General features: G+C 61.6%; 355 protein-coding genes and 1 pseudogene. 182 read left to right on the top strand and 174 right to left on the bottom strand.

Annotated elements, in window-relative coordinates:
• Positions 1 to 74: 74 nt before the first annotated feature.
• Together LIY36_RS03600 and LIY36_RS03595 are read right to left on the bottom strand one after the other, a co-directional pair.
• Positions 75 to 1,295 carry a CaiB/BaiF CoA transferase family protein gene (locus LIY36_RS03600; RefSeq protein WP_226454817.1) on the bottom strand — a complete coding sequence of 407 codons (1,221 nt, stop codon included), beginning with the start codon at positions 1,293 to 1,295 and terminating at the stop codon, positions 75 to 77.
• 12 nt (positions 1,296 to 1,307) lie between these two features.
• Positions 1,308 to 2,489, bottom strand: a complete 1,182-nt coding sequence (locus LIY36_RS03595; protein WP_010207882.1) for an acyl-CoA dehydrogenase — start codon at positions 2,487 to 2,489, stop codon at positions 1,308 to 1,310.
• Between the two features lie 158 nt (positions 2,490 to 2,647).
• Between LIY36_RS03595 and LIY36_RS03590 the strand changes: the two genes are divergently transcribed.
• From LIY36_RS03590 to LIY36_RS03495, 20 genes are all read left to right on the top strand, one after another.
• Positions 2,648 to 3,547: a LysR family transcriptional regulator gene (locus LIY36_RS03590; RefSeq protein WP_226454816.1), complete on the top strand. Its 900-nt coding sequence runs from the start codon at positions 2,648 to 2,650 to the stop codon at positions 3,545 to 3,547.
• 452 nt (positions 3,548 to 3,999) lie between these two features.
• Positions 4,000 to 5,121 carry a Re/Si-specific NAD(P)(+) transhydrogenase subunit alpha gene (locus LIY36_RS03585; protein WP_226454815.1) on the top strand — a complete coding sequence of 374 codons (1,122 nt, stop codon included), beginning with the start codon at positions 4,000 to 4,002 and terminating at the stop codon, positions 5,119 to 5,121.
• A gap of 15 nt (positions 5,122 to 5,136) precedes the next feature.
• Positions 5,137 to 5,457 (top strand): NAD(P) transhydrogenase subunit alpha, encoded by a 321-nt coding sequence (locus LIY36_RS03580; protein WP_003187417.1) that lies wholly within the window; start codon positions 5,137 to 5,139, stop codon positions 5,455 to 5,457.
• Positions 5,457 to 6,893, top strand: a complete 1,437-nt coding sequence (locus LIY36_RS03575) for an NAD(P)(+) transhydrogenase (Re/Si-specific) subunit beta (RefSeq protein ID WP_192298230.1) — start codon at positions 5,457 to 5,459, stop codon at positions 6,891 to 6,893. The genes LIY36_RS03580 and LIY36_RS03575 overlap by 1 nt, the downstream gene beginning before the upstream one ends.
• A 179-nt stretch (positions 6,894 to 7,072) precedes the next feature.
• Positions 7,073 to 8,566 (top strand): acetyl-CoA hydrolase/transferase family protein, encoded by a 1,494-nt coding sequence (locus LIY36_RS03570; protein ID WP_192298229.1) that lies wholly within the window; start codon positions 7,073 to 7,075, stop codon positions 8,564 to 8,566.
• Between the two features lie 318 nt (positions 8,567 to 8,884).
• Positions 8,885 to 9,100, top strand: a complete 216-nt coding sequence (locus tag LIY36_RS03565) for a DUF1127 domain-containing protein (protein ID WP_003187413.1) — start codon at positions 8,885 to 8,887, stop codon at positions 9,098 to 9,100.
• 268 nt (positions 9,101 to 9,368) lie between these two features.
• Positions 9,369 to 9,542, top strand: a complete 174-nt coding sequence (locus LIY36_RS03560) for a DUF1127 domain-containing protein (protein WP_226454814.1) — start codon at positions 9,369 to 9,371, stop codon at positions 9,540 to 9,542.
• A 136-nt stretch (positions 9,543 to 9,678) separates the two neighbouring features.
• A complete protein-coding gene (locus tag LIY36_RS03555; protein WP_192298227.1) occupies positions 9,679 to 9,999 on the top strand; it encodes a DUF2388 domain-containing protein in 321 nt (106 codons plus the stop codon).
• Between the two features lie 80 nt (positions 10,000 to 10,079).
• On the top strand, positions 10,080 to 10,385 hold the full coding sequence (locus LIY36_RS03550; RefSeq protein WP_226454813.1) for a DUF2388 domain-containing protein: 306 nt from the start codon (positions 10,080 to 10,082) through the stop codon (positions 10,383 to 10,385).
• A 26-nt stretch (positions 10,386 to 10,411) separates the two neighbouring features.
• The gene (locus tag LIY36_RS03545) at positions 10,412 to 10,732 is read left to right on the top strand and encodes a DUF2388 domain-containing protein (protein ID WP_192298225.1); all 321 of its coding nucleotides are present in this window, start codon (positions 10,412 to 10,414) and stop codon (positions 10,730 to 10,732) included.
• Complete coding sequence (locus LIY36_RS03540; RefSeq protein ID WP_192298224.1) at positions 10,729 to 12,690, top strand: DUF7844 domain-containing protein; 1,962 nt, start codon at positions 10,729 to 10,731, stop codon at positions 12,688 to 12,690. The genes LIY36_RS03545 and LIY36_RS03540 overlap by 4 nt, the downstream gene beginning before the upstream one ends.
• Before the next feature lie 378 nt (positions 12,691 to 13,068).
• On the top strand, positions 13,069 to 14,376 hold the full coding sequence (locus tag LIY36_RS03535; RefSeq protein ID WP_192298223.1) for a CitMHS family transporter: 1,308 nt from the start codon (positions 13,069 to 13,071) through the stop codon (positions 14,374 to 14,376).
• Between the two features lie 64 nt (positions 14,377 to 14,440).
• Positions 14,441 to 15,208 carry a TerC family protein gene (locus LIY36_RS03530; protein WP_192298222.1) on the top strand — a complete coding sequence of 256 codons (768 nt, stop codon included), beginning with the start codon at positions 14,441 to 14,443 and terminating at the stop codon, positions 15,206 to 15,208.
• A gap of 210 nt (positions 15,209 to 15,418) precedes the next feature.
• Positions 15,419 to 17,077: a Na/Pi cotransporter family protein gene (locus tag LIY36_RS03525; RefSeq protein ID WP_226454812.1), complete on the top strand. Its 1,659-nt coding sequence runs from the start codon at positions 15,419 to 15,421 to the stop codon at positions 17,075 to 17,077.
• A 57-nt stretch (positions 17,078 to 17,134) separates the two neighbouring features.
• Complete coding sequence (locus tag LIY36_RS03520) at positions 17,135 to 18,517, top strand: M16 family metallopeptidase (protein ID WP_226454811.1); 1,383 nt, start codon at positions 17,135 to 17,137, stop codon at positions 18,515 to 18,517.
• A gap of 71 nt (positions 18,518 to 18,588) precedes the next feature.
• Positions 18,589 to 19,620: a DUF5924 family protein gene (locus tag LIY36_RS03515; protein WP_226454810.1), complete on the top strand. Its 1,032-nt coding sequence runs from the start codon at positions 18,589 to 18,591 to the stop codon at positions 19,618 to 19,620.
• A gap of 54 nt (positions 19,621 to 19,674) precedes the next feature.
• Positions 19,675 to 20,823, top strand: a complete 1,149-nt coding sequence (locus LIY36_RS03510) for an ABC transporter permease (protein WP_192298218.1) — start codon at positions 19,675 to 19,677, stop codon at positions 20,821 to 20,823.
• Positions 20,820 to 21,623, top strand: coding sequence for an ABC transporter ATP-binding protein (locus LIY36_RS03505; protein WP_442962204.1), 804 nt, complete (start codon positions 20,820 to 20,822; stop codon positions 21,621 to 21,623). Before LIY36_RS03510 ends, LIY36_RS03505 begins: the two co-directional genes overlap by 4 nt.
• Before the next feature lies 1 nt (position 21,624).
• Positions 21,625 to 22,563 (top strand): MlaD family protein, encoded by a 939-nt coding sequence (locus LIY36_RS03500; protein WP_192298217.1) that lies wholly within the window; start codon positions 21,625 to 21,627, stop codon positions 22,561 to 22,563.
• Positions 22,560 to 23,171: an ABC-type transport auxiliary lipoprotein family protein gene (locus LIY36_RS03495; RefSeq protein WP_192298216.1), complete on the top strand. Its 612-nt coding sequence runs from the start codon at positions 22,560 to 22,562 to the stop codon at positions 23,169 to 23,171. The genes LIY36_RS03500 and LIY36_RS03495 overlap by 4 nt, the downstream gene beginning before the upstream one ends.
• A 99-nt stretch (positions 23,172 to 23,270) precedes the next feature.
• Here LIY36_RS03495 and LIY36_RS03490 read toward each other — a convergent pair whose 3' ends face one another.
• From LIY36_RS03490 to LIY36_RS03470, 5 genes are all read right to left on the bottom strand, one after another.
• On the bottom strand, positions 23,271 to 24,500 hold the full coding sequence (locus tag LIY36_RS03490) for a nucleoside recognition domain-containing protein (protein ID WP_226454809.1): 1,230 nt from the start codon (positions 24,498 to 24,500) through the stop codon (positions 23,271 to 23,273).
• Positions 24,501 to 24,598: 98 nt separating this feature from the next.
• Positions 24,599 to 25,930 (bottom strand): glutamate/aspartate:proton symporter GltP, encoded by a 1,332-nt coding sequence (gene gltP / locus LIY36_RS03485; RefSeq protein WP_226454808.1) that lies wholly within the window; start codon positions 25,928 to 25,930, stop codon positions 24,599 to 24,601.
• A gap of 574 nt (positions 25,931 to 26,504) precedes the next feature.
• Entirely contained in the window at positions 26,505 to 26,972 is a 468-nt protein-coding gene (locus tag LIY36_RS03480; protein WP_192298213.1) for an inhibitor of vertebrate lysozyme family protein, read from the bottom strand.
• A gap of 2 nt (positions 26,973 to 26,974) precedes the next feature.
• Positions 26,975 to 27,139, bottom strand: a complete 165-nt coding sequence (locus tag LIY36_RS03475) for a DUF1328 domain-containing protein (protein WP_003170804.1) — start codon at positions 27,137 to 27,139, stop codon at positions 26,975 to 26,977.
• A 71-nt stretch (positions 27,140 to 27,210) separates the two neighbouring features.
• A complete protein-coding gene (locus LIY36_RS03470; protein WP_226454807.1) occupies positions 27,211 to 27,495 on the bottom strand; it encodes a hypothetical protein in 285 nt (94 codons plus the stop codon).
• A 377-nt stretch (positions 27,496 to 27,872) separates the two neighbouring features.
• On the opposite strand from LIY36_RS03470, the gene algB reads away from it, so the two are divergent.
• Positions 27,873 to 29,219 carry a sigma-54-dependent response regulator transcription factor AlgB gene (algB, locus tag LIY36_RS03465; protein WP_192298211.1) on the top strand — a complete coding sequence of 449 codons (1,347 nt, stop codon included), beginning with the start codon at positions 27,873 to 27,875 and terminating at the stop codon, positions 29,217 to 29,219.
• A gap of 10 nt (positions 29,220 to 29,229) precedes the next feature.
• On the top strand, positions 29,230 to 31,017 hold the full coding sequence (locus tag LIY36_RS03460; protein ID WP_226454806.1) for an ATP-binding protein: 1,788 nt from the start codon (positions 29,230 to 29,232) through the stop codon (positions 31,015 to 31,017).
• An 80-nt stretch (positions 31,018 to 31,097) separates the two neighbouring features.
• Here the strand turns inward: LIY36_RS03460 and LIY36_RS03455 are convergent, their stop codons facing one another.
• The 6 genes from LIY36_RS03455 to LIY36_RS03430 form a co-directional block, all read right to left on the bottom strand.
• Positions 31,098 to 31,874, bottom strand: coding sequence for an N-acetylmuramoyl-L-alanine amidase (locus LIY36_RS03455; protein WP_226454805.1), 777 nt, complete (start codon positions 31,872 to 31,874; stop codon positions 31,098 to 31,100).
• Positions 31,875 to 31,962: 88 nt separating this feature from the next.
• Positions 31,963 to 33,999 carry a GGDEF domain-containing protein gene (locus LIY36_RS03450; RefSeq protein WP_226454804.1) on the bottom strand — a complete coding sequence of 679 codons (2,037 nt, stop codon included), beginning with the start codon at positions 33,997 to 33,999 and terminating at the stop codon, positions 31,963 to 31,965.
• Positions 33,996 to 34,874 carry an endonuclease/exonuclease/phosphatase family protein gene (locus LIY36_RS03445; RefSeq protein ID WP_192298207.1) on the bottom strand — a complete coding sequence of 293 codons (879 nt, stop codon included), beginning with the start codon at positions 34,872 to 34,874 and terminating at the stop codon, positions 33,996 to 33,998. Before LIY36_RS03445 ends, LIY36_RS03450 begins: the two co-directional genes overlap by 4 nt.
• A 10-nt stretch (positions 34,875 to 34,884) precedes the next feature.
• A complete protein-coding gene (dsbA, locus tag LIY36_RS03440) occupies positions 34,885 to 35,520 on the bottom strand; it encodes a thiol:disulfide interchange protein DsbA (RefSeq protein ID WP_226454803.1) in 636 nt (211 codons plus the stop codon).
• 168 nt (positions 35,521 to 35,688) lie between these two features.
• Positions 35,689 to 36,294 carry a c-type cytochrome gene (locus tag LIY36_RS03435; RefSeq protein WP_226454802.1) on the bottom strand — a complete coding sequence of 202 codons (606 nt, stop codon included), beginning with the start codon at positions 36,292 to 36,294 and terminating at the stop codon, positions 35,689 to 35,691.
• 34 nt (positions 36,295 to 36,328) lie between these two features.
• Entirely contained in the window at positions 36,329 to 36,631 is a 303-nt protein-coding gene (locus LIY36_RS03430) for a c-type cytochrome (RefSeq protein WP_226454801.1), read from the bottom strand.
• Between the two features lie 192 nt (positions 36,632 to 36,823).
• On the opposite strand from LIY36_RS03430, the gene yihA reads away from it, so the two are divergent.
• Positions 36,824 to 37,465, top strand: a complete 642-nt coding sequence (gene yihA / locus LIY36_RS03425; RefSeq protein ID WP_192298203.1) for a ribosome biogenesis GTP-binding protein YihA/YsxC — start codon at positions 36,824 to 36,826, stop codon at positions 37,463 to 37,465.
• Between the two features lie 270 nt (positions 37,466 to 37,735).
• Here yihA and polA read toward each other — a convergent pair whose 3' ends face one another.
• Entirely contained in the window at positions 37,736 to 40,522 is a 2,787-nt protein-coding gene (gene polA, locus LIY36_RS03420; RefSeq protein ID WP_226454800.1) for a DNA polymerase I, read from the bottom strand.
• Between the two features lie 74 nt (positions 40,523 to 40,596).
• Here polA and LIY36_RS03415 point away from each other — a divergent pair, with 74 nt between their 5' ends.
• Positions 40,597 to 40,887: a DUF2782 domain-containing protein gene (locus LIY36_RS03415; protein WP_017734691.1), complete on the top strand. Its 291-nt coding sequence runs from the start codon at positions 40,597 to 40,599 to the stop codon at positions 40,885 to 40,887.
• 56 nt (positions 40,888 to 40,943) lie between these two features.
• Positions 40,944 to 41,897, top strand: coding sequence for a homoserine kinase (locus tag LIY36_RS03410; RefSeq protein ID WP_226454799.1), 954 nt, complete (start codon positions 40,944 to 40,946; stop codon positions 41,895 to 41,897).
• 228 nt (positions 41,898 to 42,125) lie between these two features.
• Here LIY36_RS03410 and LIY36_RS03405 read toward each other — a convergent pair whose 3' ends face one another.
• Entirely contained in the window at positions 42,126 to 43,055 is a 930-nt protein-coding gene (locus tag LIY36_RS03405; RefSeq protein ID WP_226454798.1) for a zinc ABC transporter substrate-binding protein, read from the bottom strand.
• Between the two features lie 58 nt (positions 43,056 to 43,113).
• Between LIY36_RS03405 and LIY36_RS03400 the strand changes: the two genes are divergently transcribed.
• From LIY36_RS03400 to LIY36_RS03385, 4 genes are read left to right on the top strand one after another with little or no spacing between them, the layout of a single operon-like run.
• Positions 43,114 to 43,596: a Fur family transcriptional regulator gene (locus tag LIY36_RS03400; RefSeq protein WP_192298199.1), complete on the top strand. Its 483-nt coding sequence runs from the start codon at positions 43,114 to 43,116 to the stop codon at positions 43,594 to 43,596.
• Positions 43,596 to 44,381, top strand: a complete 786-nt coding sequence (gene znuC / locus LIY36_RS03395) for a zinc ABC transporter ATP-binding protein ZnuC (protein ID WP_192298198.1) — start codon at positions 43,596 to 43,598, stop codon at positions 44,379 to 44,381. The genes LIY36_RS03400 and znuC overlap by 1 nt, the downstream gene beginning before the upstream one ends.
• The gene (gene znuB / locus LIY36_RS03390; RefSeq protein ID WP_192298197.1) at positions 44,374 to 45,162 is read left to right on the top strand and encodes a zinc ABC transporter permease subunit ZnuB; all 789 of its coding nucleotides are present in this window, start codon (positions 44,374 to 44,376) and stop codon (positions 45,160 to 45,162) included. The genes znuC and znuB overlap by 8 nt, the downstream gene beginning before the upstream one ends.
• A gap of 37 nt (positions 45,163 to 45,199) precedes the next feature.
• Positions 45,200 to 45,919 (top strand): PA5502 family lipoprotein, encoded by a 720-nt coding sequence (locus LIY36_RS03385; protein WP_226454797.1) that lies wholly within the window; start codon positions 45,200 to 45,202, stop codon positions 45,917 to 45,919.
• A gap of 101 nt (positions 45,920 to 46,020) precedes the next feature.
• Here the strand turns inward: LIY36_RS03385 and katE are convergent, their stop codons facing one another.
• Positions 46,021 to 48,150, bottom strand: coding sequence for a catalase HPII (gene katE, locus LIY36_RS03380; RefSeq protein ID WP_226454796.1), 2,130 nt, complete (start codon positions 48,148 to 48,150; stop codon positions 46,021 to 46,023).
• A gap of 229 nt (positions 48,151 to 48,379) precedes the next feature.
• Here katE and LIY36_RS03375 point away from each other — a divergent pair, with 229 nt between their 5' ends.
• The 3 genes from LIY36_RS03375 to LIY36_RS03365 are packed head-to-tail and all read left to right on the top strand — an operon-like array spanning position 48,380 to position 50,883.
• A complete protein-coding gene (locus tag LIY36_RS03375) occupies positions 48,380 to 49,387 on the top strand; it encodes a methionine ABC transporter ATP-binding protein (RefSeq protein WP_192298194.1) in 1,008 nt (335 codons plus the stop codon).
• Positions 49,387 to 50,061, top strand: coding sequence for a methionine ABC transporter permease (locus LIY36_RS03370; protein WP_226454795.1), 675 nt, complete (start codon positions 49,387 to 49,389; stop codon positions 50,059 to 50,061). Before LIY36_RS03375 ends, LIY36_RS03370 begins: the two co-directional genes overlap by 1 nt.
• A gap of 51 nt (positions 50,062 to 50,112) precedes the next feature.
• Entirely contained in the window at positions 50,113 to 50,883 is a 771-nt protein-coding gene (locus LIY36_RS03365) for a MetQ/NlpA family ABC transporter substrate-binding protein (RefSeq protein WP_192298192.1), read from the top strand.
• Between the two features lie 162 nt (positions 50,884 to 51,045).
• On the opposite strand, the gene LIY36_RS03360 is transcribed toward LIY36_RS03365, so the two are convergent.
• Genes LIY36_RS03360 through LIY36_RS03340 form a run of 5 tightly spaced genes read right to left on the bottom strand, consistent with a single transcriptional unit; the run spans position 51,046 to position 54,969 of the window.
• Positions 51,046 to 51,681 (bottom strand): SCO family protein, encoded by a 636-nt coding sequence (locus LIY36_RS03360; protein ID WP_192298191.1) that lies wholly within the window; start codon positions 51,679 to 51,681, stop codon positions 51,046 to 51,048.
• The gene (gene cyoE / locus LIY36_RS03355) at positions 51,678 to 52,577 is read right to left on the bottom strand and encodes a heme o synthase (RefSeq protein ID WP_192298190.1); all 900 of its coding nucleotides are present in this window, start codon (positions 52,575 to 52,577) and stop codon (positions 51,678 to 51,680) included. The genes LIY36_RS03360 and cyoE overlap by 4 nt, the downstream gene beginning before the upstream one ends.
• Entirely contained in the window at positions 52,565 to 53,644 is a 1,080-nt protein-coding gene (locus LIY36_RS03350) for a COX15/CtaA family protein (RefSeq protein ID WP_192298189.1), read from the bottom strand. The genes cyoE and LIY36_RS03350 overlap by 13 nt, the downstream gene beginning before the upstream one ends.
• Before the next feature lie 10 nt (positions 53,645 to 53,654).
• On the bottom strand, positions 53,655 to 54,239 hold the full coding sequence (locus LIY36_RS03345; protein WP_226454794.1) for a hypothetical protein: 585 nt from the start codon (positions 54,237 to 54,239) through the stop codon (positions 53,655 to 53,657).
• Positions 54,205 to 54,969 carry an SURF1 family protein gene (locus tag LIY36_RS03340; RefSeq protein ID WP_226454793.1) on the bottom strand — a complete coding sequence of 255 codons (765 nt, stop codon included), beginning with the start codon at positions 54,967 to 54,969 and terminating at the stop codon, positions 54,205 to 54,207. The genes LIY36_RS03345 and LIY36_RS03340 overlap by 35 nt, the downstream gene beginning before the upstream one ends.
• Before the next feature lie 35 nt (positions 54,970 to 55,004).
• On the opposite strand from LIY36_RS03340, the gene LIY36_RS03335 reads away from it, so the two are divergent.
• Positions 55,005 to 55,208 carry a twin transmembrane helix small protein gene (locus LIY36_RS03335; protein ID WP_017528731.1) on the top strand — a complete coding sequence of 68 codons (204 nt, stop codon included), beginning with the start codon at positions 55,005 to 55,007 and terminating at the stop codon, positions 55,206 to 55,208.
• 6 nt (positions 55,209 to 55,214) lie between these two features.
• On the opposite strand, the gene LIY36_RS03330 is transcribed toward LIY36_RS03335, so the two are convergent.
• The 4 genes from LIY36_RS03330 to coxB all read right to left on the bottom strand — a co-directional run bounded on the left by LIY36_RS03330 (position 55,215) and on the right by coxB (position 59,612).
• Positions 55,215 to 56,102 (bottom strand): cytochrome c oxidase subunit 3, encoded by an 888-nt coding sequence (locus LIY36_RS03330; RefSeq protein WP_192298186.1) that lies wholly within the window; start codon positions 56,100 to 56,102, stop codon positions 55,215 to 55,217.
• 35 nt (positions 56,103 to 56,137) lie between these two features.
• Entirely contained in the window at positions 56,138 to 56,689 is a 552-nt protein-coding gene (locus LIY36_RS03325; RefSeq protein ID WP_192298185.1) for a cytochrome c oxidase assembly protein, read from the bottom strand.
• Positions 56,690 to 56,839: 150 nt separating this feature from the next.
• Positions 56,840 to 58,426 (bottom strand): cytochrome c oxidase subunit I, encoded by a 1,587-nt coding sequence (ctaD, locus tag LIY36_RS03320; protein ID WP_017734710.1) that lies wholly within the window; start codon positions 58,424 to 58,426, stop codon positions 56,840 to 56,842.
• Between the two features lie 58 nt (positions 58,427 to 58,484).
• Positions 58,485 to 59,612 carry a cytochrome c oxidase subunit II gene (gene coxB / locus LIY36_RS03315; RefSeq protein WP_192298184.1) on the bottom strand — a complete coding sequence of 376 codons (1,128 nt, stop codon included), beginning with the start codon at positions 59,610 to 59,612 and terminating at the stop codon, positions 58,485 to 58,487.
• 367 nt (positions 59,613 to 59,979) lie between these two features.
• On the opposite strand from coxB, the gene LIY36_RS03310 reads away from it, so the two are divergent.
• A complete protein-coding gene (locus LIY36_RS03310) occupies positions 59,980 to 60,627 on the top strand; it encodes a hypothetical protein (protein WP_226454792.1) in 648 nt (215 codons plus the stop codon).
• 69 nt (positions 60,628 to 60,696) lie between these two features.
• Here the strand turns inward: LIY36_RS03310 and LIY36_RS03305 are convergent, their stop codons facing one another.
• The 6 genes from LIY36_RS03305 to LIY36_RS03280 all read right to left on the bottom strand — a co-directional run bounded on the left by LIY36_RS03305 (position 60,697) and on the right by LIY36_RS03280 (position 68,218).
• Positions 60,697 to 62,232, bottom strand: coding sequence for a SulP family inorganic anion transporter (locus tag LIY36_RS03305; RefSeq protein ID WP_192298182.1), 1,536 nt, complete (start codon positions 62,230 to 62,232; stop codon positions 60,697 to 60,699).
• Positions 62,233 to 62,317: 85 nt separating this feature from the next.
• Entirely contained in the window at positions 62,318 to 63,049 is a 732-nt protein-coding gene (locus LIY36_RS03300; protein WP_226454791.1) for a carbonic anhydrase, read from the bottom strand.
• A 226-nt stretch (positions 63,050 to 63,275) separates the two neighbouring features.
• Positions 63,276 to 64,334, bottom strand: a complete 1,059-nt coding sequence (locus LIY36_RS03295; RefSeq protein WP_226454790.1) for a PA0069 family radical SAM protein — start codon at positions 64,332 to 64,334, stop codon at positions 63,276 to 63,278.
• An 81-nt stretch (positions 64,335 to 64,415) separates the two neighbouring features.
• A complete protein-coding gene (locus tag LIY36_RS03290; protein WP_226454789.1) occupies positions 64,416 to 65,666 on the bottom strand; it encodes a cytochrome c in 1,251 nt (416 codons plus the stop codon).
• 12 nt (positions 65,667 to 65,678) lie between these two features.
• Positions 65,679 to 67,463 (bottom strand): GMC family oxidoreductase, encoded by a 1,785-nt coding sequence (locus LIY36_RS03285; protein ID WP_226454788.1) that lies wholly within the window; start codon positions 67,461 to 67,463, stop codon positions 65,679 to 65,681.
• Positions 67,464 to 67,465: 2 nt separating this feature from the next.
• On the bottom strand, positions 67,466 to 68,218 hold the full coding sequence (locus LIY36_RS03280; RefSeq protein ID WP_226454787.1) for a gluconate 2-dehydrogenase subunit 3 family protein: 753 nt from the start codon (positions 68,216 to 68,218) through the stop codon (positions 67,466 to 67,468).
• A gap of 255 nt (positions 68,219 to 68,473) precedes the next feature.
• On the opposite strand from LIY36_RS03280, the gene LIY36_RS03275 reads away from it, so the two are divergent.
• Positions 68,474 to 69,160, top strand: coding sequence for a phosphatase domain-containing protein (locus LIY36_RS03275; RefSeq protein ID WP_226454786.1), 687 nt, complete (start codon positions 68,474 to 68,476; stop codon positions 69,158 to 69,160).
• Between the two features lie 7 nt (positions 69,161 to 69,167).
• On the opposite strand, the gene LIY36_RS03270 is transcribed toward LIY36_RS03275, so the two are convergent.
• Together LIY36_RS03270 and prlC are read right to left on the bottom strand one after the other, a co-directional pair.
• A complete protein-coding gene (locus LIY36_RS03270; RefSeq protein ID WP_226454785.1) occupies positions 69,168 to 69,440 on the bottom strand; it encodes a YheV family putative zinc ribbon protein in 273 nt (90 codons plus the stop codon).
• Positions 69,437 to 71,512 (bottom strand): oligopeptidase A, encoded by a 2,076-nt coding sequence (gene prlC, locus LIY36_RS03265; protein ID WP_226454784.1) that lies wholly within the window; start codon positions 71,510 to 71,512, stop codon positions 69,437 to 69,439. The genes LIY36_RS03270 and prlC overlap by 4 nt, the downstream gene beginning before the upstream one ends.
• 76 nt (positions 71,513 to 71,588) lie before the next feature.
• Between prlC and LIY36_RS03260 the strand changes: the two genes are divergently transcribed.
• Positions 71,589 to 72,131, top strand: coding sequence for a gamma carbonic anhydrase family protein (locus LIY36_RS03260; protein ID WP_192298173.1), 543 nt, complete (start codon positions 71,589 to 71,591; stop codon positions 72,129 to 72,131).
• On the top strand, positions 72,128 to 72,787 hold the full coding sequence (locus tag LIY36_RS03255; protein WP_226454783.1) for an HAD family hydrolase: 660 nt from the start codon (positions 72,128 to 72,130) through the stop codon (positions 72,785 to 72,787). Before LIY36_RS03260 ends, LIY36_RS03255 begins: the two co-directional genes overlap by 4 nt.
• Positions 72,788 to 72,872: 85 nt before the next feature.
• On the opposite strand, the gene LIY36_RS03250 is transcribed toward LIY36_RS03255, so the two are convergent.
• Positions 72,873 to 73,916, bottom strand: a complete 1,044-nt coding sequence (locus tag LIY36_RS03250) for an aminopeptidase (RefSeq protein ID WP_226454782.1) — start codon at positions 73,914 to 73,916, stop codon at positions 72,873 to 72,875.
• Positions 73,917 to 74,051: 135 nt separating this feature from the next.
• On the opposite strand from LIY36_RS03250, the gene LIY36_RS03245 reads away from it, so the two are divergent.
• A complete protein-coding gene (locus tag LIY36_RS03245; protein WP_192298170.1) occupies positions 74,052 to 74,474 on the top strand; it encodes a PA0061/PA0062 family lipoprotein in 423 nt (140 codons plus the stop codon).
• Here the strand turns inward: LIY36_RS03245 and LIY36_RS03240 are convergent, their stop codons facing one another.
• Together LIY36_RS03240 and LIY36_RS03235 are read right to left on the bottom strand one after the other, a co-directional pair.
• Positions 74,475 to 74,714 carry a DUF1161 domain-containing protein gene (locus LIY36_RS03240; RefSeq protein WP_192298169.1) on the bottom strand — a complete coding sequence of 80 codons (240 nt, stop codon included), beginning with the start codon at positions 74,712 to 74,714 and terminating at the stop codon, positions 74,475 to 74,477.
• Between the two features lie 209 nt (positions 74,715 to 74,923).
• Positions 74,924 to 75,355, bottom strand: coding sequence for an OsmC family protein (locus LIY36_RS03235; protein ID WP_192298168.1), 432 nt, complete (start codon positions 75,353 to 75,355; stop codon positions 74,924 to 74,926).
• Positions 75,356 to 75,574: 219 nt separating this feature from the next.
• Here LIY36_RS03235 and LIY36_RS03230 point away from each other — a divergent pair, with 219 nt between their 5' ends.
• A complete protein-coding gene (locus LIY36_RS03230) occupies positions 75,575 to 76,576 on the top strand; it encodes an LLM class flavin-dependent oxidoreductase (RefSeq protein ID WP_192298167.1) in 1,002 nt (333 codons plus the stop codon).
• Between the two features lie 58 nt (positions 76,577 to 76,634).
• Here the strand turns inward: LIY36_RS03230 and LIY36_RS03225 are convergent, their stop codons facing one another.
• Both LIY36_RS03225 and LIY36_RS03220 read right to left on the bottom strand, forming a co-directional pair.
• The gene (locus LIY36_RS03225; protein ID WP_192298166.1) at positions 76,635 to 76,859 is read right to left on the bottom strand and encodes a DUF1161 domain-containing protein; all 225 of its coding nucleotides are present in this window, start codon (positions 76,857 to 76,859) and stop codon (positions 76,635 to 76,637) included.
• 115 nt (positions 76,860 to 76,974) lie between these two features.
• Positions 76,975 to 77,190, bottom strand: coding sequence for a dodecin (locus LIY36_RS03220; RefSeq protein WP_003220389.1), 216 nt, complete (start codon positions 77,188 to 77,190; stop codon positions 76,975 to 76,977).
• 156 nt (positions 77,191 to 77,346) lie between these two features.
• Between LIY36_RS03220 and LIY36_RS03215 the strand changes: the two genes are divergently transcribed.
• Complete coding sequence (locus LIY36_RS03215) at positions 77,347 to 77,673, top strand: DUF883 family protein (RefSeq protein WP_003170746.1); 327 nt, start codon at positions 77,347 to 77,349, stop codon at positions 77,671 to 77,673.
• Here the strand turns inward: LIY36_RS03215 and LIY36_RS03210 are convergent.
• Positions 77,670 to 78,566, bottom strand: coding sequence for a LysR family transcriptional regulator (locus LIY36_RS03210; protein WP_192298165.1), 897 nt, complete (start codon positions 78,564 to 78,566; stop codon positions 77,670 to 77,672). The genes LIY36_RS03215 and LIY36_RS03210 overlap by 4 nt on opposite strands.
• Positions 78,567 to 78,676: 110 nt before the next feature.
• Between LIY36_RS03210 and trpB the strand changes: the two genes are divergently transcribed.
• The 3 genes from trpB to LIY36_RS03195 all read left to right on the top strand — a co-directional run bounded on the left by trpB (position 78,677) and on the right by LIY36_RS03195 (position 81,293).
• Entirely contained in the window at positions 78,677 to 79,903 is a 1,227-nt protein-coding gene (gene trpB / locus LIY36_RS03205) for a tryptophan synthase subunit beta (protein ID WP_226454781.1), read from the top strand.
• Positions 79,903 to 80,712 carry a tryptophan synthase subunit alpha gene (gene trpA, locus LIY36_RS03200; RefSeq protein ID WP_226454780.1) on the top strand — a complete coding sequence of 270 codons (810 nt, stop codon included), beginning with the start codon at positions 79,903 to 79,905 and terminating at the stop codon, positions 80,710 to 80,712. The genes trpB and trpA overlap by 1 nt, the downstream gene beginning before the upstream one ends.
• A gap of 137 nt (positions 80,713 to 80,849) precedes the next feature.
• Positions 80,850 to 81,293, top strand: coding sequence for an anti-virulence regulator CigR family protein (locus LIY36_RS03195; RefSeq protein ID WP_226454779.1), 444 nt, complete (start codon positions 80,850 to 80,852; stop codon positions 81,291 to 81,293).
• Between the two features lie 144 nt (positions 81,294 to 81,437).
• On the opposite strand, the gene LIY36_RS03190 is transcribed toward LIY36_RS03195, so the two are convergent.
• From LIY36_RS03190 to LIY36_RS03165, 6 genes are all read right to left on the bottom strand, one after another.
• Positions 81,438 to 82,742, bottom strand: a complete 1,305-nt coding sequence (locus tag LIY36_RS03190) for an MFS transporter (protein ID WP_226454778.1) — start codon at positions 82,740 to 82,742, stop codon at positions 81,438 to 81,440.
• A gap of 118 nt (positions 82,743 to 82,860) precedes the next feature.
• Positions 82,861 to 84,009, bottom strand: coding sequence for a galactonate dehydratase (gene dgoD / locus LIY36_RS03185; protein ID WP_003170741.1), 1,149 nt, complete (start codon positions 84,007 to 84,009; stop codon positions 82,861 to 82,863).
• 48 nt (positions 84,010 to 84,057) lie between these two features.
• On the bottom strand, positions 84,058 to 84,678 hold the full coding sequence (locus LIY36_RS03180; protein WP_192298159.1) for a 2-dehydro-3-deoxy-6-phosphogalactonate aldolase: 621 nt from the start codon (positions 84,676 to 84,678) through the stop codon (positions 84,058 to 84,060).
• Between the two features lies 1 nt (position 84,679).
• Positions 84,680 to 85,639, bottom strand: a complete 960-nt coding sequence (locus LIY36_RS03175) for a 2-dehydro-3-deoxygalactonokinase (protein WP_226454777.1) — start codon at positions 85,637 to 85,639, stop codon at positions 84,680 to 84,682.
• Between the two features lie 96 nt (positions 85,640 to 85,735).
• On the bottom strand, positions 85,736 to 86,065 hold the full coding sequence (locus LIY36_RS03170; RefSeq protein ID WP_226454776.1) for a DOPA 4,5-dioxygenase family protein: 330 nt from the start codon (positions 86,063 to 86,065) through the stop codon (positions 85,736 to 85,738).
• A gap of 31 nt (positions 86,066 to 86,096) precedes the next feature.
• A complete protein-coding gene (locus LIY36_RS03165; protein WP_226454775.1) occupies positions 86,097 to 87,047 on the bottom strand; it encodes a choline sulfate utilization transcriptional regulator in 951 nt (316 codons plus the stop codon).
• Between the two features lie 103 nt (positions 87,048 to 87,150).
• Between LIY36_RS03165 and betC the strand changes: the two genes are divergently transcribed.
• From betC to LIY36_RS03150, 3 genes are all read left to right on the top strand, one after another.
• Positions 87,151 to 88,665, top strand: coding sequence for a choline-sulfatase (gene betC / locus LIY36_RS03160; RefSeq protein WP_226454774.1), 1,515 nt, complete (start codon positions 87,151 to 87,153; stop codon positions 88,663 to 88,665).
• 18 nt (positions 88,666 to 88,683) lie between these two features.
• Positions 88,684 to 89,598, top strand: a complete 915-nt coding sequence (choX, locus tag LIY36_RS03155; RefSeq protein WP_226454773.1) for a choline ABC transporter substrate-binding protein — start codon at positions 88,684 to 88,686, stop codon at positions 89,596 to 89,598.
• Positions 89,599 to 89,756: 158 nt separating this feature from the next.
• Positions 89,757 to 91,325, top strand: coding sequence for a SulP family inorganic anion transporter (locus LIY36_RS03150; protein ID WP_226454772.1), 1,569 nt, complete (start codon positions 89,757 to 89,759; stop codon positions 91,323 to 91,325).
• Positions 91,326 to 91,389: 64 nt separating this feature from the next.
• Here LIY36_RS03150 and aroE read toward each other — a convergent pair whose 3' ends face one another.
• Together aroE and hemF are read right to left on the bottom strand one after the other, a co-directional pair.
• Complete coding sequence (gene aroE / locus LIY36_RS03145; RefSeq protein ID WP_226454771.1) at positions 91,390 to 92,208, bottom strand: shikimate dehydrogenase; 819 nt, start codon at positions 92,206 to 92,208, stop codon at positions 91,390 to 91,392.
• Complete coding sequence (gene hemF, locus LIY36_RS03140; RefSeq protein ID WP_226454770.1) at positions 92,208 to 93,140, bottom strand: oxygen-dependent coproporphyrinogen oxidase; 933 nt, start codon at positions 93,138 to 93,140, stop codon at positions 92,208 to 92,210. Before hemF ends, aroE begins: the two co-directional genes overlap by 1 nt.
• Positions 93,141 to 93,299: 159 nt before the next feature.
• On the opposite strand from hemF, the gene LIY36_RS03135 reads away from it, so the two are divergent.
• Positions 93,300 to 94,277: a quinone oxidoreductase family protein gene (locus LIY36_RS03135; RefSeq protein ID WP_226454769.1), complete on the top strand. Its 978-nt coding sequence runs from the start codon at positions 93,300 to 93,302 to the stop codon at positions 94,275 to 94,277.
• Between the two features lie 130 nt (positions 94,278 to 94,407).
• On the opposite strand, the gene LIY36_RS03130 is transcribed toward LIY36_RS03135, so the two are convergent.
• The 3 genes from LIY36_RS03130 to LIY36_RS03120 all read right to left on the bottom strand — a co-directional run bounded on the left by LIY36_RS03130 (position 94,408) and on the right by LIY36_RS03120 (position 96,954).
• Entirely contained in the window at positions 94,408 to 94,965 is a 558-nt protein-coding gene (locus LIY36_RS03130) for an L-threonylcarbamoyladenylate synthase (RefSeq protein ID WP_226454768.1), read from the bottom strand.
• A 54-nt stretch (positions 94,966 to 95,019) separates the two neighbouring features.
• Complete coding sequence (gene dprA, locus LIY36_RS03125; RefSeq protein WP_192298148.1) at positions 95,020 to 96,114, bottom strand: DNA-processing protein DprA; 1,095 nt, start codon at positions 96,112 to 96,114, stop codon at positions 95,020 to 95,022.
• Positions 96,115 to 96,177: 63 nt separating this feature from the next.
• Positions 96,178 to 96,954, bottom strand: a complete 777-nt coding sequence (locus LIY36_RS03120) for a peptidoglycan-binding protein (protein ID WP_226454767.1) — start codon at positions 96,952 to 96,954, stop codon at positions 96,178 to 96,180.
• A 135-nt stretch (positions 96,955 to 97,089) separates the two neighbouring features.
• On the opposite strand from LIY36_RS03120, the gene def reads away from it, so the two are divergent.
• From def to LIY36_RS03095, 5 genes are all read left to right on the top strand, one after another.
• Positions 97,090 to 97,596 (top strand): peptide deformylase, encoded by a 507-nt coding sequence (gene def / locus LIY36_RS03115; RefSeq protein ID WP_017736259.1) that lies wholly within the window; start codon positions 97,090 to 97,092, stop codon positions 97,594 to 97,596.
• A 69-nt stretch (positions 97,597 to 97,665) separates the two neighbouring features.
• Entirely contained in the window at positions 97,666 to 98,616 is a 951-nt protein-coding gene (gene fmt / locus LIY36_RS03110; protein WP_226454766.1) for a methionyl-tRNA formyltransferase, read from the top strand.
• Positions 98,613 to 99,923 carry a 16S rRNA (cytosine(967)-C(5))-methyltransferase RsmB gene (gene rsmB, locus LIY36_RS03105; RefSeq protein WP_226454765.1) on the top strand — a complete coding sequence of 437 codons (1,311 nt, stop codon included), beginning with the start codon at positions 98,613 to 98,615 and terminating at the stop codon, positions 99,921 to 99,923. The genes fmt and rsmB overlap by 4 nt, the downstream gene beginning before the upstream one ends.
• Before the next feature lie 23 nt (positions 99,924 to 99,946).
• Positions 99,947 to 101,320 (top strand): Trk system potassium transporter TrkA, encoded by a 1,374-nt coding sequence (trkA, locus tag LIY36_RS03100; protein ID WP_192298144.1) that lies wholly within the window; start codon positions 99,947 to 99,949, stop codon positions 101,318 to 101,320.
• Between the two features lie 18 nt (positions 101,321 to 101,338).
• On the top strand, positions 101,339 to 101,650 hold the full coding sequence (locus LIY36_RS03095) for a tetratricopeptide repeat protein (protein ID WP_192298143.1): 312 nt from the start codon (positions 101,339 to 101,341) through the stop codon (positions 101,648 to 101,650).
• 130 nt (positions 101,651 to 101,780) lie between these two features.
• On the opposite strand, the gene LIY36_RS03090 is transcribed toward LIY36_RS03095, so the two are convergent.
• Entirely contained in the window at positions 101,781 to 102,668 is an 888-nt protein-coding gene (locus tag LIY36_RS03090) for a lysophospholipid acyltransferase (RefSeq protein ID WP_192298142.1), read from the bottom strand.
• A 40-nt stretch (positions 102,669 to 102,708) separates the two neighbouring features.
• The gene (locus LIY36_RS03085; protein ID WP_226454764.1) at positions 102,709 to 103,266 is read right to left on the bottom strand and encodes a DNA-3-methyladenine glycosylase I; all 558 of its coding nucleotides are present in this window, start codon (positions 103,264 to 103,266) and stop codon (positions 102,709 to 102,711) included.
• Between the two features lie 81 nt (positions 103,267 to 103,347).
• Here LIY36_RS03085 and glyQ point away from each other — a divergent pair, with 81 nt between their 5' ends.
• From glyQ to LIY36_RS03065, 4 genes are all read left to right on the top strand, one after another.
• On the top strand, positions 103,348 to 104,301 hold the full coding sequence (gene glyQ / locus LIY36_RS03080) for a glycine--tRNA ligase subunit alpha (RefSeq protein ID WP_003187265.1): 954 nt from the start codon (positions 103,348 to 103,350) through the stop codon (positions 104,299 to 104,301).
• Complete coding sequence (gene glyS / locus LIY36_RS03075; RefSeq protein ID WP_124527032.1) at positions 104,298 to 106,352, top strand: glycine--tRNA ligase subunit beta; 2,055 nt, start codon at positions 104,298 to 104,300, stop codon at positions 106,350 to 106,352. The genes glyQ and glyS overlap by 4 nt, the downstream gene beginning before the upstream one ends.
• Positions 106,352 to 106,891, top strand: coding sequence for a D-glycero-beta-D-manno-heptose 1,7-bisphosphate 7-phosphatase (gene gmhB / locus LIY36_RS03070; protein WP_173670281.1), 540 nt, complete (start codon positions 106,352 to 106,354; stop codon positions 106,889 to 106,891). The genes glyS and gmhB overlap by 1 nt, the downstream gene beginning before the upstream one ends.
• A gap of 82 nt (positions 106,892 to 106,973) precedes the next feature.
• Positions 106,974 to 107,744 (top strand): lysophospholipid acyltransferase family protein, encoded by a 771-nt coding sequence (locus tag LIY36_RS03065; RefSeq protein WP_226454763.1) that lies wholly within the window; start codon positions 106,974 to 106,976, stop codon positions 107,742 to 107,744.
• A gap of 181 nt (positions 107,745 to 107,925) precedes the next feature.
• Here the strand turns inward: LIY36_RS03065 and LIY36_RS03060 are convergent, their stop codons facing one another.
• Positions 107,926 to 110,208 (bottom strand): CHASE2 and HATPase_c domain-containing protein, encoded by a 2,283-nt coding sequence (locus tag LIY36_RS03060; protein WP_226454762.1) that lies wholly within the window; start codon positions 110,206 to 110,208, stop codon positions 107,926 to 107,928.
• A 351-nt stretch (positions 110,209 to 110,559) separates the two neighbouring features.
• On the opposite strand from LIY36_RS03060, the gene LIY36_RS03055 reads away from it, so the two are divergent.
• The gene (locus tag LIY36_RS03055; RefSeq protein ID WP_226454761.1) at positions 110,560 to 111,282 is read left to right on the top strand and encodes a response regulator transcription factor; all 723 of its coding nucleotides are present in this window, start codon (positions 110,560 to 110,562) and stop codon (positions 111,280 to 111,282) included.
• A gap of 102 nt (positions 111,283 to 111,384) precedes the next feature.
• Here the strand turns inward: LIY36_RS03055 and gyrB are convergent, their stop codons facing one another.
• From gyrB to dnaA, 4 genes are read right to left on the bottom strand one after another with little or no spacing between them, the layout of a single operon-like run.
• Positions 111,385 to 113,802, bottom strand: coding sequence for a DNA topoisomerase (ATP-hydrolyzing) subunit B (gene gyrB, locus LIY36_RS03050; protein WP_192298136.1), 2,418 nt, complete (start codon positions 113,800 to 113,802; stop codon positions 111,385 to 111,387).
• 4 nt (positions 113,803 to 113,806) lie between these two features.
• The gene (gene recF, locus LIY36_RS03045) at positions 113,807 to 114,910 is read right to left on the bottom strand and encodes a DNA replication/repair protein RecF (RefSeq protein WP_101265038.1); all 1,104 of its coding nucleotides are present in this window, start codon (positions 114,908 to 114,910) and stop codon (positions 113,807 to 113,809) included.
• A 10-nt stretch (positions 114,911 to 114,920) separates the two neighbouring features.
• Positions 114,921 to 116,024: a DNA polymerase III subunit beta gene (gene dnaN, locus LIY36_RS03040; protein ID WP_122485322.1), complete on the bottom strand. Its 1,104-nt coding sequence runs from the start codon at positions 116,022 to 116,024 to the stop codon at positions 114,921 to 114,923.
• 38 nt (positions 116,025 to 116,062) lie between these two features.
• A complete protein-coding gene (gene dnaA, locus LIY36_RS03035; RefSeq protein ID WP_192298135.1) occupies positions 116,063 to 117,574 on the bottom strand; it encodes a chromosomal replication initiator protein DnaA in 1,512 nt (503 codons plus the stop codon).
• Positions 117,575 to 118,160: 586 nt separating this feature from the next.
• On the opposite strand from dnaA, the gene rpmH reads away from it, so the two are divergent.
• The 5 genes from rpmH (at position 118,161) to mnmE (ending at position 122,110) form a co-directional block, all read left to right on the top strand.
• A complete protein-coding gene (gene rpmH, locus LIY36_RS03030; protein ID WP_003213577.1) occupies positions 118,161 to 118,295 on the top strand; it encodes a 50S ribosomal protein L34 in 135 nt (44 codons plus the stop codon).
• Positions 118,296 to 118,311: 16 nt separating this feature from the next.
• On the top strand, positions 118,312 to 118,716 hold the full coding sequence (rnpA, locus tag LIY36_RS03025; protein WP_226454760.1) for a ribonuclease P protein component: 405 nt from the start codon (positions 118,312 to 118,314) through the stop codon (positions 118,714 to 118,716).
• On the top strand, positions 118,709 to 118,954 hold the full coding sequence (yidD, locus tag LIY36_RS03020) for a membrane protein insertion efficiency factor YidD (RefSeq protein WP_192298133.1): 246 nt from the start codon (positions 118,709 to 118,711) through the stop codon (positions 118,952 to 118,954). Before rnpA ends, yidD begins: the two co-directional genes overlap by 8 nt.
• 2 nt (positions 118,955 to 118,956) lie before the next feature.
• Complete coding sequence (gene yidC / locus LIY36_RS03015; protein WP_226454759.1) at positions 118,957 to 120,660, top strand: membrane protein insertase YidC; 1,704 nt, start codon at positions 118,957 to 118,959, stop codon at positions 120,658 to 120,660.
• A 79-nt stretch (positions 120,661 to 120,739) separates the two neighbouring features.
• Positions 120,740 to 122,110, top strand: coding sequence for a tRNA uridine-5-carboxymethylaminomethyl(34) synthesis GTPase MnmE (gene mnmE, locus LIY36_RS03010; RefSeq protein ID WP_226454758.1), 1,371 nt, complete (start codon positions 120,740 to 120,742; stop codon positions 122,108 to 122,110).
• A gap of 19 nt (positions 122,111 to 122,129) precedes the next feature.
• Here the strand turns inward: mnmE and LIY36_RS03005 are convergent, their stop codons facing one another.
• From LIY36_RS03005 to LIY36_RS02995, 3 genes are all read right to left on the bottom strand, one after another.
• Complete coding sequence (locus tag LIY36_RS03005; RefSeq protein WP_442962205.1) at positions 122,130 to 124,460, bottom strand: TonB-dependent siderophore receptor; 2,331 nt, start codon at positions 124,458 to 124,460, stop codon at positions 122,130 to 122,132.
• A gap of 198 nt (positions 124,461 to 124,658) precedes the next feature.
• Complete coding sequence (locus LIY36_RS03000; RefSeq protein ID WP_226454756.1) at positions 124,659 to 125,603, bottom strand: FecR domain-containing protein; 945 nt, start codon at positions 125,601 to 125,603, stop codon at positions 124,659 to 124,661.
• On the bottom strand, positions 125,603 to 126,109 hold the full coding sequence (locus tag LIY36_RS02995; protein WP_226454755.1) for a sigma-70 family RNA polymerase sigma factor: 507 nt from the start codon (positions 126,107 to 126,109) through the stop codon (positions 125,603 to 125,605). The genes LIY36_RS03000 and LIY36_RS02995 overlap by 1 nt, the downstream gene beginning before the upstream one ends.
• Before the next feature lie 562 nt (positions 126,110 to 126,671).
• Between LIY36_RS02995 and mnmG the strand changes: the two genes are divergently transcribed.
• From mnmG to LIY36_RS02910, 17 genes are all read left to right on the top strand, one after another.
• Positions 126,672 to 128,564 carry a tRNA uridine-5-carboxymethylaminomethyl(34) synthesis enzyme MnmG gene (gene mnmG, locus LIY36_RS02990; RefSeq protein WP_192298127.1) on the top strand — a complete coding sequence of 631 codons (1,893 nt, stop codon included), beginning with the start codon at positions 126,672 to 126,674 and terminating at the stop codon, positions 128,562 to 128,564.
• Positions 128,561 to 129,205, top strand: a complete 645-nt coding sequence (gene rsmG, locus LIY36_RS02985; protein ID WP_192298126.1) for a 16S rRNA (guanine(527)-N(7))-methyltransferase RsmG — start codon at positions 128,561 to 128,563, stop codon at positions 129,203 to 129,205. The genes mnmG and rsmG overlap by 4 nt, the downstream gene beginning before the upstream one ends.
• An 18-nt stretch (positions 129,206 to 129,223) precedes the next feature.
• Positions 129,224 to 130,021: a ParA family protein gene (locus tag LIY36_RS02980; protein WP_017736233.1), complete on the top strand. Its 798-nt coding sequence runs from the start codon at positions 129,224 to 129,226 to the stop codon at positions 130,019 to 130,021.
• 9 nt (positions 130,022 to 130,030) lie between these two features.
• Positions 130,031 to 130,903 (top strand): ParB/RepB/Spo0J family partition protein, encoded by an 873-nt coding sequence (locus tag LIY36_RS02975; RefSeq protein ID WP_016970690.1) that lies wholly within the window; start codon positions 130,031 to 130,033, stop codon positions 130,901 to 130,903.
• Positions 130,904 to 131,051: 148 nt separating this feature from the next.
• Positions 131,052 to 131,459 carry a F0F1 ATP synthase subunit I gene (locus LIY36_RS02970; protein WP_010565865.1) on the top strand — a complete coding sequence of 136 codons (408 nt, stop codon included), beginning with the start codon at positions 131,052 to 131,054 and terminating at the stop codon, positions 131,457 to 131,459.
• Positions 131,460 to 131,475: 16 nt separating this feature from the next.
• On the top strand, positions 131,476 to 132,345 hold the full coding sequence (gene atpB / locus LIY36_RS02965; RefSeq protein ID WP_192298125.1) for a F0F1 ATP synthase subunit A: 870 nt from the start codon (positions 131,476 to 131,478) through the stop codon (positions 132,343 to 132,345).
• Between the two features lie 134 nt (positions 132,346 to 132,479).
• Positions 132,480 to 132,737, top strand: coding sequence for a F0F1 ATP synthase subunit C (atpE, locus tag LIY36_RS02960; RefSeq protein ID WP_002555987.1), 258 nt, complete (start codon positions 132,480 to 132,482; stop codon positions 132,735 to 132,737).
• A 56-nt stretch (positions 132,738 to 132,793) separates the two neighbouring features.
• Entirely contained in the window at positions 132,794 to 133,264 is a 471-nt protein-coding gene (locus tag LIY36_RS02955; protein ID WP_008439543.1) for a F0F1 ATP synthase subunit B, read from the top strand.
• A gap of 12 nt (positions 133,265 to 133,276) precedes the next feature.
• A complete protein-coding gene (locus tag LIY36_RS02950; RefSeq protein ID WP_017528669.1) occupies positions 133,277 to 133,813 on the top strand; it encodes a F0F1 ATP synthase subunit delta in 537 nt (178 codons plus the stop codon).
• Between the two features lie 21 nt (positions 133,814 to 133,834).
• Positions 133,835 to 135,379, top strand: coding sequence for a F0F1 ATP synthase subunit alpha (gene atpA / locus LIY36_RS02945; protein WP_192298124.1), 1,545 nt, complete (start codon positions 133,835 to 133,837; stop codon positions 135,377 to 135,379).
• A 50-nt stretch (positions 135,380 to 135,429) separates the two neighbouring features.
• A complete protein-coding gene (gene atpG, locus LIY36_RS02940; protein ID WP_010565870.1) occupies positions 135,430 to 136,290 on the top strand; it encodes a F0F1 ATP synthase subunit gamma in 861 nt (286 codons plus the stop codon).
• Positions 136,291 to 136,317: 27 nt separating this feature from the next.
• Positions 136,318 to 137,694, top strand: coding sequence for a F0F1 ATP synthase subunit beta (gene atpD / locus LIY36_RS02935; protein WP_003177062.1), 1,377 nt, complete (start codon positions 136,318 to 136,320; stop codon positions 137,692 to 137,694).
• Between the two features lie 44 nt (positions 137,695 to 137,738).
• Positions 137,739 to 138,155: a F0F1 ATP synthase subunit epsilon gene (locus LIY36_RS02930; RefSeq protein WP_003177061.1), complete on the top strand. Its 417-nt coding sequence runs from the start codon at positions 137,739 to 137,741 to the stop codon at positions 138,153 to 138,155.
• 124 nt (positions 138,156 to 138,279) lie between these two features.
• Positions 138,280 to 139,647, top strand: a complete 1,368-nt coding sequence (gene glmU / locus LIY36_RS02925; protein ID WP_192298123.1) for a bifunctional UDP-N-acetylglucosamine diphosphorylase/glucosamine-1-phosphate N-acetyltransferase GlmU — start codon at positions 138,280 to 138,282, stop codon at positions 139,645 to 139,647.
• 228 nt (positions 139,648 to 139,875) lie between these two features.
• On the top strand, positions 139,876 to 140,643 hold the full coding sequence (locus tag LIY36_RS02920; protein ID WP_192298122.1) for a DeoR/GlpR family DNA-binding transcription regulator: 768 nt from the start codon (positions 139,876 to 139,878) through the stop codon (positions 140,641 to 140,643).
• Between the two features lie 10 nt (positions 140,644 to 140,653).
• Positions 140,654 to 142,486 (top strand): glutamine--fructose-6-phosphate transaminase (isomerizing), encoded by a 1,833-nt coding sequence (gene glmS / locus LIY36_RS02915; RefSeq protein ID WP_226454754.1) that lies wholly within the window; start codon positions 140,654 to 140,656, stop codon positions 142,484 to 142,486.
• Positions 142,487 to 142,549: 63 nt separating this feature from the next.
• Entirely contained in the window at positions 142,550 to 142,915 is a 366-nt protein-coding gene (locus LIY36_RS02910) for a hypothetical protein (RefSeq protein WP_226454753.1), read from the top strand.
• Positions 142,916 to 142,922: 7 nt separating this feature from the next.
• Here LIY36_RS02910 and pbpC read toward each other — a convergent pair whose 3' ends face one another.
• The 9 genes from pbpC to LIY36_RS02865 form a co-directional block, all read right to left on the bottom strand.
• A complete protein-coding gene (gene pbpC / locus LIY36_RS02905; RefSeq protein WP_226454752.1) occupies positions 142,923 to 145,223 on the bottom strand; it encodes a penicillin-binding protein 1C in 2,301 nt (766 codons plus the stop codon).
• On the bottom strand, positions 145,204 to 151,008 hold the full coding sequence (locus LIY36_RS02900; RefSeq protein WP_226454751.1) for an alpha-2-macroglobulin: 5,805 nt from the start codon (positions 151,006 to 151,008) through the stop codon (positions 145,204 to 145,206). Before LIY36_RS02900 ends, pbpC begins: the two co-directional genes overlap by 20 nt.
• A 93-nt stretch (positions 151,009 to 151,101) precedes the next feature.
• Positions 151,102 to 151,302: a DUF3077 domain-containing protein gene (locus LIY36_RS02895; protein WP_226454750.1), complete on the bottom strand. Its 201-nt coding sequence runs from the start codon at positions 151,300 to 151,302 to the stop codon at positions 151,102 to 151,104.
• Positions 151,303 to 151,867: 565 nt separating this feature from the next.
• Positions 151,868 to 152,800: a phosphatidate cytidylyltransferase gene (locus LIY36_RS02890; protein WP_192298116.1), complete on the bottom strand. Its 933-nt coding sequence runs from the start codon at positions 152,798 to 152,800 to the stop codon at positions 151,868 to 151,870.
• 1 nt (position 152,801) lies between these two features.
• Positions 152,802 to 153,422, bottom strand: coding sequence for a lysophospholipid acyltransferase family protein (locus tag LIY36_RS02885; protein ID WP_226454749.1), 621 nt, complete (start codon positions 153,420 to 153,422; stop codon positions 152,802 to 152,804).
• A gap of 9 nt (positions 153,423 to 153,431) precedes the next feature.
• Positions 153,432 to 153,875 (bottom strand): hypothetical protein, encoded by a 444-nt coding sequence (locus LIY36_RS02880; RefSeq protein WP_226454748.1) that lies wholly within the window; start codon positions 153,873 to 153,875, stop codon positions 153,432 to 153,434.
• Positions 153,865 to 155,163 carry a phosphatase PAP2/dual specificity phosphatase family protein gene (locus tag LIY36_RS02875; RefSeq protein WP_226454747.1) on the bottom strand — a complete coding sequence of 433 codons (1,299 nt, stop codon included), beginning with the start codon at positions 155,161 to 155,163 and terminating at the stop codon, positions 153,865 to 153,867. The genes LIY36_RS02880 and LIY36_RS02875 overlap by 11 nt, the downstream gene beginning before the upstream one ends.
• Before the next feature lie 2 nt (positions 155,164 to 155,165).
• Positions 155,166 to 156,914, bottom strand: a complete 1,749-nt coding sequence (locus LIY36_RS02870) for a bifunctional alpha/beta hydrolase/class I SAM-dependent methyltransferase (protein ID WP_192298112.1) — start codon at positions 156,912 to 156,914, stop codon at positions 155,166 to 155,168.
• 10 nt (positions 156,915 to 156,924) lie between these two features.
• Positions 156,925 to 157,545 (bottom strand): CDP-alcohol phosphatidyltransferase family protein, encoded by a 621-nt coding sequence (locus tag LIY36_RS02865; RefSeq protein WP_192298111.1) that lies wholly within the window; start codon positions 157,543 to 157,545, stop codon positions 156,925 to 156,927.
• A 333-nt stretch (positions 157,546 to 157,878) separates the two neighbouring features.
• On the opposite strand from LIY36_RS02865, the gene hflK (LIY36_RS02860) reads away from it, so the two are divergent.
• The 8 genes from hflK (LIY36_RS02860) to cfaB all read left to right on the top strand — a co-directional run bounded on the left by hflK (LIY36_RS02860) (position 157,879) and on the right by cfaB (position 167,018).
• Complete coding sequence (hflK, locus tag LIY36_RS02860) at positions 157,879 to 159,783, top strand: protease modulator HflK (RefSeq protein ID WP_226454746.1); 1,905 nt, start codon at positions 157,879 to 157,881, stop codon at positions 159,781 to 159,783.
• A gap of 12 nt (positions 159,784 to 159,795) precedes the next feature.
• The gene (hflC, locus tag LIY36_RS02855) at positions 159,796 to 160,785 is read left to right on the top strand and encodes a protease modulator HflC (RefSeq protein ID WP_226454745.1); all 990 of its coding nucleotides are present in this window, start codon (positions 159,796 to 159,798) and stop codon (positions 160,783 to 160,785) included.
• Complete coding sequence (gene hflK / locus LIY36_RS02850; RefSeq protein ID WP_226454744.1) at positions 160,782 to 161,816, top strand: protease modulator HflK; 1,035 nt, start codon at positions 160,782 to 160,784, stop codon at positions 161,814 to 161,816. Before hflC ends, hflK (LIY36_RS02850) begins: the two co-directional genes overlap by 4 nt.
• Positions 161,813 to 163,699: a cation-translocating P-type ATPase gene (locus LIY36_RS02845; protein ID WP_226454743.1), complete on the top strand. Its 1,887-nt coding sequence runs from the start codon at positions 161,813 to 161,815 to the stop codon at positions 163,697 to 163,699. Before hflK (LIY36_RS02850) ends, LIY36_RS02845 begins: the two co-directional genes overlap by 4 nt.
• A 108-nt stretch (positions 163,700 to 163,807) precedes the next feature.
• On the top strand, positions 163,808 to 164,059 hold the full coding sequence (gene bufA2 / locus LIY36_RS02840; protein WP_226454742.1) for a BufA2 family periplasmic bufferin-type metallophore: 252 nt from the start codon (positions 163,808 to 163,810) through the stop codon (positions 164,057 to 164,059).
• A 60-nt stretch (positions 164,060 to 164,119) separates the two neighbouring features.
• Positions 164,120 to 164,965 carry an MNIO family bufferin maturase gene (bufB, locus tag LIY36_RS02835; protein WP_226454741.1) on the top strand — a complete coding sequence of 282 codons (846 nt, stop codon included), beginning with the start codon at positions 164,120 to 164,122 and terminating at the stop codon, positions 164,963 to 164,965.
• A complete protein-coding gene (locus tag LIY36_RS02830; protein WP_226454740.1) occupies positions 164,956 to 165,744 on the top strand; it encodes an HvfC/BufC N-terminal domain-containing protein in 789 nt (262 codons plus the stop codon). Before bufB ends, LIY36_RS02830 begins: the two co-directional genes overlap by 10 nt.
• Positions 165,745 to 165,830: 86 nt before the next feature.
• Positions 165,831 to 167,018, top strand: coding sequence for a C17 cyclopropane fatty acid synthase CfaB (gene cfaB, locus LIY36_RS02825; protein ID WP_192298104.1), 1,188 nt, complete (start codon positions 165,831 to 165,833; stop codon positions 167,016 to 167,018).
• On the opposite strand, the gene LIY36_RS02820 is transcribed toward cfaB, so the two are convergent.
• The gene (locus LIY36_RS02820) at positions 167,006 to 167,434 is read right to left on the bottom strand and encodes a hypothetical protein (protein ID WP_226454739.1); all 429 of its coding nucleotides are present in this window, start codon (positions 167,432 to 167,434) and stop codon (positions 167,006 to 167,008) included. The two genes, cfaB and LIY36_RS02820, sit on opposite strands and share 13 nt — an antisense overlap.
• A 109-nt stretch (positions 167,435 to 167,543) precedes the next feature.
• A complete protein-coding gene (cls, locus tag LIY36_RS02815) occupies positions 167,544 to 168,983 on the bottom strand; it encodes a cardiolipin synthase (RefSeq protein WP_226454738.1) in 1,440 nt (479 codons plus the stop codon).
• 130 nt (positions 168,984 to 169,113) lie between these two features.
• Between cls and LIY36_RS02810 the strand changes: the two genes are divergently transcribed.
• On the top strand, positions 169,114 to 169,635 hold the full coding sequence (locus tag LIY36_RS02810; RefSeq protein WP_192298101.1) for a DUF3617 domain-containing protein: 522 nt from the start codon (positions 169,114 to 169,116) through the stop codon (positions 169,633 to 169,635).
• Here LIY36_RS02810 and LIY36_RS02805 read toward each other — a convergent pair.
• Genes LIY36_RS02805 through folE2 form a run of 7 tightly spaced genes read right to left on the bottom strand, consistent with a single transcriptional unit; the run spans position 169,632 to position 175,251 of the window.
• Positions 169,632 to 170,969, bottom strand: a complete 1,338-nt coding sequence (locus tag LIY36_RS02805) for a dihydroorotase (RefSeq protein WP_226454737.1) — start codon at positions 170,967 to 170,969, stop codon at positions 169,632 to 169,634. The genes LIY36_RS02810 and LIY36_RS02805 overlap by 4 nt on opposite strands.
• A 3-nt stretch (positions 170,970 to 170,972) precedes the next feature.
• On the bottom strand, positions 170,973 to 171,533 hold the full coding sequence (locus LIY36_RS02800; RefSeq protein WP_192298099.1) for a gamma carbonic anhydrase family protein: 561 nt from the start codon (positions 171,531 to 171,533) through the stop codon (positions 170,973 to 170,975).
• Positions 171,530 to 171,943, bottom strand: a complete 414-nt coding sequence (gene hisI, locus LIY36_RS02795; RefSeq protein ID WP_226454736.1) for a phosphoribosyl-AMP cyclohydrolase — start codon at positions 171,941 to 171,943, stop codon at positions 171,530 to 171,532. The genes LIY36_RS02800 and hisI overlap by 4 nt, the downstream gene beginning before the upstream one ends.
• Entirely contained in the window at positions 171,940 to 172,818 is an 879-nt protein-coding gene (locus LIY36_RS02790) for a metal ABC transporter substrate-binding protein (RefSeq protein ID WP_226454735.1), read from the bottom strand. Before LIY36_RS02790 ends, hisI begins: the two co-directional genes overlap by 4 nt.
• Positions 172,819 to 172,829: 11 nt before the next feature.
• Positions 172,830 to 173,696, bottom strand: coding sequence for a metal ABC transporter permease (locus LIY36_RS02785; RefSeq protein WP_192298096.1), 867 nt, complete (start codon positions 173,694 to 173,696; stop codon positions 172,830 to 172,832).
• Positions 173,696 to 174,364 (bottom strand): metal ABC transporter ATP-binding protein, encoded by a 669-nt coding sequence (locus LIY36_RS02780; protein ID WP_226454734.1) that lies wholly within the window; start codon positions 174,362 to 174,364, stop codon positions 173,696 to 173,698. Before LIY36_RS02780 ends, LIY36_RS02785 begins: the two co-directional genes overlap by 1 nt.
• Positions 174,361 to 175,251: a GTP cyclohydrolase FolE2 gene (gene folE2, locus LIY36_RS02775; protein WP_226454733.1), complete on the bottom strand. Its 891-nt coding sequence runs from the start codon at positions 175,249 to 175,251 to the stop codon at positions 174,361 to 174,363. The genes LIY36_RS02780 and folE2 overlap by 4 nt, the downstream gene beginning before the upstream one ends.
• A gap of 129 nt (positions 175,252 to 175,380) precedes the next feature.
• Here folE2 and LIY36_RS02770 point away from each other — a divergent pair, with 129 nt between their 5' ends.
• Positions 175,381 to 176,583, top strand: coding sequence for an N-acetylmuramoyl-L-alanine amidase (locus LIY36_RS02770; RefSeq protein ID WP_192298093.1), 1,203 nt, complete (start codon positions 175,381 to 175,383; stop codon positions 176,581 to 176,583).
• On the opposite strand, the gene LIY36_RS02765 is transcribed toward LIY36_RS02770, so the two are convergent.
• Positions 176,580 to 176,948, bottom strand: a complete 369-nt coding sequence (locus LIY36_RS02765) for a glutamine synthetase (protein WP_192298092.1) — start codon at positions 176,946 to 176,948, stop codon at positions 176,580 to 176,582. The genes LIY36_RS02770 and LIY36_RS02765 overlap by 4 nt on opposite strands.
• 125 nt (positions 176,949 to 177,073) lie before the next feature.
• On the opposite strand from LIY36_RS02765, the gene dksA reads away from it, so the two are divergent.
• The 4 genes from dksA to LIY36_RS02745 are packed head-to-tail and all read left to right on the top strand — an operon-like array spanning position 177,074 to position 180,362.
• Positions 177,074 to 177,478, top strand: a complete 405-nt coding sequence (gene dksA / locus LIY36_RS02760) for an RNA polymerase-binding protein DksA (protein ID WP_226454732.1) — start codon at positions 177,074 to 177,076, stop codon at positions 177,476 to 177,478.
• Positions 177,479 to 177,505: 27 nt separating this feature from the next.
• On the top strand, positions 177,506 to 178,711 hold the full coding sequence (gene zigA, locus LIY36_RS02755) for a zinc metallochaperone GTPase ZigA (RefSeq protein WP_192298090.1): 1,206 nt from the start codon (positions 177,506 to 177,508) through the stop codon (positions 178,709 to 178,711).
• Positions 178,711 to 179,355 carry a DUF1826 domain-containing protein gene (locus LIY36_RS02750; protein WP_226454731.1) on the top strand — a complete coding sequence of 215 codons (645 nt, stop codon included), beginning with the start codon at positions 178,711 to 178,713 and terminating at the stop codon, positions 179,353 to 179,355. Before zigA ends, LIY36_RS02750 begins: the two co-directional genes overlap by 1 nt.
• 44 nt (positions 179,356 to 179,399) lie before the next feature.
• Entirely contained in the window at positions 179,400 to 180,362 is a 963-nt protein-coding gene (locus tag LIY36_RS02745) for a CobW family GTP-binding protein (protein WP_226454730.1), read from the top strand.
• Here the strand turns inward: LIY36_RS02745 and LIY36_RS02740 are convergent.
• Complete coding sequence (locus tag LIY36_RS02740; protein WP_226454729.1) at positions 180,356 to 180,751, bottom strand: DUF3301 domain-containing protein; 396 nt, start codon at positions 180,749 to 180,751, stop codon at positions 180,356 to 180,358. The two genes, LIY36_RS02745 and LIY36_RS02740, sit on opposite strands and share 7 nt — an antisense overlap.
• 117 nt (positions 180,752 to 180,868) lie before the next feature.
• Here LIY36_RS02740 and pdxY point away from each other — a divergent pair, with 117 nt between their 5' ends.
• A complete protein-coding gene (pdxY, locus tag LIY36_RS02735) occupies positions 180,869 to 181,741 on the top strand; it encodes a pyridoxal kinase PdxY (protein ID WP_192298086.1) in 873 nt (290 codons plus the stop codon).
• A gap of 140 nt (positions 181,742 to 181,881) precedes the next feature.
• Here pdxY and LIY36_RS02730 read toward each other — a convergent pair whose 3' ends face one another.
• Positions 181,882 to 182,358: an acyl-CoA thioesterase gene (locus tag LIY36_RS02730; protein ID WP_017739034.1), complete on the bottom strand. Its 477-nt coding sequence runs from the start codon at positions 182,356 to 182,358 to the stop codon at positions 181,882 to 181,884.
• A 291-nt stretch (positions 182,359 to 182,649) separates the two neighbouring features.
• On the opposite strand from LIY36_RS02730, the gene LIY36_RS02725 reads away from it, so the two are divergent.
• Positions 182,650 to 184,413: a cation:proton antiporter gene (locus LIY36_RS02725; protein ID WP_226454728.1), complete on the top strand. Its 1,764-nt coding sequence runs from the start codon at positions 182,650 to 182,652 to the stop codon at positions 184,411 to 184,413.
• Between the two features lie 70 nt (positions 184,414 to 184,483).
• Here the strand turns inward: LIY36_RS02725 and LIY36_RS02720 are convergent, their stop codons facing one another.
• The 8 genes from LIY36_RS02720 to uvrD form a co-directional block, all read right to left on the bottom strand.
• Positions 184,484 to 184,891 (bottom strand): SMI1/KNR4 family protein, encoded by a 408-nt coding sequence (locus LIY36_RS02720; RefSeq protein ID WP_017739032.1) that lies wholly within the window; start codon positions 184,889 to 184,891, stop codon positions 184,484 to 184,486.
• Positions 184,892 to 185,010: 119 nt separating this feature from the next.
• A complete protein-coding gene (locus LIY36_RS02715; protein WP_226454727.1) occupies positions 185,011 to 186,468 on the bottom strand; it encodes a surface lipoprotein assembly modifier in 1,458 nt (485 codons plus the stop codon).
• A 134-nt stretch (positions 186,469 to 186,602) separates the two neighbouring features.
• A complete protein-coding gene (locus LIY36_RS02710; RefSeq protein WP_192298083.1) occupies positions 186,603 to 187,364 on the bottom strand; it encodes a Slam-dependent surface lipoprotein in 762 nt (253 codons plus the stop codon).
• Positions 187,365 to 187,452: 88 nt separating this feature from the next.
• Positions 187,453 to 190,566, bottom strand: a complete 3,114-nt coding sequence (locus LIY36_RS02705) for a TonB-dependent receptor domain-containing protein (RefSeq protein ID WP_226454726.1) — start codon at positions 190,564 to 190,566, stop codon at positions 187,453 to 187,455.
• 144 nt (positions 190,567 to 190,710) lie between these two features.
• Entirely contained in the window at positions 190,711 to 191,685 is a 975-nt protein-coding gene (locus LIY36_RS02700) for a FecR family protein (RefSeq protein WP_226454725.1), read from the bottom strand.
• 43 nt (positions 191,686 to 191,728) lie between these two features.
• Entirely contained in the window at positions 191,729 to 192,226 is a 498-nt protein-coding gene (locus tag LIY36_RS02695; protein ID WP_192298081.1) for an RNA polymerase sigma factor, read from the bottom strand.
• A gap of 174 nt (positions 192,227 to 192,400) precedes the next feature.
• Positions 192,401 to 193,273 (bottom strand): Tim44 domain-containing protein, encoded by an 873-nt coding sequence (locus tag LIY36_RS02690; protein ID WP_192298080.1) that lies wholly within the window; start codon positions 193,271 to 193,273, stop codon positions 192,401 to 192,403.
• A 190-nt stretch (positions 193,274 to 193,463) separates the two neighbouring features.
• On the bottom strand, positions 193,464 to 195,647 hold the full coding sequence (gene uvrD / locus LIY36_RS02685; protein ID WP_192298079.1) for a DNA helicase II: 2,184 nt from the start codon (positions 195,645 to 195,647) through the stop codon (positions 193,464 to 193,466).
• 245 nt (positions 195,648 to 195,892) lie between these two features.
• Here uvrD and LIY36_RS02680 point away from each other — a divergent pair, with 245 nt between their 5' ends.
• The 3 genes from LIY36_RS02680 (at position 195,893) to LIY36_RS02670 (ending at position 200,228) form a co-directional block, all read left to right on the top strand.
• Positions 195,893 to 198,766, top strand: coding sequence for an EAL domain-containing protein (locus LIY36_RS02680; protein WP_226454724.1), 2,874 nt, complete (start codon positions 195,893 to 195,895; stop codon positions 198,764 to 198,766).
• A 162-nt stretch (positions 198,767 to 198,928) separates the two neighbouring features.
• A complete protein-coding gene (gene hexR / locus LIY36_RS02675) occupies positions 198,929 to 199,795 on the top strand; it encodes a transcriptional regulator HexR (RefSeq protein ID WP_017739023.1) in 867 nt (288 codons plus the stop codon).
• Positions 199,796 to 200,030: 235 nt separating this feature from the next.
• Complete coding sequence (locus LIY36_RS02670) at positions 200,031 to 200,228, top strand: PA3496 family putative envelope integrity protein (protein WP_226454723.1); 198 nt, start codon at positions 200,031 to 200,033, stop codon at positions 200,226 to 200,228.
• Here LIY36_RS02670 and LIY36_RS02665 read toward each other — a convergent pair.
• Positions 200,158 to 201,132, bottom strand: coding sequence for a LysR family transcriptional regulator (locus tag LIY36_RS02665; RefSeq protein ID WP_226454722.1), 975 nt, complete (start codon positions 201,130 to 201,132; stop codon positions 200,158 to 200,160). The two genes, LIY36_RS02670 and LIY36_RS02665, sit on opposite strands and share 71 nt — an antisense overlap.
• Before the next feature lie 196 nt (positions 201,133 to 201,328).
• On the opposite strand from LIY36_RS02665, the gene LIY36_RS02660 reads away from it, so the two are divergent.
• Both LIY36_RS02660 and oadA read left to right on the top strand, forming a co-directional pair.
• Complete coding sequence (locus tag LIY36_RS02660; RefSeq protein ID WP_010565910.1) at positions 201,329 to 202,744, top strand: acetyl-CoA carboxylase biotin carboxylase subunit; 1,416 nt, start codon at positions 201,329 to 201,331, stop codon at positions 202,742 to 202,744.
• An 11-nt stretch (positions 202,745 to 202,755) separates the two neighbouring features.
• Positions 202,756 to 204,564: a sodium-extruding oxaloacetate decarboxylase subunit alpha gene (gene oadA / locus LIY36_RS02655; RefSeq protein ID WP_192298075.1), complete on the top strand. Its 1,809-nt coding sequence runs from the start codon at positions 202,756 to 202,758 to the stop codon at positions 204,562 to 204,564.
• 71 nt (positions 204,565 to 204,635) lie between these two features.
• On the opposite strand, the gene LIY36_RS02650 is transcribed toward oadA, so the two are convergent.
• From LIY36_RS02650 to LIY36_RS02640, 3 genes are all read right to left on the bottom strand, one after another.
• Entirely contained in the window at positions 204,636 to 205,919 is a 1,284-nt protein-coding gene (locus LIY36_RS02650) for an autotransporter outer membrane beta-barrel domain-containing protein (RefSeq protein WP_226454721.1), read from the bottom strand.
• A gap of 231 nt (positions 205,920 to 206,150) precedes the next feature.
• Positions 206,151 to 206,981, bottom strand: coding sequence for an amino acid ABC transporter permease (locus LIY36_RS02645; RefSeq protein ID WP_226454720.1), 831 nt, complete (start codon positions 206,979 to 206,981; stop codon positions 206,151 to 206,153).
• On the bottom strand, positions 206,978 to 207,799 hold the full coding sequence (locus LIY36_RS02640) for an ABC transporter substrate-binding protein (RefSeq protein ID WP_192298071.1): 822 nt from the start codon (positions 207,797 to 207,799) through the stop codon (positions 206,978 to 206,980). The genes LIY36_RS02645 and LIY36_RS02640 overlap by 4 nt, the downstream gene beginning before the upstream one ends.
• Positions 207,800 to 207,911: 112 nt before the next feature.
• Between LIY36_RS02640 and LIY36_RS02635 the strand changes: the two genes are divergently transcribed.
• On the top strand, positions 207,912 to 208,808 hold the full coding sequence (locus tag LIY36_RS02635) for a homocysteine S-methyltransferase family protein (RefSeq protein ID WP_226454719.1): 897 nt from the start codon (positions 207,912 to 207,914) through the stop codon (positions 208,806 to 208,808).
• A gap of 682 nt (positions 208,809 to 209,490) precedes the next feature.
• Here LIY36_RS02635 and LIY36_RS02630 read toward each other — a convergent pair.
• The 3 genes from LIY36_RS02630 to LIY36_RS02620 are packed head-to-tail and all read right to left on the bottom strand — an operon-like array spanning position 209,491 to position 211,266.
• Entirely contained in the window at positions 209,491 to 210,174 is a 684-nt protein-coding gene (locus LIY36_RS02630; RefSeq protein ID WP_226454718.1) for a GNAT family N-acetyltransferase, read from the bottom strand.
• Between the two features lie 10 nt (positions 210,175 to 210,184).
• Positions 210,185 to 210,631, bottom strand: coding sequence for a GNAT family N-acetyltransferase (locus tag LIY36_RS02625; protein WP_226454717.1), 447 nt, complete (start codon positions 210,629 to 210,631; stop codon positions 210,185 to 210,187).
• Positions 210,628 to 211,266: an FMN-binding negative transcriptional regulator gene (locus tag LIY36_RS02620; RefSeq protein WP_226454716.1), complete on the bottom strand. Its 639-nt coding sequence runs from the start codon at positions 211,264 to 211,266 to the stop codon at positions 210,628 to 210,630. Before LIY36_RS02620 ends, LIY36_RS02625 begins: the two co-directional genes overlap by 4 nt.
• A gap of 87 nt (positions 211,267 to 211,353) precedes the next feature.
• Between LIY36_RS02620 and pdxR (LIY36_RS02615) the strand changes: the two genes are divergently transcribed.
• Positions 211,354 to 212,898 carry a MocR-like pyridoxine biosynthesis transcription factor PdxR gene (pdxR, locus tag LIY36_RS02615; protein WP_226454715.1) on the top strand — a complete coding sequence of 515 codons (1,545 nt, stop codon included), beginning with the start codon at positions 211,354 to 211,356 and terminating at the stop codon, positions 212,896 to 212,898.
• Here pdxR (LIY36_RS02615) and LIY36_RS02610 read toward each other — a convergent pair.
• The 9 genes from LIY36_RS02610 to aspA form a co-directional block, all read right to left on the bottom strand.
• The gene (locus LIY36_RS02610) at positions 212,878 to 214,401 is read right to left on the bottom strand and encodes a hypothetical protein (RefSeq protein ID WP_226454714.1); all 1,524 of its coding nucleotides are present in this window, start codon (positions 214,399 to 214,401) and stop codon (positions 212,878 to 212,880) included. The genes pdxR (LIY36_RS02615) and LIY36_RS02610 overlap by 21 nt on opposite strands.
• Positions 214,389 to 217,511 (bottom strand): dermonecrotic toxin domain-containing protein, encoded by a 3,123-nt coding sequence (locus tag LIY36_RS02605; protein ID WP_226454713.1) that lies wholly within the window; start codon positions 217,509 to 217,511, stop codon positions 214,389 to 214,391. Before LIY36_RS02605 ends, LIY36_RS02610 begins: the two co-directional genes overlap by 13 nt.
• A gap of 123 nt (positions 217,512 to 217,634) precedes the next feature.
• A complete protein-coding gene (locus LIY36_RS02600; RefSeq protein WP_226454712.1) occupies positions 217,635 to 218,726 on the bottom strand; it encodes a polyamine ABC transporter substrate-binding protein in 1,092 nt (363 codons plus the stop codon).
• A complete protein-coding gene (locus LIY36_RS02595; RefSeq protein WP_226454711.1) occupies positions 218,723 to 219,763 on the bottom strand; it encodes a histone deacetylase family protein in 1,041 nt (346 codons plus the stop codon). Before LIY36_RS02595 ends, LIY36_RS02600 begins: the two co-directional genes overlap by 4 nt.
• Before the next feature lie 122 nt (positions 219,764 to 219,885).
• Positions 219,886 to 220,878: an AraC family transcriptional regulator gene (locus LIY36_RS02590; RefSeq protein WP_226454710.1), complete on the bottom strand. Its 993-nt coding sequence runs from the start codon at positions 220,876 to 220,878 to the stop codon at positions 219,886 to 219,888.
• 62 nt (positions 220,879 to 220,940) lie between these two features.
• A complete protein-coding gene (locus LIY36_RS02585; protein WP_226454709.1) occupies positions 220,941 to 225,563 on the bottom strand; it encodes a hypothetical protein in 4,623 nt (1,540 codons plus the stop codon).
• 109 nt (positions 225,564 to 225,672) lie between these two features.
• Positions 225,673 to 226,650: an asparaginase gene (locus tag LIY36_RS02580; RefSeq protein WP_226454708.1), complete on the bottom strand. Its 978-nt coding sequence runs from the start codon at positions 226,648 to 226,650 to the stop codon at positions 225,673 to 225,675.
• Between the two features lie 77 nt (positions 226,651 to 226,727).
• Entirely contained in the window at positions 226,728 to 228,173 is a 1,446-nt protein-coding gene (locus LIY36_RS02575; protein ID WP_192298060.1) for an alanine/glycine:cation symporter family protein, read from the bottom strand.
• A 392-nt stretch (positions 228,174 to 228,565) separates the two neighbouring features.
• On the bottom strand, positions 228,566 to 229,990 hold the full coding sequence (gene aspA, locus LIY36_RS02570) for an aspartate ammonia-lyase (RefSeq protein WP_192298059.1): 1,425 nt from the start codon (positions 229,988 to 229,990) through the stop codon (positions 228,566 to 228,568).
• Positions 229,991 to 230,172: 182 nt separating this feature from the next.
• Here aspA and LIY36_RS02565 point away from each other — a divergent pair, with 182 nt between their 5' ends.
• The 5 genes from LIY36_RS02565 to LIY36_RS02545 all read left to right on the top strand — a co-directional run bounded on the left by LIY36_RS02565 (position 230,173) and on the right by LIY36_RS02545 (position 233,968).
• Complete coding sequence (locus LIY36_RS02565) at positions 230,173 to 231,081, top strand: LysR substrate-binding domain-containing protein (RefSeq protein ID WP_192298058.1); 909 nt, start codon at positions 230,173 to 230,175, stop codon at positions 231,079 to 231,081.
• Positions 231,082 to 231,413: 332 nt separating this feature from the next.
• Positions 231,414 to 231,905, top strand: a complete 492-nt coding sequence (gene purE / locus LIY36_RS02560; protein ID WP_003176980.1) for a 5-(carboxyamino)imidazole ribonucleotide mutase — start codon at positions 231,414 to 231,416, stop codon at positions 231,903 to 231,905.
• Between the two features lie 11 nt (positions 231,906 to 231,916).
• Positions 231,917 to 233,002, top strand: a complete 1,086-nt coding sequence (locus LIY36_RS02555) for a 5-(carboxyamino)imidazole ribonucleotide synthase (protein ID WP_226454707.1) — start codon at positions 231,917 to 231,919, stop codon at positions 233,000 to 233,002.
• Between the two features lie 105 nt (positions 233,003 to 233,107).
• Positions 233,108 to 233,353 carry a GlsB/YeaQ/YmgE family stress response membrane protein gene (locus LIY36_RS02550; RefSeq protein WP_016978642.1) on the top strand — a complete coding sequence of 82 codons (246 nt, stop codon included), beginning with the start codon at positions 233,108 to 233,110 and terminating at the stop codon, positions 233,351 to 233,353.
• 78 nt (positions 233,354 to 233,431) lie between these two features.
• Complete coding sequence (locus LIY36_RS02545) at positions 233,432 to 233,968, top strand: DUF3299 domain-containing protein (protein ID WP_050784921.1); 537 nt, start codon at positions 233,432 to 233,434, stop codon at positions 233,966 to 233,968.
• Between the two features lie 51 nt (positions 233,969 to 234,019).
• On the opposite strand, the gene LIY36_RS02540 is transcribed toward LIY36_RS02545, so the two are convergent.
• Positions 234,020 to 234,919, bottom strand: coding sequence for a D-hexose-6-phosphate mutarotase (locus tag LIY36_RS02540; protein ID WP_226454706.1), 900 nt, complete (start codon positions 234,917 to 234,919; stop codon positions 234,020 to 234,022).
• Between the two features lie 57 nt (positions 234,920 to 234,976).
• The gene (locus tag LIY36_RS02535) at positions 234,977 to 235,381 is read right to left on the bottom strand and encodes an acyl-CoA thioesterase (RefSeq protein ID WP_003176975.1); all 405 of its coding nucleotides are present in this window, start codon (positions 235,379 to 235,381) and stop codon (positions 234,977 to 234,979) included.
• A 239-nt stretch (positions 235,382 to 235,620) separates the two neighbouring features.
• Here LIY36_RS02535 and LIY36_RS02530 point away from each other — a divergent pair, with 239 nt between their 5' ends.
• The 8 genes from LIY36_RS02530 to LIY36_RS02495 all read left to right on the top strand — a co-directional run bounded on the left by LIY36_RS02530 (position 235,621) and on the right by LIY36_RS02495 (position 246,110).
• The gene (locus tag LIY36_RS02530; protein WP_226454705.1) at positions 235,621 to 236,910 is read left to right on the top strand and encodes an MFS transporter; all 1,290 of its coding nucleotides are present in this window, start codon (positions 235,621 to 235,623) and stop codon (positions 236,908 to 236,910) included.
• Positions 236,911 to 237,142: 232 nt separating this feature from the next.
• A complete protein-coding gene (locus LIY36_RS02525; RefSeq protein ID WP_192298054.1) occupies positions 237,143 to 238,129 on the top strand; it encodes a phosphate ABC transporter substrate-binding protein PstS in 987 nt (328 codons plus the stop codon).
• A gap of 489 nt (positions 238,130 to 238,618) precedes the next feature.
• Positions 238,619 to 240,652: an ABC transporter permease subunit gene (locus LIY36_RS02520; protein WP_192298247.1), complete on the top strand. Its 2,034-nt coding sequence runs from the start codon at positions 238,619 to 238,621 to the stop codon at positions 240,650 to 240,652.
• A gap of 15 nt (positions 240,653 to 240,667) precedes the next feature.
• Positions 240,668 to 242,338, top strand: a complete 1,671-nt coding sequence (gene pstA / locus LIY36_RS02515) for a phosphate ABC transporter permease PstA (protein WP_192298053.1) — start codon at positions 240,668 to 240,670, stop codon at positions 242,336 to 242,338.
• Positions 242,339 to 242,478: 140 nt separating this feature from the next.
• The gene (pstB, locus tag LIY36_RS02510) at positions 242,479 to 243,312 is read left to right on the top strand and encodes a phosphate ABC transporter ATP-binding protein PstB (protein WP_192298052.1); all 834 of its coding nucleotides are present in this window, start codon (positions 242,479 to 242,481) and stop codon (positions 243,310 to 243,312) included.
• A 70-nt stretch (positions 243,313 to 243,382) separates the two neighbouring features.
• Positions 243,383 to 244,144 (top strand): phosphate signaling complex protein PhoU, encoded by a 762-nt coding sequence (phoU, locus tag LIY36_RS02505; protein ID WP_192298051.1) that lies wholly within the window; start codon positions 243,383 to 243,385, stop codon positions 244,142 to 244,144.
• 168 nt (positions 244,145 to 244,312) lie between these two features.
• On the top strand, positions 244,313 to 245,227 hold the full coding sequence (locus LIY36_RS02500; RefSeq protein WP_226454704.1) for a response regulator: 915 nt from the start codon (positions 244,313 to 244,315) through the stop codon (positions 245,225 to 245,227).
• Between the two features lie 220 nt (positions 245,228 to 245,447).
• Positions 245,448 to 246,110: a M23 family metallopeptidase gene (locus LIY36_RS02495; RefSeq protein ID WP_226454703.1), complete on the top strand. Its 663-nt coding sequence runs from the start codon at positions 245,448 to 245,450 to the stop codon at positions 246,108 to 246,110.
• Positions 246,111 to 246,113: 3 nt separating this feature from the next.
• On the opposite strand, the gene LIY36_RS02490 is transcribed toward LIY36_RS02495, so the two are convergent.
• The 3 genes from LIY36_RS02490 to phoB all read right to left on the bottom strand — a co-directional run bounded on the left by LIY36_RS02490 (position 246,114) and on the right by phoB (position 249,781).
• Entirely contained in the window at positions 246,114 to 247,454 is a 1,341-nt protein-coding gene (locus tag LIY36_RS02490; protein WP_192298048.1) for a hemolysin family protein, read from the bottom strand.
• Positions 247,455 to 247,722: 268 nt separating this feature from the next.
• Positions 247,723 to 249,009 carry a phosphate regulon sensor histidine kinase PhoR gene (gene phoR / locus LIY36_RS02485; protein WP_230412680.1) on the bottom strand — a complete coding sequence of 429 codons (1,287 nt, stop codon included), beginning with the start codon at positions 249,007 to 249,009 and terminating at the stop codon, positions 247,723 to 247,725.
• A gap of 82 nt (positions 249,010 to 249,091) precedes the next feature.
• Complete coding sequence (gene phoB / locus LIY36_RS02480; RefSeq protein WP_003231714.1) at positions 249,092 to 249,781, bottom strand: phosphate regulon transcriptional regulator PhoB; 690 nt, start codon at positions 249,779 to 249,781, stop codon at positions 249,092 to 249,094.
• A 153-nt stretch (positions 249,782 to 249,934) separates the two neighbouring features.
• On the opposite strand from phoB, the gene LIY36_RS02475 reads away from it, so the two are divergent.
• Entirely contained in the window at positions 249,935 to 250,312 is a 378-nt protein-coding gene (locus tag LIY36_RS02475) for a COG4315 family predicted lipoprotein (protein WP_192298046.1), read from the top strand.
• Positions 250,313 to 250,438: 126 nt separating this feature from the next.
• Here the strand turns inward: LIY36_RS02475 and ubiA are convergent, their stop codons facing one another.
• A complete protein-coding gene (gene ubiA, locus LIY36_RS02470; RefSeq protein ID WP_192298045.1) occupies positions 250,439 to 251,329 on the bottom strand; it encodes a 4-hydroxybenzoate octaprenyltransferase in 891 nt (296 codons plus the stop codon).
• Positions 251,329 to 251,892 carry a chorismate--pyruvate lyase family protein gene (locus LIY36_RS02465; RefSeq protein WP_226454701.1) on the bottom strand — a complete coding sequence of 188 codons (564 nt, stop codon included), beginning with the start codon at positions 251,890 to 251,892 and terminating at the stop codon, positions 251,329 to 251,331. The genes ubiA and LIY36_RS02465 overlap by 1 nt, the downstream gene beginning before the upstream one ends.
• Before the next feature lie 196 nt (positions 251,893 to 252,088).
• Here LIY36_RS02465 and LIY36_RS02460 point away from each other — a divergent pair, with 196 nt between their 5' ends.
• The 6 genes from LIY36_RS02460 (at position 252,089) to LIY36_RS02435 (ending at position 256,380) form a co-directional block, all read left to right on the top strand.
• Positions 252,089 to 252,256 (top strand): rubredoxin, encoded by a 168-nt coding sequence (locus tag LIY36_RS02460; RefSeq protein WP_003213373.1) that lies wholly within the window; start codon positions 252,089 to 252,091, stop codon positions 252,254 to 252,256.
• Between the two features lie 36 nt (positions 252,257 to 252,292).
• Entirely contained in the window at positions 252,293 to 253,441 is a 1,149-nt protein-coding gene (locus tag LIY36_RS02455; protein ID WP_192298043.1) for an NAD(P)/FAD-dependent oxidoreductase, read from the top strand.
• A gap of 191 nt (positions 253,442 to 253,632) precedes the next feature.
• Positions 253,633 to 253,908: an HU family DNA-binding protein gene (locus LIY36_RS02450; RefSeq protein WP_003213368.1), complete on the top strand. Its 276-nt coding sequence runs from the start codon at positions 253,633 to 253,635 to the stop codon at positions 253,906 to 253,908.
• Between the two features lie 177 nt (positions 253,909 to 254,085).
• Positions 254,086 to 254,520: a DUF1795 domain-containing protein gene (locus LIY36_RS02445; protein ID WP_192298042.1), complete on the top strand. Its 435-nt coding sequence runs from the start codon at positions 254,086 to 254,088 to the stop codon at positions 254,518 to 254,520.
• 43 nt (positions 254,521 to 254,563) lie between these two features.
• Positions 254,564 to 255,850 (top strand): PAAR domain-containing protein, encoded by a 1,287-nt coding sequence (locus LIY36_RS02440; RefSeq protein ID WP_192298041.1) that lies wholly within the window; start codon positions 254,564 to 254,566, stop codon positions 255,848 to 255,850.
• The gene (locus LIY36_RS02435; RefSeq protein ID WP_226454700.1) at positions 255,847 to 256,380 is read left to right on the top strand and encodes a hypothetical protein; all 534 of its coding nucleotides are present in this window, start codon (positions 255,847 to 255,849) and stop codon (positions 256,378 to 256,380) included. The genes LIY36_RS02440 and LIY36_RS02435 overlap by 4 nt, the downstream gene beginning before the upstream one ends.
• Positions 256,381 to 256,460: 80 nt before the next feature.
• Here the strand turns inward: LIY36_RS02435 and LIY36_RS02430 are convergent, their stop codons facing one another.
• The 12 genes from LIY36_RS02430 to tssA form a co-directional block, all read right to left on the bottom strand.
• On the bottom strand, positions 256,461 to 257,060 hold the full coding sequence (locus LIY36_RS02430; RefSeq protein ID WP_226454699.1) for a hypothetical protein: 600 nt from the start codon (positions 257,058 to 257,060) through the stop codon (positions 256,461 to 256,463).
• Between the two features lie 19 nt (positions 257,061 to 257,079).
• Complete coding sequence (locus LIY36_RS02425; RefSeq protein ID WP_226454698.1) at positions 257,080 to 261,528, bottom strand: RHS repeat-associated core domain-containing protein; 4,449 nt, start codon at positions 261,526 to 261,528, stop codon at positions 257,080 to 257,082.
• Between the two features lie 12 nt (positions 261,529 to 261,540).
• Entirely contained in the window at positions 261,541 to 261,972 is a 432-nt protein-coding gene (locus tag LIY36_RS02420) for a DcrB-related protein (RefSeq protein WP_226454697.1), read from the bottom strand.
• A 15-nt stretch (positions 261,973 to 261,987) separates the two neighbouring features.
• Complete coding sequence (locus tag LIY36_RS02415) at positions 261,988 to 263,928, bottom strand: type VI secretion system Vgr family protein (protein WP_226454696.1); 1,941 nt, start codon at positions 263,926 to 263,928, stop codon at positions 261,988 to 261,990.
• A gap of 158 nt (positions 263,929 to 264,086) precedes the next feature.
• Positions 264,087 to 266,741: a type VI secretion system ATPase TssH gene (tssH, locus tag LIY36_RS02410; RefSeq protein ID WP_226454695.1), complete on the bottom strand. Its 2,655-nt coding sequence runs from the start codon at positions 266,739 to 266,741 to the stop codon at positions 264,087 to 264,089.
• On the bottom strand, positions 266,734 to 267,777 hold the full coding sequence (gene tssG, locus LIY36_RS02405; RefSeq protein WP_192298246.1) for a type VI secretion system baseplate subunit TssG: 1,044 nt from the start codon (positions 267,775 to 267,777) through the stop codon (positions 266,734 to 266,736). Before tssG ends, tssH begins: the two co-directional genes overlap by 8 nt.
• Entirely contained in the window at positions 267,741 to 269,600 is a 1,860-nt protein-coding gene (gene tssF / locus LIY36_RS02400; protein ID WP_226454694.1) for a type VI secretion system baseplate subunit TssF, read from the bottom strand. The genes tssG and tssF overlap by 37 nt, the downstream gene beginning before the upstream one ends.
• A complete protein-coding gene (tssE, locus tag LIY36_RS02395; protein ID WP_192298034.1) occupies positions 269,597 to 270,112 on the bottom strand; it encodes a type VI secretion system baseplate subunit TssE in 516 nt (171 codons plus the stop codon). The genes tssF and tssE overlap by 4 nt, the downstream gene beginning before the upstream one ends.
• A gap of 78 nt (positions 270,113 to 270,190) precedes the next feature.
• Positions 270,191 to 270,679, bottom strand: a complete 489-nt coding sequence (locus LIY36_RS02390; protein WP_017735732.1) for an Hcp family type VI secretion system effector — start codon at positions 270,677 to 270,679, stop codon at positions 270,191 to 270,193.
• Between the two features lie 174 nt (positions 270,680 to 270,853).
• Positions 270,854 to 272,350: a type VI secretion system contractile sheath large subunit gene (tssC, locus tag LIY36_RS02385; protein WP_122485224.1), complete on the bottom strand. Its 1,497-nt coding sequence runs from the start codon at positions 272,348 to 272,350 to the stop codon at positions 270,854 to 270,856.
• A gap of 2 nt (positions 272,351 to 272,352) precedes the next feature.
• A complete protein-coding gene (gene tssB / locus LIY36_RS02380; RefSeq protein WP_010207547.1) occupies positions 272,353 to 272,859 on the bottom strand; it encodes a type VI secretion system contractile sheath small subunit in 507 nt (168 codons plus the stop codon).
• A 54-nt stretch (positions 272,860 to 272,913) separates the two neighbouring features.
• Entirely contained in the window at positions 272,914 to 273,930 is a 1,017-nt protein-coding gene (gene tssA / locus LIY36_RS02375) for a type VI secretion system protein TssA (RefSeq protein ID WP_192298033.1), read from the bottom strand.
• Positions 273,931 to 274,323: 393 nt separating this feature from the next.
• On the opposite strand from tssA, the gene tagH reads away from it, so the two are divergent.
• The 13 genes from tagH to LIY36_RS02310 all read left to right on the top strand — a co-directional run bounded on the left by tagH (position 274,324) and on the right by LIY36_RS02310 (position 291,804).
• Positions 274,324 to 275,661 (top strand): type VI secretion system-associated FHA domain protein TagH, encoded by a 1,338-nt coding sequence (gene tagH, locus LIY36_RS02370; protein ID WP_226454693.1) that lies wholly within the window; start codon positions 274,324 to 274,326, stop codon positions 275,659 to 275,661.
• 53 nt (positions 275,662 to 275,714) lie between these two features.
• A complete protein-coding gene (gene tssJ / locus LIY36_RS02365; protein WP_192298031.1) occupies positions 275,715 to 276,224 on the top strand; it encodes a type VI secretion system lipoprotein TssJ in 510 nt (169 codons plus the stop codon).
• Between the two features lie 18 nt (positions 276,225 to 276,242).
• Positions 276,243 to 277,577, top strand: a complete 1,335-nt coding sequence (tssK, locus tag LIY36_RS02360) for a type VI secretion system baseplate subunit TssK (protein WP_192298030.1) — start codon at positions 276,243 to 276,245, stop codon at positions 277,575 to 277,577.
• A gap of 6 nt (positions 277,578 to 277,583) precedes the next feature.
• Positions 277,584 to 278,873: a DotU family type VI secretion system protein gene (locus LIY36_RS02355; protein ID WP_226454692.1), complete on the top strand. Its 1,290-nt coding sequence runs from the start codon at positions 277,584 to 277,586 to the stop codon at positions 278,871 to 278,873.
• Entirely contained in the window at positions 278,870 to 282,370 is a 3,501-nt protein-coding gene (gene tssM, locus LIY36_RS02350) for a type VI secretion system membrane subunit TssM (protein ID WP_226454691.1), read from the top strand. Before LIY36_RS02355 ends, tssM begins: the two co-directional genes overlap by 4 nt.
• A complete protein-coding gene (tagF, locus tag LIY36_RS02345; RefSeq protein WP_226454690.1) occupies positions 282,367 to 283,020 on the top strand; it encodes a type VI secretion system-associated protein TagF in 654 nt (217 codons plus the stop codon). The genes tssM and tagF overlap by 4 nt, the downstream gene beginning before the upstream one ends.
• The gene (locus LIY36_RS02340; RefSeq protein ID WP_226454689.1) at positions 283,021 to 283,740 is read left to right on the top strand and encodes a PP2C family protein-serine/threonine phosphatase; all 720 of its coding nucleotides are present in this window, start codon (positions 283,021 to 283,023) and stop codon (positions 283,738 to 283,740) included.
• Positions 283,737 to 286,703 carry a serine/threonine-protein kinase gene (locus tag LIY36_RS02335; RefSeq protein ID WP_226454688.1) on the top strand — a complete coding sequence of 989 codons (2,967 nt, stop codon included), beginning with the start codon at positions 283,737 to 283,739 and terminating at the stop codon, positions 286,701 to 286,703. The genes LIY36_RS02340 and LIY36_RS02335 overlap by 4 nt, the downstream gene beginning before the upstream one ends.
• Positions 286,703 to 287,407, top strand: a complete 705-nt coding sequence (locus LIY36_RS02330; protein WP_226454829.1) for an ABC transporter ATP-binding protein — start codon at positions 286,703 to 286,705, stop codon at positions 287,405 to 287,407. Before LIY36_RS02335 ends, LIY36_RS02330 begins: the two co-directional genes overlap by 1 nt.
• Positions 287,407 to 288,591 carry an ABC transporter permease gene (locus tag LIY36_RS02325; protein ID WP_226454687.1) on the top strand — a complete coding sequence of 395 codons (1,185 nt, stop codon included), beginning with the start codon at positions 287,407 to 287,409 and terminating at the stop codon, positions 288,589 to 288,591. Before LIY36_RS02330 ends, LIY36_RS02325 begins: the two co-directional genes overlap by 1 nt.
• Entirely contained in the window at positions 288,584 to 290,293 is a 1,710-nt protein-coding gene (locus LIY36_RS02320) for a formylglycine-generating enzyme family protein (protein WP_226454686.1), read from the top strand. Before LIY36_RS02325 ends, LIY36_RS02320 begins: the two co-directional genes overlap by 8 nt.
• Positions 290,294 to 290,376: 83 nt before the next feature.
• Positions 290,377 to 291,306, top strand: coding sequence for a type VI secretion system-associated lipoprotein TagQ (gene tagQ, locus LIY36_RS02315; RefSeq protein ID WP_192298022.1), 930 nt, complete (start codon positions 290,377 to 290,379; stop codon positions 291,304 to 291,306).
• A 123-nt stretch (positions 291,307 to 291,429) separates the two neighbouring features.
• The gene (locus tag LIY36_RS02310; RefSeq protein WP_226454685.1) at positions 291,430 to 291,804 is read left to right on the top strand and encodes a helicase; all 375 of its coding nucleotides are present in this window, start codon (positions 291,430 to 291,432) and stop codon (positions 291,802 to 291,804) included.
• Positions 291,805 to 291,935: 131 nt separating this feature from the next.
• On the opposite strand, the gene LIY36_RS02305 is transcribed toward LIY36_RS02310, so the two are convergent.
• The 6 genes from LIY36_RS02305 to exbB form a co-directional block, all read right to left on the bottom strand.
• On the bottom strand, positions 291,936 to 293,336 hold the full coding sequence (locus LIY36_RS02305; RefSeq protein WP_192298020.1) for an aminoacyl-tRNA deacylase and HDOD domain-containing protein: 1,401 nt from the start codon (positions 293,334 to 293,336) through the stop codon (positions 291,936 to 291,938).
• A 77-nt stretch (positions 293,337 to 293,413) separates the two neighbouring features.
• A complete protein-coding gene (recG, locus tag LIY36_RS02300) occupies positions 293,414 to 295,489 on the bottom strand; it encodes an ATP-dependent DNA helicase RecG (protein ID WP_192298019.1) in 2,076 nt (691 codons plus the stop codon).
• A gap of 8 nt (positions 295,490 to 295,497) precedes the next feature.
• On the bottom strand, positions 295,498 to 296,418 hold the full coding sequence (locus LIY36_RS02295; protein WP_226454684.1) for a hydrogen peroxide-inducible genes activator: 921 nt from the start codon (positions 296,416 to 296,418) through the stop codon (positions 295,498 to 295,500).
• 250 nt (positions 296,419 to 296,668) lie between these two features.
• Positions 296,669 to 297,415 (bottom strand): TonB family protein, encoded by a 747-nt coding sequence (locus LIY36_RS02290; RefSeq protein WP_192298017.1) that lies wholly within the window; start codon positions 297,413 to 297,415, stop codon positions 296,669 to 296,671.
• Positions 297,412 to 297,837 carry a TonB system transport protein ExbD gene (exbD, locus tag LIY36_RS02285; protein ID WP_017735752.1) on the bottom strand — a complete coding sequence of 142 codons (426 nt, stop codon included), beginning with the start codon at positions 297,835 to 297,837 and terminating at the stop codon, positions 297,412 to 297,414. The genes LIY36_RS02290 and exbD overlap by 4 nt, the downstream gene beginning before the upstream one ends.
• A 6-nt stretch (positions 297,838 to 297,843) precedes the next feature.
• Positions 297,844 to 298,809, bottom strand: coding sequence for a tonB-system energizer ExbB (exbB, locus tag LIY36_RS02280; RefSeq protein WP_226454683.1), 966 nt, complete (start codon positions 298,807 to 298,809; stop codon positions 297,844 to 297,846).
• A gap of 189 nt (positions 298,810 to 298,998) precedes the next feature.
• Here exbB and LIY36_RS02275 point away from each other — a divergent pair, with 189 nt between their 5' ends.
• Positions 298,999 to 299,850 carry an SDR family oxidoreductase gene (locus LIY36_RS02275; RefSeq protein ID WP_192298015.1) on the top strand — a complete coding sequence of 284 codons (852 nt, stop codon included), beginning with the start codon at positions 298,999 to 299,001 and terminating at the stop codon, positions 299,848 to 299,850.
• A gap of 124 nt (positions 299,851 to 299,974) precedes the next feature.
• Here LIY36_RS02275 and LIY36_RS02270 read toward each other — a convergent pair whose 3' ends face one another.
• The 6 genes from LIY36_RS02270 to LIY36_RS02245 all read right to left on the bottom strand — a co-directional run bounded on the left by LIY36_RS02270 (position 299,975) and on the right by LIY36_RS02245 (position 305,269).
• The gene (locus tag LIY36_RS02270) at positions 299,975 to 300,718 is read right to left on the bottom strand and encodes a hypothetical protein (RefSeq protein WP_192298014.1); all 744 of its coding nucleotides are present in this window, start codon (positions 300,716 to 300,718) and stop codon (positions 299,975 to 299,977) included.
• A 55-nt stretch (positions 300,719 to 300,773) separates the two neighbouring features.
• A complete protein-coding gene (locus LIY36_RS02265) occupies positions 300,774 to 301,154 on the bottom strand; it encodes a RidA family protein (protein ID WP_003176922.1) in 381 nt (126 codons plus the stop codon).
• A 24-nt stretch (positions 301,155 to 301,178) separates the two neighbouring features.
• Positions 301,179 to 303,284 carry a bifunctional GTP diphosphokinase/guanosine-3',5'-bis pyrophosphate 3'-pyrophosphohydrolase gene (gene spoT, locus LIY36_RS02260; protein WP_056860838.1) on the bottom strand — a complete coding sequence of 702 codons (2,106 nt, stop codon included), beginning with the start codon at positions 303,282 to 303,284 and terminating at the stop codon, positions 301,179 to 301,181.
• Between the two features lie 60 nt (positions 303,285 to 303,344).
• A complete protein-coding gene (gene rpoZ, locus LIY36_RS02255) occupies positions 303,345 to 303,608 on the bottom strand; it encodes a DNA-directed RNA polymerase subunit omega (RefSeq protein ID WP_003176920.1) in 264 nt (87 codons plus the stop codon).
• 166 nt (positions 303,609 to 303,774) lie between these two features.
• Complete coding sequence (gene gmk, locus LIY36_RS02250; RefSeq protein ID WP_192298013.1) at positions 303,775 to 304,395, bottom strand: guanylate kinase; 621 nt, start codon at positions 304,393 to 304,395, stop codon at positions 303,775 to 303,777.
• 10 nt (positions 304,396 to 304,405) lie between these two features.
• Positions 304,406 to 305,269: a YicC/YloC family endoribonuclease gene (locus LIY36_RS02245; RefSeq protein ID WP_192298012.1), complete on the bottom strand. Its 864-nt coding sequence runs from the start codon at positions 305,267 to 305,269 to the stop codon at positions 304,406 to 304,408.
• A 197-nt stretch (positions 305,270 to 305,466) separates the two neighbouring features.
• Between LIY36_RS02245 and rph the strand changes: the two genes are divergently transcribed.
• Together rph and LIY36_RS02235 are read left to right on the top strand one after the other, a co-directional pair.
• Complete coding sequence (gene rph / locus LIY36_RS02240) at positions 305,467 to 306,189, top strand: ribonuclease PH (RefSeq protein WP_017735760.1); 723 nt, start codon at positions 305,467 to 305,469, stop codon at positions 306,187 to 306,189.
• Positions 306,190 to 306,211: 22 nt separating this feature from the next.
• On the top strand, positions 306,212 to 306,580 hold the full coding sequence (locus LIY36_RS02235; protein ID WP_192298011.1) for a DUF4870 domain-containing protein: 369 nt from the start codon (positions 306,212 to 306,214) through the stop codon (positions 306,578 to 306,580).
• Positions 306,581 to 306,638: 58 nt separating this feature from the next.
• Here the strand turns inward: LIY36_RS02235 and LIY36_RS02230 are convergent, their stop codons facing one another.
• Positions 306,639 to 307,418 (bottom strand): exodeoxyribonuclease III, encoded by a 780-nt coding sequence (locus LIY36_RS02230; protein ID WP_003195493.1) that lies wholly within the window; start codon positions 307,416 to 307,418, stop codon positions 306,639 to 306,641.
• Positions 307,419 to 307,500: 82 nt separating this feature from the next.
• On the opposite strand from LIY36_RS02230, the gene pyrE reads away from it, so the two are divergent.
• A complete protein-coding gene (gene pyrE / locus LIY36_RS02225; protein ID WP_028618476.1) occupies positions 307,501 to 308,145 on the top strand; it encodes an orotate phosphoribosyltransferase in 645 nt (214 codons plus the stop codon).
• 202 nt (positions 308,146 to 308,347) lie between these two features.
• Here pyrE and argB read toward each other — a convergent pair whose 3' ends face one another.
• The 4 genes and pseudogenes from argB to coaBC form a co-directional block, all read right to left on the bottom strand.
• Positions 308,348 to 309,253 (bottom strand): acetylglutamate kinase, encoded by a 906-nt coding sequence (argB, locus tag LIY36_RS02220; protein ID WP_017735763.1) that lies wholly within the window; start codon positions 309,251 to 309,253, stop codon positions 308,348 to 308,350.
• Positions 309,254 to 309,274: 21 nt separating this feature from the next.
• Positions 309,275 to 310,690, bottom strand: a pseudogene (locus LIY36_RS02215) (phosphomannomutase/phosphoglucomutase); the annotation flags it as partial.
• A 246-nt stretch (positions 310,691 to 310,936) separates the two neighbouring features.
• Entirely contained in the window at positions 310,937 to 311,392 is a 456-nt protein-coding gene (gene dut, locus LIY36_RS02210) for a dUTP diphosphatase (protein WP_192298009.1), read from the bottom strand.
• A gap of 5 nt (positions 311,393 to 311,397) precedes the next feature.
• Entirely contained in the window at positions 311,398 to 312,606 is a 1,209-nt protein-coding gene (coaBC, locus tag LIY36_RS02205; RefSeq protein ID WP_192298008.1) for a bifunctional phosphopantothenoylcysteine decarboxylase/phosphopantothenate--cysteine ligase CoaBC, read from the bottom strand.
• Positions 312,607 to 312,763: 157 nt separating this feature from the next.
• On the opposite strand from coaBC, the gene radC reads away from it, so the two are divergent.
• Positions 312,764 to 313,438, top strand: coding sequence for a RadC family protein (radC, locus tag LIY36_RS02200; RefSeq protein WP_226454682.1), 675 nt, complete (start codon positions 312,764 to 312,766; stop codon positions 313,436 to 313,438).
• Positions 313,439 to 313,467: 29 nt separating this feature from the next.
• On the opposite strand, the gene LIY36_RS02195 is transcribed toward radC, so the two are convergent.
• Positions 313,468 to 315,060 (bottom strand): ABC transporter substrate-binding protein, encoded by a 1,593-nt coding sequence (locus tag LIY36_RS02195; protein ID WP_226454681.1) that lies wholly within the window; start codon positions 315,058 to 315,060, stop codon positions 313,468 to 313,470.
• Positions 315,061 to 315,518: 458 nt separating this feature from the next.
• Here LIY36_RS02195 and rpmB point away from each other — a divergent pair, with 458 nt between their 5' ends.
• Both rpmB and rpmG read left to right on the top strand, forming a co-directional pair.
• The gene (gene rpmB, locus LIY36_RS02190; RefSeq protein WP_003176907.1) at positions 315,519 to 315,752 is read left to right on the top strand and encodes a 50S ribosomal protein L28; all 234 of its coding nucleotides are present in this window, start codon (positions 315,519 to 315,521) and stop codon (positions 315,750 to 315,752) included.
• 11 nt (positions 315,753 to 315,763) lie between these two features.
• Positions 315,764 to 315,919 (top strand): 50S ribosomal protein L33, encoded by a 156-nt coding sequence (gene rpmG, locus LIY36_RS02185; protein WP_003176906.1) that lies wholly within the window; start codon positions 315,764 to 315,766, stop codon positions 315,917 to 315,919.
• A 71-nt stretch (positions 315,920 to 315,990) separates the two neighbouring features.
• Here rpmG and LIY36_RS02180 read toward each other — a convergent pair whose 3' ends face one another.
• Positions 315,991 to 316,353: a cupin domain-containing protein gene (locus LIY36_RS02180; protein WP_192298005.1), complete on the bottom strand. Its 363-nt coding sequence runs from the start codon at positions 316,351 to 316,353 to the stop codon at positions 315,991 to 315,993.
• A 230-nt stretch (positions 316,354 to 316,583) separates the two neighbouring features.
• Between LIY36_RS02180 and LIY36_RS02175 the strand changes: the two genes are divergently transcribed.
• Entirely contained in the window at positions 316,584 to 318,077 is a 1,494-nt protein-coding gene (locus tag LIY36_RS02175; RefSeq protein ID WP_226454680.1) for an aldehyde dehydrogenase, read from the top strand.
• 157 nt (positions 318,078 to 318,234) lie between these two features.
• The gene (locus LIY36_RS02170; protein ID WP_226454679.1) at positions 318,235 to 319,377 is read left to right on the top strand and encodes an MFS transporter; all 1,143 of its coding nucleotides are present in this window, start codon (positions 318,235 to 318,237) and stop codon (positions 319,375 to 319,377) included.
• 42 nt (positions 319,378 to 319,419) lie between these two features.
• Here LIY36_RS02170 and LIY36_RS02165 read toward each other — a convergent pair whose 3' ends face one another.
• Together LIY36_RS02165 and LIY36_RS02160 are read right to left on the bottom strand one after the other, a co-directional pair.
• Positions 319,420 to 320,985, bottom strand: a complete 1,566-nt coding sequence (locus LIY36_RS02165) for a phospholipase D family protein (RefSeq protein WP_226454678.1) — start codon at positions 320,983 to 320,985, stop codon at positions 319,420 to 319,422.
• A gap of 62 nt (positions 320,986 to 321,047) precedes the next feature.
• Positions 321,048 to 322,472: an aminotransferase-like domain-containing protein gene (locus LIY36_RS02160; RefSeq protein WP_226454677.1), complete on the bottom strand. Its 1,425-nt coding sequence runs from the start codon at positions 322,470 to 322,472 to the stop codon at positions 321,048 to 321,050.
• A 166-nt stretch (positions 322,473 to 322,638) separates the two neighbouring features.
• On the opposite strand from LIY36_RS02160, the gene LIY36_RS02155 reads away from it, so the two are divergent.
• On the top strand, positions 322,639 to 322,863 hold the full coding sequence (locus tag LIY36_RS02155; protein ID WP_226454676.1) for a DUF1127 domain-containing protein: 225 nt from the start codon (positions 322,639 to 322,641) through the stop codon (positions 322,861 to 322,863).
• Here LIY36_RS02155 and LIY36_RS02150 read toward each other — a convergent pair whose 3' ends face one another.
• The gene (locus LIY36_RS02150; RefSeq protein WP_226454675.1) at positions 322,864 to 324,156 is read right to left on the bottom strand and encodes an NAD(P)/FAD-dependent oxidoreductase; all 1,293 of its coding nucleotides are present in this window, start codon (positions 324,154 to 324,156) and stop codon (positions 322,864 to 322,866) included.
• Positions 324,157 to 324,270: 114 nt separating this feature from the next.
• Here LIY36_RS02150 and LIY36_RS02145 point away from each other — a divergent pair, with 114 nt between their 5' ends.
• Positions 324,271 to 324,624, top strand: coding sequence for a YkgJ family cysteine cluster protein (locus LIY36_RS02145; protein WP_226454674.1), 354 nt, complete (start codon positions 324,271 to 324,273; stop codon positions 324,622 to 324,624).
• Positions 324,625 to 324,662: 38 nt separating this feature from the next.
• Here LIY36_RS02145 and LIY36_RS02140 read toward each other — a convergent pair whose 3' ends face one another.
• Positions 324,663 to 325,151: an Lrp/AsnC ligand binding domain-containing protein gene (locus LIY36_RS02140; RefSeq protein WP_003176896.1), complete on the bottom strand. Its 489-nt coding sequence runs from the start codon at positions 325,149 to 325,151 to the stop codon at positions 324,663 to 324,665.
• Positions 325,152 to 325,307: 156 nt separating this feature from the next.
• On the opposite strand from LIY36_RS02140, the gene dadA reads away from it, so the two are divergent.
• The 6 genes from dadA (at position 325,308) to LIY36_RS02110 (ending at position 331,403) form a co-directional block, all read left to right on the top strand.
• The gene (dadA, locus tag LIY36_RS02135) at positions 325,308 to 326,609 is read left to right on the top strand and encodes a D-amino acid dehydrogenase (protein ID WP_226454673.1); all 1,302 of its coding nucleotides are present in this window, start codon (positions 325,308 to 325,310) and stop codon (positions 326,607 to 326,609) included.
• Positions 326,581 to 326,934, top strand: coding sequence for a RidA family protein (locus LIY36_RS02130; RefSeq protein ID WP_226454672.1), 354 nt, complete (start codon positions 326,581 to 326,583; stop codon positions 326,932 to 326,934). Before dadA ends, LIY36_RS02130 begins: the two co-directional genes overlap by 29 nt.
• A gap of 78 nt (positions 326,935 to 327,012) precedes the next feature.
• Positions 327,013 to 328,086 carry an alanine racemase gene (alr, locus tag LIY36_RS02125; RefSeq protein WP_226454671.1) on the top strand — a complete coding sequence of 358 codons (1,074 nt, stop codon included), beginning with the start codon at positions 327,013 to 327,015 and terminating at the stop codon, positions 328,084 to 328,086.
• A 116-nt stretch (positions 328,087 to 328,202) separates the two neighbouring features.
• Positions 328,203 to 328,751 carry a cupin domain-containing protein gene (locus LIY36_RS02120; RefSeq protein ID WP_003176893.1) on the top strand — a complete coding sequence of 183 codons (549 nt, stop codon included), beginning with the start codon at positions 328,203 to 328,205 and terminating at the stop codon, positions 328,749 to 328,751.
• Between the two features lie 181 nt (positions 328,752 to 328,932).
• Positions 328,933 to 329,343, top strand: a complete 411-nt coding sequence (locus LIY36_RS02115; RefSeq protein WP_042945469.1) for a c-type cytochrome — start codon at positions 328,933 to 328,935, stop codon at positions 329,341 to 329,343.
• A gap of 137 nt (positions 329,344 to 329,480) precedes the next feature.
• Entirely contained in the window at positions 329,481 to 331,403 is a 1,923-nt protein-coding gene (locus LIY36_RS02110) for an acetyl-CoA hydrolase/transferase C-terminal domain-containing protein (protein ID WP_226454670.1), read from the top strand.
• A 148-nt stretch (positions 331,404 to 331,551) separates the two neighbouring features.
• On the opposite strand, the gene LIY36_RS02105 is transcribed toward LIY36_RS02110, so the two are convergent.
• Together LIY36_RS02105 and rep are read right to left on the bottom strand one after the other, a co-directional pair.
• Positions 331,552 to 332,124 (bottom strand): xanthine phosphoribosyltransferase, encoded by a 573-nt coding sequence (locus LIY36_RS02105; protein ID WP_010207474.1) that lies wholly within the window; start codon positions 332,122 to 332,124, stop codon positions 331,552 to 331,554.
• Positions 332,125 to 332,181: 57 nt separating this feature from the next.
• Positions 332,182 to 334,191 carry a DNA helicase Rep gene (gene rep, locus LIY36_RS02100; protein ID WP_192297995.1) on the bottom strand — a complete coding sequence of 670 codons (2,010 nt, stop codon included), beginning with the start codon at positions 334,189 to 334,191 and terminating at the stop codon, positions 332,182 to 332,184.
• Positions 334,192 to 334,447: 256 nt separating this feature from the next.
• On the opposite strand from rep, the gene LIY36_RS02095 reads away from it, so the two are divergent.
• Positions 334,448 to 336,112 carry a putative bifunctional diguanylate cyclase/phosphodiesterase gene (locus tag LIY36_RS02095; RefSeq protein ID WP_192297994.1) on the top strand — a complete coding sequence of 555 codons (1,665 nt, stop codon included), beginning with the start codon at positions 334,448 to 334,450 and terminating at the stop codon, positions 336,110 to 336,112.
• A 144-nt stretch (positions 336,113 to 336,256) separates the two neighbouring features.
• Here LIY36_RS02095 and LIY36_RS02090 read toward each other — a convergent pair whose 3' ends face one another.
• Complete coding sequence (locus tag LIY36_RS02090; RefSeq protein ID WP_226454828.1) at positions 336,257 to 337,660, bottom strand: NorM family multidrug efflux MATE transporter; 1,404 nt, start codon at positions 337,658 to 337,660, stop codon at positions 336,257 to 336,259.
• Positions 337,661 to 337,812: 152 nt separating this feature from the next.
• Between LIY36_RS02090 and LIY36_RS02085 the strand changes: the two genes are divergently transcribed.
• The gene (locus LIY36_RS02085; protein WP_226454669.1) at positions 337,813 to 338,733 is read left to right on the top strand and encodes a LysR substrate-binding domain-containing protein; all 921 of its coding nucleotides are present in this window, start codon (positions 337,813 to 337,815) and stop codon (positions 338,731 to 338,733) included.
• 177 nt (positions 338,734 to 338,910) lie between these two features.
• Entirely contained in the window at positions 338,911 to 340,887 is a 1,977-nt protein-coding gene (locus LIY36_RS02080; protein ID WP_226454668.1) for a methyl-accepting chemotaxis protein, read from the top strand.
• Positions 340,888 to 340,962: 75 nt separating this feature from the next.
• Here the strand turns inward: LIY36_RS02080 and LIY36_RS02075 are convergent, their stop codons facing one another.
• The 5 genes from LIY36_RS02075 to LIY36_RS02055 form a co-directional block, all read right to left on the bottom strand.
• Positions 340,963 to 341,325 carry an antibiotic biosynthesis monooxygenase family protein gene (locus tag LIY36_RS02075; protein ID WP_192297991.1) on the bottom strand — a complete coding sequence of 121 codons (363 nt, stop codon included), beginning with the start codon at positions 341,323 to 341,325 and terminating at the stop codon, positions 340,963 to 340,965.
• A gap of 69 nt (positions 341,326 to 341,394) precedes the next feature.
• Positions 341,395 to 342,105, bottom strand: coding sequence for a glutamine amidotransferase (locus LIY36_RS02070; RefSeq protein WP_226454667.1), 711 nt, complete (start codon positions 342,103 to 342,105; stop codon positions 341,395 to 341,397).
• Between the two features lie 37 nt (positions 342,106 to 342,142).
• The gene (locus tag LIY36_RS02065) at positions 342,143 to 343,189 is read right to left on the bottom strand and encodes a 2Fe-2S iron-sulfur cluster-binding protein (RefSeq protein ID WP_226454666.1); all 1,047 of its coding nucleotides are present in this window, start codon (positions 343,187 to 343,189) and stop codon (positions 342,143 to 342,145) included.
• A complete protein-coding gene (locus LIY36_RS02060) occupies positions 343,186 to 344,148 on the bottom strand; it encodes an AurF N-oxygenase family protein (RefSeq protein ID WP_226454665.1) in 963 nt (320 codons plus the stop codon). The genes LIY36_RS02065 and LIY36_RS02060 overlap by 4 nt, the downstream gene beginning before the upstream one ends.
• 122 nt (positions 344,149 to 344,270) lie before the next feature.
• On the bottom strand, positions 344,271 to 345,491 hold the full coding sequence (locus LIY36_RS02055) for an MFS transporter (RefSeq protein ID WP_226454664.1): 1,221 nt from the start codon (positions 345,489 to 345,491) through the stop codon (positions 344,271 to 344,273).
• A gap of 324 nt (positions 345,492 to 345,815) precedes the next feature.
• Here LIY36_RS02055 and LIY36_RS02050 point away from each other — a divergent pair, with 324 nt between their 5' ends.
• Together LIY36_RS02050 and LIY36_RS02045 are read left to right on the top strand one after the other, a co-directional pair.
• On the top strand, positions 345,816 to 347,114 hold the full coding sequence (locus tag LIY36_RS02050; protein ID WP_226454663.1) for a serine hydroxymethyltransferase: 1,299 nt from the start codon (positions 345,816 to 345,818) through the stop codon (positions 347,112 to 347,114).
• Between the two features lie 34 nt (positions 347,115 to 347,148).
• Positions 347,149 to 347,295 carry a hypothetical protein gene (locus LIY36_RS02045; RefSeq protein ID WP_226454662.1) on the top strand — a complete coding sequence of 49 codons (147 nt, stop codon included), beginning with the start codon at positions 347,149 to 347,151 and terminating at the stop codon, positions 347,293 to 347,295.
• Here the strand turns inward: LIY36_RS02045 and pdxR (LIY36_RS02040) are convergent.
• On the bottom strand, positions 347,292 to 348,791 hold the full coding sequence (pdxR, locus tag LIY36_RS02040) for a MocR-like pyridoxine biosynthesis transcription factor PdxR (RefSeq protein ID WP_226454661.1): 1,500 nt from the start codon (positions 348,789 to 348,791) through the stop codon (positions 347,292 to 347,294). The genes LIY36_RS02045 and pdxR (LIY36_RS02040) overlap by 4 nt on opposite strands.
• A gap of 133 nt (positions 348,792 to 348,924) precedes the next feature.
• Here pdxR (LIY36_RS02040) and serC point away from each other — a divergent pair, with 133 nt between their 5' ends.
• From serC to glyA, 5 genes are all read left to right on the top strand, one after another.
• Positions 348,925 to 350,007, top strand: coding sequence for a 3-phosphoserine/phosphohydroxythreonine transaminase (gene serC, locus LIY36_RS02035; protein ID WP_226454660.1), 1,083 nt, complete (start codon positions 348,925 to 348,927; stop codon positions 350,005 to 350,007).
• A gap of 128 nt (positions 350,008 to 350,135) precedes the next feature.
• Positions 350,136 to 351,377 carry a benzoate/H(+) symporter BenE family transporter gene (locus LIY36_RS02030; protein ID WP_226454659.1) on the top strand — a complete coding sequence of 414 codons (1,242 nt, stop codon included), beginning with the start codon at positions 350,136 to 350,138 and terminating at the stop codon, positions 351,375 to 351,377.
• Positions 351,374 to 352,177 carry a YggS family pyridoxal phosphate-dependent enzyme gene (locus LIY36_RS02025; RefSeq protein ID WP_442962203.1) on the top strand — a complete coding sequence of 268 codons (804 nt, stop codon included), beginning with the start codon at positions 351,374 to 351,376 and terminating at the stop codon, positions 352,175 to 352,177. Before LIY36_RS02030 ends, LIY36_RS02025 begins: the two co-directional genes overlap by 4 nt.
• 53 nt (positions 352,178 to 352,230) lie before the next feature.
• Positions 352,231 to 353,412 (top strand): aspartate aminotransferase family protein, encoded by a 1,182-nt coding sequence (locus LIY36_RS02020; protein ID WP_226454658.1) that lies wholly within the window; start codon positions 352,231 to 352,233, stop codon positions 353,410 to 353,412.
• Positions 353,413 to 353,437: 25 nt separating this feature from the next.
• On the top strand, positions 353,438 to 354,703 hold the full coding sequence (gene glyA / locus LIY36_RS02015) for a serine hydroxymethyltransferase (RefSeq protein WP_226454657.1): 1,266 nt from the start codon (positions 353,438 to 353,440) through the stop codon (positions 354,701 to 354,703).
• Here glyA and LIY36_RS02010 read toward each other — a convergent pair.
• Together LIY36_RS02010 and LIY36_RS02005 are read right to left on the bottom strand one after the other, a co-directional pair.
• The gene (locus tag LIY36_RS02010; RefSeq protein ID WP_192297979.1) at positions 354,694 to 356,205 is read right to left on the bottom strand and encodes a YifB family Mg chelatase-like AAA ATPase; all 1,512 of its coding nucleotides are present in this window, start codon (positions 356,203 to 356,205) and stop codon (positions 354,694 to 354,696) included. The genes glyA and LIY36_RS02010 overlap by 10 nt on opposite strands.
• 153 nt (positions 356,206 to 356,358) lie before the next feature.
• On the bottom strand, positions 356,359 to 356,622 hold the full coding sequence (locus LIY36_RS02005) for an accessory factor UbiK family protein (RefSeq protein ID WP_226454656.1): 264 nt from the start codon (positions 356,620 to 356,622) through the stop codon (positions 356,359 to 356,361).
• A gap of 423 nt (positions 356,623 to 357,045) precedes the next feature.
• On the opposite strand from LIY36_RS02005, the gene glnK reads away from it, so the two are divergent.
• The 3 genes from glnK to sutA all read left to right on the top strand — a co-directional run bounded on the left by glnK (position 357,046) and on the right by sutA (position 359,476).
• A complete protein-coding gene (gene glnK / locus LIY36_RS02000; RefSeq protein WP_002555808.1) occupies positions 357,046 to 357,384 on the top strand; it encodes a P-II family nitrogen regulator in 339 nt (112 codons plus the stop codon).
• Between the two features lie 34 nt (positions 357,385 to 357,418).
• Entirely contained in the window at positions 357,419 to 358,756 is a 1,338-nt protein-coding gene (locus tag LIY36_RS01995) for an ammonium transporter (RefSeq protein ID WP_192297978.1), read from the top strand.
• A 387-nt stretch (positions 358,757 to 359,143) separates the two neighbouring features.
• Positions 359,144 to 359,476: a transcriptional regulator SutA gene (sutA, locus tag LIY36_RS01990; protein WP_226454655.1), complete on the top strand. Its 333-nt coding sequence runs from the start codon at positions 359,144 to 359,146 to the stop codon at positions 359,474 to 359,476.
• A gap of 194 nt (positions 359,477 to 359,670) precedes the next feature.
• Here the strand turns inward: sutA and LIY36_RS01985 are convergent, their stop codons facing one another.
• From LIY36_RS01985 to lptM, 6 genes are read right to left on the bottom strand one after another with little or no spacing between them, the layout of a single operon-like run.
• Complete coding sequence (locus LIY36_RS01985) at positions 359,671 to 360,366, bottom strand: HAD family hydrolase (protein WP_226454654.1); 696 nt, start codon at positions 360,364 to 360,366, stop codon at positions 359,671 to 359,673.
• Positions 360,363 to 361,262, bottom strand: coding sequence for a tyrosine recombinase XerC (gene xerC / locus LIY36_RS01980; protein ID WP_192297975.1), 900 nt, complete (start codon positions 361,260 to 361,262; stop codon positions 360,363 to 360,365). The genes LIY36_RS01985 and xerC overlap by 4 nt, the downstream gene beginning before the upstream one ends.
• Before the next feature lie 2 nt (positions 361,263 to 361,264).
• The gene (locus LIY36_RS01975; RefSeq protein ID WP_192297974.1) at positions 361,265 to 361,981 is read right to left on the bottom strand and encodes a DUF484 family protein; all 717 of its coding nucleotides are present in this window, start codon (positions 361,979 to 361,981) and stop codon (positions 361,265 to 361,267) included.
• 13 nt (positions 361,982 to 361,994) lie between these two features.
• Positions 361,995 to 362,825, bottom strand: coding sequence for a diaminopimelate epimerase (gene dapF, locus LIY36_RS01970; RefSeq protein ID WP_192297973.1), 831 nt, complete (start codon positions 362,823 to 362,825; stop codon positions 361,995 to 361,997).
• A 3-nt stretch (positions 362,826 to 362,828) separates the two neighbouring features.
• Positions 362,829 to 364,076, bottom strand: coding sequence for a diaminopimelate decarboxylase (gene lysA / locus LIY36_RS01965; protein WP_192297972.1), 1,248 nt, complete (start codon positions 364,074 to 364,076; stop codon positions 362,829 to 362,831).
• A 9-nt stretch (positions 364,077 to 364,085) separates the two neighbouring features.
• Positions 364,086 to 364,253 carry an LPS translocon maturation chaperone LptM gene (gene lptM / locus LIY36_RS01960; RefSeq protein WP_192297971.1) on the bottom strand — a complete coding sequence of 56 codons (168 nt, stop codon included), beginning with the start codon at positions 364,251 to 364,253 and terminating at the stop codon, positions 364,086 to 364,088.
• 238 nt (positions 364,254 to 364,491) lie between these two features.
• On the opposite strand from lptM, the gene cyaY reads away from it, so the two are divergent.
• The 3 genes from cyaY (at position 364,492) to rnk (ending at position 365,590) form a co-directional block, all read left to right on the top strand.
• Entirely contained in the window at positions 364,492 to 364,824 is a 333-nt protein-coding gene (gene cyaY, locus LIY36_RS01955) for an iron donor protein CyaY (RefSeq protein WP_027608321.1), read from the top strand.
• 2 nt (positions 364,825 to 364,826) lie between these two features.
• Positions 364,827 to 365,045 carry a DUF1289 domain-containing protein gene (locus tag LIY36_RS01950; protein WP_192298242.1) on the top strand — a complete coding sequence of 73 codons (219 nt, stop codon included), beginning with the start codon at positions 364,827 to 364,829 and terminating at the stop codon, positions 365,043 to 365,045.
• A gap of 131 nt (positions 365,046 to 365,176) precedes the next feature.
• Entirely contained in the window at positions 365,177 to 365,590 is a 414-nt protein-coding gene (gene rnk, locus LIY36_RS01945) for a nucleoside diphosphate kinase regulator (protein ID WP_192297970.1), read from the top strand.
• On the opposite strand, the gene LIY36_RS01940 is transcribed toward rnk, so the two are convergent.
• From LIY36_RS01940 to LIY36_RS01930, 3 genes are all read right to left on the bottom strand, one after another.
• The gene (locus tag LIY36_RS01940; protein WP_226454653.1) at positions 365,587 to 368,427 is read right to left on the bottom strand and encodes a class I adenylate cyclase; all 2,841 of its coding nucleotides are present in this window, start codon (positions 368,425 to 368,427) and stop codon (positions 365,587 to 365,589) included. The genes rnk and LIY36_RS01940 overlap by 4 nt on opposite strands.
• A gap of 170 nt (positions 368,428 to 368,597) precedes the next feature.
• Positions 368,598 to 368,852 (bottom strand): TIGR02647 family protein, encoded by a 255-nt coding sequence (locus LIY36_RS01935; RefSeq protein WP_003195403.1) that lies wholly within the window; start codon positions 368,850 to 368,852, stop codon positions 368,598 to 368,600.
• Between the two features lie 96 nt (positions 368,853 to 368,948).
• The gene (locus LIY36_RS01930) at positions 368,949 to 369,233 is read right to left on the bottom strand and encodes a hypothetical protein (protein ID WP_192297968.1); all 285 of its coding nucleotides are present in this window, start codon (positions 369,231 to 369,233) and stop codon (positions 368,949 to 368,951) included.
• A gap of 127 nt (positions 369,234 to 369,360) precedes the next feature.
• On the opposite strand from LIY36_RS01930, the gene LIY36_RS01925 reads away from it, so the two are divergent.
• Positions 369,361 to 370,020, top strand: a complete 660-nt coding sequence (locus LIY36_RS01925) for a glutathione S-transferase family protein (protein ID WP_226454652.1) — start codon at positions 369,361 to 369,363, stop codon at positions 370,018 to 370,020.
• 174 nt (positions 370,021 to 370,194) lie between these two features.
• On the opposite strand, the gene argH is transcribed toward LIY36_RS01925, so the two are convergent.
• Positions 370,195 to 371,589: an argininosuccinate lyase gene (gene argH, locus LIY36_RS01920; RefSeq protein WP_192297966.1), complete on the bottom strand. Its 1,395-nt coding sequence runs from the start codon at positions 371,587 to 371,589 to the stop codon at positions 370,195 to 370,197.
• Positions 371,590 to 372,092: 503 nt separating this feature from the next.
• Between argH and LIY36_RS01915 the strand changes: the two genes are divergently transcribed.
• The 7 genes from LIY36_RS01915 (at position 372,093) to rsd (ending at position 378,481) form a co-directional block, all read left to right on the top strand.
• The gene (locus LIY36_RS01915) at positions 372,093 to 372,839 is read left to right on the top strand and encodes a LytR/AlgR family response regulator transcription factor (protein ID WP_192297965.1); all 747 of its coding nucleotides are present in this window, start codon (positions 372,093 to 372,095) and stop codon (positions 372,837 to 372,839) included.
• 138 nt (positions 372,840 to 372,977) lie between these two features.
• Complete coding sequence (gene hemC / locus LIY36_RS01910; RefSeq protein WP_192297964.1) at positions 372,978 to 373,919, top strand: hydroxymethylbilane synthase; 942 nt, start codon at positions 372,978 to 372,980, stop codon at positions 373,917 to 373,919.
• Complete coding sequence (locus LIY36_RS01905) at positions 373,916 to 374,674, top strand: uroporphyrinogen-III synthase (RefSeq protein WP_226454651.1); 759 nt, start codon at positions 373,916 to 373,918, stop codon at positions 374,672 to 374,674. Before hemC ends, LIY36_RS01905 begins: the two co-directional genes overlap by 4 nt.
• Positions 374,675 to 374,692: 18 nt before the next feature.
• The gene (locus tag LIY36_RS01900; RefSeq protein ID WP_226454650.1) at positions 374,693 to 375,808 is read left to right on the top strand and encodes a uroporphyrinogen-III C-methyltransferase; all 1,116 of its coding nucleotides are present in this window, start codon (positions 374,693 to 374,695) and stop codon (positions 375,806 to 375,808) included.
• Positions 375,809 to 375,813: 5 nt separating this feature from the next.
• On the top strand, positions 375,814 to 377,055 hold the full coding sequence (locus LIY36_RS01895; RefSeq protein ID WP_226454649.1) for a heme biosynthesis protein HemY: 1,242 nt from the start codon (positions 375,814 to 375,816) through the stop codon (positions 377,053 to 377,055).
• 236 nt (positions 377,056 to 377,291) lie between these two features.
• Positions 377,292 to 377,807 (top strand): disulfide bond formation protein B, encoded by a 516-nt coding sequence (locus LIY36_RS01890; protein WP_226454648.1) that lies wholly within the window; start codon positions 377,292 to 377,294, stop codon positions 377,805 to 377,807.
• A 215-nt stretch (positions 377,808 to 378,022) separates the two neighbouring features.
• Positions 378,023 to 378,481: a sigma D regulator gene (gene rsd, locus LIY36_RS01885; protein WP_226454647.1), complete on the top strand. Its 459-nt coding sequence runs from the start codon at positions 378,023 to 378,025 to the stop codon at positions 378,479 to 378,481.
• A 54-nt stretch (positions 378,482 to 378,535) separates the two neighbouring features.
• Here the strand turns inward: rsd and LIY36_RS01880 are convergent, their stop codons facing one another.
• Complete coding sequence (locus LIY36_RS01880) at positions 378,536 to 379,213, bottom strand: FKBP-type peptidyl-prolyl cis-trans isomerase (RefSeq protein ID WP_226454646.1); 678 nt, start codon at positions 379,211 to 379,213, stop codon at positions 378,536 to 378,538.
• 192 nt (positions 379,214 to 379,405) lie between these two features.
• Here LIY36_RS01880 and LIY36_RS01875 point away from each other — a divergent pair, with 192 nt between their 5' ends.
• On the top strand, positions 379,406 to 380,524 hold the full coding sequence (locus LIY36_RS01875) for an AlgP family protein (RefSeq protein WP_226454645.1): 1,119 nt from the start codon (positions 379,406 to 379,408) through the stop codon (positions 380,522 to 380,524).
• Here the strand turns inward: LIY36_RS01875 and LIY36_RS01870 are convergent.
• A complete protein-coding gene (locus LIY36_RS01870; RefSeq protein WP_226454644.1) occupies positions 380,521 to 380,985 on the bottom strand; it encodes a TIGR02444 family protein in 465 nt (154 codons plus the stop codon). The two genes, LIY36_RS01875 and LIY36_RS01870, sit on opposite strands and share 4 nt — an antisense overlap.
• A 50-nt stretch (positions 380,986 to 381,035) precedes the next feature.
• Between LIY36_RS01870 and LIY36_RS01865 the strand changes: the two genes are divergently transcribed.
• From LIY36_RS01865 to LIY36_RS01855, 3 genes are all read left to right on the top strand, one after another.
• A complete protein-coding gene (locus tag LIY36_RS01865; protein WP_192297957.1) occupies positions 381,036 to 382,946 on the top strand; it encodes an ATP-binding cassette domain-containing protein in 1,911 nt (636 codons plus the stop codon).
• On the top strand, positions 382,946 to 383,500 hold the full coding sequence (locus tag LIY36_RS01860; RefSeq protein ID WP_226454643.1) for a mechanosensitive ion channel family protein: 555 nt from the start codon (positions 382,946 to 382,948) through the stop codon (positions 383,498 to 383,500). The genes LIY36_RS01865 and LIY36_RS01860 overlap by 1 nt, the downstream gene beginning before the upstream one ends.
• Positions 383,501 to 383,571: 71 nt before the next feature.
• Positions 383,572 to 384,204 (top strand): LysE family transporter, encoded by a 633-nt coding sequence (locus tag LIY36_RS01855; protein ID WP_226454642.1) that lies wholly within the window; start codon positions 383,572 to 383,574, stop codon positions 384,202 to 384,204.
• A 140-nt stretch (positions 384,205 to 384,344) separates the two neighbouring features.
• Here the strand turns inward: LIY36_RS01855 and LIY36_RS01850 are convergent, their stop codons facing one another.
• The 4 genes from LIY36_RS01850 to LIY36_RS01835 are packed head-to-tail and all read right to left on the bottom strand — an operon-like array spanning position 384,345 to position 387,488.
• A complete protein-coding gene (locus tag LIY36_RS01850) occupies positions 384,345 to 385,085 on the bottom strand; it encodes a penicillin-binding protein activator LpoB (protein WP_226454641.1) in 741 nt (246 codons plus the stop codon).
• A 3-nt stretch (positions 385,086 to 385,088) separates the two neighbouring features.
• Positions 385,089 to 385,676: a penicillin-binding protein activator LpoB gene (gene lpoB / locus LIY36_RS01845; RefSeq protein ID WP_226454640.1), complete on the bottom strand. Its 588-nt coding sequence runs from the start codon at positions 385,674 to 385,676 to the stop codon at positions 385,089 to 385,091.
• A 35-nt stretch (positions 385,677 to 385,711) separates the two neighbouring features.
• Positions 385,712 to 386,083 carry a YcfL family protein gene (locus LIY36_RS01840; RefSeq protein ID WP_192297953.1) on the bottom strand — a complete coding sequence of 124 codons (372 nt, stop codon included), beginning with the start codon at positions 386,081 to 386,083 and terminating at the stop codon, positions 385,712 to 385,714.
• Between the two features lie 10 nt (positions 386,084 to 386,093).
• On the bottom strand, positions 386,094 to 387,488 hold the full coding sequence (locus LIY36_RS01835; protein WP_226454639.1) for a COG3014 family protein: 1,395 nt from the start codon (positions 387,486 to 387,488) through the stop codon (positions 386,094 to 386,096).
• A 257-nt stretch (positions 387,489 to 387,745) separates the two neighbouring features.
• Between LIY36_RS01835 and LIY36_RS01830 the strand changes: the two genes are divergently transcribed.
• Positions 387,746 to 389,641 carry an FTR1 family protein gene (locus LIY36_RS01830; protein WP_226454638.1) on the top strand — a complete coding sequence of 632 codons (1,896 nt, stop codon included), beginning with the start codon at positions 387,746 to 387,748 and terminating at the stop codon, positions 389,639 to 389,641.
• A 152-nt stretch (positions 389,642 to 389,793) separates the two neighbouring features.
• On the top strand, positions 389,794 to 390,249 hold the full coding sequence (locus tag LIY36_RS01825; protein WP_226454637.1) for a YaiI/YqxD family protein: 456 nt from the start codon (positions 389,794 to 389,796) through the stop codon (positions 390,247 to 390,249).
• Positions 390,250 to 390,298: the final 49 nt, after the last annotated feature.

Raw genomic sequence — 390,298 nt, 5'->3', positions numbered from 1 at the left:
CCTATCAATTAACCGGAACTGATTAAAAAACCACCAAAACAGCCTCCTGATCCCTTCTATATAGAAGAAGCGACCTAGATAACCCCTGCAGCCCTCAGAGCAGCCACATTGGAGTCCTCCAATCCAAGCACCTCACGCAACACCTGAACCGTATGCTCGCCAAGCAGAGGAGGCGCGCTGCGATACTCCACGGGAGTCTTGGACAATCGGATAGGGCTAGCCACCTGAGGCACCATTCCCGCCAGTGCATGGGGCAACGCCATCGCCAACCCACGCGCCTTGACCTGGGGATCGGCAAACACCTGCGCCAGATCATTGATCGGCCCACATGGCACGCCAACCTGCTCCAACAGCGCCACCCATTCAGCCGTCGTCCTGAACACCGTCGCCTGCCGAATCAACGGAATCAACTGTGCACGGTTGGCCACCCGCATCTTGTTGGAAGAGAAGCGCGGATCATCCGCCCACTGCGGCTGCCCAGCGGCTTCAGCAAACTTTCGAAACTGCCCGTCATTACCCACTGTCAGGATAAAGTCGCCATCGGCAGTAGGAAAATCCTGATACGGCACGATATTCGGATGCGCATTGCCCAAACGCTTCGGCGACACCCCCGTCGTCAGGTAATTCATCGCCTGATTCGCCAGGCATGCCACCTGCACATCCAGCAGCGCCATATCGATATGCTGCCCGCCGCCGTCATGATCCCGATGGGCCAACGCCGCCAGGATCGCCACGGTGGAGTAGAGCCCCGTGAGAATGTCAGTCAACGCCACGCCAACCTTAACAGGCCCGGCCCCGTCATCCCCCTCGGGCCGCCCGGTCAGACTCATGAGCCCGCCCAATCCCTGGATCATGAAGTCATAGCCCGCACGCGCCGCATAAGGCCCCGTCTGGCCAAAACCGGTGATCGAGCAATAGATCAACTCCGGATTGATCTCCTTGAGCGCCTCATAGTCCAACCCATACGCAGCCAGACCACCCACCTTGAAGTTCTCGATCAGAATGTCGGACTTGGCTGCGAGGTCACGCACCAGCTTCTGCCCCTCCGGTCGCGTAAAGTCGATCGTCACAGACTCCTTGTTACGATTGGCCGACAGGTAATACGCCGCTTCACTGGTGTTTTCGCCATAGGCATCCTTAAGGAAGGGCGGCCCCCACGCGCGAGTGTCATCCCCACTGCCTGGCCGTTCGACCTTGATGACCTCAGCCCCAAGGTCCGCAAGAATTTGCCCGGACCACGGCCCCGCCAGCACTCGCGACAGATCCAGTACCCGCAGATGCGAAAGCGCGCCCATACCGAACTCCTATTAATAGAACGCTTGAAGACCGGTTTGCGCACGCCCCAGGATCAACGCGTGCACGTCATGGGTGCCTTCATAGGTGTTGACCACTTCCAGGTTGACCAGATGACGCGCCACCCCGAACTCGTCGGAGATACCGTTACCGCCCAACATGTCCCGCGCCATGCGCGCGATGTCCAAGGACTTGCCACACGAATTGCGCTTCATGATCGACGTGATCTCCACCGCCGCCGTCCCTTCATCCTTCATCCGACCCAACCGCAGGCAGCCTTGCAGCGCCAGGGTGATCTCGGTCTGCATGTCGGCCAGCTTTTTCTGGATCAACTGGGTTGCCGCCAACGGTCGTCCAAACTGCTGACGATCCAGCGTGTATTGGCGTGCGGTGTGCCAGCAAAACTCAGCTGCACCCAACGCCCCCCAGGAGATGCCATAACGCGCCGAGTTAAGGCAGGTGAAAGGCCCCTTCAAACCCCGCACGTCCGGAAAGATGTTCTCTTCCGGCACAAACACGTTGTCCATGACAATTTCGCCAGTGATCGAGGCTCGCAGACCCACCTTGCCGTGAATCGCCGGAGCGCTCAGGCCTTTCCAGCCCTTCTCCAATACAAACCCACGAATGTCGCCTGCATCGTCCTTGCCCCACACCACAAACACATCCGCAATAGGGCTGTTGGTGATCCACATCTTCGCGCCCGTCAGGCTGTAGCCGCCTTCCACTTTGCGCGCACGAGTAATCATCGCGCCCGGGTCGGAACCATGATTCGGCTCGGTCAGACCGAAGCAGCCAATCCACTCACCAGAAGCCAGCTTAGGCAGATACTTCTGCTTCTGTGCTTCGGTACCGAACTCATTGATAGGCACCATCACCAGGGACGACTGAACGCTCATCATCGACCGATAGCCGGAGTCGACACGCTCCACCTCACGGGCGATCAATCCATAGCTGACGTAGTTCAAGCCACTGCCACCGTACTGCTCGGGAATCATCGCCCCCAGCAGGCCGGTTTCGCCCATCTCGCGAAAAATGGCCGGGTCGGTCTTCTCATGGCGAAAGGCTTCGAGCACACGCGGCGCCAGCTTGTCCTGGGCGAACTGCTCAGCGCTGTCACGCACCATGCGCTCTTCTTCGGTGAGCTGTTGATCCAGCAGCAGTGGATCGATCCAGTTGAAGCTTGCCTTGCCAGCCATGAATAAGCCCTCGCGAAGATAAATCAGAAGTCGTGGATGGAGCCTAGGCCGGACGAGCGAGGAGGGCAAACGAGGTTTCTGCATAGGCTTGTGCTAATTTCTCACTTCGAAACACTAAATAGCGCCGCCTATGCGTTTTATATGTGAGGACAAGGTACATGCGCAGAAAAATTCCCAGCACCACCGCCCTGGTCAGCTTTGAAGCGGCGGCCCGCCACGAGAGCTTTACCAAGGCTGCGCAAGAGCTCTCCATCACCCAGGGCGCCATCTGCCGACAAATCGCCGGCCTTGAGGAGTTTTTAAGTGTCGAGCTGTTTCGGCGCTCGCGTCGCGGGGTCAAGTTGACGGAAGCGGGCCTGTCCTACAGCCGTCGCGTTGCTACCCAGCTGGACGCGGTGGAGCGCGATACCTTGTCGGTCATGGGCCAGCAGGGCGCCAACGTGATCGAACTGGCCGTCGTCCCTACGTTCGGCACTCAGTGGCTGATACCCCGACTCAAGGACTTTCAGCGCCAACACCCGGAAGTCACGGTCAACCTCACCAACCGCACGCGTCCGTTCCTGTTTGCCGATACCGACTTCGATGCAGCGATCTACTTCGGTGATGCCGATTGGTCCGGTACAGAATCCCACCGATTGATGGGAGAAAACCCTGTCCCCGTGTGCAGCCCACGGCTGCTGGCCAGCCGCACACAATTTGCCCCGCAGGAAATCGCGGAACTGCCCTTGCTACAACAGACCACCCGGCCTTACGCCTGGCGCCAATGGTTCAACGCCCAGCAACTGAACGTGCCCCGCGACATGACAGGCCCCCGATACGAGCTATTCTCAATGCTGTCCCAGGCAGCCATGCATGACATGGGGATCGCGCTGATCCCGCCGTTCCTTATCCAGCGGGAGTTGGATGAACACCAACTCGTGATTGCAAGTCCCGAGGCGCTGACCAGTTCAAAGGCCTATTACTTGATGATTCCCGACAGAAAAGTCGAATCGGCCTCGCTGCACGCTTTCAGAGACTGGCTGATTGATCAATCACACCGCTATAGCCCCAGTATTTAAAGGACACGAGGCAATTGCTGACTTTGTAGTCAGCAAAAATCAAATCCTACAGATGTACGTATATGTCGCATTTCAGCAGACTGTACCTGCTGACCAAAGATAAGGCCCAAAGCCATGATTTTCATGGCCTTCAGCGACTCTCACAAGCCAATGCCCGACTATTCACATAAGCGATGGCAAAAGACCCGATAAATGCCTGCAGCCCTTTAAACCCCTGTATTTGAAGAGGTTATTTCAAAGCATTGCGACAATCAGTCACAGGGTGACTTGTAGTTAATTTTTCGTCACCCGTCATAATCCCTTGAAGGCCGTAAAGTTCGCCTGCAAAATGCCGCGCCCCGCTGTCATTTCAGCGGGATCGTGCTGATCGGCCGCCCCAGATGCGCCACTCACGGTGCACTGGCCTTTTTACAAAAAGATCAAAAGCAAAAAGATCATGCAGGAGATTTGACGTGCACATTGGTGTTCCTCTCGAAACCCAGACCGGTGAAACGCGGGTGGCTGCCACCCCGGAAACCATCAAGAAGCTGATCGGCCAGGGCCATAAGGTCACTGTACAAAGCGGTGCCGGCATTAAAGCCAGCATCACTGACAGTGCCTATGAAACGGCAGGCGCAACCATTGGCAGCGCCAACGATGCGTTTGGCGCCGAGCTGATTCTCAAGGTGGTGACCCCCAGCGACAGCGAACTTGCGCTGATCAAAAGCGGCACCGTGTTGGTGGGCATGCTCAACCCGTTCAGCAACGAAACCATCGCCAAGCTCGCCGAGCGGGGCATTACTGCCTTTGCCCTCGAAGCTGCACCGCGCACCTCGCGCGCCCAGAGTCTCGACGTGCTGTCCTCCCAGGCCAACATCGCCGGTTACAAAGCCGTGCTGCTCGCCGCTCATCACTATCCGCGCTTCATGCCGATGCTGATGACCGCCGCGGGCACCGTCAAAGCCGCTCGCGTGCTGATCCTGGGCGCCGGCGTGGCGGGCTTGCAGGCCATCGCCACGGCGAAACGCCTGGGTGCGGTGATTGAAGCGTCTGACGTACGCCCGGCCGTAAAAGAGCAGATCGAGTCCCTCGGCGCCAAGTTCGTCGATGTGCCCTACGAAACCGATGAAGAGCGCGAATGCGCCGTCGGCGTCGGCGGTTACGCGCGCCCAATGCCAACCAGCTGGATGCAGCGCCAGGCCCTGGCCGTGCACGAACGCGCCAAGCAGGCCGACATCGTGATCACCACCGCACTGATCCCCGGCCGTAAAGCGCCGACCCTGCTCAGCGCCGACACCGTCGCACAGATGAAACCCGGCTCGGTGGTCATCGACCTCGCGGCCGCCCAGGGTGGCAACTGCCCGCTGACCGTCGCCGACCAAGTGGTAGTGGAGAACGGCGTGATCATCTGCGGCCCGACCAACCTCGCCGGCGCTGTCGCCGCCGACGCGTCAGCCTTGTATGCGCGCAACCTGCTGGACTTCCTGAAGCTGGTCTTCACCAAGGAAGGGCAGTTTGAAATCAACCTCGAAGACGACATCGTCGCCGCGTGCCTGATGTGCCGCGACGGCCAAGTCATCCGCAAAAACGCCTAAGCAGGGATTCAGACGATGGAAGAGCTTATCTCCCCCGGTATCTACAACCTGATCATCTTTGTGCTGGCGATTTATGTCGGTTACCACGTGGTCTGGAACGTCACCCCCGCGCTGCACACACCGTTGATGGCGGTGACCAACGCGATTTCCGCGATCGTGATCGTCGGCGCCATGCTGGCCGCCGCCCTCACCGTGACCCCGCTGGGCAAGACCATGGGCACCCTGGCCGTGGCCCTGGCAGCGGTCAACGTGTTCGGCGGCTTCCTGGTAACCCGCAGGATGCTTGAGATGTTCAAGAAGAAAGCCCCGAAAGTAAAAGAAGAGGCGCCTAAGTAATGAGCATGAATCTGGTAACGACGCTCTACTTGATCGCGTCGATCTGCTTCATCCAGGCCCTCAAAGGCCTGTCGCATCCGACCACGTCGCGTCGCGGCAACCTGTTCGGCATGCTCGGCATGGCGCTGGCGGTGCTTACTACCGTAGGCCTCATCTATAAGCTGGGCGCTGAACTCGCAACAGCCGGTATCGGTTACGTCATTGTTGGCCTGCTGATCGGCGGCACCGCCGGCTCGATCATGGCCAAGCGCGTAGAAATGACCAAGATGCCGGAGCTGGTGGCGTTCATGCACAGCATGATCGGCCTGGCAGCGGTGTTCATCGCGATTGCTGCGGTGGTCGAGCCGCAGTCCCTGGGTATCGTCAAACACCTGGGCGACGCCATCCCTGCGGGCAACCGCCTGGAGCTGTTCCTTGGTGCAGCCATTGGTGCGATTACCTTCTCCGGTTCGGTGATCGCGTTCGGCAAGCTGTCGGGCAAGTATAAGTTCCGCCTGTTCCAGGGCGCACCAGTACAGTTCGGCGGTCAGCACAAGATCAACCTGGTGCTTGGCCTCGCCACCCTGGGCCTGGGCCTGGCGTTCATGTTCACCGGCAACCTCACTGCCTTCGCACTGATGCTGGCCCTGGCGTTCGTGCTGGGTGTGCTGATCATCATCCCGATTGGCGGCGCCGACATGCCGGTGGTGGTGTCGATGCTCAACAGCTACTCCGGCTGGGCAGCAGCAGGTATCGGCTTCTCGCTGAACAACTCGATGCTGATCATCGCTGGCTCCCTGGTGGGCTCCAGCGGTGCGATCCTGTCGTACATCATGTGCAAGGCGATGAACCGTTCCTTCTTTAATGTACTGCTCGGCGGTTTCGGCAATGCGCCGGATGCGGGTGCCGCAGCCGGCTCCAAAGAAGCACGCCCGGTCAAATCCGGCTCGGCCGACGACGCGACCTTCCTGCTGACCAACGCCGACACCGTGATCATCGTTCCAGGCTACGGCCTGGCAGTGGCACGCGCGCAACACGCGCTCAAGGAACTGACCGAGAAACTGACCCACCGCGGCGTGACCGTGAAGTATGCGATCCACCCGGTGGCGGGCCGCATGCCCGGCCATATGAACGTGCTGCTGGCCGAGGCCGAAGTGCCTTACGACCAGGTGTTCGAGATGGAGGACATCAACTCCGAGTTCGGCCAGGCCGACGTGGTGCTGGTGCTGGGCGCGAACGACGTGGTCAACCCGGCCGCCAAGAACGACCCGAACTCGCCGATTGCCGGCATGCCGATCCTGGAAGCGTTCAAGGCCAAGACCATCATTGTCAACAAGCGCTCGATGGCCAGCGGCTATGCCGGCCTGGATAACGAGCTGTTCTATCTGGACAAGACCATGATGGTCTTCGGTGATGCCAAGAAGGTCATCGAAGATATGGTCAAAGCCGTCGAGTAACACTGCTACAGCGCAATACTCAAAACCCCGGCCTCTTGTAGGCTGGGGTTTTTTATTACTGCATGAAACCCGACCAAAGGCTCTAAAACGCTGCCCGGCATTCGACCATGGTAGCGGGCCGAATTTTTTTGAAATCACTAAACTGCGCACCTTGCTTCCGTAGCCTGAGATAAGAATCCATGTACCGTGATCGCATCCGCTTGCCTTCGTTGTTAGACAAGGTCATGAGCGCGGCCGACGCCGCCGCACTGATCGAAGACGGCATGACCGTCGGCATGAGCGGCTTCACCCGCGCCGGTGAAGCCAAGGCCGTGCCCCACGCCCTGGCCGAACGCGCCAAGTCGTCGCCGCTGAAAATCACCCTGATGACCGGCGCCAGCCTGGGCAATGACCTGGACAAGCAACTGACCGAAGCCGGTGTGCTGTCCCGCCGCATGCCATTCCAGGTCGACAGCACGCTGCGCAAGGCGATCAACGCGGGGGAGGTGATGTTCATCGACCAGCACCTGTCGGAAACCGTTGAACAACTGCGCAACAACCAGCTCAAGCTGCCGGACATCGCGGTAATCGAAGCCGTCGCGATCACCGAGCAAGGCCACATCGTGCCGACCACCTCCGTGGGCAACTCCGCCAGCTTCGCGATTTTCGCCAAGCAGGTGATCGTCGAGATCAACCTGGCGCACAACCCCAACCTGGAAGGGCTGCACGACATCTATATCCCAACGTATCGGCCGACCCGCACGCCGATCCCGTTGGTGAAAGTCGACGACCGCATCGGCAGCACCGCAATCCCGATCCCGCCGGAGAAAATCGTCGGCATCGTGATCACCAATCAGGCCGACTCCGCCTCCACCGTAACGCCGCCTGACAGCGACACACAGGGCATCGCCAATCACCTGATCAACTTCCTCAAGCAGGAAGTGGACGCCGGGCGCATGACCAACAAACTCGGTCCGCTGCAGGCCGGGATCGGCAACATCGCCAACGCGGTGATGTGCGGCTTGATCGACTCGCCGTTCGAAGACCTGACCATGTATTCGGAAGTGTTGCAGGACTCCACGTTCGACCTGATCGACGCCGGCAAGCTGAGCTTCGCCTCGGGCAGCTCGATCACCTTGTCCGAGCGGCGCAATGCCGATGTGTTCGGCAACCTGGAACACTACAAGGACAAGCTGGTACTGCGCCCGCAGGAGATTTCCAACCACCCTGAAGTGGTGCGGCGCCTGGGCATCATCGGCATCAATACCGCGCTGGAGTTCGACATCTACGGCAACGTCAACTCCACCCACGTCTGCGGCACGCGGATGATGAACGGCATTGGTGGCTCCGGCGATTTTGCGCGCAATGCGCACCTGGCGATCTTCGTCACCAAGTCGATTGCCAAGGGCGGCGCGATCTCCAGCGTGGTGCCGATGGTCAGCCATGTGGACCATACCGAACATGACGTCGACATCCTGGTGACCGAAGTGGGCCTGGCAGACTTGCGCGGCCTGGCGCCACGCGAACGTGCGCGGGTGATCATCGACAACTGCGTGCACCCGGCGTACCGCGACGCGCTGAACACTTACTTCGATGCCGCCTGCGCCATCGGCGGGCATACCCCGCACATCCTGCGTGAAGCACTGAGCTGGCACATCAACCTGGAAGAAACCGGGCACATGCTCAAGGCGTGATTGATACAGATGCGGGCTGATGCAAACACAGTTTCATCAGCCCGACTCAATCACCCGCACTTCTGTAAAAAACTGTACTGCTGTACTGGTCATTTCCCACCGAAAAATCCCACATCCCTCGTTGAAAATGCCTATTTCGCACTGTTTCAGTGCAGACAGGTACAGTTGCCCCATTTCCGTACAGTACAGCACCCATAAACAGTTAACTGGCCCCTCACAATACAGGTGAACTGTATCTAGAGAGTCTTGCGCCGGAGGAGGATCATTGGCATCAGTTAAACCACTACCTAATCCCGCCACAAGCGGAAGGATGTCATCATGGAACGTACACTCAGTTCCGAACTGTTCTTCGAAGAAAAAGCTGTAAACACCCAGGCCTCCCTGCCTTTGCGCGTTCTCGCCAACCTGATGCTGTGGCAGCGCCGCATCTCCAGCCGCCACCAACTGGCTCGTCTGGATTCGCGTCTGCTGGCTGACGCCGGTATCAGCGAAGCTCAACGCTACGAAGAGCTGAGCAAGCCGTTCTGGCGCTGATTTAGCGCTCGCTGGCCCTGACCTGCCGGGTCCACTGCCAGCAACCTGATTTGTCAAAACAAAGCCCGCCCCGGGCGACCGGAGGCGGGCTTTGTTGTTTCTGGGATTGGGCTTTCTGGCGGCAAAAACAGTAGCCATACACACGGACAGGTACAGTTGAAAAAATATAACAGATAAGCAGTACAATTTGACATCGGTGTATCTGTATCGGTCAAGACGACTCCCCCAACATGGTGTTCCAGGACCTCATGAAAGAAAGGCGCCCACCATGGATACCCAAACCCCCATCTACAAACGCTTGCTCTGCACCCTTGCCAAGTGGGCGCGCCAGGCCCACGAACGGCGCCAGTTGGCGCAACTCGATCCTCGTGAACTGTCGGATCTCGGCATCAGCTCCGCTGATCGAATGACCGAGCTGTCCAAGCCGTTCTGGCGTGACTAGTCGGTCAAGATGCTTTCCGAACGGATAAGCGGCGGCTTAATATCCAGCCACCGCGTGGCGAACTGTGTAGAACAGGCGTCTGATCCCCAATGGCCGCCCTGCGCCACGTTATCCGTTCATCTAAAGGAGTCACCCCATGTCCCGTCTTCGCCTGCTGAGTGCTGCCGCCCTGTTGGCCGTGGCTGCCAACGCCAACGCGACCAGCCTGATCGTGACCACTGACTCGATCGTTGGCGCGCTCAAAGCCACCTCCGACGCCACTTCCGATGCCACCTCGTCCCTGCGTGACAACAAAGTCGTGCGCGCCGCCCGTGACGACGCCGCCAGTTTTGTCGCCAGCGAAGGCGCCATCCGTGGCGTGAAGCTGGAAAGCGCCCTGGCCCAGATCCGCCAACAAGCGCCGCAACTGAACACCGCGACTGACGCCCAACTGGCCCAAGCCATCCTGGCCATCTGACGACACACCGCATGCCTCGGCGCTGGCTCTCGCCGGGGCATTACGCTAGCCTTGACGCTCGTTTTCAGTTGTCGAGTCCCATGGCTTTTTCATACCGCCTTTTAATTGTCCCTGTATTGTTTTCCTCCTGCTGGTCGCTCACGGCTTCCGCCTTTGACGTGACCACCCAGGGCACCGTCGCGAGCGCGTACGCCACCAGCAAGGTGACTTCCGCGCCCTTCGACCGCAAAATCGTGGCCGCCAGGGATGACGCTGCCGCGTTCATCGCCACTGACGGCCAATGGCGGGGAGCACGCCTGGAATCCGCACTGGATTACCTGCGCCGCACCCACCCAAAACTAAACGCCAGCGATCGTGAACTGGCGCAAGCAATTCTCGTCCAATAAACATCTTTGTATTTCGGAGTCACTCCATGCGTAGCCCGCTGATCGCCGCCACCCTAGGCCTACTGTTGTTGGCCGACGTTGCCCAGGCGCATACCTTGGTGGCCACCAGTAACATCATTGTGCGTGCCTCCGGTCGCACCATTGATTTCACCTCGGACACCACCACCTCCATCCGCGACTCCAAAATCGTGCGCGAAGCCCACGATGATGCAGCCAGTTTCGTCGCCAGCAACGGCGAGATTCGCGGCGCACAACTGGAAGCCGCCTTCGATACCCTGCGCACCCGCGTGCCAGAAGCCCGCGACGCCAGCGACCAGACCCTCGCCGAAGCTATCCTCGCGCTGTGAGGCGCCTCGCCGCCTGGCTCCTGGCCGGGACTGTGCTGCTCTGTGCCAGCGCAGCCCAGGCCAGCCTGCAACTGCGGCTCAAGACCGATGGCTTGAGCCCCGCGCAACAGCAGGCCAGCCAGGCATTGCTCGATGAAGCGCTGCGTTCACTGCCGCCGCGCTTCGTCGAACAGTTGGACCGGCAAATCGACGTCGGCTGGACCGACAAGATGCCCGAAAACGCCTACGGCCAGGCGTCGCTGGTGTCCGAACTGGACCTCAACAGCAACCTGCTCGACAGCCTGACCGACGGCAGCGCCGCCACCCAGAAGACCAATCGCCCCCATGGCACCGTGCGCCGGGAAATGCTCGCCACCGTGCTGCATGAACTGACCCACATCTATGACCGTGCACGCCTGTGGTCCAACGACGACCGCGCACTGATCAACCGCTGCAGCCGCCAGAACAAGCTCACCGGCCTGATCGGCCTGCCCGACCAATGCCGTGGCCAGAATGACCGCCGCTTCACCCTCAGCGACGACCCGCGCCTGCTGGACCTCGCCGGCTGGCCGCAATACGTCGGCCGTCGTGGCGAGCGCGAACAGCACAACCGCCAGGTCGCCCGCAGCCCGGACATCTACGAAACCACCAGCCCGCTGGAGTTCGTCGCGGTCAACATGGAGTACTTCCTGCTCGACCCGAGCTACGCCTGCCGTCGCCCCGCGCTGTTCCGTTATTACAAGGAGCACTTCGGCTGGGCGCCGCCGACACAGGACGCCTGCGCGAAGACCTACGCTTTTCTCAACGCCGGCAACGACTTCGCCAAGACCCCGCTGGGCCAGATCGACCCGGAACGCGTCTACGAGATCGACTACCTGCTCGCCGAAGCCAACCAGAACCTGGTCAGCCGTTGGGGCCACAGCATGTTGCGCCTGGTGATCTGTGCGCCTGGCCGCCCGCGCGGTCCGGATTGTCGGCTGGATCTGGATCAGCATCTGGTTTTGTCCTACCGCGCTTTCGTCGGTGACGTACAGCTGTCGAGTTGGGACGGCCTGGTCGGCAAATACCCGTCGCGGCTGTTCGTGCTGCCCCTGGCCCAAGTGATCGACGAGTACACCAAGACCGAACTGCGTGGCCTGGCGTCGGTGCCACTGAAACTCACACGCCAGGAAATCAACGATACCGTCGAGCATGCCGCCGAAATGCACTGGAGCTACGACGGCAGCTACTTCTTCATCTCCAACAACTGTGCGGTCGAAAGCCTGAAACTGTTACGCAGTGGCAGCGCCAACCCCCAACTGACCGGCCTGGACAACATCACCCCCAACGGTTTGCTCGAGGTGTTGAGCGCCCGCGGCCTGGCCGACACCAGCGTGCTCGACGACAAACGCAACGCCTTGCGCCTGGGCTACCACTTCGACTCGTTCCGCGAGCGCTACCAGGCAATGTTCGACGTGCTGCGCAAACACCTGCCGATCAAGCAGACCCAGGTCGAAGACTGGCTATCCCTCAGCGCCGCCGAACGCCGCCCGTGGTTCGACAGCGCCGACCTGCGCACCAGCGCCGCGCTCTTGCTGCTGGAACAAGCGAGCTATCGCAAGCAACTGATGCTCGCCCAGGACGAAGTCAAACAACGCTACCTGGGTGCCCGCGAGCTGAAAAACGGCGGCATGGAAAAGGCCAACAACACCCTGCAACAGATCCTCGCCAACAGCGGCTTCCTCAGCCGCCCGGCGGAGCTGCTGGGCAGCACTGGCTACGGCCTGCCGCAACCGTCGGAAGCCAAGCGCCTGGAATCGGAAAGCGCCGAGCGCCAGAAACAGCTGCAATCCCTGACCGGCGACCTGGATAAAGAGGTGAGGGCACTGCTCGATCCGGCCCGGGCCGATGAGATTGCTGCGTGTGAGGCCAACCTCAAGCAGGTGGGTGAGCATCTAAGAGCCCTGCACAAAGCCGCTGGCGGCCTCGAACTACCCTAAGAACTCCAGCCAAACATACTCCAAATGTGGGAGCGGGCTTGCTCGCGAAAGCGCAGTGTCAGTCGATGCATCATCAACTGACGGACTGCATTCGCGAGCAAGCCCGCTCCCACATTTGGATCTGCATAAATCCCAAGATTGTGCCTCTTCCCTTCATCACCTGTTTTCCCGACGAAAGCTGGCTGAAAGCTTTCCCGTCTAGGATCGCCCCCACTGCCGGCAACAGACCGGCTGTTAACAACAACAATGGTGATTCCCGATGTCCGCCCGTACCCGCCTGTTCGCCCCGACTCCACCCGTACGCCTCGTGCCTTTCGTTCTGCGCTGAGCCCCACCCGGTTCGCCATTCCCTAGCCGCGCTACGCCTGGAGTATTCCTATGCTGACTTTCCTTGGCTTTGCCATGGTCATCACGTTCATGTTCCTGATCATGACCAAGCGCCTGTCCGCGCTGATCGCCCTGATCATCGTGCCGATCCTGTTCGCCCTGTTCGGCGGTTTCGCACCCGAGATCGGCCCGATGATGCTTGCGGGCATCACCAAGCTGGCGCCGACCGGCGTGATGCTGATGTTCGCGATTCTCTACTTTGCCCTGATGATCGACTCCGGCCTGTTCGACCCGGCGGTGCGCAAGATCCTCAAAATGGTCAAGGGCGACCCGCTCAAAGTCTCGGTCGGCACCGCCGTACTGGCCCTGGTCGTGTCCCTCGACGGTGACGGCGCCACCACCTACATGATCTGCGTGGCCGCCATGCTGCCGCTGTACCAGCGCATCGGCATGAGCCCGCGGATCATGGCCGGCCTGATCATCCTCGCCGGTGGCGTGATGAACATGACGCCTTGGGGCGGCCCGACCGCCCGTGCCGCCAGTGCACTGCATGTAGACCCGTCGGATATTTTCGTTCCCATGATCCCGGCGATGGCCGCCGGCGTGGTCGCGATCCTGGTGATTGCCTACATGTACGGCAAGCGCGAACGTGCCCGCCTGGGTGAACTGCACCTGCAAGGCGACGAAATCGACCACAGCGAGATCAGCGTGTCGCAATACCCGGACGCCCGCCGTCCGAAACTGATCTGGTTCAACGGCGCGCTGACCTTCGCCCTGATGTGCACCCTGATCGCGGGCCTGTTGCCGCTGCCGGTGCTGTTCATGGTGGCGTTCAGTATCGCGATGATCGTCAACTATCCGTGCCTGCAGCAGCAGAAAGACCGCGTCGCCGCTCATGCCGGTAGCGTTCTGGCAGTGGTCGGGCTGATCTTCGCAGCAGGCATCTTCACTGGCATCCTGTCGGGCACCGGCATGGTCGATGCCATGTCCAAGAGCTTGCTGGCAGTCATCCCTGACGCGCTGGGCCCTTACCTGGCGGTGATCACCGCGCTGGTGAGCATGCCATTCACCTTCTTCATGTCCAACGATGCGTTCTACTACGGCGTACTGCCAGTACTCGCCGAAGCCGCCAGCCACTACGGCATCACTGCCGTGGAAATGGCCCGCGCCTCGATCGTTGGCCAGCCGGTGCACTTGCTCAGCCCGTTGGTACCATCGACTTACCTGCTGGTGGCCCTGGCCGGTATCGAGTTCGGCGATCACCAACGCTTCACCCTCAAGTGGGCAGTGCTGGTATGCCTGTGCATAATGTTCGCCGCATTGCTGATGGGGATTTTTCCGCTGTTCAGCACTCTATAATCGTTCAACCCAACTGCGCCGGCCCTAAGCCGGCGCGGTCTAACACACGCGCAAAGGAATACACATGGAATGGCTGACCAATCCGGAAATCTGGATTGCCTTCTTCACCCTGACGGCTCTCGAGATCGTCCTGGGCATCGATAACATCATCATGATTTCGATCCTGGTCAGCCGCATGCCCAAGCACATGCAGGCGCGCACCCGGATTTTCGGCCTGGCCCTGGCTATGGTCACCCGGATCCTGTTGCTGCTTTCGATCACCTGGGTCATGCGACTGACCGCCGATCTGTTTGTGGTCTTCGGCCAAGGCATTTCCGGTCGCGACCTGATCCTGTTCTTCGGTGGCCTGTTCCTGCTGTGGAAAAGCTCCCAGGAGATGTACCACGCGCTGGAAGGCGAAGACGAAACCCACGACGAGCCGAAGGGCGCCGGTGGCAAGTTCATCTACACCATCATCCAGATCGCCATCATCGACATCGTGTTCTCCCTGGACTCGGTGATCACTGCGGTCGGCATGGTCTCCCATGTACCGGTCATGGTCGCTGCGATCGTCGTTGCGGTACTGGTGATGATGCTGGCCGCCGGCACCATTAGCGACTTCATCGACAAGCACCCGTCGCTGAAAATGCTCGCGCTGTCGTTCCTGCTGGTAGTGGGTACGGTACTGATCGCCGAAGCCTTCGATGTGCATGTGCCAAAAGGCTACGTCTACTTCGCCATGGCGTTCTCGCTGGCAGTGGAAGCGGTGAACATCAAGATGCGCACCGCCATCGCGAAAAAGAAGAAACAGCAGGACCCAGTGAAACTGCGCAAAGACATTCCGGGTCAATAAACCCGAGCCAGTCAAAAAAGGGGCTTTATGAGCCCCTTTTTTTGTCTGCAAAAAGCTGATTTCATGACAGTTTTGTTTCAATCACCATTTCAGCTATGCGATGCTGGCGCGCACGCCATTAGCCAACTACAGCTTAACTACAAGACGTAGAGCGGCACGCGGCAACTTTCCTACGCTTCTCTTGAAGCGCACCTACACGGGGGGCCGAGCATGCTGACCTTGCTCAATCTGCTTTCCGCCGTGACCCTGCTGATCTGGGGCACGCATATCGTCCGAACCGGCATCCTGCGGGTTTACGGTTCCAACCTGCGCCAAGTCATCGGGCAGAACATGTCCAAGCGCTGGCTGGCGTTTGTCGCCGGTATCCTGGTGACCGCCATGGTGCAGAGCAGCAACGCCACAGCAATGCTGGTGACCTCATTCGTCGGCCAAGGGTTGATGGGGCTGATGCCCGCCCTGGCCACCATGCTTGGCGCCGATGTCGGCACGGCGCTGATGGCGCGGGTGCTGACCTTTGACTTGTCCTGGCTCTCGCCGCTGCTGATTTTTCTTGGAGTGATTTTCTTCCTGTCGCGCAAACAGACGCGGGCAGGGCAGTTGGGTCGCGTTGGCATCGGCCTGGGCCTGATCGTGTTGGCGCTGCAATTGATCGTCGAAGCCGCCGGTCCGATTACCCACGCCCAGGGCGTCAAAGTCATCTTCGCCTCGCTGACCGGCGACATCCTGCTGGATGCCTTGGTCGGCGCCTTGTTCGCGATGATTTCCTACTCCAGCCTGGCCGCCGTCCTACTCACCGCGACCCTGGCCGGCGCCGGCGTGATCAGCCTGCACGTGGCCATCGGCCTGGTGATCGGCGCCAACATCGGCAGCGGCGTACTGGCCTTCCTCGGTACCAGCATGCAAAACGCCGCCGGGCGCCAGGTGGCGCTGGGCAGCCTGCTGTACAAATTGATCGGCCTGTTGCTGATCATCCCGGTACTCGACCCTCTCGTACGCTGGATGGATGGCCTGGACTACGGCGTCCAAGGCATGGTCATCACCTTCCACCTGCTCTACAACGTCAGCCGCTGCCTGATCCTGCTGCCGACCATCGGCCCGATGGCACGCCTGTGCGCCTGGTTGCTGCCCGAACGGGAAGAGCTCAACGGCAAGGCCAAGCCGCGCCACCTCGACCTTGCCGCCCTGGCCACGCCAAGCCTGGCCCTGGCCAACGCCGCCCGCGAGACCCTGCGCCTGGGCGACCTGATCGACAACATGCTGACCTCAATGCAGGAAGTACTGCGCGGCAAACAAACCGCCATCACCCAGGAGATGCGCAGCCTCAGCGATGACGTCGAAGCGCTGTACAGCGCGATCAAACTCTACCTGGCGCAAATGCCCCGCGAAGACCTCAGCGAGCAGGACAGCCGGCGCTGGGCCGAGATCATCGAGTTGTCGATCAACCTCAAGCTGGCGGGCGACCTGATCGAACGCATGCTGCGCAAAGTCCAGCAGCAGAAGACCTCCCAGCGTCGCCAGTTCTCCGAAATCGGCCTGGAAGAACTGTCCGACCTGCACAGCCAACTGATCGCCAACCTGCGCCTGGGCCTGTCAGTGTTCCTCAGCGCCGATCCGGAAAGTGCTCGCCAATTGCTGCGCGAGAAACGCCGCTTTCGCGCCCAGGAACGGCGCCTGGCCCACGCCCATGTCAGCCGTTTGCAGCGCAAGATCGTACAGAGCCTGGAGACCAGCTCCCTGCACCTGGAGCTGATTGCCGACATGAAACGCCTCAACTCGTTGTTTTGCAGCAGCGCCTATGTCGTGTTGGAAACGTCCGAGACCGGCGCGCTCTCTGCCGAAGATATTGCCGACATCACACATTCGCCCTGAACGTACGATGGCCCGCGAAGTCAGTTAAAACTGACCTCACTCGCCAGGAAGCTTGTTATGCGTCGCCTGTTATTTATCTGCCTGCTCATGGGCTCTGCCCACGCCTACGCCTTTGACCGCCTGCAAGTGGAGGGCTACACCTTGCCCAACGGCCTGCAGTTGCTGCTCAAGCCGGGCACCGAGCGTGGGCATGTGGCGATCCGCCTGGTGGTCGGTGTGGGCCTGGATGACTTCCCCTGCGAGGAAAAGGAACTGCCGCACCTGCTCGAACACTTGCTGTTCAGCGGCATCGACGGCGGCGGCGAAGGCGACCTGGAAGACCGCATGCAAGCCCTCGGCGGCGAGTGGAACGCCTACACCAGCAACGCCGATACCACCTTCGTGATCGAAGCCCCGGCGCAAAACCAGCGCAAGGTCCTCGACCTGCTGCTGGCGATCATCACCCGCACCGAACTGACCGAGGCCAATATCAATGCGGCCAAGCAAGTGGTGGAGCGCGAAGACGGCGGCCATTACTCGCACCTGCAACGTCTGCTCGACCGCCAGGACCTCGGCCATACCGCCAGCAACCAACTGGCCGTCGAACTGGGGCTCAAATGCGCGGAACGCGCCGAAGTCGGCCAACTGACCCGCGATCAGTTGGAAACACTGCGTAAACACTGGTACGCACCCAACAACATGACCCTGATCATCGTCGGCGACCTCGACAAACTCCTACCCGCCTACCTGGAACGCACCTACGGCCAACTCGACCCGGTCGACCCCACCGAACACCCCGAGCTGCCGCAGATCCAGCACGCCGCCGCCAACCACCGCGAACTGATCCACGGCTGGGTCGGCAACAGCGCCAAGCTGCACTGGCTGTTCCCCGAGCCGGTACTGGACGAGCAGCACGACGAGACCTACGACCTGCTCAAGGACTATCTCGACTGGGCGCTGTACCGCCAGCTGCGCCTCAAACACACCTTGTCCTACGGCCCCTGGAGCGAACGCGAAGTGCTCGGCGGCGTCGGTTTCCTCAGCCTGAATGCCGACCTGGAGCGGGAAAACCTCCCCCAAGCCGAACAGGTGCTGAAAAACCTGCAGACACGACTGCTAAAGGATGGCCTCGACCCCGCCGTATTCGCCCGCGTGCAAAACGCCGCCATTGCCCGACAGGCCTGGGCCGTGCAGGGCAACAGCGCCCTGGCCGATTACTACTGGAGCGCGGCGGGCGACTATAACAACGGCCACTTCAGCGACCCGGTCAAACGCATCAAGGCCGTGAGCCTGGACCAGGCCAACGGCGCCATGCGCCAAGTGTTCAAACAGCCGGGCTACTGGCGCATCGAAAAACCGCTGCTGAGCTACAACATGCTGAACTGGATCGGCGCCGGGTTGCTCGGGCTGATTGCCATTGTATTGATCAGCGTGCGGGTTTATCGCAAACGGATCGCGTAATCGGGCACCGGACCCAGGACTAAGACGTTATTCTGTCTGGGATTTTTCCTACAAAGACTGCGAACCGCCGAATGCAAAACCTGACCCGCTTGATCACCCGCATCCTCGAACTGATGAAGCGCTACCCAGGGGTGATTGCACTCGGCGGCTTTATCTCGGGTGTGTGCAGCTTCATTCTGGTGGATCGCCAGCAGGGCATGGCCAGTTGGATCGCGGTGATCATGCTGGTGAGCTGGTTGTGGCTGATGCTGGAGAACAGCTTTACCCAGCTGTTCACCAAGGTCTTCAAGCGGGAAATCCCCGAGCCGCTGCTGCGCTACGCGACCCAGATGATCCACCAGGAAAGCCTGTTCTTCGTATTGCCATTCTTTTTCGTCACCACTGCCTGGAACAGCGGCCAATCGGTGTTCACCGGCCTGCTCGGCGCGGCAGCGCTGGTGTCGATCGTCGACCCGCTGTACTACAAGTGGCTGGCACCCAAGCGCTCGTTGTTCCTCGCGCTGCACACCCTGACCCTGTTTGCCGCGCTGCTCACCGCGTTGCCGATCATCCTGCACCTGACCACCGCCGAAAGTTACAAGCTCGCCCTGGGCGTCGCCATGGCGTTGTCGATCCCAAGCCTGGCGGTGAGCCTGCCGCTGCGCAGCCTCAAGGGCTGGGTGATGCTGCTGGGGGTCACTGCCACGATTGGTTGCGCGGGCTGGTTCCTACGCAGTTGGGTACCGCCGGCCACCCTGTGGCTGACAGAAGTGGCCATCAGCACCCAACTGCAAGACCGCACGCCCGGCGATGACCTCAAGCAAGTCAGCCTCGCCCAACTGCGCAGCGACGGGCTCTACGCCTACACCGCGATCAACGCCCCGCGTGGCCTGGACGAGCGGATCTACCACGTGTGGAAATTCAATGGCAAAGAGGTCGACCGCATCGCCCTGGACATCCACGGCGGCCGCAAGGAAGGCTATCGCGCCTGGACCCACAAGCAGAATTTCCCCGGCGATGCCGTCGGCCGCTGGCAGGTGCAAGTGCTGACCGAAGACGGCCAAGTGATCGGCGTACTGCGGTTCAAAGTCGTCGAAGCAGCACAAACGGACAACCCAAAGTAGGTAGGTTCGTGCTATTACGTAGGAATTGTGGATAGCCAAACAAGCTCGGAGCTTATGACCAGTAGTACCACGGCCGGCGCAGCCCATCTCGATACGTCCTCCACTCCGCCGTTACTCAAGATTACGGGGGACTGGACGCTTGCCCACTACGCAAACCTGAAAAAGCTGTCGGACAAGCTCGACGGCCAATACGACGCCGGCGCACGCATCGACCTTAACGGCCTCGGCGCCCTGGACACCGCCGGTGCGTCGTTGCTGGTGGAACTGCTGGGCCCCACCCGTATCGAGCAATCCGCCGAACAGACCGATTGCAGCCTGTCTGCCGCCGACCGCGCACTGCTCAAGACCGTCTACCGCTCCCTCAATGACTTCTGCGTACCCGATAAAGCCCCAGAAGAAGCCACCGGCATCCAGGTGCTGGCACGCATTGGCCGGGCGGTGGACAAGGTCTGGATCGACAGCAAGCAATTGCTCGGCTTTATCGGCCTGATCCTGGAGACCTTGGCCCGCGGCATTTTCCGGCCCAAGCGCTGGCGCATCACGCCGATGGTCGCGCATATCGAACAGACCGGCCTGGATGCCGCGCCCATCGTCGCCTTGCTCACCTTCCTGGTCGGCGCCGTGGTGGCGTTCCTCGGTGCGACGGTGCTCAAGAGCTTTGGCGCAACGATATTCACCGTGGACCTGGTGGCGTTTTCTTTCCTACGGGAATTCGGCGTATTGCTGACTGCAATCCTGATCGCCGGCCGCACCGCCAGTGCCTTTACCGCACAAATCGGCTCGATGAAGGCCAACGAAGAAATCGACGCGATCCGCACCCTCGGCCTGGACCCCATGGAGTTGCTGGTGCTGCCACGCGTGCTGGCACTGCTGGTGTCGCTGCCGATGCTGACGTTTCTGGCGATGCTGTCAGGGATAGTCGGCGGCGGCGTGGTGTGTGCCGTGGCGCTGGATATTTCCCCGGCGATGTTTCTCTCGCTGCTCAAATCCGACATTGGCGTACAGCATTTCCTGGTGGGCATGGTGAAAGCGCCGATCTTCGCGTTCCTGATCGCAGCCATCGGCTGCCTGGAAGGCTTCAAGGTCAGCGGCAGTGCCGAGTCGGTCGGCGCCCACACCACCTCCAGCGTGGTGCAATCGATCTTTGTGGTGATTGTGCTGGATGCGGTCGCCGCGCTGTTCTTCATGGAGATGAGCTGGTGAGTCGCCTGCACCGAGCGCCCAGTGAGGCGGTGATTGAAGTGCGCGGGCTGTGCAATCGCTTTGGCAGCCAGAGCGTGCACGAGAACCTCGACCTGGATTTGTACAAGGGCGAGATCCTCGCGGTGGTCGGCGGTTCCGGCAGCGGCAAGTCGGTGCTGTTGCGCAGCATCGTCGGCTTGCGGCGGCCCAGTGAAGGCGAAGTGCGGGTGTTCGGCAAGAACCTGCCGAGCCTGGAGGAGCATGAACGTTCGTTGGTGGAACGGCGCTTCGGCGTGCTGTTCCAGAAGGGCGCGCTGTTTTCCTCGTTGACCGTCACCGAGAACGTCGCCCTGCCGTTGATCGAACACGCCGGCCTCAGCCGCCGTGACGCCGAGCACTTGGCAGCGGTCAAGCTCGCACTGGCCGGGCTGCCCCTGTCAGCGGCCGACAAATACCCGGCGTCGCTGTCCGGCGGCATGATCAAGCGCGCCGCCCTGGCACGTGCGTTGGCCCTGGACCCGGACATCCTGTTCCTTGACGAACCCACCGCCGGCCTCGACCCGATTGGCGCGGCACAATTCGACCAACTGATCCTGACCCTGCGCGATGCGCTGGGCCTGAGTGTGTTCCTGGTCACCCACGACCTGGACACGCTGTACACCATCACCGACCGCGTGGCGGTGTTGGCGCAAAAGAAAGTGCTGGTGGCGGATGCCATCGATGTCGTCTCGGAAACCGATGACGCCTGGATTCACGAATATTTCCACGGCCCCCGGGGCCGTGCGGCATTGGATGCCGCTCAACCGCTCAACGAGGTATGACATGGAAACCCGCGCCCATCATGTGATGATCGGTCTGTTCAGCGTGATCGTAGTGGTCGGCGCGATGCTGTTTGGCCTGTGGCTGGCCAAGTCCAGCATCGACAGCGCCTTCCAGGATTACGAAGTGGTGTTCAACGAGGCCGTCAGCGGCCTGTCCCAAGGCAGTTCGGTGCAGTACAGCGGGATCAAGGTCGGCGACGTGATCAGCCTGCGCCTGGACCCCAAGGACCCACGCCGCGTCCTCGCGCGCATCCGCCTGGCCGGGCAGACGCCGATCAAGGAAGACACCCAGGCCAAACTAGCACTGACCGGCATCACCGGCACCTCGATCATCCAGCTCAGCGGCGGCACGCCACAAAGCCCGGTGCTCAAGGGCAAGAACGGCAACCTGCCGGAAATCATCGCCTCTCCATCGCCGATCGCGCGCTTGCTCAACAACAGCAACGACCTGATGAGCAGCATCAACCTGCTGCTACATAACGCCAATGCGCTGTTCTCCCGGGAGAACGTCGAGCGCCTGACCACTACCCTGGACAACTTGCAGCAAACCACCGGCGCCATCGCCGACCAGCGCGGCGACATCAAAGTGGTGATGCAGCAACTGATGCAGGTGAGCAAGCAAGCCAGCGGCGCCCTGGAACAAACCACGGTGTTGATGCGCAACGCCAACGGCCTACTCAACGATCAAGGTAAGCAGGCGTTCAGCAGTGCCGAGCAGGCGATGAAATCCCTGGAAAAAAGCACCGCCACCATCAACACCTTGCTGACCGACAACAAGGACTCGGTGAACAGCGGCATGCAGGGCCTCAACGAACTGGCGCCGGCCGTGCGCGAACTGCGCGAAACCCTCGGCTCGCTGCGCGCCATCTCCCGCCGCCTGGAAGCCAACCCCAGTGGCTACCTGCTGGGCAGCGACAAGAACAAGGAGTTCACGCCATGAAGCGTGCTTATCAACTGATCGCCCCTGTAGCCCTGGCCCTGGTGAGCGCGTGCTCGATCCTGCCCAAGCCTGACCCATCGGACGTGTACCGCCTGGCGGCAGCCCCAGCGGCGACCCAAGGCACGCCAGTGGCCTGGTCATTGCGCGTGACCAAGCCCCAGACCAGCGAATTTCTCGATAGCCCACGTATTGCCGTGGTGCCCAATGGCGACCTGATCAGCAGCTATGCCAATTCGCGCTGGAGCGATCCGTCGCCGGTGCTGCTGCGCAATCGCCTGCTGGACGGGTTCCAGCGCGATGGGCGGGTAACGTTGCTGAGTACCGACGAGACCAATCTGCAAGCCGACTACGAGCTGGGCGGGCAATTGCAGGCGTTCCAGAGTGAATACCGCGGCAATGCCGTGGAGGTGGTGATCCGCCTCGACGCACGATTGGTGCGCGGCAGTGATCAGCGGATTATTGCCAGCCGGCGGTTTGAAGTGAGGCAGCCGGTGAATGACACCAAAGTGCCGGCGGTGGTGGCCGGGTTTGGGCTGGCGGGTGATCAGTTGAACAAGCAGGTGGTGGAATGGGTGGTGCAGCAGGGCAATACAGCGCCGAAACGCTGAGGGCCTCTTCGCGGGCAAGCCCGCTCCCACATTTTTGATTTGTGAATACAGTCAAATATGGGAGCTGGCTTGCCTGCGATCGTGATCTCAGCCTCAGCCTCAGCCAAAGAACCAGTAGCACACCGCGATAGCCGCAACGACACCCGCCAACTCAGCCAGCAACGCACAGCCCACGGCATGCCGCGCCCGCTGAATCCCCACCGAGCCAAAGTACACCGCCAACACGTAGAAGGTGGTCTCGGTACTGCCCTGGATCGTCGCCGCGACCAGCGCCGGAAAACTGTCCACGCCCTGGGTCTGCATGGTCTCGATCAGCATCGCCCGTGCAGCACTGCCGGAGAACGGCTTGACCATCGCGGTCGGCAAGGCATCCACGAAGCGCGTGTCCATGCCGGTCCAGGCCACCAGGTGGCGAATCCCTTCCAGGCCGAACTCCAGCGCCCCCGAGGCGCGCAACACACCGACCGCACACAACATCGCCACCAGGTACGGCAGCAGGTTCTTGGCCACGTCGAAGCCTTCTTTGGCGCCTTCGACAAACGCTTCGTACACCTTGACCTTACGCAGCGCACCGATGATCAGGAACAGCATGATCAAGCCAAACAAGGTGAGGTTGCCAAGGATCGACGACAGGCTGGCCAGCGCAGTAGCGGACAGGGTCGCCAGCAACGCCATGAAGCCACCCAGCACCAACGCGCCGGGAATCAGGTAGGCCAGCACCACAGGGTCCCACAGGCGCAGGCGCTGCATGATCGCCACCGACAGCAGGCCGACCAGGGTCGAGGCGCTGGTGGCCAGCAGGATCGGCAGGAACACCAGCGTCGGATCAGCGGCGCCTTGCTGGGCGCGGTACATGAAGATGGTCACCGGCAACAGCGTCAGCGAGGACGCATTGAGCACCAGGAACAGGATCTGCGCGTTGCTTGCAGTGCTGGGGATGGGGTTGAGCTCTTGCAGCGCCTTCATGGCCTTGAGGCCGATGGGCGTGGCGGCGTTGTCCAGGCCCAGGCCGTTGGCGGCGAAGTTGAGGGTGATCAAGCCGATGGCGGGGTGGCCGGCGGGCACTTCCGGCATCAAGCGACGGAACAGCGGTCCAAGGGCCTTGGCCAGCCAATCGACGATCCCGGCTTTTTCCGCGATACGCAGGAAGCCCAGCCACAAGGTCAGGGTGCCGAACAGCAGCACCATGACTTCCACCGACAGTTTGGCCATGGCGAAAATGCTTTCGACCATCGCCGAAAAAATCCCGGCGTTGCCGCCCACCAGCCACTGCACCAGCGCTGACACCATTGCCACGACAAAGAAGCCAAGCCACAGGCCATTGAGCATCAGTTAAATCCCCCGAATGATGGGCCGAATGATAACGGGGCTGGCAGAAACGACAAACCCCGGATTTCCCCGGGGTTTGTCTCATAGCGCTCGCGCTATCAGCTGCGAGTCGCCTGGGCAGCCGGAGCCGCGTCCTTGCTGCGCCAGTGCGGCAGGGAATTCCAGTAGCGCTCGCCTTTGGCGTCGTCGTACATGCCTTCCCAACGCGCGATGACCAACACGGCCAGGGCGTTGCCGATCACGTTCAGGGCGGTACGCGCCATGTCCATGATGCGGTCGACACCGGCGATGAACGCCAGGCCTTCCAGCGGAATACCCACGCTGCCCAAGGTCGCCAGCAGCACCACGAAGGACACGCCCGGCACACCGGCGATGCCTTTGGAGGTGACCATCAGGGTCAGTACCAGCATCAGTTGCTGGCCGACCGACAGGTCGATGCCATACAGCTGGGCGATAAAGATCGCCGCGATGCTCTGGTACAGGGTCGAACCGTCGAGGTTGAACGAGTAGCCGGTCGGCACCACGAAGCTGCAGATCGCTTTTGGCGCGCCGTAGGCTTCCATCTTCTCGATCACACGCGGCAGTACCGTCTCGGAGCTGGCGGTGGAGTAGGCCAGCACCAGCTCATCCTTGAAGATGCGCATCAGCTTGATCACCGAGAAGCCGAACAGGCGGGCGATCAGGCCGAGGATTACAAAGGCGAAGAACAGGATGGCGACGTAAACCAGGATCACCAGCTTGGCCAGCGGCAGCAGCGAGGCGAAGCCGAAGTTGGCGACAGTCACCGCGATCAGTGCGAATACGCCGATAGGCGCGTACTTCATGATCATGTGGGTGACTTTGAACATGCTCTCGGACACGCCCTGGAACATGGTCACCAGCGGCTCGCGCAGTTCAGGCTTGAGGCTCGACAGGCCCAGGCCGAACAGCACCGAGAAGAAGATGATCGGCAGCATTTCGCCACGGGCGACGGCGGCGAAGATGTTCGACGGAATCAGGTTGAGGATGGTCTGGATGAACGCATGCTCGTGCTGCACTTCGGCAGCCGTGGCCTGGTATTTGGAAATATCGACCGTACCCAGGGTACTCATGTCGATGCCGGCACCCGGATGGAACACGTTGGCCAGCAGCAGCCCGACCACGATGGCGATGGTCGTGACAATTTCGAAGTAAAGGATGGTTTTGACGCCGATACGCCCGAGCTTCTTCGCGTCACCGACACCGGCAATGCCGACGATCAGCGAGGAAATCACAATCGGGATCACGATCATCTTGATCAGGCGAATAAAGATATCGCCCGCTGGCTGCAACACATTGCTGATCCACCAGGCCTTTTCAGCACTGAAATGGTTGAGCACTGCACCGATCGCGATCCCCAATACCAAACCGATGAGGATCTGCCAGGCGAGGCTTAGCTTTGCCTTCTTCATGTCATTACCCTTACTTCAAGTGAACTCAAGGCAAATGCGCCAGCCGCAACGCTCGAAAGCGAAAAAGTGTGAGCATCTGCCTCCATGAAAGGTCACCGCAGCGTGGCCGAAATGGCTTACTGGCAGGCGAAAAAAGGCGCAACTATTCCGATGCAAGGGAGCGGCGTCTAATGCCGTAAACGCCTACCCCATGCCGAATCGGCATGGCTTTTTTTCATAATAACTGTCCGAACGGTCAGTTCAAATGCGACAAATTGCCCGTTGAATATGCCGTGAACCTGCCAAACCCGGCTCGCTCAGAGATTCAGGACAACTTGGAAGGGATGGCAGAAATACCTGGGATTACGCGGGGGCCATGTCAGAAATGACCTATGGCACCAAGCAAATTTTATCGATAGATGGTCACGCCGACACACCAAGTAATGGTTGGAGTCGGGCGAAAAGGAAATTTGCGACTACGAGCGGCATGAGAGACAGGGGATGAACGTCACAAGCCCGTCGCAAGTTCAGCAAGCCGTGAGCTTGTGAACCTGCGTCGACGCTTTGCAACCTGACTCGGCTCGCCAGACAGGGTCTAGTACCAATTCGGATCTTTCTTCAACTGCTCCATCAACAGCTTCTGCATGCCTTCGTCCGGCTTACCGATAAAACGGTAGTCGGCGTGCCGCGTTGGCGACTTGTCCGCCGGCAAACCGGCCGGGACTTCCACCAACAGGGCGTAGGCATCTTCCTTGTCGAGGCTGAAGGCAACGATCAGACGCTTCTTCAGACAAGTGTCGGCCGTTTCGCAGAGCGGCCCGACCAGGTATTTGTCCCCGTCTTCCTGCACGGCATTCATTTGCTCGGCCGTGCCCGACAGGTTCAGCACCCACTCCGGCAGACGCTCTTCTTTCTTCACCACGCCTTGCCAGGTTTCGCGGTATTGCGGGTCCGCCGCGAGCAATTCGTTGGCGCGGGATTGGCCGTCATTGGCGGCCATCACCAAGCCGCTACCGCCCAAGAGCAGGGCGGCAGCCAGGGTTTTAAAGGACAAAGTGGTCATTTTCAGCCTCGGCCGCGACGACCAAAGAAGAACGAAGCGATGAACATCACCAGGAAGACAACAAACAGGATCTTGGCGATCCCCGTGGCGGTGCCCGCGATACCACCGAAGCCCAGGACTGCAGCCACAATGGCGATGATCAGAAACGTGATTGCCCAACTCAACATGGTGATTCTCCTTACGCTTTTATAGAGGTCGTGCGGTACGGACGCTCAAGGTGAGCGAGCGTATGTATTGCCTAAAACACCCAACGCTCTTGGGTAGGCAGCTCGCCAGGGGTCGAATCCTGGTCAGCCACTCTCAATTGGGGTGCGGTTACACCGGCGGAAACGCTGCTGATGGAACTGAAATGGGTCTGCGTCATGAGCGGACGCTCGAAGTGCGGGGCTTGTTGCTGACTCTGCTGCCAATGCTGCATCTGCTGGCCGCCAATCAGCGTGACCATCAGGGCCAGGCTGGCAAACAGACCTTGCTGCAAGCGCAGTGGCGATACATGCAATTGGCTGAGGCTTTGGCGAGTCATGCTGATGTTCTCCCGCATTCTGATTATTCGTTGGGAGAGGTATTGCAGGGCGCATGCCAGTTTTTTTACAAAATAAAACTCAATAAAATCAATGAGTTATATATACGACAAGGCTGGTTGGCACAGCATCCTGCACGATGCCCCCAAGGGAGCCGTGCGAATTGCACGATCACCAGCGGTCGGATCAATGGATAGAAAGCTGTCGGTGAGTTGCCGAAGTGGCAAGACGGCATGAAAACGCCATCAGGCAGGGCTTTGTAGGAAGCAGCGCAGATACCTGCACGGCACCTCCTTTTATCGATCAGAATAAACCATGCAACTTGCCCGATTATTCCGGGACTAATCACCATCATTCATAGTTAAGGAGCGCGGGACAGATGGAATCAGCCAAGGAACTTCAAGGCCGCATTCTTTTAGTGGATGACGAATCCGCGATCCTCCGCACCTTCCGTTATTGCCTGGAAGATGAAGGCTACACCGTCGCCACTGCCAACAGCGCCGCCCAGGCCGATACCCTGATGCAACGCCAGGTGTTCGATCTGTGCTTCCTCGACCTGCGCCTGGGTGAAGACAACGGCCTCGATGTGCTGGCCCAAATGCGCATCCAGGCGCCATGGATGCGCGTGGTGATCGTCACCGCGCATTCCGCCGTGGATACTGCCGTGGATGCGATCCAGGCAGGCGCGGCGGACTATCTGGTCAAACCGTGCAGCCCGGACCAGTTGCGCCTGGCCACAGCCAAACAACTGGAAGTGCGCCAATTGTCCGCGCGCCTGGAAGCGCTGGAAGGCGCAGTGCGCCAGCCCAAAGACGGCCTCGATTCCCATAGCCCGGCCATGATGGTCGTGCTGGAAACCGCGCGCCAAGTCGCCGGGACCGACGCCAATATCCTGATCCTCGGCGAGTCCGGCACGGGTAAAGGTGAATTGGCCCGGGCCATCCACGGCTGGAGCAAACGCGCGAAGAAATCCTGCGTGACCATCAACTGCCCGTCGCTGACGGCGGAGCTGATGGAAAGCGAATTGTTCGGCCACAGCCGCGGCGCATTCACCGGCGCGAGTGAAAGCACATTGGGGCGGGTCAACCAGGCCGACGGTGGCACGCTGTTTCTCGACGAGATCGGCGATTTTCCGCTCACGTTGCAACCAAAATTATTGCGATTCATCCAGGACAAGGAATACGAGCGCGTCGGCGACCCGGTCACCCGCCGCGCCGATGTGCGCATCCTCGCCGCCACCAACCTGAACCTGGAGGACATGGTGCGCGACGGCCGCTTCCGTGAGGACCTGCTGTACCGCCTCAACGTCATCACCTTGCACCTGCCGCCATTGCGCGAGCGCAGCGAAGACATCCTGACCCTGGCCGACCGCTTCCTGGCGCGCTTCGTCAAGGAATACGCGCGTCCGGCACGCGGCTTCAGCGACGAAGCACGCGAAGCACTGCTCAACTATCGCTGGCCGGGCAATATCCGTGAGCTGCGCAACGTTGTGGAGCGTGCGAGCATCATCTGCCCGCAGGAGAAGGTCGAGATCAGCCACCTCGGCATGGCCGAGCAACCAACCAACAATGCCCCGCGCATCGGCGCGGCACTGAGCCTGGACGAGCTGGAGAAGGCCCACATCGGCGCTGTGCTGGCCACCAGCGACACCCTGGACCAAGCGGCCCGCACCCTCGGCATCGACGCGTCGACCCTGTACCGCAAACGCAAACAGTACAACCTGTGAGCTGCACCTTATGAAGTTAGCGATGAAGCTGCGTACTCGCTTGTTCCTGAGTATCTCAGCGCTGATCACCGTCGCCCTGCTGGGCTTGATCCTCGGCCTGGTCAGCGTCATGCAAATGGCCAAGACCCAGGAGTCGCTGATCCGCAGCAACTTCATCACCCTGGACTTGGGTCTCAAGCTGCGCCAGAGCCTTGGCGACCAACTGATCATGATGCTGGAGCAGCGTCCCGACCCCGTGGCCCTGCAAGCGTCGAAGCAGCACTACTTCGAGCTGCTGGACCAGGGCGTCGCCCACGAACAGCGCAACGGACAAGGCACGGGCTTCGTCCAGGCCCGGAGCGATTACCAGAATCTGCTGGACGCGTTTGACCAGTTCCAGCAAGCCTCGCCACCGCCGGGCAGCAAGGAAAAACTCACCGAAACCTTCAATGTGCTGCGCAACGGCCTGATCGTCGAACACAAGCAGGCCCTTGAAAACATCAGCACCAGCGAACACAAATCCCGCGAGCGCGCCTTGCTCATCGCCGGCCTGCTGGGGCTGGTGGGGCTGGCGGTGCTGATCATCGGTTTTGTCACCGCCCACGGTATCGCCCGGCGATTTGGCGGACCGATTGAAGCGCTGGCCAAGGCGGCGGACAAGATCGGCCAGGGTGATTTCGAGGTGACACTGCCGATTTCCTCAGCAGCCGAGATGAACCAGCTGACACGGCGTTTCGGCATCATGGCCGAGGCGTTGCGCCAGCACCAGGCAACCAATGTCGACGAACTGCTCGCCGGCCAGCAGCGTCTGCAGGCGGTACTCGACAGCATTGACGACGGCCTGCTGATGATCGACCGCCAAGGCCGTCTGGAGCACCTCAACCCGGTGGCACAGCGCCAACTGGGTTGGGATGAGGAACGCCTCGGCCAGGGCCTGGGTGAAGCCTTGATGCGCCCCGAGCTGGATGAACAACTGCAATTGGTGCTGCGCGGCGGCAACCTGGAGCGCGCACCGGATGACCTGGAAGTGGAAGTCGAGGGTGAACTGCGCCTCCTGACCTATAGCCTCACGCCGGTGAGCCATACCCAGGGGCATATCCTTGGCGCGGTCATGGTGCTGCATGACGTCACTGAGCAGCGCGCCTTCGAACGCGTGCGCAGCGAGTTTGTGTTGCGTGCCTCCCATGAGCTGCGCACTCCGGTGACCGGCATGCACATGGCTTTCGGGCTATTTCGCGAGCGCGCGAAATTTCCGGCGGAGTCCCGCGAAGCGGACCTGCTGGATACGGTCAACGAAGAAATGCAGCGCCTGATGCAGTTGATCAACGACTTGCTCAACTTCTCGCGCTACCAGAACGGCCTGCAAAAACTCACCCTGGGGCCGTGCGACGTGACCGATCTGCTGGAACACGCCCGTGGACGGTTCACCGAACCGGCCAATGCTCAAAAAATCGAACTGCTGGTAGAAGCCCAACCCGACCTGCCACGCCTGTACGCCGACCAGCCGCAACTGGAGCGTGTACTCGACAACCTACTGGCCAACGCCCTGCGCCATACCGCCGAAGGTGGGCAGATTCGCCTACAGGCGCGACGCCATGGGGAGCGAGTGATTATCAGCGTCGAGGATAACGGCGAGGGGATCGCCTATGGCCAGCAAGGGCGCATTTTCGAGCCGTTCGTGCAGGTCGGCCGCAAGAAAGGCGGTGCCGGCCTGGGGCTGGCGCTGTGCAAGGAGATCGTGCAACTGCACGGTGGCCGCATGGGTGTGTATTCGCGGCCGGGGCAGGGGACGCAGTTCTATATGGCACTGCCGCTGTAGCCTGTGGCGAGGGGGTTGGCCACAGCAAGCTCCCTCGCCACAAGAAGCTGCATTGCCGCAGCAAACCCGCTCGCCACGGATTAGCGGCGGTTCAGCGCCCGCAGGATCGCGGCACTCTCGGCATCGGGAGTGCCATCAAACAATGCCGGACGGAAGTGCATCTGGAACGCTGCGATCACATGGCGCGTGGCCACGTCCAGCTCGCCGGTCTGCGGTGTCTGGTAGCCCAGACGTGCCAGCTCCTGCTGGAACCAGATGATGCTTGGCAGCTCAGCGGCATATTGCACATGGAACCGCGCTACCGCCTGGGCGTCCGGCCATACCCCCAGGCCTTGCTCGGCCAGGCGCTTCCACGGGAACAGCGGGCCCGGGTCCAGTTTGCGCAGCGGGGCAATGTCGCTGTGACCGATGATGTTCTTCGGGTCGATACCGTTGCGCTTGCTGATGTCCTTGAGCAACACCACCAGCGACTGCACCTGCGCTTCGGAATACGGATACCACACGCGCCCCGTCGGCGTGTCGCGATAGCCTGGGTTGACGATTTCGATGCCGATGGAGCTGGAGTTGAGCCAGGTGCGCCCCATCCACTCGCTTTCCCCGGCGTGCCAGGCGCGCTGGCTCTCATCCACCAGCTTGTAGATCCTGCCTGAGGCGTCATCGCCGATCAGATAATGGCTGCTGACCTGGCCGTGGGTCAGCAGCGCCAGGGAGCGCTCAAGGTCGGTGGAGGTGTAGTGGACGATCACGAACTGCACGCGGTTGTCGTGGTTCGACGATGGATGGCTGGTGTCCAGGCGCGGGCCACTGGCGCAGCCGGCGATCAGGAGAAACACAAAGGCGATGGATAAGGATTTCATGGCAGAAGGCAGTACGCTGAAGACGATAATGCAACAGTGTAACGTACCGACTGCAACCAGACGGTCAAATCACAAAATGGAACATCTTTTACGCCGCCTGCACTTGGTTGCGCCCCGCCGCCTTGGCCCGGTACAACGCTGCATCGGCGCGCTTGAGCGCCAGGTCACTGCGCTCACCTGGCAGGAACTGCGCCACGCCCATGGATACCGTGATCGTCACCGGCTCGCCTTTGAAGTGGAACGGGCACGCCTCGATGGCCGCGCGCAACACCTCGCCAGCCGCCAGCGCGTCCGTCAGCGATGAGTTGGGCATCAGCAACACAAACTCTTCACCGCCAAACCGCGCGATAAAATCGCTCGAGCGCAGACGCTTGCGCAGCACATTGGCGATGATTTTCAGCACTTTGTCGCCGGCCAAATGGCCGTAACCGTCGTTGATCCGCTTGAAGTGATCCAGGTCGAGCATGGCCAGCGACAGGCTGTTGCCCTGCTGGTGCCAGGCATTGACCTCATGGTCGAGGCGTTCACTCCAGGCCGCACGGTTGGGCAGCCCGGTGAGCGGGTCGATCAGGGCTTTCTGGCGTTGCACCTCCAGGTGCTCGCGATAGCCCTGGGCTTCCTGTTCCATGCTCGCAACACGCTCGGCAAGGCCTTTCAAACGCGCCGCGACCTCCTGCTCACGCTGGTCGCGCTGCTGCTGGTGCTGGTCCATGGTGCCGAGCAAGCCTTCAAGATGGCTTTCCAGCACGTGCTTGAGACTGTCGAGGTCGGCCGCGTCCTGGACGCTGCTTTGCAGGCCATCGACTTGTTCGCGGATCTGCGTATCCAGCTCGCGGGCAGCGTCGCGGCTATCTGCATGACCATCGCTGGCCACTTGCAGATGCCCCTGGAACGCTTCGAGGCGTTCGTTGAGCTGCTTGAGATAAGCCTCGAACTCGTGCTGGCCGCTGTCGGTGATCGCCAGCATCAACACCGCCAGGTCATCGAGGATTGGCAGCAGTTCGTACCAGTTCAAGCCATGGGCAAGGCGTTCACGCATGGCTTCGGCCTGGGGCCGGTGGCGTTCGGGCAGCGACAGGTCCTCGAGCAGGCCGAGCAGGGTGTCTTCGATATGTTTGGCCACGGAGCTGTAGGACGGCTCGGGCGAATCGGGCAGGGCGTAGATACCGTCCGATTGCAGCTCGTCGGGGTCGGCACGCTCGAGCACCGGCGGCAGCGACAGGCTGCCGATGACGGTGAGCGCCGGGGTATCGACGGGCACCGATGGCGCTTGGACAAAGGTGGCGAGTGCGCTCTGCGGGGCAGCCTCTTCGGGCGCAGGCGTCTTGGGCTCTGGCACCGCGGCAGCGGGTAGCGGTGCTGCGGCTGCAACCGCTGGGCTGGCGACTGCCTGCACAGGGGCGGGCGGCAATGGCGCGGGCTCGGGTGCAGCCGGCGCAAGTGGCGCAAAAGCCCGCAGTGCCTCGGCCAACTCATCAGACTGCGCGGGCTGCTCGGGCACGGGCACGGGCTTGGCGGCGGCAGGCTGCGGCTGCGGCTGCGGCTGCGGCGCGGCAACCGGCACAGGCTCACTCACCTGCGCCTCACTGGCAACCTCCTTGCCACCAAACAAACGTTGCAACAGTCCTGGCCCCGGGCGTGGGGTTTCGCCATCCGGCTCCAGGTTTTCCAGCGCCTGCCCTTGCAGGCTGCTCAACTCGCTGAGCAGCAACGGGATCTCGCGGGCCTGGCTCACACGGCCGTCCAATTGCTTGGCGAAGGTCTTCAGCGGGCGCGCGACCTCACGGGGCAGTGGCAGTTTCTGCAACTGCGCGACCAGGGAGGCCAACGCGGTACTCATCTGGTCGACACGGGTTTCGCGGCGCTGCTCGGAATCCAGCACGGCCTTTTCCAGGCGCGGCAACAGGGCAGCGAGGGCGGCGTCCATGTCGTCGGTGCGCACCACGTCGCGCATTTCCTTCATGCATTGGTCGACCGCACGGTCGGTCCCTTCAGCCGCCAGCGTGCTGCGCACCAGCCCTCGACGCAACAAGTCGAGGCGAGCGGCCCAACGGCGCTCGAGCTTTTCTTGTTGTTCGACGCTTAGCAGGTATTTTTCTTTCCAGCGCTGGGCGTCGTCGCTCATGCAAGGGGTCCGCGGGGGCCAGGGCTCAACGCGGGCAATGCATCAGCCGTGAGCGAACCCGGCAGACGAATCTCTACCGCGACCGGCAGGTGATCGGAGATGGGCTGCGCCAGTACCTGCACGCTTTCGAGCGTGAGGGTCGGGCTGAGCAGGATATGGTCCAGACAACGTTGCGGGCGCCAGCTGGGAAACGTGGCTTCGACTTGCGGCGCCAGTAGCCCGAGGTCCCGCAGCGGGGAATTGTTCAGCAAGTCGCTGGCGTGGGTGTTCATGTCCCCCATCAGCACTTGGTGTTTGTAATTGCCGATCAGCTCGCGGATGTAGGCCAGTTGCATCGTGCGGGTGCGTGCGCCCAGCGCCAGATGCATCATCACCACTACCAGGGCTTCAGGGCCTTCGCCGAAGCGCACGAGGATCGCGCCACGGCCCTTGGGGCCAGGCAGCGGGTGATCTTCGATCGCCCACGGCCTCAAGCGGCTGAGCACGCCATTGCTGTGCTGCGCCAGGCGCCCGAGGTTGCGATTGAGTTGTTGATACCAGTACGGGAACGCCCCGAGCTGGGCCAGGTGTTCAACCTGGTTGATGTAGCCGGAGCGCAGGCTGCCGCCGTCAGCTTCCTGCAAGGCGACCAAGTCGAAGTCGCTCAGCAGGTTGCCGATTTTCTGCAGATTGCCGGCGCGCCCATTATGGGGCAGCAGGTGCTGCCAGCCACGGGTGAGGTAGTGCCGGTACTTCTCGGTACTGATACCTACCTGGATATTGAAGCTGAGCAGACGCAGCCGGCTGTCTGCCGGCAGGCCCGTGGATTCCAGGTGATGCTCGTTGACCTGCGGATCATGCAGGCCAACAACGCGTTCAGTACCCCAGCGGCGCATGGCGAGCCCCTTACTTGGCTGCGCGCTCTTTGGCGATCAGCTGGTCGGCGACATTGAGGACAGCTTCAGGACCACCGGCAGTACCCAGGTCAAAGCGGTATTTGCCGTTGACGATCAGGGTCGGTACACCTTGCACGCCATACTTCTGCGCCAGTTCTTTGGCCTGTTTGATCTGGCCCTGGATGGCGAAGGAGTTGAAGGTAGCCAGGAACTTGTCCTTGTCGACACCTTGGGTGGCGACGAAATCAGCCATTTCGTCTGACTTGGTCAGGCGCTTGCCTTGTTTCTGGATGGCATCGAATACCGCGTTGTGGACCTTGTGCTCCACGCCCATGGCTTCCAGGGTCAGGAACAATTGGCCGTGGGCATCCCATGGGCCGCCGAACATGGCCGGAATGCGTTTGAAATTTACGTCTGAAGGCAGTTTTTCGGCCCATGGATTGATGGTCGGCTCAAAAGCGTAGCAATGCGGGCAGCCGTACCAGAACAGCTCCACCACTTCGATCTTGCCAGGTACCGAAACAGGTACGGGGTTGGTCAATTCAACATAGGTTTTACCGGCTTCAAGCGGCACATCGGCAGCTTGCGCGGTCATGCCGAAGAGGCTGGCAGTGATGAGAGCGGCGCTGAGGATCAGATTACGCATGCTTTACTCCTGGACAAATAAAGTCGCCTCACGCGACCTTTGTTGTGACAGGTCTACGCGGACATGAGTTCGTTAGTGTAACGGCACCGACCACAAAAAAGGGCGGCCTGGGCCACCCTTTTTATGCTTGCATCGACGGATTAATCGAGCGTTAACGTAGCGCCTGGATCAGTGCAGGCCCTGAATGTACTGCGACACCGCTTCGATGTCCTTGTTGCTCAACTTGCCGGCGATACTTTGCATGATTTTGGTGTCGCCATCGTTGACGCGATTACCTTCACGGAAGTCCGTCAGCTGTTTGGCAACGTACTGTGCATGCTGCCCACTCAAGTGCGGGAAGCCTGCAGCGGCGAGGCCTGCGCCATTGGGCGAGTGGCAACCGATGCACGAAGGCATGCCTTTTTCCAGGTTGCCGCCGCGGAACAGTTCTTCGCCACGGGCGACCTGCTTCGGATCGGCCGCTCCCACGCTGCCTTTCTGGCTGGCAAAATATGCCGCAATGTCTGCCAGGTCCTGATCGCTGAGGTTGGTCAGCAAGCCGGTCATTTCCAGCACCGTGCGCTTGCCATCCTTGATGTCGTGCATCTGCTTGGTCAGGTAGCGTTCACCCTGGCCGGCCAGTTTAGGGAAGTTCGGCGCCGGGCTGTTGCCATCCGGTCCGTGGCAAGCACCACACACGGCGGCTTTCGCCTGGCCCGCTGTAGCGTCGCCTGCAGCATGGGCAACACCAGTGATGCCCAGGGTCAACAGCAGACTCACGATCAGTTTGTTCATCAGCTAATCCAACTACGGCTAAGGGGTTTAAGAGTTATCTACCGGGTTTACTCACCATCAAATGAATGACGGCCTGGTAATCCTCAGTACTGCAGTCCATGCACAAACCACGCGGCGGCATTGCCTTGAAACCCTGGGTCACGCGCTGCACCAGCGTGTCCATGCCCTGCGCCAGTCTTGGCGCCCAGGCTGCCTGATCACCCCGTTTGGGGGCGTTGGGCAGTTGGCCGGCATGGCAAGCCACGCAAACTCGGTTGTACACCGCCTCCGGATCCTGTGTAGCCTGAGCGCCGTAAAGCGGAACCAGGACACCAAAAGCGAGCAACCATCTGGTCATACGTCGACCATTTCAGGGCTTGAGAGCGTTTTGCGTTCTAATGCGCAATAAAGGTCTATCGCTCCCGTGAACCTCATCCTTCGCTGGGACAAAGCACACACAAAATCTGCGGCATTATATACTGGCGCTACTGAAACGGAAACGACACCGCTTGCCGCACCCTTTCTCGGCATCGCCCACATCGGAAACCTCATGCAACTCAAGAATCCCATCCTCGGTCTGTGCCAACAGTCCACGTTCATGCTCAGCGCCGCCAAAGTTGACCAATGCCCCGATGACGAAGGCTTTGAAGTTGCTTTTGCCGGCCGTTCCAACGCCGGTAAATCCAGCGCGCTGAACACCCTGACCCACGCCAGCCTGGCACGTACGTCGAAAACCCCGGGGCGCACGCAACTTCTCAATTTCTTCAAGCTAGACGATGATCGGCGTCTGGTCGACCTGCCGGGCTACGGTTACGCGAAAGTACCTATCCCGTTGAAGCTGCACTGGCAGCGTCACCTGGAGGCTTACCTGGGTGGCCGCGAGAGTTTGAAGGGTCTGATCCTGATGATGGACATCCGTCATCCAATGACCGACTTCGACCTGTTGATGCTCGACTGGGCCGTGGCCAGCGGCATGCCGATGCATATCCTGCTGACCAAGGCCGACAAGCTGACCTATGGCGCAGCCAAGAACACCCTGCTCAAAGTGCAGGCGGAAATCCGCAAGGGTTGGGGTGACGCGATCACTATCCAGCTGTTCTCGGCGCCTAAACGCATGGGCCTGGAAGAGGCCTACACCGTGCTGGCCGGCTGGATGGAATTGGCCGACAAAGGCGCTGAAATCGCCGAGTAACTTTCCTGCGGGCAAAAAAAACCCCGGACTTCGTATGGGGAGGGGAAGTTCGGGGTTCAAGTTCCGGACCGCTAGGGCGGGGTCCAGATATCTGCCAACACTTAACACAACATAGGAGCATTGAAGGGCTTCACCACCCATTCAGTAACTCTGAGTGGCACTTCACGGGTTAAGTTCCGGCCGGTGCGAAAAACTATTGGAAATAACTAACGGCAATATCTGATCTAAAGCACTCTGCCACCACGGCTTGTGGTGGCAAGGCCGTGCAAATCAGTGCGCTTCGTCCCAGTTATTGCCCACACCCACCTCCACCAGCAGCGGCACATCCAACTGCGCCGCAGCACTCATGTGCTGGCGAATTTTCTCGCTGACTTCGGCGACCAGATCCTCACGCACCTCCAGTACCAATTCATCGTGCACCTGCAGGATTACCTTGGCATCCAGGCCCGAGTCGGCCAGCCAGTTGTCTACCAGCACCATGGCTTTCTTGATGATGTCAGCGGCCGTGCCCTGCATCGGCGCGTTGATCGCCGTGCGTTCCGCCGCGGCACGCTCCTGGGGTTTGTTGGAGTTGATGTCCGGCAAATACAAGCGGCGGCCGAAGAAGGTCTCGACATAGCCTTGGTCGGCAGCCTGGGCGCGGGTGCGCTCCATGTACTCGCGAACCCCGGGGTAGCGGGCGAAGTACACGTCGATGTAAGCCTTGGCGGTCTTGGTATCCACACCAATGTCCTTGCCGAGCTTCTGCGCCCCCATCCCATAGATCAGGCCGAAGTTGATCGCCTTGGCGCTGCGGCGCTGGTCGGACGTGACCTCACCCAGCTCAACCTTGAACACTTCGGCCGCAGTGGCCGTGTGCACATCCAGGTTATCGCGGAAGGCATTCATCAAGCCTTCGTCCTTGGACAGGTGCGCCATGATCCGCAGTTCGATCTGCGAGTAGTCCGCCGCCAGCAGCTTGTAGCCTTTTGGCGCGACAAACGCCTGACGAATCCGACGCCCTTCAGCAGTACGCACCGGGATGTTCTGCAGGTTCGGATCGCTGGACGACAACCGCCCGGTCGCCGCCACCGCCTGGTGGTAGGACGTGTGGATACGCCCGGTACGCGGGTTGATCTGCTCTGGCAGGCGATCGGTGTAAGTGCTTTTCAGCTTGCTCATGCTGCGGTACTGCATCAGCACCTTGGGCAGCGGGTAGTCATCTTCGGCCAGCTTGGCCAGCACTTCCTCGGCGGTAGACGCCTGACCCTTGCTGGTCTTTTTCAGCACAGGCAAACCGAGCTTTTCGTACAGAATGGCCCCGAGCTGCTTGGGTGAACCAAGGTTGAACTCCTCGCCAGCGATCTCGAACGCCTGGCGCTCCAGCTCAACCATCTTGTTACCCAGCTCAATGCTCTGGACGCCAAGCAAATCCGCATCCACCAGCGCGCCCTGGCGCTCGATACGCGCCAGTACCGGCACCAGCGGCATCTCGATGTCGGTCAGCACGCTGGCGAGGCTCGGGATGGCGGTGAGTTGGGCGTGCAGCGCCTGGTGCAGGCGCAAGGTCACGTCAGCATCTTCAGCCGCGTAGGGGCCTGCCTGCTCAAGTGCGATCTGGTCGAACGTCAGCTGCTTGGCCCCCTTGCCGGCGATGTCCTGGAAGCTGACGGTGTCGTAGTCCAGGTACTTCTTGGCCAGGCTGTCCATGTCGTGCCGGGTCGCAGTGGAGTTCAGCACGTAGGATTCGAGCATGGTGTCGAAGGCGATGCCACGCACGGTGATGCCGTGGGCCGGGTCACCGCCAATGGCGCAGTTGGCCAGGATATTCATGTCGAACTTAGCGTGCTGGCCGACCTTGAGCTTGGTCGGATCTTCCAATAGCGGCTTGAGAGCCAGCAACACGGTGTCGCGATCCAGTTGCTCAGGCACACCGATGTAGGAGTGAGTCAGCGGGATGTAGGCTGCTTCATGGGACTGAACAGCGAAGGAAACCCCGACCAGTTGCGCCTGCTGGGCGTCGATACCGGTGGTTTCGGTGTCAAAAGCGAACAACTTCGCGTCATTGAGTTTTTTCAGCCAGAGATCGAACGTGGCCTGGTCGCGGATGGTGGTGTAGGACGCTTGCAGCGGCGCAGCGGGAACCTCCTCGACCACTTCATCTCCGGCAACAGGTGCGGCCTTGAGCTCGACACGCTTGGCATCACGCTGAATATCGTCGTACCAGCTCTTGAACTCCAACAGCGCGTACAGCTCCAGCAGCTTGTCGCGGTCCGGCTCGTTCAGGTGCAGGTCATCCAGGCCCACGTCCAGCGGCACATCGCACTTGATCGTCGCCAACTGGTGGGAAAGAAACGCCATCTCCCGATGCTCTTCGAGCTTGGCCGGCAGGGTCTTGGCACCCCGGATCGGCAGGCTCGGCACGATGTCCAGCTGCTCATAAAGCTCTTTGATCCCGCCATTCACGCCCACCAGCAAGCCGGAAGCGGTCTTCGGACCTATACCCGGAACGCCCGGGATGTTGTCGGACGAGTCGCCCATCAACGCCAGATAATCGATGATCTGCTCCGGAGCGACGCCAAATTTCTCCTTTACGCCGTCGATGTCCATCGAACTACCGGTCATGGTGTTGACCAAGGTAATGTGCCCGTCGACCAGTTGAGCCATGTCTTTGTCGCCGGTAGAAATCACCACCGGCCGGTCGGCAGCCGCACTGCTGCGGGCCAGGGTGCCGATCACGTCATCGGCCTCGACGCCTTCGACACACAGCAACGGGAAGCCCAGGGCGATCACACTCTGGTGCAGCGGCTCGATCTGCACACGCATGTCATCGGGCATGCTCGGGCGGTTGGCCTTGTATTCGGCGTACATGTCGTCGCGAAAGGTCCCACCCTTGGCGTCGAACACCACTGCGAATGGGCTGCCCGGGTACTGCTTGCGCAGGCTTTTGAGCATGTTCAACACGCCCTTGACCGCACCGGTCGGCAGGCCTTTGGAGGTGGTCAGCGGTGGCAACGCGTGGAAGGCGCGGTACAGATATGAAGAACCGTCCACCAGGACGAGGGGGGCTTGGCTCATGAGCAGGATCAACCTTTTCGGCGGGTCAGGCGCTAGAATAGCCGGACCAATGACGACAAAGGGACAAGGTTATCATGCGTACAGCGAATCGCTTGTTGTTGACCGGCTTGATTGCACTCCTGCCGCTGGCCGCCACGGCAGCCGACAGCGCCCCCGGTGGTGACCCTGAGGTCACGATCCGCACCGAAGGCGACAAGACCATCCAGGAATACCGCCAAAATGGCTTCCTGTACGCGATCAAGGTAACGCCCAAGGGCGCGCCTCCGTATTTCCTGGTGCGCGCGGACGGAACCGATGCGAACTTCATCCGCTCTGACCAGCCGGATATGCTGATCCCGTCATGGAAGATTTTCGAATGGAAATGATTTCTTAACTTAAATTGGCGCCGCGCACCGCGGCGCCCGTACTGGCAGTTTTAACCATGTCTGTGTTCACCCCCCTGGCTCGGCCCGAGCTGGAAACCTTTCTCGCCCCTTACGGGCTCGGCCGCCTGCTAGATTTCCAGGGAATTGCCGCCGGTAGCGAAAACACCAACTTCTTTATCAGCCTGGAACAGGGCGAGTTCGTCCTGACCCTGGTTGAACGTGGCCCCGTCGCCGAAATGCCGTTCTTCATCGAACTGCTCGACGTACTCCACGACGCCGATCTGCCCGTACCTTACGCCCTGCGCACCACCGACGGCGTGGCCCTGCGCGAGCTGAAAGGCAAACCGGCGCTGCTGCAACCGCGCCTGGCCGGCAAGCACATCAAGGACGCCAACGCGCAACATTGCGCCCAGGTCGGCGACCTGCTCGGCCATCTGCACCTGGCCACCCAGGGCGACAAAGTACTGGAGCGTAAAACCGATCGCGGCCTGGATTGGATGCTCAGTGAAGGTGCGCAACTTATTTCACACCTGGAAGCAGCACCGCAGCGCCTGCTGCAAGACGCACTGGACGAGATCGAAGCCCACAAGGCGCAGATCCTCGCCCTGCCGCGCGCGAACATTCATGCTGACCTGTTTCGCGATAACGCCATGTTCGAAGGCACGCATCTGACAGGCCTGATCGACTTCTACAACGCCTGCTCCGGCCCGATGCTGTACGACGTGGCGATCGCCTTGAACGACTGGTGTTCGGACGAGGACGGTGTGATAGATGGGCAACGCGCCCGTGCATTGCTGGGTGCCTACGCGGGGCTGCGGCCATTCACGGCGAAGGAAGCCGAATTGTGGCCGACGATGTTGCGAGTGGCATGCGTGCGGTTCTGGCTGTCACGCATGATCGCGGCTGAGTCGTTTGCGGGTCAGGATGTGTTGATTCATGACCCGGCAGAGTTCGAACACCGCCTGGCGCAACGCCAGCAGGTCACAATACAACTGCCGTTCGCCCTCTAAGGGCTCAACTCGGTCAAGAAAATGTGGGAGCGGGCTTGCTCGCGAAGGCGGTGTGTCAGTCAGTACATCTGGCACTGAAACACCGCCTTCGCGGGCAAGCCCGCTCCCACAGTTGATTGGTGTTGATGGATAGTGAGTGTTCGGCTGGAGATCGCCCAGGCACTGCCATCCCCTGGTGGAGATATTGCCCTCCACCATAGATCTCCCACATGGGCCTTGTGTTGACTGTCAGAGCGACTCCAGGCAACCCGCCAGATCATTCCCCAACTTCTCCAGCACCTGCTCATATCCCTGAGCCGTAGCCGGCGTGTACCCACCCAACGCATCCAACTCCGCCAACTTCACCGGCAGGCCAGTCACCAGCGTTTCCGCCAACCGCGGACGCAACGGCGGCTCACTGAACACGCAGGTCTTGCCCACTTCCTGCAGACGCGTACGCATCGCCGCTACGTGCTGGGCGCCGGGTTGTACTTCGGCGGCAACGCTGAACACGCCGGTGTGCTTGAGCCCGTAGGCATCTTCGAAGTAATCGAAGGCTTCATGGAAAACGAAGTATGGCTTGTCGCCAATCGACGCCAGACGCGCTTTCAAACGTGCATCCAACGCATCCAGACGCTCATTGAAGGCCTTGACGTTGCTCTGGTAACGCGCCGCATTCGCCGGGTCGGCAGCGGCCAGGTCCGACGCCATTCGTGCAGCAATCACACGCGCATTCACGGTGGACAGCCACAAGTGCGCATCCAGGCTGCCTGGACGGTGATCATGGTCGTGCTCGTCGGCTTCATCGGCGTGTGAGTGGCTATCTTCGGCGAAACGACGCAATTTCATGCCTGGAAGATCCTGCACCGCAACCGTCGGCGCGGTACGACCTTTGAGCACGCGAGGCAGGAAGCTCTCCATATCCGGTCCGATCCAATACAGCAGGTCCACCGACTGCACGCGCCGTACGTCGGATGGACGCAGCGCGTAGTTATGCGGCGACGCCCCCGGCGGCAACAACACCTCCGGAACCGCCACGCCGTCCTGCACAGCGGCGGCGATCAACTGCAGCGGCTTGATGCTGGTCAGCACTTTGACCTCGGCCTGGGCGGCACCCGAGATAAACAAACTGGTGATGAATACGACAAAAACAGGAAAAAGTCGGGACACGATGACCACTCAATGGCGTAGGAACGGGTAACATAATAACGTCTCTATCAAATATCTGTCGCCGCTCATGCCTATAACACCGCTTGCCAGCCGTCCCCACGACCACTCTCACTGCGTACACACCGCGCTGTCGGAAGCCGACACCCTATGTGCGCAGAAGGGTTTGCGCCTGACCGCCCTGCGTCGCCGCGTGCTGGAACTGGTGTGGCAGAGCCACAAGCCGCTGGGCGCCTATGACATTCTTGGCGTGCTCAGCGAGCAGGACGGCCGCCGCGCCGCGCCGCCAACCGTGTACCGCGCGCTGGATTTCCTGCTGGAAAACGGCCTGGTGCACCGCATCGCTTCGCTCAACGCGTTTGTCGGCTGCAACCACCCGGAACACGCGCACCAGGGCCAGTTCCTGATCTGCCGCGAATGCCACGCCGCCATCGAGCTTGAGCAAAAAAGCATCAGCGACGCCATCATCAAAAGCTCTGCCGACGTAGGCTTCAAAGTCGAAGGGCAGACGGTCGAAGTCGTCGGCCTGTGCTCGGGCTGCCAGGGGGCTTGATGAGCAATGCGTTAATCCGCCTGGAGCAGGTCGGTGTCACGTTCGCCGGGCAAAACGTGCTGGACAACATCGCACTGAGCGTCGAACCGGGGCAGATCGTCACTCTGATCGGCCCCAACGGCGCCGGCAAGACCACCCTGGTACGCGCCGTGCTCGGCCTGCTCAAGCCCGACACGGGCAGCGTGTGGCGCAAGCCCAAGCTGCGTGTCGGCTATATGCCGCAAAAACTGCACGTCGACCCGACGCTGCCACTGTCTGTGCTGCGCTTTCTGCGCCTGGTCCCCGGTGTCGACCGCGCTCGCGCCCAGGCCGCGCTCAAGGAAGTCGGCGCCGAGCAGGTGATCGACAGCCCGGTACAAAGCATCTCCGGCGGCGAAATGCAGCGCGTGCTGCTGGCCCGCGCCCTGTTGCGCGAACCGGAACTGCTGGTGCTGGATGAACCGGTACAAGGTGTGGACGTCGCCGGCCAGGCCGAGCTGTACAGCCTGATCACTCGGCTGCGCGACCGCCATGGCTGCGGCGTGCTGATGGTTTCCCACGACCTGCACCTGGTGATGAGCACCACCGATCAGGTGGTATGCCTCAATCGCCACGTGTGCTGCTCCGGCCACCCGGAACAAGTCAGTGGCGACCCGGCGTTCGTCGAGCTGTTCGGCAAGAACGCGCAAAGCCTGGCGATCTACCATCACCATCACGACCACGCCCACGATTTACATGGCGAAGTCGTCGACGACCCCGCGACACCTCACACCCACGTTCATGGAGATAGCTGCAAGCATGGCTGATTTTCTGCTTTACGCCCTGCTGGCAGGCTTGGCTTTGGCGTTGGTGGCGGGCCCGCTGGGCTCGTTCGTCGTCTGGCGGCGCATGGCCTATTTTGGCGACACGTTGTCCCACGCCGCGCTCCTGGGCGTGGCCATGGGCTTCCTGCTGGATGTCAGCCCGACCATCGCTGTCACCGTCGGCTGCCTGCTGCTGGCGGTGCTGCTGGTGACCCTGCAACAGCGCCAGCCGCTGGCGTCCGACACCCTGCTCGGCATCCTCGCGCCCAGCACCTTGTCCCTGGGGCTGGTGGTGCTGAGTTTCATGCACGAAGTGCGCATCGACCTGATGGCCTACCTGTTCGGCGACCTGCTGGCCATCAGCACCACCGACCTGGGCTGGATCCTCGGCGGCAGCGCGGCCGTGTTGGTGTTGCTGCTGGCCCTGTGGCGGCCGCTGCTGGCGATCACCGTGCATGAAGAGTTGGCCACGGTGGAAGGTTTGCCCGTGCCGGCCCTGCGCATGACCCTGATGTTGTTGATCGCGGTGGTGATTGCTGTCGCGATGAAGATTGTCGGCGTATTGTTGATCACATCGCTGTTGATCATTCCCGCCGCCGCCGCCCAGCGCCATGCCCGTTCACCGGAGCAGATGGCGATTGGCGCCAGCCTGCTGGGGATGCTCGCGGTATGCGGGGGCCTGGCGTTGTCCTGGTTCAAGGACACGCCGGCCGGGCCGTCGATTGTGGTCACGGCCGCCGCGCTGTTTCTGCTGAGTTTTGTCCTGCCCCGTCGAGGGGTGTAGACTTGCTCGCTTTTTGCGCAAATAGAGAGTCGCAGGAATGAAGCCGTTCACCTCCCGTTATCTGCTCCTTGCCGCATTTTCCTTGCTGCTGGGCGCCTGTCAAAGCACACCGCCCGCCGCCCCCGAGGCCCCGGACGCTCGCGCTGCGGCCATCGCGCAGCTGGAGCAAAACCTCGCCAGCAGTGAGCTGGCCACCGCCGAAGACCAGCTTGCGGCGCTGCAAGCGCAGTCGCCCAACGACCCGGCGCTGGAGTCCTACCAGCGCCAATTGGCCGAAGCCTACCTGCAGCGCAGCCAGATCGTGCTGCAAAAAGGTGACGTCAACGCCGCCGCCACTGCCCTCAGCCGCGCCCGCGCACTGATGCCCAAGGCCCCGGCGCTGACCGGCGGCGTGAACAGCGCCATCAGCCACGCCCGCAAGGCCGAGCTGGATAAAGCCGAAGCCGCGCTGAAAGCCGCCGAAGCCAAGCCCCAGGCCAAGGTCATCGACCCGGCGGCCGAGAGCACCACCGTGGCGCTGAACCTCACGGACATCCAGGCGTTGCGTCATCAGCTCGATGCCATCGCCACCGACGTGGTGAATTATCAGTGCGACGTGAGCCTCCAGGTGCCGCGCACCCAGGATTACCCTTGGCTGGCCACGCTGCTGACCAAGCGGGTCAAACGCATGGATTCGGCGTATGACCTGAAGATCCACCGGCAGATCCTGAAGAAGATCCCGGCGCAGGTTGTGTTGATTCCGCGCAAGACGGAATAAAGCAATCGCGGGCAAGCCCGCCCCCACACTTGAGTGTATCCACAACTCAAAATGTGGGAGCGGGCTTGCCCGCGATAGCTATCCAACCAACAACAGATGACTTAAGCCGGAATCGCCTTAGCCTTCGGCTCCCGATCCCACACTCGATGCTGCGCAATTGCGGCGACAAAGGCCTTCAACGCCTTGGCATCGCCACCCACGATCAATCCCGCATCCACCTCCAGCTTCAACAACTCCAGCAACTGCTTGGCCTCACCCACCACTGCAATCGCCTTCAAGTGCTTATAAGCCTCCAACAGGTAATGCAGCGCCACGCCGTCTTCGCTCAGGGCTTTCACCGATTTGGCGCCGCCCGGCACAAACACCGCGTCAAAGGCCACCGACGGCAAGCCCTCCATGGATGCGTCCACCGCAAGGCTCTTGCCATCCGCCGTGGTCACCGGCGCCGAGGTCGGCCCGAGCAACTTGGCATGGGCACCTTCCTCCTTCAGCACCTTTTTCAGCGCCGCAATTGCCGCGCCGTCCACACCGTCCGCGGCCAGGATCGCCACCTTGCGCGTTTTGATGTCACCCGACAGCAGGTTCGCCTGGCTCAAGGCCGGCGAGCGTGACAACGAAGTCTTGCGCTCCGGCACCGTACCTGTTTTCGGCACCGGCAAGCCAAGGTTCTGCGCCACACGCTTGGCCAGTTCCAGGTCGATATTGGCGAGGATCTCATTCACCTGGCGCACACGAATGAATTCACGCTCCACCTTGCCCAGCTCAAAGCTGTAGGCCGAAATGATGTGTTCCTGCTCATGCTTGCTCATGCTGCGGAAAAACAGGCGCGCCTGAGAAAAATGATCGCCAAACGACTCGCTGCGCTCACGCACCTTATGGGCATCGATGCGCTCGTGATAAGACTCGAAACCACCGTTCTGCGCCGCAGGCGGGGTTTCCTTGGGCCAGCCGCCATCAATGGAGTTGGGCTCGTACGCCGCACGCCCCTTATCGATGGTGGTCCGGTGCATGGCATCACGCTGGCCGTTATGCAGCGGCGTTACCGGGCGATTGATGGGTAACTCATGAAAATTCGGGCCACCCAGACGGCTGATCTGAGTATCGGTGTAGGAAAACAGGCGCCCCTGCAGCAGCGGATCATTGGAGAAGTCGATCCCCGGCACGATATGGCCTGGGCAGAAGGCAACCTGCTCGACCTCGGCAAAGAAGTTGTCCGGGTTACGGTTCAGCACCATTTTGCCCAACGGAGTAATCGGCACCAATTCTTCGGGGATCAGCTTGGTCGGATCGAGAATGTCGAAATCGAACGCATGCTCCTTATCCTCGGGAATCACCTGCACGCCCAGCTCCCACTCGGGATAATCGCCCATCTCAATGGCTTCCCAGAGATCGCGACGGTGGTAGTCGGTATCTTTACCGGCGAGCTTTTGCGCTTCGTCCCAGACCAACGAGCAGGTGCCGGCCGTAGGCCGCCAGTGGAACTTAACGAAGTTGGACTGCCCCTGCGCGTTGATAAAGCGAAAGGTATGTACACCAAAGCCCTGCATGGCCCGCAGGCTTTTTGGGATCGCCCGGTCGGACATTGCCCAAATCACCATGTGCGCCGACTCCGGCTGCAGCGACACAAAGTCCCAGAACGTATCGTGAGCCGAACCACCTGTAGGAATCTCGTTATGGGGCTCGGGCTTCACGGCGTGGACAAAGTCGGGAAACTTGATCGCATCCTGGATGAAAAACACCGGCATGTTATTGCCCACCAAGTCGAAGTTGCCTTCCTCGGTGAAGAACTTGACGGCAAAGCCGCGCACATCGCGAACCGTGTCGCCGGAGCCGCGCGGGCCCTGCACCGTGGAAAAGCGCAGGAATACCGGGGTTTTATGGCCAGGGTCGCGTAGGAAACCGGCCTTGGTCAGTGCCGAATGGTTTTCATAGGTCTGGAAATAGCCATGGGCGCCGGTACCACGCGCATGCACGATGCGTTCAGGGATGCGCTCATGGTCAAAATGCGTGATCTTTTCCCGCATGATGAAGTCTTCGAGCAACGAAGGCCCGCGCGCGCCGACCTTCAGGCTGTTCTGGTTGTCCGAAATCTTCACGCCCTGGTTGGTACGCAGCGCTTGGCCGGTGGCGTCGGAGCGGAACGTTTCCAAAGCCTCTAGTTTGGCGTTGGTGTTCTTGCGGTCCAGGGTGTCGGTTCCGGCGAGTTCGCTCTGGGGCTTTTTCGTACTCATCAGTCAAAACTCCTTATTCAGACCCAGGCACGGCACCCGGGAAGTCGCGTTACCTAAGTAGTGACTGATGAGGTTTTGGGCCGTTCCTTTTTTATGACCTTTGATCGCGTTATTGCCAAATCACTGGTTGATTGCGAAATAAATGCTAAGAAACGCTGGACGGACAGGCTAAAATGCGCGCCCGGCTAACCGCTGATCCCTATTTCATGCGCCCCACAAGGTTCGCTACGTGATCGAGTTTCAAAACGTCCATAAAACCTACCGCGTCGCCGGTAGGGAGATCCCCGCTCTGCACCCCACCAGCCTGCGTGTCGAAAACGGCCAGGTGTTTGGCCTGATCGGCCACTCCGGCGCGGGAAAAAGTACCCTTCTGCGTCTGATCAACCGCCTGGAACAACCCAGCGGCGGTCAGATCACGGTTGATGGTGAAGAAGTCACCGCGCTGGACGCCAACGGCCTGCGCCGTTTCCGCCAGCAGGTCGGGATGATCTTCCAACACTTCAACCTGCTTGCATCCAAGACCGTCGCCGACAACGTGGCACTGCCGCTGACCCTGGCCGGCGAATTGTCGCGCAAGGACATCGACCTGCGCGTCGCCGAACTGCTCGCCCGTGTCGGCCTGTCGGACCACGCCAAGAAATACCCGGCGCAGTTGTCCGGCGGCCAGAAGCAGCGCGTCGGCATCGCCCGCGCCCTGGCGACCAAGCCCAAGATCCTGTTGTGCGACGAAGCCACCAGCGCCCTCGACCCGCAGACCACCGCTTCGGTCCTGCAACTGCTGGCCGAGATCAACCGCGAGCTGAAGCTGACCATCGTGCTGATCACCCATGAAATGGACGTGATCCGCCGCGTCTGCGACCAGGTGGCCGTGATGGATGCCGGCGTGATCGTCGAGCAAGGCACGGTGGCCGATGTGTTCCTGCATCCCAAGCACCCGACCACCAAACGCTTCGTGCAAGAGTCCGAGCAGGTCGACGAAAACGAGCAACGCGACGACTTCGCCCACGTCCCAGGCCGCATCGTGCGCCTGACGTTCCAGGGCGATGCGACCTACGCGCCGCTGCTGGGCACCGTCGCCCGCGAAACGGGTGTGGACTACAGCATCCTCGCCGGTCGTATCGACCGCATCAAAGACATCCCCTACGGGCAACTGACTCTGGCCATTACCGGCGGCGACATGGAAGCGGCATTTGCCCGCTTTGTTGCGGCGGATGTCCACATGGAGGTTCTGCGCTAATGGACGTATTACTGCATTATTTCGACAACGTTGACTGGGCCGACATCTGGGTCGCCACGGGCGACACCATGCTGATGCTCAGCACTTCGCTGTTCTTCACCGTAGTAGTAGGCCTGCCGCTGGGCATCCTGCTGTTCCTGTTCAGCCCCCGCCAGTTGCTGGAGCAGAAAGCCACCTATGGCGTGCTGGCCTTCGTGGTCAACGCCATACGCTCGCTGCCATTTATCATCCTGCTGATTGTGATGATTCCGACAACGATCTTCATTACCGGCACCTCGCTGGGTGTAGCCGGCGCGATTCCACCGCTGGTGGTCGGCGCTTCGACATTCTTCGCAAGACTGGTGGAAACCGCTTTGCGCGAAGTCGATCGCGGCATCATCGAGGCGACCCAAGCCATGGGCGCCACCACTCGCCAGATCATCACCAAGGCGCTTCTGCCTGAGGCGAAGCCAGGCATCATTGCCGCAATCACCGTGACCGCTATTGCCCTGGTGGGCTATACCGCCATGGCGGGCGTAGTGGGCGCCGGCGGGCTCGGGGACCTGGCGATACGCTATGGTTACCAACGCTTCCAGGACGACGTCATGGTCGTCACCGTGGTGATGTTGATTGTGCTTGTACAAATTCTGCAGACCATCGGCGACAAGCTGGTGACACATTACTCTCGAAAATAACGGCCATTGCCGACTATCAGTCGGCAGATGCCCGAACAAGGAGCTTGCTGGATGAAAAAACTACTGGTTGCTTTCGCTGCGGTTGCCGCGTTTTCCGCCCACGCCGAGACCATCAAGGTCGCCGCCTCGCCGGTGCCGCATGCGCAAATCCTCGAATTCGTGAAACCTGCCCTGGCCAAAGAAGGCGTGGACTTGCAGGTCAAGGTCTTCACCGACTACGTGCAGCCCAACGTACAGGTGGCTGAAAAGCGCCTGGACGCCAACTTCTTCCAGCACCAGCCGTACCTGGACGAGTTCAACAAAACCAAGGGCACTCATCTGGTGAGCGTCGGCGCCGTGCACCTGGAACCCCTGGGCGCGTACTCCAGCAAGTACAAGACCCTGGCCGAGCTGCCTGACGGCGCCAACGTGGTAATCCCGAACGACGCCACCAACGGCGGCCGCGCGCTGTTGCTGCTGGCCAAGCACGACCTGATCACCTTGAAGGAGCCGAACAACATCCTGTCGACCATCAAGGACATCACCGCCAACCCGAAACACCTGAAGTTCCGCGAACTGGAAGCCGCCACCCTGCCGCGCGTGCTGACCCAGGTCGACCTGGCGCTGATCAACACCAACTACGCCCTGGAAGCCAAGCTGGATCCGTCCAAGGACGCCCTGGTCATCGAAGGCAGCGACTCGCCTTACGTGAACATCCTGGTGACCCGCGAAGACAACAAGGATTCGGATGCAGTGAAGAAGCTGGTCGCAGCACTGCACACGCCTGAAGTGAAGAAATTCATCGAAGAGAAGTACAAAGGCGCGATCAAGCCGGCGTTCTGATCCAACCCGATCTCCCAGACACCGGAGATCAAAAAAATGTGGGAGCGGGCTTGCTTGCGAATGCGGTGTATCAGTCGATGAAGATATTGACTGACCCACTGCATTCGCGAGCAAGCCCGCTCCCACATTTGCTATGTATTGCTAGCCAGATCTGCGTACGACTTAGTTGCGCTGCAACAACACCGGCAACTGCACCACCAGCTTCTGATTATTCAAAGGCGCCCGGATAAACCCACGCTGCATCCCATCCGGCCCGATCAGCGCCAGGTTGCCGCTGTGATCCACCGTGTAGTTCGGCTTGCTGGTGTCCGCCGGAATGAACGGGATGCTCACCGCATTCGACACCTTCTGCACCTCCTCGACATTCGCGCCGGTCAGGCCGACAAACTGCGGGTCGAAGTAGCCCAGGTATTGCTTGAGCTGGGTCGGCGTGTCGCGGTGCGGGTCGACGCTGACCAGGATCACCTGCAACTTGTCCACCGCCTCCTTGGGCAGCTCACTTTTGATCTGGCGCAGTTGGGCCAGGGTGGTCGGGCAGATGTCCGGGCAGAAGGTGTAACCGAAGAACAGCAGGCTCCACTTGCCCTTCAATTCATTGACCGATACAGGCTGGCCGTCCTGGTTTGTCATGCTCACCGCCGGCAGTTGGCGGCTCTGGGGCAGCAGGATGATGCCAGCATCGATCAGCGCAGTAGGGTCGCCCTGGCCTTTGCCGTTGAGCACTTTATTAACGGTCAGGCCCATGATCAACGCGACGATGGCCACCAGGATAAAGACGGTTTTTTGAGTTCGGGTCATAGGTTCAACAATAGGTAGTGGTCTAGGAGCAAGGCGATAAACAGCAGCAGCAAGTACCAGATAGAGTACTTGAAGGTGTTGATCGCCGCGTGCGGCCGACCGCCACGGTACAACACCAGGGCCCAATGCAGAAAGCGCCCACCCAATACCAGCGCGCAGGCGAGGTACAGCAGGCCGCTCATATGGATGACGTAGGGCATCAGGCTCACCGCCAGCAGGGCGAAGGTGTAGAGCAGGATATGCACCTTGGTGTAGTGCTCGCCGTGAGTGACCGGCAGCATGGGAATGTCGGCCTTGGCGTACTCCTCCTTGCGATGGATAGCCAGGGCCCAGAAGTGCGGCGGGGTCCAGGCGAAGATAATCAGCACCAGCAACAACGGCTCGGCGCTGACATGCCCGGTGACAGCCACCCAGCCCAGCAACGGCGGCGCCGCCCCCGCGAGACCGCCGATCACAATGTTCTGCGGCGTCGCACGCTTGAGAAAACCGGTGTAGATCACGGCGTAGCCCAACAGCGAAGCCAGCGTCAGCCACGCCGCCAGTGGGTTGGTGAACGCCAGCAACAGCGCCAACCCGGCCACCGCCAGCAACAATGCAAAGGCCAGCGCCGCCAAGGGCGACACACGCCCCTCTGCCAGCGGTCGTTTATGGGTGCGCGCCATCACGGCATCGATACGCCGGTCCACCACATGGTTGACCGCCGCCGCACCGCCCGCACACAGGGCGATCCCCAGGTTGCCGAATACCAGCACCGTCCACGGCACCCCGGCGCGGGTCGCAAGGAACATCCCCACCAGCGAGGTGATGAGCATCAGCACCACCACTTTCGGCTTGGTCAGCTCCAGGTAGTCACGCCAGATTGCCCGCCCGCGGTGCGCGCCGATCAAGGTCGCCATGGCATCTCTCCTTTAAGGGTGATGAGGCCCGAGACATGTTTGCGCGGGATGAAACGCCAGCCGAACGGCAACTGGTTGCGCACACGGACCAGGCTGGTGCGCGCGTGATAATTGACCAGCACCAGGCTCAGCAACAGCGCGGCACCGCCCGCGTTATGGGCCACCGCGACCGGCAGCGGCAGATGGAAATACACGTTGCTCAGGCCCAGACAGATTTGTGCGCCCAGGGCGCTCAGCAGCAGGCCCGCCAGGCGGCTCATGCCCACCGCACGCAGTTGCCAGGCCAGGCCCAACAGCACCAGGGTAACCACGACCGCGCCGATGCGGTGAGTCAGATGAATCGCCGTGCGCGCCTCGCTATCCAACTGCCCACCCAGGTAGTTGGGCCCAATGTGCTGGGTAAGATGAAAGCCGTTGGCAAAATCCGCCGCCGGCCACCACTGGCCATGGCAGGTCGGCAGATCGATACAGGCCACTGCGGCATAGTTGGAACTGACCCAGCCGCCCAGGGCAATCTGGCCGATCACCAGCACCAACCCGGCCGTCGCCCAATATTGCAGGCGCTTGGGCACGATCAGCGCGGGCAACACCCCGGACAAACGCAGCGTCAGCAGAAACAACAGGCTCAACGTGGCAAACCCACCCAACAGATGCCCCGTGACCACCTGCGGCCACAGTTTCAACGTGACCGTCCACATGCCAAACGCCGCCTGGGCGAACACCACCGCCAGCAGGAACAGCGGCAGTTTCACCGGCTGGCCCGGATCGCGCCGGTGGCTCCACGAGCGCGCCGCCAGCACCACGATCAACAGCCCCAGGGTGCCGGCGAAGTAGCGATGGATCATCTCGCTCCAGCCCTTGTCCGCCTCGACCGGCGTGTCGGGAAAGTGCAACTCGGCATGGGCCAGCTGGGTTTCGCTTTGCGGCACGCTGATAAAACCGTAGCAACCCGGCCAATCCGGGCAACCGAGCCCGGCGTGGGTCAGGCGGGTATATGCGCCCAGCAGCACGACAATCAGCGCCAGCAGGGTGGCAAACAACGCGAGGCGAAATCCTGGTTTGGCCATGACGATGCCCTTATCCGATATTCGACAGTTTCAACAGGTGGCGCAGGTCGTTGAGCAAGTCCTTGCCCTTGACCGTGGCGTCGTAACGCAACACCAGGTTGCCGTGGGGATCGACAATCCATAGCTGCGCATCACCCGGCGCGGCGGCGCCTTTGGTAAAGGCCGACAGGTCCAGCGAGTAGCGTTGCAACTGCGGGTATTCGGCTTTCAGCTTGGCTTCGTAGTCGACACTCACCGGTTGCGCACTGGCCAAGGCATGGCTGGCCCGGGACGCATCACGCCCCAGGCTGATTTGCAGCTGGCGCGCCAGGTACACCAGTTGCTGGCAATCAGCAGCGCAGGCAGCGGGGGCGGTGACCAGCAGTTGCCAGCGCTGTTCATCGGCCTGCACGCCGATGTCGGCGCGAGTCTGGCCGTTGCCGATCATCTCGCCGTGATAGCTGCGACTGTCCGGCACCCAGAACTGCAGCTTGTACATGAAAGTGGCCAGCGCCATCGGGCCGATCACCATCATCAAGATCAGGATCAGTTGCCAGCGGCCTTTGCGGCGGTCCGGCGCCTCAGACATGTCTGGTGGATTCATGGCCGCTCCCATGGGACTTCTCCTTTGTGTTGTGCCAGCCGAGATAGAGGTAAAGCGCCAGCAGCGCGCACGCCATGGCGAACCACTGCACGGCGTAGCCGAGGTGTTTTTCCGGGCCCATGGCCACTACGGCCCAAGAGGTGTCGTACGTACCAGGGCCGGCTTCTGCACGCAGTTCGTAGGCAAAGCCGCTGCGATCCAAATCGGCCCACAACACGGCAGGGTGCAGGGCGGTGAGCAAACGCGGCCATTGCGCGGTCGCGGGGTCGGCATGCAGTTGGAAGGTCTCGCCGGGGGCGACATACACCCAGGCGTCAAGGTTCACCGGCTGGTCCGGGGTGGTGAAGGCGGGCGGGGTGCGGCGGTCCGGCCAGGGCAGCCAGCCGCGATTGAGCAACAGCCATAGGCCACTGGCCCTGTCGTGGAAAGGTTGCAACAGCTCGACACCGGCCTTGCCGTCACGCATGCGGTTGTCGAGCAGCACGCTGTGCTCGGCATCGAATTGGCCGCGCAGGCGCACGCGGCGGAAAGCCGGATCAGCCATATCCACCAGCTGCGCGCTGCTGATCGGCTCAGCCGCACGCCGCTCGGCGTAGCTGTCCACCAACAGCTGTTTTTCATGACCACGGGACAGCTGCCAAAACCCCAATCCCACCATCAACGGCAGCAGCACCAGCACCACCAACGTGGGGGCGATCCCTGGATGAAAGCGTTTCCTGGCGCTGGCTATACTTGTTTTCATTGCCCGCCTCCCCCTTGAACCCCAGGAGCCCGACCATGCTCAAAGCAGCCATTGCCCTGATGCTGATCGCAACTGTCGTGAGCCTGTTCAGTGGTCTGTTCTTCCTGGTCAAGGACGAGGGCCACTCCAATCGCCTCGTCACCGCCCTGACCGTGCGTGTGGTGCTGGCCGTGATCACCCTGGCGCTGATCACCTGGGGCTTCTTCAGTGGCCAGTTGGTTTCTCACGCGCCGTGGTAATTCACCTCACAGCACATAGACAAAGAAAAACAACCCGATCCAGACCACATCCACAAAGTGCCAATACCAACTGGCCGCCTCGAAACCGAACTGGTGCTCGGCATTGAAGTGCCCCTTGAGGATGCGCATCAGCATCACAAACAAAATGATCGTCCCGATGGTCACGTGGGCGCCATGAAAGCCTGTGAGCATGAAGAACGTTGCGCCGTACACCCCAGAGCCCAGCGTGAGGCCCAGTTCTTTGTAGGCGTGGATGTATTCCTCGGCCTGGAAGCCCAGAAACGCCCAGCCCAGCAACACGGTCAGCGCCAGCCAGATTTTCAGCGCGCCGCGATGGCCCTTGCGCAGGGCGTGGTGGGCGATGGTGATGGTCACACTGGAGCTGACCAGCAGGATGGTGTTGACCAACGGCAGCCCCCAAGGACTGATCGTGCCCTCGGGCGCGGGATGCAGTTTTGGATCAGGGTTGTTGAGCAACGGCCAGGCAAACTCGAAATTCGGCCACAACATGTGCGCAATGCCCTTTGAGCCTTCGCCCGCCAACCAGGGCGCCGACATGTGCCGCACATAAAACAGCGCACCGAAGAACGCGATGAAGAACATCACTTCGGAAAAGATGAACCAGGTCATGCCCCAGCGGAACGAGCGGTCCATCTGCGGGCTGTACAAACCGGCGCGGCTTTCCTTGATCACCGCCCCGAACCAGCCGAACAGCATGTAGGCCAGCAGTAGACCGCCGACGAAGAAGATCCACGGGCCGTGGGATTCCGGGCGTGCAGCCTTGAGATCGTTGAACCACACACCCAGGCCGTACACGGTGACCAACATGCCAAACGTGGCAATTATCGGCCATTTGCTTTGTGCTGGTACGTAGTACGTATCATGAGTCGACATGTATTCGCTCTCCTGATTGAGGGGGCAAACAGTAGCTAGCCCCCGGTGTGGACAGCCACCGGCGGTTGGCGCGCAGTGATATCAAATAGCGTGTACGCCAGGGTCAAATGCTTCACATCCTTGGGCATGTCGCGATCGACGATAAAACGTACTGGCATTTCGATGCGTTGGCCGGGTTGCAGCACTTGCTGGGTGAAGCAAAAACACTCGGTCTTGTGGAAATACATCGCCGCTTCGGCCGGGGAAATGCTCGGCACCGCCTGCGCGGTCATCGCCTTGTCAGTGGGGTTGTAGGCGACAAACAGCATCTCGGTGACGGCGCCCGGGTTGACCACCACCTCATCCGCCTTGGCGTGGAACTCCCAGACCATATCGATGGCATTGGTCGACAGGAACTGCACCCGCACCTGCCGCGAGGGGTCCACTACCTGCTCACCCTCGTACTGCCCGGCGGTCTTGCCGTTGATGCCGAACGCCTTGCACATCACGTCGTAGATCGGCACCAGGGCGAAGCCGAAGGCGAACATGGCGACCACCAGGATCAACAGGCGCGTCACCAGCCGCCTGATCGGTACGGACTCAGCCATAACGACCACCCAAAGTGAACGCGATCAATGTGGGAGCGGGCTTGCCCGCGAATGCGGTGTGCCAGGCACTGCATGTGGCGACTGATACACCACTTTCGCGAGCAAGCCCGCTCCCACAGGGGATTTGCGGTGGCTGGGTGGCCGAAGTGCTCATTTGACCTCCGGCGGCGTGGTGAAGGTGTGGTACGGCGCGGGCGAGGGCACGCTCCACTCCAGGCCTTCGGCACCATCCCACGGCTTGGCCGGCGCCGGCGGGCCGCCACGGATGCACTTGATCACAATGAACAGGAAGAAGATCTGCGTGGCGCCAAACATGAACGCGCCGATCGACGAGACCATGTTGAAGTCGGCGAACTGCAGGTTGTAGTCCGGCACCCGGCGCGGCATACCGGCCAGCCCGACGAAGTGCATCGGGAAAAACGCCATGTTCATGCCCACGAAAGACAGCCAGAAGTGCAGCTTGCCCAGGGTTTCGTCGTACATGTGGCCGGTCCATTTCGGCAGCCAGTAGTAGGCGGAAGCGAAGATGCCGAAGATCGCACCGGGCACCAGTACGTAATGGAAGTGCGCCACCACGAAGTAGGTGTCGTGGTACTGGAAGTCCGCCGGCGCGATCGCCAGCATCAGCCCGGAGAAACCGCCGATGGTGAACAGGATCACGAAGGCCACGGCAAACAGCATCGGCGTCTCGAACGTCAGCGAGCCCTGCCACATGGTGCTGACCCAGTTGAACACCTTCACCCCCGTCGGCACCGCGATCAGCAGTGTGGCGTACATGAAGAACAGTTCACCCACCAACGGAATGCCGACCACGAACATGTGGTGCGCCCACACGATGAACGACAGGAACGCGATGCTTGCCGTGGCGTAGACCATCGAGGTGTAGCCGAATAGCGGCTTGCGCGAAAAGGTCGGGATGATCGAGCTGACGGCACCGAAGGCCGGCAGGATCATGATGTACACCTCGGGGTGGCCGAAGAACCAGAACACATGCTGGAACAGCACCGGGTCACCGCCACCGGCCGCACTGAAGAAGCTGGTGCCGAAGTGGATGTCCATCAGCATCATGGTCACGCAACCGGCCAGCACCGGCATCACCGCAATCAGCAGGAATGCGGTGATCAGCCAGGTCCAGACGAACAGCGGCATTTTCATCAAGGTCATGCCCGGGGCACGCAGGTTGAGGATGGTGGCGACCACGTTGATCGCGCCCATGATCGAACTGATGCCCATCAGGTGGATGGCAAAGATGAAGAACGTCACGCTTTCCGGCGCATAGGTGGTGGAGAGCGGGGCGTAGAAGGTCCAGCCGAAATTCGGCCCGCCGCCGGGGGTGAACAAGGTGGACACCAGCAGCAGGAACGCCGCCGGCAGCAGCCAGAAGCTGAAGTTGTTCATGCGCGGCAGGGCCATGTCGGGCGCGCCGATCATCAGCGGGATCATCCAGTTGGCCAGGCCGACGAACGCCGGCATCACCGCGCCGAACACCATGATCAGGCCGTGCATGGTGGTCATCTGGTTGAAGAACGCCGGCTCGACGATCTGCAGGCCGGGCTGGAACAACTCGGCACGGATCACCATGGCGAACGAGCCGCCGAGCAAAAACATGGTGAAGGCGAACCACAGGTACATGGTGCCGATGTCTTTGTGGTTGGTGGTCAGCACCCAGCGCATCAGGCCCTTGGCGGGACCGTGGGCGTGGTCGGCGTGACCATGGTCATCGATCACAGTGCTCATGGCCGTTCTCCTGCAAACGAGTGGGCGGGGTGGTTCAGGGCAGATGCAATGAAGGAAGTCATTTGCTTTCCGCCTGTTTCAGAGCCAGCACATCCTTGGGCGTCACCATGTCGCCTTTGTTGTTGCCCCAGGCGTTGCGTTCGTAGGTGACCACGGCGGCGATGTCCACTTCCGAGAGCTGCTTGCCAAACGCCGCCATGGCGGTGCCGGGCTTGCCGAAATAAACGCGATGCAGGTGGTCTTCCTTGGGCCCGACGGCAATTGGCGAGCCCTTGAGCGCCGGGAACATCGGCGGCAGGCCCTGGCCTTCGGCCTGGTGACAGGCCACGCAGGTGGTGTGGTAGACCTTGTCGCCACGGGCCACCAGCTCTTGCAGGGTCCACTCTTTGGAGGTCAGCTCCTTGAGTTTGGCAGCCTCTTCCTTGCGCTCGCCGAGCCAAGTGTCGTAGTCGGCCCTGGATTTGACCTCGACCACGATGGGCATGAAGCCGTGGTCCTTGCCGCACAGTTCGGCGCACTGGCCACGGTAGATGCCGGGCTTCTCGATGCGGGTCCAGGCCTCGTTGACGAACCCGGGGATGGCGTCGCGCTTGACCGCGAAGGCCGGCACCCACCAGGAGTGGATCACGTCGGCGGCGGTCACCAGGAAGCGAACTTTCGCCCCCACCGGCAGCACCAGCGGCTGGTCGACTTCCAGCAGGTAATGCTCGCCCTTGGTCGCCTTGTTGTGGATCTGCTCGGCGGGAGTGGCCAGGTTGCTGAAGAACTCCACATCCTGGCCCAGGTATTTGTAATGCCACTTCCACTGGTAGCCGGTGACCTGAATATCGATGTCCGACTCGGTGCTGTCGTAGATATTGATCAGGGTTTTGGTCGCCGGGATGGCCATCGCGATCAGGATCAGCAAGGGCACCACGGTCCAGAGGATTTCCACGGTCGTGCTCTCGTGGAACTTGGCCGCCACCTGGCCTGTAGAGCGCCGGTGCAGGATCATCGACCAGAACATCGCGCCAAACACGATGATGCCGATCACCACACAGATCCAGAAAATGGTCATGTGCAGGTCAAACACAGCGTGGCTGACTTCAGTCGCCCCTGGCGCCATATTCGTTGTCCAGGCGGCGTGCGCCTGACCGAATACCGACCACAACAGAAGGCCCATCCAAACATGTGGATGTCGCGTCATTGCGGGTTCCCCTTATCGTTCTTGTTATCCCGCCGGTTTGCACCTGCGTCGAAGGGAGCGGCTTCCATACTGCTTACAACCGCTTAGCCTCACCTGCTTATGCAGTCTGGCGTCATCAGCTAATTGCGTACAAATCCGAGTATAGACAGGGTCTGCAACCCCGCAATGTGTAGGGGCAAATCAGCAAAAACGGACAGGCGGAGCCAATAAAACCGGGAGCAGAATCGTTTATCCGACGAACAATGGCGTTTCGATATAACGCAGGTGCATAACCGTGAAATAATTATGACAAATGCGTCTGAGGTGCTCGTATAAACGAGCTACCTTGTCATCTCCCTTTTCCTACACCTGTTTCACTGGAGCCCTCATGAACACCGCCGCATTGCGCGAGCAGATTTCCCGTGCCCATCAACACGAAGCCAGCACGGGCCAGTTGGCCCAGCAACTGGCAAGCCAATTGCCACGTCTGCACTCGGCCATTGCCCTGGCCGACGGTGATCGCAACATTGTCATGACGCGCTTCGTCACAGCCTACATCGAACTCGTCCCGGACCTGCTCGAAGCCGCCAATGACGTGGCCCGCGAGGCCGGTATCGAAAGCCAGATCAAGCCGGTGCTGAAGATCGCCGAACAGTTCTTCCTGCAACCGCCGGCGATCCTGGCCGGGCACGAGGGGCTCGACGGCCTGCTGGATGAGGCCTACCTGGCGCACCGCCTGGTGGAAGAAGTCAACGATCTGTATATCAAGCATTTCGGCCAGCCGCTGATCCCGGCCGATACCACGGTGGCCAACGTGATTGCGCACCAGCTGATTGGCGAAGAATTTGCCAACAGCCTGGATGAGGCCGTGCATTTGGCGGTGGATGAGATGCTCAACGAAGAAAGCTTTGCGCTGGAGTCGGTGGAGGCTTACCGCGAAACCCTTAAGAGCCCGGACACGGAAGCTGCGTGGAAACGCTGGCCGTGCCTGTCGCGGCAGTTGGGGGTTGAGTTGACGCTGGACCAGCCGGCCTGATTTCCTGCTACGCAAACGATCCAATATGGGAGCGGGCTTGCCCGCTCCCACATTTTTGATTCGGTTTCGTCAGCCTGTTGCGGGTGCGGAGCCTATCCCCGTCGTCGTTCTGACCCGCCCCTCCAACCGCCGCTTCAATCCACGCGCCTCGATCACCAGCTTCGACCCCTTCGCCGCATTGGCCCGCCCCCACTCCTCCAGCAACTCCAGGCAGGAATGGTCGATGTAACTCAGGTTGTTCAGCGGCACATGTACGGTCGTCCCCGCCGGCACCGCCGACAGCACCTGGGTCAGCGCCGGCACTTTCAGGAACGTCGCCGCGCCACTCAAACGCAGCTCCATCTCACCGTCCTGCGGCAAGTCGATCAGGCTCACTTTCAGACGCGAGGCCTTGAGCGCCAGCTTGACCAGCGTCAGCCCGAACCCCACCAGTACACCGGTCAGCAGGTCGGTAAAGATGATCGCCAGCGCAGTCGCCGCATAGGTGAACATCGGCATCCGCCCGTAACGCCCCAGGGCCTTGAACGCCTTGATGTCCACCAGCTTGATCCCGGTGTACACCAGCACGCCCGCCAGGCTCGCCACCGGGATGCTTTGCAGCACACTCGACAGCAACAACACGAAGGCCAGCAGCCACAGGCCATGGAACATGGCCGACAAGCGCGTGGTGGCGCCGGCCTGCACGTTGGCCGAACTGCGCACGATCACACCAGTCATCGGCAGGGCGCCAACCAGACCACACAGCATGTTGCCGACACCTTGAGCCGACAACTCCTTGTCGAAATCCGAGCGCTGGCCGCTGTGCATGCGGTCCACCGCCGCTGCGGAGAGCAGGGTTTCGGCACTGGCGATAAACGCCACGGCAAAGGCGGCGATCAACAGCTGCGGATCAGCCAGGTTCAGCAGGTCGCTGGGGCGCAGCCAATCGATGGCATCGGCGAGGTTTTCCGGGACCTCCACCCGCTTGACCTGCAACACCAGCAACAGGCTGACAAGCGTGGTCAGCCCCACACCCAACAGCGCGCCGGGCACAAACCGCAGGGATTGCGGGCGGAATTTGTCCCACAGGTACATCACCAGCATCGTCGACAAGCCAAGCAAGCCGGCTTGCCAGCCCAGGCTCGGAATCGCTTGCGCCACCGCAGCCGGGAAACCTGCCAGGTTATCCAGCCCGGAGGGTTTGGGCGCGCCGTCGAGCATCACATGGATCTGCGACAGCACAATCAGCACGCCAATCCCCGCCAACATGCCGTACACCACCGCCGGTGCCGTCACGCGGAACCAGCAGCCCAGGCGCAAACGCCCAGCCACCAGTTGCAGGAAGCCCGCCAGCAGCAGGATCGGCCCCAGCATCATCATTCCGTGTTGGCGCACCAACTCGAACACCAACACCGCCAGACCCGCCGCCGGACCGCTGACCTGCAGCGGCGAGCCCGCCAGCCAACCGACCACCAGGCCACCGATAATCCCGGTGATCAACCCCTTGGCCGGCGGCATCCCGGAAGCAATCGCGATGCCCATGCACAGGGGCAGGGCGACCAGAAACACAACCACCGAGGCGAGCAGCTCCCGTGGCAATACAGCTTTCAATTGAGCAGCACGCATGATGACTCTCCCGAGGCATTCGCCGGGCGCGGTAATGCCTGGCTGCATCCATGGCAGCCACCGCATCACCCGGCAGGGAAGTGTTTTAGAAGCGCGCTTTAGGCGTCGCGCAAGGAATCGGCCCTTCGCCGTTCAACGGTCTGAACGTGGCCTGATCGGCATCGTAGGCGCGGATTTCGCTGGTCTCGATGTTGTAGATCCAACCATGGATAAACAAATGACCATTGGCCATGCGCGAAGCCACGGAGGGGTGGGTGCGCAAATGTTGTAGCTGGGCGATGACGTTTTCTTCGGTCAGCACCTTCATGCTCTCGCCTTCGTTGGCGCAGTCGCAGTTGTCATGGACCATGGTCTTGGCGACCTCGGCATGCCGCAACCAGGCCTTCACCGTCGGCATTTTTTCCAGGCTGTCGGGGTTGAGCACCGCACGCATCGCACCGCAATCGGAGTGCCCGCAGACAATGATGTGCTGGACGCCCAGGGCGAGTACGGCGTACTCGATGGCAGTGGAAACACCCCCATTCATCTGGCCGTAGGGCGGCACCACGTTGCCGACGTTACGGGTCACGAACAGGTCGCCCGGTGAGCTCTGGGTAATCAGCTCGGGGACGATGCGCGAATCGGCGCAGGTAATGAACATCGCCCGCGGGCTCTGGGCCGTGGCGAGTTTCTTGAAGAGTTCTTCCTGCTGGGGGAAGACGTCGTGATGGAAATGCAAAAAGCCGTCAACGATATGCTTTAGCGCTGCATCGGCGGATTCCGCCACCTCAGGGGCTGAAGCCGACGCAGCCAACGGCTGTTTATCCTTATCACTCATGATTCATCCTCTTGGTTAATGCAGGGGAGTGTTCAAGCCAGTTCGACGCCAGGCCAATGCAATTTGTTGCAAATGCCACAAATCAGACTGCCGACTCATCAGTCACTCGCTGAACAAGGTAGCCGCCGAAACTTAACTCAAACTGAATGAACCGCTCTAGATCGCGGGTTTCAGTGATGTCAAAGTGAGACTATTCCTACAGAAAAAGTACACCTTTCCCAGCATTCTACAACAACGCCATCTGCCTGCCCGTCGGGCAGAACGCCGTGCAATCCAGGTTGAATCCTTCCCGACGGTTGAGCCCCAGGCGTTTGATGGCCTTGCTGAAGCGCTGGGCCAGCAATTCGGCAAACGGCCCCTCGCCACGCATGCGTACACCGAAGCGGCTGTCGTAAACCTCGCCACCGCGTACCTGGCGCACCAGGCTCATCACATGGGCGGCGCGCTGCGGGTAATGGGCCGCCAGCCACTCCTCGAACAGCGGCGCCACCTCCAGCGGCAGGCGCAGCATCATGTACGCTGCGCTTTGTGCCCCGGCAGCGTGGGCTTCGGTAAGCAGGCTCTCCAGTTCGCTGTCGTTGATCATCGGGATCATCGGCGAGCACAGCACGCCCACCGGGATGCCTGCCTCGCGCATCACGCGGATCGCCCGCAATCGCGCCTTGGGCGCCGCCGTACGCGGCTCCAGGATGCGCTTGAGCTCGTCGTCCAGGCTGGTGAGGCTGATCATCACGGCCACCAGGCGCTGCCTGGCCAATTCGGTCAACAGGTCGAGGTCGCGCAGGATCAGCGAGCCCTTGGTGATAATTGTCACCGGGTGCCGGTAGCGCAGCAGCACTTCAAGGGTTTGCCGGGTGATCCGGTATTCGCGCTCGATGGGTTGGTACGGGTCGGTGTTGGAGCCCAGGTTGATCGGCGCGCAGACATAGCCCGGTTTCGACAGTTGCTGTTCCAGCACGTCTGCGGCATTGCTCTTGGCGATCAGCCTGGTCTCGAAATCCAGCCCCGGTGACATGTCCCAATACGCATGGCTGGGCCGCGCATAGCAGTAAATGCAGCCGTGTTCGCAACCGCGATAAGGGTTGATCGAACGGTCGAACGGCAGGTCCGGCGAGTTGTTGCGGGTGATGATGGTCTTGGCCGTCTCGATCCGCACCTCGGTGCCCTGGCTCGGCGGCACTTCCTGATACCAGCCGTCGTCCTCGGCCACGCTGACGGTCGGCGCAAAGCGGTTATGCAGGTTGGTGGCCGTACCTCGGCCACGGGGTGGCAGCGCAGTAGACATGAAAACGCCTCGATACTGTTTTTATATACAGTATCGAGGCGCGCGGGTTCTGACCAGTGCCGTTTGGCGGCCAGGGAAGGATCAGTGCTTCTGGCGCAAGTCCGCCACGTCGCCCACTTTCACCGGCTCGCCTTTATTGCCCCAGCTGTCACGGATGAAACTGACTACATCCGCCACTTCCTGGTCCGACAGACGCCAGGCGAACGCAGGCATGGTGAAGGTGGAGGGCGCCGTGTGCGTAGCGGGCAAGGTGCCGCCGTTCAACACAATGTTGATCAACGAGGTGGCGTCCGCCGTCTGCAGCACCGGGTTGCCCGCCAGCGCCGGGAACACCCGCGTGTAGCCATGGCCGTCGGTGCGGTGACAGGCCGCGCAGTTGTCGATGTACACCGCCGCGCCGCGCCGGCTGTCATCGCCTTTCCACAAAGCGTCGGCGACCTGCTTGTCGTACTGATGCGGCTGATCCTTGGGGTCCACCGCCGGCAGGCTCTTGAGGTAACGGGCGATGGCGGTCAGGTCGTTTTCCGACATGTACTGCATGCTGTGGACGACAACATCACTCATGCCACCAAACACCGCGCTACGGTCACTGCGGCCGGTCTTGAGGAATTGCACCAGTTGCTCCTCGCTCCAACCGCCGAGGCCGTCCTTGTGATCGCCACGCAGGTTCTTCGCGATCCAGCCTTCCAGCGGCGCACTGCCGGACAGGAATGCACTGCCATCAGTGGCACTCAGGGCTTTTTCCTGCATGGTCAGGGCCCGTGGCGTATGGCATGCGCCGCAGTGGCCGAGGCCTTCCACCAGATAGGCGCCACGGCTGATCACCGGGTCGGCCTGCGCAGTTGGCTGCGGCTCGGCAACCTCAGGCGCGAACATCCAACGCCACGCGGCCAGCGGCCAGCGCATGCTCAGCGGCCAGGGAATATCACTCGCCTTGTTCTCTTGAGCGACCGGCTCCACCCCTTTCATGAAGTACGCATACAGCGCCTGCATATCGCTGTCGCTGACGCGCGCGTAAGACGGGTAGGGCATCGCCGGGTAAAGCGTACTACCGCTCTTGGCGACGCCATGGCGCACGGCCTTGTCGAAATCCTCGAAGCTGTAGTCGCCCAGGCCGGTCTTGTCCGGGGTGATGTTGGTGGAATAGATCACGCCAATCGGCGTTTCCATCGGCAGGCCACCAGCGAACGGCTTGCCGCCCTTGGCGGTGTGGCAAGCCACGCAGTCACCGGCGCGGGCCAGGTATTCACCCTGCTTGACCAGGTCGGTTTCAGCGGCGCTCACCGAGCAACTGCCGAACAGTGCAAACGTCGCGATAACAAGTGCTTTCATGGTCATCGCTCCTTATGCCTGAACCAGTGGGCCGGGGTTTTTCAGGTACTGCTCGCGGATCGCGCGGGCCGACCAGTAGGTCAACGCCGCCACCAGGCCGGTAGGGTTGTAACCCAAGCCCTGTGGGAAAGCGGAAGCGCCCGGGACAAACACGTTGTGTACATCCCAGCATTGCAGGTAGCGGTTCAACGCACTGGTCTTCGGGTCGGTGCCCATGATCGCGCCACCGTTGAGGTGGGTGGTCTGGTACGACGCGGTGTTGAAATGCTCGCCGACCTTTTTGCCCAGCACGGCAATCGCCTTGGGGTTCATCGCCTCGGCAACCTTGCCCATTTTCTCGACCATGAAGCGATTCATCTTGATGTCGTTTTCCTGCCAGTCGAACGTCATCCGCAGCAACGGCAGGCCGTAGGCATCGCGGTAAACCGGGTCTAGATCCAGGTAGTTGCCCCGGTAGGATTGATGGGCACCGTGGGCATCCATCGACACCTGGTGGGTGTAGTAATCGGCGGTGGCACGCTTCCACGCACTGCCCCAGGCCGGGGTGCCCGGCGGGTTGGACGCACCGGCAATCGGCCGACTGCCAGCCTGGTTGACCCACATCGGCGAGCCGCCAACGAAGCCATGGGGACCATGGTCGAAGTTGTCGGCGTTGAAATCATCCATCGCCACGCCATTGCCGCCCGCACCGATGAAGTTGTTGGTGTGGGTGTCCTTGTCGAAGAACGCCTTGATAGTGGCCATGTTCTGGTAGGCAAAGTTCCGGCCCACCACACCCTCATTGGTAATCGGGTCGTAGGGTTTTCCGATACCCGACAGCAGCATCAACCGCACGTTGTGGAACTGGAACGCGCCGAGGATCACCAGGTCCGCTGGCTGCTCGATTTCCCGGCCCTGGGCGTCGACATACGTCACGCCGGTGGCCTTGCTCTTGGTGCTGTCGAGATTGACCTTGAGCACGTGGGAATTGGGCCGCAGCTCGAAGTTCGGCACCTGGCGCAGCGCCGGCAGGATGTTCACGTTCGGCGAAGCCTTGGAGTACATGTAGCAAACGTAGCCGCTGCAAAACCCGCAGAAGTTGCATGGGCCCATCTGCGCACCGTAGGGGTTGGTGTAGGGCCCAGAGGTGTTGGCCGATGGCAGGTTGTAGGGTTTGTAACCCACATCGCTAGCCGCTTTCTGAAACAGCTGTGCGGAGACGGTGTTTTTCTGCGCCTCCAACGGGAATGGGTTGGAGCGATCCGGCGCATACGGGTTGCCGCCACGGCCTTCACCGACCAACTGGCCTTTGACGGTCCAGGCCTGGCCGGAGGTGCCGAAGACTTTTTCCGCGTAGTCGAAAAACGGCTCCAGCTCTTCATAGCTGACGCCAAAGTCCTGGATGGTCATGTCCTTGGGGATGAAGTTTTTGCCGTAACGCTCTTCGTAATGGCTGCGCATGCGCAGCTCGATCGGGTCGACCCGAAAATGCACGCCCGACCAGTGCAGGCCCGCACCGCCGACGCCATTGCCCGGCAGGAACGCACCCAGTTGGCGGTTGGGCAGGGCCACATCATTCACGCTATGGCGAATGGTCACCGTCTCTTTGGAGATGTCCTGGAAGAGTTTTTTACGCACGCTGTAGGTCAGTTCGTCGATGACCTGCGGATAGTTGCCATCCGGGTACGTGTCCTGCATCGGGCCGCGCTCCAGCGCTACCACGTTGAGGCCCGCTTCAGTCAGCTCCTTGGCCATGATCGCGCCGGTCCAGCCGAAGCCTACGATCACAGCGTCTACTTTCTTCATGATGGTCGCCACGTTTATGCCCTCTCGCCGCGGATGGAAACTGCCGGGAAGGGGTATTGCTCGTTGCGTTCAACCCAGTCCATGAAGTCGGCGCGAGCGCCGGGGAAGCCGATCATGGTCCAGCCGACCATGCCTTTGTTGCCACCGTGGATCGGGTCGCAGAAGAAGCCTTCCTTGGTGTTTTGCAGCAGCAGGTTGAAGAAAATCTTCGGCGGCACCGCGTCGAAATGCGCGGTCACCTCACTGCCCCCAGCCTCCAGGCGACGCAGCATATCGTCTCGGGTAGCGCTGTCTTGCGCAGCAAACACTTTGCCGTTGAACGCTTTCGACCATGCATCCGTCGCGGCGATGCCCAGACGATAGATGTCCTTGGGCACCAGTTTGCTCTGCCAGCCCATCTCAGGCGGCGCGTCGGCATTGAACGGACCCTGCATGAACCACAACGCACCACTGGCGTAAGGCGTGTTCATCTGACGGTCGATGTATTCCGGCACACCGGCTTCCAAGGCGCCTGGGCCCTGGGCATCGGTAGGAATCAACTGCGCGACGGCGGCGTTGATAAACGCCCACTCTTCTGCAGTGAAGTAACTTGGCTCGTAGGCCTTTTCGTTGACCGGCGCCTTAGCCGGGCTGGCCTGTGCCGGCTCGGGCGTAGCCATCAACATCGAGCCGCCAAGGCCGGTACTGGCAACCGTGACCACCGGGATCAAGGTCAAGGATTTGCGCAAAAAGTCACGCCGGGGGTTGTCTTGATCTTGATCAGACATGGGTGCACCTCATCATGTGGTCACGGGTTCGACAGCCGCTTCTTGGGAGCGGCTTGTGGTGTGCGGGCAGCGTGTTGGATAGAACGCAGCGGCAATCAATAGTTACAAATGATAGCAGCCTAACCATCAACAGAATCGTTTCAGCGACTAAAGACTGAGGATTCACGCTTTTTTGACGGGCGCCTCACGCCCCATTGACCCCCCGCAGACCAATCTGCGCGCTATCTACCCACAGCCCATTCGGTGACGTTGCCCATGTTCAAGAATCGCTGGCTGCCAGCGCTCGGCCTGGCACTTACTGCACTGTTCGCCACGGTTTATGCCCAAGCCGATGACAGCCCTTCCATCCGCTCAGCCGAGTGGGCACAGCCCGTGGGCAGCCAATACAACCTGCACCAGATGACGCCGACGCTGTATCGCAGCGCTCTGCCGGACAGCAGCGCCGTGCCACTCCTGCAAAAGCTCAAGATCGGTACCGTGATCAACTTCCTGCCCGAGTCGGATGGCAACTGGCTGAAGGCTGCGGGCATCCGTCAGGTCCAACTGAGTTATCGCACCAATCATGTGGATGATTCCGACGTGCTGGCAGCACTCAGAGCAATCAAGGAAGCCGAGGCCAACGGCCCGGTACTGATGCACTGCAAACACGGCTCCGACCGTACCGGCCTGATGGCAGCGATGTATCGCGTGGTGGTGCAAGGATGGAGCAAGGAAGAGGCGCTGAACGAGATGACCCTGGGCGGCTTTGGCACCAGCAATGGCTTCAAGGACGGCGTTCGCTACATGATGAAGGCCGATATCGACAAGTTGCGTACAGCACTGGCGAATGGCGATTGCAGCACCAGTGCATTTGCACTGTGCTCGATGAAGAGCTGGCTCAACACGGCTGGAACCGGCCGTGTTGAACCAACGAACGATACGGGATTGGCGATAAAACCCTGAATGGGCGTCAGTCTTTTTTCAGTTTCGGGTTAGGAAAAAACTGTACCGCCTGCACCTTCGGGTCCGGCGCCTTCAGCGCCGAGGTATTCACCCGCGTGCCCAATTCCTTGGGTACCGACAGACCCTGATCATTGAGCGTGTCGGTATAACCGCAGGCCACACACTCACGGTGCGGCACGCTGTCTTCAGTCCACATCTTCAACTTGTCCGGCTCGCTGCACGCCGGGCAGACCGCGCCGGCGATAAATTGCTTTTTGGTCACCACAGGTCCTTGACTCATGCTGCCGCGCCCTCACTCAGGCCGCTGTGGCGCAAGAGTGCGTCAATCGACGGTGCACGTCCGCGGAAGTCGACGAACAGCACCATCGGCGCCTGGGAGCCACCGCGTGCCAGGATCGCCTCACGGAATGCGCGGCCGGTTTCGGCATTCAGCACGCCGTCTTCTTCGAACTTGGAGAAGGCATCGGCGGAGAGCACTTCGGCCCACTTGTAGCTGTAGTACCCAGCCGCATAACCACCGGCGAAAATGTGCGCAAAGCTGTTCGGAAAACGGTTGTAGGCTGGCGGACGCATCACCGACACCTCATCGCGCACGCCTTCGAGCACCTGGGCCACACTGCGGCCGTCGCCGTGGGTGGCGTGCAGCTCGAAGTCAAACAGCGAGAACTCCAACTGGCGCACCATCATCAGGCCGGACTGGAAGTTTTTCGCCGCGAGCATTTTTTCCAGCAGGTCCTGGGGCAGCGGCTCACCGCTCTCATAGTGACCGGAGATCAGCGCCAGGCCTTCCGGCTCCCAGCACCAGTTCTCCATGAACTGGCTTGGCAACTCCACCGCATCCCAGGCCACGCCGTTGATGCCGGACACGCCAGCGTGCTCGACGCGGGTCAACAGGTGATGCAGGCCGTGGCCGAATTCGTGGAACAGCGTAGTCACTTCATCGTGAGTCAGCAGGGCAGGCTTGCCACTGTCGGCCGGGGTGAAGTTGCACACCAGGTTGGCCACCGGGCTTTGCAGCACGCCGTCGATCTTGCGGCGACGGTCGCGCGCGCCGTCCATCCAGGCACCGCCACGCTTGTTGGCGCGGGCGTACAGGTCAAAGAAGAAGCGGCCAACGTGCTGGCCGTTTTCCTTGATTTCAAACAGGCGCACATCCGGGTGCCAGGTGTCGAAGCCCTTCAGTTCGGCGATCTCGATGCCGTACAGGCGTTGCACGATGGCGAACAGGCCGCCGAGCACCTTGTCGATCGGGAAGTAGGCACGCAGCGCTTCCTGGGACACGCTGTAACGCTGCTCACGGAGTTTTTCGCCGTAGAAACCACTGTCCCAGCTTTGCAGGTCGGCACAGCCTTGCTCGGCAGCATAGGCCTTGAGCTGTTGCAGGTCCTGGGCGGCAAACGGCTTGCTGCGCTTGGCCAGGTCACGCAGGAAGCTCAGCACCTGGTCGCTGGACTCGGCCATCTTGGTGGCCAGGCTCAGTTCGGAGAACGAGGCGTAGCCCAAGAGTTGAGCAAGCTCCTGACGCAGGTCGAGGATTTCTTCCATCACCGGGCCGTTGTCATTCTGACCGGCATTCGGGCCTTGGTCTGACGCACGGGTGCAGTAGGCCGCGTAGACCTCTTCACGCAGGGCGCGGTCCTGGGCGTAGGTCATTACCGCGTAGTAGCTCGGAAATTCCAGGGTGATCAGCCAGCCATCGCGGCCTTTGGCCTGGGCAGCGCCAGCCATCTGCGCCTTGGCCGAGTCGGTCAGGCCGGCGAGGGTGGCTTCATCGGTAACGTGTTTGGTCCAGGCCTGGGTCGCGTCCAGCAGTTGGTTGGAAAACTTGCTGCCCAACTCGGAAAGCTTGCTCTGCACTTCGGCGTAGCGTTTTTGCTGCTCCGGCGGCAAATCGATACCCGACAGGCGGAAGTCGCGCAGGGAGTGTTCCAGGATAGTTTTTTGCGCCACGTCGAAACCGGCCGCTTCCGGGCTGTTGGCCAGGGCTTCGAAAGCCTGGAACAGCTCGCGGTTCTGGCCCATCTCGGTGGAGTAGGCGCTCAACGCCGGCAGGCAGCCTTCGTAGGCTTCGCGCAGTTCAGCGCTGTTGCACACGGCGTTGAGGTGGCTGACCGGGCTCCAGGCGGCGCCCAGGCGGTCATTCAGTTCGTCCATGGCCAAGACCAGCCCGGCCCACGTAGGATTTTTCCCCTGGCTTTGCAGGATGCCTTCGATGGCGACACGGTTGTCGGCGAGGATCTGTTCGATGGCCGGCTGTACGTGCTCGGCACGGATCGCCGAGAACGGCGGCAGGTCGTAGGGCTGCAGAAGAGGGTTGTTCGCGCTCACGGTGGGTACCTTGGCTGAAGACATGTAAGAACAAAGATGGGGCCATCTTAATTACAATCAACGCCCACCGCAGCTATCAGCAGAAGAGAGAGAAGCTATCGTGACCCTTCGCACCTATCAGAACCACACGCCAGCCCTGGGCGCCGGGGCTTTTGTCGATATTTCGGCGGTGGTGATCGGCGATGTCGAAATCGGCACCGACAGCTCCGTATGGCCACTGACCGTGATCCGTGGCGACATGCACCGCATCCGCATCGGTGCGCGCACCAGCGTGCAGGACGGCTGCGTGTTGCACATCACCCACGCCGGGCCTTTCAACCCGGACGGTTTCCCGCTGCTGATCGGCGATGACGTGACCATCGCCCACAAGGTCATGCTGCATGGCTGCACGGTGGGCAGCCGGGTCCTGATCGGCATGGGCAGCATCGTGATGGACGGTGCCGTGGTGGAAGATGACGTGATCATCGGCGCCGGCAGCCTGGTGCCGCCAGGCAAAAAACTGCAAAGCGGCTTTTTGTATGTGGGCAGCCCGGTTAAACAAATCCGCCCACTGACTGACAAGGAACGCGCGTTTTTCACCTACAGTGCGGCGAACTACGTGAAGCTCAAAGACCTGCACCTGGCTGAAGGATTCGATCAATGACCCTGCATTACCCAACCGTGCTGTTCGACCTGGATGGCACCCTCACCGACCCGCGTGAGGGCATTACCCGTTCGATCCAGTACGCCCTCGCCAAGCTCGGTATCGACGAGCCGGACCTGACCAGGCTCGAACACTTTATCGGCCCGCCATTGCTGCAAGCCTTCATGCAGTTTTACGGTTTCGACGAAGCCAAGGCGTGGGAAGCGGTGAACTTCTATCGCGAGCGCTTCAAGGTCACCGGCCTGTATGAAAACCGCGTGTTCGACGGCGTGATGCCGTTGCTGGAAGAATTGAACAGCCAGGGCCGCCAGTTGTACGTGGCTACCTCCAAGCCGTGGGAATTCGCCCGCGAGATCGCCCGGCATTTCGACTTTGCCAAGCACTTCAAAGTGATCTACGGCAGCGAGCTGGACGGTACGCGCACGAACAAAGTCGAGCTGATCGCCCATTTGATGCGCGAAGAAGGCCTGGACCCGGCGACCACCCTGATGATTGGTGACCGCAAGCACGACCTGATCGGTGCGCGTAGCAACGGGCTGGATTCGGCGGCGGTAGGCTATGGATTTGGCAGCTTTGAAGAGTTGCATGCCGAGGCGCCGACTTGGCACTTCGAGACGTTGGCCGAGATGCATCAGGCGTTTTTGCAGCAGCCTTGAAACCGCTATCGCAGGCAAACCAGCGCCCACATCCGACTGTATTCACACATCAAAATGTGGGAGCGGGCTTGCCCGCGATGAGGCCCTAAAGCCCCTCCATCTCCAACTGCCTCAACGCCACCTTGCGCTGCTCCACCGGCAACGCCCCCATCCGCTCCACCGCCGCATAAAACCTCAGCCAATCCCCACCTTCTTGCCGAAACAACGCCGCAAACGCCGGCACCCACTGGTCATACAGCCCGAATGGCAACAGCCGCGCATTGTTCATCGGCTGGTTGATCCAGGCGTCATAACGCTTGTCGCCCGCCCACTGGGTGTCACGCATCTGCCGGTAATCGCTGCGCAAGCGCTCAAACTCAAGCGCTTTGGCCGCCCGCATCGCCTCCTTCGACAGCGGTTGGGCGTAGAGCTTTTCCAGACGCTGGCGAGTATCGAGAATCAGCCGGATAAACTGGTCACGTTGCTGCAACGCCCCATCGCCGAGCGGCGCCAGCCCCCGTGCGGCACGCCACTGGCGCGTGCCTTCCTGCTCGACGAAGTTGGCAAATGACTCGTTGAATTCGGTGTCGTCCTTCACATAGAAACGTTGGTGCGCCAGCTCATGAAAGATCAGCGTGGCCAGACGCTCGTCACCCCAGTTCATCATCGAATTCAGGATCGGGTCGTTGAACCAGCCCAGGGTCGAGTAGGCCTCGACGCCGCCAATCGACACGTCCATGCCTCGCTGGCGCAACAACGCCGCTTCACCCCGTGCAGCGCCCTGGTTGTAGTAGCCGCGATAGGCGACGCAACCGGCGATGGGAAAGCAGTGGGTTTCAGGCGACAGGGAAAATTCTGTCGTGGCGAAGACATTCCACACCACATAGGGCCGGCCAATGTCGGCGTACAACCTGTAGCTCTGGTTGTCAGGCAAATGCAGTTGTTCGCTGGCAAAGGTCCGCGCCTTTTGCGCTTGCGCCAGGTGTTCACGCAGCAGTTGGGGGCGAGAGGGGTCGGCAATGACCGTGGAAACCGGCTCTCGAGCGCGCAGCAATTGCCACTGGCCGCTAGCCAACTGGCCGTAATAGCTGACACTTGAGCAGCCGCTGAGCAGCAGCACCATCAACCCCGGAAGAAAACGCCTGACCATGCCCCAACCGCTCCTGGGTGATTTGCTCGCAAGACTATCGCGCCGGCACGGAATTTTTCCATGGCCTGCGGTGTTTATACTCATGGGGAGCCTGCAGCGTCAGGCTCAATTCATTTCTTTCATTGAGTGCCCGCCATGCGTCAGCTCTTGCTTCCCGTCGCCGTCCTGCTGCTCAGCGCCTGCACCTCGACGCCGTTACCGGCAGTCGATCCGCAACAGGCCTGGGTCGATTTCACCACCCCGACACCGGGCGCCAAACTGCTCATGGCGCAGCGCCTGGACGGCAAAAACCTCAACGATGGGCGCTTCTTCCAAGTGCCGCCCGGGCGCCACGAGCTGATGGTGCGTTTTGATTTCGAGGTGCCGACTGGCGGCGGTTTCGGCGGGTTGGGGCAGACTGCCGAGCGCACCTGCTTCATAACGTTGCAGTACGACCACTTCCAGGCAGGCCAGCGCTATGTGCTGGAAGGGCGCTCGCTGGCGTACACCCCGAACATCCGGCTGTACAACGCCGCGCGCAAGCTGCTGGCCGAGGAGCGCAGCGTCAACTGCCTCTGATCAGTCGTTGTTCTTCTGGTAAATGATGGCCTTGGTGCCGTTCTCACAGCTGCCGACGACCATGGCTACATCGTGCTTGTCGGCTTCTTCCTTGGTCACGATCTCCAAGGTGTAGGACGGCACGGCGTTCGCCTGGATCTTGATCTCGATCTCTTTCCTGAGCTCTTCACAATCTTTGGGGGCGGCCACGGCCGAAGTGGCCAACACACCGCAGATGATCGCCAAAGCAAAACGTTTCATGTGTGAAGCTCCCTGAATGCATTGCGCACGGGTGTGCGCCTAGGCTGCAATGGCTATAGGACCATAGTTTGCCCACGCAGGTTCTGATTTAACGCAAAACCAATATGGAAACGGGCCTGCTCGCGAAGGCGCGGTATCAGAAACACATTCAGTGGCTGACACTGCGCGTTCGCGAGCAAGCCCGCTCCCACATTTTTTGACCCGCGGTATCAGCTAACCAGCGTCGCATCCAGGCTGATTTTCGCATTCAGTACCTTGGACACCGGGCAGCCTTCCTTGGCCTTTTTGCTCAGTTCTTCGAACTGCGCCTGGCTCGCGCCCGGGATCTTGGCCTTGAGGATCAGATGCACCGCCGTGATCGCAAAGCCGCCATCGACTTGATCGAGGGTCACTTCAGCCTGGGTGTCGATGCTGTCAGCCTTGAGCCCGGCATCGCCGAGAATCATGGAGAACGCCATGGAGAAACATCCGGCGTGGGCCGCGCCGATCAGCTCTTCCGGATTGGTGCCCTTGCCACCTTCAAAACGCGCCTTGAAGCCGTAAGGCGCTTCGCGCAGTACCCCGGTTTCCGTGGAAATGGAACCCAGGCCCGTCTTCAAATCACCTTCCCAATGTGCAGATGCTTTTTTCACGATACTCATAGCGGTCTCCTCGAACGATGGTTTTGCGTCAGTAAGGGTTCTGAGGATAGTCGGACAGGCAAAGTTCATCCTGTCGGAGAAACCTAGCAATTAAGTAGGAAATTTCCTGCCGTGCTATTGAATCTCGGGTATATGCCCTCATTGCATATAACATGCACATGAAGCGCCAGGTCTTGGTTCGTCTACACAGCCTGCGCGCCCCCTTGGAGAAGCAGGCTTATGAAATCGCTGTCCGACGTGAAATTCTCGACCCTCGACCTCGTGCCCGTGCGGGCCAACGGCAGCCCGGCGCAGTCGTTGCGCAATTCCCTGGACCTGGCCCAGCACGTGGAAAAGTTCGGCTACAACCGTTTCTGGGTGGCGGAACACCACAATATGGACGGCATCGCCAGCTCGGCCACCTCGGTGTTGCTTGGCTACCTGGCCGGCGGCACCTCGACGATTCGCGTCGGCTCTGGCGGCGTGATGCTGCCCAACCACGCGCCGCTGGTGATTGCCGAGCAGTTCGGCACCCTGGAAAGCCTCTACCCCGGCCGTATCGACCTGGGCCTGGGCCGCGCGCCCGGCTCCGACCAGATGACCGCCCGCGCCCTGCGCCGTGAACGCTCCGGCAGCGCCGACGAGTTCCCCGAGGACGTCGCCGAACTGATGGCGTACCTCGGCCCGCGCACCCCGGACCAACGCATCATCGCCGTACCCGGCACCGGCACCAATGTGCCGGTGTGGCTGCTCGGTTCCAGCCTGTTCAGTGCACAACTGGCTGGTGAGCGCGGTTTGCCCTACGCCTTCGCCTCCCATTTCGCACCGCGCTTGATGCACGAGGCGATTCGCGTCTACCGCAATCACTTCAAGCCTTCAGCCGTGTTGGATAAACCGTACGTGATGCTCGGCATTCCGCTGGTGGCGGCGGACACCGATGAGCAAGCCGACTATCTGGCCACCTCGGTGTACCAGCGCATCCTCGCGCTGATGCGCGGGCAAAGCCTGGTGCAGCGCCCACCCGTGAACAGCATGGACGGCCTGTGGCTACCCCATGAAAAAGATGCCGTCGGCAGCTTCCTTGGCCTGGCGATGGTCGGCAGCCCGGCAAAAATCCGCGCCAAACTGGAAGTGCTGATCGAACAAACCGGTGCAGACGAGTTGATCTTTACCTGCGACCTGTACGAACACGCCGACCGGATTCATTCCTACGAACTGCTGGCGCAGTTGATGAAGGGCTGAAGAACGCACTTATGGCGAGGGAGCTTGCTCCCTCGCCACAGGTGCCGGCAACACGGGGTCAACCGCGTTTGTAGACAATTTCCTTGGTGCCGGCTTCACACGAGCCAACCACTTTGGCGTCGCCCGCAGCACCTTTCTCCACAACGTCCAGGGAATAGTGCGCAACGCCCTTGGCATCCAGTTTCGCTGCAATCTCGCTCTTCAGCTCGTCACAAGGCTTGCCCGCCGCCAGGGCCGTACCCGCAATGCTCAACAAACCTACCGCTAGCAGAAACTTCTTCATCCGTTACCTTCCTTGCGCTGTTCAAAAAGAGCGTGCCGACGCTCGTGGCGTCGGCACCCATTGGTTGTAGCGCAGGTTATGGCAATCGGCCAGTCGGCAAGTTCAACCGCGGCGATCAACTACTGGCGATTCGGAACCCCACCTTGAGCGTGACCTGAAAGTGTGCGGCCTTGCCATCCTTGATATGCCCACGGGTATCGACCACCTCGAACCACTCCAGGTGCTTGATGCTCTTGTTGGCCTCGGCCAGCGCATTGTTGATGGCGTCTTCGATGCTGGAGGTGGACGAGCCCACCAATTCCACTTTTTTGTAGGTGTGATGATCAGACATGGTGTTTCTCCTGAGGGTCGTCAATAAAGCCTAGCAGTCAATGTTCATACTGCTTCTGGCGACCGTTCCTACGCGAAAGTTCAGATTTACTGCACTTTCTGAAAGCGCTGGAGTCGGTATCTACACACGCCACTCAATCACTTCAGGAGAATCCACATGGCCAACACTTCTTTACGCAAAGCGTCGCTGGAAAGCATGGAAGCCGAGATTTCGAGCCTGCTCAAGTCTCTGGAAAGCCTCAAGGACGACGCGTCCGACGAGTCGCGCAAGACCTTGAAGGCCCTGAAAAGCAACGCCGAGAATGCCCTCAAGCATTCCCGCCACCTGATCAGCGATGCCTACGAAGAAAGCAAAGTGAAAATCCGCGAAACCGGTGTTGCAACCCGGGACTACGCGCAGGAGCACCCATGGACTACAGCCGGTGTGGCGGTAGGTGCATTGGGTCTGCTGGCTGCTTACTTGCTGTGCAAACGCGGTGACTAAACCGGCGGGTGCTCAAGCTCAGCCTTGAGCCACTGCGCCAGTCTCCCGGCGCGCCCGTCTGCGGCGCGCTTGGGCAGCCACAACGCCAGGTGCGCCGGGGTTTCGCTGAAACCCCACGGCGCCACCAGGCGACCCGCGCGCAAGTCCTCGGCCACCAGCGGCTGCGGCGCAATCGCCACGCCCAACCCGGCCACCGCTGCTTCCAGCAAATAATACAAATGCTCAAACCCCTGGCCGTGTTTCAACGCACCGGGCTCAATGCCGTGTTGCTGTGCCCAACTGGGCCAGGCTTGCGGGCGCGAAGTCGTGTGCAGCAAGGCTTCGCCGCACAAGGCCGAGGCGGGCGCATGCCGCAGCCGCTCGTAGCCGGCAAAGCGTGGGCTCAGCACCGGGCCGATGCGTTCGCTGGCCAGTTCATACACTTGCATGTCCGCCGGCCACGGTGGTTCGGCGAACACCAGCAAGGCGTCCAGTCCCGGACGCCGTGGGTCAAGATCACCGTCACCCGCCGACAGGTGCAGACGCAAATCCGGCAGGTCTGCATTCAGGCGGCCCAGGCGCGGAATCAACCAGCGCGCCAGCAAACTGCCTGAACAACCGAGCACGAACGGCGCGTCGGCGCTGGCCTGGGTCAACTCTGCACACACATCCCTCAAGTGCTCGAACGCCTCGGCACTCGCGTCACGCAGGCGCACACCGGCATCTGTGAGTTTAAGGCCACGCCCATCCTTGACGAACAGGCTCACGCCCAAGTGCTCTTCCAGCACCTTCAACTGGCGACTGACCGCGCCGTGGGTCACATGTAATCTCTCGGCTGCCTGGCTGACGCTGTTCAATCGCGCAGTGGCTTCAAACGCACGCAGGGCGTTAAGGGGCGGAAGGTCGCGGCTCATATGTGAGTTTTCCTGACATGTTGCAGCGATCTTATCGGTTTTCAGGCCACTGCGTCAGGGGTAGAGTGGCCGTCATTGTTTCCTACACCCATTCCTTCCTGGAGCGTCCTATGACTCAGTCCCAGACCGACCTACGCAACGGCCCAGACGCCAACGGCCTGTTTGGCGCGTTCGGCGGCCGTTACGTCGCTGAAACCCTGATGCCGTTGATCCTCGACCTGGCCCGCGAATACGAAGCGGCCAAGATCGATCCGGCGTTCAACGAGGAATTGGCCTACTTCCAGCGCGACTACGTCGGCCGTCCGAGCCCGCTGTATTTCGCCGAACGCCTGACCGAATTCTGCGGCGGCGCCAAGATCTACCTCAAGCGCGAAGAGCTGAACCACACAGGCGCGCACAAGATCAACAACTGCATCGGCCAGATCCTGCTGGCGCGGCGCATGGGCAAGAAACGCATCATCGCCGAGACCGGCGCGGGCATGCACGGCGTGGCCACCGCCACCGTGGCGGCGCGCTTCGGCCTGCAATGCGTGATCTACATGGGCACCACCGACATCGAGCGCCAGCAAGCCAACGTGTTCCGCATGAAGCTGCTGGGGGCTGAAGTGATCCCGGTGGTCGCCGGCACCGGCACCCTGAAAGACGCCATGAACGAAGCTCTGCGTGACTGGGTAACCAATGTCGACAGCACCTTCTACCTGATCGGCACCGTGGCCGGCCCCCACCCGTACCCCGCCATGGTGCGCGACTTCCAGGCCGTGATCGGCAAAGAAACCCGCGACCAGCTGCAAGCCCAGGAAGGCCGCCTGCCGGACAGCCTGGTGGCGTGCATCGGCGGTGGCTCCAATGCCATGGGCCTGTTCCACCCATTCCTTGACGACAAGAGCGTGGAAATCATCGGTGTTGAAGCGGCCGGCCACGGCATCGAAACCGGCAAGCACGCCGCCAGCCTCAACGGCGGCGTACCTGGCGTATTGCACGGTAACCGCACCTTCCTGTTGCAGGACGACGACGGCCAGATCATCGACGCCCACTCGATCTCCGCCGGCCTCGACTACCCGGGCATCGGCCCGGAACACGCGTGGTTGCATGACATCGGCCGCGTCCAGTACACCTCGGTGACTGACGATGAAGCCCTCGACGCCTTCCACAAATGCTGCCGCCTGGAAGGGATCATTCCTGCGCTGGAAAGCGCCCACGCCCTGGCCGAAGTGTTCAAACGCGCACCGACCCTGCCGAAAGATCACCTGATGGTGGTTAACCTTTCCGGCCGTGGCGACAAAGACATGCAAACCGTGATGCACCACATGGAACAGTCGCAGCAGGAGAAACACTGATGAGCCGCCTGCAAACCCGCTTTGCCCAACTCAAAGAACAAAACCGCGCCGCCCTGGTGACCTTCGTCACCGCCGGTGACCCTGGCTACGACACCTCACTGGCGATCCTCAAAGGCTTGCCTGCCGCTGGCGCCGACGTGATCGAGCTGGGCATGCCCTTCACCGACCCGATGGCCGACGGCCCGGCGATCCAGCTGGCCAACATCCGCGCACTGCAAGCCAAGCAGAACCTGCTGAAAACCCTGCAAATGGTCCGCGAGTTCCGCAAGGACAACCGCGACACCCCGCTGGTGTTGATGGGCTACTTCAACCCGATCCACAAATACGGCGTGCCGAAGTTCATCGCCGATGCGAAAGAGGCGGGCGTCGACGGCCTGATCGTGGTCGACATGCCGCCGGAGCATAACGGCGAGCTGTGCGACCCGGCCCAGGCTGCAGGCATCGACTTTATCCGCCTGACCACGCCGACCACCGATGACGTGCGCCTGCCGACCGTACTCAATGGCAGCTCCGGCTTTGTGTACTACGTGTCGGTAGCCGGTGTGACCGGTGCCGGTGCCGCCACCCTGGAACACGTTGAAGAAGCCGTGATCCGCCTGCGTCGGCATACCGACCTGCCGATCAGCATCGGTTTCGGTATCCGCACCCCGGAACAAGCAGCGGCAATCGCCCGTTTGGCGGACGGCGTAGTGGTGGGTTCGGCGTTGATTGATCACATCGCCACTGCGAAAAATGATCAGCAAGCCATCGACGGCGTGCTCGGCCTGTGCGCGGCATTGTCGGAAGGCGTCCGTAACGCGCGTAAGTAAGCGGCTCGTAAGTGGTAGGTAAAGTTCCTGATACACAGGAATCAAACTGAAAACTCAGTACCTAAACTGACAAGACCAAGGGATTTCGAACCTCGTTCGAGATCCCTTTTTTGTTTGTGTGCCCTGAGGAATACCCGATGAAAATGCCTAAATCCGTGATTGCCGGCCTTGGCGTGCTGGTGCTTGGCGCCAGTGCCCTGGTGCAAGCCGCGCCGAATGACCAGGGCGGCCCTGAGCGTGGCGGCCCGCAAGGCCAGCATGAGCAGCCGCGTGGCGACGACCATCGTGGCCCGCAGGACAACCGTCGCGGCGGCCCGCCCCAGGATTTCGGCCCGGTACGCCAGGTGATCCGCGACAACCACGGCCAGTTCTCCCGTGGCGCACCGCCGCCGCCGAATGTGCGCCTGGTACGTGGCAAGCCGCTGCCCCATGGTTACTACGGCGAACGCCTGGACAACCGCGCGCTGGCACGGCTGCCGGTGTACCAGGGTTATGAATGGCGCCGTTCGGGGCCGGACATCGTGTTGATCGCGGTAGGCACCGGCATCGTCTACGAGATCCTCGACGGCGTCCTCAACTGACCCGGGTCTTGTAGTGAGCGGGCTTGCCCCGCGCTGGGGGGCGAAGCCGCCCCAAATCCAGACACCTCGGTCTCTCTGAAACACCGCGGGGGCTGTTTGGGACGGCTTGCCCCCCAGCGCGGGCAAGCCCGCTCACTACGGGGGTTACAGTTGGATGCGTTCGACTTTGCCGACCAGCAGCACGTAGGAAAGCGCACCCAGCAACGCCAGCACGGCGATGTAGGTAATCGCGGGAGCAAACGAGTCACCGCTGGCCAGGAAGCCAATCACGATCGGCGTGGCGATTGCCGCCAGATTGCCGATGAAGTTGAACACCCCACCCGTCAACCCGAGCAACCGTGCCGGGGCCAGGGTCGAGACCAGCGACCAGGTGATCGATGCCAGCCCGTTGCCAAAAAACGCCAGCGCCAGGAACGCAATGACCCACGCCGTCGAGTCCACATAGTTGGCACCGATGATTGCCGTGGAAATCAGCAGCCCGCCAATGATCGGCAACTTGCGCGCAAAGCCCACCGAGGCTCCGCGGCGAATCAGCCAGTCGGAAAAGATCCCGGAACACAACACACCCACAAATGCGGCGAGAAACGGCAGCGACGCGAGCAGGCCAGACTTGATGAAGTCCATGCCGCGATATTTCACCAGGTAGGTCGGGAACCACGTCAGGAAAAACCACAGCGTGGAGTTCAGGCAGAACTGCCCCAGGTAGATGCCCCAGAGTTTGCGCTTGCTCAGCACTATCCCCAGGTCGACCCAGCTGAACGGCGTCTTCGCGGTTTTTTCCTGCATATCCACCAGGCCGCCGCCTTCACGGATCAGCTCGATTTCTGCGGTGTTGGCACCTTTGAAATCCTTTGGCTCGCGGTATACCGCGTACCAGATTGCCGCCCACAAAATACCCACGCCACCTGTGACCACAAACACCATGTGCCAGCCGAATGCGTGCTGCAGCCACGCCAGCACCGGCGTCAGGAACGCCAGCCCGACAAACTGCCCGGAGGTGTAGAAACCAATCGCGGTGGCGCGCTCGCGCTCGGGGAACCAGGTGGTGACCACGCGGCTGTTGATCGGGTAGGCCGGGGCTTCCAGCGCGCCCACCGCCATGCGCAAGACGAACAGCGCGATAAAGCTGGCGGCAAAGCCGAGCATCACGGTGGCGATGGACCACAACAACAGCGCGGCGGTGTAGAGAATGCGCGGCGGCACGCGATCTACCAGCCAGCCGCCGGGGATCTGCATGGCGGCGTAGGTCCAGCCGAACGCAGAGAAGATCAGGCCGACGTGTACCGGGTCGATCCCCAGTTCGCTGGTCAGCGCGGGGGCGGCAATCGACAGGTTGCTGCGGTCGAGGTAGTTGATCACCACGGTGATGAACAGCAGCACCATGATGAAGAAACGCTTTCTGGTAGGCGTGACTAAAGAAGCCTGCCCGGTGAAGGATTCAGGATGCATGAGGGGGTTGCCTCTTCTTATGTTTATTGAGGACGGGTCTTACTGACGGATCCGGATCAAAATGTGGGAGCTGGCTTGCCAGCTCCCACATTGTTGACCGTGTTCCTTCAGTCAGGAATCACCACTCGGCAAAGCTACCGTCGGCGTGGCGCCAGATCGGGTTGCGCCAGCGGTGGCCGATGGCCGCGCGTTCGATCACATATTCCTCGTTGATCTCGATGCCCAGGCCTGGCCCGTTGGGGATCTTCACGAAGCCCTGGTCATAGTCGAACACACCCGGATCACGCACATAGTCGAGCAGGTCATTGCTCTCGTTGTAGTGAATGCCCAGGCTTTGCTCCTGGATAAACGCGTTGTAGCAAACCGCGTCCAGTTGCAGGCACGCCGCCAGGGCAATCGGGCCCAGTGGGCAGTGCAGGGCCAGGGCCACGTCGTAGGCTTCGGCCATGTTGGCGATCTTGCGGGTTTCGGTGATGCCGCCGGCGTGGGACGCATCCGGCTGGATGATGTCGACGTAGCCTTCGCTGAGCACGCGCTTGAAGTCCCATCGCGAGAACAGGCGCTCGCCGAGGGCAATCGGGGTGCTGGTCAGCGGCGCCAGTTCCTTGAGCGCTTCGTAGTTTTCGCTGAGCACCGGCTCTTCGATAAACATCAGCTTGTACGGGTCCAACTCTTTCATCAGCACTTTGGCCATGGGCTTGTGCACGCGGCCGTGGAAGTCGACGCCGATGCCGACGTTCGGGCCCACCGCGTCACGTACGGCGGCGACGTTGGCCAGGGCCAGGTCGACTTTTTCGAAGCTGTCGACGAACTGCAGCTCTTCGGTGCCATTCATTTTCACCGCGGTGAAGCCACGGGCCACGGCCTCTTTGGCCGCGCGGGCGGTGTCGGCCGGGCGGTCGCCACCGATCCACGAATACACACGGATCTTGTCACGCACCTGGCCGCCGAGCAGGTCGCTGACCGACACGCCGAGGGCCTTGCCCTTGATGTCCCACAGCGCCTGGTCGATGCCGGCGAGGGCGCTCATGTGCACGGCGCCACCGCGGTAGAAGCCACCGCGGTAAAGCACGGTCCAGATGTCTTCGATGTTGCGCGGGTCTTTGCCGATCAGGTAGTCGGACAGTTCTTCAACCGCAGCCGCCACCGTGTGGGCGCGGCCTTCGACCACGGGTTCGCCCCAGCCGGTCACGCCCTGGTCGGTCTCGACTTTCAGGAAGCACCAGCGCGGTGGGACGATAAAGGTCGTCAGTTTGGTGATTTTCATCTGTTATCTCTCTTATAGATGCGGCGCCTGTGGGCGCAAGACTTGATCTCAGCTCAGGGCTTTCCAGGCGGCGACATAAGCCTGGGCGCGGCTCGCTACCTGATCCACTGTCATACCCGGTTTGAACAACCCGGAACCCAGCCCGAACCCCTTGGCGCCGGCGTCGATAAACACCTGCATGTTGTCCGGGGTAATGCCGCCCACCGGCAGCAGCAGCGTGCCCGCCGGCAGTACCGCCAGCCACGCCTTGATCACCGCCGGGCCCATTTGCTCGGCGGGGAACAGTTTCAATACGTCGGCCCCTTCGGCCAGGGCGGCAAAGGCTTCGGTGGGCGTGGCAACGCCCGGCGACAACAACAGCCCTGCCGCTTTTGCGGCACGCAAGACCTTGGCGTCACTGTGGGGCATGACGATCACCTGGCCGCCGGCAGCTTTCACCTGCTCGACCTGTTCCGGCGTCAGCACCGTGCCGGCACCGATCAGGCAATCGGCGGGCAGGCTGTCGCGCAGCGTGCGGATGCTGGTGTAAGGGTCCGGCGAGTTGAGCGGGACTTCAATGACGCGAAACCCAGCCTGGTACAACACCTGGCCGATGGCCTGGGCTTCGTCCGGGCGGATACCGCGCAGGATGGCGATCAAACCGTTTTGTGCGAGTGCGTGCTTGAGCATGTCAGACCTGCAATGCTGGTTGAGTGAGCCCGGCGGCCACGGCCAACTGCCACAGGCCGCGCGCGGTGGCCTCCTGCGCGAGGCTGACATGGGCGAAACCGCAGAGGGCGAGGGCGCGTTGGTAGCGGGCGCACAATGGCGCTGCGCCCACCAGGATGATCGGCTGCTGTTTGGCGCGCTCCGGCAGCCCGATCAGTTCATGGCCGATCAGCAGGCCGGACAGGTAGTCGGGCTGCTGCTGCGGCGAAAGTTCGGCCGTGAGCCCCAGGGTGCGGGCGCTGAACAGGGTCGACAGCACGCCGCGCCGGCCGTCCTCCGACAGCGCCACCTGCACGCCACGGTCGAAGGCTTCGGCCTGGAACTGTTCGGTGATCTGCTGGGTGCGCCCGAGGATGCTGTGTTTGCTCAACACCGCAAACACTTCCCCAGTCATGAAGGTATCGAAATGGGTGATGCAGCCATCGACCACCTCGACCCACTTGGAATGGCTGCCCGGCAGGCCGATCAGCACGTCGGCGCCGAGCCCTTGCAGCACGCCCAGCACCTGAGTTTCTTCGCCGCGCATCACGTTGGGCAAGCCGGCCTGCTCGATCACGCCCGGCACGATATGCACGTCCACCCCGCGCAGGCTGCGCACGCGGTGCAAAGCCTGGCCGAGGCTGGCGACGTCGACGGGGGTATTGCGATAGGCCGCTTCGCTCCAGCCCTGGGCGCTGCCGACCATGCCGCAGGCGATCACCGGCACGCCTGGCTGGGCGTCGAGCCAATCGCCGCAGGCCGTGTCGAAGGCCAGTTCGAAGCCATCGCTGCAGCGCACACCGGCAATGTCCCGGGGCTTGTCAGGCAAATGCATGATCCCGCACGCCAGCGCGCGGTGTTCCAGCACGACGCCTGCCGGGCCGAGTTTGTAAGCACGAAGGGAGCTGGTTCCCCAATCGAGCGCGATCAATTGCGCCTGCATCGCTTCACCTGAGTTCTGAGCGGATGCGACGAATATAAACCTACGCGGAGGGAAGTCTCAATATATAAATATCAATCCCATATTTAGGGATTTGATCTAAGAAAATGCTGACAAATTCAACTCTCGCATCGCCCCCATCCAGACCGCGTAGTCGGTGTGATCCTTGAGGTCATCGCCGGTATCGGGGTGCAGGAACACCACCAGCCCGTTGCGATTAATCACCAACCACGGCAGCACCACGCCGATGTATTCGGGATCGAACGCCAGCTGGCAGCTCCAATCCGGGTGCGGGCCCACTGGCCGTTCATGCACGCGGCCCATGCGCAGCGGAAAAAGTTTGGCGGCGTCTTCGCACAAGGTGCGCGCCTGTTCGAGGGTGCTCGCGTCGAAGTAGACATGGGCGTGGTAGCCCTTGATACGTTGCATGACGGCCTCCGGATCCAGTAAGCGCCAAATCCTAGACCGCAATCGACGGGAGGGCCAGCCCGGTCAATGACTGCGCGCTGCTGGCCTGTTCGGCCAATAGCCACTGGACAAAGCGCTCGACCAACTGCCCGCGACGTTTGCGCTGGGGCTGCACCACGTAGTAGCCGAAGCGCGAGACCACCGTGTCGCCGAACGGTCGACACAGCCAGTTCTGCTCCAGCAGGTTGTCCACCAAGTGGCGCCAGCCGATTGCCACGCCCTGGCCGGCAATGGCCGCCTGGATCAGCAGGGTGTAGTTGTCGAAACGCAGTTGCCCGGGCGTCGGCGCGGCGCTGATGCCCAGCTCGCGGAACACGCCGCTCCAGTCGAACCACTGGCTGTTGTTTTCCTGGCGCAGGTGCAGCAAGGGAAAATCGTGCAGATTCTGTACAGTCAGCGGCGTGGCCTGGGCCTTGAGCCACTGCGGGCTGCACACCGGGAACACTTCCTCGTTGAACAGCCACAGGCTTTCGCCCTGCTTGAAGCGGCCGTCGCCGAACAGCACCGCCACGTCAATGTCACTGCGCAGGCTGGCGTGGTTGCGCTCGCTGGTGACCAGGCTTACATCGACCTGCGGGTTGGCCTGGTGGAAGCGATGCAGGCGCGGCATCAGCCAATAGGCGGCGAAGGCGAAGTCGGTGGCCACTTGCAGCACTTCGTGCTGATCCTGCTGGGTGATCGCGCTCAAGCCCTGGTTGATGTTCTGCAAACCGCCTTGCACGTGCTCAAACAGCAGCGCGCCGGCGTCGGTCAGTTCGATGCCGCGATAGATACGATCAAACAGGCGGGTTGCCAGCTGTTCCTCCAGGCGCTTGATCTGCTGGCTGATGGCCGGCTGGGTGGTGCCCAGTTCCATCGCGGCAGCGGTAAAACTGCGGTGACGCGCGGCCGCTTCAAAGGCGCGCAGCAGGTCGAGGGACAAATCCCCTAGGGCTTCATACATAAGCTGTGCTTATCCTAGACATTGCTTTTCATGGGCTTTACCCCAATTTCCATGGGCTGCATGCTCGTTCGCATAAACACCGCCTATGGAATGCCGAGAACCCATGAAGCGCAAGAACATTCTTTTCATCATGGCCGATCAAATGGCCGCACCGTTGCTGCCGTTCTACGGTTCTTCGCCGATCCAATTGCCGAATTTGAGCCGCCTCGCCGCCCAGGGCGTGGTGTTTGACGCCGCCTATTGCAACAGCCCGCTGTGCGCACCGTCGCGTTTCACCCTGGTCAGTGGCCAGCTGCCGAGCAAGATCGGCGCCTACGACAACGCGGCCGATTTCCCCGCCGATATACCGACGTATGCCCACTACCTGCGTCGCCTCGGCTACCGCACGGCGCTGTCAGGCAAGATGCACTTCTGCGGCCCCGACCAGTTGCACGGCTATGAAGAACGCCTGACCAGTGACATCTATCCCGCCGACTACGGCTGGGCGGTGAACTGGGATGAACCGGACGTGCGCCCCAGTTGGTTTCACAACATGTCCTCGGTGCTGCAAGCCGGGCCATGCGTGCGCACCAACCAGCTGGATTTCGACGAGGAGGTGGTGTTCAAGGCCCAGCAATACCTGTTCGACCACATTCGCGAAGACGGCGACCGGCCGTTCTGCCTGACCGTGTCGATGACCCATCCCCATGATCCGTACACGATTCCCAAACCGTTCTGGGATTTGTACGACGACGCCGAAATCCCCTTGCCTGCAACGCCTGCGCAGGAGGATCTCGACCCGCACTCCCAGCGTCTGCTCAAGGTCTACGACCTGTGGGGCAAACCGCTGCCGGTGGATAAGATCCGCGATGCACGGCGTGCCTACTTCGGCGCGTGCAGTTACATCGACAGCAATGTCGGAAAACTGCTGCAAACCCTGGAAGACACTGGCCTGGCCGATGACACCATCATCATCTTCTCCGGCGACCATGGCGACATGCTCGGCGAGCGCGGCCTCTGGTACAAAATGCACTGGTTTGAAATGGCCGCCCGTGTGCCGCTGCTGGTCAGCGCGCCGGGGCAATTTGCGCCGGGGCGGGTCAGCAACGCCGTGTCCACTGCCGACCTGCTGCCCACGCTGGTCGAACTGGCCGGCGGCGCGCTGGACCCACGCTTGCCACTGGACGGCCGCTCACTGGTCCCGCACTTGCAGGGGCAGGGCGGGCACGACGAAGTGTTTGGCGAATACATGGCCGAAGGCACCATCAGCCCGCTGATGATGATTCGCCGCGCCAGCTTCAAATTCATCTACAGCGAGGACGACCCGTGCCTGCTGTTTGATGTGCACAACGACCCGCACGAGCGGGAGAACCTCAGCCAGTCACCGGAACACCGGCCGCTGTTCGAGGCGTTTTTAAGTGAGGCGCGGGCCAAATGGGACATCCCGGCGATCCACCAGCAGGTGCTCGCCAGCCAACGCCGCCGTCGCCTGGTGTTTGACGCACTGACCCAGGGCAAGCTGAAGAGCTGGGATCACCAGCCACTGGTGGACGCCAGTCAGCAATACATGCGCAACCACATCGACCTCGACGACCTGGAGCGCAAGGCACGTTATCCACAACCCTGCCAAAACCAATAAATAGACAGAGGGAAGGCCATGCAAAAGTTGACTGCGGTGCTGGGCATCTTGGCGTTGAGCAGCGCCAATGTGTATGCGGACACCAGTTGTGACACGGTGAAAATGGCCGATCCGGGCTGGAGCGACATCGCCGCCACCAATGCCATCACCAGCTTTCTGCTGACGGGCATGGGCTACAAGGCCAAGGTCGACACCCTGGCGGTGCCGATCACCTTTGGCGGGCTCAAGGACGGCCAGGTGGACGTGTTCCTCGGTAACTGGATGCCGGCGCAGCAGGGGTTCTATGACAAGTTCATCGCCAATGGCGAAGTGGTGCAGTTGGCGAAAAACCTCGAAGGCACCGAGTTCACCCTTGCCGTGCCGGACTACGTGTGGGCCGCCGGTGTGCATGAGTTTGCCGACTTGAACAAGTTTGCCGACAAGTTCGACAAGAAAATCTACGGCATCGGCTCCGGCGCGCCGGCAAATATCTCGTTGCAGGACATCATCAAGAAAAACGACTTCGACCTCGGCCAATGGAAACTGATCGAGTCCAGCGAACAGGCGATGCTCGCCGAAGTATCGCGGGCGGTTAAGAAGCAGAAATTCGTGACCTTCCTCGGCTGGACCCCGCACCCGATGAACGTGCAGTTGAAAATGCATTACCTCAAGGGCGGCGAGAAGTACTTCGGCGACACCGGCAGCGTGTACACCCTGACGCGCAAAGGCTACGCACAAGCCTGCCCGAACGTAGGAAAACTGCTGACCAACCTGAGTTTTACCCAGGAGATGGAGAACAGCATCATGGCCGAGGTGAGCAACAACAAGGTCAGCAATGCGGATGCGGCGAAGGCGTGGATCAAGGCCAATCCGGCGGTGTTGGATAAGTGGCTGGAGGGGGTGAAGACCGTGGATGGCAAAGATGCACTATCGGCAGTAAAAGCAAAACTCTAAGACCTGATGCAATCCAAATGTGGGAGCGGGCTTGCTCGCGAAGGCGGTGTGTCAGCCAACGATTGCTTAGCTGAACCACCGCATTCGCGAGCAAGCCCGCTCCCACAAAGTCCAGTGTGTGCTGATATTCTGCGCCAAACTTCAAGACCGAGACCCTGATGCCCCGGCCCAACCGCCACACACTTTTCCCCTTCCTCAGCTGGCTCCCGCGCCAGACTCGCGCGAGCGTCGGCCGGGATGCGATGGTGGGACTCAGCGGCGCCGTACTGGCTTTGCCGCAGTCGATTGCCTACGCACTGATTGCCGGCCTCCCACCGGAATACGGGCTCTACGCCGCGATCATTCCGGTGCTGATCGCCTGCCTCTGGGGCTCATCCTGGCACCTGATCTGCGGCCCGACGGCGGCGATTTCCATCGTGCTGTACGCCAGCGTCAGCCCACTGGCCGTGCCGGGTTCCCAGGACTACATCACCCTGATCCTGCTGCTCACATTCCTTGCCGGGGTTTTCCAGTGGTTGCTGGGCATGCTGCGCTTCGGCGCGCTGGTGAATTTCGTGTCCCACTCGGTGGTGCTGGGTTTCACCCTGGGCGCCGCCGTGGTCATTGCCCTGGGGCAACTGCCGAACCTGTTGGGGCTGGATCTGCCCAGCCAGGCCACGGCGATCAAGAGCCTGATGGCGCTGGTGGATCACAGCGGGGAATGGGACCACGCCTCACTGGCCCTGGGCCTGGGTACATTGTTGGTGGGGGCGCTGCTGAAATACCGGGTACCGCGCTGGCCGACGCTGTTGATCGCGCTGGCACTGGGCAGTCTGGTGGCCTGGCTGTGGCCGGCGATGTTCGGGCATGTGGCGCGGGTCAGTTCGTTTATCGGCAAGCTGCCGCCGTTCAGCCCGTTGCCGATGGACCTGGATATGATCTTGCGCCTGCTGCCCAGCGCCGTGGCGGTGGGCATGCTCGGGCTGGTGACCAGCCTGTCGATTGCACGCTCGCTGTCGGCGCGCTCGCAGCAGTTGCTCGATGCCAATCAGGAAGTCCGGGCGCAGGGTTTATCCAATATCGTCGGCGGATTTTTCTCCGGGTACTTGTCAGCCGGTTCCTTTACCCGCTCTGGCCTAAGTTACGAAGCCGGCGCCTGCTCGCCGCTGGCCGGGGTGTTTTCGGCGTTGTGGGTGGCGCTGTTTGCGCTGTTTGGCGCGGCCTTGATCGCCCATATCCCGATCCCGAGCATGGCCGCGAGCATCCTGTTGATCAGTTGGGGGCTGGTGGACCGTCGCGGCATTCGCGCCTTGTTCCGGGTGAGCCGCGCCGAATTCCTGGTGATGGCTCTCACGTGCGTCGCCACCCTGCTGCTGGAACTGCAAACGGCGATTTATGCGGGGGTGCTGGCGTCGTTGTTTTTCTACCTCAAGCGCACCTCGCAGCCACGGGTGCAGCATTGGCGCGACGGTGATGAGGATGTGCTGCGGGTGGGCGGTTCGATCTTCTTTGGCGCCAGCCATTACCTGCAAGTGCGCCTGCAACGGCTGCAGGGCGAGCGGGTGGTGATCGAGGCGCAGCAGATCAACTTTATCGACTACTCCGGGGTGGAGATGCTGCACCAGGAGGCGCGCAGGTTGCGGGGGTTGGGGAGGAGTTTGACCTTGCGTCGGGCAAGGCCTCAAGTCGTGGAGGAATTGAAGAAACTGGAAGGGGCCGACAGGTGCCCCATTCACTTCGAAGACTGAATATGGTCAGTGTGGGAGCTGGCTTGCCTGCTCCCACACTGACCGTGCCCACATTGGGTTTGTGTCAAGCCAGTTGGCGGCGTAGTTCAGCCAATACGGGCGCCGATTCCGGGCGCACACCGCGCCACAGGAAGAACGCTTCCGCCGCCTGTTCCACCAACATACCCAGGCCATCCATCGCCACAGACGCGCCTTGTTCAGTCGCCCAGCGGCAGAATGCCGTCGGCTCCTTGGCGTACATCATGTCGTAGCAAAACGTCTTGCCCGGTTCGATCAGGCTGCCGGCAATCGGCGGTACATCGCCTGACAGGCTGGCGGAGGTGGCGTTGATGATCACGTCCACCGGCTCACGCAACCAGTCGAAACCGCTGGCAGACACGGGGCCCAGGTCGTCGAACAGCTCGGCGAGCATCTCGGCCTTTTCCACGGTGCGGTTGGCGATGATCAACGATGCCGGCTGCTGCGCCAGCAACGGCTCCAACGCGCCACGTACCGCGCCACCGGCGCCCAGCAGCAGGATACGTTTGCCTTGCAGGCTCAACCCGGCGTTGACCGTAAGGTCGCGCACCAGGCCGGCGCCGTCGGTGTTGTCCCCCAGCAGCGTGCCATCGGCGAGCTTGCTCAGGGTATTCACCGCGCCAGCACGTAGGGCGCGTTCGGTGAGAGTGTTGGCCAGGCGGTAAGCGTCTTCCTTGAACGGCACGGTGACGTTGGCACCACGGCCTTGCTGAAAGAACTCACGGGCGCAGCCGATGAAATCATCCAAGGGTGCGAGCAAGGTGCTGTAGTCCAACTGCTCGCCAGTCTGTTCGGCGAACATCCGGTGAATCAGCGGCGACTTGCTATGCCCGATGGGGTTGCCGAATACCACATAACGATCCATCAGACCGCCGCCTTTGGCGCGGCAAGGCCCAGCCAGTCACGGTCTTGCAGGAAGTAGTCGGTGAGGCGCGCCTCTTCGCTGCCGGCTTCGGCTTTCCAGTCGTAGCTCCAGCGCACTTGGGGCGGCAGCGACATCAGGATCGACTCGGTACGCCCGCCCGATTGCAGGCCGAACAGCGTGCCACGGTCGTAGACCAGGTTGAATTCAACGTAGCGGCCACGGCGGAATTCCTGGAATTCACGCTGTTGCTCGGTGTAGGCGGTGGCGTTGCGGCGCTGCACGATCGGCAGGTAGGCGTCGATGTAGGCGTCGCCGATGGCACGGATGAAGGCGAAGCAGGTGTCGAAGTCCCACTCGTTCAAGTCATCGAAGAACAGGCCGCCGATGCCACGCGGTTCATTGCGGTGCTTGATGTGGAAGTAGGTGTCGCACCAGGCCTTGTAGCGCGAGTACACGTCCGCGCCGAATGGCGCGCAAGCCTGCTCGGCGACGCGGTGCCAGTGGATGCAGTCTTCTTCATTGGCGTAGTAAGGCGTGAGGTCGAAGCCGCCGCCAAACCACCACACCGGCTCTTCACCTTCTTTTTCGGCGATGAAAAAGCGCACATTGGCGTGGGAAGTCGGAACATGAGGGTTATGCGGGTGGATCACCAGCGACACGCCCAAGGCTTCAAAACCGCGACCGGCCAGTTCAGGACGATGGGCACTGGCGGACGGCGGAAGACCGCTGCCGAACACGTGAGAAAAGTTGACGCCGCCTTTTTCGATCACCGTACCGTTCTCGATCACACGGGTGCGACCGCCGCCGCCGGCAGGCCGGGTCCAGGCGTCTTCGATAAAGCGAGTGTCCGCCTCGAAGGTTTCCAGGGCGCTGCAAATGCGGTCTTGCAGGTCAAGCAGGTAGGCCTTTACAGCCTCGGTGCGGGTAGTCATGGCATCACCTTGAATCGGGCAAAGCTACGCGAGGCCATTGGGCGTCGGCGGCAAATGGGCGCACAGGATACCACCGCACCCGGTTGCACCGCAGTTGACGAAGATCAAGCTTAGGAGTTCGATAGCCGACTACGCGAATTCGACCAAAGGAGAAGGCAGATGGCAAAACGTATCCAGTTCAGCGCCCATGGTGGCCCCGAAGTGCTTGAGTATGTGGACTACACGCCAGCGGAACCCGGCCCACAGCAGGTTCGCGTACGTAACGAGGCGATTGGCCTGAATTTTATCGACACCTATTTCCGCAGCGGTTTGTATGCACCACCCGCGCTGCCATCGGGTTTGGGCGCGGAAGGCGCGGGAGTTGTCGACGCTGTCGGCAGTGAAGTCACCCAGTTCAAGGTCGGCGACCGCGTGGCCTACGGCAGCGGGCCGCTGGGCGCGTACAGCGAACTGCATGTGCTGCCGGCCGCCAACCTGGTGCACCTGCCGGACGAGATCAGCTTCGAACAAGCCGCCGGCGCCATGCTCAAGGGCCTGACCGTACAGTACCTGCTGCGTCAGACCTATGAGTTGAAGGGTGGTGAAACCATCCTGTTCCACGCCGCGGCCGGGGGCGTGGGTTCGTTGGCCTGCCAGTGGGCCAAGGCCTTGGGCGTAAAGCTGATCGGCACCGTGAGTTCGCCGGAAAAAGCCGCCCTGGCCAAATCCCTTGGCGCATGGGAAACCATCGACTACAGCAAGGAAAACGTCGCACAGCGCGTGCTGGAATTGACCGACGGTAAAAAAGTGCCAGTGGTGTACGACGGCGTCGGCAAGGACACCTGGCTGACCTCGCTGGACAGCGTGGCACCCCGCGGGCTGGTGGTGAGCTTCGGCAATGCCTCGGGCGCAGTGGAGGGAGTGAACCTGGGGATTCTGTCGGCGAAAGGCTCGCTGTACGTGACCCGCCCAACCCTGGCGACCTACGCCAACAACCCGCAGAACCTGCAGGCGATGGCGGATGATCTGTTCTCGATGATCAAGAGTGGCAAGGTGCGCATCGACATCAACCAGCGCTATTCGCTGGCAGATGCGGCGAAGGCGCAGACAGAGTTGTCGGCACGGCGCACGACCGGCTCGACAATTCTGTTGCCTTGAGACTTTAGATCTCTAGAACTTCAAGGGCCTCTTCGCGAGCAAGCCCGCTCCCACAGGTTGATCGGGTTCCAACTGGAACGACTCGGTCAAATGTGGGAGCGGGCTTGCTCGCGAAGGCTGCGCCTCGGTTTCAGGACGGGCGCACCACCTGACCCGTGGCCAGATCGCGAATCAGGCTCGGGTTCTTGCGCCCCCCCAAGGCCCCACCCAATATCAGGTCCACCTGGCCACGGAAATACTGCTCCACGCGAATCCGCGTACGCGCCGCCGGGCGGCCCTGCGGGTTGGCCGAAGTGGAAATCAGCGGCCCCACTTGCGCGCACAAATCCCGCACCAGCGGGTGATCGCTGACCCGCAACGCCACGGTGTCATGCACACCGGTGACCCACTCCGGCAGCAAGCCCTGATGGGGCACCAACCAGGTGTTCGGCCCCGGCCAGGTACTGGCCATGCGGTCGATCCAGTCTTGCGGGAAGTCCTCGAACAAAAAGTCGAACTGGCGGATGTTATCCGCCACCAGGATCAAGCCCTTGTCCACCGAACGGTTCTTGATCGCCAACAGTCGATCCACCGCTTCTTCATTCCAAGGGTCGCAGCCCAGCCCCCACACCGCCTCGGTTGGATAGGCAATCACCGCGCCTGCGCGAATTTCTCGTGCGGCTTCCAGCACACGCCACCTGTTGGCCATTGTTTACTCTCCAGACTAAAGCTCTGGGCAGTTTACCGATCTCTGTTACAAAACCTAGCGGCGCGCGAGCCAGCGCCCGCTTTCGCAGATCACCCGGCCGTCCAGCTCCAGCTCGGTGAGGGTCGCCAGCACTTGGGACAACGGCTGCCCGCTGGCCATCGCAAGGGCTTCGCTGGTGTGGGGCGCCGCGTGCAACAGTGCCACCAATGGGTGTGTCACCGGCACCGGCGCCGGGCGCGACAGCGCCTGCCAGCCGCGCAAGCCTTCAAGGATATGCTCGATGGTTTCCACCAGCACCGCGCCCTCGCGGATCAACTGATGACAACCCTTGGCGCCGGGATGGTGGATCGAGCCCGGGATCGCATACACCTCGCGGCCTTGCTCGGCAGCGAGTTTGGCGGTGATCAGCGAACCGCTGGCCATGCTGGCTTCCACCACCAGCACGCCGAGGGACAGGCCGCTGATGATGCGGTTGCGTCGCGGAAAGTTGCCGGCCTGGGGCGCAGCGTCCAGCGGAAACTCGGAAACCACCGCGCTGCCCTGCTCAATCATCGCCGCTGCGAGCCGCCGATGGCGCTGTGGATAAAAATTTTCCAGCCCGGTGCCGAGCACGCCGATTGTCTGCCCCCCCACCTCCAGAGCGGCCTGATGCGCAGCACCGTCGATGCCCAGCGCCAAGCCGCTGGTGATGACAAAACCGGCACCGGCCAGGCTTCGGGAAAAAGCGGCCGCCGTGTCCATCCCAGGACGCGAAGCACGCCGGCTGCCGACGATCGCCAGTTGCGGTTTTTCCAGGATCGAGGGGTCGCCGGCGACGAATAACAACGGCGGCGCATCGTCGATCTGGGCGAGCAAGGCGGGGTACTCGGGTTGGTCCCACATCAGCAATTGCTGGGCTGGAGCCGCCAACCAGGCCAATGCCGCACTGGCTCCGTCGCGCACTTCATGGTTGCGCCGCGCATCCGCGCTGATGGCCGGCAAGCCAAGGGAACGCCACGCACTGGCGGGGGCGCTGATGGCCTTTGACGCGCTGCCGAAGGCTTCGATCAATCGGTGAAATCGCTTGGGACCCAGTTCCGGCAGCCTGTGCAAGCGTAGTCGCGCTTCCAGTTCTGCCGGGGATATTTCATGGCTGTTTGTCGGATACATCTGATCATCCTTGATCGGAACAAGCTGTGGATAACTCTGTTGGTAACTTATTTAGCAGGCTATTTATTGCCTTTGATGGGCAGTCTCGAAACGGTCCAACACCGCCAGTGCTCGCGAGGCGTTGAGCACCAGGCCGTAGCTGAGTTTTTCGTAGGTGCGAAACACCAGTAGGGTGCCGGCGCGTTCATCGGGGAGTTTTTGTGGGGCACCGCTGAGGGGATCGCGCACGGTGGCGCCGGTCTTGATCACCGCCAGCAATCGGCCCTCGACCAGGCCGTCGCGGCGGCCTTTGTTCAGGGTCACGGCGTCCAGCACGCCGATCTGGGTGACGCCCCTGGGGACGTCGATGATTTTTCCTGCAATGAACGGGGCCGATTGCTGCACTGGCAGGCTGGCCGGATCGACCGGTGGCTGGGCGCGAAGCAAGCGGTCGCCGGGACGGACCTCCTGGGTGACCTGCTGCACCGCCAGGGTGGTGAGGTCGCCCGCGGTCACAAAGCGCGCAGTACCGATGGCGTCGGCGTTGAAGCCCAGCAGTTCGCGGGTGTCGGGGTCGGTGTAGGCCTTGCCGCGGCGAAAGATGCCGTAGTCCGGCTGGGTCGGGTCGAGGTCGCCCCGGGCATGCACGCGCTCACCATTGGCGCCCAGCACGCGCCCGGTATCGGCGGCGACAATGTAGGGCGCAGTGTCCAGATCCTGCGGTGTATCAAGAATGCGGTTGTTCAGTAAAAAACGCTGGATGGCCTGCTGTGTCGCCTGATCCAGGCGCTGGCCGGACGAGGGCAGCAGGGCTGTTGCGAACGGGGCCCACAGCAGCAAGACGAGTAGCGATTTCCTCATGGGGTGAATCTCCTTTATTATGTGCGTTCGCGTGAAATGCCTTGGCCTTCGCGGCTTTTGGGCGTTTCACACCGGCTGGCTGGGTCCATCCCACCGCCGATTTGCCTTTACCTCACATGTGCAGCAATTACGCTTATGGCTATTTTGAACATCCTCGAATTCCCCGACTCGCGCCTGCGCACTGTCGCCAAACCGGTGGCCGTAGTGGACGACAAGGTTCGTCAGTTGGTCGATGACATGTTTGAAACAATGTATGAAGCCCCGGGCATCGGCCTCGCCGCGACCCAGGTCAACGTGCATCAGCGTGTCGTGGTCATGGACCTGTCGGAAGATCGCAGCGAACCGATGGTGTACATCAACCCCGAGTTCGAACCGCTGACCGAAGAGATGGGCGAATACCAGGAAGGCTGCCTGTCGGTGCCGGAGTTCTACGAGAACGTCGAACGCCCGCTGCGCGTGAAGATCAAGGCGCTGGACCGCGACGGCAAGCCGTTCGAGCTGATCGCCGAAGGCCTGCTGGCGGTGTGCATCCAGCATGAATGCGACCACCTCAACGGCAAGCTGTTTGTCGATTACCTGTCCACGCTCAAGCGTGACCGGATCAAGAAGAAGCTGGAAAAAAAGCATCGCCAGCAAGCTTGATGCCCTTCTTCCAAAGGCTTGCTGCGGCAAGCCTTTTTCTTTTGTGACTGCTTTTAACCGAGACCTCCCATGACCGAGCCACTGCGCATTGTTTTTGCCGGCACTCCCGAATTTGCCGCCGAACACCTCAAGGCCCTGCTTGCCAGCCCTTACGACATCGTCGCGGTGTACACCCAGCCGGATCGCCCGGCCGGTCGCGGGCAAAAACTGATGCCGAGCCCGGTCAAGCAACTGGCGCTTGAGCACAACATTCCTGTGCTGCAACCGCCGACCCTGCGTAATGCCGAAGCCCAGGCCGAGCTGGCCGCGTTGCAGCCGGACCTGCTGGTGGTGGTGGCCTACGGCTTGATCCTGCCGCAAGTGGTGCTGGATATTCCGCGCCTGGGCTGCATCAACAGCCACGCCTCGCTGCTGCCACGCTGGCGCGGTGCGGCGCCGATCCAGCGTGCCGTTGAAGCGGGCGACAGCGAAAGCGGCGTGACCGTGATGCGCATGGAGTTGGGCCTGGACACCGGCCCGATGCTACTCAAGGTCGCCACCCCGATCACCGCCCAGGACACCGGCGGCAGCCTGCACGACCGCCTCGCCGAACTGGGCCCGCCCGCCGTACTCCAGGCCATCGCCGGCCTCGCTGCCGGCACTCTGGACGGTGAAGTGCAGGACGACAGCCTGGCCACCTACGCCCACAAGCTGAACAAAGACGAAGCGCGCATCGACTGGAGCCGCCCCGCCGTAGAACTGGAGCGCCTGGTGCGTGCCTTCAACCCGTGGCCGATCTGCCACAGCACCCTCAACGGCGAAGCCCTGAAAGTGCTGGCTGCGAGCTTGGCCGACGGTAAAGGCGCCCCCGGTGAAATCATCGGCGCCAGCAAGGACGGCCTGCTGGTCGCTTGCGGGGAGCAGGCGTTGTGTCTGACCCGTCTGCAATTGCCTGGTGGCAAGGCGTTGAATTTCAGCGACTTGTTCAACAGCCGTCGTGAGAAATTTGCCCTTGGCACCGTCCTCGGGGCTGCGCAATGAACCCACGTCTGGCCGCCGCCAAGGCGCTCGCCGCTGTCCTCAACGGCAAGGCTTCGCTGAACAGTTCGCTGCCTACGCAGATGGATAAAGTCGAAGACCGTGATCGCGGTTTCACCCAGGACCTGGCCTTTGGCACTGCCCGCTGGCAGCCGCGCTTGTCGGCGCTGGCGGCCAAGTTGCTGCAAAAGCCGTTCAAGGCAGCGGACGCGGATGTGCAAGCACTGCTGCTGGTCGGCCTCTATCAGTTGCTCTACACCCGCGTGCCGGCCCACGCCGCCATCGGCGAGACGGTCGGGTGCGCCGACAAGCTGAAAAAGCCCTGGGCCAAGGCCCTGCTCAATGCGGTGCTGCGCCGCGCCCAGCGTGAAAGCGAAGCGCTGCTGGCCGAGTTGGAGCATGACCCGGTGGTGCGCACCGCCCACCCGCGCTGGCTGCAAAAGTCCCTGAAGGCGTTCTGGCCAGAGCAGTGGGAAGCCATTTGCGCCGCCAACAATGCGCACCCGCCGATGATCCTGCGGGTCAACCGCCGCCATCACAGCCGTGACGCCTACCTGCAATTGCTCACGGCCGCCGGCATCACCGCCACGCCGTGCGTGTACAGCGTCGACGGCATCGTGCTCGAAGCGGCTACCGATGTGCGCGGCCTGCCGGGCTTTGTCGACGGCTGGATCAGCGTGCAGGACGAAGCGGCGCAACTGGCCGCCGACCTACTCGACCTCGCACCGGGACAGCGTGTACTCGACGCCTGCTGCGCGCCTGGCGGTAAGACATGCCACATCCTGGAGGTCGAAAAAGACCTCGCCGGTGTAGTCGCCGTCGACCTGGAGGCCAAGCGCCTGGTACGTGTGCGTGAAAACCTCGCCCGCCTGGGTCTCAGCGCCGAGTTGATCGCTGCCGACGGCCGCGATACCGCCAGCTGGTGGGACGGCAAACCCTTCCAGCGCATCCTGCTCGACGCACCGTGCTCCGCCACCGGCGTGATCCGCCGCCATCCGGACATCAAGCTCACCCGCCAACCCGACGACATCGCCGCCCTGGCCGTGCTGCAAGGCGAGTTGCTCGACGCCCTGTGGCCAACCCTGGAAGTCGGCGGCATCCTGCTCTACGCCACTTGCTCCACCTTGCCGACGGAGAATACCGAAGTGATCGAAGCCTTCCTCGCCCGCACCAGCGGTGCACGGGAGCTGGACCTCGCCACATCGGCTGGCATCAAGCAGCCCCACGGCCGCCAGTTGCTGGCGCAAGAAGGCGGACACGATGGCTTCTACTACGCCAAACTGATCAAGATCGCCGCCGCGCGCGGCTGAAACGGGTTTAAGGGAGTGACCGGATGAAAATCATCATCCTCGGGGCAGGGCAGGTCGGCGGCACGCTGGCCGAGCATTTGGCCAGCGAAGCCAACGACATCACCGTGGTCGACACCGACAGCGAACGCCTGCGCAACCTTGGCGACCGCCTCGACATCCGCACCGTGCAAGGCCGTGCGTCGTTCCCGACGGTGCTGCGCCAGGCCGGTGCCGACGACGCCGACATGCTGGTGGCGGTGACCAACAGCGACGAGACCAACATGGTCGCGTGCCAGGTTGCCCACACCCTGTTCCACACTCCGACCAAGATCGCCCGCGTGCGCGAAGCCGCCTACCTGACCCGCGCCGGCCTGTTCGACAACGACGCAATCCCGGTGGACGTGCTGATCAGCCCGGAACAAGTGGTGACCCATTACATCAAGCGCCTGATCGAGATCCCGGGGGCCTTGCAGGTGATCGACTTCGCCGAAGGCAAGGCGCAATTGGTGGCGGTGAAGGCGTACTACGGCGGGCCGCTGGTGGGCCAGCAACTGCGCCAGTTACGGGAGCACATGCCGAACGTGGAGACCCGCGTCGCCGCGATCTTCCGGCGCGACCGGCCGATTTTGCCCCAGGGCGATACGGTGATCGAGGCCGACGACGAGGTGTTTTTCATCGCCGCCAAGGCGAATATTCGTGCAGTCATGAGCGAAATGCGTCGGCTCGATGAGAGTTACAAACGCATCGTCATCGCCGGTGGTGGGCAGATTGGCGAGCGCTTGGCCGAGGCGATCGAAAGCCGCTATCAGGTCAAGATCATCGAGATGAGTCCGGCGCGTTGCCGGCATTTGTCCGACACCCTCGACAGCACCGTCGTCCTGCAAGGCAGCGCCTCGGACCGCGACCTGTTGATGGAAGAGAACATCGCCGACGCCGACATCTTCCTGGCCCTGACCAACGACGACGAGGCCAACATCATGTCGTCGCTGCTGGCCAAGCGGCTGGGGGCAAAGAAGGTGATGACGATCATCAACAACCCGGCCTACGTCGACCTGATCCAGGGCGGCGACATCGACATCGCCATCAGCCCGCAACTGGCGACCATCGGCACCTTGCTCGCCCACGTGCGCCGCGGCGACATCGTCAGCGTGCACTCCCTGCGCCGAGGCGCGGCGGAGGCGATCGAGGCGATTGCCCACGGCGATGCAAAATCGAGCAAGGTGATCGGCAAGGCCATCCGCGATATCGGCCTGCCGCCGGGTACCACCATCGGCGCGATTATTCGCGATGAAGAGGTGATCATTGCCCACGACGATACGGTGATCGAGACCGGGGACCATGTAATCCTGTTCCTGGTGGATAAAAAACATATCCGCGATGTGGAGAAACTGTTCCACGTGGGGCTAAGTTTTTTCTGATTTGACGGAGTGACCAACATGCTCGAATCCCTGGAAAAAATGCTCGCCAAGGGTGTGGATAACTCGTTGCTGCGCTTCGGTTTGGGCAAGGGGTATCTGGATTTGAAGGACAACGCCAAGGCGGCGGAGCATTTGCAGAAATGCGTCGAGTTCGATCCGAAGTATTCGGCGGCGTGGAAGCTGTTGGGCAAGGCGCAGGCTGGATCAGGTGATTCAGCTGCCGCACGACAGGCATGGGAGAAGGGGATAGAAGCGGCCCAGGCCCATGGCGATAAGCAGGCGGAGAAAGAAATGACGGTGTTCCTGAAAAAACTCGACCGCCAGGCCTGAAGTAATTCCTGTGGGAGCTGGCTTGCCTGCGATGCTGGCAACTCGGTCTGTCAGTTACACCGAGGTGATGCTATCGCAGGCAAGCCAGCTCCCACATTCGACCTCCATTGGCAGAGAGGTCAGCGGCTAGTCAGTACCACCGCTCCTCACCCGGCGGGCGCTTCTTGAAGCGTTTCATGCTCCACATGTACTGGCTCGGATAAGCGCCGACATACCGCTCCACCACCTTGCTCATCGCCGCACAGGACGTGGCGGTGTCGGTGCTGTACATGTCCTCCGGTGCCGCTTCCAGAATCACTTTGTAACCCGAACCGTCCGGCAGCCGCAGGGCATGCAGGAAGACGCCCACGGCCTTGTGGCCGGCAAGCATGTTCGGCACGAACTTGCTGGTCAGCGCCTGGGTGGCGAAGAACGGCACGAAGATCCCGGCGGATTCAGCCGGCTCAGGGTCGGCAGGAATGCCCACCTGGCCACCCCGGCGCACCTCCTTGATCACACTGAGGATGCCTTCCTTGGTCGACGCCGCCACACGGTTGCCCAATTGCACGCGTTGTTTGCGCAGCAGTTCATCCACCGCCTTGAGCTTGGGCGGACGGTAGAAAATGATCGGTTTGCACTGGCTGCAATAGAAGTGGTTCAACACTTCCCAGTTGCCCAGGTGGCTGGTGATGCCGACCACGCCTTTGCCCGACGCCAGGGCTTCATGCAGCACGTCGAGGCCTTCGACTTCGCGGACCAGGTCAATCGAACGCTGGGCCGGCCAGATCCAGGCGCAGGCGCTTTCTGTCAGAGACTTGCCGATGTCCATCAAGCTCTGGCCGACCAGACGCTCGCGGGCGGCCGGGTCCATGTCCGGGAAGCACTTGGAGAGGTTGATCCGCACGGTGTCGCGAGAGCGGTTGGGGGTTTTCCACATGATCCAGCCAATCGCGGTGCCGACGGCCTGGACAGCGCGCCAGGGCAGCAGGGCGAACAACCGCAGAGCCCCTACCAGCAAGGCGCCTTTTAACTTTTCCACAGGTCACTCCTGATCGTGTGTGGTGCGCAAAGCGGGCATTCTAACCGGCGTTGGCCAAGTCCGCGTAACGGTCGCAGTCCTGGGTGTGGTCCATGACCATGCCGGACGCCTGCATGAACGCGTAGCAAATGGTCGGGCCGACAAAGGTGAAACCGGCCTTTTTCAGCGCTTTGCTCATGGCCTGCGCCTCGGGGGTGATCGCCGGGACTTCGCTGCGGTCCTTGAAGTGATTGACCTTGGGCGCGCCGCCGACAAACGACCAGAGCAACCCCACCGGGTCTTCCAGCGCCAGCCAGGCCGCGGCATTGTGCCGGGTGGCGTTGAGCTTGAGGCGATTGCGCACGATGCCCGGGGCCAACATCAACGCTTCGATTTCGGCATCGCTCAGCCGCGCGAGGCGCTGGGCATCAAAACCGAACAAGACCTTTCGATAATGCTCGCGTTTGCGTAAAACGGTGATCCAGGAAAGGCCTGCCTGGAACCCTTCGAGTAAAAGCAACTCGAACAAACCCTGCGCATCGCGCAGCGGCGTTCCCCACTCCTGATCGTGATAAGCCATGTACAGCGGATCTTCAGAACACCAAAAGCAGCGTGGCATAAGGCTCCAGGGAGTGGTGGCAGGGCCGAATCGGGTATACTCCCGCTCTTTAAATCGCAGCCCAAGTAACAGGTGAATTTCGTGAGCCAGCCTACGCCAGCCGTGCGTACCTTCCAAGACTTGATCCTCGCCCTCCAGCAGTACTGGGCCGAGCAAGGTTGTGTGGTACTTCAGCCCTACGATATGGAAGTAGGCGCCGGCACTTTCCACACCGCAACATTCCTGCGGGCCATCGGCCCGGAAACCTGGAACGCCGCTTATGTGCAGCCCAGTCGTCGCCCGACTGACGGCCGCTACGGCGAGAACCCGAACCGTCTGCAGCACTACTACCAGTTCCAGGTGGTACTGAAGCCGAACCCGGACAACTTCCAGGAACTGTACCTGGGCTCGCTCAAGCATGTCGGCCTGGACCCGCTGGTCCACGACATCCGCTTCGTCGAAGACAACTGGGAATCGCCGACCCTGGGCGCCTGGGGCCTGGGCTGGGAAGTCTGGCTCAACGGCATGGAAGTCACGCAGTTCACCTACTTCCAGCAGGCCGGTGGCATCGAGTGCTACCCGGTCACCGGCGAAATCACCTACGGCCTGGAGCGCCTGGCCATGTACCTGCAAGGCGTGGACTCGGTCTACGACCTGGTCTGGGCTGACGGCCCGTTCGGCAAGGTGACCTACGGCGACGTGTTCCACCAGAACGAAGTGGAGCAATCCACTTACAACTTCGAACACGCCAACGTCGACAAGCTGTTCGAACTGTTCGACTTCTATGAAAGCGAAGCCAAGCGCCTGATCGAACTCGACCAGCCGCTGCCGTTGCCAAGCTATGAAATGGTGTTGAAGGCGTCCCACACCTTCAACCTGCTGGATGCGCGCCGGGCGATCTCAGTGACTGCGCGTCAGCAATACATCCTGCGTGTGCGCACCCTGGCGCGTTCCGTCGCCCAAGCCTACCTGCTGGCTCGCGCCAAGCTGGGCTTCCCGATGGCTACCCCGGACCTGCGTGATGAAGTGTTGGCTAAGCTGGAGGCTGCACAATGAGTGCTCAAGATTTCCTGGTTGAACTGGGCACCGAAGAGCTGCCACCGAAGGCACTCAACACCCTGGCCGACGCGTTCCTGGCCGGTATCGAAAAAGGCCTGCACAGCGCTGGCCTGAAGTTCGCCGCGAAAAAAGTCTACGCCGCGCCACGTCGCCTGGCGGTGTTGCTGACCGCGCTGGAAACCCAGCAGCCGGACCGCAGCATCAACCTCGACGGCCCACCGCGCCAGGCGGCTTTTGATGCTGAAGGCAACCCGACTCAAGCCGCACTGGGCTTCGCCAAGAAGTGTGGCGTCGAGCTGAGCGAGATCGACCAGAGCGGCCCGAAGCTACGCTTCAGCCAGGTCATCACCGGCAAGCCGACCGCCAGCCTGTTGCCGACCATCGTTGAAGATTCCCTGAACGACCTGCCGATCCCCAAGCGCATGCGCTGGGGTGCACGCAAGGAAGAGTTCGTGCGTCCGACCCAATGGCTGGTGATGCTGCTCGGTGACCAGGTCATCGATTGCACCATCCTTGCCCAGAAGGCCGGTCGTGAGTCCCGTGGCCATCGCTTCCACCATCCAGAAGCGGTACGCATCACGTCGCCGGCCAACTATGCCGCCGACCTGCGTGCAGCCTACGTGCTGGCCGACGCCAACGAGCGTCGCGAGCTGATCAGCAAGCGCACCGAAGAACTGGCGCGCCTGCAGGAAGGCACCGCCATCGTGCCGCCAAGCCTGCTCGACGAAGTGACCGCCCTGGTGGAATGGCCGGTGCCGCTGGTGTGCTCGTTCGAAGAACGTTTCCTCGATGTGCCGCAAGAAGCCCTGATCACCACCATGCAGGACAACCAGAAGTATTTCTGCCTGCTGGATGTGGACGGCAAGTTGCTGCCGCGCTTTATCACCGTGGCCAACATCGAGAGCAAGGACCCGCAGCAGATCATCGCCGGTAACGAGAAAGTCGTGCGCCCGCGCCTGACCGACGCCGAGTTCTTCTTCAAGCAAGACAAGAAGCAGAAGCTGGAAGACTTCAACCTGCGCCTGCAGAACGTGGTGTTCCAGGAAAAACTCGGCAGCGTCTACGACAAGGCCGTGCGCGTATCCAAGCTGGCTGCCTACATTGCGCCGCGCATCGGTGGTGATTCCGCCTGGGCCGCACGTGCCGGCCTGCTCTCCAAGTGCGACCTGGCCACCGAAATGGTCGGCGAGTTCCCAGAGATGCAAGGCGTTGCCGGCTACTACTACGCCCTCAACGACGGCGAGCCGGACGATGTGGCCCTGGCCCTGAACGAGCAGTACATGCCGCGCGGTGCCGGTGCCGAGTTGCCAAGCACCTTGACCGGTGCGGCCGTGGCCATCGCTGACAAGCTGGACACCCTGGTCGGCATCTTCGGTATCGGCATGTTGCCTACCGGTAGCAAAGACCCGTATGCCCTGCGCCGTGCGGCCCTGGGCGTGCTGCGTATCCTGATCGACAAGAAACTGGACCTCGACCTGACCCAGGCCGTGGTGTTCGCCGTCGGCCAGTTCGGCGCCAAGGTCAAGCAAGCCGGCCTGGCCGAGCAAGTGCTGGAGTTCGTGTTCGACCGCCTGCGTGCGCGTTACGAAGACGAAGGCGTGGACGTGTCGGTGTACCTGGCAGTGCGTGCCCTGCAACCGGGTTCGGCGCTGGATTTCGACCAGCGCGTACAAGCCGTGCAGGCCTTCCGCAAGTTGCCGGAAGCCGACGCCCTGGCCGCCGTGAACAAGCGTGTGTCGAACCTGCTGAGCAAGGCCGAAGGCCTGGGCAATGCAGACGTCGATCCTGGCCTGTTTGCCGACGCCAAGGAGTTCTCGCTGAACTCGGCCATTGCCAAGGCAGAAACTGCGGTGAAGCCGCTGATCGCCGAACGCAACTACGCCGAAGCCCTGGCGCGCCTGGCGACCTTGCGCGACCCGGTAGATGCGTTCTTCGAGGCTGTGATGATCAATGCCGAAGATGCAGGTGTGCGTAAAAACCGCTACGCCATGCTGGCGCGTCTGCGCGGTCTGTTCGTCAATATCGCCGACATCTCGACGCTGAGCTGATCATGTTGAAACTGCTGATTCTCGATCGGGACGGGGTGATCAATTACGACTCCGACGCTTACATCAAGTCGGTGGCGGAGTGGATTCCACTGCCCGGTTCGATCGAGGCCATCGCGCAGTTGAGCAAAGCCGGCTGGACCGTGGCCATCGCCACCAACCAGTCCGGCATCGCTCGCGGTTACTACGACATCGCCACCCTGGACGCCATGCATGCGCGCTTGCGCACGCTGGTGGCCGAGCAGGGCGGTGAGGTGGGGCTGGTGGTCTACTGCCCCCACGGGCCGGACGAGGGCTGCGATTGCCGCAAGCCCAAGCCTGGCATGTTGAAAATCATTGCAGAACATTACAAGGTGCCACTGGCTGGGATATGGTTCGTCGGGGACAGCCTCGGTGACCTGGAGGCGGCCAAAGCCGTCGACTCTCAGCCAGTTTTGGTTAAGACCGGGAAAGGCGAAAAGACCCAGGCGAAAAACCTGCCGGTGGGCACCTTGATTTTTGACGATCTGGCGGCGGTTGCCGCAGAACTTATCAACAACTAGCCGCCCTCGACTTCCTGACCAAGGAGTGTTCGGGAGTGCGCTTTTAACAGGCGGGCCATGCCCCGCAACGGTAAATGCCGCCATGTCGATCTTGCAGGCCATCAGAACCTTTTTCTTTTACCTGCTGCTGGGCACCAGTTCGTTTCTCTGGTGCACCCTGAGCTTTTTTATTGCGCCGTTTTTGCCGTTCAAGGCGCGCTATCGCTTTATCAACGTTTATTGGTGCCGCTGTGCGTTGTGGCTGTCCAAGGTGTTCCTGGGCATTCACTTCGAAGTCAAAGGCGCTGAAAACGTCCCGGACCAGCCCTGCGTGATTCTGTCGAACCACCAGAGTACCTGGGAGACGTTCTTCCTCTCTGCGTACTTCTCGCCCCTGAGCCAGGTGCTCAAGCGCGAACTGCTGTACGTGCCGTTCTTCGGCTGGGCCATGGCCATGTTGCGTCCGATCGCGATCGACCGTGACAACCCCAAGGCCGCACTCAAGCACGTGGCCAAGAAGGGCGACGAGCTGCTCAAGGACGGCGTGTGGGTGCTGATCTTCCCGGAAGGTACGCGGGTGCCGTTTGGTACCGTGGGTAAGTTCTCCCGGGGCGGTACGGCATTGGCGGTCAACGCCCAACTGCCGGTGTTGCCGATTGCGCACAACGCCGGCAAGTTCTGGCCCAAGGAAGGTTGGGCCAAGCGTGCGGGCACCATCACCGTGGTGATCGGTGAGCCGATGTACGCCGAAGGCGAAGGCCCACGGGCTATCGCTGCGCTGAATGACCGTGCTGCGGCGTGGAATGAGGCTCAGCAACGCGCCATGGGTTCGCTGCCGCCAGAGCCGGTTGTGGTGGAGACGCCGGTGGCGTGAGCATCTGTGGATAACCTGTGCACGGATTGTTGGCGAATTGGCATTTTTGCTTCATAACAACCTGATTTACTTACATATTTCCCGAGCGCATAAAATCCGGAAAAAGGTGCATAAGTTTTTCCCCGTATAAAAAAACCGGTCCTTGTGACCGGTTTTTTATGCACAACGAAAAATACGTTTTTCAGTCGTCCAGCAACGGCAATTGCAGGCTGAACGTGGTGCCCTTGCCCAGCGTGCTTTCGCAGTTGATCCGCCCACCATGGCGCTCCACGACGGCCTTGACCATGGTCAGCCCCAACCCCAAGCCCTCGCTGCCCTGAGCCGACTCAAAGCGGCGGTATTGGCTGAACAACTCCGGAAAGTCCTCGGCGGCGATACCGGCGCCCTGGTCGCTGATGCGGCATTCCAACCAGCCCTGCGCGGTGTGGTGGCGCAACCTGACGGTTGTTCCTGAGGGCGAATACTTGATGGCGTTTTCCAACACGTTGAACAACGCGCGGGTCAGCAGCGATTGATCGGCTGACACCATGCCCTCGTCGGCTTCGTCCAGATCGTGCACCAGGTGAATACCCTTGAGCTGGGCAATCAACGCCACTTGGTCAAACGCGTCCATCACCAGCATGGCAAACAGCGTCGGCTGGAACTGGTAACCGTCCGCCTCGGCCTTTGCCAACTGCACGAAAGATTCGGTAAGGCTCAATGCCCGGCGTACCTGCTGCTCGACCTGGGCAAACACCGGCGACTCGCTGCCATGCACATCCAGCAACGCGAGGATCGCGGAGTGGGGCGCACGCAGGTCGTGGGAAAGAAAGCGCAGCATGGTTTCGCGATGCTGCTGGGCTTCACGTTCCTTGCTCAGGTCCGTCAGGCTCAGCAACCAGCCAAGCGCCACGTCGCCTTCAGCCGGCAGCAGAGGCGCCAGCTCCATGCGCAGGCTACGCTGGCGGATGTCCCGGAACTCAACCAGTTCCAGCGCCGAGAGGGCAGGGCGCACGCCATTGTGCAGGGGTGGATAACCCAGGTCGGCCAGTTGCTCCAGCAGGTTGTCGGCGACCAGATCATTGCCGAACACTTCTCGGGCGATGCGGTTGGCCAGCAGGATATTGCCCCTGGGATCGGTAATCAGCGTCGCCACCGGCAGGCACTCCAAGCCATCGGCCATGAAGCGCCGGGTATCACGCGTGCGGCTTACAGCTTGTTCCAGGGCGAAGATACGGCCCTGCAACACATCGCCTTTGCTGGCAGGCGCTCGGCGGCGTTCGGGCAGCACTTTGGGCTCGTTGTCCAGGCGGGCCAATTCCCAGCCGAAGTAGGCGAGGATCACGCTCAGGCGCCGCCAGTTCCAGATCAGGTAGCTGAGCAGCAAACCGATCAGGCATGCGGCTGGTGACCACCAGTGGCCCAGGCGCAACAAGGCCCACGCAGTGATCAACGCGGTGGCCATGCAGCCTAAGGTCATCCACAGCGCGTAGCGGGGGCGATAGAGCAGCAAACCCAGCAGCAAGGCCACCAGGGAGGACGCCATCAGTGCCGCCAGCCAGCCGGGCAGATCAACAATGCTGCGACCCTGCAGCAGGCCGTTGAGCACATTCGCCTGCACCTCCACACCCGCCGTGGTGCCGACAGTGGCGGAAATGGGCGTGACAAAACGATCCCCCATGCCGGACGCGGTCGCGCCGACCAGTATCAGACGATCACGCAGTAGCTCGGGGGCCACTTCACCCCGTAACACGCTGGCGTAAGACACACTCGGGAAATGACTGTCGGTCGCGATAAACGGGATGCGGATGCCGTGTTCGCGATGCCATTGTTCGGTGATCTTCCCGTGGGACGTTCCCGGCATAGGCCCGGGTTCAGGAGTGCTCATTGTGTACGCCAGCCAGGCCAGTTGCGGCACCTTCGCGCCCACCGGGCCTTCACGCAGGTACAGGTTGCGCACCACACCGTCGCTGTCCGCCTCGACGTTAATGTGCCCCAGCCCCTTGGCGCATTTGAGCAGCGGTAGCATTTGCGGCCCTGGTTGGCTGTAGCCCCCCGGACCTTCACGCACCAGCGGCAGCAAGACGTTGCCGGCGTTGCAGACCGCGTCGGCCAGGCGTTTGTCATGGGTGGGGTCAGCGGGCTCGCTGAAGATCACATCGAACAGAATCGCGGCCGGCTGGGCGGCGCTCAAGCGATCAATGAGATCGGCATGCAAACTGCGCGGCCAGGGCCACTGGCCTAGTTTTTTGAGACTCGGGCCGTCGATGGTCACCAGCAGAATGCGGGGGTCTACTGGCAACGGTGCGAGGCGGCGCAGGCTGTCGTAGAGCGGGTTGTTCAAGGCCAGACCGGGGCTCAACGACAGGTAGGCGGTGATGGGCAGCAGCAGCAAACCAATCCATAACCACTCGCGCACCAGGCCGTGGAACAAGCGCTGGGCATGGGTGGGTTGGCGTTTCTCGGGCTTGCCCCAGAGCATCATAGGTCAGCGCGCCTGTGTGGTTGATGGGTGGTAAAGCCAGTGAAGCTCATTTTCGGCAGGTTGGAACAGTTCCAGTGCTGGGTGTTCATAAGGAAAGGCATCCGACATCGACGCACAGGAGTTTACGGCAGCTCACGCGTCGGCTGATCCTTTTCCTTACGGTCGGGAGTCGGTATCTTTCCCACATTGGTACCGAGGGTGTTCATGGGTTTAACCGCCCACTGATCTCAGCGTACCGAGAGATCCAAGGGGTCGATGAATCCAGGCACAATTCTTCAGATTCAACGGCTGGCATCTGCGCAGTACGTACCCTCAGACGACTGCCGTACTCTCCACAAAAAAGGACTACCCATGCGTGTCGCAATACTGGATGACGAGCCCGCCGAGCTGCGTCGGTTGGAACAGACACTGCGACAAATCCCCAGCACCGCCGAACAGCCTTGGACCCTGCATTGCTTCGAGCGCGGTGAGGACCTGCTGCGCCAATTGCGTCGGGAAACTTTTGACCTGCTGATCCTCGACTGGCAGCTCCCGGACATCTCCGGCATTGCCCTGTTGCGCTGGACCCGTGAACACATGGAGTCGCCACCCGCCGTCATCATGCTCACCAGCCGGGATGCCGAGAGCGACATCGTCACCGCGCTGAACAGTGGCGCCGATGATTACGTCAGCAAGCCGTTTCGGCCCAATGAGCTGAAGGCACGGGTAAGTGCAGTTCTACGTCGCCATGGCCTGCAAAAATCTGCGGCCAATGAAGTGCAGAGCTTCAACGATCTGACCTTTGATGACGCCGAATTGACCGTGACCCGCGCGGGTAAACCGATCAACCTCACGGAACGCGAATACCGCCTGGCCAGTTGCCTGTTTGCCAACCTGGCGCGGCCTCTGTCCCGAGAGTACCTGTATGAGCGGTTTTGGACCCATGAAGAGATGGTGTCGTCGCGACCCTTGGATACGCATATCTACCGACTGCGCAACAAGCTGGGGCTCACGGCAGACAGGGGTTGGCAGCTGTTGACGATCTATGGGTATGGGTATCGGTTGGAGAGTGTGGCGGCAACTTCACAGGGTTGAAAGTTGGGATGTTCCACGTGGAGCATTTTAAAAACCGTAGTTTTACCCAATAAAAAAGGCCAACGCATAGCGTTGGCCTTTTTGGTTTAGCGGTAGCCTGGATCAGAAATCCAGGTTGGAAACCGCCAATGCGTTGCTTTCGATGAAGTCACGGCGAGGTTCGACCGCATCACCCATCAGGGTGTTGAAGATCTGGTCTGCGCCAATGGCGTCTTCGATGGTCACGCGCAACATGCGACGCTGGCTTGGGTCCATGGTGGTTTCCCACAGCTGATCCGGGTTCATTTCGCCCAGACCTTTGTATCGCTGGATAGTGTGACGCTTGGTGCTTTCGGCCATCAGCCAGTCGAGGGCTTCTTTGAATTCCTTGACTGCCTTCTTGCGTTCGCCACGCTGAATGTATGCGCCATCGTCCAGCAGGGTGCTCAGTTGCGCGCCCAGTGTGACCACGGTTTTGTAGTCGTTGCTGCCGAAGAAGTCGCGGTTGAAGGTGACGTAGTTCGACAGGCCGTGGGAGATCAGTTCGACCTCTGGCAACCAGACGTTACGCTCACGGTCTTCGCGCAGGCTGGCCTTGTAGACCAGGCCAGACTTCTCGACAGTGCGCAGACGCACTTCGTACTGGGCCAGCCAATCCTGCATCGCTGCGTGATCGCCCAGCTGTTCCAGGCTAACGGCTGGCAGGTAGATGAAGTGCTCGGTCAGTTCCTGAGGGTACAGGCGCGACAAACGCTTGAGGGTCTTCATCACCATGCGGAAGTCGTTGACCAGGCGCTCCAGCGCCTCACCGGAGATGCCCGGGGCTTCGTCGTTCAGGTGCAAGCTGGCATCTTCCAGGGCCGACTGCGTCATGTACTCTTCCATGGCGTCGTCGTCTTTGATGTATTGCTCTTGCTTGCCCTTTTTCACTTTGTACAACGGCGGCTGGGCGATGTAGATGTAGCCGCGCTCGATCAGCTCCGGCAACTGACGGAAGAAGAAGGTCAGCAGCAGCGTGCGGATGTGCGAACCGTCGACGTCAGCATCGGTCATGATGATGATGTTGTGGTAGCGCAACTTGTCGATGTTGTACTCATCACGGCCAATACCGCAGCCCAATGCCGTGATCAAGGTGCCGACTTCCTGGGAAGAAATCATCTTGTCAAAACGGGCTTTCTCGACGTTGAGGATCTTACCCTTCAACGGCAGGATGGCCTGGGTGCGACGGTTACGACCCTGCTTGGCGGAACCGCCAGCAGAGTCACCTTCCACCAGATACAGTTCGGAGAGGGCAGGGTCCTTCTCCTGGCAGTCCGCCAGTTTGCCCGGCAGGCCGGCGATGTCCAGCGCGCCTTTGCGGCGGGTCATCTCACGGGCCTTACGCGCGGCTTCACGGGCACGTGCTGCGTCGATCATCTTGCCGACGACCAGCTTGGCTTCGTTCGGGTTCTCCAGCAGGAAGTCGGAGAAGTACTTGCCCATCTCCTGTTCCACTGCGGTCTTCACTTCGGAAGACACCAGCTTGTCTTTGGTCTGGGAGCTGAACTTAGGGTCCGGCACTTTTACCGAGATAATCGCGGTCAGGCCTTCACGGGCATCGTCACCGGTAGTGGCAACTTTATGCTTTTTGGCCAAGCCTTCGGCTTCGATGTAGGTGTTCAGGTTACGCGTCAGTGCGGAACGGAAACCAACCAGGTGAGTACCGCCGTCGCGCTGTGGAATGTTGTTGGTGAAGCACAACAGGTTCTCGTTGAAGCTGTCGTTCCACTGCAGGGCGATTTCCACGCCGATGCCGTCTTCGCGCTGGATGTTGAAGTGGAACACCTGGTTGACCGCAGTCTTGTTGGTGTTCAGGTATTCAACGAACGCACGCAGGCCGCCTTCGTACTTGAACAGCTCTTCCTTGCCGCTGCGCTCATCCTTGAGGACGATACCCACACCGGAGTTGAGGAAGGACAGTTCACGAATACGCTTGGCCAGGATGTCCCAGCTGAAGTGGATATTCTTGAAGGTTTCAGCCGATGGCTTGAAGTGGATCTGCGTACCAGTGGTTTCGCTGTCGCCGACAATTTTCATCGGTTCTTTCGGAACGCCGTGGATGTAGGTCTGTTCCCAGATCTTGCCGCTGCGGCGAACGGTCAGGATCAGTTCTTCGGACAGTGCGTTCACTACGGATACGCCTACACCGTGCAAACCGCCGGATACTTTGTAGGAGTTGTCATCGAACTTACCGCCGGCGTGGAGCACGGTCATGATGACCTCTGCCGCCGAAACGCCTTCTTCTTTATGCACATCGACCGGAATGCCGCGACCATTGTCGCGTACGGTGATGGATTCATCCGGGTGGATGATAATGCTGATGTCGTCGCAGTGACCGGCCAGCGCTTCGTCGATGGAGTTATCGACCACCTCGAACACCATGTGGTGCAGACCGCTACCATCATCGGTGTCGCCAATGTACATACCGGGACGTTTGCGTACGGCATCCAAACCTTTCAGCACTTTAATGCTGGTCGAGTCGTACGTGTTTTCTTCGCTCATGCCTTCACTCCCGATGGTCGTGGGTCTGGGTGATACGGCCCTGTTCCACGTGGAACAAAGCGACTGGCGTTTCCGTCTGCCAGCCTTCCCTCAATAATTCGTGGTCTACACAGGTGATAAACACCTGGCAGCGTAAGTCTTCCAACAAGCGGCATAGCGCGCGGCGATGCTGCTCGTCGAGTTCAGACGGCAAGTCATCCACCAGATAAATACACTGACCGCGTCGGGCTTGGCTAACCAAATGCCCCTGGGCGATACGCAGCGCGCACACCACCAACTTCTGCTGGCCACGGGACAAGATGTCTGCGGCATTATGAGCGCCTAATCTAAGGCGCAAATCGGCACGTTGGGGGCCGGCCTGGGTATGGCCAATTTGCTGGTCCCGCTGCAAGGACGTCGCGAGTACGGCACTCAGTTCTCGCTCTTTATCCCAGCCACGGTAGTAGCTCAGCGTCAGCCCTTCGAGATCCAACAACTCACTCAAGGTCTGCTCAAAGACTGGTTTCAAGGCTTTGATATAGGCGCGGCGGTATTCATCAATTTCGTCGCTGGCCAGGCACAGTTCCCGGTCCCAGGCCGCTTGCGAAGCGGCGTCAAGTGTACCATGCCGCAGCCATGAGTTCCGCTGCCGCAGGGCCTTCTGCAAGCGCTGCCAGGTGGCCATAAAACGCGGTTCCACGTGGAACACTCCCCAATCGAGGAACTGCCTGCGGATTTTTGGCGCACCTTCCAGCAAACGGAAGCTGTCTGGGTTGATCAATTGCAGCGGCAGGATTTCCGCCAGCTGTGCTGCGCTACGCGCATTTTGACCATCAATACGGATTTGAAACTCACCACCGCGATCACGGGATATGCCCAAGGCGCTATGTCCCCCTTCAGCCAATTCGACTTGGCCAAATACCGTGCAGGCCAGTTGCTCGTATTGGATCACCGGCAACAGGCGGGCACTGCGAAAGGAACGGGCAAGCCCCAGCAAGTGGATGGCTTCCAGCACGCTGGTTTTGCCACTGCCGTTGGCGCCGTGGAGGATATTGATGCGGGGGGAGGGGGAGAAGGTCACCGGGTGCAGATTGCGCACCGCGGTGACCGAGACGCGACTGAGGGACATCTAGCTTCTATTACAGGCGCATCGGCATAACAACGTAAGCCGAGTCGTCGTTGTCGGATTCCTGAACAAGGGCACTGCTGTTGGAGTCCGACAGAATCAGGCGAACCTGTTCAGTGGTCATCACCCCCAGCACGTCCAGCAAGTAGCTCACGTTGAAGCCGATCTCCAGGGAACCGCCGTTGTAGTCGACGCCCACTTCTTCCTCGGCTTCTTCCTGCTCCGGGTTGTTGGCCTGGATTTTCAGCTGACCGTTGGCCAGTTGCAGACGGATACCACGGTACTTTTCGTTGGAAAGAATCGCGGTGCGGCTGAAGGCTTCACGCAACGCCTGGCGGTCGCCGAGCACCAATTTGTCACCGCCCTTGGGCAGTACGCGCTCGTAATCCGGGAACTTGCCGTCAACCAGCTTGGAGGTAAAGGTGAACTCGCCGGTGGTCGCGCGGATGTGGTGTTGGCCCAACACGATGCTGACATTGCCATCCGGCTCAGTGAGCAGACGCGCCAGTTCGAGGATACCCTTGCGCGGCACGATGACCTGATGACGGTCCGGCTGGCCGATGTCGGCTTTCATCGAGCACATGGCCAGGCGATGGCCGTCGGTGGCTACGGCACGGATGATGCCTTCGGATACTTCCAGCAGCATGCCGTTGAGGTAGTAACGCACGTCCTGTTGCGCCATGGCGAAGCTGGTGCGCTCGATCAATCGACGCAGCTTGCTCTGCTCCAGGCTGCAGGTCAGCGACCCCGGGCCTTCTTCCACGGTTGGGAAGTCATTGGCTGGCAAGGTCGACAGGGTGAAGCGGCTACGACCAGCCTTGACCACCAACTTGGCTTCATCAACCTTGATGTCGATCAGCGCGTCGTTCGGCAGGCTCTTGCAGATGTCCATCAGCTTGCGCGCTGGAACGGTGATCTCGCCAGGTTCGGCAGGCTCTTCCAACTGCACACGACCGACCAGTTCGACTTCAAGGTCGGTACCAGTCAGGGACAATTGCTGGCCTTCGACCACCAGCAATACGTTGGAAAGCACCGGCAAGGTCTGTCGGCGCTCGACGACGCCTGCGACCAGTTGCAGGGGTTTCAACAGGGCTTCGCGTTGAATGGTGAAATGCATGGTCTAGTCCCTTGCCTTAATAAGCTGCGCTGGTGTCATCAAGTGGTCAGTGTACGCAGCAGGTTCTTGTAGTCCTCGCGAATATCCGCGTCGGATTCCTTGAGTTCGTTGATTTTGCGGCACGCGTGCAACACGGTGGTGTGGTCACGACCGCCAAATACATCGCCGATTTCCGGCAGGCTGTGGTTGGTCAGCTCCTTGGAGAGCGCCATGGCCACTTGCCGTGGACGTGCCACCGAGCGCGAGCGGCGCTTGGACAACAGGTCGGAAATCTTGATTTTGTAGTATTCGGCAACAGTGCGTTGGATGTTATCCACACTCACCAATTTGTCTTGCAGGGCCAGCAGGTCTTTCAGGGACTCGCGAATCAGCTCGATGGTGATGTCGCGACCCATGAAGTGCGAGTGCGCGATAACCCGCTTGAGTGCGCCTTCCAGCTCACGCACGTTGGAGCGAATGCGCTGGGCAATGAAGAACGCTGCATCGTGGGGCAGGTCGACTTTCGCCTGGTCGGCCTTTTTCATCAGGATCGCGACGCGGGTTTCCAGTTCCGGCGGCTCTACCGCAACGGTCAGACCCCAGCCGAAGCGCGACTTCAAGCGTTCTTCCAGGCCTTCGATTTCCTTTGGATAGCGGTCACTGGTCAGGATGACCTGTTGGCCGCCTTCGAGCAGGGCGTTGAAGGTGTGGAAAAACTCTTCCTGTGAACGTTCCTTGCGTGCGAAGAATTGAATGTCATCGATCAGCAAGGCATCAACGGAACGGTAGAACCGCTTGAACTCGTTGATGGCGTTTAGCTGCAAGGCCTTGACCATGTCAGCCACGAAGCGCTCCGAGTGCAGGTACACAACCTTGGCATTCGGGTTCTTCTTTAATAGGTGGTTACCCACAGCGTGCATCAAGTGAGTCTTACCCAAGCCGACGCCGCCATAAAGGAAGAGCGGGTTGTAACCATGCTTGGGGTTATCGGCGACCTGCCAGGCGGCCGCTCGGGCCAGCTGGTTGGATTTACCTTCGACAAAGTTCTCGAAGGTGAAGGTGCGGTTCAGGTAGCTGGTGTGCTTGAGCGCGCCTTCAACTTGCACGGTGCGCTGTTCGGCGCGAACCGGTGCTTGCTGGGAGCTGGCACCGGCCATCGGGTCGAAGCTGTCGCGTGACGGCTCTTCGTTCTCCGGCGCGCTTTTCTGCGCGGAAGCCTTGGATGGCGCGGGAGCTGGCGCTGGCGCCGGCGGTGCCGTCACGGCCTGGGCTTGCGAGGCAGCGGCAGCCAACGGCGCATTCGGTGCAGCGCGAGGCGCGGAGCTGCGCTTGCTTCCTATTAATAAGGAGAGCACAGGGGCAACACCGTTGCCATGTTCGTCGAGCAATTCGAGAACGCGGCCCAGGTACTTCTCGTTGACCCAGTCGAGAACAAAACGATTGGGTGCGTAGACACGCAACTCGTCGCCTTCGGCTTCGACTTGTAGCGGACGGATCCAGGTGTTGAATTGCTGGGCAGGCAGCTCCTCGCGCAAAAGCTCCACGCACTGCTGCCAAAGTTCCACTGACACGGATATCCCCTAAGTTGAAAGCCGGTGAGGCAAAAACAGCCGCCATTGTAGCGGCGAGCCGCCCACTTATCCACATGTAGGTTGCGCACAGGGCAGCCAAAATCAACGTGTTAAGCACAAAAAATGCGACCAATGGTCTGTGCATAAGCTCTGTGGATAAGCGTGCCTAAGCTCGTTGTACAAGTGGGGGCGAAAGTCTGTGGGTAACTGGCCTGTGGATAACAACCCATTCCACCCACAGCTTATCCGACAGTGCAGCACAGGCAGAGCCCAGTTTCTCCCCCGTGTTGTCATTCTCTGTACATCAGGTGGAATATGGCCTTGAGGCAGTTATCCACAGAGGATGGCGTGCCTAGCTTTTATAAGCTTTACAGAAAAGCTTTAAATAACTTCCTTCTTTATTTTTATATCTATGGCATTGCTCATGAACGCCTGGCGAACAAGAAACGGCGAATTGGCCTATAGAGATCTAATTGAAGGAAAAGCTGGTTGGAAATTGACCTAGAGGCTTGCTTTCTCTAGAATCGCCGGTCTCTTAAAACGGGGGCCATTCCGGCCCGTTGTGGACGAACCAGGTAACAACGCCATGAAACGTACTTTCCAACCAAGCACCATCAAACGCGCCCGCACCCACGGTTTCCGTGCTCGCATGGCTACCAAGAACGGCCGTGCTGTCCTGTCGCGTCGTCGCGCCAAAGGTCGTGCACGTCTGGCAGTTTGATAATCCGGTACCTGCGGTGAGTCAGGACTTCAGTCGGGAAAAGCGTCTGCTTACCCCCCGGCACTTCAAGGCAGTCTTTGACTCCCCCACCGGCAAGGTTCCGGGGAAAAATCTCCTGCTCCTTGCGCGTAACAACGATCTGGATCACCCCCGTCTCGGGTTGGTGATCGGCAAGAAGAGCGTAAAGCTCTCCGTTGAGCGCAATCGCCTCAAGCGTCTGATGCGCGAATCGTTTCGCCTCCACCAGGACACTCTGGTTGGTTGGGATATTGTTATCGTCGCGCGCAAAGGCTTGGGGGATGTAGAAAACCCCGAATTGATTCAGCATTTCGGCAAGCTCTGGAAACGTTTGGCTCGCACCAGCAAGCCAGCACCAGCAGTCAGCACCGAAACTGTAGGGGTAGACAGCCTTGATGCGTAAACTGGCAATCGTTCCGATCCAGTTTTATCGCTATGCCATTAGTCCTCTGATGGCCAACCACTGTCGTTTCTACCCCAGTTGTTCCTGCTACGCGTTAGAGGCCATAGAAAATCATGGTCTTCTGCGCGGTGGCTGGCTGACCTTTCGTCGTTTAGGTCGCTGTCATCCGTGGAATGCCGGTGGTTATGACCCGGTTCCACCTATCCCTACCTCCCGTTCTTCTTCGATGGCCGAGTAATCATGGATATTAAACGCACGATCCTGATCGTCGCCCTGGCAATCGTGTCCTACGTCATGGTCCTTAAGTGGAACCAGGACTACGGCCAAGCTGCCCTGCCGACTCAGAATGTTGCTGCCAATGCTGTTCCAGCGGGGCTTCCCGATACAGTGAGTGGCACCAACACTGCCGCCAGTGATGACATTCCACGTGCCGCGGGCGAAACCAATGCCCCTGCCGAAGTGCCAGTTGCCGCTAGCACGGACCTCATCCAGGTCAAAACGGATGTATTGGACCTGGCTATCGACCCGCAAGGTGGCGATGTTGCCAAGCTGACACTTCCGCTGTACCCACGCCGTCAGGATCACCCGGAAATTCCATTCCAGTTGTTCGATAACGGTGGCGAGCGCGTTTACCAGGCTCAAAGTGGCTTGATCGGCACCAACGGTCCCGATGCAAGCGCTACCGGTCGTCCGGTTTTCTCCTCGGAGAAGAAGAGTTATCAACTGGCCGATGGCCAGGACCAATTGGTCGTTGACTTGAAGTTCAGCAAGGACGGCGTCAACTACATCAAGCGGTTCACACTCAAACGCGGCCTGTACGACATTGTTGTCACCTACCTGATCGACAACCAGAGCGCTCAACCTTGGACCGGTGCGATGTTTGCCCAGCTCAAGCGTGATGCCAGCTCCGATCCGTCTTCCAGCACCGCGACTGGCACCGCGACTTACCTGGGCGCTGCCCTGTGGACAAGTTCGGAGCCGTACAAAAAAGTGTCGATGAAAGATATCGACAAGGTAGCCGAAGACAAGCAAAAGGCGCCGATCACCTACAACGTGAACGGTGGCTGGGTTGCATGGCTGCAACACTACTTCGTGACCGCGTGGATTCCCCAGCCTGGCCAGAACAACCTGGTCGCGGCGCGCAAGGACACCAAAGGCAACTACATCATTGGCTACACTGGCCCGGCGTTGACCGTCGCACCAGGTGCCAAGGCTGAAACCAGCGCCACTCTGTACGCCGGGCCGAAAAGCCAGGCTGTACTCAAAGAGTTGTCCCCAGGTCTGGAACTGACTGTGGACTACGGCATCCTGTGGTTCATTGCCCAACCGATTTTCTGGCTGCTGCAACATATCCACAGCATCGTCGGCAACTGGGGCTTCTCGATCATCTTCTTGACCATGCTGATCAAGGGGATCTTCTTCCCACTGTCGGCAGCCAGCTACAAGTCGATGGCGCGCATGCGTGCCGTGGCCCCGAAACTGGCCGCGTTGAAAGAACAGCATGGTGATGACCGGCAGAAAATGTCGCAGGCCATGATGGAGCTGTACAAGAAAGAGAAGATCAACCCGCTGGGTGGTTGCTTGCCGATTCTGGTACAGATGCCGGTGTTCCTGTCGCTGTACTGGGTTCTGCTGGAAAGCGTGGAAATGCGTCAGGCGCCGTTCATCCTGTGGATTACTGACCTGTCGATCAAAGACCCGTTCTTTATCCTGCCGATCATCATGGGCGCGACCATGTTCATCCAGCAGCGTCTGAACCCGACTCCGCCGGACCCGATGCAGGCCAAGGTAATGAAAATGATGCCAATCATCTTCACCTTCTTCTTCCTGTGGTTCCCAGCTGGTCTGGTGCTGTACTGGGTGGTCAACAACGTATTGTCGATCTCTCAACAGTGGTACATCACGCGTAAAATCGAAGCGGCTACCAAAAAAGCCGAGGCGTAATTTACTCTGTGGATAACCACTCAAGACGCCCCCTAGTGGGGCGTTTTGCTTTCCGTCACTTTTGTTCTGGAACCTGCCGATGAGCGCTCCTCGTGAAACCATCGCTGCTGTCGCTACCGCTCAAGGTCGCGGCGGCGTCGGTATTGTGCGTATTTCCGGGCCACTCGCTGGCGTGGCGGCCCAAGCCATCAGCGGGCGGGAGCTGAAACCGCGTTATGCCCATTACGGTCCGTTCCTGGATGCTGACAGCAGTGTGTTGGACGAAGGCCTGGCGCTTTACTTCCCGGGGCCGAATTCGTTCACCGGCGAGGATGTCCTGGAATTGCAGGGCCACGGTGGCCCGGTGGTGCTGGACATGCTGTTGCAACGCTGCCTGCAATTGGGTTGCCGATTGGCCCGGCCGGGGGAGTTCAGCGAGCGTGCGTTCCTGAATGACAAGCTCGACCTGGCCCAGGCCGAGGCGATTGCCGATTTGATCGAGGCCAGTTCTGCACAGGCGACGCGCAATGCGCTGCGCTCGTTGCAGGGGGCGTTTTCCCTGCGTGTGCATAACTTGACCGAGCAATTGATCAGCCTGCGCATCTATGTCGAGGCAGCGATTGATTTCCCGGAAGAGGAAATCGACTTTCTTGCCGATGGCCACGTATTGGCGATGCTGGATAAAGTCCGTGAAGAGTTATCCACAGTGCTGCGCGAAGCCGGGCAGGGCGCCTTGCTGCGTGATGGCATGACGGTCGTTATCGCGGGGCGCCCGAATGCGGGCAAATCCAGCCTGCTGAACGCCCTGGCCGGGCGCGAAGCAGCTATCGTCACCGAGATCGCCGGCACTACCCGCGACATCCTGCGTGAACATATCCACATCGATGGCATGCCGTTGCACGTGGTCGACACTGCCGGTTTGCGTGATACCGATGACCAGGTGGAAAAGATCGGCGTGGAACGGGCGCTCAAAGCCATCAGTGAAGCAGACCGCGTGTTGCTGGTTGTGGATGCCACCGCGCCTGAAGCTGTGGATCCTTTTGCACTGTGGCCTGAATTCCTCGAACAGCGACCGGACCCGGCCAAGGTCACGTTGATCCGTAACAAGGCCGACCTCACGGGTGAGGCGATTGCCATGGAAACCAGCGAGGATGGCCACGTCACTATCAGCTTGAGCGCCAAGTCGGCGGGTGATGGCCTCGAGTTGCTACGCGAACATCTCAAGGCCTGCATGGGCTACGAGCAGACCTCCGAAAGCAGCTTCAGCGCGCGCCGCAGGCACCTGGAGGCGTTGCGCCATGCAAGCGCGGCGTTGGAGCATGGTCGCGCGCAGTTGACCCTGGCGGGTGCCGGAGAGCTGCTGGCCGAAGATTTACGCCAGGCGCAGCAGCTGTTGGGGGAAATCACCGGCGCATTCAGCTCCGATGATTTGTTGGGACGGATCTTTTCCAGTTTCTGCATCGGCAAATAGCCGAGTTATCCACAGCGGTTTACCAGTTATAGGACACCGTACCGAGCAAGGTACGGCTGTCACCCCAATAGCAACGCCCCGCATCGTTGCAACCCGACACATATTCCTTGTCGAACAGGTTCTTGGCGTTCAGGTCCACCGACCAGTGCGGGTCGATCTGATAACCCACAACCGCATCCACCAATGTGACGCTTCCAGGGTCGAGCTTGCCGTACAAGCTCGGCTTGCTGTAGGAAAACGCGCTATCGAAGTAACGCACACCGCCACCAAAGGACAGGCCTTTGAGCTGGCCATCGAGGACGCGATATTTACCCCACACCGAGGCTTGATTGCGCGGAACACCCGTCATCTGGCGCCCCTCTACCAGCGAACCGGCGAAATCCTTGGTAATCCGTGCATCGGTATAGGTGTAGGCCGCTGTCACGTTGAGGTTGGGCGTTATGTTGCTGTTGATCTCGACCTCGGCACCTTTGGCACGGCTTTCACCCACCTGGCGGTACGTGTTGGTGGTGGAGTCGAGGTAGGTATCGTCCTGCTTGCGCAAGTCATACACCGATAATGTCATCGCCGTATCCCAGCCAATCGGCTCGTACTTCACACCCACTTCGTATTGGCGACTGGTGATCGGCTTGAGCGGTGAGCCCGCCACCGAGATCTGCTGCACCGGTACGAATGCTGTGGAATAGCTGACATAGGGCGTCAGGCCGTTGTCGAACTGGTACATCACGCCACCCTGGTAGGTGAACTTCTGTTCCGTGGTGCTGGAGTCGGTCGAGGGCTTCACCTTGTCGCGGAAATCACTGTCGACCCAGTCCTGACGGCCGCCGAGCAAGAACAACCAGTGGTCATACTTACTCTGGATCTGTGCATAAACCCCTTTCATCTGCTGTTCCAGCAAGGTGTTCTGGATGGCGAGCGGTGTGGTCGGTTCGCGCAGGTACACCGGGTTATACACATTGATGGTCCCGGCAAACCCGGCGTCCCAGTCCTGGTTGAACGAGGTGCGATCGTAGCTCGCGCCGAACAGCACAGTATTTTCCAGGTCGCCCAGCTGGAATTTCCCCTCCAACTGGTTATCCAGGGAATACACCATCGACTTGTTGTAGCGGTCGTAGGCATTCATGTTCAACTGGGTGCCGAAGCCGCGGTTGTTCAACTCTCCGGGCCAGGTCTCATGACGGTTGATGCGTGACTGCATGTAACGCGAGTTCTGGCGGAACTGCCATTCGTCGTTGAAGCTGTGGCTGAATTCGTATCCGGTGCTCCAGGCTTCCCGCTCAAACGTGTTCCAGTCCGGATCGCCGAGCAGGGTATGCTTGGACAATTTCCCATTCGGATTGGTCAGCAAAGTGCCGGCGGCGGGTAGGCCGAGTTCCAGGTTGGTGTGGTCTTTCTGGTAGTTGGCCAACAGCGTCAGGGTGTTGTAATCGTCGAAATTCAGGGTCAGGGACGGCGCAATGTAGAGGCGATCATCTGGCACATGGTCGGTCTGGGTGTCGGACTTGCGACCAAGCATCACCACGCGCCCCAGGATATTGCCGGCGTCAGTGAGTGGGCCGGAAATATCCACACCCAATTGGCGGCGGTTATTCGAACCGTAACCCAGTTGCACCTCACCCTGTGGCGTGGCGGTTGGATGTTTGCTCACCAGATTCACCAGGCCGCCGGGGGCGTTTTCGCCGTAGAGCAGGGAAGAGGGCCCCCGGAAGATTTCCACACGCTCCAGGCCATAGGGCTCGCTGGTGGTGTCGTACCGATTGCCTTGTACGCGCAGGCCATCGCGCAGCAAGCCGTAGCCGTAATCGGTGGCGTTAAACCCGCGAATGAAGAACAGGTCACCCGCCAGACCATCGCCTGCGGCAAAGGGCGGCGCGAAGATACCGGGTACATAACCGAGGACTTCAGTCAGGGTCTGGGATTTCTGGTCCTTGATACGTTGGCCGGTGACCACCGATACAGAACGCGGCGTTTCTGACAGAGGCGTACTGGTCTTGGTGCCAATTCGACTGTTTTGCGCTTTGTAACCGACGTCTCCGGCAATCTCCTGATAAAAACCACCCTGTTGATAAGTACTGACGGTGGTAGGCGCCAACGTCAATTCCCCGGTCGGCGCGGCTTGTAATACATAACTGTCAGGCGCCTGCGCGACGGCCTGTAGGCCAGATTCGCGGAGTAACAGTGCAAAACCCTGTTCTGTTGAGTAATCCCCATCCAATCCAGGGCTGCGCAAATGCGCAGTCTGTTGCGGGGAGAAAGAGAGAATGACATTGGCCCTGGCGGCAAATTGGCTCAAGACGTTATCCAGCGGGCCAGCGGCAATGCTGTAGTGCTGCGTCGCGCTCGCGGCCATCACACAGGTAGGCAGGAAAACACCGACGGCACTGGCAGTACTTAACAGTAAACCGCATGAAAAGCCGTGGCGGGACAGTCGCTGGCGAAGCTGGGTAGGAAGGCGCATGTGTGGGTAAGCCCTGAAGGTTGCGTCGTAATTACCTGTAGGGCCGCGACAGATTGAAAAAAGATAACCCCCTTGTGGATTATTTTTCAGTCAGCCGATTCGCTGCACCGACACCCAATAACGGGTGAAGTACTTCACTTGGATCGGCAATGTCGCCTGCAGGTTAGCCAGCACTGCGTCGGTGGCATCCAGTCGGAAAGCCCCGGAAACGCGCAGGTGTTGCGAGGCCAAATCGCATCTGATGACACCGGATCGATAGCGGGCGAGTTCGTCGATGACGTCACCGAGCCGTGCGTCCAAGACGACCAACTGGCCGTCGACCCAAGCGGTCTGTGCACGAAGATAGCGTTGGTTGGGTCCGACATTTTGTCGATCGAAGTCAGCGCTTTCGCCGGCGCCAAGTAATCGACTGTGTTCAGGCTGATCCGCAGGCGAGATGTTCACCTTGTCCTCCAGCACACCGACTCGTGTGGAGCCCGCCAGTTGGCGCACGGTAAATCGCGTCCCCAATGCCTGCACCCGTCCTTGGCGGGTTTCAACATAGAACGGTGTCTGCCCACCCGACTTGCCGGTGTTGATAAGTACTTCACCTTCGCGCAGGCGAATCAAACGCTGGCGCCCATCGAATGCCACATCAATGGCGGTGCTGGTATTGAGATCGATCCGTGTGCCGTCAGCCAGTTCGATACGCCGCCGGCCGCCCACGGTCGTACGGTAGTCGGCCCAGATATTCCGCAGGTCAGTGTGTTGCTGAACGTTCCAGCCGACATACCCCGTACCGCCAAGTACCAGCATCCACTTGAGCACCTGTCGCCGTTGTTCGAGGGTCGACAATGCGCGGTGGCTAACGTCCTGGGGCAGGGCACCGAGGCTGCGTTGTAACCGTTCCATCTGGTTCCACGCGGCCTGGTGGGAAGGATCGCCATTGAGCCATTGTTGCCAGGCATGTCGTTCACTAGGGGTCGGCGGCTGTGCCTGAAACTGCACATACCAACTGGCGGCTGCCTCGAAGGCTTTGCGGTCGGGGGCGGACATCAGAGGCTGGCCATGATCAGCGCGCACTCGGTCAGCGCACGGATCATGTGCTTTTTCACAGTGGTCAGGGAAACCTGCAGTTGATCGGCGATCTGTTGATAAGTCAGGCCCTGTATTTGTGACAGCATGAAAATCCGACGTGCTCGCTCCCCCAGGCCAGACAGGGCTTTATCCACAGCCACCAGGGTTTCGATGATGATTGCCTTGTCTTCTTCACTGATTGCGAAGGTTTCAGGGCGTTCGGCCAGGCTTTGTTTGTAGGCCTGTTCGATGGCGTGGCGGCGATAACGATCGATCACCAAGCCCCGTGCGATGGTCGCCAGATAGTCTCGCGGCTCCAGGATCTGTGCCGCATGCCGTCCACCCAGAATACGCACGAACGTATCGTGTGCCACGTCGGCCGCATCGCAGGCGTTATGCAATTTGCCTTTGAGCCATCCATGCAACCACGAGTGGTGCTGCTCGTAGATGTGTTGGACGGCGGCCATGTGTGAAGGAGGGGACATAGGGCGCGACAGGACAGGTTAATGATAATCGCTATTATTAACTGCACTATGGTTTCTCACAATAGGTCTCTTTTTCCAGAACTCTCATCGAATCGAAAGATTTCGGTGGCTTCCCCATGCGCCAAATATGCCGCGATTCGTCTGTTTCTGTGGATTAAGCCCTGTGAATAACCGCCCCTGTGCCCAGTTGATAACAGGGCCTGAAAACTGAAGATAAACCCATCTGTGGATAACCACCTGTTTAATCCACAGGCTTAAAGCACTTATCCAACGGCCTCATTGGCACATGACCACAGACTTTTGAATCGCTGTACACAAAGTAAATAAAGGCCTGTAGAGATCTATCCACAGAAATGTGGCTCAGTAGAAATAAACATAAAAACAAAGATTTAATAAATTTCTCTCTTTTAATTTCTATTGTCTGTGATTCATCCACAGCTGGTTAAATTTTGTGCAAAGGGTTCTTTAGGAAGGGCTAAGTCCCTATACTTGCCGCCAAAGCTCTAAATCTCTTTCAACAGACAATTCCTGATTACCTACATAAGCAGGCACGAGGTGCGTGGTGGATTTCCCTTCCCGTTTTGAAGTGATCGTCATCGGCGGCGGTCATGCCGGTACCGAGGCAGCACTGGCGTCAGCACGTATGGGCGTAAAAACCCTGTTGCTTACGCACAACGTGGAAACCCTCGGTGCCATGAGTTGCAACCCCGCCATTGGCGGGATCGGCAAAAGCCACTTGGTCAAAGAAATCGACGCCCTCGGCGGCGTGATGGCCATGGCTACCGACAAGGGTGGTATTCAATTTCGCGTGCTCAACAGCCGCAAAGGCCCGGCAGTGCGTGCTACCCGGGCACAAGCCGACCGCATCCTGTACAAGGCGGCTGTGCGCGAAACCCTGGAGAACCAGGCGAACCTGTGGATATTTCAACAGGCCGCGGACGACCTGATCGTCGAGCAGGACCAGGTGCGCGGTGTTGTCACCCAGATGGGCCTACGTTTCTTCGCAGAATCCGTGGTGTTGACCACTGGTACGTTCCTGGGCGGACTTATCCACATCGGTATGCAGAACTATTCCGGTGGTCGCGCCGGTGATCCGCCGTCGATTGCCCTGGCAAAACGCCTGCGTGAATTGCCGCTGCGTGTCGGTCGCCTGAAAACCGGGACCCCGCCGCGTATCGACGGGCGTTCTGTGGATTTCTCGGTGATGACCGAACAAGCCGGTGATACGCCGATACCTGTGATGTCGTTCATGGGCTCCAAAGAGCAGCATCCGAAACAGGTGAGCTGCTGGATTACCCATACCAATGCCCGTACCCACGAAATCATTGCTGCGAACCTCGACCGTTCGCCGATGTATTCCGGGGTGATCGAAGGCATCGGCCCGCGTTATTGCCCGTCGATCGAAGACAAGATCCACCGCTTTGCCGACAAGGAAAGCCATCAGGTCTTCATCGAGCCCGAAGGTTTGACTACCCACGAGCTTTACCCGAACGGCATTTCCACTTCGCTGCCTTTCGACGTGCAGATCCAGATCGTGCAATCGATTCGCGGCATGGAAAACGCACACATCGTGCGTCCGGGCTACGCCATCGAGTACGACTACTTCGACCCGCGTGACCTCAAGTACAGCCTCGAAACCAAAGTCATCGGCGGCCTGTTCTTCGCCGGCCAAATCAACGGCACCACCGGTTACGAAGAAGCCGGCGCCCAGGGTTTGCTGGCCGGAACCAACGCTGCGCTGCGCGCGCAGGGCAAAGACAGCTGGTGCCCGCGTCGCGATGAGGCATACATCGGCGTGCTGGTTGACGACCTGATTACCCTCGGTACCCAGGAACCGTACCGGATGTTCACGTCCCGGGCGGAATACCGTCTGATCCTGCGCGAAGACAACGCCGACCTACGCCTGACCGAAAAAGGTCGCGAGCTGGGCCTGGTCGATGACGCGCGTTGGGAAGCCTTCTGCAAAAAACGCGAAAGCATTGCGCTGGAAGAACAGCGTCTGAAAAGTACCTGGGTTCGCCCGGGTACCGAGCAGGGCGACGCAATTGCCGAAAAATTCGGCACGCCGCTGACCCACGAGTACAACCTGCTGAACCTGCTTTCCCGTCCGGAAATCGACTACGCTGGTCTGGTCGAAGTGACGGGCGGTGGCGCAGAAGATCCACAGGTCGCCGAGCAAGTCGAGATCAAGACCAAATACGCCGGTTACATTGACCGTCAGCAGGACGAAATCGCTCGTCTGCGCGCCAGCGAAGATACCAAGCTACCTGTGGACATCGACTACACCGGGATTTCCGGGCTGTCGAAAGAAATCCAAAGCAAGCTGGGGATAACTCGCCCGGAAACCCTGGGCCAGGCTTCGCGTATCCCCGGTGTGACCCCGGCAGCCATTTCGCTGTTGATGATTCATTTGAAAAAACGCGGCGCGGGCCGTCAGTTGGAGCAAAGCGCTTGAGTTCGTCTGTCACCTCGCAACATGCCGAAGAGTTATCCACAGGTGCGCGCCAGCTGGGTGTCGACCTGACCCCGGCCCAGCACGAATTGCTGTTGGGCTACCTGGCCCTGTTGATCAAATGGAACAAGGCTTACAACCTGACCGCAGTGCGCGATCCGGACGAAATGGTTTCGCGTCATTTGCTCGACAGCTTGAGTGTGATGCCGTTTATCGAAAACGGCCGCTGGCTCGACGTCGGCAGTGGCGGCGGCATGCCGGGCATTCCCCTGGCCATCCTGTTTCCCGAGTCGCAAGTGACCTGCCTGGACAGCAACGGCAAGAAAACCCGCTTCCTGACCCAGGTCAAACTCGAACTCAAGCTGGATAACCTGCAAGTTATCCACAGTCGCGTCGAAGCCTTCACGCCTGAACAGCCTTTCAACGGAATTGTTTCCCGGGCCTTCAGCAGCATGGACAACTTCAGCAACTGGACTCGCCACCTGGGCGACCGTGACACCCGCTGGCTGGCAATGAAGGGCGTCCATCCAAGCGACGAGCTGTTAGCATTGCCGGCAGACTTCCACCTCGATAGCGAACACGCCTTGGCCGTACCCGGTTGCCAAGGCCAACGCCATCTGCTGATACTGCGCCGCACGGCATGATTGGGAACACAAGCAAGAATGGCTAAGGTATTCGCGATAGCGAACCAGAAAGGTGGCGTGGGCAAAACCACCACCTGCATCAACCTCGCAGCATCCCTGGTCGCCACCAAGCGCCGGGTGCTGTTGATCGATCTCGATCCACAGGGCAACGCCACCATGGGTAGCGGTGTGGATAAACACGGCCTGGAAAACTCGGTCTATGACTTGCTGATCGGCGAGTGCGACCTGGCCCAGGCCATGCACTTTTCCGAACACGGCGGTTATCAACTGCTGCCGGCCAACCGCGACTTGACCGCGGCGGAAGTGGTGCTGCTGGAAATGCAGATGAAAGAAAGCCGTCTGCGCAGCGCCCTGGCGCCGATCCGCGAGAATTACGATTACATCTTGATCGACTGCCCACCGTCGCTGTCGATGCTCACGCTGAACGCACTGGTGGCCGCCGATGGGGTGATTATCCCCATGCAGTGCGAGTACTACGCGCTGGAAGGCTTGAGCGACCTTGTGGATAACATCAAGCGTATCGCTGAGTTGCTCAACCCGAACCTGCAGATCGAAGGTCTGCTGCGCACGATGTTCGATCCGCGCCTGAGCCTGATGAACGATGTGTCGGCGCAGCTCAAGGAACACTTTGGCGACCAGCTCTACGACACAGTTATCCCGCGCAACATCCGTCTGGCCGAAGCGCCAAGCTACGGCATGCCCGCGCTGGCGTACGACAAATCCTCGCGTGGCGCCATTGCCTACCTGGCCCTGGCCGGCGAGATGGTTCGTCGTCAACGCCGCAACTCACGCACCGCTGCAGCCCAGCCAACTTAAGGAATCCCCATGGCCGTCAAGAAACGAGGTCTCGGACGTGGACTGGATGCACTGTTGAGTGGTCCGACCGTCACATCGCTTGAAGAACAAGCGGTGCAGGCCGACGAGCGCGAGCTGCAGCACCTGCCCCTGGACCTGATCCAGCGCGGCAAATACCAGCCACGCCGGGACATGGACCCCCAGGCGCTGGAAGAACTGGCCAATTCGATCAAGGCCCAGGGCGTGATGCAGCCGATCGTGGTCCGCCCGATCGGTGGCGGACGTTTTGAAATCATTGCCGGTGAACGCCGCTGGCGTGCCAGCCAGCAGGCCGGCAAGGAGACCATCCCGGCGATGGTCCGCGATGTGCCGGATGAAACCGCTATCGCCATGGCCTTGATCGAGAACATCCAGCGTGAAGACCTCAACCCGATCGAAGAAGCGATCGCGTTGCAGCGTTTGCAGCAGGAATTCCAGCTGACCCAGCAACAAGTGGCCGAGGCCGTGGGCAAGTCCCGCGTGACCGTGTCCAACTTGCTGCGCCTGATCGCGCTGCCGGAAGTCATCAAGACCATGCTGTCCCATGGCGACCTGGAAATGGGGCATGCCCGCGCTTTGCTCGGTTTGCCCGAAAATCAACAGGTTGAAGGGGCGCGACACGTTGTCGCACGAGGGCTCACCGTTCGTCAGACCGAGGCCCTGGTTCGCCAGTGGTTGAGTGGCAAACCTGCACCGGTCGAAACGGCCAAACCTGATCCGGATATTGCCCGTCTTGAACAGCGCCTGGCCGAGCGGCTGGGCTCTGCGGTGCAAATTCGCCACGGCAAGAAGGGCAAAGGCCAATTGGTCATCGGCTATAACTCTCTCGATGAGCTTCAGGGCGTCCTTGCCCACATCCGCTGAAACATTTGCTTATGTAGCGTGTGATCGGAAATCACTACCCGACAGTTGAATAGGGGCAGAACCGCCCCTATACTCTGCGCGCATTTTGTCGGCACAAATTATGCCAAGTTATTGATTTCCGGCAGCCGACCATTGAGGAGCAAGAGTGATGGAAACCCGCACGCCAAACACGTTGCCGTTCCATCGCTTGGCCGTATTTCCGGTTTTATTGGCTCAATTTGTCATTTTGCTGATCGCCGCTTTGGCGCTTTGGTACTGGCATGGAGTCGTAGCCGGATATTCAGGACTCTGCGGAGGCCTGATAGCCTTGCTGCCCAATATGTATTTTGCTCACAGGGCCTTTCGGTTTTCCGGCGCCCGAGCAGCCCAGGCGATCGTCCGGTCATTTTATGCCGGCGAAGCAGGGAAACTGATTTTGACGGCAGTGCTGTTTGCACTGACCTTTGCAGGTGTGAAGCCATTGGCGCCGCTGGCTGTATTCGGCGTCTTCGTGTTGACCCAACTGGTCAGCTGGTTCGCTCCCCTGCTAATGAAAACAAGACTTTCGAAACCTTAGGGCGTTTGAGGCAACCATGGCAGAAACAACCGCTTCGGGCTATATCCAGCACCACTTGCAGAACCTGACCTTCGGTCAGCTTCCTAATGGCGGCTGGGGCTTTGCCCACTCCGCAGCAGAGGCCAAAGAAATGGGCTTCTGGGCTTTCCACCTGGACACTCTGGGTTGGTCGGTCGCATTGGGTCTGATCTTCGTCTTCATTTTCCGCATGGCGGCAAAGAAGGCGACTTCCGGTCAGCCAGGTGCTTTGCAGAACTTCGTTGAAGTATTGGTCGAATTCGTCGATGGCAGCGTGAAAGACAGCTTCCATGGCCGTAGCCCGGTGATTGCACCGCTGGCGCTGACCATCTTCGTCTGGGTGTTCCTGATGAACGCCGTCGACCTGATCCCGGTCGACTGGATTCCTCAGCTGGCCATCCTGATCTCCGGCGATCACCACATTCCTTTCCGTGCGGTTTCCACCACGGACCCTAACGCTACCCTGGGCATGGCCCTGTCGGTATTCGCGTTGATCATTTTCTACAGCATCAAGATCAAGGGCATCGGCGGCTTCATCGGCGAACTGACCCTGCACCCGTTCGGCAGCAAGAACATCTTCGTTCAAGCGCTGCTGATCCCGGTGAACTTCCTGCTGGAATTCGTGACTCTGGTTGCCAAGCCTATTTCCCTGGCTCTGCGACTGTTCGGCAACATGTATGCCGGCGAGCTGGTGTTCATTCTGATCGCTGTGATGTTCGGCAGCGGCCTGCTCTGGCTTAGCGGCCTGGGCATTGTTCTGCAGTGGGCGTGGGCTGTGTTCCACATCCTGATCATCACCCTGCAGGCCTTCATCTTCATGATGCTGACCATCGTCTACCTGTCGATGGCGCACGAAGAGAACCATTAAGACCAGTCTCGACTAGTCTGATGTCCTTCCCGGTAAAACGGGAAGGTAGGCCCTACCGGGCTATGAAACGATTTGTTTTACCGCTTTAAAATCTAAAAAACCTAAACCATACGACGTAAAAGTCGGGAGGAAAGATGGAAACTGTAGTTGGTCTAACCGCTATCGCTGTTGCACTGTTGATCGGCCTGGGCGCCCTGGGTACTGCCATTGGTTTCGGCCTGCTGGGCGGCAAATTCCTGGAAGGCGCAGCGCGTCAGCCAGAAATGGTTCCAATGCTGCAAGTTAAAATGTTCATCGTCGCCGGTCTGCTCGACGCCGTGACCATGATCGGTGTTGGTATCGCTCTGTTCTTCACCTTCGCGAACCCTTTCGTTGGTCAACTCGCCGGTTAATCACTCGTCTTTTCGAGTGATTGGTGTGTTGTGCAACGAATGAGCGAGGTATTGGCGTGAACATTAATGCAACCATTATTGGTCAGTCCTTAGCGTTCTTGATTTTTGTCGTTTTCTGCATGAAGTTCGTATGGCCTCCGGTCATCGCAGCTCTGCACGAACGTCAGAAGAAGATCGCGGATGGGCTGGACGCTGCAGCACGAGCAGCTCGCGACCTGGAGTTGGCCCAAGATAAAGCGGGTCAACAACTGCGCGAAGCGAAAGCTCAAGCAGCCGAAATCATTGAGCAAGCCAAGAAACGCGGTAACCAGATCGTTGAAGAGGCTGTTGAAAAAGCCCGTATCGACGCTGACCGTGTGAAGGTTCAGGCTCAGGCCGAGATCGAGCAGGAACTGAACGGTGTCAAAGACGCGCTGCGTGCCCAACTGGGTGCTCTGGCCGTTGGCGGTGCTGAGAAGATCCTGGGTGCCACAATCGATCAAAACGCGCACGCGGAGCTGGTTAACAAACTGGCTGCTGAAATTTAAGCGAGGGCGATCATGGCAGAATTGACCACGTTGGCCCGACCTTACGCTAAGGCAGCCTTCGAGCACGCCCAGGCCCACCAGCAGCTGGCCTCTTGGTCAGCCATGCTCGGCCTGGCTGCAGCAGTGTCGCAAGACGACACCATGCAGCGCGTGCTCAAGGCCCCGCGACTGACGAGCGCAGACAAGGCCGCCACTTTTATTGAAGTGTGCGGCGACAAGTTTGATGTGAAGGCACAGAACTTCATCAACGTCATTGCCGAAAACGACCGTCTCCTGCTTCTGCCGGAGATTGCCGCTCTGTTCGACCTGTACAAGGCCGAGCAAGAGAAATCGGTAGACGTTGAAGTGACCAGTGCTTTTGCATTGAACCAAGAACAGCAAGACAAACTCGCCAAGGTTCTCAGTGCACGACTCGACCGGGAAGTGCGCCTGCAAGTTGCGGAAGACCCATCCCTCATTGGGGGTGTTGTCATTCGCGCCGGCGACCTGGTTATCGATGGCTCGATTCGCGGCAAACTCGCGAATCTTGCCGAAGCATTGAAATCTTGAGTTTGAAGGGGCAGCAGAGCAATGCAGCAACTCAATCCTTCCGAAATAAGTGAAATTATCAAGGGCCGCATCGACAAGCTCGATGTGACCTCCCAAGCCCGTAACGAAGGCACTGTCGTCAGCGTATCTGACGGCATCGTGCGGATTCACGGTCTGGCCGACGTAATGTACGGCGAGATGATCGAGTTTCCGGGCGGCGTCTACGGTATGGCCCTCAACCTGGAGCAAGACTCCGTAGGTGCCGTTGTATTGGGCGCGTACACCAGTCTGGCTGAAGGCATGAGCGCCAAGTGCACTGGCCGCATCCTGGAAGTTCCGGTTGGTAAGGAACTGCTGGGTCGCGTAGTCGACGCACTGGGTAACCCTGTTGACGGTAAAGGTCCACTGGGCAACACCGAGACCGACGCGGTCGAGAAAGTTGCTCCAGGCGTGATCTGGCGTAAGTCGGTAGACCAGCCTGTACAGACTGGCTACAAGGCTGTCGATGCCATGATCCCAGTCGGCCGTGGCCAGCGTGAGCTGATCATCGGTGACCGTCAGATCGGTAAGACCGCCCTGGCGATCGACGCGATCATCAACCAGAAGAACAGCGGCATTTTCTGCGTCTACGTAGCCATCGGTCAGAAGCAATCGACCATCGCCAACGTGGTTCGCAAGCTGGAAGAAAACGGCGCCCTGGCCAACACGATCATCGTGGCTGCCAGTGCTTCGGAATCTCCTGCGCTGCAATTCCTGGCACCGTACTCCGGTTGCACCATGGGTGAATACTTCCGCGACCGCGGTGAAGACGCGCTGATCGTTTATGACGATCTGTCCAAGCAAGCAGTGGCTTACCGCCAGATTTCCCTGCTGCTGCGCCGTCCACCAGGCCGTGAAGCCTACCCAGGCGACGTGTTCTATCTCCACTCCCGTCTGCTGGAGCGCGCATCCCGCGTTTCGGAAGAGTACGTAGAGAAGTTCACCAACGGCGCAGTGACCGGCAAAACCGGTTCCCTGACCGCACTGCCGATCATCGAAACCCAGGCTGGCGACGTTTCCGCGTTCGTTCCGACCAACGTGATTTCCATCACCGACGGTCAGATCTTCCTGGAATCGGCCATGTTCAACTCGGGCATCCGCCCTGCAGTGAACGCCGGTGTTTCGGTATCCCGTGTGGGTGGTGCCGCTCAGACCAAGATCATCAAGAAGCTCTCCGGTGGTATCCGTACCGCTCTGGCTCAGTACCGTGAACTGGCGGCATTCGCCCAGTTCGCTTCTGACCTGGACGAAGCGACCCGTAAGCAACTTGAGCATGGTCAGCGCGTTACCGAGCTGATGAAGCAGAAGCAATACGCCCCAATGTCGATCGCTGACATGGCGTTGTCGCTGTATGCCGCTGAGCGTGGGTTCCTGACCGACGTTGAAATCGCCAAGGTCGGCAGCTTTGAACAAGCGCTGATTGCTTACTTCAACCGCGATCACGCCGAACTGATGGCGAAGATCAACGTGAAGGGTGACTTCAATGACGATATCGACGCTGGCATGAAAGCCGGTATCGAGAAGTTCAAGGCCACCCAAACCTGGTAAGCCGCAGCGGGAGCCGCAAGGCTCCCGCTTGCTAACCTGATAGGTGTTACATGGCAGGCGCAAAAGAGATTCGCAGTAAGATTGCGAGCATCAAAAGCACGCAAAAAATTACCAGCGCCATGGAAAAAGTGGCGGTCAGCAAAATGCGCAAGGCACAAATGCGCATGGCTGCTAGCCGTCCTTATGCGGAGCGTATCCGCCAGGTAATTGGGCATCTGGCCAACGCCAACCCGGAATACCGCCACCCGTTCATGATCGACCGCGAAGTTAAGCGCGTCGGTTATGTGGTTGTGAGCAGTGACCGTGGTTTGTGCGGTGGTTTGAATACCAACCTGTTCAAGGCCCTGGTCAAGGACATGGCGGTAAACCGCGAAAACGGCGTCGAGATCGATCTGTGTGTTGTTGGTAGCAAGGGTGCGGCCTTTTTCCGTAACTTCGGCGGCAACGTCGTAGCAGCTATCAGCCACCTGGGTGAAGAGCCGTCGATCAATGATTTGATCGGCAGTGTGAAGGTGATGCTGGATGCGTACCTGGAAGGCCGGATTGACCGCCTCTCCGTGGTATCCAACAAGTTCATCAACACCATGACCCAGCAGCCAACCGTGGAGCAATTGATTCCACTGGTGGCGACTCCGGATCAGGAACTCAAGCACCACTGGGACTACCTCTACGAACCAGACGCCAAAGAGCTGCTTGACGGCTTGATGGTGCGCTACGTGGAGTCGCAGGTGTACCAGGCGGTGGTCGAGAACAACGCAGCTGAACAAGCGGCGCGGATGATCGCGATGAAAAACGCTACCGACAACGCCGGTGATCTGATCAGCGATTTGCAGCTGATCTACAACAAGGCGCGTCAGGCTGCGATCACCCAAGAGATCTCGGAAATCGTCGGCGGCGCTGCCGCGGTTTAACGGTTCAAATATTCAGAGGATCCAGCTATGAGTAGCGGACGTATCGTTCAAATCATCGGCGCCGTTATCGACGTGGAATTTCCACGCGACAGCGTACCGAGCATCTACAACGCGCTGAAAGTACAAGGCGCGGAAACTACTCTGGAAGTTCAGCAACAGCTGGGCGACGGCGTAGTTCGTACCATTGCGATGGGCTCCACCGAAGGCTTGAAGCGCGGTCTGGACGTTATCGACTCTGGCGCAGCCATCTCCGTACCGGTCGGTAAAGCGACCCTGGGCCGGATCATGGACGTACTGGGCAACCCAATCGACGAAGCTGGCCCGATCGACACCGAAGAGCGCTGGGGCATTCACCGTCCAGCACCTTCGTTCGCCGAACAAGCTGGCGGCAACGACCTGCTGGAAACCGGCATCAAGGTTATCGACCTGGTTTGCCCGTTCGCCAAGGGCGGTAAAGTCGGTCTGTTCGGTGGTGCCGGTGTAGGCAAGACCGTAAACATGATGGAACTGATCCGTAACATCGCCATCGAGCACAGCGGTTATTCCGTGTTCGCCGGTGTGGGTGAGCGTACTCGTGAGGGTAACGACTTCTACCACGAGATGAAGGACTCCAACGTTCTGGACAAAGTGGCACTGGTTTACGGTCAGATGAACGAGCCGCCGGGAAACCGTCTGCGCGTAGCACTGACTGGCCTGACCATGGCCGAGAAGTTCCGTGACGAAGGTAACGACGTTCTGCTGTTCGTCGACAACATCTACCGTTACACCCTGGCCGGTACTGAAGTATCCGCACTGCTGGGCCGTATGCCTTCGGCAGTAGGTTACCAGCCGACCCTGGCTGAAGAGATGGGCGTTCTGCAAGAACGTATCACTTCGACCAAGGAAGGTTCGATCACTTCGATCCAAGCGGTATACGTACCTGCGGATGACTTGACCGACCCGTCGCCAGCGACCACCTTCGCCCACTTGGACGCCACCGTCGTTCTGTCCCGTGACATCGCTTCCCTGGGTATCTACCCAGCGGTCGATCCACTCGACTCGACTTCGCGCCAGCTGGACCCGAACGTGATCGGCCAGGAGCACTACGACACCGCTCGCGGCGTTCAGTACGTGCTGCAGCGTTACAAAGAACTGAAGGACATCATTGCGATCCTGGGTATGGACGAGCTGTCGGAAGCCGACAAGCAGTTGGTAAACCGTGCTCGTAAGATCCAGCGCTTCTTGTCGCAGCCGTTCTTCGTGGCTGAAGTCTTCACCGGTGCCTCGGGTAAATACGTTTCCCTGAAAGACACCATTGCTGGCTTCAAAGGCATCCTCAACGGTGACTACGACCACCTGCCAGAACAAGCGTTCTACATGGTCGGCGGCATCGAAGAAGCGATCGAGAAAGCCAAGAAACTGTAATCCAAGCGCCCGGAAACGGGCGCTCATCAGGTTGAGGCAATCAGATGGCTATGACAGTCCATTGCGATATCGTCAGCGCGGAAGGGGAAATCTTCTCCGGTCTGGTAGAGATGGTGATTGCACACGGCGAACTCGGTGACCTTGGTATTGCCATGGGTCACGCGCCGTTGATCACCAGCTTGAAGCCAGGTCCGATCACTCTGACCAAGCAAGGCGGGGAAAAGGAGGTGTTCTACATCTCCGGTGGTTTCCTCGAGGTTCAGCCGAACATGGTCAAGGTACTTGCCGACACCGTGCAACGTGCTGGCGACCTGGATGAAGCCTCCGCTCAGGAAGCCGTCAAGGCTGCTGAGAAGGCCCTGAATGAAAAGGGTGCGGACTTCGACTACAGCGCTGCTGCTGTACGTCTGGCCGAGGCTGCAGCCCAGCTGCGCACGCTCCAGCAGATCCGCAAGAAGTAAGCGGCCCAGCCGTCATGCTTCATGTGTGATTTGATTAAAAAGGGTAGCCTCGGCTACCCTTTTTCTTTTTTTGCAAAACACTTCTTTGGTCTGACGCCGGACCGCCCAGGATTGGTAGCCATTCATGTCTCTTGAAATTGTCATTCTCGCCGCAGGCCAGGGCACCCGCATGCGTTCGGCACTGCCCAAGGTGCTGCACCCGGTTGCCGGTAACTCCATGCTTGGCCATGTTATCCACAGCGCCCGGCAACTTGATCCGCAGCGTATTCACGTGGTCATCGGCCACGGTGCCGATGTGGTACGTGAACGCCTGGCTGCGGACGACCTGAATTTCGTATTGCAAGACAAGCAACTCGGCACCGGCCACGCCACCGCGCAAGCCGTGCCGTTCATCACGGCCGACACCGTGCTGATCCTCTACGGCGACGTGCCCCTGATCGAAGTGGAAACCCTGCAACGCCTGCTCAAGCACGTGGTACCCGGCCAAATGGGCCTGCTCACAGTCGAACTGGCTGATCCCACCGGCTACGGCCGTATCGTGCGCAACGCTGACGGCAAGGTCGCGGCCATCGTCGAGCATAAAGACGCCAGCGAAGCCCAGCGCGCCATCACCGAAGGCAATACCGGAATCATGGCGGTGCCTGGCAATAAGCTCGCCGACTGGATGAGCCGCCTGTCCAACAACAACGCCCAGGGCGAGTACTACCTCACCGACGTCATCGAGATGGCCGTGAGTGATGGTCTGCTGGTCGCCACCGAGCAACCCCACGACCCGATGGAAGTGCAGGGCGCCAACGACCGCAAGCAACTCGCTGAACTGGAGCGTCACTACCAACTGCGCGAAGGCCGCCGCCTGATGGCCCAGGGCGTGACCCTGCGCGACCCGGCGCGCTTCGATGTGCGTGGTGAAGTCACCGTGGGCCGCGATGTGCTGATCGACATCAACGTGATCCTCGAAGGCCGCGTAATCATCGAAGACGACGTGATCATCGGCCCCAACTGCGTCATCAAGGACAGCACCCTGCGCAAAGGCGTGGTGATCAAGGCCAACAGCCACCTGGAAGGTGCCGTGATGGGTGAGGGCAGCGATGCCGGCCCGTTCGCACGCTTGCGTCCGGGCAGCGTGTTGGAGGCCAAGGCCCATGTGGGTAACTTCGTCGAACTGAAAAACGCCCACCTGGGCGAGGGCGCCAAGGCCGGTCACCTGACTTACCTGGGCGATGCCGTGATCGGCGCGCGCACCAACATTGGCGCGGGCACCATCACCTGCAACTACGATGGCGCCAACAAGCACCAGACTGTGTTGGGCGAAGACGTGTTCATTGGTTCCAACAACTCGTTGGTTGCCCCGGTGAGAGTTGGCGATGGCGCCACCACCGCGGCCGGCTCCACCATCAACCAGGATGTGGATAACTTGCAGCTGGGCGTCGCCCGCGCTCGCCAACGCAACATCGATGGCTGGAAGCGCCCGGTCAAAATCAAAAAGAGCTGAGTTATCCACAGCTCACGTGGCCAATGCGATCCCCGTGGGAGCTGGCTTGCCTGCGATAGCGGTCTATCAGTCACTGATGTGCAAACTGATACACCGCTATCGCAGGCAAGCCAGCTCCCACATTTGATTGGGGATTTTTCCAGAAATTTACCACGCCCCGCTTGACGATCTTTCGCCAATAGGTTTTGATTGCCTTCGTTATCTTTCGAAACGAAACTTATCATCACCATGTCGAAACGAAATACACCCCAACGCCGCCACAATATCCTGGCTTTGCTCAATGAACAGGGCGAAGTCAGCGTGGACGCATTGGCCAAGCATTTCGAAACGTCGGAAGTGACCATCCGCAAGGACCTGGCCGCTCTCGAAAGCAACGGCCTGTTGCTGCGTCGCTACGGTGGTGCCATCACCATGCCCCAGGAACTGGTAGGCGATGCCGCCCAGCCCATTTCGGTGTACAAGCGCGCCATCGCCCGCGCCGCCGTGATGCGCCTGCGTGAACACGCACGCATCATCATCGACAGCGGTAGCACCACCGCCGCGATGATCCCTGAACTGGGCCACCAGCCCGGCCTGGTGGTGATGACCAACTCCCTGCACGTGGCCAGCGCCTTGAGCGAATTGGAACACGAGCCCGTGCTGTTGATGACCGGCGGCACCTGGGACCCGCACTCGGACTCGTTCCAAGGCCAGGTCGCCGAACAGGTGCTGCGGTCCTATGACTTTGATCAGCTGTTCATCGGCGCCGACGGCATCGATTTGCAGCGCGGCACCACCACCTTCAACGAACTGCTGGGCCTGAGCCGTGTGATGGCCGAGGTCGCCCGTGAAGTGGTGGTGATGGTCGAATCCGACAAGATCGGCCGCAAGATTCCCAACCTGGAACTGCCCTGGAGCAGCGTCCATACCCTGATCACCGATGATCGCCTGCCGCTTGAGGCCCGCGACCAGATCCAAGCCCGCGGCATTACGCTGATATGCGCGGCAATCATCTAGGAGAAACACCATGTGTGGCATCGTAGGCGCAGTCGCTGAACGCAACATCACCCCGATCCTGATCGAAGGCCTCAAGCGCCTGGAATACCGTGGCTATGACAGCGCCGGTGTAGCCGTCTTCACCAACGCCGGCAAGCTGGAGCGCACGCGCCGTCCGGGCAAGGTCAGCGAGTTGGAACAAGCCTTGAACGGCGAGCCGCTGGTTGGTCGCCTCGGTATCGCCCACACCCGCTGGGCCACCCACGGCGCTCCGTGCGAACGCAACGCCCACCCGCATTTCTCCGGCGACCTGGCCGTGGTGCACAACGGCATCATCGAAAACCACGAAGTGCTGCGCGACCAACTCAAAGGCCTGGGCTACGTGTTCACCTCGGACACCGACACCGAAGTCATCGCCCACCTGCTCAACCACAAACTCAAGGACCACAGCGACCTGACCGCCGCCCTCAAGGCTACGGTCAAGGAACTGCATGGCGCCTACGGTCTGGCCGTGGTCTGCGCCAGCCAACCGGACCGCGTCGTTGCCGCCCGCAGCGGCAGCCCGTTGGTGATCGGTCTGGGTCTGGGGGAAAACTTCCTCGCTTCCGACCAACTGGCCCTGCGTCAGGTCACCGACCGCTTCATGTACCTGGAAGAAGGCGATATTGCCGACATCCGTCGCGAAAGCGTGCAGATCTGGGACGTAAACGGCAACTCCGTCGAGCGTGAAGCCGTGCAGTACCGCGACGGTGCCGAGGCTGCCGACAAGGGCGAATTCCGCCATTTCATGCTCAAGGAAATCCACGAGCAACCAGCCGTGGTGCAACGCACCCTGGAAGGGCGCCTGAGCCAGCACCAGGTGCTGGTCAACGCGTTCGGCCCGCAAGCGGCCGAGCTGTTCGCCAAAGTGCGCAATGTGCAGATCGTCGCCTGCGGCACCAGCTACCACGCCGGCATGGTCGCCCGTTACTGGCTGGAAGAACTGGCCGGCATCCCGTGCCAGGTCGAAGTCGCCAGCGAGTTCCGCTACCGCAAGGTCGTGGTGCAGCCCGATACCCTGTTCGTGACCATCTCCCAGTCCGGCGAAACCGCCGACACCCTGGCCGCCCTGCGCAATGCCAAGGAACTGGGCTTCCTCGCCAGCCTGGCGATCTGCAACGTCAGCATCAGCTCCCTGGTGCGCGAATCCGACCTGACCCTGCTGACCCAGGCCGGTCGTGAAATCGGCGTGGCTTCGACCAAAGCCTTCACCACCCAGTTGGTCGGCCTGCTGCTACTGACCCTGTCCCTCGGCCAAGTCCGTGGCACCCTTGCTGCCGGCGTCGAAGCCACCCTGGTCGAAGAGCTGCGTCGCCTGCCTACCCGTCTGGGCGAAGCCCTGGCCATGGACAGCACCGTAGAAAAAGTCGCCGAACTGTTCGCCGACAAAAACCACACCCTGTTCCTCGGCCGTGGCGCGCAATACCCGGTCGCTATGGAAGGCGCCCTCAAGCTCAAGGAAATCTCCTATATCCACGCTGAAGCCTACCCAGCCGGTGAGCTGAAACACGGCCCATTGGCCCTGGTGGATGACGACATGCCGGTGGTGACCGTCGCGCCGAACAACGAACTGCTGGAGAAGCTCAAGTCCAACCTGCAGGAAGTGCGCGCCCGTGGCGGCCAACTGGTGGTGTTCGCCGACGAAAAAGCCGGCATGACCAACGGCGAAGGCACCCACGTCATCAACATCCCACACATCCACGACATCCTGTCGCCGATCCTCTACACCATCCCGCTGCAACTGCTGTCGTACTACGTCGCCGTGCTCAAAGGCACCGACGTCGACCAGCCGCGCAACCTGGCAAAGTCGGTGACGGTGGAGTAACCCCGCGTAGCCTGGAGGCCCCTCGGGTCTCCAGGATCAGCACGACGAAAGGATTCGACCTCGATGCCAACCCCTCTTTCCCCAATCGGCGAGCGTTTGCACAATCGCCGGTTTGCGGTCGCAAACAACACCCAGGGCCTCTCCGGTGACGGTACGGTGTTCCATTATCAAGTCGAAGGCGATTCCATCTGGGGCACCTACCAAGGCGGGCGGATTCGTATCGGTCAGCAGGTCGGGCGTGTAACCGGCGAGGATACGATCGAGTTGCTGTTTCAGTGCGTGACCACACAGGGCGAGTTATTGGCCGGCTGGTCTCGCGGCACGGTCGGCGTTGATGCTGCCGGGCGCACTACGCTGGCGTTTGTATGGGGTTGGTTGTCGGGGGCGACGGGAGGTGGGGAGTCCAGCTACACCGAGCTTGTCACGTAGCCGCTGATCACGGCACGAACTCCACCCGCAACCCCCGGCTCGCACTGCGCCCCTGATCATCGCTGACCCGCAGCCGATACTCTCCCGACTTGCCCGGTCGCCAGTTCAGTGTGGTCTGCGGCGGGCCCTGGCCGATCAAGGTTTGATCGGCGAACCAGTACAGCGTCGCCGCATCGCTGGCCGCGTTGGCATTCAGCGGGATGCTTTCCTGGGGTTGCGACAGGCGCAGTTGATAGCTCACTTGGGTCAGCGGTGAGCGGATCTGCGGCGCTTCGCTCTGGTCGCTGATGCGGTTGGGTTGGCAGTTTTTCATCACGCTGGGCGGCGTGCGCCGGGGCAGGCCGGCGGCGCGGTACAGGCGCTGTATGTCGCTGGGCCAGAATTCGAAGACTTCTTCACGGGTGTACTGCGCCTCGAAGGGCGGGCACGCGGCCTTGCCGGTGCGTGTGTCGATCAGCACCGGGCGATGCAGGTTCGACACGCGAATCGGCGACACGCCGGGCAGATACCAGGTCTTGCGGGTTTGCGGGCACCAGCGGTTGGGCAAATCGCCGGAGGCGGCGCAGACGTCGATGCGTACCAGCCCGGCGGGCGGCTTGTCGGGTTTGATCACCACGTTGGGCAACGCCAGGGGCAGGGCGTCGGCGATGCGGAAGAACAGCGGCGCGGCGGTCTTGGCGCCGATAAACGCTGGGTTCGGCCGGCCGTCGAAGTTGCCCACCCACACCACCAGCACGTAGGGGCCGACCAGGCCGGCGCTCCAGGCATCGTGAAAACCCCAGGAGGTGCCGGTTTTCCAAGCGGTGCGCCAATGGCGGCCGGGCAAGCCATCCGGGCGCGGGTTGCGCCGCAGCATGTCGCGCACCATGAACGCGGCCTGGGGCGTGAGCAGTTGCGCCCCGGTGGATTGCGGCTGCTCCTGCAAATAACGCAGCGGCCGCAAATGCCCGTCACCGGCCAGCATCACGTACAACCGCGCCAGTTCCTCCGGGGTCATCTCGCCGCCGCCGAGGGCCAGAGCCAGGCCGTAATGACTTTCGTCACGCAGGCCTTTGATGCCGGCGCGTTGCAGCAATCCATACAAGGACGGCGATTTCACCTGGCTGGCCAGCCACACTGCCGGGATATTGCGACTACGGATCAATGCATCGCGCGCCGTCAGCGGGCCGACAAAACTGCCGTCGAAATTTTCCGGCTGGAAGTAGCCGAAGTTACTGGGCAAGTCCTTGAGGATGCTCATGGGGTGGATCACCCCCTGGTCCAACGCCAATCCATACAGAAACGGCTTGAGCGTGGAGCCCGGCGAGCGCCGCGACAGCACGCCGTTGACCTGACCGTGGATGCCTGTGGATAAGTAATCCGCCGAACCCACCAGCGCCTTGACGCTCTGGTCGCGGCTGTCGATCAGGATCGCCGTGGCGTTCTCCACGCCGGTGCTGCGTCGTTCGGCGATAAAGCCGCTGATCAGACGCTCGAGCAGTTGCTGCAACGGCAGGTTGAGGGTGCTGTTCAGCTCATTGCCGGGCTGGGACGCCAGCAGTTGCTCACTCAAATGCGGCGCTAGAAACGGGATCTGTTGGCGGTTACGCGCCTCCAGCGGCAAGTCCAGCAAACTGTCGTTACGCGGGTCTTGTGGATAAGTCTCGCGCCAGTCGGCCATCAAGCGCAGCCGCGCATTTTGCAGCGAGGGCCCGAAACGCGCGCGCCGCCCCGGCTGTTGCGGAATCACCGCCAGCGCCAGCGCTTCGGACAACGACAACTGCGCGGCTGCCTTGCCAAAGTAGATGCGGCTCGCGGCCTCGGCGCCTTCGATATTGCCGCCCATCGGCGCCAGGTTCAGGTAGGCCTCCAGGATGTCGTGTTTGCTGTAGCGCGCTTCCAGCCACAGCGCCAAGGCCATCTGCTGCAACTTGCCGGGCACCTGGCGGGTGTTCAGATCCCACAGGCGCCGCGCCAGTTGCATGCTCAACGTTGAACCGCCCTGGCGCTGGCCACCGCTGTAGGTGGCCATGGCCGCACGCAGCAAGGCCGGCGGGTTGATCCCCGGGTGCCAGTAGAAATTGCGGTCTTCCTTGAGCAGCAAGGCTTCGACCAGTGAAGGAGACATCCGCTCCAGCGGTAGCCATAAGCGGTATTGGCCGTCATCCGCCAATGTCATGCGCAGCAGCGAGCCGTCGTCGGCCAGCACCAGCCGTGACGAGGTCACGGCCTGTTCCAGCGGGGCATGGGGCCACAGGCGCAGCCCCGCCAGCACCACCGCCGCTAGCAGCAGCGGCGGCGTCAGGCGTTTAAGGCTTGGTAATTTCAAGCTGGCCTACTTTGCCGCGCCCTTGCAGGGTGGTTTCGTACATGCCTTCGGCGTAGGCCGGTGGCGTATTGAACGTACCGGCATTGGTGGCGCGCACGCGGTACACGAAGGTGCCTACATCGCGCAGTGCAGTGCCGTACAACACCACTCGATCATCGCGTACATCCACGTAGTCCGGCTGCCAGTTGCTCAGCTCGGTTTCGCCGATGGGCGCTTGCCAGGCTTCGGCTTCCTGGCTGTCTTCTTCCACATACTCGGACTCTTCGCCTTCACTCTCTTCGCTGCTGGCGGCTTCCGGCTCCGGCGGCAAGTTATACACAGGCTCGACGCCACCCGGCAGCAGGTCGACCACCGCCACTTGCTGCACCTGGTCGCGATCGGTGGCGCGCAGACGCAAGCGCACCAGGAACTCATCGCCCACTGCGACCTTGCTCACCGGGTCGCCCTTGAGGTCGAGGTACTCATGGATGATCTCCAGGCCGTTGTTGATCGGCTTGAGCTTGGCGCCCTTGTCGAAACCGGCTTCGCTGAGCATGTAGAACGCGGCCGGGCCGTCGGATTTTTCCATGACCAGTTTTTGCGTGGCCCCGGGAACGGCGGCGCGCGGCGGCTGGCCAGCCATTTCCAGCAACTGTTGTTGCTTGTCGCCCAACCAGGCCGTGGCCTTGAGCGTCATGTCGCTTTGCGCACGCTGGCCATAGTTATCCAAGGCCCGCAGCAACAGTGCCGCCGACAGCGAGTTGTAGCGCTGCTCGTTCAAGCGCTTGCCGAGTTTATCCAGCAGCGCCGTTGGCACGTCGTCCATCAGCTCCGGGAAATGCCGCGCCAGCAGGTGCAAGTGTTCGGCGTCGTGCACCAGCGGGTCGTAGTACATACCGTCGCTGGTCCACTTATCCACAAGGGCGCGCCAAGGGATCTTGCGGAACAACGTATCGGCCTGGCGATCCTGCTTGAGCAACTTGTAGCTGGCGGCCAGGTAAGCGGCGCCGAGGTCGTTCTGCCAGCTGTCCTTGAAGTAGCTCTCGTAGCGCTCGCGGATGTCACTCAAGGCACCGCTCACCAGAATCCCCTGACGGCTCAGCAGGTAACTGGCGTAGGCACGGTTGCGCAATTCCGACAGGCCTTCGCTAGGACCGTTGGCGAGGTCTGTCAGATACGCGTTCGAGCGCACCAGCAGGTCTTCCGGCACCGGCAACCCACGCTCCTTGGCTTCGATCAGGAAGTCGGTGGCATACAGGCTGGCGTACGGCGCCACATCCGGGTTGGCCGCCCACAAACCAAAGCCGCCGGCCTGGTTCTGGCGTTGGCGCAACATGCGCACCGCGCTGCTGAAGGCCTGCTCGGCTTCAGGGGCGTTGCCACCCCAGATCAGCGCGGGCATGGCCTTGGACACCAATTGCTCGGTGCAGGCGTAGCCGTAGTCATCCAGGTAATGCTTGAGACCGTTGGCCCACACCAGCGGCGAGGCGGCGACGCCCAGTTGCACGTCGCGCAGTTGGCTGAACAGCTCGCGGGTTGGCTTGAGCTCTTTGCTGGCGCTGTCGAAGCGGCCCAGGCTCAAGGCCACGCGGTGCTCACTCAGGGGGCGGATCGAAGTGGTTTCCGCCACCTGGATACGCTTGCCATCCGGCAGTACCGCGACAAAGCGCAGGTCGGCCGAACCCAGGGTTTCACCGACCTTGATCTTGAACTCGGCGGTGCCTTCCTTGCGCGGTTGCAGGGCCAAGGTGCTGCCCTTGTCGCCCTGCACCTTGAGGCCATCGCTGGTTTGCACCTCAAACTTCACGTCGGCCGCGGCGTCGAGGTTGCTGAACACCCCGGCGCTGACATTGAACACATCCCCAGGCGCCACGAAGGCCGGCACGTTCGGTGTGATCACGATCGGCCCACGCACCTCGGTATTGGCCTCACTGACACCCACGCTGTCGCTGTCCACCGCCACCGCGAAGAGGTGCAGCTTGCCGTTGAAACTGTCCGGCACCTGGTAATGCAGCACAGTCTCACCGGCCGGCAGGTCCACCAACCCGGACCACCACGCCACGGGCGGCTGATGTTTACGCTTGAACGGGTTGAGGTGATTGGCCAGGGCGCCTTCCGTATCGCCACCGGGCGCTGCCCCACTGAGCAGGCGGCTGAATTCCGGCAGGATCAGGTCAAGGATCTGACTGGTGCCGACTTCCAGCGCGCGCTTCTGGAAGAAGAAACCCAACGGGTCCGGCGTCTGGTAGCGCGCCACTTGCAGGATGCCTTCGTCTACCGCATACACCACGGCGCGGCCCGGGCGGTCGGCGTTGACCTTGATGTCGAGCATTTGCCCCGGCTCGACCTTCGCCGGGCCCTCGACTTTCAGCGCCATGCGTCGCGCGTCCAGGTTGATACTGAAGGGCACCACGCCGTAGGACAGCGGGCTCATGTACACCTCGGCCGAGCCCATGTCCCGCACAAACTGCACGTTGACGTAGGCATTGCCTTCAAGCCCCGCAGGCACGCGGATATGTTGCACGCTGTTGGTGCTGTCAGCCTTGAACCACTGCTGGGTATAGACCTTGTCCCGTTCGATGGTAATCAAGCCGGCCCCGGTGTACGGCGCACGGATACTGATGGCGATCTCGTCGCCGGTGGCGTAGCTGCGCTTATCCAGGCGCAGTTGCAGTTCGGCGTTGCGCTCCAGGGAGCGCGAGGTGTTGCCGCGCCCGGCCACGCTGTAGTCGATCTGGTTGAGCAGGTTGCCGTTGGCGTCTTTCAGTTGCAGGGTGTAATCACCCGGCGTGCCGGTGTTGAGGCTCTGCCTGGCGCCGTTCTGGGTCATCACCAGCTTGGATGCCGGCTGGCTGATGTTCTTGATGCGCGACTCGTACTTGTAGGTGCCGTTGGACTGTTTCACCAGCACCGACACATAGCGGTGCTCGACCACTTCGCTGGTCAGGCCCTCCACTGCCAGCGGCGAAAGGTCCGGCGCCACGGCCAGCCATTGCACCTCGCGTGGCGCATCCTTGGCGACGTACGACAGCGAGTCCTGACTTTTCACACCCACAAGGTAAGGCGCAGACGACACCAACAAGGCACTTTGCGCCGCCACGTTGCGCCCGCCTTCGGCTTCGAACACCTGGGTCATGACCTGCAGGCGATAGGTGCTGTTGGCGAAGCGTTGCAGGTTGAGGTCGAGCAGAGCCTGGCCGTTGTCATCCACGGTGGTTTCGGCGAGGTCTTCGGTGCTGGCGTCTTCCAGGGAGTCGTTGAGGCGGAAGCGGTAATCGGGATAGCGCTCGAATGCCGCGAGCGTTGGGCTCAGGGACATTTTCGCGGTCACCCGACGCCCGGCCGCCGGGGCGCCGAACAGGTGCATCGCGGTGACTTTGGCGACCACTTGGTCGGGTGGAATCCAGCCCTGCACGGGAGTGTCATGCAGGCTTAGGCTGACTTTCATGCGGTCCGGTTCAAAGTCGCGGACCTTGAAGCTGACGCTGCCCAGGTCGGTGCGGGTCTGTTTCTGACCAATCAACTGCAAGGTCGCGGTGTAGTCCCCGGCGGGGGCGACTTCGCTGCTGGGGAAATCAAAGGTTTCAAAACCACTGGCGGACAGCTTCAGCGGCTGGCGAATCACTTCCAGGCCGCGTGGGTCGGTGATTTGCAGCTCTACCGGCAGGCCTTGCAGGGCACCTTTCCAGTTGCCGCTGCGCACGATCATGCCCAGGTGCGCGGTCTCGCCAGGGCGGTACAGGCCGCGGTCGGTAAACAGGTAGGCGCTGAGGCGATCAACCGCACCGTCTTCTTCCAAACCGCCTACATCGAAGCGCGACAAATCCAGTTGCTGGGACTGACGGGCAATCGGCAGGAAGGATTGGTCATTGCCGCGAGTGACGACATACATCAGCGGCGTTTTCTCACGGCGCAATTCATCCAGCTTGGCGAAATGCGCGTGGCCTTCGCCATCGGTGCGCCCGCTGCTCACGGGCAAGCCGTTGCGGCCGATGATGTCGACCTGTGCGTCGGCCACCGGCGAACCGTTGCCGATGGACTGTACGTACACATCGTGGCTGCCATCGCTGGAGCGCTTGGCGATGATGCCCAGGTCGGTCACTACGATAAAGCGCAGGTCGCTGGTGCTGCTGCGGTCGTACTCGAAGGTGCGCTCGACCGGCTCGTCCTGGGGGCTGAGCTTGAGTACAAAAATGCCACGACGGCCGCCGTTGGCGGTGAGGTAGTGGCTGAGGTCGACGTTGTCGTAGACGGTTTTCGCCGGGTCATTGGACGACAGTGGAATGTCCAGCGTCTGACGTTCCACCATGCGGTCGAAGTACTCGTTGCCGAAATTCGGCCGGGCAAAGCTACCGCTGCTCTGGTCCACCAGATGCTGCAATTGGTTGGGCAGCAGGCGGGCAATTTCCACATGGGCGCCGGGCACGCCACGGGCCATGAAGCCCAGGCGTTTTTCGCCGTTGAGGCTGAGCAGGGCGCCGTCAGACAGGAACTGCAATGTGCGCGGGTACGCCGGCATGCTGATCAGCGACGCCGTAGGATTCTTCGCCAGATAACCGCCGATGGCTTCCAGGTTGGCGGGCACGCGCACATAGATAGCCCGGCCGGCCGGGGCCTTGAACTTGAAGGCATGCAGGGTGTTCAACGGTTCGACGCTGGGCACGTGGGTCAGGTTGACCTTGGTGCTGCGGGCGAGCAGGGCATCGTCGATGTCGTTGCTGTTGTAGGGGCGCGTATCGTCCTCGGCTTTTTCCGGCAGCAGCCAGGCCTGCACCTTACCGGCGATGGTGTCATCGGCTACGGCGCTGGAGCTGCTGAACATCAGCACCGGCTCGGGTTCGCCGCGCTGATTGTCGACAAAGCTGACTTCGGCGCCGGTGAATGTCAGGCGATAACGCCCGGGCACAGTGACTTGCGCCACCAGCGGCGCGGTGCTGGCGTTGCCGCCGTCGCGGGCCTTGAGGCCTTCGTCGAGCTTGGCGCTGACCGGGGTACTTTCCAGCGGTGTAGCCAGGGCGGCGGAGCGCACGTAGGCGTTGAGTTTTTTCTCGTCGAACGTCACTTCCGGCCGATTGGGCAACTGGGCGTCGCGGTAGGCCAGGCCTTTGCCAAGGGTCACTGTCACGCGTTTGCGTAGGCTGTCTTCATCCACTGGGTGGGAAAAGTGGAAGGTCGCTACTAGCTGTTTCAGCGTTGGATTGGACGGGTCCTGGTACAGCTCGTTTTGCGCCAGGGTGGCGCGGAACGGTTGGGTGGAGAACTGGGCACTGTATTGGTCGAGCAGTACGCCGTCGGCCAGCAGGTTTTTCTTCGCCAGGTCCAGGGTGTAACCGGCGTCGATCGGCCAGTCTTTCTCCGGCACGAACAGCAAGGTGCGGTCATCGGACCAGCGCCACGTACCCGCCACGCTCGGCTTGAGGGTGATGCCTTCGCTCACCGGCTTGCCAATCGCCGCCATTGGGGCCACGGACTCGGCGAAACGCACCTGCAAGTTATCCACAACCGGCGTTGGCTGGGTGTAATCGGTGAGGTTGGGCTTGTGCAGCGAATAACTCACGGTGTGGGGCTTGGGCAGGTGGGAATACCACTGCCAGCCGTAGAACCCGGCGGCGCCCAGCAGCACCAGGCCCAGTACGCCGGCCCCGGCCTGGCGCGGATAAGCGCGGGCCTTCTGACCGAGCGCCAGCACGCCATCACCGATGGCGCGCAGCCAGAACGGCGGGCTCCATTGGCCGAACAGGGCACCCACCACAGTCGTTAATGCACCGTACAAACGGCGACAGATCGTTTTGAACGAGTCGAACATGGTGAGCATCCCTGGCTAAGTGCGGCGTATCTTACAGTGTCTTTGATACAAAAGATGACACCGATACGCCGCACTATTTGTGGCGAGGGAATGTTACGAAGGGGTCATACATTCCAGCGAGCGATCCACCATGACTTTGGCCATTTTCGCCAGATAGCTGGCGGCTTTGGGTGAGTCACCTAATGCTTCAGCGCACTGGAGCAGGTCTGAGGCGTAAGCCAGGGCGTCTTCGAAGCTGAGTTCGGGATGGGTGATGAAAAAGGGATGAGGTGGGTCGGGCCTTACTTTGCTCATTGCGTTAACTCCAATGTAGAAAATTGGAGCTGACAGCCATCGCTGCTAAACAATGGGTGGCGGCTGTACGCAGGTTAGCAGGCCGGAACATTGGGAATCCGACGCACCCGAAGGTGCCCTGCGCACAGCCACCATAAAGCGTTGGCAGAAAAAAACGCCATGCTTGAGATGGCGCTTGTGCGCCCAATGTTGAACATTCGAGCTGCTAAACCCGGTCACTGAATGGGCAGTGACGAACGCAGACTAGCTACCGAAAAGGCAGGGCACAAGCGGATGGGATTCTCTCGGAAATGTCCTGCGAAAGAAAGGGACGCGAGTGGTAGGAGTGCTTGTTTCAGACTTTGCCGCAGAACAAATGCACGCAGGTTTGCTGACGGGGTTTGGCACGATTTGTAAGCCTATAGGCTTACAAATTACCGACCCTTGTAAGCCTGTAGGCATAGTGGGAGCGGGCTTGCTCGCGAAGGCGGTGTGTCAGCCAACCTATCAAGTGGCTGAAACACCGTCATCGCGAGCAAGCCCGCTCCCACATTTTTGATTTTTGGATGGCTGGAGAATGGTGGACTCAGGTCCACCAGAACCGCACCAGGTGAAAGAAAATCGGCGCGGCAAAACACACCGAGTCCAAGCGATCCAGCATCCCGCCATGCCCCTCGATCATATGCCCCCAGTCCTTCACACCCCGGTCGCGCTTGATGGCCGACATCACGATGCCGCCAGCAAACCCCAGCAGGTTGATCAACAGCGCGATCAGGAACGACTGCCATGGGTTGAACGGCGTGGTCCACCACAGGGCTGCGCCGATCAGGGAGGACAGCAAGATCCCGCCGACAAAGCCTTCCACGGTTTTGGAGGGCGACAGGTTGGGCGCGATCTTGTGTTTGCCGAACAACTTCCCACACACGTACTGGAGCACGTCCGACAGTTGCACCACGATCACCAGGTAGGCGATCAGCAGCAGGTTGCGGCCCTCGTAGCCGGGAATGTCGAGGGTCAGCAGGGCCGGCACGAACGACACGCAGAACACGGCGATCATCAGGCCCCATTGCACCTTCGACGCCCGTTCCAAAAAGTGTGTGCTGTCGCCGCCGAGGGAGGCGAGGATCGGCAGCAGCAGGAACACGTACACCGGGATGAAGATCGAGAACAGCCCGTACCAGTCCGAGTAGATCAGCAGGTATTGCAGCGGCAGCGCCAGGTAGAACGCGGCCACCAGCGCCGGGTAGTCGCTGCGGCGGGTGGGGGTGAGGGTGAGGAATTCGCGCAGGGCGTAGAACGACACCGCGTAGAACAGCAGGATCACCGCCCCGGTGCCGAGCCAGAAGGCGATGCCGATGACCACCACCATCACCCACCAGGCGTTGATGCGTGCGTTGAGGTTGTCGATCACCGCGTTGGGCGTGCCTCGGGTGCGCAGCTTGAGGATCAGGCCGATCAGCGAGGCGAGCACCAGGATCGCGCCGATGCCGCCGAACAGCATTATGGTCTGGCTATGCATATCAGGAATGCTCCGGGGCTAGGGCGAGCAGGGCGTCACGGGTGCGGGCGAGGAACGCGGTCTTGTCTTCGCCTTCTTCCAAATGCAACGGCGTGCCGAAGCTGGTGGTGCACAGCAGGGGCAGCGGCAATACGCGACCCTTGGGCATGACCCGGTTGAGGTTGGCTATCCACACAGGCACCAGTTCGGCCTGTGGGTAACTTTTTGCCAAGTGATACAAGCCGCTTTTGAACGGCAGCAGGCCGTCTTCCAGATTGCGCGTGCCTTCGGGAAACAGGATCAGCGAGTCGCCGCCTTCCAATGCGGCCAACATGGGCTGCAACGGGTTATCCACAGGGTCCTTGCGCTCGCGGTCGATCAGCACGCCGTTGAACACACGGTTGATGATGTAGCGGCGCAAGGCGCTTTTGCTCCAGTAATCGCTACCGGCCACCGGGCGCGTGAATTTGCGCAGGTTTTGCGGCAATGAGGCCCACAGCAGCACGAAGTCGCCGTGGCTGCTGTGGTTGGCGAAGTAGATGCGTTGCACCGGAACAGGTGCGCAGCCCAGCCACAGGCTGCGGGCGCCGGTAACGGTGCGGGCCATGGAGGTAATCAGCGTGGCGACCACGGGTTCGAACATGGGAATTCCTTATCCGGCGAAAGGCAGCCAGGGGCTGGCGAGGATCGCGCCCAGGGTCAGCAGTGTTTGTGCACCCAGCAACCAGGCTTGTTTGCGCAGCAGTTTGAGAGCGCCGCGACGGCGTTCGGTCCAGGGCCGGCCGGCGCGTTTGGGCGCTTGCAGGCCAAGGGTTTGCAGGGCCAGGTCGAGGTCGGCGGTGCGTTCGGTGTCGCGGGCGAGCAGGGCGAACAGGTCGGCATCGAAGGCCACGCGCAGCGCCCAGTACTTTTGCAGCAGCCCAAGGATAATCATCCACAGGCTGAGCAGCAGGCAGATCGGCGTGATGCTGGCCATCAGCAGTTGGGCCAGGCCGAACAACACGCCGAGCAGGGTCAGGCCTGTGGATAACTGATCCAGCGAACGGCCGCGGCGCAGCAGGCTGGCGACGACCTGGAGTTCCATATCAGCGGGCATGGGGCAAACCCTCCAAAGCTTCACGGTGAGCGGGGTGCAGGACCACATCGGCCCGCGCTGTACGAATAATAGTCAGCGCATCCTCCACCGTCGTGGCCCGCCCGCTGTGCAGCAGCCACGCGGCAACCGCCGTCGCGCTGCGCGAATAGCCCAGGGCGCAACACACCAGCAGCGGGCCACTGGCGCGCAGGCGTTCGATGGCCTCGGCGGCGAGCAGGCATTCGGCGGGCGTCGGGGCGATCAGGTCCAGCACGGGGATGGCCTGATAGGCACGGCCCTGTGGATTAATCGGCAATTCGGCGCAGAGATCGACGATGGCCTTGAAGGGCTCCTGCTCGCGGGTCGTGGGAATGCGCCCGAGCCAGACGTTATCCACAATCCGGTCCGGTTGTGGATGTTTGCGTGTCCACAGGCGCGAGTTGATCCACGCCGCCGCCAGGTAAGGCGCATACAGCCAGCGCGCGGCCGGTGTCAGTCGACCATCGGCGCGCTTCTGGAAGCCTGCGGCGCCCAGCACGAAGTAGTTCGCCTTGATCAAGGCCAGGGACACCGCCGGCCACAGTAGCCACAGCCAGCCGCCGCCCAGGGCCAACGCAAGCACCGCCAGCAGCAACGCGCCCAGGCCGTAACGCACGCCCAGCCGCCAGCGCTTGGGGTCCCGCGTCAGCCGCGCATTCAGCAGCGGGCTCGGATGTTCCACCGGCCATAGCCACACGCAGATCCAGCCGGCGAGGGCGCCTGTGGGTAAGTCGATAAAGTGATGTTGATAAGTGGTCAGCACCGAAATACCGATCAACGCGAACCAGCCGTGTACCAGCCAGCGCCAGACACCCTGGGTGTGGCGCTGGTACATGACCCACAGGATCACCAGCAGCGCGATGTGCAGCGACGGCGCCTGGTTGAACGGTTTGTCGAACCCGGCCAGCACGGCAAACAGCCAGCCGAACACGCCATCCAGTTCGGGCCGCTCGAAGGTGAAACGCAGCGGCCAGATCAGGAAGCAACTCACGGCAATCACCTGCGCACTCAACAGCCGCAGCGCATGTTGCTTCAGTTCATGCCGGCTGTTGGGCAGCAACAGGGAGAACCCGTAAAGCAGGTCGATGGACCAGTAGGGCACGATGGTCCACGCCAGGAAGGGCATGTGGGTTTCCCAGTCGAACACCAGCGTGCCGACGTCGCTGCGCTGGCTGGTGACCCAGGTGGCGAAGCCGTAGGTGCTGAAAAACAGCGGCGCCAACAGCAGCAGCCAGAGGACGGCGGGCTTGAGCAGACCGGGTTCGCGCATGTTCAGATCTTCTGTGCCACGGACACGGTGAAAATGCCCCATTCGTCCACCCGCTGGGTGATCTTGCGAAAGCCCGCCGCCTCGACCAGTTGATCCATCTCCGCCTGGCTGCGCCGGCGCATTACCCAGGCCTGGCCCTGGCGGTGGCTGGTCAGCGCACGGGCGATCAGCTCCAGTTGCGGGTGCCATGGCTGGCCGGTGTAGACCAGATAACCGCCGGGCTCTACCGCTTCAGCCAGCCCGGCCAGCGAGCCGCCGACCATGGCGTTGTCGGCAAACAATTCGTACAGCCCGGACACCACCGCCAGCGTCGGCTTGGGCGCCAGCGCGGCCAGATCCGTACGGTCAAATGCATCGCCTTTGACGAATTGGGCAATGTCGCCCAGGCCCTTCTCGCGAATCAGCGCGCCACCGTCACGCACATTGATGTCGCTGTAGTCGCGCAGCAGGATCGACTCCGGCAGCGGCGAAACGCCCTGCAAGGCTTCCAGAATGTAGCGACCGTGGCCGGCGGCGATGTCGACGATGCGTACTTCGCGATCATCGGCACGCAACTTGGCCATGGCCAGGCGCAGCAGTTCCTCGACGTTCAGCTTGCGCTGGCGGATGCCGCGCCAGCCGATGGAGTTGAGGTAGTTGGTGTCGATCATCCGCCCCAGCCCGCCCTTGCCGGTGGGCTTGTTGCGGTACACGTAGTCCAGGGTGCTGCCGGAGTCGAAACCGGTGTCGAAGCCCAGCTTGACCCCGTCCGACAGGTTCTTGCCCAGGCCCATGCTGGCGCGGGTCAGGCGCCAGTACAGGTCGCGCAGGGAGTTGCGCGGTAACGGCGCGGCGAGGGCTTCGGATTCGGCGCAGGTGGCGCCGATCTTGTCGGCGTCGAGCAGCGAGGCGCGGTCCAGCGGGTGTTCGAAGTTCTGCAGGATAAAGCGCTTGGCGCTGCTCACGGCGGTGGCGCGGTCGCGCTCGCCGAGGGTGTCGTGGAAGAAACCGGGGAGGATGTGCAGCTCTTTTTTCAGGCTGCCGAGGCGGTCGAAAAATTGCTGCTGGGGTTTTCGGTGCACCACGAAGTCCGAGCCGGACACCAGTAATTGGGTCGGCACCTGGATCGCCTGGGCATCGGCCACAACCCGGTCGGCCGCTTCGTACAGGCCGAGCAGCACATTGACCGAGATCGCCTTGGTGATCAGCGGGTCGCTGTCGTAGGACGCCACGCGCTCGGGGTCATGGCTGAGGAACTTGGCCTTGACGTAGCTGTTGACGAAAAAGTTGCCGCGAAACTTGCGCATCAGCGCCAGGCCCGGCCGGGCGAACGGCACGTAGAGCTTGACCTTGAACGCCGGCGAGGCGAGCACCAGCGCGCGGATCTTTGGCGCGTAGTCATGCACCCAGGTGGCCGCGATCACCGCGCCGACGCTTTGGGCGATGACGGCGAAGTTCTCTTCCTCGATGCCATAGGTGGCGCCGATGTGGTCGCAGAAGGTTTGCACGTCGCGGGCGCTGGTGGCGAAGCTGGGACTGTCGCCGCGTTCGCCGGGAGACTGGCCGTGGCCACGGGCATCCCAGGCGAAGAAGTCGAAGTGTGGCAGGTCCAGTTCATCGACCAGATGGGCGATGCGCCCCGAATGCTCATGGCCGCGATGGAACAACACGATGGCCTTGCGTGGCCCGTCGCCCGCGGTGGCCGGCCAGTGCCGGTAGAACAGCTCGACGCCATCGTGGGTACTGAAGGTGTGTGCTTGTTGTTCGCGCATCGCAAAATCCTTATGCAGAAGGGGAGTCTTGTTGTTCTTTGAGGCCCTGGCGCACCCGGTTGACCAGGGTGTAGGCAAGCAGGGCGGCGACCAGCCACATCACCCCATCCACCCAGCTGGCGCCGAGCCAACCCAGCGCTACACCAGTGGCCAGCACGCCGAGCACAAACGCCCGATCGCTCTTGCCCATCGGCCCGTCGTAGCGCCGCGATGCGCCCACCATCGGCCCGAGCACCCCGGCGTATTCGCTGAACACCGCCAGCAACGCCACCAGCAGCACTGGCGCCAGGCTCACGCCGGGGATCAATGCAAACGGCAGGATCAACGCGCTGTCGGCAATCACGTCGCACAACTCATTGAGGTAGGCACCCAGGCGCGACTGCTGGCCGAATTCCCGGGCGAGCATGCCGTCGATGGCGTTGAGGGCCATGCGCAGGATCATCCACAGCGGGATCAGCGCAAACAGCCACAGGTGTTGGGCGAAGCTGGCGATCAGCAGGCCGACCAGCAGGGAAACCACGCCGGCCAGCACGGTGATCTGGTTGGCGGTGGTGCCGTTGTCGTAGAGGCGCTGCACGAGGGGGCGCAGCAGGTTTTGAAAACGCGGTTTGAGCTGATAGATCGAAATCATGGGAGGTGACGCTTCCTTGTCCGTGGACCCGCGAAAAACTGGCTTGGAGTGTGCCGCTTAATCCTGGCCTGTACCAGTGATGGCGCGTGTTTATGGGGGTTTAGTCACGCTCCCGAGCACAACGAGGTATAGAAGTGGAAACGATCAATGTGGGAGCTGGCTTGCCTGCGATTGAATCACCTCGGTTTTGCTGGAAGACCTTGTTGTCAGCATCGCAGGCAAGCCAGCTCCCACAGGGAATCGGTGGTTGGGTTTGAAAGCGACATTCACCGGACAAAAATTTCACGCCCCGTGTTATATCGTAACCAATTGTGTGCAAGCGGACGTAAGTGGATGCAAGTGGATCTAGAGGCTGACGGCGCTTCGGTGGAAGGCCTGCCGCGTTTTCAGCAGGGGCTGTTCCATGCCCGTCGATTGCGCCAGGCCGGGATCAGCCTGACGGCTGTGGCACTGTGCGGGTGGGTACTGGCGCTGTTCGTCGCGCTGTTCGCGCCGCTGTCGATCTGGCCGGTGGTGTTGATCAACTGTGCGTCGGCGTTGCTGTTGCTGGTGGCCGGTTTGCAGTCGGCGTGGTGGGTGGCCGATTGGCGCGCCCAGGCGCTGGAAGAACCTGCGGTGCACGTGCCGGTTGAGGACACCAGCCGCTACGCCCGCTTCACCGAGCGCTTCGCCCAGCAGATCGGTACGCCGGTGGTGTGGCTCGGCGGTTGGTCGCTGCTGGCGCTGGTCAGTGTCGTCGAGTTCTGGAACCTGGCCCTGCCCGCTGCAGCAGTCGGTCAATCCGCCAGCATCGGTGCCGCGTTGGCACTGGCCCTGGCGTTTGGCCTGCTGGTGTTCGAACGCCGCCTCGCCCAGGAAACCGCCGTGCAATGGCCGGAAGCCTCGCAGCTGGCGCAGTTGAGCCGGGTGGCGATTATCTGCCTGGTGCTCAGTGGAATTTGCCTGCTGTTCGCCAGTGCCGAAGCGGTCTGGCCGTTGCGGCTCGCGGTGCTGATCGGCGGGTTACCCGCGCTGGTCGCCATCGAGTTTCTGCTCAGGGCCATCCTTTCGCTGTTCAGTCCGCGCCAACCACGCCTCGAACCGCGGCTGATGGCGCAAAGCGTTATCGCCGGGCTGCTGCGCTGGCCACCGCAACCCTTGCTCGCCTTGCAGCACGAATTGCACAACCGCTTCGGCATCGACCTGCGCCAGATCTGGGCGTTTACCTACATCCGCCGCGCATTTCTGCCGGTGTTGCTGGTGGTGCTGGCGGTAGGCTGGGCGCTTACTGGTGTGCACGAAGTGCCCCTGCAAGGTCGCGGGATTTATGAGCGCTTCGGCAAGCCGGTGGAGGTGTTCGGCCCTGGCCTGCATGCCGGTCTGCCCTGGCCGCTGGGCCGCGTGATCACTGTGGAAAACGGCGTGGTGCATGAACTCGCCACCAGCGTCAGTGAGGCCGCCGCCCCGGAGCTGGCCGCCGCTGAAGGCCCGGCGCCGCTGATCGCCAACCGCCTGTGGGACGCCAGCCACGTGAATGACAAATCCCAGGTCATCGCCAGCAGCAGCGGCGACAAGCAGGGCTTCCAGATCGTCAACATGGACGTGCGTTTCGTCTACCGCATCGGCCTCAACGACCACGCCGCGCTGGCCGCCACTTACAACAGCGCGGATGTGCCGACCCTGATCCGCAGCACCGCCAGCCGCATCCTGGTCCACGACTTTGCTTCGCGCACCCTTGACGAATTGCTCGGCGAGCAACGCACCAGCCTCGCCGACGAGATCGGCCGCGCCGTGCAGGCCGATTTGCATCACCTCGACAGCGGCGTGGAAATCCTCGCCACGGTGGTGGAAGCGATCCACCCACCGGCCGGCGCCGCTAATGCCTATCACGGCGTGCAAGCTGCGCAGATCGGCGCACAGGCGCTGATCTCCCGCGAACGCGGCGCCGCCAGCGAACAAACCAACCTGGCCCTGCTGCAAGCCAGCAGCGCCCGTGACCAGGCCACGGCCACCGCGCGCGAAGTGAATGCCGGTGCCCAAGCGGCCGACCTGCGTTTCGCCGCCGAACAAAAGGCCTACGCCAGCGCGGGCAAAGCCTTCGTGCTGGAACAGTACCTCGGCCAACTGAGCCAGGGCCTGGCCCACGCCAAGCTGTTGATTCTGGATCATCGCCTGGGCGCCGACAGTGCGCCGACGATCGATCTGCGTTCTTTTTCCTTGCCGGCCGATCCGTCGCTGCCGCGCAAAGCCGTTCAATAAGGAGTCGGTCTGTTGAGCGCTCATTCTCACGATCACGGTCATCATCATGGCCATCACCACCACCATCATCATGGCGACGAACCCGCCGCCGGCCCGTTCCCGTGGCGACGCATGGCCTGGGCGGTGCTGCTGGTGCTGTTTGCGGTCGCGGCCGCGAGCCTGGTGCAAGTGCGCTCCGGCGAAGCCACGGTGATTACCCGTTTCGGCAACCCGGCGCGGGTGCTGCTGGAGCCGGGCCTGGGCTGGCGCTGGCCGGCGCCGTTCGAAGCGGCGATCCCGGTGGACCTGCGCCTGCGCACCACCTCCAGCGGCTTGCAGGAAGTGGGCACCCGCGATGGCCTGCGCATCATCGTGCAGGCGTACGTGGCGTGGCAGGTGCAGGGCGATGCCGACAACGTGCAGCGCTTTATGCGCGCCGTGCAGAACCAGCCGGATGAAGCGGCGCGGCAGATTCGTACCTTTGTCGGTTCGGCGCTGGAAACCACCGCAGCCAGCTTTGACCTGTCGAGCTTGATCAACACCGATGCCAGCCAAGTGCGCATTGCTGATTTTGAAGCGCAGTTGCGCCAGCAGATTGATCAACAATTGCTCACTACCTACGGCGTGCGCGTGGCTCAAGTCGGTATCGAACGGCTGACCTTGCCGTCGGTGACGCTCACCGCCACCGTCGACCGCATGCGCGCCGAGCGTGAAACCATCGCCACCGAGCGCACGGCCGTGGGCAAGCGTGAAGCGGCGCAGATCCGCTCCGCCGCCGAGCGTGACGCGCGCATCGTGCAGGCCGATGCCACGGTCAAAGCCGCCGACATCGAGGCGCAATCTCGGGTCGAAGCCGCGCAGATCTACGGCCGTGCCTACGCCGGTAATCCGCAGCTTTACAACCTGCTGCGCTCGCTGGACACCTTGGGCACCGTGGTTTCGCCAGGCACCAGGATCATCCTGCGCACCGACGCGGCGCCGTTCCGCGCCCTGGTGGACGGGCCGAAGGACGTCCAGCCATGACCGAGCGTGACAGCCCGGACAGCCCATGGGTCCAGGCCGGGCGCCTGACGTTCCTGGCGCTGTACGCGGTGACCGTATTGGCCGCGTTGGCCTGGGCGTTTTCCAATGTGCGCCAGATCGACCCGCAGAACCGTGCCGTGGTGTTGCACTTCGGCGCCCTCGACCGTATCCAGAATGCCGGGCTGTTGCTGGCCTGGCCGCAGCCGTTCGAGCAAGTGGTGCTGTTGCCCGCGGCCGACCGCGTGATCGAGCGCCGGGTCGAGAACCTGTTGCGCTCCGAGGCGGCGACCCAGGCTGACCGCGTGGCCAGTTTCGCCACGCCATTGAGTGATGCGCTGGCCGGCTCCGGTTACCTGCTGACCGGCGATGCCGGGGTGGTGCAGCTGGATGTGCGGGTGTTCTACAAAGTCACCGAGCCCTATGCCTTTGTGCTCCAGGGCGGGCATGTGCTGCCAGCGCTGGATCGACTGGTGACGCGCAGCGCCGTGGCCCTTACGGCGGCGCGGGACCTGGACACGATCCTGGTGGCGCGCCCCGAGCTGATCGGCTCCGACAACGGCGCCGCCGAACGTCGCGAACGGCTGCGTGGCGATCTGGTGCAAGGCATCAATAAACGCCTGGCGGAGTTGACCTCCAGTGGTTTGGGCCTGGGTATCGAAGTCACCCGGGTGGATGTGCAATCGAGCCTGCCGGGCCCGGCGGTGAATGCTTTCAACGCAGTGTTGACCGCCAGCCAGCAGGCCGACAAAGCCGTGGCCAACGCCCGCACCGACGCAGAAAAACTCACCCAGGCCGCCAACCAGCAGGCCGACCGGCTGGTGCAAGTCGCCCACGCCCAGGCCAGCGAACGCTTGGCCAATGCCCGGGCGCAAACCGCCACCGTCGCCAGCCTGGCCCAGGTCAAAGACCCGGGCTTGCTGCTGCGCCTGTACCGCGAACGCCTGCCGAAGATTCTCGGCCAGGCCGGTTCCGTGACCACAGTCGATCCGAAAGACGACTCCCGCTTGATCATTCAGGGAGCCGAACAATGAGCGCACCCATGCTGACCTCCGCCGAGCAGCGCAGTGCTGCGCGGCAATTGACCCTGGCCATGCTGGCCCTCGGTTTGCTGGTGCTGGGCCTGGTGTGGCGCTGGCTGGCGCCGGATCAAAGCGGGGTCAGCCAGTTGCTGCTGGGGGTTGCCTCGCTGTTGGTGGCCGTGCCGGTGATGCGTTCGGCGTGGTACAGCCTGCGCTTTCCGAGCCTGCATGGGATCACCGACCAACTGATCGCCCTGGCCATGCTTGGGGCCTGGGCCACTGGAGATCTGCTGACGGCCGCACTGTTGCCGATCATCATGATCTTCGGCCACGTGCTCGAAGAGCGCAGCGTGATCGGCTCCCAGGAGGCGATCCATGCCCTGGGCAAACTGACCCGCAGCCATGCGCGGCTGGTGCAGGCCGATGGCAGCATCGTCGAGGTGGATAACGGCACGCTGCACACCGGCGATATTGTCGAAGTGCGCGCCGGCGACCGTGTGCCCGCCGATGGCGTGGTGCTGTCGGGCCAGGCGAGCCTGGACACCGCACCGATTACCGGCGAGTCGGTGCCGCTGGAAGCGAGTGCCGGCGTGCAGGTGTTTGGCGGCGCGATCAACCTCGACGGCTTGCTGCGCCTGGAAGTGACGCGCACCGGGCATGAATCCACGTTGGGCAAAGTAATCGCGCTGATGCAGAACGCCGAGCGCTCCAAACCGCCGATCACGCGGCTACTGGAGCGCTATGCCGGCAGCTATATGGTGTTGGTGCTGCTGCTGGCGGCGGTCATCTGGTTTGTCACCAACGACGCGCAGGCGATGCTGGCGGTGCTGGTGGCGGCGTGCCCGTGTGCGTTGGTGCTGTCGGCGCCGGCCACGGCGATTGCCGGGATCGCGGTCGCGGCGCGGCATGGGATTTTGATTCGCAGCTCGGCGTTTCTGGAGGAGCTGGCGGACCTGACCTCGTTGGTGGTCGACAAGACCGGCACCCTGACCTATGGCACCCTGCGCCTGCAATCCATCGAGACCACTGCGCCGGATCGGCAACGGTTGCTGAACCTGGCCGCCAGCCTCGGCTCGGCCAGCAGCCACCCGGTCAGCCGCGCGTTGGCGGGCTTGGCGACGCAGGAACAATTGCCGGGGCTGACCGATATTCGTGAACGCCAGGGCCTAGGCGTAGTGGCGCAGACCGCTCAGGGCGAAGCGGCGCTGGGGCGGCCGGAGCTGTTCGAGCAGTTGGGCATCGTCACCACACCGGTGCCGACTCACGACGGCCCGATTGCCGGGTTGGCGCTGGACGGCCAGTTCCTCGCCTGGCTGCTGCTGGCCGACCGCGTCAAACCGGAAGCGCGCCAGGCGCTGCAAGAGTTGCGCGACCTCGGCCTGGGCCGCCAACTGCTGCTGACCGGCGACCGTCAGAGCGTGGCCGACAGCCTGGCGCTGGACGTGGGCATCAGCGACGTCCAAGCCCAGGCGCTGCCGGAAGACAAGCTCAACCGCGTGCTGGGCGAGATCGGTAGCGGCTTTCGCCCGATGGTGGTGGGCGACGGCATCAACGATTCCCTGGCGCTCAAGGCCGGTGTGGTCGGCGTGGCCATGGGCGCAGGCGGCGCCGACATCGCGCTGGCCTCGGCGGACGTGGTGCTGATCGGCAGCGACCTGCGGCGCCTGGGCACCTGTGTGCGCTTGAGTCGCCAGTGCCGGCAGACGTTGCAGGTCAACGTGATCATCGGCCTGGGCTGGACGCTGGCGATCGTGGTGTTCGCCGCGTTTGGCTGGTTGGGCGCTGCCGGGGCGATGATCGCTGCGGTGTTGCATAACCTCAGCACCTTGCTGGTACTGGGCAACGCCGGGCGTTTGCTGCGCTTCCAGGAGCCGTTGTTGACGCTCGAAGAATAAATTTCGAGCTTGTTGTAACGCCAGCCGGGCACCTCTCTCTAGTGGTGTGTCGAGACCGCACACTCCGTGCGGTCCGACACCCCTACTGATCTTTTGAGGACTACAACAATGAACATCAAGAACGCCGTTTCCGGTGCTGCCCTGGCTATCGCTGCCGCCACTATGTTTGCCGGTGTCACCACCCAGGCTCAAGCCGCCGACGCGACTGTTCACTGCTACGGCGTGACTTCCTGCAAAGGTATGAACGACTGCAAGACCGCAGAAAACGCCTGCAAGGGCCAGGCCGTCTGCAAGGGCCACGGCTTCAAGGCCATGACCAAGGCCGCGTGCGATGCGGCGGGCGGTAAAGTCGGCGAGTAAACGAGTGCACCCGCAGCGGTTGCCGTCCACCGCTGCGGACACTTTGCCCAGGAGTGTCTTATGTCCACTTCCCTTGCGAGCCTCGGTTACGGCCTGGGTCTGCGCAACCAGTACTACCAACAGATCCTTGAACAGTCGCCGGCCGTGGATTGGTTCGAAGTGATCTCCGAGAATTATCTGGTGCAAGGCGGCAAGGCCTTATACTACCTGGACGCGATCGCCGAGCGTTATCCGTTGGTGATGCACGGCGTGTCCCTGTCCATCGGCGGGCCCCATGCCCTCGATCTCGATTACCTGAAACAGATCAAGCAGCTGGCCGAGCGTATCCAGCCGGCGTGGGTGTCCGATCACCTGTGCTGGAGCCGCGGCAGCGCGCACCAGTTGCATGACCTGTTGCCGCTGCCTTACACCGAAGAGAGTCTCTACCACGTCGCCGCCCGCGTGCGCCAAGTGCAGGATGTGTTGCAGCGTCCGCTGGTGTTGGAAAATGTCTCCAGCTATGTGCGCGCCCAGGCGGATGAGTTGACCGAGTGGGAATTCCTCAATGCCCTGGCCCACATGTCGGGCTGCCAGTTGTTGCTGGACGTGAACAATGTGTATGTCAGCTCGCGTAACCATGGCTTCGACGCGTGGACGTTTATTCGCAACCTGCCGCCGCAGAGTATCCGGCAATTGCACCTGGCCGGGCATATGGACTACGGCGACTATGTGGTCGATACCCATGACCACCCGGTGTGCGATCCGGTATGGGCGCTGTATCAGCAGACCCTGGAGCACTTGGGGCCGGTTTCGACGCTGTTGGAGCGCGACGACCATTTCCCGCCGTTCGAAGAACTGCTCACCGAGCTGGGCAAGGCCCGTGAACTAGGGGCCAGCGCCCTGGCCAGGAGGCCGCTATGCGCCTGACCGAATGGCAATTGGCCTTTGAGCAGCACCTGCTTGCCGACACTTCAGTCGCCGACACCGGCTTCGCCGCCACGTTGCTGGGCGGGCCGAGCCTGGACGTAGACACGGGCCTGGCGATTTACCACAACGCCTATCGTGCGCGGTTGCACGAAGTGTTGCGTCATGACTTCGGCGCAGTCTGGTATTGGCTGGGGGATGAGGAGTTTGCGTTGCTCGCCGAGGCCTACGTGCGGCGCTATCCATCGGCCCATTACAGCCTGCGTTGGTTTGGCGAGCGTTTTGCCGCGTTTATCGTCGAGCACTTGGTGGCCGAACAGAGTGCGCCACTGGCCGAGCTGGCGCGTTTGGAATGGGCGTTCACCCTGGCGTTCGATGCGCCCCAGGGCGAACCGCTGAGCCTGAATACGATGGCGCTGCTGTCACCTGAGGATTGGCCGGATTTGCGCGTCAGCCTGGCGCCTTCGGTGCAACAGCTGATTTGCCACTTCAATAGCGTGGCGATCTGGCGTGCGAGCAAGGATCAAGCGGATTTCCCTGGCAGCCAAGCCTTGGACACGGCGCGCATCTGCCTGGTGTGGCGCCACCAGAATGTGTGCCGCTACCGCAGCCTGGAACCGGCCGAAGCGTGCGCCTTGGCGGGGATGGTGAGCACCGGCTGGAGCTTTTCCGAGCTGTGCGGCGAGTTGGCTGCCACCTATTCGGAGGGCGCTCCGCTACAGGCTGTTACATGGTTGAAACAGTGGGTCGAGGAGGGCTTGCTCGAGCGCCAGGCGCCATAGTGACGGGCTATCAGATCGATAGCCTCCTACTTGTCTTGGGATGGTCTACCCTCTTTTCAGACGTCTGAAACAAGGGGGGACTACTCATGCTCGCGCAACTTCCACCGGCCTTACAGAATCTTCAGCTGCCGCTGCGTCTTCGACTCTGGGATGGCCATGAATTCAACTTGGGCCCCGAGCCCAGTGTGACCATCGTGGTGAAGGACCCCACGGTCGTGCCGAAACTGACCCATCCGACGCTCGACCTACTGGGCGAAGCTTTTATCGAGGGCAAACTGGAGCTGGAAGGCTCCATCAGCGAAGTGATCCGGGTATGCGATGAGTTGAGCTCTGCCCTGGTCGACGATGACGAGGGCACCCGCCCGGTGCGCTCGATCCACGATAAGGCTACAGACGCGGCGGCGATTTCCTACCATTACGACCTGTCCAACGCGTTCTACCAGCTGTGGCTGGACCAGGACATGGCGTACTCCTGCGGTTATTTCGAAACCGGCAGCGAATCCATCGATCAGGCCCAGCAAGACAAATTCCGCCACCTGTGCCGCAAGTTGCGCTTGCAGCCGGGCGAGTACTTGCTCGACGTCGGCTGTGGCTGGGGCGGGCTTGCGCGGTTTGCGGCGCGGGAGTTCGGGGTCAAGGTATTTGGCATCACCCTGAGCAAAGAGCAACTGGAACTGGCCCGCGAGCGGGTGAGCGCCGAAGGCCTGGCGGACCAGGTCGACCTGCAACTGCTCGATTACCGCGACCTGCCCCAGGACGGGCGTTTCGACAAAGTGGTAAGCGTGGGCATGTTTGAACACGTCGGCCACGCCAACCTGGCGCAGTACTGCCAGACCCTGTTTGGCGCGGTGCGCGAAGGCGGCCTGGTGATGAACCACGGCATCACCGCCAAGCACACCGACGGCCGCCCGGTGGGGCGCGGCGCCGGCGAGTTTATCGAGCGGTATGTGTTCCCCAATGGCGAGTTGCCGCATTTGGCGATGATGACCGCCGAGCTTAGTGAGGCCGGGCTGGAAGTGGTCGATGTCGAAAGCCTGCGCTTGCACTACGCACGCACGCTGGACCATTGGAGCGAGCGCCTGGAGGACAACCTGGAGGCCGCGGCGAAGATGGTGCCGGAGCAGGCGTTGCGGATCTGGCGGTTGTACCTGGCCGGGTGCGCCTATGCGTTTGCCCGGGGCTGGATAAATCTGCATCAAATCCTTGCACTCAAGCCCCATGCAGATGGCAGCCATGAACTGCCTTGGACGCGTGACGATATTTATCGAGGGTGAGGGATGTTTTCCCAGGTCAATGTTGTCGGGTCTTCCACGGTGTTTTTGTAACGGTGGAAGACGCCGTGCTGTTTGGCTGGGTTCTGATCGTTTTGTATATACAGCTGCTGGGTAAATACGTTGGTTGCCTGGCTAAAGGTTAAATCATGGCGAGCCAGGTATGCGCCCCAGTCGGTGGATGGCAGTGAGATAAAAGATATTCCCCAGCGTGGATCGTTCATATCGCCGACGATCACGAAGACGCCCCAATGGCGTTCGCCGGGTGAGAGGATCAGGTAGATGCCATTGTCGTAGAGATAGACCGCTGCCCGGTCGAAGGGCTTGTCTGGGTACAGCACTTTGTAGTGCAAATACAGGATGTCGGTTGGCTTGCCGATCTCCACGACTATCGAGGGGGCGCTTTGGGTGGCTTTCATGAAGGGCTCCAATTGTCATAAGTGACAGGTTGAAGCCTAGAGCAGGGGCGGCTGGAGAAGACGCCGTTTGTCGTATCGAGACATTTTCCAGGCCAATTGCCGCTGTCACTTACAAAATGGGTGAAATCAGCCGCGCCACCCGCATGCCCAATTGTTGCAGGCGCCGAGTCTCGCGGCTTTCTTCCTGGCTGACCTCGTGAGCCAGGGCAAAGTCGTCCAGCAGCATCCGTTCCACTTCATGGGCGAAGGCTTCATCCACCGTCAGCAACATCACTTCAAAATTCAGCCGGAATGAACGGTTGTCCATATTCGCACTGCCGATGGCGCTGATTTCGCTGTCCACCAGCACCACCTTCTGATGCAGAAAACCCGGCGTGTAGCGAAACACACGCACGCCGGCGCGTACCGCTTCGATCGCATACAGGCTGGAGGCCGCGTAGACGATGCGGTGGTCGGGGCGCGACGGCAGCAGCAGGCGCACGTCGACGCCGCGCAATACCGCCAGGCGCAGGGCGGCGAACACCGCTTCGTCGGGGATGAAGTACGGGCTGGTGATCCACACGCGTTCGGTGGCGGCGTGGATAGCCTCGACGAAGAACAGCGAGCAGGTTTCATACGGGTCGGCCGGGCCGCTGGCGAGCAGTTGGCAAAGCACGCCGTCTTCCGGGTAGGTGTCCGGCAGGATCAATGGCGGCAGTTCCCGTGCGGCCCAGAACCAGTCTTCGGCAAACGACTCCTGCATGCACGCCACCACCGGGCCTGTGACCTGCACGTGGGTATCGCGCCAGGGTGCCAGCGGCGGCTTTTGGCCGAGGTATTCATCGCCGACGTTATGCCCGCCGACAAACCCGGTGACGCCGTCCACCACCACGATCTTGCGATGGTTGCGGAAGTTGACCTGGAAGCGATTGAGCCAGCCGCTGCGGGTGGCGAAGGCCTTGACCTGTACCCCGGCGTCACGCAGGGATTGCACATAACGGTAGGGCAGGGCGTGGCTGCCGATGCGGTCGTACAGCACGTAAATGGCTACGCCCTGAGCGGACTTTTCCTTCAATAGAGCGTGCAACTGCCTGCCAAGCTCGTCGTCATGAATGATGAAGAACTGGAACAGCACCGCCGTTTTTGCCTGGCGGATGGCGTCGAAAATCGCGCTGAAGGTGGCGTCGCCATTGATCAACAAGCGCACGTCGTTGTTGGCCAGGCACGGCATGCGTCCCAGTTTGGGCATGGCGCGCAGCGAGGCGTAGGCGCTGGAGTTGCGCGCGGCGAGGGCTTCCTCGACCCACGGGCGCCAGTTCAGCTCGGTGATGGCGGTGTGCATTTCCTGGTTGGCCTGGCGGCGTGCCTGGATGTAGGCGTCGAAGGTGCTGCGGCCAAAGATCAGGTAGGGGATCAGCGTGAGATAAGGCATGAACATCAGCGACAAGGCCCAGGCGATCGAGCCTTGCGCGGTCCTGACGGTCAGCACCGCGTGGAGCGCGGCGAGGGTCCCGAGAAAGTGCAGCGTGGCGATGACGTAGGCGAGCAGGTGTGGGCCAAAGAAATCCATGGACGACGTTACTCCAGACAATCCAATGCCTAACAGACCATGTCTGGTGCCGAATGTCGCTATTTTCTTTGCCGTGCAACACTGACCGCTTTGCGGCGTCTAACGCCCACAATTACCCAGGAGTTACCCGATGAATGCACGTCTGCTCTGCTTAGCCATGGTTGTTGGTTTGTCGCTGCCGGTGGCAGCACAGGCGCAGATGCTGGCGCCAGGCTTGTGGGAATTGACCACCAGCAATATGAAAGTCGATAACCAGGAGCTGCCGGACTTGTCGCTGATCCTCGGTCAGCTCAAGCAACAGATGACCCCCGAACAGCGCGCCATGCTGGAAAAGCAGGGCATCACCATGGCCGGCAAAGGCGTGCAGGTGTGCCTGACTCCGGCGCAGGTCGCCTCGGATTCGATCCCCCTGACCGACCCGCAATCGGGCTGCAAGCAGCAAGTGACCGACAAGACCGGCAACCAGTGGAAGTTCCGCTTCAGTTGCCCGAAAGCCCAGGGCACCGGCGTGGCGACCTTCCAGAGCCAGAAGGAATTCACCACCACCGTCAACGGCACCTTCAATGCCACCGGCATCCAGCAGAAGGGCAGCCTGGACAGCCACGCACAGTGGCTGGGCAACGATTGCGGTACGGTCAAACCCCGCGCTTAACGCAAAAAGTGCAGGGGCAAGCCCTGGCAGCTGTCGACCACCTGGCCGTTGTGCCACGCCAGGTGGCCCGAGACCAGGGTGGTGCTGACGCTGTGGCGAAAGCTGCGCCCGGCGAAGGGCGTCCAGCCGCAGCGGCCAAGGATCGCTTGGCTGCTCACCGGCTTGCCGGCAGGCTCGGGCTGGATCAACACCAGGTCGGCCCAATAACCTTCACGCAGGTAGCCGCGATCGGGGATGGCAAACAGGTCGGCCACGCGATGACTGGTCTTCGCCACCAGGGTGGTCAGGGGCAGATGCCCATCGGCCACCAACTCCAATAACGCCGGCAGTGCATGCTGCACCAGGGGCAAACCCGACGGCGCCTCACGATACCCCAACTGTTTTTGCGCCCAGGTATGCGGCGCATGGTCAGTGCCGATCACATCCAGACGTTCACTCAACAAGGCCAGGCGCAGCGCGTCGCGGTCGGCGCGGGTCTTGATCGCCGGGTTGCATTTGATCTGGTGGCCGAGGCGGTGATAGTCGCGGTCGTCGAACAGCAAGTGGTGGATGCAGACTTCAGCGCTAATGCGCTTTTCCGCCAGCGGTTTGTCTTCGAACAACGCCAGCTCACGGGCGCTGGTCAGGTGCAGCACATGCAGGCGGGTGCCGTGGCGCTTGGCCAATTCCACCGCAAAGGACGACGAGCGATAGCAGGCATGCGCATCGCGGATCAGCGCGTGGGCGACGGCGGGGATGTGCTCGCCAAAGCGCTCGCGCAGGCGCTGTTCGTTGGCCAGGATGCTTGGCGTGTGTTCGCAGTGGGCCAGCAGGATGGTCGGTACTTCGGCAAACAGGCGCTCGAGGATGCGCGGATCGTCCACCAGCATATTGCCGGTGGAGGCGCCCATGAACACTTTGACGCCGGCCACTTCACGCGGGTCGAGGGCGGCGACGGTGTCGAGGTTGTCGTTGCTTACGCCGAAGTGAAAGGCGTAATTGGCCACCGAGTGCAGCGCGGCGCGGCGTTTTTTATCGGCCAGGGCCTCGAGGGTGAGGGTGGCCGGGTTGGTGTTGGGCATGTCCATGAAGCTGGTGATACCGCCGGCCACCGCCGCGCGGGATTCACTGTAGAAGCTGCCTTTGTCCGGCGCGCCGGGTTCGCGAAAGTGCACCTGGTCATCGATCATGCCCGGCAGCAGCCACTGGCCCTGGGCATCGATGGCCACGGGCGCGTTGCAGCCTTCGATGCTGCCGGCGATTTTCTCGATGCGGCCATTGGCGATCAGCACATCGGCGTCGAATTGCTGGCCTTCATTCACCAGGCGGGCGTTGCGGATCAGCAGGCGGCTCATGGCTCAGAACTCGTTTTGCAGGGCTTTGTAGCCGCGCACCAGGTCGACGTTGGTGCGCGCGACGTCTTCGGAAAATTCCGAGGCGCTGACGCTCACTGGCGGAAACTGCGACAGGTCGGTGTTGGGCCCGATGCGGGTGGTGGAGGGTACGTAGAACGTGTCGGGCAAGTCGCGACCGTCGACCACCGAGTTGTGGCGCACCACGCAGCCATCGCCCACGGCGCAGTTGAACAGCACGCTGTTGAAGCCGATGAACACGCGGTCGCCGACGGTGCAGGGGCCGTGGACGATGGAGCGGTGGGCGATGGAGGTGAACTCGCCGATGGTCACGGCGGCGCCGGACTTGGAGTGGATCACCACGCCGTCCTGGATGTTGGAGTTGGCGCCGATGGTGATCGGGTCCATGGCGCCGCTGGCGTCGACCTCGTCGGCGCGGATCACGGCGTAGGGGCCGACGAAGACGTTCTCACCGATGATCACCTTGCCGCAGATGATGGCGGTCTTGTCGACGTAGGCCGATTCGGCAATCACTGGCAGATCGCCGGAAGGGTTTTTGCGGATCATGCTGAGGGCTCCGTGATGATGTGGATGAGGTCGCCGTCGATAGCGTTGTAGAAGCAGGTGGGTCGGCCGGTGTGACAGGCCGGGCCGTGCTGGTCGACGATCAGCAACACGGCATCGCCGTCGCAGTCCAGGCGCGCTTGCACCAACTGTTGCCTGTGGCCGGAAGATTCGCCTTTGCGCCACAGCCGCTGGCGCGAGCGCGACCAGTAGCAGACCTGGCCGGTGGCGAGGGTTTCGTCGAGGGCCTGGCGGTTCATCCAGGCCAGCATCAGCACTTCGCCGCTGCCGTATTGCTGGGCGATGGCCGCGATCAGGCCGTCGCTGTTCCACGCCAGCGCGTCGAGCACCTGATCGAGTGGAAAGCGGCTGCCGAGGGCAGCCCCTTCCAGGTCGAGCATGCGCAGGCTCATGGCTTGCTCAGGGCGGCGCACAGGGTGTCGAGGTTGTATTCGAACAGCCCGGTGAAGGTGCTGGCCGGGCCTTCGGCGGCGAGGGCGTCGGAGTACAGCGTGCCGCCGATCTGCGCGCCGCTTTCGTCAGCGATCTGCTTGAGCAGGCGCGAGTCCTTGATGTTTTCCATGAACACGGCCTTGACCTTGTCTTTGCGGATCTGGGTGATCAGCGCGGCGACTTCGGCGGCGGATGGCTCACGTTCGGTGGACAGGCCTTGGGGCGCGAGGAACTGAATCCCGTAGGCCTGGCCCAGGTAGCCGAAGGCGTCGTGGGAGGTGACGATGCGGCGGTTGCCGGCTGGCAGCGCGCCGAACTTGGCCTTGGCTTCGGCGAGCAGGCGGTAGATTTCTTTCAGGTAGGTTTGGCTGTTGCGCTGGTAGTCGGCTTTGTTGGCCGGGTCGGCGGCGATCAGGGCCTTGGTGATGTTGTTCACATAGATTTCAGCGTTGGCCAGGTTGTGCCAGGCGTGTGGGTCGGGGATGGTTTCGCCGTCCTCGTCCATGGTGTGGGAAATCACGCCTTTGCTGGCGGTCACTACGGTGGCTTTGGTTTCGGTGCTGGTCACCAGGCGGTCCAGCCATGGCTCGAAGCCCAGGCCGTTCTTGATGATGATCTTGGCCTTGAGCAGCGCCTTGGCGTCGTCCGGTGACGGCTCGTAGGTGTGGGCATCGGCGTCCGGGCCGACCATGTTACTGATCTGGATGTGCTCGCCACCGATCTGGTGGGTGATGTCATCGAGAATACTGAAGCTGGTGACCACCTGGAGTTTGTCGGCCGCCTGGGCCATCGACAGCGGCAGCAGAAGGCTGAACAGTACGAGTAAAGCGCGCATCGGGAAACACCTCATTGGGATGACAGCAAGGGCGGGCGGCGCAGCAGGCCGTGCACCGGACCGAAGACCACGGACAGCAGATACCCGGCGCCAGCCACCAGCACGATGGCCGGGCCGCTGGGCAACGAGTAGTAGAACGACAGCAACAAGCCAAGCCACACCGACAGGCATCCCAGCACCGCCGATACCGCGATCAACACCGGCAGGCGCCGGCTCCAGAAACGTGAAGCAATGGCCGGCAACATCATCAGGCCCACCACCATCAAGGCGCCGATGGCCTGGAAACCGATGACCAGGTTCAGCACCACCAGCGTCAGGAACAGCCCGTGGGCGAGTGGGCCGAGGCGGCTGACGGTTTGCAGGAACAGCGGGTCGAGGGTGTCCAGCAGTAGCGGTTTGTAGATCGCCGCCATGGCGATCAGGCTGAAGCCGGTGACCCACAGCATGCCGGTGAGGGTGGTCTGATCCACCGCCAGGGCGGAGCCGAACAGCAGGTGCAGCAGGTCCAGGCGTTTGCCGGCCAGACCGAGGATGAGCACACCGGCGGCCAGGGAGATGGGGTAGATGGCGGCGAGGCTGGCGTCTTCGCGCAGGCCGGTGCGGCGGGTGATCCACGCGGACAGGCCAGCCATGCTCAGCCCGGCGCCGAGGCCGCCGATCGTCAACGCGGGTAGGCTGAGGCCGGCGAACCAGAAACCAAGGGCCGCGCCGGGCAGGATGCCGTGGGCCACGGCGTCACCGATCAGGCTCATGCGCCGCAGGATCAGGAACACACCGAGCGGCGCGGTGCTGCAGGCGAGGACGAGCCCGCCGAGCAGTGCGCGGCGCATGAATACGAAGTCGACGAAGGGCATCCACAGGTGGGCGGCGAGGTGCATCAGGCCACCTGCATATGCGGTTGGGGGCGGATCAGGGTTTTGCTGTCGCCGAACACGCAGCCGCTGCTTTTGATTTGCACCACGTGCTGGGTGTGTTGGCGCACGGAGGCCAGGTCGTGACAGACCACGATCAGCGTGCGGCCCGCAGCGTGCCAGGCGTGGATGTGTTTCCAGCATAGTGCCTGGCCGTCTTCGTCGAGGGCGGCGTGGGGTTCGTCGAGCAGCAGGATGGGCGCTTCGGCGAGGCTCATGCGGGCAAGCAGGGCGCGCTGCAATTCGCCGCCAGACAACGCCATCAACGGGCGCTGTTGCAGGCCGCTGAGGCACCAGTCTTCCAGGACCGCCTCAAGGCGTTGGCTGCGTTGTTGCGGGGTGAGCTGCGAGCCCCAGAAGCCGGCGGCGACCAGCTCTTGCAGGCTGATGGGGAACTGGCGGTCGAGGTGTTGTTGCTGCGGCAGGAACGACAGGCCACCGCGCCGTGGAACCTCCACGCTGACTTTGCCCGCCAGCGGTTTTTGCAGGCCGGCGATGACTTTGAGCAGGCTGCTTTTGCCGGTGCCGTTGGCGCCGATGATCCCGGTGAGGCTGCCTTTTTCCAGGGTGAGGTCCAGGGCGGGAGTCAGCGGCTGGCCCGGGGCGCCCCAACGTAATGCGGTGCAGGTAATCATGCAGGGTGTCTCGTCCAGCGGCTTTCAGCCACGGCATCGTGCGCGTGCAGGCTTTCGGCGTGGATCACTTTCAGGTGGAAGGCTTTGACGGCATCCGAGCGTTTCAAGGCGAGGTTCAGGCGGCGTGCGGCGTCTTCGCAGAACATCAGGTTCTGCCCGTTGGCCAGGGCGAAGGCTTGTTCGTCCGCACGTTTTACGGCGGTTTGCACGGCGGTGCCGAGGGCGGCTTCGGCGCTGTCGATCAGGTCGGTGAAGGGCAGTTGATCGCCTTGCAGATGGATGTGCAGTTGCGCGCTGCTGCGCTGGCTGTGGGGTGTGGCGACGATGCCGTTGGCGCTGCCGAGCCAGGTCAGTAGGTCTTCGTGCTTGAGCGGGGCGTTGCCGAAATCCTCAAGAAATTGCTGCTGAATCAACTGCCTGGCGAGGGCGGCGGAGCAGGGGCAGGTTGAGGAGTAGGTAACGTCAATTTTTAGTTCCACGTGGAACATCTGGTTTTCCAGGCGCGCTTCGATGCTCACCGGGTAGCCTTTCCAGCCCGTCAGCGGGCTGACCAATGCCGGGCGTTTGAGCAGCAAATCGCTGTGGATGCGCAGGTAGGCGTTCTTAGATAAACCTTCATGTGTGTCGAGGAAACGCTGCAGTACATTACGCAGAAGTGCCGGCGTAAGGGGCTGCTGCTCAAGCGTCTCCAGCGCCAGGTACAGGCGTGACATATGAATGCCACGGGCCTCGCCATCGTCCAGGCTGACGCCGGCATCCGCGCTGGCGGTGAGGCGTTGGCCGTCGACGAGGATCGGCAGGGCGATGCCGCACATGCCGACCCAGTCGAGTGGCAAGGCTTGGCGTGAAGCCTGCGCGGCAATATCCGGCAGAGTCAGCGCATTCATGGGCAGGTCCATCGTTGGAAGTAAAAAGACATGTTATATTATAACTATTGAGTCGACGATGATTTTTCTGCTCCGGTCTTTTTTCAGTCATGTCGAGTAGGGACGCTCCTTTTATCTGCGGTATTTTTCATGCACAGACGTCAGCTCCTTAACCTGCTGCTGGTCAGCCCGCTGTTCACCTTGCCGTTTACGGCCCACGCCACGCAGATCAGCAATGCACGCCTATGGCGCTCGGAAGACAAGCTGCGGCTGGTGTTCGACCTCAGCGGTCCGGTGCAGTACAAGACCTTTTCCCTGACCTCGCCGGAACGCTTGATCATCGACCTCAGTGGCGCGGGGCTGAGCGGAGATTTCTCGCAGTTGGCCTTGAAGAACAGCGGCATCACTTCGATCCGCTCGGGGCATTTCGGCAAGGCCGATACCCGTATCGTGCTGGACTTGGCGGCGCCGATGCGGCTCAACAGCTTTCTATTGCCGCCGCAGGACGGCCAGGGCCATCGCCTGGTACTGGACCTGACCAGCGCCACCCAGGCACCTCGTCAAATCGCCGCCGAACCGGCACGGTCCGTAGATAAGGCACACCCCAAGCGCGACATCATCGTGGTGGTCGACCCCGGCCACGGCGGCAAAGACCCCGGCGCCATCGGCTCCAAAGGCCAGCGTGAAAAAGACGTGGTGCTGTCCATCGCCCAACTGCTGGCCAAACGTTTGAAGCGCGAGAAAGGCTTCGACGTAAAGCTGGTACGCAACGACGACTTCTTCGTGCCGCTGCGCAAACGTGTGGACATCGCCCGTCAGCACAAGGCCGACATGTTCATTTCGGTGCATGCGGATGCGGCGCCACGGCTGACGGCCTCGGGCGCCTCGGTGTATGCGTTGTCTGAAGGCGGCGCGACGTCTGCCACCGCACGTTTCATGGCCCAGCGCGAAAACGGTGCCGACCTGTTGGGGGCTACCACCCTGCTCAATCTCAAGGACAAGGACCCGATGCTGGCCGGGGTGATTCTGGATATGTCGATGAACGCCACCATCGCCTCCAGCCTGCAACTGGGCAGCTCGATCCTGGGCAGCCTGGAAGGCATCACCACCCTGCATCAGAAGCGCGTGGAGCAGGCCGGTTTTGCGGTGCTCAAATCACCGGATGTACCGTCGATCCTGGTGGAGACCGGGTTTATCTCCAATGCCAGGGACGCCGAGCGGCTGGTCACGGCGCGTCATCAACAGGCGGTTGCAGACGGCTTGTTCGACGGCCTGAAAAAGTATTTCGAGAAGAACCCGCCGATGAACAGCTACATGGCCTGGGCCCAGGAACAGAAGAGTGGCCAGGTCTAACAGCCCGTTATCCGGCTACAGGTGAATTTGGCGCTGCTCCCACCGGAACTGGAGAACCTGTTTATGGTGGTCCAGCCCACGCGCCGCGTGTAGCCGACCCACGCCTCACCGTCCGAAGCCAGCCCGGTAAAAAACGTCAGTTGCCCATAACGGCTGTTGGTCTGTGCCCACCGACGTTTGCCGATCACCTCGAAGCCGCGCAGATAGGTGGTGCTGCCGACCGTCGCCACGCTATAGGCGTTGCCCTGGGGGTCTACACAGGCCAGCAGATTGGCGCTGCGCGAGCATTTCGCCAGCAGGCTCGGCGCTTGGGCGCAGGCAGGTCCTGCCGCTGCCAACAACAGGGCGCATACCAGATATTTCATAAGGCTTCTCAGGGGCGCAGAGGCTCAAGCATTGCGCCCTTCGTCATGTCGAGCAAGGGGGATTGGCTTATTTGTATTGTTATACTATAACATTAAACCACAGCCTGACCCGTGAACCGCTCCCCATGACTGAACAAGACCTGCTGGCCCAACCGCCCGCCGACTACATGAACGAAGCCCAGCAAGGCTTCTTCCGCGAGCTGTTGCTGGCTCAGCGCAATGAGCTGCAAGCGCGCATCGACGCCGAGTTCCAGCTGCTGCGCGAGCAGGAACCCAACAGCGACCCGGCGGACGTCGGCAGCGCCGAAGAACAGCGCCAATGGCAACTGCGCCTGCTGGAGCGGGAAAAGAAGCTGTTGGACAAGATCGACGAGGCCTTCGAACGGCTGGCCCGCGGTGAATACGGCTGGTGCCGTGAAACCGGCGAGCCTATCGGCCTACAGCGCTTGTTGCTACGTCCTACCGCCACCCTGTGTATCGAAGCCAAAGAACGTGAAGAGCTGCGCGAACGCCATAAACGGGCGATTTGACCGGCCAACCCTGATGAGGAATACCTGATGTCCAATCGTCTCCCCGTGACTGTGTTGTCCGGCTTTCTCGGCGCCGGTAAAAGCACGCTGCTCAACTATGTCCTGCGCAATCGCGAAAACCTGCGGGTGGCGGTGATCGTCAACGACATGAGTGAAATCAACATCGACGGCAGCGAAGTTCAGCGCGACGTCACCCTCAACCGTTCCGAAGAGAAACTGGTCGAGATGAGCAACGGCTGCATCTGCTGCACCTTGCGCGAAGACTTGCTGCTGGAAGTCGGAAAACTCGCCAAGGAAGGTCGCTTCGATTACCTGCTGATCGAATCCACCGGCATCTCCGAACCGCTGCCCGTGGCCGAAACCTTCACCTTTCGCGATGAAAACGAACAAAGCCTGGCCGACATCGCACGCCTGGACACCATGGTCACCGTGGTCGACGGCATGAACTTCCTGCTCGACTACCAGGCCGCCGAGAGCCTCGCCTCGCGCGGTGAAACCCTCGGTGAAGAGGATGAACGCTCGATCACCGACCTGCTGATCGAGCAGATCGAGTTCGCCGATGTGATCCTCATCAGCAAGATCGACCTGATCAGCAGTCGCGAACGCGAAGAGCTGATGGCGATCCTTGAACGCCTCAACGCCCAGGCCGAGATCATCCCGATGGTCATGGGTGAAGTGCCGTTGCACAAGATCCTCAACACCGGCCGTTTCGACTTTGAACGCGCCGCCCAGGCTCCGGGTTGGTTGCAGGAACTGCGTGGTGAACATGTGCCGGAAACCGAAGAGTACGGCATCGCTTCCACCGCCTACCGTGCGCGCCGGCCGTTCCATCCGCAACGTTTTTTCGACTTCATCGACCGCCCTTGGGTGAACGGCAAACTGCTGCGCTCCAAGGGGTTTTTCTGGCTGGCCAGCAAGCACCAGGACGCCGGCAGTTGGTCCCAGGCGGGTGGCTTGATGCGCCATGGGTTTGCCGGGCGCTGGTGGCGCTTCGTGCCAAAAAGCCAGTGGCCCCAGGACGAAGAAAGCGTCGCGGCGATCATGGGTAACTGGCAGCCGAGCACCGGCGACTGCCGCCAGGAACTGGTGTTTATCGGCCAGAACATCGACTTCGCACACATGCGCGCCGAGCTGGACGCGTGCTTGCTCACTGACGAAGAAATGGCCTTGGGCGTCGAAGGTTGGCGCTTGCTGGCCGACCCTTTTGGCCCTTGGTTTGAGCAGGCAGCCTGATGCTGGCCCCGGTAATTGCCCTGCGCCCCGTGATTCGCCAGAGCGCTGGTGAAACCCCGCTGGTGCTCGCTGAAATCCTTGAAGATGGCGTCAACCTGGCGCTGTGGCAGCGGCAGTTGCCGCTGCACATCGCCGAATTCGGCGCCTTGCTGGTGGCGCTCAACGAGCCCTTGGCGGATTCCATGGTCATCGAGCTCAACAGCGAAGATGCCACGGCGAACTTGCACGGTTTGGCGGCCAGTTGTCGCGATCTTGAAGGCTACGAAGGTTTTATCGCCGACGTGTCATGGCTGGTCAGTGCGTTTGCCTGCCTGCTGGGCGCCAAGCGCATTGGCGTGCGCCTGCGCTTGTTGGACAAGGCCATGTGCCCGCGTTTTCACGTCGATCACGTGCCGGTGCGGCTGATCACCACCTACGCTGGCATCGGCAGCCAGTGGTTGCGCGAAGGCGTGATGGATCGTCGCAAACTGAGCCAGGCGGACGCCGAGCCCAGCGAGCGCATCGAGCAGATCCACTGCGGCGAAGTCGCCCTGCTCAAGGGCACTAAATGGCACGGTAACGAAGGCTACGGTTTGATCCACCGTTCGCCGGCATTAAAAGCCGATGAGCGGCGCTTGATCCTGACACTGGATTGGCTCGCATAACCGCGTAGGATCAAACCCTCTACACGGCCTGAACGATGCCCTCCATGTTGCAGAACATTCCCACCCACGTGATTGCCGGCCCTTTGGGAGCCGGCAAGACCAGCCTGATCAAGCACCTGCTCACCCAGCGCCCGGCGGACGAGCGCTGGGCCGTGCTGATCAATGAGTTCGGGCAGATCGGCCTGGACGCTGCGCTGTTGACCCTGGATGACGATGGCATTGCCCTGGGCGAAGTGGCCGGCGGCTGCTTGTGTTGTGTGAATGGTGCGCCGTTCCAGGTAGGCCTGGGCCGCTTGCTGCGTAAGGCCAAGCCGGACCGGTTGTTTATCGAGCCGTCGGGCCTGGGCCATCCCGCGCAGTTGCTCAAGCAGCTACAGGAGGCGCCGTGGCAAAACGTGCTGGCGGTGCAACCCTGCGTACTGGTGCTGGATGCCCAAGCCCTGGCCGCGGGCAAACCTTTGCCGCAAGCCCAGCAGCAAGCGCTGGCCGGTGCCGGGCTGTTGGTCTTGAACAAGGATGAAGGGCTGAACGCTGCACAGCGTGAGGCCATCGAACGGCAATTGCCCGACTGTGCACGCTACTGGACCCGCCAGGCGCAGTTGCCGCTGGCGCAGTTGCCGGGGCTGACTATCAAGGCTGGCGCGGCTGTGGATAACTTCACTGTGCCCAAGGGGCTCGCGCAAATGCCGGCGATCTGGAGCGACCCGACGCTGCCCATCTGCCTCAGCCAGGCTCAAGAAGGCGGCTGGAGTATCGGCTGGCGCTGGCATCCGGGTCAGATATTCAGTGCCGAGCGCCTTGATCAATGGCTGTCATCCCTGAGCTGGCGTCGTGCCAAGCTGGTTATCCACAGCGCCGAAGGCTGGGTCAGCGCCAACGCTGTGGATAACAGCCCAGTCGCCTGGCAGCCCAGCGAATGGCGCCGCGATTCACGTATCGAATTGATCTTCAGCGCGCCACAGGACGTGGCGACGCTACAGGCCGCGCTGGCCGCCTGCCGTCAGTGACGGTTCTTGCTCGCGTGGTCCTGGCGCCATTGGCTGAGCTCGATCACTTCGGCGCTGGGCAGCGGCGTCTTGATCTCGAACGGGTAGGGGGCTAGTTCGATCTGCGCACTGTGGGCGCCGAATTGGGTGATGGTCCCCGGATGGCGGGTTTCGCCGGTCACGGTGAATTCGAAATTGTAGATGCGCGCCAAGCGTCGCCGCCCCTTGGCATCCTTCACAAACCCGATGCGCTTGAGCGCCACGGCGCCATCGAGCAGTTCGATGTCGAGCTTGGCGCAATGCTGCTTGACCCGCTCCAACGCGCGCTCGCGCAGGCCGTGGTTGTGCCACACCCAGGCGGCAGCGGTCGCCAGCAGCATCAACACGAAGATATTTCCCAGGGTCAGCATGCGAAAAACTCCAACAAAGTGAGAGCAGCTTAACTGTGTCGCCGGTCTGTCGTACAGGCTGCGTTTAGTCGCATACTGCGCGGCCAGAATTTCATCGGTTTTACGGAAATCCCCTGCATGAAACGCACACCTCATCTGCTTGCGATCCAGTCTCATGTGGTTTTTGGCCATGCCGGAAACAGCGCCGCCGTGTTCCCCATGCAGCGGGTCGGGGTAAACGTCTGGCCGTTGAACACGGTGCAGTTCTCCAACCACACTCAGTATGGCCAGTGGGCCGGCGAAGTGTTGGCGCCGCAGCAAATTCCGGCGCTGGTGGAAGGCATCGCCGCGATTGGCGAACTGGGCAACTGCGATGCGGTGCTGTCTGGCTATCTGGGCAGTGCGGATCAGGGCCGGGCGATTCTGACCGGCGTGGCGCGCATCAAGGCCATCAACCCCAAGGCCCTTTACCTGTGCGACCCGGTGATGGGTCACCCGGAGAAAGGTTGCATCGTGCCCCAGGAAGTCAGCGATTTCCTGCTCGACGAAGCGGCTGCCATGGCCGACTTCCTGTGCCCCAACCAACTGGAGCTGGACAGTTTTGCCGGGCGCAAGCCGCAATCGCTGTTCGACTGCCTGGCAATGGCCAAGGCGTTGCTGGCACGCGGGCCAAAGGCTGTGCTGGTGAAACATTTGGATTACCCGGGCAAGTTGCCGGACGGTTTCGAGATGTTGTTGGTGACGACTGATGGCAGCTGGCACCTGCGTCGGCCATTGCTGGCGTTTCCGCGTCAGCCGGTGGGGGTGGGGGATCTGACTTCCGGGTTGTTCCTGGCTCGGGTGCTGTTGGGTGACAGCCTGGTGGCGGCCTTCGAGTTCACCGCAGCGGCGGTGCATGAAGTGCTGCTGGAAACCCAGGCGTGTGCCAGTTACGAGTTGGAACTGGTGCGGGCTCAGGATCGGATTGCGCATCCGCGTGTGCGCTTTGAAGCCACGCCGATCGGCCTGTAACACCGCACAGCAAAAATGTGGGAGCGGGCTTGCTCGCGAAAGCGGTGTGTCAGTCAAAGATGTTCCAACTGAACCACCGTATTCGCGAGCAAGCCCGCTCCCACATTTGACCCGGTTTACACCCTGGGATTGTCAGCGCCTCAGCCTTTGATTTCCTGATAACGCTTTTCCAGCTCCTGGCGAATCTGCCGACGTTGCTGGGCCTGCACGAAACGGCGCTTGTCTTCGCTGTTGTGCGGTTGCAGCGGCGGCACGGCGGCCGGTTTGCGCTGGTCGTCCACAGCCACCATGGTGAAAAAGCAGCTGTTGGTGTGGCGCACTGAGCGCTCGCGGATGTTTTCGGTCACCACCTTGATACCCACCTCCATCGAGGTGTTGCCGGTGTAGTTGACCGAGGCGAGGAAGGTCACCAGCTCACCGACATGGATCGGCTCGCGAAAAATCACTTGGTCTACGGACAATGTCACTACGTAGCGACCGGCATAACGGCTCGCGCAGGCGTAGGCCACTTCGTCGAGGTACTTGAGCAGGGTGCCACCGTGGACATTGCCAGAGAAGTTGGCCATATCAGGGGTCATCAGCACCGTCATCGACAGCTGGGCGTTTCCGGGTTCCATAGCACACTCACGGGTTGTAGGCATCTGTTGGGGGGCACCTCTGCGGGTGCTGGAATCTTTACTGCGCCATCCATAACGGGACGCCGGCGGGCGGCTTGCCGTCACGCGCTGGCCGATCTGTTTCCATATATTGCACCGGCTTTCTGCCGGAAGTCGCGGTGTTAACCTGCAAAAGCCCGTCTCAGGGCATTTCTTACGATTTCGGCAGACTTTTCCTTCCGCGCTTTGCGACATTTCAGCGGCGCGAACGGAAGTGGGAAAAGCACCAGTACCCTCAAGGAGCCCCTCGCCATGCACGCCATCAGCTTTATCCAGGACCTGGCCGTGATCATGCTGGTGGCAGGGGTGGTCACCATCCTGTTTCATCGCTTCAAGCAGCCGGTGGTGCTGGGCTACATCGTCGCCGGCTTCATCATCGGCCCGCATACCCCGCCGTTTGGCCTGATCCACGACGAAGACACGATCAAGACCCTCGCCGAGCTGGGGGTGATCTTCCTGATGTTCTGCCTGGGCCTGGAGTTCAGCCTGCGCAAGCTGTTCAAGGTCGGGGCCACCGCGTTTATCGCGGCGTTCCTGGAGATCATCCTGATGATCTGGATCGGCTACGAGATCGGCCGCTGGTTCGACTGGAATACCATGGACTCGCTATTCCTCGGCGCGATCCTGGCAATCTCTTCCACCACCATCATCGTCAAGGCGCTCAACGACCTGAAGATGAAGAACCAACGCTTTGCCCAGTTGATTTTCGGCGTGCTGATCGTCGAAGACATCCTTGGCATCGGCATCATTGCCTTGCTGTCGAGCATCGCCGTCAGTGGCACGGTCAGCTCCGGCGAGGTGTTCTCCACCGTTGGCAAGCTGTCGCTGTTCATGATCGTCGCGCTGGTCATTGGCATCCTGCTGGTACCGCGCCTGCTGGCCTACGTGGCCAAGTTCGAAAGCAACGAGATGTTGCTGATCACCGTATTGGGCCTGTGTTTCGGTTTCTGTCTGCTGGTGGTCAAGCTGGAATACAGCATGGTGCTGGGCGCGTTCCTGATTGGCGCGATCATGGCCGAATCGAAGCAGTTGCTCGACATCGAGCGCCTGATCGAGCCGGTTCGCGACATGTTCAGTGCGATCTTCTTTGTCGCCATCGGCCTGATGATCGACCCGCAGATCCTCCTGCAATACGCCTGGCCGATTGCGGTGATCACGGTGGCGGTGGTGCTGGGCAAGATGTTGTCCTGCGGCCTGGGGGCATTTATCGCCGGCAATGATGGCCGAACCTCGTTGCGAGTAGGTATGGGGCTGTCACAGATTGGTGAGTTTTCCTTCATTATCGCGGCGTTGGGGATGACGCTGCAGGTGACCAGCGACTTCCTCTACCCGGTGGCGGTGGCGGTTTCGGCGATCACAACCTTGCTCACGCCTTACCTGATCCGGGGGGCCGACCCACTGTCATTGAAGATCGCGGCGGTGATGCCCAAGCGCATGAGCCGGGTGTTCGGCCTGTACGGCGAGTGGCTGCGCAGCATTCAGCCCCAGGGTGAAGGCGCGATGCTGGCGTCGATGATCCGCAAGATCATCCTGCAAGTGGGGGTGAACCTGGCGCTGGTGGTGGCGATCTTCTTCGCCGGCAGCTTTTTTGCAGTGCGCATTGGCGGTTATCTGCAAAGCTGGATCAGTGATCCAAGCTGGCAGAAGGCGTTGATCTGGGGCGGGGCGTTGCTGTTATCGCTGCCGTTTTTGATTGCGGCTTATCGCAAGCTCAAGGCGCTGTCGATGCTGTTGGCGGAGATGAGCGTGAAGCCGGAGATGGCCGGGCGGCATACCCAGCGCGTGCGGCGGGTGATTGCGGAGTTGATCCCGATCCTGTCGCTGCTGGTGATCTTCCTGCTATTGGCAGCCTTATCGGCCAGTATTCTGCCAACCAACAAGTTGCTGGTGTTGATCGCCGTAGTCACGGCGGCGGTGGCGGCCGTGCTCTGGCGTTGGTTCATCCGCGTGCATACGCGGATGCAGGTCGCCTTGCTGGAGACGCTGGATAACCATAAGGATACGGCGGAGCACTAGTGGCTAATGTCGGGGGGGCTGCGAAGCAGCCCAGCGGGAGCAAGCTCCCTCGCCACGCGCGCGCTCTGGATCAGCTTTCCAGCCAGACGTCCCGCGCCCAGTGCCAGACCGATTCCCAGGTTTCTTCGGTGACCAGTTCTTCTTCGCCGGACCACAGCACCACGGTGCCGTCTTCCTCGACGCAGTAGTAGTCGTCGCCGTCCTGGCAGATCGGGATCATGCTGCGATCGACACCGGCGTCCCAGGCGTTGGCGGCCACGTCCGGCAGGTAGGTGTGGGACTGCGGGTCGGTGACGGTCACCGGCTCCAGGCTGCCGTACACCACGTCGCTGACGGTCAGCAGGAATTCACGGAAGACAAACGGGATGTCGATGAACAGTTGTTCTTCGATTTCCACCAGTTGGTCTTCGTCAGGCAGTTCCAGAGGAACCGGGACCGGTTCGTTGGCTTCACGCAATTGTTCGATGATTTCTTCCACGGCCGGGATCCTCTTGCTGATGGCGCGGTTTATAGGGGCGTTTTATACAGTAGCTCGCTATAAGTGCAACCGTGAAATAGATATTCCGGCACAAGCACAATCCCTGTGACAGCAGCGGATTAGAACTGTTTCTCCAGCTTTAGGCTAATGCTGTTTTTGTCGTAGGAATAAATCCAGTCGATGTTGCTCTGCACCTTGTTGTACTTGACGGTGAGGCTGGGAACCACGTCGTACACCGCCAGTCTTGGCGCACGTAGGATGAAGGTGTAGCCCTGCTCATTCTCTTCCCGTGTGTCATCGACGATTGCGCTGTAGGCATCGTATTGACGCTTACGGTACGAGGCAAACAGCACGGCACTCACGCCTATATCGAAGTCCTTGGCGATGCCCAGGCGCACACCTTTTTGCAGGTACGCCGCGACGCGGTCCCGGGCGTCGCGTTCGGTGATGTCGAAGCCGCCGAACAGCGTCCATTGCTGGGGCAAGACTTGCCACAGGGTGGCGTAGACCGAGCTGATACCGCCGTCGAGGTTACTGTTGATCGAGTGTTTGTACGTCATGTCCTTGTACTCGCCTTCGAGTTTGAACATACGTGTGGCCGAGAGCGTGTGAATCCACTCGCCGCGCAGGCCCCAGGCGCTGTACATGGCGTTGTCGCCGATCGTGTTGAACTCGTAGGACGGTCCGAATGCGTACTGGTTGCGCGCATCGTGGTAGCTGTAGCCGGCGTTGTTGATCACGGTGGCTTCGTTGTACTTGCTCTCTTTTTCGTACGCTTGGCCGTACAGCAGCGAACGCACGAACAGCCCGTGATGGCCGCTGATGGAGATGCGTTTGTTGAGCGTGGCCTCATAGTCCTGGCCGTGGGCCGACACCGCCTTGGGCAGGGATTGCTTGACCACGTAGGTCTCTTCAGCGGTCTCATAGCGGTAGGTCACGCTGCCTTCGGAGGACTGGTTGAGGTTGTCGCTCCAGGTCGGACCGATGGCGAATGAGCCTTGCCAGTCTTCGCGATGGTCCAGGGCCTGGATAAAACTGTCGACGGTCTTGCCCAGGCCCATGGCTTGGGCGTCCGACGGGCTGAGGCTGCTGCTGATCTGTTCGAACACGGCTTTGGAGTCGCGATCCTTGCGGTTCTCGAACTGTACCCGTGCCAACTCCAGGCGACCGGGCAGGAAGTCGGGCTGGATGGTCAGCAGGTCCTGGTAATAGCGTTCGGCGGTTTCCAGGTCGCCATCGGCGCGGGCCAGGCCGCCGTTGGCGTAGGCGGTGAGCATCGGGTCGTGGCCGGGCAGGGCGGTGTAGCGCTTGAGATAGTCGCGGGCTTGCGGCCATTGCTGGCGCTCGACGCTCAGGTACACCGCGCGGCCCAGCTCGTCGAGGTTGTTGCCGACGCTGTAGACCTGGCCGTCGATAGTCAGCGACGGCGCGGCACCGTCACTCGGCAGTTCATCCTTGAGCAACTCGCGCTCTTGCTTGTTGGCGCGGTACTCGATGCTCTGGTTCAGGCGCAGGTTGGTGTCCTGGTCGGCGGCGAACACCGTTGGGGCCGTAAACAGCAGCAGGGAAAGGGGCAAAACATGCAACGTGAGGGATCGCTTGCAGTAGGGCTGGGGCATTACCGGGCTCTCGAGATCGCTTCAAAACGCCAAAAGCAAGTGCCTGGAGACCAGGCACTTGCTTCGTGGTGCTACGTCAGTGCAAGCCGCAGTTACTTGGCTACGCCGCCGAAAGCGGTGTCGTAGTTGCGGTTGGTGAACTTGGCGATACCGGCCAGCGACGCGGTGGAGCCTGCACCGAAGAAGCTGCCTTGGGTGGTGCCGGCTGCCAGCACTGCGCTGGTGGTCGGGTTCTGGGCAATGGCGCTGCCGCTGAAACCGGCGGTGGCGGTGTTGATGTTGGCCGAAATCCCGACTTTCAGCGCGGCGTTGGTCAGCGAACCGGTGAGCGTGGGCGATGCGGTGCCGAAGGTGGCGGTCAGGTCGCCGGACAGCAGGTTAGCCCCGGAGTAGTTGTTGATGCCCTGCACCGCGTAGGTCACGCTGGTGGTGGGCAGCACACGGCCGGTGGTGTCGCCGGAGTAGTACACGACGCGAGTCGGATCGTTGTGGGTGCCGTTCTGCGACCACTCGCCGTAGTACACCTGCTGGCTGGCAACTTGCTTGAAGTCGAAATTGCCCAGGGCAGAGTGGGAGGCTGGCATCATTGCCGGGGTAATGGTGGTGACGCCGTTGGTGTCGGTGGGGACCATGCCTTTCAGGCCGGCAAACGTCACTTTGGCGCCGTTGTAAAAGGCTTTTACGCCCACGGCAGGTTGGCCCGCTGCACCCGGGTGATTGGTAGTGCCCGTGCCGCTGGAGCCATCTACAACGATGGTGCCGTCATAACTTTGACCGGAAGAAGTATCTGCTTGAGCAACGCCAGCCAAACCAAGAAAAGCCACTGCCAGTACGGTGTAGTTAAAAGTTTTCATTTCATGTTCCATTGAGTGAATTTAATTAAGTCAACACGTAGAGCATTTGCCAATTTCTTCTTTAGCCTCCCATGGTGCACCTCATAAGTTAGAACGTAGTGGTAAAGCCGAGTTTTAATGTGCGCCCCGGCGCGGGCATGGCCGAGCGTGTCAGCGGGTCGACGTAATAGAGATTGCTCAAGTTGGTGCCGGTGAGTTCGATCGAGGCGTCGTCGGTTAATTTGTAATTGATATAGGCGTCATACGTGACAATCTTGTCCCACGACATCGGTGTATTGATGTAGTAACTGACCATGGGGCTGTTGGGGTAGTTTTTATTAAACTTGTTTTCGTGTTGGCGGTAATAAATGGCGCGCCCGCCAACTTCCAGCTTACGGTTGAAAAATCGACCGCCCAGCCCGAGGTTGGCCGACCATTCGGGTTGCGACATGCTCGCCAGGTAACCACCGACAAAGCCATCATCTACGCAGTTTGGGGTACTGCCGTCGGGTGTAATAGTGATGGCCGACCTCTCATCGCACACCCGGTTCTTCAACACATGGGCGACGCTCAGGTCAGTGAAGAACCGCCCACTGTCATAACGCCCCTGAAACTCAAGGCCGGATGTGGTCTGTTTTTCAACGTTGCTGAACACCAGTTCCGGGCTGCGTTCAATCACGTTTTTGGTGGTGTTGTGGTAATAGGTCAGTTTGACGTCGGCGCGTTCACTGCCGCCCCATCCGGCCAGGTTATGGATATACGCGGCCTCATAGTTATAGGCGTGTTCGGGTTCAAGCCCCCATGGGTTGAGAGAGGAGGAAAAGCCCAAGGTACTTTCAAACATGCTCGGGTAGCGAATGGCCTCGCTGTAGCGGATGTAAACCCGACCGTTCTCGGAGGTATAGAACGTACCGGAAAGTGTCGGCGCCCAGGCGCTGTCTTTCTGATGTTTGGCCGTCACGTCTTTTTGGTAGCCAATGCCGGTATCGGACACGCCGCAAGACACTACATTCTGGCCCGCATTGGCCGCCAGAATGCACGGGTCGTTATAACGGGCAAGGCGACCTTTATCATCCGCATTCCACACAGCCCGAAGTTGGGTGTCTTCAACCCGCGGCGTTTCTGCCTGCAACTGCTTTACATCAATGATGCGGAATTCCGGCGGAATGCCAAACAGATCAAATGCGGCGTTGAGGTCGGCAACTTTCTTATCAACGGCGGCATTCCATTCAGCATCCGTCAATGTTTTGCGAGTGGTGTAATCCACGCGATAGGCCGTATTGACCCACTGCGTGGTTGCACCGCTGTTGTCTTGGGTTTCTTTCAAGTAGTCATCAAACGCCCAATACGATGAATAGCGCGCGCCTGCGGTGAACTTGGCAAAACTCACCGGTCGCCACTCGAAATTGAAGTTGTATTCCTTTTCTTCACGGCGTCCCGCGCGCGGGTTCATGCGCAAGGTGTCGAAGATCGCCGCGTCGTAATAGTTGTCTTTGGAACCCAACTTCTCATGTTGGTAGCTCGCGCCCAGGGTCAGGTCCAGGCTGTCGATCAACTTGAGTTTGTTGCTGACGGTCACCCCGGCCCGGTCATGTTGGGCATTGGCGACGGCGGTATTCCTGAACACCGGGTCGGCGGCGCTGGTGGCGTTGGGCACGCCGCCACTTGAGTAGGTGTCGCTTTGGGTATTGGTGGCCCAGAGGTTCGAATAGAAATCCACCCACGGGTTGCCCTCGGGCTTGAGGTTGTATTCCAGGTTGTAGGCTTTGCTCTGCACATGGCTCAGGGGCCACTGCGGCACGCCGCTGGATTCGGCATCGAACTGGTCGCCGGGGCGGAAGAACGAAATGCGTGACGGCAGGATTTCGCCGTACAGCGAATCGGTGTCGCGGTAGCCGAACTCCAGGGATTGGTCGTCGTCGATCTTGAGCTTGGCCTTGGCCAGCCAGGACTCCATCTTGCTGGAGGTGTTGGGCACTTCATCGCCCGGCTTGTAGATGTTGGCCAGATTGGGGATGTAGTCGAACTGGCCGTTGACCTGTTCGCCAGTGGCGTAGAACCCGCTTTTGTTCTTGCCCGCGTAGTGGTTGCCCTTTTCGCGGTAGGCGTAGGCGGCGAGCAGTTCGAATTTTTCCTGGCGGGTGCCGAGGGCCAGGCGATAGGCCGAGTCGCCGCCGGTGATCAGGTTGTTGTCGCGGCTGGTGCGTGGGTGCTTGTACAACGACGGGTCGTAGTAGGAAGAGATCGGGATGTACTGATAGTCGGCGGGCGGGCTTTGGCCGGTCATCAAGTGCGGCAGCTTGGGCGACACCGAGTTGTTACTGCCTTCCACCTTCAGCTCGCCGCCGAATGCCTGGCCTTCCTTGAGGATGTCATCCACGTTCAGGGTGTTGGCGACTACCGCGCCACCCACGCCGCTGTAGACGTTGCGCTCCAGGTTCGGGCCCTTGAGCACCTTGATGCTGCCGATCAGGTTGGGGTCGATGTAATTGCGGTTGTTGGCGCCCATGTAGCCGCGATACACCGTCAGCGCCTGCTCGGTGCCATCGATGGTCAGCGGCACGCGGCCGGGGCCCTGGATGCCACGCACGTTCGGGTCCAGCGCGCCGCTGTTGCGGCCGTCACCGCTGTAGACGTTGAGCATGCCCTTGAACATATCGGCGGGGGCGGCGCCTTTGTAGCGTTCGATCTGTTCCTTGCCGGAATACACCGAGGACACGTCCTGATCGTAGATGTCGTTGTAGCCTTTTTCGTCGCGGGACTCCTTGCCATCCAGGCCGTGCACGTAGATCGGGTGCAGGTCGCCTTGCTGGATGCCGCTCATGCCCGGCGCGGGTTGCACCTGGATGATCGGCCGCTCGGGGTGGTTGCCCAGGCTGTAGGTCAGCGCCTGGTTGGCGAGCAGTTGTTGCAGCGCGGCTTCCAGGGATAGCCGGCCCTTGACCGGGTTGCCGTAGGTGCCGGTGAGGTCATTGCTGCCCAGGTACACCTCGACGCCGGCTTGGCGCGCCAGCAGGACCAGGCCTTCGTCCAGTGACAGGGCGGGGACGTCGAAGTCGTGATACGTACTTTGGGGTTGCACCTGGGCCGCGCTGCTGGCCGGGCGAGTTTGCAGCGGATGGATGTCGGCGGCGTCGGCGGCCAGCGCGAACACGGCGAGCTGAATCCCCAGGCTCAGCCGAGTGCGATGGGTTGCCTTGCGCTTCTTGTGGTTCTGTTGCATCTGCAAAACCGGCCTCACTAAAGCAAATAAGAGTTATTCACATGTAGTAGAAACGCAGCAGCAGTCAAAACGCGATAGATCGATATGGTCTATGTATCGCGTTTTATATATGAATGATGTCAAAAGGCCCGCAGACGCGGCCTTTCAGTAGATCAGCGTGAGCCCGGGCAGGTCGAGAATGCGCCCGTGGGCTTGCTGTGCGAGACGTTTGACGGCGTCGTCGAGGTTGTCCAGGCGCATCACCGCACTGATTCGCACGGCGCGCAATGTGTCGCCTTTGACTACGATCAGCCCCGGCCGATAGCGGTTGATGCGCGCCACGGCATCGCCCAACGCTTCGCGCTGGAACACCAGGCGACCTTCCTGCCAGCTGGCCAGTTCATCCGGGTGCGTGGTGAGCGGCACCAACCCGGCTTTCGGGCTGAAGCGCAGGCTGTTGCCTTGCTCCAGCAGCGCGGACCCGGCCACGTCATCGCGCTGGGCAGGGGTGAGATTGACCTCGACCTTATGCTGCAACACCCCGACCCAGCCTTCACGCTCCTGGCCGATACCGACCAGATAGCGCGTGCCGCGTGCGGTGATGTCGGCGCCGGGGGCGCGCACGGTAAACGGGCGGCGTTCCTGATCATTGATTGGCGATGGGGTGAACACCGCTTCGCCCTGGCTCAGGTTCACCAGGCGGGTCTGATCGTCATAGGCGATGTTCAGGATGCTGTGGCTGCCCAGTTCAACCTGGCTGCCATCCGCCAGGGTGATGTGGCGAACCTCGCCGAAACCGGTGTGATAGTCGCTGCTCAGCGCTTGCAGCCAGAAGGGCGGTGCAAGCAGCATCCAGCACCCCAGCGCTAGGGCGCCGACAGCGCTGGTGGCTGTCCCGCGTGTCCAGAGGCTGCGTGGCGGGCGCTGCGGTTTGACATAGCCTGGGCGGCGTTTGAGCGCGGCGGTGGCGCGCCAGGCGCGATCCGCCCGACCGGCAGCGGCGGCATGCCTGGGGTCGGCTTCCTGCCAACGCTGAAAAGCTTCTAGCTCACGCGCCGACAGCTGGCCTTGTCGATGACGCATCACCCAATCGGCAGCTTTGCGCTCCAACGGGTCGGTCGTTTGTGGGGAAGCATTCACGGTTCTGACTGTTTACCTTATCGCTTTGCAAGAGACCCAAGGCTTAGCCCTCCTGGTCTGGGTCAAGCGCCTTACCAATCCTGGCCAGCGCCATCGCCATGTGTTTTTGTACAGAGCTTGTGGAAATCCGTAAATAGCGGGCGGTCTCTTTGTGCGTCATGCCCTCGACCCGGCACAGCAGGAAGATGTCACGGGTACGTTCTGGCATGCGCTCCAGCAGGCTTTCCAGTTGTTCCAGGGCAAGGGCGTCGAGGGCCTGTTCTTCGGGGCCGCTGGCCTCATCCACCAACGTATCGAAATAGGCGGCGGCATCGTTGTCGAAGCGCTTTTCACCGTAGCGGCGATGGTGGTCGATCATGAGGTTGTGCGCGACGCGAAACAGGTAGGACGGCGCACACAGGATGCGTTCCACGTTCTCCAGCTGGGCGATGCGCAGGAAGGTGTCCTGCACCAGGTCCGAGGCCAGGCTGGGTGTGCATTTTTTGCGCAACAGGTAGCGATGCAGCGCGGATGCGTGTTGATTGAAGAGTTTTTCCAGCACGGCGGCACGTTCCTATGCTCGGGCAGAACCGGGAGAGGGCACGAGTATAGTGAGAATGTTTCTCATTAATCCAGTAAAAACCGCAACGCATTTCCGCCCGGCAAAAAAAGACCCCGGCGGTGTATTTGCATACACCGTCGGGGTCGTTCACTGCGCGCTCAAGGCGCCAGGTGATCAGCCGTTCTGGCGGATACCGGCGACCAGCCAAGGCTGGTTTTCACCTTGTGGGCGTTCCATGTTCCAGCTTTCGCTGAACACTTCGCCCTGGTCAAAGCGCGAGTTTTTCGACACGCCGCTGAATGTCAGGGTGGCGATGGTCTTGTCGGCGCGGTCATCCACACCGTCCAGTTGCACGCGCAGGTCGTCGATGTAGGTCGACTGGAACGCATCGCCCAGCTCAGCGCGTTCGCGCTTGAGGAACTCCAGCAATTGCGGGGTCACGAACTCGGCGATCTTGTCCATTTCGTTGGCGTCCCAGTGCTGTTGCAGGGACTGGAAGTGACTGCGGGCTGCTTCGACGAAACGCTCTTCGTTGAACCACGCCGGTGCGTTGATCACCGGACGGGCAGCAGCGGCTGGCGAACCGCCGCCGAAGATCGAGCCCATGGCAGGCTTTTGCTCGAACACTTCACGCTGCATCGGCGCACCGGCTGGAGCCATGTGCTCCTGCTGCTTGCGGCGACGGGCGGCGATAAAGCGGAAGATCACAAAGGCGATGACCGCCAGGATCAGAATGTCGAAGATCTGCATGCCCTGGAAGCCGCCGCCCATGAACATGGAAGCGAGCAGGCCACCGGCCGCGATGCCGGCCAGAGGGCCCAGCCAGCGCGAAGCACCGCCAGCCTTGGCAGCGGCGCCAGCGGCACCGGCTGCGCCTGCGGTCGCGGCTGCACCGCCCATGCCACCGGCGGATGGAGCCATTTGGCTGGTCTGGTGAGTCGGTGCTGCGCCCGAACTTTTGCCGCCACCGAAGCGCTTGGCGTTGGCGTCGAGGCTCATCGTCAGGCCGATGCACAACGCCATGGCGATGCTAAGAAAACGTTTCATAAAGGGAATTCCCATTTGTGGATTGCACGCGCGCCATGTTGCACAGGTGTCGTGACAGTGGCTAGCGACATAATGTTTCGGGCTTTTGCGTAGGACAGATTCGGAAGTGTCTGTAGGACTTATTACAGATATTGGCCCGCACTCGTGAATTACAAGGGCGGGCCAATAACCTTCATCCTAGGAAGATGTGTCAGATTGCTTCGAGCTTCGCGTAGCCCATCATCAGCCACTTGCTGCCTTCGGCGAAGTTAACCTGCACCCGTGCCTGCGCACCGGCGCCTTCGAAGTTGAGGATCACGCCTTCGCCAAAGATCGCATGCTTGACCTGCTGGCCCAGGCTGAACGCAGTTTCCGGGATCGCGGAACCGGCGAACAAGCTGCTTGCGCTCTGCTGCTGGCCGCCACCGAACGGGCGGCTGACGCTGTTGGACAGGCGCACTTCCTGGATCAGCCCCTTCGGCACTTCGCGTACGAAGCGTGACACCTTGTTGTAGGTCTCGCTGCCGTACAGGCGTCGTGTCTCGGCGTAGGTCATCACCAGGTTCTGCATCGCCCGGGTAATGCCCACGTAGGCCAGGCGGCGCTCTTCCTCAAGGCGGCCGGGTTCTTCCAGGCTCATCTTGTGGGGGAACAGGCCTTCTTCCATGCCCACCAGGAACACATACGGGAATTCCAGGCCCTTGGCGCTGTGCAAGGTCATCAGTTGGATGCTGTCCTCATGCTCGTCGGCCTGAGCATCCCCGGCTTCAAGCGAAGCATGGCCAAGGAAGGCGGCGAGCGGCGTGAGGTCTTCTTCATTCTCGGTGTTTTCGAACGCACGGGCGGCGCTGACCAGTTCCTCAAGGTTTTCTACCCGAGCCTGGCCTTTCTCGCCTTTTTCCGCTTCGTGATAGGCGATCAGCCCGGACTGTTCGATCACCGTCTGCGTCATTAAATGCAGCGGCATTTCGGCACATTTGGCGGCGAGGTTCTCGATCAGCTCGACAAACACCCCCAGCGCCCCGGCTGCGCGCCCGGTCAGGCCTTTATTGGCGATGAGCAAGCGCATGGCTTCCCACATCGACACATCGGCGTGGCGCGCGTGGTCGCGGATCGCTTCGACGGTTTTCTCGCCGATGCCACGCGCTGGGATATTGATCACCCGCTCCAGCGCCGCATCGTTGCCACGCCCTTCCAGCAAGCGCAGGTAGGCCATGGCGTTCTTGATTTCGGCGCGCTCGAAGAAGCGCTGGCCGCCATAGATGCGGTACGGGATGCGTTCGCGCAGCAAGGCTTCTTCCAGCACCCGCGATTGGGCGTTGGAGCGGTAAAGGATGGCGATGTCGCTGCGGGCGAGGCCGGTTTTCAGCGCGCTCTCGATGGTTTCCACCACATAGCGTGCTTCATCGTGCTCGTTGAACGCGGCGTACAGGTTGATCGCCTCGCCTTCGCCGCCGTCGGTCCACAGCTCTTTGCCCAGGCGCCCGGTGTTGTTGGCGATCAAGGCGTTGGCGGCCTTGAGGATACCGGCGGTGGAGCGGTAGTTCTGCTCCAGGCGGATGGTGACGGCGTCCGGGAAATCTTCGGAATACTGGTAGATGTTCTCGATTTTCGCGCCACGCCAGCCGTAGATCGACTGGTCGTCGTCGCCCACCACCATCAGGCTGTCGCCGCCCTTGGCCAGCAGGCGCAACCAGGCGTATTGCACGGCGTTGGTGTCCTGGAACTCGTCCACCAGGATGTGCCGGAAGCGCTTCTGGTAATGGGCCAGCAAGCCCGGGTTGTCGCGCCACAGGTCGAGGGCGCGCAGCAGCAGCTCGGAGAAGTCGATCACCCCGGCGCGCGCGCAGGCCGCTTCGTATGCTTCATAGATGCTGCGCATGGTGGCCAGGAACATGTCGCCGCTGGCCTGGATGTGCTGCGGGCGCAGGCCTTCGTCTTTCTGGCCGTTGATGAACCACTGTGCCTGGCGCGCCGGCCAGCGTTGTTCGTCGAGGCCCAGCTCGCGGATCACCCGCTTGACCAGACGTTGCTGGTCATCGCTGTCCAGGATCTGGAAGGTCTGGGCCAGGCCCGCTTCCTGCCAGTGCGCCCGCAACAGGCGGTGTGCCAGGCCGTGGAAGGTGCCGACCCACATGCCGGCCGGGCTGATGCCCATCAACTGCTCGATGCGATGGCGCATCTCGGCAGCGGCCTTGTTGGTGAAGGTCACCGACAGGATCGAATGGGGCGACGCGTTTTCGACCTGGATCAACCAGGCGATACGGTGCACCAGCACTCGGGTTTTACCGGAGCCGGCACCGGCCAGGACCAACTGACGGCCAACGGGGGCCGCTACGGCCTGGCGTTGGGCATCGTTGAGGGAGTTCAGCAAAAGGGAGAGATCATCGCGCATCGGCGCATTCTATGGCCCTCGGCGGAGTGGGGCAAACCCCAATGCCGGATGGTCGATAATTCTGCCGGGGCGGATGACCGGTCGGTCATAGGGTCCAGGCCCCGCCACGCTTCGCTTGAGGGGGCTGGCCCCGTGGTTTGCAGGTAAATCCTGGGGGATTTTATGACGTGGAGCAGTTTGGCGCAGACCTTTGCTTGTGTATGCTCCGTCGACGTTTCGGGCTCACCATTATAAGAACACTGCCTATGACCCTCAGTACCGACCTGCTCAGCCCCTCGGTGGCGCCGGCGCAGGTTATCCGCAAGCAGTACGCCACCGAGATGGCGGTCGAACGCACGCGCCTGCTGTATCAGGGCTCGTTGCTGCCCACCTTGTTGATGCTGATCAATGGCCTGGTCTGCGCCTGGTTGCTGTGGAACCCCAAGCAATACCTGCTGGACAGCATCTGGCTGGTCTGGCTGCTGGCACTGGTCGCGATGCGGGTGATCCAGGTGGCGGCGTTTGATTCGGCGATGCCCAGCCGCCAGGCGCAGCCGGTGTGGCGACGCATGTTCATGCTCGGCTCGGCGGTCAGCGGCCTGACCCTGGCCATCGCCGCCATCGCCCTGGTGCCAGCGGACAGCTTCATGCAGCAGGCGTGGGTATTCGGCCTGATCGGCGCCGCAACGCTGTCGGCCAGCGTGGCCTACGCCGTGAGCCTGCCGGCGTTCTTGTCGTTTGCCGTGCCGTGCCTGTTGCCGGCGATTGTCTATCTGTTCTGGAACGGCGCCCCGCAGCAGCAAGGCTGGGGCGTGCTCGGCCTGATCCTGCTGGCCTCCTTGAGCGTGGTGGCGTGGCAAGTCAACCGCCTGATCCAGCGCGGGCTGCTGCGGCGCTTCCAGAACCAGGCGCTGATCGAACATCTGCAGCAGGCGCAGCAGCGCAGCGAGCAGTTGAATCAAGACCTGGTGCGCGAAGTCGAACAGCGTCGCCAGATCGAACAGGAACTGCGCAATGCCCAGACCGGCCTGCAAGACCGGGTGGCGCAACGCAGCCAGGAACTCGACGCCGCCAGCCTCGCCCTGAATAAAAGCGAAGCGCGCCTGGCCATGGCGTTGCAAGCCAGCGAACTGGGCCTGTGGGACTGGAATCTGCAAACCGACGAAGTCCACCACACTCAACTCAAGGAGCTGTTCGGCCTGGAGCCCGAGTACGTCACGGCGATGCTCAGCCACCTCAAGCCGCGCCTGCACCCCGATGACTTGCCGTTGCTCAAGCGCGCGCTGGTCGAGCACCTCAAGGGCCGCAGCGAGGACTATCAAGTCGAGTACCGCGTGCGTCACGGTGCCGGCCACTGGGTTTGGATCGAAGACCGTGGCCGCGCCGTCGAGCGTGCGCCCAGTGGCCGGGTCACGCGCATGCTCGGTACACGCCGCGACATCAGTGCCGGCAAGGTCCTGGAAGAACAGCAGCGGCTCGCGTCGACGGTATTCGAGGCGGCCAGCGAAGGCATCGTGATTCTGGACCCGGACTACAAGTTGATCGCGGTCAACCAGGCGTTCAGCCGCGTCACCGGGTTTGAGATCGACGACATGCTCGGGCGCAACGTCGTCGAGCTGCCCAGTAGCCGCGATGCGCGCCGGCACTTCCCGGTGATCCGCCAGGCGTTGCTCAGCCACGGCACCTGGCAGGGCGAGCTGGTGGAAACGCGCAAGAACGGCGAGCTGTACCCGCAGTGGCTGCAATTGAATGTGGTGCGCGATGTTCGGGGAAAAGTCAGCCATATCGTGGGCTTTTTCGCCGATCTATCCGCGCGCCGCGAGTCCGAAGAGCGCATGCGCTACCTCACCCACTATGACGAGCTGACCGGCCTGGCCAACCGCTCGCTGTTCCGCGAACGCCTGCGCGAAGCTCACTCACGGGTGCGCCTGGGCGGGCGTAGCCTGGCGTTGCTGCACATCAACCTGGACCGTTTCAAGCTGCTCAATGACAGCCTCGGCCATGAAGTCGCCGACCAGTTGCTGCAAAAAATGTCACGGCGCCTGATCAACGCCTTGCCCGAGGCGGACACCATTGCGCGCTTGTCCGGCGATGAATTCGCCGTGCTGTTCGACGCATACGGCAGCCTGTCGAGCCTGGCACGCGTGGCCACCCGGCTGCTGGCCAAGCTGCGGGTGCCGGTGACGGTGGACGGGCATGAGTTGGTGGTCAGCGCCTCGATGGGCGTCAGCCTGCTGCCGGATAATGCGCGTGAAATTTCCGCGTTGGTCAGCCAATCGAACATGGCCATGCAGCATGCCAAACACCTGGGCGGCAATAACTTCCAGTTCTACACCGACAGCCTGCAAGCCAGCACGCTGGAGCGTTTGCAGCTGGAAAACCAGCTGCGCAAGGCCATCGACGAGCGCCAGCTAACGGTGTTCTACCAACCCAAGCTGTGCCTGGCCACCGGCAAGCTGAATGCCGCCGAGGCGCTGGTGCGGTGGGAGCATCCGCAGTGGGGCATGGTGCCGCCGGGCGAGTTTATCGGCCTGGCCGAAGAGACCGGCCTGATCGCACCGTTGGGCGAGTTCGTGCTGCGCCAGGCCTGCTGGCAGGCGTGTGAGTGGCAACGCCAGGGGCTGGCGCCGATTCGCGTGTCGGTGAACCTGTCGGTGCATCAGTTGCGCCAGGGCAAGCTGGTCAGCCTGGTGCGCCAGGTCCTCGAAGAAACCGGGCTGGACCCGCAATACCTTGAGCTGGAGTTGACGGAAAGCCAGCTGCTCGACAGCGTCGAACACATCATCTCGACCTTCCAGCAGTTGCGCGACCTGGGCGTGAAGCTGGCCATCGACGATTTCGGCACCGGTTATTCCTCCCTCAGCTACCTCAAGCGCATCCCGGTGGATTACGTGAAGATCGACCAGACCTTCATCCGTGGCCTCGGCCAGGGCCGCGAAGATGCGGCGATCACCCGCGCAATCATTGCCATGGCCCATGGCCTGGCGCTGAAAGTGGTGGCCGAAGGCGTGGAAGATCAGCAGCAGTTGGACTTCCTGCGGCTGGAGCGTTGTGACGAAGTGCAGGGCTACCTGATCAGCCGGCCGATGCAGGCACAAGGGCTGGCAGATTTGTTACGGAAAAATGCAGGTTTTCCCTGATCGCACCAAGGCCGCCCTGCGGGCTACAAAGCGCCTGCCCTTTGAATCAGAGGGCAGCAGGGCGATTTAGTGATGCATCAGACGGGCAAAACGACAATTCTTGTAGTATAACTACAAGCTTGCTACATCCCTGGCACCTGCCAATAACAAGAGTCCTGCCCTTTGAACCTGTTGCAACATATCGCCCAGTCGCGCCACCTGTTACGCAAATCGGAACTCAAGGTTGCCGACCACGTGCTGCTTGATCCTGCGGCCGTGATGCACAGTTCCATGGCCGACCTCGCCCACAGCGTGGGCATCAGCGAGCCGACCATCGTGCGCTTCTGCCGCGCCATCGGTTGCTCGGGTTTCCAGGACTTGAAACTCAAGCTGGCCCAGAGCCTGGCCGCCGGTGCGAGCTTCGGGCAGTTTGCGATCCACGAAGACGATTCCGTCGCCGACTACAGCCTGAAAATCTTCGACACCACGCTGCACACCCTTATGGAAGTGCGCGAGAAACTCGACCCGATCGAGCTGCAAAAAGCCGTGACGGCCATGTCCCAGGCCCAGCGTGTCGAGTTCTATGGTTTCGGCGCTTCGGGCGCGGTGGCGGCTGACGCTCAGCACAAATTCTTCCGACTGCTGCTGACGGCGGCGGCCTACAGCGATCCGCACATGCAGGCGATGTCGGCGGTGACGTTGAAGCCCACCGACGTGGCGATCTGTATTTCCCAGTCCGGCCGTTCCAAAGACCTGCTGATCACCGCCAACCTGGTGCGTGAAAGCGGCGCGACCCTGATCACCCTGTGCCCGAGCCAGACGCCATTGGCGGAGCTGTCCACGGTCAACCTGGCGATCGATGTGCACGAAGACACCGAGATCTATACGCCGCTGACCTCGCGGATTGCCCACCTGGTGGTGATCGACGTGCTGGCGATGGGCGTGGCCATGGCGCGCGGGCCGAGCCTGGTCAACCACCTCAAGAGCGTGAAGCGCAGCTTGCGCAGCCTGCGGTTGTCGCCCAAGTCCGTCAAAGCCCTCGACGACTGATAGGTCGGACGCGGAGCCATGTGGGGTTGGGCTTGTGTGGGAGCGGGCTTGCTCGCGAAGGCGGCGCGTCAGTCAAAGATGTTTTAACTGATCCACCGCCTTCGCGAGCAAGCCCGCTCCCACATTTTGATCTCCTGTATTTCCAGCAGATTCATCGTCCTGTCATCCCTCCGCCGCCAAACCGTAACCGCCAGAGCCCATCCTGAACTCCCGTACTCGCATTGGGAGACTCGAAATGGCCCGTCCCTACGAAGACAGTAACAGCGCCGTAAAAACCCGCCGTCAGCAGGAAGACCAACGCCGCATGGCGTTCCGTCGTGCAATCGAAGACCGTTGTGAAGAACGCCAATTGCTCAAAAGCATCAGTGACTACCCGGAACTCCATTGGCAGGTACCCGTAGCTGCCCAGCGAAACGCTCAGCCAGTGCGCTGATCTGCACCCGTTCGCTGCGGATAAAGCCCAGGAACGCGTGGGCCACGGGTGACAGGCGCTTGGCCTTGGCCTGCACCAGGCACCAGCTGCGGTACAGCGGCAGTTCTTCCACCGGCAGCTCCTTGAGCCCGCCGGTGGCCAGTTCCAGGTTGACCGCGTGGCGCGTCAGCAAGGCCACGCCCAAACCTGCGCTCACACATTCGCGCTGGGCCTCGGCGGACGACACTTCCACCGTCTGGGTGAAGTGCACGCGCTTCTCCTTGAAGTACTCCTCGCAAGCCATCCGCGTGCCGGAACCCTGCTCGCGTACCAGCAGCGTGTACGGCTCCAGATCCTGCAGGCGCAGCGGACCTTGCAGGCTCAAGGGATGGTCGAGGCGCGCCACGGCGACAATCGGGTTGTTGAGGAACGGCAGGAATTCCAGGCCCATGTCCTGGGGCACCATGGACATGATCACCAGATCGTCCCGGTTATCCGACAGCCTGCGGATCACCTGGGCGCGGTTGACCACCGTGAGGTGCAGTTGCACTTCGGGATGCTGGCGCTTGAACGCGGCAAACAGGTGCGGCACGAAGTATTTGGCGCTGGACTCAATCGCCAGCTTCAACTGGCCTTGCAGCGAACCCTGCATGTCCGAGAGCTGCATATCGAGGTTTTCCAGGCGCCCGAAAATATCCCGGCTGGCGCGCTGCAAGGCTTCGGCGGCCTCGGTCATGTAGAGTTTTTTGCCGACGTAGTCAAACAACGGCTGGCCGATCAGCTCTTCCAACTGACGAATTTGCAGGCTGACGGCCGGTTGCGTGAGGGACATTTCCTCGGCAGCGCGGCTATAGGAGCGCAAATCGCACACCTCATTGAAGATCTGCAATTGACGCAATGTCATACGCATCAATGACTTACGCATTTTTATAGTCCTTTCGCGGGAGGCCGTCCGGCCAACTATAAGTCTTTACTTATGCACGACCCAATAATTATTGATTTTTGTTAATCCCTCCACGGGCTTAGTGTGTGTCTCGCGACTGTCATGAAACATTTGGTCACGCGTCGACCCGGGTCTAGCGGGTCGAAGAACGCAGCAATCGGCTCAAGGGAATTTCCAAGTGATAAAAAAGATCCTGATCGCCAACCGTGGTGAAATTGCCGTACGAATCGTGCGTGCCTGCGCCGAGATGGGCATTCGCTCGGTCGCGGTCTACTCCGACGCCGACCGCCACGCGTTGCACGTCAAACGTGCTGATGAAGCCCACAGCATCGGTGCCGAGCCCCTGGCCGGTTACCTGAACCCGCGCAAGCTGGTGAACCTGGCTGTGGAAACCGGTTGTGACGCGCTGCACCCCGGCTACGGCTTCCTGTCGGAAAACGCCGAACTGGCGGACATCTGCGCCGAACGTGGAATCAAGTTCATCGGCCCGGCCGCTGAAGTGATCCGCCGCATGGGCGACAAGACTGAAGCGCGCCGCAGCATGATCAAGGCCGGTGTGCCGGTCACTCCCGGCACCGAAGGCAACGTCGCCGACATCGCTGAGGCACTCACCGAAGGTGACCGCATTGGTTACCCAGTGATGCTCAAGGCCACCTCCGGTGGTGGCGGTCGCGGTATCCGTCGCTGCAACAGCCGCGAAGAACTCGAACAAGCCTTCCCCCGCGTGATTTCCGAAGCCACCAAGGCGTTCGGTTCGGCGGAAGTGTTCCTGGAAAAATGCATCGTCAATCCCAAGCACATCGAGGCGCAGATCCTGGGTGACAGCTTTGGCAACGTGGTGCATTTGTTCGAGCGCGATTGCTCGATCCAGCGTCGTAACCAGAAGCTCATCGAAATCGCCCCCAGCCCTCAGCTGACTCCGGAACAGCGTGCCTACATCGGCGACCTGTCGGTGCGTGCCGCCAAGGCCGTGGGCTACGAGAACGCTGGCACCGTGGAGTTCCTGCTCGCCGAGGGCGAGGTGTATTTCATGGAGATGAACACCCGGGTGCAGGTGGAACACACCATCACCGAAGAAATCACCGGGATCGACATCGTCCGTGAGCAGATCCGCATCGCCTCGGGCCTGCCGCTGTCGGTGAAACAGGAAGACATCCAGCACCGTGGTTTCGCGTTGCAGTTCCGGATCAACGCCGAAGACCCGAAAAACAACTTCCTGCCCAGTTTCGGCAAGATCACCCGTTACTACGCCCCCGGCGGCCCCGGCGTGCGCACCGACACGGCGATCTACACCGGCTACACCATCCCGCCGTTCTACGACTCCATGTGCCTGAAACTGGTGGTGTGGGCGTTGACCTGGGAAGAAGCCATGGACCGCGGCCTGCGTGCCCTGGATGACATGCGCCTGCAAGGCGTGAAGACCACCGCCGCCTACTACCAGGAAATCCTGCGCAATCCGGAATTCCGCAGCGGCCAGTTCAACACCAGTTTCGTTGAAAGCCACCCTGAGCTGACCAACTACTCGATCAAGCGCAAACCCGAAGAGCTGGCCCTGGCCATCGCCGCCGCCATCGCCGCCCACGCAGGCCTGTGAGGAATAGAACAATGACTAAGAAAATATTCGTAACCGACACCATCCTGCGCGACGCCCATCAATCGTTGCTGGCCACCCGCATGCGCACCGACGACATGCTGCCGATCTGCGACAAGCTCGACAAAGTTGGCTACTGGTCCCTGGAAGTCTGGGGCGGCGCGACCTTCGATGCATGCGTGCGCTTCCTCAAGGAAGACCCGTGGGAGCGCCTGCGCAAACTGCGCGCCGCACTGCCCAACACGCGCCTGCAAATGCTGCTGCGTGGCCAGAACCTGCTGGGCTACCGTCACTACAGCGACGACGTGGTCAAAGCCTTCGTCGCCAAGGCCGCCGTGAATGGCATCGACGTGTTCCGCATCTTCGACGCGATGAACGACGTGCGTAACCTGCGCGTTGCCATCGAGGCCGTGAAAGCCGCCGGCAAACACGCCCAGGGCACCATCGCCTACACCACCAGCCCGGTGCACACCGTCGAGGCATTCGTGGCCCAGGCCAAGCAGTTGGAAGCCATGGGTTGCGACTCCATCGCGATCAAGGACATGGCTGGCCTGCTGACCCCGTACGCCACCGGCGAACTGGTCAAGGCGCTGAAAGCCGAGCAGACCCTGCCGATCTTTATCCACTCCCATGACACTGCGGGTCTGGCCGCGATGTGCCAACTCAAGGCCATCGAAAACGGTGCCGATCACATCGACACCGCCATCTCCAGCTTCGCCTGGGGCACCAGTCACCCGGGCACCGAGTCGATGGTCGCCGCCCTCAAAGGCAGCGAATTCGACACCGGCCTCGACCTGGAACTGCTGCAAGAGATCGGCCTGTACTTCTACGCTGTGCGTAAGAAGTATCACCAGTTCGAAAGCGAATTCACCGCCGTCGACACGCGTGTGCAGGTCAACCAAGTGCCGGGCGGGATGATTTCCAACCTCGCCAACCAGTTGAAAGAGCAGGGCGCCCTCAATCGCATGGGCGAAGTGCTGGCCGAAATCCCGCGCGTGCGTGAAGACCTCGGCTTCCCGCCGCTGGTCACGCCGACCTCGCAGATCGTCGGCACCCAGGCGTTCTTCAACGTGCTGGCCGGCGAGCGCTACAAGACCATCACCAACGAAGTGAAGCTGTACCTGCAAGGCGGCTATGGCAAGGCGCCGGGCACCGTGAACGAACAACTGCGGCGCCAGGCCATCGGCAGCGAAGAAGTGATCGACGTACGCCCGGCCGACCTGCTCAAGCCGGAAATGACCAAGCTGCGCGGCGAAATCGGTGCGTTGGCCAAGTCTGAAGAAGACGTGCTGACCTACGCCATGTTCCCGGACATTGGCCGCAAGTTCCTCGAAGAACGCGACGCCGGTACCCTGGTTCCAGAAGTGTTGCTGCCAATCCCTGAAGCCGGCGGCGTGGCGCGTGCCGGTGGCGAAGGGGTGCCGACCGAGTTCGTCATCGACGTCCACGGTGAGAGCTACCGCGTGGACATCACCGGTGTCGGCGTGAAGGCCGAAGGCAAGCGGCACTTCTACCTGTCCATCGACGGCATGCCTGAAGAAGTGGTGTTCGAACCGCTCAACGAGTTTGTCGGCGGCGGCAGCAGCAAGCGCAAGCAAGCCACCGAGCCTGGCCATGTCAGCACCGCGATGCCGGGCAATATCGTCGACGTACTGGTCAAGGCCGGCGACGTGGTCAAGGCCGGCCAGGCCGTGCTGATCACCGAAGCGATGAAGATGGAAACCGAAGTGCAGGCAGCGATTGCCGGCAAGGTGACTGCCGTTCACGTGGCCAAGGGCGACCGGGTCAACCCTGGCGAAATCCTGATTGAAATCGAAGGCTGATCCAGCCTTCGACACGACCGCTTAATCCTCGGGGGGGCAGGTGCCCCCCTTTTTTTTCGCCTGAAATTTGCTTAGAAACGCATGCGCCACTGGCCCATCAAACCCTGGTTGCTGCTATGGGTGCCGTTTTCGCCGACGTAGGCCAGGCCGACGGTGTGGTTTTCCGACAGTGCCAGGTCCAGCCCGGCTTGCAGGCTGAGGCTGTTGCGATCCAGAGAGGAGCCCTGAATGGTGAAAGCTTCAATGCCGCTCTGGCGAAAGGATTGGCGCACCTGGCTATCAACGTCACCGTAGAGGTGTTTCCAGCCCGCACTCAGGTGGGGTGTGAGGCTCATCTGGTTATCGAACCGAATCTGCTTGGCCAGGCGTAGGCCAAAGGTGCTGCTCAGGTTTTGCTGGGTTTGTGCCTCGACATGCAACGCCGCCGGCCCGCCTTGCTCCCTGAAACTGTCACGGCTGTAGCGCTGGTAGCCAAGCCCGGCAAATGGCTCGATGCTCAAGCTGCCAGTGCCCAGTTGGTAGCCCACTTCACCAAACACATTTTGGCTGCTGGCGTCGTACTTGCCTTTGAGCGTGTCCTTGTAACTGAGGATCTCAATGCCGCGACGGTTCTGCCCGGCATGGCTGCTGTAGATCGCCCCCAGGCGCAACGCCAATGGGCCGTCCTGACGCACGGCGTAGCCGCCCAGGTGCCAGCTGTCCAGGTCGGCAGTAAAGCGTTGGGCGTCGAAGCGACTGCTGGACTTGGCCCCCAGCACCCCGACTCGCCAAGCATGATCGACTGCCCAGTCTGCGCCCATGAGCACACCCTGGTTGGCCGTGTTCAGGCCGGCGGTGCCGCGCTGGCTGTCGAGGCCGCCTTCACTGCCGAGGTTCTTGACCCAGAAGTGACCGTCGGTGTCGGTGGGCAGTTCGCGCAAGGCCGAGAGCACGCGGCTGCCGAGCTGCTGGGTGGTGCTCTGTGTTGCAGCCGCCAGGTTGGCATTCTGGCTACCGGCCAACTGTTCGAGGGCCGCGCCAAAGCCATTCGGTTGCTGCGCAAGTTCGGCGTTGAGTGTTTGCAAGGCCTTGAGTTGCTCGGAGGTCAGTTGGCCGGATTCCAGCAGGCGAACCACTGCGGGCTCTAGCACTTTCGCGACCTGCAAGCCGTTGTACGTGGTGGCTTGCCGGGTGAAATAGCCGTCGATGGGCGCGGCTTCGATTGTCGGTTCATACGCCCATTCGTCATCCAGTGCGTCGTAAGGGTGAACCCAATAGGGCATGTATTCGATGTCGCCCCGTGCTTGCGCATGGGGAAGGCTGGCGGCAACCGCAAGGCTGATGAAAAATGCGATTCTGCGGGGGGTTATGGGCATGAGTTCCCGACCTCTTGTGGATGAGGCCGGGAATTTAGCGAGATGGCGGGGGGATAACTGTCAGGGCAAGGGCTGCCGGTTTGCGGGAGTTGTCTCTATTGGCACGCGTTCAAGTAGGGTCTGCATTTTATTGCGTACAAAATCGCACATCCGTCATTTACCTGCATTTTATTGCAGTTGCCCGGTGTGCAAATGGGCGTGGCCAAACTGCGCCGTCACTACAGCTGAGCATCAGCTACGGCGCACATACCCCTTGCCGTAATGCCGTTCCATCCGCGCCTGGATCAGTTCCAGGCCCAGCGACAGCACCCAGTAAATAATCGCAGCGGTGGTCAGCATCTCGATATAGCGATAACTCGACCGTCCATAGGACTGCGCCAGGAACATCACTTCCCACACGCCCATCACCGAGATCAGCGACGAGTCCTTGAGCATCGAGATGAACTGGTTGGTCGCTGGCGGGATGATGGTGCGCATGGCCTGGGGCAGGGTCACGTGCCAGAAGATCGCACTGTCGCGCATGCCCAGGGCCAGGGCGGCTTCGCGCTGGCCGTGGGCGACGCCGAGGATGCCGGCGCGGAAAATTTCGCTCAGGTAAGCGCCGTAGTTCAGCGACAACGCGATAATCCCGGCGACGATCGCGCCTGGCACCAGGCCCAGTTGGGGCAGGCCGAGGTAGATCAGCAGGATCTGGATCAGCAGCGGCGTGCCGCGAAAAAACGAGGCGTAGAAGCTCGCGATACCGAAGGCCACGGCGCTTTTCGACAAGCGCCCCAGTGCGGTGACAAAGCCCAGCACCGACGAAATTGCGATCGAGCACAGGCATAAAAACAGCGTCAACGCCGCGCCTTGCAGGAAGCCGTTGGGCGCCAGGTGCACACCGACAAGGTTGGGCAGCTTGTCGAGGATGATCGAGAACTTCAGGTCAAAGCTCAGGAAGAAGCTGGCAAACAGGCACAGCAGCGCAGCCCAGGTGAGGTACAGGCGGGTGCGAAAGCCCAGCAGCCGCTGCACCCGCGATGCACTCACCGGTGGCTTGGGAGGTGTCGGGAACGCTGTCATTGGCTGATATCGGCGCCGATCCATTTTTGCGAGAGCTTGCTCAGGGTGCCGTCCTGTTTCAACTGGGCGAAGACCTCACGCACCTTGCTGTCCCACTGCGGGTCGCCTTTTTCGATGGCCACCGAGTTGGGCTCCGAATACAGCGGCTCGCCGGCCAGCTTGAAGCGCTTGTCTTCGGTCAGGCGCGGCTGGGCGGTGACCAGGTTGGTGAGGATCGCATCCAGGCGCTTGCCGGCACCCAGGCCGAGGTCCTGGAAGGCCACGTTGTCGGTGTCATAGGGGGCGATTTCGACGTTGTCGAACGGGTACTGCAACTGGGTATCCTCGGCACCTTCGATCACCAGGTTCTTGTTCAGGTAGCTCTCGTAGCTGGAGGCGCTGGTGAGGCCGACTTTCTTGCCGCTCAAGTCCTTGGCGCTGTGGATGCGATTATCCGTGGCGTTGACCACGATCACCGCTGGCGACGCGTAGTACTCCACCGGGAAGTCGAACACTTCAGCGCGGGCCTTGCTCGGGGTCATGGAGCAGATGCAGATGTCGTAGCGCCCACTCCAGCGGCCGGCGGCGATCACGTCCCAGGACGGAGTTTCCAGGCGCAGCTTCACGCCGAGCTTTTGTGCCACGGCTTTGGCGACGTCGACGTCGAAGCCATCGAGCTGGTTTTGCTCGTTCAGAAACGAGAACGGCGGGTAGCTTTCCATCAGCACGCCGACCAGTTCTTTGTTTTTCTCGACCCGATCCAGCGTGACGCCGCCGAAGGCTTGAGTGGAAGCAGCCAGAATCGTCAGGCCCAAGGCCAGCAGCGGTTTTAGTTTCACGGAGGACACCTGAGTAAAAAAGAGTTGTTATGAGCGGAATTGAACGTATTAAATAGTTATAAGAACGACTCTCATAGTGAGTTATTTTCATAAGCTTATGAGTAAAAAGCATATGGCCACAACAACAGTAATTCTCGATGGCGGCATGGGCCGTGAACTGCAACGCCGTGGCGCGCCGTTCCGGCAGCCGGAGTGGTCAGCCTTGGCCTTGAGCGAGGCGCCACAAGCGGTTGAGGCGGTGCATGCGGCTTATATCCAGAGCGGCGCCAACGTCATCACCAGCAACAGCTACGCGGTGGTGCCGTTCCATATCGGCGAGGCGCGCTTCGCCGCCGAGGGCCAGGCCCTGGCGGCGCTGGCGGGTGAATTGGCACGACGTGCCGTGGAGGCATCCGGCAAGGCTGTGCGTGTGGCCGGCTCGCTGCCGCCGCTGTTTGGTTCATATCGTCCCGACCTGTTCGAACCGCAGCGCGTGTCTGAATTGCTGACGCCACTGGTGCAGGGCCTCGCGCCCTTTGTCGACCTGTGGCTGGCGGAAACCCAAAGCTCGATCGCCGAAGCACGCGCCATCCAGGCCGGGCTGCCAAAGGACGGCAAACCGTTCTGGCTGTCGTTTACCTTGAAGGATGAAGACACCGACGACGTGCCGCGCCTGCGCTCCGGCGAGCCGGTGGCGCAAGCGGCAGAGGCCGCTGCGCAGTTGGGGGTTGAGGTGCTGCTGTTCAACTGCAGCCAGCCGGAAGTGATTGGCGACGCCATCGACGCCGCTCGCCAGACTTTCGCACGCCTGGGCGTGCAGATTCAGGTGGGGGCCTACGCCAACGCCTTTCCTCCGCAGCCGAAAGAAGCCACGGCCAATGATGGCCTGGACCCGCTGCGCGAAGACCTTGATCCACCGGGTTACTTGCACTGGGCGGCCGATTGGCAGGCCCGCGGTGCCAGCCACCTGGGTGGTTGCTGCGGGATTGGGCCGGAGCATATCGCGGTGTTGGCGCAGAAGCTGGGGTAATAGAACCCACACACGTCAACAGGTGGGAGCAGGCTTGTGTGGGAGCGATGTTGATGGGCAGTAGGCGCTCGGCTGGAGATCGCCCAGGCATTGCCAATCTCCTGTGGGAGCTGCCGAGCTTTAGCGAGGCTGCGAAGGCGGCGGCACTGCTGGCATAGAGGTTGCCTTAGCCACCGCTTTCGCGGGCAAGCCCGCTCCCACAGTTGATTGGGGTTGCTGGGCGGTCAGCGTTCGGCTGGAGATCGCCCGGGCACTGCCAATCCCTTGTGGGAGTTGTCGAGCTTTAGCGAGGCTGCGAAGGCGGCGGTACTGCTGGCAGAGAGGTTGCCTGAACCACCGCTTTCGCGGGCAAGCCCGCTCCCACAGTTGATTGGGGTTGCCGGGCTGTCAGTGTTTGGCTGGAGATCGCCCAGGCACTGCCAATCCCTTGTGGGAGCTGTCGAGCTTTAGCGAGGCTGCGAAGGCGGTGGAACTGCTGGCATAGAGGTTGCCTGAACCACCGCTTTCGCGGGCAAGCCCGCTCCCACAGTTGATTGGGGTTGCCGGGCTGTCAGTGTTTGGCTGGAGATCGCCCAGGCACTGCCAATCCCTTGTGGGAGTTGTCGAGCTTTAGCGAGGCTGCGAAGGCGGCGGTACTGCTGGCGGATATGCTGCCCCTCAACCATAGATCCTCCCACAGGGGTTATGCGCTGCCTGGGCTTCGGCATTCAGCCAGGGACTTCAGTTGGCCCGAGCCTGACTGGTTTTCTTCCGACAACCACTGCTCGAACCCCGCCCCGATCTGCGGCCATTGCGAGTCAATGATCGAATACCACGCCGTATCCCGGTTCTGCCCCTTGACCACCATATGCTGGCGGAACACCCCCTCAAAGCTGAAGCCCAAGCGCTCAGCCGCATATTTGGAGCGGGCATTGCCGTTGTTGCACTTCCACTCCAAGCGACGATAACCCTGCTCGAACGCATATTTGGCCAGCAAATACACCGCCTCGGTGCTTTTTGGCGAGCGCTGCATCGGCGCGCCAAAGGTGACGTGGCCGATCTCGATGCGGCCCTGGGCCGGCACGATGGACATCAGGCTGAGAATGCCTTGCACCTGGCCGGTCGCGCGGTCGACCACGCTGAAAAAGTACGGGTCGCTGTGGGTCGCGTGGTTGTTGAGCCAGTCGTTGAACGCGCTGCGCTCCGGGAAAGGGCCGTAAGGCAGGTAGTCCCACAGCTTGGGATCGGCGCCGGGGCCTTCGAGGGCTTGCCACAACTGCTCGGCATGGCGCGCCGGGTCGAGTTTTTCCAGGCGGATAAAGCGCCCTTCAAGCAGTTGCACGGTGGGGGCGGGTGCGCCTTTCCAGTCGGCGAGGGAAGTGGACATGCTGCGCTCCTTAAAGACCTTTGCGAAATTGGATGAAACCGGGGCGTTCGGCGATGCGTTCGTACAACTGGATCGCCGTGGCGTTGGTCTCGTGAGTCAGCCAGTGCACCTTGCAACAGCCATCGGCCCTGGCGGTGGTGTAGACGAATTCGATCAGCTTGCGGCCGACACCGGTGCCGCGTTGGGCCGGGTCCACCAGCAGGTCTTGCAGGTAGCAGGCATTCTCGATGCTCCAGTTGGAACGGTGGTAGATGAAATTGACCATGCCCACCGCCTTGCCATCCTGCCAGGCCAGCGCCGAATGGGTCGGCTCGCTTGGGTCGATCAGGCGTTGCCAGGTACTTTGGCTGACGGCGTCCGGCAGTTCGGTGTTGTAGAACTTCAGGTACGTCTGCCACAGCGGCAGCCAGGCGGTGTGGTCGGCGGCGGTCACCTGGCGGATCTCGATCGAACTCATTCTGCAACTCCTTGGGGAATATAGCGGGCGAGGCTCTGGTCGCGCACATCGGTGCTGGCAGCCAGGCCTTCGCGGACCCCGGCGACGTCGGCCGGGCTGCGGTTCTGGCTGAGTTTGCGCTTGCCGATCAGGCGCTCGATGGGCAGGGCGAAGCCGACGATAGCCTTGAGCATGCCGTCAATGTAGTCGGCCGGGGCATCGCTGACTTTCCACGGCTGGGTGCGACCGGCTTCATGGCGATCGGTCAGCGCACTGACCACCCCAAGCAGCCGCTCGGCATCGCTGAACACGTCGGCAGTACCGTAGGCGTGCACGGCGATGTAGTTCCAGGTGGGCACGACTTTGCCGTGCTCAGCCTTGGACGGGTAAAACGCCGGGCTGACATAGGCCTCGGCGCCGGCAAAGATCAGCAAAGCTTCGCGGCCGTTCTGCAAGTCCCGCCACTGGGGATTGGCCTTGGCCAAGTGCCCGTAGAGCGTGCCGTTCGGGCCTTCATCGGGGTTGAGCAGCAGCGGTAAATGGCTGGCCAGCAGGCCTTGTTCGCCAAACGTCACCAACTGCGCCAGGCGTGTGTGCTGGATCAACTGATGAAGTTCGGGCAAATCGTCGAGGGCAAAGGCGCGGGGTGTGTACATGGAAAATTTCCTTGGCGAATGCGCCCATCCTAGGCAGGCTAATGGTTCGTTGTAAGAGCCATCTAAGGCCAATTTCATAGGTCCAATATGCCGCCAATGTCGTTCAATCCCGCCGGTATCGAACTGGATCGTCGCCAGGGGCTGGCCCGCCAACTCTACGAAGCCCTGCGCCAACGGGTGTTGGACGGGCGTCTGGTCAGTGGCACGCGCTTGCCCGCCAGTCGTGATTTGGCGGCGGCGCTGTCGATCTCGCGCAACAGCGTGGTGCGTGCCTACGATCAGCTGTACGCCGAAGGGTTTATCGAAAGCCGGGTCGGCGATGGCACTTATGTGGCGCAACTGCCAGGCGCGGGAAAATTATCCACAAAAGTATCCACAGGGTTACGCACAGGCTTATCCCCAGCCTTATCCACAAATTGGCTGGATCTGCCGGTCAATTCCTCCACGGAAGTTATCCACAGAGCTGCATTGGGGCGCGTGGAAAACAACCATTTGCCGCAACCACCGGTGGGTCCGCCACGGGCTTTTCGCGTGGGTGTACCGGCGTTCGATCTGTTTCCGTTTGACGTATGGGCCAAGCTGAATGGGGCTTTCTGGCGCAAACCGGACCTGGAGCAACTGTGCTACGGCGACCCGGCGGGTGATGCACGCCTGCGTGGTTTGATCGCCGCTTACCTGCTCAGCTCCCGGGGTATGCAGTGCAGTGCTGAACAAATTGTGATCACCAGTGGTGCGCAGCAGGCGATTAGCCTTTGTGCACAGTTGCTGGTGGAGCCCGGCGACGGGGTTGCGGTGGAAAACCCTGGTTACCGCGCCGCAGGCCATGCGTTCGCGCTGGCGGGCGGGCGCTTGCACGGCGTGCAGGTCGACGCTGAGGGGATCGACTGCCAGGTACTCAATAGCCTGGATGACTGCCGTGTGGCGTATGTCACGCCGTCCCACCAATACCCGCTGGGCGTGGTCATGAGCCTGGCGCGACGCCTGGAGTTGCTGGCCTGGGCCGAGCGCGCGGGTGGCTGGATCATCGAAGACGACTACGACGGTGAGTACCGCTACAGCGGTGCGCCCCTGTCACCCTTGGCGGCCCTGGATCGCAGCGGCCGCGTGCTTTATGTCGGCACCTTCGGCAAAGTCGCGTTCCCCGCGTTGCGCCTGGGCTATCTGGTATTGCCGCCGGGGCTGGTGGATGCCTTCTCCCGCCGCCGTGCGGTGGATATGCGTCACTCAGAGGTGAGTACCCAGGCAGTGATGGCCGAATTCATGGCCGCCGGGCATTTCCAGCGGCATATCCGGCGCATGCGGCGTGCGGCCTTGAGCCGACGCAACGCCTTGCTCGCCGGTTGGCCGAGCGGCCTGGCGGGTGTCGGTCAGTTACCGGGTGTCGCGGCCGGGCTGCACCTGACGGTGCGGGTGGACAGCCTGGCGCGCGAGCAGCAATTGCTTGAGCAGGCCAGGGCCGCAGAGGTCGAAGTCAACGGCTTGAGCACTTACTGGCTGGCGCAATCCACAACCCCCGTGGACCAGCGCGCAGGCCTGGTGTTGGGGTTTGCCGCCGTGCCCGAGCCAGCCATCGCCCAGGCGTTGGCGCGTCTGACGGTGGCGTGGCAGGCTTCAACCTCGGAAAAACAGTGACCTGGCCAATGCCGGGCTGATCTCACTGCGATAAATCGCAATCTGGTCACGGTCACTGGCCCCCTTGCGCTCAAAGGCGCCGCCGAGTTTCTGTTGGTCCCGGGTCTTGAGGTGTGCGGCGCTGAACGCTTCAACAGCCGCCTGGGGCGAAGGGTAATGAAAGTGTGCGTACCACAGCACTGTATTGTCCTGGGCATCGCGTATTTCGTATTCGTCGAGGTAGTCCTTGCCCGGGCCCTTGAGGCGGCGACGGGCGCCGACTTGTTTGATGGCCACCTGCCCGTCGTTGTGCAGCCACTCCAGGCGTGTAGCGGTAGGGGGTTGCTGCTTGATCATGCTGATGCGGGTGTTTTTGCCCAGTTCAAACAGCCGTGTGGAGGCGTCGGCGAGGTTTTTGCTGAGGGTGGCGACAAGGGGGCGGTCGATTCCGGTCAGGTTGAGTTGGGTCAGTGCCGTTTCTACTTCGCTGGCGGCGTGTGCCAGGCGCGTGGCGTATTGGCTGAACATTTCTTCAATCTCCACCGGCAGCCGTCCGGCTTTGCGGGAGTGCCCAAGGATGCGCCGGGTCGTCGCCGCCTCCTCCTCCAGCAGGCTCTGGCCGGCATTGACGCTTGTGTCCAGGTCGACCTTTTTCGGCGTTGGCGGGAGCACTACCGGGGCTACGCGTTCAACCCACACCCCTGGCGTTTTCTCGTGGAAGGTGGCGATGATCTTACCGGTCATCGGCGCCTTGACGTCCACCAGGCTACTGTCGGATTCGCGGGGTTCGCCCACCACGACACCCTGGAAGCGGGTCTTGATGATTTTGCGCTGTGGCGTGGTTGGCGGCTTGGATGGCCCGGGCTTGGGTTCCTGGGACCTTCTTTCGCGCAGCAGTTTTACCAGGTCTTGGATGGCCCGCTGATTGAAGTCGTCGATATACTGGCGCAGGGTTTCCAGTGGCTCGCGCAGCAGGTGTTCCGGGTAATCGGCATGCAGATCGAGCAGGCGCTGGTCGCCGAGCGTGAACTGCTCGACCAGGCTGTTCAAGACTTCAATGCGCTGCTCCAGCGGGCTACCGTTGATCTTGTCGAGCACCTCGATGAAGCTCTGCACGCTGAGGTCCACGGCGTCGACGATGACATTGAGCCGGCCACGGGCAACGTCCTGCCCATCACCCGCTGTAATAGCGCTGCACAAGTAGCGGCCTATGGTGATTTGCAGGGCCTTGAGGTCGGTGACTCGAATGTTCGGCAACGCCCGCATGGTGCTCTGGATGACCCGGGCGCCCGCCGCCCCGAGGCCGTCCAGTTCGCGAAAGCGCGTCTCGATGTACTGCATGCGTCGAATCATCTCTACGGTCATGTCCGACATGGTCTGCGCGTACGCGGCTTGGGTCTGCGGGTCGGCAGGCAGGTTGGATTCCAATGCCTCCACGGTGGTTTCCAGCAGGTCGCGGAACGGTCCCAGGCGCTCCTCTACGGCGGTGCGTGTCAGTATCAACTGCTTGTTCAGGTAGTCCACCATCGCACTCTGATAGTTGGCACGCTGTCGATGATGCCCAGGCTCCGAAGCTGGCGGATCGGCACATCGTAGGCCTCCAGGCGTTCATTCACCTGGCTGATAAAGGCTTCGCGGCGCAGGTCGGTGGAAGGGCCCGGCTCAGTGCCTATCGCCAACAGTGCGGCGGACAATTGAGCCTGAACGCGATCTTCATCGGCGTTGAACGCGCTGAGTTCTCTGCGCAGGGTCTGGATCCGCGAGGGCTTCTGCTCCTGGGCGGCCCGCCGCCGGTTTCTGAACCCGCCGCCGCGCAGGCGCAGGCGCGTGTCGACAAACCACTGCCCGGCCAGGTTGCAAATCAGCAGGGGGCCGGTACGAGTGTTTTTTTGCGGATCAATGATCATCACGTTGTCGTTGGCGTCCAGCGTGACTTCGAACCAACGCTGTGCAACGGGTGCGTACCATTTATCGCCGTGGGGATAGAGGTGCATATGTGCCCCGGCGGTTTTGCTGGGCGCCCCCAACCCTTCGGGTTGGGGGGTGGCAAAGCTGTCCAGCGTCGCGCCAAGGCTAGAGGGGGTGCGCAGCAAGGCGCCACTGGCGTTCAGCGGGCCTTGGTGCAAGGGGGGCAGTTCGCGTTCGGAAACGTCGGGTTGACGAGTCACCGAAACCTGTTCGATCGCTGGGGCGGGTTCTTCTTTGGTGATTTCACCCAGGTCGAGCTCGAGCTTGGGTTCTGCCAGCGGCTCAAGGGACTCGGGAATGACTTCGCGAGTGGGATGGCGCAACGCGACATGCAGGGCCAGGGCCATGCCCAGGTTGAGGAACATATCCACCAGTGCTGTCCAGGGGGCATGGGCTTCGGGGGTCTCGACCAACTGCTCGGCTTCCTGGAGGTCGTCCATGATCTGCCAGATCCACACGGCGATACCGACAGTGCGTCCAAGGAATGGCAGGGCGCCGTTAAAAATCTGCCAGCCTGCGTGGCGAAGGGTGGCCCAGCGTTTTTGCGCGTTGGAAACCGATTGCCGGGTCGCCAGTTCGATCAGCGCGTTGGCATTGCTGGTGAACAATGTCGTCAGTGGATCGCCGAGCAGGACTTCGTCACCGAGGCCAATCGGCCCGCTCATGTACACCAGGGTCGCCGGCTCGACCAGTGCGCGCACAGCGATCCATGGCGATGGCAGGGTGCCGGGGAATACGTACTGGCCATAATTGAAACGTTCTGCTTCGGGGAGCCAGGCCAGCACGGACTCACGCAACGCACAATCATGCTTGATGGCATAGAGCAGGTTTTGTCGAGAGGGAAACTGCAGCAGCATCGGCTGCAGCAAGGGCCGATAGAGCACGCAGGGGCCTGCGGTGTGGTCCTGGGGGCCGATGACGAACATATTGGCAACCACGTCCTCGCGGTGGCCGGGCCGCAGGGCGGGGGAGAAGGCGAGGGGGCGGATCACGGCGGGTTGCCCGTCGACGTGGCGCTCATACGCTTCGGCCTGCACTGCCGCAGCGACATACAAAAAACCGCGCTCATCCAGCCCGTTGCGCCGCTGCATTTTCAATTGCAGCGCCAACAAGGGTAGCTGCAGGCGCAGGTGCGAGGTGTACAGCGCCTGGCGGCGGTTGGACTCCAGGGGGGCATCCAGCAACTTCTGGCGGATCAGGGCTGGGTAGTTTGCCCCGATATCCAGGCTTTCGATCACTCCCTTCAAGTAGTCAAAAGTCAGCCAGTCGGGAGCGTCGTTACCGTTGTAGATCACACTCGATACGCCGGTGGGTAGGCCTGTGAGGTTGTCCAGGGCCAGGTCAATCAGGCTGCGGCGAGTGATTTCCTCACCCCCGGGGACCACGAAGGTGCCCCAGATCACCGGGCTCTGAATCACGATCTGGATCTTGTCCACATTCAGCATCGCGCCCTTAGGATGCGTCTTGATCCGGTCTTGCAGTTGCTCACGAGCGTAATCGCGGATCGGTGCAATGTCGTCGTTGAAGGTGCGCCCGCGATAATGGGTATGCAATTGGGCCAGGTCGATCATGAGGCGGCTGTAGGCGGCCATATCCAGGTCCGAGGCCGCGATCATCCAGGCAGGCAAGCGTTGGTGGATCTCCCGGATATTCGACAACCGGTGGTCGCTCAGGTCTTCGATGCTGGGCATGATCCGGGCGACAGCCGGGCGATGTCGAGACAGTTCGGCCCGGTTGTCGGCGGCGTCCTTGTCCAGCGTGCCGATGGCGTCGATTTGCAGGGCGATCAGGGCGCACGCCTGGCTGTCGAAGAAGTTGCCGCGGGGCTCGTACAGCCGCCATTTCACCTCGGCATCCGGGCGCACGTTGCTCAGCTTGTAGAGCAGGCTGTCCGACAGTTGCTCCATGGAGTCGAAGCGCTCGTATCCGGCGATCAGCGAGTAGGTGAGGATGATCGTGCGTTGCTGATGGGTGCCCACCAATATGGCCATATCCAACAGGCCTACGTGTTGTTGGTGGGGGGGCCCTTGCAGGTCTACATCCATCAGGTAGGCGTGGCTCTGATAGGGGTCCTTGTCCGCCCGCATGGCCAGGTCGGGGGAGTGGTACAGCGTGCGGGCCATGGCGCAGTCTTCTTCATCCCAGCCTTGCACCTGGGTCACATTCCATATTTTGCTCAAGGCACTGGAAAACACTTGCCAGCGAATGCCGGTGCTGTTGTAGGACGCGTTCCAGTAATCCAGTTGTTGCTCCTGGAACGCGCTGTACAGCAGTAAGGCGAGTTCGTTGATCAGGCGGCCTATGGCGTCGATCTGTACGGGTAGGTGTACGGAGGGTGTGGTGTTGGGTTGTAGGGTCAGGAAGTGTTCGCCTTCCAGGTAGGTGACCGGTTCACGTCCCAGCGCCTGGCGGGCCAGGATGCTGGTGAGGGATTCGCTCAGTGGTTCAAGTGGCTCGACCACCTCCTTGTTGGCTCGCCAGCGTGGCGTTACGAGCATCGCCAGGTCCGGGTTGAGGTTGAGCGTAGGGTATTGCTCGCTGAGCGCCGTCTTCAGCAGGGCGCTGGCGACCTCTCGAGTGGTCGGGCCAGTGGTCAACTGGGTCAGCAGGCCATAGCTGGTAGAGGGGCGGTTGTTATTGCTGTGGTTGGGGGCGTCGTTGGGCACATTCAGCTCCTTGTCGGTCACCAGCCCGTTCGGGCTGTGGAGCCGCAAAGTAATCACTGAGGGTGCTGCGTAGACGGTAGATAAGTACCGGGGCCCGCTCCCTGGCGGGAGCGGGCGTTGCGATCAGGTGCCGGACTTGATCCTGGTCCAGGCCCGCGTTCTGGCGCGCTCGGCTTTGCTGTCCAGTGGCTTCAAGGTATAGAGCGTGGCCATGGCCGCGTCGGTGGGGTACAGGTTGGGATTGTTGCGGATCGCCGGGTCGACTTGCAGGGTGGCGTCCTTGTTGGGGTTGGGGTAGCCGACAAAATCACTGATGGGCGCAATGACCTGGGGCTGCAACAGGTAGTTGATGAAGGTGTAGGCGTCCTGCGGGTTCTGAGCGCCTTTGGGGATGGCGAGCATGTCGAACCAGATCGGCGCGCCTTCTTTAGGCAGGCGCATGTCCACGGTCACGCCGTTCTTGGCTTCCTTGGCACGGTTGGCGGCTTGGGAGAAGCTGCCCGAGTAACCCACGGCCACGCAGATGTCGCCGTTGGCAATGTCGGCCATGTACTTGGAGGAATGGAAGTAGGTGATGTAGGGGCGGATCTTCAGCAACAGCGCCTCGGCTTTTTCATAGTCCTTGGGGTTGTTGCTGTTGGGGTCCAGGCCCAGGTGTTGCAGGGCCAGGGGCAGGATCTCCGACGGCGAGTCCAGCAGGGCCACGCCGCACTGCTTGAGCTTGCTGATGTTCTCTTGCTTGAAGATCAGGTCCCAGCTGTCCACCGGCGCGTTATCCCCCAGGGCGGCCTTGACCTTGGCCGGGTTGAAGCCGATCAGGATGGTGCCGTACATGTAGGGCACGGCGAACTTGTTGCCGGGGTCGTTGGCCTCGATCAACTTCATCAGTTTGGGGTCCAGGTGGTTCCAGTTGGGCAATTGGCTGCGGTCCAGGGGCTGGAACACGCCGGCCTCGATCTGCTTGGCCAGGAACACGTTGGACGGCACCACCACGTCATAGCCGGAGTTGCCGGTGAGCAGCTTGGCCTCCAGGGCTTCGTTGGTGTCGAAGATGTCATACACCAGCTTGACGCTGGTGTTCTGCGCCTTGAAGTCTTCCAGCGCCTTGGGGGTGATGTAGTCGAACCAGTTGTAGACCTTGAGGGTTTTTTCTTCGCCATGCACCGTGCCGCTCAACACGGCGATGCACAGGGCCAGGGAGGTGAGCATCTTCATCGGGTAGCTCCTTGTTGTTCGAAACCTTCGAGGACGTTGACGGCGTTGATGCCGATTTCTGCCACCGCGTAGCCACCTTCCATCACGAACAGCGTGGGCTTGCCCAGGCGTGCGATGCGGCGGCCCATGGCCAGGTAGTCCGGGCTGTCGAGCTTGAATTGGGAGATGGGGTCGTGCTTGAACGTGTCGACGCCCAGGGATACCACGATGATGTCGGCGCTGTAGTCCTCGATCTCATCGCAGGCCGCGTCCAGTGCCGCGCTCCAGATGTCCCAGCCCGAGCCGGCCGGCAACGGGTAGTTGAAGTTGAAGCCTTCACCGGCACCCTCTCCCCGCTCATCGGCATACCCCAGGAAAAACGGAAACTCCGCCTCGGGGTGGCCATGGATCGAGGTGAAGAGCACATCGCTGCGCTCATAGAAAATCGACTGGGTACCGTTGCCGTGGTGGTAATCCACATCCAGGATCGCGACCTTCTGCCGGCCCTGGTCGAGAAATGCCTGGGCGGCAATCGCGGCATTGTTCAGGTAGCAATAACCCCCCATCAAGTCACTGGCGGCGTGGTGCCCCGGTGGTCGGCAAAGTGCGAAGGCGCTGTGGGCGCCTTGCTGGATCGCCTGTTGCGCGGTCAACGCGACCTGGGCCGCGCTATAGGCCGCTTGCCAGGTGCCGACGGTGATGGGGGCGCCGCCGTCGAAGCTGTAATACCCCAGTTGCCCATGCAGGCTGGTGGGCAACACCCGGCGCAGGGTGCGGGCGGGCCATGTGTAGGGCAGCAGGTCGCCGTCCTGGCCAAATTCGCTCCAGCGTGCCCAGGCACCTTTGAAAAAATCCAGGTAGTCGCGGCTGTGTATGCGTTGCAGGGGCGCCAGGCCAAAGTCCTGCGGCGCCAGTACCGGGCCCAGCTCGCGGTCCTTGACCCGTTGCAGCACGTGGTCGGCGCGCGAGGGCATTTCGAAACAGGGCATCAGTTGCCCGTCCATCAGTTCGCAGCGTCCGTGGTGCAGGTGGTGGTCGTCGGAGTAGATCGTCAGCATGGGTACTCCCCGCAGGCTCGTTGTTGTGCCTTGCAGTGTTGCGTCACGCAGCAATCATGAGAACGGCAGGAGCGGCCAGAAGGGGATAAATGTGGCCAAAAACGCTGACCATAATTCGCCCATTAATGGCGCATCAGGCTGGGCGCTACACCACTCCAGCGCACAAACGCATGGCGAAAGCTCGCGGTTTCGCTAAAGCCCAGTTGCTCGGCAATCTGATGGATCGGCATCTGATCTTGCGCCAGCCATTGCTTGGCTTGCTCAAAGCGCAGCTCGTCGAGCAATTGCTGGTAGCTGCATCCCAGGGCCTGCAAGTGCCGCCGCAGGGTACGCGCCGAGCAGTTCATCTGTGCCGCCAAGCCATCAAGGCCGGGCGCGGCGTGCAGTTGATCGGCCAACAATTGGCGCACGCGGTTGAGCCAGGCCTGGCGCCCGGTGAATTCGGAGTTCTGTTTACGGCAGCGCTCGGCCATGGCGCGGTGGGTGATGGCGTCTGCCAGCGGCAGCGGTTGCTTAAGCCATGCCTGGTCGAAGGCAAACCCGTTGGCCTGGGCGGCAAAGTGCAATGGGCAGCCGAAACGCTCGGCATAACGAGCGTGGTAATCCGGCGCTGGGTAGTCGAAGCGCGCCTCACGCAACGGCAAGGCGCGACCTAGCAAGTCATCGCAGATGACCTTAAGCGACACCAGGCAGAACTCCACGTTGAACGCTGCCAATGCCGGGTTCTCCCGATAGTCGCCAGCGGTCAGCCAGATCTGTTCGCCATCGTCCACCAGGCTCAGCTCGAAGAGTGTTCCCAACAGCGCCGGGTAGCGTAGTGCCAGGCGCAAAGCGTCACCTAAGGTGGCACTGGTGAGTAGGGCATAGCCGAGCAAACCGTAGCCGGACACATGCATGCGCTGGCCCAGTTCCAGGCCGATGTCTTGGCGCAGGGCCACGGCATTGGCGCATACGCGCATTTCCTGGCAGGTGGTGATGCGCGTGTCTGCGTGGCGCAGATCGGCGGTTCCGATACCGCTGCCGGCCAGTAATACATCGCTTGCCGTGCCCTGGTCCTGGAACGTGGCCAGGACCAGGGACACCGCATTGAGGGTGGTCAGGTGTGAATGCAGCATGGGAAGCCGGTGCCAGAGTGTGGCTGAGGGGCAGCAAGTTGCATGCCGTCCCCTGGTATTGATCAACTGACGGATTTGGGCGTCGATTTCTGGAAAAACAGCATGTGGGCCTGCGCCACACTGATCTCACTGCGATAGAACGCCACCGTTTCCGCCCGGGTCAAGTTTGGCGGCATAAAGCTGGTGTTACCCGCACGTTGCTCTGTCGGGGTTACCAAGCGGGCAGACTGATAAGCGTTGTCCGATGTCCAGTCGGCGCTGTAGTGAAAGTGTGCGTACCACAGCACTGTCCCGTTGGAGCGGTCAGTGATGCTGTACTCATCCAGGAAGTCTTTCGGGTTGCCTGGGATCATGCGGCGTTTCACGGTTTCTTTTTTGATGGTGATTGCCTTGTGCCGTTCCAGCCATTGGACGCCGGTCACAGTCGGCGGATGCAGTTTGAGCCTGCGCTGTACCAGCTGATTGCTCTGTTGGTAGAGATCCTTCAGCGCGGTATCGAGGGCCGCGTTCACCTTACTGGCGGAGGCGTAGTGCCCAGAGCTTTCGGTGATGTTTTGTTGCGTCAGAGCGTGTTCGATTGTATTGCTGGCGTGTTCCAGTTTCAGAGCATGCTGGTGATACAGGTATTCGATGCCGAAGGGCGCTCGGTCTGAGAACAGAGCTTGAGCGCGAGCCCTTGCGAGAAACACCGGCAATTCATCGAGCAAACCCTGGCCCTGATCGATACTGGTTTGTACGTCCACGGCAATGGATTCAGCCGAGGGCGGCGGGGTCTTTATGCGTAAAACCCACACACCCTCAGTTTTCTCATGGTAGGTCGCGAGGATTTGATTGGTCGTTGGTGAGCGAATATCCACAATGCCAGTGTCCAGACCGACATCCGACAAGCGCGGCTCGCCAATCAACAGGCCGTTGAAACGGGTGTAAATAAACCTCTTTTGAGGGCGAAGCGGGGATGAAGGCGGAGTGGGGCGGCTTCTGACAGCCGTTCTTTCGATACTGAGCTCACCGAGGTTACGGGTGGCAAGCCGCTGGAAGTCGGTGAGCTCCCTGCGTAACTCAAGCAGCGGATTGGTGAGGGCTTGTTCGGAGTACTCCACGTGGAAATCCTGCAAGCGTTCATCCAGCATCTGAAACTGCTCGATCAAGCTGCTCAGGCTATCAATCCGCTCATCCAGACGCCGTTCGCTTATCTCTGCCAGGGTGTCGTGCAGGCACTGGATTGCGATATCGGCCGTGTTGATGATTTGGTCAATCTGCGCCCAGGCGTCCTGAGCAGTGTCGAGGGTCTCTGCACGCAGGCACAGGTTGCGGCTGAGTGTTACGCGAAAAGCCTTGAGGCTATTGGAGGTGTAGACGGGCATCTTTGCCTGCTGATCCACCAAGTGCAACGAACCGACTTTACCCAAACGTTTGAGCTCCATGAACCGGCCATCCATATATTGGATCTGGGCAAGCAACTCGTTGGTCAGCGTGTGCGTCTCACGAAACACTTCAATATCACGCGTTTGCGGTAATTCGGCCTGGCTTTGCAGTAGTTCCTGCACGGTTCTCCACTTGGGGGTGAAGCGGGAGACAATGTCTCGTATTGCCTCTTGGGTCAGTTTGGTCTGCGCCTTAATGTAATTGAGGGCATTTGGCGCGTAGGTGGCCCTGGGGTCAAGAACGTTTAGCTCTTTGAGTTTTTGAAGTGCCGACTCGTAGTCCGTGCGCTGGTTCTCCAGGGCCTGGATGTAGGCTTTGCGCAAGGTCTCGATCGATTGTGCAGGGGCTTCGTCGTATTCACGGCGAGCACGTTCCAATCGCTCTTGTGCAGTGGCTTTGCGACGCTCAAATTCATCCAGTTCGTTGCGCAGTTCGCTGGCCCTTTTTTTGGCGAGCGCTAGCGCCCTTCTGTTGATGACCTTGGGGCCACCCCCTCGCAGGCGCAGACGCGTATCGACAAACCACTGGCCCTTGCTGTTGTGGACCAACGGCGGACCGGTGCGCTCGGGACGGGCGGGGTCGACGATCAAGACGGTATCGTTTTCATCCACCAGCACCTGGAACCAGCGCTCGCCCACCGGGGCATACCAGTGCGCACCACTGCGATACAGATGCTGGTGAGGCCCTGCCTCGTCGTTGATCTCGTCGAGGGTGCCGGGTTTGGTCACTTTGAAACTGTCCAGCACGGTGGCCAATCGCACCGGCGTGCGGTTGACTGCGCCACTGATATGCAGAGGGCGGTCGTGTGGGCCCAGGTTATCGGAGCTGATGGTTGCGAGTTTGCTGACTATCTCCGGTTTTAGCTGGGCGGGTGGCCGAGGGCGCACCGGCGCAAACACATTGTTTCTCGATGCGACGCCTGGCGAGCGGTGGGTGACGCAGTGCAAGGTGATGGCCATGCCAATATTCAGCAGCAGGTCGGCGAGGGCAACCCAGGGCGACTCTTGCTCGGGGTGGGACAGGGTGTCTTCGACGTGTTGCACTTGGTCCATGATCTGCCAGATCCAGACCGCCGTGCCCACGGTGCGCCCGAGAAACGGCAGGACTGCGTTGAAGAGCGCCCAACCGATGTGCTTGAACGTCGCCCAGCGGGCTTCGGCGTTGGACACCGATTGCCGGTCGGCCAGGCTCACCAGTGCGTTGGCGTTGGCGTTGTACAGCGTGGTGAACAGATCGCCGTCTATGGTGTTCTGGCTCAATTTTATCGGCCCGCTCATTGCCCACCCCTTGACCGGGTCCACCACGAACGTGATCGCCACCCAAGGTGAAGGTAGATCACCGGGAAACACGAACTGGGCGTAGTCATCTCGAGCGTTATCGGGCAGCCAGGCCAAGACCGATTCGCGCAGGCTCGTCGACTGTTGCAAGGCGTAGATCAAATTGTTCGGCGACGGGAATTGCGACAGTGGGTTATCGAGCAGCGGCCGGTAGAGCAAGCAAGGGCCGGCGCTCATGTTCTGGGGGCCGATCACGAACATGTTAGCGACCACATCCGGCGTGGTGTCCAGCCGTCGGGTCGGCACAAAGGCCAGCGGGCGAATGACGATCATCTGGCCATCCACCTGACGGTCGGCGGGGACAGCCTGCATCAATGCGTTGATGTATCGATAACCCAGTTCATTGATCCCGCCCTCACCACGGATCTTGCATTGCAGTGCCAGCATCGGCAGTTGGATGCGCAAGTGCTGGGTGTAGAGCAACTGGCGGCGAGCGGTCTCCAGCGGGTCGTCCAGCAGTGTTGCCTTGATCAGGGCCGGGTAAGTGTTGCCGATGTCCACGCGGCTGATCAGGCTTTCCAGGTAGTCGACGGTCAACCAGTCAGGCAGTTTTTCCCGACTACGCTGGCGCAGTGTCTTGACCCCCATAGGCAGGGCGATGAGGTTTTGCAGCGCCAGTTCGGTCACGCTGAATATCGATGTGTCGATCTGCCCGGGCACTGGGAACAAGCCCCAGAACACTGGGCTGCGCACGACGATGTCGAGGCTGCCCAGCCACCGCGTTGAGGCCTCGGGATGGTCCTTGAGCATCTCGGCGTTAAGCTGGTCCAGGGTGTATTGCTGGAGGGGGCTTATACCCTCTTGATAGGTCTTGCCGCGACTCAAACTGTGCAGGGTCGCGAGGTCTTTGAGGTGGCGCGAGAAGGCGTCCTGGTCTGAGGCCGACGCCTCGGTCAACCAGTCGGGAAGGGCGTTTACATACTGCTGCATGTCGGACTCACTGGGCGTGACATCAGGCGCTGGCGGTTGGGCCAGGCGTTGCTGGGAGGCGCCCGGCTCACGCAGGCCGGAAAAGTCGATGCCCCCAATGGCGGTGATCTGGAGGCTGATAAAGGTGCAGGCCAGGTAGTCGAAAAAATCGCCATCGGGTTCTATCAGGCGCCACTGCACTTTGATGCGCCCCAGTGCGGTACTCAACAGGTGCGGCAGGTCTTCGCCCAGGTTTTCCTGGCTGGTGTATTTCTTGAAGCCGCCAAGCAGGGAATGGGTGAGGATCACCTCTTGGCCATTTCTCCGGCCGATCAACACGCTGATCAAGTGATCTTCCAGATGAGTGGCCTTGCCTGCGTCGTCGACTTTGTCGATATCAATCACGTAGGCCCTGACGGCCTGGGAGTCATTGAGGCCGCGCTGGGCGAAGTCCGGCGTGCGATACAGCTCGCGTGCCATCTGGCAATCGTCGTCGCTCAAGCCGGGCGCCTGCGTTATGTTCCAGAAATCGCGCAGCGTCGCGGCCAGCGCGTGCCAGCGCGGGCCGCTGTCAGCCTCGGACGCGTTCCAGTACTCCGTCTGAGCCTGTTGATAACCACGCAACATCACGGGTGCCAGCGTATTGATCAGGCGGGCGATGTCGAGGATCCGCACCGGCAAATGCACTGCCGGTTCAACGATCGGCAGTTGGGTCAGAAAGTGCTCGCCTTCGATATACAGCGCAGGCACGGCCAGCACCGCCTGGACGGCGAGGATATCGGTGAGCGCTTTGTAATGGCGGTCGATGGGTACGACATGACCCTCTTCAATACCCCAGATTGGGGTACCCACCATGGTCACGTTCGGGTCGAGGTCCAGGTCCGGATACAGCTCTTGCAGTTGCTCACGCAGCAATGTGGCGGCGACTTCACGAAACGCCGGGCCGGTGGACATTTGCGTGACCAGCGTGTCGGTGAGGTTTTGATGGGAGTACGTTGAAAGAGGTGTGGTCATGGTGCGTCCTGGCAGGCAAAAGAATGGCAACGACCCCAGAAGAAAGCCGGGGTGTTGCCATGCTAGGAAGCGTGCAGCCAGGAACGGTGGTGCTTACTTAGACTGTGGCTCAGCGCAGCTCGCCGCACAGGTCCAGTTCCACCAGGCGGCGGATTTGCGGGATGTCGATCCCGGCGCCGAGCAGCGCGTTGAGCTTGCCGAATGCGGCTTCGCGGGTCATGCCACCGCCCGACAGGACGCCGACGCCGCGCAGGCGGCTGCCGGCCTCGTACACATCCAGCTCCACGCCGCCTTCATGGCATTGGGTGATGGCAACCACCACAATGGCCTGTTCTTGCGCGCGCTGGAGGCTGGCCAGAAACGCTGGGTTGTCACTGGGGCCGGTGCCGCTGCCGAAGCATTCCAGGATCAGCGCCTGGATGCCGCTGGCAATGATCGCGTCCAACTGGGCTGCACCGATACCCGGTACCAACGGCAGCACGCCGACGTTGGCCAGGGCTTTGGGCTGGCGATAGCCAAGGGCTTGGGGAATGGACTCGGCATGCGCCACGCCGCCTTGACGGTTCAACGCCGCGAAAGGGTTGCGGCCGAAGCTGCGGATTTTCGCACAGCGGGTCGGCGCCATCATCGCGCCGTGAAAGTGCAGGTGCACGCCCGGCACCACGCCCGCGCCCAGCGCTTGCAGCGCGCCGCTGACGTTTTCCCAGGCATCACTGTCGGGTACGCCGGCGGGCAACATGGAACCGGTGAACACCACCGGCACCGGCAGGCCCAGCAGTTGGAAAGCCATGGCCGCTGCGCTGTAGGCCAGGGTGTCGGTGCCATGCAGGATCAGCACGCCGTCGCAGCCCTGGTCCACGGCAGCGATCACCGCGGTGCGCAGGCGCTGCCAGTAGGCGGGGGTCATATTGGCGCTGTCGATCAGCGGGGCCATTTCCTCGAAGCGCCAGGCGGGCACAGGCTGGTTGGCGAGCTGTTCGCGCATGCGCGCTTCGAAGCCGGAAGCGGGGGCCAGGCCGTTGGCACTGGCCTGCATGCCGATGGTGCCGCCGGTATAGAGCACCATGACGTTGTTAGCTGGTTGCATCGAAAAATCTCCTGAACGAAAAACGCCGTACGGCCCCGAGCATGCCCAAGGTCGTACGGCGTGTCATCTCTCTACGCTCAGCGCTGGGCTTGGGCGTTCAGTTCAGCCGATGGAGCGGCTTCGGGTTTTACCGGGTTGGCCGGCCAGGCGCTGCGGTCCAGGTCCAGGTCAGGGAACTGGCTGGAGTCGAACACCGGGGTCTTGATGCCTGCCGCGCGCTGGTTGTCGTAGTCGTTCAGGATACGCATGGCGATCTTGAACAGGAACGCCAGGGCGAACAGGTTGACGAAGGCGAGCATGGTCATGGTGATGTCGGCAAACGCGAACACGGTGCTCAGGTTCTCGATGGAGCCCCAGAAAATCAGCACCAGCACCAGGGCGCGATAGCCCATCAGTACCTTGCGGTTGTTGCCCACCAAAAAGCGCAGGTTGCTCTCGCCCAGGTAGTAGTTGTACATGATCGAGGTGAACACGAACAACGCCAGGGCCACGGAGATGAACATGCGGCCCCAGTCACCGACCACGGCAGCCAGGGAGTTCTGGGTCAGGGCAATGCCGTCGCCTTCAAAGCCCGGGGTGTAGAAACCGGAGAGCAGGATCAGCAAGGCGGTGCAGGTGCAGATCACGAAGGTATCGAGGAACACACTGAATGCCTGGACCACGCCCTGGGCAATCGGGTGCTCTACAGAGGCCACGGCTGCCACGTTCGGCGCACTGCCCAGACCGGCTTCGTTGGCGAACACGCCGCGCTTCACACCCATGATGATCGCGCTGCCGACCAGGCCACCGAAGGCTTGGTCCAGACCGAAGGCGCTCTTGACGATGGTCATCAGCATGGCCGGTACGTGGTCGAACTGCAGCACGATCACGTACAGGGTCACGGCGATGTAGACCAGGGTCTTGACCGGCACCAGCAGGTCGGCGATCGAGGCGATGCGCTTGATCCCGCCGATGAACACCAGACCCAACAAGGCCGCCAGGGCCAGGCCGGTGTAGGTGGTGTCGAGGCCGAAGGCGTTGTTCAGCGAGTGGGTCACGGCGTGGGCTTGCAGGCCGTTGAAGGCGAAGCCGAAGGTCACCAGCAGCAGGAACGCCATGACCATGCCCAACCAGCGCTTCTGCAGGCCGTGCTGGATGTAATACGCCGGGCCGCCACGGTAGGTGCCTTCTGCGTCGGTGCGCTTGTACAACTGGCCGAGGGAACATTCGATAAAGCTCGAAGACATGCCCACCAATGCGGTGACCCACATCCAGAACACCGCCCCCGGGCCACCCAGGGTCACCGCAATGCCGACACCGGCAATGTTGCCGGCACCCACGCGGCCGGCCAGGCTGAGCATCAGCGCCTGGAACGAGCTGAGTTGGTCGGAGCTGTTCTTCAGGCTGTCTTTAAACACCGAGAACATGTGGAAAAAGTGACGCAGTTGTACGAAACGCGAGCGGATCGTGAAATAACCGCCGAGCCCGACAATGAGCACGATCAGTACTTTCCCTGAGAGGAAGTCGTTGATGACTTCGAGCATGGAGTGTTCCTCGCTGATTTTTCTAATGGCAAACGCAGGACGGTTCGACGCCGTCGCTTGGCACCAGGCAGTGCGCGACAGTTCGACCCCAATCCTTTTGCGGGTTGTTATTCATGCGGTTTCGCGCTGTGTTCAGGGCCTCGTTACCGACGGCCGCAGACGCGAGAGGGGCGGCACTATACCTAGGCGAACGTGATCCGTCTGCCTGGGCTGATTAAAGGTTTCAGCCAAGCTGTTGCAGGGGCGGTGGGCTTACAGGGCGATATTGGAGTTTTTATGGGCGTCATTTCACAACCTTGAGGCAAAAAAAAGGGCCTGAAGAACGAGCCTTCAGGCCCTCAAAAGGTGAGAGGTGTCTAGTCCCTCAACCTGGTGAGCGGTGCAACAAACGCTTAGGCCTTCAGCGGGACCAAGCGTGGGGCAATCATGTTTTCGGGGCGCAGGATGTCGTCGAGCATGGCGTCGTCGAGCAAGCCTTCTTCGCGCACCAGTTCCAGCACGCCACGGCCGCTTTCGAGAGCGATACGGGCGATGCGGGTGGCGTTTTCATAGCCGATGTACGGGTTCAGCGCGGTAACCAGGCCGATGGAGTGCTCCACCAGTTCGCGGCAGCGGGCTTCGTTGGCAGTGATGCCGGTGATGCAGTGCTCGCGCAGCATGTCCATGGCGCGTTGCAGCAGGCGGATCGAGTCGAAGATCTTGAAGGCGATCAGCGGCTCCATCACGTTCAGCTGCAGTTGGCCGCCTTCGGCTGCCATGGTCAGCGCCAGGTCGTTGCCGATCACTTGGAACGCCACCTGGTTGACGGCTTCCGGAATTACCGGGTTGACCTTGCCGGGCATGATCGAGCTGCCTGGCTGGCGCGCTGGCAGGTTGATCTCGTTGATCCCGGTGCGTGGGCCGCTGGACAGCAGGCGCAGGTCGTTGCAGATCTTCGACAGTTTCACCGCGGTACGCTTGAGCATGCCGGAGAACAGCACGAAAGCGCCCATGTCGGAGGTGGCTTCGATCAGGTCGGCGGCCGGTACCACCGGCTGGCCGCTGATCACGGCCAGGCGTTGTACGGCCAGGGCCTGGTAGCGCGGGTCGGCGTTGATGCCGGTACCGATGGCGGTGCCGCCCAGGTTCACTTCGGTCAACAGCTCTGGCGCCAGGGTTTTCAGGCGGGCCAGGTCTTCACCGAGGGTGGTGGCGAAGGCGCGGAATTCCTGGCCGAGGGTCATCGGCACGGCGTCTTGCAATTGGGTGCGGCCCATTTTCAGCACGTGGCTGAATTCGACGCCCTTGGCTGCGAACGCCTGGATCAGACTGTCGAGGCTGGCCAGCAGCGCGTCATGGCCCAGCAGCAGACCCAGGCGGATCGCGGTCGGGTAGGCGTCGTTGGTCGACTGCGCCATGTTCACGTCGTTGTTGGGGTGCAGGTATTGATATTCGCCCTTCTGGTGGCCCATGGCCTCCAGCGCGATGTTGGCGATGACTTCGTTGGCATTCATGTTGGTTGAAGTGCCAGCGCCGCCTTGAATCATGTCCACCACGAACTCTTCGTGGAAATCGCCGCGGATCAGACGGGCACAGGCTTCGCTGATGGCAGCGTGCTTGGCTTCACTGAGCTGACCCAGCTCGCGGTTGGCGTCTGCCGCCGCTTGCTTGACCATTGCCAGACCGACCACCAATTTCGGGTAATGCGAAATCGGAACGCCCGAGAGGCGGAAGTTGTTCACCGCTCGCAGGGTCTGGATGCCGTAATACGCTTGAGCCGGTACTTCAAGTACGCCAAGCAGGTCTTTTTCGGTACGGAAAGATGCAGCGGAGGACATGACGGAAATCATCTCGATATGGACCCGGAACTGGCCGGAACGCTGTGAATGCTAGGCTTGTGTGTGTTTTTGGGCCAATGCTGTTCAGCACTGGGCTATGCATAAACGGCATAATGCAGGTGTGACCCGGCTATCATGGCGGGCGTGTGTACCAAAATGGTGCGTACCCGTGGGAGTAAGTGATGAACCTTGAGAGCAAATGGCTGGAAGACTTCAGCGCCCTGGCGGCCACTCGCAGCTTTTCCCAGGCGGCGGAGCGGCGCTTTGTCACCCAGCCGGCGTTCAGTCGTCGCATCCGCAGCCTGGAGGCGGCGCTGGGCCTGACTCTGGTCAATCGCTCGCGCACGCCGGTGGAGCTGACGGCGGCGGGGCAGTTGTTCCTGGTGACTGCGCGCACCGTGGTCGAACAGCTCGGTGAAGTGCTGCGCCACTTGCACCATCTTGAGGGCGGGCAGGGCGAAGTCATGCAAGTGGCGGCGGCCCACTCCCTGGCGCTGGGGTTCTTCCCGCGCTGGATCGCGCAATTGCGCAACGAAGGCCTGAACATCGCCACGCGGTTGGTGGCTACCAACGTCGGCGATGCCGTGCACGCTCTGCGCGAGGGTGGCTGCGACCTGATGCTGGCGTTCTACGACCCGGACGCGGCGATGCAAATGGACGCCGAAATTTTCCCCTCGCTGCACCTGGGCAACACCGAAATGCTCCCGGTGTGCGCGGCCGATGCCGATGGCAAGCCGTTGTTCGACCTGGAAGGCGAGGGCAGCGTGCCGCTCCTGGCCTACAGCGCCGGTGCGTTTCTTGGCCGATCCGTTCACTTGCTATTGCGCCAACGTGCGCTGCGCTTTACCACCGTGTATGAAACCGCCATGGCCGACAGTCTTAAAAGCATGGCCCTGGAAGGCTTGGGTATCGCCTGGGTGCCGCAGTTGAGCGTGCGGGCGGAATTGGCGCGTGGTGAATTGGTGGTGTGCGGCGGCCCGCAATGGCATGTGCCGTTGGAGATTCGCCTGTATCGCTGCGCGTTGGTGCGCAAGGCCAACGTGCGGTTGTTGTGGCGCAAGTTGGAAGGTGGGGCGGCGCAGGGCGCTTGAGTGCGCTGAAGATCAATGTGGGAGCTGGCTTGCCTGCGATAGCTGTAGTGAATTCACCATTGCTATCGCAGGCAAGCCAGCTCCCACATTGACCCAGTTCCAATGGGGAATGTGTGTTGTTTTCGCTGACCTGAAAGTCAATAAAACCGCCGCTTTGCCCCGCTAGACAGATGGTCATCCAAGGGGCTGTTTATCTGGATTATTACGGTATACTGCGCGGCCTTCGGCCGGTCCAACCGGCCTTAATTCGCACACCAAGCCACGCCGGATTTCCCGCGTGGCTTGTTGTTTTTTGACGCGCCTGCGGGCGCCCAGAGAGAAGAGGCACGACGATGAGTGCATTGGTTGGCGTGATCATGGGCTCCAAGTCCGATTGGTCCACCCTTAGCCACACCGCCGATATGCTGGAAAAACTCGGCATTCCGTATGAAGTGAAAGTGGTCTCTGCCCACCGCACCCCGGATTTGCTGTTCCAGTATGCCGATGAAGCAGAATCCCGTGGCATCGAGGTGATCATCGCCGGTGCCGGCGGTGCAGCGCACCTGCCAGGCATGTGTGCGGCCAAGACCCACCTGCCAGTCCTTGGCGTGCCGGTGCAGTCGGCGATGCTCTCGGGCGTGGATTCGCTGTTGTCCATCGTGCAGATGCCGGCCGGCATCCCGGTGGCGACCCTGGCGATCGGCAAGGCCGGCGCGATCAACGCCGCGTTGCTGTCCGCCAGCATCCTGGGCGCCAAGCACCCGCAGTTCCACGCGGTGCTGAAAAAATTCCGTGCTGAGCAGACAGACAGCGTGCTGGACAATCCAGACCCACGCATCGCCTGAGGTTGTTGACGATGAAAATCGGTGTAATCGGTGGCGGCCAACTGGGTCGCATGCTGGCCCTGGCGGGAACCCCGCTGGGGATGAACTTCGCTTTCCTGGACCCGGCGCCGGACGCTTGTGCGGCGGCCCTGGGTGAACACCTGCGCGCTGACTACAGCGACCCGGACCACCTGCGTCAACTGGCCGACGAAGTCGACCTGGTGACCTTCGAGTTCGAAAGCGTCCCGGCCGAGACCGTGGCCTTCCTGTCGCAGTTCGTGCCGGTGTACCCGAGCGCCGAAGCCTTGCGCATCGCTCGCGACCGCTGGTTCGAGAAAAGCATGTTCAAGGACCTGGGCATTCCGACCCCGGCCTTCGCCGACATCCAGTCCCAGGCGGACCTGGACGCCGCCGTCGCCAGCATCGGCCTGCCGGCCGTGCTGAAAACCCGCACCCTGGGTTACGACGGCAAGGGCCAGAAAGTCCTGCGCACCGCCGCTGATGTGGTCGACACCTTCGCCGAACTGGGCAGCGTCGCCTGCCTGCTGGAAGGCTTCGTGCCGTTCACCGGCGAAGTCTCGCTGATCGCCGTGCGTGCCCGTGATGGCGAAACCCGCTTCTACCCGTTGGTGCACAACACCCACGACAGCGGCATCCTCAAGCTGTCCGTGGCCAGCACTGATCACCCGTTGCAGGCCCTGGCCGAAGACTATTCCAGCCGCGTGCTCAAGCAGCTGGATTACGTTGGGGTAATGGCGTTCGAGTTCTTTGAAGTAGACGGTGGCCTCAAGGCCAACGAAATCGCGCCGCGGGTGCACAACTCCGGGCACTGGACCAACGAAGGCGCCGAGTGCAGCCAGTTCGAAAACCACCTGCGGGCGGTGGCGGGCTTGCCGTTGGGCTCCACGGCCAAGGTTGGCGAGAGCGCAATGCTCAACTTCATCGGCGTGGTACCGCCGGTTGAAAAAGTCATCGCCATCGACGACTGCCACTTGCATCACTACGGCAAGGCCTTCAAGGCCGGGCGCAAGGTCGGCCATGCCAACCTGCGCTGCAAGGACCGCGCGACGCTGGAAGCGCAGATCCTCAAGGTTGAAGCGCTGATCGCCGAGCAATAAGCCAAGTCCGACGGGAACCATTGTTGACCGTCGTCTCTCTGATTGCAGGATGCCAAAGCCTGTCTAGGCTTTGGCATAGCTCACCTACATTCAGAGGGAAATGCCATGGGTATCATCGGAACCATCTTTATCGGCTTGATCGTCGGTCTGCTCGCGCGTTTCCTCAAGCCAGGCGACGACAGCATGGGCTGGATCATGACCATCCTGCTGGGTATCGCCGGCTCCCTTGCCGCGACCTATGGTGGCCAGGCGCTGGGTATCTACCAGGCAGGCCAGGGCGCGGGCTTCATTGGTGCGCTGGTCGGCGCGATCATCCTGCTGGTGATCTACGGTCTGATCAAAAAGAAATGATCTAAGCGACAAAGCCCTCTGCGCTGCGCAGGCGCAGAGGGCTAGAATGCTCGCCACCTGTACTTGTCGAGCCTCTCCATGCGCCGTCTTTTGTTGACTCTCCTCTTGCTCGGCTCCGGCCTGGCCCACGCCGGTGAACTGCCGGAAACCGATTGGCTCGACCTGATGCCGCTGTCGGACCAGAAAGCCCTCGAAGCGATGCCCGAGATCGACCACAACTCCCCCGAAGCCCAGGGCACCTTTACCGACAAAGGTGGCTTGAAGCAGAGCAAAGGCTTGCCGGCGGTGATGTATTCGACCAAGACCGTGGCCGCCATGAACGGCAAGAATATCCGCATCGGCGGCTACCCGGTGCCGCTGGAAACCGACGCCAAGGGCCGCAGCACGCTGTTCTTCCTGGTGCCGTACCCGGGCGCCTGCATCCACGTGCCGCCACCGCCACCGAACCAACTGGTGCTGGTGCGTTATCCCAAGGGGCTGAAGCTGGATGACATCTACACGCCGCTGTGGGTCACGGGCACGTTGAAGGTGGAGAAGGTCAACAATGACCTGGCGGATGCAGCGTATGCGCTGGATGCTGGCAAGGTGAGGGTGGTAAAGGAGTCGGATCTCTAACGCCTGGCGAAGATCTAATGTGGGAGCGGGCTCCCACATTTTGATCAGCGCTTACAGGCCGAGACCTGTAATGCTCACGCCCAGGGTGTGGCTTCGGCCGGGTGCCAACTCAACAACATCATCCAGCACATTCGCCGTCTCGATGCACAACATGCCCGTCCAGCCGTCATCGGCCATGTCATCAAACGCCTTGGCGCGTTCGGTCCACGGGTTCCAGATCACGGTGGATTTCGAGCCCTGGCTGGTGAGCTGGATGCGGCGCTGCCAATCCTGGTCGACAATGTTCAACTGCGCCGGGGTATCCAGATAGATGCGATCGGTCTCGGCGTTGAAGTGCAGCAGCCCGCTCTGTCGTTTGGTCGTCCAGCCGTCGGCGGTGTCGATATAGGCCGTTGCGTCCAACCCTTCGACGTGCACGTTACGCACATCGCTCACGGCGAAATAGGTGTGCAGCGCCTGGCTCAGGGTCACGGTGTCGGTACCACGGTTGTGGCTGGTCAGGCGGATATGCAGTTGTTCGTCCAGCAGCAGGCTCAAGATCAGCTCGACCTGGTGGGGCCAGCCGGGGAAGCCGCCCGCCGGCACAGGCAAGACCAGGTCGATACGCAGGGCGTCGCCTTCAAGCTCGGTCGTGGCCAATTCCCACAACGCAGTGCGCGCAAAACCATGGGCACCGGCCGGCTGCTCGCTCTGGCGCATCGCCTTGACGCTCTGTGGGTTGCGCTCAAACACACCAAACCACGGCCAGCACACCGGCACGCCGGTGCGGATGCCTTTGCCTTGCTTGAACACCGCTTGCGGGTTCGGCCAGATCAGCGGCTGCTCGCCATCACGCTTGTAACTGAAGATATGCGCGCCCTGTTGGGCCACCATCAATTCAGCGCCGTTGTGGCGGATGCGCCAGCAGTCCAGCTCATCCAGTTTCACGGTTTCAACGTGGGGCGTAGGCATAACAGCGCTCTCAAATGGCAGGCAATGGGGCAATTGACCGTCAAAACCCCGCGAGGTTTAACGGGCGCGCGATGGAACCGAGCGCGTGCGGCCACTGCCGTCGATGGCGACGAACACGAACACCGCCTCGGTGACCTTGCGCCATTCGCTGGACAGCGGGTCGTCGCTCCACACTTCGACCATCATCTGGATCGAGCTGCGACCGATTTCCAGGGCCTGGGTATAAAAGGACAGTTGTGCGCCCACGGCGACCGGCACCAGGAACGCCATGCGGTCGATGGCCACGGTGGCGACACGGCCACCTGCGACCTTGCTGGCCATGGCGGTGCCGGCGAGGTCCATCTGCGCGACCAGCCAGCCGCCGAAAATATCGCCAAAGCCGTTGGTTTCACGGGGAAGCGCGGTGATTTGCAGGGCGAGATCGCCTTGCGGGATGGGGTCTTCTTGTTCGAGTTCGATCATGCCGAGGATGCCTCTCAAGACTGCGGGTCTGGCGCGTGCAAGGGCCGAGTATATCGGGAGCCTCGCGCCGCGACGACCGTCTATGGCTGATTTGGTCGGCAATTCGCCGCTGTATTGCGGCTTTTTCCGACAACTGTGCTTCTGGTGTGCTTTTGCAAGCGATTTGCTATCGTGCCCAACCGTCCTGGCTCAGCCAGCACCTCGGATCTGCCGTTCTGACTAATAAGAGAAGCCTTGCCATGTCCTCCGTGCCCGCAAGCAGTGCGCAACCTTCGCGCCCGCTGACCCGCAACGACTATAAAACCCTGTCGCTGTCTGCCTTGGGCGGGGCGCTGGAATTTTATGATTTCATTATTTTCGTGTTTTTCGCCACCGTGGTCGGAAAACTCTTTTTCCCCGTCGATATGCCTGAATGGCTGCGCATGATGCAGACCTTCGGCATCTTTGCCGCCGGCTACCTGGCACGCCCGCTGGGCGGCATCATCATGGCGCACTTCGGCGACCTGCTGGGTCGCAAGAAGATGTTCACCCTGAGTATCTTCATGATGGCCGTGCCGACCCTGATCATGGGCCTGCTGCCGACCTACGCGCAGATCGGCCTGTGGGCGCCGATCCTGTTGCTGCTGATGCGCGTGATCCAGGGCGCGGCGATTGGCGGCGAAGTACCGGGCGCCTGGGTGTTCGTCTCCGAACATGTACCGCCGCGCCACGTCGGTTATGCCTGCGGCACCCTGACCAGCGGCCTCACCGCCGGCATTCTGCTGGGTTCGCTGGTGGCGACGGCCATCAACACCCTGTACACCCCGGTAGAGGTTTCGGATTTCGCCTGGCGCATCCCGTTCCTGCTTGGCGGTGTGTTCGGCCTGTTGTCGGTGTACCTGCGTCGCTGGCTGCATGAAACGCCGATCTTCGCCGAGATGCAGCAACGCAAGACCCTGGCCGCCGAACTGCCGCTGCGTGCGGTTTTGCGTGACCATCGTGGTGCCATCGTGCTGTCGATGCTGCTGACCTGGCTGCTGTCGGCCGGTATCGTCGTGGTCATCCTGATGACCCCGACCGTGCTGCAGACCGTCTACCACTTCGCGCCGACCATCGCCCTGCAAGCCAACAGCCTGGCCATCGTCACCTTGAGCCTGGGCTGCATCCTCTCCGGTGCCCTGGCCGACCGTTTCGGCGCTGGCCGTGTGCTGGTCGCCGGTTGCCTGTTGCTGCTGGGCAGCTCGTGGACCCTGTACCACAGCCTCTTCCAGCATCCGGACTGGCTGTTCCCGCTGTACGCCCTGACCGGTTTGTTCGTCGGCACCATCGGCGTGGTGCCTTACGTGATGGTGAAAGCCTTCCCACCCGTGGTGCGCTTCAGCGGCTTGTCGTTTTCCTACAACGTCGCCTACGCCATCTTTGGCGGCCTGACGCCGCTGGCGGTGTCGTTGCTGATGAAGGAAAGCCCGATGGGCCCTGCCTACTATGTCGCCGTGCTGTGTGTGATGGGGATGTTGGTGGGTGGGTATCTGTGGAAGCGTTCCCGCTAAGCGCTTGAGAGTGATCGTTCCTATGCAATGTAGGAACGATCACATTACAGAGTATTTCTGAGCCACCCCCGTTGTTGCCAAACCCCCCGTATTCTCGGCCTTTCCCCGTTTAGCTGCGTTTAAAGCCAATACTGGCCTTTCATCTAATTGTCATATTCCAGACATAGAGTGTTCACACGGCCTACCGATACTTGGCCCCGATCCAACTATCCCTATCTGCTAGGAGTAAGGCATGAAACTGAAGCGTTTGATGGCGGCTATGACATTTGTCGCTGCTGGCGTTGCGACTGCTAACGCATTCGCCGCTGTTGACCCAGCTATCCCGAGCTACACCAAGACCACCGGTGTGTCGGGCAACTTGTCCAGCGTTGGTTCTGACACCCTGGCCAACCTGATGACCCTGTGGGCTGAGTCCTACAAAAAAGAATACCCGAACGTAAACATCCAGATTCAGGCCGCTGGCTCCGCCACCGCGCCACCTGCGTTGACTGAAGGCACCTCCAACCTGGGCCCGATGAGCCGCAAGATGAAGGACACCGAACTGGCTGCCTTCGAGCAGAAGTACGGCTACAAGCCAACCGCTATCCCGGTTGCCGTGGACGCCCTGGCTGTATTCGTACACAAGGACAACCCGATTCAGCACCTGACCATGGAACAAGTCGACGCGATCTTCTCCTCGACTCGTCTGTGCGGCGGCAAAGCTGACGTAAAAACCTGGGGTGACCTGGGTGTGACTGGCGACCTGGCCAACAAGCCAGTGCAACTGTTCGGTCGTAACTCGGTATCCGGCACTTACGGCTACTTCAAAGAAGAAGCCCTGTGCAAAGGCGACTACAAGCCAAACGTGAACGAACAACCAGGCTCGGCTTCGGTCGTGCAGTCGATCAGCTCCTCGCTGAACGGCATCGGTTACTCGGGCATCGGCTACAAGACTGCAAGCGTGAAGACCGTTGCCCTGGCTAAAAAAGGCAGCACTGACTTCATCGAAGACAGCGAAGAAAACGCCCTGAACGGCAAATACCCGCTGTCGCGTTTCCTCTACGTTTACGTCAACAAAGCCCCGAACAAGCCTCTGGCTCCGCTGGAAGCTGAGTTCGTGAAACTGGTGCTGTCCAAACAGGGCCAGGAAGTTGTCGTGAAAGACGGCTACATCCCACTGCCAGCCAAAGTTGCCGCCAAGGCCCTGGCTGACCTGGGTTTGAAAGAAGGCGCCAAGTAAGCCTGCAATACCTGGTGTAGCAGCGGGCCCAGTGGGAGTGGGCTTGCTCGCGAAGGCGGTGTATCAGTTGCCACTGTGTTGAATGACACGCCGCCTTCGCGAGCAAGCCCGCTCCCACACACGCAAACCGGTCTACACCTCCTAATTTTCAGTCCGCTGCCAGCTCTGCTACGCGGCGGATTTCTTGCGTCACTGCATTGTCATCTTTCTGTCATACAGGATCGCTAGGGTGTGCGCATGAATGATCTGGCCAATTCCACCATGACGACGACTTCTCCTCCCAAGCGCATTGATTTCAATACGCCTGAGCTGCAACGCAAGCGCCGCATTCGCGCGCTCAAAGATCGCCTGACCCGTTGGTACGTGTTGATCGGCGGCCTCGCCGTCCTCGGCGCTATCACCCTGATCTTCTTCTTCCTCGCCTACGTGGTCGCGCCGTTGTTCCAGGGCGCCTCGCTGACCAAGGAAGACGCCTTGACGCCCGCCTGGATGCAGGACGCCGGCAAACCGTTGATGATCTCCCTCGAAGAGCAGAACCAGGTCGCCATGCGGGTTTCCGACAAGGGCCAGGCACTGTTCTTCAATGTCGAAAACGGCGCCGAACTCAAGCGTGTCGACCTGCCGCTGCCTGCCGGTACAAGCGTTGCTTCCATTGGTGAAGACCAACCGGGCAGCCCACTGGTGATCCTTGGTTTGTCCAATGGGCAGTCCCTGGTATTCCGCCACACCTATAAGGTGTCCTACCCGGACGGCAAGAAGACGATTACGCCTGCGATTGAATACCCCTACGGTGAAACGCCGATCGTCCTGGATGACGCCGGTCGCCCACTGGAGCACGTTGCGCTCAACGCTACGGATTCGTCCCTGGTGGTCGCCGGTTCCGCCGGTTCGCACCTGAACGTGCTGTCCCTGAGCCGCGAAGAAAACATGATGACCGGCGAAGTCACCAGCGAGCAGAAGCGTATCGAGCTGCCGCAAATGACCGAACCGGTGAAGGCGATCTTCATCGATCCGCGCCAACAGTGGCTGTACGTAATCAACGGTCGCGCCCTGGCCGATGTGTTCAGCCTGCGCGACAAGAGCCTCAACGGTCGCTACAAATTGTTGGAAGATGGCACCGCCGAAATCACCGCCAGCACCCAGCTGGTTGGCGGTATCTCGCTGATCGTCGGTAACTCCAAGGGCGGCCTGGCCCAGTGGTTCATGGCCCGCGACCCGGATGGCGAGCAGCGTCTGAAGCAGATCCGCACCTTCCAGATGGGCACTGCGCCGGTTGTTGAAATCACCGCCGAAGAACGTCGCAAAGGCTTCACCGCCCTGGATGCTTCCGGCAAGTTCGGTGTGTTCCACAGCACCGCTCATCGCACCTTGCTGGTGGATCAAGTGGTCGACGCCCAGGGCGTGTTCGGCTTGTCGCCACGGGCCAACCGCGTGATCGTGGAAGCCGGTGGCAAGCTGCAACCGCTGGCGCTGGACAACCCGCACCCGGAAGTTTCGTGGAGCGCGTTGTGGAGCAAAGTCTGGTACGAGAACTACGACGAGCCTAAATACGTCTGGCAATCGACCGCCGCCAACACCGACTTCGAACCCAAGATGAGCCTGGCGCCACTGACCTTCGGTACGCTGAAGGCGGCGTTCTACGCCATGTTGTTGGCCGCGCCACTGGCTGTCGCCGCGGCGATCTACACCGCTTACTTCATGGCCCCGAGCCTGCGCCGCAAGGTCAAGCCGGTGATCGAACTGATGGAAGCGATGCCGACGGTGATCCTCGGCTTCTTCGCCGGCCTGTTCCTGGCGCCGTATGTCGAAGGGCATCTGCCGGGGATTTTCAGCCTGTTGATGCTGCTGCCGATTGGCATCCTGGTGGCCGGCTTCATCTTCAGCCGCTTGCCTGAGTCGATCCGCCTGCGTGTTCCCGATGGCTGGGAAAGCGCGATCCTGATCCCGGTGATCCTGTTTGTGGGCTGGCTCTCGCTGTACATGAGCCCGTACCTGGAAACCTGGTTCTTCGGCGGCGACATGCGCATGTGGATCTCCCACGACCTGGGCATCACCTACGACCAGCGCAACGCCCTGGTCGTCGGCCTGGCCATGGGTTTTGCGGTTATCCCGAACATCTATTCCATCGCCGAAGACGCCGTGTTCAGCGTACCGCGTGGCCTGACCCTGGGCTCGCTGGCCCTGGGTGCCACGCCGTGGCAGACCATGACCCGCGTAGTGATCCTGACCGCCAGCCCGGGCATCTTCTCGGCCCTGATGATCGGCATGGGCCGCGCCGTCGGCGAGACCATGATCGTGCTGATGGCCACCGGGAACACCCCGGTGATGGAGATGAACCTGTTCGAAGGCCTGCGCACGCTGGCGGCGAACGTCGCGGTGGAAATGCCCGAGTCGGAAGTGGGCGGCAGTCACTACCGCGTGCTGTTCCTCTCGGCGCTGGTGCTGCTGCTGTTCACCTTCATCATGAACACCCTCGCCGAGCTGATCCGTCAGCGTCTGCGCAAGAAATACTCGTCGCTTTAAGAAAGGTAGAAGTCTGTGAAACAGAACTCCCTGAATGGATGGTTCAAGAGCGGCGCCCCAGGCGTCTGGATCAGCGGTGGCGCGGTGTCCATCGCGGTCATCATGACCATTGGTTTGCTGGCTGTGATTGCGGTGCGTGGTTTGGGCCACTTCTGGCCGGCTGACCTGATCCAGGCCAACTACAGCGTACCGGGCCAGGCAAACCACATCGTCATCGGCGAAGTGGTGCAGAAAGAAGAAGTGCCGCGTGAGCGCCTCAAAAGCGCTGGCCTGCCCGTGCCGGAACAAGGCCCGGAATTCATGACCCGCGAGCTGATCAAGGTCGGCAACCGGGACTTGAACGGCAACGACTTCACCTGGATCGTCGGCGAGTGGCTCAAGGACCAGACCAAGCCGGTCGAGCTGATGGCCATCGAGCGCCGTGAGTGGGGTAACTTCTACGGCACCCTGGTCAACGTCAAGCAAGATGGCAAGATCATCGCCGAAGGCGAGGCTGCGTGGCCGGAGTTGCAAGCCCGCGTTGACCGCGTGAACAAGTTGGCTGCCCAGCTCAAGAGCCTGGAAAAAACCGACATCGGCGCGATCAACGCTGGTTTGGAACGCATCCGCCTGCACGGTCGCAAGCTGGAACTGGAAGGCAAGCTTGATGCTGCCGCCCAGGCCGACATGGCTGCCGACCGCGCCGAGCTGAATGCCCGTTACCAAGACATCGAAGCGCGCCTGGCCGATCTGCACACCCAGTTCAACCGTGACGCACTGACCGCCCGTGACGGCAACGGCAAGGAAGTCGAGATCGGCATCGGCAAAGTGGTGCACGCCTACCAGCCGAACGCCATGGGCACCTTTACCAAGATCGGCTTCTACTTCAGCAAGGTCTGGGAGTTCCTCAGCGATGACCCGCGGGAAGCCAACACCGAAGGCGGGATCTTCCCGGCGATCTTCGGCACCGTGATGATGACCCTGATCATGGCGATGATCGTGACGCCGTTCGGCGTACTGGCGGCGGTTTACCTGCGTGAATACGCCAAGCAGAACGCGCTGACCCGCATCATCCGCATCGCCGTGAACAACCTGGCCGGCGTACCGGCCATCGTCTACGGCGTTTTCGGCCTGGGCTTCTTCGTGTATGTACTGGGTGGTTCGGTAGACCGCCTGTTCTTCGCCGAAGCCCTGCCGGCCCCGACCTTTGGTACGCCGGGCCTGTTGTGGGCCTCGCTGACCCTGGCACTGCTGGCGGTGCCGGTGGTGATCGTGGCCACCGAAGAAGGCCTGGCGCGGATTCCCCGCACCGTGCGTGAAGGTTCCCTGGCACTCGGCGCGACCAAGGCGGAAACGCTGTGGAAGATCGTGCTGCCGATGGCCAGCCCGGCGATGATGACCGGCATGATCCTCGCCGTGGCCCGCGCCGCCGGTGAAGTGGCGCCGCTGATGCTGGTAGGGGTAGTGAAACTGGCGCCGTCGCTGCCGCTGGATGGCAACTACCCGTACCTGCACCTGGACCAGAAGATCATGCACCTGGGCTTCCATATCTACGACGTCGGCTTCCAGAGCCCCAACGTCGAAGCGGCACGGCCACTGGTGTACGCCACCGCCTTGCTGCTGGTGCTGGTGATCGCCACGCTGAACTTGTCGGCGGTGTGGATTCGTAACCACCTGCGCGAAAAATACAAAGCGTTGGATAGCTGATCTGAATTGAACGCGGACTAAATGTGGGAGCGGGCTTGCTCGCGAATGCGGTGTCTCAGTAACACTTAGGTCGACTGACCGGACGCCTTCGCGAGCAAGCCCGCTCCCACACAACGAATTGGTAGCACAGGGAGCATCCCATGCAACACGAAACCCATTCCCACGGCATCAACATGTCTGCCCTGGGTCGCGACAAGCAGAGCCTGAGCCTGGCCCAGGAAACCGTGGCCATCGAAGTACCGGGCCTGAGCCTGTACTACGGTGAGAAGCAGGCGCTGTTCGACGTCAGCATGAACATCCCCAAGCAGCGCGTGACCGCCTTCATCGGCCCGTCGGGCTGCGGCAAGTCCACGCTGCTGCGCACCTTCAACCGCATGAACGACCTGGTGGACGGTTGCCGCGTCGACGGCGCCATCAACCTCTACGGCAGCAACATCTATCGCAAGGGCGAGGATGTGGCCGAGCTGCGTCGTCGCGTGGGCATGGTGTTCCAGAAGCCCAACCCGTTCCCCAAGACCATCTACGAAAACGTGGTCTACGGCCTGCGCATCCAGGGCATCAACAAGAAGCGCATCCTCGACGAAGCGGTTGAGTGGGCCTTGAAAGGCGCGGCGCTGTGGGACGAAGTGAAGGACCGCCTGCATGATTCGGCACTCGGCCTGTCCGGCGGCCAGCAGCAACGTCTGGTGATCGCACGGACCATCGCCGTGGAGCCGGAAGTACTGCTGCTCGACGAACCGTGCTCGGCACTCGACCCGATCTCGACGCTGAAAGTCGAAGAGCTGATCTACGAGCTCAAATCCAAGTTCACCATCGTCATCGTGACCCACAACATGCAACAGGCGGCGCGGGTTTCCGACTACACCGCATTCATGTACATGGGCAAGTTGGTGGAATTCGGCGATACCGATACCCTGTTCACCAATCCGGCGAAGAAGCAGACCGAAGACTACATCACCGGTCGCTACGGCTAGTCAGCCGTGGTTCTGATTGCACTGACGCTGCGGTTCTCCGCACCTTACCGGACGCTCCAAGGACGCCAACATGATTAGCAAAGAAGGCCTTACCCACCACATCTCCGCGCAGTTCAACGCCGAGCTTGAGGAAGTGCGCAGCCACCTCCTGGCGATGGGCGGTCTGGTGGAGAAGCAAGTCAACGACGCCGTGACCGCGCTGATCGAGGCCGACTCGGGCCTGGCCCAGCAAGTGCGTGAGATCGACGACCAGATCAACCAGATGGAACGCAATATCGACGAAGAATGCCTGCGCATTCTGGCCCGTCGCCAGCCGGCGGCGTCCGACCTGCGTTTGATCATCAGCATCTCCAAGTCGGTGATCGACCTGGAGCGCATCGGCGACGAAGCCACCAAGATCGCCCGTCGTGCCATCCAGCTGTGCGAAGAAGGCGAAGCGCCGCGTGGTTATGTGGAAGTGCGCCACATTGGCGACCAAGTACGCAATATGGTGCGTGATGCACTGGACGCGTTCGCCCGTTTCGACGCCGAGCTGGCGCTGTCCGTCGCCCAGTACGACAAGATCATCGACCGCGAATACAAGACCGCGCTGCGTGAACTGGCGACCTACATGATGGAAGACCCGCGCTCTATCTCGCGGGTCTTGAGCATTATCTGGGTACTGCGTTCGCTGGAGCGGATCGGCGACCACGCGCGCAACATTTCGGAGCTGGTGATCTACCTGGTGCGCGGCACCGACGTACGGCACATGGGGCTCAAGCGCATGAAGGCCGAAGTTGAAGGCTCGACCGATCAAATCCCTAATGTTCCCGGCGAATCTGACGATAAGTAAGGTTGCCCGAGAAATTAACGCCCGGCCATTGGCCGGGCGTTTTCGTTTGTGGCTTCTGAATTTTTTGCGCGGCAGGCGTAATAAAGTCCTGCTGTGACTAACGAGTTTTGGCAAAATGCCACCAGTCAGGCGTCTTGCGTGCCGAAGTTTTTATAGGATGAAGGGTCGATGAGTAAAGTCAGTGTATTGGTGGTGGATGACGCCTCGTTTATCCGCGATCTGGTGAAGAAGTGCCTGCGCAACTACTTCCCTGGGATCAAGCTTGAAGATGCGGTGAACGGCAAGAAGGCCCAGACCATCCTGATGCGCGAGACGTTCGACCTGGTGCTGTGCGACTGGGAAATGCCCGAGATGTCCGGCCTTGAGCTGTTGACCTGGTGCCGCGAACAGCCTCATCTCAAAGCCATGCCGTTCGTGATGGTGACCAGCCGTGGCGACAAGGAAAACGTGGTCCAGGCGATCCAGGCCGGGGTTTCCGGCTATGTCAGCAAGCCATTCACCAACGAGCAGTTGCTGAACAAGGTCAAGCAGGCCCTGCACAAGGTCGGCCGCCTCGACGCCCTGGTTGCCAGCGCACCGACCAAGATGAACTCGGCTTTCGGCAACGACTCCCTGAGCGCCCTGACCGGCGGCAAACCCGAAGCCGCTCGCACGGCGCCGGCGGCCGCCCCCGCGCCTGCGCCGAACCGAGGCCTGCTCAACAGCCAGCCGGTGCAGGCACCTGCCGCGGCGGCCGCGCCGGCGGCTGGGCGCGGCCAGGGCCAGTTGCGCCTGTCCAGTGGCACCCAGCAATGCGTGATCAAGGGCCTGAGCATCAAGGAGGCGCTGTTGGTGGTGCGTCGCGGTGAGGTCCTGCCCCAGGTATTGGAAAGCGCCGTGCTCGACCTTGAGCAAGGCGACAACGCCGAAGTCGCACGCCTCAACGGCTACCTGCACGCCATCGTCGCCCACGAGCCCAAGCCCGACAGCGACTGGCTGCAACTGACCTTCCGGTTTATCGACCAGGACGCGCAGAAGCTCGATTACATCTCCCGCCTGATCGCCCGCGGCACCGCGCAGAAGCATTTTGTGCCGGGTGCGTAACCTTAGGAACGACACCTGAACATTGTGGGAGCGGGCTTGTGTGGGAGCGGGCTTGCTCGCGAATGCGGTGTACCAGTTGATGCATGTGCCGACTGACCCACCGCATTCGCGAGCAAGCCCGCTCCCACCAAGCCCGCACCCACGGTTGATCTGCTTTGCCGCATACAGAGTTGTCATGATTCCTTGCTAGCCTGCCGTTTCATCTCGGCAGGTTCACACCATGCTCATGCGCTGCTTGCTGTGCTGCGGGCTGGCCACGGTTGCCATGTCGGCCCAGGCCATGACCGTCTACAAATCAGTCGATGCCAACGGCAACGTGGTTTACAGCGACCGGCAAACCCCCGGGGCGCAGGCGTTCGTGATCCAGGAGCGCAAGCCCGAGCGGCCCGTGCTCGATAGACCCAAGCCCACTTACTCGTCGCAAGCCTACCGCTACCCGCTGCCCTGGCGCGGTGGGCCGTTCCGTCTGAGCCAAGGGCCCAACGGCAGCTTCAGCCATACCGACGCCAAAAGCCGCTACGCCATGGACATCGCCATGCCCGAAGGCACGCCGATCATCGCGGCGCGCAGCGGCGTGGTGGTGAAAACCGAGAACCAGCAGGCCGGACGTGGCAACGATGCGTCGGGAAATTTTGTGCGGGTGCGCCATGATGACGGCACCGAGGGCGTGTACCTGCACCTCAAGCAAGGTTCGGTCAGCGTTCGGGTGGGGCAACGGGTCGCGGTGGGCAGCCCGCTGGCGCTGTCGGGCAATACCGGCAACAGCAGCGGGCCGCATCTGCATTTTGTGGTGCAGCGCGCCAGTGAGGCGGGGCTGGTGTCGATCCCGTATGAGTTCAACCAGCCGGTGGGCGCATTGCCCAACTTTGCGTTGGGCAACTGAGGCTCAATCCAGTAGCAGGACCTTGGCCAATACGATCTTTGGCCCTTTCATCTTCTTGATGATGATCCGCAAGCCTTCGACTTCCAGCACTTCTTCTTCTTCCGGCACCCGTTTCAGGGTTTCGTAGATCAGGCCGGCCAGGGTTTCGGCTTCGATGTGGTCCAGATCGATGCCCAGCAGGCGCTCAATCTTGAACAGCGGCGTGTCGCCACGCACCAACAGCTTGCCCGGCTGATAGGCCAGGATGCCGCGCTCGGCCTTGCGGTGTTCATCCTGGATGTCGCCCACCAGCACTTCCAGCACGTCTTCCATGGTCAGGTAGCCGATGATCTTGCCGTCGGCTTCTTCCACCAGGGCGAAGTGTGCGCCGCCCTTGCGGAACTGCTCCAGCAGCTGCGACAACGGCATATGCCGCGACACGCGCTCCAGCGGGCGGGTCAGCTCGGCCAGGTTGAACGACTCGGGGATGTGGTCCAAAGCCGCCAGTTCCAGCAGCAAATCCTTGATGTGCAGCAGGCCCACGAATTCGTTGCGCACCGCGTCATACACCGGGTAGCGGCTGAATTTGTGGCGGCGGAACAGCGCGAGGATTTCCTTGAGCGGGGCATTGAAGTCCAGGGTCACCAGGTCTTCCCGGGAGTTGGCCCAGTCGACCACTTCCAGTTCGCCCATTTCCACGGCCGAGGCCAGTACGCGCATGCCTTGGTCGCTGGGGTCCTGGCCACGGCTGGAGTGCAGGATCAGCTTGAGTTCTTCGCGGCTGTAATGGTGTTCATGGTGCGGGCCGGGCTCGCCTTGGCCGGCGATACGCAGGATCGCGTTGGCACTGGCGTTGAGCAGGTAGATCGCCGGGTACATCGCCCAATAGAACAGGTACAGCGGCACCGCCGTCCACAGCGACAACAACTCCGGTTTGCGGATCGCCCAGGACTTGGGCGCCAGTTCGCCGACCACGATGTGCAGGTAGGAAATCACAAAGAATGCGGCGAAGAACGATACGCCCTTGATCACTTCCGGCGACTCGACGCCCACGGCGCCCAGCAGCGGCTCGAGGATATGCGCAAACGCCGGTTCGCCGACCCAGCCCAGGCCCAGGGAGGCGAGGGTGATACCCAACTGGCAGGCCGACAGGTAGGCGTCGAGCTGGCTGTGCACGGTGCGCAGGATCTGCCCGCGCCAGCCGTTGGTGTGGGCGATGGCCTCGACCCGGGTCGAGCGCAGTTTGACCATGGCAAATTCCGCCGCAACGAAAAAACCGTTGAGCAGTACCAGGATCAGTGCAAAAAGAATCATGCCGAAGTCGGCGAAGAGTGTAGCGAGGGTGATACCAGGGGAAGGGTCCATGATGGGGTTTTGCAGGTTCCGTGTGTTCAATAAGGGTTAACAGGTGACCCGCAAACGCGGACGCAAGTCGGCCAATGTAGCGGCTGGAGGGGCGCTTGCCTAGTCCGATACGTCGCAAATCCACTGTGGGAGCGGGCTTGTGTGGGAGCGGGCTTGCTCGCGAAGGCGGTTTGTCAGAAAAGGATGTGCTGACTGATACACCGCCTTCGCGAGCAAGCCCGCTCCCACAAAAGCCAGCTCCCACATTAAATCCAGTGGTGTATTCGGGTTATTCGTCGGTGCCGAGGACGCGCGAGCGGGTCACCTGCGCCGGCGCAAAGTGGCAGGTAAACGTGCTGCCATGGCCCAGTACACTGCTGATTTCCAGGCGCGCACGGTGGCGCAGTAGCACATGCTTGACGATTGCCAGGCCAAGCCCGGTGCCGCCGGTGTTGGAGTTGCGGCTGGAGTCGACGCGGTAGAAACGCTCGGTCAGGCGCGGCAGGTGCTTGGCGTCGATGCCGATGCCGGAATCCTGCACGCTCAAGTGGGCGCCTTGTTCATCGGCCCACCAGCGGATGCGGATGGTGCCCTTGTCCTGGGTGTACTTGACGGCGTTGAACACCAGGTTGGAAAACGCGCTGCGCAACTCACCTTCGCTGCCTTTGAGCAACACCGACGGGTCGGCTTCCAGGGTGATCTGCTGGCCGCGTTGGCCGGAGAGGGCCTGGGCGTCGTGCTTGATGGTCTGCAACAGGGTTTGTACGGCCACCGGCTGGTTGTCCGACGGGTAGTCGGTCGCCTCCAGCTTGGCCAACAGCAACAGGTCATTGAGCAGGGTCTGCATACGTGAGCCTTGCTGCTGCATCTGTTGCAGCGCCCGGCTCCAGCGCGGGTTGATCTCGTCGACATTGTCCAGCAGCGTCTCCAGGTAGCCACAGATCACCGTCAACGGTGTGCGAAGCTCGTGGGAGACGTTGGCGACGAAGTCCTTGCGCATCTGTTCGAGCTGGTGGATGCGGGTCACGTCGCGGACCAGCATCAGGTGTTCGTTGTTGCCGTAGCGCGTCAGGTACAGCTGGATGCGCACGCGGTCATTGGTGGGCGAGGGGATTTCCAGGGCTTCTTCGTAGTTGTCCTGCTCGAAGTATTCCTTGAAGCGCGGATGGCGTACCAGGTTGGTCACCGGCTGGCCGCTGTCCTGGGGCGTCTTGAGGCCCAGCAGGGTTTCGGCGGCGCGGTTCCACCACTCCAGGTTGCCGTCGCTGTCGAGCATGATCACCGCGTCTTTCAGCGCTGCGGTGGACTCCTGCACCCGGTCGATCACCGCTTGCAGGCGCCCGCGCACCCGTTGGTCGCGGCGTTGCAGGTGGTAGATGCTGTCGAACACCTCGCCCCACAGGCCGTAGCCGTCGGGCGGTGCTTCGTCGGGTTTGTGCTGGCGCAGCCATTCATGCAAGCGCAGCAATTGCTTGAGCGTCCAGCCCAGGTACAGGCCGATGCCGATGGCCAGGCTCCAGCCGTAATAACCGCTGATCAGGCCGACCAGCAGGCAGCCGGTGACCAGCAGGAGCATGTGGCGGATCAGGGTGCCGTGCCAGTTTTGGTTCACTTAAACATGCGTCCTTGTCAGCTGTTTAGGAGGGTAAGGGGCTGGCTCAGCCTTTGGTGGAGAAGCGGTAGCCCGTGCCGCGCACGGTTTGTACCAGATTCTCGTAGGCATCGCCCAAGGCTTTGCGCAGGCGACGGATATGCACGTCCACGGTGCGCTCCTCCACGTACACGTTGCCGCCCCAGACCTGATCGAGCAGCTGGCCGCGGGTGTAGGCGCGTTCCTGGTGGGTCATGAAGAATTGCAGCAGGCGGTATTCGGTGGGGCCCATCTCGGCCGGCGTGCCATCGATGGTCACGCGGTGGCTGATGGGGTCGAGGATCAGGCCGCCGACTTCAATCGGCGCTTCGCCATCGGTAGGCCCGGCGCGACGCAGGACGGCTTTCAGGCGCGCTACCAGCTCGCGTGGGGAAAACGGCTTGGTGATGTAGTCATCGGCGCCGACTTCCAGGCCCTGGATCTTGTTGTCCTCTTCGCCCTTGGCGGTGAGCATGATGATCGGGATGTCCCCGGTCAGTTCGTCACGCTTGAGACGGCGGGCCAATTCGATGCCGGAGGTGCCGGGCAGCATCCAGTCGAGCAGGATCAGGTCGGGCTTGCGGTCGACGATAATGGCATGGGCCTGCTGGGAGTTTTCCGCCTCCAGGCAGTCGTAGCCGGCCATTTCCAACGCAACGGCGATCATCTCGCGGATGGGCGCTTCGTCGTCAACGATCAGAATGCTCCTGCCAACCATGCCTAAATCCTCTTGTCATTTAACTGTCTTGCGCCGCATTAGATAACGGAATTATTGCAGTCGTGTGACAGTAATTTAGTCGCTTGGGCAATCTGCGTCTCTGTGGGCTACGCTTTGAGTCCGAATCCTGACAACCACAAAAGGAAGGTTCCGATGACTTACAGTACTGTTTCCTGGAAGGCCCTGTTGGTAACGGCGGCGTTGGCGCTGCCGAGCCTGGCCTTCGCGATGGACCCGGCGATGACTAAAGACGGGATGCTGGTGGATCACAAAGGGATGACGCTCTACACCTTCGACAAGGATGCCGACGGCAAGTCAGTGTGCAAGGACCAGTGCGCGATGAACTGGCCGCCACTGATGGCTGAATCCACTGACAAGTCGATGGGCGACTGGACGGTGATCACCCGTGATGACCAGACCAGTCAGTGGGCTTACAAAGGCAAGCCGGTGTACACCTACAAGGATGACAAGAAGGCCGGGGACAAGACCGGTGATGGCAAGGGTGGGGCGTGGCATGTGATCAAGCCTTGAGCCAGCGGAGCCACTAAAAGCATCGCGGGCAAGCCCGCTCCCACACTTTGAGTGTATTCACCGATCAAAATGTGGGAGCGGGCTTGCCCGCGAAGGCGATCGTTCAGTCACTACAAAAAATGGCACTTAGCGAAACCCGTAATCCAACACAATCCCGACAAAAATCGCCAACCCCGCCCAGTGGTTGTGCAAAAACGCCTTGAAGCACTTCATCCGATCCCTGTCCCGCGTGTACCAGAACTCCCACGCAAAACAGCCCGCCGCGGCCAGCAGCCCCAGGTGGAACCAGCCCCCCAGCTCAAACCGCGCCCCGGCCAGCAACAGGCACGCCAGCGCCAGCCCTTGCAGGGTCAGGATAATCACGCGATCGGCATCGCCGAACAGGATGGCGGTGGATTTCACGCCGATCTTCAAGTCGTCATCGCGGTCGGTCATCGCGTAATACGTGTCGTAACCCACCGTCCACAGCAGGTTCGCGATGTAGAGCAGCCAGGCAGTGGCAGGCAGGCTGCCGGTCTCGGCGGTGAACGCCATCGGCATGCCCCAGGAAAACGCCGCGCCCAGCACCACCTGCGGGTAATAGGTATAGCGCTTCATGAACGGGTAGCTCGCCGCCAGGGCCAGGCCGCCCAGGGACAGCAGGATGGTGGTGGCGTTGGTCAGCAACACCAGCAGGAAACTGATGCCCATCAGCACCGCGAAAAACACCAGCGCCTCTTTCGAACTGATCTTGCCGCTCACCAGCGGGCGTTGCTCGGTGCGTTTCACATGGCCGTCGACCTTGCGGTCGGCCCAGTCATTGATCACGCAACCGCCGGCGCGGGTCAGCACCACGCCGAGTACGAAAATCACGATATTGATGAAGGACGGCGAACCCTTGCCGGCAATCCACAACGCCCACAGCGTCGGCCACAGCAGCAGGTAGATGCCGATGGGCTTGTCCATGCGGGTCAGTTGAATGAAATCCCAGGCCCTGGGGTTCAAGCGGTTCAGGGACTTGAGCAGGCGTTGATACATCAGCAGTTCTCCGGATGGGCGTGCAACGCGTGCCAGAAGTTCGGCAGGAAGACTTCCGCGACCAGAATGCTCAGCGCGCCGCGATCGAAGCGCGAGCGACGGCCCCACAGCCCGTCGGCCTGATCCGCGGTGGGCAGCCATTGGCGCGGGTAGTGGCACACCTCGATGGCTTGGCGGGTGAATGCCTGGTCGCAAAACAGCAATTCGCCCAGCGAGCGGCTGCCCAGTTGATCCATGTGCAAGCCATCGCCCTGCAATGCGCTGCGCGACGCCACGCTGCGGGCAAACACCCACGGCTGGCCGTGCCCGCGTAAATACACTTCGCGCACCCAACCGACGCTGGCAGGGGCCAGTTCCAGGGCGGCGCATTCGTCGTCACGCAGCGGCTGCCAGCCCTCGAACAGCGGTGTCACGCTGAAACCGTCGTTGGACAGCCACGTCAGCCGGCGCGTCAGCGAGTCTTCGTTGAACAGCCAGTTGACGGTCAGGGGCGCAGGCATTGGGGACAGAAGGCTCTGGGTCAGCCATTGGCAAGCATCGGGCAAGGCGATTGAGTGCGGCACGGTGAGTCAGTATTGGCAGCAAAAGAGGCGGCGAGCTTACCATGGCGTCCCGGGATTTTGCCGGGCCGGCCCTGCCGTTTGCGTCGATCATGCTTGCATCTGCACGCCCCGATCAGTACAAAACGCCCTGAGCCGTGCGGCAATGCTGGATCTATCGACCGTCGGCCAAGATGCCTGGACCCTGAGGAAACAAGTAATGAAGAAGTGGCAATGTGTAGTCTGCGGCCTGATCTACGACGAAAAAGACGGCTGGCCGGATGACGGCATCGCGCCGGGCACCCTGTGGCAAGACGTCCCGGAAGACTGGCTGTGCCCTGACTGCGGCGTGGGCAAGATGGATTTCGAAATGATCGAAATCGGTTAATTTTCAAGCAAAGAAACGTACTACAAGGAGAAAGGAATGAACGCACCTGTCGTGATCATCGGCACAGGGTTGGCCGGTTACAACCTGGCCCGGGAGTTTCGCAAGCTCGACAGCGAGACCCCATTGCTGCTGATCACCGCCGATGACGGGCGTTCCTACTCCAAGCCCATGCTCTCCACCGGCTTTGGCAAGAACAAGGAAGCCGATGGCCTGAGTATGGCCGAACCCGGCGCCATGGCCGAGCAACTCAAGGCTGAAGTGCGCACCCACACCCGCGTCAGCGGCATCGACCCGGGCCACAAGCGCCTGTGGATCGGCGAGGAAGCGGTGGCCTATCGCGACCTGATCCTGGCCTGGGGCGCCGAGACCGTGCGTGTGCCGGTGGAAGGCGATGCCGCCGAGCTGATATTCCCGATCAACGACCTTGAAGACTACGCACGCTTTCGTGCAGCCGCTGCCGGCAAGCGCAGGGTGTTGCTGCTTGGCGCAGGTCTGATTGGCTGTGAGTTTGCCAACGACCTGATCCTCGGCGGCTACGAAGTCGAACTGGTGGCCCCGTGCGAGCAAGTCATGCCGACCCTGCTGCACCCGGCTGCGGCCGCTGCGGTGCAGGCCGGGCTGGAAGGGCTTGGTGCGCGTTTCCACCTGGGCCCGGTGCTCAACCGCCTGCAGCGCGGTGCTGACGGGCTGGAAGCGCACCTGTCGGACGGTGAAGTGATCCACTGCGACCTGGTGGTCTCTGCCATCGGCCTGCGCCCACGGGTAGACCTGGCTGCTGCCGCCGGTTTGCAGACCAATCGTGGCGTCACGGTGGACCGCCACCTCAAGACCTCCCACGCCAATATCTATGCCCTGGGCGACTGCGCCGAGGTCGATGGCCTGAACCTGTTGTACGTGATGCCACTGATGAGCTGCGCCCGCGCCCTGGCCCAGACCCTGGTCGGCAATGCCACGGCGGTCAGCTACGGACCGATGCCGATCACCGTGAAAACCCCGATCTGCCCGCTGGTGGTCTCGCCGCCGCCACGGGGCAGCGAAGGCGTATGGAGTGTCGAAGGCCAGGGCGCCGACATCAAGGCGCTGTGCCGCGACGCCAGCGGTCGCCTGCTGGGTTACGCGCTGACCGGTGGCGCCGTGATGGAAAAACTGGCGCTCAACAAAGAACTCCCGCCATTGTTGGCGTAAATACCAGTCGTTCTGTCGGAATCAGCACGTTCCTATCCCCAGAAAGGTCGCCGCGAGACTGGCGCGGCGTCCTAGGGCATGCCATCCTCACTCCCGTCTGCCGCAGAGTAGAGCCTGCGGCGCTTTGGGCGCTGCTCCATTAGAGAGCAGCACGGACATAACAACAAAAAACCGTCAAAGAGGCTTCATTTATGCGTAAACCAGAACTCGCAGCCGCCATCGCTGAAAAAGCGGATCTCACCAAAGAACAGGCCAACCGCGTCCTCAACGCCGTTCTCGAAGAAATCACCGGCGCCCTGCACCGCAAGGACAGCGTCACCCTGGTTGGCTTCGGCACCTTCTTGCAACGCCACCGCGGCGCCCGCACCGGCAAGAACCCACAGACCGGCGAGCCAGTGAAGATCAAGGCGAGCAACACCGTTGCGTTCAAGCCGGGCAAGTCGCTCAAAGACAGCGTCAACCCGTAACAGCGGTAGCGCCTCGAAGGGAGGTGGGGTGGTAGAAAAGATGGGCACGCCGACTGGGTTGGGTGCCCATTTTTTGTGGGACCGGGTCAGGGTATCGCCCTCGGCTTGATTGTTGTGAAGCATTACTCGACTATTTGCGCCTTCCCGAGTCACTCATGTCCATGGAAAGCGATCACTGTGACCCTCTACAGAATTCAAGAAGCAGACCTCGAAATCCCTGATACCTGGCAGGACCAGAGTATCAATATCTTCAAGCTGCCAGCTGTTGGCAGCGCCAAGGAAGCCAGCTTTGTCATCAGTCGTGATGCCTCCCAAGGTGATGCGACCTTCGCGGATTACATCGACAAGCAAGTGCAAAGCGCCGAGCAGCAATTGCCGGAGTTCAAGTTGATCCAGCGCTGGGACACGGTGCTGCATGGACATGCCGCCACACTGGTGGATTACACCTGGAAGCGGGAAGGGCGCGAGCTGATGTTGCGCCAGATGTTTATTGAGCGAAAACCGGCCGTGCTGATTACCACACTGACGACCACGCCGGGTGACCTGGCGTCTCACGAGACGGCCTGGAAAATCGCCATGAGCAGCCTGAAGCCCCTTGTGTCTGGCGCCTGATTCGCACACGGCAGCGGTTTAACCCATACGGTAGATACACGCAATGGATGCGCAAGCAGCAGCCCGCTTGGGTGATGAAATAGCCCACGGATTCGGCGTCGCTGCAATGCTGGCGGGCGCAGTCGCAGGTGCATTGATCGGTGCCGCGGTGATCGCAGCGACAGTTGCCACGGGTGGACTGGCAGTGGCAATCATGGCCGGCTCAGTCGCGGCGGGTGGGCTGTCGATGTTCCAGGTGGTCAAGGGCTTGAGTACCATTTTCAACCTGCCCGAGCCCACGACAGGGGCACTGGTGGCGGGCAGTTTCAACGTCTATATCAACGGCCTCAATGCGATGCGCGCCGGTGAGGATATTGCCTCCTCCTGCACTGGGCTGCCGATGAATCACCCGGTTTGGCCCTTCCCGGTTTTGATCGCCGAAGGCAGTGCCACCGTGTTTATCAACGGCAAGCCGGCAGCACGCCTGCACAGCAAAATGGTGTGCGGTGCCCATATCAAGAGTGGCAGCCCCAATACCTTTATCGGTGGGCCAACCGTCTCGGTCGCCTTTGTGCTGGATATCGAGGGCTGGATGCATACCGGGTTTGAAGCCTTGGGCATCCTGGCCATGGGTGGCGCTGCGATCCTGGCGGCGATGGCCGGGCTGGCTGCCCTGGCCGGGTTCGTGGTAATCGGCGGCGCGGTGATGGGCGGTATGGCGTTGCTGGGCGACCTGGGGGATCGTTTGGGCCCAGGCTATCGGGACTTGCTGCAAGGGGTTGCCGGCATGGCGCTTCTGGGGCTTGGGCCGAAAATGGCAAAAATCGGCACGACCCCCAAGGTGCGGTTCAAGCCGGGTTATACCCAAGACGACATCATGGCGATTCCCCAGTACAGTCGACCGAATCCTGCCGACTATCTTGAGGGTTCTTATATCTCCAAGCACCTCAAGGTGTTTCAGGATGAAGGGGGGGCGTTCCTCTTCACGCCGGATGATATCGCCAACCCGATGTACACAACATTCAGTCCTTCCAAGTACGTCATGGCGAAGTCGGACCTGCACGGCGTTGTCGGCGAATTCAAAAAGACCGGCGACCTTGCGGTCCTGGAAAAGGCCCTGGGTTATGACCCTGGCACCTTTACCGGCAAAGAAATTTATATGATGGACCTGAACAATCCCAAGGTCGTCATGCCAACCGGTAATGAACGCGGAGCCAACTCACTCTGGCGCCCCGGTGGCGTGACCCATCCTGGCGGGATGCGTGAGGCGGTGCTGGACAATGTGGGCATTCCACACGGCAACGACATCAATTTCCTGCTCGCGAACCCCGATGTAGTGAGAATCCAATGAGTGCCAATTTAGATAATGTGCTGCTGCTTGCCCTGGCGAATAACGACCTGGATAAGTTCCTGGTGGGCGAACCGTTCTACTTTCAAGAAGCCAAGAGCGACAACGACGAGCCACAGAATGTGGTCGCAGCGTTCGATCTGTTGGTGGTGCGCTATTGGCAAGAGACCCGCGACCCGCAATTCCCAGGTTGTTTCGTCGCGGCCTTGCTTAAAATCCTCGCGACTTACCCTGATCGAAATCGGGCGATTTACGCCGCGGCAGTGTGGGTGTGGTACTACCGTTTTTGCCTGAGCAAAAAGCGCACGAACCCCGATGGTCTGTATGCCGACCTGTTCGAGGTCGACATGGGTGCCGTGGCAGTGGCCCTGCAGAAGCAGCTGGAACGCAACAAGGCTGCCCTTGTCGGCGATACCCGCTGGGCGGGCGCTGGCTGGAATAGCCAGAACGGCCTGTGGGGGCCGTTGATGCGTACTGCGCTGGTGGTTCGGGACAAACTGGGTGGGCCCGACTTCGTCCCCGCCAACATCTGATGTCGCGAATGACCATGGACGGTCAGGACGCTTGTCCCACGCCGACTGGGCTGTGCCTTTTTTGTGGGGTCTGACCTGACTCAGCCGTAGAAGTAGTCAAAAAAGCGTTGGTAATTTTCCTCGCCCAGTAACGGGCCGACTTCCTTGTTGAGTAGCTTAACGAATTTGCTGGAGAGCTCATCGTCGTCGTTGTAGATATCAAAAATGTCGAATTTTCCATGGACGATCTCGACAGTCTTGGCGAAGGCCAGCAGAAAATCCGCAAGAGAGTCGGCAATCTTGAAAGGCGCTATGGCATCGTAGCTCGCCAATACGGGTGTGCCAGGAATATCGGTAACTGCGATAACCGGCTTGCCACCACCGATGTCATCCATGAAAACCAGATGTTGTGCCGGCCAATTTCCATTCAACTCAGTCTTGTTGGATTCGCCTGCCCACTTGTAACCGACCTGACCATCTTCCAATGCGTCCAAGCTGAAAAAGCGGATGGGGGTCAAACCTGTTTCGATTTCTACATCGACAGGCTCGCAAAAGTCGTAAAAGTAGTCCGTCTCAGAGGAGCGAGGCAGGGTTTGTGGCCATTTGGCGTTTGCCTGGCCGTTTTTTTCGAAGCTCCCTTCGATGTCAAATTTCTTGTGGATGCGGCGCAATTCTTTAAAGGCGTTATCGAGGGCGCTCATGTTCTTCTCCAATGGAAACCTATTTACCGCAGCCGGGTTTTGTAGCGGGTGTTCTGGCTCGGTCGATCAATCGGCCTTTGCCTGCGTTGGCGTAATTCTTCCTGTGCCCTTGCGGGCTGTTCAAGTGTTCGTCAATGCCACTTGGATGGTTCGCGTTTTGCAAGAACACAATGTTCCTTGGGTCACCTTTCCAGGCTTTGCCCAATGCACCGTTACCTTCGACGCTGTTGATGTGGTGGCCGGTGTAGCCTGCTTTGGACATCAAAGAATTCAAGCGTGCGTTGCTCTTGGTATTTTTGATCAACTCACGCTCATGGTCCGCCCAGTCTCTTGAGCCGCCACCGCGGGTCACAAGCTCCCGCTCTTCTCCCCAAGCCCGATTGATGGCTGTGCCACGACCACCAGCCTTGGGTGTCACGGAATCTTTGGGCTTGTACCGTACCAAATCCTTCGGGTTCAGGCCGTAGGGGTCGATCCACGTCAGCGGATTCGTTGAATACAGATAAAGATTCAGCCCCCCGGCGAGGCCAATGGGGTCAGGCGTAGTGAAGCGGCCGATATCCGGATCGTAGAAGCGGAAAATGTTGTGATGCAGGCCAGTTTCCCGATCCAGATACTGCCCCTGGAACCGCAGGTTCTGCTCTTCAATGTAGTAAGGCTCACGCGTTTCTCGAACGGTGTTTCCCCAGACCTGATAGCTGGCTTGCCAGACTGTCTGGCCTTCTGCTTCCGAAAGCAACTCGGGCAGCCCGTTCATGTCATTGTGGTAATAGCGCACTTTTTGCTGGGCGCCTGTCCCGTCAACCCTGGCCAGGGGTTCGTGACCTTCGTCACCGTAGATATAAAGACTGGTCTGCGCATGTTTGTGCTCTTGCACCAACCGCAGCCCATCCCATGTGAAGCGAGTTTCACTCAGTAAATGGCCATTTGCGTCGTGGGTTGTTTTGGATGTTCGTCGGCCAAGAGGGTCGTAGGACATGCGGACGACTGATCGCTGCGTGCCCTGTTCATTTCGTACCTCAATCAAGCGATGTTCAGCGTCATAGGCGAATCGCTGGACGCCGCGTTGGGCACTTCGCTTCTCGACCATGCGGCCGAAACCGTCGTAGCGATAGCGTTTGTCTTGGTATGTCAGGAGCTTGTTGTGTACAACCAGTCCGGCGCCAGCCTGTGGGCCATCGAGCAGGTTGGCAGCGGCGTCATAGGAATAGGTTTCGTGTCGTGCTGCAAAATTGTCCTGGCTGGCGATTATTCGGTCGGTTGCATCGTAATGCAGCAACTGGCTGTGCTGACCGCCGGGCCGTTGCTCAAGCTTGCCCACCAAGTTATCGGCGGGGTCATACTCGAACTGTTTTAGTACTGCGCCAGGGAGTACCGATGCCCGGCTGATATGGCCGCGTTCGCGCGAGCGCAATCGGCCGCAGCGATCATAACGCTGGCGTGTACTCAGGTGTCCCTGAGTACGCAGGACTTCGCGGTGTAAGCGGTCGCGCTCAAAGTCGCTGATAACCCGTCCATCGAGGTTTATCTGATGGAGGTGACCGCTGCCGTAGTACAACCGATTGAGCCAGCGCCCGTCGGGTAAGCGAGTCTGGTTGAGGTTTCCCAACTCGTCGTAGCAATGTTGTAAAACACCTGCCCTGGTTTTTTCTTCGACGGTCTGCCCAAGGGCGTCATAAGTGAAGCTGACGGTGTGTTGTTGGCCTGTCTTATGGGTAAACGTGACAGCTTTGAGCTGGTCCAGTAAGTCGTAACTGTATTCCGTACGCCCGTCATCGGTGACTTTGACCACCATTCGTCCCGCCGCGTCGCGCTCAAAGTCATGCACGATGGATGGTTCGGGCACCGCCGTTACTACTGCCAGGCCACTGCCGACTGGTGCTGCAACCGCCTCCATGCGTGAAATGTTGTTCAGTGCGTCGTAGTCATAGCGGCGGAGACTGCCATCCAGATCCTGTTGCTCGGAGACACGATCATTGGCGTCCCATTCGAAACGGTATTGTTCACCGTTTTCGTTGGTCAATGTACGCAGGCGGCCATAGCTGTCATAGGCAAAGCTGACCTGTCGGCCGTGCGCATCGACGCGCTCGCGGACCTGCCCCTTACGGTTGCGCTGATAGTGTGTGGAGTGGCCGGCAAAGTCGGTATGTGCAACCAGTTGGCCGCTGCCGTCGCGTTGGAAATATTCAGTACGCCCATCTGGAAGTTGAGTACTCAGCACTCGGCCTTGGGCGTCGTGTACAAACGACGTGCGCTCACCCAGTGCATCAATGATGACCTGTAAATAACCTCTCTCGTCGTAGCTGAAGCGCGTCGGGTAACCGGAGCAGTCAATGTGTTCAATGAGCTGGCCGAACGGATTCCAGCGTAGCCGTTTGCTTTTGCCGGTGGCGTCGATGATCTCTACCGGTTGGCCGTGACTATCGTAGCGATACCTCGTGACATGCCCTAGCGGGTCGGTCTCGACGGTACAGTTACCCCGTGCGTCGTAACGTGAGCGCCAGGTGTTGCCCTCGCAGTCAGTCACCGATACCGGCAAGGCCCAATGCTCCAGCCACAACGTCGAATCGCTGCGCCCCAACGGGTCACTCTCGCCGATCAGGTTTCCGGCCTCGTCATAGCTGTACTCATAACGCCCACCCTGCGGATCGGTGGCGCTGAGCAATTGGCGTTCGTCGTTCCACTCGAACAGCCAGGTCTGGCCGAGGTTGTCACTGTACTGGATGATCTGGTGCTGCGTGTTCCACAGGCGGGTGCTGACGCGCTGCAAGCCATCGGTGATACGCGTGAGGCCGGCCTGCAAGTCATAGTCGAACTGGTAAGCGTCGCCTTCATCGGTCCAATGCCGGACCACGCGCCATTCCAGGTTTTCCACCAACGCCCATTCGTAAAAACACCGTAACCCGGTCGGCAGTTGATGCTCGAGCATCCGGCGGCCGTTGTCGTAGGCGAAGCGGCGTTGCACCTGGCCGGTCGCGTCGCTTACTTGCGCCAGGCTCCCGGCCATGTCATAGCCGTAGCTGACCAGCACTTCACGACGCTGATCGGGATACAAGCGCTCGATGCGCGCCAATTGGCCCTGCTCGCGAACCAGCTCAACCTGCACCAGATCGAACGTATCGCGCAGTCGTACTAGATGTCCGGCTTCGTCGTAGTCGATATGAATACGGTTGTCATTGCGGTCGCCGAGCTGGCTCAGGCGCAGCCGCGACGGGTTGGCCGTAGGCTCGAACAAGCGGTACAAACCATCGTCGCTTTCAATCAGCAACTGCCCATTGAGGTGGCGGCGCACCGCGAGTCCTTCACCGGCGCTGAATACCGCGCCGCCCAAAGGAATCGAGCCCATGTCGATCGGCCGACCCTGCTCGTCGGTGTAGATCAGCGTTTCACTCCCCTCAGGATGGGGGCGAATGTCGACGCACACTTCATAAGCCACGCTCCAGCCAGCACCCAACAAGCTGCCCGAGCGTTCATCGCGGCTGTTGTAGACCCGTTGCCAGGCAATCGGCAGGATGCCGGGCAGCACAAAATCCAGCTCCTCGACATCGCCCAACACTTTCGCGCCGGTCGCCGCATGCACCGGGTTCGACGAGCCCATCGCCGCATTCGCCATCGCCCCCATCGCGCTGCTGACGGCCATCGACGTCGCGCCGCTGATCAGCATGCACGGCAGCTTGCTGAAGAACTTGCCCTTGCCACCTTTGAGCATCAACAACGCCGTCACCGCCAGCCCGACGCCCGGCGTCTTGCCGCTGCGAATCTCGCGCACCACCACCGAACCGCCGCCGATGGTCACATTGGAGGAAATCAGCCCCGAACCCACCACCGTCGCATCGCACGTACTGCGATCACCGCTGCGCACCGCCGGCTGGCCGTTGACCGTGACCTTGTCCGAGCCCTCGGCCAGGAACTGCGGCGGCATGGGCGGGTGCTTCATGCACACCACCAGGTCCAGCGGCTTGGGCACCGCGCCTGGCGCCGGCGTAGCGACCGTCGGGCGCCACATCTGTGAGAAGAAACTCTCGGCCATGTCCAGGTAACCGGGCTCTGGTGCGGGTTCTTCCAGCTCGGTGCCGGCCGGCGCGACGTGGGAGCTGATCGCCCCGGCAGCGCGGGCGGCGGGGATGTTATTGGTCAGGGTGTTGGTGGAACCGGTGAGAATGTTTGCCTGCACCGTGGGCGGAAACAGGGCGTTGCTAAAGCTCTCGCATAAATTCGACAGGCCTTTGTCCGCCCCCGTCTTGCTCATGGCCAACCCGACAATCGTGCCCACCACCGCGCCCAGCAGGAAGCAGCCGAGCCCGCCAGTGGCCACGGTGATGCCGGTGGCGGCCACCACCGCTGCGGTCGCCACGGCGGTGATCGCAATATTGGCCGCCACCTCCAGCACACCGCCGAGGATGTCGGCCATCATCGACGTGTGGGCAAGCGCGTCGCCCATGCGGGCCGCCCATAGCGCGTCAGCCATGCAGGCGGCTCATCAAGGGGCGTCGAACGACAGCGAGTGCTTGATCAAGGCCCAATGCGCGGCCTCGGCATCGCCGAGCTTTTCGGCTTTCACATAGCTCAACGCGAGCATCTTGCGCGTGCCCGGCAACACCAGCGCCAATTGGTACTGGAACACCTTGTCATTGCCCTTGTTGAACTGGCTGCGCAACTCGATGCCTTCGATCTCTTGAGCCGCGCCCAAACGCACGACTGTGCTCGGCTGGCAGCGCAAATCCTGCACCTGTTGTTCCAGGCGCTTGAGCTGGTCGGCGAAGTTGCTGTGCAGGGTTTCGTCCTCGGCCAAGAGGCTGCGACTGATGATCAGGGAAGTGCCCAGTTCAGGGAACTTGAGGATATTGATCGTCGCGTCCTGCAACTCGGCGGCCGGCAGTTGGAACTGGAATTCGTTGATTCGGTACGTCATCGCAAACAGGCCTCGTCAGGAGCTTTTGGGCGTTGGGAACGCGGCTTTGATATTGGCGTCGATGCTGGCTTTCACGCCCTGGCCATCGGGTGTTGCGCCGGGGCCGCCGCCGTTGTTCAGATGCAGCACACCGCCGGTGTTGAACTCGGCATCACCGCTGGCGTAGAAGCTGATCTGCACGCCCGTGAGGTTGATCTGCCCGCTGGCGTTCAACTCCAGGATGCTTTCACCGCACACCAGGCGCAGGTTTTCGCCCACTTCAATGACGTAGCTCTGGCTGATGCTGTCGGTCTTGCGCTGGCCCACCGAGAGGATGTCTTCCTGTTTGACGATGCGCAGGCGGTTGTTGCCGATGCTCACCGTCTCGTTGTGGCCGATGCTCTTGTTGCGGTCATGCCCCACCGAATGGCTCTCATCCACCTCCACCACGATGTCCTGGTTGCGCTCGGCATGGATGTACAACTGCTCCAGCCCCTTCTTGTCCTCCATGCGGATTTCATTGAAGTTGGCCGGCGTGCCGCCCTTGCTGGAGCGGCTTTTCATGCCGCTTTGCGTGGCGTTCTGCGGCAAGTCGTAAGGCACCGTCTGCTCAGCGTTGTACACCCGCCCGGTGATGATCGGCCGGTCGGGATCGCCTTCCAGAAAACTCACAATTACTTCCTGGCCGATCCGCGGGATCTGCATCGAACCCCAGTTCTTGCCGGCCCAGGATTGCGACACGCGAATCCAGCACGAGCTGTTCTCGTTGGATTGGTCGTGACGGTCCCAGTAGAAGTGCACCTTCACCCGGCCGTACTGGTCGGTCCAGATTTCTTCGCCCTTGGGCCCGACCACCAACGCGGTCTGCGGGCCTTTGACGATGGGCCGGTAGGTGCTCGCCAGTGGGCGGAAGCTTTGCTGGGCATCGATGCAGGTCAGGCTGCTGCTGAACTGCGCCTCGCCCGAGCCGCCGCCACTTTCCAGGCTCTCCTGGGTGATGTGGTAGCGGACGCCGACGATCAGGTATTCGCGGTTCTGGTCCTGGCGGCTGAAGCCGGTGAGGCTGAACAAATGCCCGGAGCCCAGGCCCCGCGCATTGCCGCTGAACTCGATCTGCTCGTGCAGGGTTTGCAGGGCTTCGATGCGGTTGCGCGCATAGTGTTCACCGTCCTGGCTTTGCACATAGGTGCCGGGGTAGTCGTACAGCGGGTAATCACCGGCAGTGTGCGGACGCGGCATCGCCGAGCGCACCTCGATGCTCGCGCTGGGGCGCTGGAAGTCGTAGTCGTTGAGCTCCAGCGAACCGGGCTGCACCTCCTGCGCCAGGTGCCAGTTGTACATATGATCGCGTTCGCGCTGCTGCTCGTCCTTGGGGTAGTACGGAATCGACGCGTAGCCCGGCACCGTGGTGTGCGCGCCATAGGCGTCGGCCAGCACGAGCACGTGGCGGTCCTGCTCGTGGCGGAAGAAGTAGTAGATGCCTTCCTGTTCCATCAGGCGGCTGACGAAATCGAAGCTGGTCTCGCGGTACTGCACGCAGTATTCCCACTCGCGATACGGCCGGCTCAGGGCGTCTTCGAAATCCGAAAAACCCAGGTCGCGAAACACCTGCTTGATGATCTGCGGGATGCTCAGGTTCTGGAAAATCCGGCAGTCCGAGGTGCGGGTCAGCAGCCAGAACCATGGGCGCAACACCACTTGGTAACTGGCGAACTGGCCCTGGTCGATGTCCTGGCTGCACCGCGCAACGATGCCGTGGAAATGCCGCTCACCGCCGTCCGCCAATTGCACGCCCACGCTCATGGGCTTGCCGAGCAACTGGTTGAGGTCGATGTTGGCGTCCAGGGACGTCAGTTGCAGCTCATAGTTGAACAGCCGGCCCAACTCCTCACCGCCGCCCATTCCGTTGAGTAGCAGCACATCCGGCCCGAGGGGGCTGGTGATTTTGGCCAGGCGTGAGGCTTGGTTAAAAAGCATCGGTTAACCCGTAAATGTCGTTATGTCTGACGAAACCGCATCAAAATGTGGGAGCGGGCTTGCTCGCGAAAGCGGTGAATCAGTCGCCGGTTGTGTCAACTGACACACCGCTTTCGCGAGCAAGCCCGCTCCCACAGTTTTTCCCGCATTTCTTCAGGTCAATCGTTGAACTGGTAGTGCAATTCGTTATCCCGGCTGCTGATCCGCACACCCGCCAACGCCTTGCCTTCGAGCATGCGCGTGAGGAATTCACGGCTCATGTCCGGCAGCAGGCTGTTGGTCAGGATCGTATCGATCATGCGCCCGCCGCTTTCAGTCTCGGTGCAACGCGAGACGATCAGATCGACCACCGCGTCGTCGTAATCGAACGCCACCTTGTGCGTACTCTCCACACGCTTCTTGATGCGGCCCAGTTGCAGGCGGGTGATCGCCTTGAGCATCTCGTCGCTGAGCGGGTAGTACGGAATCGTCACCAGGCGCCCCAGCAGCGCCGGCGGGAAAATCTCCAGCAGTGGCTGGCGCAGGGCCTTGGCGATCTCTTCCGGCTCCGGCAGGTTCGCCGGGTCTTTGCACACGTGGGAAATCAGCTCGGTGCCGGCGTTGGTGGTGAGCAGGATCAGGGTGTTCTTGAAGTCGATCACGCGGCCTTCGCCGTCTTCCATCACGCCCTTGTCGAACACCTGGAAGAAGATTTCATGCACGTCCGGGTGGGCTTTTTCCACCTCGTCCAACAGCACCACGCTGTAGGGCTTGCGCCGCACGGCTTCGGTCAGCACGCCGCCTTCGCCATAGCCGATGTAACCCGGCGGTGCGCCCTTGAGGGTCGACACCGTGTGGGCTTCCTGGAACTCGCTCATGTTGATGGTGATCACGTTCTGCTCGCCGCCGTACATGGCTTCGGCCAGGGCCAGGGCGGTTTCGGTCTTGCCCACGCCGGAGGTGCCCGCCAGCATGAACACGCCAATCGGCTTGCTCGGGTTGTCGAGTCCGGCGCGGGAGGTCTGGATGCGCTTGGCGATCATCTGCAAGGCATGGTCCTGGCCGATGATGCGTTTTTTCAGGTGCTGGTCGAGGTTGAGCACCGTCTCCAGTTCGTTGCGTGCCATGCGGCCCACCGGGATGCCGGTCCAGTCGGCGACCACCGAGGCCACGGCCTGGTAATCCACGGTCGGCAGGATCAGCGGGGTTTCGCCTTGCAGGGCGCTGAGGCGCTGTTGCAGGTCGACCAGTTGAGCGCGCAATGCATCGTTGCCGCTGTCCACCGCGCCGACGGTCTCGCGCAGGGTCGCGCGGGTGGCGAGCAGTTCGTCCACCAGGGCCTTTTCTTCGGCCCAGCGGCTTTCCAGGGTGGCGAGACGCTCACGCTCGGCGCTCAACAGGGCTTCGGTATTGCTCTGGCGCGCGCCAATCGCAATGCCGATGGCATGCTCGCGGGCGATGATCTGCAGCTCGGTTTCCAGCGCTTCGATACGCCGGCGGCTGTCGTCCACTTCCGCTGGCACCGCATGCAGGCTGATGGCGACGCGGGCGCAGGCGGTGTCCAGCAGGCTGACGGATTTGTCCGGCAGTTGGCGCGCGGGGATGTAGCGGTGGGACAGCTTCACCGAAGCTTCCAACGCCTCGTCGAGGATCTGCACCTGATGGTGCTGCTCCATGGTCGAGGCCACGCCGCGCATCATCAGCAGGGCCTTGTCTTCCGAAGGTTCGGCAACTTGCACCACCTGGAAGCGACGGGTCAGGGCCGGGTCTTTCTCGATGTGTTTTTTGTACTCGGCCCAGGTGGTCGCGGCCACGGTGCGCAAGGTGCCACGGGCCAGCGCTGGCTTGAGCAGGTTGGCCGCGTCACCCGTGCCGGCGGCGCCACCGGCACCCACCAGGGTGTGGGCTTCGTCGATAAACAGGATGATCGGCTTGGGCGACGCCTGCACATCTTCGATGACTTGGCGCAGGCGCTGTTCGAACTCACCTTTCATGCTCGCACCGGCTTGCAACAGGCCGACGTCGAGGCTGCGCAGTTCCACGTCTTTCAGCGCTGGCGGCACGTCACCGGCGACGATGCGCAGGGCGAAGCCTTCGACCACGGCGGTCTTGCCAACGCCCGCTTCGCCGGTGAGGATCGGGTTGTTCTGGCGGCGGCGCATGAGGATGTCCACCAGTTGGCGGATCTCTTCATCACGACCCACGATCGGGTCGAGCTTGCCGCTGCGCGCCTGTTCGGTGAGGTCGACGGTGAAGCGCTTGAGGGCTTCCTGCTTGCCCATGGCACTCGGCGCCATGGCGCCGCTGGCTTCGCCCGGAACCCCGGCGTTGAAACCGTCGCTGGCGCTCAAGGCATTTTCCGGCGAGTCGCCGACGTATTCGTCAAAACGTTCGCTCAGGGCTTCGGCCTTGATCTTGTCGAATTCCGACGACAGGCCCAGCAGCGCATGGCGCAGGCTCGGCGTCTTCAAGATGCCCAGCACCAGGTAGCCGGTGCGCACCTGGCTTTCGCCGAACATCAGGCTGCCGTAGACCCAGCCGCGCTCAACGGCTTCCTCCACATGGGACGACAGGTCGGTGATCGACGTCGAGCCACGGGGCAGGCGGTCCAGCGCTTCGGTGAGGTCACGGGCCAGGCGCGCCGGCTCGACGTTGAACTGGCGGATGATGCGGTGCAGGTCCGAGTCCTGCAGTTGCAGCAACTGGTGGAACCAGTGGGCCAGTTCCACATACGGGTTACCGCGTAATTTGCAGAACACCGTGGCGGCTTCGATGGCCTTGTAGGCCACGCTGTTGAGTTTGCCGAACAGTGCGGCGCGACTGATTTCACCCATGCTCTGGATTCCTTGAGGTGGTGGCGTGATCGGCGTAATGCCGGGCCAGGATTAGGTCGTTGGCGTCTTGCTCGGGTTTGCCGAGCCAGGTGTTGAAGCCCAGGCGGAACCGGCCATTGAGTTGCAGCGCCGGGACTTCGGGTTGTTGCAGGACCAGGTTCAAGTCCCAGTCCAATTCATGCCCCAGGTACTCGGCCACCCATGCCACCAGCTCGTTGAACGGCTGTTGGCCGGGCAGCATGCCCATGTAGTCGTCGAGGCTGAGCGGGCCGAGGCGGATGCGGAATTTATGCTGGCGGTCCCACACGTGGCTGCCCAGGCAAAAATCCACGCCCAGGCGGTTGGCGCTGACCCCGACGCGGCTGCGTTCGGGCAGTTCCAGCCATTGGCCGACGTACTCTTCGATCGTCACCGGCAGGCCAAAATACTCGCCGAGGATCGCCTTCAAGCCGTCCGGGTAGCGGGTTTGCGCCGACAGGTGGCCGCTGTAATGCAGCTTCGCCGTGTCGGGGATCAGGCCCTGATCGAGCAGGCTCGGCATGCCGCGACCGCTCAGGGCGGCGAGGCGGGCGGACCAGTAATCGTCGTGCGGGCGGTCGTGGCTGACCGTCGGCCGCGCCTCGGCCCAGGCCCGGTAAAACAGGCTGAGCAGGCGGTGGTGGAACACGTCCAGAAACTGTTTGCTGGTGCTGTCGGCGTTGTTGCGCTGGCGCTCGCGCACGTACTCGGTGATGTGCAGCGGCAGCGGGCCGTTGGGGCCGCCAAGGCCAAAGAAGAACTGCTCCAGGCGCGCCGGTTTGCCGTCGCCACCCGGATCGACCGAGGCCAGGGTGGCCGGGGCGAAGGTGCAATCGGCCCGTTGGCCAAGGCGCAGCGGGTCGTCCGCCAGGCGCAGGGAATGGCCCAGGCGCGGCAACTCTGGCGATTCGCACTCGATACGCCGCAGCGCCTGGAAAAAATCGTATTCCCAGGGTTCCTGATGCATCGCATCCAGGGTCTTCACAGGGTTGGCCGCCGCCCGGGCTTGGCTTTCCAGCGCATGATCTCGCCGCGCTCCGTGGTGCGGATCACCGTCTCGGTAAAGCTGTTGATCGACACGTAGCGCGTCAGGAAGCGTTCCAGTACCGCACCAAGCAGGAACACGCCGGTGCCGCGAAACGCGTTTTCGTCGAACTCCAGGGTGATCTCCAGGCCGCGGCCAAACACAATCGGGCCGGGCATCGGCAGGCGCCGGGTCACGGCTTTGCTGCTGACCTCGCGCAGGCCTTCGATCTGCAATTGCAGCGCGGCGTCGTTGCTGTCGCCGTACAGGCGCAGCAGTTCGCGCAAGGCGCCGGCCCCCTGGCCCTGTTCGCTTAAGGAAAGGTAATTGAGCGAGAGCTGGCTGATCAGGCGCCAGGCCTTGGCGTCATGCGCATGGCTGGCCCGTGGGCGGCTCGGGCCGGCGACGCAGCGCACGGCCAGCACCGGGGCGCTGTCGGCCAGGGTGAAGTCGGTCTTGCCGTTGCCCACGCTCATGAACAACGGCAGGTCACGGTTGGTGCACAGGGCGGTCACGCCGAGTTGGCGCAGGTCGTGGCCGTACGGCGCTTGGCGGCTGTCGACCAGGCTGACAAAGGTTTCGCTGCCCACATAGGTCGAGCGCGGCCCGTTGCGACGCTGGTCGCTGGACAGCACCCGTGGCTCGCGGCGCACCGTGTAATACGCCTGGTCGCGGCCGTAACGCGACGGATCGCGCACCGCGTAGAACGGCAAGAACGGCTGTTCCGGCCCGGTGCCATGGCCCGTCAGGCCGCTGAGCGAGTGAATCTCGAAATCCATCGGCCGCGTACGGTCGGCGATCACATGGTGTTCGTTGACGCGGTCGGACAAGTGGATACGGTCCACGCGCTTGGGAAACAGGTTGATTGCCGGCGTGCAGAACGGCAGGAACTGCGCCGCGCCGACGCTGCCTTCCAGGCTCGGCTCGTGGCGGTCGAACAGCACGATCAACTCCAGCTCCTGGCCGTCGCAGCGTTTGATCGCACGGCCCAGCTCGGCGAATTCGACGAACAGGAAACGGTGGGGCAGGGCGAAGTATTCCTGCAACAGGCGATAGCCCTGGAACGCGCGCGCCACCACCGGCATGGCGGCGTCGGCGTCGTCAAAACCCCGGGAGCGCAACGCGTCCTGCGGCAGGCGTTCGACCCAATCGCCGCCGGGCTTGCGCGCAAATACCGCGCAGGCGTTGCCCAGCAGTTGCTCGTAAAGGCGGAACGGTTGCTCATCGGCGCCACTGAGGTACAGCGGCAAGGTGTCGAGGTCGAGGCTGTTGAACGGCAATTCGGCGCCGGTGCGCAAGGTCAGGCGCAGGCCGGCCTTGGCTTTCGGCTCGCTGGCGGCCAGGCGCCCGAGCACGGCGGCGGGGTTGCCGAAGTATTCGGCATTGGCCACCTGCAATGGCCACAACGTCACCGGGTGCGCGGTGCGGTACTCGCAGCAGGTCTGGGTTTCGCGGCCCAATGCGGCGCGCAGGACGGTGTCGCGGGGCAGCGGGAAGCCGCTGGCCAGCGAGCCTTCGTCCGGGTCGGTCTGCAATTGCACCACGGTCATCGACGGCGTCGGCGCCAGGTAGTGCGGGTAGGCGATTTCCAGCAGGTTGTGGGTGAAGGTCGGGTACTCGGCGTCGAGCTTGAGCTGCACGCGGGCGGTCAGGTAGGCAAAGCCTTCGAGCAAGCGTTCGACGTACGGGTCGGCGCAGTCCATGCCGGACAGGGTCAGCCGACTTGCGATCTTCGGGTATTCCTTGGCGAACTCGGCGGCGCTTTCGCGCACGTGGTGCAGTTCCTGGTTGTACAGCTCCAGCAGGCGCGGGTTCATGGGCGTCTCCGCTGGTCGGCATTCACCACGCGCACGTGGCCGGATTCCAGGTCGAGGTCGGTTTGCAGCAACAGGCGCAACGGCACCGGCTGCGCCCACAGGTCGCCTTCGATCTCGAAACTCAGCGCGTTGTGGTTCATCTCGCCGTGGCCGACGCGGGCTTTGACGCGCAGGGTGTGGCGCAGAATGCGTGGCTCGAAGGTGGCGATCGCCTGGTAGATCAAGGCTTCCAGAGCCTTGATGTCGACGCCGGAAACACTGTTGCCAGCCAATGCCGGCAGGCCGTAGTTGACCACCGACGTACCGGCCGGGGTGTGCAGCGTGGCATCGGCATCGAGCAACGACGTGGTGTTGAGCAGCCACGCCAGGTCACGCAAAACCGAGGCTTTCAATTGGGTCAGGGACAGCACGCGTTTGTCGGCGCTTTCCTTGGGGTTGGTTGGGTCGTCGTCGGTCAACCTGTCCAGCAGGGACGGTTGCAGACGGTCGCGGGAAGCGATTTCAGTTACCACCAAAGCAGCTCCACGGACGGGTTGCGAGAGGAACAAAAATGCTGGGGCCGTGGCGGCAAGCCACGGCCACCAGAACTATCAGCGCTTGGTGTTGGAACGGATGTTCCAGCCAAACTTGATCGCGCCGCCGTCTTTGGTGCCGTCGGCTTTCTGCGGCTGGTAGTCGACCATCACTTGGGCGAAGTTCAGGGTGACGTTCTCGGTCAGGCGATCATCGGAGCCCGAACCGCCAGTGCTCAGGGACGTGACCAGCACTTCTTCCAGGTTGATCACCATGTACTCGACCTGGCTTTCACCACCGGCCTTGCGCACGGTCAGCTTGACCTTGTCGATGTGCTTGCCGCTGGCGCAGTGCATCATCAGGTTCGGCGAAGCCTTGTCGACGTACTTGGTCAGCGACAGGTCCTGGATATTCACCTTGCCCGCGCCGCCGCCACCGCCAACGTGCATGTTGCCGGACTGGGCCATGCCCCAGCTCCAGTTCAGCACGTCGATTTCGTCCTTGTGGGCCTTGTCCATGGACTCGCCCTTGATGTCGCCGATCTTGATGAAAATATCAACAGCCATGTTTTCTCCCTGTGTGGCCCAAGCCACTGAATTTGATTTGTGTGGGAGTCGCTTTGTGTGGGAGCGGGCTTGCTCGCGAAAGCGGTGTATCAGTCAAAGATAGTTCGACTGACCCACCGCTTTCGCGAGCAAGCCCGCTCCCACACAAGCCCCTCCCACAGACGAGCGAATGGTTTAGGCGGATTTTGCCGAAGGCAGCTTCGATACCAGACGCAACGACACGGTCAGCCCTTCCAGTTGATAGTGCGGGCGCAGATAGAACTTGGAGTTGTAGTAACCCGGGTTGCCTTCCACTTCTTCCACGATCACTTCGGCGGCGGCCAACGGGTGCTGGGCCTTGGTGGTTTCGGTGGAGTGGGCCGGATCACCGTCCACGTAGTTCAGGATCCAGTCCTGCAACCAGCGCTGCATCTCGTCCTTCTCTTTGAAGGAGCCGATCTTGTCGCGCACGATGCACTTCAAGTAGTGGGCGAAGCGGCAGGTGGCGAACAGGTACGGCAGGCGCGCGGCCAGGTTGGCGTTGGCGGTGGCGTCCGGGTCGTCGTATTCGGCCGGTTTCTGCAACGATTGCGCGCCGATGAAGGCGGCAAAGTCGGTGTTTTTCTTGTGCAGCAGCGGCATGAAACCGTTCTTCGCCAGTTCCGCTTCGCGGCGGTCGCTGATGGCGATTTCGGTCGGGCACTTCATGTCCACGCCACCGTCATCGGTCGGGAACGTGTGGGCTGGCAGGTTTTCCACTTCACCGCCGGATTCCACGCCACGGATGCGCGAGCACCAGCCGTAGTGCTTGAACGAACGGTTGATGTTCACCGCCATCGCGTAGGCGGCGTTGGCCCAGGTGTACTTGGAGCTGTCGGCGCCGTCGGTGTTTTCTTCGAAGGCGAAGGCTTCCACCGGGTCGGTCTTGGCGCCGTATGGCAGGCGCGCCAGGAAGCGCGGCATGGTCAGGCCGATGTAGCGCGCATCTTCCGATTCACGCAGGGAGCGCCAGCCGGCGTATTCCGGGGTGGTGAAGATCTTGGTCAGGTCGCGCGGGTTCGACAGTTCCTGCCACGAGCCCATGCCCATCACGGTCGGCGAAGCGGCGGCGATGAACGGCGAGTGCATCGCGGCGCAGACTTTCGACAGCTCGCCCAGCAGCTCGACATCCGGCGGCGACTGGTCGAAGTAGTAGTCGCCCACCAGGCAGCCGTACGGTTCGCCGCCGAACTGGCCGTATTCTTCTTCGTACATCTTCTTGAAGATCGGGCTCTGGTCCCACGCGGTGCCCTTGAATTTCTTCAGGGTCTTGTGCAGGTCCGGCTTGGAGATGTTGAGCACGCGGATCTTGAGCTGCTCATCGCTCTCGGTGTTGTTGACCAGATAGTGCAGGCCGCGCCAGGCGCTTTCCAGCTGCTGGAAATCCTGGTGGTGGATGATCTGGTTGACCTGAGCGGTGAGCTTGGCGTCGATGGCGGCGATGATCGATTCAATCGACTTGATCGCGTCGTTGGACACCAGGTCAGTCTGCGCCAGGGCCTGTTCTGCCAGGGTACGCACGGCGGTTTCCACGGCTTCGCGGGCACGCTCGGTCTTGGGCTTGAACTCTTGCAGCAGCAGGTTCGCGAACTCGCTGGCTTCTTCGGTGGCGCCCAGGATCTGGGAGCCTTCGCGGGCGGTATTGTCAGTCATGATTACTGGTCCCCTGCAGGCTTGGGCGCACTGGCAAGTGCTTGCAGCAGTGCCGGGTCCTTGATCGCCTTCATGATGATTTCTTCAGCGCCGGTCTTGCCGTCCATGTAGGTCAGCAGGTTGGCCAGCTGGGTGCGGGCTTCGAGCAGTTGGTTCAGCGAGTCGACCTTGCGGGCCACGGCGGCCGGGCTGAAGTCGTCCATGCTTTCGAAGGTGATGTCCAGGCTCAGGTTGCCTTCGCCGGTCAGCTCGTTCGGCACGTGGAAGGCCACGCGCGGTTGCATGGCCTTGAGGCGCGAGTCGAAGTTGTCGACGTCCACTTCAAGGAACTTGCGGTCGGCCACGGGCGCCAGAGGCTCGGCGGGCTTGCCGGCGAGGTCGGCCATCACGCCCATCACGAAGGGCAGCTGGACCTTTTTCTCGGCGCCGTAGAGCTCGACGTCGTACTCGATCTGCACTCGAGGCGCGCGGTTGCGCGCGATGAATTTCTGAGAACTTTGCTTCGCCACGTTGCTGCTCCTGGTCGCTTGAGCGACGGTGTTGTTACTGCACAGCCGGGCGGTTTACTCGCCGTCCGGGCCGCGCAGGTTTTCAAATTGGGACATGCCGTCGGGAATCAGATTGCGCACGATGGCCGCGAAGTCGGCGTGCACCAGATTCTTCGCCCGGTTCAACAGCACCGGCAGCGGGCTCGAAGGCTCGTGCCGGGTGTAGTACGCAAGGATCTTGTCGAGGCTGCGCAGCACGTCATCGCGGCTGGCGATGTCGCCCACCGGGCGCGGTGCTGCGGGGGCGGCGTATTCGACCGAGGGGGCACTGTCGTCACTGACGGCCTCGGGCTCGCTGCTGCCTTCGGTGCCGGGCACCGCTTGATTGAGTATTTGCAGCGCCTGCTTGAGCGGCTGCTTCAAGGCGCTGAGGTCCACGCCCTGGGCGGAACCGACCTGCTCGTTGACCTGCTGCTCGATGGCTTCGCAGGCCGCCCGCGCTGCACTCAGGGCGTCGCGGGTGGCTTGCAGGTGCTCGGGGTCGCTGTCGAGGAAGGCGGCGTTGAGCTGCTGGGTGCCGAGGGTTTCATCGGCGAAGTTTTGCAGGCCGCTGGCGTTGAGCGCTGCGCGCAGGCTCACCGGGCCGAAGGTGCGCGAGCGCGTGAGGATGCTTTCGCGCAGCAGGCGAATGTTGGTGTCGCAGGTCAGGCCGGTGAGGGCGTTGATGCGCACGGTGGGGTCGTTGTCGTCGTCGGCATCCAGGCGCGGGTGCAGGTCGGCCCAGTAGTCACGCAGCAGTGCGTTGATCAGCGACAGGGCTTCGGCAAGCCCGGCCACACCCTGGAGGGCGAGGCTGCTTTGCACTAGGAAATGGGTGATGCGCAGGTCTTTGCTGCGCTGCAGCAAGTCCAGGCTTTGCTGCTGGATGCTGCGCCATTCCGGCGGTTCAGCGGGCAGGATGGAGTCGCCCATGCTGCGCTCGGGTTGGCCCTTGGCGGCACGCTCAAGTTGAAGAAAGTCTGCGTCATATTCCATGTCTTCACCACACGGCGAAGTCGCGGAAACGGCGGTGAGCAGCAACGGCACATCCACTGAATTCGATCTCCCTATCAGCCCGTTAGATGGCGGGCAATTCATGCATTAGTTGCGCGGGGAACTTTGCATGTTTTCTCGGTCATATAAGCAAGATGCCACTACTGTGCCATCACTGGTATTCGAGAAGTTGTGCATTTTTGGTGTAGTACTTATGCCTTGTCAAGGTAAGCTATTCGCCCTCTGTGACAGATGTGCGGTGTTTAACAACCTGCGCGACTGATGGGTCGAACGGCGCACCGGGATAGGATTTTTGTCATGGAGCCCAGTTAAGATCAGCGATCATGCTGGCATTGGCTGGTTTTGATGGTCGATTGCACGACCTGATGGGGATTTCTCGGGAACCGCTGTCCCGGGAGTCGACCGCGCGCGAAGTATCAGCAAGGAGGCAAGATGGCGCTGTGTTTGACTATCACTAGTTATCACAAGATTACCCCTGGGCAATGCCCCGAAAAGTCCATGAATCAGGGCGTGATGGCTATTGGCCGCAGCGCGGATAATGACTGGGTATTGCCTGACCCTGAGCGCCTGGTGTCTTCCCAGCATTGCGTTATTCAATACAAAGATGGCCGTTATTATTTAACCGATAACAGTACAAATGGTGTGGAGTTGGTTAACGCCGGCATCCGTCTGCGCAGAGGTAATAGCGAGCCGCTGCAAGATGGTGAGTTGATCCGTATCGGCGATTACGAGATCCAGGCCCGCATCGACTTCAATGTGCAGGCCGTCGACAGTCAGCCGTTTGTCGGCGATTCCTCGAACAGTTTCGAAGCGCTGATGGGCGCGGTGGCGAGCAAGCCTGCGCCGATGCCCGCGCCTGTGATCGCGCCTCAGTTCCAGGGCGCCTCGTCGATGGACACCCTGCCGGACCTGTTCGACTTCCTCAGCCCCACCGCCGTGCCGCCGCCGACCGTCGCCGATCATGTGCCGTCCGAGCAGCATGATTTCCGTCCGCCGACGCCGGTTGTCGTCGAGAAGCCCGTGGTATCCGGTGCGGTGATTCCCGAAGACTGGGACCTGTTTGGCGACGCGCCCGCCCCGGTCGTGTCCGCGCCACCGCCACCGCCACCGCCGCCGTCACCAGCGCCTGCGCCAGTCGTGCAGCCGCCACCCGTGATCGAAGCGCCGGTCGCCAACCCGGCACAACCCGACCTGCTGCAAGCCTTCCTGCGCGGCGCCGGCCTTGAGCAGTTGAACCTCGACAAGGCCCAGGCTGAAGCGCAGATGGAAAACATCGGCCGCAGCTACCGCCTGATGGTCGACGGCCTGATCGACGTATTGCGCGCCCGCGCCAGCCTCAAGGGCGAGTTCCGCATGCAGCAGACGATGATTCAGCCTGCCGAAAACAATCCGTTGAAATTCGCGCCGAACGCCGACGAAGCGTTACTGCTTCTACTGCGCCACGGCAACCAGGCGTTTATGGCACCGGATGCCGCCGTGCGCGACAGTTTCAACGACCTGCGTGCCCACCAACTGGCGGTGATGGCTGGTGTTGAAGCAGCGATCAAACACCTGCTCACGCGCTTTGAGCCGGCGCAGCTGGAAGAGCGTATGGGCAAGCCCGGCGGGCTCTCGAGTATTTTCAACGGTTCGCGCCAGGCCCAGTACTGGCAGCAGTTCACCGAGCTCTACAGCAATATTTCCCGCGAGGCCCAGGAAGATTTCCAGGACCTGTTCGGCCGCGAGTTCAGCCGCGCCTACGAAGAGCACAGCGCACGACAGCGTCGCTAAACATCGCAGTACATGGATTAACGGAAAGCTAAGTACGTCATTGAGGACGCAGGATGATTCCCAGGTTTTTACTCGCAGTCGCCACGATGCTGCTGCTGACGGCGTGTGCCAAAGATGCCGCCGCACCCGCAGCGCCCGTCGAGGATGAGGCAAACACGGCCGCCATCGAGCTGCATTTCCACGCCATCGAAGGCCTCAACCCCGGCGCCAACGGCCAGGCCGCCCCGGTGCGGGTGCGCATCTTCGAACTGAAAAACGCCGCTACCTTCGCCCGTTCCGATTACTTCGCACTGGCTGACCGCGCCCAGTCCACCCTCGGCCTCGACCTGCTGGACCAGGACGAAGTGGTGGTGCAGCCCGGCCAGCAATTGAGCATCCAGCGCGACCTCGACCCGTCCACGCGCCAGATCGGCCTGCTGGTGGGTTACCGCGAGTTGGACCGCGCGCAATGGCGCACGGTGATCAACGTGCCGGCGCGCCAATACACCGAATACCAGATCAGCCTCGATGTGCGTGCCGTGCGCGCCGACATCGCGGTCACCCCATCCAGCCCTGCCCAATAAAAAGCAATCGGAGCCCCCATGTCCTGGAACAATCGCGTGGTCTGGTCGGAAGGCATGTTCATCGGAACGCAGCACTTCCAGCAGCATGACCGTTACCTGGAAAACCTGATCGACGCCCGCAGCCGCCCGCTGTCTGCAGGGGCCTGGGGCTTTTCCGAACTGCTGATCGACCAGGGCCTGCTGGCCCAGGGCAAGCTGGCAATCATCTCGGCACGCGGCCTGTTGCCCGACGGCACGCCGTTCAACATCCCCCAGGATGACCTGGCGCCGAGCCCGCTGAACATCGACGACCACCTGCGCGACGGCCTGGTGTACCTGGCCTTGCCGCTCAAGCGTGCCGGTGCCCGCGACACCGTGGACGAAGGCGAAGCCCTGGAAGCCGCCCGCTACGTAAGCCAGGTGCGCGAAGTGCGTGACGACAACGCGCCGTTCGAAAACCGTGCGCCGGTGGCGGTGGGCTCCCGCGCCCTGCGCCTGCTGACCGCGCAGGACGGCATCAGCGATTACGCCGCCATCGGCCTGGTGCGCATCAAGGAAAAGCGCGCCGACCGCGCCTTGGTCCTCGATGACACCTACATCCCGCCGGTTCTCGATGTAGCCGCGAGCAAACCGCTGGCGGCCTTTCGCAGCGAACTGCTGGGCCTGCTGCACCAGCGCGGTGAAGCCCTGGCCGGGCGCGTGGTTGCATCGGGCGCCGGTGGCGCGTCGGAGATTGCCGACTTCATGCTGCTGCAACTGGTCAACCGCGCCCAGCCGCTGATCCAGCATTTCAGCCAACTCAGCCCGCTGCACCCGGAGCGGTTTTTCAGCGAGCTGGTGAGCCTGGCCGGTGAGTTTTCGACCTTCTCCACCTCAGGCCGTCGCCCCCAGGAATACCCGCAATACCAGCACGACGACCTGGCCGTGAGCTTCGCCCCGGTCATGGCCGCACTGCGTGAAGCGCTGTCGATGCTGATCGACAGCAAAGCCACGCCGATCCCGATTGTCGAGAAAGCCTACGGCATCCACGTGGCGATGCTGGCCGACAAGACCCTGCTCGACAGCGCCAATTTCATCCTCGTGGTGCGTGCCGATGTGCCCGGCGAAACCCTGCGCGCGCGCTTCGGCCAGCAAAGCAAGGTCGGCTCGGTGGAGCACATCCGCGACATGGTCAACCTGCAACTGCCGGGCATCGGCCTGCTGCCGCTGCCGGTGGCGCCGCGTCAACTGCCGTACCACGCGGGCAGTACCTATTACGAGCTGGACCGTGGCAGCGAGCACTGGCAGCAGCTGCAGAATTCCGGTGGTTTTGCCTTCCACATCGCCGGGCAGTTCCCGGGCTTGAACCTGGCCTTCTGGGCGATCCGAGGATAATCCGCGATGCACCCCAATGATGACGACCGCACCCAGTTCATGCCGCGCCCCGGTGGCCGTGCGCCGGAGCCTGCGCGTGCCGAACCCTCGCCCCTGGCGATGCCGGCCGCGCCGATGCTCACTGGCAAAAGCCAGGGCCTCAACCCGTTGGAAAGCGCCGCCGGCCCGCTGCTGGCGTTGTTGACGCGCCTGCGCAACACCATCGCTCACCCGGCACCGGCCAGCCTGCGTGCGCAGTTGCTGGCGTACCTGCGCCAGTTCGAAGAGCGCGCCGAGGCCGCCGGCATTGCCCGCAACGAGGTGCTGCTGGCGCGTTACGCGCTGTGCACCGCCCTCGATGAAGCCGTGTTGAGCACGCCGTGGGGCAGCGCCAGCGACTGGGGCAAGCAAAGCCTGCTGATCACCGTGCACAACGAAGCCTGGGGCGGCGAGAAAGTCTTCCAGTTGCTCGACCATTGCCTGCAAAGCCCACGGGAACGCCTGTACCTGCTGGAGCTGTTGTACCTGTGCATGTGCCTGGGTTTTGAAGGCCGCTACCGCGTGATGAACGACGGGCGCAGCCAGTTGGAAGCCTTGCGCGAACGCACCGCAGCGGCCATCCGCAGTGCCCGCGGTGAACACGAGCGCGAGCTGTCGCCGCACTGGCGTGGGGTGACCGTGGCGCGTGATCGCCTGGCGCAATTCATGCCGCCGTGGATCGCCGTGGCCATCGGCGTGGCGCTGCTGCTGGCGTTGCTGTTTGGTCTGCGGCTCAAGCTGGCGGCGGATGCCGAGCCGGTGTTCAAGAATATTCATGCCCTGGGCGAGATCCCGGTGCAGGCCATCGACCGCCCGGTGGCGCAGCCGAAAGTGATCGAGCGGCCGCGTCTGGCCGGCTTCCTGGTCGAGGACATCAAGGCCGGGCGCGTCGCCGTCGAGGATGCGGTGGACCGTTCGGTGGTGACTATTCGCGGCGATGAGCTGTTCGCGTCGGCCAGCTCCAGCATTGTCGATGACTACCAGCCACTGATGCTGCGCATCGCCGATGCGATTCGCAAAGTGAAGGGCCAGGTGCGTGTCACCGGGCACAGCGACAACCGTCCGATCGCCACGCTGCGCTTCCCGTCCAACTGGGCGTTGTCCGAGGCGCGGGCCAAGTCGGTGCTGGAGATCCTGGCGGCCAAGACCGGCCAGGCCGAACGCTTCAGCGCCGAAGGGCGCAGCGACACCGAGCCGGTGGCTACCAACAGCACCGCCGAAGGCCGTGCCCGCAATCGTCGGGTTGAAATCACCGTATTGGCGGAGGGCGTCGAGTGAAGGCGTTTTTCAGTTTCATGATTCGCTGGGTGATCCCAGTGCTCGGGCTGATTGCCCTGAGTTTGATCATCTGGTTTGTCGGGCCGTTGCTCGATGTGTTGGTCCCGCAAGGCCGTCGTTGGGCGCTGATCATCCTGGTGTTCGGCGTGTGGCTGGCCTACCGCGTGTGGCGCATCATCCAGGCACGCCGTCAGGCCGCCGAAGTGATGCGCAGCCTCGCCGCTGAAACCCCGGTCGATCCAAACTCGGTCGCCACCGCCGAGGAACTCAGCACCCTGCGCCAGCGCATGGACGAAGCCTTGGCGCTGCTGAAGAAAGCCAAGCTCGGCGGCGATGAGCGACGCAATCTCTACGAACTGCCGTGGTACGTGATCATCGGCCCGCCGGGTTCGGGCAAGACCACCGCGCTGGTCAATTCCGGCCTGCATTTCCCGTTGGCCGCCCAACTGGGCGCCGGTGCGGTACGTGGCGTCGGCGGTACGCGCAACTGCGACTGGTGGTTCACCGACCAAGCGGTATTGCTCGACACCGCTGGCCGCTACACCACCCAGGACAGCAACTCCACAGTGGATAAAGCCGCGTGGCTGGGCTTCCTCGGCCTGCTGAAGAAACAGCGCTCGCGCCGTCCCATCGATGGCGCCTTTATCGCCATCAGCCTGTCGGACCTGCTGCTCGGCAGCGACGCCGAGCGCGCCGCCCACGCTGCGGCGATCCGCCTGCGTATCCAGGAGCTGTACACCCAGCTGGGCGTGCGTTTCCCGATCTACCTGATGCTCACCAAGCTCGACCTGGTGCCGGGCTTCATGGAGTACTTCGACAACCTGAGCAAGGAAGAACGTGCCCAGGTGTGGGGCATGACCTTTGCCCTGGACGACGGCAAGAACAGCGACAGCCCGTTGGCGCACCTGCAAAGCGAATTCGCCGGTCTCGAACAGCGCCTCAACGAACGCCTGGTGGAGCGTCTGCAACAGGAACGCGACCCGGCGCGGCGCGACCTGATCTACGGCTTCCCGCAGCAGTTCGGTGCGTTGAAGGATTGCCTGCAAAGCTTTCTTGAAGGTGTGTTCAAACCCAACGCCTTTGAAGAGCGCGTATTGCTGCGCGGCGTGTACTTCACCAGCGGCACCCAGGAAGGCAGCCCGATTGACCGCCTGATCGGCGCGATGGCCCAGAGCATGAACCTGGACCGCCAGCACCTGGCGCGCCAGAGCGGCACCGGACGCAGTTACTTCATCGAAAAACTCTTCACCGCCGTGGCGTTTGCCGAACGCGGCCTGGTGGGGGTGAATCCCAAGGTCGAGCGGCGGCGCAAGTGGGTCGCCCGTGGCGTACTGGCGGCCACCGTGGCGTTGGTGCTGGTGGTCAGCAGCCTGTGGTGGGTGAGCTATCGCGCCAACCAGGCGTATATCGCCCAGGTAGACCAGAAGGTCGCGCCGCTGGGCCAGACCGTGCAGAACCTGAGCCCGGCACAACGCGAAGTGCTCGCGGTACTGCCGTTGCTCAATGCGGTGAAGAACCTTGCTGGGGATTCGCCGAGTTGGTCAGAAGGCTTGGGCTTGTACCAGGGCGACATGCTTGAAGCCGAGTCCGCCAGCGTCTACCGCAAGCTGTTGATCGCCGTGCTCGCGCCGCGCCTGGTGACGCGCATCGAAGAACAACTGCACGCGGGCGGCAATTCCGACTTCCTCTACGAAGGCCTCAAGGCCTACCTGATGCTGGCTGACAGCGAGCATTACGATCCAGATTTCATCAAGGCCTGGATTGCCCTGGACTGGGACCGCAACCTGCCGCGTGATCTGCCGGCCGAGCAGCGCCAGGCGTTGAGCGGGCATTTGCAGGCACTGTTCGATCGTCATCCGCCGAGTGCGCGTCTTGATCCACGCTTGATCGACGACCTGCGTCGGCAACTGCAACAGCTGCCGGTGGCGCAGCGCGTCTACGACCGGGTCAAGCGCCAGAAACTGCCGGAAGGCATCGCGGATTTCCGCCTCAACGAAGCCGCCGGCCGCGATGCCGCGCTGGTGTTCAGCCGCAAGAGCGGCAAGCCGCTGGGCGAGCCGTTGAGTGGCTTCTTCACGGCCAAGGGGTATCGCCAGGCGTTCCTGCTGAGCAGCCTGAACCAGACCGGCACCCTCGCCGAAGAGCAATGGGTGTTGGGCCATGAACAGGCCGACCAGCAAAATGTGGTGAGCCTGGCCGCCGACGTGCGCCGCCTGTACTTCCAGGACTACCAGCGTCAGTGGGATGCACTGCTCGCCGACATCGACTTTGTGCCAATCACCAGCGTGGCCCAGGCCGCCGATGTACTGCGGGTGATTTCCGGCCCGACCTCGCCGCTGAAAAAACTGCTGGTGGCGGTGGCCAAGGAAACCGATCTGCAGGCCGAGGAGCGTCAACTGGCGGCCAAAGGCGTGCCGGTGGAAGGTGGCGTAGACAAGCTCAAGGAGCGCCTGGGCAGCTTGCTCGGCCAGGAACAACCGAGCGCCAACGCTGCGCAAGCCTCGGATGATCCGGTGACGGCGCACTTTGCCGAACTCAACAGCATCGTCAGCAAGAACGAAGGTGAACCGGCGGCCATCGACGCTTTGCTCGCGGATATGAACGCGCTGTACGTGCAGGTCAGCGCCATGGTCGGCGCCAGCGGCGATGCGTTGCTCGGCGAGGCGAAGAACCAGGCGGCGGCTGCGGCCACGCGGGTCAGCCTGAATGCCGAACGCCAGCCGCCGTTGGTGCAGGGCATGGTCAAGTCGGTGGTTAACTCCACGACCAACAGCATGATGGGCGGGGTGCGCAACCAACTGAACGCGGCCTGGATGAGCGAAGTGGTCAACGTCTATCGCCAGTCCCTGGCCGGGCGTTATCCCCTGGCACCGGGGAGTGCGCGGGATGCGACCCTGGACGACTTCGGCATGTTCTTCGGCGTGGGCGGGGTGATGGATAACTACTTCCGCAAATACCTGCAGCCTTACGTGGACACTTCCACCCAGACCTGGCGCTGGCAGCCGGGCGCGGCGCAGAAGCTCGGGATTGCGCCGGGCGTGCTGCAAACCTTCCAGCGCGCCGCGACGATCCGTGATGCGTTCTTCCGCGCAGGCGGTACGCAGCCGATTGTGCGTTTCGAACTCAAACCGGTGTCGATGGACCCAACCATCACCCAGTTCCTGCTCGACCTCGACGGCCAGCAACTGAGCTACGACCACGGCCCGAGCCGCCCGGTGGCCATGCAGTGGCCGAACCCCGGCAGCATCGGCGTGGTGCGCATCTCGATCATGCCCCCTGCCGCCAGTGGCCGCTCCGGCGTGACCCTTGATGGGCCATGGGCCTGGTTCCGTCTGCTGGAGCAATCGGACCTGACCCCGGGCAACTCGCCAGACCGTTTCAACCTGCGCCTGCGTGTGGATGGCGCGAGCATCGCCTACGAATTGCGCGCCAACAGCGCCTTCAACCCGTTCAAGAGCCGCGTACTCAGTGGCTTCAGCCTGCCGGAGCGGCTATGACGACGCTGGGTTTCTACGGCAAATTGGCCAGCCGTGGCGACTTTGTCAGCCGCGCCTTGCCCCAGAGCTTTGTCGGCCCGTGGGACAGCTGGCTGGCGGCCGGTTTGCTCGCCAGTCAGAACAGCCTCGGCGCCGATTGGCTCAACGTGTATCTGGTCAGCCCGCTGTGGCGCTTCGTCCTGGCGCCGGGTGTGTGCGGGCCGGACGCAGCGGCAGGGGTGGTGATGCCGAGCATTGATCGGGTCGGACGCTATTTCCCGTTGGCGGTGGTTGCGCTGCTGGATCACGACACCAATCCGGCGTCCCTGGTGGGCGGGCCGGACACCTGGTTCGAGCAGGCCGAAGAGCTGCTGCTGAGCACACTGGACAGCGGTGCAAGCTTTGAAAGCTTCAACGCTGGCCTCGACCAACTGGGCGTCCCGACCCTTGAGCTGCGTGCGGTAGACAGCCGCTTCGCCGGCCTGCAACGGGTGTCCGCCACTGAGCCCCATAGCCGCATGACCGCGCTCGCCGAACAGGCCTGCGAAGGTGCGAGCCTGTGGTGGGGCCGAGGTTCGCAACGTATTTCACCCGGTTTATTGCGGTGTCAGGGCCTGCCTGCCGCCGGCGATTTTGCGCAGTTTTTGCTCGGACAAGAAGGTGTGGTGTAGATGGGGGCGACGTACAAATCCGCGAGCAAAAGCCATGTGGGCATGGTGCGCCAAGTCAACGAAGACGCCTGTCTGGATCTGCCGGAAAACCGCCTGTGGGTGGTGGCCGACGGTATGGGCGGACATGCGGCGGGGGACTATGTCAGCAGCCTGATCGTCGACAGCTTGCGCAGTGTGGCGCCGGGCCGTTCCCTTGAGGAGTATTCGGCGGCGCTGCGCAACGACCTGGTACGCATCAACGCCGCTGTGCGCGAAGAAACCGTCAACCGTGGCGTGACCTTGATGGGCAGCACCGTGGTGTTGCTCGCCGCACGCGGTTTGCGCGGCGTGTGCGTGTGGGCCGGCGACAGCCGCTTGTACCGCCTGCGTGACGGCGTGCTGGAGCGCATTTCCCGCGACCACAGCTACGTGCAAGACCTGCAAGACAGCGGCCTGCTCAGCGAAGCCGACGCCCGCGTGCACCCGCGCGCAAACATTGTCACCCGCGCCATCGGCGTCGAGGCGCAGCTGGAACTGGCGGTGGTCGACCTGCTGATCGCCCCCGGCGACAGCTACCTGCTGTGCAGCGACGGCCTCAACAAGACCGTCGAAGACCACGAAATCCGCGAAGTCCTCAGCCACGACGCGCCGGACGAAATCGTCCGCAGCCTGGTGCACCTGGGTCTCAACCGGGGCGCGCCGGACAACATCACCACCATCGTCGTGAAGGTCTCGGCATGAATATCCTGATCCCCGGCTACGACATCGACGGCGAAATCGGCGAAGGCGCCATGGCCAGCGTGTACCTGGCGACCCAACGTTCGCTGGAGCGCAAGGTGGCGTTGAAGGTGATGGCGGCGGCGCTGGCGGCCGACCCGACCTTCTGCGAGCGATTCCTGCGCGAGGGCAAGACCCTAGCGCGCCTGTCGCATCCGCACACGGTGACCATCCATGACATCGGCAACGTCGGTGAGCTGTATTACATGGCCATGGAATACCTGCCCAACGGCACGCTCAAGGAGCGCATCGCCGCCGGCATGACGCCGGAGCAGGGGGTGACGCTGATCCGCCAGATCGCCTCGGCGCTGGGCTATGCCCACGCCCAGGGCCTGGTGCACCGCGACGTGAAGCCGGCGAACATTCTGTTTCGCGCCGACGGCACGGCGGTATTGTCGGATTTTGGCATCGCCAAATCCCTGGACGACCGCACCCAGTTCACCCAGGCCGGTTTTGCCGTGGGCACACCGAGCTACATGAGCCCGGAACAGGCGCGGGGCCAGGAGATCGATGGCCGCGCCGACCTGTATGCGCTGGGCGTGGTGTTGTATGAAATCCTCGTCGGCAAGCTGCCCTACAGCGGCACCGACGCGCTGTCGACGGCGCTGGCGCACCTGACCGAACCGCTGCCGGAATTGCCGGTGCATCACGGCCGTTATCAGGACGTGCTGCGCAAACTGTTGGCCAAGGACCCGGCTGAGCGTTTCCCGGATGCGGCGGCGCTGTTGCGGGCCTTGGACAACCTGCCGGGGGACTCCCCGGAAGCCACGCTGGTGCGGCCGTTGCCGATCCCGATGAGTTTTGACCTGGGGGGCATTACCCCAGAGTCGATCGAAATCCCCACCGAGAAACCCCAGCCGGTGTGCCAACCCGTGGTGCCACCGTCCCAGCACAGCGAGCAGCGCCGTGGGCCGGTGTTGGCGCTGGCGGCAGTGGCAGTGGCGGTTGCACTGGCGATGGGTGGCGCGAGTTACTGGTGGTTGAGCGGCAGCGACGAGCCGGTGGCCAAGCCACCTGCCGCCGAGGTACCGAAAGTCACGCCACCGCCGCCAGCGGTCGCCGAAGTCGATGGTGGCCAACGCCCGCTGTTGATGGCGGGCAAGAAGACCCTGTTCCAGCGCGTGCTCAGCAAGCCGGGCGCGAAACTGTCAACGGATGCCGGCGGCGCGCCAGGCAAGGCCCTGCCGGCGTTCTCCGTGCTCTACGTCTACCAACGCAAAGACGTCGATGGCAGCCCGTGGGTACGTGTCGGCGCGGCCACCGATGGGCGCAGCGACGGCTGGTTGCCGGCGGCACAGGTCAGCGACTGGAAACAAAGCCTGGTGCTGAAATTTACCGAGCGCTCGGGCCGGGCACCGGTGATGTTCCTGCGCCAATCCGGCGAAGTGGAAAAACTGCTGGCTGATCCTTCCGCAGCCAAAGGCGTGCTGGCCAAGGCGCAGAAAAACAGCGAAGACAACAGTCAGATCCTGGCGTTGGAGCCCGCAGCCAGTGCCGTGCCGCAGAACCAGTTCTACCTGTTGCCGATCTTCGACTCCAAAGAGAGCTTCGACGAAAACGGCCAGCCGGTGCAGTTGCTGAATGTGGCGTCCATCGATCCCGGCAGCAGCGCGGTGGCAAAACCCGCAACGCCGGTGATCAGCGCCAACGCCGACGCCTTTCGCACCGCCGTGGTGTTGGTGGTCGACACCACGGTGTCGATGCAGCCCTACATCGACCAGGTCCGCGACGTGGTGCACGAGCTGCAAACCCGCATCGCCGAACGTGGCGAGTTGGACAGCGTCAGCTTTGGCATGGTGGGTTTCCGCAGCAGCGTGAAGAAGACGCCGGGCCTGGAATACGTGGCCAAGACCCTGATCAGCCTGGATCAAGGCCGCGACCCGCAGCGCTTCCTCGACATGGCGCGGCAGGTCAAGGCGTCCACGGTGTCCAGCCATTCCTTCAACGAAGACGCGTTCGCCGGGGTGATGCAGGCGGTGGACGGCATGGACTGGTCCGGCTATGGCGGGCGCATCATCCTGCTGGTCACCGACGCCGGTGCGCTGCGCAAGAACGACCCGTTCGCCGCCACCCAGATGAACGAAGCCGAAGTGCGCCAGGCCGCGCTGGGCAAGCAGATCAAGATCTACGCCCTGCACCTGCGCACCGACGTTGGCAAGAAAACCCACGCCGGTGCCGAGAGCCAGTACCGCATCCTCACCGCCGACGCCAACCCGCAGATCGGCGACCTGTACACGCCGGTGCCCGGTGGCGATGTGCGCAAGCTCGGTGAGCGTGTGGATGAGATCGGCACGGTGTTCGCCAACCTCGTGCACCAGGTGCGCAGCAACACGCCCCAGCCGGTGCCGTTGCTGAGCAGCACGCCGAGCCTGGCGGACAAATCCGCCGCCGTCGGCTACGCCATGCACATGGATTTCCTCGGGCGCAAAACCGCGAGCCAGGCACCGCAACTGGTCAGCGCCTGGACCGCCGACCGCGACCTGACCAACCCGGCGCTGCCGGCGTTCCAGGTGTGCGTGATGCTGACCAAGTTGCAGCTCAACGACTTGCAGCAGTCGCTGAAACTGATCGTCGATGCGGCGCGCAAGACCCAGACCTCGCCGAAGGATTTCTTCCAGGAAATCGCCAGCGCCTCGGCCTACATGAGCCGCGACCCGCAAGCCCTGCGCAAGGGCGGCAACCTGGCCGACGGCGGCATTCTCGGCGAATACCTGGAGGGCCTGCCGTACCGCAGCAAGTCGCTGAACATGACCCAGGATTTGTGGTTGTCGTTGAGCGTGGCCGAGCAGGAAGATTTTATCGACGAGCTGGATTCGAAAATCCGCCTCTACGAAACCTTCCACAACGACCTGGCCAACTGGGTCCGTTTCGGTGATGCCGAGCCGGGCGACGCGTTGTACCGCGTGCCGTTGTCGACGTTACCGTGATGCTGAACCTGAGCGCGGTGCACAAGAGCCGGGGCGTCGGCAGCCAGCGCTACAGCCTGGTGATTCCGGCGCTGGCGCTGCGTGCCGGCGAGCAAGTGGCGATTGTCGGGCCCAGCGGTTGCGGCAAAAGCACTTTGCTGGACCTGCTGGCGCTGGTATTGGCGCCGGATCAGGTCGGGCAGTTTGAGTTTCATCAGCAGGACATTGCCGGGCTGTGGCGCGCTGATCGGCAATCCGCGTTGGCCGCGCTGCGTAGCCAGCACTTGGGGTATGTGCTGCAAACCGGCGGCCTGCTGGGCTTTCTCGATGTGCGTGGGAATATCGCCTTGTCCCGGCAACTGCTGGGCTTGAAGGACGATGGCAGCGTGACGCGCCTGGCCGAGCAATTGGAGATCGGCGACCAGTTGGCCAAGAAGCCGGCGGCATTGTCGGTAGGCCAGCGCCAGCGCGTCAGCTGTGCCCGCGCCCTGGCCCATGCGCCGCAACTGGTGCTGGCGGACGAACCCACGGCGTCCCTCGACCCCCTGAACGCCGAGCGCGTGATGCAGGCGCTGCTCGCGCAGGCTCGCCAGCACCAGGCAGCCTGTGTGATCGCCACCCATGACGAGCCCCTGGCCCGCGCCAGCGGCTTGCCGGTGCGGCGCATCAGTTGGCGTCGCGACACCGACGGCGGCGTCACCGCGACCCTCGGGGAGGCGTGCTGATGCGCATCGGCTTGGTGGCGTCGCTGGCCTGGCAGGATTACCGCAACGATGCGTGGCTGTCGGCCTGTTCGGTGCTGGCGTTGGTCGCGGTTATCGCGCCGTTGCTGGTGTTATTCGGCCTGAAATTTGGACTGGTTAGCAGTTTGACCGAACGTTTGGAGACCGACCCCGCTACCCGTGAAATTATTCCGCTGGGCGGTGGTCGATTCAGCAGTGCGTTTATCGAGCAACTGGGCGAGCGCAGTGAGGTAGCCTTCGCCATCCCGCGTACGCGGCAGATTGCAGCGACGGTGCAGGTGGGCAGCCTGGCGTTGGAAATGCTGCCGAGCGCCTCGGGTGATCCGCTGCTGGCCGGCTTGCCGGTGCCCCGGGGCCTGGACCAGGTCGTGCTGAGCCACACCGCTGCCGAAAAGCTTGCGGCGCGGCCTGGCGATTGGCTGGAAACCAGCTTTGCGCGGCAGGTGGCCGGGCGTGTCGAAGCCCAGCGCACACGCGTACAGGTGCTGGCGGTGTTGCCGCTGGAGGCCTTTGCCCGTGACGGTTTGTTTGCCGACCTGGGTTTGCTGGAAGCGGCGGAAGACTACCGTGATGGCCGCGCAGTGCCGGCGTTGGGTTGGGCCGGTGAAGCGGTGGGTGTGAGTGAGCAGCGTGTGTACCCGGCATTCCGCCTGTACGCCCGCAACCTCACCGATGTGGAACCGCTGCGCGTGTACTTCGCCGGGCAGAACCTGTTGGTGTCGACCCAGGCGCAGACCATCGCCCAGGTGCAGTCGTTGAGCCGCAACCTGTCTATCGTGTTCTGGGTGATCTGCGGGTTGGCGTTGGCAGGGGCGTTTGCGGCGATCTTCGCCGGGGCCTTGGCCGCCGTGGCGCGCAAGCGCCGGGAGTTGTCGGTGTTGCGCCTGCTGGGGTTTTCCACGGGTGGGCTGCTGGTGTTCGTGGTGGTGCAGGCGCTATACAGCGCGGGTTTTGCCGCCGTACTCAGTGCCGGTCTGTATGGCCTGGCCGAGGCGGGTTTGAATGAATTATTCGTGCAGGTGCCGGGCGAGTACGCCAGCCACCTGCTGGCGCGCCATTACGGCCTGGCCCTGGTTGCAGTCCTCGGCGTCAGCGCCGTGGCGGCGGCTTGTGGTGGTTGGCGAGTGGCGCGTATCCAGGCTTCTGAAGGAATCAGAGATGTATAAGTTACTGGGCGCCTGTGTGGCGCTGACCCTGGCCTCGATGGCCTGGGCCGATGAGGCGAGTGACAAGCTCGACAACCCCAAGCCCTTGGAAGGGGATGTCAGCCTGCCGCTGCCCTGCGAAGGCAACATGGTGTTCCGCTACGCCTACGTGTTGGCCCAGGGCACCCTGGATGACCGCGAGATCAGCCTCGGCTACCCCTTTGCCGAAGGCGAGGCGGGTTACCAGCAATCGTTTATTTCCGGTTACCGCCGCGACTTCATCAACGGCCAGTTCACCCTCAAGGACTTGCCCAAAGACTGGAACAAAGTCATCGCGCCCTTGATGCCGAAGACCGACGCCAAGACCCCGCTCAAGCCCATGCTGTACTTCATCGGCAAGTACGAAGTGACAGCGCGCCAGTACGGCCAGGTCATGTCCCAGGCGCAGTCCCTGGCCAGTGGCGAGCCTGCGCCGGCGTGCGATGCGCCGACCGGGATGGCCGGGCGTTTGCCCAAGGTGAAATTGTCGCGCTTTGAGGCCGAACGCTTTTCGGCGGTGTACAGCGCGTGGCTGATGAAGTACCACCGCGACCTGCTGCCGGTGAGCGGGCGTGGTTCGTCGGCAGAGGATGGCGGCGTCGGTTTTGTGCGGCTGCCTACCGAAGTCGAGTGGGAGTTCGCTGCACGCGGTGGCCAGGCGGTGAGTCGTCAGGACCTGGAAGGGCGCCTGTTCCCGCGCCGCGCCGAAGGCAGCGACAGCGACGGCCCGCTGGGCGACTACGCAGTGTTCAACCAGGTCGCCGGCGGCACCGGCCAGGCTGCACGCCTGATGCCCATCGGCACCAAGCTGCCCAATCCCATTGGGATGTTCGACGTGATCGGCAACGCCGCCGAGATGGTCCAGGAATCCTTCCAACTGGTGCACGCCGGACGTCGCCAGGGCACCTACGGTGGCTTTGTGGTCAAGGGCGGCAACTACCTGGAAGGTGAGGGCACGCTGTTCACCGGCATGCGCCGTGAATACCCGCTGTTTGGCGCCGATGGCACCGAGCAGAGCAACGAGACCACCGGTTTCCGCGTGGCGATCGGCGCGCTGTCGGCACCGCGTTCGCGCTACAAGGAGCTGTTCGCCCAGTGGCAGAAAGAGGGCCGCCTGGCCTCGCTGACCGACGCCATCGACGACGCCCAGGACCCGACAAAGCGCCTGGACAGCATCATCGCCGCCAGCGTCGACCCCAAGCTGCAAGCCGAGCTGGGGCTGGTCAACGAGGAGCTCAAGCGCAACGTCTCGCTGATCGCCCAGCAACGCGAGGAAGCGGCGGGCAACCTGATTCAGTCGGCCGCGCTGGTGGCCGAGACCATCGCCAACTACAACATCCGCCTGGCGAACCTGCAGAAGAGTCGCCAGCAGGCGCTCGACAAAAAGGACGAGGCCAGCGCGCAACTGTTCGACATGGCCATCGCCAATGGCCGCAGTGCCCTCGACGGCGCAGTGGCGATCTATATCGACAACCTGGCCACCGGCACGCGTTATACCGATGCGGTGATCCAGGCGCAGTTTCAACGGATCAAGGAAGAGTTGGATCGCAAGCCGGTGCTCGGCAAGAGCCTGGTGACGCGCGCGACACTGTTCGTTCGCCATGTCGGCAACTACCGCAAGCAACAGCGGGCCGACCCGGCAACGATCTTGAAGGAATTGCTCGCAGCGAGCGGTCAGCGATGAGCGCTGGCTGTAGAGCGAGCTTGGAAGGGACTCAGGCGGCCGTGGCCGTGCTGGGCAAGTCAAACTTAAAAGAGAACACACCTATGCTTTTTTCCCGTAAGGCGGTTTCCAAGCGTCACTTGCTGCTGATCGCAGCCGGCTTCAGCACCGTGCTGACCGGTTGCGCCACGTCGCCGGCCTCCAAGGTCGCGTCGAGCACCAAGGTCGAGTACTACCCCAACTGCTACGAGCCGGTGCAGCACTTGCGCGCCACCGACTCGAACATGACCAAGTCGGTTGTCACCGGCGCGGCCATCGGTGCTGCCGGCGGTGCCCTGCTCGGCGTCCTGACCGGCGACAAGGAAAAACGTGGCCGTAACGCCGCCATCGGTGCTGCGGGCGGTGCCCTGGCGGGCGGCGCAGCGGGTTACTACACCGAGCGCCAGAAGCAGATCGCTGATGACAACCAGCGTATTGCCTCGTATGCGGCTGATGTGAACAAAAGCGCCTCCGACATCGACCGCAGCACCGCGTACGCCAAGGCGTCCCAGCAGTGCTACCAGAGCGCGTTCACCAAGCTGGTGGCTGATCGCAAAGCCAAGACCGTCAACGACACCGAAGGCCGCAAGCGCCTGGCGGAAATCGTCGCGGGCCTGAAGGAATCCAATGACCTGATCGTTGCGGTCAACGGTAAAGCGGCCGAAGACCTGAACAACTACACCCAGGCCTACGAGAAAGACCTGCAACAGGTTGGCGTACAGCGTACCGACGTGGTCACCGTGGCCAAGGCCGATACAACGACACCTGTGGTAGCCGCGGGCAAGAAGAAAGGCACAGGCTCCAAGCCGCCGAAAAAGCCGCCGCTTCCAACCGTACCAACAGAAGCGGTGAGCACCGAGAAGACCTTCCAGACCGCCCAGACGAAGCAGGATGAAAGCAAGAAGGTCGCCAGCGCCGGTAAAGCTCAGCTCGAAGGCAGCTGCCGCGATCCGAACCTGGCCGACTGGGCGCCGGTTCCTTGCCCAAACGTTTAAGTAACATGCTGCTATAAGCGTCAAACGCCAGCCGATCTTCCGCTAATGCGCCAGATCGGTGGCGTTCTTTTTGCAAATCGTTACACTGCTGCGGCCACTCAATAATTACCCGAGGCCGTGTGCATGAAATTCCGTCTTCTCCTGTGGGTGCTGGGCCTGATGATGGGCAAAGCCAGCCGCACCAACCCTGCCTTCCAGCAACAACTGGGTGATAAAGACCTGGCCTTCCAGTTGCAGACCCTCGACGGCAAAGTCGCCCGTCACTTCATCGTCAAAGACCAACGCATCACCAGCCGTTCGGGTGTCCACCCGACGCCGGCGTTTGCCATCGCGTTCAAGGACGCTGCCTACGGCTTCGCCACGATGCAGGCGAAGAACAAGCAATTGGCGTTCATGACGGGGATTCAGGAAAAGTCGATCCAGATCAAGGGCAACCCGGCGCTGGTGATCTGGTTCCAGGGGTTGACCAAGTATTTGAAGCCGAAGAAAAAGAAGTAGGGTTTTCAGGTAGACCGGGGTGGATTCTTCGCGAGCAAGCCCGCTCCCACATTCGACCGCATTCTCATGTTGGAACTCGGTCAACTGTGGGAGCGGGCTTGCTCGCGAAAGCGGTCTGACAGGCTACAGAGTCAGGGCTGGCTGAACTGTGAGGCCAGTTCGCGCAACAGCACCTCGGCATCCAACACCTTGCCCACCACTTCCTCCGCCTTGTCCCGGGTCAGTCCCAGGCGCTCAAGCAGTTCGTCGGGAATGGCCTCGTCCGGCCCGGAACCGATGCCTCGGCTGCGCAGCAAGCGCACGGCCAGGCACACCAGGTTCGGATACTCGGCGTACTGACCGTCATAGGTCGGGTCGTGCTGGAAGCGCAGGGCGGTGGACAGTTCGTCCGGCATGTCCCAGTAGCGCATCAGCCAGGCGCCGATCTGCTCGCGGCTGATGCCCAGCAGGTGCTGTTCCACGTAGCTGTGGCATAGGTGCGGGTTGACCTCCAGGTGCCGGCAGATCAACGAGAAGTGCGGCGGGAACACGTGGGCCAGCAGCAGGTAACCGAAGTTGTGCAGCAAGCCGGCCAGGTAGGTCAGGCCGGCTTCCGGGCGCTGGGCGCGTGGCATGGCGCGGGTCAGGCCTTCGATCACGGCGGCGGTGTAGATCGACTGGTGCCAGTACGGCGTGGCCTGGTGCGGGTGGTCCTTGGGCAGGCTCAGGGTCTTGCCCAGGGCCAGGCCCAGTGCCAGATTGATCACCAGGTCGAAGCCCAGCACGCGCACGATGGCGTCTTCCACCGAGCGGATCTTGCCCGGCGAAGCGTAGTACGGCGACGCGGCCCAGCTCACCACCTGGGCGGCCAGGGCCGGGTCGGTTTCCACTACGCCCGTGATGTCATCGATGGTGGCGTTGGGGTCGACGCGCAGCTTGATGATCTTTTGCGCGGTGTCGGCCAGCGGCGGGATCTCAAGGGTCGCTTCCAGGCGCTGCTGGATACGGCGGGCGGTGAACGCCTGCATCGCCTGGGTGATTTCCTCACGGTCATCATTGGGGCGGTCGAGGTTCGGCCGGATGTTGCTCAGGGGCTCGCCGAACTGCGCAGCGCTGGCCTTGGTGAGCATGCTCTTGAAGTGTTCGCTGGCGATCTCCAGCAGCAACCCGGCTTCACCCGAATGCACCAGCAGGTTCGGCTCGTTGAGCAGGCTGCCTTCGTACAGGCACGGCGAGCTGGTCAGTGCCGGCAGGCCGGGCAACAGGCTCAGATCGTGCTTGCCGAGCATGCGCGCGACGCGATCCGGCGCCACGGCCGTGAGGCGGCGGCCGGTGAGTTCGGCGAGGCGGTTGAGGTCGAGCAGTTGGTTCTGCGGGAACAGCACCATCAGAGCGCCCACGGCATCTTCCAACAACACCGCCTGGACCTTGCGCGCAGGGTTCAAGCCAAGGTGTTCGGTGACTTCCGTGTAGGGGATGGCGAGTTTGGCGAGCAGCGCCTGAATGACCGGCGGAGTGGTCAGTGGGGCTGTGGCGTGGGCAACTTCTGACATGGCCTGATCCAATTTCTTACAGTCGTTGGAGTATAACCAGCTTGATACACATGGGGGTCGTATAAGTGCGCGCAGCGTCACACTTGGCCGTATTGCTGCCCATGTCGGAGCCAGCGGTCCAGCAACGGACTGACATGTTCCGGCCAACGCTCCAGCAAGGCTTGCGCCGCATCACGCACGGCGGGTAGCAGGTCGGCGTCGCGCATCAGGTCGGCGACCTTGAATTGCAGCAGGCCGGTCTGGCGCGTGCCGAGCATTTCCCCGGGGCCACGCAGTTCGAGGTCTTTTTCGGCGATGACAAAACCGTCGTTGGTCTCGCGCATGATGCCCAGGCGCTGGCGGCCGATCTGTGACAGCGGTGGGTGGTACAGCAATACGCAATGGCTGGCGGCGCTGCCCCGGCCGACGCGGCCGCGCAGTTGGTGCAGTTGGGCCAGGCCCAGGCGCTCGGGGTTTTCGATGATCATCAGGCTGGCGTTGGGCACGTCCACCCCGACTTCGATCACCGTGGTGGCGACCAGCAGTTGCAGGTTGCCGGCCTTGAACTCGGCCATCACCGCGGCTTTTTCCGCGGGTTTCATGCGGCCATGGATCAGCCCGACCTTGAGCTCGCCGAGGGCGCTGGTGAGGTCTTCATAGGTGGTTTCGGCGGCCTGGCAGGTCAGCTCTTCGGACTCTTCGATCAGTGTGCAAACCCAGTACGCCTGGCGGCCTTCGGCGCAGGCGCCGCGCACGCGCTCGATCACTTCGACGCGGCGGGTGTCGGTGACCAGCACGGTGTTGACCGGGGTACGGCCGGGGGGCAGTTCGTCGAGGATCGAGGTGTCGAGGTCGGCGTAGGCGCTCATCGCCAGGGTGCGTGGGATCGGCGTGGCGGTCATGATCAGCTGGTGCGGATTCATGCGCCCGCCCACGCCTTTCTGGCGCAGGGCCAGGCGTTGTTGCACGCCGAAGCGGTGCTGTTCGTCGATGATCACCAGGGCGAGGTTCTTGAACTGCACTTCGTCCTGGAACAGCGCGTGGGTGCCGACCACCATCGGTGCGCCGCCGGCGATCTGCTCCAGCGCCGCGGCGCGGTTCTTGCCCTTGAGCTTGCCGGCCAGCCATGCCACTTCCAGGCCCAGGGGTTCAAGCCAGCGCTTGAAGGTGATGAAGTGCTGCTCGGCGAGGATCTCGGTAGGGGCCATCAACGCGACCTGGTAGCCGGCTTCCAGCGCCTGCAAGGCCGCGAGGGCGGCGACCACGGTCTTGCCCGCGCCGACGTCGCCCTGGATCAGGCGCAGCATCGGTTCTTGCTGGCTGAGGTCGTAGGCGATTTCATTGCCGACGCGCTGCTGGGCCCCGGTCGGGGTGAAGCCGAGGTTGGCCAGGTATTGCGCAGGCAACCTGGTGGCCTTGGGCATCGCCGGTGCGCGCAGTGAGCGCATGCTTTCGCGCAGGCGTTGCTGGGACAGCTGGTGTGTCAGCAGTTCTTCGAAGGCCAGGCGGTGCTGGGCCCAGTGGTGACCAAGGGCCAGCTCATCGACATCGGCGTCGGCGGGCGGGTGATGCAGATAGCGGATCGCATCGTCCAGCGGCGCCAGTTGATAGTCGCGGGCCAGCTCCAGCGGCAGCCAGTCGGGCAGGCTTTTCGGGCCGAGCAGGGTCAGGGTCTGCGTGCACAACTGGCGCAGGCGCTGTTGGGTCAGGCCTTCGGTGAGCGGGTAGATCGGGGTGAGGGTGGTGTCCACCGGAGGCGGCTCGTCGCCGGTGATGGCCCGGTACTCCGGGTGGTAGATCTCCAGGCCGGATGCACCGGGCCGCGCTTCGCCGTAGCAGCGCACGCGGGTGCCGCGCTTGAGACCTTCCTTCTGCGCATTGCTGAAATGATAGAAGCGCAGGCTCAGGCCGCCGGTGCCATCCTGCAAGCGCACCACCAGGCTGCGTCGCTTGCCCATCACCACGTCGGCGCCGCTGACGGTGCCTTCGACCACCGCGTCCTGCCCTGGGCGCAAATGGCCGATGGGCACCACGCGGGTGCGGTCCTGGTAGCGCAGGGGCAGGTGGAAGAGCACGTCCTGGAGATTCTCCAGGCCGACCTTGGCCAGTTTTTCGGCCATGGCTTCACCGACACCCTTGAGTGCCGTCACCGATACCTGCGACAGCTCAGTCATACGGTTACTTAGCTCGCAACAGGCGGCTTGGCCACCGAACACAGGCGGATCGAGTCGGCGAGGATCTCAATGGCCTTTGGCCGTGGGAAGCTGGCGCGCCAGGCAATCGCGACGGTGCGAAATGGCACCGGCGGTGTCAGTGGGCGCACTTCGATCACGCCGGGGGCGTAGTGATGGCTGTCGACTGCCGACAGCGGCAGGATCGAGATGCCCAGGCCGGAGGCGACCATGTGGCGGATGGTTTCCAGGGAGCTGGATTCCACGGTGGTGTGTTTGGCGCCGTCGTTGCCCTTGGTCAGGGTCGGGCAGGCTTCCAATACTTGATCGCGGAAACAGTGGCCTTCACCAAGCAGCAGCAGGCTCTTGTCGTTGAGCAGGGCGGCGTCGATGGTGTCTTTTTTGGTCCACGGGTGGTCGGCGGGCATCAACACCTGGAATGGCTCGTCGTAGAGCGGCAGGGTCAGCACGTCGGCCTCGTTGAATGGCAGGGCGATGATGATCGCGTCCAGCTCGCCGTTGCGCAGTTTGTCGCGCAGCACGTGGGTGAAATTTTCTTCGATATACAGCGGCATCTGCGGCGCGACGCGGTGCAGTTGCGGGATCAGGTGCGGGAACAGATACGGGCCGACGGTGTAGATGGCGCCGACTTTGAGCGGGGCGGTCAGCTGGTTTTTACCGGCTTGGGCCAGCTCGCGGATGCTTTGCGCCTGCTCCAGGACTTTTTGCGCCTGGGCCACGATGCCTTCGCCCACGGGTGTGAGGCGCACGGCGCTTTTGCTGCGCTCGAAAATCAGCACACCGAGTTCGTCTTCAAGCTTTTTCACGCCCACCGACAGCGTCGGCTGGCTGACATGGCAACGCTCGGCCGCATGGCCAAAGTGCTGCTCTTGGGCGAGGGTCACGATGTAGCGTAATTCTGTAAGAGTCATAGCGGGCGTCCATGAGGTTGCGGGCCAAGCATACCGGCTGCAATCGATAGACACACGTTATCAGAAGTTTGCTGGGGATTGAGCGGGGAATGCCGGGGATTTTGTGGGAAAGAGACTTTATGCAGCGATGAAATCAAATGTGGGAGCGGGCTTGCTCGCGAAAACGGTGTGTCAGTGATGAATGTATCAACTGACACTCCGCTTTCGCGAGCAAGCCCGCTCCCACATAGGCCGCGCTTGCGCGCGGTATTTAGCGGCGCTTCTCGATGTTGTACACGAACGGTGCAACGATCTCGATGGTGCCACCTTTGAGCATGTCGCTTGGCGGCTTGGGCAGCGGTTGGGCACGACGGATCATGTCCAGGGTCGCACGGTCCAGGTCGGCGTTGCCGGAGCGGCCCACCAACTCATAGGACAGCACGTTGCCGTCTGCATCCACCACGAACTTCAGGCGGTTCAGGCCTTCCTTGCCACGGGCCTGGGCGCCGGGCGGGTACTTCTTGTATTTCTGCAGGTGCGCCAGCAGGGTGCCTTCCCAGGATGCCTTGGCGGCAATCTGTTGTGGCGATGGGCCGGGCACGGGCTGGGCCGATTTTTCAGCCGGTGCCTGGGTCGGTGGAGCGTCGCTCGGCGGCTCTTCGGAAGGCTTCTCCTTGACCGGCTCGACCTTTTTCTCCACCGGCTTGGGCGGCTGCGGTTTCGGTTTGGGCTTGACCGGCTTGGGCACCTGGATTGTCGGCTTGGGTGCCTCGGCCAGTTTCGGCAATGGCAGCTCTTCCACCGGCGCTGGCGGTTGCGGCGGCGTGATCACCTTCGGCGGAGCCGGCGGTGGCGGCGCGGGCATCGGCGCCAGGTCGATGACCATGGCAGCCGGCGGCAACTGGACCGTATGCGGCGCGGACCATTGAAGCGCGATGATGATCGCGACGGCATGCACGCCCAGCACGACAGCGAGGCTTGTGCCATACCGCGTCAGTTTGTGGCGCGTCGTGATCATTTCTTGGCTGCCGTCTCAAGTCCGACCAGGCCTACCTTGAGGTAGCCGGCTGCCCGCAGGGCATCCATCACGCTCATCAGGTCGCCGTAGTCCACGCCCTTGTCGGCCTGGAAGAAGATCGTCGTGTCTTTCTTGCCCTGGGTCTTGGCGTCGAGCACCTGGCCGAGGGTTTCGGATTTGACTTCTTCTTCGCCCAGGAACAGACGCTGGTCCGCCTTGACGCTGAGGAACACCGGTTTCTCTGGCCGTGGCGCCGGTTTGGCGCTGGAGGCGGGCAGGTCGACCTTGATGTCCACAGTTGCCAACGGTGCCGCCACCATGAAGATGATCAGCAGCACCAGCATCACGTCGATAAACGGCGTGACGTTGATTTCGTGGTTCTCGACGAGTTCGTCGTCGCCTTGATTCAAATGCAGGCCCATGGCCGATTACCCCACTTTCACCATGTGCGGTTGCGAGCTGCGCTCGGTAGGCAGGTGATCGAGGTCGCGGCTGACCAGCAGCAGGACTTCTGCCGACGCGTCGGATACCTGGGCCTTGTAGCCGGCAATCGAACGGGCGAAGACGTTGTAGATCACTACCGCAGGAATCGCTGCAACCAGGCCCAGGGCGGTGGCCAGCAGGGCTTCGGCGATGCCCGGGGCGACGACGGCGAGGTTGGTGGTCTGGGTTTTGGCGATGCCGATGAAGCTGTTCATGATGCCCCACACGGTGCCGAACAGACCGACGAACGGTGCGGTGGAACCGATGGTTGCCAGCACGCCGGTGCCGCTGCTCATGTTACGGCCGCAGGCCGCAACCAGGCGCTCGAGGCGGAAAGCCACACGTTCCTTGATACCTTCTTTTTCGCGGGTGTTGGCCGACAGGCGCATTTCTTCCAGCGCGTCGTGCACCAGAGTGTTGGCCAGGGTGCCCTTCTTGGTCGCGCTTTCGCTGGCTTCCTTGAGGGTGGTGGCTTTTTTCAGGTGGACGATTTCAGCGCGCAGACGACGCTTGGCGCCCAGCAGCTCGAAGCCTTTGGCGATCCAGATGGTCCAGGTGATGATCGAGGCGATGGCCAGGCCGATCATCACGGCTTTCACCACTACGTCAGCGTTCTGGTACATGCCCCATGGGGACAGGTCGTGGGCCATGCCCAGGGTGTTGTCTTCTTCCAGGACCACGCCGGTTTCGTCGGCGGGTGCAGGTGCAGGTGCTGCAGCCAGGGCCGGATCGGTGGCGGCCGGCGCGGCGGCAGGCGTCGCAGTGCTGTGCTCGGCAGCAGCTGGAGCGGCCGGCGCGGTGGCATCGGCGAATGCTACGGTCGGTGCCAGCAGGACGCTAAGCATCAGCGCGGCAATCGCGCGCCAGGCGCGGGACGTGGTTGGCGAAGCGGGGTTTGTATTACGTGTCATGCTGGCCGGACCTGAGAAGAAAAAGTGGGTGATCGTCCTTCCAGACCCGGGGGGGCCGAGGACAAATGGGCGGTTATTATTGCAAGTAATTCTTGTTAACAGAAGTAATACAGTAACTTTATTTGTGCTTTTTCTGGCCGCCGGTCTGCTGCGAGGGCTAATCTAGACCTTTCAGTACGGAGTTTTGTGATGTCTGCGCCTTCTGTTGTGATTGCCGGTTGCGGCGATGTGGGTAGTCGGCTGGCTAGCCAATTGCTGGCCTCGGGATGGGAGGTTCATGGCCTGCGTCGCGATATTTCGCGCCTGCCCGAGGGCGTCATTGGCATCGCCGGCGACCTGTTCAGCAAGGACTGTCCGGACACCTGGCCGATTGGCGGGGTGGATTACCTGGTGTATTGCGCAGCCGCGACCGACCACGACGAGGCCGGGTATCGCGCGGCTTACGTGCAGGGCTTGAAGCATGTGCTGGAGTGGCTGGACGACTACGGCCAGGCGCCGAAGCACCTGCTGTTTGTATCCAGCAGTAGTGTGTATGGGCAGCAGAACGGTGAGTGGGTCGACGAAACATCCGATACCCAGGCCAAGGGCTATTCCGGTCAGGTGATGCTGGAAGCCGAGCAAGTCGCGCTCAATAGCGGCATCCCGGCGAGCGTCGTGCGGCTGACCGGTATCTATGGTCCTGGGCGTGAATGGTTGCTGACCCAGGTGCGCCAAGGCTATCGCGTGGCAATCGACCCGCCTTTATATGGCAACCGTATTCATGCGGACGACGCCGCAGGCTTGCTAGCGTTTTTGCTGCGGCATGTGGAACAGGGCGGGCAGTTGGACAAGGTGTACATCGGCGTCGATGACGCGCCGGCGCCGTTGGCCGAGGTGGTGGATTGGTTGCGCGGGTATCTGGGCGTGACGGAATGGGCGGATGATGCCAGTGTGCGCCGTGCCGGGAGCAAGCAGTGCAGCAATGCGCGGGTGAGGGCTCTGGGCTGGAAGCCAACTTATCCGAGCTATCGCGAAGGTTATGCGGCCATCCTCAAGGGCTGAAATGCGGTCAAAAATGTGGGAGCGGGCTTGCTCGCGAATGCGGTGTTTCAGAAGCACATTCAGTGACTGACACTCCGCATTCGCGAGCAAGCCCGCTCCCACATTTATATCAGCGTGAGGCTGGCTATTGTTTTTCAAGCAACCATTGGCGCGGGCCTGGGGTGAACTGAGGCACTTCATCCGCCTGTGCAGTGTTGACGGCCTGGAAAATTTCCAGCTGCCCGCCTTTGCGCACAAAGATCCAGGGATTGCCCTGGCCATTCAATTGCAGCCAAATGCTGTCGTAACCGCCGCTCATCGACGCACAGTCACCCGCCAGGCACAGCGAGTACTGGTCCGCATTCGGCAGGCCGACCACCTTGCCGTTGGCCTGGAACTGCACGATGGCGCCATTGCCGAAGCCGTCGGTGATCTTCCAGTCGCCGCCCAGGTAAGCGGCATATAGCGCCCGTTCGAAGTTGGCGCCCAGTGGGGCACCGTCCGGGGCGGGGTCTTTGGCGCGGGCGAACAGTTGCTCGGGCTCATTGTCGTTGGCCGCTTGCAGCAGTTGCTTGCCTTTGCGCTTGAGTTCGGTGGCGGAGCTGCCGTAGAAATCCACGCGCCATATGCCGGATTGTTCACCCAGCAACTTGCCTTCGGCTACTTCAAAACCGTTGTAGTAGCGTGCCTGGCCAGCCTTGGTGTTGACCTCCCATTCGAGGTTCGGGCCAAAGCTTTGCAGGGCTTCACGCAAAGGGCCGCCCTTGGCCGCTGCATCGATGGCGACCTGGTTGATCCAGGTGCCGCTCACATCGAGGTCGGCGGGGTTGCTGGCGCAGCCGCCGAGCAGCAGGGTGAGCAATGAAGAGGCTACAAGCGCTTTGCGCATTACGAAATCCTTCTGAAACAAAGTCGGCGCAGCCCGTGAGGCTGCGCCGGGTGTTTTACTCGATGACCAGAATCGCGTCCATCTCAACCTGCGCACCCTTTGGCAGGGCGGCTACGCCGATGGCGGCGCGGGCTGGGTAGGGTTGTTCGAAGTATTTGCCCATGATCTCGTTGACCTTGGCGAAGTGGCTCAGGTCGGTGAGGAAGATGTTCAGCTTGACGATGTCCTTGAACGAACCGCCGGCCGCTTCAGCCACGGACTTGAGGTTTTCGAAGACCTGCACGGTCTGTGCTTCGAAGCCTTCCACCAGTTCCATGGTCTTTGGGTCCAGCGGGATCTGGCCGGACATGTAGACGGTGTTGCCCGCCTTGATGGCCTGGGAGTAAGTGCCGATGGCGGCTGGGGCCTTGTCGCTGGTGATAACAGTCTTGGTCATGAGTGACTCCTTGTAAGAGACAGGTTATGCACGCATGCGGGTGATGCGGATCACTCCGGTCAGGGCGCGCAGTTTCTTGATCACGCGGGCCAGGTGCACACGGTCGTGCACGCTGACTACCAGCTGGACCACGCTGATGCGACCATCGCGTTCGTCCATGCTGATTTTTTCGATATTGCCATCGGCCGCATTGACGCTGCTGGCCAGCAAGGCGATCAGGCCGCGCTGGTGTTCCAGTTCGACGCGCAGTTCGACGTTGAATTCGCCGGTAACATCCTTGGCCCACGACAGCTGGATGCATTTTTCCGGGTTGTGGCGGATCTCGGTGATGTTGCGGCAGTTGTCCAGGTGCACCACCATGCCTTTGCCCGCCGACAGGTGCCCGACAATCGGGTCGCCCGGGATCGGCGTGCAGCACTTGGCGTAGCTGAGCACCAGGCCTTCGGTGCCGCGAATCGCCAGCGGGCCTTCGGGGCTTGGCAGTTGTTCGCCTTCGCCAAGCAGGCGGCGGGCGACCACGTAGGCCATGCGGTTGCCCAGGCCGATGTCTTCCAGCAAGTCTTCGATGGTTTCCTGGCGGTACTCGTGGAGCATCGCCTGCACGCGTTCGGCCGGGATCTTGTCTAGGGCGCTGTCGAAACCGTTGAGCACCTTGTTCAGCAGGCGCTCGCCGAGGCTGATGGACTCGGAGCGACGTTGCAGCTTGAGGGCGTGTCGGATGTGGGTGCGCGCCTTGCCGGTGACCACGAAGTTGAGCCAGGCCGGGTTCGGGCGGGCGCCCGGTGCGCTGACGATCTCGACCGTGGAGCCGCTTTGCAGTGGCTCGGACAGCGGTGCGAGACGACGATTGATCCGACAGGCAATGCAGCTGTTGCCCACGTCGGTGTGCACGGCGTAGGCAAAGTCGACCGCCGTGGAGCCCTTGGGCAGCTCCATGATCCGGCCTTTGGGCGTGAACACGTAGACCTCGTCCGGGAACAGGTCGATCTTCACGCTTTCGATGAACTCGAGGGAGTTGCCGGCACGTTGCTGCATTTCCAGCACGCCTTTGACCCACTGGCGCGCGCGGGCATGGGTGCCCTTCGGCTGCTCGTCGCCGCTGGACTTGTACAGCCAGTGGGCGGCAATGCCGTTGTTGGCCATCTCTTCCATTTCGCGGGTGCGGATCTGGATCTCGATCGGCACGCCATGCATACCGAACAGCGTGGTATGCAACGACTGATAGCCGTTGGCCTTGGGAATCGCGATGTAGTCCTTGAAGCGGCCCGGCAGGGGCTTGTACAAATTATGTACAGCGCCCAGCACGCGGTAGCAGGTGTCGACCTTGTCGACGATGATCCGGAACGCATACACGTCCATGATCTCGTTGAAGGCCCGGCGCTTGCCGCGCATCTTCTTGTAGATGCCGTAGATGTGTTTCTGCCGGCCGCTGACTTCGCCCTCGATCTCGTCGATCGCCAGGCAATGGCTCAGGGACTCTTCGATCTTGTTGACGATTTCCTTGCGGTTGCCCCGGGCGCGCTTGACCGCCTGGTAGATGCGCGCCGAACGCATCGGGTGCATGGCCTTGAAGCCGAGGTCTTCGAATTCGATACGAATGGCGTGCATGCCCAGCCGGTTGGCGATGGGCGCGTAGATTTCCAGGGTTTCCTTGGCGATGCGCCGGCGTTTTTCGCCGGACAGCACTTCCAGCGTGCGCATGTTGTGCAGCCGGTCGGCCAGCTTGACCAGGATCACCCGGATGTCGCGGGCCATGGCCATGGCCATCTTCTGGAAGTTTTCCGCCTGGGCTTCGGCCTTGGTCTCGAAGTTCATCTGGGTCAGTTTGCTGACCCCGTCGACCAGTTCGGCCACGGTTTCGCCAAATTGTGCGCTGAGCGCTTCCTTGGCGATGCCGGTGTCTTCGATCACGTCATGCAGCATCGCGGCCATCAGGCTCTGATGGTCCATGTGCATGTCGGCAAGAATGTTTGCCACCGCAAGAGGATGGGTGACATACGCCTCGCCACTGCGGCGGCGTTGGCCGTCATGGGCTTGTTCGGCGTAGAAATACGCTCGGCGGACCAGGTTGACCTGGTCTGGGCCGAGGTAGGCCGATAAGCGATCGGCGAGGGCGTCTATGCTCGGCAAAGTGTTAACTCCTGCCGATGGCTGTGACCCCGCGCCGTGCTACGTCGACCAGGCATAGGCTTAGACGGCCTCGTTGGACTCGTCCTCGAACGCTGCAAACAGCGGTTCGTCTTCAACGATTTCAGCGTTGGCGATGAACTCGTAGCTCATCAGGCCTTCAGCGATTTCACGCAGGGCTACAACGGTAGGCTTGTCGTTTTCCCACTGGACCAGTGGCTCTTTGCCGCCAGTGGCCAGTTGACGGGCACGCTTGGTAGAGAGCATGACCAGCTCAAAGCGGTTATCCACGTGTTCTAGGCAGTCTTCAACGGTTACGCGGGCCATGGTATTCCTCGGAGCGAATGCAAGATGCGCGCTGCCCGGTTGGGCGAGCGGACTGAACAGTTTAAAAAATCACCAGCGTTTAGGGAAGCGCTGATTTTTCGCGAGCCTTCGTAAACCGCCGCAAGTGCCAATGTAAAGCCCTTGCAGCGGTTTTGGGAAGAGCCAATCAGCCGAGCAGTTCAGCCAATAATTTGCCGAAACGCTGCTGTTGACGCTTTTGCTGGAGCTGATTGGTGCGGAAAATCGCCTTCAAATCATCCAGCGCGTGGGAAAAGTCGTCGTTGATGATCAGGTAGTCGTAGTCGACGTAGTGGCTCATTTCGCTGACGGCTTCACGCATGCGGCCTTCGATGATCTCGTCGCTGTCCTGGCCGCGGTTGGTCAGGCGCTGGTGCAAGGCGTCGAGGGATGGCGGCAGGATGAAGATCGAGCGCGCCTGGGGCATCAGCTTGCGTACTTGCTCGGCGCCCTGCCAGTCGATTTCCAGGATCAGGTCGTGGCCTTCGTCCAGGGTCTGCTGCAGGTGGCTTTGCGAGGTGCCGTAGAGGTTGCCGAAGACTTCGGCGCGCTCGAGGAAGTCGCCGTGTTCGATCATCTTGACGAATTCGGTGCGCTCGACGAAGTGATAGTGCACGCCGTTGACCTCACCCGGGCGCATGGCGCGGGTGGTGTGGGAGACCGAGATGCGGATCTGCGCGTCAGCGTCGGTCAAGGCCTTGACCAGGCTGCTCTTGCCCGCGCCCGAAGGCGCGGAAATGATGTAAAGGGTGCCGGTGCTGTGGGTCATGGAAGTTGCCTTACTCAATATTCTGTACTTGTTCGCGCATCTGCTCGATCAACACTTTAAGGTTGACCGCCGCTTGTGTGCTGCGCGGATCGAACGCCTTGGAACCCAGTGTATTGGCTTCCCGGTTGAGTTCCTGCATCAGGAAGTCCAGGCGCCGACCGGCGGCGCCGGCGGACTTGAGCACGCGGCGCACTTCAAGGATGTGGGTGCTCAGGCGGTCGAGCTCTTCGGCGACGTCGCTCTTTTGCGCCAACAGCACCATTTCCTGCTCCAGGCGCGTCGGGTCGAGGTCGGCTTTCATGTCGGTGAAGCGATCGAGGACCTTCTGGCGTTGGGTCGCCAGCATCTGCGGTACCAGCTCGCGCAGGGTGACCACGTCTTCTTCGATCGACGTCAGGCGTTCGTTGATCAAACGGGCCAGTTCGGCGCCTTCACGCTCGCGGCCGGCTTTCAGTTCCTTCAAGCCCTGGTTGAACAGGGCGAGGGCTTCGGCGTTGAGGGCTTGCGGGTCGCTGGCGTCGGCCACCAGCACGCCGGGCCAGGCCAGGACTTCCAGGGGGTTCAGCGCGGCGGGTTGCTTGATCAAGCCGGCGATGGTCTCGGCGGCGGCGACCAGTTGCGCGGCGCGGTCGCGGTCTACCTGCAGCGGCTTGCCGGTGGTTTCCTCGGTAAAACGCAGGGTGCACTCCAGCTTGCCGCGGGAGATGCCCTGACGCAGTGCTTCACGGACGGCGCCTTCGAGGTCGCGGAACGATTCCGGCAGGCGCAGGTGCGGCTCCAGGTAGCGGCTGTTGACCGAGCGCAGTTCCCAGCTCAGGGTGCCTTGGACGCCGGCTTTTTCGACGCGGGCGAAGGCGGTCATGCTGTGCACCATGGAGGTACCTCGCGTTGCAGCCCGTGTACACGGGCTGATGGTTAAGAAGGCGCAGGATTGTAGCGCAGTGGGGCGAGCGCGCCCAAACAATGGGCGACGGCCCGAGCATTCGTAAGCGAATTTTTTAGGCGTGCCCCGAATCGGTTCGCGGCTCTATAATGGCCGGCAGTTTTTCGTCCTCTGTACAGGTATCCCCTATGAAACGTCCAAGTGGTCGCGTTGCCGATCAGCTCCGCTCGATCCGCATCACCCGCAACTACACCAAACACGCCGAGGGTTCTGTACTGGTCGAGTTTGGCGATACCAAGGTGATCTGCACCGTCAGCGTCGAAAACGGCGTGCCACGTTTCCTCAAAGGCCAGGGCCAGGGTTGGTTGACTGCCGAGTACGGCATGCTGCCGCGCGCCACCGGCGAGCGTAACCAGCGTGAAGCCAGCCGTGGCAAGCAAGGCGGGCGCACCCTGGAGATCCAGCGCCTGATCGGCCGTTCCCTGCGCGCGGCGCTGGACATGTCCAAGCTGGGCGATGTGACCCTGTACGTCGACTGCGACGTGATCCAGGCTGACGGCGGCACCCGCACGGCATCCATCACCGGCGCCATGGTGGCCCTGGTTGATGCACTCAAAGTGATCAAGAAGCGTGGCGGCCTGAAAGGTGGCGACCCGCTCAAGCAAATGATCGCCGCCGTATCGGTGGGCATGTACCAGGGCGAGCCTGTACTGGACCTGGACTACCTGGAAGACTCGGCTGCCGAGACCGACCTGAACGTGGTGATGACCAGCACCGGTGGTTTCATCGAAGTGCAGGGCACCGCCGAAGGCGCGCCATTCCAGCCGGCCGAGCTGAACGCCATGCTCGCCCTGGCCCAGAAGGGCATGACCGAGATCTTCGAACTGCAGAACGCCGCACTGGCTGACTGAACCCGTCTCAAGGAGAAGCGCCATGAATGACAACCAAGTGCCGGTACCTACGCCTTCCTACGAAGTGCGCCAGGGCGCGATGTTGTGCCATCTCGCGGCGTTTCTGGGGTTTATATTCCCCTTCGGCAGCGTCGTGGGGCCGCTGATCCTGTGGCAGATGAAGAAGGAATTGGACCCGTTCATTGATGATCAGGGCAAGGAGGCGCTGAATTTCCAGATCACCGTGGCCATCGCCTGGATTGTTTGCATCGTGTTGGCTTTTGCGGTCATCGGGTTTTTCCTGATGACGGCGCTGGCCATCGCCGGTGTGGCGCTGACGATCATCGGCGCGATCAAGGCCAACAAGGGCATCGCCTACCGCTATCCCTTGACCTGGCGCCTGATCAAATAATGAACGCTCACAAAAAAACCGACAGCGATGTCGGTTTTTTTGTGCCTGGAAAAAGACCTTAGATGGTCAGTGTCCAGTCGTAGTCCACGATCAGCGGCGCGTGCTGCGAGAAGCGCGGCTGGCGCGGCAAGCGTGCGCTGCGAACAAACCGGCGCAGGCCAGGGGTCAGCAACTGGTAGTCGAAACGCCAGCCCAGGTTGAGCATCTCGGCCTGTTCGTTGTCTGGCCACCAGCTGTACTGGTCGCCTTCGCGGCTGACTTCGCGCAGGGCATCGACATAACCCATGTTGCCGACAATCTCGTCCATCCAGGCCCGTTCCGGCGCCAGGAAGCCCGGGGATTGCTGGCTGTCACGCCAGTTCTTGATATCCAGCTTCTGTTGCGCCACGTACAGCGAGCCACAATAAATGTACTCGCGACGCTTGCGTCGCTGTTTATCAAGGTAACGGGCGAAATCGTCCATTAGCTTGAACTTCTGGTTCAAGTCTTCATCGCCGTTCTGCCCCGAAGGAAGCAGCAAGGTCGCGATGCTGACCTTGTCGAAATCGGCTTGCAGGTAGCGCCCGTAGCGGTCGGCTGTCTCGAAGCCGAGGCCGCTGATGACCGCCTTGGGTTGCAACCGCGAGTACAAAGCCACGCCACCTTGGGTGGGCACTTCGGCATCGCAGGCATAAAGGAAGTAGCCATCCAGTTGGAAGGCTGGGTCGTCCAGTTCAAAGGCGGAGGCGCGGGTGTCCTGCAGGCAGATGACGTCGGCATTCTGGGCTTGCAGCCAACTGAGCAAACCACGCTCGACTGCAGCCTGAATACCATTAACGTTCACACTGATGATCCGCATAAATGGCCCCAAAAATCGCGTGCGTGTATGATACACGCCGTCTACCTAATTAGCTAAATCCGTGGTATCTGAGGCTTTTTTCATGCAGGCGTATCAACGCGATTTCATTCGTTTTGCCATCGATCGCGGCGTTTTGCGCTTCGGTGAGTTCACTTTGAAGTCCGGGCGCACCAGCCCGTACTTCTTCAATGCAGGCTTGTTCAACTCGGGCTCGGCCCTGGCGCAACTGGGTCGTTTCTACGCAGCGGCCATCGTTGAAAGCGGTATTTCCTTTGATGTGCTGTTTGGCCCAGCCTACAAGGGCATTCCTTTGGCGGCCGCTACGGCCGTGGCGTTGGCGGAGCATCATGGGCAGGATCTGCCTTGGTGCTTCAACCGTAAAGAGGCCAAGGCCCACGGCGAAGGCGGCAGTCTGGTCGGGGCGCCGCTCAAGGGTGACGTGCTGATCATCGACGACGTGATCACCGCTGGCACCGCCATCCGCGAAGTGATGCAGATCATCGCTTCCCAAGACGGCGCCAAGGCCGCTGGCGTGCTGATCGCGCTGAACCGCCAGGAGCGTGGCAACGGTGAATTGTCGGCGATCCAGGAAGTGGAGCGCGATTTCGGCATTCCGGTGGTGAGCATCGTGTCGCTGAACCAGGTGCTGCAGTTCCTGGAAGATGATCCGCAGCTCAAGCAGCATTTGCCGGCGGTGCGTGCGTACCGCGAGCAGTTTGGCGTCTGACGCAGTAAGTCCTGTGGGGTGGGCTTGTGTGGGAGCGAGCTTGCTCGCGAATACGGTGTTTCAGAAACATATCTGCTGACTGACACTCCGCTTTCGCGAGCAAGCCCGCTCCCAAAAGGGGATCTCCATTGGTCTACAGGTTCAGCGCACATAAAAAAGGCCCCGCTCAATCAGATTGAGCGGGGCCTTTTGTTTGTAGCGTTTAAGGACGCTTGCGGTTACTGATCAGTGTGCCCACACCGGTATCGGTGAAGATTTCCAGGAGGATTGCATTCGGAACCCGGCCGTCGAGGATCAGCGAGCTGCCCACGCCACCTTGCACCGCTTCCAGTGCGCAACGGATCTTCGGCAGCATGCCGCCGTAGATGGTGCCATCGGCGATCAACTCGTCCACTTGTTGCGTGGTCAAGCCGGTCAGCACCTTGCCTTCCTTGTCCATCAGGCCGGCGATGTTGGTCAGCAGCATCAGCTTTTCAGCCTTCAGCGCTTCCGCCACCTTGCCTGCTACCAGGTCGGCGTTGATGTTGTAGGACTCGCCGTTGGCGCCCACGCCGATAGGCGCGATCACCGGGATAAAGTCACCCTTGACCAGCAGGTTCAGCAGGTCGGTGTTGATACCGATCACTTCGCCCACCTGGCCGATGTCGATGATTTCCGGCTGGGTCATTTCCGGCGTCTGACGGGTGACTGTCAGTTTTTTCGCGCGTATCAGTTCCGCGTCCTTGCCGGTCAGGCCAATGGCGCTGCCGCCGTGGCGGTTGATCAGGTTGACGATGTCCTTGTTCACCTGGCCACCGAGGACCATTTCCACCACATCCATGGTCTGTGCGTCAGTCACGCGCATGCCATCGATGAAATGACTCTCGATCGACAAGCGCTTGAGCAGGTCGCCGATCTGCGGGCCGCCACCGTGGACCACCACCGGGTTGATCCCCACGGCTTTCATCAGCACGATGTCACGGGCAAAGCCGGTTTTCAGCTCTTCGCTTTCCATGGCATTGCCGCCGTATTTGATCACCAGCGTCTTGCCGACGTAGCGTCGAATGTAAGGCAACGCTTCGGAAAGGACCTTGGCGGTGTTGGCAGCGGCTTCGCGTTCGAGGGTCATTCAGGGCTCCGGTGCAAAAAATCAGAACGGTAATTGGAGATCAGGGGCAACACGTTTCAACTGGGCGTGGAACACGTCCTTGATGCGCTGCAACTCAGCCTCGGTATCCGCCTCGAAACGCAGGACCAGCACCGGTGTGGTGTTGGACGCGCGAACCAGGCCCCAGCCTTTGGCGTAATCGACTCGCACACCATCAATGGTGGTCAGGTTGGCGCCTTCGCCCCATTGCGCATCGTGCAGTGCGTCAATGATGCTGAATTTGCTCTCCTCGGTCACATGGATATTGATCTCTGGCGTAGAAATATCATTCGGGAAGGTCTCAAACAGCTCTTGGGCCGTGGATTTTTCCTTGCTGAGGATCTCCAGCAGACGAGCGGCGCTGTAAATGCCGTCGTCAAAACCGAACCAGCGTTCCTTGAAGAACACGTGACCGCTCATTTCGCCGGCCAACAGGGCGCCGGTTTCTTTCATTTTCTTTTTGATCAACGAGTGGCCGGTCTTCCACATTAGCGGGCGGCCGCCATATTCCTTGATCAGCGGGGTGAGGCGGCGGGTGCACTTGACGTCGAAGATGATCTCGGCGTTGGGGTTGCGCGCCACCACGTCACGGGCGAACAGCATCAGCAGGCGGTCTGGGAACACGATCTCGCCGGTTTCGGTCACTACGCCGACGCGGTCACCGTCGCCGTCGAAGGCCAGGCCGACATCAGCCCCGGTTTCCTTGACCTTGGCGATCAGGTCCACCAGGTTTTCGGGCTTGCCCGGGTCCGGGTGGTGGTTGGGGAAGTGGCCGTCGACTTCGCAGAACAGCGGGATCACTTCACAGTTCAGCGCTTCGAGCAGTTGCGGTGCGATCACGCCGGCCGCGCCGTTGCCGCAGTCCACGACCACTTTGAGGCGGCGGGCGAGCTTGACGTCGCGGGTAATTTCATCGGCGTAGCGCGGCAGGATGTCGACCTTGGTGATGCTGCCTTTGCCGCTGCTCAGGTCGTTGGTCTTCAGGCGTGTGTGCAGGGCCTGGATCTGTTCGTTGGCCAGGGTGTCGCCAGCGATGACAATCTTGAAGCCGTTGTAGTCCGACGGGTTATGGCTGCCGGTGAGCATCACCCCGGACTTGCCGGCCAGGACGTTGGCGGCGTAGTACAGCGCCGGTGTTGGCACCAGGCCGACGTCGCTGACGTGGCAACCACTGTCGGCCAGCCCCTGGATCAGTTGCTCCACCAACTCCGGGCCAGACAGGCGGCCGTCACGGCCAACCGAGACATTGGGCTCATCCTGCGCCAGGCTTTGGGCGCCAATGGCGCGGCCGATCCAGTAGGCGGTTTCGGCGGTCAGGGTCTTGGGCACTACGCCACGAATGTCGTAGGCGCGAAAGATGCTGTCGGGGAATGTCGGGGCTACTCGGGCTGCGGTACTCATCGCGGGGGGAAACTCCATCTGAAAGGGGCAAGGCTGGCCGTAAAGCGGCTGACCGGCAGGCTCAAACTGAAGGGTATGACGGCTTTTTCGGCAGAGAGTTCGTGGTGCAAAAGTGCCATCGGAGCAGTCGCTCCGTGCTTCATCGTGCGTAATCTGTTGATTTAGCTCGTGAAATCTCGCTGATTAGGTCCGCGCATTCTTCATCCCGAAAAGCCATGCGGTGGCATCGAACCGGGCTGGGCTGCCCGGTTTGATTCAGCGTAGTCAGTGGCTGCCAGAATGGCCAAAGCCGCCTGCGCCACGTTGTGTTTCAGCAAATTCCGTAACCAGTTCGAAGTGCGCCTGCACCACCGGCACCAGCACCAGCTGCGCGATGCGCTCGCCGACGGCGATGTTGAACGCGGTCTGGCCACGGTTCCAGCACGACACCATCAACTCGCCCTGGTAGTCCGAGTCGATCAGGCCGACCAGGTTGCCCAGCACGATCCCGTGTTTATGGCCCAGGCCCGAGCGCGGCAGAACCAGCGCGGCCAGGCCCGGATCGCCGATGTAGATCGACAGGCCGGTGGGAATCAGGACGGTCTGGCCCGGTTCAAGGACGGTGTCTTCCTTGAGCATGGCGCGCAGGTCCAGGCCGGCGGAGCCTTCGGTGGCGTAGGCCGGCAGTGGGAAGTCGGTGCCGATGCGGGGGTCGAGGATCTTGGCTTGCAAAGCGTGCATGGAAATTAAACCTGGTTCAGCCGTTGGGCGATAAATGAGATCAGTTGGCGGGCAATCTTGCCTTTGCTGGTCTGGGCGAAAAGGGTGGCGTGCAGCTCGCGGTCGATCACGCTGCAGGCGTTTTCCTCACTGTTGAAGCCGATGCTCGGGTTGGCGACATCGTTGGCAACGATCAGGTCGAGGTTTTTGTCTTTCAATTTGCGCGAAGCATAGTCCAGCAGGTGCTCGGTCTCGGCGGCGAAACCAACGCTGAACGGACGGTCCGGACGGGTGGCAATGGTGGCCAGGATGTCTGGGTTGCGCACCATTTGCAGGAGCAGGCCGTCACCGCTCGTAGGGTCTTTCTTGAGCTTTTGCGGGGCGACGACTTCCGGGCGGTAATCCGCAACCGCTGCCGAGGCGATAAACAGGTCGCACGGAATCGCCGCTTCACAGGCCGCAAGCATGTCCCGTGCGCTGACGACGTCGATTCGCGTGACGCGATCGGGGGTCGGCAAATGCACCGGGCCGGTGATCAGGGTGACGCGTGCGCCTGCCTCGACCGCCGCTTCCGCCAAGGCAAAGCCCATTTTTCCTGAGCTATGGTTGGTGATGTAGCGCACCGGGTCGATGTTTTCCTGGGTCGGCCCGGCGGTGATCAGCACGTGCTTGCCGGTCAGGGCCAGGTGTTGGAAGCACTCCGCGGCGCACAACGCCAGGTCGGTGGCTTCAAGCATGCGACCCATGCCGACGTCACCGCAGGCCTGGCTGCCGGAGGCCGGGCCGAACACCTTGAGGCCACGGCTTTGCAGGAGTTGGGTGTTGGCCTGGGTGGCCGGGTCGCGCCACATGGCCTGGTTCATGGCTGGGGCGATGGCGACGGTGGCGTCGGTGGCCAGTACCAAGGTGGTCAGCAGGTCATCGGCGATGCCTTGGGCCAGGCGGGCGATCAGGTCGGCGGTGGCCGGGGCGATCAGTACCAGGTCGGCCCATTTGGCCAGCTCGATGTGGCCCATGGCGGCTTCGGCGGCCGGGTCCAGCAGGTCCAGGTGAACCGGGTGGCCGGACAGCGCCTGCATGGTCAGAGGGGTAATGAACTCACTGCCACCGCGGGTCATGACCACGCGCACTTCGGCGCCCTGGTCCAGGAGCCTGCGAACCAGTTCTGCGCTCTTGTAGGCGGCAATGCCGCCGCCGACGCCGAGAACGATGCGTTTCCGATACAGACGCTGCATTGGTTTGCCTTTCCAGTTCAGTGATGCCAGTTCAGTGACGCCTGCGATACCCCCTCCCCAGGGGAAATCACATGCAAAAAAGAGGGCTTACGATAACACAGCGTCCGCCAGGCAACAGCGGCGTGCATGCCATGGCGCTTACGAAGAGGGAGGTGGGATGAGTATTCGCGATTGGCCTGTGGCGGAGCGGCCACGGGAGAAACTGTTGGAATGGGGGGCGAAGAGCCTTTCGGATGCCGAGTTGCTGGCGATCTTCCTGCGCACGGGGGTTTCCGGCAGGAGTGCGGTGGACCTGGCGCGCCATTTGCTGACGCAATTTGGCGGTTTGCGCCCACTGTTGGAGGCCAGTCAGAGCTTGTTCAGCCAGCATCTGGGCTTGGGGCCGGCCAAGTTTGCGCAGTTGCAGGCGGTGCTCGAAATGTCCCGGCGGCACCTGGCAGAGCGTTTGCGCAGTGACTCGGTGCTGGAAAGCCCGGTAGCGGTACGTGATTACCTCAAGGCGCTATTGCGGCATGAGCCCCATGAGGTTTTCGGCTGCCTGTTTCTCGACTCGAAGCATCGGGTGCTGGGGTTCGAGGCGTTGTCCCAAGGCACTATCGACACCGCCGTGGTTTATCCGCGGCAAGTGGTCAAGCGTGCCCTGGCATACAACGCCGCGGCCTTGATCCTGTGTCACAACCACCCTTCCGGCAGCCTTGAGCCCAGTGCAGCTGATCGAAAATTGACCAAGTTGCTGCAAAAGGCCCTGGAAGTGGTGGACGTGCGGGTACTCGATCACATCATCGTGGGGGACGGGGACCCCTTGTCGATGGCGGAATACGGCTGGATATAGACCCGCCCCATGGGGGGCGGGGCGAGTGTTCAGGGCTTGACGCGGACTTTCGAAAAGTCCTGGCGGCCGAACGGGCTCACTTGATAGCCCTGGACATTCTTGCGTGCCAGGGCAAACGCGGTCGGGTGCGCCAGTGGCAGCCACAGCGCCTGTTGCTGGATCTGCGCCTGGGCCTGCTGGTACAGCTTGCTGCGCACCCCTTGCTCGTTGGTGGTCTTGCCAGCGCTTATCAGTTTGTCGAGGGCAGGGTCGCAGTAACGGGCGAAGTTGGTGCCGGATTTCACTGCGGCACAAGAGAACTGCGGGGTCAGGAAGTTATCCGGGTCGCCGTTGTCGCCGGCCCAGCCCATGAACAGCAGATCGTGCTCGCCGGCTTTGGCGCGGCGAATCAGTTCGCCCCATTCGATCACGCGGATATCGGCCTGGATACCGACCTTGGCCAGGTCGGCTTGCAGCAATTGTGCACCAAGGTTCGGGTTGGGGTTCAGCAGGCTGCCGGTGGGCCGTGTCCAGATGGTGGTCTTGAAGCCGTCCTTGAGCCCGGCGCGGTCCAGCAGGGTCCTGGCTTTGGCGAGGTCCTGTGGATAACCCGGCAGATCCTTGGCGTAGCCCCAGGTATTGGGCGGGTAAGGGCCGTTGGCGGCTTCGGCGGTGCCTTCAAACACGGCCTTGAGGTAGCTGGCCTTGTCGAAGGCGAGGTTGATGGCCTGGCGTACTTCGGGCTTGTCCAGCGGCGGGTGCTGGCTGTTGATGGCAACGAAGGCGGTCATGAAGGCCGGGGTTTTCTCGACCTTCAGCGCAGGGTCCTTTTCGGCCTCACCCACGTCCAGGGGCTTGGGCGACAGGGCGATCTGGCATTCATCACGGTGCAGTTTCTGCAGGCGTACGTTGGCATCCGGCGTGATGGCGAAGATCAAGTTATCCACAGCGGGTTTGCCGGCGAAATAATCCGGGTTGGCCTTGTAGCGCACCACGGCGTCTTTCTGGAAACGGCTGAAGATGAACGGACCGGTGCCGATGGGCTGGCTGTTGAGCTTCTCCGGCGTACCGGCCTTGAGCAGTTTGTCGGCGTATTCGGCCGGGTAGATCGAGGCAAAACCCATGCTCAGGGCGGCGAGGAAGGTGGAGTCGGCGTGGTCGAGGGTGAAGCGCACGGTGAGTGGGTCGAGGGCGTCGATCTTCTTCACCAGCGCTGGCAGTTGCAGCGATTGCGCGTGGGGGAAGCCGCTCTGGGCAATCTTGTGCCAGGGGTTGGCCGGGTCGAGCATGCGTTCGAAGCTGAAGCGCACATCTTCGGCAGTCAGGGTGCGGCTCGGGGTGAAGTATTCGGTGCGGTGGAATTTCACGTCCGGGTGCAGCTTGAAGGTGTACGTCAGGCCATCCGGCGAGACGTCCCAGCTGTCCGCCAGGCTTGGCACCAGCTTGCCGGCGGCTGCGTCATAGTCCACCAGGCGGTTCATCAGCACGTCGGCCGAGGCATTGGTGGTGGTCAATGAGTTGTACTGCACCACATCGAACCCTTCGGGGCTGGCCTCGGTGCAGACGCTCAAGTTGTTGGCGGCAGTGGCCAGCGGGGCGATAAATAGAGGGGCTAGCAATAGCGGTAGGGCAGCGAGGCGCATGTTCGGTTTCCTTTGCAGATCGAAGGCCCATCTGCGAGTGCAGTCTGGAAAAGGCCTACCGTAGAGGTCTGATTGAAAAATGACTAGTCCATTTTTGCCTGTGCTTTTGCTTCAAATGCTGTTTTCATGGCGCCTCAGCGCGTTTCGCCGAGCACTTCATCGTGCCTGCGGGCGCTGTAAATCATTCTGTGCGACGAGCGGTCGGCTGTGACAGCGGCCCCTCCTGGCAACGGTTCAGGTGTGTTTTGCCTAGATTTACACCGGTAAAAACACACGGGCTGTTGTTGCACCAGGGTCTTTCTGGTATAAAGCAGCGCTCTTTTCTAGGGGCCCGGTTCCTTCGCTTGTAGGTGTAGCCGGTAAGACCCTAAAGAAACGCGGCGCCTGGCGCCAAATGACTGAGAGATTAAGCGGCCAACCCATGCCGGGTTGGGCATGTGGTTTTAGAGGGCTGAGGCATGTCGAGAGTCTGTCAAGTTACCGGTAAGGGTCCGGTGACTGGGAATAACATTTCCCACGCAAATAACAAAACCCGTCGTCGTTTCCTGCCGAACCTGCAGCATCACCGCTTCTGGGTTGAAGAAGAGAAACGTTTTGTTCGCCTGCGTGTATCTGCCAAAGGCATGCGTATCATCGACAAGCGCGGCATCACTGTCGTGCTGGCCGAAATCCGCGCCGCTGGCAAGATCTAAGGAGCTCTATCATGCGTGAATTGATTCGAATGATCTCTAGCGCCGGTACTGGTCACTTCTACACTACCGACAAGAACAAGCGTACTACCCCGGACAAGCTCGAAAAGAAAATGTTCGACCCGCGCGTTCGCAAGCACGTGATCTACAAAGAAGGCAAAATCAAGTAATTGATTTTCCTCCTTGTGAAAAAAAGCCCGTATCTCACGATACGGGCTTTTTTTTGCGCCGGATTTGTTGATCAGGCTTTTTGTTCGAACACCACGTAGATCTTGCGGCACGGCTCCAGTACTTCCCAGGTGCCGCTGAAACCCGCGGGGATCACGAAACGATCGCCAGCACGCAAGGTCTTGGCGTTGCCGTCGGCATCACGCAGCACCGAAACACCCTGCACAATCTCGCAGTACTCATGCTCGGTGTAATTGACCTTCCACTGTCCGACTTCACCTTCCCAGACGCCGGCACTCATCTGGCCGCATGGGCTGTTGTAGTGGTTGTAGATCGTTTGCTCGGGGTCGCCCTTGAGGACTTTCTCGGCGGCGGGGCGGTAACGGTCGGCGGGGGTCTTGGCTTGGCTGAAGTCGACGATGTCCTGGATGCTCATGTGCGTGTCCCGTCTGGCCTGCGGTGGGGGAGTCCAAAGTCTATGTTTATTAAAATGAACATCGCAAGGGCGTTTGCCGCGCTTGTGTCAAATATATTGAAACATCCCCAGCCGCTGGTTTAGGGTGGCAGCTGCCTTGAGCCGAACAGCAGGCTGGCCGGGCAAGAATTCTTTGAGGCTGCCGGGGGACATCACCTGGCCCTTGTATTCAATAAGAGGAGGACACTCGCATGACCACCCTGACCCGTGCCGATTGGGAACAACGCGCCAAGGACCTGAAGATCGAAGGCCGCGCCTACATCAACGGCGAATACACCGCCGCAGCTTCCAGCGACACGTTCGAATGCATCAGCCCGGTCGATGGCCGCCTGCTGGCCAGCGTGGCCAGCTGTGACGCCACCGACGCCCAGCGCGCCGTGGAAAACGCCCGCGCCACCTTCAATTCCGGTGTCTGGTCGCGCCTGGCGCCGGCCAAGCGCAAAGCCACCATGATCCGTTTCGCCGCGTTGCTCAAGGCCAATGCCGAAGAGTTGGCGCTGCTCGAAACCCTGGACATGGGCAAGCCGATCAGTGACTCCCTGAATATCGACGTGCCCGGTGCAGCCAACGCGCTGAGCTGGAGCGGCGAGGCGATCGACAAGATCTACGACGAAGTCGCGGCCACCCCTCACGACCAATTGGGCCTGGTGACGCGCGAGCCGGTGGGCGTCGTCGCTGCCATCGTGCCGTGGAACTTCCCGCTGATGATGGCCTGCTGGAAACTCGGCCCGGCGTTGTCCACAGGTAACTCGGTGATTCTCAAACCGTCCGAAAAGTCTCCGTTGACTGCCATCCGCATCGCTGCCCTGGCCGTTGAGGCCGGTATTCCAAAAGGCGTGTTCAACGTGTTGCCAGGTTACGGCCATACCGTAGGTAACGCGCTGGCGCTGCACATGGACGTCGACACCTTGGTGTTCACGGGTTCGACCAAGATCGCCAAGCAGCTGTTGATCCGCTCCGGCGAGTCGAACATGAAGCGTGTATGGCTGGAAGCCGGCGGCAAGAGCCCGAACATCGTGTTCGCCGACGCCCCGGACCTGCAAGCCGCTGCCGAATCCGCCGCCGGCGCCATCGCCTTCAACCAGGGCGAAGTCTGCACCGCCGGTTCGCGTCTGCTCGTGGAGCGCTCCATCAAGGACAAATTCCTGCCCATGGTGATCGAGGCCCTCAAGGGCTGGAAGCCCGGCAACCCGCTGGACCCGGCGACCAACGTCGGTGCACTGGTGGACACCCAGCAGATGAACACGGTGCTGTCGTATATCGAAGCCGGTCACGCCGATGGCGCCAAGCTGGTGGCGGGCGGCAAGCGCACCCTGGAAGAAACCGGTGGCACCTATGTTGAACCGACGATTTTCGACGGTGTGACCAACGCCATGAAAATCGCCAAGGAAGAGATCTTTGGCCCAGTCCTGTCGGTGATCACCTTCGACAGTGCCGAAGAAGCGGTCGAGATCGCCAACGACACCATCTACGGCCTGGCCGCAGCAGTGTGGACGTCGGACATCTCCAAGGCGCACCTGACCGCCAAGGCGCTGCGTGCCGGTAGCGTGTGGGTCAACCAATACGATGGTGGCGACATGACCGCGCCGTTTGGTGGCTTCAAGCAATCGGGTAATGGTCGCGACAAGTCGCTGCACGCGTTCGACAAATACACCGAGCTGAAGTCGACCTGGATCAAGCTGTAACTTTCAGGGCTCACCGCAGGTAAACGTGTGGGAGCGGGCTTGCTCGCGAATACGGTGTATCAGTACCAGATGAGCTGGCTGGCCTACCGCATTCGCGAGCAAGCCCGCTCCCACAGTGTTTTGTGTGATCTCAGGAATTATCCACAGGAGCGTGGACATGCGTTGGGCGACTTATTTCGCCGTTCTGGCCTCGGTCCTCAGCGTTGGCCTGGCCCTGGGGGTCAGCATGCCGCTGGTGTCCCTGCGACTCGAAGGCTGGGGCTACGGCAGTTTTGCCATCGGGGTGATGGCGGCGATGCCAGCTTTTGGCGTGTTGCTGGGGGCGAAGCTTTCCAGTCGTTTGGCCTCGTGGCTGGGCACTGCCAATTTGATGCGCCTGTGCCTGTGGGGCGGGGCGCTGTCCATCAGTTTGCTGGCGATTTTGCCGAGCTATCCGGTGTGGCTGGTGCTGCGGCTGATGATCGGGGTGATCCTGACCATCGTGTTTATCCTCGGCGAAAGCTGGATCAACCAGTTGGTAGTGGAGCAATGGCGTGGCCGGTTGGTCGCGCTGTATGGCTGTAGCTATGCCTTGAGCCAACTGTCCGGGCCCTTGCTGCTGGGCCTGATCGGCACCGACCATGACTACGGCTTCTGGGTGGGTGTCGGCTTATTGGTGGTGGCGCCCGTGTTGTTGCTGGGACGCTCCGGTGCACCCACTGCCGAGTCGTTCAGCGTGACCTTCGCCGACCTGTGGCGCTTCTGCCTGAGCCTGCCGGCGATTGCCTGGGCGGTGGCCTTATTCGCCGCGTTCGAGGCGATGATTCTGACGCTGCTGCCGGTGTATTGCCTGCAACAGGGCTTCACTGCCGAGATCGCCTTGGCGATGGTCAGCACCGTGGTGGTGGGTGATGCGCTGCTGCAATTGCCCATCGGTGCGCTGGCTGACTACCTGCCGCGACGCACGCTGTTCCTCAGTTGTGCGGTGTTGCTGCTGGCGTCGAGCCTGGCGATTCCGCTGACCTTGCACACGTTGTTGATCTGGCCGGTGTGGGTGGTGTTCGGCGCCAGTGCCGGAGGGTTGTTCACCCTGTCGTTGATTCTGATCGGCGAGCGTTATCGCGACGATGCGCTGGTGCGCGCCAATGCCCACGTAGCGCAGTTGTGGGGGATTGGCTGCCTGATCGGGCCGTTGGTGGCGGGGGCAGGGAGCCAATGGATCAGCGGGCATGCGTTGCCGTTCCTGATGGCGGCCGGCGCGTTGGGCCTGGTGGTGTTGCTGCTGCGCCAGGGGGCGTTCGGCGCAGCGCAACCGGCCTGACCTTACCGTGCAGTCAGCTCCCACAGTTGATCGGTGTTGTTCTTAAAGCATGCGTTCCAGGCCCACAGACGTGGCAAACCATGCATTGAAGCGCCGCCACCAACTGCCCGGCTCGCGGGTCAGGGTGTGCAATTGGCCGTTGTCCTCGGTCACCCACACCAACTGCCCATCCTGCAATTTCGGTTCATAACTCAACGCTGGCGCCATGCCTTGCAGCGCCAGGTTGCGCACATGTTCAGCCAGTTCGGGACTGTCGACCAATACGCCGACTTCGGTGTTCCAAAGCACCGAACGCGGGTCGAAATTGAACGAGCCGATGAAGGACTTTTCCCGATCAAAGATCATCGCCTTGCTGTGCAGGCTGGAGTCCGAACCGCGAAAGGTGCCACGCCGAAACAGGTGGGGGCCGCTGCCGCTGCCATCGCCCGGTTGGCGGCGCAGTTCGTAGAGTTTTACCCCGTGTTCCAGCAGGGCCTTGCGATACGGCGCGTAGCCGCCGTGCACGGCCGGTACGTCGGTGGCCTCCAGGGCGTTGGTCAGCAGGCTCACGGACACGCCTGCGTCGGCGCGCCCGGTAAGGTACACCAGCCCCGGCTGGCCGGGCACGAAGTACGCCGAGATCATGATCAGCTCGTGATTGACCCCTGCCAGCTCCGGCGCGAGTTGGGTGGTGAGCAGCAAGTGCGGGTCCGGTTCGGCCGTGGCCAGCACCTTGCTCGGTGCATCCCACAGCGCCTGGTTCCAGGCCCAGATCAACTCGCGGCGCCAGGTGTCCATGCGCGGTTGGGTCTGATAGGTGCGCAGCCGGTTGTACAGGGCGTAATGCTGCTGGCGTGATTCGGCCAGCGAGTCTTGCAGGCGCGCGCGTGCGGTCGCCAAGTCGCCTTTGGATGGCGTGTTGGAGACAAAGTCGTCAATCGGCTTGCTCAGGGCACTGTTCCAGTACTGGTCGAAGCTGTGGCCGAGCTGCTCGGCCACCGGGCCCAGGCTGAGCATGTCGATGTCGGTGAAATTCAGGTTGGGCTCGGCGTCGAAATACTCATCGCCCAGATTGCGCCCGCCGACGATGGCTGCGCTGTTGTCGGCCAGCCACAACTTGTTGTGCATGCGCCGGTGCTGCAAAGACAGATTGAACAGACGACCCATGGCCCGCGTCACGCCGGTGCTGCGGCCCAGATGCAACGGGTTGAACAGGCGGATTTCGATCTTGGGGTGGGCGGCGAGGGTGGCGATGATCTGGTCGAGGCCGTCGCTGGTGGTGTCGTCCAGCAGGATGCGCACACGCACACCGCGGTCGGCGGCCTTGAGCAGTTCGTCCACGAGCATGCGCGTGCTGATACCGTCGTGGACGATGTAGTACTGCAAGTCGAGGCTGGTCTGGGCGTTGCGGATCAGTTCGGCGCGGGCCATGAACGCCTCGCTGCTGTTGGGCAGCAGGCGAAACCCGGAGCGGCCCTGGTAAGGCGCGGCCTGGGCCTGGATCGAGCGGCCGAACGACGACTGGGCGGCGGGCAGCGCATCGCTGGGGACGCGCGGTGCGTTCACGGTGGCACAGCCGCCGAGGGCCAGGGCTCCCAACAGGAAAAACGGGAATAGCCGTTGCATCATCAAGGGAGTCGCTTCCAGATCAGGGCGGTTGTCGACATCTGACGGCTATTTCTCGGGAAAGGTCAGTGCATTTCCTCGTTCAGCAGTTTGATCGCGGCAGCACCGACCTTGCGCACGGCCTCTTCGATCTGCGGGCTCGGCTTGGCGCCGTAGTTCATGCGCAGGCAGTTCCGGTATTTGCCCGAGGCCGAGAAGATGCTGCCTACCGCCACCTGTACGCCTTGTTCCAGCAAGATCCGGTTGAGCTTCAACGTATCAAAGCCATCCGGCAACTCGACCCACAGCATAAAGCTGCCCTGAGGTCGGCTGGCCCGTGTGCCCGCCGGAAAGTAGCGGCTGACCCAATCGAGCATCAGGTCGCGATTGCGCTGGTATTGAGTGCGCATCCGCCGCAAATGCGGTTCGAAGTGGCCGTTTTTCAGAAATTCTGCGATCGCAATCTGCGGTTGGGTCGCTGTGGAGCCGGTGCTGATGTATTTCATGTGCAGCACCCGTTCCAGGTAACGCCCCGGCGCTACCCAACCGATGCGCAGGCCGGGCGCCAGGGTTTTGGAGAACGAACTGCAGAGCAGTACGCGGCCGTCTTCGTCGAAGGATTTGATCGTGCGCGGGCGCGGGTAGCTGTAGGCCAATTCGCCATACACATCGTCTTCGATGATCGCCACGTCAAAGCGCTGGGCCAGGGTCAGCAGGGCGCGTTTGCGCGCTTCCGGCATGATGTAGCCCAGCGGGTTGTTGCAGTTGGGGGTCAGTTGGATGACCTTGATCGGCCATTGTTCCAGGGCCAGTTCCAGGGCTTCCAGGCTGATGCCGGTGATGGGGTCGGTGGGGATTTCCAGGGCCTTCATGCCCAGGCCCTTGAGGGTCTGCATGGCACCGTGAAAGCTGGGTGAATCCACCGCGACAATATCCCCAGGTTCACAAATGGCGCGGATGCTCGCAGACAGCGCCTCATGGCAGCCGGTGGTGACCACAATGTCTTCGGCGTTCAGTTGGCAGCCGGAATCCAATGACAGCCGGGCGATCTGTTCGCGCAATTCCATACAGCCCATGATGTTGTCGTAATACAGCCCCGGCAGATCCTGGCGGCGGCTCACGCGGGCGAGGCTGCGCAGCAGGGGCTTGAGGGTCGGTGACAGCACATCCGGCATGCCGCGGCCCATCTGTATGACGTCTTTGCGCGGGACGGCGCGAATCAGCTCCAGCACCTGGTCCCACTGGGAAATGTCCACCGGGCGCTGGGCCGGGCGGCCGACTTCAGGCAGGGCCGGCAACTCGCGGCCGACCGGCACAAAGTAGCCGGATTTGGGCTTGGGCATCGCCAGGCCATTATCTTCCAGCAAGCGATAGGCCTGTTGCACGGTGCTCAAGCTGACCCCGTGTTCCACGCTCAAGGCGCGTACGGAAGGCAAGCGATCGCCGGGACGGTAGAAGCCTTGTTCGATGCGGGTGCCCAGCAAATCGGCGAGGTTGACGTAAAGGGTCATGGCGGTCGCTCCCAGGGGACCAGTACAGATCCAGCGAAAATACAGGATTCAGCCGTCCATAGGCAGTGTCTGTATGGATTTAATAAAAATTGATTGGATCTGTAATGGTTTTGCTCGCGCGCCCATCCTAGTCACTCATGGCAACAGGTAAATGAGGGGCGACACAATGAGCGGCATGAGCGATGTGCGGTTGGCGTTACACAGTCAGGAACTGGAAGCGGAGCAGGGACGCACGCTGTCGGCGCCGGCCAACAGCTGCTGGAGTCTGTTCTGGCACCGCAGCCATACGCGCAAGGCCTTGCTGGACATGACCGCCGAACAGCTCAGGGACATCGGCCTCAGCGCAGAACAGGCGCGCCAGGAAGGGGTGAAACCGTTCTGGCGCAAGTGATCACACCAGCTCTTTTAAGCGGTGCCAGAGCATCCCCAGCGCCAACAGTGGCGAGCGCAAATGCTTGCCGCCGGGGAAGGTGATGTGCGGCACCTGGGCGAACAGATCGAAACGGCCCTGCTGCTGGCCGCTGATGGCCTCGGCCAGTAGCTTGCCCGCCAGGTGCGTGGCGTTGAGGCCATGGCCGGCGTAGGCCTGGGCGTAATACACATTGGGTTGGTCGGGCAGCCGGCCGATCTGCGGCAGGCGGTTGGCGCCGATGCCAATCATGCCGCCCCACTGGTAATCGATCTTCACGTCGGCCAATTGCGGGAACACCTTGAGCATCTTCGGCCGCATATAGGCGCCGATGTCCTGCGGATCGCGGCCGGAGTAGTGGCAGGCGCCACCGAACAGCAGGCGTCGGTCGGCGGACAAGCGGAAGTAGTCCACTGTCACCCGCTGGTCGCATACGGCCATGTTCTGTGGCAGCAGGCTGGCTGCCTGGGCTTCGCTCAACGGTTCGGTGGCGATGATGTAGCTGCCGGCAGGCAGCACTTTGCCGCTCAACTGCGGGTTCAAGCCGTTCAGGTAGGCGTTGCAGGCCAGCACCAGGGTCTTGGCGCGCACGTTGCCCTGGGTGGTGTGCACGTTGATCTCGGGGCCGTAGTCGATGCGCGTGACGGCGGATTGCTCAAACAACTGCACGCCCAGTCGCTGCGCGGCGGCGGCTTCGCCCAACGCGAGGTTGAGTGGGTGCAGGTGGCCGGAGCCCATGTCGATCATGCCGCCTACGTAACGGTCCGAGCCGATCACGCTGCTCATCTGGCTGGCTTGCAGTAGGCGTACTTCGTGGCGATAGCCCAGGCTGCGCAACTCTTCGGCGTCTTCGGCCAGGCCTTGCAGGTCGCGGGGTTTGTTGGCGAGGTCGCAGTAGCCCCAGGTCAGGTCGCAGGGGATCTGGAAGCGTTCGACGCGCTCGCGCACGATCTCCACAGCTTCCAGGCCCATCAGCTTCATCTGGCGCACGCCGTCGCTGCCGATCACTGGGGTGAACTGCTCGAGGCCATGGCCGACGCCGCGAATCAATTGGCCGCCATTGCGCCCGCTGGCGCCCCAGGCGATTTTGCGGGCTTCCAGCAGCACCACGCTGAAGCCGCGTTCGGCCAGCTCCAGGGCGGTGTTCAGCCCGGAAAAGCCACCGCCGACCACGCACACGTCGGCCGTCATTTCGCCGGTCAGTACCGGGTAATCGGGTTGCGGCACGCTGGTGGCGGCATAGTAGGAAGCGGTGTGCCGGGCGCTGGCGATCATGGGAGCATCCCTGTTTGGAAAATTTGACGCAGGATACAGCGGTCGGACGAAGCTGTCTCACCGCGGGCTTTTGCGGCAGAATCCACGTCTATTCGCCGTTCGGTACGTGTTTCGATGAGTTGCAACAGCCAAAAGATCAGCGCACTGCGCCGACAGATTCCTTCGTTCGAGTGCGTCCCCGGCTGCCACGACTGCTGTGGGCCGGTGACCACTTCGCCTGAAGAAATGTCCCGTCTGCCGCGCAAGACTGCGGCCGAGCAGGACGCTGCCATGGACGAGCTGAACTGTGTGCACCTGGGCCCCAGCGGTTGCACGGTGTACGACGAGCGGCCACTGATCTGTCGGCTGTTCGGCACCACTAAGACCTTGCCGTGCCCGAATGGGAGACGGCCGGTGGAGCTGATCCACCCGCGGGTGGAAAAGCAGATCCACGACTATATGGCGAGCACCCGGCAGGTATTGGTCTGACAGGTGTACTCGGTCACAGTGTGGGAGCAGGGTGCCAGTTAATCGGGAATCGGCAGGTTCAGGCTCTCTTTCACTTCTTCCATCACGATATAGCTCTTGGACTCCCGCACATGGGGCAGCTTGAGCAGGATGTCGCCAAGCAATTTGCGGTACGAGGCCATCTCGGAAATCCGCGCCTTCACCAGGTAGTCGAAGTCACCCGACACCAGGTGGCACTCCAGTACATGGGGCAGTTTCAGTACGGCGCGGCGGAATTCCTCAAAGGTGTCGCCTGACTTGTAATCGAGGCTGATCTCGACAAATACCAGCAAACTCCCCTTCAAATGCTGAGGGTTGAGCCGCGCGTTGTAGCCCATGATGATCCCTTCGCGCTCCAACCGGCGCACGCGCTCGGTGCACGGCGTGGTCGACAGCCCGACTTTTTCTCCCAGCTCCGTGAACGAAATCCGCCCGTCGGTTTGCAGGATTCGCAGGATGTTGCGGTCGATCTTGTCCAGCTCCCGCTTGGTCTGGGTATTGGTACGCATAGGGGATCTGCCTCTGTGAAAAGGGTTTTTGCCGAGAATTGTCGCCAAATATAGGCATTTATATAGTGAAATGCACTGGTCATTGTTTTTTAAACTGCGCTCATCATTGCTCGAACAACACACGTCAGCGGCCACGCCCGCGATGAGGATATAAAAATGCGCGTTCTGGTCTTGGGTAGCGGCGTCATTGGTGTGACCAGTGCCTACTATTTGGCGCGGGCCGGCTTTGAAGTGGTCGTGGTCGACCGTCAGCCCGCCGCTGCCATGGAAACCAGTTTCGCCAATGCCGGCCAGGTGTCCCCAGGCTACGCCTCGCCCTGGGCGGCTCCGGGTGTGCCGCTCAAGGCCATCAAGTGGCTGCTGCAACGCCACGCACCGCTGGCGATCAAGGCCACTGCCGATGTCGATCAATACCTGTGGATGGCGCAGATGCTGCGCAACTGCACCGCCAGCCGCTATGCGGTAAACAAAGAACGCATGGTGCGTTTGTCCGAATACAGCCGTGACTGCCTCGACGAACTGCGCGCCGAGACCGGCATTGCCTACGAAGGTCGTAGCCTGGGGACTACCCAGTTGTTCCGCACCCAGGCCCAACTCGATGGCGCCGCCAAGGACATCGCCGTACTGAAAGAGTCCGGCGTCCCGTTCGAACTGCTTGACCGTGCCGGTATCGCCCGTGTGGAGCCGGCCCTGGCCAGCGTCACCGACATCCTCGCCGGCGCCCTGCGCCTGCCGAATGATCAGACCGGCGACTGCCAGATGTTCACGACGCGCCTGGCCGAGATGTGCAAGCAGTTGGGCGTGGAATTTCGCTTCGAGCAGGACATCCAGCGCCTCGACTACGCCGGCGAACGCATCAACGGCGTGTGGATCGACGGCAAGCTGGAAACCGCCGACCGCTACGTACTGGCCCTCGGCAGTTACTCGCCCAAATTGCTCAAGCCGCTGGGGATCAAGGCGCCGGTGTACCCGCTCAAGGGGTATTCGCTGACCGTGCCGATCACCAACCCGGCGATGGCCCCGACTTCGACCATTCTCGACGAAACCTACAAGGTCGCGATCACCCGCTTCGACAACCGCATCCGCGTCGGCGGCATGGCGGAAATCGCCGGTTTTGACCTGTCGCTCAACCCGCGTCGGCGCGAAACCCTGGAGATGATCGTCAACGACCTTTATCCTCAGGGCGGCGATCTGGCCGAAGCGACTTTCTGGACCGGCCTGCGCCCGACCACACCCGATGGCACGCCGATCGTCGGTGCCACGCCGTTCAAGAACCTGTTCCTGAACACCGGCCACGGCACCCTCGGCTGGACCATGGCGTGTGGCTCGGGCCGCTTGCTGGCCGACCTGATGGCCAGGAAAACCCCGCAGATCAGCGCCGCAGGCCTCGATATTTCCCGTTACGGCAACCACCAGGAGTCCGCAAAACATGTCAATCCAGCGCCAGCTCACCAATGAGCGCATGAGCCAGATCGTAGTCCACAGCGGCACCGTCTATCTGGCCGGGCAAGTCGGCGACGACATGAACGCCGGGATTGAACAGCAGACCCGTGAAACCCTGGCCAACATCGAGCGTTTGCTGGACCTGGCGGGTAGCGACAAGACCAAGTTGCTGTCGGTGACGATCTACCTGAAAGACATCGACGCCGATTTCGCCGGCATGAATGCGGTGTGGGACAAGTGGCTGCCCAAGGGCGTCGCCCCGGCCCGCGCCACGGTTGAAGCCAAGTTGTGCGAACCGCAAATCCTGGTAGAGCTGTCGGTCGTGGCTGCGCTGCCGTAAACCAGATCCTCCCCCGGTGCCGACGTTATTGGGCGGCATCGGTTTTTTTTTCACTCTGTCGCCTAGAAGCCTGCCGCCATGCGTCCTGCCCGTGCCCTGATCGATCTCCAAGCCCTGCGCCACAACTACCAATTGGCCCGTGAAGTCACGGGGGCCAAGGCCCTTGCCGTGATCAAGGCGGATGCCTATGGCCATGGTGCCGTGCGGGTGGCCCAGGCGTTGGAGGCCGACGCCGATGGGTTTGCCGTGGCGTGTATCGAAGAGGCGCTGGAGCTGCGCGCCGCCGGTATCCGCGCGCCGGTGTTGCTGTTGGAGGGTTTTTTCGAAGCTGACGAGCTGCCGCTGATCATCGAGCATGATTTGTGGTGCGTGGTGCATTCGTTGTGGCAGCTGGAGGCGATCGAGCAGGCCAGGCTGAGCAAGCCGCTGACCATCTGGCTCAAGCTCGACTCCGGCATGCACCGCGTCGGCCTGCATCCCAAGGATTATCACGAGGCATACCAGCGCCTGCTGGCCAGCGGCAAAGTGGCCAAGATCGTATTGATGAGCCACTTCGCCCGCGCCGATGAGCTTGATTGTGCGCGCAGCGATGAGCAAGTGGCGGTCTTCGACGCGGCGCGCCAAGGCCTGGCGGCCGAGGTCAGCCTGCGCAACTCGCCGGCGGTGATGGGCTGGCCCAACGTGTCCAGTGACTGGGTGCGCCCCGGCATCATGCTGTACGGCGCGACGCCGTTTGGCGAAGACCAGGCCGTGGCCGCGCGCTTGCAGCCGGTGATGACCCTGGAATCCAAAGTCATTTGCGTCCGTGAACTGCCGGCCGGCGAGCCGGTGGGCTACGGCGCCAAGTTCATCACGCCAAAACCGATGCGCATCGGCGTGGTTGCGATGGGCTATGCCGACGGTTACCCGCGCCACGCACCGACAGGTACACCGGTACTGGTCGCCGGGCAGCGCAGCCAATTGCTCGGCCGTGTGTCCATGGACATGCTGTGCGTCGACCTGACGGACGTGCCTGAGGCGGGTCTCGGTTCGACCGTGGAGCTGTGGGGCAAAAACATCCTCGCCAGCGACATCGCCACTGCCGCCGAAACCATTCCCTACCAGATCTTCTGCAACCTGCGCCGAGTGCCAAGGCTCTATTCCGGCGATTGACCGCCCGCTACGAACGCCGCTGCCCGGGATTTAGGCCCAAGTGTTGTAAATACTGAACGCTGTCGCCATGATAACGCTCAATTACAACAAAGCCTGAATCCTAGGAGGCTCCTGCATTGGACGTCGGCGAACGACTGCAATCCATCCGTAAACTGAAGGGTCTTTCCCAGCGCGAGCTCGCCAAGCGTGCGGGTGTCACCAACAGCACCATTTCGATGATCGAAAAAAACAGCGTCAGCCCCTCGATCAGCTCCTTGCGCAAGGTGCTGGGCGGTATCCCCATGTCCATGGTCGAGTTCTTTTCCGAGGAGATCCTCCAGGAAATACCGACGCAGATCGTCTATAAAGCCAATGAGCTGATCGACATCTCTGACGGCGCCGTCACCATGAAACTGGTAGGCCGGGCGCACCCCAGCCGGGCGATTGCGTTTCTCAACGAGATCTACCCGCCGGGCGCCGACACTGGCGAAGAAATGCTCACCCATGAAGGCGAAGAAACCGGGATTCTGGTGGAAGGTCGTCTGGAATTGGTGGTCGGTCTTGAAACTTTTGTGCTCGAAGCCGGCGATAGCTACTACTTTGAAAGCACCAAGCCCCATCGTTTTCGCAATCCGTTCGATGTGCCGGCGCGACTAATCAGCGCAGCCACACCCGCGAACTTTTAACAAAAGAGGCGCCCTGCCAGCGTTGCAGAGGTTCCCGCAGCCGTATCCGCAGGGCCGAATCCCCCTTTATTTAATAGGGTTGTTTCGGCCCGGCGGGCTAACCGTTATACTTTCGCCGCCTGCGAAACCGTGGCCGCAGGCGTGAATAGCCACCATTGAGGGTGAACGCGTGAACCTAATTATGAAAATGCTGGCTGCACCAGCAACCGTACTGGCCCTATGGGCTGTCAGCGCTCAAGCTGCGACCAATGATGACATTGCCAAACGCCTGGAGCCGGTCGGCCAAGTCTGCGTCCAGGGCCAGGAATGCAAGGGGATGGAAGTCGCTGTCGCCGCTGGTGGAGGCGGGGCGAAAACCCCGGACGACATCATTGCCAAGCACTGCAACGCCTGCCACGGTACCGGCCTGTTGGGCGCGCCGAAAATCGGCGACACCGCCGCCTGGAAAGAGCGCGCCGACCACCAGGGCGGCCTCGACGGCATCCTGGCCAAGGCGATCACCGGTATCAACGCCATGCCGCCAAAAGGCACCTGCGCTGATTGTTCGGATGACGACCTCAAGGGCGCCATCAAGAAGATGTCCGGGCTCTAATCCGCCGATCTTCGCCAAAAAAGCCGCTTACGAGCGGCTTTTTTTGTGCCCGTTATGTGTGCTGAGGGCTGTTCATTGCAGCAATCACCCGCCACTCTCTGTCCAACCCCTAATCACGGAATGTTCAGGAGGGTCGGATGGTGCAGTTGTGTTCAATCGAGCAAGCAGTTGACGACGTACTCGCGCGTTTGCCGGCGCATATTCATTTGGGTATGCCGTTGGGTCTGGGCAAGCCCAACCTGTTCGTCAACGCGTTGTACCGGCGCATTGCCAAGCTGCCGGAGCGGGCGCTGACGATCTACACCGCGCTGAGCCTGGGCCGTCCAACCCTGGGCGACGGCTTGCAGAAACGCTTTCTCGAACCTTTTATTGAAAGGGTGTTTGGCGATTATCCCGAGTTGGATTTTCTCGCCGACCTGCGCAAAGACAGCCTTCCACACAACATCCGCGTGCAGCAGTTCTTCATGCAGCCCGGCAGCCTGCTGCACAGCACTTCGGCCCAGCAGGATTACGTCAGCAGTAACTACAGCCACGCCGCCCGGGACATCAACGCCGCCGGCCTGAACCTGGTGGCGCAACTGGTGGCCAGCAGCGCCGAGCATCCTGATCGCCTGAGCCTGAGCTGCAACCCTGACATCACCCTCGACCTGCTACCGATGATCGCCAAGCGCCGCGCCGCCGGGGAAACCGTCCTGATCGTCGGCCAGGTCCACACCGAGTTGCCCTACATGCCCGGTGATTCCGAACTGGGCATGGACGCCTTTGATTACCTGATCGACGAAAAGGACAGCACCACGCTGTTCTCCACGCCAAACATGCCGGTGGGGTTTCAGGACCACTTTATCGGCCTGCACGCCAGCACCCTGGTGCGCGATGGCGGCACCTTGCAGATCGGCATCGGCTCCATGGGCGATGCGCTGACCGCCGCGCTGCTGGCGCGCCAGGCCGACAACGAAGCCTACCGCTCGTTGCTGACCGACCTCGACGTGTACCAGTGGGCGCCGCTGATCAGCCATGAAGGCGGCGTCGAACCCTTCGCCCGCGGCCTTTACGGTTGCAGCGAAATGTTCGTCAACGGCCTGCTGGTACTGGCCGATGCCGGGATTGTGCGGCGCAAGGTCTACCCGGATGTGCCGACCCAGGAACAGGCCAACGCCGGCACCCTGGACGACGCCGCGCAATCGGATGGGGTTTCGATCCACGGCGGTTTTTTTGTCGGGCCGCGGAGTTTTTACCAGCGCCTACAGGAGATGACCCACGGCAAACGCCTTGAATTCAACATGACCCGCATCAGCTACATCAACGAACTGTACGGCCAGGAAGAACTCAAGCGCCTGCAACGCCTGGATGCGCGGTTTATCAACAGCGCCATCATGGTCACCTTGCTCGGTGCGGGGGTGGCCGACCAGTTGGAAGATGGCCGGGTACTCAGCGGTGTGGGAGGGCAGTACAACTTCGTTGCCCAGGGCCATGCGCTGGAGGGCGCGCGCTCGATCCTGATCCTGCGCAGCTGGCGCGAGGCGGCGGGGGAGGTCAGCTCCAATATCGTCTGGGACTACGGCCACTGCACCATTCCCCGACACTTGCGGGACATTGTCATCACCGAGTACGGAATTGCCGACTTGCGCGGTCAGACGGATGCCAAGGTGATTGAGGCGTTGCTCAATATCACCGACTCACGCTTCCAGCACGACTTGATCGAACAGGCACAGAAGGCCGGCAAGTTGCCCAAGGATTTTCAGCTCGATCCGCGCTTTGCCGACAACACGCCGCAGCGGCTCACAGGTATCCAGGCCCGGCATCGACGGTTGTTTACGGAGTACCCGCTGGGCAGCGACTTTACCGATGAGGAGCGGGATCTGTTGCGCGCGTTGAACTGGCTCAAGAGCAAATTCAAGCTGACGGAGATACTGGAGTTGGGCAAGGCGGCGTTGGATGCGCCGGAGCCGGAGATGTTTCCAGAGCACTTGAAACGGATGGGGTTGGATCAGCCGGAAGGGCTGAAAGAGGACTTGTACCAGCGCCTGCTGCTCGCCGGCCTACAGGCCACCGCGCACTAACAACCCACACAAAACCAACTGTGGGAGCTGGCTTGCTCGCGAAGGCGGCGTGTCAGTCACTGAATGTGTTTCTGATCCACCGCTTTCGCGAGCAAGCCCGCTCCCACATTTTTGATCCGTGACCCTGCGAAATTTGCTGTGCAGCAAATTACTCGATGAAGGTCACCACACCACCCGCCAGCGACTTCACCCGCGCCAGCGACTCAACCCGATAACCCTGCGCATCCAGCTCTGCACGGCCACCCTGGAACGATTTCTCGATCACGATCCCCAGGCCGGCAACGGTGGCACCGGCTTGCTTGATGATCGAAATCAGCGCCTGGGACGCCTTGCCGTTGGCCAGGAAGTCATCAATCACCAGTACACGGTCGCTGCTGGTCAGGTGGCGCGGCGAGATCGCCACGGTGCTTTCGACCTTCTTGGTGAAGGAGTACACCGTCGCCGACAGCAGGTTTTCGGTGAGGGTCAACGATTGCTGCTTGCGTGCAAAAATCACCGGGACCCCCAGGTTCAGGCCCGTCATGATCGCCGGCGCGATGCCCGAGGCTTCGATGGTGACGATCTTGGTGATGCCCGAATCCTTGAACAGCGCAGCGAATTCGTCGCCGATCAGTTTCATCAGCGCCGGATCGATCTGGTGGTTCAGAAAGGCGTCGACCTTGAGTACCTGATCGGAAAGCACGATGCCTTCTTCGCGAATTTTCTTGTGCAGTGCTTCCACGAAAGCTTCCTCTGTTGACGCAATACGCGTCGAAAGTAGATTGAAAAGTAGTCGATTCTAGCGCTTTAGCATCGCGCGTATGTCCGCCAGGGCGGTGTTGCCGCGAACGGCTTTCACCTCGGTCGGGGTGTCGTCATTGCCTTCCCAGGCCAGGTCGTCCGGCGGCAGTTCATCCAGGAACCGGCTGGGGGCACAATCGATGATTTCGCCGTATTGCTTGCGCTTGGCGGCAAAGGTGAAGGCCAGGGTCTGACGGGCGCGGGTAATGCCCACGTAGGCCAGTCGGCGTTCTTCCTCGATGGTGTCGGCTTCGATGCTGGAGCGGTGTGGGAGGATTTCCTCTTCCATGCCCATGATGAACACGTAGGGGAATTCCAGGCCCTTGGATGCATGCAAGGTCATCATCTGCACACCTTCGGCGCCGTCTTCCTCTTCCTGCTGGCGTTCGAGCATGTCGCGCAGCACCAGCTTGCCGATGGCGTCTTCGACGGTCATCTCGCCGTCTTCGTCTTTTTCCAGGGTGTTCTTCAGCGCTTCGATCAGGAACCAGACGTTGCCCATGCGGTAATCCGCGGCCTTGTCGCTGGAGCTGTTGGTGCGCAGCCAGTTTTCATAGTCGATGTCCATGACCATGCTGCGCAGGGCGCTGATCGGGTCTTCGCCGGCGCACTGCTCGCGGACCTTGTCCATGAAGCGCTTGAAGCGCGACAGGCGGTCGGTGAAACGGGTGTCCAGGTGTTCGCCCAGGCCGATCTCGTCGGTGGCGGCGTACATCGAGATCTTGCGTTCGGTCGCGTAGTTGCCGAGCTTTTCCAGGGTGGTGGAACCGATCTCGCGGCGCGGCACGTTGATCACGCGCAGGAAGGCGTTGTCGTCATCCGGGTTCACGATCAGCCGGAAGTAGGCCATCAGGTCTTTTACTTCCTGACGTCCGAAAAAGCTGTTGCCGCCCGACAGGCGATACGGCACCTGGTGGTGCTGCAATTTCAGCTCGATCAGCTTGGCCTGGTAGTTGCCGCGATACAGGATCGCGAAATCGCTGTAGGGCCGGTCGGTGCGCAAGTGCAGGCTGAGGATTTCCACGGCCACGCGCTCGGCTTCGGCGTCTTCGTTGCGGCAGCGGATCACGCGGATCTCGTCGCCGTGGCCCATCTCACTCCACAGTTGTTTTTCAAACTCGTGGGGGTTGTTCGAGATCAACACGTTGGCGCAACGCAGGATGCGGCTGGTAGAGCGGTAGTTCTGCTCCAGCATCACCACTTTCAGGGACGGGTAGTCGTCCTTGAGCAGCATCAGGTTTTCCGGGCGGGCGCCGCGCCAGGCGTAGATCGACTGGTCATCGTCGCCTACCACGGTGAACTGGTTGCGTTTGCCGATGAGCATTTTCACCAGCAGGTACTGGCTGGCGTTGGTGTCCTGGTATTCGTCCACCAGCAGGTAGCGCACCTTGTTCTGCCATTTTTCGAGGATGTCGGCGTGTTCCTCGAACAACTTCACGGGCAGCAGGATCAGGTCGTCGAAGTCCACCGCGTTGAACGCCTTGAGCGTGCGCTGGTAGTGGGTGTAGACGATGGCGGCGGTCTGTTCCTTGGGGTTGCGTGCGTTTTCCAGGGCCTGGGGCGGCAGGATCAGGTCGTTCTTCCAGGCGCCGATCATGTTCTTGATCTCGTCCACGCCGTCGTCGCCTGCGTATTCCTTCTGCATGATGTCGGTCATCAGCGACTTCACATCGGTCTCGTCGAAGATCGAGAAGCCCGGCTTGTAGCCCAGGCGTGCATGCTCCTTGCGGATGATGTTCAGGCCCAGGTTGTGGAAGGTACACACGGTGAGGCCACGGCCTTCGCCACCCTTGAGCAGGGTGCCGACGCGCTCTTTCATTTCCCGCGCCGCCTTGTTGGTAAAGGTCATGGCGACAATGTATTGGGCGCGGATGCCGCAGTTCTGGATCAGGTGCGCGATCTTGCGGGTGATCACGCTGGTCTTGCCGGAGCCTGCGCCGGCGAGCACCAATAGAGGGCCGCCGACGTAGTTCACGGCTTCTTGCTGCCGGGGATTGAGTCGGGACATACAGAATTTCAGGAGTCGTTGTTCAAAAGGGCGGGCATTTTAACAGGCTGGCAGGATTCTGCTCTCTCAGAACGACGGTGTGACGTACCACTCGATCTAAATTTGCCGGTTTTGCTACTTTGCCGCAGGATGTCAGGGCATTTGCGACTAACTGCGTGCAGTCTGTGTATTTGATAACCCCTATCATTGGTGATTGTCAGGCCGCACGTCATACTGCCTGTCGCCAACGAAATCTTGCAGAGTCTAGGGAGCTAGCTTGTCTACGCCTGTCGAACCCTTGCGTTTGCTGCTGCTGGCCGATGAGCCGGCATGGGCAGCGTTGTTGCGCGAGTGCCTGGCGCCGATGGGCGATGGGGCTGTGCTGATCAGTGCACCAAATTGGGATTCCGTAAGTCGTCTGTTCGATGACGACCACGGTGCCGTGCTATTGACCACGCCAGGCCTGCAACCCGCTCCCGGTCGTTGCAGCTTGCCGTGTGTGTTGCTGTTGGAGCAGGAGCCGCTGGTGCCGCCGTTGGGTGCCAGCGATTGGCTGGTTCGCACGGTGTTGGACGCCGATACATTGCGCCGCTGCCTGCGCCATGTGCGCGAACGCGGTGTGCTGGAAAACACCCTGCAACGCCTCGCCGAGCAAGACCCGCTGACCGGTATCGCCAACCGCCAGGGTTTCCAGACCTTGCTGGCGGCGCGGCTGGCCGAGAATGAAGGTCGCGGCCTGGCCCTCGGTCACCTGGACCTCGACAATTTCCGTCACGCCAACGACGCCCTCGGGCACCAGGCCGGCGACCGGTTGATCCTGCAAGTGGTCTCGCGGCTCAAGAGCCAGCTGGAAGCCGGCGACCAACTGGCGCGCCTGGGCAGCGACGAATTCGCCCTGCTGATCGACACCCGCCGTGCGCCCCAGCGCGCCGAGTGGATGGCCGAACGCATTACCGAGGTCATGGCCGAACCCTACTGGGTGGACGGTGAAAGCCTGTTGATCGGTTGCAGCCTGGGCATGGCCCATGCGCGTGCGCGTGCTGGCGCCGACCCGCTGATGTGGCACGCCCACATCGCCATGCAGCAAGCCAAGAGCACCCAGGGCTGCACCTTTCATATTTTCAACGAACGCATCAATCGTAACGCGCGCAGCCTGGCCGACCTGGAAAGCGAACTGCGCCGCGCCTTGCGTCGGGATGAGCTGGAGTTGCACTACCAGCCGCGCCTGGACCTGGACGACGGGCACATCGTCGGCCTCGAAGCCCTGGTGCGCTGGCGTCACGGCGAGCGCGGCCTGTTGCCGCCCAGCGAATTCGTGCCCCTGGCCGAGCAAAGCGGGCTGATCGTGCCGTTGGGTTACTGGGTGATTTCCCGGGCCCTGCGCGACATGCAAGACCTGCGCGAACGTGGCCTGCCGCCGTTGCACATGGCGGTCAACCTGTCGTTCCGCCAGTTCCAGGACAGCCAATTGCTCTCCACCCTCAGCCGGCTGATCGCCGAGCGCGGCGTGGAAGCGCAATGGCTGGAATTCGAACTCACCGAAACCGCCGTGATGCGCCGCAGCGATCTGGTCAAGCAGACCATGGACGCCCTTGGTCGCCTCGGCGTGCGTTTTTCCCTGGATGACTTCGGCACCGGTTTCTCATCGTTCGTGCACCTCAACAGCCTGCCGATTGCCTTGCTCAAGATCGACAAGAGCTTTGTCGGCGGCATGGAAGAGCGCGAAGAGAACCGCAAGCTGGTGCACGCGATGATCAACCTGGCCCACAACCTCAACCTGGAAGTGGTGGCCGAGGGTGTGGAAACCCCTGAGCAACTGGCGTTGTTGCGGTTGTTTGGATGCGACCAGGCCCAGGGATATCTGATCAGCAAGCCGTTGCCGTTGCCGGAGTTGATCGAGTACCTGACCTTCGGCAAAGGCCGTGAGGCTTTACTGGGTTGAATTGCAACGCCGGTCGACTGTGCGAGCGGGCTTGTGTGGGAGCGGGCTTGCTCGCGAATGCGGTGTATCAGTCACTGACTATTTGGCTGACCCAGCGCATTCGCGAGCAAGCCCGCTCCCACAGTTGTTGACCTGGTTAGGTCGTTACTCCGCTTGTGCCGCCTGAAATGTGGCTTGAACCTGCGGCTCGTGGCGGATCATCCGCTTCATCTTCGCCTCAAACGCCCATGTCAGGCTCACCGCCGCGCACGCCAGCCCCAGCGCCAAACCCCACCACACGCCTGTCGGCCCCCAACCGAGGGTGAACGCCATCAGCCACGCCGACGGTGCACCGATCAGCCAATAGCAACCCAGGCCCACCAGGAAAGTGGTCTTGGCGTCCTTCAGCCCGCGAATGCAGCCCATGGCAATGGTCTGCACCCCGTCGAACAACTCGAACCACGCCGCCACGGCCAGCAAGCTGACGGCCAGGACGATCACGTCGTGGAATGCCGGGTCGTTATGGTCGAGGAACAGTCCTATCAATGGGTCGGAAAACAGCCACAGCACCGCCGCAAATCCCAACATCACCGCGGCGCCAAAGCCGATGCCGACCCGGCCGGCCAAACGTGCCTGCAGCAGTTGCCCGGCACCGTAATGCTGGCCGATACGCATGGTCACCGCGTAGGACATTCCCGCCGGCACCATGAAGGCCACCGAGACGATTTGCAGGGCGATCTGATGCGCCGCCAGCTGCGTGCTGCCCATGGTGCCCATGCACAGCGCGGCGAAGGCAAACAGTCCGACCTCGACCGCATAGGTGCCGCCAATCGGCAGGCCCAGGCGCCACAGTTCGCGCAGATAGTGCGTGTTCAGGCGTAGGAGGCCGGCGCCCAGCGGGTAGGCAGCATAGGCGCGGTTGCTGCGGATGTACCACATCAACGCCAATGCCATGCCGTTGGCCACAATCGCGGTCACCAGGCCGATGCCCATCAAACCCAGTTTCGGCAAGCCGAACATGCCTTCGATCAGGGCGTGGTTGAGCAGGTAGTTGAGCACCGTGCCACACAGGCTGATCACCATCACCGGGGTGGCCTTGCCGATGGCGCTGGTGAAACCGCGCAAGGCCATGAAGCTCAGGTAGCCGGGCAGGGCGAAGGGCAGGATCGTGAGGAATTGCCCGGCGGCGTGCACGTTGGTTTCGGTCTGGCCGAACATCAGCAGCACCGGCTTGAGGTTCCACAGCAGCAGGGCGGCGGCCAGCGCCATCAGCCAGGCCAGCCACAGCCCGGCCTGGGTCAGGCGTGTTGCACCGTCGATGTCGCCCGCGCCATGCCGGATCGCTACCAGGGTGCCCACCGCCGCAATCACGCCGATGCAGAAAATCGACACGAACGAATAGCTGGCCGCGCCCAGGCCACCACCGGCCAAGGCTTCGGGGCTCAGGCGGGCCATCATCAGCGTGTCGGTCAGCACCATCAACATGTGCGCCAACTGTGAGGCAATCAACGGCCCTGACAGCCGTAGAATGGCCCAGAGTTCGGTACGTGCCGGATGCTGCATGATCATCACGCTCAAAAAGTCATAGGGTTGTGGAAGGGTTGATTCTCGGCGCTCTGGGCCTATTGCACAAAGGGATAAAAGCGATCACTTGCATGATTAAAACTCATGCCTGAATGATTCTGGTAGGGTTTCGACATCCTGCTGTCGGAGCCTTCCCTATGTCTCGTCGTCTTCCTCCGCTTTACGCGTTGCGCGCATTTGAAGCCGCGTCCCGACACCACTCCTTCACCCGCGCGGCAGAGGAGTTGTCCATCACCCAAAGCGCGGTGAGCCGGCACATCCGCACCCTGGAGGAACATTTCGCCTGCCGCCTGTTCCAGCGCAGTGGCCGCACGTTGCAGCTCACCGAAGCGGCCCGCCTGCTGCTACCGGGCGTACGTGAAGGCTTCGCCGCCCTTGAGCGGGCCTGCCATACCTTGAACGCCGAAGATGACATCCTGCGCATGAAGGCGCCGTCCACCCTGACCATGCGCTGGCTGCTGGCGCGCCTCAGCCGGTTCCGCGCGTTGCAGCCGGGCAATGAGGTGCAATTGACCAGCGCGTGGATGAGCGTGGACGAGGTGGACTTCAACCAGGAGCCGTTCGACTGCGCGGTGCTGTTGAGCGACGGGCATTTTCCGGCGGACTGGGAAGCCTGCTACCTGTTCCCCGAGTTGTTGATCCCGGTGGGCGCGCCGAACCTGCTGGACGACGGCCCGTGGGACGCTACGCGCCTGGCCACTGCCGAGTTGCTGCATCCCACGCCCGACCGCCGTGACTGGCGCAACTGGCTGCAACGCATGGGCTTGTCGTCGCAGGTCTCGCTCAAGGGCGGGCAGGTGTTCGATACCCTTGAGCTGGGCATGATCGCCGCTGCGCGGGGTTACGGCGTGTCCATGGGGGACTTGCTGATGGTGGCCGAAGACGTCGCCCAGGGGCGATTGAGCCTGCCGTGGCCAACTGCCGTGGCCAGTGGGGAAAATTACTATCTGGTGTGGCCGAAAACCCGTCCCGGCGGTGAGCGCCTGCGCCGCTTGGCGGACTTTCTCCAGAGCGAGGTGCAGGCCATGGCACTGCCGGCGGTAGAGCGCCTCGATTGAAGGGGGATGGCTCGGTATAGCAATCGTTTGCGTGATACCCCTGTGTAGTACTCAAGTATTGCTCGGCGCCGCCGAAGTAGGTGTGTTGGAACCATCGTACTCCAACGCTACCCACCAGATAATTTGCCGAGCAGCGCTATGAGATCAGGATGATCCTGGCCTCGGCCAGGAGCTGTCATGTCTCAACCTCGTGCTCGGATTGCTTCCCAGCTAGGCCTCGCGCTCGCCGTGATTTTGGCTGTCGTCATCAGCGGCAGTACGGTGTTTGCCTTGCGTTCCCTCGACTCCGCCAACCTCGACACCCGCGAGGAACACCTGGCCAGCGAAGCGCGCCTGCTCGCCGATCAACTCAACACCTTCCACAGCACCTTGCGCGAAAGTACCCAGCGTTTGAGCGGGCTGTTCGAAAAGCGCTTCGGCGCCGGTTTGAGTGTGCGTGCCGACCAGCCGGTGAGCGTGGCCGGCGTGCAGACCCCGGGCCTGTACCTGGGCAACGCGGTGCTGAACAACGATTTCGCCGAAGTCGATGAGTTCAAGGACACCTCGGGCGGCGTGGCCACCGTGTTTGTGCGCACGGGCGAGGACTTTGTGCGCGTCAGCACGTCCCTGACCAAACAGGACGGCAGCCGTGCCATCGGCACCGCGCTGGATCATCAGCATCCGGCCTATCAACGCCTGCTGGCCGGGCAAAGCTACGTCGGCCGTGCAGTGTTGTTCGAACGTTCCTACATGACCCAGTACACGCCGGTGCGCGATAGCGCGGGCAAAGTCATCGCGGTGCTGTTTGTCGGTTTCGACTACACCGACGCGCAAAACGCCCAGTTCGATAACCTCAGGCGTTTCCGCATCGGCCAGACCGGCTCCCTGGCGCTGCTCGATGAGCAGAAACACTGGCTGGTGCCGCCCGCGGGCGTGCAGGCGCTGGACCAGGCGGCCCCAGTGATCGTCGACCTGGCGAAAAAGCCGGGTGAAGGGCGCTTCTGGAGCGACAAGAACGAAGACTTCTACAGCGTCGCGGTGCCGTTCGACGGCGGGCCGTGGTCGGTGGTGGCGAGCATGCCCAAGGCAGAGATTCGCTCCGTGACGTGGTCGGTCGGGATTCGCCTGATCATCGGCAGCGTACTGGCGATGTTGCTGGCGGTGGGCGCAACGGTGTGGTTGCTACGCAGCAAGCTGGCGCCGTTGAGCGACCTGGTACGCCAGGCCGAAGCCCTCGGCGCGGGCGATTTGAGTGCCCGTCTGAACGTCTCCAGCCATGACGAAATCGGCCAACTGGCACGCAGCTTCAACCAGATGGGTGAAGCGCTGTCGACCATGGTTTCGCATATCCGCAAGGCCGCCGAAGAGGTCAACAGCCGCGCCCAGGCGTTGTCCGGTTTGTCTGGCGGTGCCTATGAAGGCATGGAACAGCAATCCGGCGAGATCACCAGCATGGCCGGCGCGGTGGAAGAGTTCAGCGCCACCTCGTTGAACATTGCCGACAATATGGGCAGCACCGAACGCCTGGCCCAGGAAAACGCCCAGCAGACGCGCATCGGCCGCAATTCGATGCAAGAGGCGTCGTCGTCCCTGGAGCACATCGCCACCGCCTTGAACAGCACGGCCACGGTGATCAACACCCTCGGCCAGCGTTCCCAGGAAATCGGTGGGATCGTCGGCGTGATTACCTCCATCGCCGACCAGACCAACCTGCTCGCGCTCAACGCCGCCATCGAAGCCGCGCGCGCCGGTGAGCAGGGCCGTGGGTTTGCCGTGGTGGCCGATGAAGTGCGCAACCTGGCCTCGCGTACCCGCCAGGCCACCGACGAGATTTCCGGGATGATCCAGAGCATCCAGCAGGAGACCGGCAACGCCATCAGCACCATGGAGCATGGCAACGTATTGATGCAGGAAGGCCTGTCGCGCAACGCCGATGTCGCGTCGGCCCTGGCGCGCATCGATGAGCAAAGCCGTTCGGCGGGGCAGCAGTTTGCCGCGATCACCACCGCGACCCAGGAGCAGAGCAGCACCGCGACCTTGCTCAGCAGCAACCTGCAAAGCATTGCCCTGGCCAACAGCGAGCAGCGTGAAGTGGTGTCGAACCTGGCGATTACCGCCAAGGAGCTGGAGACATTGGCGGCGGGCCTGCGCCATGAGGTTGACCGCTTTCGTTGACCCAGACACGGCAACGCCGGTGTACGGGATAGCGATTCCCATACACCGGCGTTGCTCAAGCGCGTAAGCCGAGGGTTACACGGTCGCGCCCGCTGGCTGGGCGTCGATCACCTCGTTGTACGGCGCCTGGACCCGATCACGCAGGCCGTAGTCACGGATCACCGAGGTCACGCGCACGCGGTAGTCGTCGAAGATCTTGTCGCGGCCGGCTTTTTGCGCCGACAGGTGCGCGGTTACGTTGCGCCATTGGACCACGGCTTCTTCATCGCGCCAGGTGGTCACCGACATGACTTTCTTGGGGTTCAGGGTGCTTTGAAAGCACTCCACGGAGATGAAGCCTTCCATGGGCTCAAGCATCGGCGTCAGCTTGTTGACCAGATCGACATAGGTCTCGCCCTGGCCCGGCAGCGCTTGCAGCTCAAACAAAACTACGATCATGTTAATTCCTCATCCTTGTGTTTTTAGTGGGTGTCGCTCAGGCGGCTGTCACGGTCGACGGCCTGCTGTTCAGTGCTGTGCTGGCGTTTCCAGTGCGTCCAGCCAGTCGTTGATCACGGTGCGGGCGGCCACGGTCAGGCGGTCGCCCAGCTCGATGGCGGCGGCGCGCAAGGCGTGGGGGTTGATGCCGGTTTGCGACAGTTCGCAGGCATGGCCGACCAGCCAGTGTTCGAGCTTGTTTACATCGGCTTCGAGGTGAAATTGCAGGGCCAGCACGTTGCGACCCAGGGCGAATGCCTGGTGGGCACCGACCGCCGTGCTGGCCAGGTGCACGGCATCCTTGGGAATGTCGAATTGGTCGCCGTGCCAGTGCAGTACGGGGGTGCCTTGCAGTGCCGCGAGCACCGAATCCTGGCCGGCCGTGGTCAGGGTCAGGGCTGAAAAACCGATTTCCTTGACTCCCAGCGGGTACACCTTGGCGCCCAGGGCGCGGGCAATCAGTTGTGCCCCCAGGCAGATCCCCAGCATCGGTTTGCCCGACTGCAAACGCTGGTTGATCAGCGCCAGCTCGTCATGCAGGAACGGGTAAAGCTGCTCGTCGTAGGCCCCGATCGGGCCACCCAGCACGATCAGCAGGTCGGCCTTTTGCACGTGCGCGCTGTCGAGTGTGTCGAGCATGGGGTCAAGGTAGTGCAGTGCGTAACCCTGTGCGGCCAGGACGGCTTCCAGGGTGCCGGCGTCCTCGAAATGTATGTGGCGCAGCGCAATTGCAGTCTTCATGGAAAAAACTCGTGTGTGAAAGCGATTAAGTGCCGGTTCATGCCGGCGGGTTCAGGTCTACGTTGAGCGTCCCGGAACGCGGGAAGGTGCAGCAGGCTAGGGCATAGCCTTGCTGCTTGTCCTGATCGCTGAGGCAGAAGTCCGGTTGCAGGGTGTAGTCGCCGTCGGACACCTTGACCCGGCAGACACCACAGATCCCTGCCCGGCACAGACTGCGCACGGCAATATCACCGGCTTCGAGCATGGCCAGCAGGCTTTGGCCGGCGGGGCCTTCAACCACCTGGTCGGTGTCCTTGAGCTGCAAGCGCACGCTAGACGGCGATTCGGCCGCCGCTGCGGGGGCCGCTACCGGCGTGAACGATTCGATCAACAGCGTGCTGTCAGGAAACAGCGCCGTGGTGTGTTCGCGCATGCCTTGGGCAAATGCCTGGCTGCCGCAAATCACCACGGCCTCGGGTGCGCCCAGCAGGCTCAGGTCGGCGGCGCCGGGGCGCCCGGCCTTGAAGTGGCCGTTGCTCTTGACCGTCTCGCGGGTGACAAACACCTGCAAGGCGAACCACGCCGTGGTCAGTTCCAGCTCCAGCAGCTCCTGCAAGAACGGGATCTGGGCAATGCTCGGTACGCACAACACCAGCGCCACATCGGGCACCGCCAAGCCGCGCTGTGCACGTTCGCGCAGGCCGCGCAGCAAGGCGATCGGCAGCGTGATGCCAATGCCGCCGGCGAGCATGCCGACCTGCTGGCAATCCACAATCGAGGCCAGGCAAATGTCGCCGGCGACAAAGTGCATCGGTGCCGTTTCGCCTGCGCACAAGGTCGCGTGCAATTGGTCGGAGACGCCGCCGTGGCCTTCGCGTTTGACCGCAATTTCAAACAGGTCCGCCGCCGGTGTGCGGGTGATCGAATACAGGCGCTGCTGGGGCGTGCCGGTGGTGTCCGGGTAACTCACCGCCACGTGCCGGCCAGGGCGCAGGCCGTCGAGGAACTCGGCGCTGGCGCCGTGGGCGCGCAGGGCGAAGACCTTGATGTCGGCGGTTTCATGGGTAACGCTTTCGCAGCGCGCCTGAAGTGTCATGCCGTTCATGCGCGGGCCTTTTCGCGAAGGGCGTCCATTGCGCTGTCGACGTTGCCCAGGCCGTTGCCGGTCAGGCCGATGCGGTCGATCAGGGCTTCGACCGAGTCGGTGTAGACGCTGATCTCATTGTTGTCGCCGACGTCATGCAGGATGTCCTGGGCATGGGGGAAGTCGAGCATCGCGAACACGGTCGACCAGGCGCCCATTTCGTTGTTGGCGAACATCTGCACGGTCTTGAGAATCACCGCGCGCAGGTACTCGCGCTCCTTGCGGCTCAGGCCGTGCACGATGTCGGACGCGACGAAACTGAACACGCTGGAATGGCTCCATTCGTCCATGGCGTGGGTGCGGGTGACCTCATGACAGATCGCCTGGATGCTGGTGTCTTCCGCCATGGTCTTGAGGTAGTCGGTGATCAGCGTCTCACTGGCGCACGCGACCCCAAAGCGGGTCAGGCGCCGTTCCCATTCGGCGGTGCAGTTGGCCAACAGCCCTTCGCGCCAGGTCACCAGGTTGAACGCGCTGAAGTCCAGCGGCTTGAGTTTGCGCATGTCGTAGATGTAGTTGCAGGCCATGATCGACATGCGCGTATGCAGCGCCTCGTCCAGCAGCGCCTGGGACATCACGTCTTGCAGCAAGGCGCGGTTCTGGCTGGGCGGTGGGGTCTTGATGATGTCTTCGCAGGCAGGCACCACCACATCGCATTCGATGTAGATGGTCTTGAGGTTGTAGATCCCCCAGGCGTAGGACAGGCACTGCGATTGCAGGGCCTGCGGGGCTTCGCGCCACGCCTGGTGATCGCGGAACGGCAGCAGGCAAGCACTGAAATCCTGCTTGGCCGGGTTGAAGGCCAGGTTCCAGTAGTCGGGTTGTGGGTTGTTGACGGCGGCGCGGGTTTTCCACAGGCCGGATAATTTCGTCAGCATGTTCTGAACCACGTCATCGGTTCCACAGTTCAAACGGTCCATGTTTTCTTTCCCATTGGTCAGGCTGTTTTTTTGTCTGTGTCTGGTTTGCGCATGTGGTTTTTTTCTACAGGCATGCGCTTTTCAAGTCTGCGGCAATTCGGTTGGCACGGTGTTGTCCTGGGTCATTTAAGGGCCACAAGCGGTGCGGTTGATGGGTTTGATCGCTCCAGGTACCAGGACTGCATCAAGGTCAACGCCACGGTCAATCCCATGAAAGCGGCGCTGGCCCAGAAGATGGCGTCGGGGTGGCCCCTGTCGAGCAGCCAGCCGAAACCGACCGGCCCCAGCGTGCCGCCGATGTTGAAGCCGGTGCTGACGATGCCAAAGGTTTTGCCCTCGGCGCCCTTGGGTGAGGCGGCGCGGACGAGCATGTCGCGGGACGGGGCGATCAGGCCGGTCAAGAAGCCGGCGCTGCCCAGGGTGATCAGCAAGGCCATGTCGCCCAATTCGGCGTTGGCCACAATCAGGATAAGTACGCCGGCCAGTGCAAAGGCGAGGGCGGCGACGAGGCCGTGGCGTCGGGTCCGATCCGCCAGCGCACCGCCGGCCAGCACGCCAAAGGCGCTGGCGAACAGGAATGCGGTGAGTGCCGCATTGGCCCAGGTCAGTGCCACGCCCTGGCCTTGCATCAGTGCCGCGAGAGAGAATTTTTCAATCGCGCTGGTGCTCAGGTTCAACACCACAAACAGCAAGGTCAGGCTCAGGATCATCGGCGAGAGCAGCACGGCCCGTTGGCCCCCGTTGCTGTCGGACGGCGTGGCGACGCGGCGTACATGGCTCACTTCTGCCAGCCCCGAGCCGGGCAGCAGCAACACCCCCAGCGCCACCACGCCCACCAGTGCGGCCGCCACGAAGGCCAGGCCCGGATGACTGGCGGTGGCAATCGTGAGCAGCAATACCGGGGCCACCGCTGCGCCGAGAAAACCGGCAAAGGTGTGCACCGAAAACGCCTTGCCGATATGGGCGGGGTTGATCGCCTGGGAGAGCAGTGCGTAGTCCGCCGGGTGATAGACCGCATTCGCCAGCCCCGCCAGGACCATGGCGATCAGCAGGCAGGTGTAGTTGGGGAACAGCGCAATCAGCAGGAAGCTCAGGCTGCCCAAGGCCACGGCGGCGATGAGCAGGCGTCGGGCGCCATAGTGGTCGACGGCGTAACCCATGGGGGCCTGCACCAGCGCCGTGACGATATTGAACAGGCTCAGCGCCACGCCCAGTTCCACATAACTGACGCCCAGAAACGCCGGCAACACCGGAAACAATGCCGCCAGCACCATGATGTGCAAATGGCTGACAAAGTGCGCCGTGGCGACCTGTGAGAGCAGTCCGATACGAACGATCGACATGGCTGAACCTGTTCAATGAGCGAAGAGTCGTTTGTTGAGCCGGGGCATTGGAAAAGCCATTGCGGCTCGAATCGGCGCAGATATTAAGCAGGCTATGGTCTTGCGCAGTAGTCCATTGCGGGCGGAGTAACCAGACCACTTGTAGGGTTATGACAGCCGCTTGCGATGTGCCCAGGGATACAAGGTGCGTGCTTGCGAAGTGGTCTGTAGAACCGGCACGCAATGGTCTATCTGGCGCGTCGGGAGGCCGTTAGGGTAGTCGGCCATGGATAAGCCCGCTGGCGGGTGTGGCTTGCTATTCGATGTGCGCCGACAGGAGTCAATATGCCGAATTTCGCTCGAAGGGACGGATGTGCGCTGCCATTCGTCAGTGCCGATCACTTGTCCCAGGTGGACCGCGAAGTCTGGGGCGCGATCGAAGCCGAGCGTCTGCGCCAGATCCATTCCATTGAACTGACGGCCACGGAAAACGTGGTCAGCCGGGCCGTGCTCGAAGCCCAGGGATCGATCCTCACCAACAAGCACGCCGAGGGTTACCCCGGGCGGCGTTATTACGCCGGTTGCCACAACGTCGACGTGGTGGAAAACCTCGGCATCGAACGCGCCAAGCGGCTGTTTAATTGCGCCTACGCCAACCTGCAACCCTATTCGGGCAGCCAGGCGAACCAGGCGGTGTTGCTGGCATTGCTGGTGCCGGGGGACAAGATCCTCGGGCTGGACCTCAAGGCTGGCGGGCACCTGTCCCATGGCGCGCGGTTCAACCTGTCAGGCCGGTGGTTCCAGGCCTTGAGCTATGGCGTGCACCCCGAGACGCATCGCGTAGACATGGAGGACGTCGAGCGCATCGCCCGGCAAGAGCGTCCGCAACTGCTGATCGCCGGCGCTTCGGCGTACTCGCGCACGCTGGACTACGCGCGGTTTCGCGCAATTGCCGACGAGGTGGGCGCTTACCTGATGGTCGACATCGCCGAGGTGGCCGGGCTGGTCGCGGGCGGCGCGTTTCCGTCGCCGATCGAGTTTGCCCATGTCACCACGGCGACCACGCACACCACCCTGCGCGGGCCACGTGGGGGAATCATCCTGTGCAATGACCCGGTGATTGCGCAAAAAATCAACGCGGCGGTGTTCCCAGGCCTGCAATGCGCGCCGCTGATGCACATCATCGCGGCCAAGGCGGTGGCCTTGGGCGAGGCCCTGCAACCGGGCTTCAGCACCTATGCCCATGCCGTCATCGCCAACGCCCGGGCCTTGTGCGGACGGCTGGCGGAGGGCGGGTTGTCGGTGGTGTCCCAGGGCACCGACTCGCACCTGGCGGTGATTGACCTGCGGCCCTGGGGCCTGGCGGGCAATGTCGCCGAACACGCCCTGGAACAGATCGGCATCACCTTGAATCGCAATGCGGTACTGGGCGACCAGGCCAAGCCCAACGTCACCTCCGGTATCCGCCTGGGCAGCGCGGCGTGCACCTCGCGGGGGATGGGCATCGAAGAGTTCCAGGAAATCGGCGACATGATCCTGGCCTTGCTCGGCGGGGTCCGCAGCGGCACCTTCGACCGCCGCACCGCGACGTCCATCCGCGAAGGCGTCGCCAGCCTGACCAAGCGCTTCAGGCTGCCCTACTGAAGCCTCCCGCCATTTGCCAGAAGAAGGACCTGCCATGCCGGACATCGCTCATCGCTACCGTCACAAAACCCTGCGCACGCCAGCGCAGACCGCCGCGACAGCGTGCGCCAACAAGCTGCGGCGCGCGCGGATGTATGCCCAGGCGCAGCGCCTGTTGATGAACTACGCCCTGGGTCACTAGCGGGTTTTCAGCGCATTCGCCAGGCGCAGCATGGCGGCTTCGATCTCGTAGGCGGTCAGGGACGAATAGCCGAGCAGCCAGCCCTGCTTCTTTTCCTCGCCCGCATACAGTCGGCTGAGGCCGGACAACTGCACACCGGCACTGGCGGCCTGGCGGATGGTTTTTTCTTCCGACCAGCCTTCATGCAGCAGACACGGGATCTGCAAGCCACCCTGCGGGCGCCAGGCTGTTACCACCCCGGCCAAGTGCTTGCCGATCGCGTCCAGCATGATCGACTGGCGCCCGGCGTAGAGCTTGCGCATGGCGCGCACGTGGGCGTTGTAGTGACCGTCTTCCATAAAGCGCGCCAGGGTCAGTTGCAGGATCTGCGGCGTGTGGCCGTCCATCATGCTGCGGGCGTAGGTGAAGGCCTTGACCAGCTCGCGCGGCAGCACCATGTAGCCCATGCGCAGGCCGGGGTAGAGGGTCTTGCTGAAGGTGCCGATGTAAAGCGTGCGCTGGTACTTGTCCAGGCCCTGCACGCAGGCGGTGGGTTTGCCGTCGTAGTGAAACTCGCTGTCGTAGTCATCTTCGATCAGCCATTTGCCTTTTTCCGCGGCCCAGTTGATCAGTTCGAGGCGGCGTTCCAGGGTCAGCGTGGCGCCGGTCGGGTATTGGTGCGAAGGCGTGACGTACACGCAGTGGGCGCCGCTGCGGTCGGCGTACAGCAGGTCGGTGCGAATGCCGTGCTCGTCGACATCGATGGGCAGCACCTTGGTCTCGGCGGTTTCAAAGGCCTTCTTGGCGCCGTAGTAGCCCGGATTTTCCAGCAGGATCGGTTTGCCCACGTCTGCCAGCAACTGGGCGCACAGGAACAGCGCCTGGCGGGTACTGCTCAGCACCAGCACCTGGTCCGGCGAGCATTTGGCGCCACGTTCGAGGTTCAGGTAGGTGGCGATGGCCTTGCGCAGCGGCTCGGCGCCTTGGGGGTCGCCGTGCAACAGCACATGGCTGCGATAGTCCTTCATCACCTGGCGTTGCAGGCGCTCCCACACGTCGGTGGGGAAGGTGCGGGTTTCCGGCAGGCCGGTGGCGAACGCCTTGATCACCTGTTGATCGGTGACGCCGCCGCTGTCGAGGATCATCCGCCCGCGCTGGCTCAAGCCGGCGCCGGGTGTGGCCTGGTTGCTTTTGACTTCCTGGGCCTTGATGCGTCGGCGCGAGGCGCCGCGCAAGTCGGTGCCGATGGCGTCGCACACATAGCTGCCGGAACCTTCGCGGCGCACGATGAAACCGTCGCGGTGCAACTGCACGTAGGCGTTTTCCACGGTGTCGCGGGCGATCCCCAATGACTTGGCCAACACCCGCGTCGCCGGCAGCTTGAGGCCGGGGGCGAGTGCGCCTTCCAGGATCAGGGCGCGCAAGGCGCGTTGAATGCGCTGGTGCAGGTCCAGCAGTTGGAATTCAGCATCCTTGAGCCGCATCTGCAGCGTCTCCAACTCGAACGTTTTTGCCATGTGGTCTGCCTAACTTCCGTGAATTGGCCTGTAGCGGCAGGCCAGTCTATCCGTAGACTTCAAACCCTGCCACCGCCTTCATCGGCGGCCAATCCAGATGCTGCGTGCATGCTTCGACAGGGAGTCGTCAATTATGGCCAGGTCACACAATTTCAGCGCGGGCCCTGCGGCATTGCCCATGGAAGTGCTGCGCCAAGCCCATGAGGAATTTTTCGACTTTGCGGGCACGGGCATGTCGGTGATGGAAATCAGCCACCGCAGCGGGATCTTCATGGAAGTCGCCCACCAGGCCGAACAGAACCTGCGGGAGCTGTTGCAGGTGCCCGCCGCGTACAAGGTGCTGTTCCTGCAAGGCGGTGCTTCGCTGCAATTTGCCCAGGTGCCGATGAACCTGTTGGGCGACAAACGCAGCGCGGACTACCTGCATACCGGTCTCTGGTCGGGCAAGGCCATCGAGGCTGCCCAGCGTTACTGCGACGTGCGTATCGCCGCCAGCGCCAAGGCCGACGGGTTTGATCGCGTCCCCGCCGTGGCGGCCTGGAACCTCAACCCGGACGCCGCCTACCTGCACTACACCGAGAACGAAACCGTGCACGGCGTGCAATTTGCCGATGTGCCCGACAGCACTGTGCCGCTGGTATGCGACGCCTGCTCAAGCCTGCTTTCCAAGCCGATCGACGTGGCCCGGCACGGCTTGATCTATGCCGCCGCGCAAAAAAACATGGGCATTGCCGGGCTGACGGTGGTGATTGTCGACCCGGCGCTGCTGGATGCCGCCCAGGCATTCACCCCCGACATTCTCAGCTATGCGCGCATCGCCGACGCGCAGTCGATGCTCAACACGCCGGCGACCTTCCCCTGGTATCTCACCCACCTGACGCTCCAATGGATCAAGCGCAGCGGCGGCGTCGAGGCCCTGCACCGGCTCAACCAGGCCAAGGCCGAGCTGCTCTATGGCGTGCTCGATAACAGCGACGGGTTCTATCGCAACAGCGTGCAAGTGCCGTTTCGTTCGATCAACAACGTGCCGTTCCGGCTGGCCGATACCGCGCTGGAAAAGACCTTTGTGCAGCGCGCCGAACAGGCCGGCCTCTACGGGCTCAAGGGGCACGCCTCGGTCGGCGGATTGCGCGCCAGCCTCTACAACGCGGTCACGCTCGATTCCGTCGCGGCGCTGGGCGACTTCATGCAGGGTTTTGCCCGCGTGCACGGCTGAACCCGGGCGGTCTGCCAAGTGGTCTGGTCAACCTGGCGCAAGTGTCGGGGCAAAACCAGCCATTTCAGGGTTAAAAATTATCCACCTCGCGGGGCCTGAAACCTCGTTCTGTCAGGAGCAAATCCGTCATGTCTTCTCTGAGATCACCGTCGTCGCTGCGCTTGCGCGACCTGTTTCATCCCGTGATCGCCGGCCTCATCTCGGTGATCGTCAACTATGGCGGGACCTTTATCCTGGTGTTCCAGGCGGCCAGGGTCGCCGGGCTCAGTCCGGAGCTGACGGCATCGTGGGTGTGGTCGGTGTCGATTGGCGTCGGCGTGACCGGGCTGTTTCTCAGTTGGGTCAGCCGCGAGCCAATCATCACCGCCTGGTCGACGCCCGCCGCGGCGTTCCTGGTGGTGGCGTTGTCCACCACGCCCTACGCGGAGGCGGTCGGCGCATACATTATTTCCGCGGTCGCCTTCGTATTGCTGGGGTTGTCGGGCTGCTTTGAAAAAGTCATCCGGCTGATTCCGCCAGGCGTTGCCGCGGCGTTGCTCGCCGGGATCCTGCTGCAATTCGGTATCGGTGCGTTTGGTGGCATGAGCCTGGACCCGGTGCTGGTGGGGTTGCTGATCGTCGCCTACATCGTGCTCAAACGCTTTACCGCCCGTTACGCCGTAGTCGGCATCCTGGTGCTGGGGTTGGTGTTTCTGTTGACGCAGAACCGCGTGGACCTGTCCGGGTTGTCGCTGCAATTGGCCGCGCCGGTGTTCACCGCGCCTGAGTTTTCGCTGAATGCGCTGCTCAGCGTGGCGCTGCCGCTGTTTCTGATCACGCTGACGGGCCAGTACATGCCGGGCATGCTGGTGCTGCGCAACGATGGCTTCAAGACCAGCGCCAACCCGATCCTGACCGTGACCGGGCTGGGCTCGCTGCTCATGGCTCCGTTTGGCTCCCATGCGTTCAACGTGGCGGCGATCACTGCAGCGATCTGCACCGGCAAGGAAGCGTCGGAAGACCCGTCCAAGCGTTGGGTCGCCGGGGTAGCGGCGGGCGTGTTCTACATCCTCATCGGTGTGTTCGGGGTGACGCTGGCCGCTGTGTTCATGGCGTTCCCGGCCACCTTCATCACGACGCTGGCCGGCTTGGCGCTGCTCGGCACCATCGGCGGGAGCCTGGCCAGCGCCATGGCGGACGTCAAATCCCGCGAGGCCTCGTTGATTACCTTCCTGGCGTGCGCCGCCAACATCACCCTGCTGGGCATCGGTGGCGCGTTCTGGGGGCTATTGATCGGGCTGACCGCGTACGCCGTGCTCAACGGCCGCCTGCCACGGCGCAAGGCACAAGTGGCCGAGACCGACGTGACCGTCAAGGAGGCGACCCAGTGACCATCGCCCAACCGCAAGACCTCGGCACCCTGCACTCAGGTCACGGCCGCTATCCGCAGGCCACCAGCGTGGAGGATTTCCGCCGCAACCTGGCGGCGGTGCAGCAACGGATCAACGACGCCTGTGCACGGGTCGGGCGCGATCCGGCGAGCGTGCGCCTGCTGCCGGTGAGCAAGACCTTTGATGAAGCGCATCTGCGCCTGGCCTACGCCGCCGGTTGCCGGTTGCTGGGGGAAAACAAGGTGCAGGAAGCGCAGCGCAAATGGGAGGCAATGGCCGACCTGACCGACCTGCAATGGTCGGTGATCGGCCATCTGCAAACCAACAAGGCCAAGCAGGTCGCGCGCTTTGCCAGTGAGTTCCAGGCGCTGGATAGCCTGCGGGTAGCCGAGGCGCTGGACCGTCGCTTGCAGATCGAGGGGCGCCAGCTGGATGTGTTTGTCCAGGTCAACACCTCCGGCGAGGCCAGCAAGTACGGGCTGGCGCCGGATGCCGTGGCGGATTTTCTACAGGCCCTGCCGGCGTTTTCCGCGCTGCGGGTTCGCGGCTTGATGACCCTGGCGCTGTTTTCCGCCGATGTGGTCCGCGTGCGCCCGTGCTTTGTACGTCTGCGTGAACTGCGCGAACGCCTGCGTGACAGCGCCCCGGCGGGTGTCGGCCTGGGCGAGTTGTCGATGGGCATGTCCGGCGACTTTGAAATTGCGATTGAAGAAGGCGCCACCGTCGTGCGCGTCGGCCAGGCCATTTTCGGCGCCCGCGCCATGCCGGACGCCTACTACTGGCCGACAGCGGACGCCTGATCGACCGGCCTTGAACAACCTACGTATCGAGTGACTTGCAAGGAAACCCTGTGATGTCTTCTGCACCCGCGTACCTCATGCACACCTATGCCCGCCAACCGGTCGCGTTTACCCGGGGCGAGGGACCCTATCTTTGGGATACCCAGGGCGTCCAATACCTGGACGCCATTGCGGGCGTCGCGGTGACCAGCCTGGGTCACGCCAACCCGGAGATCGCCGCGGCCATTGCCGAGCAGGCCGGCCAGTTGCTGCATACCACCAACATGTTCCAGATCGAGTGGCAGGCGCGGTTGGGCGAACGTTTGTGCGGTTTGTCCGGCATGCAGCGCGCCTTTTTCTGCAACTCCGGTGCCGAAGCCAACGAAGCCGCGCTGAAGCTGGCGCGCTTGCACGGCAACGCCCGGCAGGTCGCGCAGCCACAGATCGTGGTGATGGAAAACAGCTTTCACGGGCGCACCCTCGCCACGTTGGCCGCGACCGGCAACCCTGCGGTGCAGCGCGGCTTCGAACCGTTGATGCCAGGTTTTATCCGCGTGCCCTACAACGACATCGACGCCATTCGCGCAGTGGCCGAGCAGTATCCCGACATCGTCGCGGTGCTGGTCGAGCCGGTGCAGGGCGAGGGGGGTGTACACCCGGCGTCCCGCGAGTACCTGCATGCCCTGCGAGAACTATGCGATGCCCATGACTGGCTGATGATGGTCGATGAAGTGCAGACCGGCATGGGCCGCACAGGTGCCTGGTTCGGCTTCCAGCACGCGCAGGTCGTACCGGATGTGATCACCCTGGCCAAGGCGCTGGGCAATGGCTTTCCCATTGGCGCCTGCCTGGCGCGGGGCAAGGCCGCCGAGTTGTTTTCGCCCGGCCACCATGCCTCCACGTTTGGCGGCAACCCGCTGGCCTGCCGGGTCGGGTGCACGGTGGTCGACATCATGGCGCGGGACCAGATCCCGCTGCGTGCGGCCGTCTCGGGGCGGCGCCTGTTGGCCACGTTGCAGGAGGCGTTGGGCAATCACCCGGAAGTGGTGTCGATTCGCGGCCTGGGCTTGATGGTCGGCATCGAACTAAATCGCCCGTGCGCCGAACTGGTGGGACGCGCGCGTGACGAACAACACCTGCTGATCACCGTGACGCGGGGCACCACTATCCGCCTGCTGCCGCCGCTGATCTGCGACGACGCGCAGATCGACGACATCGCCGAGCGTGTCACTCGACTCCTGACCCACAGCGCCTGACTTTTCACTCAAGGACCTCTTCACCATGTACGACTCAACGTTGACCCTTAAAGCTTTCGACCCTCAGCTGTGCGAGGCGATTCATAACGAAGAACATCGCCAGGAAGACCATGTCGAGCTGATCGCTTCCGAAAACTATGCAAGCCCCCTGGTGATGCAAATCCAGAGCACGGTGCTGACCAACAAGTACGCCGAGGGGTACCCGGGCAAGCGTTATTACAGCGGCTGTGAATACGTCGACGTGGCCGAGCGGCTGGCCATCGAGCGGGTCAAGACGCTGTTCGATTGCGATTACGCCAACGTGCAGCCCCATGCCGGTGCCCAGGCGAACGCCGCCGTATTCTTGGCGCTGATCAACCCCGGCGACACGGTGATGGGCATGAACCTGGCCCAGGGGGGTCACCTGACCCACGGTAACCCGTCGAACTTTTCTGGCCGTCATTACAAGATCGTGCCGTATGGCCTCGATCCAAAGACAGGCCTGCTCGACTATGACGAGATGGAGCGCATTGCCTTGGAAACACGGCCGAAGATGTTGATCGGTGGTTTCTCGGCCTACTCGCGATACAAGGACTGGGCGCGCATGCGCGAAATTGCCGACAAGGTCGGGGCGATTTTCTGGGTCGACATGGCGCACGTCGCCGGGCTGGTCGCCGCCGGTGAATACCCGGACCCACTGCCCCATGCCCATGTGGTCACCAGCACCACGCACAAGACGCTGCGCGGTCCTCGGGGCGGCCTGATCCTGTCCAAGGGGCAAGACGAAGCGTTTTACAAGAAGCTCGACTCGGCGGTGTTCCCGGGGGTTCAGGGGGGGCCGTTGATGCACCAGATCGCGGCCAAGGCGGTCGCGTTCAAGGAAGCGCTGACGCCTGAGTTCAAGACCTACCAGGCCCAGGTGGTGACCAATGCCCGGGCCATGGCTGCGGTGTTGCAGCAGCGCGGGTACAAGATCGTCTCGGGCGGCACCGATAACCACATGATGCTGATCGACTTGTCCGACCGGCCTTACACCGGCAAGGAAGCCGACGCGGCCTTGAGCAACGCCTACATCACCGCCAACAAGAACTCGGTGCCCAACGATCCACGTTCGCCGTTTGTGACCTCGGGCCTGCGCATTGGCACGCCGGCCGTCACCACCCGTGGTTTCGGCGTATTCGAATGCGAGCAGTTGGCCGGCTGGCTGTGCGACGTACTTGACGCAATGGAGCGCGATGACAGCGATAAAGTCGCCCATCATGTGCGCGAACAGGTGATTGCGCTGTGCCGGCGTCACCCGGTCTACCGTTGATCGGCCTGGCCGCAGGCGACTGGCCGGTATTGCAGCGCTTCGGCCAGGTGCGGGCGGGTGATGGTGTCCACACACTCCAGGTCCGCCAGGGTGCGGGCGACTTTCAACAGCCGATGGGCGGCCCTGAGGGATAGGGTCAAACGCTCGCACGCGCTTTCCAGCCACGCTTCATCCGGCCTGGACAGCGCGCAGTGCCGGCGCAGCCCGGGCAAATCCAGGAAGGCGTTGGCGCAGCGCTGGCGGTTGTGTTGGCGCTCCCGCGCCTGGGCAACCTGCGCCGAGGCGGTGGCCGTGTTGTCGCCGCTTTGCGGCGTGGGGTTCAATGCGGTGGCTTCCCGGGCAACGGTCAGGTGCAGGTCGATGCGGTCCAGCAGCGGGCCGGAGAGTTTGTTGCGATAGCGCTGGATCTGTTCCGGCGTGCAGCGACAGCGTCCGCTGGCATCGCCCAGGTAGCCGCAGGGGCAGGGGTTCATCGCGGCCACCAGTTGAAAGCGCGCCGGGAAACTCACCCGGTCGCGGGCGCGGGAGATGACGATATGCCCTGACTCCAGGGGCTCGCGCAGTACCTCCAGGACCTTGCGGTCGAACTCCGGCAATTCATCCAGGAACAACACGCCGTGGTGCGCCAGGGTGATTTCCCCTGGCTGCGGTTTCGACCCGCCGCCGACCAACGCCGGCCCCGATGCCGAATGGTGCGGCTGGCGGAACGGTCGGTGGGGCCAATGGCTCAACGGCTCCAGGCTGACCACCGATTGAATCGCGGCGACCTCCAGGGCTTCCTGCTCACTCAGCGGCGGCAACAGGCCCGGCAAACGGCTGGCAAGCAGGGTCTTGCCGGTGCCCGGCGGGCCGCTGAACAACAGGTTGTGCGCGCCGGCGGCGGCGATCAGCAAGGCGCGCTTGGCGGCGAGTTGGCCCTGTACCTCGCTCAGGTCCGGGTAAGGTCGGTTCAGGTACAACAAACCATCGGACTTGTAGGGCTCAATGGGCTGGTGCCCGTTCAGATGGGCCACCACTTGCAGCAAATGATCCACTGCAATCACCTTCAGCCCCGACGCCAGGCAGGCTTCCTCGGCATTGGCCCGCGGCACTATCACGGTGCGTCCAGCCTTGCGCGCGGCCAATGCCGCCGGCAACACGCCCTTGACCGCCCGCACGGCGCCCGACAAGGCCAGTTCACCCAGGCATTCGACCTCATCGAGCATCAACGCCGGCACCTGCACGCTGGCCGCGAGGATTCCCAGGGCAATCGCCAGGTCAAACCGCCCGCCGTCCTTGGGCAGGTCGGCGGGCGCGAGGTTGAGGGTGATGCGCCGGGCCGGGTATTGCAGCGCGCTGTTGAGGATGGCACTGCGTACGCGGTCCTTGCTTTCCTTGACCGCGGTTTCGGGCAAGCCCACCAGGGTGAGGGACGGCAGACCATTGGCCATGTGCACTTCAACGGTGACGGAAGGGGCTTCGACGCCGACCTGGGCGCGACTGTGGACGATGGCGAGGGACATGCTCGTTCCTTGAAATGGGGGCCGCATCCTGCGGGTTTTTCAAGGGTAGACGAGGTGGGGAGGGGCGAGGCAGGGAGGTTTTACAGAACGTATCCAGGAGGCAGTACAGGACAAAGGTGGGAGCAGGCAAGCCAGCTCCCACATGGATCGCGTTTATTCAGCCGATGGGGGTGCCAATCGTGCTTCCAGTTCGGCGACCTTCGCTTCCAGGCTCTCCAGCCGCGCACGTGTGCGGGCCAGCACGACCATCTGGCTGTCAAACTCTTCCCGGCTCACCAGGTCGAGCTTGCTGAAGCCGCTTTGCAGCAGCGCCTTGAACTGGCTTTCGATTTCGTTGCGGGGCAGCGGGGTGTCGCCGCTGAACAGGCGAGAGGCATGGCCGCTCAGGGCGTCGAGGAGATCTTTGGGCGCGAGCATGGGAAATATTCCGGAATAACTGTTGGCCGGCAGTGTATCACGCAGCGTCTATAGTCTTTTTCACCGCGTGGGGCGCACGCTTTTCGCGCAACGTGCCGTCCGGCGGCGCACTGTTTTTGTGCGCAATACGGCCGCCAAAAAGCCCCGAAGGTGGGCAGAAGTGGGCAAAGGACTGATTTCAGTGATTTTTACGGAGCTGGCAAGGTTTCTGCTTAGACGATCATGACCCATGCACTGATGCAGTCGCTGTGACGAATGCAGTGCGCCGACGGATCAGGGGTACAGGTTTCGTCACCAGTGGTTCGCTGGTGTCGCAATGGCAACTGCCGTTGAGACGATGCGTTACAAAGCCAGGCACTGCGCTTAGACTTGAGACGGGTTTGTTTTCCTGGGGCAAGTCCACCAATTCGGGAGAGAGTTTTCATGAAGCTAGTCACTGCCATCATCAAGCCGTTCAAGTTGGACGATGTACGCGAGTCGTTGTCCGAGATCGGCGTGCAGGGCATTACCGTTACTGAGGTCAAAGGCTTCGGTCGGCAGAAGGGTCACACCGAGCTGTATCGCGGCGCGGAATACGTAGTCGATTTCCTGCCGAAGGTGAAGATTGATGTCGCCATTGACGACAAGGATCTTGACCGGGTTATCGAGGCGATAACCAAGGCGGCCAACACCGGCAAGATCGGTGACGGCAAGATCTTCGTGGTCAATCTGGAACAGGCTATTCGCATCCGTACCGGCGAAACCGATACCGACGCAATCTAAGCCGCCAAACCCCAACGCCCCAGGAGAAAACAATATGACTCTGCGTAAATTCGCAGGGCTAGGAGCCCTGTTGTCCATCGTAATGCCAAGCCTGGCCATGGCGGCAGACGAAGTGGCTGCTCCAGTCCTCAATTCCGGCGACACGGCGTGGATGCTCACATCCACCGCGCTGGTGCTGTTCATGACCATTCCAGGCCTGGCGCTGTTCTACGGCGGCATGGTGCGCTCCAAAAACATTCTTTCCGTGATGATGCAGTGCTTCGCCATCACCGGCCTGATCAGCATCCTGTGGGTCGTCTACGGCTACAGCATCGCCTTTGATACGACCGGGATGGAGCAGGGCGTCGTCAACTTCAACTCCTTCTTCGGCGGCATGGGCAAGGCGTTCCTGGCGGGCGTGACCCCGGCCAGCATCACCGGGCCTGCGGCACTGTTCCCCGAGGCGGTGTTCATCACCTTCCAGATGACCTTCGCGATCATCACTCCGGCGCTGATCGTCGGTGCCTTCGCCGAGCGCATGAAGTTCTCCGCGATGCTGATCTTCATGGCGATCTGGTTCACCCTGGTCTATGCGCCGATCGCGCACATGGTCTGGAGCGGTAACGGTGGCCTGCTGTGGGACTGGGGCGTGCTGGACTTCGCCGGCGGCACCGTGGTGCACATCAATGCCGGTGTGGCTGGCCTGGTGGCGTGCATCGTGCTCGGCAAGCGTAAAGGCTACCCGACCACCCCGATGGCCCCGCACAACCTGGGTTACACCCTGATCGGCGCGGCCATGCTGTGGGTGGGCTGGTTCGGCTTCAACGCCGGTTCCGCCGCTGCGGCCAACGGCACCGCCGGTATGGCGATGCTGGTCACCCAGATCGCGACCGCTGCTGCGGCGCTGGGCTGGATGTTCGCCGAGTGGATCACCCATGGTAAGCCAAGCGCACTGGGCATTGCCTCGGGTGTCGTGGCCGGCCTGGTTGCTGTAACGCCAGCCGCAGGCACCGTGGGCCCGATGGGCGCCCTGGTGATCGGCCTGGTGGCCGGTGTGGTCTGCTTCTTCTGCGCTACCAGCCTCAAGCGCAAGCTGGGCTACGACGACTCCCTGGACGCCTTCGGCGTGCACGGTATCGGCGGTATCGTCGGTGCAATCCTGACCGGTGTGTTCGCAGCGCCAGCCCTGGGCGGCTTCGGCACCGTGACTGACGTTGCTGCGCAGGTCTGGATCCAGTGCAAAGGTGTCGGCTTCACCGTGATCTACACGGCGATCGTGACCTACATCATCCTCAAGGTGCTGGACATGGTCATGGGCCTGCGGGTTACCGAGGAGGAAGAGGCTGTCGGCCTCGACCTGGCACAACACAACGAACGCGGCTACAACTTGTAAGTACGCGGAAAAAAGATGCCCGGCTTGCCGGGCATTTTTTTGCCTGGCGTTTGTCAGTGTCTCAAAGCTGTAACGGTTTTTGCGTTGTGTTTGTGATGGGGCACACAAGCCACTTTCAAGCATGCGAATGTCTTACAGGCATGTAGGCGTATTCGGCACTTTGTTTTTTTCCTGAGCGCGCTAGAATGCGCGCCGATGGGCGCAGAACTGTATTTATCCGGCGAGCAGCGTGAACACGGCGGTGCTCGTAAAGTCCTCGCCATCTTGCACGGTGATGGGGCATAAGCCACTGGTTATCCGGTGGATGTTGATTTTTTTCCAGCGGCCTCGACAGGGGATGAAGCTGGGCTATAACTAATCTGCTTTTCGCAAGTCATGAGGTAGAACATGAGCGACGATGATCTGGAAAACGACGACCTCGAAGTAGGTGATGACGACGAGACCGATGAAGGTCTTGAAGTTGCAGCGGATGATGGCAGTGCCGACGAGGTCGATGACAGTGGCGACGACGCTGCTCCCAAGGCCAAAGGCAAAGCCAAGGCCGCCGTTTCGGTAGATGAACTGCCGAGCGTTGAAGCCAAGAACAAAGAGCGCGATGCGCTGGCCCGCGCGATGGAAGAATTCCTCGCCAAAGGCGGCAAAGTGCAGGAAGTCGAGGCCAACGTGGTGGCAGATCCACCGAAGAAGCCGGATAACAAGTACGGCAGCCGACCTATCTGAGGTCAGCCACCTGCTTGTAAGAAAAGCCCGCCGTCGCTGCGGGCTTTTTCATGTCTGGAATAATTTCCTAAGGCCCGCCGCATACCCAATGTGGGAGCGGGCTTGCTCGCGAATGCAGTCTGTCAGTGACTGATGTGCTGACTGACACACCGCATTCGCGAGCAAGCCCGCTCCCACAGGTTTGATCTGCGTTTTTACTGCCAGCCGCGAAGCAACTCTGGCAATTGCGCCAGGTTACGAATCTCGGCATCCGGGCGCTTATCTGCATCCCACACCTTGCCCGTCGGGTTGAACCACACCGCCCGCAACCCCGCCTGCTGCGCCCCGGCAATGTCATCCCCTGGATGATCGCCGATATGCACCGCCGCACTGGCCTCCACGCCGCCGCGCTTCATAGCCTCCTGAAACAATCGCGCATCTGGTTTGGCAATCCCGATGTCTTCGGCGCGCAGGGCAAAGTGGAAGTAGTCGGCCAGGCCAACGCGCTGCACATCGGCATTGCCGTTGGTGATTACCCCTAGCAGGAAGTGCTGACGCAGCGCTTGCAGCATCGGTTCGGTTTCAGGGAACGGGGTGAGCTGATGACGCGCATGAATGAACGCCTCAAAACACACATCGGCCATTTGTGTGGCCTCGGGCTGTGGATAACCGGCTTCTTCAAAGGCATGCATCAACACCCGGTGGCGCAGCACGCTGATGCGGTGCTTCAACTCCGGATGGCGCTCCAGCACCTGCTGGCGCAGGCTGGCGAAATGCTCCAGGGGCAAGTCGCCGACCTTCGACGCGTGGGTCGCCAGCCATTCACGCATCGACGCTTCGGCGCTGATGATGACGGGTACGTTGTCCCAGAGCGTGTCGTCCAGGTCGAAGGTGATCAGCTTGATACTCATGAGTCGCCGCCCTTGATGCGTTTGGCCCGTGGATGGGCGCTGTCGTACACCGTTGCCAGGTGTTGGAAATCCAGGTGGGTGTAGATCTGCGTGGTCTTGATGTCGGCGTGGCCGAGCAGTTCCTGCACCGCGCGCAGGTCCTGGGATGATTCGAGCAAATGGCTGGCGAAGGAGTGGCGCAGCATGTGCGGGTGCAGGTTCTGGCCCAATTCACGCTCGCCCGCCGCCTTGACGCGCAATTGGATGGCACGTGGCCCCAGGCGTCGGCCTTGTTGGCTGACAAACACCGCGTCGTCCGCCGGGTTGGTCAACAACCGCAGCGGCAGCCACAGTTGCAGGGCTTCGCGGGCTTTGCGGCCCACCGGCAGCACTCGGGTCTTGCTGCCTTTGCCCAGCACTTGCACCAGGCCGTCCGCCAGGTCCAGTTGATCCAGGTTCAGGCCGGTCAGTTCCGACAGGCGCAGACCTGAGGAATAGAACAGTTCGAGGATCGCCTGGTCGCGATGGGCCAGGAAGTCGTCCTCGACCGCACCGTCGAGCAATTGCAGGGCGCGGTCGGTGTCGAGGGTCTTGGGCAGGCGTCGCTCGCCTTTGGGCGGTGACAGGCCATTGGCCGGGTCGTGCTCGCACAGGCCTTCGCGATTGAGATAGTGATACAGGCCGCGCACCGCCGACAGCAGGCGCGACAGGCTGCGCGAGGATTGGCCGGCCTGGTGCAGGCGAGCAATCAGGCTGCGCAGGCTTTGGATGTCCAGGGCCTTCCAGCTGGCGATCTGCTGTTTTTCGCAGTACGCCAGGACCTTGTTCAAGTCGCGCCGATAGGCTTCCAGGGTGTGGGGCGACACCTGGCGCTCGCTGCGCAGGTGAGCGCAGTAAGCGTCCAGTTGCCGTTCCATGCCTAGCGCACCGCGCGCAGGGCGGTGGTGAAACGCGGCAGGACGCGGCCCAGCACTTCGGCGATGTAGGTCAAGAACAACGTACCCACCGAGCTTTTGTAGTGCGCCGGGTCGCGGCTGGCGATGGCGAGAACGCCATGCAGGCCTTGATGGCTGAGGGCGACGACGGCAGTGGAGCCGATCTGCTTGCGCTGTTCGGCGCCAAACAGGAAGTCCAGCTCATGCTCGCGCAGGGTGCCGCTGATGGTCTTGCCTTCGGACAGCAGGCCGCCGATGGCGGTCTGTGCTTCGGCACCGCTGACCCATCGCCCCACCGGCATCGGGTTGTCGCTGAACAGGATCAGGCTGACAAAGGGCACCTGGAAATCCTGGCGCAGGCTGTCTTCCACGGCGATCACCGTTTCTTCCAGGCTGGTGGCGTCCATCAGTGTGAGGATCAGGCGGCGGGTTTTCTCGAACAGGCGGTCGTTGTCGCGGGCCACGTCCATCAGGTGCGAGAGCTTGTGGCGCATTTCGATGTTGCGCTCGCGCAGGATCTTCATCTGCCGCTCCACCAGCGACACGGTGTCGCCGCGCTGGTGGGGGATGCGCAGGGCCGGCAGCAGCTCCTCGTGTTCGACGAAGAAGTCCGGATTAGCCTCAAGGTACGCCGCGACGGCAGCGGCCTCCAGACTGTCGCTCGGGGATGCTTGTGCGGGTACTTGAGGCTTATCGGTCATTGGCTGGGCTCACTCATAGACGGACCTGTCCTTCGTATACACGCGAGGCCGGCCCGGTCATCAGTACCGGGTGGCCAGGGCCTGCCCATTCGATGGACAGACGTCCGCCGGGCAGGTCGATCAACAGTGGCGAATCCATCCACCCCTGGCTGATCGCGGCCACGGCAGCGGCGCAAGCACCGGTGCCGCAAGCCTGGGTTTCGCCGGCACCGCGTTCCCAGACGCGCAATTGCGCGCGGGAACGGTCGATCACCTGCAGGAAACCTACGTTGACCCGGGCCGGAAAGCGCGGGTGGTGTTCGAGCTTGGGCCCCAATTCGTGTACGGGCGCGTTATTGATGTCGTGGACCCGCAGTACCGCATGGGGGTTGCCCATGGACACGGCGGCCAGCTCGACACTCTGCCCGTCGACGTCGACCGTGTAGCTGGCGGCCTGCTCGGTGGCCTGGAACGGAATGTCCGCCGGCACCAGGCGTGGCGCGCCCATGTTGACGCTGATCTGGCCGTCGTTGCGGACGTCCAGTTCGATCACGCCGCTCTTGGTCTCGACGCGGATCTGGCGCTTGGCGGTCAGGCGCTTGTCCAGCACAAAGCGCGCAAAGCAGCGCGCGCCGTTGCCGCACTGTTCCACTTCGGAGCCGTCGGCGTTGAAGATCCGGTAACGGAAATCCACCTCCGGGTTGCTCGGCGCCTCGACGATCAGCAATTGGTCGAAACCGATGCCGGTGTGACGGTCGCCCCACTGTTTAGCGTGTTTGGGCAGGATATGCGCGTGCTGGCTGACCAGGTCGAGGACCATGAAATCATTGCCCAGCCCGTGCATCTTGGTAAAACGCAGCAGCATGGCTTACTCCGGCAGCAGGCTTTCGCCAGCATACAACTCGGCTACCGTCTCGCGGCGACGCACTTCAAACGCTTGATCACCGTCCACCAGCACCTCGGCGGTACGCCCGCGGGTGTTGTAGTTGGAACTCATGACAAACCCGTAGGCACCGGCCGAATGCACGGCCAGCAGGTCGCCTTCTTCCAGGGCCAGCTGACGATCCTTGGCCAGGAAGTCGCCGGTCTCGCAGATCGGGCCGACGATGTCGTAGGCGCGCGCTTCGCTGTCGCGAGGGGTTACGGCGGTGACGTTCATCCAGGCCTGGTACAGCGCTGGGCGGATCAGGTCGTTCATCGCCGCGTCGACGATGGCGAAATCCTTGTGTTCGGTGTGCTTGAGGTACTCGACCTGGGTCAGCAGCACGCCGGCGTTGGCGACGATATAGCGGCCCGGCTCGAACAGCAGCGCCAGGCCACGGCCTTCGATGCGCTCGCGCACAGCCTTGATGTAGTCGGCGATCTGCGGCGGCTCTTCATCGCGGTAACGCACACCTACGCCACCACCGAGGTCGATGTGGTGCAGGTAGATGCCGCACTCACCGAGGCGGTCGACCAGTGCCAGCAGGCGGTCGAGGGCGTCGAGGAACGGTGGCAGGGTGGTCAGTTGCGAGCCGATATGGCAGTCGACACCCAGTACTTCCAGGTTTGGCAGTTGGGCGGCGCGGATGTACACGTCCTCGGCGTCGGCAATGGCGATGCCGAACTTGTTCTCTTTGAGACCGGTGGAAATGTACGGGTGGGTGCCGGCGTCGACGTCCGGGTTGACGCGCAGGGAGATCGGCGCGCGAACGCCCATCTCGGCGGCCACCACTTGCAGGCGTTCCAGCTCGTCGGTGGATTCGACGTTGAAGCAGTGCACGCCGACTTCGAGGGCGCGGCGCATGTCGTCGCGGCTCTTGCCGACGCCGGAGAATACGATCTTGTCAGCCTGGCCGCCGGCGGCCAGTACACGTTCGAGCTCGCCACGGGAGACGATGTCGAAACCAGCGCCCAAGCGCGCCAGGACATTCAGTACACCCAGGTTGGAGTTGGCCTTGACCGCGTAGCACACCAGGCTCGGCGTGCCTTCCAGCGCGTCGGCAAAGCTGCGGTATTGGGCTTCGATGTGCGCACGGGAGTACACGTAGGTCGGGGTGCCAAAACGTTCGGCAATCGCGGACAGCGCCACGCCTTCCGCGAACAGCTCGCCGTTCCGGTAGTTAAAAGCGTCCATGAATGTCCCTTAGTAGGTGTCGTGCTTATGCGCTTTTGCAGATTTTTGCGACGATTGCGCCTGTTCATTCGGGTCTTTACTGTCGTCGGGCAGGTACAGCGGGCCTTTTTGACCACAGGCACTAACGAGGCAAGCGACCGCGACGAGCGCAGCAAGGGAAGAGATCAGGCGCTTCATGGCGAAATCCTTGAATATGCATTAATTGCGCCCGAGTATACCGACCACCCGCCAGCTTGCCTATGCGCTGAAATACCCGTCCGGCGGGGGTTTGCCGAGATGGCTGCGAAGCGGACTACGCTGACTGGGGATATTTCATACCGCCAATCGCGATGGAATCGGTATCCTTTGCAATCGGCCGGGCTCGCCCGTATCGTGCGGCGCTTGAGCAAAACCAGACACTTTTGAGGTTGCCACAATGAGTTTGACCGAAGCCCGTTTTCACGACTTGGTGGATGCGACCCAGCAGGCGCTGGAAGATATTTTCGACGACAGCGGCCTGGATGTAGACCTGGAGAATTCGGCTGGCGTGCTGACCGTCAAGTTCGAGAGTGGCCAACAACTGATCTTCAGCCGCCAGGAGCCGCTGCGTCAGCTGTGGCTGGCGGCGCGTTCCGGTGGCGTGCACTTCGACTACGACGAAGAAAGCGGCAAATGGCAGTGCGACAAGAGTGAAGAGTTGTTGGGCGAAATGCTTGCGCGCCTGGTCCACGAATACACCGGCGCCGAGCTGGACTTCGACGAGATCTGATGGTGACGCAGCCCGCTCCCGTACGTCCGCCCAAGCCGCTGTTCAGCAATGTCAGCCCGGCGGTGCCGTCACCTTGTATCAGTTTGTGTCGCCTGGACGAGGAAAAAGTCTGCCGCGGCTGCTTCCGTCACGTCGAAGACATCCGTGAATGGCGCTCCGCCGACGATGCGCGGCGCCGGGTGATTTGCGCCGAGGCCGAGCAGCGCAGGGCTGGCGCCTGAGGTCGTCTTGTTTATTTGTGACGCTGTGGTAGTGTCCGGCTACGCCTCAACTCATCGAGGCCAGTGAGAACCCCGCCTTTTTCTGGCGGGGTTTTGCTTTTTTGTGCAGAAAAAAGGAGTCTGCCTGAATCATGACCACCGCACCGTCCATCATCCTCACCCGTCTTGACGTGCAGCGTCTGGAGCAACTGATCGACCGCCTGGGCGACGAGTCTCCTGGCGTCGAAGCATTGCAAGCCGAACTCGACCGCGCCGAAGAGGTGGTTGGCCACGATGAAGTGCCTGCGGGTGTCGTGACCATGAACTCCAGCGTGCATTGCCGTGAACAAGGCAGTGGCAAGGACTACCACCTGACCCTGGTCTACCCGAAACACGCGAATGCCGATGAAGGCAAGATCTCGATCCTGGCACCTGTGGGCAGCGCGTTGCTGGGCCTGCAAGTGGGCCAGCATATCGACTGGCCGGCGCCCGGCGGCAAGACCCTCAAGCTGGAACTGCTCAGTGTTGACGGCCAGCCCAAGGACGGCGGCGCCTTCCCGCTCTAAATCTGCTTCAGCGCCGCGTTGAGCGACAGCTCCAGCTCGGCCTTGTAACGCAGGTACAGGTTGCTCGGGCTTTGCACGTCGCCGAGCAGGCCCGACAGGTCCAGATCGGTGATGTAGCAGCGGTAGCGCTCGGTTTCCCGGCGCTGCCCGACGATCTCCTGGGCGACCACGCTAAAGAGCTGGTCGCCAAATTCCAGTTCGCAGAACTCCCGCTGATTGCAATACAAGGTAACGCCCACCTGGCCCGGTGCGGCCTTGCCAATAATCGCCTGCACGTCATAAAACGGTTTGTTGGCCGAGTTCTGCGGCGCCGGACGCGGCTCGACGCTGCGCGCGCGATTGCTGCCCGACGGCAACAGTTGGTAATACAGGATTTGCACTTCACCCAAGGGTTGCCTGTTGTCCAGCGGTGCCAGTGCTTCGCGTCGATAGATGATCGATTGCAGGAAGCGCTGCAGCGGCGCCAACAGGCTCTGCTCATCATGAAACGGCAATTGCTGGCGCCAGAGCGCGTTGAACTCATCCAGCACGTACAGCTCGGCAACACCGTCGTTGACCCGGTAGAACACCTGCACGCAATCGGCCAGGCCCATGGGCAGCAACAGCGCCAGGTCGTCGCCTTCCAGTGCCATGGCGTCCAGGTGCAGCGGGCTGTAGCCTGCCAGCTCTTCGCTGAGGTAGCTGATCAATGCGTCCTGGGTTGGCAGCGGTACGTGGGTGGCCTGGCCCGGCACCAGCTCCATCACGTGATAGTGCTGCTGCACCTGCAACAGGTAGCGGTGATTGCCTTGAGCCAGCAGCAGGTTCTGCGCGGTGTCGAAGATGTCCTCGACGCGCTGGGCAATGAACTGCGCACGGTTGTGACAGAAACAGCGCACCCGCAGGCGTGGCAGGTGATCCGACGGCAGTTGGTTCAGGTAGTCGCGCAGGCAATCGAGCAGGGCGTGCGGGCCGTCGTAGCGGCTGACCAGCACCTCGTTCCAACTATTGAGCGTGACCTGATCCAGGGTCAGAACCAGGTTGTCACGCACCCCGGCGTAGCTCAGGGAGTCGGTACGCTCGGTGGTCATCAGGATGTTCAGGTCGCGGTGGTGCTTGAGCGGGTCGACGCCGACGTTGATCAACAGCAGCACTTCCTCTGGCACGGCCGAGCGCAGCAGGCGTTCTTCATCGACACTGGCCAGGGGCAGGGCGACCGTCTGTTGCAGGCTGCCGAGCAGGTTGAACAGCTCGAATTCGGTCATGTCGCTGATGCCAGGGTGCAGCGCCAGGCGCGTGCTGCTGTCGATGACGCCGTTGCGATGGCACCAGGTGAGCATCTCCAGCAGGTCGCGGCTGCGTTTGATCGGCGCGAAGTGTTCCGATTCCTGGGCTGTGAGGTTGCCGTTGTACAGGCCCCAGTAATGTTGACCGGGCTCCTTACGATTGGGCGATTGCACCAGGGTCAGGGTGTCTTCGGCCAGGTCCGGGGCGATGCCGGGGTTGATGAACTCGACTTTGCTGGCCTTGCGCTCGAACGCGGCGTACAGGCGGCGGCCGAGTACATTCAGGTCGCGCTTGTTGATCAGGCTGACGGTCTGCTCGGTGCGGGCGAACTGGGTAAGGAAGCGGTAGCTGTAGTTCAGCTCGTTGACCAGAGCGCGGCGCTCGGAGGCAACCTGGCGCACTTTCCATTGGCTGCGGCTGTCGAGCAGGGCCAGCTGGCGTTGGTCCCAGCCCCATTCGTGGGCCAGCCGCTCCAGCAGCAAGCGTTGCCAGCTGGTGGTGCGCTGGCCAGCGCTGAGCTTGCGGTTGACCTTCAGGTACAGGGCGCGTCGCACCAGTTCCAGACGCTCGGGCTCGTTGCGTGCCTTGAGGTATTCCTCGATGCGGCGGTAGACCACGATGTAGGGGTCCAACTCGTCGAGGTCGATCTGATTGGCGAACACCGCCCGCTTGAACCGCAGGCTCAAGCAATGCACGTGGGGGTGTTCGCTGGCGTAGACCTCGGTCAGCAGCAGCTTGAGCACCGATTTGTAGGGTGATTCGATGCCCTTGAACAGCTGCCACAGCCCGGCGCCGATGAACTCCCCCGGAGGGATGCGCGCCAGATGGCCGAGGTCGAGGGTTTCGTCGGCGCGGATAAAGCGCTTGGAGATCAGCGTGTGGGTGAATTCGGCGTAGCGGGTTTCTTCATACACCGGCACCAGCCACCAGATCGGCGTGCGTCCGGCCAGCCAGATGGCGGTACGGTAGAACTCGTCCAGCAGCAAGTAGTGCTGGGTGGTACCGCAGTCGTCGGAACTGAGCTGGGTGTCGCGCTCGCCCAGTACAAAGCGTGTCGGCTCGATCAGGAAGAAATGCGCTTCGGCGCCCATGCCCAGGGCCCAGGTTTCCAGCAACTGACACTTCTTGCGCAACTCGGCCAGTTCGTTTTCGCCGAGGTCCGGGGCGTGGCAGACCCACACGTCCATATCGCTCTGGTCGGCCTGGGCCAGGGTGCCGAGGCTGCCCATCAGAAACAGGCCGTGGATCGGCTGCGGCGGGTTGCCGTGGCGTGGCTTATAGGAAAACGAACGGGTCAGGCGCTGGGCTTCGGCCAGGGCTTGGGTGTCGGGTTCGAAATTCGACAGCCCGGCCGGCGTGCTTCCGGAGACGTAGCCGGGCAACAGCGGATGATTGACGTGGAAGAACAGCGGCAACAGGGTCAACACGCTTTGTTGGCGTGGTGTCAGCCCCTCGACAGCCCGGGCCATGCGGCCGTCGTTGAGCGCCATGAAGCGCGCACGCAGTTGGGCCAGCACCTTGCGGTCGATGCCTTCGTCCAGGTCAGGGCGGATTTCATGGGTGCGGGTCATGTCGAGCTCGGTGGCGCGCAGGGCCCGACGTGGGCGGCCGTATTGGAGTTTACCGCCAGGAGCATAGGAGGTTTAGAGGGTAATCGGTCTTTGACGTCAGAACTTTAACCCTTTCACAGCAGCGCCCCCGGAACCCGCATTGGGCGGACTCCATGGGCGGGTATCGAGCGTCAGGCGGCTTCTTTGGTACTGGCGGTGGTCAGGATGGTCAGCAGGGTTTGGGCCTGCTCTGCAGCGTCACGGCCAAGGCTGGTCAGGTAGCCTCCGTCCGGCTGGTCGATAAGTCCTTTGGCGTGGAGGCGCTTGGCTGCGGCGATAGCAGTGGGAGCGGCGGTCTGGTGGACTTTCAGACCTTCCTTGGTGCTGTCCAATGGGAAGAGTACAAGGATTTCCAGTTCGGCAACCAACTCAGGGGTATACGACATAAGGACTCCAGACTTTCTAAGAATTTATTAGAGGCTAGCAGGCCATAAGGTGAACGCACTTTGCCGAACTGTCCAGCGTGTTGCTGTGCCCTTGGATTATTGCTTTTCCGGCGGCAGATCCGGCAGGGCGCGCAGTGCAGTTTCATACCATTCGGTATTGAACGCACGGTCCTCTTCCAGCAGCGCATCAATCTCGACAGCCAGCACGTGGGCCATCAGTTGCAGGATTTCTTCACGCTCGTAACCCACCAGGGTCAACTTGTTGAACGTGGCCTTGGCCGCTGGTGGGTTTTCGCTTTCGATCTGGTTCTCGATCGCTTCGATCAGGGTGTTTTCGGCGAATTCTTCTTCGTCGTTGTCGATATCGGTCGGCTCGCTCATGGCAGGCTCCTCACAGGAAAGGGCGCCAGTCTACCCCCATTCAGGCGGGTGATGCTGCTGGCAACGTCGGGCTCTGGGAGCTATAACCCTTGCAGCCAACCCCATTCCCGGCCTGGAGGCGCCTGCAATGCTCAAGCTCTACGGATTCTCGGTCAGCAACTACTACAACATGGTCAAGCTCGCGCTGCTGGAGAAGGGACTGCCGTTCGAAGAGGTGCCCTTTTTTTCCGGGCAGACCTCCGATGTCTTTGCGGTCAGCCCACGTGGCAAGGTGCCAGTCCTCGGCGTCAAGCAGGGGTTTATCAACGAAACCAGCGTGATCCTCGAATACATCGAACAGAGCCAGGAAGGGCCTTCGCTGCTGCCCGCCGAGCCGTTCCAGCGAGCCCAGGTGCTGGCGCTGTGCAGGGAGATCGAGTTGTACATCGAGCTGCCGGCCCGTGCGTGTTACCCCGAAGCGTTTATGGGCATGCCGGTGCCGGAGGCGATCAAGGAGAAGTCCAGGTCCGAGTTGCTGCTGGGGTTCGGTGCGCTGGGCAGGCACGGCAAGTTTGCGCCGTATGTGGCGGGGGAGAGCTTCACGATTGCCGATCTGTATTTCATGTACAGCGTGAACCTCGCCTGCGCGGTGGGCGAGAAGCTGTTTGGGCTGGATTTGCTGGCTGAGATGCCGGCGGCCAAGGCGTTGCTGGAAAAACTGCATGCACTGCCCAATGCCCAGAAGGTCGCGGCGGACAGGGAAGCGGCGATGCCGGCGTTCAGGGCGATGATTGCTGCCAAGAAATAAGCAAGCCCGAGTGGATCAAGTGTGGGAGCGGGCTTGCTCGCGAAAGCGGTGTGTCAGTCAGCCCATAGCTAACTGATAGACCTTATTCGCGGGCAAGCCCGCTCCCACATTTGCCCGAGGTGTCTGGTAGTACTCGGTCTCTTGTGGGAGCTGGCTTGCCTGCGCTGCTTTTAGCTAGCGGCTGGCGAGCAATGCCTGGCCACGTGCAACGGCGGCCTTCACCTGCGCCGGTGCGGTCCCGCCAATATGGTCACGCGCATTCACCGAACCTTCCAGGGTCAGCACGGCAAACACATCCTGCTCGATCTGGTCACTGAACTGGCGCAGTTCTTCCAGGCTCATTTCCGCCAGGTCCTTGCCGGTGTCCACGCCGTATTTCACGGCGTGACCAACGATTTCGTGGCAGTCACGGAACGGCAGGCCGCGGCGTACCAGGTAGTCCGCCAGGTCGGTCGCGGTGGAGAACCCGCGCAGCGCCGCTTCACGCATGATCGCGTGCTTGGGCTTGATCGCCGGGATCATGTCGGCAAACGCGCGCAGCGAGTCGCGCAGGGTGTCGGCGGCGTCGAACAGCGGTTCCTTGTCTTCCTGGTTGTCCTTGTTGTAGGCCAATGGCTGGCCTTTCATCAGGGTCAGCAGGCCCATCAGTGCGCCGAATACGCGGCCGCTCTTGCCACGCACCAGCTCTGGCACGTCGGGGTTTTTCTTTTGCGGCATGATCGAACTGCCGGTGCAGAAGCGGTCCGGCAGGTCGATGAACTGGAATTGCGCGCTGGTCCACAGCACCAACTCTTCGGAGAAACGCGACAGGTGCATCATCGCGATGCTGGCCGCGGCGCAGAATTCGATGGCGAAGTCACGGTCGGACACGCCATCCAGGGAGTTGCCGCCCACGGCGTCGAAGCCCAGCAGTTGCGCGGTGTACGCGCGGTCGATCGGGTAGGTGGTGCCGGCCAGCGCGGCGCTGCCCAGCGGCATGCGGTTGGCGCGCTTGCGGCAATCCACCAGACGCTCGTAGTCGCGGCTGAGCATTTCGAACCAGGCCAGCAGGTGGTGGCCGAAAGTCACGGGCTGTGCGGTTTGCAGGTGGGTGAAGCCGGGCATTATGGTGGCGGATTCACGCTCGGCCTGCTCCAGCAGGCCTTTTTGCAGGCGGGTGATCTCGCCCAGGATCAAGTCAATCTCGTCACGAATCCACAGGCGGATGTCGGTGGCGACCTGGTCGTTGCGGCTACGGCCGGTGTGCAGTTTCTTGCCGGTCACACCGATGCGGTCGGTGAGGCGGGCCTCGATATTCATGTGCACGTCTTCCAGGTCGACGCGCCAGTCGAACGTGCCGGCTTCGATCTCACCCTGGATGGTGTTCAGGCCATCGATGATGCTGTCGCGCTCGGCGTCGGTCAGCACGCCGACCTTGGCCAGCATCGTGGCGTGGGCGATCGAGCCCATGATGTCGTGGCGGTACAGGCGCTGGTCGAAGGTGACGGAGGCGGTGAAGCGGGCGACGAAGGCGTCGACGGGTTCACTGAAGCGGCCGCCCCAGGACTGGTTGGTCTTGTCGGTGCTCATGGATTCGCTCGTGATCTGCTTTAAAGAGGCTTGGAGGTGTGCCGGCGATAATAACAGGGTTGCCCGTGGAGGCGGTGCTACGGGTGATCGGCATTTTTATTTGCACGAAGGATGGCAAAGTGCCTTGCCGCCGGACGCGTCCGGGAAGAGACTGGACTCGGGTGTTTATTGAAACGATATTTGACGATAGAGCAATACCGTCGCAGTGAGCGTCTACAGTTGCACTGAACAGAGCGTGAATGCACCAATGTCGGGTGCTGCGGTCAGAGCCCTGACTATCCATCAAACACGGGGGGATTCGGATTGTGTATCAGCAAACCCTACGACGATGCCCGAAGTCAGAAGGTCCTGGGCGCAATTGAACAGGTCCGGGTAAATATGGGTGCCGCTGTCAGGGCACTTTTTGCCGCTCGCGCTAGTCTTAGCGTGGATCGCTGTGACGCAAGTCACCGCACCTGTCTACGCTATCCTTGTGCGAGACTCACGCAGGAATCCAGCGCAATATGAATGTCCTGATCGTTGAAGACGAACCCCAAGCCCGCGAGCGACTGAGCCGTTTGGTCAGTGAACTCGAGGGTTATACAGTCCTTGAACCGAGCGCCACCACGGGCGAAGAAGCGTTGACGCTGATCGACAGCCTCAAGCCGGATGTGGTGTTGCTCGATATTCGCCTGCCGGGCCTTGATGGCCTGCAAGTCGCCGCCCGCCTGAGCGAGCGTGAATCGCCACCGGCGTTGGTGTTGTGCGCGGCCGAAGCGGAATTTTCGGCGCAGACCCTTGAGGTCAGTGGCGTCAGCTTCCTGTCCAAGCCGGTCGAGGCAGGTGCGTTGCTCAAAGCTCTGAAAAAGGCCGAGCGCCCCAACCGCAGCCAGCTCACCGCCTTGACCCAGCCTGCCGCCCAAAGTGGCAACGGGCCGCGCAGCCATATCAGCGCGCGTACCCGCAAGGGCATCGAGTTGATTCCCCTGAGCCAGGTGGTCTACTTTATTGCCGATCACAAATACGTGACCCTGCGCCACGAGGGCGGTGAAGTGCTGCTCGATGAGCCGCTCAAGGCCCTTGAGGATGAGTTCGGCGACCGCTTCGTGCGAATCCACCGCAATGCCCTGGTGGCCCGCGATCGCATTGAACGCCTGCAACGCACGCCACTGGGGCACTTTCAGTTGTTCCTGAAAGGGCTTAATGGCGATGCGTTGATCGTCAGCCGACGCCATGTCGCCGGTGTGCGCAAGATGATGCAGCAGCTTTAGCCCAAGGGTTTTGGCGCTACCTGCAGTCCTTATCCCGGTGCGATGCGGCCAGGGAGGCCCCGCACTTGCTGATTCAAATCAAAGCGTATTTGCCTGAGCTGTTATTATCTGCCGTATCTATTCAGTACGGATTGATCCATGTCCTCTCGCGAAATCCGCATCGCCACCCGTAAAAGTGCCCTTGCCCTGTGGCAGGCCGAATACGTCAAAGCACGCCTCGAGCAGGCCCATCCCGGCCTCACGGTGTCCCTGGTGCCCATGGTCAGTCGCGGCGACAAGCTGCTCGACTCGCCGCTGTCGAAGATCGGCGGCAAGGGCCTGTTCGTCAAGGAACTGGAAACCGCGTTGCTGGACAACGAAGCCGACATCGCCGTGCATTCGATGAAAGATGTGCCCATGGACTTCCCTGAAGGCCTGGGCCTTTTTTGTATCTGCGAGCGCGAAGATCCGCGCGATGCCTTCGTCTCCAATACCTACGCGTCCCTGGATGAGTTGCCCCAGGGCAGCATCGTCGGCACCTCCAGCCTGCGGCGTCAGGCGCAGCTGTTGACCCGTCGCCCGGACCTGCAGATCCGCTTCCTGCGCGGCAACGTCAACACGCGCCTGGCCAAGCTGGATGCCGGTGAATATGACGCGATTATCCTGGCGGCAGCCGGTCTGATCCGCTTGGGCTTCGAAGACCGCATCACGTCGGCCATCAGCGTCGAAGACAGCTTGCCGGCCGGTGGCCAGGGCGCCGTGGGTATCGAATGCCGCACCGCTGACACTGAAATCCACGCACTGCTCAAGCCTCTTGATCACCACGACACTGAGGTGCGCGTTACCGCCGAACGTGCCCTGAACAAACACCTTAATGGGGGCTGCCAGGTGCCCATCGCCTGTTACGCGGTGCTCGAAGGTGAAAACCTGTGGCTGCGCGGCCTGGTCGGCGACCCGGACGGCGGCACCTTGTTAACCGCCGAGGTCCGTGGCCCGCAGGGCGACGCGGCAGCTTTGGGTATTCAGGTGGCCAACGCGCTGCTGGACCAGGGCGCTGGTGCCATCCTGCAAAAAGTCTACGGCGAGGCCGGCCCGCAGTGACCGATTGGCGTGTGCTGCTGACGCGGCCTGCCGAGGAGTGTCTGGCCTTGGCGGCGTCGTTGTCGGCAGCCGGGATCTTCAGCAGCAGCCTGCCGTTGCTGGACATCGAGCCGCTTCCCGTCACCCCCGAACAACAGGCCGTGTTTCGTGACCTGGGCCGCTATTGCGCGGTGATTGTGGTCAGCAAGCCGGCCGCCCGCCTGGCGTTGCAGCAGTTGGATCGCGCCTGGCCGCAGTTGCCGTGGTTCAGCGTCGGCGCCGCCACGGCCCAGGTATTGGCCGATCATGGCCTCAACGTTCACTATCCCCCAACCGGCGACGACAGCGAGGCCTTGCTAGCACTACCCGCCTTGCGCGAGGCTATCGCACGGCCTGGCGCCCGGGTGTTGATCCTGCGCGGCGAAGGCGGCCGGGAGCTGCTGGCTGAGCGTTTGCGCGAGAGAGGTGCTAGTGTCGACTATCTGGAGTTGTACCGTCGTTTCCTACCGACCTACGCCGCTGGGGCACTGGTGCAACTCATCCAGTTGGAACGCTTGAACGGCGTGGTGGTCAGCAGTGGGCAGGGTTTTTTACACCTGCAAGCCCTGGCCGGTGTCGATTGGCCCCAGGTGGCACAGTTGCCGTTGTTCGTGCCGAGCCCGCGAGTCTGTGAGATGGCGCGGGCTGCCGGCGCAGAAAAAGTTGTGGATTGTCGCGGCGCGAGTGCCGCGGCGTTGTTAGTGGCGTTGCGCGCCCATCGTGCGGCCACTCTCTGATACGCAAAGGACGGATACGTGAGCGAAACAGCCTTGCCCAAAGATGAAACCCAACCCGCAGCTGCTGCGTCGGTTGAGTCAGCTGTCACCGCGCCACGCCGTGGCAATGGCCTGGCGATCGTTGCCCTGTTACTCGGTGCGGCCGGTGTTGCCGCTGGCGGCTGGGGGCTCTGGCAGGTCCGTGCCTTGCAAGCCGGCAGCCAGCAACAGCTGGGCCAGGTGCAGACGCTTGCCGAACAGACTCAAGGCCTCAAGCAGGGTCAGCAACAGTTGGCGGCACGCCTGGCCCAGTTGCCGGCTGCGGACGAGCTCGAAGAGCGTCGCCGCCTGGTAGCCCAATTGCAGGGCGATCAACAGCGCCTCAGCCAGCGCCTGGAAACCGTGCTGGGTGCCAGCCGCCAGGATTGGCGCCTGGCGGAAGCCGAGCACCTGATCCGTCTGGCCAGCCTGCGTTTGTCGGCCTTGCAGGACATCAACAGCGCCCAGTCGCTGGTGCAGGGCGCCGACGAAATCCTGCGTGAGCAAAGCGATCCGGGCGCCTACGCCGCCCGTGAACAATTGGCCAAGAGCCTGGCCGCGCTGCGCAGTACCGAGCAGCCGGACCGCACCGGGCTGTACCTGCAACTGGCGGCGCTGCGCGATCAGGTGGTGCAACTGGCCGCGATCGCACCGGAATATCAGCTCACCGAACCTGCGTCCCAAGGGCGCCCGACCACCGATACCGAAAGCCGCTGGAGCCAATGGTGGGAGCAGATCTCGCGCTACTTCCGCATCGACTTCAACCCTGACGACAACATCCGCCCACTCCTGGCCGGCCAGGGTTTGAACCAGGTGCGCCTGGCCCTGAGCCTGGCGCTGGAGCAGGCGCAATGGGCTGCGCTCAACGGCGAGACGGCGGTCTACAGCCGCTCGTTGGGCGAGGCGCGTAGCGTGCTGCAAGACAACTTCAATCAGGACAACCCGCAGAGCAAGGCGATGCTGGCGCGTATCGCCGAGCTTGAGCCCAAGGCCGTGTCGGTGGTGACGCCGGATCTGGCGGCGAGCCTGGCAGCTGTGCAGGCATACCTTGAGCGCCGCCATTTGTCTGCCGACGAAGCCAAGGCGTCGGCGGGTAAGCCGGCCACCCAGGAGTGAAGCCGATGAAGCGTTTCTATGTGGTCCTCGTGCTGGCGATTGCAATCGCCCTGGCACTGGCTGTGGGCATCTCGAAACATACCGGCTACGTGCTGATTACCTATCCCCATGTGCTGAATTACGAGTCGAGCCTGTGGGCGACGCTGGTGGCGGTGTTTGCCATCGGCCTGGCGATCTACCTGGTCCGCCTGTTGTTGAGCCTGGTGACCACCTCCGGCGGCGTGGTCAACCCGTGGTCGCGGCGCAACCGCAGCCGCCGTGTGCAGATCGCGATTGAGCAGGGCCAGATGGACCTCGCCGAAGGCCGCTGGGCCAGCGCCGAGCGTCACCTGCATCGCGCCGCCGAAGCGGAGCGCCAGCCATTGCTCTACTACCTCGGTGCCGCGCGTGCGGCGAACGAGCAGGGTCGTTATGAAGAGGCGGATGGTTTGCTGGAGCGCGCCTTGGAGCGTCAGCCCCAAGCCGAGTTGGCGGTAGCCTTGAGCCATGCGCAATTGCAGATGGATCGCGGCGACACTGAGGGTGCCCTCGTCACCTTGCAGGCCATGCACGCCCGTCATCCCCATAACGCCCAGGTCCTGCGCCAATTGCAACGCCTGCATCAGCAGCGTGGCGATTGGTCGTCGGTGATTCGCCTGCTGCCCGAGTTGCGCAAGGACAAAGTGTTGCCCGCCACCGAACTGGCCGAACTGGAGCGTCGCGCCTGGGGTGAAAACCTCAGCCTGGCGGCCCAGCGCGAGGAGCAGGGCGAAGCGGGCTTGCAGTCCCTTGAGCGGGCCTGGCAGCAACTGACCTCTGCCCAGCGTCAGGAGCCGCAGTTGGTGCTGGCGTATGCCGAACAGCTGCGCCAACTGGGCGCCGACGCGAAGGCCGAAGAGGTGCTGCGCGGGGCGCTCAAGCGCGGTTATGACAGTCATCTGATCCGACTGTATGGCTTGCTGCGTGGCAGTGATCCGGCGCGGCAACTGAAGTTTGCCGAGGGCTGGCTCAAGGACCATCCGGGCGATGCCAGCCTGCTGCTGACCCTGGGCCGCCTGTGTCTGCAAAACAGCCTGTGGGGCAAGGCACGCGACTATCTGGAAAGCAGCCTGCAGGTGCAGCGCAACCCCGAAGCCTGTGCCGAACTGGCGCGCCTGCTGGCGCAACTGGGCGATACTGAACGCAGTAATCAGCTGTTCCAGGAAGGCCTCGGCCTGCTGGATAACCGCCTGCTTGCTTCACCTTTGCCGGTGCCTGCGCGAGTCTGAAGTAGGAAGGATGCAAGGGGTGGCTCGGATACGTCTGACGGCCAACCCCTCAAGTCTACGCATTTACTCGGCCGAATCGCATTCGTCATAAACTCCTACGTAGCGTTGTGTTATGTCCTCCAAACTCTGGTGGGATGTCCTTACGTTTTCGCGGAATTGTCTGCTCTAGCGCGTATTGAAAGGGGTCAGGCCTTTCCTCTACCGTAACGACCTATCTTTTGCGGTACGGATAAACAATGTCTCTGGCCCCCTCACGTTCCCTGTTTCTCCTGGCGTTCATGGCAGGTGTGCTGACGTTGGGCGCGTCTTTCTACCTGGAATATGGCGCGCTTCTGCGGCCCTGCTTCCTGTGCCAGGTGCAGCGGGTATTTCTCGCCACGTTCACGCTGATCAACTTGATCGCGGTCGCTCATAACCCCAGACGTTTCGCCGCGGGTCTGTACGGGTTGGCGGGCATGGGGTGTGCGTTGCTTGGCGCAATTGCCGCAGCACGCCAGGTATTGCTGCAGAGCAGCACGTCGGGTGTAGCCCCTGAATGTTGGCCAAGCCTGCAGGACATGCTGGAAAAGCTGTCGTTCTGGCAGGCGGTGCACGCGATTTTCAACGGTACCGTCGATTGCGTGGAAATCAACTGGACGCTATTCGATTTGAGCCTCCCCGAGTGGAGCCTGTTGTTCTTTGTCGCGATGCTGATCCTGGGGGTCATGCAGTTTGCGGGGCTGTTGTCCGGCCAGCGATTGAGTCTGGGTTAGCACGCAAATCAACATTAGGGTTGTAGGACGGGATTAAACACTTGTATGAACTTTCTGTCCTGCGTACCTTGAAGCCATAGTCATGCGGGCATAATCTGGCCCGCATGCAGTATCGGAACCGTTTGTCCGATGCGGCCTTGTCCGGCCGCGGCGTTATCCTTTAAGTGTTGCGCGGGCACCAGGCGGCAGCGCCCCTATAGGGAAGAGAGATCATCATGCTGGAAAGTTGTCAGAATGCTCAGGAACGCTGGGGTGGGGTGCACAAGCTGATCGACAGCTGGTTGAAGGCACGTCACGAACTGGTTCGGGCCTTTGATGCGCTTGGCGCCAAGCCCGAGGAACTGGCTGAGAATCGCAAACCGTTGTTGGGTTTTTGCGGTGTACTGATGGACTACGTGTCTGAGGGACACTTCGGTGTCTACGATCAATTGACCAAGGAAGCAAAAGCCTTTGGTGATGATCGCGGCCTCAAGCTGGCGGATACTATTTACCCGCGCCTTGATGCAATCACTGAGAAGCTTGTCGCCTTCAATGACCTGTGTGATGCCGGTCAATGCGTGGCCGAGAAATTCAAAGAGTTGGGCGGCCTGCTTCACGAACGATTCGAGCTGGAAGACTGCCTGATCGAAGTGCTGCACAACGCTCACAAGGAAGAGCCCGCCACTCAGGCTTGACCCCTGAACTGCAGATAAGGAAACGGCGCGTTTTACGCGCCGTTTTTTATTGGGTCAGTGGCGGATGCCGAGTAATTCGATCTCAAAGACCAAGGGCGTGTAGGGCGGGATCAACTCGCCTGCACCGTCGGCGCCGTAGGCCTGGGCAGAGGGGATGACCAGGCGCCATTTTGCGCCCGTCGGCATCTGTTGCAGCGCGCTGGTCCAGCCGCTGATCACACTGTCCAGGCGGAACCATTGGGGCTGCGTGCTCTGATCGAATACCGTCCCATCGGGCAGTCGTCCCACGTATTTGACCTGCACTTCATCCGTCGCCAATGGCTTCGGACCACTGCCTGGTGCCAGCTCCGTCAGCAGGATTGCGTCGGCCAGTTCGCGCACGCCGGCAACGGCTTTTTCCTTGCTCAAGAACTGCTGTTCTGCGGCGAGTGCTTTTTCGCTTTGAGGTGCCTGTGCGTCGGCTGCGCTCTGTGCTTCGTGCTGGGCCAGCAGCTGTTCGATGCGCGCATTATCGAGTGCCAGCGGCTTGCCTTGATAGGCTTGCTTGAGGCCGTCGAGCAAGGCCTGGATCTGCAAGTCGGGGACTTCCTGGCGCAAGCGTTCGCCGAGGCTGGCGCCCAGGCTGTAAGCGAGGTCGTGCCGGTTCTGGTCAGTGGTTTTGGACGACGATTGCTCGCTCCCATTGGCCACTGAAATCGCCAGGCCCAATACAAGAAAAAGGTAACGCGACATGGGCATCCTCCCGCCGAAAGTGCGACGGATTATGCCAGTGCGAGGCGGTAAAAAGTGTCGTGTATTTTCGTTATGACGATAAGAATTTTCGCACGGTGCAACGCCAGGCAAACGATACTGTCAACATGCCCTAGCGGCGGTAAGAGCAGAGGGCTAGTATGAGCCGCACCCACGTCAGCCAGGAGGTAAACCATGTCGGCCAAACAGAAGCCTGTAAATACCCCGTTGCATTTACTCCAACAACTTTCGGGCAGCCTGCTCGAACATCTGGAAAGCGCTTGTTCCCAAGCCTTGGCCGATGCAGAAAAGCTGCTCGCCAAGCTGGAAAAACAACGCGGTAAAGCGCAAGAGAAGCTGCACAAATCCCGCACCAAACTGCAAGACGCCGCCACTGCCGGCAAGGCCAAGGCACAAGCCAAAGCCAAAGACGCAGTCAAAGAACTTGAGGACCTGCTGGATGCCCTCAAGGATCGCCAAGCCGAAACCCGCGGCTACATCTCCCAACTCAAAAAAGACGCTCAAGAAAGCCTGAAACTGGCCCAGGGCGTTGGTCGTGTGAAGGACGCCGTAGCCAAAGTGCTGGGCGCTCGCACCCCGGCAAAAGCCGCTGCGCCAAAAGCCCCAGCCAAAGCTGCTGTCGCCAAGCCAGCTGTTAAAACTGCTGCTGCAAAACCAGCCGCCAAGCCAGCTGTTAAAACTGCTGCTGCAAAACCAGCCGCCAAGCCAGCTGTTAAAACTGCTGCTGCAAAACCAGCCGCCAAGCCAACTGCCAAAACCGCTGCTGCGAAACCAGCCGCCAAGCCAGTTGCTAAAGCCGCTGCTGCAAAACCAGCCGCCAAGCCAGCTGCCAAAACTGCTGCTGCGAAACCAGCCGCCAAGCCAGTTGCCAAAGCCGCTGCTGCAAAACCAGCCGCCAAGCCAGCTGCTAAAACCGCTGCTGCGAAACCAGCCGCCAAGCCAGCTGCCAAAACTGCTGCTGCGAAACCAGCCGCCAAGCCAGTTGCCAAAACTGCTGCTGCGAAACCAGCCGCCAAGCCAGTTGCCAAAGCCGCTGCTGCAAAACCAGCCGCCAAGCCAGCTGTTAAAACTGCTGCTGCGAAACCAGCCGCCAAGCCAGCGGCCAAACCTGCTGCCGCGAAACCAGCCGCCAAGCCAGCCGCAAAACCTGCTGCTGCAAAGCCGGTCGCTGCTAAAGCCGCACCGGCCAAGCCTGCAACACCAGCGGCTACCCCGGTAGCGTCCACCACGCCAGCTGCTGCTCCAGCTGCTGCGCCGGTAGCACCAAGCACCACTCCAACCAGCGCTTCCTAAGTGCCGGTGACCATGACGCGCAGCTGTTGCAGCGCGTCATGGTCAAGGTTGGCGGCGTCCTCGGCCGCCAATCCTTCCAGCCACGGCTGGTGACCTTTCACACCGGTTGGCCATTCCAGCGCCAGCGTTTCCAGGCGCGCCAGCAATTGCCGTTCGGCATCCAGCTCCAGACTTTTGACCCGCTCTCGCAACTGCGCCAGTGATTCGTCCTGCTGCGCCAAGGCGCGCCATTGCGTGCGCAGCTGTCGCAAGGGTTCAATCACCTGTGCGCGCCACGGGCGGGCGAGCTGTTGCAGTGCATGAACGCGCCCAGGCTCAAGCGCAACACCGCGTTGCTCCAACCATGCAGCGCAGAGCAGCAGGCACACATCCGCCCCGTGTTCCTGCAAGCGCAGGCACGTGCTTTCGACGCCCGGACGGGCGTAAGTCGAGAGGGCAAAGCTCCACAGGTCAGCGCACATATTCACACCCAAGCCAGCGGCCAACGAAGCTGGTAGACTCCGCCGCCATTATGATCCGACTTCAAAGCCTAACATTACAGCGTGGCCCGCAACGTCTTCTCGAAGACGCCGAGCTGACCCTGCACGCCGGTCACAAAGCCGGCCTGATCGGTGCCAACGGCGCCGGCAAATCCACGTTGTTCGCCCTGTTGCTGGGTGAGCTGACCCCGGATTCCGGGGACTGCTTGCTGCCGGCCGACTGGCGCATCGCCCATATGCGCCAGGAGATCGACACCCTGGACCGCATCGCGATCGACTACGTGCTCGATGGCGACTTGCGCCTTCGCCAGGTGCAGCACGACCTGGCCGAGGCCGAGAAAGCCCAGGACGGCGCCGCCCAGGCGCGTCTGCATTCGGAGCTCGACAGTGCCGACGGCTACACCGCCGACGCCCGTGCGCGCAAGATGCTGGCGGGCCTGGGGTTCACCAACGAACAGATGGATCGCCCGGTCGCCGACTTCTCCGGTGGCTGGCGCATGCGCCTGAACCTGGCCCAGGCGCTGATGTGCCCGTCCGACCTGTTACTGCTCGACGAACCGACCAACCACTTGGACCTCGATGCGATCCTGTGGCTGGAAGATTTCCTCAAGAGCTACCAGGGCACCTTGCTGCTGATTTCCCACGACCGGGATTTCCTCGACGCCGTGGTCGACAACATCGCCCACGTCGAACAGAAGAAAATCACCCTCTATCGTGGTGGCTACACGGCGTTCGAACGCGCCCGCGCCGAGCGCCTGGCCCAGCAGCAACAGGCCTTCGAGAAGCAGCAGGCGCAGCGTGCGCACATGGAAAGCTACATCGCCCGGTTCAAGGCCCAGGCCACCAAAGCCCGTCAGGCCCAGAGCCGGATCAAGGCGCTGGAGCGCATGGAAGAGCTGTCGGCGGCCCACGTCGATTCGCCGTTCGACTTTGTCTTCCGCGAGTCGGTAAAAATTTCCAGCCCGCTGCTGGACCTCTCGGATGCACGCCTGGGTTATGGCGACAAAACCATCCTGGAGAAGGTCAAGCTGCAGCTCACGCCGGGCGCGCGCATCGGTTTGCTCGGTCCCAACGGCGCGGGCAAGTCGACGCTGATCAAGAACCTGTCGGGCGAGCTTGAGCCGCTGGCCGGGCGCCTGACCCGTGGCGAGAACACGGTGGTGGGCTACTTCGCCCAGCATCAGTTGGACTCCCTCGACTCCAAGGCCAGCCCGCTGCTGCACCTGCAACGCCTGGCGCCGACCGAGCGCGAGCAGACCTTGCGTGACTTCCTCGGTGGTTTCGACTTCCGTGGCGCTCGCATCGACGAGCCGGTGCTGAATTTCTCCGGCGGCGAAAAGGCCCGCCTGGCCCTGGCGCTGATCGCCTGGGACCGGCCGAACCTGCTGCTGCTCGACGAACCGACCAACCACCTGGACCTGGAAATGCGCCTGGCGCTGACCATGGCCTTGCAGGAGTTCAGCGGTGCGGTACTGGTGGTGTCTCACGATCGCCACTTGCTCAAGAGCACCACCGACAACTTCCTGCTGGTGGCCGACGGCAAAGTCGAAGAGTTCGACGGCGACCTCGACGACTACGCACGCTGGCTGACCGACTACCGCCTGCGCAACGCGCCGGTCAGCAACACCCCGGTCAACCCGGACAAGACCGACAAGAAAGCCCAGCGCCAGGCCGCTGCCGCATTGCGTCAACAGTTGGCGCCGCACAAGCGCGAGGCCGACAAACTGGAAGCCGAACTGGGCAAGGTGCACGAGCGCCTGGCCAAGATCGAAGCCAGCCTGGGCGACAGCGCCGTGTACGAAGCCGCGCGCAAGGACGAATTGCGCGACCTGCTGGCCGAACAGGCCAAGCTCAAGGTGCGTGAAGGGCAATTGGAGGAAACCTGGATGGAGGCCCTCGAGTTGCTTGAAACCCTGCAAGCGGAGCTGGAGGCGCTGTCCTGATGGAAGCGCTGCAACTGCCGCTGCCGGCGCAATGGATCGCGCCTGTATGGATTGGTGTGCAAATCCTGCTGATCCTGCTGGCCGGCTACCTGGCCCAGCGTTTTGTCGCCAAGGGCCTGACGCGCCTGGGCCAGCGTTATCCGTTCCCGCCTCAGCTGCTGATGCCGCTTCGCGGCGGTCTGCGCTGGCTGATCATGGGCAGTGCATTGATCTTTGTGCTGGAGCGCGTGGGCGTGTCGGCCACGGTGTTGTGGACGGCGCTGTCGGGGTTTGTCGCCGTGGCCGCCGTGGCGTTCTTCGCCATGTGGTCGGTGCTCTCCAACCTGCTGTGCGCAATCCTGATCTTCACCGTCGGGCCATTTCGCATCGGTGACATCGTCGAGTTGGTCGACACGGTCGACAAACCCGGGGTGAAAGGTCGGGTGGTGGCGATCAACCTGCTGTACACCACGCTGATCGAAGTCGCGGAGGCCGGGACTGACAGTGCGATGGTGCAGGTGCCGAACAGCCTGTTCTTCCAACGCTCGGTGCGTCGCTGGGTCACACCCGCTTAAAAAATCTATAGCCAGGCCTCGTTGCTCGGAGTTAGCTTAACGCTCACGACGAATTTGAAATGAGGTGTGTAATGGCACTCGATACATGGCTGGCCTTTTTCGTGGCCAGTTGGGTCATCTCTCTTTCCCCTGGTGCCGGCGCCATCGCCTCGATGTCCAGCGGCCTGCAATACGGTTTCGCGCGCGGCTACTGGAACGCCATCGGCCTGCAAATCGGCCTGGCGATGCAGATTGCCGTGGTCGCCGGCGGCCTGGGTGCCATTCTGGCGACGTCTTCCACAGCGTTCTATGCGATCAAATGGTTTGGCGTGGCGTACCTGGTGTACCTGGCCATCAAGCAATGGCGCGCCTTGCCCGTGGACATGACCGACGACGCGGCCGTGCGCCCGATCGGCAAGCCGCTGGCGATGATGTTCCGTGGCTTCCTGGTCAACGCGAGCAATCCCAAGGCCTTGGTGTTCATGCTCGCGGTGCTGCCACAGTTCGTGAACCCGCAGGCGCCGCTGCTGATCCAGTACCTGATCCTGGGCGCGACGATGATCTGCGTGGATATGATCGTGATGGCGGGGTATACGGGGCTGGCGTCGAAGGTGTTGCGGTTGTTGCGTACGCCTAAGCAGCAGAAGCGTATGAATCGCACGTTTGCGGGGTTATTCGTGGGGGCCGCAGGCTTCCTTGCCAGCCTGCACCGCGCCACGGCATAACTGTCGAAACCGGATTAAAAAAGTGGGAGCGGGCTTGCTCGCGAATACGGTCTGTCAGTCACTGATGTGCTGACTGATACACCGTATTCGCGAGCAAGCCCGCTCCCACATTGGTTTTATGTTGCCCGTGAGATAGCTGATCAGCGCAAGATCTTCGGTGCTTCATCCCTCGGCAAGTTGTTGCGCAGCACCGGCTGGTCTGGCGCTTGATAGCCGCCGCCCAACTGTTCTGCCAACTGCCGTGCCACATCCTCCCCCAAAGTCTTGGACACTTCCTTCACCACCCGCGGCCGGTTCAGGCTCACACGCACATCGCGGCTGCTGACCAATTTGGTGTCCTGGCCTTCGCCCATGGCGGTAAACGCCGAGGTGATCTCGAAGGTGCGCGTATTGATCAGGCTGAAATCCGCCACCAGGGTCAGGCCCAGCACCGCCGAGTAGCTGTTGGTGCGGTCGATGGCGTTGAGGTCCTGGGTGAAGTCGATGTCGGACAGGGTGCCGAACAGCACGTAGTCCGCGCCTTTGAAATTGCCGGCCTTGATGCGCTTGATCACGTCATACACGTCAGCTGTGGCATCGGCGTTGTAAGGCGTGCCCTGCACCAGTTGGAACTGGCGCAACTTGAGGATCTCGCCCTTGATGTCACCGCTGAATTTACGCAGCTCGTTCTGCTCGATGTAGCTGGAGCGGCTTTCGTACTCGCTGTAGCTCGACGCGCCACTGGCGTTGTACGCGCTTGCCTGGAAGTTGTTGCTGGCCGAGACCTGGTGGATGTATTCCTCGACCCGCGCCTGATAGGCCAGGTCGGTCACCGCGATCTTCGGGGCGGCCGTGGCGCCAAAGGCACACAACAGGCCGATCATGCCGATCCATGCACGCATTGCTTAGCGCTCCGTGGTCTTGCGGATTTCTTTTTCGTCCATCCATTCAGCCAGACCGCTCTCGACGTCGATCAACTGCAGGCTGAATTTGTAGAACACGTCCTTGTAGTCCGAGCTGCGCTTGACGATGGAGCTGATGGAGCCTTCCAGGCGGTACTTGGCAGCGACCATGTTGCCGGTCTTGCTCACCGTGGACTTCTTGTACAGGCCGCTCTGGTTTTGCAGCTTGAGCTGGTCGACCTGGCTCTGCATGTCGGTGTTGTCGCTGGCGAAGCGCGCGGTGCCAGTCTTCATCAGCTGGGTCTTGATCGACGTGGTGATCTCACGGGTGTCGATGTACTCGCTGGTCTTGTTTTTCACGTCGTACACCTGCACCACCGGGCGGCCTCGCAGGATGCCGGACTGGGCGAGGGAGCGGGTCATGCTTTCGGCGATCATCTGCAGGTCGGTGGAACCGAACTCGTTGGTGACCAGTTCCACGGCCTTGGTGTCGCCGTAGCTGATGTTTTTACCGCCCAGCACCGGCGACGTGTTGGAGCAACCGCTGGCCAGGACGGCAACCACGGCGAGAATCGAGAAGCGTGCAAACATGGGGAAATCTCTCAGCAGCAAAAAGGATGAACGGCTCAAGGGGTTTTCACTTCAAGACGGAAGTCCGCCGCCTGCGGCAGGTTGGCAATGGCCGGCAGGAAGGTCGCCTGGTTGGCGTACAGGCTCAGCACCTTCCAGGCTTCTTCATCACCCACCGGGAAACCGTCGGCGCCCAGCCAGGCAAAGCGGTAATACATCATCTGGTTGCTGCTGGTGATGTTGCTCAGCTGCACCTTGGCGGTGAGGAAACCGTTCTCGCGGGCCACACGAATGGCGCCGACGGCGATGCCCTTGAACTTGCCCATCACCACGATTTTGCTCGCGGCGCTGCCAGGGGCCGGTGGTGGCGGGGTGGCGCAGCCGGCGAGCAGGACCAGCGCCAGGGCGCCGAGGATGAAATGACGCATAGCGTGCTCCTTAAGGTTGTTTGAGGGCGATGGCTTGGGTTGCCGCGTTCGGCACCACGTGGGCGGCGAGACCGCCGGCGAACACCTGATTGCCGACCACGCGCAGGGTGATCACCTGGTAACGCTGGTCGGCCTTGACCGTGACCAGCGTGCCGCCCAAAGCGTTGGGTAGGCTGACCTGGTGCTCGCCGCGCTTGAGGCGCAGGCGGGTGACCTGGGTCAGGTCCGGCAGGGTGCGCCAGGTGCGCGTGTCGGCGCCTTCGGCGACGGCCGAGGCGATACCTAGTACCAGGCCGGCCATGGGGTTGGTCTTGTTCAGGTTGTTTTGCGCCACGCCACGGCTGACGGCGCGCACGGTGGTGCGCAGGATGATCCCCGGCATGTCGTCACGCAGGGCGCGACGGGACATGGCGGTGGTGCTGTTGAGCGCAGTGAGGTTCTGTTGCTGGCCGTCGACGCCGATCTGGGCGAAGGCTTGGGTGGACGTGTCGGGCTTGATAATCGGGAACGACAGCGGGGTGATCACCAGGTTGCCGTTGATCGGGATCGGCAGCGGCAGGCGAATCGAATCGCGGGCCGGGGCCAGGCCGCTCTGGATCACGATCAGCACGTCGGTTTCATCGGCGCCGACCTTGGATTTGTCCAGGTCGAGCAGGGCCTTCTCCAGCAGCGGAGTGTTCGGGCGCAGTTCGGCTGCCTTGCGGTAGCCGGGGGCAGCCAGGTCTTTTTCGCCGAGGGCTTCGTAGACGAAACCGGCCAGGTAATGGCTGAACGCACTTTGGTAGCTGTTCTTCAGGCCGACCACTTCCGGTGCGTCGAGGGCTTGCACCGGGTAGCCGTGCAGGTCTTTGAGCTGGGTGGTCACGCCCTGGCGCTCGGCGTCGTCTTCGCGCTTGAGGTACTCCTTGTCACGCAGGTCGGCGATCACGGCTTCGCGCTCGTGGGTCTTCTTGATTTCGGTGCGGGCGCCGTCGAAGTCATTCAGGGCCAGCAGATTCAAGGCCATCTGGGTGGTCAGCATGACTTTTTCGTAGTCGTAGCCTTCGTAGCGGCGCACCTTGTCGTTGGCCAGGAAGCTGCCGAACTGGGCGAGGTACTTGTCGCTGTCGAACTTGACCGATTCTTCCCACTTGTAGACTTGCAGGTCGGCGCTGCGCCAGGCGGTCTGGCTGCCGCTCAGGTCGCCCTTGGCCCGTAGCAGCTCACCCTTTTCGAAGAAATACAGCAGGTCTTTGTCTTCGCTGCTGTTGTTCTTTTCCAACAGGGTCAGGGCCGCGTCGACATTGCCGGTGGCCAATTGCTGGTTGGTGGCCTGCAGCTCGGTGTCGTAGCTGCGAAACATCGAGCAACCGGACAGCAACGTGACTGCCACGAGCGCAAGCGGGGTAACGGCGCGAAATGCCATGCAAACTTCTTCCCTGAAAGTAACCAGCTGATGTGCAGATTCCTCATAAACATGAGGCAATAAAGACCCTTTCGCGATAACAGGGCGCGGCATTATAGGCGCCATCAGTGGCAAAACAATGGCTTTTTGCTCGGTTTACGGCGGTAAGTGCCATCATCGGTTCAAGGGTTTTGCAAACGCCCATTCACTAACGCCTTGAGTCAAAGCCGTTAAACCTCAACAATGTGTTACTTCGTATTTCCCTTTGAGATTCATTCATGACTGCCCCCTTCCGTTTTCTCGCCTGGCTGATGCTACCGGCGCTGATGTCGTGCAGCTTCAACCTGCTGGCCACGACTGCCGAAGGCGCCCCACAGGCCCTGCATTTGCTGGACTACATTGGCGCCGACTACCCTCCCACCGTGGAAGCGGGCAAGGTCATCGATGAATCCGAATTCCGTGAGCAGGTGGAGTTCCTCGGAGTATTGCAGGGGTTGGTGGCGCAGTTGCCGGCGAAGCCCGAGCGGGCCGACTTGGTAAAGGGCGTCGATGAGTTGCTGGCGGCCGTGACCGCTCACGCCGAGGGCGCGACCGTGGCTCGCCAGGCCCGGCAATTGGGTGCCCAACTGGCGGTGGCGTATGAAGTCAGCCAGGCTCCGGCGATCACCCCTGACCCGACGCGTGGCGCGCCGCTCTACGCCCAGCATTGCTCGGTGTGCCACGGTGCTGCTGGGGCCGGTGATGGCCCGGCGGGCATGGGCATGACGCCGCCGCCTGCCAATCTGACGGACACCACGCGCCTGGATCGCCTGAGCCTCTACGCGATCTACAACACCCTCGGCCTGGGCGTCGAAGGCACGGACATGCCGTCTTTCGCCGATCAATTGGACGACCGTCAGCGCTGGGACCTGGCCACCTACATCGCCGGTTTCACCGCCGACCCGGCTGCCGCGAAGAGCGAACAACCTTTCAACCTCGCCGACCTGGCCCGCCAGACCCCAAATGAAGTGCTCGCTGCCAGCGGCCCAAGCGCTGCCGCGACCTTCCGCGCCCAGCGTGCTCAACCGCCGCAGGTCAAGCGTGGCCCGGCGCAGTTGCTGGATTACACCGCCAGCACTCTGGACAAGAGTCTCGCCGCGTTCCGCAATGGCGACCACGAGCAGGCTTACGACCTGTCCGTCGCCGCCTACCTGGAAGGCTTCGAGCTGGTGGAAAGCTCGCTGGACAACGTCGACGCCAACGTGCGCAAGGACACTGAGAAAGCCCTGATGGCCTATCGGCAGTCGTTGCAGGACGGGTTGCCGATCGAGCAGGTGCAACAGCGCCTGGACGTGGCCAAGGGCAAGCTCACGCAATCCGCCGGCTTGCTCGGCAGCGATGGCCTGAGTTGGTCGTTGAGCTACATCTCCGGCTTGCTGATCCTGCTGCGCGAAGGCCTGGAAGCGATCCTGGTGCTGGCGGCAATCCTCGCGTTCCTGCGCAACACCGGCCAGCAGTCGGCGGTGCGTAGCGTCAACGTCGGCTGGGGCCTGGCGCTGTTGGCCGGGCTGGCGACCTGGGCGCTGGCGGCGTATGTGATTGACGTCAGCGGCGCCCAGCGCGAACTGCTTGAAGGCTGCACGGCGCTGTTCGCCAGTGTGATGGTGCTGTGGCTCGGCGTGTGGATGCACGACCGTCGTCACGCCGCCGCCTGGCAGGACTACATCAAGAGCAGCCTGGTTGGCGGCGGCGGGCGCTTTGGTTTTGCGATGCTGGCGTTCTTCTCGGTGTACCGCGAGCTGTTCGAAGTGATCCTGTTCTACGAAACCCTGTGGCTGCAAGCCGGTCCGGCCGGGCACAACGCGGTGCTGGCCGGCGGCGCCACGGCGCTGGTGCTGTTGGTGGGCCTGGCGTGGGTGATCCTGCGCGGTTCGGCGAAGCTGCCATTGGCACTGTTCTTCGGCATCAACGCAGCGCTGCTGTGTGCGTTGTCGGTGGTGTTTGCCGGGCATGGCGTGAAGGCGCTGCAAGAAGCCGGCATCTTCGGTACGCGGCCGGTAGCATTTTTTGACTTTGACTGGCTAGGGATTCATGCCGATGCGTACTCGTTGAGTGCGCAGGCGGTGGCGATCCTGGCGATTGTGGTGTTGTATGGCCGCAGTCGGTTGGCTGAGAAGCGCCACGCCACTGCTTAAGCGGGCACAGTCAGTGTGGGAGCGGGCTTGCTCGCGAATGCGGTGTATCAGCTTGCCTATATATTGCTGACCCACCGCTTTCGCGATCAAGCCCGTTCCCACACAAGCCCGCTCCCACATGTTGAACTGTGTTGTGGATATGAGGAGTGTTTATGCGCGTATGGATCGATGCCGACGCCTGCCCTCGGGCAGCCAAGGACCAGGTGGTCAAGTTCGCCCTCAAGCGTCAGTTCGAGGTGGTGCTGGTGGCCGGACAAAGCCAGATCAAGCCGAGCTTTGCCTGCGTGAAGCTGATCGTGGTGCCTAGCGGCCCTGACGCGGCGGATGATTATCTGGTGGAGCACGCGGTGCCCGGCGACTTGGTGATCTGCAGCGACGTGCCCCTGGCGGATCGTTTGGTGAAGAAGGGCGTTACGGCCCTCGACCCGCGGGGCAAGGAGTTCAGCCCGGCGAACATGAGTGAACGCCTGGCGGTGCGCAACCTGTTCACCGATCTGCGCGAACAAGGCCAGATGGGCGGCGGGCCACCGCCCCATGGCGAGAAGGACAAGCAGGCGTTCGCCAATGCCCTGGACCGCATCCTCACGCGCCTGATGCGCCACCCCTGATGTAGTGAGCGGGCTTGCCCCGCGCTGGGGGGCGAAGCCGCCCCAATAA

It is taken from the genome of Pseudomonas sp. AF03-9, from assembly GCF_020515815.1.
GTDB lineage: Bacteria > Pseudomonadota > Gammaproteobacteria > Pseudomonadales > Pseudomonadaceae > Aquipseudomonas.
The sequence above is the reverse complement of the archived record's forward strand: the minus strand, read 5'-3'. Positions and strand labels throughout refer to the sequence as shown.

What these genes read in the sequence shown, in the direction of transcription:
- LIY36_RS03595 (WP_010207882.1), bottom strand. Translation starts at nt 2,489, where the DNA reads ATGGCTGGCAAGGCAAGCTTCAACTGGATCGATCCACTGCTGCTGGAT.
- polA (WP_226454800.1), bottom strand. Translation starts at nt 40,522, where the DNA reads ATGAGCCAAGCCCCCCTCGTCCTGGTGGACGGTTCTTCATATCTGTAC.
- exbB (WP_226454683.1), bottom strand. Translation starts at nt 298,809, where the DNA reads ATGACACGTAATACAAACCCCGCTTCGCCAACCACGTCCCGCGCCTGG.
- LIY36_RS02535 (WP_003176975.1), bottom strand. Translation starts at nt 235,381, where the DNA reads ATGATCGAACTCGAACAAGAAGACCCCATCCCGCAAGGCGATCTCGCC.
- LIY36_RS03225 (WP_192298166.1), bottom strand. Translation starts at nt 76,859, where the DNA reads ATGAAGAAGTTTCTGCTAGCGGTAGGTTTGTTGAGCATTGCGGGTACG.
- LIY36_RS03290 (WP_226454789.1), bottom strand. Translation starts at nt 65,666, where the DNA reads ATGAAAGCACTTGTTATCGCGACGTTTGCACTGTTCGGCAGTTGCTCG.
- LIY36_RS02790 (WP_226454735.1), bottom strand. Translation starts at nt 172,818, where the DNA reads ATGCGCGCTTTACTCGTACTGTTCAGCCTTCTGCTGCCGCTGTCGATG.
- LIY36_RS02150 (WP_226454675.1), bottom strand. Translation starts at nt 324,156, where the DNA reads ATGATCGCCAGCGCCCGGCACACCGCTTCCTACTATGCCGCCACCAGC.
- LIY36_RS03360 (WP_192298191.1), bottom strand. Translation starts at nt 51,681, where the DNA reads ATGACCCGAACTCAAAAAACCGTCTTTATCCTGGTGGCCATCGTCGCG.
- LIY36_RS02425 (WP_226454698.1), bottom strand. Translation starts at nt 261,528, where the DNA reads ATGGCTGACGCGCTATGGGCGGCCCGCATGGGCGACGCGCTTGCCCAC.
- cyoE (WP_192298190.1), bottom strand. Translation starts at nt 52,577, where the DNA reads ATGGCGACCTTGATCGGCGCGCACCGCGGGCGGGCAATCTGGCGTGAC.
- yihA (WP_192298203.1), top strand. Translation starts at nt 36,824, where the DNA reads ATGCAACTCAAGAATCCCATCCTCGGTCTGTGCCAACAGTCCACGTTC.
- LIY36_RS03065 (WP_226454763.1), top strand. Translation starts at nt 106,974, where the DNA reads ATGTCGATCTTGCAGGCCATCAGAACCTTTTTCTTTTACCTGCTGCTG.
- LIY36_RS03490 (WP_226454809.1), bottom strand. Translation starts at nt 24,500, where the DNA reads ATGCTCAATGGCCTGTGGCTTGGCTTCTTTGTCGTGGCAATGGTGTCA.
- LIY36_RS02645 (WP_226454720.1), bottom strand. Translation starts at nt 206,981, where the DNA reads ATGACAGCGTTCCCGACACCTCCCAAGCCACCGGTGAGTGCATCGCGG.
- bufB (WP_226454741.1), top strand. Translation starts at nt 164,120, where the DNA reads ATGTCCACTTCCCTTGCGAGCCTCGGTTACGGCCTGGGTCTGCGCAAC.
- LIY36_RS02020 (WP_226454658.1), top strand. Translation starts at nt 352,231, where the DNA reads ATGTCTTCTGCACCCGCGTACCTCATGCACACCTATGCCCGCCAACCG.
- LIY36_RS01855 (WP_226454642.1), top strand. Translation starts at nt 383,572, where the DNA reads ATGGCACTCGATACATGGCTGGCCTTTTTCGTGGCCAGTTGGGTCATC.
- LIY36_RS02970 (WP_010565865.1), top strand. Translation starts at nt 131,052, where the DNA reads ATGGAAACCCGCACGCCAAACACGTTGCCGTTCCATCGCTTGGCCGTA.
- LIY36_RS02865 (WP_192298111.1), bottom strand. Translation starts at nt 157,545, where the DNA reads ATGATTTCGATCTATCAGCTCAAACCGCGTTTTCAAAACCTGCTGCGC.
- tagH (WP_226454693.1), top strand. Translation starts at nt 274,324, where the DNA reads ATGGCGCTGTGTTTGACTATCACTAGTTATCACAAGATTACCCCTGGG.
- LIY36_RS03510 (WP_192298218.1), top strand. Translation starts at nt 19,675, where the DNA reads ATGACCAGTAGTACCACGGCCGGCGCAGCCCATCTCGATACGTCCTCC.
- rsmB (WP_226454765.1), top strand. Translation starts at nt 98,613, where the DNA reads ATGAACCCACGTCTGGCCGCCGCCAAGGCGCTCGCCGCTGTCCTCAAC.
- trkA (WP_192298144.1), top strand. Translation starts at nt 99,947, where the DNA reads ATGAAAATCATCATCCTCGGGGCAGGGCAGGTCGGCGGCACGCTGGCC.
- LIY36_RS02995 (WP_226454755.1), bottom strand. Translation starts at nt 126,109, where the DNA reads ATGTCCCCTCCTTCACACATGGCCGCCGTCCAACACATCTACGAGCAG.
- LIY36_RS03255 (WP_226454783.1), top strand. Translation starts at nt 72,128, where the DNA reads ATGACCCTGCATTACCCAACCGTGCTGTTCGACCTGGATGGCACCCTC.
- LIY36_RS02310 (WP_226454685.1), top strand. Translation starts at nt 291,430, where the DNA reads ATGAAATTCCGTCTTCTCCTGTGGGTGCTGGGCCTGATGATGGGCAAA.
- LIY36_RS03135 (WP_226454769.1), top strand. Translation starts at nt 93,300, where the DNA reads ATGGCAAAACGTATCCAGTTCAGCGCCCATGGTGGCCCCGAAGTGCTT.
- LIY36_RS02295 (WP_226454684.1), bottom strand. Translation starts at nt 296,418, where the DNA reads ATGACTCTTACAGAATTACGCTACATCGTGACCCTCGCCCAAGAGCAG.
- LIY36_RS03580 (WP_003187417.1), top strand. Translation starts at nt 5,137, where the DNA reads ATGGAAGAGCTTATCTCCCCCGGTATCTACAACCTGATCATCTTTGTG.
- algB (WP_192298211.1), top strand. Translation starts at nt 27,873, where the DNA reads ATGGAATCAGCCAAGGAACTTCAAGGCCGCATTCTTTTAGTGGATGAC.
- LIY36_RS02590 (WP_226454710.1), bottom strand. Translation starts at nt 220,878, where the DNA reads ATGCTGCATTCACACCTGACCACCCTCAATGCGGTGTCCCTGGTCCTG.
- LIY36_RS02390 (WP_017735732.1), bottom strand. Translation starts at nt 270,679, where the DNA reads ATGGCTGTTGATATTTTCATCAAGATCGGCGACATCAAGGGCGAGTCC.
- LIY36_RS02180 (WP_192298005.1), bottom strand. Translation starts at nt 316,353, where the DNA reads ATGAGCATCCAGGACATCGTCGACTTCAGCCAAGCCAAGACCCCCGCC.
- LIY36_RS02910 (WP_226454753.1), top strand. Translation starts at nt 142,550, where the DNA reads ATGCCAACCCCTCTTTCCCCAATCGGCGAGCGTTTGCACAATCGCCGG.
- LIY36_RS02950 (WP_017528669.1), top strand. Translation starts at nt 133,277, where the DNA reads ATGGCAGAATTGACCACGTTGGCCCGACCTTACGCTAAGGCAGCCTTC.
- LIY36_RS02545 (WP_050784921.1), top strand. Translation starts at nt 233,432, where the DNA reads ATGCGCCGTCTTTTGTTGACTCTCCTCTTGCTCGGCTCCGGCCTGGCC.
- phoU (WP_192298051.1), top strand. Translation starts at nt 243,383, where the DNA reads ATGATTAGCAAAGAAGGCCTTACCCACCACATCTCCGCGCAGTTCAAC.
- LIY36_RS02010 (WP_192297979.1), bottom strand. Translation starts at nt 356,205, where the DNA reads ATGTCCCTCGCCATCGTCCACAGTCGCGCCCAGGTCGGCGTCGAAGCC.
- pyrE (WP_028618476.1), top strand. Translation starts at nt 307,501, where the DNA reads ATGCAGGCGTATCAACGCGATTTCATTCGTTTTGCCATCGATCGCGGC.
- LIY36_RS02355 (WP_226454692.1), top strand. Translation starts at nt 277,584, where the DNA reads ATGCACCCCAATGATGACGACCGCACCCAGTTCATGCCGCGCCCCGGT.
- LIY36_RS03280 (WP_226454787.1), bottom strand. Translation starts at nt 68,218, where the DNA reads ATGTCTGATCAAGATCAAGACAACCCCCGGCGTGACTTTTTGCGCAAA.
- purE (WP_003176980.1), top strand. Translation starts at nt 231,414, where the DNA reads ATGAGTGCATTGGTTGGCGTGATCATGGGCTCCAAGTCCGATTGGTCC.
- LIY36_RS03230 (WP_192298167.1), top strand. Translation starts at nt 75,575, where the DNA reads ATGAAATCGCTGTCCGACGTGAAATTCTCGACCCTCGACCTCGTGCCC.
- LIY36_RS03325 (WP_192298185.1), bottom strand. Translation starts at nt 56,689, where the DNA reads ATGGCTGAGTCCGTACCGATCAGGCGGCTGGTGACGCGCCTGTTGATC.
- LIY36_RS03560 (WP_226454814.1), top strand. Translation starts at nt 9,369, where the DNA reads ATGGATACCCAAACCCCCATCTACAAACGCTTGCTCTGCACCCTTGCC.
- cls (WP_226454738.1), bottom strand. Translation starts at nt 168,983, where the DNA reads ATGGATTTCTTTGGCCCACACCTGCTCGCCTACGTCATCGCCACGCTG.
- LIY36_RS03190 (WP_226454778.1), bottom strand. Translation starts at nt 82,742, where the DNA reads ATGCATCCTGAATCCTTCACCGGGCAGGCTTCTTTAGTCACGCCTACC.
- pdxR (WP_226454661.1), bottom strand. Translation starts at nt 348,791, where the DNA reads ATGGCAAAAACGTTCGAGTTGGAGACGCTGCAGATGCGGCTCAAGGAT.
- LIY36_RS02585 (WP_226454709.1), bottom strand. Translation starts at nt 225,563, where the DNA reads ATGACCACACCTCTTTCAACGTACTCCCATCAAAACCTCACCGACACG.
- LIY36_RS03575 (WP_192298230.1), top strand. Translation starts at nt 5,457, where the DNA reads ATGAGCATGAATCTGGTAACGACGCTCTACTTGATCGCGTCGATCTGC.
- katE (WP_226454796.1), bottom strand. Translation starts at nt 48,150, where the DNA reads ATGAGTACGAAAAAGCCCCAGAGCGAACTCGCCGGAACCGACACCCTG.
- LIY36_RS02670 (WP_226454723.1), top strand. Translation starts at nt 200,031, where the DNA reads ATGGCCCGTCCCTACGAAGACAGTAACAGCGCCGTAAAAACCCGCCGT.
- bufA2 (WP_226454742.1), top strand. Translation starts at nt 163,808, where the DNA reads ATGAACATCAAGAACGCCGTTTCCGGTGCTGCCCTGGCTATCGCTGCC.
- dgoD (WP_003170741.1), bottom strand. Translation starts at nt 84,009, where the DNA reads ATGAAAATCACCAAACTGACGACCTTTATCGTCCCACCGCGCTGGTGC.
- dapF (WP_192297973.1), bottom strand. Translation starts at nt 362,825, where the DNA reads ATGCTGCTGCGTTTTACCAAGATGCACGGGCTGGGCAATGATTTCATG.
- LIY36_RS02565 (WP_192298058.1), top strand. Translation starts at nt 230,173, where the DNA reads ATGAACCTTGAGAGCAAATGGCTGGAAGACTTCAGCGCCCTGGCGGCC.
- recF (WP_101265038.1), bottom strand. Translation starts at nt 114,910, where the DNA reads ATGTCCCTCAGTCGCGTCTCGGTCACCGCGGTGCGCAATCTGCACCCG.
- LIY36_RS03330 (WP_192298186.1), bottom strand. Translation starts at nt 56,102, where the DNA reads ATGTCGACTCATGATACGTACTACGTACCAGCACAAAGCAAATGGCCG.
- exbD (WP_017735752.1), bottom strand. Translation starts at nt 297,837, where the DNA reads ATGGGCCTGCATTTGAATCAAGGCGACGACGAACTCGTCGAGAACCAC.
- LIY36_RS03085 (WP_226454764.1), bottom strand. Translation starts at nt 103,266, where the DNA reads ATGCCACGCTGCTTTTGGTGTTCTGAAGATCCGCTGTACATGGCTTAT.
- atpD (WP_003177062.1), top strand. Translation starts at nt 136,318, where the DNA reads ATGAGTAGCGGACGTATCGTTCAAATCATCGGCGCCGTTATCGACGTG.
- LIY36_RS02690 (WP_192298080.1), bottom strand. Translation starts at nt 193,273, where the DNA reads ATGAAACGTTTTCTTAGCATCGCCATGGCGTTGTGCATCGGCCTGACG.
- LIY36_RS03500 (WP_192298217.1), top strand. Translation starts at nt 21,625, where the DNA reads ATGGAAACCCGCGCCCATCATGTGATGATCGGTCTGTTCAGCGTGATC.
- LIY36_RS02600 (WP_226454712.1), bottom strand. Translation starts at nt 218,726, where the DNA reads ATGAAGATGCTCACCTCCCTGGCCCTGTGCATCGCCGTGTTGAGCGGC.
- LIY36_RS02900 (WP_226454751.1), bottom strand. Translation starts at nt 151,008, where the DNA reads ATGTTCGACTCGTTCAAAACGATCTGTCGCCGTTTGTACGGTGCATTA.
- LIY36_RS02080 (WP_226454668.1), top strand. Translation starts at nt 338,911, where the DNA reads ATGTCTCAACCTCGTGCTCGGATTGCTTCCCAGCTAGGCCTCGCGCTC.
- LIY36_RS02235 (WP_192298011.1), top strand. Translation starts at nt 306,212, where the DNA reads ATGAATGACAACCAAGTGCCGGTACCTACGCCTTCCTACGAAGTGCGC.
- LIY36_RS02130 (WP_226454672.1), top strand. Translation starts at nt 326,581, where the DNA reads ATGTCAATCCAGCGCCAGCTCACCAATGAGCGCATGAGCCAGATCGTA.
- atpA (WP_192298124.1), top strand. Translation starts at nt 133,835, where the DNA reads ATGCAGCAACTCAATCCTTCCGAAATAAGTGAAATTATCAAGGGCCGC.
- LIY36_RS01940 (WP_226454653.1), bottom strand. Translation starts at nt 368,427, where the DNA reads ATGACCCGCACCCATGAAATCCGCCCTGACCTGGACGAAGGCATCGAC.
- LIY36_RS02490 (WP_192298048.1), bottom strand. Translation starts at nt 247,454, where the DNA reads ATGGACCCTTCCCCTGGTATCACCCTCGCTACACTCTTCGCCGACTTC.
- LIY36_RS03480 (WP_192298213.1), bottom strand. Translation starts at nt 26,972, where the DNA reads ATGACCACTTTGTCCTTTAAAACCCTGGCTGCCGCCCTGCTCTTGGGC.
- atpG (WP_010565870.1), top strand. Translation starts at nt 135,430, where the DNA reads ATGGCAGGCGCAAAAGAGATTCGCAGTAAGATTGCGAGCATCAAAAGC.
- rph (WP_017735760.1), top strand. Translation starts at nt 305,467, where the DNA reads ATGAAACGTCCAAGTGGTCGCGTTGCCGATCAGCTCCGCTCGATCCGC.
- cfaB (WP_192298104.1), top strand. Translation starts at nt 165,831, where the DNA reads ATGCTCGCGCAACTTCCACCGGCCTTACAGAATCTTCAGCTGCCGCTG.
- LIY36_RS02785 (WP_192298096.1), bottom strand. Translation starts at nt 173,696, where the DNA reads ATGCACCTCGCCGCCCACCTGTGGATGCCCTTCGTCGACTTCGTATTC.
- LIY36_RS02745 (WP_226454730.1), top strand. Translation starts at nt 179,400, where the DNA reads ATGTTGCAGAACATTCCCACCCACGTGATTGCCGGCCCTTTGGGAGCC.
- LIY36_RS03515 (WP_226454810.1), top strand. Translation starts at nt 18,589, where the DNA reads ATGCAAAACCTGACCCGCTTGATCACCCGCATCCTCGAACTGATGAAG.
- LIY36_RS03565 (WP_003187413.1), top strand. Translation starts at nt 8,885, where the DNA reads ATGGAACGTACACTCAGTTCCGAACTGTTCTTCGAAGAAAAAGCTGTA.
- LIY36_RS02265 (WP_003176922.1), bottom strand. Translation starts at nt 301,154, where the DNA reads ATGACCAAGACTGTTATCACCAGCGACAAGGCCCCAGCCGCCATCGGC.
- tagQ (WP_192298022.1), top strand. Translation starts at nt 290,377, where the DNA reads ATGCTTTTTTCCCGTAAGGCGGTTTCCAAGCGTCACTTGCTGCTGATC.
- LIY36_RS02580 (WP_226454708.1), bottom strand. Translation starts at nt 226,650, where the DNA reads ATGCAACCAGCTAACAACGTCATGGTGCTCTATACCGGCGGCACCATC.
- LIY36_RS02475 (WP_192298046.1), top strand. Translation starts at nt 249,935, where the DNA reads ATGACTTACAGTACTGTTTCCTGGAAGGCCCTGTTGGTAACGGCGGCG.
- hemF (WP_226454770.1), bottom strand. Translation starts at nt 93,140, where the DNA reads ATGACTACCCGCACCGAGGCTGTAAAGGCCTACCTGCTTGACCTGCAA.
- trpB (WP_226454781.1), top strand. Translation starts at nt 78,677, where the DNA reads ATGACTCAGTCCCAGACCGACCTACGCAACGGCCCAGACGCCAACGGC.
- rsd (WP_226454647.1), top strand. Translation starts at nt 378,023, where the DNA reads ATGCTGGAAAGTTGTCAGAATGCTCAGGAACGCTGGGGTGGGGTGCAC.
- LIY36_RS01930 (WP_192297968.1), bottom strand. Translation starts at nt 369,233, where the DNA reads ATGAGCGAGCCGACCGATATCGACAACGACGAAGAAGAATTCGCCGAA.
- LIY36_RS03450 (WP_226454804.1), bottom strand. Translation starts at nt 33,999, where the DNA reads ATGAGCGACGACGCCCAGCGCTGGAAAGAAAAATACCTGCTAAGCGTC.
- LIY36_RS02625 (WP_226454717.1), bottom strand. Translation starts at nt 210,631, where the DNA reads ATGAGTTCGATCGAGATCCGCCAGGTGACCGCCGCCGACCACACCGCC.
- LIY36_RS02895 (WP_226454750.1), bottom strand. Translation starts at nt 151,302, where the DNA reads ATGAGCAAAGTAAGGCCCGACCCACCTCATCCCTTTTTCATCACCCAT.
- prlC (WP_226454784.1), bottom strand. Translation starts at nt 71,512, where the DNA reads ATGTCTTCAGCCAAGGTACCCACCGTGAGCGCGAACAACCCTCTTCTG.
- LIY36_RS02575 (WP_192298060.1), bottom strand. Translation starts at nt 228,173, where the DNA reads ATGCTCGAAGTCATCAACGACTTCCTCTCAGGGAAAGTACTGATCGTG.
- LIY36_RS01860 (WP_226454643.1), top strand. Translation starts at nt 382,946, where the DNA reads ATGGAAGCGCTGCAACTGCCGCTGCCGGCGCAATGGATCGCGCCTGTA.
- uvrD (WP_192298079.1), bottom strand. Translation starts at nt 195,647, where the DNA reads ATGCGCGATGATCTCTCCCTTTTGCTGAACTCCCTCAACGATGCCCAA.
- tagF (WP_226454690.1), top strand. Translation starts at nt 282,367, where the DNA reads ATGACGACGCTGGGTTTCTACGGCAAATTGGCCAGCCGTGGCGACTTT.
- tssC (WP_122485224.1), bottom strand. Translation starts at nt 272,350, where the DNA reads ATGACTGACAATACCGCCCGCGAAGGCTCCCAGATCCTGGGCGCCACC.
- LIY36_RS02780 (WP_226454734.1), bottom strand. Translation starts at nt 174,364, where the DNA reads ATGATTACCTGCACCGCATTACGTTGGGGCGCCCCGGGCCAGCCGCTG.
- znuB (WP_192298197.1), top strand. Translation starts at nt 44,374, where the DNA reads ATGGCTGATTTTCTGCTTTACGCCCTGCTGGCAGGCTTGGCTTTGGCG.
- LIY36_RS02820 (WP_226454739.1), bottom strand. Translation starts at nt 167,434, where the DNA reads ATGAAAGCCACCCAAAGCGCCCCCTCGATAGTCGTGGAGATCGGCAAG.
- dprA (WP_192298148.1), bottom strand. Translation starts at nt 96,114, where the DNA reads ATGTATCCGACAAACAGCCATGAAATATCCCCGGCAGAACTGGAAGCG.
- LIY36_RS02495 (WP_226454703.1), top strand. Translation starts at nt 245,448, where the DNA reads ATGCTCATGCGCTGCTTGCTGTGCTGCGGGCTGGCCACGGTTGCCATG.
- LIY36_RS02620 (WP_226454716.1), bottom strand. Translation starts at nt 211,266, where the DNA reads ATGTACACACCCCGCGCCTTTGCCCTCGACGATTTGCCCGAACTTCAT.
- LIY36_RS02650 (WP_226454721.1), bottom strand. Translation starts at nt 205,919, where the DNA reads ATGCCCATAACCCCCCGCAGAATCGCATTTTTCATCAGCCTTGCGGTT.
- znuC (WP_192298198.1), top strand. Translation starts at nt 43,596, where the DNA reads ATGAGCAATGCGTTAATCCGCCTGGAGCAGGTCGGTGTCACGTTCGCC.
- LIY36_RS03415 (WP_017734691.1), top strand. Translation starts at nt 40,597, where the DNA reads ATGCGTACAGCGAATCGCTTGTTGTTGACCGGCTTGATTGCACTCCTG.
- LIY36_RS02450 (WP_003213368.1), top strand. Translation starts at nt 253,633, where the DNA reads ATGCGTAAACCAGAACTCGCAGCCGCCATCGCTGAAAAAGCGGATCTC.
- lysA (WP_192297972.1), bottom strand. Translation starts at nt 364,076, where the DNA reads ATGGACGCTTTTAACTACCGGAACGGCGAGCTGTTCGCGGAAGGCGTG.
- LIY36_RS03060 (WP_226454762.1), bottom strand. Translation starts at nt 110,208, where the DNA reads ATGATGCTCTGGGGCAAGCCCGAGAAACGCCAACCCACCCATGCCCAG.
- LIY36_RS02530 (WP_226454705.1), top strand. Translation starts at nt 235,621, where the DNA reads ATGTCCTCCGTGCCCGCAAGCAGTGCGCAACCTTCGCGCCCGCTGACC.
- hisI (WP_226454736.1), bottom strand. Translation starts at nt 171,943, where the DNA reads ATGAGCCTGCGCATGCTCGACCTGGAAGGGGCTGCCCTCGGCAGCCGC.
- lptM (WP_192297971.1), bottom strand. Translation starts at nt 364,253, where the DNA reads ATGAAGCGCCTGATCTCTTCCCTTGCTGCGCTCGTCGCGGTCGCTTGC.
- choX (WP_226454773.1), top strand. Translation starts at nt 88,684, where the DNA reads ATGCAAAAGTTGACTGCGGTGCTGGGCATCTTGGCGTTGAGCAGCGCC.
- LIY36_RS02665 (WP_226454722.1), bottom strand. Translation starts at nt 201,132, where the DNA reads ATGCGTAAGTCATTGATGCGTATGACATTGCGTCAATTGCAGATCTTC.
- rpmG (WP_003176906.1), top strand. Translation starts at nt 315,764, where the DNA reads ATGCGTGAATTGATTCGAATGATCTCTAGCGCCGGTACTGGTCACTTC.
- LIY36_RS01925 (WP_226454652.1), top strand. Translation starts at nt 369,361, where the DNA reads ATGCTCAAGCTCTACGGATTCTCGGTCAGCAACTACTACAACATGGTC.
- LIY36_RS02050 (WP_226454663.1), top strand. Translation starts at nt 345,816, where the DNA reads ATGCCGAATTTCGCTCGAAGGGACGGATGTGCGCTGCCATTCGTCAGT.
- LIY36_RS02055 (WP_226454664.1), bottom strand. Translation starts at nt 345,491, where the DNA reads ATGTCGATCGTTCGTATCGGACTGCTCTCACAGGTCGCCACGGCGCAC.
- LIY36_RS02175 (WP_226454680.1), top strand. Translation starts at nt 316,584, where the DNA reads ATGACCACCCTGACCCGTGCCGATTGGGAACAACGCGCCAAGGACCTG.
- pstB (WP_192298052.1), top strand. Translation starts at nt 242,479, where the DNA reads ATGCAACACGAAACCCATTCCCACGGCATCAACATGTCTGCCCTGGGT.
- LIY36_RS02195 (WP_226454681.1), bottom strand. Translation starts at nt 315,060, where the DNA reads ATGCGCCTCGCTGCCCTACCGCTATTGCTAGCCCCTCTATTTATCGCC.
- gltP (WP_226454808.1), bottom strand. Translation starts at nt 25,930, where the DNA reads ATGAAGAAGGCAAAGCTAAGCCTCGCCTGGCAGATCCTCATCGGTTTG.
- LIY36_RS03495 (WP_192298216.1), top strand. Translation starts at nt 22,560, where the DNA reads ATGAAGCGTGCTTATCAACTGATCGCCCCTGTAGCCCTGGCCCTGGTG.
- LIY36_RS03545 (WP_192298225.1), top strand. Translation starts at nt 10,412, where the DNA reads ATGCGTAGCCCGCTGATCGCCGCCACCCTAGGCCTACTGTTGTTGGCC.
- LIY36_RS02870 (WP_192298112.1), bottom strand. Translation starts at nt 156,914, where the DNA reads ATGCGCGAACAACAAGCACACACCTTCAGTACCCACGATGGCGTCGAG.
- gyrB (WP_192298136.1), bottom strand. Translation starts at nt 113,802, where the DNA reads ATGAGCGAAGAAAACACGTACGACTCGACCAGCATTAAAGTGCTGAAA.
- LIY36_RS02765 (WP_192298092.1), bottom strand. Translation starts at nt 176,948, where the DNA reads ATGAAATATCTGGTATGCGCCCTGTTGTTGGCAGCGGCAGGACCTGCC.
- phoB (WP_003231714.1), bottom strand. Translation starts at nt 249,781, where the DNA reads ATGGTTGGCAGGAGCATTCTGATCGTTGACGACGAAGCGCCCATCCGC.
- oadA (WP_192298075.1), top strand. Translation starts at nt 202,756, where the DNA reads ATGACTAAGAAAATATTCGTAACCGACACCATCCTGCGCGACGCCCAT.
- LIY36_RS03170 (WP_226454776.1), bottom strand. Translation starts at nt 86,065, where the DNA reads ATGCAACGTATCAAGGGCTACCACGCCCATGTCTACTTCGACGCGAGC.
- LIY36_RS03000 (WP_226454756.1), bottom strand. Translation starts at nt 125,603, where the DNA reads ATGTCCGCCCCCGACCGCAAAGCCTTCGAGGCAGCCGCCAGTTGGTAT.
- LIY36_RS02145 (WP_226454674.1), top strand. Translation starts at nt 324,271, where the DNA reads ATGAGTTGCAACAGCCAAAAGATCAGCGCACTGCGCCGACAGATTCCT.
- radC (WP_226454682.1), top strand. Translation starts at nt 312,764, where the DNA reads ATGAGTATTCGCGATTGGCCTGTGGCGGAGCGGCCACGGGAGAAACTG.
- aspA (WP_192298059.1), bottom strand. Translation starts at nt 229,990, where the DNA reads ATGTCCTCCGCTGCATCTTTCCGTACCGAAAAAGACCTGCTTGGCGTA.
- LIY36_RS02070 (WP_226454667.1), bottom strand. Translation starts at nt 342,105, where the DNA reads ATGAAGACTGCAATTGCGCTGCGCCACATACATTTCGAGGACGCCGGC.
- serC (WP_226454660.1), top strand. Translation starts at nt 348,925, where the DNA reads ATGGCCAGGTCACACAATTTCAGCGCGGGCCCTGCGGCATTGCCCATG.
- phoR (WP_230412680.1), bottom strand. Translation starts at nt 249,009, where the DNA reads ATGCTCCTGCTGGTCACCGGCTGCCTGCTGGTCGGCCTGATCAGCGGT.
- LIY36_RS02045 (WP_226454662.1), top strand. Translation starts at nt 347,149, where the DNA reads ATGCCGGACATCGCTCATCGCTACCGTCACAAAACCCTGCGCACGCCA.
- LIY36_RS02725 (WP_226454728.1), top strand. Translation starts at nt 182,650, where the DNA reads ATGCACGCCATCAGCTTTATCCAGGACCTGGCCGTGATCATGCTGGTG.
- LIY36_RS03385 (WP_226454797.1), top strand. Translation starts at nt 45,200, where the DNA reads ATGAAGCCGTTCACCTCCCGTTATCTGCTCCTTGCCGCATTTTCCTTG.
- LIY36_RS01880 (WP_226454646.1), bottom strand. Translation starts at nt 379,213, where the DNA reads ATGTCGCGTTACCTTTTTCTTGTATTGGGCCTGGCGATTTCAGTGGCC.
- hemC (WP_192297964.1), top strand. Translation starts at nt 372,978, where the DNA reads ATGTCCTCTCGCGAAATCCGCATCGCCACCCGTAAAAGTGCCCTTGCC.
- xerC (WP_192297975.1), bottom strand. Translation starts at nt 361,262, where the DNA reads ATGGAACGGCAACTGGACGCTTACTGCGCTCACCTGCGCAGCGAGCGC.
- LIY36_RS01875 (WP_226454645.1), top strand. Translation starts at nt 379,406, where the DNA reads ATGTCGGCCAAACAGAAGCCTGTAAATACCCCGTTGCATTTACTCCAA.
- LIY36_RS01975 (WP_192297974.1), bottom strand. Translation starts at nt 361,981, where the DNA reads ATGACCGATAAGCCTCAAGTACCCGCACAAGCATCCCCGAGCGACAGT.
- LIY36_RS03445 (WP_192298207.1), bottom strand. Translation starts at nt 34,874, where the DNA reads ATGCGCCGCTGGGGTACTGAACGCGTTGTTGGCCTGCATGATCCGCAG.
- LIY36_RS02430 (WP_226454699.1), bottom strand. Translation starts at nt 257,060, where the DNA reads ATGAGCGCCCTCGATAACGCCTTTAAAGAATTGCGCCGCATCCACAAG.
- LIY36_RS03600 (WP_226454817.1), bottom strand. Translation starts at nt 1,295, where the DNA reads ATGGGCGCGCTTTCGCATCTGCGGGTACTGGATCTGTCGCGAGTGCTG.
- dsbA (WP_226454803.1), bottom strand. Translation starts at nt 35,520, where the DNA reads ATGCGTAATCTGATCCTCAGCGCCGCTCTCATCACTGCCAGCCTCTTC.
- LIY36_RS02525 (WP_192298054.1), top strand. Translation starts at nt 237,143, where the DNA reads ATGAAACTGAAGCGTTTGATGGCGGCTATGACATTTGTCGCTGCTGGC.
- LIY36_RS02115 (WP_042945469.1), top strand. Translation starts at nt 328,933, where the DNA reads ATGAAAATGCTGGCTGCACCAGCAACCGTACTGGCCCTATGGGCTGTC.
- LIY36_RS01830 (WP_226454638.1), top strand. Translation starts at nt 387,746, where the DNA reads ATGACTGCCCCCTTCCGTTTTCTCGCCTGGCTGATGCTACCGGCGCTG.
- LIY36_RS02455 (WP_192298043.1), top strand. Translation starts at nt 252,293, where the DNA reads ATGAACGCACCTGTCGTGATCATCGGCACAGGGTTGGCCGGTTACAAC.
- tssF (WP_226454694.1), bottom strand. Translation starts at nt 269,600, where the DNA reads ATGAACCCGCGCCTGCTGGAGCTGTACAACCAGGAACTGCACCACGTG.
- LIY36_RS02730 (WP_017739034.1), bottom strand. Translation starts at nt 182,358, where the DNA reads ATGGAACCCGGAAACGCCCAGCTGTCGATGACGGTGCTGATGACCCCT.
- LIY36_RS02270 (WP_192298014.1), bottom strand. Translation starts at nt 300,718, where the DNA reads ATGCGCAAAGCGCTTGTAGCCTCTTCATTGCTCACCCTGCTGCTCGGC.
- yidD (WP_192298133.1), top strand. Translation starts at nt 118,709, where the DNA reads ATGCGTAAACTGGCAATCGTTCCGATCCAGTTTTATCGCTATGCCATT.
- LIY36_RS03300 (WP_226454791.1), bottom strand. Translation starts at nt 63,049, where the DNA reads ATGAGTGATAAGGATAAACAGCCGTTGGCTGCGTCGGCTTCAGCCCCT.
- LIY36_RS02810 (WP_192298101.1), top strand. Translation starts at nt 169,114, where the DNA reads ATGAATGCACGTCTGCTCTGCTTAGCCATGGTTGTTGGTTTGTCGCTG.
- LIY36_RS03005 (WP_442962205.1), bottom strand. Translation starts at nt 124,460, where the DNA reads ATGGCCGCGAGCGCGACGCAGCACTACAGCATTGCCGCTGGCCCGCTG.
- ctaD (WP_017734710.1), bottom strand. Translation starts at nt 58,426, where the DNA reads ATGAGCACTGTGATCGATGACCATGGTCACGCCGACCACGCCCACGGT.
- def (WP_017736259.1), top strand. Translation starts at nt 97,090, where the DNA reads ATGGCTATTTTGAACATCCTCGAATTCCCCGACTCGCGCCTGCGCACT.
- LIY36_RS01995 (WP_192297978.1), top strand. Translation starts at nt 357,419, where the DNA reads ATGACTCTGCGTAAATTCGCAGGGCTAGGAGCCCTGTTGTCCATCGTA.
- rpmH (WP_003213577.1), top strand. Translation starts at nt 118,161, where the DNA reads ATGAAACGTACTTTCCAACCAAGCACCATCAAACGCGCCCGCACCCAC.
- mnmE (WP_226454758.1), top strand. Translation starts at nt 120,740, where the DNA reads ATGAGCGCTCCTCGTGAAACCATCGCTGCTGTCGCTACCGCTCAAGGT.
- LIY36_RS02065 (WP_226454666.1), bottom strand. Translation starts at nt 343,189, where the DNA reads ATGAACGGCATGACACTTCAGGCGCGCTGCGAAAGCGTTACCCATGAA.
- LIY36_RS02245 (WP_192298012.1), bottom strand. Translation starts at nt 305,269, where the DNA reads ATGGTGCACAGCATGACCGCCTTCGCCCGCGTCGAAAAAGCCGGCGTC.
- hflK (WP_226454746.1), top strand. Translation starts at nt 157,879, where the DNA reads ATGCAAGTGGATCTAGAGGCTGACGGCGCTTCGGTGGAAGGCCTGCCG.
- LIY36_RS03215 (WP_003170746.1), top strand. Translation starts at nt 77,347, where the DNA reads ATGGCCAACACTTCTTTACGCAAAGCGTCGCTGGAAAGCATGGAAGCC.
- LIY36_RS02335 (WP_226454688.1), top strand. Translation starts at nt 283,737, where the DNA reads ATGAATATCCTGATCCCCGGCTACGACATCGACGGCGAAATCGGCGAA.
- coaBC (WP_192298008.1), bottom strand. Translation starts at nt 312,606, where the DNA reads ATGCAGCGTCTGTATCGGAAACGCATCGTTCTCGGCGTCGGCGGCGGC.
- LIY36_RS02980 (WP_017736233.1), top strand. Translation starts at nt 129,224, where the DNA reads ATGGCTAAGGTATTCGCGATAGCGAACCAGAAAGGTGGCGTGGGCAAA.
- LIY36_RS03535 (WP_192298223.1), top strand. Translation starts at nt 13,069, where the DNA reads ATGCTGACTTTCCTTGGCTTTGCCATGGTCATCACGTTCATGTTCCTG.
- tssJ (WP_192298031.1), top strand. Translation starts at nt 275,715, where the DNA reads ATGATTCCCAGGTTTTTACTCGCAGTCGCCACGATGCTGCTGCTGACG.
- LIY36_RS01895 (WP_226454649.1), top strand. Translation starts at nt 375,814, where the DNA reads ATGAAGCGTTTCTATGTGGTCCTCGTGCTGGCGATTGCAATCGCCCTG.
- LIY36_RS03165 (WP_226454775.1), bottom strand. Translation starts at nt 87,047, where the DNA reads ATGTATGAAGCCCTAGGGGATTTGTCCCTCGACCTGCTGCGCGCCTTT.
- LIY36_RS02440 (WP_192298041.1), top strand. Translation starts at nt 254,564, where the DNA reads ATGGATGCGCAAGCAGCAGCCCGCTTGGGTGATGAAATAGCCCACGGA.
- LIY36_RS02805 (WP_226454737.1), bottom strand. Translation starts at nt 170,969, where the DNA reads ATGAGCCGCCTGCTGATCCGCAACGCCCGCCTGGTGAATGAAGGCCAG.
- LIY36_RS03305 (WP_192298182.1), bottom strand. Translation starts at nt 62,232, where the DNA reads ATGCGTGCTGCTCAATTGAAAGCTGTATTGCCACGGGAGCTGCTCGCC.
- LIY36_RS02330 (WP_226454829.1), top strand. Translation starts at nt 286,703, where the DNA reads ATGCTGAACCTGAGCGCGGTGCACAAGAGCCGGGGCGTCGGCAGCCAG.
- LIY36_RS02030 (WP_226454659.1), top strand. Translation starts at nt 350,136, where the DNA reads ATGTCTTCTCTGAGATCACCGTCGTCGCTGCGCTTGCGCGACCTGTTT.
- LIY36_RS02520 (WP_192298247.1), top strand. Translation starts at nt 238,619, where the DNA reads ATGCAGGACGCCGGCAAACCGTTGATGATCTCCCTCGAAGAGCAGAAC.
- rep (WP_192297995.1), bottom strand. Translation starts at nt 334,191, where the DNA reads ATGTCCCGACTCAATCCCCGGCAGCAAGAAGCCGTGAACTACGTCGGC.
- LIY36_RS03150 (WP_226454772.1), top strand. Translation starts at nt 89,757, where the DNA reads ATGCCCCGGCCCAACCGCCACACACTTTTCCCCTTCCTCAGCTGGCTC.
- argH (WP_192297966.1), bottom strand. Translation starts at nt 371,589, where the DNA reads ATGAGCACCGACAAGACCAACCAGTCCTGGGGCGGCCGCTTCAGTGAA.
- LIY36_RS02595 (WP_226454711.1), bottom strand. Translation starts at nt 219,763, where the DNA reads ATGCTGACGATCTACTCCGACGACCACCACCTGCACCACGGACGCTGC.
- LIY36_RS02165 (WP_226454678.1), bottom strand. Translation starts at nt 320,985, where the DNA reads ATGATGCAACGGCTATTCCCGTTTTTCCTGTTGGGAGCCCTGGCCCTC.
- LIY36_RS02635 (WP_226454719.1), top strand. Translation starts at nt 207,912, where the DNA reads ATGGCCACAACAACAGTAATTCTCGATGGCGGCATGGGCCGTGAACTG.
- LIY36_RS03590 (WP_226454816.1), top strand. Translation starts at nt 2,648, where the DNA reads ATGCGCAGAAAAATTCCCAGCACCACCGCCCTGGTCAGCTTTGAAGCG.
- LIY36_RS02550 (WP_016978642.1), top strand. Translation starts at nt 233,108, where the DNA reads ATGGGTATCATCGGAACCATCTTTATCGGCTTGATCGTCGGTCTGCTC.
- LIY36_RS03295 (WP_226454790.1), bottom strand. Translation starts at nt 64,334, where the DNA reads ATGTCTACTGCGCTGCCACCCCGTGGCCGAGGTACGGCCACCAACCTG.
- tssH (WP_226454695.1), bottom strand. Translation starts at nt 266,741, where the DNA reads ATGGGTGAAATCAGTCGCGCCGCACTGTTCGGCAAACTCAACAGCGTG.
- sutA (WP_226454655.1), top strand. Translation starts at nt 359,144, where the DNA reads ATGAGCGACGATGATCTGGAAAACGACGACCTCGAAGTAGGTGATGAC.
- LIY36_RS03475 (WP_003170804.1), bottom strand. Translation starts at nt 27,139, where the DNA reads ATGTTGAGTTGGGCAATCACGTTTCTGATCATCGCCATTGTGGCTGCA.
- LIY36_RS03410 (WP_226454799.1), top strand. Translation starts at nt 40,944, where the DNA reads ATGTCTGTGTTCACCCCCCTGGCTCGGCCCGAGCTGGAAACCTTTCTC.
- LIY36_RS03470 (WP_226454807.1), bottom strand. Translation starts at nt 27,495, where the DNA reads ATGACTCGCCAAAGCCTCAGCCAATTGCATGTATCGCCACTGCGCTTG.
- LIY36_RS02885 (WP_226454749.1), bottom strand. Translation starts at nt 153,422, where the DNA reads ATGTTCGAACCCGTGGTCGCCACGCTGATTACCTCCATGGCCCGCACC.
- LIY36_RS03530 (WP_192298222.1), top strand. Translation starts at nt 14,441, where the DNA reads ATGGAATGGCTGACCAATCCGGAAATCTGGATTGCCTTCTTCACCCTG.
- LIY36_RS02320 (WP_226454686.1), top strand. Translation starts at nt 288,584, where the DNA reads ATGTATAAGTTACTGGGCGCCTGTGTGGCGCTGACCCTGGCCTCGATG.
- LIY36_RS03095 (WP_192298143.1), top strand. Translation starts at nt 101,339, where the DNA reads ATGCTCGAATCCCTGGAAAAAATGCTCGCCAAGGGTGTGGATAACTCG.
- LIY36_RS03430 (WP_226454801.1), bottom strand. Translation starts at nt 36,631, where the DNA reads ATGACCAGATGGTTGCTCGCTTTTGGTGTCCTGGTTCCGCTTTACGGC.
- lpoB (WP_226454640.1), bottom strand. Translation starts at nt 385,676, where the DNA reads ATGTTTGCACGCTTCTCGATTCTCGCCGTGGTTGCCGTCCTGGCCAGC.
- LIY36_RS02975 (WP_016970690.1), top strand. Translation starts at nt 130,031, where the DNA reads ATGGCCGTCAAGAAACGAGGTCTCGGACGTGGACTGGATGCACTGTTG.
- LIY36_RS02290 (WP_192298017.1), bottom strand. Translation starts at nt 297,415, where the DNA reads ATGATCACGACGCGCCACAAACTGACGCGGTATGGCACAAGCCTCGCT.
- glyA (WP_226454657.1), top strand. Translation starts at nt 353,438, where the DNA reads ATGTACGACTCAACGTTGACCCTTAAAGCTTTCGACCCTCAGCTGTGC.
- rpmB (WP_003176907.1), top strand. Translation starts at nt 315,519, where the DNA reads ATGTCGAGAGTCTGTCAAGTTACCGGTAAGGGTCCGGTGACTGGGAAT.
- rpoZ (WP_003176920.1), bottom strand. Translation starts at nt 303,608, where the DNA reads ATGGCCCGCGTAACCGTTGAAGACTGCCTAGAACACGTGGATAACCGC.
- LIY36_RS02170 (WP_226454679.1), top strand. Translation starts at nt 318,235, where the DNA reads ATGCGTTGGGCGACTTATTTCGCCGTTCTGGCCTCGGTCCTCAGCGTT.
- LIY36_RS03345 (WP_226454794.1), bottom strand. Translation starts at nt 54,239, where the DNA reads ATGGGAGCGGCCATGAATCCACCAGACATGTCTGAGGCGCCGGACCGC.
- dut (WP_192298009.1), bottom strand. Translation starts at nt 311,392, where the DNA reads ATGCACGCTTTGCAAGCCAAGATCCTCGACCCCCGCATCGGCACCGAC.
- LIY36_RS01850 (WP_226454641.1), bottom strand. Translation starts at nt 385,085, where the DNA reads ATGCGTGCATGGATCGGCATGATCGGCCTGTTGTGTGCCTTTGGCGCC.
- dadA (WP_226454673.1), top strand. Translation starts at nt 325,308, where the DNA reads ATGCGCGTTCTGGTCTTGGGTAGCGGCGTCATTGGTGTGACCAGTGCC.
- LIY36_RS03520 (WP_226454811.1), top strand. Translation starts at nt 17,135, where the DNA reads ATGCGTCGCCTGTTATTTATCTGCCTGCTCATGGGCTCTGCCCACGCC.
- LIY36_RS03180 (WP_192298159.1), bottom strand. Translation starts at nt 84,678, where the DNA reads ATGCTCAAGCACGCACTCGCACAAAACGGTTTGATCGCCATCCTGCGC.
- argB (WP_017735763.1), bottom strand. Translation starts at nt 309,253, where the DNA reads ATGACCCTCGAACGCGAAGCCGCTGCCAACACCGCCAAGGTCCTTTCC.
- glnK (WP_002555808.1), top strand. Translation starts at nt 357,046, where the DNA reads ATGAAGCTAGTCACTGCCATCATCAAGCCGTTCAAGTTGGACGATGTA.
- cyaY (WP_027608321.1), top strand. Translation starts at nt 364,492, where the DNA reads ATGAGTTTGACCGAAGCCCGTTTTCACGACTTGGTGGATGCGACCCAG.
- glmS (WP_226454754.1), top strand. Translation starts at nt 140,654, where the DNA reads ATGTGTGGCATCGTAGGCGCAGTCGCTGAACGCAACATCACCCCGATC.
- trpA (WP_226454780.1), top strand. Translation starts at nt 79,903, where the DNA reads ATGAGCCGCCTGCAAACCCGCTTTGCCCAACTCAAAGAACAAAACCGC.
- LIY36_RS01890 (WP_226454648.1), top strand. Translation starts at nt 377,292, where the DNA reads ATGTCTCTGGCCCCCTCACGTTCCCTGTTTCTCCTGGCGTTCATGGCA.
- LIY36_RS02540 (WP_226454706.1), bottom strand. Translation starts at nt 234,919, where the DNA reads ATGCCTACGCCCCACGTTGAAACCGTGAAACTGGATGAGCTGGACTGC.
- LIY36_RS02005 (WP_226454656.1), bottom strand. Translation starts at nt 356,622, where the DNA reads ATGCTCGCGCCCAAAGATCTCCTCGACGCCCTGAGCGGCCATGCCTCT.
- LIY36_RS02890 (WP_192298116.1), bottom strand. Translation starts at nt 152,800, where the DNA reads ATGCATAGCCAGACCATAATGCTGTTCGGCGGCATCGGCGCGATCCTG.
- glyS (WP_124527032.1), top strand. Translation starts at nt 104,298, where the DNA reads ATGAGTGCTCAAGATTTCCTGGTTGAACTGGGCACCGAAGAGCTGCCA.
- LIY36_RS02435 (WP_226454700.1), top strand. Translation starts at nt 255,847, where the DNA reads ATGAGTGCCAATTTAGATAATGTGCTGCTGCTTGCCCTGGCGAATAAC.
- LIY36_RS03550 (WP_226454813.1), top strand. Translation starts at nt 10,080, where the DNA reads ATGGCTTTTTCATACCGCCTTTTAATTGTCCCTGTATTGTTTTCCTCC.
- pdxY (WP_192298086.1), top strand. Translation starts at nt 180,869, where the DNA reads ATGAAACGCACACCTCATCTGCTTGCGATCCAGTCTCATGTGGTTTTT.
- LIY36_RS02230 (WP_003195493.1), bottom strand. Translation starts at nt 307,418, where the DNA reads ATGCGGATCATCAGTGTGAACGTTAATGGTATTCAGGCTGCAGTCGAG.
- LIY36_RS02275 (WP_192298015.1), top strand. Translation starts at nt 298,999, where the DNA reads ATGTCTGCGCCTTCTGTTGTGATTGCCGGTTGCGGCGATGTGGGTAGT.
- LIY36_RS03570 (WP_192298229.1), top strand. Translation starts at nt 7,073, where the DNA reads ATGTACCGTGATCGCATCCGCTTGCCTTCGTTGTTAGACAAGGTCATG.
- dksA (WP_226454732.1), top strand. Translation starts at nt 177,074, where the DNA reads ATGACTGAACAAGACCTGCTGGCCCAACCGCCCGCCGACTACATGAAC.
- LIY36_RS03120 (WP_226454767.1), bottom strand. Translation starts at nt 96,954, where the DNA reads ATGAGGAAATCGCTACTCGTCTTGCTGCTGTGGGCCCCGTTCGCAACA.
- coxB (WP_192298184.1), bottom strand. Translation starts at nt 59,612, where the DNA reads ATGACGCGACATCCACATGTTTGGATGGGCCTTCTGTTGTGGTCGGTA.
- LIY36_RS01835 (WP_226454639.1), bottom strand. Translation starts at nt 387,488, where the DNA reads ATGGCATTTCGCGCCGTTACCCCGCTTGCGCTCGTGGCAGTCACGTTG.
- LIY36_RS02750 (WP_226454731.1), top strand. Translation starts at nt 178,711, where the DNA reads ATGCTGGCCCCGGTAATTGCCCTGCGCCCCGTGATTCGCCAGAGCGCT.
- LIY36_RS02060 (WP_226454665.1), bottom strand. Translation starts at nt 344,148, where the DNA reads ATGGACCGTTTGAACTGTGGAACCGATGACGTGGTTCAGAACATGCTG.
- alr (WP_226454671.1), top strand. Translation starts at nt 327,013, where the DNA reads ATGCGTCCTGCCCGTGCCCTGATCGATCTCCAAGCCCTGCGCCACAAC.
- LIY36_RS03275 (WP_226454786.1), top strand. Translation starts at nt 68,474, where the DNA reads ATGTTCAAGAATCGCTGGCTGCCAGCGCTCGGCCTGGCACTTACTGCA.
- LIY36_RS02500 (WP_226454704.1), top strand. Translation starts at nt 244,313, where the DNA reads ATGAGTAAAGTCAGTGTATTGGTGGTGGATGACGCCTCGTTTATCCGC.
- folE2 (WP_226454733.1), bottom strand. Translation starts at nt 175,251, where the DNA reads ATGAATGCGCTGACTCTGCCGGATATTGCCGCGCAGGCTTCACGCCAA.
- LIY36_RS03350 (WP_192298189.1), bottom strand. Translation starts at nt 53,644, where the DNA reads ATGGCCAAACCAGGATTTCGCCTCGCGTTGTTTGCCACCCTGCTGGCG.
- LIY36_RS03310 (WP_226454792.1), top strand. Translation starts at nt 59,980, where the DNA reads ATGAACACCGCCGCATTGCGCGAGCAGATTTCCCGTGCCCATCAACAC.
- LIY36_RS01915 (WP_192297965.1), top strand. Translation starts at nt 372,093, where the DNA reads ATGAATGTCCTGATCGTTGAAGACGAACCCCAAGCCCGCGAGCGACTG.
- pdxR (WP_226454715.1), top strand. Translation starts at nt 211,354, where the DNA reads ATGCCGCCAATGTCGTTCAATCCCGCCGGTATCGAACTGGATCGTCGC.
- LIY36_RS02160 (WP_226454677.1), bottom strand. Translation starts at nt 322,472, where the DNA reads ATGACCCTTTACGTCAACCTCGCCGATTTGCTGGGCACCCGCATCGAA.
- dnaN (WP_122485322.1), bottom strand. Translation starts at nt 116,024, where the DNA reads ATGCATTTCACCATTCAACGCGAAGCCCTGTTGAAACCCCTGCAACTG.
- LIY36_RS03240 (WP_192298169.1), bottom strand. Translation starts at nt 74,714, where the DNA reads ATGAAACGTTTTGCTTTGGCGATCATCTGCGGTGTGTTGGCCACTTCG.
- hflK (WP_226454744.1), top strand. Translation starts at nt 160,782, where the DNA reads ATGACCGAGCGTGACAGCCCGGACAGCCCATGGGTCCAGGCCGGGCGC.
- LIY36_RS03250 (WP_226454782.1), bottom strand. Translation starts at nt 73,916, where the DNA reads ATGGTCAGGCGTTTTCTTCCGGGGTTGATGGTGCTGCTGCTCAGCGGC.
- LIY36_RS02680 (WP_226454724.1), top strand. Translation starts at nt 195,893, where the DNA reads ATGACCCTCAGTACCGACCTGCTCAGCCCCTCGGTGGCGCCGGCGCAG.
- zigA (WP_192298090.1), top strand. Translation starts at nt 177,506, where the DNA reads ATGTCCAATCGTCTCCCCGTGACTGTGTTGTCCGGCTTTCTCGGCGCC.
- LIY36_RS03195 (WP_226454779.1), top strand. Translation starts at nt 80,850, where the DNA reads ATGAAAATGCCTAAATCCGTGATTGCCGGCCTTGGCGTGCTGGTGCTT.
- atpE (WP_002555987.1), top strand. Translation starts at nt 132,480, where the DNA reads ATGGAAACTGTAGTTGGTCTAACCGCTATCGCTGTTGCACTGTTGATC.
- LIY36_RS02075 (WP_192297991.1), bottom strand. Translation starts at nt 341,325, where the DNA reads ATGATCGTAGTTTTGTTTGAGCTGCAAGCGCTGCCGGGCCAGGGCGAG.
- LIY36_RS03460 (WP_226454806.1), top strand. Translation starts at nt 29,230, where the DNA reads ATGAAGTTAGCGATGAAGCTGCGTACTCGCTTGTTCCTGAGTATCTCA.
- LIY36_RS01985 (WP_226454654.1), bottom strand. Translation starts at nt 360,366, where the DNA reads ATGAGTATCAAGCTGATCACCTTCGACCTGGACGACACGCTCTGGGAC.
- LIY36_RS02770 (WP_192298093.1), top strand. Translation starts at nt 175,381, where the DNA reads ATGCACAGACGTCAGCTCCTTAACCTGCTGCTGGTCAGCCCGCTGTTC.
- LIY36_RS02710 (WP_192298083.1), bottom strand. Translation starts at nt 187,364, where the DNA reads ATGAAAACTTTTAACTACACCGTACTGGCAGTGGCTTTTCTTGGTTTG.
- LIY36_RS02705 (WP_226454726.1), bottom strand. Translation starts at nt 190,566, where the DNA reads ATGCAACAGAACCACAAGAAGCGCAAGGCAACCCATCGCACTCGGCTG.
- LIY36_RS02090 (WP_226454828.1), bottom strand. Translation starts at nt 337,660, where the DNA reads ATGATCATGCAGCATCCGGCACGTACCGAACTCTGGGCCATTCTACGG.
- recG (WP_192298019.1), bottom strand. Translation starts at nt 295,489, where the DNA reads ATGACTGAGCTGTCGCAGGTATCGGTGACGGCACTCAAGGGTGTCGGT.
- LIY36_RS03245 (WP_192298170.1), top strand. Translation starts at nt 74,052, where the DNA reads ATGCGTCAGCTCTTGCTTCCCGTCGCCGTCCTGCTGCTCAGCGCCTGC.
- LIY36_RS03365 (WP_192298192.1), top strand. Translation starts at nt 50,113, where the DNA reads ATGAAAAAACTACTGGTTGCTTTCGCTGCGGTTGCCGCGTTTTCCGCC.
- LIY36_RS03335 (WP_017528731.1), top strand. Translation starts at nt 55,005, where the DNA reads ATGCTCAAAGCAGCCATTGCCCTGATGCTGATCGCAACTGTCGTGAGC.
- LIY36_RS02085 (WP_226454669.1), top strand. Translation starts at nt 337,813, where the DNA reads ATGTCTCGTCGTCTTCCTCCGCTTTACGCGTTGCGCGCATTTGAAGCC.
- LIY36_RS03435 (WP_226454802.1), bottom strand. Translation starts at nt 36,294, where the DNA reads ATGAACAAACTGATCGTGAGTCTGCTGTTGACCCTGGGCATCACTGGT.
- LIY36_RS03340 (WP_226454793.1), bottom strand. Translation starts at nt 54,969, where the DNA reads ATGAAAACAAGTATAGCCAGCGCCAGGAAACGCTTTCATCCAGGGATC.
- LIY36_RS03175 (WP_226454777.1), bottom strand. Translation starts at nt 85,639, where the DNA reads ATGCAGGCGCAATTGATCGCGCTCGATTGGGGAACCAGCTCCCTTCGT.
- LIY36_RS03555 (WP_192298227.1), top strand. Translation starts at nt 9,679, where the DNA reads ATGTCCCGTCTTCGCCTGCTGAGTGCTGCCGCCCTGTTGGCCGTGGCT.
- ubiA (WP_192298045.1), bottom strand. Translation starts at nt 251,329, where the DNA reads ATGTATCAACGCCTGCTCAAGTCCCTGAACCGCTTGAACCCCAGGGCC.
- LIY36_RS03525 (WP_226454812.1), top strand. Translation starts at nt 15,419, where the DNA reads ATGCTGACCTTGCTCAATCTGCTTTCCGCCGTGACCCTGCTGATCTGG.
- rnk (WP_192297970.1), top strand. Translation starts at nt 365,177, where the DNA reads ATGACCACCGCACCGTCCATCATCCTCACCCGTCTTGACGTGCAGCGT.
- LIY36_RS01870 (WP_226454644.1), bottom strand. Translation starts at nt 380,985, where the DNA reads ATGTGCGCTGACCTGTGGAGCTTTGCCCTCTCGACTTACGCCCGTCCG.
- LIY36_RS01935 (WP_003195403.1), bottom strand. Translation starts at nt 368,852, where the DNA reads ATGTCGTATACCCCTGAGTTGGTTGCCGAACTGGAAATCCTTGTACTC.
- LIY36_RS03055 (WP_226454761.1), top strand. Translation starts at nt 110,560, where the DNA reads ATGCGTGTCGCAATACTGGATGACGAGCCCGCCGAGCTGCGTCGGTTG.
- LIY36_RS03235 (WP_192298168.1), bottom strand. Translation starts at nt 75,355, where the DNA reads ATGAGTATCGTGAAAAAAGCATCTGCACATTGGGAAGGTGATTTGAAG.
- LIY36_RS02845 (WP_226454743.1), top strand. Translation starts at nt 161,813, where the DNA reads ATGAGCGCACCCATGCTGACCTCCGCCGAGCAGCGCAGTGCTGCGCGG.
- LIY36_RS02875 (WP_226454747.1), bottom strand. Translation starts at nt 155,163, where the DNA reads ATGCGCGAACCCGGTCTGCTCAAGCCCGCCGTCCTCTGGCTGCTGCTG.
- LIY36_RS03220 (WP_003220389.1), bottom strand. Translation starts at nt 77,190, where the DNA reads ATGTCTGATCATCACACCTACAAAAAAGTGGAATTGGTGGGCTCGTCC.
- atpB (WP_192298125.1), top strand. Translation starts at nt 131,476, where the DNA reads ATGGCAGAAACAACCGCTTCGGGCTATATCCAGCACCACTTGCAGAAC.
- LIY36_RS02920 (WP_192298122.1), top strand. Translation starts at nt 139,876, where the DNA reads ATGTCGAAACGAAATACACCCCAACGCCGCCACAATATCCTGGCTTTG.
- LIY36_RS01825 (WP_226454637.1), top strand. Translation starts at nt 389,794, where the DNA reads ATGCGCGTATGGATCGATGCCGACGCCTGCCCTCGGGCAGCCAAGGAC.
- LIY36_RS02415 (WP_226454696.1), bottom strand. Translation starts at nt 263,928, where the DNA reads ATGCTTTTTAACCAAGCCTCACGCCTGGCCAAAATCACCAGCCCCCTC.
- tssK (WP_192298030.1), top strand. Translation starts at nt 276,243, where the DNA reads ATGTCCTGGAACAATCGCGTGGTCTGGTCGGAAGGCATGTTCATCGGA.
- LIY36_RS02630 (WP_226454718.1), bottom strand. Translation starts at nt 210,174, where the DNA reads ATGTCCACTTCCCTCGCCGACTGGAAAGGCGCACCCGCCCCCACCGTG.
- LIY36_RS02155 (WP_226454676.1), top strand. Translation starts at nt 322,639, where the DNA reads ATGAGCGGCATGAGCGATGTGCGGTTGGCGTTACACAGTCAGGAACTG.
- LIY36_RS01865 (WP_192297957.1), top strand. Translation starts at nt 381,036, where the DNA reads ATGATCCGACTTCAAAGCCTAACATTACAGCGTGGCCCGCAACGTCTT.
- LIY36_RS02420 (WP_226454697.1), bottom strand. Translation starts at nt 261,972, where the DNA reads ATGACGTACCGAATCAACGAATTCCAGTTCCAACTGCCGGCCGCCGAG.
- LIY36_RS03455 (WP_226454805.1), bottom strand. Translation starts at nt 31,874, where the DNA reads ATGAAATCCTTATCCATCGCCTTTGTGTTTCTCCTGATCGCCGGCTGC.
- LIY36_RS02325 (WP_226454687.1), top strand. Translation starts at nt 287,407, where the DNA reads ATGCGCATCGGCTTGGTGGCGTCGCTGGCCTGGCAGGATTACCGCAAC.
- LIY36_RS03400 (WP_192298199.1), top strand. Translation starts at nt 43,114, where the DNA reads ATGCCTATAACACCGCTTGCCAGCCGTCCCCACGACCACTCTCACTGC.
- gmk (WP_192298013.1), bottom strand. Translation starts at nt 304,395, where the DNA reads ATGACCCACAGCACCGGCACCCTTTACATCATTTCCGCGCCTTCGGGC.
- LIY36_RS02460 (WP_003213373.1), top strand. Translation starts at nt 252,089, where the DNA reads ATGAAGAAGTGGCAATGTGTAGTCTGCGGCCTGATCTACGACGAAAAA.
- LIY36_RS02140 (WP_003176896.1), bottom strand. Translation starts at nt 325,151, where the DNA reads ATGCGTACCAATACCCAGACCAAGCGGGAGCTGGACAAGATCGACCGC.
- LIY36_RS02305 (WP_192298020.1), bottom strand. Translation starts at nt 293,336, where the DNA reads ATGTCAGAAGTTGCCCACGCCACAGCCCCACTGACCACTCCGCCGGTC.
- LIY36_RS02740 (WP_226454729.1), bottom strand. Translation starts at nt 180,751, where the DNA reads ATGCTGACCCTGGGAAATATCTTCGTGTTGATGCTGCTGGCGACCGCT.
- LIY36_RS02555 (WP_226454707.1), top strand. Translation starts at nt 231,917, where the DNA reads ATGAAAATCGGTGTAATCGGTGGCGGCCAACTGGGTCGCATGCTGGCC.
- LIY36_RS03270 (WP_226454785.1), bottom strand. Translation starts at nt 69,440, where the DNA reads ATGAGTCAAGGACCTGTGGTGACCAAAAAGCAATTTATCGCCGGCGCG.
- glmU (WP_192298123.1), top strand. Translation starts at nt 138,280, where the DNA reads ATGTCTCTTGAAATTGTCATTCTCGCCGCAGGCCAGGGCACCCGCATG.
- LIY36_RS01840 (WP_192297953.1), bottom strand. Translation starts at nt 386,083, where the DNA reads ATGCGTCATTTCATCCTCGGCGCCCTGGCGCTGGTCCTGCTCGCCGGC.
- LIY36_RS02880 (WP_226454748.1), bottom strand. Translation starts at nt 153,875, where the DNA reads ATGCCCGCTGATATGGAACTCCAGGTCGTCGCCAGCCTGCTGCGCCGC.
- fmt (WP_226454766.1), top strand. Translation starts at nt 97,666, where the DNA reads ATGACCGAGCCACTGCGCATTGTTTTTGCCGGCACTCCCGAATTTGCC.
- aroE (WP_226454771.1), bottom strand. Translation starts at nt 92,208, where the DNA reads ATGGATCGTTATGTGGTATTCGGCAACCCCATCGGGCATAGCAAGTCG.
- LIY36_RS03130 (WP_226454768.1), bottom strand. Translation starts at nt 94,965, where the DNA reads ATGGCCAACAGGTGGCGTGTGCTGGAAGCCGCACGAGAAATTCGCGCA.
- LIY36_RS02830 (WP_226454740.1), top strand. Translation starts at nt 164,956, where the DNA reads ATGCGCCTGACCGAATGGCAATTGGCCTTTGAGCAGCACCTGCTTGCC.
- LIY36_RS02930 (WP_003177061.1), top strand. Translation starts at nt 137,739, where the DNA reads ATGGCTATGACAGTCCATTGCGATATCGTCAGCGCGGAAGGGGAAATC.
- LIY36_RS02340 (WP_226454689.1), top strand. Translation starts at nt 283,021, where the DNA reads ATGGGGGCGACGTACAAATCCGCGAGCAAAAGCCATGTGGGCATGGTG.
- LIY36_RS02800 (WP_192298099.1), bottom strand. Translation starts at nt 171,533, where the DNA reads ATGATCCGCAAAAACCCTTCCGGCGATCTGCCAGTGATTGCCGAATCG.
- LIY36_RS02110 (WP_226454670.1), top strand. Translation starts at nt 329,481, where the DNA reads ATGGTGCAGTTGTGTTCAATCGAGCAAGCAGTTGACGACGTACTCGCG.
- LIY36_RS03370 (WP_226454795.1), top strand. Translation starts at nt 49,387, where the DNA reads ATGGACGTATTACTGCATTATTTCGACAACGTTGACTGGGCCGACATC.
- betC (WP_226454774.1), top strand. Translation starts at nt 87,151, where the DNA reads ATGAAGCGCAAGAACATTCTTTTCATCATGGCCGATCAAATGGCCGCA.
- LIY36_RS03210 (WP_192298165.1), bottom strand. Translation starts at nt 78,566, where the DNA reads ATGAGCCGCGACCTTCCGCCCCTTAACGCCCTGCGTGCGTTTGAAGCC.
- yidC (WP_226454759.1), top strand. Translation starts at nt 118,957, where the DNA reads ATGGATATTAAACGCACGATCCTGATCGTCGCCCTGGCAATCGTGTCC.